This window comes from Pseudomonas sp. FBCC-B35 (assembly GCF_059133755.1).
In genome coordinates, this window is record NZ_CP101439.1 from 2,898,966 (window position 1) to 3,360,338 (window position 461,373).

378 protein-coding genes, 6 tRNA genes, 1 other RNA gene and 2 pseudogenes (1 of these 387 cut by a window edge) are annotated in these 461,373 nt (G+C 62.6%); 164 read left to right on the forward strand and 223 right to left on the reverse strand.

Going from position 1 to position 461,373, the window contains the following annotated elements:
* From NMB38_RS13305 to NMB38_RS13320, 4 genes are all read left to right on the forward strand, one after another.
* Nucleotides 1-908 carry the 3' portion of an acyl-CoA synthetase gene (locus NMB38_RS13305; RefSeq protein ID WP_197873737.1) on the forward strand. Its footprint begins 673 nt before the window's first position, so only the last 908 of its 1,581 coding nucleotides appear in the window; its start codon lies off the left edge, out of view; the stop codon is at nt 906-908.
* Nucleotides 905-1,456, forward strand: coding sequence for a PCC domain-containing protein (locus tag NMB38_RS13310; protein ID WP_104926325.1), 552 nt, complete (start codon nt 905-907; stop codon nt 1,454-1,456). The genes NMB38_RS13305 and NMB38_RS13310 overlap by 4 nt, the downstream gene beginning before the upstream one ends.
* On the forward strand, nt 1,453-1,851 hold the full coding sequence (locus tag NMB38_RS13315; RefSeq protein ID WP_027916178.1) for a PPC domain-containing DNA-binding protein: 399 nt from the start codon (nt 1,453-1,455) through the stop codon (nt 1,849-1,851). Before NMB38_RS13310 ends, NMB38_RS13315 begins: the two co-directional genes overlap by 4 nt.
* A gap of 65 nt (nt 1,852-1,916) precedes the next feature.
* The gene (locus NMB38_RS13320) at nt 1,917-3,242 is read left to right on the forward strand and encodes an OprD family porin (protein ID WP_132578199.1); all 1,326 of its coding nucleotides are present in this window, start codon (nt 1,917-1,919) and stop codon (nt 3,240-3,242) included.
* 186 nt (nt 3,243-3,428) lie between these two features.
* Here the strand turns inward: NMB38_RS13320 and NMB38_RS13325 are convergent, their stop codons facing one another.
* The 7 genes from NMB38_RS13325 to NMB38_RS13355 form a co-directional block, all read right to left on the reverse strand.
* A complete protein-coding gene (locus tag NMB38_RS13325; RefSeq protein WP_059183221.1) occupies nt 3,429-4,376 on the reverse strand; it encodes an IS110 family RNA-guided transposase in 948 nt (315 codons plus the stop codon).
* A gap of 321 nt (nt 4,377-4,697) precedes the next feature.
* Nucleotides 4,698-6,089: a siroheme synthase CysG gene (gene cysG, locus NMB38_RS13330; RefSeq protein WP_028686533.1), complete on the reverse strand. Its 1,392-nt coding sequence runs from the start codon at nt 6,087-6,089 to the stop codon at nt 4,698-4,700.
* Entirely contained in the window at nt 6,090-7,370 is a 1,281-nt protein-coding gene (gene serS / locus NMB38_RS13335) for a serine--tRNA ligase (protein WP_027916181.1), read from the reverse strand.
* A 29-nt stretch (nt 7,371-7,399) separates the two neighbouring features.
* On the reverse strand, nt 7,400-7,774 hold the full coding sequence (crcB, locus tag NMB38_RS13340; RefSeq protein WP_027916182.1) for a fluoride efflux transporter CrcB: 375 nt from the start codon (nt 7,772-7,774) through the stop codon (nt 7,400-7,402).
* The gene (locus tag NMB38_RS13345) at nt 7,771-9,096 is read right to left on the reverse strand and encodes a replication-associated recombination protein A (RefSeq protein WP_027916183.1); all 1,326 of its coding nucleotides are present in this window, start codon (nt 9,094-9,096) and stop codon (nt 7,771-7,773) included. Before NMB38_RS13345 ends, crcB begins: the two co-directional genes overlap by 4 nt.
* Nucleotides 9,097-9,108: 12 nt before the next feature.
* Entirely contained in the window at nt 9,109-9,732 is a 624-nt protein-coding gene (gene lolA, locus NMB38_RS13350) for an outer membrane lipoprotein periplasmic chaperone LolA (RefSeq protein WP_027916184.1), read from the reverse strand.
* A gap of 62 nt (nt 9,733-9,794) precedes the next feature.
* A complete protein-coding gene (locus NMB38_RS13355; RefSeq protein WP_178102866.1) occupies nt 9,795-12,350 on the reverse strand; it encodes a DNA translocase FtsK in 2,556 nt (851 codons plus the stop codon).
* Between the two features lie 443 nt (nt 12,351-12,793).
* Between NMB38_RS13355 and aat the strand changes: the two genes are divergently transcribed.
* From aat to infA, 3 genes are all read left to right on the forward strand, one after another.
* Nucleotides 12,794-13,474, forward strand: a complete 681-nt coding sequence (gene aat / locus NMB38_RS13360) for a leucyl/phenylalanyl-tRNA--protein transferase (RefSeq protein WP_494354804.1) — start codon at nt 12,794-12,796, stop codon at nt 13,472-13,474.
* Nucleotides 13,475-13,530: 56 nt separating this feature from the next.
* Nucleotides 13,531-14,238, forward strand: a complete 708-nt coding sequence (locus tag NMB38_RS13365; protein WP_027916187.1) for an arginyltransferase — start codon at nt 13,531-13,533, stop codon at nt 14,236-14,238.
* Between the two features lie 101 nt (nt 14,239-14,339).
* A complete protein-coding gene (gene infA / locus NMB38_RS13370; protein WP_002553999.1) occupies nt 14,340-14,558 on the forward strand; it encodes a translation initiation factor IF-1 in 219 nt (72 codons plus the stop codon).
* 86 nt (nt 14,559-14,644) lie between these two features.
* Here the strand turns inward: infA and clpA are convergent, their stop codons facing one another.
* Nucleotides 14,645-16,915, reverse strand: coding sequence for an ATP-dependent Clp protease ATP-binding subunit ClpA (gene clpA, locus NMB38_RS13375; protein ID WP_023534842.1), 2,271 nt, complete (start codon nt 16,913-16,915; stop codon nt 14,645-14,647).
* Between the two features lie 30 nt (nt 16,916-16,945).
* On the reverse strand, nt 16,946-17,308 hold the full coding sequence (gene clpS, locus NMB38_RS13380; RefSeq protein WP_023534830.1) for an ATP-dependent Clp protease adapter ClpS: 363 nt from the start codon (nt 17,306-17,308) through the stop codon (nt 16,946-16,948).
* Nucleotides 17,309-17,537: 229 nt separating this feature from the next.
* On the opposite strand from clpS, the gene cspD reads away from it, so the two are divergent.
* From cspD to NMB38_RS13435, 11 genes are all read left to right on the forward strand, one after another.
* A complete protein-coding gene (gene cspD, locus NMB38_RS13385; protein ID WP_242809570.1) occupies nt 17,538-17,795 on the forward strand; it encodes a cold shock domain-containing protein CspD in 258 nt (85 codons plus the stop codon).
* A 462-nt stretch (nt 17,796-18,257) separates the two neighbouring features.
* Nucleotides 18,258-20,483 carry an NADP-dependent isocitrate dehydrogenase gene (locus NMB38_RS13390; protein ID WP_027916189.1) on the forward strand — a complete coding sequence of 742 codons (2,226 nt, stop codon included), beginning with the start codon at nt 18,258-18,260 and terminating at the stop codon, nt 20,481-20,483.
* A 95-nt stretch (nt 20,484-20,578) separates the two neighbouring features.
* Nucleotides 20,579-21,019: an NUDIX hydrolase gene (locus tag NMB38_RS13395; protein WP_206405408.1), complete on the forward strand. Its 441-nt coding sequence runs from the start codon at nt 20,579-20,581 to the stop codon at nt 21,017-21,019.
* Between the two features lie 58 nt (nt 21,020-21,077).
* Nucleotides 21,078-22,202 (forward strand): tRNA 2-thiouridine(34) synthase MnmA, encoded by a 1,125-nt coding sequence (gene mnmA / locus NMB38_RS13400; protein WP_027916191.1) that lies wholly within the window; start codon nt 21,078-21,080, stop codon nt 22,200-22,202.
* On the forward strand, nt 22,199-22,825 hold the full coding sequence (gene hflD / locus NMB38_RS13405; protein WP_027916192.1) for a high frequency lysogenization protein HflD: 627 nt from the start codon (nt 22,199-22,201) through the stop codon (nt 22,823-22,825). Before mnmA ends, hflD begins: the two co-directional genes overlap by 4 nt.
* A 273-nt stretch (nt 22,826-23,098) precedes the next feature.
* Nucleotides 23,099-24,469, forward strand: a complete 1,371-nt coding sequence (gene purB / locus NMB38_RS13410; RefSeq protein WP_181073767.1) for an adenylosuccinate lyase — start codon at nt 23,099-23,101, stop codon at nt 24,467-24,469.
* Nucleotides 24,470-24,550: 81 nt separating this feature from the next.
* Nucleotides 24,551-25,717 (forward strand): ribosomal protein uL16 3-hydroxylase, encoded by a 1,167-nt coding sequence (locus NMB38_RS13415; RefSeq protein WP_049695763.1) that lies wholly within the window; start codon nt 24,551-24,553, stop codon nt 25,715-25,717.
* Nucleotides 25,710-26,144, forward strand: coding sequence for a GNAT family N-acetyltransferase (locus NMB38_RS13420; protein WP_027916195.1), 435 nt, complete (start codon nt 25,710-25,712; stop codon nt 26,142-26,144). The genes NMB38_RS13415 and NMB38_RS13420 overlap by 8 nt, the downstream gene beginning before the upstream one ends.
* A gap of 298 nt (nt 26,145-26,442) precedes the next feature.
* The gene (locus NMB38_RS13425; RefSeq protein ID WP_242809576.1) at nt 26,443-28,413 is read left to right on the forward strand and encodes a DNA topoisomerase III; all 1,971 of its coding nucleotides are present in this window, start codon (nt 26,443-26,445) and stop codon (nt 28,411-28,413) included.
* 81 nt (nt 28,414-28,494) lie between these two features.
* Nucleotides 28,495-29,868: a glutamine synthetase family protein gene (locus NMB38_RS13430; protein WP_033695163.1), complete on the forward strand. Its 1,374-nt coding sequence runs from the start codon at nt 28,495-28,497 to the stop codon at nt 29,866-29,868.
* Nucleotides 29,869-30,001: 133 nt separating this feature from the next.
* Nucleotides 30,002-30,781: a TSUP family transporter gene (locus NMB38_RS13435; protein WP_027916198.1), complete on the forward strand. Its 780-nt coding sequence runs from the start codon at nt 30,002-30,004 to the stop codon at nt 30,779-30,781.
* A 59-nt stretch (nt 30,782-30,840) separates the two neighbouring features.
* On the opposite strand, the gene nudC is transcribed toward NMB38_RS13435, so the two are convergent.
* On the reverse strand, nt 30,841-31,674 hold the full coding sequence (gene nudC / locus NMB38_RS13440) for an NAD(+) diphosphatase (protein ID WP_027916199.1): 834 nt from the start codon (nt 31,672-31,674) through the stop codon (nt 30,841-30,843).
* 35 nt (nt 31,675-31,709) lie between these two features.
* Nucleotides 31,710-32,522 carry a crotonase/enoyl-CoA hydratase family protein gene (locus NMB38_RS13445; protein WP_028686540.1) on the reverse strand — a complete coding sequence of 271 codons (813 nt, stop codon included), beginning with the start codon at nt 32,520-32,522 and terminating at the stop codon, nt 31,710-31,712.
* A gap of 180 nt (nt 32,523-32,702) precedes the next feature.
* Here NMB38_RS13445 and NMB38_RS13450 point away from each other — a divergent pair, with 180 nt between their 5' ends.
* Nucleotides 32,703-33,263 carry a lipocalin family protein gene (locus NMB38_RS13450; RefSeq protein ID WP_494354805.1) on the forward strand — a complete coding sequence of 187 codons (561 nt, stop codon included), beginning with the start codon at nt 32,703-32,705 and terminating at the stop codon, nt 33,261-33,263.
* A 30-nt stretch (nt 33,264-33,293) separates the two neighbouring features.
* Nucleotides 33,294-34,253 carry an MBL fold metallo-hydrolase gene (locus NMB38_RS13455; protein ID WP_088523341.1) on the forward strand — a complete coding sequence of 320 codons (960 nt, stop codon included), beginning with the start codon at nt 33,294-33,296 and terminating at the stop codon, nt 34,251-34,253.
* A 352-nt stretch (nt 34,254-34,605) separates the two neighbouring features.
* Here NMB38_RS13455 and NMB38_RS13460 read toward each other — a convergent pair whose 3' ends face one another.
* On the reverse strand, nt 34,606-35,889 hold the full coding sequence (locus NMB38_RS13460; protein ID WP_111475319.1) for a Zn-dependent hydrolase: 1,284 nt from the start codon (nt 35,887-35,889) through the stop codon (nt 34,606-34,608).
* A 76-nt stretch (nt 35,890-35,965) separates the two neighbouring features.
* Nucleotides 35,966-37,456: an NCS1 family nucleobase:cation symporter-1 gene (locus tag NMB38_RS13465; RefSeq protein WP_088523343.1), complete on the reverse strand. Its 1,491-nt coding sequence runs from the start codon at nt 37,454-37,456 to the stop codon at nt 35,966-35,968.
* Nucleotides 37,457-37,794: 338 nt separating this feature from the next.
* Here NMB38_RS13465 and hydA point away from each other — a divergent pair, with 338 nt between their 5' ends.
* The 3 genes from hydA (at nt 37,795) to preA (ending at nt 42,016) form a co-directional block, all read left to right on the forward strand.
* Complete coding sequence (gene hydA / locus NMB38_RS13470; protein ID WP_027916205.1) at nt 37,795-39,234, forward strand: dihydropyrimidinase; 1,440 nt, start codon at nt 37,795-37,797, stop codon at nt 39,232-39,234.
* Nucleotides 39,235-39,373: 139 nt separating this feature from the next.
* On the forward strand, nt 39,374-40,741 hold the full coding sequence (locus tag NMB38_RS13475) for an NAD(P)-dependent oxidoreductase (RefSeq protein WP_028686543.1): 1,368 nt from the start codon (nt 39,374-39,376) through the stop codon (nt 40,739-40,741).
* Nucleotides 40,742-42,016: an NAD-dependent dihydropyrimidine dehydrogenase subunit PreA gene (gene preA, locus NMB38_RS13480; protein ID WP_088523344.1), complete on the forward strand. Its 1,275-nt coding sequence runs from the start codon at nt 40,742-40,744 to the stop codon at nt 42,014-42,016.
* A gap of 201 nt (nt 42,017-42,217) precedes the next feature.
* Here the strand turns inward: preA and NMB38_RS13485 are convergent, their stop codons facing one another.
* The 5 genes from NMB38_RS13485 to gnd all read right to left on the reverse strand — a co-directional run bounded on the left by NMB38_RS13485 (nt 42,218) and on the right by gnd (nt 47,656).
* Nucleotides 42,218-42,838 (reverse strand): TetR/AcrR family transcriptional regulator, encoded by a 621-nt coding sequence (locus tag NMB38_RS13485; RefSeq protein WP_088523345.1) that lies wholly within the window; start codon nt 42,836-42,838, stop codon nt 42,218-42,220.
* Nucleotides 42,838-43,194 (reverse strand): VOC family protein, encoded by a 357-nt coding sequence (locus tag NMB38_RS13490; RefSeq protein WP_027916209.1) that lies wholly within the window; start codon nt 43,192-43,194, stop codon nt 42,838-42,840. Before NMB38_RS13490 ends, NMB38_RS13485 begins: the two co-directional genes overlap by 1 nt.
* Nucleotides 43,195-43,282: 88 nt before the next feature.
* On the reverse strand, nt 43,283-45,076 hold the full coding sequence (locus NMB38_RS13495) for a glycoside hydrolase family 15 protein (RefSeq protein ID WP_027916210.1): 1,794 nt from the start codon (nt 45,074-45,076) through the stop codon (nt 43,283-43,285).
* Nucleotides 45,077-45,167: 91 nt separating this feature from the next.
* Nucleotides 45,168-46,676, reverse strand: coding sequence for a glucose-6-phosphate dehydrogenase (gene zwf, locus NMB38_RS13500; protein WP_088523346.1), 1,509 nt, complete (start codon nt 46,674-46,676; stop codon nt 45,168-45,170).
* Nucleotides 46,673-47,656 (reverse strand): phosphogluconate dehydrogenase (NAD(+)-dependent, decarboxylating), encoded by a 984-nt coding sequence (gene gnd, locus NMB38_RS13505; RefSeq protein WP_027916212.1) that lies wholly within the window; start codon nt 47,654-47,656, stop codon nt 46,673-46,675. The genes zwf and gnd overlap by 4 nt, the downstream gene beginning before the upstream one ends.
* Nucleotides 47,657-48,319: 663 nt before the next feature.
* Here gnd and glgA point away from each other — a divergent pair.
* From glgA to glgX, 6 genes are all read left to right on the forward strand, one after another.
* Complete coding sequence (glgA, locus tag NMB38_RS13510) at nt 48,320-49,879, forward strand: glycogen synthase GlgA (protein ID WP_088523347.1); 1,560 nt, start codon at nt 48,320-48,322, stop codon at nt 49,877-49,879.
* A 13-nt stretch (nt 49,880-49,892) separates the two neighbouring features.
* Entirely contained in the window at nt 49,893-51,641 is a 1,749-nt protein-coding gene (gene treZ / locus NMB38_RS13515) for a malto-oligosyltrehalose trehalohydrolase (RefSeq protein ID WP_028686549.1), read from the forward strand.
* Complete coding sequence (gene malQ / locus NMB38_RS13520) at nt 51,638-53,707, forward strand: 4-alpha-glucanotransferase (RefSeq protein WP_088523348.1); 2,070 nt, start codon at nt 51,638-51,640, stop codon at nt 53,705-53,707. Before treZ ends, malQ begins: the two co-directional genes overlap by 4 nt.
* Nucleotides 53,704-56,478, forward strand: a complete 2,775-nt coding sequence (locus NMB38_RS13525) for a malto-oligosyltrehalose synthase (RefSeq protein ID WP_088523349.1) — start codon at nt 53,704-53,706, stop codon at nt 56,476-56,478. The genes malQ and NMB38_RS13525 overlap by 4 nt, the downstream gene beginning before the upstream one ends.
* A gap of 16 nt (nt 56,479-56,494) precedes the next feature.
* Entirely contained in the window at nt 56,495-56,788 is a 294-nt protein-coding gene (locus NMB38_RS13530; protein ID WP_027916217.1) for a DUF2934 domain-containing protein, read from the forward strand.
* A gap of 127 nt (nt 56,789-56,915) precedes the next feature.
* Nucleotides 56,916-59,069 carry a glycogen debranching protein GlgX gene (gene glgX / locus NMB38_RS13535; protein WP_049695751.1) on the forward strand — a complete coding sequence of 718 codons (2,154 nt, stop codon included), beginning with the start codon at nt 56,916-56,918 and terminating at the stop codon, nt 59,067-59,069.
* Between the two features lie 308 nt (nt 59,070-59,377).
* Here glgX and glgB read toward each other — a convergent pair whose 3' ends face one another.
* The 3 genes from glgB to NMB38_RS13550 form a co-directional block, all read right to left on the reverse strand.
* Nucleotides 59,378-61,588, reverse strand: a complete 2,211-nt coding sequence (glgB, locus tag NMB38_RS13540) for a 1,4-alpha-glucan branching protein GlgB (RefSeq protein WP_028686553.1) — start codon at nt 61,586-61,588, stop codon at nt 59,378-59,380.
* Entirely contained in the window at nt 61,585-64,905 is a 3,321-nt protein-coding gene (gene treS, locus NMB38_RS13545) for a maltose alpha-D-glucosyltransferase (RefSeq protein ID WP_027916220.1), read from the reverse strand. Before treS ends, glgB begins: the two co-directional genes overlap by 4 nt.
* Before the next feature lie 70 nt (nt 64,906-64,975).
* A complete protein-coding gene (locus NMB38_RS13550; protein WP_027916221.1) occupies nt 64,976-66,994 on the reverse strand; it encodes an alpha-1,4-glucan--maltose-1-phosphate maltosyltransferase in 2,019 nt (672 codons plus the stop codon).
* A 391-nt stretch (nt 66,995-67,385) separates the two neighbouring features.
* Between NMB38_RS13550 and NMB38_RS13555 the strand changes: the two genes are divergently transcribed.
* Nucleotides 67,386-67,631 (forward strand): hypothetical protein, encoded by a 246-nt coding sequence (locus NMB38_RS13555; protein WP_088523351.1) that lies wholly within the window; start codon nt 67,386-67,388, stop codon nt 67,629-67,631.
* Between the two features lie 32 nt (nt 67,632-67,663).
* On the opposite strand, the gene NMB38_RS13560 is transcribed toward NMB38_RS13555, so the two are convergent.
* On the reverse strand, nt 67,664-69,340 hold the full coding sequence (locus tag NMB38_RS13560; RefSeq protein WP_088523352.1) for an AMP-binding protein: 1,677 nt from the start codon (nt 69,338-69,340) through the stop codon (nt 67,664-67,666).
* Nucleotides 69,341-69,572: 232 nt separating this feature from the next.
* Between NMB38_RS13560 and NMB38_RS13565 the strand changes: the two genes are divergently transcribed.
* The 4 genes from NMB38_RS13565 to NMB38_RS13580 all read left to right on the forward strand — a co-directional run bounded on the left by NMB38_RS13565 (nt 69,573) and on the right by NMB38_RS13580 (nt 75,209).
* Entirely contained in the window at nt 69,573-70,736 is a 1,164-nt protein-coding gene (locus NMB38_RS13565; protein ID WP_023534776.1) for an isovaleryl-CoA dehydrogenase, read from the forward strand.
* Nucleotides 70,737-70,832: 96 nt separating this feature from the next.
* Nucleotides 70,833-72,440, forward strand: a complete 1,608-nt coding sequence (locus NMB38_RS13570; RefSeq protein WP_027916225.1) for a carboxyl transferase domain-containing protein — start codon at nt 70,833-70,835, stop codon at nt 72,438-72,440.
* Between the two features lie 4 nt (nt 72,441-72,444).
* Nucleotides 72,445-73,260 (forward strand): gamma-carboxygeranoyl-CoA hydratase, encoded by an 816-nt coding sequence (locus tag NMB38_RS13575; RefSeq protein ID WP_111475313.1) that lies wholly within the window; start codon nt 72,445-72,447, stop codon nt 73,258-73,260.
* Nucleotides 73,257-75,209: an acetyl/propionyl/methylcrotonyl-CoA carboxylase subunit alpha gene (locus NMB38_RS13580; RefSeq protein ID WP_196110037.1), complete on the forward strand. Its 1,953-nt coding sequence runs from the start codon at nt 73,257-73,259 to the stop codon at nt 75,207-75,209. Before NMB38_RS13575 ends, NMB38_RS13580 begins: the two co-directional genes overlap by 4 nt.
* Before the next feature lie 64 nt (nt 75,210-75,273).
* Here the strand turns inward: NMB38_RS13580 and NMB38_RS13585 are convergent, their stop codons facing one another.
* The gene (locus NMB38_RS13585) at nt 75,274-75,927 is read right to left on the reverse strand and encodes a LexA family protein (RefSeq protein ID WP_027916228.1); all 654 of its coding nucleotides are present in this window, start codon (nt 75,925-75,927) and stop codon (nt 75,274-75,276) included.
* A gap of 130 nt (nt 75,928-76,057) precedes the next feature.
* Here NMB38_RS13585 and NMB38_RS13590 point away from each other — a divergent pair, with 130 nt between their 5' ends.
* Complete coding sequence (locus NMB38_RS13590) at nt 76,058-76,369, forward strand: DUF6124 family protein (protein WP_028686560.1); 312 nt, start codon at nt 76,058-76,060, stop codon at nt 76,367-76,369.
* A 438-nt stretch (nt 76,370-76,807) separates the two neighbouring features.
* The gene (locus tag NMB38_RS13595; protein WP_028686561.1) at nt 76,808-77,323 is read left to right on the forward strand and encodes a DUF4880 domain-containing protein; all 516 of its coding nucleotides are present in this window, start codon (nt 76,808-76,810) and stop codon (nt 77,321-77,323) included.
* Between the two features lie 37 nt (nt 77,324-77,360).
* On the opposite strand, the gene NMB38_RS13600 is transcribed toward NMB38_RS13595, so the two are convergent.
* The 4 genes from NMB38_RS13600 to NMB38_RS13615 form a co-directional block, all read right to left on the reverse strand.
* Entirely contained in the window at nt 77,361-78,614 is a 1,254-nt protein-coding gene (locus tag NMB38_RS13600) for an OprD family porin (RefSeq protein ID WP_104926340.1), read from the reverse strand.
* Between the two features lie 63 nt (nt 78,615-78,677).
* Nucleotides 78,678-79,982: a CitMHS family transporter gene (locus NMB38_RS13605; RefSeq protein ID WP_027916232.1), complete on the reverse strand. Its 1,305-nt coding sequence runs from the start codon at nt 79,980-79,982 to the stop codon at nt 78,678-78,680.
* Nucleotides 79,983-80,100: 118 nt separating this feature from the next.
* On the reverse strand, nt 80,101-81,420 hold the full coding sequence (gene dctA / locus NMB38_RS13610; RefSeq protein ID WP_027916233.1) for a C4-dicarboxylate transporter DctA: 1,320 nt from the start codon (nt 81,418-81,420) through the stop codon (nt 80,101-80,103).
* Between the two features lie 72 nt (nt 81,421-81,492).
* Nucleotides 81,493-82,572, reverse strand: coding sequence for a 4-oxalomesaconate tautomerase (locus NMB38_RS13615; RefSeq protein WP_027916234.1), 1,080 nt, complete (start codon nt 82,570-82,572; stop codon nt 81,493-81,495).
* A gap of 147 nt (nt 82,573-82,719) precedes the next feature.
* Between NMB38_RS13615 and NMB38_RS13620 the strand changes: the two genes are divergently transcribed.
* The 3 genes from NMB38_RS13620 to glsB all read left to right on the forward strand — a co-directional run bounded on the left by NMB38_RS13620 (nt 82,720) and on the right by glsB (nt 85,507).
* Nucleotides 82,720-83,613, forward strand: coding sequence for a LysR family transcriptional regulator (locus tag NMB38_RS13620; protein ID WP_027916235.1), 894 nt, complete (start codon nt 82,720-82,722; stop codon nt 83,611-83,613).
* An 80-nt stretch (nt 83,614-83,693) separates the two neighbouring features.
* On the forward strand, nt 83,694-84,488 hold the full coding sequence (locus NMB38_RS13625) for a substrate-binding domain-containing protein (protein ID WP_494354806.1): 795 nt from the start codon (nt 83,694-83,696) through the stop codon (nt 84,486-84,488).
* A gap of 98 nt (nt 84,489-84,586) precedes the next feature.
* On the forward strand, nt 84,587-85,507 hold the full coding sequence (glsB, locus tag NMB38_RS13630) for a glutaminase B (protein ID WP_023534785.1): 921 nt from the start codon (nt 84,587-84,589) through the stop codon (nt 85,505-85,507).
* A gap of 33 nt (nt 85,508-85,540) precedes the next feature.
* Here the strand turns inward: glsB and NMB38_RS13635 are convergent.
* The 9 genes and pseudogenes from NMB38_RS13635 to NMB38_RS13675 form a co-directional block, all read right to left on the reverse strand.
* Nucleotides 85,541-86,450 (reverse strand): annotated as a pseudogene (locus NMB38_RS13635) (tyrosine-type recombinase/integrase); the annotation flags it as partial.
* 239 nt (nt 86,451-86,689) lie between these two features.
* A tRNA-Gly gene (locus tag NMB38_RS13640) sits at nt 86,690-86,765 on the reverse strand.
* 64 nt (nt 86,766-86,829) lie between these two features.
* The gene (gene pgsA, locus NMB38_RS13645) at nt 86,830-87,390 is read right to left on the reverse strand and encodes a CDP-diacylglycerol--glycerol-3-phosphate 3-phosphatidyltransferase (protein WP_023534788.1); all 561 of its coding nucleotides are present in this window, start codon (nt 87,388-87,390) and stop codon (nt 86,830-86,832) included.
* 33 nt (nt 87,391-87,423) lie between these two features.
* Nucleotides 87,424-89,247, reverse strand: coding sequence for an excinuclease ABC subunit UvrC (uvrC, locus tag NMB38_RS13650; protein ID WP_027916238.1), 1,824 nt, complete (start codon nt 89,245-89,247; stop codon nt 87,424-87,426).
* Nucleotides 89,248-89,252: 5 nt separating this feature from the next.
* On the reverse strand, nt 89,253-89,891 hold the full coding sequence (gacA, locus tag NMB38_RS13655; protein WP_494354807.1) for a response regulator transcription factor GacA: 639 nt from the start codon (nt 89,889-89,891) through the stop codon (nt 89,253-89,255).
* A gap of 63 nt (nt 89,892-89,954) precedes the next feature.
* Entirely contained in the window at nt 89,955-90,344 is a 390-nt protein-coding gene (locus NMB38_RS13660) for a helix-turn-helix domain-containing protein (RefSeq protein WP_110606571.1), read from the reverse strand.
* 109 nt (nt 90,345-90,453) lie between these two features.
* Nucleotides 90,454-90,897 carry a GNAT family N-acetyltransferase gene (locus NMB38_RS13665; protein ID WP_059183799.1) on the reverse strand — a complete coding sequence of 148 codons (444 nt, stop codon included), beginning with the start codon at nt 90,895-90,897 and terminating at the stop codon, nt 90,454-90,456.
* A gap of 37 nt (nt 90,898-90,934) precedes the next feature.
* Entirely contained in the window at nt 90,935-91,432 is a 498-nt protein-coding gene (locus tag NMB38_RS13670) for a PaaI family thioesterase (protein ID WP_027916241.1), read from the reverse strand.
* A gap of 57 nt (nt 91,433-91,489) precedes the next feature.
* The gene (locus tag NMB38_RS13675; protein WP_028686566.1) at nt 91,490-92,872 is read right to left on the reverse strand and encodes an amino acid permease; all 1,383 of its coding nucleotides are present in this window, start codon (nt 92,870-92,872) and stop codon (nt 91,490-91,492) included.
* Nucleotides 92,873-93,205: 333 nt separating this feature from the next.
* Here NMB38_RS13675 and NMB38_RS13680 point away from each other — a divergent pair, with 333 nt between their 5' ends.
* Nucleotides 93,206-94,456, forward strand: coding sequence for a 2-aminoadipate transaminase (locus tag NMB38_RS13680; RefSeq protein WP_028686567.1), 1,251 nt, complete (start codon nt 93,206-93,208; stop codon nt 94,454-94,456).
* Nucleotides 94,457-94,469: 13 nt separating this feature from the next.
* On the opposite strand, the gene NMB38_RS13685 is transcribed toward NMB38_RS13680, so the two are convergent.
* Nucleotides 94,470-94,772 (reverse strand): hypothetical protein, encoded by a 303-nt coding sequence (locus tag NMB38_RS13685; RefSeq protein ID WP_027916244.1) that lies wholly within the window; start codon nt 94,770-94,772, stop codon nt 94,470-94,472.
* Nucleotides 94,773-94,949: 177 nt separating this feature from the next.
* Here NMB38_RS13685 and NMB38_RS13690 point away from each other — a divergent pair, with 177 nt between their 5' ends.
* On the forward strand, nt 94,950-95,375 hold the full coding sequence (locus tag NMB38_RS13690; RefSeq protein WP_027916245.1) for a hypothetical protein: 426 nt from the start codon (nt 94,950-94,952) through the stop codon (nt 95,373-95,375).
* Nucleotides 95,376-95,411: 36 nt separating this feature from the next.
* On the opposite strand, the gene NMB38_RS13695 is transcribed toward NMB38_RS13690, so the two are convergent.
* Together NMB38_RS13695 and NMB38_RS13700 are read right to left on the reverse strand one after the other, a co-directional pair.
* Nucleotides 95,412-96,854 (reverse strand): SulP family inorganic anion transporter, encoded by a 1,443-nt coding sequence (locus tag NMB38_RS13695; RefSeq protein ID WP_254286555.1) that lies wholly within the window; start codon nt 96,852-96,854, stop codon nt 95,412-95,414.
* 85 nt (nt 96,855-96,939) lie between these two features.
* A complete protein-coding gene (locus tag NMB38_RS13700; protein WP_027916247.1) occupies nt 96,940-98,646 on the reverse strand; it encodes a S8/S53 family peptidase in 1,707 nt (568 codons plus the stop codon).
* Between the two features lie 208 nt (nt 98,647-98,854).
* Here NMB38_RS13700 and NMB38_RS13705 point away from each other — a divergent pair, with 208 nt between their 5' ends.
* The 3 genes from NMB38_RS13705 (at nt 98,855) to NMB38_RS13715 (ending at nt 102,911) form a co-directional block, all read left to right on the forward strand.
* Nucleotides 98,855-99,589, forward strand: a complete 735-nt coding sequence (locus NMB38_RS13705; protein ID WP_028686571.1) for a secretin N-terminal domain-containing protein — start codon at nt 98,855-98,857, stop codon at nt 99,587-99,589.
* A gap of 484 nt (nt 99,590-100,073) precedes the next feature.
* Complete coding sequence (gene aceA / locus NMB38_RS13710; protein ID WP_023534769.1) at nt 100,074-101,399, forward strand: isocitrate lyase; 1,326 nt, start codon at nt 100,074-100,076, stop codon at nt 101,397-101,399.
* 240 nt (nt 101,400-101,639) lie between these two features.
* Nucleotides 101,640-102,911, forward strand: coding sequence for an NHL repeat-containing protein (locus NMB38_RS13715; RefSeq protein WP_141400896.1), 1,272 nt, complete (start codon nt 101,640-101,642; stop codon nt 102,909-102,911).
* Nucleotides 102,912-103,087: 176 nt separating this feature from the next.
* On the opposite strand, the gene NMB38_RS13720 is transcribed toward NMB38_RS13715, so the two are convergent.
* Together NMB38_RS13720 and NMB38_RS13725 are read right to left on the reverse strand one after the other, a co-directional pair.
* Entirely contained in the window at nt 103,088-103,351 is a 264-nt protein-coding gene (locus NMB38_RS13720) for a DUF3077 domain-containing protein (RefSeq protein ID WP_027916250.1), read from the reverse strand.
* Nucleotides 103,352-103,503: 152 nt separating this feature from the next.
* Nucleotides 103,504-103,746 (reverse strand): hypothetical protein, encoded by a 243-nt coding sequence (locus NMB38_RS13725; RefSeq protein ID WP_027916251.1) that lies wholly within the window; start codon nt 103,744-103,746, stop codon nt 103,504-103,506.
* A gap of 900 nt (nt 103,747-104,646) precedes the next feature.
* Here NMB38_RS13725 and NMB38_RS13730 point away from each other — a divergent pair.
* The 14 genes from NMB38_RS13730 to NMB38_RS13795 all read left to right on the forward strand — a co-directional run bounded on the left by NMB38_RS13730 (nt 104,647) and on the right by NMB38_RS13795 (nt 121,918).
* The gene (locus NMB38_RS13730; RefSeq protein WP_008096178.1) at nt 104,647-105,060 is read left to right on the forward strand and encodes an NADH-quinone oxidoreductase subunit A; all 414 of its coding nucleotides are present in this window, start codon (nt 104,647-104,649) and stop codon (nt 105,058-105,060) included.
* 9 nt (nt 105,061-105,069) lie between these two features.
* A complete protein-coding gene (locus NMB38_RS13735; RefSeq protein ID WP_023534774.1) occupies nt 105,070-105,747 on the forward strand; it encodes a NuoB/complex I 20 kDa subunit family protein in 678 nt (225 codons plus the stop codon).
* A 79-nt stretch (nt 105,748-105,826) separates the two neighbouring features.
* Nucleotides 105,827-107,608, forward strand: a complete 1,782-nt coding sequence (gene nuoC, locus NMB38_RS13740) for an NADH-quinone oxidoreductase subunit C/D (RefSeq protein WP_023534867.1) — start codon at nt 105,827-105,829, stop codon at nt 107,606-107,608.
* 2 nt (nt 107,609-107,610) lie between these two features.
* A complete protein-coding gene (gene nuoE, locus NMB38_RS13745) occupies nt 107,611-108,108 on the forward strand; it encodes an NADH-quinone oxidoreductase subunit NuoE (RefSeq protein ID WP_027916252.1) in 498 nt (165 codons plus the stop codon).
* Entirely contained in the window at nt 108,105-109,484 is a 1,380-nt protein-coding gene (nuoF, locus tag NMB38_RS13750; protein ID WP_023534745.1) for an NADH-quinone oxidoreductase subunit NuoF, read from the forward strand. Before nuoE ends, nuoF begins: the two co-directional genes overlap by 4 nt.
* Before the next feature lie 133 nt (nt 109,485-109,617).
* Nucleotides 109,618-112,332: an NADH-quinone oxidoreductase subunit NuoG gene (gene nuoG / locus NMB38_RS13755; RefSeq protein WP_027916253.1), complete on the forward strand. Its 2,715-nt coding sequence runs from the start codon at nt 109,618-109,620 to the stop codon at nt 112,330-112,332.
* A complete protein-coding gene (gene nuoH / locus NMB38_RS13760) occupies nt 112,329-113,336 on the forward strand; it encodes an NADH-quinone oxidoreductase subunit NuoH (protein ID WP_027916254.1) in 1,008 nt (335 codons plus the stop codon). Before nuoG ends, nuoH begins: the two co-directional genes overlap by 4 nt.
* Nucleotides 113,337-113,347: 11 nt before the next feature.
* The gene (nuoI, locus tag NMB38_RS13765; RefSeq protein WP_023534793.1) at nt 113,348-113,896 is read left to right on the forward strand and encodes an NADH-quinone oxidoreductase subunit NuoI; all 549 of its coding nucleotides are present in this window, start codon (nt 113,348-113,350) and stop codon (nt 113,894-113,896) included.
* A 10-nt stretch (nt 113,897-113,906) separates the two neighbouring features.
* A complete protein-coding gene (nuoJ, locus tag NMB38_RS13770; protein WP_023534783.1) occupies nt 113,907-114,407 on the forward strand; it encodes an NADH-quinone oxidoreductase subunit J in 501 nt (166 codons plus the stop codon).
* Nucleotides 114,408-114,410: 3 nt separating this feature from the next.
* Nucleotides 114,411-114,719: an NADH-quinone oxidoreductase subunit NuoK gene (gene nuoK / locus NMB38_RS13775; RefSeq protein WP_003251446.1), complete on the forward strand. Its 309-nt coding sequence runs from the start codon at nt 114,411-114,413 to the stop codon at nt 114,717-114,719.
* Complete coding sequence (gene nuoL / locus NMB38_RS13780) at nt 114,716-116,569, forward strand: NADH-quinone oxidoreductase subunit L (RefSeq protein WP_027916255.1); 1,854 nt, start codon at nt 114,716-114,718, stop codon at nt 116,567-116,569. Before nuoK ends, nuoL begins: the two co-directional genes overlap by 4 nt.
* A 49-nt stretch (nt 116,570-116,618) precedes the next feature.
* On the forward strand, nt 116,619-118,151 hold the full coding sequence (gene nuoM, locus NMB38_RS13785; RefSeq protein ID WP_023534786.1) for an NADH-quinone oxidoreductase subunit M: 1,533 nt from the start codon (nt 116,619-116,621) through the stop codon (nt 118,149-118,151).
* 7 nt (nt 118,152-118,158) lie between these two features.
* Nucleotides 118,159-119,628, forward strand: a complete 1,470-nt coding sequence (nuoN, locus tag NMB38_RS13790) for an NADH-quinone oxidoreductase subunit NuoN (protein WP_023534778.1) — start codon at nt 118,159-118,161, stop codon at nt 119,626-119,628.
* Between the two features lie 217 nt (nt 119,629-119,845).
* Nucleotides 119,846-121,918, forward strand: coding sequence for a TonB-dependent receptor family protein (locus NMB38_RS13795; protein WP_286751447.1), 2,073 nt, complete (start codon nt 119,846-119,848; stop codon nt 121,916-121,918).
* Nucleotides 121,919-122,000: 82 nt separating this feature from the next.
* On the opposite strand, the gene NMB38_RS13800 is transcribed toward NMB38_RS13795, so the two are convergent.
* The gene (locus NMB38_RS13800) at nt 122,001-122,561 is read right to left on the reverse strand and encodes an NADPH-dependent FMN reductase (RefSeq protein WP_023534853.1); all 561 of its coding nucleotides are present in this window, start codon (nt 122,559-122,561) and stop codon (nt 122,001-122,003) included.
* A gap of 155 nt (nt 122,562-122,716) precedes the next feature.
* Between NMB38_RS13800 and NMB38_RS13805 the strand changes: the two genes are divergently transcribed.
* Nucleotides 122,717-122,935 carry a hypothetical protein gene (locus NMB38_RS13805; RefSeq protein ID WP_027916257.1) on the forward strand — a complete coding sequence of 73 codons (219 nt, stop codon included), beginning with the start codon at nt 122,717-122,719 and terminating at the stop codon, nt 122,933-122,935.
* An 83-nt stretch (nt 122,936-123,018) separates the two neighbouring features.
* Here the strand turns inward: NMB38_RS13805 and dnaQ are convergent, their stop codons facing one another.
* The 3 genes from dnaQ to NMB38_RS13820 form a co-directional block, all read right to left on the reverse strand.
* Entirely contained in the window at nt 123,019-123,723 is a 705-nt protein-coding gene (gene dnaQ, locus NMB38_RS13810) for a DNA polymerase III subunit epsilon (protein WP_241015291.1), read from the reverse strand.
* A 150-nt stretch (nt 123,724-123,873) separates the two neighbouring features.
* On the reverse strand, nt 123,874-124,320 hold the full coding sequence (gene rnhA / locus NMB38_RS13815) for a ribonuclease HI (protein ID WP_023534768.1): 447 nt from the start codon (nt 124,318-124,320) through the stop codon (nt 123,874-123,876).
* A gap of 13 nt (nt 124,321-124,333) precedes the next feature.
* On the reverse strand, nt 124,334-125,107 hold the full coding sequence (locus tag NMB38_RS13820) for a class I SAM-dependent methyltransferase (protein WP_027916259.1): 774 nt from the start codon (nt 125,105-125,107) through the stop codon (nt 124,334-124,336).
* 86 nt (nt 125,108-125,193) lie between these two features.
* Here NMB38_RS13820 and gloB point away from each other — a divergent pair, with 86 nt between their 5' ends.
* The 7 genes from gloB to NMB38_RS13855 all read left to right on the forward strand — a co-directional run bounded on the left by gloB (nt 125,194) and on the right by NMB38_RS13855 (nt 135,000).
* Entirely contained in the window at nt 125,194-125,973 is a 780-nt protein-coding gene (gloB, locus tag NMB38_RS13825) for a hydroxyacylglutathione hydrolase (protein WP_490805920.1), read from the forward strand.
* A gap of 100 nt (nt 125,974-126,073) precedes the next feature.
* Nucleotides 126,074-127,504 (forward strand): lytic transglycosylase domain-containing protein, encoded by a 1,431-nt coding sequence (locus tag NMB38_RS13830; RefSeq protein WP_104926365.1) that lies wholly within the window; start codon nt 126,074-126,076, stop codon nt 127,502-127,504.
* 129 nt (nt 127,505-127,633) lie between these two features.
* On the forward strand, nt 127,634-129,463 hold the full coding sequence (locus NMB38_RS13835) for an extracellular solute-binding protein (RefSeq protein WP_104926366.1): 1,830 nt from the start codon (nt 127,634-127,636) through the stop codon (nt 129,461-129,463).
* The gene (locus NMB38_RS13840) at nt 129,460-131,295 is read left to right on the forward strand and encodes an extracellular solute-binding protein (protein ID WP_027916263.1); all 1,836 of its coding nucleotides are present in this window, start codon (nt 129,460-129,462) and stop codon (nt 131,293-131,295) included. The genes NMB38_RS13835 and NMB38_RS13840 overlap by 4 nt, the downstream gene beginning before the upstream one ends.
* A gap of 1 nt (nt 131,296) precedes the next feature.
* Nucleotides 131,297-132,370: a microcin C ABC transporter permease YejB gene (locus tag NMB38_RS13845; RefSeq protein WP_028686579.1), complete on the forward strand. Its 1,074-nt coding sequence runs from the start codon at nt 131,297-131,299 to the stop codon at nt 132,368-132,370.
* Nucleotide 132,371: 1 nt separating this feature from the next.
* Nucleotides 132,372-133,391, forward strand: coding sequence for an ABC transporter permease (locus NMB38_RS13850; protein ID WP_023534824.1), 1,020 nt, complete (start codon nt 132,372-132,374; stop codon nt 133,389-133,391).
* A 1-nt stretch (nt 133,392) separates the two neighbouring features.
* A complete protein-coding gene (locus tag NMB38_RS13855; protein WP_104926367.1) occupies nt 133,393-135,000 on the forward strand; it encodes an ABC transporter ATP-binding protein in 1,608 nt (535 codons plus the stop codon).
* 70 nt (nt 135,001-135,070) lie between these two features.
* On the opposite strand, the gene NMB38_RS13860 is transcribed toward NMB38_RS13855, so the two are convergent.
* Nucleotides 135,071-135,502, reverse strand: coding sequence for a hypothetical protein (locus NMB38_RS13860; RefSeq protein WP_104926368.1), 432 nt, complete (start codon nt 135,500-135,502; stop codon nt 135,071-135,073).
* Nucleotides 135,503-135,589: 87 nt separating this feature from the next.
* Here NMB38_RS13860 and NMB38_RS13865 point away from each other — a divergent pair, with 87 nt between their 5' ends.
* On the forward strand, nt 135,590-135,970 hold the full coding sequence (locus tag NMB38_RS13865) for a MerR family DNA-binding protein (protein ID WP_027916267.1): 381 nt from the start codon (nt 135,590-135,592) through the stop codon (nt 135,968-135,970).
* On the opposite strand, the gene NMB38_RS13870 is transcribed toward NMB38_RS13865, so the two are convergent.
* Together NMB38_RS13870 and NMB38_RS13875 are read right to left on the reverse strand one after the other, a co-directional pair.
* Nucleotides 135,951-136,400 carry a methyl-accepting chemotaxis protein gene (locus NMB38_RS13870; RefSeq protein ID WP_371259686.1) on the reverse strand — a complete coding sequence of 150 codons (450 nt, stop codon included), beginning with the start codon at nt 136,398-136,400 and terminating at the stop codon, nt 135,951-135,953. The two genes, NMB38_RS13865 and NMB38_RS13870, sit on opposite strands and share 20 nt — an antisense overlap.
* 135 nt (nt 136,401-136,535) lie before the next feature.
* A pseudogene (locus NMB38_RS13875) lies at nt 136,536-137,063 on the reverse strand (PAS domain-containing protein); the annotation flags it as partial.
* A 411-nt stretch (nt 137,064-137,474) separates the two neighbouring features.
* Between NMB38_RS13875 and NMB38_RS13880 the strand changes: the two are divergent.
* A complete protein-coding gene (locus NMB38_RS13880) occupies nt 137,475-140,402 on the forward strand; it encodes an aminotransferase (protein ID WP_059184148.1) in 2,928 nt (975 codons plus the stop codon).
* A 198-nt stretch (nt 140,403-140,600) separates the two neighbouring features.
* On the opposite strand, the gene NMB38_RS13885 is transcribed toward NMB38_RS13880, so the two are convergent.
* The gene (locus NMB38_RS13885) at nt 140,601-140,843 is read right to left on the reverse strand and encodes a hypothetical protein (RefSeq protein ID WP_494354808.1); all 243 of its coding nucleotides are present in this window, start codon (nt 140,841-140,843) and stop codon (nt 140,601-140,603) included.
* An 858-nt stretch (nt 140,844-141,701) separates the two neighbouring features.
* On the opposite strand from NMB38_RS13885, the gene NMB38_RS13890 reads away from it, so the two are divergent.
* On the forward strand, nt 141,702-142,607 hold the full coding sequence (locus NMB38_RS13890; protein WP_027916270.1) for a LysR family transcriptional regulator: 906 nt from the start codon (nt 141,702-141,704) through the stop codon (nt 142,605-142,607).
* A gap of 10 nt (nt 142,608-142,617) precedes the next feature.
* On the opposite strand, the gene NMB38_RS13895 is transcribed toward NMB38_RS13890, so the two are convergent.
* From NMB38_RS13895 to NMB38_RS13960, 14 genes are all read right to left on the reverse strand, one after another.
* Nucleotides 142,618-143,313 carry a response regulator gene (locus NMB38_RS13895; protein WP_027916271.1) on the reverse strand — a complete coding sequence of 232 codons (696 nt, stop codon included), beginning with the start codon at nt 143,311-143,313 and terminating at the stop codon, nt 142,618-142,620.
* Complete coding sequence (locus NMB38_RS13900) at nt 143,310-145,964, reverse strand: DUF4118 domain-containing protein (protein WP_197873668.1); 2,655 nt, start codon at nt 145,962-145,964, stop codon at nt 143,310-143,312. Before NMB38_RS13900 ends, NMB38_RS13895 begins: the two co-directional genes overlap by 4 nt.
* A gap of 22 nt (nt 145,965-145,986) precedes the next feature.
* A complete protein-coding gene (kdpC, locus tag NMB38_RS13905) occupies nt 145,987-146,553 on the reverse strand; it encodes a potassium-transporting ATPase subunit KdpC (RefSeq protein WP_027916273.1) in 567 nt (188 codons plus the stop codon).
* 10 nt (nt 146,554-146,563) lie between these two features.
* Nucleotides 146,564-148,618: a potassium-transporting ATPase subunit KdpB gene (kdpB, locus tag NMB38_RS13910; protein ID WP_059183793.1), complete on the reverse strand. Its 2,055-nt coding sequence runs from the start codon at nt 148,616-148,618 to the stop codon at nt 146,564-146,566.
* A gap of 9 nt (nt 148,619-148,627) precedes the next feature.
* Nucleotides 148,628-150,322, reverse strand: a complete 1,695-nt coding sequence (gene kdpA / locus NMB38_RS13915; RefSeq protein WP_088523620.1) for a potassium-transporting ATPase subunit KdpA — start codon at nt 150,320-150,322, stop codon at nt 148,628-148,630.
* 10 nt (nt 150,323-150,332) lie between these two features.
* On the reverse strand, nt 150,333-150,422 hold the full coding sequence (gene kdpF, locus NMB38_RS13920) for a K(+)-transporting ATPase subunit F (RefSeq protein WP_033695165.1): 90 nt from the start codon (nt 150,420-150,422) through the stop codon (nt 150,333-150,335).
* 134 nt (nt 150,423-150,556) lie between these two features.
* Nucleotides 150,557-151,606 carry an AI-2E family transporter gene (locus NMB38_RS13925; RefSeq protein ID WP_059184147.1) on the reverse strand — a complete coding sequence of 350 codons (1,050 nt, stop codon included), beginning with the start codon at nt 151,604-151,606 and terminating at the stop codon, nt 150,557-150,559.
* An 11-nt stretch (nt 151,607-151,617) separates the two neighbouring features.
* Complete coding sequence (locus NMB38_RS13930; RefSeq protein ID WP_027916277.1) at nt 151,618-152,412, reverse strand: DUF4892 domain-containing protein; 795 nt, start codon at nt 152,410-152,412, stop codon at nt 151,618-151,620.
* A 109-nt stretch (nt 152,413-152,521) separates the two neighbouring features.
* Entirely contained in the window at nt 152,522-153,376 is an 855-nt protein-coding gene (locus NMB38_RS13935; RefSeq protein ID WP_490805916.1) for an alpha/beta hydrolase, read from the reverse strand.
* On the reverse strand, nt 153,373-154,161 hold the full coding sequence (locus NMB38_RS13940) for an alpha/beta fold hydrolase (protein WP_027916279.1): 789 nt from the start codon (nt 154,159-154,161) through the stop codon (nt 153,373-153,375). The genes NMB38_RS13935 and NMB38_RS13940 overlap by 4 nt, the downstream gene beginning before the upstream one ends.
* A 91-nt stretch (nt 154,162-154,252) precedes the next feature.
* Nucleotides 154,253-154,639 carry a hypothetical protein gene (locus tag NMB38_RS13945; RefSeq protein WP_457274114.1) on the reverse strand — a complete coding sequence of 129 codons (387 nt, stop codon included), beginning with the start codon at nt 154,637-154,639 and terminating at the stop codon, nt 154,253-154,255.
* Between the two features lie 120 nt (nt 154,640-154,759).
* On the reverse strand, nt 154,760-155,218 hold the full coding sequence (gene sixA / locus NMB38_RS13950; protein ID WP_027916281.1) for a phosphohistidine phosphatase SixA: 459 nt from the start codon (nt 155,216-155,218) through the stop codon (nt 154,760-154,762).
* Nucleotides 155,215-155,562: a DUF4389 domain-containing protein gene (locus NMB38_RS13955; RefSeq protein ID WP_027916282.1), complete on the reverse strand. Its 348-nt coding sequence runs from the start codon at nt 155,560-155,562 to the stop codon at nt 155,215-155,217. The genes sixA and NMB38_RS13955 overlap by 4 nt, the downstream gene beginning before the upstream one ends.
* A gap of 37 nt (nt 155,563-155,599) precedes the next feature.
* A complete protein-coding gene (locus NMB38_RS13960; protein ID WP_027916283.1) occupies nt 155,600-156,625 on the reverse strand; it encodes an NAD(P)H-dependent glycerol-3-phosphate dehydrogenase in 1,026 nt (341 codons plus the stop codon).
* A gap of 201 nt (nt 156,626-156,826) precedes the next feature.
* Here NMB38_RS13960 and NMB38_RS13965 point away from each other — a divergent pair, with 201 nt between their 5' ends.
* From NMB38_RS13965 to fabB, 5 genes are all read left to right on the forward strand, one after another.
* Nucleotides 156,827-158,941, forward strand: coding sequence for a TonB-dependent receptor plug domain-containing protein (locus tag NMB38_RS13965; protein WP_027916284.1), 2,115 nt, complete (start codon nt 156,827-156,829; stop codon nt 158,939-158,941).
* Nucleotides 158,941-159,831: an ABC transporter substrate-binding protein gene (locus NMB38_RS13970; protein ID WP_028686591.1), complete on the forward strand. Its 891-nt coding sequence runs from the start codon at nt 158,941-158,943 to the stop codon at nt 159,829-159,831. Before NMB38_RS13965 ends, NMB38_RS13970 begins: the two co-directional genes overlap by 1 nt.
* Nucleotides 159,828-161,759 carry an ATP-binding protein gene (locus NMB38_RS13975; protein WP_027916286.1) on the forward strand — a complete coding sequence of 644 codons (1,932 nt, stop codon included), beginning with the start codon at nt 159,828-159,830 and terminating at the stop codon, nt 161,757-161,759. Before NMB38_RS13970 ends, NMB38_RS13975 begins: the two co-directional genes overlap by 4 nt.
* 207 nt (nt 161,760-161,966) lie before the next feature.
* On the forward strand, nt 161,967-162,482 hold the full coding sequence (gene fabA, locus NMB38_RS13980; protein WP_023533607.1) for a 3-hydroxyacyl-[acyl-carrier-protein] dehydratase FabA: 516 nt from the start codon (nt 161,967-161,969) through the stop codon (nt 162,480-162,482).
* Nucleotides 162,483-162,493: 11 nt separating this feature from the next.
* A complete protein-coding gene (gene fabB, locus NMB38_RS13985) occupies nt 162,494-163,714 on the forward strand; it encodes a beta-ketoacyl-ACP synthase I (protein ID WP_027916287.1) in 1,221 nt (406 codons plus the stop codon).
* Nucleotides 163,715-163,810: 96 nt separating this feature from the next.
* On the opposite strand, the gene NMB38_RS13990 is transcribed toward fabB, so the two are convergent.
* From NMB38_RS13990 to htpG, 3 genes are all read right to left on the reverse strand, one after another.
* Nucleotides 163,811-164,815: an amidohydrolase family protein gene (locus NMB38_RS13990; protein WP_049695677.1), complete on the reverse strand. Its 1,005-nt coding sequence runs from the start codon at nt 164,813-164,815 to the stop codon at nt 163,811-163,813.
* A 109-nt stretch (nt 164,816-164,924) separates the two neighbouring features.
* Nucleotides 164,925-165,650 (reverse strand): dienelactone hydrolase family protein, encoded by a 726-nt coding sequence (locus NMB38_RS13995; RefSeq protein WP_027916289.1) that lies wholly within the window; start codon nt 165,648-165,650, stop codon nt 164,925-164,927.
* Nucleotides 165,651-165,714: 64 nt separating this feature from the next.
* Entirely contained in the window at nt 165,715-167,619 is a 1,905-nt protein-coding gene (gene htpG / locus NMB38_RS14000; protein ID WP_059183789.1) for a molecular chaperone HtpG, read from the reverse strand.
* A gap of 432 nt (nt 167,620-168,051) precedes the next feature.
* Here htpG and NMB38_RS14005 point away from each other — a divergent pair, with 432 nt between their 5' ends.
* Complete coding sequence (locus tag NMB38_RS14005) at nt 168,052-168,327, forward strand: hypothetical protein (RefSeq protein ID WP_027916291.1); 276 nt, start codon at nt 168,052-168,054, stop codon at nt 168,325-168,327.
* 66 nt (nt 168,328-168,393) lie between these two features.
* On the opposite strand, the gene NMB38_RS14010 is transcribed toward NMB38_RS14005, so the two are convergent.
* The 11 genes from NMB38_RS14010 to sdhC all read right to left on the reverse strand — a co-directional run bounded on the left by NMB38_RS14010 (nt 168,394) and on the right by sdhC (nt 182,427).
* Complete coding sequence (locus NMB38_RS14010) at nt 168,394-169,143, reverse strand: DUF599 domain-containing protein (RefSeq protein ID WP_028686596.1); 750 nt, start codon at nt 169,141-169,143, stop codon at nt 168,394-168,396.
* A gap of 236 nt (nt 169,144-169,379) precedes the next feature.
* Nucleotides 169,380-170,693, reverse strand: coding sequence for a branched-chain amino acid transport system II carrier protein (brnQ, locus tag NMB38_RS14015; RefSeq protein ID WP_027916293.1), 1,314 nt, complete (start codon nt 170,691-170,693; stop codon nt 169,380-169,382).
* A gap of 406 nt (nt 170,694-171,099) precedes the next feature.
* A complete protein-coding gene (gene sucD / locus NMB38_RS14020; RefSeq protein ID WP_004376004.1) occupies nt 171,100-171,984 on the reverse strand; it encodes a succinate--CoA ligase subunit alpha in 885 nt (294 codons plus the stop codon).
* Entirely contained in the window at nt 171,984-173,150 is a 1,167-nt protein-coding gene (gene sucC / locus NMB38_RS14025) for an ADP-forming succinate--CoA ligase subunit beta (protein ID WP_023533614.1), read from the reverse strand. Before sucC ends, sucD begins: the two co-directional genes overlap by 1 nt.
* Nucleotides 173,151-173,322: 172 nt before the next feature.
* Nucleotides 173,323-174,759 carry a dihydrolipoyl dehydrogenase gene (gene lpdA, locus NMB38_RS14030; protein ID WP_027916294.1) on the reverse strand — a complete coding sequence of 479 codons (1,437 nt, stop codon included), beginning with the start codon at nt 174,757-174,759 and terminating at the stop codon, nt 173,323-173,325.
* 94 nt (nt 174,760-174,853) lie between these two features.
* Complete coding sequence (gene odhB / locus NMB38_RS14035) at nt 174,854-176,074, reverse strand: 2-oxoglutarate dehydrogenase complex dihydrolipoyllysine-residue succinyltransferase (RefSeq protein WP_027916295.1); 1,221 nt, start codon at nt 176,072-176,074, stop codon at nt 174,854-174,856.
* Between the two features lie 42 nt (nt 176,075-176,116).
* Nucleotides 176,117-178,948 carry a 2-oxoglutarate dehydrogenase E1 component gene (locus tag NMB38_RS14040; RefSeq protein ID WP_023533567.1) on the reverse strand — a complete coding sequence of 944 codons (2,832 nt, stop codon included), beginning with the start codon at nt 178,946-178,948 and terminating at the stop codon, nt 176,117-176,119.
* Between the two features lie 238 nt (nt 178,949-179,186).
* Nucleotides 179,187-179,891, reverse strand: coding sequence for a succinate dehydrogenase iron-sulfur subunit (locus NMB38_RS14045; RefSeq protein WP_023533615.1), 705 nt, complete (start codon nt 179,889-179,891; stop codon nt 179,187-179,189).
* A gap of 11 nt (nt 179,892-179,902) precedes the next feature.
* Nucleotides 179,903-181,675, reverse strand: coding sequence for a succinate dehydrogenase flavoprotein subunit (sdhA, locus tag NMB38_RS14050; protein WP_023533625.1), 1,773 nt, complete (start codon nt 181,673-181,675; stop codon nt 179,903-179,905).
* Between the two features lie 3 nt (nt 181,676-181,678).
* Nucleotides 181,679-182,047 (reverse strand): succinate dehydrogenase, hydrophobic membrane anchor protein, encoded by a 369-nt coding sequence (gene sdhD, locus NMB38_RS14055; RefSeq protein WP_023533603.1) that lies wholly within the window; start codon nt 182,045-182,047, stop codon nt 181,679-181,681.
* Nucleotides 182,041-182,427: a succinate dehydrogenase, cytochrome b556 subunit gene (sdhC, locus tag NMB38_RS14060; RefSeq protein ID WP_088523617.1), complete on the reverse strand. Its 387-nt coding sequence runs from the start codon at nt 182,425-182,427 to the stop codon at nt 182,041-182,043. Before sdhC ends, sdhD begins: the two co-directional genes overlap by 7 nt.
* Nucleotides 182,428-182,779: 352 nt before the next feature.
* On the opposite strand from sdhC, the gene gltA reads away from it, so the two are divergent.
* Nucleotides 182,780-184,069, forward strand: coding sequence for a citrate synthase (gene gltA, locus NMB38_RS14065; protein WP_023533602.1), 1,290 nt, complete (start codon nt 182,780-182,782; stop codon nt 184,067-184,069).
* A 108-nt stretch (nt 184,070-184,177) separates the two neighbouring features.
* On the opposite strand, the gene NMB38_RS14070 is transcribed toward gltA, so the two are convergent.
* From NMB38_RS14070 to NMB38_RS14110, 9 genes are all read right to left on the reverse strand, one after another.
* Entirely contained in the window at nt 184,178-184,783 is a 606-nt protein-coding gene (locus NMB38_RS14070) for an START domain-containing protein (protein WP_027916296.1), read from the reverse strand.
* A 33-nt stretch (nt 184,784-184,816) separates the two neighbouring features.
* Entirely contained in the window at nt 184,817-185,071 is a 255-nt protein-coding gene (locus NMB38_RS14075) for a YkgJ family cysteine cluster protein (protein ID WP_027916297.1), read from the reverse strand.
* 126 nt (nt 185,072-185,197) lie between these two features.
* Entirely contained in the window at nt 185,198-185,662 is a 465-nt protein-coding gene (locus NMB38_RS14080) for a hypothetical protein (protein ID WP_023533622.1), read from the reverse strand.
* A gap of 64 nt (nt 185,663-185,726) precedes the next feature.
* Nucleotides 185,727-187,169, reverse strand: coding sequence for an aminotransferase-like domain-containing protein (locus NMB38_RS14085; protein ID WP_027916298.1), 1,443 nt, complete (start codon nt 187,167-187,169; stop codon nt 185,727-185,729).
* A gap of 292 nt (nt 187,170-187,461) precedes the next feature.
* Nucleotides 187,462-188,271, reverse strand: a complete 810-nt coding sequence (locus tag NMB38_RS14090) for an OmpA family protein (RefSeq protein ID WP_371259684.1) — start codon at nt 188,269-188,271, stop codon at nt 187,462-187,464.
* Complete coding sequence (locus NMB38_RS14095) at nt 188,271-188,624, reverse strand: DUF4398 domain-containing protein (RefSeq protein WP_490805914.1); 354 nt, start codon at nt 188,622-188,624, stop codon at nt 188,271-188,273. The genes NMB38_RS14090 and NMB38_RS14095 overlap by 1 nt, the downstream gene beginning before the upstream one ends.
* A gap of 9 nt (nt 188,625-188,633) precedes the next feature.
* Nucleotides 188,634-189,455: a substrate-binding periplasmic protein gene (locus NMB38_RS14100; protein WP_027916301.1), complete on the reverse strand. Its 822-nt coding sequence runs from the start codon at nt 189,453-189,455 to the stop codon at nt 188,634-188,636.
* 74 nt (nt 189,456-189,529) lie between these two features.
* Nucleotides 189,530-190,459 (reverse strand): electron transfer flavoprotein subunit alpha/FixB family protein, encoded by a 930-nt coding sequence (locus tag NMB38_RS14105; protein WP_028686599.1) that lies wholly within the window; start codon nt 190,457-190,459, stop codon nt 189,530-189,532.
* Entirely contained in the window at nt 190,460-191,209 is a 750-nt protein-coding gene (locus tag NMB38_RS14110) for an electron transfer flavoprotein subunit beta/FixA family protein (RefSeq protein WP_027916303.1), read from the reverse strand. It lies immediately after the preceding gene.
* Between the two features lie 575 nt (nt 191,210-191,784).
* Between NMB38_RS14110 and NMB38_RS14115 the strand changes: the two genes are divergently transcribed.
* Nucleotides 191,785-193,449: an electron transfer flavoprotein-ubiquinone oxidoreductase gene (locus NMB38_RS14115; protein WP_027916304.1), complete on the forward strand. Its 1,665-nt coding sequence runs from the start codon at nt 191,785-191,787 to the stop codon at nt 193,447-193,449.
* A gap of 93 nt (nt 193,450-193,542) precedes the next feature.
* Here the strand turns inward: NMB38_RS14115 and NMB38_RS14120 are convergent, their stop codons facing one another.
* The 3 genes from NMB38_RS14120 to NMB38_RS14130 all read right to left on the reverse strand — a co-directional run bounded on the left by NMB38_RS14120 (nt 193,543) and on the right by NMB38_RS14130 (nt 196,039).
* Nucleotides 193,543-194,862, reverse strand: a complete 1,320-nt coding sequence (locus NMB38_RS14120) for an MFS transporter (protein ID WP_027916305.1) — start codon at nt 194,860-194,862, stop codon at nt 193,543-193,545.
* Between the two features lie 74 nt (nt 194,863-194,936).
* On the reverse strand, nt 194,937-195,410 hold the full coding sequence (locus NMB38_RS14125; protein WP_027916306.1) for a response regulator: 474 nt from the start codon (nt 195,408-195,410) through the stop codon (nt 194,937-194,939).
* 152 nt (nt 195,411-195,562) lie between these two features.
* Entirely contained in the window at nt 195,563-196,039 is a 477-nt protein-coding gene (locus NMB38_RS14130) for a sigma-70 family RNA polymerase sigma factor (protein WP_490805913.1), read from the reverse strand.
* Nucleotides 196,040-196,250: 211 nt separating this feature from the next.
* On the opposite strand from NMB38_RS14130, the gene NMB38_RS14135 reads away from it, so the two are divergent.
* Genes NMB38_RS14135 through NMB38_RS14145 form a run of 3 tightly spaced genes read left to right on the forward strand, consistent with a single transcriptional unit; the run spans nt 196,251 to nt 200,801 of the window.
* The gene (locus NMB38_RS14135) at nt 196,251-197,417 is read left to right on the forward strand and encodes an efflux RND transporter periplasmic adaptor subunit (RefSeq protein WP_049695671.1); all 1,167 of its coding nucleotides are present in this window, start codon (nt 196,251-196,253) and stop codon (nt 197,415-197,417) included.
* Nucleotides 197,418-199,382, forward strand: coding sequence for a MacB family efflux pump subunit (locus tag NMB38_RS14140; protein WP_049695670.1), 1,965 nt, complete (start codon nt 197,418-197,420; stop codon nt 199,380-199,382). It abuts the gene before it with no gap.
* Between the two features lie 3 nt (nt 199,383-199,385).
* The gene (locus NMB38_RS14145) at nt 199,386-200,801 is read left to right on the forward strand and encodes an efflux transporter outer membrane subunit (RefSeq protein WP_490805911.1); all 1,416 of its coding nucleotides are present in this window, start codon (nt 199,386-199,388) and stop codon (nt 200,799-200,801) included.
* A 79-nt stretch (nt 200,802-200,880) separates the two neighbouring features.
* Here the strand turns inward: NMB38_RS14145 and pvdP are convergent, their stop codons facing one another.
* On the reverse strand, nt 200,881-202,509 hold the full coding sequence (gene pvdP / locus NMB38_RS14150) for a pyoverdine maturation tyrosinase PvdP (RefSeq protein ID WP_111475283.1): 1,629 nt from the start codon (nt 202,507-202,509) through the stop codon (nt 200,881-200,883).
* A gap of 211 nt (nt 202,510-202,720) precedes the next feature.
* On the opposite strand from pvdP, the gene NMB38_RS14155 reads away from it, so the two are divergent.
* The 5 genes from NMB38_RS14155 (at nt 202,721) to NMB38_RS14175 (ending at nt 210,548) form a co-directional block, all read left to right on the forward strand.
* On the forward strand, nt 202,721-204,067 hold the full coding sequence (locus tag NMB38_RS14155) for a dipeptidase (RefSeq protein WP_027916311.1): 1,347 nt from the start codon (nt 202,721-202,723) through the stop codon (nt 204,065-204,067).
* Between the two features lie 16 nt (nt 204,068-204,083).
* Nucleotides 204,084-205,370, forward strand: a complete 1,287-nt coding sequence (gene pvdN, locus NMB38_RS14160) for a pyoverdine-tailoring periplasmic protein PvdN (protein WP_049695666.1) — start codon at nt 204,084-204,086, stop codon at nt 205,368-205,370.
* Between the two features lie 37 nt (nt 205,371-205,407).
* Nucleotides 205,408-206,310 (forward strand): dihydropyoverdine dehydrogenase, encoded by a 903-nt coding sequence (gene pvdO / locus NMB38_RS14165; RefSeq protein WP_033736625.1) that lies wholly within the window; start codon nt 205,408-205,410, stop codon nt 206,308-206,310.
* A gap of 27 nt (nt 206,311-206,337) precedes the next feature.
* Nucleotides 206,338-207,987, forward strand: a complete 1,650-nt coding sequence (locus tag NMB38_RS14170; protein WP_088523612.1) for a cyclic peptide export ABC transporter — start codon at nt 206,338-206,340, stop codon at nt 207,985-207,987.
* Between the two features lie 110 nt (nt 207,988-208,097).
* Nucleotides 208,098-210,548 (forward strand): TonB-dependent siderophore receptor, encoded by a 2,451-nt coding sequence (locus NMB38_RS14175; protein WP_241194998.1) that lies wholly within the window; start codon nt 208,098-208,100, stop codon nt 210,546-210,548.
* 448 nt (nt 210,549-210,996) lie between these two features.
* On the opposite strand, the gene NMB38_RS14180 is transcribed toward NMB38_RS14175, so the two are convergent.
* From NMB38_RS14180 to NMB38_RS14190, 3 genes are read right to left on the reverse strand one after another with little or no spacing between them, the layout of a single operon-like run.
* Nucleotides 210,997-211,965 carry an alpha/beta hydrolase gene (locus NMB38_RS14180; RefSeq protein ID WP_027916316.1) on the reverse strand — a complete coding sequence of 323 codons (969 nt, stop codon included), beginning with the start codon at nt 211,963-211,965 and terminating at the stop codon, nt 210,997-210,999.
* 36 nt (nt 211,966-212,001) lie between these two features.
* Nucleotides 212,002-229,689 (reverse strand): non-ribosomal peptide synthase/polyketide synthase, encoded by a 17,688-nt coding sequence (locus NMB38_RS14185; protein ID WP_494354809.1) that lies wholly within the window; start codon nt 229,687-229,689, stop codon nt 212,002-212,004.
* Nucleotides 229,689-239,339, reverse strand: coding sequence for a non-ribosomal peptide synthetase (locus NMB38_RS14190; protein ID WP_323157959.1), 9,651 nt, complete (start codon nt 239,337-239,339; stop codon nt 229,689-229,691). The genes NMB38_RS14185 and NMB38_RS14190 overlap by 1 nt, the downstream gene beginning before the upstream one ends.
* Before the next feature lie 186 nt (nt 239,340-239,525).
* Here NMB38_RS14190 and NMB38_RS14195 point away from each other — a divergent pair, with 186 nt between their 5' ends.
* Both NMB38_RS14195 and NMB38_RS14200 read left to right on the forward strand, forming a co-directional pair.
* Nucleotides 239,526-240,647 carry a cupin-like domain-containing protein gene (locus NMB38_RS14195; protein WP_490806198.1) on the forward strand — a complete coding sequence of 374 codons (1,122 nt, stop codon included), beginning with the start codon at nt 239,526-239,528 and terminating at the stop codon, nt 240,645-240,647.
* A gap of 65 nt (nt 240,648-240,712) precedes the next feature.
* Nucleotides 240,713-241,681, forward strand: a complete 969-nt coding sequence (locus NMB38_RS14200) for a siderophore-interacting protein (RefSeq protein ID WP_027916319.1) — start codon at nt 240,713-240,715, stop codon at nt 241,679-241,681.
* 37 nt (nt 241,682-241,718) lie between these two features.
* Here NMB38_RS14200 and NMB38_RS14205 read toward each other — a convergent pair whose 3' ends face one another.
* The 9 genes from NMB38_RS14205 to NMB38_RS14245 all read right to left on the reverse strand — a co-directional run bounded on the left by NMB38_RS14205 (nt 241,719) and on the right by NMB38_RS14245 (nt 252,753).
* Nucleotides 241,719-243,110 (reverse strand): aspartate aminotransferase family protein, encoded by a 1,392-nt coding sequence (locus tag NMB38_RS14205; protein WP_088523609.1) that lies wholly within the window; start codon nt 243,108-243,110, stop codon nt 241,719-241,721.
* Nucleotides 242,992-243,456 carry a hypothetical protein gene (locus tag NMB38_RS14210; protein WP_494354810.1) on the reverse strand — a complete coding sequence of 155 codons (465 nt, stop codon included), beginning with the start codon at nt 243,454-243,456 and terminating at the stop codon, nt 242,992-242,994. Before NMB38_RS14210 ends, NMB38_RS14205 begins: the two co-directional genes overlap by 119 nt.
* Nucleotides 243,457-244,244: 788 nt before the next feature.
* Entirely contained in the window at nt 244,245-245,567 is a 1,323-nt protein-coding gene (locus NMB38_RS14215) for an ATP-binding protein (RefSeq protein WP_027916041.1), read from the reverse strand.
* Nucleotides 245,564-246,247, reverse strand: coding sequence for a response regulator (locus NMB38_RS14220; RefSeq protein WP_494354811.1), 684 nt, complete (start codon nt 246,245-246,247; stop codon nt 245,564-245,566). The genes NMB38_RS14215 and NMB38_RS14220 overlap by 4 nt, the downstream gene beginning before the upstream one ends.
* A gap of 384 nt (nt 246,248-246,631) precedes the next feature.
* Nucleotides 246,632-247,207: a nucleotidyltransferase family protein gene (locus NMB38_RS14225; RefSeq protein WP_027916039.1), complete on the reverse strand. Its 576-nt coding sequence runs from the start codon at nt 247,205-247,207 to the stop codon at nt 246,632-246,634.
* Nucleotides 247,204-248,175, reverse strand: a complete 972-nt coding sequence (locus NMB38_RS14230) for an XdhC family protein (protein WP_027916038.1) — start codon at nt 248,173-248,175, stop codon at nt 247,204-247,206. Before NMB38_RS14230 ends, NMB38_RS14225 begins: the two co-directional genes overlap by 4 nt.
* A gap of 3 nt (nt 248,176-248,178) precedes the next feature.
* Nucleotides 248,179-249,390, reverse strand: a complete 1,212-nt coding sequence (locus NMB38_RS14235) for a cytochrome c (protein WP_049695660.1) — start codon at nt 249,388-249,390, stop codon at nt 248,179-248,181.
* Nucleotides 249,391-249,392: 2 nt separating this feature from the next.
* Entirely contained in the window at nt 249,393-249,929 is a 537-nt protein-coding gene (locus tag NMB38_RS14240) for a (2Fe-2S)-binding protein (protein WP_023535868.1), read from the reverse strand.
* Nucleotides 249,922-252,753: a xanthine dehydrogenase family protein molybdopterin-binding subunit gene (locus NMB38_RS14245; protein WP_027916036.1), complete on the reverse strand. Its 2,832-nt coding sequence runs from the start codon at nt 252,751-252,753 to the stop codon at nt 249,922-249,924. Before NMB38_RS14245 ends, NMB38_RS14240 begins: the two co-directional genes overlap by 8 nt.
* A gap of 282 nt (nt 252,754-253,035) precedes the next feature.
* Here NMB38_RS14245 and dsbD point away from each other — a divergent pair, with 282 nt between their 5' ends.
* Genes dsbD through dsbG form a run of 3 tightly spaced genes read left to right on the forward strand, consistent with a single transcriptional unit; the run spans nt 253,036 to nt 256,354 of the window.
* Nucleotides 253,036-254,757, forward strand: coding sequence for a protein-disulfide reductase DsbD (gene dsbD / locus NMB38_RS14250; RefSeq protein ID WP_286885741.1), 1,722 nt, complete (start codon nt 253,036-253,038; stop codon nt 254,755-254,757).
* On the forward strand, nt 254,757-255,593 hold the full coding sequence (locus tag NMB38_RS14255) for a TlpA disulfide reductase family protein (RefSeq protein WP_027916034.1): 837 nt from the start codon (nt 254,757-254,759) through the stop codon (nt 255,591-255,593). Before dsbD ends, NMB38_RS14255 begins: the two co-directional genes overlap by 1 nt.
* A 2-nt stretch (nt 255,594-255,595) precedes the next feature.
* Complete coding sequence (gene dsbG, locus NMB38_RS14260; RefSeq protein WP_181074243.1) at nt 255,596-256,354, forward strand: thiol:disulfide interchange protein DsbG; 759 nt, start codon at nt 255,596-255,598, stop codon at nt 256,352-256,354.
* A gap of 244 nt (nt 256,355-256,598) precedes the next feature.
* Here the strand turns inward: dsbG and NMB38_RS14265 are convergent, their stop codons facing one another.
* Nucleotides 256,599-269,549 (reverse strand): non-ribosomal peptide synthetase, encoded by a 12,951-nt coding sequence (locus tag NMB38_RS14265; RefSeq protein ID WP_494354812.1) that lies wholly within the window; start codon nt 269,547-269,549, stop codon nt 256,599-256,601.
* Nucleotides 269,550-269,900: 351 nt separating this feature from the next.
* On the opposite strand from NMB38_RS14265, the gene NMB38_RS14270 reads away from it, so the two are divergent.
* Nucleotides 269,901-270,422: an RNA polymerase factor sigma-70 gene (locus tag NMB38_RS14270; protein WP_027916031.1), complete on the forward strand. Its 522-nt coding sequence runs from the start codon at nt 269,901-269,903 to the stop codon at nt 270,420-270,422.
* Nucleotides 270,423-270,576: 154 nt separating this feature from the next.
* On the opposite strand, the gene NMB38_RS14275 is transcribed toward NMB38_RS14270, so the two are convergent.
* Together NMB38_RS14275 and NMB38_RS14280 are read right to left on the reverse strand one after the other, a co-directional pair.
* Nucleotides 270,577-271,590, reverse strand: coding sequence for a GNAT family N-acetyltransferase (locus NMB38_RS14275; protein WP_027916030.1), 1,014 nt, complete (start codon nt 271,588-271,590; stop codon nt 270,577-270,579).
* An 87-nt stretch (nt 271,591-271,677) separates the two neighbouring features.
* Nucleotides 271,678-272,478, reverse strand: coding sequence for a substrate-binding periplasmic protein (locus NMB38_RS14280; protein WP_027916029.1), 801 nt, complete (start codon nt 272,476-272,478; stop codon nt 271,678-271,680).
* Between the two features lie 171 nt (nt 272,479-272,649).
* Between NMB38_RS14280 and NMB38_RS14285 the strand changes: the two genes are divergently transcribed.
* Together NMB38_RS14285 and ppnP are read left to right on the forward strand one after the other, a co-directional pair.
* Nucleotides 272,650-273,195, forward strand: a complete 546-nt coding sequence (locus NMB38_RS14285) for a 3'-5' exonuclease (RefSeq protein ID WP_023535887.1) — start codon at nt 272,650-272,652, stop codon at nt 273,193-273,195.
* 90 nt (nt 273,196-273,285) lie between these two features.
* Nucleotides 273,286-273,570 (forward strand): pyrimidine/purine nucleoside phosphorylase, encoded by a 285-nt coding sequence (gene ppnP, locus NMB38_RS14290; protein WP_027916028.1) that lies wholly within the window; start codon nt 273,286-273,288, stop codon nt 273,568-273,570.
* Between the two features lie 71 nt (nt 273,571-273,641).
* On the opposite strand, the gene NMB38_RS14295 is transcribed toward ppnP, so the two are convergent.
* Entirely contained in the window at nt 273,642-274,337 is a 696-nt protein-coding gene (locus NMB38_RS14295; protein WP_027916027.1) for an alpha/beta family hydrolase, read from the reverse strand.
* Between the two features lie 49 nt (nt 274,338-274,386).
* Between NMB38_RS14295 and ccoN (NMB38_RS14300) the strand changes: the two genes are divergently transcribed.
* The 16 genes from ccoN (NMB38_RS14300) (at nt 274,387) to NMB38_RS14375 (ending at nt 290,062) form a co-directional block, all read left to right on the forward strand.
* The gene (gene ccoN / locus NMB38_RS14300; protein WP_027916026.1) at nt 274,387-275,811 is read left to right on the forward strand and encodes a cytochrome-c oxidase, cbb3-type subunit I; all 1,425 of its coding nucleotides are present in this window, start codon (nt 274,387-274,389) and stop codon (nt 275,809-275,811) included.
* A gap of 13 nt (nt 275,812-275,824) precedes the next feature.
* Nucleotides 275,825-276,433, forward strand: coding sequence for a cytochrome-c oxidase, cbb3-type subunit II (ccoO, locus tag NMB38_RS14305; RefSeq protein WP_023535920.1), 609 nt, complete (start codon nt 275,825-275,827; stop codon nt 276,431-276,433).
* A gap of 5 nt (nt 276,434-276,438) precedes the next feature.
* Nucleotides 276,439-276,642: a cbb3-type cytochrome oxidase subunit 3 gene (locus NMB38_RS14310; RefSeq protein ID WP_027916025.1), complete on the forward strand. Its 204-nt coding sequence runs from the start codon at nt 276,439-276,441 to the stop codon at nt 276,640-276,642.
* Nucleotides 276,639-277,580, forward strand: a complete 942-nt coding sequence (gene ccoP, locus NMB38_RS14315; protein ID WP_027916024.1) for a cytochrome-c oxidase, cbb3-type subunit III — start codon at nt 276,639-276,641, stop codon at nt 277,578-277,580. Before NMB38_RS14310 ends, ccoP (NMB38_RS14315) begins: the two co-directional genes overlap by 4 nt.
* A gap of 366 nt (nt 277,581-277,946) precedes the next feature.
* A complete protein-coding gene (ccoN, locus tag NMB38_RS14320; protein ID WP_027916023.1) occupies nt 277,947-279,389 on the forward strand; it encodes a cytochrome-c oxidase, cbb3-type subunit I in 1,443 nt (480 codons plus the stop codon).
* A complete protein-coding gene (gene ccoO / locus NMB38_RS14325) occupies nt 279,389-279,997 on the forward strand; it encodes a cytochrome-c oxidase, cbb3-type subunit II (RefSeq protein ID WP_023535925.1) in 609 nt (202 codons plus the stop codon). Before ccoN (NMB38_RS14320) ends, ccoO (NMB38_RS14325) begins: the two co-directional genes overlap by 1 nt.
* A gap of 5 nt (nt 279,998-280,002) precedes the next feature.
* Nucleotides 280,003-280,200 (forward strand): CcoQ/FixQ family Cbb3-type cytochrome c oxidase assembly chaperone, encoded by a 198-nt coding sequence (locus tag NMB38_RS14330; protein WP_023535942.1) that lies wholly within the window; start codon nt 280,003-280,005, stop codon nt 280,198-280,200.
* The gene (gene ccoP / locus NMB38_RS14335) at nt 280,197-281,177 is read left to right on the forward strand and encodes a cytochrome-c oxidase, cbb3-type subunit III (protein WP_027916022.1); all 981 of its coding nucleotides are present in this window, start codon (nt 280,197-280,199) and stop codon (nt 281,175-281,177) included. The genes NMB38_RS14330 and ccoP (NMB38_RS14335) overlap by 4 nt, the downstream gene beginning before the upstream one ends.
* A 475-nt stretch (nt 281,178-281,652) precedes the next feature.
* Nucleotides 281,653-283,068: a cytochrome c oxidase accessory protein CcoG gene (ccoG, locus tag NMB38_RS14340; protein ID WP_027916021.1), complete on the forward strand. Its 1,416-nt coding sequence runs from the start codon at nt 281,653-281,655 to the stop codon at nt 283,066-283,068.
* 14 nt (nt 283,069-283,082) lie between these two features.
* Nucleotides 283,083-283,607 (forward strand): FixH family protein, encoded by a 525-nt coding sequence (locus tag NMB38_RS14345; RefSeq protein ID WP_027916020.1) that lies wholly within the window; start codon nt 283,083-283,085, stop codon nt 283,605-283,607.
* A 37-nt stretch (nt 283,608-283,644) separates the two neighbouring features.
* Complete coding sequence (locus tag NMB38_RS14350) at nt 283,645-286,116, forward strand: heavy metal translocating P-type ATPase (protein ID WP_027916019.1); 2,472 nt, start codon at nt 283,645-283,647, stop codon at nt 286,114-286,116.
* On the forward strand, nt 286,098-286,310 hold the full coding sequence (ccoS, locus tag NMB38_RS14355) for a cbb3-type cytochrome oxidase assembly protein CcoS (protein ID WP_027916018.1): 213 nt from the start codon (nt 286,098-286,100) through the stop codon (nt 286,308-286,310). The genes NMB38_RS14350 and ccoS overlap by 19 nt, the downstream gene beginning before the upstream one ends.
* Nucleotides 286,303-286,986: a sulfite exporter TauE/SafE family protein gene (locus tag NMB38_RS14360; RefSeq protein WP_027916017.1), complete on the forward strand. Its 684-nt coding sequence runs from the start codon at nt 286,303-286,305 to the stop codon at nt 286,984-286,986. The genes ccoS and NMB38_RS14360 overlap by 8 nt, the downstream gene beginning before the upstream one ends.
* A gap of 177 nt (nt 286,987-287,163) precedes the next feature.
* On the forward strand, nt 287,164-288,546 hold the full coding sequence (hemN, locus tag NMB38_RS14365; RefSeq protein ID WP_027916016.1) for an oxygen-independent coproporphyrinogen III oxidase: 1,383 nt from the start codon (nt 287,164-287,166) through the stop codon (nt 288,544-288,546).
* A gap of 178 nt (nt 288,547-288,724) precedes the next feature.
* Complete coding sequence (gene fnrA / locus NMB38_RS14370; RefSeq protein ID WP_027916015.1) at nt 288,725-289,459, forward strand: Crp/Fnr family transcriptional regulator FnrA; 735 nt, start codon at nt 288,725-288,727, stop codon at nt 289,457-289,459.
* A 54-nt stretch (nt 289,460-289,513) separates the two neighbouring features.
* Nucleotides 289,514-290,062 (forward strand): adenine phosphoribosyltransferase, encoded by a 549-nt coding sequence (locus NMB38_RS14375; protein ID WP_023535921.1) that lies wholly within the window; start codon nt 289,514-289,516, stop codon nt 290,060-290,062.
* 101 nt (nt 290,063-290,163) lie between these two features.
* Here NMB38_RS14375 and recR read toward each other — a convergent pair whose 3' ends face one another.
* From recR to dnaX, 3 genes are all read right to left on the reverse strand, one after another.
* Nucleotides 290,164-290,766, reverse strand: a complete 603-nt coding sequence (gene recR / locus NMB38_RS14380) for a recombination mediator RecR (protein ID WP_023535938.1) — start codon at nt 290,764-290,766, stop codon at nt 290,164-290,166.
* A 125-nt stretch (nt 290,767-290,891) separates the two neighbouring features.
* Complete coding sequence (locus tag NMB38_RS14385) at nt 290,892-291,227, reverse strand: YbaB/EbfC family nucleoid-associated protein (RefSeq protein WP_023535908.1); 336 nt, start codon at nt 291,225-291,227, stop codon at nt 290,892-290,894.
* Between the two features lie 63 nt (nt 291,228-291,290).
* The gene (gene dnaX, locus NMB38_RS14390) at nt 291,291-293,348 is read right to left on the reverse strand and encodes a DNA polymerase III subunit gamma/tau (RefSeq protein ID WP_027916014.1); all 2,058 of its coding nucleotides are present in this window, start codon (nt 293,346-293,348) and stop codon (nt 291,291-291,293) included.
* 119 nt (nt 293,349-293,467) lie between these two features.
* Here dnaX and NMB38_RS14395 point away from each other — a divergent pair, with 119 nt between their 5' ends.
* Entirely contained in the window at nt 293,468-294,226 is a 759-nt protein-coding gene (locus NMB38_RS14395) for a substrate-binding periplasmic protein (protein ID WP_028687962.1), read from the forward strand.
* A gap of 3 nt (nt 294,227-294,229) precedes the next feature.
* Here NMB38_RS14395 and NMB38_RS14400 read toward each other — a convergent pair whose 3' ends face one another.
* A complete protein-coding gene (locus tag NMB38_RS14400) occupies nt 294,230-294,709 on the reverse strand; it encodes a DUF2938 domain-containing protein (protein ID WP_027916012.1) in 480 nt (159 codons plus the stop codon).
* Between the two features lie 80 nt (nt 294,710-294,789).
* On the opposite strand from NMB38_RS14400, the gene NMB38_RS14405 reads away from it, so the two are divergent.
* The gene (locus tag NMB38_RS14405) at nt 294,790-295,230 is read left to right on the forward strand and encodes a helix-turn-helix domain-containing protein (protein ID WP_049695650.1); all 441 of its coding nucleotides are present in this window, start codon (nt 294,790-294,792) and stop codon (nt 295,228-295,230) included.
* Between the two features lie 168 nt (nt 295,231-295,398).
* Nucleotides 295,399-295,848 (forward strand): DUF2846 domain-containing protein, encoded by a 450-nt coding sequence (locus NMB38_RS14410; protein WP_028687964.1) that lies wholly within the window; start codon nt 295,399-295,401, stop codon nt 295,846-295,848.
* Nucleotides 295,849-295,990: 142 nt separating this feature from the next.
* Here NMB38_RS14410 and ffs read toward each other — a convergent pair.
* From ffs to NMB38_RS14435, 5 genes are all read right to left on the reverse strand, one after another.
* Nucleotides 295,991-296,087, reverse strand: an RNA gene (gene ffs / locus NMB38_RS14415) — signal recognition particle sRNA small type.
* A 218-nt stretch (nt 296,088-296,305) separates the two neighbouring features.
* On the reverse strand, nt 296,306-298,636 hold the full coding sequence (gene ligA / locus NMB38_RS14420; protein WP_028687965.1) for an NAD-dependent DNA ligase LigA: 2,331 nt from the start codon (nt 298,634-298,636) through the stop codon (nt 296,306-296,308).
* Between the two features lie 225 nt (nt 298,637-298,861).
* Nucleotides 298,862-299,752, reverse strand: coding sequence for a cell division protein ZipA (gene zipA, locus NMB38_RS14425; protein WP_027916009.1), 891 nt, complete (start codon nt 299,750-299,752; stop codon nt 298,862-298,864).
* 204 nt (nt 299,753-299,956) lie between these two features.
* On the reverse strand, nt 299,957-303,448 hold the full coding sequence (gene smc, locus NMB38_RS14430) for a chromosome segregation protein SMC (protein ID WP_027916008.1): 3,492 nt from the start codon (nt 303,446-303,448) through the stop codon (nt 299,957-299,959).
* A gap of 3 nt (nt 303,449-303,451) precedes the next feature.
* A complete protein-coding gene (locus tag NMB38_RS14435) occupies nt 303,452-304,111 on the reverse strand; it encodes a GntR family transcriptional regulator (protein WP_023535885.1) in 660 nt (219 codons plus the stop codon).
* A 268-nt stretch (nt 304,112-304,379) separates the two neighbouring features.
* Between NMB38_RS14435 and xdhA the strand changes: the two genes are divergently transcribed.
* The 4 genes from xdhA (at nt 304,380) to guaD (ending at nt 310,470) form a co-directional block, all read left to right on the forward strand.
* Entirely contained in the window at nt 304,380-305,834 is a 1,455-nt protein-coding gene (gene xdhA, locus NMB38_RS14440) for a xanthine dehydrogenase small subunit (RefSeq protein WP_088523291.1), read from the forward strand.
* A complete protein-coding gene (gene xdhB, locus NMB38_RS14445; RefSeq protein ID WP_028687966.1) occupies nt 305,827-308,223 on the forward strand; it encodes a xanthine dehydrogenase molybdopterin binding subunit in 2,397 nt (798 codons plus the stop codon). Before xdhA ends, xdhB begins: the two co-directional genes overlap by 8 nt.
* A gap of 80 nt (nt 308,224-308,303) precedes the next feature.
* The gene (gene xdhC / locus NMB38_RS14450; RefSeq protein ID WP_027916005.1) at nt 308,304-309,149 is read left to right on the forward strand and encodes a xanthine dehydrogenase accessory protein XdhC; all 846 of its coding nucleotides are present in this window, start codon (nt 308,304-308,306) and stop codon (nt 309,147-309,149) included.
* Between the two features lie 10 nt (nt 309,150-309,159).
* Entirely contained in the window at nt 309,160-310,470 is a 1,311-nt protein-coding gene (guaD, locus tag NMB38_RS14455; protein ID WP_059183768.1) for a guanine deaminase, read from the forward strand.
* A 32-nt stretch (nt 310,471-310,502) separates the two neighbouring features.
* On the opposite strand, the gene NMB38_RS14460 is transcribed toward guaD, so the two are convergent.
* Entirely contained in the window at nt 310,503-311,258 is a 756-nt protein-coding gene (locus NMB38_RS14460) for a GntR family transcriptional regulator (RefSeq protein WP_027916003.1), read from the reverse strand.
* Between the two features lie 299 nt (nt 311,259-311,557).
* On the opposite strand from NMB38_RS14460, the gene NMB38_RS14465 reads away from it, so the two are divergent.
* The gene (locus NMB38_RS14465) at nt 311,558-312,907 is read left to right on the forward strand and encodes an NCS2 family permease (protein ID WP_049695645.1); all 1,350 of its coding nucleotides are present in this window, start codon (nt 311,558-311,560) and stop codon (nt 312,905-312,907) included.
* A gap of 399 nt (nt 312,908-313,306) precedes the next feature.
* Here NMB38_RS14465 and uraH read toward each other — a convergent pair whose 3' ends face one another.
* The gene (gene uraH, locus NMB38_RS14470; protein WP_027916001.1) at nt 313,307-313,660 is read right to left on the reverse strand and encodes a hydroxyisourate hydrolase; all 354 of its coding nucleotides are present in this window, start codon (nt 313,658-313,660) and stop codon (nt 313,307-313,309) included.
* Nucleotides 313,661-314,032: 372 nt separating this feature from the next.
* On the opposite strand from uraH, the gene puuE reads away from it, so the two are divergent.
* The 7 genes from puuE (at nt 314,033) to NMB38_RS14505 (ending at nt 320,971) form a co-directional block, all read left to right on the forward strand.
* A complete protein-coding gene (puuE, locus tag NMB38_RS14475; RefSeq protein ID WP_027916000.1) occupies nt 314,033-314,959 on the forward strand; it encodes an allantoinase PuuE in 927 nt (308 codons plus the stop codon).
* On the forward strand, nt 314,959-315,474 hold the full coding sequence (gene uraD, locus NMB38_RS14480; protein WP_027915999.1) for a 2-oxo-4-hydroxy-4-carboxy-5-ureidoimidazoline decarboxylase: 516 nt from the start codon (nt 314,959-314,961) through the stop codon (nt 315,472-315,474). Before puuE ends, uraD begins: the two co-directional genes overlap by 1 nt.
* A gap of 49 nt (nt 315,475-315,523) precedes the next feature.
* Complete coding sequence (locus NMB38_RS14485; protein WP_023535901.1) at nt 315,524-316,027, forward strand: ureidoglycolate lyase; 504 nt, start codon at nt 315,524-315,526, stop codon at nt 316,025-316,027.
* Nucleotides 316,028-316,086: 59 nt separating this feature from the next.
* Nucleotides 316,087-317,400 (forward strand): urate hydroxylase PuuD, encoded by a 1,314-nt coding sequence (locus tag NMB38_RS14490; RefSeq protein ID WP_027915998.1) that lies wholly within the window; start codon nt 316,087-316,089, stop codon nt 317,398-317,400.
* A gap of 159 nt (nt 317,401-317,559) precedes the next feature.
* Entirely contained in the window at nt 317,560-318,915 is a 1,356-nt protein-coding gene (locus NMB38_RS14495; protein ID WP_023535929.1) for a nucleobase:cation symporter-2 family protein, read from the forward strand.
* A gap of 133 nt (nt 318,916-319,048) precedes the next feature.
* The gene (locus NMB38_RS14500) at nt 319,049-319,834 is read left to right on the forward strand and encodes an outer membrane protein OmpK (RefSeq protein ID WP_049695642.1); all 786 of its coding nucleotides are present in this window, start codon (nt 319,049-319,051) and stop codon (nt 319,832-319,834) included.
* 354 nt (nt 319,835-320,188) lie between these two features.
* Nucleotides 320,189-320,971, forward strand: coding sequence for an outer membrane protein OmpK (locus tag NMB38_RS14505; protein ID WP_140174144.1), 783 nt, complete (start codon nt 320,189-320,191; stop codon nt 320,969-320,971).
* 53 nt (nt 320,972-321,024) lie between these two features.
* Here the strand turns inward: NMB38_RS14505 and NMB38_RS14510 are convergent, their stop codons facing one another.
* The gene (locus NMB38_RS14510; RefSeq protein WP_140174143.1) at nt 321,025-321,945 is read right to left on the reverse strand and encodes a DUF808 domain-containing protein; all 921 of its coding nucleotides are present in this window, start codon (nt 321,943-321,945) and stop codon (nt 321,025-321,027) included.
* 303 nt (nt 321,946-322,248) lie between these two features.
* Between NMB38_RS14510 and poxB the strand changes: the two genes are divergently transcribed.
* Nucleotides 322,249-323,973 (forward strand): ubiquinone-dependent pyruvate dehydrogenase, encoded by a 1,725-nt coding sequence (gene poxB, locus NMB38_RS14515; protein WP_033695150.1) that lies wholly within the window; start codon nt 322,249-322,251, stop codon nt 323,971-323,973.
* A 125-nt stretch (nt 323,974-324,098) separates the two neighbouring features.
* Complete coding sequence (locus NMB38_RS14520; RefSeq protein WP_027915993.1) at nt 324,099-324,710, forward strand: TetR/AcrR family transcriptional regulator; 612 nt, start codon at nt 324,099-324,101, stop codon at nt 324,708-324,710.
* A gap of 81 nt (nt 324,711-324,791) precedes the next feature.
* Here NMB38_RS14520 and NMB38_RS14525 read toward each other — a convergent pair whose 3' ends face one another.
* The gene (locus tag NMB38_RS14525) at nt 324,792-325,232 is read right to left on the reverse strand and encodes a GlcG/HbpS family heme-binding protein (protein ID WP_023535891.1); all 441 of its coding nucleotides are present in this window, start codon (nt 325,230-325,232) and stop codon (nt 324,792-324,794) included.
* Nucleotides 325,233-325,478: 246 nt separating this feature from the next.
* Between NMB38_RS14525 and gcl the strand changes: the two genes are divergently transcribed.
* The 8 genes from gcl (at nt 325,479) to NMB38_RS14565 (ending at nt 335,049) form a co-directional block, all read left to right on the forward strand.
* On the forward strand, nt 325,479-327,254 hold the full coding sequence (gene gcl, locus NMB38_RS14530; RefSeq protein WP_027915992.1) for a glyoxylate carboligase: 1,776 nt from the start codon (nt 325,479-325,481) through the stop codon (nt 327,252-327,254).
* 49 nt (nt 327,255-327,303) lie between these two features.
* Nucleotides 327,304-328,086: a hydroxypyruvate isomerase gene (gene hyi / locus NMB38_RS14535; RefSeq protein WP_027915991.1), complete on the forward strand. Its 783-nt coding sequence runs from the start codon at nt 327,304-327,306 to the stop codon at nt 328,084-328,086.
* 43 nt (nt 328,087-328,129) lie between these two features.
* The gene (locus NMB38_RS14540; protein WP_027915990.1) at nt 328,130-329,023 is read left to right on the forward strand and encodes a 2-hydroxy-3-oxopropionate reductase; all 894 of its coding nucleotides are present in this window, start codon (nt 328,130-328,132) and stop codon (nt 329,021-329,023) included.
* Between the two features lie 177 nt (nt 329,024-329,200).
* Complete coding sequence (locus tag NMB38_RS14545) at nt 329,201-330,475, forward strand: glycerate kinase type-2 family protein (RefSeq protein ID WP_023535914.1); 1,275 nt, start codon at nt 329,201-329,203, stop codon at nt 330,473-330,475.
* Nucleotides 330,472-331,887, forward strand: coding sequence for a pyruvate kinase (gene pyk, locus NMB38_RS14550; protein ID WP_088523286.1), 1,416 nt, complete (start codon nt 330,472-330,474; stop codon nt 331,885-331,887). The genes NMB38_RS14545 and pyk overlap by 4 nt, the downstream gene beginning before the upstream one ends.
* A 210-nt stretch (nt 331,888-332,097) precedes the next feature.
* Entirely contained in the window at nt 332,098-332,973 is an 876-nt protein-coding gene (locus tag NMB38_RS14555; protein WP_028687972.1) for an urea transporter, read from the forward strand.
* A gap of 44 nt (nt 332,974-333,017) precedes the next feature.
* Nucleotides 333,018-333,842, forward strand: coding sequence for an ion transporter (locus tag NMB38_RS14560; RefSeq protein WP_028687973.1), 825 nt, complete (start codon nt 333,018-333,020; stop codon nt 333,840-333,842).
* A gap of 208 nt (nt 333,843-334,050) precedes the next feature.
* Complete coding sequence (locus tag NMB38_RS14565; protein WP_049695637.1) at nt 334,051-335,049, forward strand: sulfate ABC transporter substrate-binding protein; 999 nt, start codon at nt 334,051-334,053, stop codon at nt 335,047-335,049.
* A gap of 105 nt (nt 335,050-335,154) precedes the next feature.
* Here NMB38_RS14565 and NMB38_RS14570 read toward each other — a convergent pair whose 3' ends face one another.
* On the reverse strand, nt 335,155-336,081 hold the full coding sequence (locus NMB38_RS14570; RefSeq protein ID WP_027915985.1) for a class I SAM-dependent methyltransferase: 927 nt from the start codon (nt 336,079-336,081) through the stop codon (nt 335,155-335,157).
* Between the two features lie 501 nt (nt 336,082-336,582).
* On the opposite strand from NMB38_RS14570, the gene NMB38_RS14575 reads away from it, so the two are divergent.
* Nucleotides 336,583-338,115, forward strand: a complete 1,533-nt coding sequence (locus NMB38_RS14575) for an NCS1 family nucleobase:cation symporter-1 (RefSeq protein ID WP_132578748.1) — start codon at nt 336,583-336,585, stop codon at nt 338,113-338,115.
* 16 nt (nt 338,116-338,131) lie between these two features.
* Nucleotides 338,132-338,860 (forward strand): aspartate/glutamate racemase family protein, encoded by a 729-nt coding sequence (locus tag NMB38_RS14580; RefSeq protein WP_027915983.1) that lies wholly within the window; start codon nt 338,132-338,134, stop codon nt 338,858-338,860.
* Between the two features lie 54 nt (nt 338,861-338,914).
* Here NMB38_RS14580 and NMB38_RS14585 read toward each other — a convergent pair whose 3' ends face one another.
* The 15 genes from NMB38_RS14585 to ccmA form a co-directional block, all read right to left on the reverse strand.
* Nucleotides 338,915-340,108 (reverse strand): D-amino acid dehydrogenase, encoded by a 1,194-nt coding sequence (locus tag NMB38_RS14585; protein ID WP_132578749.1) that lies wholly within the window; start codon nt 340,106-340,108, stop codon nt 338,915-338,917.
* Nucleotides 340,109-340,151: 43 nt separating this feature from the next.
* Nucleotides 340,152-340,814 carry a hypothetical protein gene (locus NMB38_RS14590; protein WP_027915981.1) on the reverse strand — a complete coding sequence of 221 codons (663 nt, stop codon included), beginning with the start codon at nt 340,812-340,814 and terminating at the stop codon, nt 340,152-340,154.
* A 176-nt stretch (nt 340,815-340,990) separates the two neighbouring features.
* Nucleotides 340,991-341,329, reverse strand: coding sequence for an FKBP-type peptidyl-prolyl cis-trans isomerase (locus tag NMB38_RS14595; protein WP_027915980.1), 339 nt, complete (start codon nt 341,327-341,329; stop codon nt 340,991-340,993).
* 105 nt (nt 341,330-341,434) lie between these two features.
* Nucleotides 341,435-342,223 carry a PhzF family phenazine biosynthesis protein gene (locus NMB38_RS14600; protein WP_049695636.1) on the reverse strand — a complete coding sequence of 263 codons (789 nt, stop codon included), beginning with the start codon at nt 342,221-342,223 and terminating at the stop codon, nt 341,435-341,437.
* Between the two features lie 51 nt (nt 342,224-342,274).
* Complete coding sequence (locus tag NMB38_RS14605; protein ID WP_027915978.1) at nt 342,275-343,213, reverse strand: 2-hydroxyacid dehydrogenase; 939 nt, start codon at nt 343,211-343,213, stop codon at nt 342,275-342,277.
* An 801-nt stretch (nt 343,214-344,014) separates the two neighbouring features.
* Complete coding sequence (locus NMB38_RS14610) at nt 344,015-344,437, reverse strand: hypothetical protein (RefSeq protein ID WP_059183762.1); 423 nt, start codon at nt 344,435-344,437, stop codon at nt 344,015-344,017.
* A gap of 11 nt (nt 344,438-344,448) precedes the next feature.
* Entirely contained in the window at nt 344,449-345,639 is a 1,191-nt protein-coding gene (gene ccmI, locus NMB38_RS14615) for a c-type cytochrome biogenesis protein CcmI (RefSeq protein WP_110607606.1), read from the reverse strand.
* Complete coding sequence (locus NMB38_RS14620) at nt 345,632-346,108, reverse strand: cytochrome c-type biogenesis protein (protein ID WP_027915975.1); 477 nt, start codon at nt 346,106-346,108, stop codon at nt 345,632-345,634. The genes ccmI and NMB38_RS14620 overlap by 8 nt, the downstream gene beginning before the upstream one ends.
* Nucleotides 346,105-346,641 carry a DsbE family thiol:disulfide interchange protein gene (locus NMB38_RS14625; protein WP_023533963.1) on the reverse strand — a complete coding sequence of 179 codons (537 nt, stop codon included), beginning with the start codon at nt 346,639-346,641 and terminating at the stop codon, nt 346,105-346,107. The genes NMB38_RS14620 and NMB38_RS14625 overlap by 4 nt, the downstream gene beginning before the upstream one ends.
* Nucleotides 346,638-348,611 (reverse strand): heme lyase CcmF/NrfE family subunit, encoded by a 1,974-nt coding sequence (locus NMB38_RS14630; RefSeq protein ID WP_177413044.1) that lies wholly within the window; start codon nt 348,609-348,611, stop codon nt 346,638-346,640. The genes NMB38_RS14625 and NMB38_RS14630 overlap by 4 nt, the downstream gene beginning before the upstream one ends.
* An 11-nt stretch (nt 348,612-348,622) precedes the next feature.
* Nucleotides 348,623-349,078, reverse strand: a complete 456-nt coding sequence (gene ccmE, locus NMB38_RS14635) for a cytochrome c maturation protein CcmE (RefSeq protein WP_027915973.1) — start codon at nt 349,076-349,078, stop codon at nt 348,623-348,625.
* A complete protein-coding gene (ccmD, locus tag NMB38_RS14640) occupies nt 349,075-349,251 on the reverse strand; it encodes a heme exporter protein CcmD (RefSeq protein WP_023533952.1) in 177 nt (58 codons plus the stop codon). The genes ccmE and ccmD overlap by 4 nt, the downstream gene beginning before the upstream one ends.
* Nucleotides 349,248-350,015: a heme ABC transporter permease gene (locus NMB38_RS14645; RefSeq protein ID WP_132578752.1), complete on the reverse strand. Its 768-nt coding sequence runs from the start codon at nt 350,013-350,015 to the stop codon at nt 349,248-349,250. Before NMB38_RS14645 ends, ccmD begins: the two co-directional genes overlap by 4 nt.
* 45 nt (nt 350,016-350,060) lie before the next feature.
* Nucleotides 350,061-350,729 (reverse strand): heme exporter protein CcmB, encoded by a 669-nt coding sequence (gene ccmB, locus NMB38_RS14650; RefSeq protein WP_027915971.1) that lies wholly within the window; start codon nt 350,727-350,729, stop codon nt 350,061-350,063.
* Nucleotides 350,726-351,358 (reverse strand): cytochrome c biogenesis heme-transporting ATPase CcmA, encoded by a 633-nt coding sequence (ccmA, locus tag NMB38_RS14655; protein ID WP_027915970.1) that lies wholly within the window; start codon nt 351,356-351,358, stop codon nt 350,726-350,728. Before ccmA ends, ccmB begins: the two co-directional genes overlap by 4 nt.
* Nucleotides 351,359-351,526: 168 nt before the next feature.
* On the opposite strand from ccmA, the gene fliK reads away from it, so the two are divergent.
* The 3 genes from fliK to NMB38_RS14670 all read left to right on the forward strand — a co-directional run bounded on the left by fliK (nt 351,527) and on the right by NMB38_RS14670 (nt 356,188).
* A complete protein-coding gene (gene fliK, locus NMB38_RS14660) occupies nt 351,527-353,077 on the forward strand; it encodes a flagellar hook-length control protein FliK (protein WP_027915969.1) in 1,551 nt (516 codons plus the stop codon).
* Nucleotides 353,074-353,406 (forward strand): EscU/YscU/HrcU family type III secretion system export apparatus switch protein, encoded by a 333-nt coding sequence (locus tag NMB38_RS14665; RefSeq protein WP_027915968.1) that lies wholly within the window; start codon nt 353,074-353,076, stop codon nt 353,404-353,406. The genes fliK and NMB38_RS14665 overlap by 4 nt, the downstream gene beginning before the upstream one ends.
* Nucleotides 353,407-353,479: 73 nt before the next feature.
* Entirely contained in the window at nt 353,480-356,188 is a 2,709-nt protein-coding gene (locus NMB38_RS14670; RefSeq protein ID WP_132578753.1) for a dermonecrotic toxin domain-containing protein, read from the forward strand.
* Nucleotides 356,189-356,220: 32 nt separating this feature from the next.
* Here NMB38_RS14670 and NMB38_RS14675 read toward each other — a convergent pair whose 3' ends face one another.
* The 54 genes from NMB38_RS14675 to NMB38_RS14940 all read right to left on the reverse strand — a co-directional run bounded on the left by NMB38_RS14675 (nt 356,221) and on the right by NMB38_RS14940 (nt 410,311).
* Complete coding sequence (locus NMB38_RS14675) at nt 356,221-356,616, reverse strand: DUF2802 domain-containing protein (protein WP_023533917.1); 396 nt, start codon at nt 356,614-356,616, stop codon at nt 356,221-356,223.
* A gap of 1 nt (nt 356,617) precedes the next feature.
* Nucleotides 356,618-357,097: a chemotaxis protein CheW gene (locus NMB38_RS14680; RefSeq protein ID WP_003254393.1), complete on the reverse strand. Its 480-nt coding sequence runs from the start codon at nt 357,095-357,097 to the stop codon at nt 356,618-356,620.
* 4 nt (nt 357,098-357,101) lie between these two features.
* On the reverse strand, nt 357,102-358,034 hold the full coding sequence (locus NMB38_RS14685) for a CheW domain-containing protein (RefSeq protein ID WP_027915966.1): 933 nt from the start codon (nt 358,032-358,034) through the stop codon (nt 357,102-357,104).
* Nucleotides 358,034-358,822, reverse strand: coding sequence for a ParA family protein (locus tag NMB38_RS14690; protein ID WP_027915965.1), 789 nt, complete (start codon nt 358,820-358,822; stop codon nt 358,034-358,036). Before NMB38_RS14690 ends, NMB38_RS14685 begins: the two co-directional genes overlap by 1 nt.
* Before the next feature lie 136 nt (nt 358,823-358,958).
* Nucleotides 358,959-359,816, reverse strand: coding sequence for a flagellar motor protein MotD (gene motD / locus NMB38_RS14695; RefSeq protein ID WP_028687986.1), 858 nt, complete (start codon nt 359,814-359,816; stop codon nt 358,959-358,961).
* Between the two features lie 3 nt (nt 359,817-359,819).
* Nucleotides 359,820-360,560 carry a flagellar motor protein gene (locus NMB38_RS14700; protein ID WP_027915963.1) on the reverse strand — a complete coding sequence of 247 codons (741 nt, stop codon included), beginning with the start codon at nt 360,558-360,560 and terminating at the stop codon, nt 359,820-359,822.
* The gene (locus NMB38_RS14705) at nt 360,560-361,678 is read right to left on the reverse strand and encodes a protein-glutamate methylesterase/protein-glutamine glutaminase (RefSeq protein WP_132578754.1); all 1,119 of its coding nucleotides are present in this window, start codon (nt 361,676-361,678) and stop codon (nt 360,560-360,562) included. The genes NMB38_RS14700 and NMB38_RS14705 overlap by 1 nt, the downstream gene beginning before the upstream one ends.
* A 47-nt stretch (nt 361,679-361,725) precedes the next feature.
* Entirely contained in the window at nt 361,726-363,957 is a 2,232-nt protein-coding gene (locus NMB38_RS14710; protein WP_027915961.1) for a chemotaxis protein CheA, read from the reverse strand.
* 12 nt (nt 363,958-363,969) lie between these two features.
* On the reverse strand, nt 363,970-364,758 hold the full coding sequence (locus NMB38_RS14715) for a protein phosphatase CheZ (RefSeq protein WP_023533920.1): 789 nt from the start codon (nt 364,756-364,758) through the stop codon (nt 363,970-363,972).
* 20 nt (nt 364,759-364,778) lie between these two features.
* On the reverse strand, nt 364,779-365,153 hold the full coding sequence (locus NMB38_RS14720) for a chemotaxis response regulator CheY (protein WP_161780420.1): 375 nt from the start codon (nt 365,151-365,153) through the stop codon (nt 364,779-364,781).
* A gap of 105 nt (nt 365,154-365,258) precedes the next feature.
* Nucleotides 365,259-365,999, reverse strand: coding sequence for an RNA polymerase sigma factor FliA (fliA, locus tag NMB38_RS14725; protein WP_023533945.1), 741 nt, complete (start codon nt 365,997-365,999; stop codon nt 365,259-365,261).
* Nucleotides 365,996-366,829: a flagellar synthesis regulator FleN gene (fleN, locus tag NMB38_RS14730; RefSeq protein WP_023533996.1), complete on the reverse strand. Its 834-nt coding sequence runs from the start codon at nt 366,827-366,829 to the stop codon at nt 365,996-365,998. Before fleN ends, fliA begins: the two co-directional genes overlap by 4 nt.
* 93 nt (nt 366,830-366,922) lie before the next feature.
* Complete coding sequence (gene flhF / locus NMB38_RS14735; protein ID WP_027915959.1) at nt 366,923-368,233, reverse strand: flagellar biosynthesis GTPase FlhF; 1,311 nt, start codon at nt 368,231-368,233, stop codon at nt 366,923-366,925.
* 11 nt (nt 368,234-368,244) lie between these two features.
* Nucleotides 368,245-370,374, reverse strand: a complete 2,130-nt coding sequence (gene flhA, locus NMB38_RS14740) for a flagellar biosynthesis protein FlhA (RefSeq protein ID WP_027915958.1) — start codon at nt 370,372-370,374, stop codon at nt 368,245-368,247.
* 145 nt (nt 370,375-370,519) lie between these two features.
* Nucleotides 370,520-371,662 carry a flagellar biosynthesis protein FlhB gene (gene flhB, locus NMB38_RS14745; protein ID WP_027915957.1) on the reverse strand — a complete coding sequence of 381 codons (1,143 nt, stop codon included), beginning with the start codon at nt 371,660-371,662 and terminating at the stop codon, nt 370,520-370,522.
* Nucleotides 371,663-372,439, reverse strand: coding sequence for a flagellar biosynthetic protein FliR (fliR, locus tag NMB38_RS14750; RefSeq protein WP_027915956.1), 777 nt, complete (start codon nt 372,437-372,439; stop codon nt 371,663-371,665).
* A gap of 7 nt (nt 372,440-372,446) precedes the next feature.
* Nucleotides 372,447-372,716: a flagellar biosynthesis protein FliQ gene (gene fliQ, locus NMB38_RS14755; protein ID WP_023533926.1), complete on the reverse strand. Its 270-nt coding sequence runs from the start codon at nt 372,714-372,716 to the stop codon at nt 372,447-372,449.
* 21 nt (nt 372,717-372,737) lie between these two features.
* Nucleotides 372,738-373,493: a flagellar type III secretion system pore protein FliP gene (fliP, locus tag NMB38_RS14760; RefSeq protein WP_023533994.1), complete on the reverse strand. Its 756-nt coding sequence runs from the start codon at nt 373,491-373,493 to the stop codon at nt 372,738-372,740.
* Nucleotides 373,490-373,939: a flagellar biosynthetic protein FliO gene (fliO, locus tag NMB38_RS14765; protein WP_027915955.1), complete on the reverse strand. Its 450-nt coding sequence runs from the start codon at nt 373,937-373,939 to the stop codon at nt 373,490-373,492. Before fliO ends, fliP begins: the two co-directional genes overlap by 4 nt.
* The gene (fliN, locus tag NMB38_RS14770; RefSeq protein ID WP_023533974.1) at nt 373,939-374,403 is read right to left on the reverse strand and encodes a flagellar motor switch protein FliN; all 465 of its coding nucleotides are present in this window, start codon (nt 374,401-374,403) and stop codon (nt 373,939-373,941) included. The genes fliO and fliN overlap by 1 nt, the downstream gene beginning before the upstream one ends.
* A 42-nt stretch (nt 374,404-374,445) precedes the next feature.
* Entirely contained in the window at nt 374,446-375,414 is a 969-nt protein-coding gene (fliM, locus tag NMB38_RS14775; protein ID WP_023533965.1) for a flagellar motor switch protein FliM, read from the reverse strand.
* A gap of 9 nt (nt 375,415-375,423) precedes the next feature.
* Complete coding sequence (gene fliL / locus NMB38_RS14780) at nt 375,424-375,921, reverse strand: flagellar basal body-associated protein FliL (RefSeq protein ID WP_023533973.1); 498 nt, start codon at nt 375,919-375,921, stop codon at nt 375,424-375,426.
* 161 nt (nt 375,922-376,082) lie between these two features.
* Complete coding sequence (locus NMB38_RS14785; RefSeq protein WP_027915954.1) at nt 376,083-377,324, reverse strand: flagellar hook-length control protein FliK; 1,242 nt, start codon at nt 377,322-377,324, stop codon at nt 376,083-376,085.
* Between the two features lie 89 nt (nt 377,325-377,413).
* Nucleotides 377,414-377,761: an Hpt domain-containing protein gene (locus NMB38_RS14790; RefSeq protein ID WP_027915953.1), complete on the reverse strand. Its 348-nt coding sequence runs from the start codon at nt 377,759-377,761 to the stop codon at nt 377,414-377,416.
* A 48-nt stretch (nt 377,762-377,809) separates the two neighbouring features.
* Nucleotides 377,810-379,501, reverse strand: a complete 1,692-nt coding sequence (locus NMB38_RS14795; RefSeq protein WP_028687991.1) for a fused response regulator/phosphatase — start codon at nt 379,499-379,501, stop codon at nt 377,810-377,812.
* Between the two features lie 8 nt (nt 379,502-379,509).
* Nucleotides 379,510-379,815: an STAS domain-containing protein gene (locus NMB38_RS14800; RefSeq protein WP_027915951.1), complete on the reverse strand. Its 306-nt coding sequence runs from the start codon at nt 379,813-379,815 to the stop codon at nt 379,510-379,512.
* 132 nt (nt 379,816-379,947) lie between these two features.
* Nucleotides 379,948-380,400, reverse strand: a complete 453-nt coding sequence (fliJ, locus tag NMB38_RS14805; protein ID WP_027915950.1) for a flagellar export protein FliJ — start codon at nt 380,398-380,400, stop codon at nt 379,948-379,950.
* Between the two features lie 6 nt (nt 380,401-380,406).
* The gene (gene fliI, locus NMB38_RS14810; protein WP_023533988.1) at nt 380,407-381,762 is read right to left on the reverse strand and encodes a flagellar protein export ATPase FliI; all 1,356 of its coding nucleotides are present in this window, start codon (nt 381,760-381,762) and stop codon (nt 380,407-380,409) included.
* A complete protein-coding gene (gene fliH, locus NMB38_RS14815; RefSeq protein ID WP_027915949.1) occupies nt 381,752-382,528 on the reverse strand; it encodes a flagellar assembly protein FliH in 777 nt (258 codons plus the stop codon). The genes fliI and fliH overlap by 11 nt, the downstream gene beginning before the upstream one ends.
* A 115-nt stretch (nt 382,529-382,643) precedes the next feature.
* Entirely contained in the window at nt 382,644-383,663 is a 1,020-nt protein-coding gene (gene fliG / locus NMB38_RS14820) for a flagellar motor switch protein FliG (RefSeq protein WP_023533955.1), read from the reverse strand.
* Nucleotides 383,656-385,434: a flagellar basal-body MS-ring/collar protein FliF gene (gene fliF, locus NMB38_RS14825; protein WP_023533998.1), complete on the reverse strand. Its 1,779-nt coding sequence runs from the start codon at nt 385,432-385,434 to the stop codon at nt 383,656-383,658. The genes fliG and fliF overlap by 8 nt, the downstream gene beginning before the upstream one ends.
* A gap of 15 nt (nt 385,435-385,449) precedes the next feature.
* Entirely contained in the window at nt 385,450-385,782 is a 333-nt protein-coding gene (gene fliE, locus NMB38_RS14830; protein ID WP_023533916.1) for a flagellar hook-basal body complex protein FliE, read from the reverse strand.
* A gap of 226 nt (nt 385,783-386,008) precedes the next feature.
* Nucleotides 386,009-387,367, reverse strand: coding sequence for a sigma-54-dependent transcriptional regulator (locus NMB38_RS14835; RefSeq protein ID WP_132578755.1), 1,359 nt, complete (start codon nt 387,365-387,367; stop codon nt 386,009-386,011).
* The gene (locus NMB38_RS14840) at nt 387,367-388,584 is read right to left on the reverse strand and encodes a sensor histidine kinase (RefSeq protein WP_028687993.1); all 1,218 of its coding nucleotides are present in this window, start codon (nt 388,582-388,584) and stop codon (nt 387,367-387,369) included. Before NMB38_RS14840 ends, NMB38_RS14835 begins: the two co-directional genes overlap by 1 nt.
* Nucleotides 388,585-388,724: 140 nt before the next feature.
* Nucleotides 388,725-390,200 carry a transcriptional regulator FleQ gene (fleQ, locus tag NMB38_RS14845; protein ID WP_027915946.1) on the reverse strand — a complete coding sequence of 492 codons (1,476 nt, stop codon included), beginning with the start codon at nt 390,198-390,200 and terminating at the stop codon, nt 388,725-388,727.
* Between the two features lie 179 nt (nt 390,201-390,379).
* On the reverse strand, nt 390,380-390,673 hold the full coding sequence (fliT, locus tag NMB38_RS14850; RefSeq protein ID WP_027915945.1) for a flagellar protein FliT: 294 nt from the start codon (nt 390,671-390,673) through the stop codon (nt 390,380-390,382).
* 24 nt (nt 390,674-390,697) lie between these two features.
* The gene (gene fliS, locus NMB38_RS14855) at nt 390,698-391,090 is read right to left on the reverse strand and encodes a flagellar export chaperone FliS (RefSeq protein WP_027915944.1); all 393 of its coding nucleotides are present in this window, start codon (nt 391,088-391,090) and stop codon (nt 390,698-390,700) included.
* 79 nt (nt 391,091-391,169) lie between these two features.
* On the reverse strand, nt 391,170-392,525 hold the full coding sequence (fliD, locus tag NMB38_RS14860) for a flagellar filament capping protein FliD (protein WP_027915943.1): 1,356 nt from the start codon (nt 392,523-392,525) through the stop codon (nt 391,170-391,172).
* A gap of 78 nt (nt 392,526-392,603) precedes the next feature.
* Nucleotides 392,604-392,954: a flagellar protein FlaG gene (locus NMB38_RS14865; RefSeq protein WP_027915942.1), complete on the reverse strand. Its 351-nt coding sequence runs from the start codon at nt 392,952-392,954 to the stop codon at nt 392,604-392,606.
* 77 nt (nt 392,955-393,031) lie between these two features.
* Nucleotides 393,032-394,741, reverse strand: a complete 1,710-nt coding sequence (locus tag NMB38_RS14870) for a flagellin N-terminal helical domain-containing protein (RefSeq protein ID WP_027915941.1) — start codon at nt 394,739-394,741, stop codon at nt 393,032-393,034.
* Between the two features lie 587 nt (nt 394,742-395,328).
* A complete protein-coding gene (locus NMB38_RS14875) occupies nt 395,329-396,258 on the reverse strand; it encodes a ketoacyl-ACP synthase III (RefSeq protein ID WP_023533948.1) in 930 nt (309 codons plus the stop codon).
* Between the two features lie 425 nt (nt 396,259-396,683).
* The gene (locus tag NMB38_RS14880) at nt 396,684-398,249 is read right to left on the reverse strand and encodes a flagellar hook-associated protein 3 (protein WP_059183749.1); all 1,566 of its coding nucleotides are present in this window, start codon (nt 398,247-398,249) and stop codon (nt 396,684-396,686) included.
* Nucleotides 398,250-398,260: 11 nt separating this feature from the next.
* A complete protein-coding gene (gene flgK / locus NMB38_RS14885; protein ID WP_059183748.1) occupies nt 398,261-400,303 on the reverse strand; it encodes a flagellar hook-associated protein FlgK in 2,043 nt (680 codons plus the stop codon).
* A 12-nt stretch (nt 400,304-400,315) separates the two neighbouring features.
* Entirely contained in the window at nt 400,316-401,476 is a 1,161-nt protein-coding gene (gene flgJ / locus NMB38_RS14890; protein ID WP_027915937.1) for a flagellar assembly peptidoglycan hydrolase FlgJ, read from the reverse strand.
* Between the two features lie 11 nt (nt 401,477-401,487).
* Entirely contained in the window at nt 401,488-402,597 is a 1,110-nt protein-coding gene (locus tag NMB38_RS14895; RefSeq protein WP_023533921.1) for a flagellar basal body P-ring protein FlgI, read from the reverse strand.
* Nucleotides 402,598-402,608: 11 nt separating this feature from the next.
* On the reverse strand, nt 402,609-403,304 hold the full coding sequence (gene flgH, locus NMB38_RS14900; protein ID WP_023533931.1) for a flagellar basal body L-ring protein FlgH: 696 nt from the start codon (nt 403,302-403,304) through the stop codon (nt 402,609-402,611).
* 37 nt (nt 403,305-403,341) lie between these two features.
* Nucleotides 403,342-404,127 (reverse strand): flagellar basal-body rod protein FlgG, encoded by a 786-nt coding sequence (flgG, locus tag NMB38_RS14905; protein WP_023533986.1) that lies wholly within the window; start codon nt 404,125-404,127, stop codon nt 403,342-403,344.
* 47 nt (nt 404,128-404,174) lie between these two features.
* Nucleotides 404,175-404,915, reverse strand: a complete 741-nt coding sequence (locus NMB38_RS14910) for a flagellar basal body rod protein FlgF (protein ID WP_023533964.1) — start codon at nt 404,913-404,915, stop codon at nt 404,175-404,177.
* A gap of 390 nt (nt 404,916-405,305) precedes the next feature.
* Complete coding sequence (gene flgE / locus NMB38_RS14915) at nt 405,306-406,628, reverse strand: flagellar hook protein FlgE (protein WP_059183746.1); 1,323 nt, start codon at nt 406,626-406,628, stop codon at nt 405,306-405,308.
* 30 nt (nt 406,629-406,658) lie between these two features.
* Nucleotides 406,659-407,360, reverse strand: coding sequence for a flagellar hook assembly protein FlgD (gene flgD / locus NMB38_RS14920; protein ID WP_027915934.1), 702 nt, complete (start codon nt 407,358-407,360; stop codon nt 406,659-406,661).
* 12 nt (nt 407,361-407,372) lie between these two features.
* Nucleotides 407,373-407,816, reverse strand: a complete 444-nt coding sequence (gene flgC / locus NMB38_RS14925; protein ID WP_023533977.1) for a flagellar basal body rod protein FlgC — start codon at nt 407,814-407,816, stop codon at nt 407,373-407,375.
* A 2-nt stretch (nt 407,817-407,818) separates the two neighbouring features.
* Nucleotides 407,819-408,229, reverse strand: coding sequence for a flagellar basal body rod protein FlgB (gene flgB / locus NMB38_RS14930; protein ID WP_023533958.1), 411 nt, complete (start codon nt 408,227-408,229; stop codon nt 407,819-407,821).
* A 274-nt stretch (nt 408,230-408,503) separates the two neighbouring features.
* Nucleotides 408,504-409,331, reverse strand: a complete 828-nt coding sequence (cheR, locus tag NMB38_RS14935; RefSeq protein ID WP_023533991.1) for a protein-glutamate O-methyltransferase CheR — start codon at nt 409,329-409,331, stop codon at nt 408,504-408,506.
* Nucleotides 409,332-409,381: 50 nt separating this feature from the next.
* On the reverse strand, nt 409,382-410,311 hold the full coding sequence (locus NMB38_RS14940) for a chemotaxis protein CheV (RefSeq protein ID WP_023533940.1): 930 nt from the start codon (nt 410,309-410,311) through the stop codon (nt 409,382-409,384).
* 76 nt (nt 410,312-410,387) lie between these two features.
* On the opposite strand from NMB38_RS14940, the gene flgA reads away from it, so the two are divergent.
* The 4 genes from flgA (at nt 410,388) to NMB38_RS14960 (ending at nt 412,957) form a co-directional block, all read left to right on the forward strand.
* Nucleotides 410,388-411,137, forward strand: a complete 750-nt coding sequence (gene flgA, locus NMB38_RS14945) for a flagellar basal body P-ring formation chaperone FlgA (RefSeq protein WP_110607044.1) — start codon at nt 410,388-410,390, stop codon at nt 411,135-411,137.
* 165 nt (nt 411,138-411,302) lie between these two features.
* Complete coding sequence (gene flgM / locus NMB38_RS14950) at nt 411,303-411,617, forward strand: flagellar biosynthesis anti-sigma factor FlgM (RefSeq protein ID WP_023533930.1); 315 nt, start codon at nt 411,303-411,305, stop codon at nt 411,615-411,617.
* Nucleotides 411,618-411,666: 49 nt separating this feature from the next.
* A complete protein-coding gene (locus NMB38_RS14955) occupies nt 411,667-412,134 on the forward strand; it encodes a flagella synthesis protein FlgN (protein WP_027915932.1) in 468 nt (155 codons plus the stop codon).
* A gap of 79 nt (nt 412,135-412,213) precedes the next feature.
* Nucleotides 412,214-412,957 (forward strand): flagellar brake protein, encoded by a 744-nt coding sequence (locus tag NMB38_RS14960; RefSeq protein WP_027915931.1) that lies wholly within the window; start codon nt 412,214-412,216, stop codon nt 412,955-412,957.
* 454 nt (nt 412,958-413,411) lie between these two features.
* Here the strand turns inward: NMB38_RS14960 and NMB38_RS14965 are convergent, their stop codons facing one another.
* Both NMB38_RS14965 and bkdR read right to left on the reverse strand, forming a co-directional pair.
* A complete protein-coding gene (locus NMB38_RS14965; protein ID WP_494354813.1) occupies nt 413,412-414,749 on the reverse strand; it encodes an MFS transporter in 1,338 nt (445 codons plus the stop codon).
* 165 nt (nt 414,750-414,914) lie between these two features.
* Nucleotides 414,915-415,400, reverse strand: coding sequence for a Bkd operon transcriptional regulator BkdR (gene bkdR / locus NMB38_RS14970; protein WP_023533792.1), 486 nt, complete (start codon nt 415,398-415,400; stop codon nt 414,915-414,917).
* Nucleotides 415,401-415,598: 198 nt separating this feature from the next.
* Between bkdR and NMB38_RS14975 the strand changes: the two genes are divergently transcribed.
* Genes NMB38_RS14975 through lpdA (NMB38_RS14990) form a run of 4 tightly spaced genes read left to right on the forward strand, consistent with a single transcriptional unit; the run spans nt 415,599 to nt 420,545 of the window.
* Complete coding sequence (locus NMB38_RS14975) at nt 415,599-416,831, forward strand: 3-methyl-2-oxobutanoate dehydrogenase (2-methylpropanoyl-transferring) subunit alpha (protein ID WP_027915929.1); 1,233 nt, start codon at nt 415,599-415,601, stop codon at nt 416,829-416,831.
* Nucleotide 416,832: 1 nt separating this feature from the next.
* Nucleotides 416,833-417,891, forward strand: coding sequence for an alpha-ketoacid dehydrogenase subunit beta (locus NMB38_RS14980; RefSeq protein ID WP_027915928.1), 1,059 nt, complete (start codon nt 416,833-416,835; stop codon nt 417,889-417,891).
* Nucleotides 417,892-419,163 carry a dihydrolipoamide acetyltransferase family protein gene (locus NMB38_RS14985; RefSeq protein ID WP_027915927.1) on the forward strand — a complete coding sequence of 424 codons (1,272 nt, stop codon included), beginning with the start codon at nt 417,892-417,894 and terminating at the stop codon, nt 419,161-419,163.
* Between the two features lie 2 nt (nt 419,164-419,165).
* A complete protein-coding gene (lpdA, locus tag NMB38_RS14990; RefSeq protein ID WP_059183742.1) occupies nt 419,166-420,545 on the forward strand; it encodes a dihydrolipoyl dehydrogenase in 1,380 nt (459 codons plus the stop codon).
* 27 nt (nt 420,546-420,572) lie between these two features.
* Here the strand turns inward: lpdA (NMB38_RS14990) and NMB38_RS14995 are convergent, their stop codons facing one another.
* A complete protein-coding gene (locus tag NMB38_RS14995; RefSeq protein WP_028688021.1) occupies nt 420,573-421,571 on the reverse strand; it encodes a sensor domain-containing diguanylate cyclase in 999 nt (332 codons plus the stop codon).
* Nucleotides 421,572-421,941: 370 nt separating this feature from the next.
* Here NMB38_RS14995 and NMB38_RS15000 point away from each other — a divergent pair, with 370 nt between their 5' ends.
* A complete protein-coding gene (locus tag NMB38_RS15000; protein ID WP_494354814.1) occupies nt 421,942-423,156 on the forward strand; it encodes a site-specific integrase in 1,215 nt (404 codons plus the stop codon).
* On the opposite strand, the gene NMB38_RS15005 is transcribed toward NMB38_RS15000, so the two are convergent.
* Nucleotides 423,153-423,632, reverse strand: coding sequence for a hypothetical protein (locus tag NMB38_RS15005; RefSeq protein ID WP_494354815.1), 480 nt, complete (start codon nt 423,630-423,632; stop codon nt 423,153-423,155). The genes NMB38_RS15000 and NMB38_RS15005 overlap by 4 nt on opposite strands.
* 184 nt (nt 423,633-423,816) lie before the next feature.
* Here NMB38_RS15005 and NMB38_RS15010 point away from each other — a divergent pair, with 184 nt between their 5' ends.
* The 4 genes from NMB38_RS15010 (at nt 423,817) to NMB38_RS15025 (ending at nt 425,202) form a co-directional block, all read left to right on the forward strand.
* Entirely contained in the window at nt 423,817-424,017 is a 201-nt protein-coding gene (locus NMB38_RS15010; RefSeq protein WP_494354816.1) for a helix-turn-helix domain-containing protein, read from the forward strand.
* Nucleotides 424,017-424,388, forward strand: a complete 372-nt coding sequence (locus NMB38_RS15015) for a hypothetical protein (RefSeq protein WP_494354817.1) — start codon at nt 424,017-424,019, stop codon at nt 424,386-424,388. The genes NMB38_RS15010 and NMB38_RS15015 overlap by 1 nt, the downstream gene beginning before the upstream one ends.
* An 83-nt stretch (nt 424,389-424,471) precedes the next feature.
* Nucleotides 424,472-424,741 carry a helix-turn-helix domain-containing protein gene (locus tag NMB38_RS15020; RefSeq protein ID WP_494354818.1) on the forward strand — a complete coding sequence of 90 codons (270 nt, stop codon included), beginning with the start codon at nt 424,472-424,474 and terminating at the stop codon, nt 424,739-424,741.
* Nucleotides 424,742-424,869: 128 nt separating this feature from the next.
* Nucleotides 424,870-425,202 (forward strand): helix-turn-helix domain-containing protein, encoded by a 333-nt coding sequence (locus NMB38_RS15025; protein WP_019750393.1) that lies wholly within the window; start codon nt 424,870-424,872, stop codon nt 425,200-425,202.
* A 343-nt stretch (nt 425,203-425,545) separates the two neighbouring features.
* On the opposite strand, the gene NMB38_RS15030 is transcribed toward NMB38_RS15025, so the two are convergent.
* From NMB38_RS15030 to NMB38_RS15045, 4 genes are all read right to left on the reverse strand, one after another.
* Complete coding sequence (locus tag NMB38_RS15030) at nt 425,546-426,244, reverse strand: hypothetical protein (RefSeq protein ID WP_494354819.1); 699 nt, start codon at nt 426,242-426,244, stop codon at nt 425,546-425,548.
* Entirely contained in the window at nt 426,241-426,540 is a 300-nt protein-coding gene (locus NMB38_RS15035; protein WP_494354820.1) for a hypothetical protein, read from the reverse strand. The genes NMB38_RS15030 and NMB38_RS15035 overlap by 4 nt, the downstream gene beginning before the upstream one ends.
* Entirely contained in the window at nt 426,537-426,791 is a 255-nt protein-coding gene (locus NMB38_RS15040) for a hypothetical protein (protein WP_494354821.1), read from the reverse strand. Before NMB38_RS15040 ends, NMB38_RS15035 begins: the two co-directional genes overlap by 4 nt.
* Before the next feature lie 100 nt (nt 426,792-426,891).
* Complete coding sequence (locus tag NMB38_RS15045) at nt 426,892-427,122, reverse strand: hypothetical protein (RefSeq protein WP_494355082.1); 231 nt, start codon at nt 427,120-427,122, stop codon at nt 426,892-426,894.
* A 170-nt stretch (nt 427,123-427,292) separates the two neighbouring features.
* Between NMB38_RS15045 and NMB38_RS15050 the strand changes: the two genes are divergently transcribed.
* The 8 genes from NMB38_RS15050 to NMB38_RS15085 all read left to right on the forward strand — a co-directional run bounded on the left by NMB38_RS15050 (nt 427,293) and on the right by NMB38_RS15085 (nt 432,116).
* Nucleotides 427,293-427,952: a DUF4145 domain-containing protein gene (locus NMB38_RS15050; RefSeq protein WP_494354822.1), complete on the forward strand. Its 660-nt coding sequence runs from the start codon at nt 427,293-427,295 to the stop codon at nt 427,950-427,952.
* A 1,166-nt stretch (nt 427,953-429,118) separates the two neighbouring features.
* Entirely contained in the window at nt 429,119-429,304 is a 186-nt protein-coding gene (locus NMB38_RS15055; protein ID WP_019750388.1) for a hypothetical protein, read from the forward strand.
* Between the two features lie 31 nt (nt 429,305-429,335).
* Nucleotides 429,336-429,722 (forward strand): hypothetical protein, encoded by a 387-nt coding sequence (locus tag NMB38_RS15060; RefSeq protein WP_326383844.1) that lies wholly within the window; start codon nt 429,336-429,338, stop codon nt 429,720-429,722.
* Nucleotides 429,719-430,141 (forward strand): hypothetical protein, encoded by a 423-nt coding sequence (locus NMB38_RS15065; RefSeq protein WP_494354823.1) that lies wholly within the window; start codon nt 429,719-429,721, stop codon nt 430,139-430,141. Before NMB38_RS15060 ends, NMB38_RS15065 begins: the two co-directional genes overlap by 4 nt.
* A 25-nt stretch (nt 430,142-430,166) precedes the next feature.
* Complete coding sequence (locus NMB38_RS15070; protein ID WP_392485397.1) at nt 430,167-430,319, forward strand: hypothetical protein; 153 nt, start codon at nt 430,167-430,169, stop codon at nt 430,317-430,319.
* Nucleotides 430,316-431,161 carry a hypothetical protein gene (locus NMB38_RS15075; protein WP_494354824.1) on the forward strand — a complete coding sequence of 282 codons (846 nt, stop codon included), beginning with the start codon at nt 430,316-430,318 and terminating at the stop codon, nt 431,159-431,161. The genes NMB38_RS15070 and NMB38_RS15075 overlap by 4 nt, the downstream gene beginning before the upstream one ends.
* Nucleotides 431,158-431,502, forward strand: a complete 345-nt coding sequence (locus NMB38_RS15080; protein ID WP_392485399.1) for a hypothetical protein — start codon at nt 431,158-431,160, stop codon at nt 431,500-431,502. The genes NMB38_RS15075 and NMB38_RS15080 overlap by 4 nt, the downstream gene beginning before the upstream one ends.
* Entirely contained in the window at nt 431,502-432,116 is a 615-nt protein-coding gene (locus NMB38_RS15085; protein ID WP_494355083.1) for a tail assembly protein, read from the forward strand. Before NMB38_RS15080 ends, NMB38_RS15085 begins: the two co-directional genes overlap by 1 nt.
* Before the next feature lie 4 nt (nt 432,117-432,120).
* Here NMB38_RS15085 and NMB38_RS15090 read toward each other — a convergent pair whose 3' ends face one another.
* Nucleotides 432,121-433,110 carry a hypothetical protein gene (locus tag NMB38_RS15090; RefSeq protein WP_494354825.1) on the reverse strand — a complete coding sequence of 330 codons (990 nt, stop codon included), beginning with the start codon at nt 433,108-433,110 and terminating at the stop codon, nt 432,121-432,123.
* Nucleotides 433,111-433,215: 105 nt separating this feature from the next.
* Between NMB38_RS15090 and NMB38_RS15095 the strand changes: the two genes are divergently transcribed.
* A complete protein-coding gene (locus NMB38_RS15095; protein ID WP_494354826.1) occupies nt 433,216-433,845 on the forward strand; it encodes a recombinase family protein in 630 nt (209 codons plus the stop codon).
* A 41-nt stretch (nt 433,846-433,886) separates the two neighbouring features.
* On the opposite strand, the gene NMB38_RS15100 is transcribed toward NMB38_RS15095, so the two are convergent.
* From NMB38_RS15100 to phnN, 3 genes are all read right to left on the reverse strand, one after another.
* A complete protein-coding gene (locus NMB38_RS15100) occupies nt 433,887-434,651 on the reverse strand; it encodes a hypothetical protein (protein ID WP_494354827.1) in 765 nt (254 codons plus the stop codon).
* A gap of 209 nt (nt 434,652-434,860) precedes the next feature.
* Nucleotides 434,861-434,937: transfer RNA gene (locus NMB38_RS15105), tRNA-Arg, on the reverse strand.
* Nucleotides 434,938-435,047: 110 nt separating this feature from the next.
* Nucleotides 435,048-435,641: a phosphonate metabolism protein/1,5-bisphosphokinase (PRPP-forming) PhnN gene (phnN, locus tag NMB38_RS15110; protein ID WP_049695616.1), complete on the reverse strand. Its 594-nt coding sequence runs from the start codon at nt 435,639-435,641 to the stop codon at nt 435,048-435,050.
* A gap of 343 nt (nt 435,642-435,984) precedes the next feature.
* On the opposite strand from phnN, the gene NMB38_RS15115 reads away from it, so the two are divergent.
* The gene (locus tag NMB38_RS15115; protein ID WP_027915923.1) at nt 435,985-436,311 is read left to right on the forward strand and encodes an Arc family DNA-binding protein; all 327 of its coding nucleotides are present in this window, start codon (nt 435,985-435,987) and stop codon (nt 436,309-436,311) included.
* A gap of 130 nt (nt 436,312-436,441) precedes the next feature.
* Here NMB38_RS15115 and mgtE read toward each other — a convergent pair whose 3' ends face one another.
* The 8 genes from mgtE to alaS form a co-directional block, all read right to left on the reverse strand.
* On the reverse strand, nt 436,442-437,884 hold the full coding sequence (gene mgtE / locus NMB38_RS15120; protein ID WP_023533822.1) for a magnesium transporter: 1,443 nt from the start codon (nt 437,882-437,884) through the stop codon (nt 436,442-436,444).
* A 429-nt stretch (nt 437,885-438,313) separates the two neighbouring features.
* Nucleotides 438,314-438,390 (reverse strand) — tRNA-Arg (locus NMB38_RS15125).
* A gap of 69 nt (nt 438,391-438,459) precedes the next feature.
* Nucleotides 438,460-438,536 (reverse strand) — tRNA-Arg (locus NMB38_RS15130).
* Between the two features lie 70 nt (nt 438,537-438,606).
* Nucleotides 438,607-438,683: transfer RNA gene (locus tag NMB38_RS15135), tRNA-Arg, on the reverse strand.
* Nucleotides 438,684-438,789: 106 nt separating this feature from the next.
* Nucleotides 438,790-438,880, reverse strand: a tRNA-Ser gene (locus NMB38_RS15140).
* Nucleotides 438,881-438,952: 72 nt separating this feature from the next.
* Nucleotides 438,953-439,141, reverse strand: a complete 189-nt coding sequence (gene csrA / locus NMB38_RS15145) for a carbon storage regulator CsrA (RefSeq protein ID WP_023533771.1) — start codon at nt 439,139-439,141, stop codon at nt 438,953-438,955.
* A 167-nt stretch (nt 439,142-439,308) separates the two neighbouring features.
* Nucleotides 439,309-440,544, reverse strand: a complete 1,236-nt coding sequence (locus tag NMB38_RS15150; RefSeq protein WP_023533761.1) for an aspartate kinase — start codon at nt 440,542-440,544, stop codon at nt 439,309-439,311.
* 118 nt (nt 440,545-440,662) lie between these two features.
* Nucleotides 440,663-443,287 carry an alanine--tRNA ligase gene (gene alaS / locus NMB38_RS15155; protein WP_028688023.1) on the reverse strand — a complete coding sequence of 875 codons (2,625 nt, stop codon included), beginning with the start codon at nt 443,285-443,287 and terminating at the stop codon, nt 440,663-440,665.
* Nucleotides 443,288-443,682: 395 nt separating this feature from the next.
* On the opposite strand from alaS, the gene NMB38_RS15160 reads away from it, so the two are divergent.
* The gene (locus NMB38_RS15160) at nt 443,683-444,516 is read left to right on the forward strand and encodes a hypothetical protein (RefSeq protein WP_028688024.1); all 834 of its coding nucleotides are present in this window, start codon (nt 443,683-443,685) and stop codon (nt 444,514-444,516) included.
* A 3-nt stretch (nt 444,517-444,519) separates the two neighbouring features.
* Here NMB38_RS15160 and astE read toward each other — a convergent pair whose 3' ends face one another.
* From astE to acs, 13 genes are all read right to left on the reverse strand, one after another.
* Nucleotides 444,520-445,527 carry a succinylglutamate desuccinylase gene (gene astE, locus NMB38_RS15165; RefSeq protein WP_028688025.1) on the reverse strand — a complete coding sequence of 336 codons (1,008 nt, stop codon included), beginning with the start codon at nt 445,525-445,527 and terminating at the stop codon, nt 444,520-444,522.
* Between the two features lie 11 nt (nt 445,528-445,538).
* Entirely contained in the window at nt 445,539-445,829 is a 291-nt protein-coding gene (locus tag NMB38_RS15170) for a type IIA topoisomerase (DNA gyrase/topo II, topoisomerase IV), A subunit (RefSeq protein ID WP_023533754.1), read from the reverse strand.
* Nucleotides 445,830-445,842: 13 nt separating this feature from the next.
* Nucleotides 445,843-447,192, reverse strand: a complete 1,350-nt coding sequence (gene astB, locus NMB38_RS15175; protein WP_027915918.1) for an N-succinylarginine dihydrolase — start codon at nt 447,190-447,192, stop codon at nt 445,843-445,845.
* A 20-nt stretch (nt 447,193-447,212) separates the two neighbouring features.
* Entirely contained in the window at nt 447,213-448,676 is a 1,464-nt protein-coding gene (astD, locus tag NMB38_RS15180; protein ID WP_028688026.1) for a succinylglutamate-semialdehyde dehydrogenase, read from the reverse strand.
* The gene (astA, locus tag NMB38_RS15185; RefSeq protein ID WP_023533743.1) at nt 448,677-449,705 is read right to left on the reverse strand and encodes an arginine N-succinyltransferase; all 1,029 of its coding nucleotides are present in this window, start codon (nt 449,703-449,705) and stop codon (nt 448,677-448,679) included.
* A gap of 69 nt (nt 449,706-449,774) precedes the next feature.
* Nucleotides 449,775-450,794, reverse strand: a complete 1,020-nt coding sequence (aruF, locus tag NMB38_RS15190) for an arginine/ornithine succinyltransferase subunit alpha (protein WP_027915916.1) — start codon at nt 450,792-450,794, stop codon at nt 449,775-449,777.
* 129 nt (nt 450,795-450,923) lie between these two features.
* Entirely contained in the window at nt 450,924-452,144 is a 1,221-nt protein-coding gene (locus NMB38_RS15195; protein WP_028688027.1) for an aspartate aminotransferase family protein, read from the reverse strand.
* Between the two features lie 238 nt (nt 452,145-452,382).
* Nucleotides 452,383-453,363 (reverse strand): transcriptional regulator ArgR, encoded by a 981-nt coding sequence (gene argR / locus NMB38_RS15200; protein ID WP_023533814.1) that lies wholly within the window; start codon nt 453,361-453,363, stop codon nt 452,383-452,385.
* A 98-nt stretch (nt 453,364-453,461) separates the two neighbouring features.
* Nucleotides 453,462-454,226 (reverse strand): ABC transporter ATP-binding protein, encoded by a 765-nt coding sequence (locus NMB38_RS15205; RefSeq protein WP_027915914.1) that lies wholly within the window; start codon nt 454,224-454,226, stop codon nt 453,462-453,464.
* Nucleotides 454,227-454,248: 22 nt separating this feature from the next.
* The gene (locus NMB38_RS15210; RefSeq protein WP_023533799.1) at nt 454,249-454,947 is read right to left on the reverse strand and encodes an ABC transporter permease; all 699 of its coding nucleotides are present in this window, start codon (nt 454,945-454,947) and stop codon (nt 454,249-454,251) included.
* Complete coding sequence (locus tag NMB38_RS15215) at nt 454,944-455,633, reverse strand: ABC transporter permease (RefSeq protein ID WP_023533806.1); 690 nt, start codon at nt 455,631-455,633, stop codon at nt 454,944-454,946. Before NMB38_RS15215 ends, NMB38_RS15210 begins: the two co-directional genes overlap by 4 nt.
* 88 nt (nt 455,634-455,721) lie before the next feature.
* Entirely contained in the window at nt 455,722-456,507 is a 786-nt protein-coding gene (locus tag NMB38_RS15220) for an ABC transporter substrate-binding protein (protein WP_027915913.1), read from the reverse strand.
* 557 nt (nt 456,508-457,064) lie between these two features.
* Complete coding sequence (acs, locus tag NMB38_RS15225; protein WP_023533744.1) at nt 457,065-459,026, reverse strand: acetate--CoA ligase; 1,962 nt, start codon at nt 459,024-459,026, stop codon at nt 457,065-457,067.
* 385 nt (nt 459,027-459,411) lie between these two features.
* Between acs and NMB38_RS15230 the strand changes: the two genes are divergently transcribed.
* On the forward strand, nt 459,412-459,666 hold the full coding sequence (locus tag NMB38_RS15230) for a DUF2790 domain-containing protein (RefSeq protein ID WP_027915912.1): 255 nt from the start codon (nt 459,412-459,414) through the stop codon (nt 459,664-459,666).
* Between the two features lie 105 nt (nt 459,667-459,771).
* Here the strand turns inward: NMB38_RS15230 and NMB38_RS15235 are convergent, their stop codons facing one another.
* A complete protein-coding gene (locus NMB38_RS15235; RefSeq protein ID WP_027915911.1) occupies nt 459,772-461,334 on the reverse strand; it encodes a sigma-54-dependent phenylalanine hydroxylase transcriptional regulator PhhR in 1,563 nt (520 codons plus the stop codon).
* Between the last annotated feature and the right edge of the window lie 39 nt (nt 461,335-461,373).

Below are 461,373 nucleotides of genomic sequence, written 5' to 3' on the forward strand. Positions count from 1 at the left end.
TTCATGCACTGGTCAACGTAGCCCGGGGTGCTGCTTGCGTGCTCCCTGTCGGGGACCGGCTGGACTGCGACGAGGCCTGGCGCCTGGTGCAGCAGCACCGTATCGACAACCTGTTCACGGTACCGACCATCGTCAAGATGCTCACCGAAGACCCGGCCATCAGCCGTTACGATCACAGCAGCCTGCGCTACGTCATCTACGCAGGCGCCCCCATGTACCGCGCGGACCAGTGCCATGCGCTGCGCACATTGGGCAAGGTGCTGGTCCAGTATTACGGCCTTGGCGAGGTCACCGGCAACATCACGGTGCTGCCCGCCGACTGCCATGATGCCGACGATGGCCCCCAGGCCAAGGTCGGTTCCTGCGGCTACCCGCGCACCGGCATGCAGGTGGCCATTCTCGACGACAAAGGCCACGAGCTGCCCACGGGTACGGACGGCGAAATCTGCGTGCGCGGCCCGGCCGTGTTCGCCGGCTATTACGACAACCCTCAGGCCAACGCCGAATGCTTCCGCCATGGCTGGTTCCATACCGGCGATCTGGGGCATGTGGACGCGCACGGTTACCTGTTCATCACCGGGCGCGCCTCGGACATGTACATCTCCGGTGGCTCGAACGTGTATCCACGCGAAGTGGAGGAAGCGTTGCTGACCCATCCTGCCGTCAACGAAGTGGCCGTACTCGGCATGCCAGACGACAAATGGGGCGAATGCGGTTGCGCGGTGATCGTTACCACGGCCGAGGTCAGCGATGAGCAACTGCTCGCGCACCTGGAGCCGCGCCTGGCGCGCTACAAATGGCCCAAGCAGTTCGTGCGCTGGCATGAGATGCCAAAGTCTGGCTACGGCAAGATCGTCAAGAAACACATCCGCACGTTGCTCGAGACTGGCACGGAGCAACCGGCATGAGGCCCCATTTCGAATTGCGCAGCGGGGTGCGCCACTTCAAGCACGCAGGCCCGGCCCGCCTACCCCGGCTGCTCGACTGTGAAGTGGCGTGCAGCCAGGAACTGCGCGTGGAACTTGCGTCCGGCAGCCAGGTGGCCGACAGCCTGCTGGCGGTGCTTGAGCGCTGTCGCTACCAGAGCGCGGTCGGCCGCGTGCTGTGGGGCAGCGCGTGCGCCTTGGCCTACCACCGCATGGTGACCACGAGCGACAGCCAACGCCCTTACGACTATGGCAAGCCCGTGGAGCTCACAGGCCCTGTGACGTTCATCAGCGGTGCCTTGACTGTCGGCAGGGATGCCAGCGGTGCCCCGTTGCTGCATTGCCACGCCGGCATGCTCGACAGCCTTGGGCAACAGCACGGTGGGCACCTGGTATTGCAGCGGGTCGTGGTCGGTAGCGAACCCTTGGTGCTGCGGCTATGCCTGTTCGAGCACGTCGCCTACCAGGTGCAGCCTGACACCGAGACCCACTTCAACCTGCTGCACCCTGTGATCAAGGAGGCCTCATGACACCTGCCCTGTCCACGACTACCTCGCAGGTCCAGCAAGGCCGCCTCGGGCGGCTGGTGGTCGCCCGCCTCAAGCCCAACGAAGATGTGATCGACAGCGCCGAAGCCCTCTGCGCCAGCCACGGCATCGCCTGCGCCGTGGTCCGTGGCGGGCTGGGCAGCCTGATCGACGGCGAACTGCGCTACCACGGTGAGCGCGGACATCAAGCCATTCATGTACCCGGGCCCGGTATCGAGATCCTCAGCCTGAGCGGTGAGGTCATCGCCGGCCGAAGCCACCTTCAGGCAGTGCTCGCCGACGCCGATGGCAAGCTCTTTGCCGGCTGCCTGCAACGGGGCCGCAACCTGTCCTTCATCACCGTGGAGCTCACCCTGCAGGAGTGGCTGCCGGACTGATTGCCCACCCTGCAGCACCCTTTGCGCCCGCTACCTGGGCGCCTATCACCCTCAGGAAGAAAACAATGACAAGAACGCCCTACGTGCCCCTGTACCTACTCACCTTGACCACCTTGGCCGTTCCGGCTGCCAAGGCGGCCTTCATCGAGGACGGCAAAGCCAACCTGCACCTGCGCAACTACTACTTCAACAACGATTACCGCGACCGCCCCGGCCCTGCCGGCCAAAGCAAGACGGCCGAATGGGCGCAGGGTTTCATGCTCGACTACAAGTCGGGTTTCACCGACGGCACCGTGGGGTTTGGCGTTGACGCCCTCGGCTTGCTGGGCCTACGCCTGGATGGCGGTGCAGGCAATCACCGAGGCAGTTCGATGATCCCGGATGCCAGCGATGGCAGCGCGGTGGACGAATGGAGTCGCCTGGGCTTGACCGGCAAGGTCCGTTTTTCGCAGACCGAGGCACGCTACGGTACGCTGCAACCGAAACTACCGATTCTGGTGGCCAACGATGGGCGCTTGCTGCCACAGACCTTCGAAGGCGGGATCGTCACCTCCAAAGAAATCGATGGCCTGACCCTGACCGGGGGTCGCCTGGAGCACACCACCGGCCGTGGCTCGACCAACCGCTCAGGCCTGGCCGTGGCAGGCGGTACACGCGAGAGTAATGCGTTTGTGTTTGCCGGGGCTGATTACCAGCTCACCCCCGCCTTGAAGCTGCAATATTACGGCGCCCAGCTGGAGGATTACTACGTCCAGCATTTTGCGGGGCTCGTGCACACCTGGGCCCTGAGCGACAACCAGTCACTGACCACCGACCTGCGCTACTTCAAGACCGACGCCGATGGACGCAACGACTCGGCCAGCGGGCGCGCGGCGGGGTATCGCGTCACCGGCCTGGGCGACACCGCAGGCAAGATCGACAATGATACCTGGAGTGCCATGTTCACTTACGCCATTGGTGGCCACTCGGTGTTGCTTGGCCATCAGCGGGTCTCGGACAGTGGCAACTTCGTGCAGATCAACCAGGGCAATACGGGCGAAGGCGCAGCGGGCTCGAGCCTGTATCTGTTCACCGACCGGCTGGTGACCAGTTTCACCCGTGCAGGTGAACGCACCACCTTCGGCCAATACAGCTACAACTTTGCGGCATTGGGCATGCCTGGCCTGATTGCCTCGCTCACCTACCTCAAGGGCACGCACATCCGCACCACTGCCGGCGGTGATGAAAAGGAGTGGGAACGTGACATCGCCCTGGACTATGTGGTGCAGGACGGTGCGCTGAAGGGGCTGGGCTTGAGCTGGCGCAACGGCATGCTACGCAGTGGATTGCCCAGCGAGTGGGCACAGGATCAGAACCGGGTGACCGTCAGCTATACCGTGCCATTGTTCTAGGCCACGGTTGTCCGTATTCACGCAGCCTCTGTGGGAGCAACTGTCTTGCCCGATTTATTTAAAATCTAGCCCGCCCCCCCAGGGGGCGCGCTTGTCGCGCGGCCACGGGCGAAGCCCGTGCCATCCAGCGCGGTATTGGATTGATGGGCAAGCCTGCTCCTGTATGAGTTACGTCGGCTTCCTGCTCTAGGTCCGCATAGGCTGTGGCAAGACCAGATCAAGCCAAGGCTTGCCCGTCCTTAGCATGGCATTGAGCCGTACGATCAATACCCGCATACAGGCTACGAGGGCGACCTTGGCAACTTTTCCGCGTCCGCGCAGCGCCTCATAACGAGCCTTGAGTGCTGGGTTGTACTTTATCGCCACAAGGCATGACATATACAACGATCGCCTGGCCTCAAACCGCCCGCCCGAGATAGAGCGTTTGCCCACAGATTTTCCGCTGTCGTGGTTAAAAGGCGCCACCCCGACCAACGAGGCTATTTCTTTGGACTCTACACGCCCCAGTTCTGGCAGAAGTGTTATCAGCTTGCCCGCCGTTACCAGCCCAATGCCTTTGACCTGGACCAGCTGAGTAACCCGTTCATCTTTCAGGGCTTCCGTTTGCTGGCTGATCGCTTGCTCAATCAGCTTGATCTGCGACTTGAAGTGCTGAAGGTTGGCTTTCAGAAAGTCGGACACCGCGCTGAACTGCGCCTGTTTCAGGCGCCTGCGGTCGTCATCACGCTGCTGAACCAGCCGATCACGTTGCTGCAGCAATTCTCGCAACAGCGCACGCTCCGGGCTGATCCGCAGGGTGGGCTGGTCTGGAATGACCTCAGCGTAGTGGGCCAGTACTTCGGCATCGATGGCGTCGGTCTTGGCTTTGACTCCGATGGATTCTGCGAACGCTCGGGCTCGCCTGGGATTGACGCGTATGACCTTGTAGCCCGCGTCCTGCAAGAACCTCAGGATATTACGCTCATAGCCACCTGTGGCCTCCAGCAGAACACGCTTTATGCTGAGACCGCAAAGGCCATCGAGCAACGCTTCGAATCCCGCCGGATCATTGCTTACATGAAGTCTGGTGCCCTGAGGCCGTACCGCAGCATCAAGCGAAAGACTAGAAACATCGATACCCAGGTAGGAAACCATCGCCTAAATCTCCTAAACTCAACACTGTGAGAGGACTTTGGCTTGGCCCACGCTTGTGATTCGAGATCAGAGCCGCGTCCAACTGTTCGGGCTCTCGCCAAAGTGGAACGGTGAATGGCAGCTTGTGCTCCCACTCGTGCTCAAGGCACCTGCGGCCTTCAGCTTGCCATTCACCGCTCTCACTCCAGATTCTAATCTCTAATCAAGACACAAGCGGCCTTGCCGGGGCGCTCCCACAGGTGGGGGGGGGTGGACTCGATCTGCAAGCTTGCGGATGTTAGGGACAACTGCCTCGCTCATCCCCAAAGCGTCCGCAGACTGTCAACCGTGCTGTGCCCCCTCGAACCACGCCAGCTTTTCACGCAGCTGCACCACCTCACCCACGATCACCAAGGTAGGCGCATGCACTTCGTGGCGTGCGACCAGGGCGGGCAAGTCGGCCAGGGTGCCGGTGAACACACGCTGGTTGCGCGTCGTGCCTTGTTGGATCAAGGCGGCCGGGGTGCTCGCTGCCCGCCCATGGCGGATAAGTTCTTCGCAGATAGTCGGCAAGCCGACCAGGCCCATGTAGAACACCAGCGTCTGGGCAGGCGCGACCAGGTCGTCCCAAGGCAAGTTGCTGCTACCGTCCTTCAGGTGCCCAGTGACAAAGCGCACCGACTGGGCATGATCGCGGTGGGTCAGCGGGATGCCGCCGTAAGCGGCACAACCACTGGCAGCGGTGATGCCCGGCACGACTTGAAACGGGATATTGTGCTCGGCCAGCTCCTCGATCTCCTCGCCGCCACGGCCGAAAATGAACGGATCACCACCCTTCAGGCGCAGCACCCGCTTGCCCTGCTGGGCAAGGTCCACCAATAACCGGTTGATCTGGTCCTGGGGAACGGCATGCTCTGCACGACGCTTGCCCACATAAATGCGCTCGGCATCCCGACGGCACATGTCGATGATCGCAGGCGCTACCAGGCGGTCGTACAGCACCACATCGGCCTGCTGCATCAACCGTAGCGCGCGGAAGGTCAGCAAGTCCGGGTCACCCGGGCCGGCACCGACCAGGTAGACTTCGCCGCCCTGCTGCACCGGCGCGCCATCGACCATCGCCTGCAACAACCGCTCGGCCTCTGCGCCCTGCCCGGCCAGTTGCCGTTCGGCAATCGGCCCCTGAAAGACGGTCTCCCAGAAACCCCGGCGCTGGTTCACATCCGGGTACAACGACTTGACGGTGTGTCGGAAACGCGCCGCCAACCCGGCCAATTCACCGTAGGCAGCAGGAATCCAGGCTTCGAGCTTGGCCCGAATCAAGCGTGCCAGGACCGGTGCATCGCCCCCGCTGGACACGGCAATCACCAAAGGCGAGCGGTCGACAATGGCCGGGAAGATGACCGTGCACAGCGCCGGCGCATCGACCACGTTGACCGGCAAACTCAGGGCCTGGGCATCGGCCGAAACCTGGGCATTGAGCCCAGGATCGTCCGTGGCGGCGATCACCAGCCGGCAACCTGTGAGGTCCCCCGGCTGGTAACCGCGCACCAGGACCTGGCCACCGCCTTCGCGCGCCATGCTGGCCAGCTGGCCATCGATTTCCGGGGCCACCACGCGCAGCGCGGCGCCAGCATCGGCCAGCAGACGCGCCTTGCGCAATGCGATCTCGCCACCACCAACCACCAGCACCAAGGCGCCCTGCAGCTTGTGGAACAGCGGCAGGTAGTCCATTTAGCGGATCACCTCAACGCCGCCCATGTAGGGCTTGAGCACTTCGGGTACTCGGATCGAACCGTCGGCTTGCTGGTAGTTTTCCAGCACCGCGACCAGCGTGCGGCCCACGGCCAGACCGGAGCCGTTCAGGGTGTGCACCAGCTCCGGCTTTCCGGTTTCCGGGTTGCGCCAGCGCGCTTGCATGCGGCGGGCCTGGAAGTCGCCGCAGTTGGAGCACGAGCTGATCTCGCGGTATTTGTCCTGGCTGGGCACCCACACTTCCAGGTCAAACGTCTTGACGGCGCTAAAGCCCATGTCACCGGTGCACAGGGCCAACACACGGTACGGCAGCTCGAGCAGTTGCAGCACACGCTCGGCATTGGCCGTCAGGCCTTCGAGCGCTTCCATCGACTTGCCGGGCTCCACCACCTGCACCATCTCGACCTTGTCGAACTGGTGCTGGCGGATCATGCCGCGGGTGTCTCGGCCCGAGGCACCGGCTTCACTGCGGAAGCACGGTGTGTGCGCCACGAACTTGAGCGGCAGTTGCTTGGCGTCGAGAATTTCCCCAGCCACCAGGTTGGTCAGCGACACCTCGGCGGTCGGGATCAGGTAGAAGTCCGCCTCGCCTTCGCGGGTGATCTTGAACAGGTCTTCCTCGAACTTGGGCAGCTGGCCGGTGCCCTGAAGGGCTGGCGCCTGCACCAGATACGGGGTGTAGTGCTCCTCGTAGCCGTGCTCACCGGTGTGCAGGTTGATCATGAACTGCGCCAGTGCGCGGTGCAGGCGTGCAATCGGGCCGCGCAGCACGGCAAAACGCGCGCCAGACAGCTTGGCCGCCGCCTCGAAGTCCAGACCACCGCTGATTTCGCCCAGGGCGACGTGGTCCTTGATTTCAAAATCGAACGCCTTGGGGGTGCCCCAGCGACGCACTTCGACGTTCTCGTCTTCGCTGGCACCGACCGGCACACTGGCATCGGGCAGGTTGGGGATGGTCAGCACGATGCTGTCCAGCTCTGCCTGGATACCGTCGAGCTCGGTTTTGCCGGCGGCCAGCTCATTGGCCATGCGTTCCACATCCGCCATCAGCGGTGCAATGTCTTCGCCCTTGGCTTTGGCCTGGCCGATGGATTTGGAACGGGCATTACGCTCGGCCTGCAGTTGCTCGGTACGGGTCTGTACCGCCTTGCGGCGCTCTTCCAGTGATTCGATGCGCGCGACATCCAGGCTAAAGCCACGGGAGGCCAGGCGATCCGCCACTTCCTGAAGTTGGCCGCGTAACAGTTTGGAATCGAGCATATCGTTCTCTCGTTATGTGTAGGTGTTGGTCAGAATCGAGTGAGGGACAATCCCGCCCAGGTCGCGAGCAGCCCGCCCACGACGCTGATGGCCGAATAACCCAACGCCAGAGGCACCTGCCCGCTTTCCAGCAAGCGTACGGTGTCCAGCGAAAATGAGGAAAACGTGGTCAGGCCGCCCAGAAAACCCACGATCAAACCCGCCCGCAACTCGGCCGGGACCATGGGTTTGTGCAGGAACAGGCCGTACAGCAGGCCGATCAACAAGCAGCCCACCAAGTTGACGGCAAGCGTACCTATATAGAAGTGTCGCGGCCAGTGGGCGACGACCCAATTGCCTGCGGCAAAGCGCAACAGGGTACCGGCGATACCACCGGCACTGACGGCGGCGATCAGCGTAATCATGGTTTTCTCCGCTGTCGCGGACTGCTGCGATCAAGCTCGGCCAGGTGCCGGAGCTTTTCGCCAATCTTGAGCTCGAGCCCGCGCGGCACCGGTTGGTAATACTGGCGCGGCTCCAGCGCCTCCGGAAAGTAGTCTTCACCGGCTGCGTAGGCATCCGGTTCGTCGTGGGCATAGCGGTACTCATCGCCGTAACCCAGCTGCTTCATGAGCTTGGTCGGCGCGTTGCGCAAGTGCAGCGGCACCTCCAGCGAACCGTGCTCCGCCGCTTCGCGCAGGGCGGTCTTGAAGCCCATGTAAACGGCATTGCTCTTCGGAGCGCAAGCGATGTAGGTAATGGCCTGTGCCACTGCCAGTTCACCTTCGGGGCTGCCCAGCCGCTCCTGCACGTCCCATGCTGCCAGGCACAGGCTCAAGGCGCGGGGGTCGGCGTTGCCGATGTCCTCACTGGCCATGCGCACGACCCGGCGCGCAATGTAGAGGGGGTCGCAGCCGCCATCGAGCATGCGTGCAAACCAGTAGAGCGCCGCGTCAGGGTCCGAACCCCGCACGGATTTATGCAGCGCTGATATCTGGTCATAGAACGCCTCCCCGCCCTTGTCGAACCGGCGACGGCTGTCTCCAAGCAGGCTTTGCAGCAGATCAACGTCGATTTCACTGCCGTCTTCGGCCAGGTCAGCGGCATTTTCCAGGAAATTGAGCATGCGTCGCCCGTCACCATCGGCGGCGGCCCTCAGCATGTCGAAGGCCTTGTCGCCAACGCGCAGGTTGCGTTTGCCAAGCCCCCGCTCCTCGGTCAGGGCGCGGTCCACCAGCTTGCGCAGCGCGGGCTCGTCCAGGCTCTTGAGCACGTAGACACGCGCCCGTGACAACAGCGCGTTGTTCAATTCAAAAGACGGGTTTTCGGTGGTAGCACCGATGAACAGCAAGGTGCCGTCTTCCACGAAGGGCAGGAAGGCATCCTGCTGAGACTTGTTGAACCGGTGCACTTCGTCGACGAACAGGATGGTACGGCGCCCGTACTGGCCGGCCTGCTGCTTGGCCACTTCCACCGCCTGGCGGATTTCCTTCACGCCGGCCAGTACCGCCGACACCGTTTCGAAATGCGCGTCGCAAAATTGCGCCAGCAGCCGCGCCAGGGTCGTCTTACCAACCCCCGGCGGGCCCCAGAAGATCATGGAGTGCAGCGCACCCTGCTCCAGTGCTTCACGCAGCGGTTTACCGCGGGCAAGCAGGTGCTCCTGGCCGACATACTCGTCCAGGTTGGACGGGCGCAGACGGGCGGCCAGGGGCTGGGCGACAGGTTCGCTTCTAAACAGGTCCATGACTGGCTCTGGTTACTCCTTGATGACGTCCGCACCTTTGGGGATGTCGAACTTGAAGGTGCTGTCCGCTACCGTCTGGTTGGCCTTGACCCCATTGAACAGGATGTTGGTGCGCTGGCCAACGCTGTCGATCAGCTGCATGTCATTGATCAGGCCCTTGCGGAACGATACACGCAGCGAGTCGAACAGCGTGTCCTTGGTCTTGGGCTTGAGGGTAAAGTCCATCACATCGCCCTGCTCACGGGAGACGATATCGAAGCTTTGGCTGATCTTCGACACATCACCGGAAAGCAGCAGCGCCGGCGTCTGGTTCAGACGCACGTCGAGTTTCTTGACGGTGGCCTGCTCAAGGTCAGGGTCCCACAGGGTGACGTTCTTACCGTCCGATACCACCACCTGCTCCTGGGGCGCATTGGTGTGCCAGTAGAACAGGCCTGGGCGCTTGACCGTCATCTTGCCGGTGGTTTCCTGCAGGCTGGTGCCGCCTGCATCCAGGGTCAGCTGGGAGAAATTGGCTTCGATGGTCTGCGACTTTTCCAGCAACTGGGTCAGGCGCTGGACATCCTGCTCGCCGGCGAACGCCGAGACCGGGCCCAGGGCAAGGGCCGAAACCAACAGCATGCGAATAGCGCGCATGGGAATCCTCATTAAGCGTTGAAGGGGGCCGGACACCACCGTTGGCGCCCGGCAGGGTGATATCAATCGCGCGGGCCGCCCGGGGCGATCACTTCCCGCGAGCCGTTGCTGTTCATCGGAGTCACCACGCCAGCCATTTCCATGGCTTCGATCATGCGGGCCGCCCGGTTGTAGCCGATCTTTAGCTTGCGTTGTACGGCCGAAATGGACGCGCGGCGGCTCTCGAGCACGAACTGTACGGCTTCGTCGTACAGCGCATCGCTTTCGGAATCGTCGCCATCGCCACCGCCACTGCTACCTTCAAAGCCGCTGCCGGCTTCTTCGACACCGTTGAGGATGTCGTCGTTGTAGTCAGGGGCACCGCGCTGTTTCCACGCCTCGACCACCCGGTGCACTTCGTCATCGGACACGAATGCGCCATGGACCCGAATCGGCAGGCTGGTGCCAGGCGGCATGTACAGCATGTCACCGTGGCCCAGCAGTTGCTCGGCACCGCCCTGGTCGATGATGGTACGCGAGTCGATCTTGCTCGACACCTGGAACGCCATGCGCGTCGGGATGTTGGCCTTGATCAGACCGGTGATCACATCCACCGACGGTCGCTGGGTCGCCAGGATCAAGTGAATACCGGCAGCCCGCGCCTTCTGCGCGATGCGCGCGATCAGTTCCTCGACCTTCTTGCCGACGATCATCATCATGTCGGCGAATTCGTCCACCACTACCACGATGGTCGGCAGCGTCTTCAGGGCAGGCGGCTCATCCTCCATGCTTTCGCGGCGATACAGCGGGTCGTGAATGATTTCGCCGGCTTCCTGGGCATCCTTGACCTTGCGGTTGAAGCCCGCCAGGTTGCGCACGCCCATGGCGGCCATCAATTTGTAGCGCCGCTCCATTTCCGCCACGCTCCAGCGCAGGGCATTGGCCGCGTCCTTCATGTCGGTGACCACGGGGCACAACAAGTGTGGGATGCCTTCGTAGATCGACAGCTCGAGCATTTTCGGGTCGATCATGATCAGGCGCGCATCTTCGGGGCTGGATTTGAACAGGATCGACAGAATCATCGCGTTCACGCCCACCGACTTACCCGAGCCGGTCGTACCCGCCACCAGCAAGTGCGGCATCTTTGCAAGGTCGGTGATGACCGGCTTGCCGCCGATATCGTGGCCCAGGGCCAGGGTGACCGGCGACTTCTGTTCGTCGTATTGCGGGGTGGCGAGCACTTCGGAGAAACGCACCATCTGGCGGTTTTCGTTGGGAATCTCGATACCCACAGTGGTCTTGCCCGGAATCACCTCGACCACCCGCACGCTGGTCACGGCCAGCGAACGCGCCAGGTCCTTGGCAAGGTTGGCGATACGGCTCACTTTGACACCGGCAGCCGGCTGGATTTCGTACCGGGTGATCACAGGCCCTGGGTGAATGGAATCCACCGCCACTTCGACACCAAACTCCTTGAGCTTGATTTCCAGCAATTGACCAACGCCCGCCAGGGACTCGGGGGAATACTCGATTTTTTTCTGTTCAGCCGGGTCCAGGATGGAAATCGGCGGCAAGGTGCCTTCCACTGCGCTGTCGATGAATTGCGGCGCCGGGGTTTCTCTGGCAATGCGCTTGACTGGCTCAGGCGCCTTGGCGGCCGACGGTGGCACGATATTGGAGATCAGGGCCGGGGCGGCTACAGGCGCAGGCGCCGAAGGCCGCGCCGCTGCCGGTTCGCGTGTGATCACAGGTTCACGCTGCACCCCTGGGTCACGCGCAACCGGTTCACGCGCGACCGAGTCGCGCATCGTCACAGGCTCACCGCCCAGGGTCGGCTCGCGAGGCTCGGGCTGAGCAGACGCAGGCTCGCGCTTGAACAAGCGCTCGCGCAGAGCAGGCTTGGCCGGCTCACGTGGTTCGGGCGCCACAGGCTTGGCCTTGACGACGGGCTCATCCTCGCGCAGCTGCGCTTCCAGGCGCTTGCGTTCGTTACGCGCCTCCCACCAACGCGAGGCCGCGCCCTGCACCAGTTCCAGCAGATCCAGCGTGATCTTGCCGGTCATGTCCATGACCTTGAACCACGACAGGTCGGTGAACACCGTCAGCCCGAACAGGAACAGGGCGATGAACATCAGGGTGCTGCCCTGCACGTTCAGGAAGTTGCGAGCCAGATCGCCCAGGCTTTCGCCCAGGGCGCCGCCGGCCGAGAACGGGATGCTTGCCGGCGGATGAAAGTGGATATGGGCCAGCGCAGCCCCGGACAGCACCAGGAATATCAGGCCTATCAATCGCCAGGAGAACAACCAGCCGCTCCAGTCCCAGGGCTGGTGGCGCTGACGGAAAATCTGCCAGGTCTTGATCGCCAGCAGCAATGGGAAGATGTAGGCGAAGTAGCCCAGCACCATGAACAGGATATCGGCGAAATAGGCACCGGCTCGCCCGGCGGCATTCTGCACCTGGTCGACGGTGGCGGTGTGGCTGAAGGCCGGGTCCGAGGTGTCGTAGGTCAGCAGCGCCATCCACAGGTACAGGCACAGGGCGCCGACAGCGATCAGCGCACCCTCCTTAAGGCGATAGTGCAGCTGCTGCCGCCACAGGGGCACGGGCAAGGGAGCTGGGGTTGCGGTGGATTTCTTCAAAACGCGTCTATTCCTGCGCATGGTGCGCGTCCAATAGTGATCGGCCAGGGCCGAAGCCAACGGATCACTACTTTTAACATTACTGCCCGCCAGCCGCCATGGCGGCACGCCGTCTGGGGATCTGGCCGGGGGCGACTTTCCAATAGCTGCAATTTGAGCACGCATTGTCTTCTGTGACAAAGGCTTATGCTGTGTTTTTGCACAGGTGTGACAGCAAATGTGGCTGATGGTGCCGGCCGTAGCTGCAATGTATCCGAAATTGCCTGAATGGCTGCGGGACACTGCCTACACCGGCCCTGCCCAGGCCCGCCATTCAGCGGAAGCAACCCGATTGCTTGTGGAGTGGGCGACCACGTATCGCCCACCTGCGGCCGTGAAGCGATTGACCCCATTTCCCCATCGCGCCATGCTGGCCACTCCCCTCCCCTACCGCATGACCGACCATGTTGACCTGGCTGAAACGCGATTCCTTGACCTTCCCTGCGCTGGACCGCGCCCTGCAAGAGCCCAACGGCCTACTCGCCGCAGGCGGCGACCTGACGCCCAAACGGCTTGTTCAGGCTTACCGCCATGGCTGCTTCCCGTGGTACCAGGATGGCCAGCCGATCCTGTGGTGGTCGCCCGACCCGCGCACCGTGCTGGTGCCTGCCCGATTGCACGTGTCGCGCTCCTTGGCCAAGTGGATGCGCCAAGGCCGCTACCAGGTCAGCTTCGACACCGACTTCGCCGCGGTGATCGCAGCCTGCGCGGCGCCGCGCGATTATACAAACGGCACCTGGATCACCGACCCCATGCGCATGGCCTACTGCGAACTGCACGCGCGCGGCATTGCCCATTCGGTCGAAGTTCGTCAGGACGGTGAACTGGTCGGCGGCCTGTATGGCCTGGCCATGGGGCAGCTGTTTTTCGGGGAATCCATGTTCAGTCGCGCGGACAATGCCTCGAAGGTGGGCTTCGTGACGTTGGTCCGACACCTGGAAGCAGCCGGCTTCGTGCTGATCGACTGCCAGATGCCGACCGATCACCTGCAAAGCCTGGGTGCTCACGCCATCAGTCGCCGCGAATTCGCAGGCTACCTGGCCCGCCACCTCGATCAGCCCAACACCGCCACATGGGTTTGCTAGGCGCGTTTTTCACACCTGGCTTACACTTAGGCAAAGTCTCACCGAAGGGGTTGATCATGACAGAGCTGGCGCGGTTGAAGTTTTATGCCACTCAACCCCACTCCTGCAGTTACCTCCCCGACGAGCAGGCCACCACGTTGTTCCTGGACCCCAGCCAGCCCATGGACGTGAACGTGTACGCCGACCTGTCGGAGATGGGGTTTCGCCGCAGTGGCGATCACCTTTATCGCCCTCATTGCCAGAACTGCAATGCATGCGTGCCTGCGCGCATACCGCCGGCACGGTTTGTGCCCAGCCGGCAGCAGCGCCGGATTCTCAAGCGCAACGCCGATGTGACGGTGACGGCTGCACGCCCTGCCTTCAAGGAAGAGTATTTCGACCTGTACCGGCGCTACATCGAGGCACGTCATGCCGATGGAGACATGTATCCACCCAGCCGTGATCAGTTCTCCACGTTTCTGGTGCGCCAATTGCCGTTCTGCTGGTTCTACGAATTTCGCGCCAGCGGGCGACTGCTGGCAGTCGCCGTCTGCGACTTGCTGCCCAATGGCCTGTCTGCCGTGTACACCTTCTACGAGCCTGATGAGGAGCGCCGCAGCCTGGGCAGGTTTGCCATCCTCTGGCAGATCGGCGAGGCGTTGCGGCTCGATCTGGACGGCGTGTATCTTGGCTACTGGATCAAGAACTGCAAGAAAATGAACTACAAGACGCAGTATCGGCCTATCGAGTTGTTGATAAACCAGCGTTGGGTTGCCCTCAACTGAAAGCATTGGCTTGACACACAGTTTTCGGGCATAATCCACGCCACTTTTTTGCCCGGTGCGGTTATGCGTCGGGCCAACACTGGATCCGAGGGCTCTACTGCATGTCGAAAGAAGACAGCTTCGAAATGGAAGGCACTGTCGTCGACACCCTGCCCAACACCATGTTCCGCGTGGAGTTGGAAAACGGGCACGTCGTAACCGCGCACATCTCTGGAAAGATGCGCAAGAACTACATCCGTATTCTCACTGGCGACAAGGTTCGCGTCGAGCTGACGCCGTATGACCTGAGCAAGGGCCGCATCACGTACCGTGCGCGCTAAGCTCCAGCCATGAAAAAGCCCGGCATCTGCCGGGCTTTTTTGTGCCTGCCTGGGTCAGGAAGGGGCCGCATTGCGGCCCCCGAGGCTTACGCCACTTCGGCAGTGGTCTCGTAGTCGAAGACCAGTTCGCCATCGCGCAGGTCCACGTGCACCACCCCGCCGTGCTCGGCCAATTCGCCGAACAAAATCTCCTCGGCCAGAGGCCGCTTGATCTTGTCCTGAATCAGTCGACCCATCGGCCGCGCACCCATCTGCACGTCGTAGCCCGACACCGCCAGCCAGCCACGTGCCGCGTCGCTGACCTCCAGAAGCACACGCTTGTCCTCAAGTTGCGCCTGCAGTTCGATGAGGAACTTGTCGACGATACTCTTGATGGTCTCGGTGCTCAGACGGCCGAACTGGATGATGGTATCCAGGCGGTTGCGGAACTCCGGCGTGAAGCTCTTGCGGATAACTTCCATGGCATCGGACGCATGGTCCTGGTGGGTAAAGCCGATGGACGCTCGCGCAGCGGTTTCAGCGCCCGCGTTGGTGGTCATGATCAGGATCACGTTGCGGAAGTCGGCCTTGCGCCCGTTGTTATCGGTCAAGGTCCCGTGGTCCATGACCTGCAGCAGCAGGTTGAAGACTTCCGGGTGGGCCTTCTCGATCTCATCGAGCAGCAACACGCAGTGCGGCTGCTTGGTGATGGCTTCGGTCAACAGACCGCCCTGGTCGAACCCGACGTAGCCAGGCGGCGCGCCGATCAGGCGCGACACGGTGTGACGCTCCATGTATTCGGACATGTCGAAACGCACCAACTCGACACCCAGCGCCTTGGCCAACTGACGCGCTGCCTCGGTCTTGCCCACGCCGGTCGGGCCGGCGAACAGGAACGAACCGACAGGCTTGTCAGGCGACTTGAGCCCTGCGCGCGACAGCTTGATGGCGGTCGCCAGCGAGTCGATGGCCGCATCCTGACCGAACACGGTCAGCTTCAGATCCCGCTCCAGGTTACGCAACAGCTCCTTGTCGGAACTGCTGACATGCTTGGGTGGAATACGGGCGATCTTGGCGACGATGTCCTCGACCTGAGGCACGTCGATTCGCTTAACGCGATTGGCCTCAGGCTGCAGGCGCTGGTAGGCGCCGGCTTCGTCGATGACGTCGATGGCCTTGTCGGGCATGTGCCGGTCATTGATGTAGCGCGAGGCCAGCTCCGCCGCTGCACGCAATGCCTCGTCGCTGTACTCGATGTTGTGATGGCTTTCGAAGCGCCCTTTGAGGCCGCGCAGGATACCGACGGTGTCCTCCACGGAAGGCTCGCTCACATCGACCTTCTGGAAGCGCCGCGCCAGCGCCCGGTCCTTCTCGAAGATGCCACGAAATTCCTGGAACGTCGTGGAACCGATGCAGCGGATTTCGCCCGACGACAACAATGGCTTGAGCAGGTTGGAGGCGTCCATGACACCGCCAGACGCTGCGCCGGCACCAATGATGGTATGGATTTCGTCGATGAACAGGATGGCCTGTGGCCGCTTGCGCAGTTCACCGAGCAGCGCCTTGAAGCGCTTCTCGAAGTCGCCGCGGTATTTGGTACCGGCCAGCAAAGCACCCAGGTCGAGTGAATAGACCACGCTCTGGGCCAGCAGATCGGGCACCTGACCGTCGACGATGCGCTTGGCCAAACCTTCGGCAATGGCTGTTTTACCCACGCCGGCCTCACCTACCAGCAGGGGATTGTTCTTGCGGCGACGGGCGAGGATCTGTGCCACGCGCTCGACTTCCTGCTCGCGCCCAACCAACGGGTCGATACGCCCGGCGCGGGCCAACTCGTTGAGGTTGCTGGCGTAGGCGTCCAATGGATTGCTCGAAGAGGTGGTTTCACCGCCCTCATCGTCCGGCATTTCCTGGTCACTGTCTGAATGCGGCCCATGGCCGGGCACCTTGGAGATGCCGTGGGCAATGTAATTGACCACATCGATGCGGGCCACGCTCTGCTGCTTGAGCAGGAACACAGCCTGGCTTTCCTGTTCGCTGAAGATCGCCACCAGCACATTGGCACCGGTAACCTCGCGCTTGCCGGAGCTCTGGACATGGAACACGGCACGCTGCAGCACACGCTGGAAGCCCAGGGTCGGCTGAGTCTCGCGGTCTTCGTCGCTGACGGGAATCAAAGGGGTCGTAGAATCGATGAACTCTTGCAGATCATGCTTGAGCTTGTCGAGATTGGCGCCACAGGCGCGCAGAACGGTCGCGGCAGCCTCATTGTCAAGGAGAGCCAGCAGCAGATGCTCGACCGTCATGAACTCATGACGCTTCGAACGGGCCTCCTTGAAGGCAAGATTGAGGGTGACTTCGAGCTCGCGGTTTAACATAGCTTCACCTCATACCCAAGTGGTCGGCGATTAACCGTCCTTCTCGATTTCACAGAGTAGCGGATGCTGGCTTTCCCTGGCGTATTGGTTGACCTGCATGGCCTTCGTTTCGGCGATGTCGCGGGTAAACAATCCGCATACTGCCCGCCCCTCGGTATGGACGGTCAGCATGATCTTGGTCGCCAGCTCGCGGTTCAGATTGAAGAACGTTTCGAGCACTTCGACGACGAAATCCATCGGCGTGTAGTCATCGTTGAACAAAACCACCTTGTACATAGGTGGCGCCTGCAGGATCGGCTTGGCTTCCTGAACCGCCAGACCAGCGCCATCGTCCTCGTTGGATTGAGGGCGATCCTGATTGAATGTTAGTCGAATCTGGCTGTGTGCATGCATGGAAAGAATTTCATCACATCGACAGGATAAGGTTATGGGTTGACCCTGCAGCAAGCGATACGGCCTGGCCGCTGCATGACCTTGACTATCGGCAAAACGGTGTTACAACCAATAGGAACACACCGTGGTCAATAAAGATCCGCGCAACCAGCCCGATTTTTTCGAAGGCTCATTGGCGGATGATGTGGATGATACTCCAGTGATGGAGTCCTTGCAGAGGGACCTAGGGATGGCAAACGGTAAAGTCAAGTGGTTCAACAACGCCAAAGGGTATGGGTTCGTGGTCGAGGATGGCAAGAGCGAAGACCTCTTCGCCCACTTTTCCGCTATCCAGATGGACGGCTACAAGACCCTCAAGGCGGGACAGGCAGTTCATTTCGATATCATTCAAGGCCCCAAAGGCCTGCACGCTGTCAATATCCGCACCCAAGAGGCTGCCCAGGCGCTGCTACCTGACTCGACACTGGCCGCCACTGTGAGTGCGTGACGCCGGTACGTCCATCCTTGAAGGATCGCACGCGTGTCGACCACCAGCGTGCGGCCTATCTGTACGCATGAAGTTACAACTCTGTTATCAAGACTTCCCTCCGCTTCTGCACGACCCGCGAGGCTGCCGCATGCGACAACCGGTCACATTGTCGCTACGTCTTTGGTCTTATAAATGGGCCGATATCACTCAGTCTTGATGATTAGGCTGATTGGTTTGATATACTGCCCCGCGACCGCAGGGTCACCGGGGCGATCCCTAGGAAAATGCGGACCGTCCCAGGCCATCTCAGGCCACTAAGCCCGGGTTGTTACCGCAGCTCGGCACTTGACGCTCGACTGATGCATCCACCATCACAGCTCGCAGCCTCTCGACTTTCCGCCCATGGCGCTGCCAGGGCGGTGTGCCTACCCGGTGCACCACGAGACTCGAGCACGCTCAGCACACAGAGAGTTAGCCCGCATGCCCACCCGTTCCAAGATCATCTATACCTTCACCGACGAAGCTCCGGCCCTCGCCACCTACTCGCTGCTGCCGATCATCGAAGCCTTCACCGCTTGCGCTGACATTGCCGTCGAAACCCGCGACATCTCCCTGGCAGGCCGTATCCTTGCAGCCTTCCCGGAGCAACTCGGCGCAGAAAAACAGGTAGGCGATCACCTGGCGGAACTGGGCCAACTGGCCACCACCCCTGAAGCCAACATCATCAAGCTGCCGAACATCAGCGCCTCGGTACCGCAGCTCAAGGCCGCGATCAAGGAGCTGCAAGGCAAGGGCTTCAACATCCCGGACTACGCCGACGAACCGGCCACCGCCGAGGAAAAGGAATCGCGCGCCCGCTACGACCGCATCAAGGGTTCGGCCGTGAACCCGGTCCTGCGCGAAGGCAACTCCGACCGCCGCGCACCGCTGTCGGTCAAGAACTACGCACGCAAGCACCCTCACAAGATGGGCGCCTGGGCGGCCGACTCCAAGTCGCACGTGGCTCACATGAGCCAGGGCGACTTCTACGGCAGCGAGAAGGCTGCACTGATCGAGGCTGACGACAGCCTGCGCATCGAGCTGGTCGGCGCCGACGGCACCACCACCGTCCTGAAAGAGAAAACCGCCGTCAAGGCAGCTGAAATCATCGACTGCGCCACCATGAGCCGCAAGGCCCTCAAGGCCTTCGTCGCCGAGCAGATTGCCGACGCCAAGGCATCGGGCGTGCTGATGTCGGTGCACCTCAAAGCGACCATGATGAAGGTTTCCGACCCGATCATGTTCGGCGTCATCGTCGAAGAATTCTATAACGATGTACTAGCCAAGCACGCGGCCGCCCTGGCCGAAGTCGGCTTCAATGCCAACAACGGCATCGGCGACCTGTACGCCCGCATCAAGGACCTGCCCGCCGAGAAGCAAGCCGAAATCGAAGCGGACATCCAGGCCTTGTACGCCGAGCGCCCTGCCCTGGCGATGGTCAACTCAGATAAAGGCATCACCAACCTGCACGTGCCGAGCGATGTGATCGTCGATGCCTCGATGCCGGCCATGATTCGTGATTCGGGCAAGATGTGGAACAGCGCCGGCGAGCTGCAGGACGCCAAGGCGATCATCCCGGACCGCTGCTACGCTGGCATCTACCAGGCCACCATCGAAGACTGCAAGGCCAATGGCGCCTTCGACCCGACCACCATGGGCAGCGTGCCGAACGTTGGCCTGATGGCGCAGAAAGCCGAGGAATACGGCTCCCACGACAAGACTTTCCAGATCAAGACCGATGGCGTCGTGCGCGTTGTCGACACCAAGGGCAACCTGGTGCTGGAACAGAAGGTCGAAGCAGGTGACATCTTCCGCATGTGCCAGGTCAAGGATGCACCCATCCAGGACTGGGTCAAGCTGGCCGTCAACCGCGCCCGCCTGAGCGATACCCCGGCCGTGTTCTGGCTGGACCCGGCTCGCGCCCACGACAGCGCCATGATCGAGAAGGTGCAGACCTACCTCAAGGACCACGACACGTCCGGCCTCGATATCCGCATCATGTCCCCGGTCGAGGCCATCAAGTTCTCCCTGGCTCGCATCCGCGAAGGCAAGGACACCATCTCGGTGACCGGCAACGTGCTGCGCGACTACCTCACCGACCTGTTCCCGATCATGGAACTGGGCACCAGCGCCAAGATGCTGTCGATCGTGCCGCTGATGAATGGCGGTGGCCTGTTCGAAACCGGCGCTGGCGGCTCGGCCCCCAAGCACGTGCAGCAGTTGGTAGAAGAGAACTTCCTGCGCTGGGACTCGCTGGGTGAATTCCTGGCCCTGGCCGCTTCCCTGGAGCACTTGGGCAACACCTACGAGAACCCACGCGCCAAGGTGCTGGCCCAGACGCTGGACCAGGCAACCGGCAAGTTCCTGGACACCAACAAGTCGCCTTCGCGCAAGGTCGGCGGCATCGACAACCGCGGCAGCCATTTCTACCTGACCCTGTATTGGGCACAAGCACTGGCCGCCCAGGACGACGATGCAGCCCTGAAAGCTCGCTTTGCCCCTCTGGCCAAGGCTTTGAGCGACAACGAAGAAAAAATCGTTGCCGAACTCAACGCTGTTCAAGGCAAGCCAGTGGACATTGGTGGCTACTATGCCCCTGACGCCGACCTGACGGCCAAGGTCATGCGCCCAAGCCAGACCCTGAACAGCGCCATCGCCGCCCTGTAAGGCTCGCTTGACGTAACCCACGAACCCCGGCCACGCACCGGGGTTCGTGCTTTCTGGGCCGCACAACGGCCAACTCGCTCACCCTGGAGCACTGCATGACCTGGCACCCTCATATCACCGTCGCCACCGTTGTCGAAGACAACGGCAGGTTTCTGTTCGTCGAAGAGTTCAAGGCCGGGCGACACGTCTTCAACCAACCTGCCGGCCACCTCGAACCCAATGAAACCCTGGCCCAGGCGGCGCTGCGTGAAACCCTGGAAGAAACGGCCTGGGAGGTGGAGCTGACCGGGCTGGTGGGTATTTACCTGTATACGGCGCCGAGCAACGGCGTGACCTACCAGCGCATCTGCTTTGCCGCCCGCCCTGTCCGGCATCGCGTCGACAGCCCCCTGGACAGCGATATCGAGCGCGCCATGTGGCTGACCCGTGACGAGCTGCTCGCCGATCCGGCGCGCTGGCGCAGTGAACTGGTGCCTCGCTGCCTTGACGACTACCTGCAGGGCCCGCTGCACAGCCTTGACCTGCTGCGCGACTGACGCGCCGCTGCGGGTTTGGTAGTATCGGCGTTTTTCCTCTTGATCTACATCGGTAACCATGACCAGCCCAGCACTCAAAGACCCCGCCAAGACCCGCGTCATCGTCGGCATGTCCGGCGGCGTGGACTCTTCCGTCTCCGCCCTTCTGCTCATGGAGCAGGGTTACCAGGTGGAAGGGCTGTTCATGAAGAACTGGGAAGAGGACGACGGCACCGAATACTGCACGGCCCGTGAAGACCTGGCAGATGCCCAAGCGGTTTGCGACCGCATCGGCATCACCCTGCACACCGCCAATTTCGCGGCCGAGTACTGGGACAACGTGTTCGAGCACTTCCTTGAGGAATACAAGGCCGGCCGCACCCCGAACCCCGACATCCTCTGCAACCGCGAGATCAAGTTCAAGGCCTTCCTGGACTATGCCCTGTCCCTGGGCGCCGACCTGATCGCCACCGGTCACTATGTTCGCCGCCGCGACACCGGCGAACTGACCCAGCTGCTCAAAGGCCTGGACCCGAACAAGGACCAGAGCTATTTCCTACATGCCGTGGGCGGCAAGGAAATTGCCCGCACCTTGTTCCCGGTGGGCGAGCTGGAAAAACCCGAGGTGCGCGCCATTGCCGAGAAACACGGCCTGGCCACGGCCAAGAAGAAAGACTCCACCGGCATCTGCTTTATCGGTGAGCGACGTTTCAGCGACTTCCTCAAGCAATACCTGCCGGCCCAACCCGGCGACATCGAAACCACCGACGGTGAAGTGATCGGTCGTCATCATGGCCTCATGTACCACACCATCGGCCAGCGCCAGGGCCTGGGTATCGGCGGCCTGAAGGATGCTGGGGACGAGCCTTGGTACGTGCTGCACAAGGACCTGACGCGCAATGTGCTCGTGGTCGGCCAGGGCAATGAACACCCCTGGTTGTTCTCCCGCGCCCTGCTGGCCTCCGAAATCTTCTGGGTGAACCCGGTCGACCTCGATAGCCCGCGCCAGCTCACTGCCAAGGTTCGCTACCGACAACACGACCAGCAGTGCACCCTGCACCGTACGGCCACCGGTTATCGGGCCGTCTTCGACGAGCCGCAGCGCGCAGTTACCCCTGGCCAGTCGGTGGTGTTCTATGACGGCGAGGTGTGCCTGGGCGGTGGCGTGATCGAAGCAGCCGAGCCGTGGAGCCCACGCTCGTGAACCGCGTGCAGGAACAGTTGATCGCGCTGGGCGGCGTATTCCAGGCAGCCGTGCTGGTGGACCGTATCGCCCGTACCGGGCAGGCCAGCGAAGCTGATATCGGCTGCATGCTGGGCAGCCTGCTGGTGCGTGATCCCAAGGATACGCTGGAGGTCTTCGGTGGCGATGACCTGAACTTGCGCGACGGTTACCGCGCGCTGGTCGGGGCATTGGAGCGCGACCCCAGCAGCCTGCAGCGCGAGCCTTTGCGTTATGCCTTGTCGATGCTGGGCCTGGAACGGCAGCTGAACAAGCGCGGCGACCTGCTCGAGACCATCGGTAACCGCCTGCCGCAGATCCAGTCCCAGGCCGATCACTTCGGCCTGGTGCACGAGAACGTCATCGCGTCGAGCGGCGCGCTGTACCAAGACACCTTGAGCACCTTGCGTCAGCGCATCCAGGTGCACGGCGACATGCGCTTCCTGCAGCAGCCCAACAACGCCTCCAAGATCCGCGCCCTGCTGCTGGCCGGTATCCGCGCTGCGCGGCTATGGCGCCAGCTCGGTGGGCACCGCTGGCAGCTGGTGTTCAGCCGACGCAAATTGCTCAACGAGCTGTACGACATGATGCGCACAGCGCCCTGAAACCCAGCCTCATACATTCGGGCGCACAGACGCGAACGCGCCTGGCTGACCACGTTCCTTGCAGGAGGGGCCTTGTGCCCCGACGGGCTGCACGGCAGCCCCGACGCGCGCTGACAGAGATCAGTCAATGGCGTTGCTCCGCCACCGGATCGGTGCAGCGCCCACTCAGCAAACCGAGCAGATTGAAGCAACCTTTGGTCAGCCCCCCGACTCCAGCGCATTTTTAATGTATGATATGCGCCCTCCAAAAGCCTGACTGTCCGAGAACACCCCATGCAGCTTTCTTCGCTCACTGCGGTTTCCCCTGTAGACGGCCGTTACGCCGGCAAAACCCAGGCCTTGCGCCCCATCTTCAGCGAATTCGGCCTGATCCGTTTCCGCGCCCTGGTCGAAGTGCGCTGGTTGCAGCGCCTGGCCGCCCACCCGCAGATCAGCGAAGTGCCGGCGTTCTCCGCCGAAGCCAACGCGCTGCTGGACAACCTGGCCACCGATTTCAAGCTCGAGCACGCCGAGCGCGTCAAAGAAATCGAGCGCACCACCAACCACGACGTCAAGGCGATCGAATACCTCCTCAAGGAGCAGGCCGCCCAGCTGCCTGAGCTGGCCAAGGTCAGCGAATTCATCCACTTCGCCTGCACCAGCGAGGACATCAACAACCTGTCCCACGCCCTGATGCTGCGCGCCGGTCGTGACGAGGTGCTGTTGCCGCTGATGCGTCAGATCGCCGACGCCATTCGCGCCCTGGCCCACGCCCATGCCGATGTGCCGATGCTCTCGCGCACCCATGGTCAGCCTGCCTCCCCGACTACCCTCGGCAAGGAGCTGGCCAACGTCGTGTACCGTCTGGAGCGCCAGGTCGCTCAAGTCGCTGCCGTGCCGCTGCTGGGCAAGATCAACGGCGCCGTGGGCAACTACAACGCCCACCTGTCGGCCTATTCGCAGATCGATTGGGAGCAGAACGCCCGCGCCTTCATCGAAGACGAGCTGGGCTTGCAGTTCAACCCCTACACGACTCAGATCGAGCCGCACGACTACATTGCCGAGCTGTTCGACGCCATCGCGCGCTTCAACACCATCCTCATCGATTTCGATCGGGACGTGTGGGGCTACATTTCGCTGGGCTACTTCAAGCAGAAGACCGTTGCCGGCGAAATCGGCTCCTCGACCATGCCGCACAAGGTCAACCCCATCGACTTCGAAAACTCCGAAGGCAACCTGGGCATCGCCAACGCCCTGTTCCAGCACCTGGCCAGCAAGCTGCCGGTTTCGCGCTGGCAGCGTGACCTGACCGACTCCACCGTGCTGCGCAACCTGGGCGTGGGCGTTGCCCACAGCGTCATCGCGTATGAAGCCAGCCTCAAAGGCATCGGCAAGCTCGAAGTGAATCACGCCCGTATCGCGGCCGATCTGGATGCCTGCTGGGAAGTGCTGGCCGAGCCGATCCAGACCGTGATGCGTCGATTCAACATCGAGAACCCCTACGAGAAGCTCAAGGAGCTGACCCGCGGCAAGGGCATCACCCCGGATGCTCTGCTGAGCTTCATCGATGGGCTGGACATGCCCGCCGAGGCCAAGGCCGAACTCAAGCAACTCACGCCCGCTACCTACATCGGTAACGCGGCTGCGCAGGCCAAACGCGTCTAACGCGCGCTCTGCGCCCAACGCCCGGCCTGGCCGGGCGTTTTTATTCCCGTCTGAAAATTACGTTTTTTCAATAGGTTGAAGATGAATCCTGATACTCCACTGCAGCTGCTGGGCGGCATTACAGCCCGTGAATTCATGCGCGACTACTGGCAGAAAAAGCCGCTGCTGGTGCGCCAGGCATTCCCCGATTTCATCAGCCCCATCGATCCGGACGAGCTGGCTGGTCTGGCGCTGGAAGATGAGGTCGAGTCCCGTATCGTGCTCGAGCACGGCGCACACCCGTGGGAAATGCGCCGCGGTCCGTTCAACGAGGACACGTTTGCCGAGCTGCCGGAAAAAGACTGGACGTTGCTGGTACAAGCCGTCGACCAGTTCGTGCCGGAAGTGGCAGAGTTGCTGGAAAACTTCCGCTTCCTGCCCAGCTGGCGTATTGACGACGTCATGATCAGCTTCGCTACCCCAGGCGGTAGCGTGGGCCCGCACTTCGACAACTACGACGTGTTCCTGCTGCAAGGCCACGGGCAGCGTAACTGGAAGATCGGGCAGATGTGCGACAGCGACAGCGCCCTGCTTGAGCACAGCGACCTGCGCATCCTGGCCGATTTCGAGCAAAGTGACGAGTGGACCCTGGAGCCTGGCGACATGCTTTACCTGCCGCCGCGCCTGGCTCACTATGGCGTTGCCGTGGACGACTGCCTCACCTACTCGGTCGGTTTCCGCGCACCGAGCGCCGCCGAAGTGCTCACTCACTTCACCGACTTCCTCGGCCAGTTCCTGCCGGACGAAGAGCGCTACAGCGACGCCGATGCACAGCCAGTCAGCGACCCTCATCAGATCCAGCATGATGCCCTGGACCGCCTCAAGGCCCTGCTGGACAAACACATGGGTGACAAGGATCTGCTGTTGACCTGGTTCGGCCAGTTCATGACCGAGCCGCGTTACCCCGAGCAGATCGTTGGCGAGGAGTTGTCCGAGCAGGAGTTGCTCAATGCCTTGCAGCAGGGCGCCATCCTGATCCGCAACCCGAGCGCCCGCATGGCCTGGTCCGAGTTCGACAGCGACCTGCTGCTCTTTGCCAGCGGCCGTAGCTGCCCGCTGCCTGGAAAGCTGCGCGACCTGCTCAAGCTGGTGTGCGCTGCCGACGCCCTGCACAGCGAGAACCTCGGCCAGTGGCTGCAGGATGAAGATGCATTGATGCTGATCCAGCAGTTGGTCAAGCAAGGTAGCCTGGGTTTTGCCGATGAATAAGATTCGGGTGCGTCTGGCCGATTGGGTCAAGGACAACGCCGACATTCGCCGCATCCGTGAGGCGGTGTTCGTCGCCGAGCAGCACATACCGGTCGAACTGGAATTCGACTCCGAAGACCAGGATGCCTTGCACTTCCTGGCACTGGAGGGCGACTACCCGATCGGCACCGCACGCTTGCTCGCCGATGGCACCATCGGCCGAATCTCGGTGCTCAAGGACTGGCGCGGCCTGAAAGTGGGCGACGCACTGGTCAATGCCGTCATCGCAGAAGCGCAGGCCCGTGACCTCAAGCCTCAACGCCTCAGCGCGCAGGTGCATGCCACACCGTTCTACGAGCGGCTGGGTTTCAAAGTGGTCAGCGAAGAGTTCCTCGAGGCCGGCATCCCTCACGTAGACATGGTGCGCGAGTCGCACTTGCCTTCTTGAAGCGTGCCAGGCCTGTTCGCATCTGACCCCGGCATGCCGGCGCGACCGCCGCTCTTGTCCCCACAGGAGCGGTTCAAGCTCACGCGCGTACACGTCCCCGTCAGGCGCCGGCTTGCCGGCGACAGGCTGACCGTTAGCCGTATTCAATCGCGCTGCTAACGTACCGATCCTGTGCCGGCTCACATCACCGGCACATCCGGATACGCCTCGCACTGTACATCCATCCACATAAAACTTGCCTACTTCGTTGCGCACCCGCATCCTAGCGCTCATCTCCATCGATGAAGCGTCAATGGTCATGCGGCTGTTTCTGTGTGAAAAACCCTCTCAGGCAAAAGACATCGCCAAAGTGCTCGGCGCCAATCGCAAAGGCGATGGCTGTTGGCAAGGCACCGACGTGTGCGTGACCTGGTGCATTGGCCACCTGCTGGAAACGGCCCCACCCGACAGCTATGACGAGCGCTACAAGCGCTGGAACCTGGCCGACCTGCCGATTATCCCGCAACAATGGAAAATGCTGGTCAAGCCCAAGACCGCCAGCCAGTACAAGGCGGTCAAGCGCCTGCTGGGAGAGGCCCGCGAGCTGATCATCGCGACCGATGCCGACCGCGAAGGCGAAATGATTGCTCGCGAGTTGGTCGAACACTGTCGCTACCGTGGCCCGGTGCAACGCCTGTGGTTGTCCGCGCTCGATGATGCGTCGATTCGCAAGGCCCTGGCCCGCCTGCTGCCGGGGCATGAGACCTTCAACCTTTATCACTCGGCGCTGGGCCGTTCACGAGCCGACTGGCTGATCGGGATGAACATGAGCCGACTGTTCACCCTGCTCGGTCGTCAGTCCGGCTACCAGGGCGTACTACCAGTGGGTCGCGTGCAAACGCCGACCCTGCGCCTGGTGGTAGATCGAGACCGCAGCATCGCACAGTTCGTGCCCGTGCCCTTCTGGGCCATCGACGTGCGTCTAAGTCATGCCAACCAGGCGTTCATGGCCCAGTGGCGGGCGCCGGAGGACGTCTGCGACGACCAGGGTCGGTGCCTTAACCAGGCGTTGGCGCAGCAAGCGGCCGCCGCCATCGAGCAGGCCGGCGTTGCCCAGGCCGTGAAAGTCGCAACGGAACGTGTGCGCGAAGCCGCGCCGCTGCCCTTTGACCTCGGTACTCTGCAAGAGCTGTGCTCGAAGAAGTTCGGCCTCGGCGCCCAGGAAACCCTGGATATCGCCCAGGCGCTTTACGAGACTCACAAGCTGATTACCTACCCGCGCAGCGACTGCGGTTACCTGCCGATGAGCCAGCATGGGGAAGCGCCCGCCATTCTTGCGGCGCTACAGCGGGCTGATGCCAGCCTGGCGCCCTTGCAACCTCATCTGCAACCCCAGCGCCGTTCACGCGCCTGGAACGATGCCAAGGTCAGTGCCCACCATGGCATCATACCGACGGTCGCCGCCAGCGACCCAGGGCGCCTGCCGGCCAAGCACAAGTCTGTGTATACCCTGATCCGCGCGCGCTACCTCGCACAGTTTCTCCCTCACCATGAGTACGACCGCACCCAGGCAGACTTCGACTGCGCAGGCTATGCCTTGCGCGCCGTGGGCAAGCAGATCGTCGAGCCGGGCTGGCGTCGCGCCCTGCCGGAGGCCTTGACGCCGGCCAAGGGCCGCGAAGCCGCCCCGCCCCAGGTACTCCCGGTGTTGCGCGAAGGCCAAGCGTGCTCGGTCCAGGATGTCCAGCTCAAAGACCTGTGGACCCAACCCCCCAAGCCCTTTACCGAAGGCGACCTGATCAAGGCCATGAAGAACGTGGCCAAGCTGGTGGACGACCCTCGGCTCAAACAAAAGCTCAAGGAAACCACTGGGATCGGTACCGAAGCCACTCGTGCCAGCATCATCCAGGGCCTGCTGGACCGGGGCTACCTGGTCAAGAACGGCAAGGCGCTGGCGGCAACGCCTGCTGCCTTCAGCCTGATAGACGCCGTCCCCCGTGCTATCGCCGACCCCGGCACCACTGCCATCTGGGAGCAGGCACTGGACATGGTGCAAAGCGGCGACATGAGTCTGGAAGAATTCGTGGCCCGGCAATCGGCCTGGATGGGCAAGCTGGTAGAACGTTGCAGCGGCCTGCGCATGACCATTACCGGCCCGGCGGCGGGCGCAGCCCCGCCCTGGAAGAAAAAGCGCAGAAGCGGCGGCAAGGCCCGGTCAAGTTCAGGCAAGGCAGCAGGTGCCAAAGGTGGCGCAGGTAAAGCCAGGCAACCGAGGAAGAAGTCCACCTGAGCCTGTGGATGCAGGCTACAGCGGGCGGATTGGGCGGCCTCTGCTACATTTCCCTGGATCTATTCGCCTGTGGAGTTGCCCATGAGCCCGGACTTGGAACGCACGCCTGCCCAAACGAGCTTCCCGGACGTACTCGCTGAGGTTCGCGCCTTTCGTGCCCAGTATCCCGGCGTGCGCCATGTCGACCTTATCAGCCTCGACATCCCAGGCCACTTTTACGGCAAGCGCTACCCGATCGACATGCTTGAGAAGGTCGCCGCCGGCAGCCCGCTCAAACTGCCCCAGAACGCAGTGCTCCTTGGCACCCAGGGTGGCCTGTTCCAGATCGGCGACTACTGCTTCAACGACGGCGACCCTGACGCCCTGCGCCGGCTGGTGCCCGGCACGTTGAAGCCCGTCACATGGGAAGCGCACCCCTTGGGGCAGATGCTGATCAGCAGCGACGCAACGCCGGCGCCCATTGCGTTCGAACCCCGAGAGGTGCTGGCGCGGGTTCTGCAACGCCTGGCACGCCGCGGCATTCATCCAGTCGTGGCGTTCGAGCTGGAGTTCTACCTGTTCGACCGCGCGCTCACAGCGGGCCTGCCACAGTTTCCCCGCGATCCTCTGAGCGCCGATGAAGACGACCAGCCCAACTTGCACATCGAGCGCTTGAGCCGCTTCGCAGAGGTACTGCATGACATGGTTGCCACAGCCAATGTGCAAGGCGTGGATGCTAACGTCATCACCGCCGAGCTGGGGCCAGGCCAGTTCGAGATCAACTTCGGACACTGCAACGATGGGCTGCAAGCGGCAGACTGGGCGGCGTTGTTCAGCCGTAGTACGCGCGGTGTCGCACGCAAGCACGGCCACCGCGCCTCGTTCATGAGCAAACCTTACTTGCATGCGCCCGGCAGCGGCATGCATGTGCATGTCAGCCTGTATGACGAGGGGGGCAACAACCTGCTGGCCGCCGATGGCCAGCGTCCGCTGCGCCAGGCGGTAGCCGGATGCCTGTCTCTGCTGCCTCAGTGCATGCCGATCTTCGCCGCCAACCACAATGCCTTCCGCCGTTATGGCGCCATGGTCAACGCCGCCAGCCGGGCCAGCTGGGGATACGAAGACCGCGATGCCTGTATTCGCATCCCAGAATCCGATGCCCGCAACCTGCGCATCGAACATCGCCTGGCCGGCGCCGATGCCAACCCCTACCTGGTGCTGGCCGCCATCCTGTGCGGTCTGGAACAGGGCCTCGACGCCGCGCAGGACCCTATCGCACCGTTGAACGAAGACCGCTCCAGCGGCATCGACTTTCCCAAGGACATGCTAAGCGCAGTAACGGCCATGCAGCACGCGCCTGCGGTGATCGAAGGCTTGGGGGCCGAATTCGTCAGGGTGTATTGCGAGAACAAGCGCCAGGACCACTTGGCGTTTATGCAGGAGATCAGTGCTCGGGAGTACCGCTGGTTTTTGTGATCACAGCCAGGTGACGCTGGCGCGGGTTCCTCGATTGATACCCGCGTTGGCACTTGCGCGGTCGGGGTATTAACATGTCCGGCTTATCACGCGGCGTTTTGTCGCATACCGTCTCATTGCCTGCCAGATTCCCATGCCCTTCGAACTTACCGTAGAACCCTTGACCCTGCTCATCCTGGCAGGGGTCGCTTTCGTCGCCGGTTTCATCGATGCCATCGCTGGCGGCGGCGGCCTGCTGACCACCCCCGCCCTGCTGACAGCCGGCATGCCGCCTCACCTGGTACTGGGCACCAACAAGCTCAGCTCCACGTTCGGCTCGGCCACGGCCAGCCTCACCTACTACAGGCGCAAGCTCTTTCACCCGGCTCAGTGGCGTCGGGCCCTGTTTGGCACCTTGGCCGGGGCCCTGCTAGGGGCGGTCGTTGCGCACTACATGCCTGCCGAGTGGCTGAACAAGATGCTGCCAGTGATCGTGTTCGCCTGCGGCCTGTACCTGTTGTTCGGCGGCACGCCAAAGGCGCCACTGGACGCCGATGCCCCGATTCGCAAGAAGTGGCAGCTGCCGCAAGGCCTGACCTTGGGGTTCTATGACGGCGTGGCTGGGCCGGGTACAGGTGCTTTCTGGACGGTCAGCACCCTGCTGCTTTACCCCATCGACCTTGTCCGCGCCAGTGGCGTGGCCCGCAGCATGAACTTCGTCAGCAACATCGCAGCCCTGACGGTGTTCGTGATTTCCGGGCAGGTGGATTACATCGTCGGCCTGTGCATGGGCCTGTCGGTCATGGTCGGCGCCTTCTTTGGCGCCCGGACGGCGATCAGCGGCGGTAGCAAGTTCATCCGTCCCGTATTCATCACCGTGGTGCTGGCCCTGACCGTGCGCCTGGCCTGGCAGCACTGGTTTGGCCAGGCGTGATCAGCCAGGAACTGCACGCGTAAGGGACTGGGGTCTCGACCTGGAGCGAGCCTGATCGGTCACTGCCCGGGGAACGCAGGGTCGGCACGGCCCAATCGGCGGGCTACGTACAGGTCGATCAGGTAACGGGCAATCGACCGTCCAGCCGGCAGCGGCGGTAGATCGTGCACATTGAACCAGCGGGCATCCTCGATTTCATCCGGCTGCATGACGATGGCGCCCCCGGCGTATTCGGCATGAAAGCCCAGCATCATCGAGTGCGGGAAGGGCCAGCACTGGCTACCCACGTACTGGATGTTCTTGACCTCCAGCGCCACTTCTTCGCGCACTTCGCGCACCAGGCAGTCTTCGGCCGACTCGCCGGGTTCGGCGAAGCCCGCCAGGGTGCTGTACACGCCTGCCACGAAGCGCGGCGAGCGCGCCAGCAGGATCTCGTCGCCTCGTGTGATCAACACGATCATGCTGGGCGAGATGCGCGGGTAGCTGCGCAGGTCGCAGGCCCTGCAGTGCATGGCCCGCTCCCAGCGAATTTGCGTCATGGGCTGACCGCAACTGCCACAGAACCGGTGCTCGCGCGCCCAGGTGCCGATCTGCGCGGCGTAACCCAGGATCGTGTATGTCTCGGCATCCCCTTCGAGCATGAACGTGCGCAGGCCCCGCCAGCTGCAACCGGGTACCTGGCCGGCACTGGCCAGCTCAAGCAGAAATACCGGCTGGCCATCGAAGTGACCGATGCCGTGCTCGCACAGCACATCCAGCCCCTGGCCCTTGAGCCAGTCGCGCGGGAACAACGCGCCCTCTTCCCCGACCAGAAAGCCCTCCGGGCTGTGGGCCACGGCCAAGCCGGCGGGCGTTTGCGGGTCGAGTACTGCGGTCGTCCAGCGTGCTGACATAAGGGCATTCCTGTAAGGTGCGCCCGTCGACTCTGTCAGTCGGCGAACGACGGTTTGTGTTTGTTCATGTGCGCGGCCATGGCCAGGCGCATGTCTTCGGACTGCAACATCGCCGCATTCCAGGTGGCGATGTACTCGAGGCCGTCGTCGATGCGGTGATCGCGCATGTAGCTCAGCATGTGCTTGGTACCGGCCACGGCGATCGGTGATTTGGCTGCGATGTCCCGGGCAATGGCGAACACACCCTCGAGCAAGGCGGCTTGATCATCGTAGACCCGGTTCACCAGGCCGATGCGCAGCGCCTCCTCGGCCTCGACGGTACGTCCGGTGTAGGCCAGTTCTCGCATGATGCCGTCGTTGATGATGCGTGGCAAACGCTGCAATGTGCCGACGTCCGCGGCCATGCCCATGTCGATTTCCTTGATGGAGAACTGCGCGTCACCGCTGCAATAGCGCATGTCGCAGGCTGACAGCAGGTCGATGGCTCCGCCGATGCAGTAGCCCTGTACTGCCGCCAGCACTGGCTTGCGGCAGCGGTCGACGGCGTTGAACGAGGCTTGCAGGGCCAGGATGGTCTTGCGCAGCGTGCGGGCGTTGCGCGCAGGGTCCTTGCCCATCTGCCCGGCGACCGACGCCAGCATGGCCAGGTCGATGCCGGCCGAAAAGTGCTTGCCAGCACCGCTGATGATTACGGCCCGGACCGCGTCGGTGTCGTCCACCCACTGGAAGATCTCGATGATTTCCTCCCAGAACGCGGCATTCATGGCGTTCAGTTTTTCCGGGCGGTTGATCTGAACGTGGGCAATGTTTTCGTTCAGCTCTACCTTAAACGCGCTGTATTGGGTCACGGGCGACACTCCTGTGGGCTCTGGCAATGACAGCGATGGTAGCGCAGCCCGGTTGCCGTGCGTCTGCCAAAAGCGGGACTGCGGGAATAGGCGGACGGCTCAGGCCAAGCAACGCGCGTACAACTTTTGCCCGAGGCTGGCATCGAACCTGTGTAAGCACTCACTCTCAGGAGAAACACAATGGCGATACGCAAGGCATTGATGCTTTCCTGCATGGCCCTTGCCCTGGTTGGCTGCGCCGGCAACGATCACCCTGCCCCACCACGCACGCAGCAGGTCGACCTGCAACGCTATCAGGGCACCTGGTACGAGCTGGCACGGCTGCCGATGTTCTTCCAGCGCAACTGTGTGCAATCCGAAGCTCACTATGTCCTGCGCACCGATGGCCGCATCGATGTGACCAACCGCTGCATGGAGAAGGACGGGCAGTGGAACGAAGCCAAGGGCATCGCCGAAGCTCAGCAGCCGGGCAGCACCGACAAGCTCTGGGTACGCTTCGACAACTGGTTCAGCCGCCTGGCGCCTGACCTGACCAAGGGCGAGTACTGGGTGCTCTACCATGACAAGGACTACCGCGTAGCGCTGGTCGGCCATCCTAACCGCGAGTACCTGTGGCTGCTGTCCCGCACCCCGGCCATTCCGGACAAGACCCGTGACCAGCTGCTGGACATCGCGCGCGAGCAAGGCTATGACACCAGCAAACTGGTCTGGCGCCAGGCTGACAGCACGGGCGTGGAGTAAGACTTTGATGGCGCATGACAAGGAGTAGACATGGACCTGCTGTTTCTGGGCACCAGCGCCGGTGCCCCGACCAAGGCCCGCAACGTCAGCGCGACGGCGCTGCTGGAGGCCACGGGCAAACGCTGGTACCTGATCGATTGCGGTGAGGGCACCCAGCATCGCCTGTTGCACACACCGCTGTCGACTCAGGACCTGGCCGGCATTTTCATCACTCACGTACACGGCGACCACTGCCTGGGTTTGCCCGGCTTGCTGGCCAGTGCGAGCATGAACGGGCGGCGCCAACCCTTGGATGTGGTGTTGCCCCGGGCCTTGCACGAGTGGTTGCGCATCAGTCTGGCGGTGACCGACAGTCATCTGTCCTTCGATCTGCGGCTGTTGCCCGTCGAAGATTTTAATGGCTGGCACAACGCGGCCGTCACGGTGAGCACCGTTACTTTGTCACACCGCGTGCCCAGCGTGGGCTACCTCTTCGAGGAGCGTTGCCCCGAGCCACGGCTGGACAGCGTGCGCCTTGACGCCGAAGGTGTCCCTCGCGGGCCATTGTGGGGGACGCTAGCAAAAGGCCTGGCGGTGAGTCACCAAGGCCGTGAGCTGCAAGCGGCGGACTACCTGCAGCCTGGTCGAGCTGCCCGCCGCATCATTGTTTGCGGCGATAACGACACGCCCGAGCTGTTGGCCGAGGCTGCGGCAGGTGCCGATGTGCTGGTGCACGAAGCGACCTTTACGCAACCTGCGGTGGAAAGATCTGGCGTGACCTATGGCCACAGTACTGCGGCGGCAGTGGCTCGCTTTGCCCAAGCGGCCGGGGTGCGTAACCTGGTGCTGACGCACTTCAGTGCGCGCTACCAGGCTGACAATCGGCGCAGCCCTTCGATCGATGACGTAAGGCAGGAGGCTGCCCTGCATTATGCTGGCGACCTCACGTTAGCCGTGGATCTTCAGCGGTATCATTTGGGGCGTGAGGGTGTGTTGTTGCCTGTCGATTGAGCGGACAGCGTGTATCTGGGTGGTATTGGTAGGGTATGAACAGCCTTGGATGTCCAGGGTGAGTCATAGATTGTGAGGTCCGCTGCGCGGTCCATCGCGGCATATGCAAGACAGTCGCTCCCACAATGGATCTGCGTAGTCCTCACATTTCAGCAAGTACCGCTAGCCGTGAGCAGCCTTGCTGGGGCGCCGGACCGGCCGCGATAGGCCGCGATAGGCCGCGCAGCGGACCCGGCAATGTAAACTGCGAAGCTGAAACCATCGCACTGCCCACAGTTTCATCCCCGCAGCTCCCATCAACCAGACCACTGTAGCGCCCACAGCGTCCACGACAGCATGAACAGCCCCGAAACTAAGCCGCCAAACGCCCCTTGGCCACCGCCTCGGACGCCGCCAACATGGCGCGCAGCAACACGGCACACCCTGCCGCTAGATCCTCAGGCGTGGCGTTCTCGATTTCGTTGTGGCTGATGCCGTTTTCGCACGGCACGAAAATCATGCCAGCCGGCCCAAGTTCAGCCAGGAAGATCGCGTCGTGCCCTGCCCCGCTGACGATATCCATGTGCGGCAATCCCAGCGCCTGGGCTGACTCACGTACCGCACTCACGCAAGCGTCGTCGAAATACAAGGCCGGGAAATCTGCGGTCGGCACCAGCTCATACGTCAGCCCATGCCGCTCGCAGGTCTGTTCAATCACACTGCGAACCTCGGCAATCATTCCCTCAAGCCGGTCTCCTTCGAGGTGACGCAGATCCAGGGTCATGCGCACTTCACCTGGAATCACGTTGCGCGAGCCAGGATAAGCTTGCAGGCAGCCCACCGTGCCGCAGGCGTGCGGCTGGTGACCTAAGGCGGCGCGGTTGACAGCCTCGACCACGGCAGCGGCGCCGACCAAGGCATCCTTGCGCAGGTGCATGGGCGTTGGGCCAGCATGGGCCTCCACCCCACGCAAGGTCAGGTCGAACCATTTCTGGCCCAGGGCGCCTAGCACCACGCCGATGGTCTTGGCCTGGTCTTCCAGGATCGGGCCTTGTTCGATGTGGGCCTCGAAATACGCGCCCACCGGATGGCCCGTCACCGCGCGGCTGCCGGCGTAGCCGATTTCATTCAGCGCCTCGCCCACGCTAATCCCCTGCGCATCGCGTTTAGCCAGCGTCTGCTCGAGACTGAACTTGCCGGCAAAGACACCCGAGCCCATCATGCACGGTGCAAAGCGTGAGCCTTCCTCGTTGGTCCACACCACCACCTCCAGTGGGGCCTCAGTTTCCACGCCCAGGTCGTTGAGGGTGCGGATGACCTCCAACCCGGCCATGACCCCGTAGCAGCCATCGAACTTGCCACCGGTGGGCTGGGTGTCGATGTGACTGCCCGTCATTACCGGAGGCAGTGCGGCATCGCGCCCTGGCCGGCGGGCGAACAGATTGCCCACCCCGTCGACCGTCACCGTGCACCCTGCCGCTTCGCACCACTGCACGAATAGGTCGCGGGCCTGGCGATCCAGGTCGGTCAGGGCCAGTCGGCATACGCCACCCTTGGGCGTGGCGCCCAGGTGCGCCAGGTCCATGAGCGATTGCCACAGGCGTGCGCTATCGACATGACGGGCAGTCGATTGAAGAACGTCTTGAGCGCGGGTCATAGGTCTCTCCTCAGGCTTTTCTTGTCGGATGTATAAGCCACGGCGCGGGCCTGCCCGCACTGCGACGAGCAGGTATTCAAGGCAAAGGCTTGGCCATGCGCGTCGGGCTAGGGGCGGCCATGGCAGCGAAGACGTAGTACAAGCCAGCCCCGAGCAGCGAGCCGGTGAACCAGCCATAGTCGTAGAACCAACTGAAGTAACTGTTGCCAATGGCCAGCACCGTGAGCGCCACCGGCAGCGCAAAGGCCGCGAAGCCCGGCCAGTGCCACGCAGGATAGACGTCATCACGATACAGCCCGGCCAGATCCAGGTGCTGACGCCGTACCAGGAAGTAATCCACCACCATGATCCCTGCAATGGGACCGAGCAGGCTGGAATACCCCAGCAACCAGTTGGAATAGACGCTTTCAAGGCTGATGTCGGAAACGATCCAGCCCAGCTTCTTGAAAAGCTCGTGGCCCATCAGCGCCAGTCCGATGAAACCGGTCAGCCACACCGCCCGGCTGCGCCCGATCAGGCGCGGTGCAATGTTCTGGAAATCGTTGGTGGGCGAGACGATGTTGGCCGCCGTGTTGGTGGACAAGGTAGCGATCACGATCAGGGCCATGGCCAATGCTACCCAGAAGGGGCTCTGAATCTTGCCTATCAGCGTCACCGGGTCGGAAACGGTCTCGCCCACCAATGAGGCCGAGGCCGCCGTCAACACCACACCCAGCGAGGCAAACAGGAACATGGTCAGGGGCAAGCCGAATATCTGCCCCAGAATCTGGTCCTTCTGGCTGCGGGCATAACGACTGAAGTCCGGGATGTTCAGCGACAGGGTGGCCCAGAAGCCCACCATGGCAGTGAGCCCTGCGCAGAAATAACCCACCACGCTGGCCCCTTGAGGACGCTTCGGTGGCTGGGCCAACAGTTCGGTCATGGACATGTGCGGCAGCGCCCACACCAGCAGCCCGACACCCACCGATACCAGCAAAGGCGCTGACAAGGTTTCAAGCCACTTGATCGATTCTGCACCGCGCAGCACCACCCACAGGTTCAGGCACCAGAAGATCATGAAGCCGATCACCTCGCCGGTGCCGCCCAGGGCCTTCCAGCCCTCGAATACCGAGCCCAGGAACAGATGAATCGCCAGCCCGCCGAACAGCGTCTGGATCCCGAACCAGCCGCAGGCGACCACGGCCCGCACCAGGCACGGTACGTTGGAACCCAGAATGCCGAAGGATGCACGCAGCAGCACCGGGAATGGAATGCCGTACTTGGTGCCGGGAAAGGCATTGAGCGTCAGTGGAATCAGCACGATGAGGTTGGCCAGCAAGATGGCCAGCAACGCTTCACCCACGCTCAGACCGAAATACGCCGTGAGCACGCCGCCCAGGGTGTAGGTAGGCACGCAGATGGACATGCCCACCCACAGGGCGGTGATGTGCCACCTGTTCCAGGTGCGCTGATGCACCTTGGTGGGGGCGATGTCGGGGTTGTAGCGCGGGCTGTCGAGCACGTCGGGGCCTTCGCACAGCTCTACCAGGCCGTTGCGTTCAACCTCGTGCGATCTGCTCTGTTGCATGGGGCCTTCTCCAGAATGTTGTTGTATTTGTTCGCTCATCGGGGCGAGTCGATGGCCGGAGTACACACGCAGAATGTGGGTAGAAATTTCGACCAAATTTCAATCTTGTCAAGTTAGTCAATCTCTTGCGAAACGCCTGTGCTAGAGCCATTCGTAATTTAATTTCTTTATTAATCAGTAAGTTAAAAACCACAAAATTCGTGGGATTTATTTCTTGCCGAATCCAGAATCTGCATCTAGCCTCGAATCTTGTCAGCGCTGACAGGATCTAGCTGCCCGCCTGACCTGCACAATTTCAAGAACCGGCACAGACCGGTCAGCCTGCGAGGAAAAACGGCATGTCTCTGTTGATCCGTGGCGCCACCGTGGTCACCCACGAAGAAAGCTTCAGCGCCGATGTCCTGTGTGCGAACGGCCTGATCCAGGCCATTGGCCAGGACATCGACCCACCCGTCGGTTGCAATGTGCTCGATGGCAGCGGCCAGTACCTGATGCCCGGCGGGATCGACCCGCATACCCACATGCAGTTGCCGTTCATGGGCACGGTAGCCAGCGAGGACTTTTTCAGCGGCACCGCCGCCGGGCTGGCAGGCGGAACCACCTCTATCATCGATTTCGTGATCCCCAATCCCCAGCAGTCGCTGATGGAGGCGTTTCACACTTGGCGCGGTTGGGCAGAAAAGAGCGCCAGCGATTACGGCTTTCACGTGGCCATCACGTGGTGGAGCGACCAAGTGGCCGAGGAGATGGGTGAGCTGGTCGCCCACCATGGGGTGAACAGTTTCAAGCACTTCATGGCCTACAAAAACGCCATCATGGCCGCTGACGACACCCTGGTCGCCAGCTTCGAGCGTTGCCTGCAACTGGGCGCCGTGCCCACGGTGCACGCCGAGAACGGCGAGCTGGTGGATCATCTGCAACGCAAGTTGCTGGCCCAGGGCATGACAGGGCCCGAGGCGCACCCGTTGTCACGTCCACCCCAGGTTGAAGGCGAAGCGGCCAGCCGCGCTATTCGTATTGCCGAAACCCTCGGTACGCCGTTGTACCTGGTGCATGTCTCCAGCCGCGAGGCGCTGGATGAGATCGCCTACGCTCGCGGCAAGGGGCAGCCGGTATACGGCGAGGTCTTGCCTGGCCATCTGCTGCTGGACGACAGCGTCTACCGCGACCCGGACTGGGCCACGGCAGCGGGCTATGTAATGAGCCCGCCGTTCCGACCGCGTGAACACCAGGAGGCGCTGTGGCGCGGCCTGCAGTCGGGCAATCTGCACACCACCGCCACCGACCACTGCTGTTTCTGCGCCGAGCAAAAGGCCATGGGACGCGACAATTTCAGCCGCATTCCCAATGGCACGGCCGGTATCGAGGACCGCATGGCGGTACTGTGGGATGCCGGTGTGAACACAGGTCGCCTCTCCATGCACGAATTCGTCGCCGTTACCTCTACCAACACGGCGAAGATCTTCAACCTCTTTCCACGCAAAGGCGCCATTCGTGTCGGGGCCGACGCCGACCTGGTGCTGTGGGACCCACAGGGCACGCGCACCCTCTCGGCCAAGACCCATCACCAGCAGGTGGACTTCAACATCTTCGAAGGCCGTACCGTGCGCGGCGTGCCCAGCCACACCATCAGCCAGGGCAAGGTGGTGTGGGCCGACGGTGACTTGCGCGCCGAAGTCGGTGCCGGACGGTATGTCGAACGCCCGGCCTACCCTTCGGTGTACGAACTGCTCGAGCGTCGGGCAGAACACCACCGGGCCACCCCCGTGCCCCGCTAGCCGCTGACACTGATCGACCGGCTTTCACTGCAACACCGACCCCTCAGGCCGACACCGTGCGCGGGGGCCGGCGTGCCGGTGATCGGGGCTGCCCGCGCCCCACTTTTCAAGCCCACGACAAGAAAGAGAGGCTACCACCGTGATAGACGCACTGAACCATTTGCCCCGCCCAAGGGCCGGCAGCGACCAGTTGGCCGAGCATTTCAGCGACCTGGTCCCACCCCTGACCGCGCGCCAGGCCGCCGTGGAGAGCGCGCGCTGCCTGTACTGCTACGATGCCCCGTGTATCAATGCCTGCCCCAGCGACATCGACATTCCGTCCTTCATCCGCCGCATCAGTGATGACAACCTGCAAGGCGCTGCTGAACGGATCCTGTCGGCCAACATCCTCGGTGGCAGTTGTGCCCGTGTCTGCCCCACCGAAATCCTCTGCGAACAGGCCTGCGTGCGCAACAACGCGCAGGAATGCGCGCCGGTGCTGATTGGCCAATTGCAACGCTATGCCTTGGACAACGCCCAGTTCAGCGAACACCCCTTCCAGCGCTCCCCGGCTACCGGCAAGCGCATCGCAGTGGTCGGCGCCGGCCCGGCGGGCTTGTCTTGTGCACATCGTCTGGCCATGCACGGGCACGATGTGGTCGTCTTCGAAGCCAGTGAGAAACCGGGTGGCCTGAACGAGTACGGTATCGCCCGCTATAAGTTGGTTGATGATTTCGCCCAACGTGAAGTGGCGTTTTTGCTGGGCATCGGGGGCATCGAGATCCGCTATGGCCAGCGCCTGGGCAGCGACCTGGGGCTCGGTGACCTGCGGGATCAGTACGATGCCGTCTTTCTCGGCCTTGGGCTCAGTGCCGTGCGGCAACTGGGCCTGCCCGATGAACAGGCACCTGGCGTGCTGGCTGCCACCGACTACATCCGCGAACTGCGCCAGGCCGATGACCTGAGTCGGTTGCCCTTGGCCGACCGTTGCCTGGTGATCGGCGCCGGAAACACAGCGATCGACATGGCCGTGCAGATGAGCCGACTGGGGGCGCGCGACGTCAACCTGGTGTATCGCCGTGGGGCGTCCGACATGGGCGCCACGGGCCACGAGCAAGCCATCGCCAAGGCCAACCAGGTGCGTCTGCATACCTGGGCGCGCCCCGACGCCGTACTGCTGAGCGACGATGGCAAGGTACGCGGCATGCGCTTCGCTCGCACCGCAATGGTAGACGGTCGCCTGGGCGACACTGGAGAAACCTTCGAACTGGCTGCCGACGCGATCTTCAAGGCCATCGGGCAGCGCTTCGAAGACCAAAGCGTGGCGGACCCGGTCGCCGCGCAGCTGGCGCGCGACGGCGAGCGCATTCGCGTCGATGCGTGCATGCAGACCAGCCTGCCGGGCGTGTATGCCGGCGGTGACTGCACCGCCCTGGGCCAGGACCTCACCGTGCAGGCCGTACAACATGGCAAGGTAGCTGCCCAGGCCATCCATGCCCAACTCATGCTCAACGTGGAGGCAGCGTAAATGGCTGACTTGTCTATCGTCTTCGCCGGCATTCGCGCCCCCAATCCCTTCTGGCTGGCCTCGGCCCCGCCCACCGACAAGGCCTACAACGTGGTACGCGCCTTCGAAGCGGGTTGGGGTGGCGTGGTCTGGAAAACACTGGGGGAAGACCCAGCAGCGGTGAACGTGTCATCGCGATATTCGGCGCACTTCGGCGCCAATCGCCTGGTTCAGGGCATCAACAACATCGAGTTGATCACCGATCGATCACTGGAAATCAACCTGCGGGAGATCACTAAGGTCAAGAAGGACTGGCCGGACCGTGCACTGATCGTGTCGCTGATGGTGCCGTGCGAGGAGGCATCGTGGAAATTCATCCTGCCACTGGTAGAAGCCACAGGGGCCGATGGAATCGAACTGAACTTCGGCTGCCCCCACGGGATGCCCGAGCGGGGCATGGGGGCGGCGGTGGGCCAGGTGCCTGAGTATGTGGAGATGGTCACCCGCTGGTGCAAGACCCACTGCTCACTGCCGGTGATCGTAAAGCTCACCCCCAACATCACCGACATTCGCCAGTCGGCTCGAGCAGCGCATCGAGGCGGCGCTGATGCGGTATCGCTGATCAACACCATCAACTCCATCACCAGCGTGGACCTGGACCGCATGGTGGCCCACCCAATTGTCGGCGACCAAAGCACGCACGGCGGTTACTGCGGCTCCGCCGTCAAACCCATCGCCCTGAACATGGTTGCGGAGATCGCCCGCGACCCCGCCACCCAGGGCTTGCCGATCTGCGGGATCGGCGGTATCGGCAATTGGCGTGATGCTGCCGAGTTCGTGGCTCTGGGCAGCGGCGCGGTTCAAGTCTGCACCGCCGCCATGCTGCATGGCTTTCGCATCGTCGAGGACATGAAGGACGGCCTTGCACGTTGGATGGACCAGCATGGGCATGCCCGTCTTGAAGACTTCAGAGGCCAGGCGGTCGGTCACACCACTGACTGGAAGTACCTGGACATCAACTACCAGTCCATTGCGCACATCGATCAGCACGCTTGCATTGGTTGCGGCCGGTGTCATATCGCCTGCGAGGATACCTCCCACCAGGCCATCGCCAGTACGGTGAAGGCCGACGGTACCCATGCCTACAGCGTGATCGAAGAGGAATGCGTAGGCTGCAATCTATGCCAGATCACCTGTCCCGTTGAAGACTGCATCGAGATGGTGGCACAAGACACCGGCAAGCCGTACCTGAACTGGACGCAGGACCCGCGCAACCCGTATCGGGAGGTTGGCTGAGGGTAGGGAGTGTGGATGCAGGCGCGGTTTCGCCAGACGCCGGATCCGTCGCGGTGGGGCGCACATGGGCCCTGATGTTTATGATTCACGGCTCAAATCCTGGGGCCGCCCAGCGGCCCCAGGGTCTATACTCCCCGCATCATCGTGCGCCGGGACCGCTGCACGCCCTCTGCCAGTGGCAGTCAACAGCCGTCTGACGCCTCAAGGCTCTAACCCAATACCTCGCAGGATTACACGGGTGACCGTCTGCACAGCGTTTTCGAAGTCTCGGTCGGACAGCGGCTCGCCTTCGTTGAGCAAGGCCACCTGGTAACCGAAGTCGGCATAATGCTGGGTCGATGCCCATATCATGTACAGCAGCGCCGACGGCTGCACCGGCAGAATGCGCCCCTCCTCCACCCAGCGGCGGATCTTCGCCTCCTTTAGCCTGGCCCAGGGCACCAGGCTCTCATCCAGGTCCGCCCTGAGCACCGGCGCACCGTGCAGCATCTCCTCGGCCCAGATTTTCGAGCCCAGCGGCCGTGAACGGGAGTGTGCCATCTTCGCGCGGATATAACTGGTCAGCACGACGCGAGGGTCATCGAAGTGCTCGAAGCTCAACGCGTCTTGCTTCCAGACTTCGAGCAAGTCCTGCAGCACCGCTCGAAACAGGTCGTCCTTGGTCTTGAAGTAGTAGTGAAGATTCGAGCGCGGCAGCTGCGCCTGTTCGCCGATATCGCCCATGGAAGTGGCAGCGAAGCCCTTTTCGGCGAATACGCGCTCGGCAGCCTGCAGAATCTTTTCGACGTTGCGACGACGGATTTCAATCTTGTGGTTGGCCATCAGGCGTCGGCCGTCCACACGGCCAACTCGAACCCATCCGGATCGGTGAAATGAAAACGGCGACCGCCCGGAAACGCGAACACTGCCCTGCTGACGGTGCCGCCCGCTGCTTGCACCCGTCGCTGGGTGACCTGCAAGTCATCTGCATAGAGAATGACCAGAGGCCCTCCTGGCCGCACGGGCTCACCTGTAGTGAAACCACCCGTCAGCCGGCCGTCGCTGAACTCGGTGTAGGCTGGCCCGTAATCGGTGAACTTCCAGCCGAACACCGCTGCGTAGAATGCTTTGCTGCGCGCGATGTCGCTGACGTTGAACTCGATGTTGTCGATCTGACGATCCCTACCGCGAATACCCATGAACGCTCCGTGCTCTCGGAAATGTTCCGTAGTCTACTCCGCTTGCGTAGCGAAACCATGAGCCGGCGCAAGCGCCGGCTACCAGGCTTCAGGCGCTGGCGCGCACGCGCGCAGGGCATTGCGCACGGTGCAGGTTGAGCGCGGTATTGATGATGCCGATATGGCTGAACGCCTGCGGGAAGTTACCCAGCATGCGCTTGCCTACCGGATCGTACTGCTCGGCCAGCAGGCCCACATCGTTGCACAGCTCGGTCAGCCGTTGATACAGCGCGTGCGCTTCGGCCTGGCGTCCCAGCAGCACGTACACGTCGGCCAGCCAGAAGGAGCACACCAGGAATGTCCCCTCGCCTGCCGTCAGGCCATCGGTGCAGCTGTCGGTGTCGTAGCGCAGCAACAGGCCGTTGTGCAACAGGCGCTTTTCGATCTGGGCCAAGGTTCGCAGAAACCGCGGGTCGTGGGCCGGCAAGAAGCCGGTCAACGCGATGTGCAGCAGGCTGGCATCCATCTCGCAAGAGCCGTAGGCCTGCACGAAGTGCTGGCCCTGAGCATCGAGCCCCTGCTCGCACACTTCCCGGTGGATCTGATCAGCGACCTGCCGGTAGTGAAGGCCGCGTTCACGGTCCTCCTCGGTGGTTTCGGCAAGCCCCGCAGCGCGGTCGAACGCCACCCAGGCCATGACCTTGGAGTGTACGAAGTGCTGCCGACCACCGCGTACTTCCCAGATGCCTTCATCAGGCTCACGCCAGATGCTTTCCAGGTACGGCATGATCACCCGGCTGATCGCGGCACTGCGCGGATGCCTGGGCAGGCCACCACGGATTGCCTGGCTCATGGCGTCGGCCAGTTCACCATAGATATCCAGCTGTGTTTGCGCGGCGGCTGCGTTGCCCACCCGCACAGGCTGGGAGTGCTCGTAACCGGCCAGCCAGGGCAACGTGTACTCCTGAAGGTCACGCTCACCGGCCAGGCCGTACATGATCTGCATCTGCTCCGGGTTGCCCGCCACCGAACGCAGCAGCCATTCACGCCAGGCCTGGGCTTCTTCGAAGTACCCCAGGTTCATGAAGGCCAGCAAGGTCATGGTGGCATCGCGCAGCCAGCAGAAGCGGTAGTCCCAGTTACGCTCACCGCCCACGCGCTCGGGTAGCGAGGTCGTCACCGCCGCCACGATCCCGCCCGTGGGCGCATAGGTCATGGCCTTGAGCACCAGCAGCGAGCGGCGGACCAAGGCCGTGTACGGTCCCACGTCCGGGCACTTGGCTGCAAAGGCCTGCCACTGATCCACGGTGGCCTTGAGGCAGGCATCGACGTCCTGTTCGGCGGGAACCGCCAGGTGCGAAGGGTGATGACGCAAGCTGAACACATGCCGCTCGCCCTCGCCTACCCGCATACGCGCCACCGTGTGATGATCGCGAGCATGGGGGGCCACGGTCGAGGACAGGATCAAGCGGTCCGGGCCTGCTACCGCGCTGAGGGTCAGCGGGTCGAGCCGCTCTACCCAAGGGACGCTGCGCCCGTAGTCAAAGCGCATCACCAGGTCCATTTCAAACGTGGTCTGGCCCGAAAGCCCTTCGACAATGCGCACGACCGCGTTCTCGTCACCCAAGGGCATGAAATCCAGCACCCGCGCCTTTCCCGAGGCCGTGACCCAGACGGTTTCAAGCACCAGCGTGTCGTCCAGGTAGCGCCGGGTGCGCTCTGTCACGGGGTCCGAGGGCGCCAGGCGCCAACGCCCATTTTCCTCGTTACCCAGCAAGGCCGCGAATACCGCTGGCGCATCGAAACGCGGCAGGCACAGCCAGTCGAGCGAGCCATCGCTGCTAACCAGGGCTGCACTGCGGCAGTTGCCCAGCAGGGCATAATCTTCAATATGGGCAGGCATCGATACTCCTGGAATTCAGTGCGTCAATGGTGCCGGACCCGCTTTCGCGGACAGGCCCGGCACCACGCGATCGGATCGAAACGGTGCAACGTCAACCCAGCCGGTGCCACTCGCGCTTGTCCCGGGCCAGCAGCTCGTTGCCCGCCTCCGGGCCATCCTGGCCGGCCTCGTAGTCGTGCACTTCCCCGCCCTGGGCCCAGGCATCGAGAAACGGCTGGACGGCGCGCCAGCCGTTCTCGATGTTGTCGGCACGCTGAAACAACGTCTGGTCGCCTGTCAGGCAGTCGTAGATCAAGGTTTCGTAACCGGTGGCCGGGGTCATCTTGAAGAAGTCTTTGTAGGCGAAACCCAGCTCGACATTCTCCATCACCAGTTCCGGCCCTGGCCGCTTGGCCTGAAGGTCGAACCACATGCCTTCGTTGGGCTGGATCTGGATCTTCAGGTAATTGGGCTTGGGCCTTTGCAACGCGGACTCTCGGAACTGGGCATACGGCGCCGGCTTGAAGCAGATGGCGATTTCCGTATCGCGCACGCTCATGCGCTTACCGGTGCGCAGGTAAAAGGGCACACCGGCCCAGCGCCAGTTGTCGATCATGATCTTCATGGCCACGAACGTTTCGGTCTGGCTGTCAGACTCCACCTTGCTTTCCTGGCGGTAACCCGGCACGTGCTTCCCGCCCAGGGTGCCGGCTACATATTGGCCGCGAACCGAGTTCTTCAATGCCATCTTGGTCGACCACGGGCGGATCGCGCCGATCACCTTGGCTTTCTCCCCGCGAACCGCGTCGGCGGCAAACGCTGCAGGCGGCTCCATGGCCACCATTGCCAGCAGCTGGAACAGATGATTGGGCACCATGTCGCGCATTGCACCGGTGCTGTCATAGAACGCACCACGGGTTTCGACCCCTACGGTTTCAGCGGCGGTGATCTGCACATGGTCGATGTAATGATTGTTCCAGAACGACTCGAACAGCCCGTTGGAGAAACGGCTGACCAGGATGTTCTGGACGGTTTCCTTGCCCAGGAAATGGTCGATCCGGTAAATCTGACGCTCGCCCATCACGTTCAGCAGGCAGGCGTTGAGCGCCTCGGCGCTGGCAAGGTCGTGTCCGAACGGTTTCTCGATGACCACCCGGCGAAACCCGCCGCCCGATTCGTCCAGCAACCCGGCTTCCCCGAGGCGCTTGGCCACTTCGGGGAAGAACCGTGGGGAGGTCGCCAGGTAGAAAATGGCGTTGCCATGGCTGGTCTTGTCGATGCGCTGGGCGATCGCCTCATAAGTCGCCGCGTCGAGAAAGTCCCCGGTCTGATAGTCCAGGCGCTTGGCAAGGCTGGCCCAGAGCTTTTCGTCCAGGTTCGCTGGAGCACCCTCGCCACCTTTGTCGCGCTCGGCCATGAACGCATGCAAACGTTCAGCAAATTCCTCGGCGCTGACAGCATTGTGGTCGACACCCACGATGCGCAGGTCCCGATCGAGCAGGCCATCACGGCTGAGGTTGTAGAGCGCAGGCATCAGCAGTCGCTTGACCAAGTCGCCATTGGCGCCGAACAGGAACAAGGTGCAGGGTGGAGCAGCGGGCGTTGCCGGTTTTTTGCTCATTCAGGTTTCTTCTCAACGTGCCCACCGAACCCAAGGCGCATGGCCGAGAGAATCTTGTCGCCATACGTGCCTTGTTGTTGGCGCGAACGGAAACGCGCGAACAGCGCACTGGACAGCACCGGGACTGGCACTGCCTGCTCGACGGCCGCGTCGATGGTCCAGCGCCCTTCCCCGCTGTCCGACACCGAGCCGCTGAACTGGGCCAACTGAGGGTCGGCCACCAGCGCGTCGGCGGTCAGGTCCAGCAGCCAGGACGTGACCACGCTGCCACGGCGCCACACTTCGGCGATCTCGGCCACGTTCAGGTCAAAGCGCTGGTCCTCGGGCAGCTCGTCACCGCCTTTGCTGCGCAGCAGGTCGAAGCCTTCGGCGTAAGCCTGCATCAAGCCGTATTCGATGCCGTTGTGCACCATCTTCACGTAGTGCCCGGCACCCGGCGGGCCGGCATGGATATAGCCATGCTCGGCACGCTGTGGTTCTCCGGTGCGTCCGTGGGTGCGCGGGATGTCCCCGACACCGGGTGCGAGTGCTGCAAACAGGGGCTCCAGACGTTCGAACACGTCCTTTTCCCCGCCGATCATCATGCAGTAACCGCGTTCCAGGCCCCATACCCCGCCTGAGGTACCGACATCCAGGTAGTGAAGCCCACGCTGGGCCAGTTCTGCGGCGCGGCGCATGTCGTCTTTGTAGAAAGTATTACCACCGTCGATGATCGAATCGCCAGGTTCCAGCAAGTCAGCCAGCTGGGCAATGGTCTGCTCGGTAGGCGCCCCGGCGGGAAGCATGACCCAGACGGCACGAGGCGCCTGGAGTTTCTCGACCAGTGCAGCCAGGTCAGCCGCCCCGACGCTGCCTTCGCCCTCCAGAGCAGTAACGGCTTGTGCGTTGCGGTCATGCACCACGGTGTGATGGCCAGCGAGCATAAGCCGCCTTGCGATGTTGCCGCCCATGCGGCCCAGCCCGACGATTCCCAATTGCATGAGCAGGTGCTCCCCTTCTGGAATGAGTGACGACGTTTCGCCTTTCAGGTTAGTCCAGTGGACGGCATGAGGGTTCAGCGACGGGCGGTATGTTCATGTTGGTTTATTGGGGACGAGACGCCGCGCTATCTGCCATTCAGGGTGCGCAAGATCAATTTAACAGCGCTCGATCGATCAAGGCCCCGTCATACAGCACGGGTCGCACCGTTAAGGTGCAAAGCAATACACACAGCGCCGCTCGTCGCCTCTCGCCGGCGTGCAATAAAAACGCCCTGAATGCTCGGCGAGCCGATGCCAACGTTTGCGTCTAGCACGGGGGCCGCCTGGAATGACCGTTCGGTCACATTTGTAATATTTCTCGCCTACACTCAGGTTCCGGCCCGCCATTTGCTCATTGGAAGAGCAACGGAAAAAAAGTCGAACTTTAAGGAAAGCCGACAGGTCAGGAACTAAGCAGGCCAGATGAAATGGGTTATTCCCACGCACGGCCCGCCCACCCCAACCAGTCCACTCGCCTTTTGGCCGGAATGCCAAATGCGCTGTGCCTGTGCGCACGACTCGGGGGCAAGGATTGCAGTACGCAGAATTCGCAAAGAGAGAATCAACACGAAAGACCGCCGCGGTTTATCAGTGCCCGGCCAAGCTTAGGGACGGAGAGAAAGAATGATCAGTGCCGCTGTCGCGACTCAAGTAGCTACCTTTACATCGGAACATCGCGAACCGCTCACCCCGGAGCTCGCCAAGACAGGCAAGGCACCTGGCGCCCAGCGCCAGAACAACCCGAACAAACGCAAGATCCTTTTCGTCACCTCGGAAATCGCTGACCTGGTGAAGACCGGTGGTTTGGGCGACGTCTCCGCGGCGTTGCCTCGCGCCCTTGCCCACCTGCACGACGTGCGTGTGCTGATCCCGGGTTACCCGCAGGTGGTGGAAAGCGACAACCCCATCCACATCGTCGGTGAGCTGGGCGGCCATGCAGCCTTGCCCCCTTGCAAGATCGGCCGGATGGACTTGCCCGACGGGCTGGTGATCTACGTGTTGATCTGCCCAGAGCTCTACCAGCGTCCCGGCACGCCTTACGCAGCAGAAAACGGTCGCGACTGGCCGGACAACCATATCCGTTTCGCCCGCCTGGGCCTGGCGGCTGCAGAAATCGCAGCCGGTGAAGGCATGATCCATTGGAAACCGGAAATGGTGCATGCCCATGACTGGCCAGCGGGCCTGGCCCCTGCGTACATGCACTGGCGCGGCTTGAGCACCCCGACCCTGTTCACCATTCACAACCTGGCCTACCAGGGCGTCTACAGCCGTGGCTGCAGCCCGGAACTGGCCATACCCGACCATGCCATGCAGCAGGAAGGCATGGAGTTCTACGGCAAGCTCTCCTTCCTGAAAGCTGGCCTGGCCTACTCCAGCCATATCACCACGGTCAGTGCCACCTACGCCCAGGAAATCACCACCCCCGAATTCGGCTGCGGCCTGGACGGTTTCCTGGCCAGCAAAGCGCAACAGGGGCTATTGGGCGGCATTCCGAACGGCATCGACGAAAGCTGGGATGCAGCGACCGACAAGCACCTGCAGCACAATTTCAGCATCAACGACTGGGAGGGCAAGGCGCGCAATGCACAGGCAGTGCGCGAGCTGTTCCAGCTGGACCCCTCCGAGGGCCCATTGTTCGCCGTGGTCTCGCGCCTGGTCTACCAGAAAGGGCTGGACCTGACCCTGGGCGTTGCCGAGTACATCGTCGAGCAAGGCGGCCAAATTGCAATCATTGGTCGTGGCGAGCCTGAAGAAGAGCAAGCCATGCGCGAACTGGCCCTGCGTCATCCCGGCCGTGTGGGTGTACGCATCGGCTTCAACGAAACCGACGCACGCCGCATGTTCGCTGGCAGCGACTTCCTGCTGATGCCTTCGCGCTACGAGCCATGTGGCCTCAGCCAGATGTACGCCCAGCGCTTCGGCTCGCTGCCCGTTGCACGCAAGACCGGCGGGCTGGCCGATACCATCGAGAACGGCGTAACAGGTTTCCTGTTCGACGAGTCGACGGTAGAAAGCTACCGCGAGGCGCTCAGCCGGGCGTTCTACATCTACCAGAAGAAAGACCTGCTCAATGCCATGCGTTGCCTGTCCATGACCCAGCCATTCAACTGGTGCCAAGCGGTGGAACCCTACGCACGCTTGTACGAAGACCTGGTCAAGCAAGCCCAATTGGCTCATTACTGAAGAGAGGTCGAAGATGCAAAGGCATGGCGCACATGTTGAGGACGCCACGTCGGCGCGCTTCGCCCTCTGGGCACCCGACGCGCGCAGCGTGAGTTTGGAATTGCAGCACCAGGACGCCGTCGACCTCGTTCCCGATGACGATGACGATGGCTGGTTCATTGGCACCGCCCCTGCCAAGCCAGGGGACCTGTACCGCTACTGCATCAATGGCGAGCTTCGCGTTGCCGACCCCGCATCGCGCTTTCAACCCGAGGGCGTCCACGGCCCCAGCCAAGTCGTGGACCTGGCCGGCTACACCTGGCAGCATCCTTGGCAAGGCCGCCCCTGGCACGAGGCGGTGATCCAGGAGCTGCATGTGGGCGTACTGGGTGGCTATGAAGGTGTGTCGAGCCATTTGCACCGTATTGCCTCGACCGGCATTACCGCCATTGAATTGATGCCGATCAGCCAATTCCCGGGCACCCGCAACTGGGGGTACGACGGCGTGCTGCCTTATGCAGCGCAGCACAACTACGGTACACCCGAGCAACTGTGCAGCTTGGTGGACCAGGCGCATGGCCACGGGCTGATGGTGATGCTCGATGTGGTCTACAACCACTTCGGCCCCGATGGCAACTTCCTGCATGAGTACGCCAGCTCGTTCTTTCGTGAAGACCGTCAGACCCCCTGGGGTGCCGCCATCGACTTCCGCCGGCCCGAGGTGCGTGAATATTTCATCCAGAACGCCCTGATGTGGATCTGCGATTACCGGATCGACGGCTTGCGTCTGGATGCGGTGCATGCCATCGATCAGCCTGACTTCCTCAAGGAACTGGCCAAGCGTGTGCGCGAGACCGTCGAGCCGGGCCGACACGTGTGGCTGGTGCTGGAAAACGAGCACAACCAGGCGTTCTTGCTCGAACAAGGCTTCGATGCACAGTGGAACGACGATGGCCACAATGCGCTTCACGTGTTGCTGACCGATGAAACCGAAGGCTACTACGAAGACTACAAGGATGACCCGATCGGCAAGCTGGCGCGCTGCCTTGGCGAGGGCTTCGTCTTCCAGGGCCAGCTCAACCGCCATGGCGAACCACGCGGTGAACCCAGCGGCCACCTGCCGCCAAGCGCCTTCGTGCTGTTTCTGCAGAACCATGACCAGATCGGCAACCGCGCCATGGGCGAGCGTCTAACCCGGCTGACATCGCCCGCGGCCCTGCGCGCGGCAACCGGGCTACTGTTGCTGAGTCCGATGATTCCTTTGCTGTTCATGGGCGATGACGACGGCAGCCGTGCACCCTTCCTGTTCTTCACCGACTTTCATGATGAGCTCGCCGACGCGGTGCGCGAAGGCCGGCGCGGTGAATTCGAGCATTTTGCCGCCTTCGCCGACCCCGAAAAGCGTGCGCGTATTCCCGACCCGAACGCCGAGCAGACGTTCCACGCCTCCAGGCCTGACCCGCAGGATGTGATTGCCGGCTGGCATGGGCTGTACCAGCAGCTGCTCACTACGCGCCGCCAGCACCTGGTCCCGCGCCTGCCTGGCACCCGTTCCCTGGGCGCCGAGGTATTGGCTGACAAGGCGCTGACTGCACGCTGGCAGCTGGGGGATGGCAGTACCTTGCGCATCGACCTGAACCTGGGCGACCAGGCGCAGCACCTGGCGGCTGCGCCTGCAGGCACCTGCCTTTTCGACAGCGGCGACAAGGCGCACGCCGGCTCGACGCTTTCGCCCTTCAGCTGTGTGGTCACCCTGCTACCCCCAAACCAGGAGATGCCATGAGCGATTCCCTGCTTCACCGGCTCGCTCAACGGGCGGGCCTTGCCCGAAACTGGGTGGATGCCAACAACAAACCGCAGCAAGTGACCGACGAGGTACTGCGCAAACTCCTCGAAGCCCTGGGCCATCCGGCTGGCGACGACGCGCAACTACAAGACAGTCTATCCAGGCTTGAGCACAGCGATGACGCCCAGCACGTCCCGCCCCTGCTCACTGCCGACCAGGGCAAGCCGCTCGACCTCTCGCGGTATTTCCCAGCGCAGGCCCCGGTGTGTGGTCAGCTGGAAGATGGCAGTCACATCGACTTGCAGCTTGATGCCCAGGCTTGCCTGCCAGGTGATTTTCCAGTCGGCTATCACCAACTAGAAGTGGCGCAGCATCGATTTACGCTCGCGGTCGCACCGCCTGGTTGCCCGTCGTTGCATGATCTGGTCGAGGCGGCACCTGCGCGCTGCTGGGGCTTGTCGGCGCAGCTCTACAGCCTGCGCCGCCCCGGCGATGGTGGTTACGGTGACTGCATGGCCCTCGAGCAGCTGGTACGCAGTGCGGCCGAACGGGGCGCCGATGCGGTGGCGATCAGCCCTATCCATGCTTTGTCGGCCTTCGATCAACAACATTACAGCCCCTACTCGCCTTCGAGCAGGCTGCTGCTCAATACGCTTTACGCAAGCCCGGCGGCCATTCTGGGTGAACGCACCGTGCGCCTGGCGGTCGAGGCCTGCCACCTGGAACAGACCCTGACCTCGCTCGAGCAAGCGGCTTTGGTGGACTGGCCGCGCGCAGCCGATGCGCGCTACAAGCTGCTGGACGCGCTCTACCAGCACTTCAGCCAAGGCGATCACCCGCAACGCGCCGATTTCGAGAGCTATCGCCAGGCCGCAGGCGAGGCACTGGAGCACCATTGCCGTTTTGAAGTGCTGCAAGCCGAGGCGGTCGACAAAGGCCATGGGGCTGATTGGCGCAACTGGCCAGAGGCGTGGCGCGACCCCTTCGGAACCGAAGTCCGCGCCTTGGCCGAAAGTTATCCGGCCAGGGTAGAGTTTCACGCCTTCTGCCAATGGCTGACCGAGCGCAGCCTGCAGCGCGCTCAAGAGGCAGCCAAAGGCAGCGGCATGGTAGTCGGCCTGATTGCCGACCTCGCCGTTGGCGCCGATGGCGCCGGCAGCCAAGCCTGGAGCCGTCAGGACGAACTGCTGGCCAACCTCACCGTTGGCGCGCCACCTGACATCCTCAATCGCTCAGGCCAGGACTGGGGCATCTGCGGGTTCTCTCCCGAAGGGCTCAAGCGCAACGGCTATCGCGCGTTCATCGAGATGCTGCGTGCCAACCTGGCCCATGCCGGTGGCCTGCGCATCGATCATGTGATGGGTTTGCAACGGCTTTGGCTGATCCCGCGTGGTGGCAAGCCCAATGAAGGCGCCTACCTGTATTACCCGCTCGAAGACATGCTGCGCTTGCTGGCGCTCGAATCCAGCCGCCACGGTGCAATCATCCTGGGTGAAGACCTGGGCACGGTACCGGACGGGCTACGCGAGGCCTTGGCGCAGAAAAACATCCTGGGCATGCGCGTGCTGCCCTTCGAGCAGGCGCCTCGAGGCCAGTTCACCCCTCAGCTTCAGTGGCCCGACGATGCCTTGGCGACCACCGGCACCCATGACCTGGCGACCGTGGCGGGTTGGTTGCAAAACCGGGACGTGGAGTGGAGCCGGCGACTGGGCCTGATTGATGAGTCCACCGAACAGCAATGGCGCGATGACCGCCGCAAAGAACACGAAGGCTTGCGCCGCACGCTTGAAACCCACTATGGCCCGCTGAAGGACGACACTGCCGTGATCGATGCCGCTATTGGTTATGTAGGCTACACCAAAGCTCCGCTGGTGCTGGTCCCGCTTGAAGACCTGCTGGGTCTGGAAGAACAGCCGAACATGCCCGGCACCACCGAAGGGCATCCCAACTGGCGCCGCCGTTTTGCCGAACCGGCAAGCCACATGCTTGACAACGAGGATGCCGCACGGCGCCTGGAAGTGTTGGCGCAAGCGCGCGAGCAGGCGTGGGAGCGCGACCGATGAAACCGCTCACTGCGACCCTGCGCCTGCAGTTCCACAGCGACTTTACCTTAGACCATGCTCTACCGCTGGTCCCCTACTTTGCTCAACTGGGCATCAGCCACCTGTACGCCTCGCCGATACTCAAGGCCCGAGCAGGTTCACGCCACGGTTACGACGTCGTCGATCCCACGCAGGTCAACCCGGAACTGGGCGGCGAAGCGGCCCTGGAGCGCCTGGTCAAGGCGCTGCGCCAGCACGGCATGGGCCTGATCGTGGACACCGTGTCCAACCACATGGCCGTAGGCGGCGCCGACAATCCCTGGTGGCAGAGTTTATTGGCATGGGGCCGTCGCAGCCCATATGCGGAGTTCTTCGATATCCAGTGGCATTCCACCGACCCGCTACTGGCCGGTCAATTGCTGCTGCCGTTCCTGGGCAGCGATTACGGGGTAGCACTAAAAGAAGGCCAGATTCCCCTGGAATTCGACGCCGACCATGGGGTGCTACAAATCGCTCATTATGAGCACCGCTTCCCGATCTGCCCGGTCGACTACGGCTGGGTGCTGGCGCTAAGCGCTGACCCGACGCTGACCAGCCTGGCCGAACAGTTCACTGCCCTGGCCGAGTCGGCCACCCCGCTTGACGATGCCGCACCGCTGCAGGCCGAACTGGCTCGTCGCGTGCGCGAAGGCGCCGACCTGGCGTCGGCCCTGGTGGCATTTGACAGCCGCAGCGAGGCCGGCTTCAAGCGCCTGCACCTGCTGCTGGAACGCCAGACCTACCGCTTGGCCAGCTGGCGCACCGCTGCCGACGACATCAACTGGCGGCGCTTTTTCGACATCAATGAGCTGGGCGGTTTGCGGGTCGAGCGCCCGGTGGTGTTCGAAGCCACCCACGCCAAGCTGTTCGAGTTGATCGAACGCGGCCTGGTCGATGGCCTGCGCATCGACCACATCGACGGCCTGGCAGACCCACGCGGTTATTGCCGCAAGCTGCGCCGGCGCGTGGACAGCCTGATGGCCAGCCGCCCGCTGGACGCTGACGTGGAGCACTTCCCCATCTACGTCGAGAAGATCCTCGGCGTCGATGAGCATCTGCACCGCGACTGGCTCACCGATGGCACCACCGGCTACGAGTTCATGAACCAGGTGTCGTTGTTGCAGCACGATCCGGCCGGTGAGGCCCCGCTGACCGAACTGTGGTCGACGGTCAGCGAGCGCCCCGCGTTCACTGAAGAAGTACGCCTGGCGCGCCATCTGGTGCTCAACGCCAGCCTGGCAGGTGATTGCGAGTCGGTGGCGCAAGCCCTGCTGCAAGTCGCGCGAAACGACCTGATGACCCGCGATCTGTCCTTGGGCGCCATTCGTCGCGCCTTGCAGGCACTGGTGGCGCACTACCCGGTTTACCGCACTTACTTCAATGCCTGCGGCCGCCCGGCCGAGGACGAGGCATTCTTCCAGCAAGCCCTGGCCGATGCGCGCCAGGACCTGAGCGAGGCCGACTGGCCATTGCTCGAGCAACTGGAAAAATGGCTGGGCGGCGAAGGCTGGCGCCAGCTGCCACCGGGTCGTACCCGCAAGCAACTGCGCCACGCCTGCGTACGCTTCCAGCAATTGACCGCCCCCAGCGCGGCCAAGGCCGTCGAAGATACCGCGTTCTACCGCAGCGCGAGGTTGCTCTCGCGCAACGATGTGGGCTTTGAAGCCGAACGCTTCAGCGCACCGCTTGAGCACTTCCACAACGAGGCCCAGCGACGCCTGCGGGACTTCCCGGACAACCTGCTGGCTACCGCCACCCACGACCACAAGCGCGGTGAAGACACACGCGCTCGCCTGGCTGTGCTGAGCGAACGCGGCCCCTGGCTGGCCAGCCGCATGGCGCACTGGCGCGAGCTGGCAGCGCCGTTGCGCGCACAGCTGGAAGATGGCATGGCGCCGAGCCCTGGGGATGAAATGCTGCTGCTCCAGACCCTGCTGGGCACCTGGCCCTTGGGCTTGGCCGTCGATGACGCCCAAGGCTTGAAGCAGTTCGCCGAACGTGTCGGTCAGTGGCAACAGAAGGCGTTGCGCGAGGCCAAGCTGCGCAGCAGTTGGAACGCACCCAACGAAGCCTACGAAAAGGGCTGTGCTCGCTATCTGGAAGGGTTGCTGCTGGAGGCCGATGCCCTGCCCCTGCGTACCTCCATCGCCGATGCGGCGCAGCTGATCAGTTGCCCGGGAGCGCTCAACAGCCTGGTGCAGGCGTTCATGCGCATGACCGTGCCAGGGGTGCCTGATCTCTATCAGGGCAACGAATACTGGGACTTCAGCCTGGTGGACCCGGACAACCGCCGACCCGTCGACTACCCCGCTCGACGCAGCACCTTGGCAGAGGCCGCGCCGCTCGACGCGTTGCTAAGCCACTGGCACGACGGCCGGGTCAAGCAGGCGCTAGTGGCCCGCGTACTGGACTGCCGCATGGCCAACCCAGAGCTGTTCCGCCGGGGCAGCTACCTGCCATTGACCGTCAAGGGACGCCATGCCGACAAGATCGTCGCCTTCGCCCGCCTGGGCGATACCCAACGCGCCGTCATCGTCGCGCCGCGCCTGGCCAGCGAGCTGCTGGGGGCTGCGCAGAGCCCTCACGTGCCTGCCCAGAACTGGGAAGATACCCGGGTCATATTGCCGTTCGACTTCTCACCTGCCAATTCGACTGGACTTTTCGGCGGGGCCGTTGTCAGCCCTGTAAGAGAGTTGATGGTTTGTGCTGTGCTGTCGGACTTTCCAGTCAATCTGTTGATCGAAGATAACTAGCATTCAGGAGCGTCATATGAGTGTCGATGATAAACGCATACGCGAGTTTGCCTACCAGATCTGGGAGTCGGAAGGTAAGCCACACGGTGAGGAAGAACGTCACTGGGACATGGCCCGCAAACTGGCAGAAGCCGAGGCCAAGGCTCCGGGGGCCAAAGCCAAGTCACCCGCCAAGCCCAAGGCGCCTGCCAAGCCCAAAGCCGCTGCTGCACCCAAGCCGCCAGCCGATCCCAAGGTCGCTGCACTGCCAGGGGTGAAGCCTGCGGCTTCGAAGAAGCCACGCGCACCGAAAAAGCCGACCGCTAGCTGAACCATCCACGGCCCTGCCGTCTTCAGCGCCGCACTGGCACCGAGCCCCTCGGTTGCCAGGCCTGATGACGCCAGGGCCGTTGTAGTACTTAACCTTATTTTCCAGACAAGGCCATTCGAGGATTGCCATGAGCCCGCGCACCGCAAAGAAAACCCGCTCCGTTGCACCGTCGCGCATTCGCGAAGGCTTACCCTACCCCCTCGGCGCCACCTGGGACGGCCTGGGCGTGAACTTCGCCATCTTTTCGGCGAACGCCACCAAGGTCGAGCTGTGCGTCTTCGACGCCACCGGCGAGAAAGAGCTCGAACGGATCGAGCTGCCTGAATACACCGACGAGATCTACCATGGTTACCTGCCTGACGCGCATCCGGGTCTGATCTACGGCTACCGCGTACATGGCCCTTACGAGCCGGAGAACGGCCACCGCTTCAACCCCAACAAGCTGCTGATCGACCCGTATGCCAAGCAGTTGGTCGGCGAGCTGAAATGGTCCGAGGCGCTATTTGGCTACACCATTGGCCACCCAGACGGTGACCTGTCGTTCGACGAGCGCGACAGCGCCCCCTTCGTGCCCAAGTGCAAGGTCATCGACCCCGCATTCACCTGGGGCCGGGACAACCGTGTACAAACCCCGTGGGACCAGACCGTCGTGTACGAGGCCCACACCAAGGGCATCAGCAAGCGCCACCCGGCTGTGCCTGAGAACCTGCAAGGCACCTTCGCAGGCCTGGCCAACGACGAGCTGCTCAAACACATCAAGGACCTGGGCGTTTCCAGCATCGAGCTGCTGCCCATCCATGCCTTCGTCAACGATCAGCACCTGCTCGACAAAGGTCTGAACAACTATTGGGGCTACAACACCATCGCGTTCTTCGCGCCGCACCCAAGCTACCTGGCCAGCGGCAAGATCGCCGAATTCAAGGAGATGGTGGCGCACCTGCACGACGCGGGCCTGGAGCTGATCCTTGATGTGGTCTACAACCACACCGCCGAAGGCAACGAGATGGGCCCGACGCTTTCCATGCGCGGCATCGACAACGCCTCGTATTACCGCCTGATGCCCGACCAGAAGCGTTACTACATCAACGACTCGGGCACCGGCAACACCTTGGACCTGAGCCATCCGTGCGTCCTGCAGCTGGTGACCGATTCGCTGCGTTACTGGGCAGGCGAGATGCATGTCGACGGCTTCCGCTTCGACCTGGCGACCATTCTGGGTCGCTACCACGAAGGCTACAGTGAGCGTCACAGCTTCCTGGTGGCCTGCCGCCAGGACCCGCTGCTGCGTCAGGTCAAGTTGATTGCCGAGCCATGGGACTGTGGCCCGGGTGGTTACCAGGTGGGCAATTTCGCACCCGGCTGGGCTGAGTGGAACGACCGCTTCCGTGACACCGTGCGCGCCTTCTGGAAGGGCGACGAGGGCCAACTGGCCGATTTCGCCGCACGCATGACCGGCTCTGGCGACATGTTCAACAACCGTGGTCGCAGGCCGTATTCGTCGGTCAACTTCATCACTGCCCACGACGGCTTCACCTTGCGCGACCTGGTGTCGTACAACGAGAAGCACAACGAGGACAACGACGAAAACAACCAGGACGGGACCAGCAATAACCTGTCCTGGAACTGCGGGGCCGAAGGCCCCACCGAAGACGCGGAAATCAATGCCCTGCGCATGCGGCAGATGCGTAACTTCTTCGCGACCCTGTTGTTTGCCCAAGGCACGCCAATGATCGTTGCCGGCGATGAATTCAGCCGCACTCAGCATGGCAACAACAATGCCTACTGCCAGGACAGCGAAATCGGTTGGGTGAACTGGGACCTGGATGAAGAAGGCCAGGCGCTGCTGACGTTCGTCAAGCGCCTGACCCGCCTGCGCCAGAAATATCCGGTGCTGCGCCGCTCTAGCTTCCTGGTGGGCGATTACAACGAGGCGATCGGCGTCAAGGACGTCACCTGGCTGGCGCCGGATGGCAACGAGATGAGCGTTGAACAGTGGGAAGACCCCAATGGTCGTTGCCTGGGCATGCTGATCGACGGCCGTGCTCAGGTCAGTGGCATTGCCCGTCCAGGTTCGGAGTCCACCGTGTTGCTGATCGTCAACGCCCACCACGACACCGTGCCGTTCAAGCTGCCAAGCGTTCCAGAGGGCGAACACTGGAGCTGCGTGATGGATACAGACCAGCCACAACTGCGCAAACCCAAGGACCTGCCCTTCGACAGCTCATTTGACCTGACCGGGCGCTCGGTAGCTCTGATGGTGCTGCAACATAGCGAAGAGTGATGGCAAACGCGGTACGTCACGCGCAACGCGTGACGTGATCGTTCCTAGCCCGTCGGGCAATCCCAGCCAGGGATTGACCGGCGGGCTTTTTCTGGTAGGTCAACCATCGCCGCTTGTGCCTGCGCCAACGACGTTCAAAACGATTGCCGGGTTGACCGACCCATGGCTCACGATGGTCAGATGATCAAGTGCGCGTAGGGTACCAAGGCCGCTCATTCAAAGAATGCTTTTCTGCCACATCGCGTCCATGACAGCCTAACAGGGCCCTGAATTCACCCGCGGGCAGGACGCCCGCGGGTGGTTGGCGATCAGACTGGCTTGAGTACCAGTATCGCCAGCGGCGGAAGGTTCAGCGTCAGCGACAAGGGCTGACCATGGCAAGGGGTCTGCTGCGTGGCGACCGCGCCCATGTTGCCCACATTGGAGCCCGCATAGGCTTCAGCATCGCTGTTGAGCAGTTCCTGCCATTGTTCCCCGAACGGCACACCGATGCGGTAAGCCTCGCGCACCACCGGGGTGAAGTTGGCAACCACAAGCACCGGCTCACCCGCGCTGCTCCACCGCAGCCAGGCGAATACGCTGTTCTGCGCGTCATCCCCGATCAACCACTGGAAGCCTTCGGGCTTGCAGTCCTGCTCATGCAGGGCCGGCACGTCACGGTACAGGCGGTTCAGGTCGCCTACCAGGCGCTGTACGCCCTGGTGCTCGGGATACTGCAGCAGGTACCAGTCCAACTGGTGATCATGATTCCATTCGCGCCATTGGCCGAACTCGCAGCCCATGAACAGCAATTTCTTGCCAGGGTGCATCCACATGAAGGCCAGGTAAGCTCGCAGGTTGGCGAACTTCTGCCAGCGATCGCCCGGCATCTTGTCGATCAACGAGCGCTTGCCGTGCACCACCTCGTCATGGGAAATGGGCAGGATGAAGTGCTCAGAGTAGGCGTACACCAGGCTGAAGCTCATCTCGTTGTGGTGATGCGTACGGTGCACCGGGTCGTTCTGGATGTAGCTGAGCGAGTCATGCATCCAGCCCATGTTCCACTTGTAGTGGAAGCCCAGGCCACCCTCTTCGGTTGGCTTGCTCACGCCAGGCCAGGCAGTCGATTCCTCGGCAATGATCAAGGCACCCGGCGCTTCATGCGCCGCCACGCCGTTGAGGTGGCGGATGAAGTCGATGGCTTCCAGGTTCTCACGCCCGCCGTGGCGGTTGGGTACCCACTCTCCGGCCTTGCGTGAGTAGTCGCGGTACAGCATCGATGCCACGGCATCTACCCGCAGCCCGTCGATGTGGAAATGTTTGAGCCAGTGAAGCGCCGAGGCCATCATGAAACCCCGCACCTCGTTACGCCCGAGGTTGTAGATCAGCGTGTTCCAGTCCTGGTGATAGCCTTCGAACGGGTTGTCGTACTCGTAGAGGGCCGTTCCGTCAAAGCGCGCCAGGCCGTGTTCGTCCGTGGGGAAATGCGCCGGCACCCAGTCCAGGATCACGCCGATGCGGGCCTGGTGGCAGGCGTCGATGAAGGCGGCAAAGTCCTCTGCCGTGCCGTAGCGCGACGTGGGGGCGAACATCGAGAGCGGCTGGTAGCCCCACGAGCCGCCGAATGGGTGTTCCATGATCGGCAGCAGCTCGATATGGGTGAAGCCCAGCTCCTGCACGTAAGGCACCAGGCGCTCGGCCAACTCGCGCCAATTGTAGAAACGCCCCACTTCGCCGGCTTCATCCAGCTCGCAGCGCCACGACCCTGGGTGCAGCTCGTAGATGGACAATGGGGCGGTATAGGCGTGGCGCTGGGCGCGCTCGTCCATCCACTGCTGATCGCGCCATTCATGCCCAAGCGCCCCCGCCACCTTGGACGCGGTGCTGGGCGGCAACTCGGTAGCACGGGCCAACGGGTCTGCTTTGAGCGGCAGGATCCCGTCCTTGCCCAGCACCTCGAACTTGTAGGTTTCACCCACACCCAGACGTGGAATGAACAGCTCCCAGACACCGGCACCGTGGCGCAGGCGCATCGGGTGCCGACGGCCGTCCCAGTTGTTGAACTCGCCCACGACCGATACCCGGCGCGCATTGGGTGCCCAGACCGAAAAGCACACCCCATCCACCCCGTCGACCTGTGCCGGTTGGGCACCGAAGCGCCCTGCCAGGTCCCGGTGATTGCCCTCGGCGAACAGGTGCAGGTCGATGTCGCCCAGCTGCGGGCCGAAGCTGTAGGGGTCTTCCGTGACTTGCTCGCCGCCGGCCCAGTTGATGTGCAACTGATAGGGATGCGCTTCGTTCAGGTGCGCGGTGAACAGGCCAGGCAATGCACCTGGCCGCATGTCGGCCAGCACGCGCTGGTCGTCGCGCGCCAGCACGCGGGCGCCCAGGGCATTGGGCAGGTAGGCACGAATGGTCATGCCCCCTGCTGGATCGGTGTGAGGCCCCAGTACCGCAAAAGGATCGGCGTGCTCGGCGCGCGCCAGGGCATCCAGGTCCCGTTGCCCAAGCCCGCCGTTTTCACGCGTTGAAACGTTCATTCTGACTCTCCCCAGGTACTGATCAGTCCATGCAGGCCATGCAAAGGCACGGCCAGCCAGCTTGGACGATTTTCGGCTTCATAAGTTATTTCGTATGCCGCTTTTTCCAGGCAGAACAGCTCAAGTGCCGCACGCTCGCCTTCGGCTTGCTCCCAGGCGTGGGGCATGGCCGCGGTGGCCAGGCCATAAGCCTCGATGAACGCATGCCTGGACTGGTGAAGGTACTGTCGGGCCACCCGCTGCCGAGCTTGTCGCGCCGGCTCGGAAAGGTCCATCGTAGACGCGCTGCGCAGGATCATCGCAGCAGCATAGTCGAAAGAGCGCAACACACCGCTGACATCTTTGTACGGGCTGTGCTTGGCCCGGCGCTCTTCCAGTGGTCGGGACGGTTCCCCCTCGAAGTCGATCAGGTAGGCATCGCCTTGCACCACCAGCACTTGGCCCAGGTGAAGGTCGCCATGCACGCGCATCAACAGCCCACCCTGCGCCTGCCGTGCAAGTTCTGCCACGCGTTGGGCGAGCCCGTCGCGCTGCTGCTGCAAGTCATCGACCAACGCCTGGCTTTCAGGGTCGAGTTTGTCACGGTGCTGCACCAGCAGATCCAGCGCGTGGGTCAGCTCCGTGCTGATCTGCGCACTCCACCGCTCGCTGTCAGCGTCAGTGCTGGGATAAGGCGCGAAGGCCTGGTTCTCGGTAGGTGCGGCGAGCATCAGGTGCATCTCGCCCAGGCGCTGACCCAGCAAAGAAGCGAAGTCGCGCAGTTCGCTGACCGCGTCGGTATGGGGTTCGCCTTCGGCACTGGAGGGCTGCATCTGGTCGCGAATGGCGCGCTCCAAGGTGTTCTGGGACCAGGCCCAGGCATCGCCCTGATTACTCAGATAGCCCTGGGCAATCATCAACAGGTGTGGCGCGCCTTGGGCCTCCTCGCGACTGACCCAGGCCAGCAACGGCGAGATATTGGCGAAGCCCGCAGCGGTGAGATAAGCGCTCATTTCAAGCTCTGGGTGAATGCCTGCGTTGACCCGCCGGATCAACTTGAGCACCACCGAATCGCCCACCACTACCGAACTGTTGGACTGCTCGGCGCTCAGGTAGCGCACCGAGCTGTCATCGCCCAGTGCCAGGCCAGCCAGCTGCTCGGTGTGATTGAAATGCAGTTCGCCCTGGTCGTTCCCGCAGGTCAGGCGCACGCCCTCCTGGCAGGCCTTGAGCACCGCACGAATGAAGGGTTCGAGGACGAAGGCATCGGTGATCAGGCCCACCTCATTGGCCCGTCGCACGCGCGACAAGGCCAACTGCTGCGGCAGAGCCGTGCTGATTTGCTCTTCGGGCAGCAAGCCGAACGGTAGCTGGTAGCGGCTGGTCACCCCGTCGCTGGTCACCTCGATTTCACTGAACAGCACGGGCATACCGGCCGTGGCCATGCGCACGCCATAGCTCAGGTCGACCTGATCGACAGGCCCTTCCTTACCCGCGAACCAGCGTCGCTTGGGCAAATACTGGGGCAGGATGGTGGACTGCAAGGCGTCGCGTGAAGGCGACTCGAGCAGCTCTTCAAGACGTTTGCGTAGCACTAATGTGGTCAATTCCGGTAACCCCTCAGTAGGCTGGTTGTGCCAGCTGGGCATGCGGTCGTGGGCAGCCAGCACGAACCAGTAGAAGCCATAAGGCGGCAAGGTCAGCAGGAACGGCAACTGCCCGATGGGCGGGAAGGCGCTGCCGCCGATCATTTCCACGGGGACCTTGTCGGCGTACTGGGACAAATCCAGTTCCGCAGCCTGGGCCGCCCGGGACACGTTGGCGACACAGAGAATCACCTCGGTGTGGCCATCGGCGTCGGTGAATTCCCGGATGTAGGCAAGGATGCGTCGGTTGCTGGGTGTCAGCGTGCGCAGCGTGCCACGGCCGAAGGCTTTTTGCTGCTTGCGCACGGCGAGCAGGCGACGCGTCCAGTTCAGCAATGAATGAGGATCGTGGCTCTGTGCTTCGACGTTGACCGTCTGGTAGCCATAGAGCGGGTCCATGATCGGTGGCAGCACCAGCCGCTGCGGGTCGGCCCGGGAGAAGCCGCCGTTGCGGTCAGGCGACCACTGCATGGGCGTGCGCACGCCGTCGCGATCGCCCAGGTAGATGTTGTCGCCCATGCCCAGCTCATCGCCGTAATACAGCGTTGGCGTACCTGGCATCGAGAGCAGCAGGCTGGTGAGCAGCTCGATCCTGCGCCGGTCGCGTTGCAGCAGCGGCGCCAAGCGGCGCCGGATGCCTAGGTTGATCCGGGCGCGGCGGTCCTCGGCGTAGTAGTTCCAGAGGTAGTCGCGCTCGCGGTCGGTGACCATCTCCAAGGTGAGCTCATCGTGGTTGCGCAGGAAGATGGCCCACTGGCAGTTGGCCGGAATCTCCGGGGTCTGGCGCAGGATGTCGGTGATGGGAAAGCGATCTTCCATGGCAAGCGCCATGTACATGCGTGGCATCAGCGGAAAATGGAACGCCATGTGACATTCGTCCCCGTCGCCTTCGCCAAAGTAAGGGCGGGTATCCTCCGGCCACTGGTTGGCCTCGGCGAGCAACATGCGATCAGGGTAATTGGCATCGATCTCGGCCCGGATCGCCTTGAGCACATCATGGGTTTCGGGCAGGTTCTCGTTGTTGGTACCGTCGCGCTCGATCAGGTACGGGATGGCGTCAAGCCGCAAGCCATCGACACCCAGGTCCAGCCAGAAGCGCATCACGCCGATCACGGCCTTGAGCACCTGCGGATTGTCGAAATTCAAATCCGGCTGATGGGAGTAGAAGCGGTGCCAGAAGTACTGGCCTGCCACCGGGTCCCAGGTCCAGTTGGATTTCTCGGTATCGAGGAAGATGATGCGGGTGCCGTCGTACTTGTGGTCGTCATCGGACCACACGTAGAAGTCGCGGGCCTTGCTGCCACGCTTGGCATGGCGGGCACGTTGAAACCACGGGTGCTGGTCGCTGGTGTGGTTGATGACCAGTTCGGTAATCACCCGCAGCCCGCGTTTGTGCGCCTCGGCAATGAAGCGGCGGGCGTCGGCGAGGGTGCCGTAGTCTGGATGCACTGCCTTGTACTCGGCGATATCGTAGCCGTCGTCGCGTCGGGGCGAGGGATAGAACGGCAGCAGCCACAAGGTGTTGACGCCCAGGTCGGCGATGTAGTCGAGCTTGCTGATCAACCCGGCGAAGTCACCGATACCGTCATTGTTGGCATCGAAGAACGACTTGATGTGCAACTGGTAAATCACCGCATCCTTGTACCACAGCGGGTCGTCAATGAAGGCTGCCGGGCGGGTACGCTTGGCCATGTACCATTCCTCTGAATGCTTGATCGGTAAAAAACCGTCAGAGAGCAGGCGGGCCCGCTCTCCGCCAGGCTCAGCTGACTTTACTGATTCGCCAGATACCGAAAGGCTGGTGCCAAGGCTCGATGCGCATGAACTGGGTCTTGCCGTACCACGACCAGCGATGACCGTTCATCAGGTCCTCGCCGTGCGTCTCGGCACCGTCATCAAGGCCCAGCTCCCACAATGGCAGTTCGAAATGGGCTTCCTGGGCATTATGCGGGTCGAGGCTGACGGCGATGAGGATGTAATTGTCACGCGCAGGCGTGCGCTTGGCGAAATACAGAATGTTGTCGTTCCAGCAATTGAGCAGCGTCAGGCCCAGGTGGCTCTGCAAGGCCGGGTTCTGCCGGCGGATACGGTTGAGCTGGGCGATCTCGGCAATGATGTTGCCCGGCTGGGTGAAGTCACGCGGGCGGATCTCGTACTTCTCCGAGTCCAGGTACTCTTCCTTGCCCGGCAGCCCTGCCGCTTCGCACAACTCGAACCCCGAATACATGCCCCACAAGCCCGACCCCATGGTGGCCAGCGCGGCCCGGATGAGGAAGCCTGCGCGGCCGTTCTGCTGGAGGAAGAACGGGTTGATGTCTGGGGTGTTGACGAAGAAGTTCGGCCGGTAGCACTGGCTCCATGGGGGCTGGTTGAGCGTTTCGAAATACTCGCTCAGCTCCTGCTTGGTGTTGCGCCAGGTGAAGTAAGTGTAGCTCTGCGCATAGCCGACCTTGCCCAAGCGCGCCATCATGGCGGGCTTGGTGAACGCCTCGGCCAGGAACAACACGTCCGGGTATTGGCTGCGTACATTGGCGATCAGCCACTGCCAGAACGGCAGGGGTTTGGTATGCGGGTTGTCCACCCGGAACGTCTTCACGCCCTCCTCCACCCAACCGATGATCACATCGCGCAGTGCAATCCACAGCCCAGGTACGGCGTCGGGTGCGTAGAAATCGACATTGACGATGTCCTGGTACTTTTTCGGCGGGTTCTCGGCGTAGCGGATGGTCCCGTCCGGGCGCCAGCTGAACCAGCCTGGATGCGCTTGGAGCCAAGGGTGGTCCTGGGAGCATTGGATGGCGAAGTCCAGGGCGATTTCCAGACCATGCTGGGCTGCGGCCGACACCAAGCGGCGGAAATCTTCACGCGTGCCGAGTTCGGGGTGGATCGCATCGTGCCCACCGTCGGCACTGCCAATTGCGTAAGGGCTGCCAGGGTCGCCCGGCTGTGCCTGCAAAGCATTGTTCCGGCCCTTTCTATGCTGCATGCCGATGGGGTGGATGGGCGGGAAATACAACACGTCGAAGCCCATGTCGCGAATCATCGGCAGGCGCTGGTGCACATCATTGAAGGTACCGTGGCGCTGGGGATCATCGGTGATCGAACGGGGGAACAGCTCATACCAGCTGGCGAATTGCGCGGCCGGGCGGTCCACATCCAGCGGGTAGTCGCAACTGCGAGTCAGGTAGCTGCGGTGCTCGGCGGCAGCCATCATCTGCGACGCCTCGGCGCCCAGCAGCAGGGCCACTTGTTCGTCCTCGGGCAGCGTCTGCAAGGTGCTTTGCAGCGCCTGTAATTGCTCGCGCAGAGCGCCGCTGCTCAATTCGATGCCCTTGCCCAGCAGCAAACGCCCTTCCTCAAGCTCAAGCTTTACGCCGACACCGGCATTGAACTTCTTCTCCAGGTCGTAGCAGTACGTGGCATACGGATCGATCCAGGCTTCGATGCTGAACACATGCGGCCCGATTTCAGTCGGGGTGAATTCTGCCAGCCACAGGTCATTGCCAGGCGAGGTCATGGGCACACAATGAATGCGTCGGCTACCGGCCTGACGCCAGTTCAACACCACGGCCATGCGGTCATGGCCGTCAGTGAATACTTTGGTGCTGACCGAAACCGGCTGATTGCTGATGGCCTTGGCGGCAAAGGCGCCGCCATCTAGCACCGGCTGGGTGTCCTCGATGGCGATACGCGGTGCCATCAAGGCCTGGGACAGGCTGATGACCTGCTCCGGATGATCGTTTGCCGTGGGCACGCTTTCGAAGGGCTCGTTCAAAGACATCAGGCCTTGCTCCCTGGGACTGGTGGCGGTAAGGGTTGAGAGCGCGGCGACCGAGTCTGGGTTCAAAAATGAATTGATTCACGGCACCAGCGGTCGAACGCTGCAGGACAGGTTCACTCAACCCCACGAGGCATGGCCATGACGCTCCCAACGCCCCCGGAAACGCCCGATCCGAACATTGACGATCCCAACCTCCCGCCCCCGGAGCCTGAGCGTGATCCGGATGAGCTGCCGATTCAGCCGACGGTCCCGCCAACCGTGGGTGATCCACCCAGCCAGGAACCCCCGATAAAGGCGGGCGACTGAAGTCGAAAACTGTCAGTTTTGCCAGTGGCGCATCGGCCGCGTTGTTCCGATCATGAGTCACCTTTGTGATTCAGGAGTTACGGATATGACGCTTGACGGTATGAGCCACAGCGAGCGAAATGAATACGAAGCCTATGTCATCGAGTGTCTCCAGGAGGCAGGCATCAAGGATCCTAATCCTGCGACAGTTCTGAAGACACTCGATAAGGACGCCTTCAGGCGCGCCATTGGCCAGATGAAGGACGATTTCGATTTCGGTTTCAAGCCTGAGTCGATAACATCTGTCGCTCAACTGGCCGAGGCAATTTGGCGAGCATCGCAGTCGAGGTGAGGGATCACCCCTGGGGCACATCACTGAAGGATCTAGGTGATCTGCCCCAGTTCCGCCATGCTGATTTCTCGCATTTTGAACTTCTGCACCTTGCCCGTCACCGTCATGGGAAATTCATCGACGAAGCGAATATGGCGGGGCACCTTGTAGTGGGCGATACGGGACTTGCACCAGGCCTGCAGTGCCTCTGCAGTAGCCTGGTGACCCGGATGCAGCTTGATCCAGGCGACGATATCCTCGCCATAGCGGCTGCACGGGATACCAATGACCTGGGCATCGGCCACCGCCGGGTGGGTATAGAAGAACTCCTCTATTTCACGTGGGTAGATGTTCTCGCCACCGCGAATGATCATGTCCTTGTTGCGCCCGACGATACGCACATACCCCGCCTCGTCCATCACCGCCAGGTCACCGGTGTGCATCCATCCGGCCGCGTCGATGGCGCTGGCTGTCGCCTGGGGGTTATCCCAGTAACCCAGCATCACGCTGTAGCCGCGCGTGCACAGCTCACCGGTCTGACCGCGTGCAACCGTGCCGCCCTGCGGGTCGATGATCTTGCTTTCCAGCTGCGGCTGGGTACGGCCCACTGTGGTGACGCGCAGTTCCAGCACGTCATCCGGCCCGGTTTGCAATGACACCGGGCTGGTTTCGGTCATGCCATAGGCGATCTGCACCTGGGCCATGTGCATCTGGTCGATGACCCTGCGCATCACCTCGATCGGGCAAGTGGCGCCTGCCATGATGCCGCTGCGCAAGGACGACAGGTCCACGTGCTGGCGAGCCGGATGGTCGAGCATGGCAATGAACATGGTGGGCACGCCGTACAGAATGGTGCCACGCTCCTCGGCCACGGCGCGCAAGGCCAACTCGGCATCGAAGGCGTCGCTTGGGTAGATCATGGTAGTGCCATGGGTGATGCAGCCCAGGTTGCCCATGACCATACCGAAACAGTGGTACAGGGGCACCGGGATCACCATGCGGTCGCGTTCAGTCAAGCCCAGGCTGGCGCCGACCATGAAGCCGTTGTTCAGGATGTTGTAATGGCTGAGGGTAGCGCCCTTGGGCGCGCCAGTGGTGCCGGAGGTGTACTGAATGTTCACCGGTTGGTCGAAATGAAGGCTGTTCTGCCGGGCGGTGCACGCCTCGCGGCTGACGGACGCGCCCCAAGTGGCCAGTGCCTCCCACGGCAGGAAGCCAACAGGCGGGTCGTTGGCCAGGCTTATCACCCCGCGCAAGGCAGGCAGCGAGGCACTGGTGACCTGACCGGGTGCGGCGGTAGCCAATTCGGGCACCAAGGCCTGGATCATGGCGTGGTAATCGGAATGCTTGAACGCATCGGCACAGACCAGCCAACTGCACCCTGACTGGCGCAGCACGTATTCAAGCTCGCCCACACGGTAAGCCGGGTTGACGTTGACCAGGATGGCACCCAACTTGGCGGTTGCCACCTGGAGAATGCACCATTGCGCGCAGTTGGGTGACCAGATGCCCACGCGGTCACCGGTTTCGATCCCAAGGGCCATCAGCGCTCGAGCACACGACTCAACCTGCTCTGCCAGTTGCCGCCAGCTGTAGCGCAGGCGCTGGTGCCGAGCCACCAACGCTTCCTGCTCGTGCAGGCGCGCTACTGTAGCGTCGAAGGCCTGGCCGATGGTTTGGGTAAGCAAAGTGCGGTCCTGGCGACCGCGGGTATAGCTGGGTTGAGTCATGTGCGTCCCTTCTTTTGATTGTTCTGGATAGGGGCCAAGCGCGCGCCAATCACTTTGGCTCAGATTTACGTTTACGTAAAGGTGATGGATAAATTGACAAAAAAGCAGGGGCAGGTTTACGTTTACGTAAAGGTGATAGGCAGCAACGCACGTTGTCGGCGTCAGCCGCCTGCCCAGGTAAGCTTGCCGCTAGCGGCGTGATCCCATTTCAAGAACAACAAGGTGCCCCCGCATGCATTACCCCAGCCTGAACTTCGCCCTGGGCGAGACCATCGACATGCTTCGCGACCAGGTGCGCACCTTCGCCGCCGCCGAGCTCGCCCCTCGCGCCGCGCAGATCGACCACGACAACCTGTTCCCTGCCGACATGTGGCGCAAATTCGGCGACATGGGCCTGCTCGGCATCACCGTGCCGGAAGAATACGGTGGCGCAGGCCTGGGTTATCTCGCCCACGTGGTGGCGATGGAGGAGATCAGCCGCGCCTCGGCCTCGGTCGCGCTGTCCTACGGCGCCCACTCCAATTTGTGCGTCAACCAGATCAACCGCAACGGCACGCCCGCGCAAAAGGCCAAATACCTGCCCAAGCTGGTCAGCGGCGAGCACGTCGGCGCCCTGGCAATGAGCGAACCCAATGCCGGGTCGGACGTGGTGTCGATGAAACTGCGCGCCGACAAGCGCGGCGACCACTATGTGCTCAACGGCAGCAAGACGTGGATCACCAACGGACCCGATGCCAACACCTACGTCATCTACGCCAAGACCGATCTGGAAAAGGGCCCCCATGGCATCACTGCGTTCATCGTCGAGCGCGAGTGGGCAGGCTTTAGCCGCAGCAACAAGTTCGACAAACTGGGCATGCGTGGCTCGAACACCTGCGAGCTGTTCTTCGATGACGTGCACGTGCCCCAGGACAACATCCTCGGTCAACTCAATGGCGGCGTACGGGTGTTGATGAGCGGCCTGGACTACGAACGCGTGGTGCTATCCGGCGGCCCGACCGGCATCATGCAGAGTTGCATGGACCTGGTGGTGCCGTACATTCATGACCGCAAGCAGTTCGGGCAAAGCATCGGCGAGTTCCAGCTGATCCAGGGCAAGGTCGCCGACATGTACACCCAGCTCAATGCCAGCCGCGCCTACCTGTATGCCGTGGCCCAGGCCTGCGACCGCGGCGAGACCACGCGCAAGGATGCGGCCGGGGTGATTCTCTACACCGCCGAGCGCGCCACGCAGATGGCCTTGGAAGCGATCCAGATTCTTGGCGGTAACGGCTACATCAACGAATTCCCCGCAGGTCGCTTGTTGCGCGATGCCAAGCTGTACGAAATCGGCGCCGGCACCAGCGAAATTCGCCGAATGCTGATCGGCCGCGAGTTGTTCAACGAGACCCGCTGAACGCGCTGGCGCCACGGCAGGCTCATCACGCCAGCCGTGGCCACACTGGCCAACCTTGCAGGGCCGCGCCAAGGGCGCGCCACTGCACCAGGAGTCATGATGATTCTGAAATCCCAAGTGAACCCCAGGTCACCCGAATTCGCCCAGTGCCAGGCGGCCATGCAGGCCCAGGTGGACAACCTGCGTGAACTGCTTGCCCAGGTAGCCCAAGGCGGCGGCGCCAAGGCGCAGGAGCGGCACACCTCGCGAGGCAAACTGTTGCCCCGCGAGCGAATCGACCGTCTGCTCGATGCCGGTTCTGCCTTTCTCGAGATCGGTCAGTTGGCTGCACACCAGGTCTATGGCGAAGACGTTCCGGCAGCCGGCCTGATCGCCGGGATCGGGCGCGTGGAAGGCGTGGAATGCATGATCGTGGCCAACGACGCCACGGTCAAAGGTGGCTCCTATTACCCGTTGACGGTGAAAAAGCACCTGCGAGCGCAGACCATCGCCTTGCAGAACCGCCTCCCATGCATCTACCTGGTGGATTCGGGCGGCGCCAACTTGCCGCGTCAGGACGAGGTGTTTCCCGATCGTGAACACTTCGGGCGGATTTTCTTCAACCAGGCCAACATGAGCGCACTGGGCATCGCCCAGATTGCCGTGGTAATGGGGTCATGCACCGCAGGCGGCGCCTATGTGCCGGCGATGGCGGACGAGGCGATCATGGTGCGCCAGCAGGCCACCATCTTCCTTGCCGGTCCACCGCTGGTGAAGGCTGCCACGGGCGAGGTGGTGAGCGCCGAGGCGCTGGGCGGCGCCGATGTACATTGCCGTACCAGCGGTGTAGCCGACCATTACGCCGACAATGACGAGCATGCCCTGGCGCTGGCCAGGCGCTGCGTGGCCAATCTCAACTGGCGCAAGCTCGGCGCCGTGCAATGCATGCCACCGGTTGCGCCCTTGTATCCAGCGCAAGAGCTCTACGGCGTGATTCCGGCTGACGCCAAGCAGCCTTTCGATGTACGCGAAGTCATCGCACGGCTGGTCGATGGCTCGGTCTTCGATGAATTCAAGGCCCTGTTTGGAACGACCCTGGTGTGCGGTTTCGCTCACCTGCACGGCTACCCGATCGCCATCCTGGCCAATAACGGCATCCTGTTTGCCGAGGCTGCGCAAAAAGGCGCGCACTTCATCGAACTGGCTTGCCAGCGCGGTATCCCGTTGCTGTTCCTGCAGAACATCACGGGGTTCATGGTGGGCAAGAAGTACGAAGAAGGCGGCATCGCCAAGCATGGCGCCAAGTTGGTCACGGCCGTGGCCTGCGCGCAGGTGCCCAAGTTCACGGTCATCATTGGCGGCAGTTTCGGCGCCGGTAACTACGGCATGTGCGGGCGCGCCTACGACCCGCGCTTTCTCTGGATGTGGCCCAATGCGCGCATCGGGGTGATGGGCGCCGAACAGGCTGCCGGCGTGCTGGTGCAGGTCAAGCGCGAGCAGAGCGAGCGCAGCGGCGAGCCGTTTGGCGCCGAGGACGAGGCCAGGCTCAGGCAGCCGATCCTCGATCAGTACGAGCATCAGGGCCACCCCTACTATTCCAGCGCCCGCCTGTGGGATGACGGCGTCATCGACCCGGCGCAGACCCGCGATGTTCTGGGCCTGGCCTTGTCCGCTGCGCTGAACGCACCGATCGAACCGAGCCGCTTCGGCATATTCAGGATGTGATCCCATGAGCGATTTCACTACGGTAGAAGTGAGCCACGACCCACGTGGCTTCGCCACCTTGTGGCTCAGCCGCGAGGACAAGCACAACGCTTTCAATGCCTTGATGATCCGCGAGCTGAACATTGCCCTGGGGCAGCTGGCCGATGACGCGGGCGTACGCTTCGTGTTGCTGCGCGGGCGGGGGCGGCATTTCAGTGCCGGGGCCGACCTTGCGTGGATGCAGCAGTCGGCGCAGCTGGACTTCAACACCAACCTGGATGACGCACGCGAGCTGGGCGAGTTGATGTATGCACTGCACCGCATCAAGGTGCCGACCTTGGCGGTGGTTCAGGGCGCCGCATTCGGCGGTGCCCTGGGCCTGATCAGTTGCTGCGACATGGCCATTGGCGCCGAAGACGCCCAGCTGTGCCTGTCGGAGGTACGCATTGGCCTGGCGCCGGCGGTCATCAGCCCCTTCGTGGTCAAGGCCATCGGCGAGCGCGCAGCCCGCCGTTATGCACTTACGGCAGAGCGCTTCAGCGGGGCGCAGGCCCAGGCGCTTGGGTTGTTGGCCGAGGTGTACCCGGCCAGCCAATTGGAGGCCAACGTGGGTCAGTGGGTTGAAACCCTTTTGGCCAACAGCCCCCAGGCGATGCGCGCGACCAAGGAGCTGCTGCGCGAGGTCGATGGCGGTGCCTTGAGCCCCGGCCTGCGTCGTTATTGTGAGAACGCCATCGCGCGCATTCGTGTAAGCGCCGAGGGCCAGGAAGGCCTGCGGGCGTTTCTGGAAAAACGCCAACCTGCCTGGCAAGCCGATGCAAACAAGGAGCCACGCCCATGAACCGCCCGCCATTGACAACGTTGCTGGTGGCCAACCGCGGCGAAATCGCCTGCAGGGTGATGCGCACCGCCAAGGCCATGGGCCTGACCACGGTGGCCGTGCACAGCGCCATCGACCGTAATGCGCGGCACAGCCGCGAAGCCGATGTGTGCGTGGACCTGGGTGGCAACAAGGCGGCAGACAGTTACCTGCAAATCGACAAGCTGGTGGCGGCGGCCAAGGCCAGCGGTGCCCAGGCCATTCACCCGGGCTATGGCTTTCTTTCGGAAAACGCAGACTTTGCCCGCGCAGTCGAAGCCGCTGGCTTGATGTTTCTGGGCCCGCCAGCGTCAGCCATCGACGCCATGGGCAGCAAGTCGGCAGCCAAGGCCTTGATGGAGGCCGCAGGCGTGCCGCTGGTGCCGGGCTATCACGGCCAGGCACAGGACCTGGAGACCTTCAAGCAAGCCGCCCGGCACGTGGGCTACCCGGTCTTGCTCAAGGCCAGCGCCGGTGGTGGTGGCAAGGGCATGAAGGTGGTCGAGGACGAAAGCCAATTGGCCGACGCCCTGGCGTCGGCGCAACGCGAAGCCCTGTCATCATTTGGCGATGCGCGGATGCTGGTGGAAAAGTACGTCTTGAAGCCGCGCCATGTGGAGATCCAGATTTTCGCCGATCGCCACGGTCACTGTCTGTACCTCAACGAGCGCGACTGCTCGATCCAGCGCCGTCATCAGAAGGTGGTCGAGGAAGCCCCTGCCCCAGGCCTTTCGGCAAATCTGCGCCGCGCCATGGGCGAGGCGGCAGTACGGGCGGCCCAAGCGATTGGCTATGTTGGGGCCGGCACCGTGGAGTTCTTGCTCGACGCCCGTGGCGAGTTCTTTTTCATGGAAATGAACACGCGGCTGCAAGTGGAGCATCCCGTCACCGAGGCCATCACCGGCCTGGACCTGGTGGCCTGGCAGATTCGTGTGGCCTGCGGTGAGCCCCTGCCCATCACTCAGGACCAGGTCCCGCTCAACGGTCATGCCATCGAAGTGCGGCTGTACGCCGAAGACCCTGCCAATGACTTCTTGCCGGCCACTGGCACCCTGACGCTGTACCGGGAACCGGCTTGCGGTGCAGGCCGGCGCGTGGACAGCGGTGTGAGCGAAGGCGATACGGTGTCGCCCTTCTACGACCCGATGCTGGGCAAACTGATCGCCTGGGGCGAAGACCGGGAACAGGCTCGCCTGCGTTTGCTAGCCATGCTGGATGAGTTCGCGGTAGGCGGTGTCAAAACCAACATCGCCTTCCTTCGACGCATCCTGGCCCATCCTGCATTCGCAGCAGCCGAGCTGGATACCGGCTTCATCCCGCGTCATCAGGATGTGCTGTTGCCCACCGCGCAGGCCTTGTCGGATGAGGGCTGGGAGGCTGCAGCCCAGGCGTGGTTGCAAAGCGAACCGCCCCGCACACGTTTGGATGACCCCCACTCCCCATGGGCCCAACGAGACGGGCTGCGCCTGGGGGCGGGCACCTCGACGACTGTGCATCTGGCCCGCAACGGCCATGATCAGGTCATTACGCTCAACCAGACGTCCCAAGGCCTGTGGGCCCTGCAAGGCGATTGGCTGATGCGAGAGCAGTCAGGCCTGCGCACTCGCCACCTGGCCATTCGCAGAGGCGCCAGCCTGTATCTGCACTGGGACGGAGAGCTCCACACCTTCGAGGCATTCGACCCGGTTACCGAAGCGGCCATCGACCTTGCCCACCAAGGCGGCCTGACCGCTCCCATGAACGGCAGCATCGTGCGAGTCTTGGTAGAGGTAGGCCAGGCGGTAGAAGCGGGTGCGCCGCTGGTGGTGCTGGAAGCCATGAAAATGGAGCACAGCATTCGGGCCCCCAAGGCCACCACGGTCAAAGCCTTGTTGTGCCAGGAAGGCGACATGGTCAGCGAAGGGGCAGCATTGGTCGAGCTGGAATCTTGAGCGCCTCGGGGTCGCGGTGCCCGACGGCCTGCGGCCCTTGCCTCACCGCTCGGGCCATGTGGCCTCAGAACGCGCCGTGTACCCGCACCACCACCCCCAGGAACTCGCAGCCGGTTTCGCACAGCACCGTGGGGTAACGGGTGTTCAACGGCTTGAGCATCTTGTCACCGCCTTCTTCGACCAACTGGCGTAGCACAGGCGCTTTGCCAGGCTGGCGGGCAATCACCAACCGGCCGGGCTCGGCTGGCAAGCCGGTGTCGACCAGCACACGCATGCCTTCCGGCACGCTCTTGCCGCTGGCGGCGTTCATCGAGTCGTTTTCCACGGCAAGCCAGAATGCATTGCCCGCAGGCATGTAGTCGGTCTGCTCATGTACCTCACTGGTTTCAGGCAAGGGGCCCTGCAAGTCCGCCCACTTGAGCACTGGAAAGCGGAAGCTCGCATAAAGCAGGGCCTGTGCGGAAACAGGCGGCTCAGCGCCGTAATTGCCGGGAGATTCACGCACGAGGTCGCGCTCGACCACCATGACCTGCGCCTCCAGAAAGACCAGCCCGAGCTTTTCCAGTTTTTCGTTGATGGTCTCCAACGTAGGGCGGCGCGTGCCGCGAAGCCAGTGCCCTACCCCACCCTGCGTCATGCCCAGGCGCTCGGCCAGTTTCAACTGGCTGAGGTTGTGTTCGCGCTTGTAGCGCTTGAGAAATGCATTCCAGTTTTCCATGAGCGGCAACAATACGGACTGTATTGGAAGCAGCAATACACAATCTGAATTATTTATCTGGCGCTAGAAAATACAAATTGACCTATGCTCTGAGTTCATTGTGTTTGACGAGAACCTGGAAGGTATCGCAATGAAACATCCGAAAAACGACGAAACAGATCTCGACAGCGAAGCCGCCCGCCGCGCGCTTGATTATTACCTGAACCCCAACCCGCCGCGTCCCACGCCCGAAAACAGGATCTGGACGCTTCACGAGGGCGTCACACGCGATCAAGCCCAGGAGCACGCCATCGCCCTGCTGCGCTGTGCGGCGGCAACCGCCCAGGAAACCGCCACCCACCAGCATGGTAGCCAGCGAGAACTGATGTTTGCGTTGATGCACATGATGGACATGGCTCGCGCGCTGCTGGAACACCAGCGCACGGCAGACCCCGCCGCTTGAGGCAGGTAGTGGAGAATGCGAGGGGTCAAAGTTGGCGCATGGCGTGTGAAGCCAAGGCCCTGGTTTGGGGGACAAGGAAGCGCAGCGGTAGGTATTCTACCGTCATGTATAAAAAATCATTTGACTGGCAAATGATAACGATTATTATTGCACTCAGCTGATCGCGAGATCCGCTGGATAACCCGGAGCTTAGGTCGCTCTCGGATTATCTCCTCATCAGGCTAATCACGGTTTTTGACCCAGCTTTTTGCTGGGTCTTTTTTTTGGCTCTTCAGGCTAATGAAGATCGTGATGGCGGCGATGGTAGCAAAAGTGTTTCCAAGGGTGAACGGCCATTACAAAAGTTTGCCGGTTCAGCACTTGAGAATCAATCTCGTTCAGCTTAAGCTCAGCGTCATGGATGCTCTCCCAGATGCTCGCTTCAGCAAGGAACTGCTCATGACCCGCATGCTCTTGCGCCTCCCCACGCCCTTACCCAAGCACGCTGCCGATAGCGATGCTGCCCTGTTGCTCGCACTCAAGCGCCTGCCACGCGCTGCGCGCCAGGTGTTTCTGCTAAGCCGTCTCGATCAGTTGGCCCAGGCCAGGGTCGCCACACGTCTTGGCTTGCCGCTACGCAGTGTCGAGCGTCTCATGGTGCAGGCGTTGCTCGCCGTCCAGCCCCGCCCCGATGCCCCGACGCGCCAGGCAGCACAGTGGTATGTGCGTTTGCAGAGCCCGGACGTCACCGCATGCGAGCGTATCGACTTTCGTCGCTGGCTGGACGCCTCGCCCAACCACCTGCAGGCGTTCCACGCCACCGAGCTGTGCTGGCGCAGCTTGTACGAGCCTGCACTGGCCCTGGGCCGCGATGGCTGGTATCGCAAGGGTCGCGCTGCCCTGGCGCTGGGTGGTTGCTCCTTTGCTGCCGCGCTGGGCATGGCCGTATTGATCATGCTGGGGCTGTGGGCGTGAAACGGTTGCCAGCGCACGCGTCTTGATGCTCGCGACCTCACCACAGCGCGATATCGTACGTCAGGTACAGCCGATTGCTGTCACGGCCACGCGCAACGTCCGAGCGGTACACGTAGTTGCGCAGCTTAACGCCAAGCCCTTTGGCGGGGCCTGATTGCACGACATACGCAAGCTCTGCATCGCGCTCCCACTCGCTCAGACCCGCCGCGCCAGAACGGCCGTTATCGCCGCTCAGGTAGCGGGTCATGAAGGTCAACCCCGGCACCCCGGCCGCTGCGAAATTGTAGACATAGCTCGCCATCCAGGTCTTTTCATCTTCTTCGATGAACTTGCCAATGCCCACGTTGCTGAATGAATACACCGTCGCCCCGCTGATGTACGGCAGCCCCGCTTCGCCATTGAGCGCTTGATAACCTGCACCGAACGTGTGGCCGGAATGCGTGTAGGCGATTTGCCCGCTGAGCATGTCATTGTCGATCGGGCCACCGTAGGCCGCACCGGTGCTTTTGCTTTTGAAATAGCGCAGGTCCGTGGTCAGGACACCGCCAGCCAGCGCATGGTCGTGAATCACCCCGGCGAAGTCCTGACGATAGAAATGCTCGAGCTGACCGTGATAGTAGCTCAGGCGCAGCTGTTTGCTGACGGTGTAGTCGGCGCCGGCGAAGCTGAAGTCTCCGGCTTCGCCGCCACTGTAGCCGTCCAGGTACAGGCCGGTGCTGTTCGAAGAATCGCGCTGTTTGAAACGGGTCAGGTGCCCTGCCGTGAGGTTCAGGTTATCGATTGCGGCACTGGTGACCTGCGTACCCTGGTAGGTTTGCGGCATCAAGCGAGCATCGTTGTGCACCAGCACTGGGGTCTTGGGCAACAAGGTGCCATGCCTGACGACGTTCTGGCCAACACGCGCCTTGAAGGTACCGCCCGCACTGGCGAACGCGTCGGCGGCCCGGCCGTCGTCATGCACAGGCAACAGGCCCGTGCCACTGCGGCCACGCCCCGAATCCAGGCGCACGCCCAACAAGCCCAGTGCATCGAGCCCCACGCCGAGGGTACCGGGGGTGTAACCCGACTGATAATCGAGCAAGAAGCCCTGCGCCCACTCGGTACGCTCGCTCTTGGCGGTGGCTGCGGCGCGGGGGCTCATGCCCTGTTCGTCGCGAAAGTTTTCGTTGAAATAGACATTGCGCATTTGCAACTTGAGCTTGCTGTCATCGATGAAGCCAGTAGCGCCGGCCACAGGCAGGCAGCCGCAGAGCAGGCCACACGTGGCCCCTCGCACGAGGGTCAAGGACATGATCGGTACTCTATTGTTGTTTTTGGGGTGTCAGCGATGGCGGGCGCCTGGCGCCCGCACCATTCAGACGAAGAACGACAACGCACCGGTCAACACCGCCAAGGCGGTGATGACCAGCGAAGTGAGCACTGCCCACTTCACCGTGGCCTTCTGGAAGTCGCCGATGTCCTTGTCCACCATGCCCACCAGCAGCAGGGTCGAGGCGACCAACGGGCTCATCAAGTGCACCGGCTGACCAAGCACCGAGGCGCGGGCGATTTCAACGGGGTCGATGCCATAGGCGGCGGCAGCATTGGCCAGGATCGGCACCACCCCGAAATAGTACGCATCGTTGGACAGCACGAAGGTAAGCGGCATGCTGGTCAGCGCCACCACCAGCGGGAACCAGTGGCTCCAGGCTTCCGGGATCCAGTCCACGAGGGTTTGCGCCAGGGCATCGACCATCTTGGTGCCCGAGAAGATGCCGGCGAAGATACCAGCGGCGAACACCAGCAGCACCACGGTCATGGCGTTGCCCGAATGGGCCAGGATGCGTTCTTTCTGCAGTTCCAGTTGCGGGTAGTTGATCATCAAGGCGGCAACGAAACCGATCATGAACAGGATCGCCGCGTGCATCAGGCCCAGCACCAGTGCGGTCATGACCACAATGACCAGCACCAGGTTCACGTAGGCCAGACGCGGACGCTTGTGGGGCGTGTCACCCAGGATTTCCTTGATGTAGCAATTGCCGCCGCCGGACTCCAGGGCCACGTTGCCGATGCGGCGTCGCTCGGCACGCCCGAGCAAGTAGGCGGTGAACACCACCCAGGCAGCCCCACCGATCACTGTGGGCAGCATGGGAATGAAGTAGTCGGTGGCATCGAGCCCAAGCGCTGCGATGGCACGGGTGGCAGGCCCGCCCCAGGGGCTCATGCCACTCATGATGCTCAACGACAGCATCGACACCGTTGCCAGGATCATCGGGTTCATGCCGATGCGCTTGTACAAGGGCAGCATGGCGGCGCAGGTGATCATGTAGGTGGTGGTACCGTCACCGTCCAGTGCCACCAGCAGCGACAGCAATGCAGTGCCAATGGCGATCTTGATGGGGTCGCCGTTGACGCGCTTGAGGATCTTACGGATCAGAGGGTCGAACAGGCCGGCATCGATCATCAAGCCGAAAAACAGGATGGCGAACAGCAGCAAGGCGGCCGACGGGGCCACCATTTTCAGCCCGTCGAGCATCATCTTGCCAAGGTCAGGCGCAAAGCCCCCCACCAGCGCGAAGACGATCGGTACGACCGTCAAGGCGACGATCGGGGACAGGCGTTTGCTCATGATCAGGTAGGTGAACGTCACCACCATGATCAAGCCCAGGAGTGCGAGCATGGCTTTTCTCTCTTGTTTTTATCCGGGTTGGGCCGCCGATGGCGCAGACGAGCCCCCTACCCGCGCGCGTTCCTGCACGCGGGTTGCTGCGTTTTGAGTTCAGGGTGTAGCGGACGTCTTAGCCGTGGTGGCCTGGCTTGGCGACCCAGGCGGCGTCAGGGCCTACCGTGGCCGGTGCCTGCTCGACCACAGGCTCGCCATTGAGGCGACTGAGCAGAACCTGCTTGTCACACGCATTCTCGGAAATCGACACCACCACGGTGGCCACGGCATTGCTGGCAAGGCTCGTGAGGGCGCGGGCTTCGGACATGAAGCGGTCGATACCGATCAGCAGGGCCAGGCCTGCCAGCGGAATGTCATGGACAACGGTCAGGGTCGAAGCCAAGGCCACGAAGCCGCTGCCGGTCACGCCCGCTGCGCCTTTTGACGACAGCAGCATGATCGCCAGCATGGTCACCACCTGGCCCAGGCTCAGGTCGATGTTGCAGGCCTGGGCAATGAACACGGCGGCCAAAGACAAGTAGATCGCCGTGCCGTCGAGGTTGAACGAGTAGCCGGTGGGCAGTACCAGGCCAACGACCCCCTTCTTGCAGCCAAGCTTTTCCAGCTTCTCCAGCATGCGCGGCAACACCGGTTCCGTGGAAGAAGTGCCCAGTACCACCAGGAACTCTTCGCGGAAATAGCGCAGCAGCTTCCACAGGCTGAAACCATGGGCGCGGCAGATGCCGCCCAGCACGACCAGCACGAAGAACGCACAGGCGATGTAGAGCGTGCCGATCAGCTTGGCGAGCGACCCCAGCGAGGTCACGCCGTACTGCCCGACCGTGAACGCCAGGGCCCCGAACGCACCGACCGGTGCGAAACGCATGAGGTAGCCGAAGATGCGGAACACCATGGTCGAGACCGCTTCCAGCACATCCAGCACCGGCTTGCCCTTCTCGCCCATGGACGACAGCGCGAACCCGCTGAGCACGGCGATGAACAGCACCGGCAGCACTTCACCCTTGTTGAACGCCCCCATGAAGGTGTCCGGGATGATGTGCATGAAGAAGTCCACCACGCCCAGCTTGGCGGCCGAGGCGGTGAACTGGGTCAACCCTTCGGTGCTCAGGGTGGCCGGGTCGATGTTCATGCCGACCCCTGGCTTGAACAGGTACACCGCGGCCAGGCCGATGATCAGGCTGACGATGGTCAGCCCCAGGAACAGCAGCAGTGTCTTGCTCATCAGGCGCCCGAGCGAGCGCTTGTCGGTCATGCCGGCTATACCGGTGACGATGGTGCAGAACACCACGGGCGCGATCATCATCTTGACCAGCTTGATGAAGGCATCGCCCAGAGGTTTGAGCGCAACGGCCTGTTGCGCCCAGAAGTGACCGACCACTACACCCAGCAGGACGGCGCAGAGGATCTGGAAGTACAGCGATTTGGCAAGTTTCATGAGGCATCACCCATTGTTCATATTGTGCGGATGCGCTTGTTGCAAGGTGCCGCGGTCAATCCATGCAGGTGGCTAGCCAGCCAACCTGCGCAAGGTAGGCGCGTAGACGAATCCTGAAAAGAGCCGCCGGGCAGTACGTACCACCGAGGCTTGCAAGGTCTTGCCATCGGCGCCGCTGCGTGACAACGCGACGTCGATGCCACCGCTTGGATGCTCAAGGCGAACCTGGCTCAATTCCAGGGCGTGTTCACCCAGCAGATCCACAATGACGCTGCCAGGGCTGACACAGGCAGTGGCCAGCCCTACAGCACCCGTGATCGCCAGGGCACGGTGGCAATTGTGCGGCATGAAGTAGCGCACCTGGAGCGTGCCGTCGTAGCGCGGCTTGGACACCAGCACTGGCTTGGGTATCACCATGCCACTGACGTCGCCCAGGCCCATGGCCTTGCCGGCTTTGAGCCGCAGCGCTTCAAGGCGCTTGAGCAGAGGGCCGTTGGCGTCGAGCTCGTCGGGCGTTTCGGCGCCGGTCATGCCCAGGTCACTGGCCTGGATGACCATCATGGGCATGGCCATGTCGATACAGGTCATCGGCACGCCATCGATCACATCCTTGGCTTGCCCGGTAGGAAAGAGCTTGCCGGTCTTGCTGCCAACCGCATCGAGGAAGGTCAGGTGCACCGGCGCGGCGGTGCCCGGCACGCCATCGATGGCGGTACGCCCTTCATAGCGCACGATGCCACCTGGGGTTTCCACCAGCGAGTTGACGAAGGTGCCAGTGTTCAGGTTACGGATGCGCACCAAGGTCTTGCCTTCCTGGCCCTTGACCAGCCCCTGCTCGATGGCGAAGGGGCCGACCGCGCACAGCATGTTGCCGCAGTTGGGCGCAGTGTCCACGCGGCGCTGGGCGACCATCACCTGCACGAACAGGTAATCGACGTCGGCGTCGGCATGCAGCGACGGGCTGATGATCGCGACCTTGCTGGTCTGCGGGCTGCCGCCACCGATACCGTCGATTTCCAGCTCATGACCGGACCCCATCAGGTCGATGAGCAATTCATCGCGCTCGACCACATTGGCAGGCAAGTCCCACGCATGGAAAAACGGCCCCTTGGAGGTGCCGCCGCGCATGAGTACGCAAGGAATTCGTTGCATGATTTCGCACTCTTGTTGATCAATGGACATCATTGATGCCGTGAGCAAAAGAGTGACAGGGATGGATAAATCATTCCAATGCAAATATCGTAGTGATTATTCCGTTTCACAAAACAATAATAGGCATTTTTGGTGAGGAGGTGACTGGTGGAATATGAGCTTCAAGACATACGATCTTTCGTCAAAATCGCCGAACTTGGGAGCTTTCACGAGGCTGCCGAGGTATTACACCTGTCCCAACCGGCTCTGAGTCGACGGATCAAGAAGCTAGAAGAAGGTCTGGGCACGTCGCTGCTGGAGCGCACTACGCGCCGCGTCAGCCTGACCAGCGTGGGCCGTGATTTTCTGCCCAAGGCCAGGCGCTTGCTGGACGACTTCGAGGATTCGATTCTCAGTATCCGGGAGTTGGCCGAGCGTCAGACCGGGCAGGTGACGCTGGCCTGTATCCCGACTGCAGCGTTCTATTTCCTGCCGTCGGTGATCCGCGACTACAACGACCAATACCCCAAGATCCGCATTCGTCTGTTGGACCTGAGCGCCAATGATGGCCTGGAGGCCGTGCTGCGGGGTGAAGCCGATTTTGGCATCAACATGATGAGCGGCCAGCACCCGGACATCGAGTTCGTGTCGTTGGTGCAGGAGCACTTCGTGCTGGCCTGCCGGCGCGATCACCCTCTAGCGAACCGCGATGCGGTGACCTGGACCGAGCTTGCCGACTACCGTTTGATCGGCGTGGGCCGATTGAGCGGCAACCGCATGCTGCTCGACCACGCCCTGGCCGGGCTGAACCTGCGGCCGAAATGGTTCTACGAAGTGCAGCACCTGTCCACGTCGTTGGGCATGGTCGAGGCCGGCCTTGGCGTCTCGGCCATGCCTAGCCTGGCCATGCCCAGTGCAGACCACCCGACCCTGGTAAGCGTGCCGTTGATCGAGCCGGAGGTGACCCGCACCTTGGGTCTGGTCTACCGCCGCGGCGCCTCGCTGTCGCCGGCGGCAGAGAAGTTCGTGTCGATCCTGCTGGAGAAATGGCCGAACCGGTGAGCATGAAACATTCTTAACGCCGCTTAATTTAGCGCCGGGCCAGGCTGCCAATAAGCTGCCCGTTTTATCTGGAGTATCCCATGCTGAAAACGCTGTCCTGCACGGCACTGCTGGTCGCCACCTTTGCCTGCTCTGCCGCAGAACCCACCCATGACCAGGCCACCACGCTGACCGTGCTCAGCTCCGGCGGCATCATGGGTGCCATCCGCGGCGTTGCACCTGCCTATGAACACACCTACGGGGTAAAGCTGAACGTGCTTGCCGCGCCATCGATGGGCCAGACCCCGCAAGCCATCCCGAACCGGCTGAAACGTGGCGAGCCGGCCGATATGGTGCTGATGGTGGGCTCGGCGTTGGACAAGCTGGTTGCCGACGGCAAGGCCGACCAGGCAAGCCGCATCGACCTGGGCAAGTCGTTCATCGCCATGGCCGTGCGCAAAGGCGAGCCCAAGCCGGCTATCGGCACGATGGGCGAGTTGCGTCAGGTGCTGCTGGATAGCCCTTCGGTCGCCTACTCCGACAGCGCCAGCGGGGTCTACCTGTCAAAGACCCTGTTCCCGAGCATGAACCTGGGCGAAGGCTTCGCCCACAAAGCCCATATGATCCCTGCCGAACCCGTCGGCAAGGTGGTCGCACGCGGTGAGGCAGCCATCGGGCTCCAGCAGCTGAGCGAGCTCAAGCCGGTGCCCGGCATCGACATCGTGGGGCTGATCCCGGCCGAGGGGCAAAAGATGACGATGTATTCGGGTGCGGTGGTTGCCAATAGCCAGCACCGGGCGGCGGCCCAGGCGCTGCTTGATTACATGGCCTCTGCCCAGGCGGACGCCGCTATCGAGAAAAGCGGCCTGACCCCACTGCCGCACTCGGCTCACTAAGCTTCGACGCTCGGCCAGGGCATGTGGGTAGAAGGCGTGCCCTGACGGCGTGCCGCAGCGTCTGAGACCCATCCTTCCTCCTTCCCAAGGCCGTCGCGATGCAAGACATGCTGCAAGAGATTCTCGACCAGGTGCGCCCACTGCTAAGCCAGGGTCAGGTCGCGCAATACATCCCCGCCCTGGCCCAGGTCGACCCTAACCAGCTTGGCATCGCAGTGCAGGGCCTTGATGGCCAGTTGCACTGCGCAGGCGATGCCTACACGCCCTTCTCTATTCAGAGCATTTCCAAGGTGTTCAGCCTGGTCCAGGCGATCAACCATAGCGGCGAAGACATCTGGTCGCGCTTGGGCTACGAGCCCTCGGGCCAGGCCTTCAACTCGCTGGTGCAGCTGGAGGTGGAAAAGGGTCGTCCGCGCAACCCGTTCATCAATGCCGGCGCACTGGTCATCTGCGACATCAACCAGTCACGCTTTGCCACCCCTGCCCTGTCGATGCGCGACTTCGTTCGCCGCCTGGCTGGCAACCCGCGCATCGTCAGCGACACGGTGGTGGCCGAGTCCGAATACCAGCACCGCGCGCGCAATGCCGCGATGGCCTGGCTGATGACTGCGTTTGGCAACTTTCATAACGACGTGGACGCGGTGCTGAGCAGCTACTTCCATCACTGCGCGCTGTCGATGAACTGCGTCGATGTGGCCCGGGGCTTTGCGTTTCTGGCCAACAGCGGCTATTGCCCGCACAGCGGTGAACACGTGCTCAGCGCACGTCAGGCCCAGCAGGTGAACGCGATCATGGCCACCAGCGGCCTGTACGACGAAGCCGGCAATTTCGCCTATCGCGTGGGCCTGCCGGGCAAGAGTGGCGTGGGCGGTGGCATCGTGGCAGTGGTCCCCGGGCGGTACAGCATCTGCGTCTGGTCGCCAGCGCTCAACGCTTCTGGCAATTCACTGGCAGGTATCCGTGCGTTGGAATTGCTGAGTGAGCGCATCACGGGGTCGGTTTTTTCGGCGGTGCCTTGAGGGTCGTATTTCTGTGGCGGCCGTAATCTACTGCAGCAACTGCCGAACAACGTCCTTCGCCTGCCTGGACAGTGGCACGGAGTAAGGCGCAGTTTGTTGGTTACGACGGCCTTCCTTGCGCATTTCAAGCTGCAACTGTTTGACCACTTCGGGCGGAATCGTCCATAGGCCCCCGCCGCAGGTCGAACTGATCCGGGGTGGCCAGACGCAGCTCGCTGGTGCGCACGCCCGTCAGTGACAGCAGGCGCAAGCCTAGACGGATCTGCAATGCACCACCGTACCCCCGACAGCCTCAAACAGTCCAGGAAGCTCTGACACCCGCAGCAAGGGGTTGTGGACCACAGGCGGCTTAGGCGCGACCACCACATCGAGATCCGGCGCAGGGTTCTGCTCCAGCCCTCGTGCTTTGACCGAAGCGAAGCGAAACAGCTGCTTGAACCACATCCGGACCTTCTCGGCCACGGTGTAAGCTCGGCGCCGCTCGATCTTGGCCAGCACTTCCAGCAGGTCATGCCGCTTGACCGCAAAGATGGAAAATTTGCCCACTACAGGCAACACGTCGTTATCAAAGATGCGCTGGATCTGCTACACCGTGCTCTGCAGGCCCTTCTTGAGCACACCACTGCGGTGCTTGAATCACAAGCCGTACATCGCCTGGAAGGTGTTTTGCTCTGCGAGGTTGTGGATGCGGCGCTGGTGGGGCCGGTGCATACAGGGATTGGGATCTGGGGCGATCAGCCGCCGCGCTTCGTCGCGCAGTGAGCGTGCCTGCCCAGGCCGACTTCGGGGTAGGTACCGAGGGGCATGCGTTTTTGCTTGCCAGCCCATGAATAGCGAAAGTGCCAAGATTTACCGCCAGCCCGCTCACGCCAAGTGACAGGCCGTCGCTATTTCCGAGGGTGTAGTCCTTGCCGGTGGAATTGGCTTGGCGAAAGGTTGGATCTCAAAGTGCGATGTACGAGCTCCTGAACATGAAATTCAGGGCTAGATGCTCGTGACGCTCGACGCTCCTCTCCAGCACAAACCGCCACAGTGAGAGTCCGAATTTCATGGACTAATTTGTGGACTAAAAAAGTCCGGATGCCCATGGATCGGCGCGGCTTTGACTGAAACGAAAAAAGACGCCTAAGCGTCCTTTTTCAATGACTTACAGACTTCCATGGAACTCTGTAGATCGATATTTGGAGCGGGAAACGAGACTCGAACTCGCGACCCCGACCTTGGCAAGGTCGTGCTCTACCAACTGAGCTATTCCCGCGTCGTGATGGGTGCCATTTTAGCGATATCCAAAACCGCGTCAACCCCTTGATTCAAAAAAACTTTTATTTCTGCTCCGAGCCTTCGCGCAGGTGCGGCCAGGCGGCCACCAGGTAGTGCACCATCGACCAGAGGGTCAAACCCGCTGCCACTAACAATAACCCGTAACCCAGAATGACCCAGAAAGTCACCGCTGGCGGATTGCCCAGCAGGATCACCAACGCCAGCATCTGTGCAGCCGTCTTCCACTTGCCCAGGTTGGACACGGCCACATGGGCCCGCGCGCCCAGCTCGGCCATCCACTCGCGCAGCGCCGACACCACGATCTCGCGACCGATGATGACTGCAGCGGGCAATGTGAGCCAGAAGTTGGCGTGGGTTTGCACCAGCAGTACCAGCGCAACGGCGACCATCAGCTTGTCGGCCACCGGGTCCAGGAACGCACCGAACGGGGTGCTCTGCTGCAACCGACGCGCCAGGTAACCATCCAGCCAGTCGGTGGCGGCGGCGACGGCGAATACGCTGCTGGCGGCCATGTAGCTCCAGTGGAACGGCATGTAGAACAGCAGGATGAAAATCGGGATGAGCAGAACGCGTAGAACGGTGAGCAGGTTTGGAATATTCATCGGTACGACTGGCTGCGGGTTGAACCCGGCATTCTACTCGCTATGCAGGCTGGCATAAATCGACTCGGCAAGCTTTTTACTGATGCCCGGTGCCTTGGCAATCTCGTCGACACTGGCGCGGTTGAGCTCTTGCAGGCCGCCGAAATGTTTCAGCAAGTCGCGCCGGCGCTTGGGCCCGACGCCTGCCACATCCTCCAGGCTCGACACTCGCCGGGCCTTGCCGCGACGAGCACGGTGACCGGTGATCGCGAAGCGGTGAGCCTCGTCGCGGATCTGTTGGATCAAGTGCAGCGCCGGCGAATCGCCCTTGAGGGTGAATTCGTTGTGCACATCGTTCAGGTAAAGGGTTTCGAAGCCGGCCTTGCGCGTAACGCCTTTGGCCACGCCAAGCAGGGTCAGCTCACTGAAACCCAGCTCCTGCATCACATCGCGCGCCATGTTCAACTGGCCCTTGCCCCCGTCCACCAGCAGTACGTCCGGCAGCTTGCCTTCGCCATCACGGATGCGCCCGTAACGACGGGTCAGGGCCTGGTGCATGGCGGCGTAGTCGTCGCCGGCAGTCACGCCTTCGATATTGAAGCGCCGGTAGTCCGACTTGATCGGCCCCTCCGGCCCGAACACCACGCAGCTGGCGACCGTGGCCTCGCCACTGGAATGGCTTATGTCGTAGCACTCCAAGCGCTGCGGCACTTCGTCCAGGTCCAGCACTTGAGCCAGTGCGTCGAAGCGTGCGGCCATGTGTTGGCGGTTGGCCAGGCGTGCGTTGAGCGCCTGCTCGGCATTGGTCACTGCCAACTGCTGCCAGCGCGCGCGGGTGCCACGCACTCGGTGACTGATGGTCAGCTCGCGGCCGCGCAGGGCGTTGAGGGCTTCGGTGATGGCCTCGAAGTCCTCGTGCACCACGTTGACGATCAGCTCCCCCGGCAACTCACGCTCCGGGTTGCCGACGTAGTACTGCGAAACGAAAGCCGCCATCACCTCGGAGACGTCTTCCTCGATACCGACCTGCGGGAAGAAGTTCTTGCTCCCCAGCACACGCCCACCACGGACGCTGATCATGTGGACGCAAGCGCCACCAGGGTTGACGAACGCGGCGATGACGTCGACCTCGCCGCTGCCCCCTTCGATGTATTGCTGGTCCTGTACCCGGCGCAGCAGGCCAATCTGGTCGCGCAGTTCGGCCGCCTTTTCGAAATTGAGGTCCATGGCGGCCTTTTCCATCTCGGCATTGAGCTCGTTGCCCAACTGCTGGCTGCGCCCTTCCAGGAACATCACCGAGTGGCGCACGTCTTCGGCATATTCCTCGGCGCTGACCAGGCCGGTACAGGGCCCCTTGCAGCGCTTGATCTGGTATTGCAGGCACGGGCGGGTGCGGTTGGCGTAGTAGCTGTCCTCACATTGCCGTACCAGAAAGGTCTTCTGCAGCACGCTCAGGCTCTCGCGGATGGCCCCGGCACTTGGGTAAGGGCCGAAATAGCGCCCCTTGGCTTTCTTCGCGCCCCGATGAATGCCAAGCCGTGGAAACTGACCGTCGGAGAGGAATACATAAGGGTAGGACTTGTCGTCACGCAGCAGGATGTTGTACGGCGGGCGCCACTCCTTGATCAGGTTCTGCTCCAGCAACAGCGCCTCGGTTTCGTTGGCGGTGATGGTGGTTTCCACCTGAGCGATGCGGCTGACCAGCGCAGCGGTCTTGGGCGCCAGCCCGGACTTGCGAAAATAGCTGGCAAGGCGCTTCTTGAGGTTCTTGGCCTTGCCCACGTAGAGCAGCCGCGCATCGGCATCGAACATTCGGTACACACCCGGGCGACCACTGCAGGTCGCCAGGAATGCGCTGGCATCAAAGACTTCAGACATGAGGTTTACAGGCTTGCGTCAACCATACCGTGGCGAACGGCCAGCAATGTCAGTTCGACGTCACTGGTGACCGAGAGTTTTTCAAAGATCCGGTACCGGTAGGTATTGACGGTCTTGGGTGAGAGGCACAACTTGTCGGAAATGATCTGCACTTTCTGGCAGCCGACGATCATCAGGGCAATCTGGATTTCACGCTCGGACAACGCATCGAACGGCGAGCCCTGTGGCTGGAACGATTTGAGCGCCAACTGCTGGGCGATCTGCGGGCTAATGTAGCGTTGGCCGGCGAATGCCAGGCGAATGGCCTGAACCATCTCATCGAGCCCTGCCCCCTTGGTCAGGTAGCAGGCCGCGCCTGCTTGTAGCAGGCGCGTGGGGAACGGGTCTTCTTCACACACGGTCACCGCCACCACCTTTATGTCAGGGTGACTGCGCAGCAACTTGCGTGTGGCCTCAAGGCCGCCGATCCCAGGCATCTTGACGTCCATCAGTACAACGTCTGGCTTGAGCTCGCGCGCAAGCTTGAGCGCCGATTCGCCGGAGTCCCCTTCACCTACCACCTGCAAGCCGTCGATGTCGGCCAGCATGCGCGTAATACCGGTTCGTACCAGATCGTGGTCGTCGACCACTAGGACCCTAATCAAGCACACACCTCTTCAGCAGGGCGATTGGATGCCGCCACCTTAACAAAATTTTTCACAACCGGCCTAGCGCATTGCTTTCGTCAGAAACGGCTGACGACCGGCGTCCGAACTTATACGCCCCGGATGCTCATGCCTGTCGTCGGACAGACGTTTCAACAGGTGATAAATCGCCGCCCTGTCGGCTTCAGCGACGCGCCGAAGCGCGTTGAGCACGTCCGACTCCTGCGCACTAAGCCCGTGCAAGGGTACAGGGGTACGCACCCCGTTAAGCACATACAGCGCATCAACCCCCCTGGCCGCTACGGCGGCCAAATAATCGACACGTGGCGTGCGCTCCCCACTCTCGTACTTGCCCTGCGCGTTGGGTTCTACCCCGCCGATATCGCCGAATACACGCTGGGTCATGCCCAGCCGTTCACGTTCTTCCCGCAGCCGGGGGCCGATTCCATTCATCCGGGCGTCTCCTTGTCCCTGGGTATCTCCGAGCAGCGCCACGTCCGCACTTACCTCCGCGTCGCTCACACAGGGCACTATGCCGCTGCCAGCCGGTTGGGACAAGGCATCATTGTCCTGAGCAATCGATCGTGCGCTGCATGCGCACAAAACAGTCATCCTCACCCATTTCGACGAAGCCTCGTCGCTGGTAAAGCCTGCGCGCCGGATTGGTGCGAAACACCATCAGCCTGAGCAACGCCAGGCGCCGTTGGGCTGCCCAATGCGCAAGCGTTTCGAGCACCCAGCTACCAACGCCCTGCCCTTGGTGGGCGGGAAGCAAATGCAACTCCCGGATGAACAGCGCCTGGCTATCCTGGCTGAGGCTGCAGAAACCCAACACGGCGTCGGCATCGGTCACCAGCCACTGCTCGCGCCATTGCCAGGCCTGATCGAACGCCTGCTCCACCCAGAGCAGGTCGTAGCGGTGGTAATACGGCAGCATGAGACGGCGCGTCAGGTCGCGGGCGAACGCAAGGTCACTGTCAGTGGCAGGGGTCAGTTGCAGCATCACGCGTTCTCCCGCTCAGGCAGGCTTGGCCGTAAGGAACTCACGCCCTTGCATGGGCCTGGCGCTGCAACTTATCGGTATCGACACGGACGAACACCGAATCGGCCCTGACAGTGAGCACCCCATCGGCCCACACCTCGCAGATCACCCGGCTTTTGCGTGCTACTTCCCCCTCAACCCGAGCCTTGAGCAGCAGCTCAACCCCCATAGGGGTTGGTTTGAGGTACTCAAGCCCCAGGCGGCCAGTGACGCAGTCGATACGCGGTAAGCTGCCAGGCGCCCGGCCTTCGTTTCGATAGTGGTAGGCCATGGCCGTCCAATTGGAGTGGCAGTCCACCAGCATCGCGAGCAATCCGCCGTAGACCAGCCCCGGCCAGCCGGTAAAGGTAGCGTCGGGGGTGTGCCGGCAGATCAGATGAATGCCGTCTTCGGCCCAATGGCTTTGTACATGCAGCCCGCCCGGATGGGCGCTGCCACAGCCATAGCAAATGCCATCCGGGGCAGCCACTGCCTGCAGGCTCAAGGCTTGATCGTTCATACGCTTCCTGTGCTTGTTGTAATGAGGGCGCGCTACGCCCTCATTAAAGCAGAGAGGTCACGCGGTTTGCAGGCTCGCCTTGCCGGGGCGCCTGGCCAGCGCTACTACAAGGATGAACGTCGTGACCCCGGCTGTCATCAATGTTTCGTATCGGTAGGCATCGCTGACCAACATGTATCCCAGCACCAGGACGATGGTGGCGATCACCAGCCAAGTCAGCCATGGGAACAACCACATCTTGAGCTCCAGCGGGCGCCCTTCCCGCTCTGCGCGGGCGCGCATGCGCAATTGCGACACGGCGATGACCAGATACACCAGCAGCGCAATGGCACCGGTGGTGGACAGCAGAAAGCCGAACACCTTGCCTGGGAACACGTAGTTGACCAGACACCCGGCAAACCCTGCCAACGTCGAGAGGATCACCGCGACCGTGGGCACGCCGGAGCCTGAGATACGCCGGGTCATGGGCAGGGCCTGCCCGCGAGCGCCCAGCGAATACAGCATGCGCGAGGCGGTATACAGCCCCGAGTTCATGCAACTGGTCACGGCTACCAACACCACCAAGTCCACCAGCAGCTTGGCACCAGGCACGTTCAGCACTTCAAGTACGCGTTGGAACGAGCCGACTGCCTTGAGCCCTGGATCATTCCAGGCCACCAGCGAAACCACCAGAAAGATCGAAGCCAGGTAGAAGATCGCGATGCGATACACCACCAGGTTGGTGGCACGCCGGATCTTGTCCTTGGGGTTGGCCGTCTCGTCGGCAGCGATGGTGACGATCTCCGCGCCAAAGAACGAAAAGATGGTGATCAGCACGCCGCCCAGTACGGTGCCAAAGCCATTGGGCATGAAGCCCCCAGCATCCCAGAGTCGGCTGACCCCGGACACCTCGGCCAAGGGCCAGAACCCACTCACCGCCAAGGTACACACGACGATGAAGGCAACGATGGCCACGACCTTGATCAACGCGAACCAGTATTCGAACGCGCCGAAGTTCTTGACACTGATCAGGTTGGTGCCCGATAGCACGAGCATGATCAGGAAGGCGAACAGCCAGGACGGCACCCCGGGAAAGTAGGCATGCAGAATATCAGCGCCGGCAATGGCTTCGACCGGAATGATCAACACCCAGAACCACCAGTACAGCCAGCCGATGGTAAAGCCTGCCCACGGGCCGATGGCTTGCGAGGCGTACGTGGAGAACGAGCCGCTGTTAGGGTTGGCAATGGCCATCTCACCCAGCATGCGCATCACCAGCAACACCAGCAGCCCGGTCATGGCATAGGAAATGAGAATGGCCGGGCCTGCCGTGGCGATGGCGTTGGAGGAGCCAATGAACAGCCCGGCGCCTATGATGCCGGCAATGGAAATCATCGATACCTGGCGCGAAGTCAGGCCATGTTGCAAGGAACGCTGTTTCTTGTTGTTCGTGGAAGCCATGTTGAACCCTCTGACTGGATCGCACGGTCATTTTTTGATCCGAGTCAGTATTGGGGCTTGGCCGGGGCGTCACAAACGACGTTTTATCACTACGTGATTCCCTCAAGGAATGATCACGTGCTCTTACACATAGGAACACGTTCTCTAAACTGGCCTGCAGGCCTATGTCGTGAAGGTCAGTTCATAAGGCTCCGAGTTCATCGCTCGCAGGGCGTTGATGACTGACTCGAATACATCAAGAATCAAAGGAATGAAAGCAATCCAATAATTCGTTTGCACCCCCTGATGACACGCGCTTGGATTGGCAGTACATCGCCCATAGGTCCCTGCCCCATGAACCACGACTGCATCAGCCAATCCATCGCCATCGTTCATCCCATCACCCTTTCACATGGCCGCAACGCCGAGGTGTGGGACGAGCAAGGTAAACGCTACATCGATTTCGTAGGCGGCATCGGCGTGCTGAACCTGGGCCATTGCAATCCCGCGGTCGTTCAGGCCATACAGGCTCAGGCCAGCCGCCTGACTCACTACGCCTTCAATGCAGCGCCGCATGCCCCTTACCTTGAGCTGATGGCGCAACTGAGCCAATTCATCCCGGTCGATTACGCGCTGGCCGGCATGCTGACCAACAGCGGCGCGGAGGCGGCGGAAAACGCCCTGAAAGTCGCCCGCGCGGCGACCGGCAAGCGCGCCATCATCGCCTTCGACGGCGGCTTCCACGGGCGTACACTGGCCACCCTGAACCTCAACGGCAAGGTGGCCCCTTACAAGCAGCGGGTCGGCGAACTGCCGGGGCCGGTGTACCACATGCCCTACCCCAGCGCCGACAACGGGGTTACCTGCGAACAGGCCCTCAAGGCGATGGACCGCCTGTTCAGCGTCGAACTGGCAGTGGAGGACGTGGCGGCGTTCATCTTCGAGCCGGTGCAAGGCGAAGGCGGATTCCTCGCCCTTGACCCAAGCTTCGCCCAGGCCCTGCGCCGCTTCTGTGACGACCATGGCATCCTGATCATCATCGACGAGATCCAGTCTGGATTCGGCCGCACCGGCCAGCGCTTCGCCTTCCCGCGCTTGGGGCTTGAGCCCGACCTGCTGCTGTTGGCCAAAAGCATTGCCGGCGGCATGCCGCTGGGTGCGGTGGTCGGGCGCAAGGAACTGATGGCAGCGCTGCCCAAGGGCGGCCTGGGTGGCACCTATTCAGGCAACCCAATCGCCTGCGCAGCGGCCCTGGCCAGCCTGGCGCAGATGACCGACGAGAACCTCGCTTGCTGGGGCGAACGCCAGGAGCAGGCAATCGTGCGCCGCTTCGCGCACTGGAAGGCGACGGGCCTGAGCCCGTTCCTGGGCCGCCTGACCGGCGTCGGTGCCATGCGCGGGATCGAGTTCGTCAATGCCGACGGCAGCCCGGCACCGGCGCAGCTGGCCAAGGTGATTGAAGCGGCACGCGCCAGGGGGCTGCTGCTGATGCCCAGCGGCAAGGCGCGGCACATCATCCGCCTGTTGGCACCGCTGACCATCGAGGCCCACGTGCTCGAGGAAGGCCTGGATGTGCTCGAGCAGTGCCTGGCAGAGCTCGACTGAGAAGAAACGGGTCTTAAAGACCCAGCTCTTGCGGGGTAAGCATGTCGGACTCGAAGGCAATCCAGCCGCCTTCGAGCTCGGCGTGGCCGTTGACGATCGGGCCATAGTAGGTCAGGCCGTTTTCCAGGGTCACGCAGATGTGCGTGGCGTTCTTTTCCGGCGCGGCCAGCGTACCGACGAAATGCACCTTCTTGAGGGTCTCGGTCACCGCCTCCAGGCCCACGCGCATGCTGGCGTTTTCCGAGGCTTCGATGTCGCCGCCTCGGTCTTCGGCGCTGATGGTGATGGTGGCGATGTACGGGTACTGGTTGCTCAAGCGGGTCTACCTCGAAACGTGGGTTGGCATAGGGGCGCGTAGAGTACGGCAGCCGTCACGCCTTGTCTCTAGCGTTCGCCTGCTGAGCCCGCACGGGACAGGCCAACACAGGTGATCTGCTCGCCATGATCTGTTAGGGTGCCGGCCGATACACGCCCTAGCATACGAGGATCCCGAGTGAGCGCCGAAGAACCCCTGATCGCCGACCTGTTCGACGTCGACAAACGCCTGTCCCTCAAGCCGGTCGTGGATTTCAACAGCTACCTGCGCAATGCGTTTGGCGAGGGACCCTGCCGCTGCCACCGTTGCCTTGAAGGCGCCGACCAGACGGCCTACGCCCTGGCGCACACGTTTTCGTTCGACGGCCGGCAATGGCATCGCCGCTTCGCCAGTACCGCCGCCAGCGACATGGCCCAAGTTCTGAAAAAGGCTTGGCTGTCCTACACCAAGGCTGATCTGACGCTGTCCGGCATGCTCGACCTGAGCACCGTACAGACCTTTACCGATGCAGCGCTGCACCCGCGCCTGCTCGCCCTGCTGCCCGCCAGCGGGCTGGCCCGTGAAGCCGAAGGACAGTGGCACCTGCAGGCCCCGACCGACTGAGACCCTGGCCTGCGGTACCCTCGGCGGGCCGGCGCTTCAGTGCTGTTCGCCGGCCCGCTTGAGCAGCTTCTTGCAACGCTCGGACAAATGCACCACCCGCAGGTGCTTGCCGGCTTTGGCATAGCGCTCGCGCAAAGTTTTCAACGCGGCAATGGCCGAATAGTCCACAAAGCTCAAGTGCTGGCAGTCCAAGGTCACCTCGGCCGGATCATTGGCCGGGTCGAACTGGTTCAGGAACGGCGCGGTCGAGGCAAAGAACAACGTGCCGTGCACCTGATAACGCTTGTGCCCGTGCTCGTCTTCATGACTGTCGGCGTACAGTTCGCGCGCATGTTGCCAGGCAAAGTTCACCGCCGCGATCACGATGCCGAACAGCACGGCCATGGCCAAGTCGGTGAAGACCGTCACCACGGTGACGGCGATGATCGCCAGCATGTCGTTCACCGGCACCTTGTGCAGCACCCGCAGCGACGCCCAGGCGAACGTCTGTTGCGCTACCACGAACATCACGCCTACCAGGGCCGCCAAGGGGATGCGCTCGATCAATGGCGAAAGGAACAGCACGAACAACAGGATCATCACCCCGGCCATCATCCCGGACAGTCGCCCTCGCCCGCCGGAACTGAGGTTGATCACCGTCTGGCCGATCATGGCGCATCCGCCCATGCCGCCACACAATCCCGACACCATGTTGGCCGCCCCGAGCGCCACGCACTCGCGGTCCGGAAAACCGCGGCTTTCGGTGATCTCGTCCGTCAGGTTGAGGGTGAGCAGCGTTTCGAGCAGGCCCACCATGGCCATCAACACGGCGTAAGGGGCGATGATCTGCAGCGTTTCAAGGGTCCAGGGCACCGCCGGCCAAGCCAGCTGCGGAAGGCCACCGGCAATGTGGGCCATGTCACCCAGGGTGCGCGTCGGCAGGTCGAACAGGTACACCAACAGACCTACGCCCAGGATCGCAACCAGCGCCGGTGGCACAGCGCGGGTGAGCCTGGGCAGGATGTAGACCACCGCCATCGTCAACGCCACCAGGCCGACCATCAAGTACAAGGGCGCGCCGTCGAGCCAGCGCTCGCCTTGCTTGAAATGCTCCAGCTGGGCCATGGCAATGACGATCGCCAGGCCGTTGACGAAGCCGAGCATTACCGGGTACGGCACCAGCCTGACCAGCTTGCCCAGGCGCAGCACGCCGAACAGGATCATCACCACGCCCCCGAGCAACACCGTGGCCAGCAGGTATTGCGCGCCGTGCTGCACCACCAGCGCGACGATCACGACGGCCATCGAGCCCGCGGCACCGGAAATCATCCCAGGTCGACCGCCAAACAGCGCGGTCAGCGTGCAAATGACGAATGCGCCATAAAGGCCCATCAATGGATTGAGGTGTGCCACCAGGGCGAAGGCAATGCATTCGGGCACAAGAGCAAACGAGGTGGTCAAGCCGGCCAGCAGGTCGGCGCGTAGGCGAGCGGGTTTCATGGGTTTCCTGGGTGACGGTCCAGAACGGACGGAGCGCGAAAGTAAAGGCGCGATGTTACGGAATTTGTCAGGCAGGAGCCACCGATCAGCGCACCCGATCGCGACTCTGCACCGCCAAATCCAGGGCACGCTGCATGTCCAGCCGTGCAGACCGCCCAAGGTCCGGATCATCCAGGCGCCCGCCTCGCTCCGACGGCAAGATGGGGGCAGTCAGGTCCTCGGCATCCATCGCCTCGAAATCCTGCTGCTCGCCAAGGGTCAGCGCACTACGCCGTAGCAACATGCGCACCTGCGCTGGGGTCAGCGCCGGATTGATCGCCAGCATCGCGGCCACGGTGGCCGCCACTAAAGGCGTGGCATAGGACGTGCCGCAATGGGGCTTTGCGCCGGAGGGCCGCAGGCATGCAGCGGCACTGACATCCACGCGGCTGTCGATGTTGGAGCTGTGGCGCTTGCGCACATGGCGCGGGTCATTGACCGGGACGGCGTGTTCACTGCGCTGATGGCCGCCCACCACGAGCAACTGTTCGGTGACGAATGACGACGGTAGCCGATATTCGTCCGTGCCCGACCACGAAGCCCCATTACCCGCCGAATTCACCACGATGACATCCGGATGCTTGGCCCGCAGCCACAGGAAGAACTCCTCGAGCAGCTCCTCGTAACCGCTCATGGCCAGCCCGGAACGGACCAGCGAATCGACCTCATCCCCTTTGATGTTACGCGCACCTACTCGGTGGATGCCCCAACTCCAATTCAGCACCCGCACACCGTCTTGCACCAGGTTGACCGATGCAGCGATATTGGCCGTGATACCGGCATCGGAATTACGGTCGACGATCACATCGAACCCCGGGCTGGCCTTGCCCAGGCCAGCGAGAAACCCCTCGTCCTGGGCGGCATAAATGCCCGCCACGTGGGTGCCATGGCTAGCAGGCTCGCTGACGTCCCTGGCATACACGCATGTCTGCCCGTGCTGGCAGGCGCCGCGATAACCCTTGAAGCCAGGCGCATCGAAGTCCACACCCCTTTCGATCACCCCCACGCGCACAGGCTGGACGGGAATTCTGGATGCAGGGATGCGGCGCTGATAGTAGTACAGGGCGTCCATGAAGCGGTTGGCGGCCCATTCGTCCGCCTGGGTGATGGCCGGTTCGGCGCGCCCGTCCCCCTCCTCGCCCCGCTCGGGAGCCGACTCTTCAACGATCACCGCATCGACACTGACCTCCGTGCCCATGCGTAGGATCATGGCGTCCCGTTGCACCAGATCGTGCACCGGCAAGCGCAATTGGTAGACGTTCAGTGGCGCTATGGCACCCACCACCTGCGCCCCGTACTTGTCGGCAATGCGCCGCGCCTCCTGCAGACCGTCGTATCTTTCCTCTATCAGCACACTGACCAGATTCAGGTAGGTGGTCAGGCCGTCCATGTTCTTGGCCACTTCATCGGGGCCTGCGGCGACCACATGGCTGCGCTGACGGGTCAACCACACAGGGTTGCTGGCCTGCCCGTCGACCTCCAGCCACAACGGCGCACTTGGCCCAGACGGGTGTTCAAGGGTCAGCGTGAGCGTGTCCCCCTGGCGCTCCAACGCTCCAGCAGGTACCGCCACACCCCCAACCTTGAGTGTTGGCGCCTGTTCACCTAGGCCGGTCACGCGCAGGCACCACTGCTGGCGCTCGGCACTCAGTCGATCACCGCAGCGTTGCAGTTGCTGGATGCGCAGCGTATCAGGCGCCGCCTGCAGACCGGCGCTCCACAAGCACGCCCATACGATGAACCAGCGTTTCATGACAGTCGTCCTCGGATAACCTGTGATTGCGACCCACGGCCCCTGCCAAGGTTCAGCCGTTACCCTGCCCTTCAAGACCCTCCTTGTGGAGGCCGAGCCACAGGTGGGCACTACTGAGGGCCCAGGCATCAATTGCTGCGAAATGGCTCAGGAAGTTCGGGTGCTGCCGATGCAGCGATTACACTCACCTTTTACGGAGACCCTGCCCATGTCCACACGCCCGCTTTTCATCTCGCTGGCACTGCTGGTCAGCCTGACCGCACAAGCCCAAACTGAGGTCGTGCCACTGCAGCACCGCAGCAGCGCCGAGTTGCTGCCGCCCGCGCAAGCCTTCATCGGCCAGGACGGTACTGTCAGCGCCTTCGAGAACAAACTCATCGTCAATGCCAGCCCGCAACGCATTGGCGAACTGCGTGAGCTACTCAAGCAACTGGACACCGCCGCCAAACGCTTGCTGATCAGCGTCGATACCAGCGACAGCCAATTTCAGGATACGCGCGGCAACGCGAAGATCATCCGCCGCGGCACCTCCAACCGCGACGGCGGCGTGCAGCAGATCCAGGCCAGTGAAGGTCAGCCAGCGCTGGTTCAGGTCGGCCAGAGCATCCCCGTAACCAGCTCCAGTACCGATGGATATGGGCGTGTGCAGAGCGATACCCAATACCGCAATGTAACCCAAGGCTTTTACGTAACACCGACGCTCACTGGAGACACCGTTCGCCTGCAGATCAGCACTAATAATGATCGCATCAGCCGCGAACGTGCAGATGTAGTGGATGTTCAAAGCACCGACACAACCCTCACCGGCAAGGTGGGTGAGTGGATCGATATGGCCGGGTATAACCAGCAGAGCCAGGCCGGCTTTAGTACCGGAAGCCATACCTACAGCACTGAACGGGGAAAAAACATGACAGTGCGGGTAAAAGTCGATGTTTTGGACTGATCCGAGACAGTCTGCGGCCTCGACCAAAGGCCTCTGAACTGACTGATGAGTCGTATTAGACCAAAGATGTAGTAGACCTAAAAAAGCACTACAAAACGTTTGACAGGCACTTTTTAGCGAGGGCATGATGGCCTCGCTCCCGCTAATCAGGGGCCCTGGCAAGGGCCTTGGGGCGCCCTCCGTCACCATGGAGGCGCCCCGTGTCCGTACAGCCCATAAGGCCGTTCGACGAGGTTGCGACTGCACCGAGCAAGTGGTTTCGAGGGACTCAAGTGCGTCACCGCCGTCACAGCATTCGTATAGCTCCGCAGCGAGGCATCCACGAGCCGACCTGCAGGGGCACTGATGTACATGACTGCCCGCCTTGCACCCCATCCTTGCCCGCTGCCGCCGTACCCGCTTGAACAGGACTGCCGCCAGCGCCCTGATCTGCCCCGAGCATCCGCACAACTAATCCAAGATCGATGCGACGAGGTTTACTTCCATGGCACTGACACGCGAACAGCAAATTGCAGCCCTTGAGAAAGACTGGGCCGAAAACCCGCGCTGGAAAGGCGTGACCCGTACCTACACCGCCGCCGATGTCGTTCGCCTGCGTGGCTCCCTGCAGCCGGAGCATACCCTGGCCCGCCTGGGTGCTGAAAAGCTGTGGAAACTGGTCACTCAAGGTGCACATCCATCGTTCCGCCCGGAAAAAGACTTCGTCAATTGCATGGGCGCCCTCACCGGTGGCCAGGCCGTGCAACAGGTCAAGGCAGGCATCCAGGCCATCTACCTGTCGGGCTGGCAGGTAGCTGCCGACAACAACTCTGCCGAGTCCATGTACCCCGACCAGTCGCTGTACCCTGTCGACTCGGTGCCGACGGTGGTCAAGCGCATCAACAACTCCTTCCGCCGCGCCGACCAGATCCAGTGGAAGGCAGGCAAGAACCCTGGTGATGAAGGCTACATCGACTACTTCGCGCCTATCGTGGCTGACGCAGAAGCAGGCTTTGGCGGCGTGCTCAATGCCTACGAGCTGATGAAGAACATGATCGAAGCGGGCGCGGCTGGCGTGCACTTCGAAGACCAGCTGGCCTCGGTGAAAAAGTGCGGCCACATGGGCGGCAAAGTTTTGGTACCTACCCAGGAAGCCGTGCAAAAGCTGGTCGCCGCGCGCCTGGCAGCCGATGTTTCGGGCGTGCCGACCATCATTCTGGCCCGTACCGACGCCAACGCCGCCGACCTGCTGACCAGTGACTGCGACCCATACGATCAGCCGTTCGTGATCGGCGAGCGCACCCGTGAAGGCTTCTACAAAGTACGCGCCGGCCTCGACCAGGCCATCGCCCGCGGCCTGGCTTACGCCCCCTACGCCGACCTGATCTGGTGCGAAACCGCCAAGCCGGACCTGGACGAAGCCCGCCGCTTCGCCGAAGCGATCAAGAAGGAGTACCCGGACCAGATCCTCTCGTACAACTGCTCGCCTTCCTTCAACTGGAAGAAGAACCTGGACGATGCCACCATCGCCAAATTCCAGCGCGAGCTGTCGGCCATGGGCTACAAGCACCAGTTCATCACCCTGGCCGGCATCCACAACATGTGGCATGGCATGTTCAACCTGGCGCACGACTACGCCCGCAACGACATGACCGCCTACGTCAAGCTGCAAGAGCAGGAGTTCGCCGACGCCAGCAAGGGCTACACCTTCGTGGCGCATCAGCAGGAAGTGGGTACGGGCTACTTCGATGACATGACCACTGTGATTCAGGGTGGGGCTTCGTCGGTGACCGCACTGACCGGTTCGACTGAAGAAGAGCAGTTCCACTAACCAGTGGGTTGCGGTTGAACGAAGGCCCGGAGCTTGTGAAGGCACCGGGCCTTCGTTTTGCTGAAGTTGGCCAGATCAAGCCACACCAAACCTGCACGCGGTCCGGGGTTTCTTGGCAAAGAACAAGGGGCTTCGCAAAGCGCGATGAGTTTTTCTGCAATCGACGCCTAGCAGTATTACCAGTTTTTTGCAGCAGCCTCTTCTGTAAACCTTGCGACTGGCCCAATCAGGAGTCGCATCATGCCAACGATTTCCAAAGCCGGTGAGCTGGACCCTACGTTTGCTTCAAGAGGCCGCTTTTGGCACAACCACTACAACCACGCTGGCCCAATGGCCTTGCTCGAATCAACCGGACACATCCTCCTGTCCTCGGCTCACAGGGCTGAGCAATACATCAAACTGCTACGGCTAGGAGCTGGCGGAGCGCCTGACCGAGAGTTTGGAACCGACGGGGTCGCCACCGTTGAATACACCGGTGCCTTACGGGTCTATCTGTCCACGATCGTTGCGGACGAAACCGAGGGAATCTATGTGGTAGGTGACTACAACGATGCCCCGAATTCGTTTTGTCCCGTCGTCTTTCACGTGCTCCCAGATGGTAAGCCCGACACGCAATTTGGCGAAAATGGACAGGCCTACCGTGTTTATCGGTCGATCAGCTCCATGCGCCAGGACCGGCCAATCAAGTCAACCCCCGCCTCCAAGCACCGCAGTTCCAATGTCCAGCAAAGCGCCAGCGGCAGAATTCGGGACGGCGTCCTCTACTTTCATTCGCGCGATCATATTGTTGCCATTTCGCTGAAAGGGGATTTGGCTACCGAGTTCAATGGCACCGGCTTCTGGCGCGCTGAACACCAGGGGCAGCCCGTGCTACTGGGCACGATAGCGGTAAATGAACAAGGTATTTATGCCGCGCACGCGCCTATGCCTACCGAGGATTACCACAGCCACGTCATCGTGACCCGCCTTGATAACCGAGCCAACGTTGACGAGACGTTTGCCGCGCGCGGCCATTTGCAGTTGAGCACGCCCGGGCACACGCTGCTTGCAGCGCGTCTTGAACAGTCCACCTCCAACACTGACTTCGTGCTGGCGTGCCGGACCGACATCAATACCTATGATGAAGGTTCCGCGCTCATGTCTTTCAAATGCGACGGTACGCCCAACACCCATTTCAATGCAGGGCAACCTGTCATTATTCAAAAGAACCCATTGGTCATGGCTTCCGCGCTGGACCTGGCCTTCGATGGGCAACCAGGCGATCACGAAAAAATTTACCTGAGCGTGCTGTATGAAGACGAAGCAGCACGCGACCCATTTGCCCTGTTGCGCTTCAACGGTGATGGCACCTTGGACGATGATTTCGGTACTGCTGGCTGGGCATTTGTCGGGGAGAGCGGGACGGCCCTGGAGGTCAGCTGTCAAAGCAATGGCCAGCCGCTTGTCGCCTGTAACCTGAAGCTTGCAACAGATCCTCGTACCGGCATCTATCTGGTACGCCTGACGCGGTAGCCGGTCGAAAGCCATCGGTGATAAGGATGTAGCAGTCAAGGACGGGGCCAACGCTTCATGGCTTGTGGGCCTTCACCTGAGTGCACTGACCTACCACTGGTACGCCTGCCCTGTAGCAGCGGCCTTGCGCGGCGCCAGACCACGCAAGTCGCTAGGCTAGGCCATCTGGCCGAAAATCACTGCGCCATGCCCAGCTCGGCGTCGTCCATCAACGCTTTGGCCATGGCGCTGAGGTAGTGGGCCGCCCAGATCATCATCGGCCTCTCTTCCGTCAGGCCGATGATGGTCAATTCGCGAACGTAACCCATCAACTCCGACGACTGCTCGCGAGCATCCCGACACGGTATGCCGGGCTCGATGCGAAACAACGCGTGGGTGCCGTTTTCGCCTTGGCAAAAGGTGGTTTGACCGACGGTGAACTGTGTGTCTTCTGTGGTCATTTTCGAATCCCCTGGAAATTTCCTACTGCATGGCCGGCCCCTGACGCAGCCAGATCCGCTCCCGCCGTGGATGTGGAACCTTGCGAGCTGCGGTGATCGGGAAGGCGCGGCTTAACCGCCAAAGACCGGCTGTAGCTGCACATCGATCAGCTTCAATGCAAAGGCTTGGCACCCGCCGGGATCTGCACTTGGATCAAGGCCGACTCAAGCAAAGCTCGAAGCGCTTCGAGTTCATGCATCGTGGTCATCATCAGGATCGATGCCGGGGACCTGGGCTGTAGGAGCAAGACCTGATGCACCACGGTAGCTGCGCAGAGTGCGTGGTCGGTGGCCTGGGTCAGGGTGTCTTCGAGGGAATGGGAGTTGCGGGGTGGATCAGGGACTATCTTCAACATAGCTATTTACCTTCTAGGGCTGGCCACCCACCTGCTGTCAAACAGAAGGGCGGCAGCTGTGCGTGGGTTGACAGACCGGCGGAAATAGCTAAGTTCCGGCGCACGCAAGCGTGCCCGCACGCACAGCCACCATATAGGAAAGCCGCGCACTATTTACCGTCACAGCCTGTCAAAGCTGTGTCGTTGATGAGCAACGACAGGCCGAGACTAGAGCGCCGCCCGGGCAGCCGCAACGGAAAACAGGCGGCAAGAGTATGTTTGGGAAATGCCCTACAGGGAAGGGGTTAAATCCGACATTCCAGTGCCCTTGCGCCCAACTGCACCTGGCGCTGAGCCACCTCCTTTGCGTAGACGGTGTCGCAGAAAGCGAGCGCCGCCCACCTAGCGCCTGCCCCAAGGTCAGGGCAATCAGAGCACCCTGGTCTATGCTACAGACCACAGCGGCACATGGCCCAACCAACGCGCTCACGCTTTAGTATTGATCCAGAGCGGTACCCAGCGTGTCGAAAACTGCTAGAACACGGGCTTTTCGCATTTGCAAGCACAGGAAATCTGCAGATGAACTTTACACGGCGCAGAACGGACCAACTAAGAAGCGCAGCGCTAGATGATATTAATTATCATTACTCAATTCGTAATTCGTTACCACTCGCAAGAAACATAATTAACAAAAGCACGCGCAATGCCCGAATCTCAAGGCTTTCAGCCAGTTACAAGCCGAATGTGTTGTTGAACCTGCGAATAAATTTGCTACGGAAATTTTACTTGCACCGGGTTTACCCATAAAATCAGCAGGATTGATTCAGCTGCGACATTTGGTCACTGCAAGTGCGACACCACGTCGCCGCTCTACACTTATTTCAGACTGCAGAGCTGGGTCTCTGTATAAGGATTTGAAGCATGTCCGATTCGGCAGGACTCATCGCCCACAACTGGGGCTTTGCCATTTTCCTTCTGGGTGTCGTCGGCCTGTGTGCCTTCATGCTCGGCCTGTCCAGCCTGCTCGGCAGCAAGGCTTGGGGTCGCGCCAAGAACGAACCCTTCGAATCCGGCATGCTGCCCACCGGCAGCGCTCGCTTGCGCCTGTCGGCAAAATTCTATCTGGTCGCGATGCTCTTCGTGATCTTCGATATCGAAGCCCTCTTTCTCTTTGCATGGTCTGTGTCCGTCCGCGAAAGCGGCTGGACCGGGTTCGTCGAAGCACTCGTTTTCATAGCAATTCTGTTGGCAGGTCTTGTCTACCTATGGCGCGTCGGGGCCCTTGACTGGGCTCCCGAAGGTCGCCGCAAGCGGCAAGCGAAGCTGAAACAATGAGGCTTTGGCATGCAATACAATCTCACCAGAATCGATCCGGACGCACCCAATGAGCAATACCCGGTCGGTGAACGGGAAACCGTCACCGATCAACTGCTCGAAGACCAGGTCCACAAGAACATCTTCATGGGCAAGCTCGAAGATGTGCTGCGTGGCGCCGTCAACTGGGGCCGCAAGAACTCCCTGTGGCCGTACAACTTCGGCCTGTCCTGCTGCTACGTGGAAATGACCACGGCCTTCACGGCACCCCACGACATCGCCCGCTTCGGCGCCGAAGTCATCCGGGCCTCGCCGCGCCAGGCCGACTTCATGGTCATTGCCGGTACCTGCTTCATCAAGATGGCGCCGATCATCCAGCGTCTCTACGAGCAGATGCTCGAGCCCAAATGGGTCATTTCCATGGGTTCGTGCGCCAACTCCGGCGGCATGTACGACATCTACTCGGTCGTTCAGGGGGTCGACAAGTTCCTCCCCGTGGACGTCTACGTGCCCGGCTGTCCGCCACGCCCTGAGGCTTTCCTGCAAGGCTTGATGCTGCTGCAGGAGTCGATCGGCCAAGAGCGACGTCCGCTTTCCTGGGTCGTGGGCGATCAAGGCATTTACCGTGCCGAGATGCCCGCCCAGAAGGAGCTGCGTCGTGAACAGCGCATTGCCGTCACCAACCTGCGCAGCCCCGACGAAGTCTGATCCAGCGACCTGCCGCCGGCGCCCGAGGGTGCCGGCGGCCTGGCTTCATTCTTAACGTTGACCCAAAGCGACCGAGACCATGACAGCGGACAACGCTATTTACATTCCGCCCTACAAGGCAAACGACCAAGATGTGGTCGTCGAATTGCACAACCGTTTTGGCGCCGAAGCATTCGTCGCCCAGGAAACCCGCACCGGCATGCCCGTGCTGTGGGTCAAGCGCGCCCAGCTCAAGGAAGTGCTGAGCTTCCTGCGCGGTGTGGCCAAGCCCTACAGCATGCTGTACGACCTGCACGGCGTCGACGAGCGCCTGCGCACCCAGCGCCGCGGCCTGCCTGCCGCCGACTTCAGCGTGTTCTACCACCTGCTGTCGATCGAGCGTAACAGCGATGTGATGATCAAGGTCTCGCTCAGCGAAGGCGACCTGAACCTGCCGTCGGTGACCAGCATCTGGCCCAACGCCAACTGGTACGAGCGTGAAGTGTGGGACATGTTCGGCATCGATTTCGCTGGCCACCCGCACCTGAGCCGCATCATGATGCCGCCGACCTGGGAAGGTCACCCGCTGCGCAAGGACTATCCGGCCCGCGCCACCGAGTTCGATCCCTACAGCCTGACCCTGGCCAAGCAGCAGCTTGAGGAAGAGTCGGCGCGCTTCAACCCCGAAGCCTGGGGCATGAAGCGCCAGGGCGCCAACGAGGACTACATGTTCCTCAACCTTGGCCCCAACCACCCGTCTGCCCACGGTGCCTTCCGTATCGTCCTGCAACTCGACGGTGAAGAAATCGTCGACTGCGTACCGGACATCGGCTACCACCACCGTGGTGCCGAGAAAATGGCCGAACGTCAGTCCTGGCACAGCTTCATTCCTTACACCGACCGTATCGACTACCTCGGCGGTGTGATGAACAACCTGCCGTACGTTCTGGCGGTGGAAAAGCTGGCCGGCATCCAGGTGCCGCAAAAGGTCGACGTGATTCGCATCATGCTCGCCGAATTCTTCCGTATCACCAGCCACTTGCTGTTCCTGGGCACCTACATCCAGGACGTGGGCGCCATGACCCCGGTGTTCTTCACCTTCACCGACCGCCAGCGCGCGTACACGGTGATCGAGGCGATCACCGGTTTCCGTCTGCACCCGGCCTGGTACCGTATCGGTGGCGTCGCCCACGACCTGCCGCGTGGCTGGGACAAACTGGTCAAGGATTTCGTCGAGTGGCTGCCCAAGCGCCTGGACGAATACACCAAGGCCGCGCTGCAGAACAGCATCCTCAAGGGCCGTACCATTGGCGTGGCCGCCTACAACACGCAAGAGGCACTGGCCTGGGGCACCACCGGTGCCGGCCTGCGCTCCACCGGTTGCGACTTCGACCTGCGCAAGGCCCGCCCCTACTCCGGCTACGAAAACTTCGAATTCGAAGTACCACTGGCCCACAACGGCGATGCCTACGATCGCTGCATGGTCCGCGTCGAGGAGATGCGCCAGAGTATCCGCATCATCGACCAGTGCCTGCGCAACATGCCCGAAGGCCCGTACAAGGCGGACCATCCGCTGACCACGCCGCCACCCAAAGAGCGCACCCTGCAGCACATCGAGACCCTGATCACCCACTTCCTGCAAGTGTCGTGGGGCCCGGTCATGCCGGCCAACGAGTCGTTCCAGATGATCGAGGCGACCAAGGGCATCAACAGTTACTACCTGACGAGCGACGGCGGCACCATGAGCTACCGCACCCGGATCCGCACCCCGAGCTACCCGCACCTGCAGCAGATCCCCTCGGTGATCAAAGGCAGCATGGTCGCCGACCTCATTGCGTACCTGGGCAGTATCGACTTCGTTATGGCTGACGTGGACCGCTAAGCATGAACAGCACGCTTATCCAGACAGACCGTTTCGCCCTGAGCGAAACCGAACGCTCGGCCATCGAGCATGAAATGCACCACTACGAGGACCCGCGTGCGGCGTCCATCGAAGCCCTGAAGATCGTGCAGAAAGCCCGTGGCTGGGTGCCGGACGGCGCCATCCACGCCATCGGCGAGGTGCTGGGCATCCCGGCCAGCGACGTCGAAGGCGTCGCCACCTTCTACAGCCAGATCTTCCGCCAGCCGGTGGGCCGCCACATTATCCGCGTGTGCGACAGCATGGTGTGCTACATCGGCGGCCACGAGTCGGTGGTCAGCCAGATCCAGAGCGAGCTGGGCATCGGCCTGGGTCAAACGACTGCCGATGGCCGCTTCACCCTGCTGCCGGTCTGCTGCCTTGGCAACTGCGACAAGGCCCCGGCGCTGATGATCGACGACGACACCTTTGGCGACGTGCAGCCTGCTGGCGTCTCCAAGCTGCTGGAGGGTTACGCATGACCATCACTTCCTTCGGCCCGGCCAACCGCATCGCGCGCTCGGCTGAAACCCATCCGCTGACCTGGCGCCTGCGTGAAGACGGCGAGCCGGTCTGGCTGGCCGAGTACGAATCGAAGAACGGCTACGCCGCTGCCCGCAAGGCGCTGGCGCAGATGTCGGCTGACGAGATCGTGCAAAGCGTCAAGGACTCCGGCCTCAAGGGCCGTGGTGGCGCGGGCTTCCCCACCGGGGTGAAGTGGGGCCTGATGCCCAAGGATGAGTCCATGAACATCCGTTACCTGTTGTGTAACGCCGATGAAATGGAGCCCAACACCTGGAAGGACCGCATGCTGATGGAGCAACAGCCCCATCTGCTGATCGAAGGCATGCTGATCAGCGCCCGCGCGCTGAAGGCCTACCGCGGCTACATCTTCTTGCGCGGCGAATACACCACGGCGGCAAAAAACCTCAACCGTGCCATCGATGAAGCCAAGGCCGCTGGCCTGCTGGGCAAGAACGTCCTGGGCAGCGGCTTCGATTTCGAGCTGTTCGTGCACACCGGTGCAGGCCGCTATATCTGCGGTGAAGAAACCGCGCTGATCAACTCGCTCGAAGGTCGCCGCGCCAACCCACGCTCCAAGCCGCCCTTCCCTGCCGCCGTGGGCGTGTGGGGCAAGCCGACCTGCGTGAACAACGTCGAGACCCTGTGCAACGTGCCGGCCATCGTCGCCAATGGCAACGACTGGTACAAGTCGCTGGCCCGCGAAGGCAGCGAAGACCATGGCACCAAGCTGATGGGCTTCTCCGGCAAGGTCAAGAACCCAGGCCTGTGGGAGCTGCCGTTTGGCGTCACCGCACGCGAACTGTTCGAGGACTACGCGGGCGGCATGCGCGACGGCTTCCGGCTCAAGTGCTGGCAGCCCGGCGGGGCCGGCACCGGTTTCCTGCTGCCCGAGCACCTGGACGCGCAAATGTACGCGGGCGGTATCGCCAAAGTCGGCACCCGCATGGGGACCGGCCTTGCCATGGCGGTGGACGACAGTGTCAGCATGGTCTCGCTGCTGCGCAACATGGAGGAGTTCTTCGCCCGTGAGTCGTGCGGCTGGTGCACACCGTGCCGTGACGGCCTGCCCTGGAGCGTGAAGATGCTGCGCGCCCTGGAGAACCGCCAGGGCCGCGCCGAAGACATCGAGACCCTGCTGGGGCTGGTCAACTTCCTCGGCCCAGGCCGTACCTTCTGCGCCCACGCACCCGGTGCGGTGGAGCCGCTTGGCAGTGCCATCAAGTACTTCCGCTCGGAGTTCGAGGCCGGTGTCGCACCGGTTGTCGCTGGCGAGGCGTTGCGCCCTGACCTGGCAAGACCGCTTCAGGCCGGGCCGACCGTAGTCGGCGCATAACACGATGTTCCTGCGGGTGGTCCGTGCCACTCGCCAGCTTGCCGACAGGCCCGACCCGATCGCGGCGTGTCGCAGGCTTACCGATTTCCATTAGCCACGCCTGCTCACGCGGGCCAACGAAGAACTTTGAACAATGGCCACTATCCACGTAGACGGCAAAGCGCTCGAAGTCAACGGTGCAGACAACCTGTTACAGGCCTGTCTGTCACTTGGCCTCGACATCCCTTATTTCTGCTGGCACCCGGCGCTTGGCAGCGTCGGTGCCTGCCGCCAATGTGCGGTCAAGCAGTACACCGACGAGAACGACACGCGCGGGCGTATCGTCATGTCCTGCATGACGCCTGCATCCGACGGTACCTGGATCTCCATCGACGATGACGAGTCCAAGGCGTTTCGCGCCAGCGTCGTCGAATGGCTGATGACCAACCACCCGCACGACTGCCCGGTGTGCGAGGAAGGCGGGCACTGCCACCTGCAAGACATGACAGTGATGACCGGCCACAACGAGCGCCGCTATCGCTTCACCAAGCGCACCCACCAGAACCAGGACCTCGGCCCGTTCATCGCCCATGAGATGAACCGCTGCATCGCCTGCTACCGCTGCGTGCGTTACTACAAGGACTACGCCGGTGGCACCGACCTGGGTGTCTATGGCGCCCATGACAACGTGTATTTCGGGCGCGTCGAAGACGGTGTGCTGGAAAGCGAGTTCTCGGGCAACCTGACCGAAGTCTGCCCAACCGGCGTGTTCACCGACAAAACCCACTCCGAGCGCTACAACCGCAAGTGGGACATGCAGTTTGCCCCGAGCATCTGCCACGGTTGCTCCAGTGGCTGCAACATCAGCCCAGGCGAGCGTTACGGTGAACTGCGCCGCATCGAGAACCGTTTCAACGGCTCGGTGAACCAGTACTTCCTGTGCGACCGAGGCCGCTTCGGCTATGGCTACGTCAACCGCACGGATCGTCCACGCCAGGCGCAACTGGCCGACGGCACCAAGTTGGGCCTGGACGCGGCCCTGGACAAAGCCGCCGACCTGCTGCGCGGCCGTACCATCGTCGGTATCGGTTCGCCACGCGCCAGCCTCGAAAGCAACTATGGCCTGCGCGAACTAGTCGGTGCCGAGTATTTCCACTGCGGGATGGAAGCCGGTGAGCTGACGCGCGTGCGTCTGGCGCTAGAGGTGCTGAACAACAGCCCCCTGCCCGTTCCGACCCTGCGCGACATCGAAGACCATGATGCGGTATTCGTGCTCGGTGAAGACCTGACCCAGACCGCTGCCCGCGTCGCCCTGGCCGTGCGCCAGGCCACCAAGGGCAAGGCCGAGGCCATGGCCGAGGCGATGAAGGTTCAGCCGTGGCTCGACGCTGCCGTCAAGAACATCGGTCAGCATGCGCTGTACCCCCTGTTCATCGCCAGCCTGGCCGAGACCAAGCTCGACGACGTGGCCGAAGAATGCGTGCATGCAGCCCCGGCGGACCTGGCCCGTCTCGGTTTTGCCGTGGCCCATGCCATCGACCCAAGTGCGCCAGCCGTCGCCGGCCTGGACGACGAGGCCAAGGCGCTGGCCCAGCGCATCGCCGATGCCCTGATCGCGGCCAAGCGCCCGCTGGTCATTGCCGGCACCTCGCTGGCCGATGCTTCGCTGATCGAAGCAGCCGCCAACATCGCCAAGGCCCTGAAGCTGCGCGACAAACAAGGCTCCTTGAGCCTGGTGGTGCCTGAAGCCAACAGCCTTGGCCTGGCCATGCTGGGTGGCGAGTCGGTCGACGCCGCACTGGATGCGGTCATCGACGGCAAGGCCGACGCCATCGTGGTGCTGGAAAACGACCTCTACGCCCGCGTCCCTGCAGCCAAGGTGGATGCTGCCCTGGCAGCGGCCAAGGTGGTCATCGTTGCCGACCACTCCAGAACCCCGACGGTCGAGCGCGCTCACCTGGTACTGCCGGCCGCCTCCTTCGCCGAAGGCGACGGCACCCTGGTCAGCCAGGAAGGCCGTGCCCAGCGCTTCTTCCAGGTGTTCGACCCGCAGTACCTGGACAGCAGCATCCAGGTCCACGAAGGCTGGCGCTGGATGCACGCCCTGCGTGCCACCCTGCTGGCCAAGCCCGTGGACTGGACCCAACTGGACCACGTTACCCACGCCTGCGCCCAGGCGGCCCCGCAACTGGCTGGCATCGTCGATGCCGCGCCAAGCGCCGCCTTCCGCATCAAGGGCCTGAAGCTTGCCCGTGAGCCGCTGCGCTACTCCGGGCGCACCGCCATGCGCGCCAACATCAGCGTGCACGAGCCGCGTACCCCGCAAGATCGCGATACCGCGTTCGCCTTCTCCATGGAAGGGTATTCGGGCTCGGCCGAGCCACGCCAGCAGGTCCCGTTCGCCTGGTCGCCAGGTTGGAACTCGCCCCAGGCCTGGAACAAGTTTCAGGATGAGGTGGGTGGTCACTTGCGTGCCGGCGACCCAGGCGTGCGGCTGATCGAATCCAAAGGTGATGGCCTGGCCTGGTTCACCACGGTACCTGGCGCCTTCAACCCGGCCCGCGGCACCTGGACAGCGGTACCGTTCTTCCACCTGTTCGGCAGCGAAGAAAGCTCCTCGCGTGCCGCGCCGGTGCAAACGCGCATCCCGGCTGCCTACGTGGCCCTGGCCAAGTCCGAAGCCGATCGCCTGGGCGTCAACGAAGGTGCCCTGCTGGACCTGAACGTCGCGGGTGTGGCGCTGCGCCTGCCGCTGCGTATCAATGAAGCGCTGGGCGCTGGCCTGGTCGCGCTGCCCAAGGGCTTGGCCGGCATCCCGCCTGCCGTGTTCGGGGCATCCGTCGAAGGCCTGCAGGAGGCAGCACAATGAGCTGGTTCACCCCCGAAGTGATCGACGTGATCCTCACCGTGCTAAGGGCAATCGTGGTCCTGCTGGCGGTGGTGGTCTGCGGCGCGCTGCTCAGCTTCATCGAGCGGCGCCTGCTGGGCTGGTGGCAGGACCGTTACGGTCCGAACCGCGTTGGCCCGTTCGGCATGTTCCAGATCGCTGCCGACATGTTGAAGATGTTCTTCAAGGAAGACTGGAACCCGCCCTTCGTCGACCGCGTGATCTTTACCCTGGCACCCGTCGTGGCCATGAGCGCCCTGCTGATTGCCTTCGTGGTCATTCCGATCACCCCGACCTGGGGCGTGGCCGACCTGAACATCGGCCTGCTGTTCTTCTTCGCCATGGCAGGTCTGTCGGTCTATGCCGTCCTGTTCGCCGGCTGGTCCTCGAACAACAAGTACGCCTTGCTGGGCAGCTTGCGGGCCTCGGCCCAGACCGTGTCGTACGAAGTGTTCCTGGGCCTGGCGCTGATGGGCGTGGTGGTACAGGTCGGTTCGTTCAACATGCGCGACATCGTCGAGTACCAGGCGCAGAACCTGTGGTTCATCATTCCGCAGTTCTTCGGCTTCTGCACCTTCTTCATCGCTGGCGTGGCCGTGACTCACCGTCACCCCTTCGACCAGCCGGAAGCGGAACAGGAACTGGCCGACGGCTACCACATCGAGTATGCCGGCATGAAATGGGGCATGTTCTTCGTCGGTGAGTACATCGGCATCATCCTCATCTCGGCGCTGCTGGTCACCCTGTTCTTCGGCGGATGGCACGGCCCGTTCGGCATCCTGCCGCAACTGTCGTTCCTGTGGTTCGCCCTGAAGACCGCGTTCTTCATCATGCTGTTCATCCTGCTGCGCGCCTCCATTCCGCGCCCACGCTATGACCAGGTGATGGACTTCAGCTGGAAGTTCTGCCTGCCGCTGACCCTGATCAATTTGCTGGTGACCGCTGCGATCGTGCTTTACAACACGCCAGCCGTCGCGGCCCAGTGAGGATTTGACCCATGTTCAAGTATATCGGCGACATCGTTAAGGGCACCGGCACCCAGCTGCGCAGCCTGGCCATGGTGTTCTCCCACGGGTTTCGCAAGCGCGACACCCTGCAGTACCCCGAAGAACCCGTGTACCTGCCCCCACGCTACCGTGGCCGCATCGTCCTGACGCGCGACCCTGATGGCGAAGAGCGCTGCGTGGCCTGCAACCTGTGCGCGGTGGCCTGCCCGGTGGGCTGCATCTCGCTGCAGAAGGCAGAAACCGACGACGGCCGTTGGTACCCGGAGTTCTTCCGCATCAACTTCTCGCGCTGCATCTTCTGTGGCCTGTGCGAAGAAGCGTGCCCGACCACCGCAATCCAGCTGACTCCGGATTTCGAAATGGCCGAGTTCAAGCGTCAGGACCTGGTGTACGAGAAAGAAGATCTGCTGATCTCCGGCCCCGGCAAGAACCCTGACTACAACTTCTACCGTGTTGCGGGCATGGCGATCGCTGGCAAGCCGAAAGGCGCTGCGCAGAACGAAGCCGAGCCGATCAACGTGAAGAGCTTGCTCCCATAAGGACAGAAAGATGGAATTCGCTTTCTACTTCGCATCCGGGATCGCCGTGGTGTCCACCCTTCGGGTGGTGACCGGCACAAACCCCGTGCACGCCCTGCTCTACCTGATCATCTCGCTGATTTCCGTGGCGATGATCTTCTTTTCCCTGGGTGCGCCGTTCGCGGGCGCCCTGGAAGTGATCGCCTATGCCGGCGCCATCATGGTGCTGTTCGTCTTCGTGGTGATGATGCTCAACCTGGGGCCGGCTTCGGTTGCCCAGGAGCGCGGCTGGCTCAAGCCCGGCATCTGGGCAGGGCCGGTGATCCTTGGCGCCCTGTTGCTGGTGGAGCTGCTGTACGTGCTGTTCGTCGCACCCAGCGGCGCTGCCATCAGCGGTACCACCGTGGGCCCGAAAGCAGTGGGTGTGAGCCTGTTCGGCCCCTACCTGCTGGTGGTCGAACTGGCGTCGATGCTGCTGCTCGCGGCAGCGGTCACCGCCTTCCACCTGGGCCGCAATGAGGCGAAGGAGTAAATCATGGGTGCTATCCCTCTCGAACATGGCCTGGCCGTCGCCGGCATCCTGTTCTGCTTAGGTCTGGTTGGCCTGATGGTCCGCCGCAACATCCTCTTCGTACTCATGAGCCTGGAAGTCATGATGAACGCCTCTGCCCTGGCGTTCGTCGTCGCCGGTGCCCGTTGGGTCCAACCCGATGGCCAGGTGATGTTCATTCTGGTGATCAGCCTGGCAGCAGCCGAGGCCAGCATTGGCTTGGCCATCCTGCTGCAGCTGTATCGCCGCTTCCACACCCTCGACATCGATGCTGCCAGTGAGATGCGCGGATGAACCTTCTCTTCCTGACTTTCGTCTTCCCCCTTGTGGGCTTTGTGCTGCTGTCGTTCTCGCGCGGGAGGTTCTCGGAGAACCTGTCCGCCTTGATCGGCGTCGGTTCGGTTGGCCTGTCGGCGGCCACGGCCGCCTACGTGATCTGGCAATTCAACGTCGCCCCGCCTGAAGGCGGTGCGTACAGCCAGCTGCTGTGGCAGTGGATGTCGGTGGATGGTTTTGCGCCGAACTTCACCCTGTACCTCGATGGCCTGTCGGTCACCATGCTGGGCGTAGTGACAGGTGTGGGTTTCCTGATCCACTTGTTCGCGTCCTGGTACATGCGTGGCGAGACCGGCTACTCACGGTTCTTCTCGTACACCAACCTGTTCATCGCCAGCATGCTGTTCCTGATCCTGGGCGACAACCTGCTGTTCATCTACTTCGGCTGGGAAGGCGTAGGCCTGTGTTCCTACCTGTTGATCGGTTTCTACTACAGCAACCGCAACAATGGTAACGCAGCGCTCAAGGCCTTCATCGTCACCCGTATCGGCGACGTGTTCATGGCCATCGGCCTGTTCATCCTGTTCGCCCAGCTGGGCACGCTGAACGTCCAGGAACTGCTGGTGCTGGCACCGCAGAAATTCCAGGCCGGCGATACCTGGATGGTGTTGGCAACGCTGATGCTGCTCGGCGGCGCCGTGGGCAAATCCGCGCAGCTACCGCTGCAGACCTGGTTGGCGGACGCCATGGCCGGCCCGACCCCGGTGTCGGCGCTGATCCACGCGGCGACGATGGTAACGGCCGGTGTCTACCTGATTGCCCGTACCAATGGCCTGTTCCTGCTGGCGCCGGACATCCTGCACCTGGTGGGCGTGGTGGGTGGCGTTACCCTGGTGCTGGCGGGCTTCGCTGCACTGGTGCAAACCGACATCAAGCGTATCCTGGCCTACTCGACCATGAGCCAGATCGGCTACATGTTCCTGGCACTGGGCGTCGGCGCCTGGGATGCGGCGATCTTCCACTTGATGACCCACGCCTTCTTCAAGGCGCTGCTGTTCCTGGCTTCGGGCGCCGTCATCGTGGCCTGCCACCACGAGCAGAACATCTTCAAGATGGGCGGGCTGTGGAAGAAACTGCCGCTGGCCTACGCCAGCTTCGTGGTCGGTGGCGCTGCCCTGGCGGCCTTGCCGATCGTGACCGTAGGCTTCTACTCCAAGGACGAGATCCTGTGGGAAGCCTTTGCCAGCGGCAACTCCGGCCTGCTGTACGCCGGCCTGCTCGGCGCCTTCATGACCTCGCTGTACACCTTCCGCCTGATCTTCATCGCCTTCCACGGCGAAGCGAAGACCGAAGCCCACGCCGGCCACGGCATCAGCCATTGGCTGCCACTGGGCGTGCTGATCGTGCTGTCGACCTTCGTCGGCGCATGGATCACACCGCCGTTGGCTGACGTGCTGCCTCAAAGCGCAGGCCATGCCGGCGGTGAGGCCAAGCATGCTCTGGAGATCACCTCGGGCGCCATTGCCATTGCCGGTATCCTGCTCGCCGCCTTGCTGTTCCTGGGCAAGCGCAGCTTCGTCAGCGCGGTGGCCAACAGTGGCATCGGCCGCGTGCTGTCGGCCTGGTGGTTCGCGGCCTGGGGCTTCGACTGGATCTACGACAAGCTGTTCGTCAAGCCCTACCTGCTGATCAGCCACCTGCTGCGCAAAGACCCGGTTGACCGCGGTATCGGCCTGATCCCTCGTCTGGCTCGCGGTGGCCACGTGGCCATGACCAAGACCGAGACGGGCCAGCTGCGCTGGTATACCGCCTCCATCGCCATTGGCGCAGTGCTGGTACTCGGCGCTGTGGTAGTGGCCGCGGTATGACCATGAACCTTGCGAACCTTGCGACCCTGCAAAAGGAAACCAACCCGTCATGATTTTGCCTTGGCTGATCCTGATCCCCTTCATCGGCGGCTTCCTGTGCTGGCTGGGCGAGCGCTTCGGCGCTACCCTGCCGCGCTGGATCGCGCTGCTGACCATGTCCCTGTTGCTCGGCATCGGCCTGTGGCTGTGGGCTAACGGCGACTACACCCTTGCCCCGGCTCCGGGCGCCGAGCCTGCATGGGCCCTGGAATACAAAGTCCAGTGGATCCAGCGCTTCGGCATCAGCATCCACCTGGCCCTCGACGGCCTGTCGCTGCTGATGATCCTGCTCACAGGCCTGCTGGGCGTGTTGTCGGTGCTGTGCTCCTGGAAAGAGATCCAGCGCCACGTCGGCTTCTTCCACCTGAACCTGATGTGGATCCTGGGCGGTGTGGTCGGTGTGTTCCTGGCGCTGGACCTGTTCCTGTTCTTCTTCTTCTGGGAAATGATGCTGGTGCCGATGTATTTCCTCATCGCGCTCTGGGGTCATAGCTCGGCGGACGGCAAGAAGACGCGCATCTACGCGGCGACCAAGTTCTTCATCTTCACCCAGGCCAGCGGCCTGATCATGCTGGTGGCGATCCTGGGCCTGGTACTGGTCAACTACACCAACACCGGTGTGATCACGTTCAACTACAGCGACCTGCTCAAGGCCGACCTGCCGGCCGGTACCGAGTACCTGCTGATGCTGGGCTTCTTCATTGCCTTTGCCGTGAAGCTGCCGGTGGTGCCGTTCCACTCCTGGTTGCCCGACGCCCACGCCCAGGCGCCGACCGCAGGTTCCGTGGACCTGGCGGGTATCCTGCTCAAGACCGCTGCTTATGGCCTGCTGCGCTTCGCCCTGCCGCTGTTCCCCAATGCTTCGGCAGAGTTCGCGCCCATCGCCATGACCCTGGGCCTGATCGGCATCTTCTACGGGGCCTTCCTGGCCTTCGCCCAGACCGACATCAAGCGCCTGATCGCCTTCTCCAGCGTCTCTCACATGGGCTTCGTGCTGATCGGCATCTATTCCGGTAGCCAGCAAGCACTGCAAGGTGCGGTCATCCAGATGCTGGCTCACGGTCTGTCGGCTGCCGCGCTGTTCATCCTGTCCGGTCAGTTGTACGAGCGCCTGCACACCCGCGACATGCGCCAGATGGGCGGGCTGTGGCACCGCATCGCCTACCTGCCTGCCATCAGCCTGTTCTTCGCTGCCGCCTCCCTGGGGCTGCCAGGCACCGGCAACTTCGTGGGTGAGTTCCTGATCCTGATCGGCAGCTTCGTGCACGTGCCTTGGATCACCGTCATCGCCACTACCGGCCTGGTATTCGGCTCGGTCTACTCGCTGATCATGATTCACCGCGCCTACTTCGGCCCGAGCAAATCGGACACCGTACTGGCCGGCATGGACACCCGCGAGCTGGTCATGGTGCTGGGCCTGGCGGTACTGCTGGTGCTGCTGGGCGTGTATCCACAGCCGTTCCTCGACACCTCTGCCGCCACCATGAGTGGTGTGCAGCAGTGGCTCGGTTCCGCTTTCACTCAACTCGCTTCGGCCCGGTAAGAGCGCTATGGAATTCACCACTCAACACTTCATCGCATTGGCGCCGATGCTGATCACCACCATCACCACGGTGGTGGTGATGCTGGCGATCGCCTGGAAGCGCAATCACTCGCAGACGTTCCTGCTGTCCACCGTGGGGCTGAACCTGGCCCTGCTTTCGATCCTGCCAGCATTGAAGGTCGCGCCACTGGCGGTCACGTCGCTGATCACCATCGACAAGTTCGCCTGCCTGTACATGGCAATCATGTTGGTCGCGACCCTGGCATGCGTAACGCTCGCCCATGCCTACCTGGGCGAAGGCGCCAAGGGTTTCCCGGGCAACCGCGAAGAGCTGTACCTGCTGCTGCTGATGTCGGCACTGGGCGGGCTGGTGCTGGTCAGCGCCAACCACCTGGCGGGCCTGTTCATTGGCCTGGAGTTGCTGTCGGTACCGGTCTACGGCCTGGTGGCGTATGCGTTCTTCAACAAGCGCTCGCTTGAAGCCGGCATCAAGTACATGGTGCTGTCGGCAGCAGGTTCTGCCTTCCTGCTGTTCGGCATGGCGCTGCTGTACGCCGACGCCGGCAGCTTGACCTTCGACCAGTTGGGCAAGGCATTGGCTGCCACCAGCATGCCGAGCCTGCTGGCTCAACTGGGTCTGGGCATGATGTTGGTCGGCCTGGCGTTCAAACTGTCGCTGGTACCGTTCCACCTGTGGACGCCCGATGTGTACGAAGGTGCTCCGGCCCCGGTCGCCGCGTTCCTCGCCACGGCCAGCAAGGTTGCGGTGTTCGCGGTGGTCATCCGCCTGTTCATGCTCTCCCCTGCCGCCAGCAGCGGTGTGCTGAGCACGGTGCTTGCCATCATCGCCGTGGCGTCGATCCTGGTCGGTAACCTGCTGGCGCTGACCCAGAGCAACCTCAAGCGCCTGCTGGGTTACTCGTCCATCGCCCACTTCGGCTACCTGCTGATCGCGCTGGTGGCCAGTAAGGGCCTGGCGCTGGAGGCCATGGGCGTCTACCTGGTCACCTACGTGCTCACAAGCCTTGGGGCATTCGGTGTCATCACCTTGATGTCCTCGCCCTACGGTGGCCGCGATGCTGACGCGCTGTACGAGTACCGCGGTCTGTTCTGGCGTCGCCCCTACCTGACCGCCGTGCTGACCGTGATGATGCTGTCGCTGGCCGGTATCCCGCTCACCGCTGGTTTCATCGGCAAGTTCTACATCATTGCCACCGGTGTCGAGTCGCAGCTGTGGTGGTTGGTGGGCGCGCTGGTCATCGGTAGTGCCATCGGTGTGTACTACTACCTGCGTGTGATGGTCACCCTGTACCTGGTCGAGCCTAACCTGCGCCGTCACGACGCACCGTTGAAGTGGGAACAGCGCACCGGTGGCGTCATGCTGCTGGCTGTCGCCCTGCTCGTCTTCGTACTGGGTGTGTACCCGCAGCCGCTGCTGGACCTGGTGCAGCATGCAGGTTTGTACCTGATCGGCTAACCCGCCTGGCAATCCCAGACACCCCGCTTACGCGGGGTGTTTTTGTTTGTGCCTGGCAAATGCTGGACTCGCCCTCAGGCCTATCGGTCGCCCGATCTGGCGTGTGGGTGGAAGCGTTGGGGCAGTGTCAGCATTTTTACCCTGCTGTGGGTGATCTGGGCGCGGGTTCGTACGTCATACCGCTGTTGCCTCACTGCTGGTCGTCTGGAGCCCTACGATGCGTCGCGTTTTGTTGCTGTCCCCCCGCCTTGGCCTGCTTGGCGCCATCATTGCGAGCCCGCCTGCCTGGTCAGCAAGCCCGATCGAACTTGGCCAGGTGCTGATCACCGACCAGGCGCAAGGGGACCTGGAGGCCGCAGCGCAGCGCCTGCGCAGTGCCCCAGGTGGCACCAACCTGGTGGACATGCAAAAGGTGGGTCAAGGCCGTGTGGCCAGCAACCAGGATGTCCTTGCCTACCAGCCGGGGGTGTTCGCCCAGTCGGCGGGCAACGACGGCATCAAGTTGTCGATTCGCGGCTCCGGCCTCAACCGGGCCCCAGGCGCGCACGGCTCAGGGGTCTACACGCAGTTCGACGGCCTGCCGCTGACCGGCCCCGGGGGCACGCCCTACGAGCTGTTCGAGCCGTTGTGGCTCAACCGCGCCGAAGTGCTGCGCGGTGCCAACGGGTTTGATCAGGGATCGCTGGCGTTGGGCGGTGCCATCAATTACGTCACCCACACCGGCTACGATGCAGCGCCCCTGCACGTGCGCTATGAAGTCGGCAGCCGTGGCTATCAGCGCCGCCACATCAGCTCCGGCCAGGTACTCGGTAACCTTGACTACTACGTTGCGCTGACCGATGCGCACTACGACGGCTACCAGCAGCACAGCAGCGGCAGTGCCAAGGGCATCGCGGCCAACGTCGGCTATCGCTTCAACCCCAACCTTGAAACACGGCTGTACCTGCGCTACCGGGAAACGGAGAACGACCTGGCCGGACGTTTGACCAAAGACCAGATCAAGCATCACCCTACCTCGGCGAACCCTGCCTACCTGGCACGTGATGACAGCCGTCCGCAGCCGGGCAGTACCTGGGTTGGCAGCAAGACCACGTTCTACCTTGACGATGATGCCCGCGTCGAAGCCGGCCTGGTCTACCACGATTACCCCATGGACCTGCGCGAGGGCCCGATGCGCCTGAAGGTGGCTTACACCGACGTCAGTGGCACGCTGAACTATCAGCGGCGCGACACGGTGTTTGGCCGTGAGAGCAAGACGACCGTGGGCTGGCGCACCACCAAGCACCTGCCCAACAGCGGCGCCTCACAATTTGCGCGCAACGGCCAGGTGATCGGCATTCGGACACGTGACTTCACCTATCAAGGCTCCGATACCGTGTTGCATCTGGGTAATGACCTGGAGCTCATACCGAACCTGTGGCTGACAACCGGGCTGGCCGCTATCTATACGCGACGCGAGAGCGACGTGACCTACCCCGCCGAAGGCGGCAAGGTGTCGATGCATGATTGGGATTATGCGCCGCGCATCGGACTGCGCTACGACGCACGCCCGGACCTGCAGGTGTACGGCAACCTCAGCCGCTCGGTGGAACCGCCCCACCCATGGTCGCTGATCTGGAGCTCGCCAAGCGTGGGCGGCAAGCAGATTCAACCGATCGAAATGCAGAACCAGACAGCCACCACGCTGGAAGTAGGTGCGCGCGGCGAGTCGGCATTCGGGCGGTGGGACCTTGCCTGGTACTACGCCCAAGTACGCCACGAACTGCTCGCGGTCGAGGTGGTGCCGAACTTCACCTCGGAATTCAATGCCAGCGCCACGGTGCACCAGGGCGTGGAGGCCGGGCTGGACAGCACGCTCTGGGAGCAGTCAGGCCTGGGTCGCCTGAGCCTGCGTCAGGCCTACACCTTCAGTGACTTCCATTACCGCGACGACGAAAGGTTCGGCGACAACCGCCTGCCGGGCATCCCCATGCACTACTATCAGGCCGAGTTGCGCTTCGACTGGCCCAGCGGCTTCTACGCCGGGATCAACACGCAGATGGCGTCCAAGGTGCAAGTGGACTATGCCAACAGCTACCATGCCGACGATTACGCCACCCTCGGCGCCCGTCTCGGTTGGGACTCGCCGCAGCGTGACTGGCAGACCTGGCTGGATCTACGCAACCTGACCAACAAGCGCTACGCAGCGACCGTAACCCCAGGCTTCAATGACGCAGGGCGGGACATTGCCCGCTCCACTCCGGGCGAAGGCGCTGCGGTCTATGCGGGAGTGTCCTACACATTCCGGTGACTGCCACGATCGGGCAGCCCTTGGCTGACAAACATTGCGCGGGCCGACTGGCCCGCACAATGTGGCGCCGCTCAGGCCACGGTCATACAGAGCGATTCAGCTTCACCCAAGACGCGAACTTGTCGATGAAGCCTTGCAAAAACGGCCGGGTCTTGTCGTTGAGTTTGCCTGACTCGTCGAACAGGCTGGCAGCGCCGCCAATGTAGGCCTCCGGCATCTGCATGCATGGCATGTCCAGGAACACCAGGGACTGGCGCACTGAATGGTTGGCACCGAAGCCGCCGATCGCACCTGGCGACACACTCGCCACGGCTGCCGGCTTGCCGCCCCACGCGCTTTGCCCGTAAGGCCTTGAACCCACATCGATGGCATTCTTCAGGCAGCCTGGCATGGTCCGGTTGTACTCCGGCGTGACGAAGAGCACCGCATCGCTGCCCTTGATGTCGTTCCGAAAGCGTGTCCAGGCAGCTGGCGGGGCATCGGTTTCCAAGTCTTCGTTGTACAGGGGTAAGTCGCCGATCTCGACGATCTTCAGTGCCAGGCTCGACGGCGCCAGCTCAGACAGCGCCCGGGCCACCTTGCGGTTATAGGAATCCTTGCGCAGGCTACCGACGACGACGGCAACCGAATAGACCTGGGTCATGGCAATCTCCAACTTCATGTTTTCAGGGACGATGTAGTTATAGATGACCGTTTTGCGCTGCTTTGGTTTTTTTTCCCGGCCGCGAAAACTTCCCCTGCCCTTGGAAGGTCTACTGCTACAGACATTTCCTACGCAATTCAGAGGGTTCCACCCAAATGGCAGCAGTAATGGTCGGCCAATTCCATGCCCGCGACGCCGAAGGCCGTATCTATCCCGTGCACGAGTTTCAGGAATCTACCCTGCAACACGACGGCAGCACGACCGGCGCACCTATCACCACCTACCGCCTTGCCATCGGCGATCGCGTCAACTACCTGGGTGAAAATCGATTCGAGCTTGCCCGCACCGGTGTCGAAATCATCCGTATCCCATGACACGAAGAGGCACTGGCCTGTTACTGCTCGATGAGGGTGAGACCGCTTGCGGTCTTGATTGACCAGCTGCAGGCCGTCGCTTTTTAGTCCGCTGACCGCTCAGCCAGTGCCTGCCAGAGCGATGGGCCGCCAGCGGACTTGGCAATCGCTGCAAGGCGTTCGGCATGAGCTTCGAGCTCATCCGGTGCGGCCAGAATGACCCGGCCGGGCGCGCGACCGCTGATGCGACGAATGTCAGCTCCTCCGCTACCCTGCCCGTTTTCGTCCGAATCGCTGCCATGCCCTGCCAACGAGAGGCTGGTCTGCCCCCCGGTCATTGCCAGGTAGACATCCGCCAGCAGCTCGGCGTCGAGCAACGCGCCGTGCAGTTCGCGCCCCGAGTTGTCGATATCGTAGCGTTTGCACAAGGCATCCAGGCTGTTGCGTTGCCCCGGATGACGCGCCCGCGCCAGCAACAAGGTGTCGAGAATGGTGCAGTGCTGGGACAGGTCAGCACGGTCCTGCTGGCCCAGCAGCGCGAACTCGTTGTTGATGAACCCGACGTCGAATGCCGCGTTGTGGATGACCAGCGTAGCGCCCTGGATGAACGCGAAGAACTCCTCGGCGACGTCGCCGAAGCGCGGCTTGCCAACCAGGAAGGCGTCAGTGATGCCGTGGACGTTGATCGCGCCCTCGTCACTTTCGCGGTCAGGCTGCAGGTAGACGTGGAAATGCCTGCCTGTCAGGCGCCTGCCGACCACCTCGACGCAGCCAATCTCGATGATGCGGTGCCCCTCGCTGACCGGCATACCCGTGGTTTCGGTATCGAGGATAACGAACCGCTTGTCTTGCTGTTGCTCCACTTGGGGGACTCCAACTTGCATCGTTTACAAAGGTGCGCAGTATAACAGCAGGGCGAGCGCTGAGCCCCCTTCGCACCTGGCATCGGGTTCAGCGCGTCACGCCCGGGCGCGCACTTCGTCCACGCCACGGTTGGCCAGCTGGTCCGCACGCTCGTTGCCGGGGTGGCCAATGTGGCCGCGGACCCATTTCCAGGTCACCTTGTGGCGGTTGACCTGTTCGTCAAGCAACTGCCACAGGTCGGCATTCTTCACAGGTTCCTTGGCCGCGGTTTTCCAGCCACGCTTTTTCCAGTTGACCATCCATTCGTTGATGCCTTTCATCACGTACTGCGAGTCAGTCGTCAGCACGACCTCGCATTCACGCTTGAGCGCCATCAGCCCCTGGATGGCGGCCATTAACTCCATGCGGTTGTTGGTGGTCTCGCGCTCGCCCCCCCACAACTCTTTTTCAACGCCTTTGAAAATCATCAGCACACCCCAGCCGCCGGGGCCAGGATTGCCCTTGCAGGCACCATCGGTAAACATTTCGACGCTATCGCTCATGTACCACTCGTATTCACTGCTTATCGGGATCGGGGGTCGCCGAGGTGCGGTTGACCTTGGCCAATGGCAACGGCAGCAACTTGCCCATCGGCTCGCGACGCTGGGGCCGCAGCGGCCGCAGGCCCACGACCATCTTGCGCGCCACCAGCACATAGACACCGCCGCCAGCGCTTTGCCACCCGCCCGCCATGCGCTCCCACCCTTCCAGGCGCTGCTGCCAGGCAGGCGAAGCAAGCGGCGGACGATAGCACCCGAAGCGGCGTTTCTCCAAGGCAAAGCCCAGCAGGTTGAGCCAGTCACCCAGTCGCGAAGGCGAGATGCAGCGGGCCTTGCGCAAAGCGCCACGGCTAAACAGGTGACGCACCCCCCAACTGCTCCACGGATTGATCCCGACGATCAGCAGATGACCGCCTGGGCGCACGGCGCTGGCGGCCTCACGCAGCAGCCCGTGGGGCGACAGGCTGAAATCCAGCCCATGTTGCAACACCACCACATCGGCCGCGTGCTCGCTTAACGGCCAGGCCTGTTCCTCGCAGACGATCTCCACCCCCGGCAGCGGCGCGCCGAGGCGCACGTTGCGCTGGACCTTCGGCGCACTGGGTGGGGCGTCGGCGCAGGGGCCATAGTGCACCAGGTAGCCACCGAAGAAGCGACCCAGCTCTTCCTCCAGCAGCTTCTGTTCTTCTTGCAGCATCAATTGGCCGAGCGGGCCCTGAAACCACTCACGGGCCAGGCTGATCAGCTTGATCCAGTCCGGGTCGGCCTGGGCAAAGGCTTGGTCGGTCATTGTGCAATTCCTCGAAAGGTTCTCCCACCGCGCCATCGCGGCTAAGATGCCTTCATGTGCCAAGCAAGGCGAATCGGATTCCCACCATGATACAGATCGAAGCGTTGCCCGCTTTCTCGGACAATTACATCTGGTTGTTACAGCATACTGCCAAACGCCGCTGCGCGGTGGTCGACCCTGGCGATGCCGGCCCGGTGGAACGGTGGCTTGCCGCGCATCCTGGTTGGCAGCTTACCGACATGCTCATCACTCACCATCACAACGACCATGTAGGCGGTGTGGCGCGGCTCAAGGCGTTGACGGGCGCGCAAGTACACGGCCCAGCCAACGAGGATATCCCTTGCAGGGATGTGGCACTGGACGATGGCGACCAGGTCACAGTGCTGGGTGAGGTCTATGAGGTGCTTGCCGTGCCGGGCCATACACTGGGGCACATCGCGTTCTTCAACGCTGGCGCGGCCACGCCTGTACTGTTCAGTGGCGATACCCTGTTCGCAGCCGGATGCGGACGCATGTTCGAGGGCACTGCCGAGCAGATGCAACCGGCCCTGGCCCGCCTGGCAGCCCTGCCAGCCGAGACCCAGGTCTACTGCGCACATGAATACACCTTGAGCAATTTGCGTTTTGCCAAGGCCGTGGAACCTGACAATGAAGATGTAGTGAAGCGCTTCGAAACGGTCTCCCGGCTGCGTGCGCAAGACTGCATCACACTGCCCTCCACCATTGGTCTGGAACGGCTGACAAACCCCTTCCTGCGCACCGCTGAAACATCTGTTAAACAAAAAGCAGACGAATGGAAGGGACATTCCAACACCTCGCATGTCGCTGTTTTTGCTGCCTTGAGGTCTTGGAAAGACAGCTTCTGATAACCCCAAGATATATCGCAAGTGGCGGTCAAAGGTTGACCCGGTCCGGAGCGGTTCCTAGAATCGCCGAAATTTTTTGCCCGGATACCTGTGCCCGCCGATGTCTTCCCGAAGCCGCAGAACCTCTCATTCCGTCGCGCTGACGCGCCTGGCCCAGGTCAGTGCGCTCGCTCTGGCCGCCACCTTGGTGGGCTGCCAGAGCACCCATCAGCTCGACGAAGCCGATAGCGTCCGTGCGCACAGCCTGCAAGCGCGAATCAAACCAAGGCCGGCGCCATTGCTGGTCAAGCCGGTCGAGCAAGCGCCTCGGGATGTCTGGGAACGCATGCGCCAGGGCTTCGTGCTCCAGGAGTACCGGGACGTCAACCCGCGCATCGATCAACAGCGCCTGTGGTTTGCCAGCAACCCCACGTTCATCGAAAGCGCCGGGGAGCGCGGCAGCCTCTACCTGCACTACATCGTCGAACGCCTCGAGGAGCGCGGCATGCCGCTGGAGCTGGCCCTGCTGCCGGCGATCGAGAGCGCCTACAACCCCATGGCGTACTCCCGCGCCAGTGCAGCCGGCATGTGGCAGTTCATGCCAGCCACCGGTCGACACTTCAACCTGCGCCAGACCAACTTCTATGACGGCCGTCGGGATGTCACCGCCTCGACCAACGCCGCGCTCGACTACCTGACCCGCCTGCACGACATGTTCAACGGCGACTGGCTGCTGGCACTGGCGGCCTACAATGCTGGCGAAGGCACGGTCAGCCGCGCGATGGAGCGCAACGAGAAGCTGGGCTTGCCCACCGACTACTGGAACCTGCCACTGCCTCAGGAAACCCGCGACTACGTGCCCAAGCTGCTGGCCTTGTCACAGGTGGTCTCCACACCTGAAGCCTACGGCGTGAACCTGACGCCGATCGCCAATGAGCCCTACTTCGAGGCCGTCGCGATCAACGACCGGCTCGACCTGACGCGGGTGGCCGCTTTCGCCGACATCGACGAAGACGAACTCATCCAGCTGAACCCAGCCTTCAAGAAGCGCATGACGGTCGATGGCCCGAAGCAGTTGCTGGTGCCCACGGCCAAGGCGCAGTTGCTCTCTGCCAGCCTCTCCAACCTCAACCCCGAGCAGTTGGTCACCCTGCAGCCACCCAAGGCTGCTTTCGCTCGCGCCGTGGCCGAAGCCCAGGCGCCTGTGGCCGCGCGCAGCTACAAGGTCAGGCGTGGTGACAATCTGGGGACCATCGCCAAGGCCAACCGTGTATCCATTGCGGACATCAAGCGCTGGAACCGCCTGTCGGGCAGCAGCCTGCGCGCCGGCCAGGTGCTAGCCTTGCGCGGCGGCAAAGCCTCCAGTGGCGCCGCTAACCGGGTCGCCAGCTCGGCAAAACGCACAACCCAATACAAGGTGCGCAAGGGCGATTCGCTGTATCTGGTGGCCAAACGCTTCAATGTCGAGATGACCCACCTCAAGCGCTGGAATCCGCGCAGTGGCCATGCGCTCAAACCCGGCCAGACCCTGACCGTCTACGTCGGCCACTGACCCCAGGCGGCAAGCGGACACCTGTGCGTGCGCGTACCTGTGTTTTCTTGCCGTTTGGCGCTTGCTGCGCCAGTGCAAACTGTTACTGTAGCCCGATCAAAGCCCAATGCCTTTGGATCGGATGCCGACTTGATACGTCCCCTCCTTCTTACACTCAGCCTGGCCTTGAGCTTTCCCGCAGTCGCAACCGTGAGCGAAAGCCACGGTTACGCGCAGTTCGGCACGCTCAAGTACCCGGCCTCGTTCACCCATTTCGACTGGGTCAACCCGCAAGCCCCCAAAGGTGGCACGTTGCGGGCGATGGCCTTCGGTACGTTCGACACGCTCAACCCCTATACCTTCAAGGGTACGAGCCCGGTGAGCACGCCCAACTTTCAACAGTATGGGGTCAATGAACTCAACGAGACCCTCATGGTGGGTACCGGCCAGTACGACCCCTCGGGCGATGAGCCGACCTCCAGTTACGGGTTGATTGCCCGCTCGGTCGAATACAGCCAGGACCGCAGCTGGGTAGTGTTCAACCTGCGCCCGCAAGCCCGCTGGCACGATGGCAAGCCCATCACGTCGGCAGACGTGGCCTTCTCCTTCCGCACACTGCTCAAGGAAGGTCATCCGCTTTACCGGACCAACCTGCAGGAAGTGCAGCGGGTGGACATTCTCGGGCCGCTGCGTATTCGCTTCGTGTTCAAGCGAGCCGGCAACCCGTTGTTGATCCTGCGCCTTGGGGAAATGCCCGTCCTGCCCCAGCATTACTGGCGTACGCGCGACTTCAAGGCCACTACCTTCGAACCCCCGCTGGGCAGTGGGCCTTACCGGGTGACCCAGGTACAGCCAGGCCGGCGCCTGGTGTTCGAGCGCGTCAAAAACTACTGGGGCAAAGACCTGGCGGTGAATCGAGGCAAGTACAACTTCGACCGTGTCGAGTACGAGTTCTACCGCGACTCCACCGTTGCCTTCGAAGCCTTCAAGGCAGGTGAGTTCGACATCTACATCGAGCATCAGGCCAAGAACTGGGCCAACGGCTACACGTTCCCCGCCGTGGGACGCGGCGAGGTGATCAAGGCGCAGATCCCCCACCGCATCCCTACCCAGACCCAGGGCCTGTTCATGAACAGCCGTCGCGCCACCTTCAGCGATCCACGGGTGCGCCAGGCACTGGGCTTGATGTTCGATTTCGAGTGGACCAACCGTGCCCTGTTCAGCAGCGCCTACCGGCGCTCGACCAGTTATTACCCCAATAGCGAGTTCGCGGCCGCTGGCCTGCCCCAAGGCAAGGAATGGTTGTTGCTGGCCCCGTTTCGCGACCAGCTCGCGGCCAAGCTGTTCACTGAACCCTACCAGGTCAGCCGTACGGACGGGCGCGGGATTGACCGGCAGACGTTGCGCAAGGCCCTGGCTTTGCTGGCTGAGGCCGGGTGGACACTCAAGGGCCAGCGTCTGGTCGACAGCAAGGGCCAACCGCTGCGCATGGAAGTGCTACTGGTAAACCCCAACCTGGAACGCATCCTGCAGCCGTATGTCGAAAACCTCTCCAGCATCGGTGTAGACGCGCGCTTGCGAACCGTGGACCGCGCTCAGTACAAACAGCGACTGGACCAGTTTGACTTCGACATGATTCTGATGACCCTGAACCAGACCCTGAGCCCGGGCCTTGAGCAATGGCTGTACTTCCATTCAAGCCAGGCGGCCATCAAGGGCAGCAAGAACTACGCCGGGGTCGACGACCCCGTGGTCGATCACCTGCTAGACACCTTGCTGGCGGCGCGCACTCGCGATGATCAGGTCGCAGCGGCGCGAGCGCTGGACCGCGTGCTCTCATGGCAGCACTACATGATTCCCAACTGGTACCTCGACAATCACCGCCTGGCCTACCGCAATCGGTTCGGCTTCGTCACCACGCCGCCCTATACCCTCGGGCTGAACAGCTGGTGGATCAAGACTTCGGAGAAAGCCCAATGACGCCCACGCATTCCTTGCGCCGGCTGGCTGGCAGCCTGTTGCTGGCCTGCCTGAGCCTTCCCGCGCTGGCAGCGCCGCAGCACGCACTCACGCTGTACGACGAGCCGCCCAAGTACCCGGCGGATTTCAAGCACTTCGACTACGTGAACCCGGACGCCCCCAAGGGCGGCACCTTCCGCCAGTCCAGCTTTGGCGGGTTCGACAGCCTCAACCCCTTCATCAACAAAGGGGTATCTGCCGAAAACATCAGCATCATCTACGACACCTTGATGCGCCAGAGCCTGGACGAGCCTTTCACCGAGTACGGCCTGGTCGCTCGACAGATCGAGAAGGCGCCTGACAACAGCTGGGTGCGCTTCTACCTGCGCCCCGAGGCGCGGTTCCACGATGGCCATCCCATGCGTGCCGAAGACGTGGTGTTCACCTTCAATGCGCTGATGAAGGACGGTGCTCCCCTGTACCGCCAATACTATGCGGACGTGGCCGAGGTGGTCGCCGAAGACCCGCTCAAGGTCGTGTTCAAGTTCAAGCACAAGGGCAACCGTGAACTGCCGCTGATCCTCGGCCAGTTGCCCGTGCTGCCCAAGCACTGGTACGCCCAGCGCGACTTCAACCGCGGCAATCTGGAAATCCCACTGGGCAGCGGCCCGTACAAGGTGGCCGAGGTCAAGGCCGGGCGTTCGGTCCGTTATGAGCGGGTCAAGGACTACTGGGCCAAGGACTTGCCCATCAACCGTGGCTTCTACAATTTCGACGCCATGACCTTCGACGCCTACCGCGACACCACGGTCGCGTTGGAGGCACTGAAGGCGGGCGCCTTCGATTATGCGCTGGAAGTCAGCGCCAAGAACTGGGCCACGGCTTACAACGTGCCTGCTGTGCGCGACGGCCGCCTGATCAAGGAGGAGCTGCCCAATGGCAACCCCACAGGCATGCAGGGCTTCATCTTCAACATTCGCCGGCCGGTATTCCAGGATATCCGCGTGCGCAAGGCGCTGAGCCTGCTGCTGGACTATGAATGGACCAACAAGCAGCTGTTCAACGGCGCCTACACACGCACCGGCAGTTACTTCGAGAACTCCGAGATGGCGGCCCGCGGCCTACCCGGCCCTGGCGAACTTCAAATCCTCGAACCGGTGCGCAGCCAGGTGCCAGAACAGGTCTTCACCCAGGCCTTCCATAACCCGGTCAGCGACGGCAGCGGCATGATCCGGGAGCAGCAGCGCCAAGCCTACAAGTTGCTGCAGGAGGCGGGCTGGAAAATCGTCGACGACAAGATGGTCGACACCAACGGCCAGCCGGTCAGCATCGAGTTCCTGCTCGCCCAGACCGAGTTCGAACGCATTTTGCTGCCGTTCAAGCGCAACCTCGCGGACCTGGGTATCGAACTCAACATCCGCCGGGTCGATGTGTCCCAGTACATCACCCGCCTGCGCTCGCGCGATTACGACATGATCGTGGGCGGCTACCCCCAGTCCAACTCTCCTGGCAACGAACAGAGGGAATTCTGGTCCAGCGCGGCCGCCGACAACCCTGGGAGCCGCAATTTCATCGGCCTGCGTGACCCCGCCATCGACCAACTGGTCGATGGCCTGATCAACGCCGAGTCGCGTCAGAGCCTGATCGACCACTGCCGTGCCCTGGACCGGGTATTGCTGTGGGGCTACTACGTGATCCCGAACTGGCACATCAAGACCTGGCGCGTGGCCTATTGGAACCACATCGGTCACCCCAAGGTTTCGCCCAAGTACGACATCGGCATCGACACCTGGTGGATCAAGCCCGGCTCAACGCCCAAGGCAACCCAGGCCACTGCTGGCGAGGCCAACTGACATGCTGGCCTATATCCTGCGGCGACTGCTGCTGATCATCCCTACACTGTTCGGCATCCTGATCATCAACTTCATCATCGTCCAGGCCGCACCTGGCGGGCCGGTGGAACAGATGATCGCCAAGCTCGAAGGCTTCGAAGGCGCCACCAGCCGGATCGCAGGTGGCGGTGCCGAGGTGTCGGTGGCCGGCTCCAACTACCGGGGTGCACAGGGCCTGGACCCTGCGCTGGTGGCGGAGATCGAGCGCATGTACGGCTTCGACAAATCGCCGCCCGAACGCCTGTGGATCATGATCAAGAACTACGCCCAGCTGGATTTTGGCGACAGTTTCTTCCGTGACGCCAAGGTCATCGACCTGATTCTGGAGAAGATGCCCGTATCGATCTCACTGGGGCTGTGGAGCACGCTGATCATGTACCTGATCTCGATCCCCCTGGGGATCGCCAAGGCGGTTCGCCACGGCAGTCACTTCGATGTGTGGACCAGCTCGGCGATCATCGTGGGCTATGCCATCCCGGCGTTCCTGTTCGCCATCTTGCTGATCGTCCTGTTCGCCGGCGGCAGCTACTTCGACTGGTTCCCACTGCGCGGCCTGACCTCCAACAACTTCGATGAGCTGAGCACCACAGGCAAGGTCCTCGATTATTTCTGGCACCTGGTGTTGCCGATCACGGCCTTGGTGATCGGCAACTTCGCCACCATGACGCTGCTGACCAAGAACAGCTTCCTCGACGAGATCAACAAGCAGTACGTGGTCACCGCCAAGGCCAAGGGCCTGAGCCGGTCGCGGGTGCTGTATGGCCACGTGTTCCGTAATGCCATGCTGCTGGTGATCGCCGGCTTTCCTTCGGCCTTCATCGGCATCTTCTTCACAGGCTCGCTGCTGATCGAGGTGATCTTCAGCCTCGACGGGCTGGGCCTGATGAGTTTCGAAGCGGCCATCAACCGCGATTACCCGGTGGTCTTCGGCACCCTGTTCATCTTCACCCTCCTGGGGCTGGTGGTGAAACTGATCGGCGACCTGACCTACACCCTGGTCGATCCACGTATCGACTTTGCCAGCCGGGAGCACTGACATGGCCTTGTCCCCCCTGAACCGTCGTCGCTTCGAGCGTTTCAAGGCCAACCGCCGTGGCTGGTGGTCGCTGTGGCTGTTCCTGATCCTGTTCGGGTTGAGCCTGGGCGCCGAGCTCATCGCCAATGACAAGCCCATTGCCGTGCATTACGACGGCCAGTGGTACTTCCCTGCCTTCAAGCGCTACCCGGAAACCACCTTTGGCGGTGAGTTCCCGCTGGAAGCCAACTACAAAAGCCCCTACGTGCGTGACCTGCTGGCCAAGAAAGACAGCTTCGTGCTGTGGGCGCCCATACCCTTCAGCTACCAGAGCATCAACTACGACCTGCGCGTACCCGCCCCCGCCCCGCCCTCATCCGACAACTGGCTGGGCACCGATGATCAAGGGCGCGACGTGCTGGCACGGGTGATCTACGGGTTTCGCATTTCGGTACTGTTCGCCCTGACCCTGACCGTGCTCAGCTCGATCATCGGCGTGATCGCCGGTGCCTTGCAGGGTTTCTATGGTGGCTGGGTAGACCTGGCCGGGCAACGCTTCCTGGAAATCTGGTCCGGCCTGCCGGTGCTTTACCTGCTGATCATCCTGGCCAGCTTCGTGCAGCCCAATTTCTGGTGGTTGCTGGGCATCATGCTGTTGTTTTCCTGGATGAGCCTGGTGGACGTGGTCCGCGCCGAATTCCTGCGCGGACGCAACCTTGAGTACGTGCGCGCCGCGCGCGCTCTGGGCATGCGCAACGGCGCGATCATGTACCGGCATATCCTGCCCAATGCCATGATCTCGACCATGACGTTCATGCCGTTCATTCTCACCGGCGCGATCGGCACGCTGACCGCGTTGGACTTCCTCGGCTTCGGCCTGCCTCCGGGGGCCCCGTCGCTCGGTGAGTTGGTTGCGCAGGGCAAATCCAACCTGCAGGCGCCGTGGCTTGGCATCAGCGCATTTGCCGTGCTGGCCGTGATGCTGAGCCTGCTGGTATTCATCGGCGAGTCCGCCCGCGACGCCTTTGACCCGAGGAAGTGACATGAGCGAAGAAAACCTGATCGAAGTGCGCGACCTGGCCGTCGAATTCGTGAGTGGCGAGCACACCAATCGGGTGGTCGACGGCATCAGCTTCGACATCCGCAAGGGTGAAACGCTGGCGCTCGTCGGAGAAAGCGGTTCGGGCAAGTCGGTGACTGCCCACTCGATCCTGCGCTTGCTGCCCTATCCCCTGGCGCGTCATCCCAGTGGCACCATCCGCTACCAAGGCAAGGACTTGCTGCAGCAGAACGAAAAGAGCATGCAGCGCATTCGCGGCGACCGCATCGCAATGATTTTCCAGGAGCCGATGACCTCGCTCAATCCGCTGCACTGCATCGAAAAGCAGATCAACGAGATCCTGCTCATCCACAAGGGGCTGACCGGCAAGCAGGCCACCGCTCGCACCCTTGAGTTGCTGGAGATGGTGGGTATCCCAGAGCCGCGCAAGCGCCTCAAGGCGCTACCCCACGAGCTCTCGGGCGGCCAACGCCAACGTGTGATGATCGCCATGGCGTTGGCCAACGAGCCAGAACTGCTGATTGCAGATGAACCGACCACCGCGCTGGACGTGACCGTACAGCTCAAGGTGCTCGACCTGCTCAAGGCGCTGCAGGCGCGCCTGGGCATGGCCCTGTTGTTGATCAGCCACGACCTGAATTTGGTACGGCGAATCGCGCACCGGGTGTGCGTGATGCAGCAGGGGCATATCGTCGAACAAGCCGACTGCGCCACGCTGTTCGATGCCCCACAGCACCCGTATACGCAGATGCTGATCAACGCCGAGCCCAGCGGTTTGCCGGCTCACAACACACCCGGCTCGCCACTGCTGGCGGTGGACGACCTGAAAGTGTGGTTCCCGATCAAGAAAGGCTTGCTGCGCCGCACCGTCGACCACGTGAAAGCCGTGGACGGTATCAATTTCAGCCTGCCTCAGGGGCAGACCTTGGGCATTGTGGGCGAGTCGGGCTCAGGCAAGTCGACTCTGGGCCTGGCGATTCTGCGCTTGATTGGGAGCCAAGGCGGCATCCGCTTCCACGGCAAGGACCTGCAAGGGCTGAACCAGCAAGCCGTGCGTCCGCTGCGCCGGGAAATGCAGGTGGTATTCCAGGACCCGTTCGGCAGCCTCAGCCCCCGCATGAGCGTGGCCGAGATCGTGGGCGAAGGCCTGCGCATCCACCGTATCGGGACTGCCCAGGAACAGGAAGCAGCCATCATCGCAGCACTGCAGGAGGTCGGGCTGGACCCACAGACGCGCCATCGCTACCCCCATGAGTTCTCAGGCGGGCAGCGCCAGCGCATCGCGATCGCCAGGGCCCTGGTGCTCAAGCCGGCGCTGATCCTGCTGGACGAACCCACCTCCGCGCTGGACCGGACGGTGCAGCGCCAGGTGGTTGAGCTGCTGCGCAACCTGCAGCAAAAATACAACCTCACCTACTTGTTCATCAGTCACGACCTGGCGGTGGTCAAGGCCCTGAGCCATCAGCTGATGGTGATCAAGCAAGGTCATGTGGTCGAGCAAGGGGATGCTCAGGCCATCTTTCAGGACCCGCAGCACCCCTACACCCAGCAACTGCTGGAGGCGGCGTTCTTGCAGCCTGAGGGCCGCTGACACCCACGGCGCGTTAGTCATGTCCCGGCCCGACGCGCTCATCCACAGGGCGCATCGGGTTGACACGCTGTCAGGCGGCGGCGGGCGTTCTACACAGCCTCTGGCGGCGCCCGGTGACGGGCATCAGTTGCAGGATCGCCCACACTACCTCCATCACCAAGATGCCCCAGATCAGCGCCGAGCCGCCGTGCATCAGCGCATACAGCTGCCAGCTACTGAACAGCACGCGACCGGCCGCATCATAACGACCGAACCGCACATGAGGATGACGTATGCGCAGCCACGCCCACACGCAGACGATCGAGCCCATGAGGTTGGCCATCAACATGTGCATCGGCTCGAACACCGGCAGTTCACCGTGAAGCCCCAGGGAGGCGTGCATATCACCCAGCCAGCCGTGCAACCAGACAAATGTCCATGGGGTCGCGAAACCAATGGTCATCAGCAAATCGTAATAACCACTGATACGCACCAGCTTGCGGTAATGGGGCTTGCTCCACATCGTCGAACACCTTGCTCAAGTAAAGAAGGCCCCAGGCTAAAGCCTGGAGTATGCTCCAGGGTCAAGCACCCTTAGAAGGAGATTGCCGTGCGAATTGGTCGACTTGCCGCCTGCTGCGAGGTCAGCCGCGATACCCTGCGGTTCTATGAAGCCAAGGGTTTGATCAAGGCCCAGCGCTCGGCCAACGGTTACCGGGACTATGCCGATGACACCGTACAGCTGGTCGCCTTCATCCGTACGGCGCAGCACCTTGGGTTCAGCCTCAGCGAAATTGGCAGTAACGTGCAGCAGTTGTGGAGCGCAACCGAGCCGGCACAAGCCGTTGAAGCACTGTTGCGCGATAAACTGGCGCTCATCGAGCAGCGCATGGCCGACCTGCAGGCACTGCGTGCATCCTTGCTGCACCGCCTGGACCTGGCCTGCCCCCTGCGCCCGAACCTACAGGATGCTAACGCAGGTCCTTGCTGACCCGCTCGACAGCGCCGACCACACGCTTGGCACCTTCCTGGATACTGCTGATCACATGCCCCGCATGGTCAGCCAGCTGCAGGCCGTTGGCAGCCTCAGCACGGCTGCTTTGCACTTCGCCCACGGCCTGGGTCACCAACGCCTGATTTCGTGCCACCACCGCGTCGATTTCCGCCGTGGCTGCGCTGGTGCGACCGGCCAGTTTGCGTACTTCGTCAGCGACCACAGCAAAGCCACGCCCCTGATCACCTGCTCGCGCCGCCTCGATGGCCGCATTGAGCGCCAGCAGATTGGTTTGCGATGCAATGGCGCCAATGGTCTGGACGATGGCGCTGATCACCGTCGATTGCTGGCCGAGCGCGCTGATGGTATCGCCAGCCGACTGCAGTTGACGCGCGACCCCCTGCATGGACTGCCCCACTTCCTGCATGACCACGACCCCTTCACTGGCGCTGCCATCGGTTTGCAGCGACACTTCAAGCGCCACCTGCGCTGCTTGCTTGACTGCCTCTTCACGCTGCACCTGGTCGGTCACCAAGGAAGCGAACTTGACCACCCTCACCAGCTTGCCGCTGGCATCGCTGACCGGGTTATAGCTGGCCTCGAGCCAGACCTCATGCCCGTGGCGGTCCAGGCGCTTGAAACGCCCGGTCACGTAGCGACCTGCGTTGAGCGTGCGCCAAAAATTGCTATAGGCCTCGCCTTTGACCTCATCAGGGCTGCAGAACATGCGGTGATGGTGTCCCACCACTTCGTCCAGGCGGTAACCCAACGCCGTCAGGAAATTGGAGTTGGCGGACACCACCTTGCCCTCAAGGTCGAACTGGATGATGGCGCTGGAGCGCAACAGGGCCTCCAGCAGCGCCTGGCTTTCCTGCGCCGGAGCGGCCAGCCAGTTTCCGAGTGGCTGCCCTACCACCTCTTCGGGCGAAACGCCCAAGGCAGTGGCGAACGCCGAGCTGCATTCGAGGGCGCGACGTTGTGCATCAAGGCGCAGGAATGCGCCGCTTTCCAAGACGTCGAGGCGCTGGCGAAGCGCGGCCAGTTCGGTTTCGCGGGCGGCCAAGGTAGCTTTGAGTTGCCGATTGAACATAGGGGTCACCTGAGGGTGGGGTGCGTCAGCACCAGCGTCTTGTCACCACTTATGTGTGACAAATCAGTCAATACTTGTACATCCCCAAGGCACAGTCCAACGGAGTGCCTGGAGTCTGTTCGTCACGTCCCTGATGCCGTTTCGACTAGAAGATACGGTGGTCGTTCCTATAGAAGGGGTTAATAAGTGTGATTGAGCGAGGCCAGGACTCACCCTAGGATGCCATCATTAAGGCATCGTATTTCTTGTACAGGAAATTATCGGTGTACAGGGTCGATGCGCGGGCCGTTGCTCCACGGCGTAGCCGCACTGCTTGTGGGGTTGTCAGAAAAACTGAAGACAATCGTCTTTCTTCATCGCTCAGAACGGGCATTAATGGCGTCAGTCCCCTTCATGACCCGGTACGACCCCATGCCTACACACCTTCATGATGCTACCACCGCCCTTCGCCACATCGCAGAACGTGTGAGCCTGCCTGCGCCCTGTCTGGCACCCTCCCAGGCGCTTGCAATGCTTTGGGAGCATTACGGCCTGCGGGGTGACATACAGCCGCTTGGCAGTCAGCAGGATCTGAATGTGCTCATGGATACTGGCCAGGCCCAGTTCGTGCTCAAGGCGTGTCACGCCAGCTATGCCGAGCCCGAGTTGCATGCCCAGCATGCTGCGCTGGGCGTGCTGCGGGACCGGGGCTTGCCGGTGCCTTCGGTGCTTGCCGCAAAGGATGGCGATACCCTGCTGACACTGCCTATCGATGGGCAGGTGCTGAGGGTCCGGGTTTTGGAGTACTTGCAAGGACAACCCCTGACCCGATGCGGATGGCTTCCCGCCCCCGTGATGAGGGCGATGGGCACGCTCTGCGCGCAGGTCGACAGGGCCCTGGCCGATTTTGACCACGAGGGTCTAGAGCGAACGCTGCAGTGGGACCCCAGGCATGCCCCGGCATTGATTGACCGCCTGCTATCACAGGTAGACGACCCCAGGCAACGCGAACGGCTGAGCGAGGCAGCACGCGCCGCGGCCTTGCGCCTGTCCCCCTTGATGGAGCAATTGCCCATCCAGGCCGTGCACCTGGACATCACCGATGACAATACCGTCTGGGCTCGCGATGCGCAGCGCGAGTGGCAACTGCAGGGGCTCATCGATTTCGGCGACTTGGTTCGCACCTGGCGCGTTGCCGACCTGTCGGTGACCTGCGCAGCCCTGCTGCATCATGCCGAAGGCGACCCCTTCAGGGTGCTCGCCGCAGTCAGTGCCTATCAGGCGGTCAATCCGCTGACCGAGGCAGAACTACGCGCGTTGTGGCCCTTGGTGCTCAACCGTGCAATTGTGCTGGTGCTCAGTAGTGCTCAACAGCAGGCCATCGACCCTGGTAACCAGTACATCCGCGATAACGCCGCCCACGAATGGCAGATTTTCGAGACTGCGCAGGCGACACCGCTGGCACTGATGGAAGTCGCCATTTTGCAGGCAGCTGGCTTGGCGTCTTGTGTACCCAGCTTCGATGATTGCGCACCGCTGCTCCCTACCGTGGCTGGCCGCCCTGTCGCCCGCCTGGACTTGGGTGTACTGAGCGTGCACTGCGACGCCGGCAACTGGGAAGTGCCAGGGTTTGACCAGCGTCTGCTGGCAGCCCAGTCAGCGCCAGCGTGCACGTTGCATGGGCAGTATCGCCTGTCTCAGACGCACATCGATCGTAGCGAAGAACCGGCAACCTGTGCGTTGGGCGTGGAGTTGAAACTGGAACCGGGCACGGTCGTGCAGGCGCCGCAGGACGGCACATGGCGGTCGGTGGGTGAACAGAGCGGATATCTGCGCACCCCCTCATGGAACCTGTGGATCGATGGCTTGGCCCACGCCCCCGTCGACGGCCAACGGTTGCAAAAAGGTGATGCATTGGGCAAAAGCGGCGAGAGGCTCAGCGTTCAGCTGTGCCTGGACAGCAGCCTGGAACCGCCATTCTTCGCGGTGCCCTCCCAGGCGCCAGCATGGCTGGCCCTGTGCCCTTCCCCTGCGGGCTTACTGGGTGTGGACTGCAACGCCGACGCCCTGCCAGATCCCCACACGTTGCTGGCTCGGCGCGAGGCCAGTTTTGCCCGGTCGCAAAAGCACTATTATGCCGACCCACCACAGATCGAGCGTGGCTGGCGCAACTACCTGATCGATCTGCACGGTCGCTCGTACCTGGACATGCTCAACAACGTGGCCGTCCTGGGGCACGGTCATCCGCGCATGGCGGCCGAGTCGGCCCGGCAGTGGTCGCTGCTCAACACCAATTCGCGTTTTCACTACGCCGCCGTCACCGAATTTTCCGAACGCCTGCTGGCCCTGGCGCCCGACGGTTTCGACCGCGTGTTCATGGTCAACAGCGGTACCGAAGCCAATGACCTGGCTATCCGCCTGGCATGGGCCTACAGCGGTGGCCGCGACATGCTCAGCGTGCTGGAGGCCTACCATGGCTGGTCAGTGGCGACGGATGCAATCTCCACGTCCATCGCCGACAACCCGCAGGCCCTGGAAACTCGCCCCGCCTGGGTGCACCCGGTAGAAGCCCCCAACACGTTCCGCGGCCGTTTCCGAGGCGCGGACAGCGCCGCTGACTACCTGCGCGACGTCGATGCTCGCCTGGCCGAACTCGATACGAACGGGCGCCAGCTGGCCGGGATCATCTGCGAGCCTGTGTATGGCAATGCCGGCGGCATCGCTTTACCGCCGGGCTACCTGCAAGCGGCCTATGCCAAGGTGCGTGCACGCGGCGGGGTGTGCATCGCCGACGAAGTGCAGGTGGGCTATGGCCGTCTAGGAGAGCATTTCTGGGGTTTCGAAGAGCAAGGCGTGGTGCCGGATATCATCACCATGGCCAAGGGTATGGGCAATGGCCAGCCGCTGGGGGTAGTGATCACTCGTCGCGACATCGCCGAGGCGCTGGAGGCTGAGGGGTACTTCTTCTCCTCTGCCGGCGGTAGCCCGGTCAGTTGCCGCATTGGCATGGCGGTGCTGGATGTGTTGCAGCAGGAGGGCCTGTGGGACAATGCCCGCGAAACCGGGCGCTATTTCAAGGCCCAGCTTCAAGCGCTGGTCGACAAGCACCCATTGGCAGGCGCGGCGCATGGTTCGGGCTTTTATCTGGGGCTGGAACTGGTGCGCGACCGGGATACGCTGGAACCTGCGACCGAGGAAACCCGGGTGCTGTGTGATCGCTTGCGCGAGCTGGGGATTTTCATGCAGCCGACGGGCGATTACCTGAACATCCTGAAGATCAAACCGCCGATGTGCACCACGCGGGCGAGTGTGGATTATTTTGTCGACTGCATTGATCGGGTGCTGTCGCAGGGGGTGTGAGGTTTCAGTGTTCGAGCAGCATTATGAGACGACTGGTGTCGCTGCGCGACCCATAGCGGCCGGTCCGGCGCCCCGGGGAGGCCGCCCCCACACGGGCTGTATATAGGGGCGAGAGTGATGCACGACGAAAAGTTCTTAGGCTATGGTAACGAAACCAGTCATAGCAGACGCAGATACTTAAAAATCAAATAATAGCAATCAACAGCACTGAGATTCATACATCAGCCAAACTATCATCTTGCTGTTGCTGTTGCTGTTGCTGTTGCTGTTGCTGTTGCTGTTGCTGTTGCTGTTGCTGTTGCTGTTGCTGTTGCTGTTGCTGTTGATCTTGATCTTGATCTTGATCTTGATCTTGATCTTGATCTTGATCTTGATCTTGATCTTGATCTTCGCGACTTCAGAAGGCCGAACGCAGGTCTTGCGGAGGGAGGTGACAGGCATGGATGCCTGTCAAGCGCTGGGCCCCAGGATGGGGCCTACAGCGCGGTCCTCCCGGGAGCAAGACCGGAGTGAGGGAACCCCGAAGCGCAGCGTAGGGGCCGTATGAATGGAGCGCAGCGTTTTTTGGTTACTTTTTGTCGCGTTTGACAAAAAGTGACTCGCCGTAAGGGCGAAAAGGTGATTAAGCGTCGCCATCGCAAATGGACTATGCTCTCTATCAACACCCACACCAACCCAACCAAACTTCAAACTTCAAACTTCAAACTTCAAACTTCAAACTTCAAACTTCAAACTTCAAAGCGTGGGCGCATACAGCAAGTTGGTATTCATTGGCGCGGGTGGCGCACAGTCACCTTTCCGCCCTTACGGCGGCTCACTTTTTGTCTTGTCAAAAAGTAAGCAAAAACCGCCTGCTCCTATCATCCGGCCCCTACGCTACGCTCCGGGGTTCCCTCGCTCCGGGCTTGCTCCCGGGAGGACCGCGCTGCAGGCCCCATCCTGGGGCCCAGCGCTTGACAGGCATCCATGCCCGTCACCTCCCTCCGCAAGCCCTGCGCTCGGCCTCCTGAAGTCGCGATCTGTGTTGCCTGGACTACCGCGCGCTTAGAAGCAAAAGCCAAAGCCAAAGCCAAAGCAACGGCAACGGCAACGGCAACGGCAACGGCAACGGCAACGGCAACGGCAACGGCAACGGCAACGGCAACGGCAACGGCAACGGCAACGGCATCTTGGGCTAAAGCTCCAGCCCCATTTCAGGACGAATCTTATAGATGAACCCCGAAGACCCGTAAGGCGGTAGCAATCTCCCCGCCCCAGCATTACCCTCGACCCCCACCCCGCTCAGCATCAGGCACCCGCATGGCCTTCACCAGTGACTCCCTTACGATCTTCCTGGCCGTGCTGGAGGCCGGGTCCTTTTCCGCTGCAGCGCGCAAGCTAGGCCGGGTGCCATCCGCAATAAGCATGGCCATCGCGCAACTGGAGGCAGAACTGGACCTGCCGCTGTTCGACCGCACCACCCGCAAAGCCTTGCCCACCAGCGCAGCACTGGCGCTGGAGCCGCAAGCCAGGCAAGTGATCTGCCAGCTGAACCTGCTCGATGCCCAGGCCCTGCAACTGCACCAAGGCTTGGAAAAGCGCCTGACCCTCGCCATGGCACCCGAACTGCAAACCGGGCCCTGGAGCCAACCCCTACACGCCTTGGCGCAGGCCTTTCCCGGCCTGGAAGTGGAGGTGCGCTCGGCCAGCCAGCGCGAGGCCATCCGCTTGCTGCACGACGGCACCGTGCAACTGGCACTGGTCTTCGAACGCCCGGGTATCGATGAGCGCGAGTCGTTTCTCGAAGCCGGCAGTCAGCTACTGGTGGCCGTCGCCTCCCCGCGTCACCCTGCCGGCGTGCAGGGTGCCATGCCCCTGCCCGAAGAAGCCTTCGCCGAACAGCGGCAGATCATCGTCGCCTCCGGCAACCCCACCGGCTCTGACCCGCGCATGGTGCTGTCCCGACGCATCTGGCTGACCGACAGCTACCTGGCCACACTGGACCTGGTGCAATCAGGCCTTGGCTGGGCTTATTTGCCACAGCCCCTGGTAGAGCCGCTCATCGCGTCAGGCGCACTGGCAGAGGTGCGCATGGACAATATGGCCAGCCGCCTGCGCCTGTGGGTGGACATCATCTGGATCAAATCCAGACCCTTGGGCCTGGGCGCACGGCACTACCTGGACAGCGTCCGCACGCTGTTCGAGAAGGACCCGCCCAGAGCCTGAGCCAGGCCAGTCACTGCACCGGGGCGAGCAACCGGTACCCTACCCCTGCCTCGGTGGCAATGAAGCGCGGCGCCATTGGGTCGTCGCCAAGCTTTTGCCGCAGGTGCCCGACCACGATGCGCAAATAATGCGTGTCACCCACATGGGTTGGCCCCCAGATGTCCTTGAGCAGTTGCTGCTGAGTGATGACGCGCCCCGGATGGCTTGCAAGCTGCGCCAACAGTGCATATTCCTTGCGGGTCAAGGTCACTTCGGCGTCATCCAGGGTCACGCGTCGCAAGGCAAGATCGACGGTCAGCGGCCCAATGCTGAGGCAGGCTGGGGCACCGCCCGTCTGCGGTATCTGCCTGAGCAGCGCACGAATACGTGCGAGAAACTCCTGAATGCCAAACGGCTTGGTCACATAGTCGTTGGCGCCGCTGTCCAAGGCGTCGACCTTCTGCGCTTCGCTGGCGCGTACCGACAAGACCACCACCGGCACCGTGCTCCACTGGCGCAGTTCGCGCAGCACCTGCTGCCCGTCCATGTCCGGCAGGCCCAGGTCCAGGACCACCAGGTCAGGCTTACCCAAGGCCGCCTGCGCCAGCCCCTGGGTGCCGTTCTCCGCTTCTAGGACTTTATAACCCTGGGAAGCCAGGCTGATGCGCAGGAATTTGCGGATCTGGGGCTCATCATCGATGACCAGCAAAGTGGCGGTCTGGCTCATGGCAGGTCGCTTCCGGTATCCGGTTGGGTAGGCAGCGGCAAGCATAAAGTCATGCAGGTGCCAACGCCATCGATGCCCTCGCCAACCCTGACCTGACCGCCATGTGCCCCGATCATCCCCTGGCAGATCGCCAAGCCCAGGCCGGTGCCCTGACCACCGCGATCACCGCGGGCAGCGGTGTAGAACATGTCGAAGACCTTGTCCCGATCTGCCAGGGCAATGCCAGGGCCTTCATCGCTGACGGCGATGTGCAGTTGCTGGTCGCGCGCCGTCACCTCGACGCGCAGCCGCCCCTGAGCAGGCGAAAACCGCGCGGCATTCTCGAGCACGTTGACCAGGGCCTGCTCGATCAACGCGGCATGCACGAACAGCAGCGGCAAGTTGGCCGGCACCTGAGTTTCCAGGTTCAGGGGTGCCAGCACGGCGCGCAGTCGATGCAACGCGCTGCCCACGATGTCGGCAGGCGCTACCCAGTCCCGTGCCAGCTTGAGACTGCCGTGCCCCAGGCGGGTCATGTCCAGCAGGTTCTGAATATAGCGGTCCAGCCGCTCGGCTTCGTCGCGGGTGCCTTCGAGCAGCTCACGCCGGTCCGACTCGGCAAGGGCCTCGCCCAACGCCAGCAAACTGTCGATGCTGCCGCGCATGGACGTCAGCGGCGTGCGCAAGTCGTGGGATACGGAGGCCAGCAACGCACTGCGCAGTTGTTCGGTCTCACCGTGCAGACGCGCCGCCTCCAACTGCTCGGACAACTGCGCCCGCGCCAGGGCCTGGGCCACAGGCTGCGCCAAGCCACGAAGCAATCGCCGGTCGGGGCCACTGAGTGCCTGGCCTGGGCGCTCAGACACACCCATCAAGGCCAGAGGCTGGCTGTCCACGGTCAAGGGCCACCACCACCAACGCCCTTCGGGCAGGGTGTCGCTGCTGCGCCCGGCCGCCTGGTCGTGCTGCCAGGCCCACTGGGCCGCGGCGCGCTCGTTATCGGTGAAAGCAATGGGACCGCCGCTGGCTATGTGCAGTTGGCCATGCTCGTCGCGCTGCAGGATGCAGACCTGCCAACCAAGCCGACCATCGAGGTGCTGGTGCGCAACCTCCAGCACCGCCTGACGGTCCGTGGCCCCGGTCAGGCGTCGAGACAGGTCCAACAACTGGATGGTTTGCGCCTGGGTTTCACGCAGGGCCTGCAACTGGCTGCGCTGGCGCGCGGCCAGGTTACCCGTGAGCGCGGCCATCAGCAGGAAGAACACCAGGGTCAGCACGTCCTCTTCGCGCTGGATACTCAGGGAAAAGTTGGGCGGAATGAACAGAAAATCGTACGCCAGGAATGAAAGCAGCGCACAGGCCAGGGCGGGGCCAAGGCTGGTGCGCACCGCCACCAGCAGGACCGCTGCCAGAAACACCAGGGAAATGTTGGGCAATGCCAGCACGCTGGCCACTGCCCAGGCCAGGCCCGCCGCCAGAGCGGTCGCTGCCAGCGCCAGCAGGTAATGTCGCCACACCCACGCATACCGGGCCGTTGGCTTGGGTGCCGAGCGCAGGACGTCGCGATCGAGCACATTGACCTCCAGACCCTGACTGGCCCGCAACAGCCGTGCAGCGACACCAGCGCCGAACAGGCGGCGGCGCCACCGGTCTCGGGACTGTCCGACCAGTACCACGCTGGCACGCCGCTCTCGGGCATGCTCGATCAGTGTACGGGCCACCTCCGCGGCGCGCAGCACGACCACGTCCCCACCCAGGCGCTCGGCCAGTTGCTGGGCGGCCTGTAACCGCTGGCGCCCGCTCTCGTCGCGCAGGCGACCGTTGTCCACGTGGACCAGGCTCCAGGGTAGGTGCCGGCGCTGCGCCACGCGGCTGGCATGACGCACCAAGCGCTCGGCCTGGTCATCGCCATCCACACCGACCAGCAAGCGCCCACGCAGCGCTGGCGCTGCAGCGCCGCCTTGGCGATAGCCCTGGGCCGCATCGGCATCGACCTGGGCGGCAGCGGCCTGCATGGCCAGTTCGCGCAGCGCGCTGAGGTTGCGCTGGGAAAAGAATGCGTCGATGGCCGCGCGCGCTTGCTCAGGCACATACACCTTGCCTTCGCGCAAGCGTTCGAGCAGGTCGCGCGGCGGCAAGTCCACCAGCAACAGGTCGAACGCTTCGTGCACCACCCAGTCCGGCACCGTTTCACGCACCAGGACACCGGTGATATCGCGCACCTTGTCGTTGAGGCTCTCCAGGTGCTGGACATTGACCGTGGTGTAGACGTCGATGCCGGCGGCCAGCAGTTCCTGCACATCCTGCCAGCGCTTGGCGTGGCGGCTGCCCGGTGCGTTGCTGTGGGCCAACTCGTCCACCAGCACCAGGCTGCCCGGGGTACCGAGCACCCCATCCAGGTCCATTTCGTGCAAGGTCACGCCCCGGTAACGGGTGCGTAGCATCGGTTGCTGGCGCAAGCCCGCCAACAGGGCCTCGGTTTCGGCACGGCCATGGGTTTCGACCACGCCTACCAGTACCGGGCGGCCCATGCGCTGCTGGGCATGGGCGTGGGTGAGCATGGCAAAGGTCTTGCCGACACCGGGCGCGGCGCCAAGAAACACCTTCAGCCGGCCTCGCCCTGGCTGGGGGAAATTCGCCAGCAGCGCATCGGCGCGGTCGGAGTCACTCATGGGATTTCCTTCACAGCAAGGGTCACAGGCCCTGGCCCGAACGGCTCGTCTTTTCCAGCGCCTGGTTAAGGGCCAGGACGTTGACCACCGCAGGGCCCACCAATGGGCGCAGCGTGGCGGCTTCGAGCAGACTCTGCAAGCGTTCGACGGGTAGATGCCGGGCGGCAGCTACCCGTGGCAATTGATACGCCACGGCCTGCGGCGGCAGGTGGGGGTCCAGCCCACTGCCCGAGGTCGTGACCAAGGCCAAGGGGACCGGCCCCTGCCCTGGCCGGTACAACGCACCCGCCTGTGCCTGGACACGCTGCATCAACGCGGGATTGCCAGGGGCAAGGTTGCTCGCGCTGCTGGCCACGGTCGCGAAATCACCTGCCGAAGGACGGGAATGAAACCAACCGTCACCCTCGAAGCGCTGGGCGATCAAGGCAGAGCCGCGCACACGCCCCTGCTCGTCTTGCACCAGGCTGCCATTGGCCTGGTAGGGGAACGCCACCTGGGCAATACCCGTGACTGCCAAGGGGTACAGCGCACCTGTCAGAAAGGTCATCGACAGGAGCAGACTCAGGGCCGGGCGTAGGTATGCAGTCATGATGGCCTCCTCAGACCAGGTGCAAGGCGTTGAGCAACAGGTCGATGACCTTGATGCCGGCAAACGGTACGATGATGCCGCCCAGTCCGTAGATCAGCAGGTTGCGCCTGAGCAGCTGCGCAGCGCTGGCAGCCTTGATCTGCACCCCACGCAGGGCCAACGGAATGAGCACGACGATGATCAGTGCGTTGAACACGATGGCAGACAGGATGGCGCTCTGCGGGCTTGCCAGCTGCATGATGTTGAGCACGCCCAGCTGCGGGTAAATCACCGCAAACAAGGCTGGCAATATGGCGAAATACTTGGCCACGTCGTTGGCGATGGAAAAGGTGGTCAGCGCCCCACGGGTGACGAGCAGCGCCTTGCCAACGTGCACCACGTCCAGCAGCTTGGTCGGATCACTGTCCAGATCGACCATGTTGGCCGCCTCACGGGCAGCCTGGGTACCATCGTTCATGGCCATGCCCACATCCGCCTGGGCCAGGGCTGGCGCGTCGTTGGCACCATCGCCGCACATGGCCACCAGGCGCCCGTCTTGCTGCTCCTGGCGAATGCGCGCCAGTTTTTTCTCCGGTGTAGCCTCGGCCAGCACATCGTCCACGCCTGCTTCGGCCGCGATCGCGGCTGCCGTGAGCGGGTTGTCGCCAGTGACCATCACGGTCCTGATGCCCAGTTTGCGCAGTTCGGCAAAGCGTTCGCGAATGCCAGGCTTGACCACATCCTTGAGGTGAATCACGCCCAACAGGCGCTTGTCGACGCAGACCAGCAGCGGCGTACCGCCTGACTGGGCGATGCGCTCTACCTCACGGGCAAGGGCTGGCGGCATATCCGCGCGCGGCATATCGACGAAGGCAAGGAGCGCATCGACGGCGCCTTTTCGATAACGATGTGCCCCCAGGTCGATACCAGACAGGCGTGTCTGGGCAGTGAAGGCCACCGGTTGGTAGTGCCCGGCCGGCGGTTCGACGAAATCATGAAGCTGATGCAGGTACTCGACGATCGACTTGCCCTCTGCCGTGTCGTCGGCCAGCGAAGCCAGCAAAGCCCCCTCCCCCAGCTCACGGGCCGTCACCCCGGGCGCAGCGTACAGTGCGCTGCAGCGGCGGTTACCGAAAGTGATGGTACCGGTCTTGTCCAGCATCAAGGTGTGCACATCGCCTGCGGCTTCCACGGCGCGCCCTGAACGGGCGATGACATTGAGGCGCACAAGGCGGTCCATGCCGGCGATGCCGATGGCCGAGAGCAGGCCGCCGATGGTGGTGGGAATGAGTGTGACGAGCAACGCGGCCAGGAAGATCAGCGGCAAGCTGCCCCCAGCGAAGTGAGCAAAGGGTTGCAGGGTCACCACCACGATCAGAAACACCAGGGTCAGGCCGATCAACAGCATGTCCAGGGCGATCTCGTTGGGCGTTTTTTGCCGGCGCGCGCCCTCGACCAGGGCGATCATGCGGTCCAGGGTGGAATCACCGGGGTTGCTGGCGATGCGGATCAGCAGCCAGTCCGACACCAGACGGGTATTGCCGGTCACCGCCGAACGATCGCCGCCTGACTCGCGAATGACGGGCGCGGATTCCCCGGTGATGGCTGCCTCGTTGACGGCAGCGATGCCTTCTATCACCTCGGCGTCGGCGGGGATCATCTCCCCAGCCTCGACCCGGACGACATCACCCTTGCGCAGGGACGCGGCCGGGACGTTGTCGAAGCTGCCATCCGGGTTGCGCCGCCTGGCCGAGAGCCCCTGGCTGCCGGCTTTGAGGCTGTCGGCACGGGCTTTACCCCGGCCTTCGGCAAGGGCCTCGGCGAAGTTGGCAAACAGCACGGTGAACCATAGCCAGGCGGCGATCTGCACCGCAACGCCTGGGGTGACGCCATTGGCTGGGGTCAGGCACAGCACGGTGGTCAGTACGGCCGTGATGGCCACCACCAGCATGACAGGTGAGCGCTTGAGCTGACGCGGATCGAGCTTGAGGAACGCCTGCAGCAATGCCGGCCGCCACAGCGCGGCCAGCCGCGTCTGGGCTGCTGCGTCTGGTTGGGCCTTGATCTCTGGAATGGGCATGTTCATGGTCATCTCTCAATAGGCCTGGCTCAAATGGTCGGCAATCGGTCCCAAGGCCAAGGTCGGGAGGAAGGTCAGCCCGCCTACCAGCAGGAGGGTCAGCAGCAGCAGGAAGGTGAACAGTGGCCCATGGGTGGGGAAGCTGTTGGGGCCTTGAGGTGCCTGTGGCTTGGCTGCCAGGCTCCCTGCCAGCGCCAGGATTGGCAGGATGTAACCAAAACGCCCGATCAGCATCGCCAGACCGATCATGAGGTTGTGAAACACCGTGTTGGCGCCAAAGCCTGCGAAGGCTGACCCATTGTTGGCGGCCCCGGAGGTATAGGCATACAGCAACTGGCTGAAACCATGGGCGCCGGGGTTGCTGACCGCTGTGGCCGGCCCTGGAAGGCTGGCAGCGACGGCGGCCAGTACCAGCACGCCGACCGGCATCACCAACAAGGTCGCCACCAACAGTTGCACCTCACGGGCTTGAAGCTTCTTGCCCAGGTATTCCGGCGTGCGGCCGATCATCAGCCCGCAGAGAAACACCGCGATCAGCACGAACAGCAACATGCCGTACAGGCCCGCCCCGACGCCGCCGAAGATGACTTCGCCGACCATCATGTTGACCATGGCCACCATGCCGGTCAGTGGGTTGAGGCTGTCGTGCATGGCATTGACCGAACCGTTGGAAGCGGCCGTGGTGGTGACCGTCCACAACACCGATCCGGTGGTGCCAAAGCGACTTTCCTTGCCTTCCAGAGGGGCTGCCTGCTCTACCTCGCTGGCGTGCAGCGCTGGGTTGGGCTGATGTTCGGACCACAAGGCCGAGGCGCCGCCGACCAGAAACAGTGCAAGCATGCAGGCCACAATGGCGCGGCTCTGGCGCAGGTCTTTCACGTAATGGCCGAACATGAACACCAGAGCCACGGGAATCAGGATGATCGCCGATACCTCGAACAGGTTGCTCCACGCTGTCGGGTTTTCAAACGGATGCGCCGAATTGACGCCGAAGAAGCCGCCGCCGTTGGTACCCAGCTGCTTGATCGCAATCTGGCTGGCTGCCGGGCCGAGCGGGATCAACTGCTCGGCCCCTTGCAACGTCAGGGCATGGGCATAGTCGCTGAAGGTCTGTGGCACGCCCTGCCAGACCAACAGCAGCGCCAGCAGCAAGGACATGGGCAAAAGCCCATAAAGCGTGGCCCGGGTCATGTCCACCCAGAAATTGCCCAGGGCCGCACTGCTGCGACGGGCGATACCACGGCACAGGGCTACCAGCACGGCCAGGCCCGTGGCAGCACTGACAAAGTTCTGCACGGTCAGGCCGAGCATCTGGTTCAGGTAGCTGATGGAGGCCTCGCCACTGTAGGCCTGCCAGTTGGTGTTGGTCACGAAACTGACCGCGGTGTTGAAGGCCAGCGACCACTCAAGACCGGGTAAGCGCTGCGGATTCAACGGCAGAAGGCCTTGGCCCAACAGCGCGCCGAACAGCAGGAGGAACCCAACCAAATTGAAGATCAGCAGCGCCAGGGCATAGTGGCGCCAGCCCTGTTGCTGCGATGGGCAAATCCCAGCCAGCCGGTAGCAGGCATTTTCGATCGGTCCCAGTAATGGCGTAAGCCACGTGCGCCGGCCCTCCATGACATTGAAGTAGAACCTTCCCAGCCAAGGGGCCGGTAGCAGGACTATGGCGAAGAAGGCCAGCAGCAAGGCGATATCGTAGGCATGCATGGGCGACCCCTTAACTGCGATCGGCGCGCAATAGCGCCGTCAGCAGGTACACCGCCATGGCCACCGCGATCAGCAGTGACATCCCTTCGAGCACGTTCATGAATGATTCCCCGTTGATGCGGCAGTGGCCGCTTTACGGGGATTTTCGGTCAGGCCAGCGTAAAGGCTCGAGATCGAAGCGGCAGGCCTGGCATAAAGAACACGTAAAGAAAGGTGTTCGGCCAGGCAGCAGGGCTAGGCAGTCGGGGTGGGCTGCACGTTGCGACTCCAGTCCAGCAGCAGGCTGTAGCCTATGGCCAATAACGTCGGGCCAATGAACAGGCCGATGAAGCCGAAGGCAATCAGGCCGCCGAACACGCCGAGCAACACGATCACCAGCGGTAGGTCTCCGCCACGGCTGATCAGGTAGGGCTTGAGCACGTTGTCCACGCCACTGATGACGAAGGTGCCCCAGATGCCCATGAAGATCGCCATGCCGTACTCACCCTTCCATACCAGCCAGCCGGTCACCGGCAGCCAGGCCAGCGGCGGGCCCATGGGGATCAGGCTGAGCATGAAGGTGACCAACCCAAGCACGATGGCACCCGGCACGCCTGCGATGAGAAAGCCGATCAAGGCGAGCAGGGCTTGCGCCGCCGCCGTACCGATCACACCGTTGACCACCCGTTGCACCGTGCCGGCTACCAGGTTCAGGTAATACTCGGCACGCTCGCCAGTCAGCCGGTGCAGCAGCCGCAGCACGAACGCCGAGAGCCGCGGCCCGTCGCGATAGAAGAAGAACACGAAGACCAGGCTCAGGGTGAGCTCCAGCACGCCACTGCCGATCTGCGCGCTGCGGGCCAGCAACCAGTTACCCACTTGCCCCAGGTAGGGTTTGACCGACGCCAACAGCGCAGCGCCCTGCTGGTCTAGCGACGACCACCAGCTGGCCATGCGTTCGCCTACCAACGGGATGTCGATCAGCCACACGGGCGCATCCGGCAGGCCATCAACCTGCACATCACGCACGAACAAGGTCGCATCACGAATGTGGTCAGCCAGGTTGAAGCCCAGCCAGACCAAAGGCAGCGCCACGATGAGGATCCAGGCGCTGGTCAACAGACCGGCGGCGAGGGTTTCGCGTCCACCCAGCACGCGGGTGAGAAAACGCATCAGGGGCCAGCTGGCGAATGCGAGGATGGCCCCCCACAGCAGCGCCGAAATGAAGGGGGCCATGACCCACAGGCCGGCGCCCAGCAATGCCAGCAACAGGATCTGGATCAGCAGGCGGTCATTTTCAACCATGGTCTTGCCCGTCAACGAATCAGTTCGAGGTGCAGGCCATCGGTGGGCGAGTCGCCGACTTCCAGGCGAGCGCTGCGTACACCGGCCTTTATCAGCGCTTCACGCCAGGCCTCGGCCTGGGCGCCGCTGAGGGTGGCGCGCAAGGTGCTGTCCAGGTTGAGGCTGCGTGCAAGCAGGGTTGCCCAGGCCGGCTGCGGGTCGCTCAAATCAGGATAATCAAGCTTGCCGGTGTCACGCATCTCACGCAGCACGGTTGCAGCCGTGGGCAGCAGCTCACCCAACGGGTGGGCTGCGACGAACTCCTCCACATGCAGGTAGGCCCGCCGGTTGCCACGGGTCACGCTGTAGAGTGCGACCAACGTATCAGCCTGGTCGGCAGAGCGGCGTAGCAGGATGAACGCCTGGCGCTCATCGCCACCATTGAGCCGAGCATTGGCAAAGACTTCGTTGGCCCACAGGCTGGCCTCGCCACAATCGCGGCCTTGGCACCAGAACAACGGGTACCCGCCTTCTTGCTGCAAGCTCTCGCGCGCGCGCGTGAACGCCTCCCGCGCAGAGCGCTCAACCGGCAGTTCATAGGTCGTGGAGCTGACCTGGCCACGGCTCTCGACTTTATCCTCCACCCGCAGGCGGCCGCTGATCTTGCGCAGTGGCCCCAATGGGTAGACGCGCTCCTGCTCCACGGCCGGGCGCTGGTCGACAATCTTGGCGTCCACTGGCACGGGCAGGCCGCCGGCCCAGAGCGTAGAGCTGGCGAGCAGCGTACCGGCGGCCAGCAGGCAACGCCAGGCGACAGGCGCAGTCATAGGCAAACCACGCGGCGCCCGGCGTCAAGGTGAAGCATGTACATGTCTGGCAATTGCATGGTTGTCTCCCTGATCAACCCGCCAAGCCTCGACACTTGTCCGGTGCAAGTCAAGCAAAGCCAAAGAAGCGATTGAAACAGTCTGCTACAAGCGTTGCGCCCTGCTCATCGTTCAGGTGCAGGTGATGGCCACCGGGCAAGGTCACCTGTTCAAAGGGTAGCTGCTCAAGCAGCCCTTCGCGACGTGCCAGCATGCCCTGCGCTGCCACCACCAGGCAGCCGGGGCACTTGACTTGTCGCACGTAGGCCATTGCCTGGCCTTGCGTCAGGCGCACTGGCGAGGGCAAAGTCAAGCGGCTGTCGCTGCGCCAGCTGTACCCCCCGGCCACGGGCATCAGCCCACGCTGGGCCAGCAGCTCGGCCGCTTCGCGGCTCACCGCCACCATGCCCTTCATGCGTGCCTCCACGCCTTGGTCCTGCGTGCTGTACACCGACTTGCGCTTGGTATCGAGGCGCATCTGTGCACGCAGCGCCATCCCCAGGCGCTCGGGGGCGTCCTGCTCTTCGCCGGTGGGCGGGATGAGGCCATCGATAAGTGCCAGGTGGCTGACGCGCTCGGGCAGTGCGGCGGCCAGTTGCACGCTGATGATGGCGCCAAGCGAATGGCCCAGCAGCGCGAACTGCTCCCAGCCCAGTTGCTCGGCTGCGCGCACGATGTCGTAGGCGTAGTCGGCCAGCGCGTAGCCGGCACCCGGCGGGCGATGCTGCGAATGGCCATGACCGGCCATGTCCAAGGCCACTATGCGCAGGCCCTGAAGGCGAGGCGCGAGACGCGCGAAGCTGTTGGCGTTGTCCAGCCAGCCGTGCAACGCAATGACCGGCAGGCCGTCCTCGGGGCCGAACACGTGGCCGGCCAGTTCGATATGGCCAAGATTCAAGCGTATGTCTTCGACCTGCACGTTCATGCCTGCCCCCACCTATCGAACAGGCCCTTGATCAGGCTGGCGGTATCTTCCGGGTGCTCCAGCGGGAACATGTGGCCACCCGGAACGCTGTGGTATTCCCCCTTCGGTATGCCCCGCACCGCCAAGGCATGATGGCGGCGCACTACGGTACTGGCCTGGCCACGGACCATGGCCAGCGGCAGGCGCAACTGCCGGACAGGCGCAGGGTTCAGGTGGGGTACGTTGCGATAGATGCTGATTTCGGTAGCAGGATCGAAGCGCAGGGACAGCGTGTGCTGCTGCTCGTGCAAGCCATGTTCGACGTAGGCATCCAGGCAGTCGGGGTCGAAGTGGCGGAACAGTGATCGGCTGGCGAAATACGCGCGGGCACTGAGCCGATCTTCGAATTCGGCGCGCCGCCCTAGCGTCCGACCGGCTGGGGTAATGCGGTCGATCAAGCCCAGGTGCTTGGCGGCGCGCAGCAGCAACTGGTCTGCGCGGGTCAGCACGGGCGAGTCGAGCATGACCACGCCCCGGTAAAGTTCTGGTCGGCGCAGGGCGGCATGCAAATGCAGAACACCCCCCAGCGAATGCCCCACGCCCCAAACGGGGTCGGGCTGCTGCTCAAGATGGTACAACAGCTCGTCCACCAGGCTCTGCCAGTTGGCGTCCACCGGAAACCGCGGGTCATGGCCGTGCTGGGGCAGGCTCTGCACGTGGTAGTCCGGCGCCAGGGCGGCGAACAGCTTGCCGTAGGTGGCCGACGGAAACCCATTGGCATGGGCAAAGAATATCGGTTGCGGCATGGCGGGCTTCCGGGCGCAGAGAATGGCCCATTGTGGGTGTCCACCAGGGCTCAGGCAACGTTCGGAAAGGTCATCGGCAAGGGCGATCAGGTCATGCCGATCGATCAAAGCTGCCCAGCGAGCGTCGCAGGCACGCCTTGATGAAGACTTGATGGCTTTCCAGCGCCTCACGGGCCAGACGCTGGTCATCAGCGTCCAGCTCCAGCCTGCGCAATGCCAGGCAGCTGGTTTGCATCAGATGGGCCACGCGGGTGCAGGCTTGCTGCAAGGCGAGCAGCTCCTGCTCGGCCTGCTGACGTCGATTTTTCTCAAGCGCCGTGTCCGTCTGGATCTTGCGCATCAGATGGTAGAACTTGGCGTCGGCGACCTCCCGCAGCAAGCTGTGCTGGGCGTGATCCAGGGCGATGCCTTGCTCGACCTTCTCAGTGGTGGTTTGCAGGTCCAGCGAGCACAACAATTTCCACATTTCGCCCGTCATCGACCCAACCTTGTACATGTCCTTTGTGGCAAAGCTAGCAAACCGCAATCGATTGAAACAACTGACAAAAATGCCAGTTGCCTCCCTTGCAAACCCGCTTGGCAAAGCCACGGCAGGCAATCAGCGGGACGTGTGCAAGGCCCGTAGCGTCATCAGGCCTGCCAGGGGCCAATCACCCTCAAGTTCCGCCAGGCTGGCAGTGCCCATGGCGGCTGGCCGCTGCAGGTGACCGTGTTCGAGCAGCCCGACCAGGTGCCCGACCAGTGGCTGGTGGCTGACCAACAGCACGTGATCAAGGCCAAGGCGCTCGATCTGGCCGATCGCATATTGCACATCGCTCTCGGGGGTCAGCCACGGCACCGTGCTTACCGGCTCGCTCAACCCCAATGCCTCATGAACCAAGGCAGCGGTCTGCTGCGCCCGGACATAAGGGCTGGCAATGATCGCCTGCAAGGGCTTGCCTGCCAGGTGTGCGGCGCTGTGCAGCACCTGCTCGCGACCATGCGCGGTCAAGCGCCGCTCGGCATCGCGGGTGGCTCGCGGCTCGGCTTCGCCGTGGCGCAACACCCACAGGTTCACAGCTTGGGCTCTTGGTCAGGTTGGGCAGGCTCAGGCGCGCGCGCCACGTGGGGCGCCTCGCCGTCGGCCGGGCGTGGTGCTGGCCAATCGGCAAACGGCCAGGGTTTCTGATCCGTGTGGAAGGTGCCGAAACGTCCGATCTGTGCCAAGTACTGGCTCAGGCTATCGCCAAGGTCCATCACGCTGGCGCTGGGGGCGCCGTAGATCAGCCGATAGATCAACTGGATCACCACCAGGCCTGCGAGCACCAACTCGGCCAATTGCCAGACCACCAGGAAAACCAGCATCCAGACCACACGCAGGATGAGGGACTCGCGCTGGGCGTGTTCAGGGGTATCGTTCATGTGTCGCTCCTTGCCGTTTTGCCAGGGTTATCCGGGCTCAGTTGAAGCCGCTGGTGGAAATGAAATCGACATCGGTCTTCGGCTCGGCGCTCATCAGGTGCTCGATCACCTGGTTCAACGTGCGGCCCTCGAACAGGATGGCATGCAGGCCAGCGACCAGGGGCATGTACACCTGCGCCTGCTGGGCCTTGGCCTTGAGCACCTTGAGGGTATTGACGCCCTCTGCCACTTCCCCCAGCCGACTCACGGCCTCATCCAGGCTCAGCCCCTGGCCGAGCGCGTAGCCCACCTGGTAGTTGCGGCTCTTGGGCGAGGAACAGGTGACGATCAGGTCGCCCACGCCGGCCAGGCCCAGGAAAGTCATGGGGTTGGCACCCTGGCTGACCGCAAAGCGGGTCATCTCGGCCAGTGCCCGGGTGATCAGCATGCTCTTGGTGTTCTCGCCCATGCCCAGCGCCACGGCCATGCCAGCGATGATGGCGTAGACGTTCTTCAAGGCGCCGCCGAGTTCCACGCCAAAACGGTCACTGCTGGCATACACGCGGAAAGTCTTGCCATGCAGCACAGCCTGCACCTGCTGGCACAAAAGCTCGTCTTCACTGGCCACCACGGTGGCAGTCAGGGCGTGCTCGGCAATTTCCCGGGCAAGGTTGGGCCCGGAAAGCACACCTATGCGCGCCTGCGGGGCGATCTCCTCGACGATCTGGCTCATCAGTTTGAACGTCTGGGCCTCGATCCCTTTGGTGAGGCTGACCAGCCCCTTGCCACGCAACAGGTCGGCATGTGGCGCCAATACGCTGCGCAAGGCGCTGGAGGGCAAGGCCACGAAAATCAGGTCGCAGGCCTTAAGCGTGGCCAGCAGGTCACTGACCGGCTCCACCCCTTCGTGCAGCCCGATGCCCTTGAGGTAACGCGGGTTCTCGCGATGCTCGCGCATCGCCTGGGCCTGTGCCGGGTCGCGCATCCATTGGCGCACTGGCACACCGTTCTGTGCCAGCAGGTTGGCCACGGCCGTGCCAAAGCTGCCGCCGCCCAGAACTGCAACAGGTTGCTGATCAGTCATATCCAATCCGTTAACACCTAAAATAAATGGCGACCGGCGCATTATACGGGTCGCCTGCCCCGCGCCAAGGCCGGTCGGGCATCGCTCATCCAGGCCAGGTATGTACCCACCAGTCGGCGAGCATCAATACCGCCGCAGATCACTGGCAAAACGGCAAAGTTCATTTACCATGCCGGTTTACCCACGATACAAGGCCGCTCCGTGCTCCCTGGCTCGCCTCCCTACCCGCGGCTGTTGCTGTTGACCGCCCTGCTCGGTGCACCTGCCCTGGCAGATGACTTGTTCATCGACAACAGTGACCTGCCACAGGTTTTGACTGCAACACGCCTCAAACAATCCCCGGCTGCGGTGCCAGGGAGCATGACCGTGCTCGACAGCGCGTTGATCCGGGCCAGCGGCGCGCGTGACATTCCCGAACTGCTGAGGCTCGTGCCGGGCATGATGGTGGGCTACGGGGCGGGCAATCAACCGACCGTCAATTACCACGGCAGCAACGTCAACGAAGCACGTCGCATGCAGGTGCTGATCGACGGCCGCTCGGTGTACCGGGCAGGGCTGGCGACGGTGGACTGGAGCGATATCCCGCTGGCGCTGGAGGACATCGACCGGATCGAGGTGTTCAGGGGGCCGAACACGGTCAGCTATGGCGCCAATGCCCTGATGGCCGTGGTGAACATTCTCACTCGCAATCCTGCCGACAGCCACGGCACGCGTCTGAAAGTCACACGCGGGCAGAACGGCATCGACGACTTCTATGCCAGCCAGGGCTTTGGCTGGGACAACGGCGATATGCGTCTATCGCTGTCGGGCCAGCAGGATGACGGGTTCGACCATGACCAGTTCGGCCAGGACTACCGTGACAGCCGCCGCGCCACACGTTTGAACCTGAGCGCCAGCCATACCCTGACGGTGGACCAGACACTGGAATGGCAACTGGCCGCCAAGGAAGGCACCAACCAGCGGCCTTATACCTACCAGCCGGTATTCCCGTTCGTGACCCAGCGCGGCAAGGATGCCGACGTCAAGGCCATGGACTATGCAGGCTCGGTGCGTTGGAACATCGACTTTGCCGCTGAACACAGCCTGTATGTCCAGGGCTCGGCGCAGCATTTCGACCGCCAGCAGGTGTGGCGAGCCTGCGACGCGGCGCTGTCCTTCAGCCCCGAACTCACCCGCCTCTGGCAGATGAACCCCAATTACGCCGAGCGGGTAGCCCGTGGCGCGAACAACCCGCCACCTAGCAGCAACCCCCAGGAGCAGGCCCTGGTCGATGCGATCAAGGCACAGTGGAACAGTCAGGGCGGCAGTGACGTGGTGTGCGGCGATGTCGACCAGAGCACGCGCGAAACCCGCTATGACCTGGAAATACAGGACACCTACAGCCTGACCGACAGCCTGCGCCTGCTCAGCGGCATGAACTATCGCTATGATCGTGCCGACTCGCAGACCTACTTCAATGGCAGCGTCGACGACCAGACCTGGCGGCTTTTCGGGCAACTGGAATGGCGAGCCGACGAGCACTGGATCGTGCAGGGCGGCGCCATGTTCGAGGATTCGCGGCTCTCTGGCAGCTCGCTTACCCCACGGTTGGCGGTCAATTACCTGATCACCCCGCGCCATGGCCTGCGCGCCGTCTATTCCGAGGCGGTACGTTCGCCTGACATGTTCGAAAACAACGTCAACTGGAGCTACACCGTCAAGAACCTGATGCCCTACGCCTTTGGCCAGCAGCATGGCGAATACTTCGTCAAGACCCGCGGCCCTGGTGACCTGGAGCAGGAGCACATGCGCTCGCGTGAGCTGGGCTACAACGGTTATTTCAGCGACCTGGACCTGAGCATGGACCTGAAGGTGTTCTACGACGAAATCACTGGCATGATCAGCGAGCCGCTCAAGAACAACCAGTACATTGCCAGCAATGCGAACCGGGCGCGCTTCAGCGGCAGCGAGGCCCAGTTCGATTGGCGCCCTACCCTGCGCGACCGGCTGCGCTTGACCTTCGCCCATGTCGACGCCTGGGCCAGCAATCCTGCCGACCGCAACCTCAGCGCCAGCAACAGCGGCTCTGCCGGCTGGATGAGGGACTGGGGCCACGGCTGGTCCAGTGGCGCTTTCTACTACGGTGACGATGCCCTCAATCAGTACCGCTACGAGCGCCTGGACCTGCGCGTGGCCAAGCGCTGGCGCGTGTACGGGAGCAATCTGGAACTGGCAGCCCTGTGGCAGCAACGCCTGGATGATGAGCCCACCACCGCCGTGCAGAACCGCTATGACAGCCGGCAGCGGCTGAGCCTGAGCGCGGAGCTGGAGTTCTGATGGTTCGCTTGCTGCGCCTGTTGGTGCTATGGCTGTGGCCATTGGGGCAGTTGTCCGCCAGCGAGATCTTGCTGGTCGGCGCCCAGGACCAGCCAGGCATCCGCAGCTTCATCGCTGCCCTGGAAAGTCGACGCCCCAACGACCACGTGCATTTTCAGGCTGCCAGCGAGCTGCCTGCGCCGAGCCGGCTCGACCTGGACCTGCGCCTGGTGTTGCTGGACGACGAGGCATTACAGTGGCGCCTGTCGCAAACCGCCGGCCCACCGGCACTGGCCATGAGGGTCAGCCGGGTGCAGGTGGAACAGCGCCTGGGAAAGTCACGCCCCGGGTTTCTCACCTTGTTGTGGAGCGACCCGCCACTGGATCGGCAATTGCGCCTGACCCGCTACCTGTTGCCGCAAGCCAGGCGCATCGGGGTGCTCTACGGTGAACACAGTGGGTTTTTGCTTGATGAGCTGCGCCGTGCCGCGCAACCGCTTGGCCTCGAGATCGTGGCACAGGCTTGGCCCGACCCACGTGACAGCCGCCCCCTGCAACACCTGCTGGGCAGCAGTGACGTGCTGCTCGGGCTTGATGATCCGGACCTGTACAATTCCAAGACAGCGAAAAACCTGTTGCTCAGCAGTTACGGCCGTCAAATGGCCCTGATTGGCCCCAATGCCGGATTCGTCCGTGCCGGCGCGCTGGCCAGCACCTACAGCGATCAGCAAGATTGGTTAAGCGTGCTCGACAGCCTGCTCGGGCAATCACCTGCGCGCTGGCCCCGCAGCCTCTACCCAGCCCATTTCGGGGTCAGCGGCAATCAGCAGGTGGCACGGGCGCTGGGCCTGGAGCCCATTGATCCCGACACCGCCGCCCAAGCCTTGGCTGATGGAGAGCGCACCCCATGACCAAGGGCCTGAACTGGGACATTCATACGCGCACGCAGATCATCAGCCTAGGCCCGGCGCTGCTGCTGACGCTGCTATTGATCAGCTTCTTCACGTTCGTGCGCATCCAGGATTTGCGTCAGGAGCTCAACCACACCGGCCAATTGATCGCCAACCAGCTCGCGCCCGCGTCCGAATACGGGGTCATCTCAGGCAACAACGAAGTGCTCGAAGGCCTGATGCGCGCCACGCTGAGCATTCCCCACGTGCGGTTCCTGGAGGTACAGGACAGTCGCAATCACATTCTGGTGTACGTCGAGCAGTCTGACGAAAGCACCAACCGTGCCCAGCAGGTGGAAGTGTTTCAAGCGCCGATTCGTCTGCAGCAGATACGACTCGAAAGCGACTTTTTGCAGGAAGGCCTGGCGGCTGCCCCGGCCATCGGCGATGACTACCTGGGCCGGGTCATCGTCGGCATGTCGGACGATGCATTCAGCCAGCGTCAGCAGGAGATCGTGATCAAGGCCGCAGTGCTGGCGTTGTTCGCACTGCTGTTCACATTTTTGCTGGCTCGCCGTCTGGCCATGAGCCTGGCCAAGCCCATCAGCGACATGGGCCATGCCGTCAAGGCCATCCAGCAGGGTCACTACGACACGCCGGTTCCGGTGGTGGACGACAGCGAGCTAGGGCATCTGGCCCGGCACATCAATAACCTGGCGCATGCGCTCGAGCAGGCCAGCACCGAGCAGAAAAAAGCCATCGCCGAGCTGATCCAGGCACGTGAGGAAGCCGAGCAGGCCAACCGCGCCAAGTCTGATTTCCTGGCCATGATGAGCCACGAGCTGCGCACACCGCTAAACGGCGTATTGGGCATGCTGCAATTGCTCGAAACCACCTCGATGAGCAGCGAGCAGGCCGACTACACCGCGGTGGCGAGCGAGTCGACGGGGCATCTGCTGCGGGTCATCAATGACATCCTCGATTTTTCGCGGATCGAACGGGCGGCCTTGCAGCTCGAACACATCGATTTCAACCTCGGCGAGCTCATCACCCACTGCGTCCAGTCGTTCCAGCATGCTGCACAGCAACAAGGTCTGGCGCTCGACTTGAGCCTGGCCGAGGACACCGCCCAGTTGCAGGTGAACGGCGATCCTACCCGGATCCGGCAGATTCTCCTGAACCTGATCGGTAATGCCCTGAAGTTCACCGAGCAGGGGCAGGTGCGGGTCGAAGCCCGTTGGCAGTTGATGGATGAGCAGCGCATCTGGCTGACATGCAGCGTGCAGGACACGGGCATCGGCATTGACAATGATCGTCTGGAGATGATGTTCGTCGCTTTCCAGCAGGCCGACAGCTCGATTTCTCGCCGCTACGGCGGCACCGGCCTGGGCCTGTCCATCGCGCGCACCCTGGCCGAGCGCATGGGCGGGCACCTGCACGGTCAGAGCCTTGAAGGCCATGGCTCGACCTTCACGCTGGAGATGCCACTGGCACTGCCAGCATCGGCGCGCCAGATCCGCCGCGCTGCGCCGCCCGGCCAGCTTGCCTGGACCGAACCCACCAGGGTACTGCTGGTCGAAGACAATGCTGTCAACCAGAGCGTCACCGAGGCCATGTTGTGCAGCCTGGGCGTTGAGGTGAGCACGGCCGACGACGGCCAGCAGGCCGTGGAGCTGGTCAGGCTGCAACGTTTCGCCGCCGTTTTCATGGACTGTGGCCTGCCCTACATGGATGGTTACGAGGCCACGCGCCAGATGCGCCTGCTGACCCACGGTGCACACGTACCGATCATCGCCCTGACTGCCAATGCATTGCAGGGTGATCGCGAACGATGCCTTGCCGCAGGAATGGATGACTATCTGAGCAAACCCCTGCGCCGCAGTGAATTGCAGCAGGTGCTGGTGCGCTGGCTGCCAGGACAGGCAACCGCGACTGGCGATAAATGCTAAAGTGCGGCAGTCTTAAACACTGGACAGGACTCCTTTCGGACCTGAAAATAGACGTTTCAGTGCACACCTGTACTTCTTTCGACAGGTGCGCTGTGACTTTCACTACAACGCAATAGTCTACCTGTAGGCTGCCGCCCCGTTCGCGATGCGTGACGGGCTGGCCGGGAAGATTCATCCCCTGCCGCAGGGGGTTATTGAGGAGCTCGCATGACCAAACAACACGCCTTTACTCGGGAAGACCTGCTGCGCTGCAGTCGCGGTGAGCTGTTCGGCCCAGGTAATGCGCAACTGCCCGCGCCGAACATGCTGATGGTCGATCGCATCACCCACATCAGTGAAGAAGGCGGCAAGTACGGCAAAGGTGAATTGGTCGCCGAGCTGGACATCAATCCTGATCTTTGGTTTTTTGCCTGCCATTTCGAAGGCGACCCAGTGATGCCAGGCTGCCTGGGCCTCGATGCCATGTGGCAGCTGGTCGGCTTTTTCCTGGGCTGGCAAGGCCTGCCGGGCCGCGGTCGTGCACTGGGCTCCGGTGAAGTGAAGTTCTTCGGCCAGGTGCTGCCTACCGCCAAGAACGTCACCTACAACATTCACATCAAGCGCGTGCTCAAAGGCAAGCTGAACATGGCCATCGCCGATGGTTCGGTCAGCGTCGACGGCCGCGAGATCTACACCGCCGAAGGCCTGCGGGTCGGCGTGTTCACCTCCACTGACAACTTCTAAGGGTTATTCGCATGCGCCGCGTCGTTATCACTGGTCTGGGCATCGTGTCGTGCCTGGGCAATGACAAAGCTACCGTCACCGAAAACCTGCGCAACAGCCGTCCGGGTATCCGTTACAACCCGGAATACAAGGAAATGGGGCTGCGTAGCCAGGTTTCCGGCTCCATCGACCTCAACCTCGAAGAGCTGATCGACCGCAAGGTCTTCCGTTTCGTCGGGCATGCGGCTGCCTACGCCTACCTGGCGATGCAGGACGCCATCAAGGACTCGGGCCTGACCGATGAGCAGGTCTCCAGCCCACGTACCGGCCTGGTGGCCGGCTCCGGCGGTGCATCGACCCTGAATCAGATGGAAGCGCTGGATACTCTGCGCGAAAAAGGCGTCAAGCGTGTAGGCCCTTACCGGGTCACTCGCACCATGGGCAGCACCGTTTCGGCGTGCCTGGCGACGCCGTTCAAGATCAAGGGCATCAACTACTCGATCTCTTCCGCCTGCGCTACATCGGCTCACTGCATCGGCACCGCACTGGAGCAGATCCAGTGGGGCAAGCAGGACATCGTGTTCGCCGGCGGCGGTGAAGAAGAGCACTGGAGCCAGTCGTTCCTGTTCGATGCCATGGGCGCCCTGTCGACCAAGCGCAACGAAACCCCGGAACTGGCCTCGCGTGCCTATGACGCGGACCGTGATGGCTTCGTCATCGCCGGCGGCGGTGGCATGGTGGTGGTCGAAGAGCTGGAACACGCTCTGGCCCGTGGCGCCAAGATCTACGCCGAGATCATCGGCTATGGCGCCACCTCCGACGGCTACGACATGGTCGCCCCAAGCGGCGAAGGCGCCATCCGCTGCATGCAGCAGGCGCTGTCGACCGTCGACACGCCGATCGACTACCTGAACACCCACGGCACCTCTACCCCAGTGGGCGACGTTGCCGAAATGAAGGGTGTGCGCGAAGTGTTCGGCGAAAATGCACCGAAGATCAGCTCAACCAAGAGCCTGTCCGGCCACTCGCTGGGGGCTGCCGGTGTACACGAGGCGATCTACTGCTTGCTGATGATGGAAAACAACTTCATCGCTGGCTCGGCCAACATCGACGAACTGGACCCGGCGGTCGCTGACCTGCCGATCCTGCGCAAGACCGAAGAAAATGCCAAGATCGATACGGTCATGAGCAACAGCTTCGGTTTCGGCGGCACCAATGCCACCCTGGTGCTCAAGCGCTGGGAAGGCAAGTGATTCGCTGACGCGCCAATAGAGAACGCCCCGACTGGTTCGGGGCGTTTTCATTTACGCTGGAAAACAGATCCATTGGGCCCGACGCGACCTACGCTGTCATTTACCCTTGGGCAGCACAGCCAGAAAGTTGTCCTTGGCCACGCGTCTGGCTACATCCTCGGGCAAGGCATCCAGAAATGGCCTGAAACTGTCCATCTCCTCTCCCAGGCTATCGAAGCGGCCGACCACATCCGAGCCCAGCATGAACCGCGTTGGGTAGCGTTCAACGAGCGCCAGCCAGGCTTTGCGTGGGACGTCCTGTTCATCGAGCAGGTAGGGCTTGAGCACACTCCACGACAGGTCCACGTACAGGTTCGGGTAGTCCTCGATTAATCGCGTCAGCACCGGCAGTAGAAAATCCATCTGTGTCTGATGCCGGTGAATTTCCATGCTGCTGCCGGCGTGTGCCCAGATGAAACGCGTATGCGGATGATTGCGCAGGGGCTCTTCGATCTCGGCCAGGTACAACGGGTTACGCTCGCGCTTGGAAGTGATGTTGGAATGCAACAGCACCGGCAGGTCGCGCTCGGCGGCCAGGTGATAGACCCGTGTCATGGCTTCGTTGTTGGCACGCGGGGTTTCGCCGCTGGTCAACGCCGTCAGGTCATCGTGACGGGTGAATACCTCGCCAATACCCTGCCAGAGGCCTGGGTAAAGGTCGAGCATGCGTTCGATATGGCTCACGGCATTCTTGTCGACTGGATTGAAGCCGGTCAGGAAGGGATGGAATCGCTTGCGTTGTTCGTCCGACAATGGCTGCAGCGCCGCTGCTACATAGGTATCGGTGGCGCTGTACCAATAGGCGTCCGCATCGTCGCCGGCGTAATAGCGGGGACGCTTGGGCTCGTCTTCATGCCATTTCTTGGCAACGGGAATGCCCGAAATCATCGACTGATCGATGCCTGCAGCGTCCATGGCCTTGAGCAGCGCCGGCATACCTTCGGATTCCTGGAAGAAATCCACGTAATGCAGGTGAGCATCGCTGTAACGGTATTCACGGGCCTCGGCCCCTGGACCCAGCCAGGCGGTCAACGCTACGCAGGCCAGTGCTCTGGCGATCATGGTGGGCTTCCTTGTAAGGGGGCAAACCTACTAGACCTGCACGCGCAGCGTGCGGTTCGCCAGCCTTGCCATCAAAGCAGGGCTGGCAATCGCTGCGGCCACCTGCGCGCTAGCGCTGGAATACCTCGGCCAGCAGGTTGTGCATCGCGCGGAAGGCGCGCTCGGACGTGCGCCGGTCATACTGCGTCTTGCCGGGCACGTTGGCATCCGGGTCGGTGAACGAATGCACCGCCCCGCCATAGCTGACCAGTTGCCAATCGACCTTGGCGGCGTTCATTTCGTCTTCGAATGCCGGTAGCTGCTCTTTGGGCACCAAGGGATCGGATGCGCCATGCAGCACCAGGACCGAGCCCTTGATGCGTTTGGCATCCTCGGGGTCAGGCGTGTCCAGCGTGCCATGGAAGGAGATCGCTGCACGAAGATCAGCCCCCGCACGCGCCAATTCGAGCGCGCAGCAGCCCCCAAAGCAGAACCCGAAGGTAGCCACCTTGCCTGGGCTCAGTGGCGCCTTGGACTGACCGAGCAACTGGGCAAGGGCACCTTCCATGCGCCTGCGCAACTCGCCGCGGTCGTTTTTGAGCGGCATCATTGCTGCGCCCGCTTCATCGGCATTCGCCGGGCGAACGGTCTGCCCATAGAGATCGACGAGCAGCACCACATAACCTTGCGCTGCCACCTCCTTGGCGATGCGCTCGGCCCCTTCGGTCACGCCCATCCAGTTGGGCGCCATCACCAGGCCAGGTCGACCCAGGGCGCCGGGCTCATAGGCCAAACGGCTTTCGAAGGTCTTGCCGGACAGGTGGTGGATCAAAGATTCGACGACTACCTTACTCATGCTGTACTCCTCAGGCTGCACCATGAAAAAAGCCCGCCGAAGCGGGCTTTAGCCATACGTCAATTCAAGCAGACAACTCGACCAACAGCTTGTTCAGGCGCCGCACATAGGCTGCGGGATCCTTCAGGCTATCACCGGCTGCCAGCGCGGCCTGGTCGAACAGGATGTGCGACAGCTCGGCGAAGCGGTCCTCACTCTGTTCGTGATCGAGCTTCTCGATCAGCGGGTGGGTTGGGTTGAACTCGAAGATAGGCTTGGAATCGGGCACTTTCTGGCCGCTGGCTTCCAGAATCTGGCGCATTTGCAACCCCAGGTCCTGCTCGCCGATGGCCAGGATGGCTGGCGAATCAGTCAGGCGATGGGAGACACGCACTTCGGCAACGTTTTCGCCCAGTGCGGTTTTCAGGCGCTCGACCAAGCCTTCCTTATCCTTGGCGACTTCTTCCTGGGCCTTCTTGTCTTCTTCGCTATCAAGTTTGCCCAGATCCAGGTCGCCACGGGCAACATCCACGAACGCCTTGCCGTCAAATTCGTTCAGGTAGCTCATCAGCCACTCGTCGATGCGGTCGGTCAGCAGCAACACTTCGATGCCTTTCTTGCGGAAGACTTCGAGGTGCGGGCTGTTCTTGACCTGCGCGTAGGACTCGCCGGTGAGGTAGTAGATCTTGTCCTGCCCTTCCTTGGCGCGGGCCAGGTAGTCAGCCAGCGACACACTCTGCTCGCCGCTTTCGTCCTGGGTGGACGCGAAGCGCAACAGGCCAGCGATCTTTTCCTTGTTGGCAAAGTCTTCGGCCGGGCCCTCTTTCAATACCTGACCGAAGTTTTTCCAGAAACTCTTGTACTGCTCGGGCTCGTTCTTGGACAGTTTTTCGAGCATGTCCAGCACGCGCTTGGTCAACGCGGTCTTCATCGAATCGATGATCGGGTCTTTCTGCAGGATTTCCCGCGACACGTTCAGCGACAGGTCGTTGGAGTCCACGACACCCTTGATGAAGCGCAGGTAAAGCGGCAGGAACGACTCGGCCTGATCCATGATGAACACGCGCTGCACGTACAGCTTCAAGCCGCGCGGGGCTTCGCGCTGGTACAGGTCGAACGGTGCACGGGCAGGCACGTACAGCAGCGAGTTGTATTCGAGCTTGCCTTCGACCTTGTTATGGCTCCAGGCCAACGGGTTTTCGAAGTCATGGCCGATGTGCTTGTAGAACTCCTGGTATTCCTCGTCCTTGATCTCGGTACGCGGACGGGTCCACAGGGCGCTTGCACGGTTGACGGTTTCCCACTCTTCGGCTGGCTGCTCTTCGCCTTCGGCGGCTGCCTGCTCCTTGGGCAACTGGATTGGCAGGGCAATGTGATCGGAATACTTTTTGACCACGTTGCGCAGGCGCCAGCCATCGGCGAATTCCAGCTCGTCTTTTTTCAGGTGCAGGACAATGCGGGTACCGCGCTCAGGCTTGTCGACGGTCGCAACTTCGAACTCGCCCTCGCCCTTGGACGACCAGTGCACGCCTTCGCTGGCAGGCTGGCCTGCACGACGGCTGTAGACATCGACCTGATCGGCCACGATGAATGCCGAGTAGAAGCCCACGCCGAACTGACCGATCAGGTGCGAGTCTTTCTTCTGATCGCCGGTGAGGTTCTTCATGAAGTCGGCAGTGCCGGATTTGGCAATGGTGCCCAAGTGAGCGATGACGTCATCGCGGGTCATACCGATGCCGTTATCCTCGAGGGTGACCGTACCGGCCTCCTTGTCGAAGCTCAGGCGAATCTTCAGGTCGGCATCGCCTTCGAGCAGTTCAGGCTTAGCCAGCGCCTCGAAGCGCAGCTTATCGGAGGCGTCGGAGGCGTTGGAGATCAGTTCGCGCAGGAAGATCTCCTTGTTCGAGTACAAGGAATGGATCATGAGGTGCAGCAGTTGCTTTACCTCGGTCTGGAAGCCCAGCGTTTCTTTTTGAGTCTCCACGCTCATGTTCTTCAAACTCCGATCAGATGACAGTGGTCGCCAAGCGGCACAATGGCTGCGTTGGCGGCGGATGTCATGCAGATGGGGGCTGCCAAATCGATTTCAAGGGCCTGCATGGTTCGATCTTCAAATCCGAGCGGGTCATGGCGAGCCGCTGTGCCGCCCTGCTTGCCGCGGGCGGTGTAACGTTTCCGGGTTAGGACGGGCGTCGATACAGACACAGCAAAGAGCCATGCATGTTCGTACCTCGCGTACATTGTGATACCGGCTAAGTGGCAGTTGCCCGCAACGGACAACCCGCCTTAGTGCGAAACACTCGCCAGGGCCGGAAGTTCAGTTTCAAGATATTTAATATCTGTGTACTGACGGTGGAACTAATCCAGCAGGCCCCGACTCGAAGCATCAAGTCAACTTATTCCACCAAGGAGAGACACCCTCATGCGTAAACCATTTGCTTTTGCTCTGATGCTGGCTGCTGCCATGGGCCTGGCTGCTTGCGATAAAGCGAGCGAAGACAAAGCCCAAGACGCACAAGAACACCGTGAAGAAGCCCAGGAGAAGATGGGTGACGCACAGGACAAGATGAACGACGCTGCCAAGGAAAACGCCGAAGCTGCCCAAGACCAGGCCGAAGCCAATCGTAAGGCTGCCGAAGAGGCTTCCCCAGCCACTCCAGCAACCACCACGACTCCGGCCGATCCTGCCAAGCAGTAATCGAACCGATCAAAAAACCCGACAATGTCGGGTTTTTTTATGCCTGTCATTCATGGACTAATCGTTTCAGTTAGGCACAGTGGACTGGGAGGCATGCACCTCACCTGTCGAACTTTCGGTGGGGGTGAATACCATGACGTCAAGCACGTCCGAGTGGAACTCGCGGCGATAAAGAATCAGCACGACCCCTACACTTACCGCCATGAACAACCAGGGGTTGATAAACCAGCTCAACATGGCCATGCCGAAGTAATAGGCGCGCAGCCCGAAGTTGAATTGGTTGGCAGCCAACGACAACACCCTGGCCGCCCTCAAGGCAAAGGCCTTGCGTTCTAGTTCGCTGACCTGGCGCTCGCCGATCATGGGCGCCGAGCCCACCAAGACAGCAGCGAAGTTGTATTGACGCATACACCAGCTGAACGTGAAGAAGGCATACACGAACACCGTGGCCAGGCACAGCAACTTGATCTCCGACATCCCTTGGGAGGCCTGCTGTACCAACGGCAGGTCGGCCAGCAACGACAACGCGCGGTCGGAAGCTCCCAGCACCGTCAGGATACCGGCGAGAATGATCAGGGTGCTGGAGGCAAAAAACGAGGCGTTGCGTTCCAGGTTGCCGATCACGCTGGCATCGGCAATGCGGTTGTCACGCAGCAGCATCCTGCGCATCCAGTCCTCGCGATACAAATGCAGCACGCTGGCCAGGCATGCAGTGTCCCGCCCCTTCCAGATGGCATAGCGCGTATAACCGCCCCAGCACAGCACGAACCAGCATGCCGCTATGAGGTTATTGAGATTACTCAGGATGAAGTTCATGCAGAGATCCGTAGGTGCCATGTGCCGAAAGCATAAAGACCGTCTTTCGTCGCTGGCAAGCCGCAAAAGGCACGCAAACTCCGAAGAATAATTTCCAGGGCGGTTCGCTTGCGGCGTTTGGCAGGGTGCATGCGAACAAAAGCCCCGCATCCTTGCGAATGCGGGGCTTGCGCTGCCAAGCGGTGGGTCCAGCATCCCATGGCTTGTGGCCAATGCCGGACCTTGTGCTTAGCGACTCATGCCATGGCCTGACGGGGCTTGCCGAGCATGCGATCGCATACCACTGCACCCACCAAGGTCACCACCGACGGCACCAGCCAGGCAAGGCCCTGATCGCTCAACGGCAAGTGCGCCATGAAGTCCGGGAGCACGTGGGCAATGCTGCTGCCTTTAACGGCATCGACCATGCCGAACAGCAACGAAACCAGCATTACCGGGCCAAGGATGCGCGTTGGCGAGTTCCACAGGTCGTTCACGAAGCTCAACCCCACCACGACGATGCACGGCGGGTAGATGGCGGTAAGCACAGGGATCGAGAACATGATCAGCTTGGTAAGCCCCAGGTTGGACACCAGAAGCGAGAAGCCCGCCAGGATCACGACCAGTGCGCGGTAGGACAACGGCAGGATCTGGCTGAAGTACTCGGCACACGCGCAGGTCAGGCCCACGGCAGTCACCAGGCAGGCCAGCGCGATCAACACGGCCAGGAAGCCGCTGCCCAGCGAGCCGAAGGTATGTTGCACATAGGCGTGCAGCACGGCCGCACCGTTGCTGGCCCCTGCCGCGATTTCGTGACTACCGGCGCCCAGGCGGAACAGGCTGATGTACACCAGCGCCAGACCAACACCGGCAATCAGCCCGGCAATGATGGCATAGCGGGTGATCAACTTGGGCGACTCAACGCCGCGCGAGCGGATGGCGTTGACGATGACGATGCCAAATACCAGCGCCCCGAGCGTATCCATGGTCAGGTAGCCGTCGGAGAAGCCCTTGGAGAACGCAGCAGCAGCATAGGCAGGCTGCGCCTCGCCAATGGTGCCCGCTGGCAATGCGAATGCCGCGATGCCAAGCACGGCCAGCGCGATGATTTTGAGCGGTGCCAGGAACCGACCCACGGTGTCCAGCAGCTTGCCAGGGTACATCGACACCGCCAGCACCACGATGAAGTAGACCAGGCTGTAGATGAACAACGCCAGCGGGCTTTCACCCGTCAACGGCGCCACACCCACTTCAAACGATACCGTCGCGGTACGCGGTGTTGCGAACAAGGGGCCGACCGACAGGTAGCAAACGGCTGCCAGCAGGCCACCGAAGAACTTGCCAATCGGGCTGCTCAGCGCATCCATGCCGCCGCCTACCTTGGCCAGGGCGACCACGGTGATCACAGGCAGCCCTACCGCCGTGACCAAAAAGCCCAGCGCAGCCATCCATACATGCGGGCCGGATTGCAGGCCGACGATGGGCGGGAAGATGATGTTGCCAGCGCCTACGAAAAGCGCGAACGTCATAAAGCCAAGCGCCAGGATATCCTGGCCTTTAAGAACTTTCATTTGAGGTAGTACCACACTGCTGAAATCGGGATTCGTGAGGGGATTTCCCCATGGGTGAGGGAAATGCTGCCCGGCTTGGTAGGCCAGACCCGTTTAGCGTGTCGTTCCCTTTTGGGGCACGGGCACAAAATAGTCGCGTAGATTAACCGGTTTACCCTTCAAACGCACTGGCACAGTGCGTGTTGTCCGATGTGCGTACGCCATTGTCGTCTGCGTGAACGGAACGATCGGTATTATCCGCTGGCTGAACACGGCGTATGTACGAAAATTCCTATCACAGCCATCGAAAAAACCTAATCGCTTTACCCCTACCCTGCCGCGCAAATCTTCGTCAGATGAAGCAGCCCCCTGATACGACAAAGGCCACCCGAAGGTGGCCTTTGTGCGCGTGGGGGGTGCAGCGGTATTACTTCTTCACTTCCCAACCGGTCAGCTCGGCCAAGGCCTTGCCGATGTCGGCCAGCGAACGCACGGTTTTGACACCTGCGTCCTGCAGGGCTGCGAACTTCTCGTCTGCAGTGCCCTTGCCGCCGGAAATGATGGCGCCAGCGTGGCCCATGCGCTTGCCCGCAGGTGCGGTAACACCGGCGATGTAGGAAACGACAGGCTTGGTGACGTTGGCCTTGATGTAGGCTGCGGCCTCTTCTTCAGCCGAACCGCCGATCTCACCGATCATGACGATCGCTTCGGTCTTCGGGTCTTCCTGGAACAGCTTCAGGATGTCGATGAAGTTGGAGCCCGGGATCGGGTCACCGCCGATGCCGACACAGGTCGACTGACCGAAGCCGGCGTCGGTGGTCTGCTTGACAGCTTCGTAGGTCAGGGTGCCGGAGCGCGACACGATACCGACCTTGCCTGGCAAGTGAATGTGGCCAGGCATGATGCCGATCTTGCATTCGCCTGGCGTGATGACGCCTGGGCAGTTAGGGCCGATCAGGGTCACGCCCAGCTCGTCGCACTTGACCTTGGCGTCCAGCATGTCCAGGGTCGGGATGCCTTCGGTGATGCACACGATCAGCTTGATGCCGCCGAACGCCGCTTCAAGGATGGAGTCCTTGCAGAATGGCGCTGGTACGTAGATGACCGAAGCATCGGCGCCGGTCGCCTCGACGGCTTCCTTGACGGTGTTGAACACCGGCAGGCCCAGGTGGGTGGTGCCACCCTTGCCTGGGGTGACGCCACCGACCATCTTGGTGCCGTAGGCGATGGCTTGTTCGGAGTGGAAAGTACCTTGCGAGCCGGTGAAGCCCTGGCAGATGACTTTGGTGTCTTTATTGATCAGGACGCTCATTACTTGCCCTCCGCAGCTTTGACAACTTGTTGAGCAGCGTCGGTCAGGCTGGTTGCAGCAATGATGTTCAAACCGCTTTCTGCCAGTACTTTAGCGCCCAGTTCGGCATTGTTGCCTTCAAGGCGAACGACGACCGGAACCTTGACGCCGACTTCCTTCACCGCACCGATGATGCCTTCGGCAATCATGTCGCAGCGAACGATGCCGCCGAAGATGTTGACCAGAACGGCCGCGACATTGCTGTCGGACAGAATGATCTTGAACGCTTCGGTAACGCGCTCCTTGGTAGCACCGCCGCCCACGTCGAGGAAGTTGGCTGGCTTGCCGCCATGCAGGTTGACGATGTCCATGGTACCCATGGCCAGGCCAGCACCGTTGACCATGCAGCCGATGTTGCCTTCCAGGGCAACGTAGTTCAGTTCGAACTTGGCAGCGTGGGCTTCACGGGCATCGTCCTGGGACGGGTCGTGGAAGGTTTTCAGCTTCGGCTGACGGTACATGGCGTTGGCATCGATGTTGATCTTGGCATCGAGGCAGTGCAGGTCGCCGTCGGCCTTGATCACCAGCGGGTTCACTTCCAGCAGGGCCAGGTCGTGATCCTTGAACAGCTTGGCCAAGCCCACGAAGATCTTGGCGAACTGTTGAACTTGCTTGCCTTCCAGACCCAGCTGGAACGCCAGCTCACGACCTTGGAACGGCTGAGCGCCGACCAGTGGATCGATAGTGGCCTTGAGGATTTTTTCAGGCGTGTCGTGCGCGACTTTCTCGATGTCCACACCACCTTCGGTGGAGGCCATGAACACGATGCGGCGGCTCGAACGATCGACCACAGCGCCCAGGTACAGCTCTTTGGCGATGTCGGTGCAGGATTCGACCAGAATCTTGGAGACGGGCTGACCGTTGGCATCGGTCTGGTAGGTGACCAGATTCTTGCCCAACCACTGTGCAGCGAACGCCTTGGCGTCTTCCTTGCTGCGAACCAGCTTGACGCCGCCCGCTTTACCGCGACCGCCAGCGTGAACCTGGGCTTTGACGACCCACTCGTTCCCGCCGATCTTGTCGCAGGCTTCTGCCGCTTCTTCAGGGGTGTCGACCGCGAAACCCTTGGAAACTGGCAGGCCGTACTCAGCGAACAGCTGCTTACCCTGATACTCGTGAAGATTCATGCTTTTTACCGTCTTCGTTAGGTACTGCGCTTCGGCGCTGCGCCATCACTGGCGCCGCACCACCTGTGACCGTTGACCCCGGGTTATCCCATGTGATCCGGTCCGGCGGACTTTCCGCGGTGAGTCATGCACGCAAGACTCACGACGGGCAGCCCGCCGTGGTTTCTTATGATTAACGCTTCTTACGGTTGGCGACGTGAATGGCACCGCCATTCACCGCCAGCGCTGCTTCATGCAACGCTTCGGACAGGGTTGGATGGCTGAAGACCATCATGCCCAGGTCCTCGGCACTGGTGCCGAATTCCATTGCGATTGCGCCTTGCTGTACCAGTTCGGCAGCCGATGGGCCAATCACGTGCACACCCAGTACGCGGTCGGTCTTGGCATCGGCGATGACCTTGACGAAACCACCGGTGTCGTTGGCTGCCATCGCACGGCCGCTGGCCGCGAACGGGAAGGTGCCCACGTTAACCTCAACACCCTCGGCCTTCAAGGACTGTTCGGTCTTGCCAACCCACGCGATTTCCGGGTGGGTGTAGATGACCGATGGGATCAGATCGTAGTTCATCTGGGCCTTGTGACCCTTGATGCGCTCGACGACCATGATGCCCTCTTCCGAGGCCTTGTGCGCCAGCATCAGGCCACGCACCACGTCACCGATGGCGTAGACGCCCGGCACGCTGGTTGCGCACTGGTCATCGACGTAGATGTAGCCACGCTCGTCAATGTTCACACCGCTGTCGGCAGCCAGCAGGTCGGTGGTCACTGGACGACGGCCCACGGCAACGATCAGCTTGTCGAAGGTGATCTTCTGCTCGCCTTCGGCGTTGGTGTAGGTCACCTCGACTTCGTCGCCGTTCACCTTGGAACCGGTGACGCGCGCACCCAGCTTGATGTCCAGGCCCTGCTTGGTCAGGACCTTCTGGGCTTCCTTGGAGACGGCGCTGTCGGCAGCCATCAGGAAGGTGTCCAGGGCTTCGAGCACGGTCACTTCCGCGCCCAGACGCGCCCATACCGAACCCAGTTCCAGGCCGATCACGCCAGCGCCGATCACGCCAAGGCGCTTGGGCACGGCTTGGAATTCCAGGGCGCCGGTGGAGTCTACGATCACGTTCTGGTCGACCGGAGCCGGCGGAATGTCGATCGGGCGCGAGCCGGAAGCCAGGATGACGTTATCCGCTTCGATGACTTCGCTGGTGCCGTCGGCCTTGGTCACTTCGACCTTCTTGCCCGCCAGCAGCTTGCCGTGGCCCTGGATGGAGGTCACGCCGTTGGCCTTGAACAGGGTAGCGACACCGCCGGTCAGGTTCTTGACGATGCCTGCCTTGCGGCCAACCATCGCCGGTACGTCCATCTTCACTTCGCCAGTGGAGATACCGTGGACATTGAAGCTCTCTTTGGCTTCCTTGTATTTCCAGGAGCTGTCCAGCAGCGCCTTGGAAGGAATGCAGCCTACGTTGAGGCAAGTGCCGCCCAGGGCCAGCTTGCCCTCGGCGTCGGTGTACTTCTCGATACAGGCAGTCTTCAGACCGAGTTGGGCGGCCTTGATAGCAGCTACATAGCCGCCAGGACCGGCACCAATCACTACCACGTCGAATTTCTGGGTCATAAAAGATTCCTTGTTAGCTCAAGCGGCCGCTGCAAGCCGCAAGACAGACAGGCTTCGATCTGAAGCCTGTCGCTCGCAGCTTACAGCCGCGCGATTAGATGTCCAGCAGCAGGCGGGACGGATCTTCCAGCAGGTTCTTGATGGTCACCAGGAAGGTTACCGCTTCCTTGCCGTCGATCAGGCGGTGATCGTAGGACAGTGCCAGGTACATCATCGGGCGAATCACCACTTGGCCATTGATGGCCATTGGGCGCTGGATGATGTTGTGCATGCCCAGGATCGCGGCTTGCGGTGGGTTGACGATCGGCGTCGACATCATCGAACCGAAGGTACCACCGTTGGTGATGGTGAAGGTGCCGCCGGTCATTTCTTCGATGGCCAGCTTGCCGTCACGGGCTTTCTTGCCGAAGGTGGCGATGCCGTTCTCGATTTCGGCCAGGCTCATGGACTCGGCGTTGCGCAGTACCGGAACCACCAGACCACGGTCGCTGGAGACAGCCACACCGACGTCCGCGTAACCATGGTAGACGATGTCGTTGCCGTCGATCGAGGCATTGACTGCAGGGAAGCGCTTGAGCGCTTCGGTCGCAGCCTTGACGAAGAACGACATGAAGCCCAGGCGCACGCCGTTGTGGGTCTTCTCGAACAGGTCCTTGTACTTCGAACGCAGGGCCATGACTTCGGTCATGTCGACTTCGTTGAAGGTGGTCAGCATGGCCATGTTGGACTGGGCTTCGACCAGGCGCTCGGCGATCTTGGCGCGCAGACGGGTCATCGGCACACGTTTCTCGGTACGATCGCCAGCGGCGGTCACGACCGGTGCCGCTGCAGCTGCGGCAGGCTTGGCCGCCGGGGCAGGCGCCGACTTCTTGTTGGCAACGGCAGCGACCACATCTTCCTTGGTCACGCGACCGCCTTTACCGGTACCCGAGACGCTGGCCAGGTCAATGCCATTTTCTTCTGCCAGCTTGCGGGCAGCAGGGGCAGCGACCGGGTCGTCTTCACCGGCGTCGGCAGCAGCGGCAGCCGGTGCGGCGGCCTGGGCAGGCGCAGCAGCCGGTGCAGCGGCAGCAGCGCCGCCTTCCACGATCGAACCCAGCACTTCGTCGGACAGGACGGTGTCGCCCTCGCCCTTGACGATGTCACCCAACACGCCGTCGGCAGTGGCCAGCACTTCCAGGACGACCTTGTCGGTCTCGATGTCGACGATCAGCTCGTCCCGCTTGACGGCGTCGCCTGGCTGCTTGTGCCAGGTGGCAACGGTGCCGTCGGCAACCGATTCCGGGAAGGTTGGGGCTTTGATCTCGATAGCCATTATCAGTGTTTCCTTAAATTCGGTTTCAGATGCGCGAAGGCGTTAAACGGTGAACGCGTCTTGCAGCAGTCGTTCCTGCTGCTCGGCGTGCTTGGAAGCGTAACCACAGGCTGGCGCGGCAGAAGCCTCGCGACCGGCGTATTCCAGGTTCAGCGCCTTGTTGTGGCGGCCCAGGATACGGCGCATGTGGTGCTGGCTGCTGTACCAGGCACCCTGGTTCATTGGCTCTTCCTGACACCAGACCGCATGCTTGAGGTTGGTGTACGGTGCCAGGATTTCGACCAGGTCGTCTTCCGGGAACGGATACAACTGCTCGATACGCACGATCGCAATGTCTTCGCGGCCTTCGGCACGACGTTTTTCCAGCAGGTCGTAGTAGACCTTGCCACCGCACAGCACCAGGCGCTCGACCTTGGCTGGATCGAGGGTGTCGATCTCCGGAATGACGGTCTGGAACGAACCTTCCGCCAGATCTTCCAGCGTCGAGACGGCCAGCTTGTGACGCAGCAGCGACTTGGGCGTGAGCACGATCAGCGGCTTGCGCAGCGGGCGAATGACCTGACGACGCAGCAGGTGGTAGATCTGCGCCGGCGTGGTCGGCACGCACACCTGAATGTTCTGCTCTGCACACAGCTGCAGGTAACGCTCCAGGCGTGCCGAGGAGTGCTCGGGGCCCTGCCCTTCATAACCGTGAGGCAACAGCATGGTCAGGCCGCACAAACGGCCCCACTTGTGCTCGCCACTGGTGATGAACTGGTCGATGACCACTTGCGCACCGTTGGCGAAGTCGCCGAACTGGGCTTCCCAGATCACCAACGCGTTGGGCGTGGTGGTGGAGTAGCCGTACTCGAATGCCAGTACCGCTTCTTCGGACAGGAAGGAGTCGTACAGTTCGAAGCGTGGCTGGCCCGGGTACAGGTTCATCAGCGGTACGTAGGTGCTGGCGTCCTTCTGGTTGTGCAGCACCGCGTGACGGTGGGAGAAGGTACCGCGGCCGATGTCCTGGCCGGTCATGCGGATCGGGTGCCCTTCGAACTGCAGCGTGGCGTAAGCCATGGTCTCGGCGTAGCCCCAGTTGATCGGCAGGCCACCGGCTTGCATCTTCTGGCGATCTTCGTAGATCTTGGCGACCTGACGCTGGACCACGAAACCTTCGGGCAGCTCCAGCAGTTTGGCCGACAGCTCCTGCAGGGTCTTGAGGTCGAAGCGGGTGTCGTGGCGAGCCGTCCAGGCGTGACCCAGGTAGGGGCGCCAGTCCACGAACAGCTCGCGGTTCGGCTCCTTGACCAGGCTCTTGACCACATGCAGACCGTTGTCCAGCGCGCTGCGATAGTCGTCGATCTTGGACTGGGCGCGCTCGGCATCGATGCGGCCTGCCTGGATCAAGGCTTCTGCGTACAGCTCGCGGGTGGTGCGCTGCTTGGTGATCTGCTGGTACATCAGCGGCTGGGTGCCGTTGGGCTCGTCGGCCTCGTTGTGACCGCGGCGACGGTAGCAGACCAGGTCGATGACCACGTCACGCTTGAACTGCATGCGGTAGTCGACGGCCAGCTGGGTGACGAACAACACGGCTTCCGGGTCGTCGCCATTGACGTGCAGGATCGGCGCCTGAATCATCTTGGCCACGTCGGTGGCGTACTCGGTCGAGCGCGCATCGAGCGGGTTACTGATGGTGAAGCCGACCTGGTTGTTGATCACGATGTGCACGGTACCGCCGGTCTTGAAACCGCGGGTCTGCGACATCTGGAAGGTTTCCATCACCACGCCCTGGCCTGCGAAGGCCGCATCGCCGTGGATGGAGATAGGCAGCACCTTGTCGCCGACGCTGTCGTTGCGGCGGTCCTGACGGGCGCGCACCGAGCCTTCGACCACAGGCGACACGATTTCAAGGTGGGACGGGTTGAACGCCATGGCCAGGTGGACTTCGCCACCCGGGGTCATCACGTTCGAAGAGAAGCCCTGGTGATACTTCACGTCACCGGAGCCCAGCTCGTTCATCTTCTTGCCTTCGAACTCGTCGAACAGCTCGCGCGGGTTCTTGCCGAAGGTATTGACCAGCACGTTCAGGCGACCACGGTGGGCCATCCCGATGACGACTTCCTTGGTGCCGTAGGAGCCGGAGCGCTGAATCATCTCGTCCAGCATCGGGATCAGGCTTTCGCCACCTTCCAGGCCGAAACGCTTGGTGCCTGGGTACTTGGTGCCCAGGTATTTCTCCAGACCTTCGCCTGCGGTGACGCGCTCGAGCAGGTGGGACTGCACGTCGGCGGAGAATTCAGGACGGCCACGCACGCTTTCCAGGCGCTGCTGGAACCAGCTGCGCTGCTCGGAATCGACGATGTGGGTGAACTCGGCGCCAATGGTGCGACAATATGTCTTCTGGAGCGCATCGAGGATGTCGCGTAGGCTCGCCTCCTCTTTGCCGATGAACAGGTCGCCGGCACGGAAGGTCGTATCAAGATCGGCATTGGTCAAGCCGTAGTGGTTGATCGACAGGTCTACGGGCGCAGGGCGCTGCCACAACCCCAAGGGGTCAAGCTTGGCAGCCTGATGGCCGCGCATACGATAGGCCTGGATCAGTCGCAGCACTTCAACCTGCTTCTTCTCGTGTTCACTGCTCACGCTCCCGGCAGATACCGGCTGGGCGCGGCGCTGGTTCTTTGCCAGCAGTACGAAATGATCGCGGATCGTGGAGTGCGATACGTCGGTAGCGGTGCTGCCGTCGGCGGGCAACTTCTGGAAGTAGGTGCGCCACTCTTCTGGCACAGCGTTAGGGTCGTGCAGGTAGAGTTCGTAGAGCTCTTCCACATATGCAGCGTTACCACCTGAAAGGTGGGCGCTTTCCCACATGCGCTGCATCACGCTTTCTTGCATGCTTGGTCACCCTCGATTAGGGGACTGATCGGCGAGAGCCATGAAACCTGGAACGGTCCGAAAACAGCGACTGAACCACGCCACCTGGATCCTGCTGATTTTCCGGGTACCAGCCCGGAAAGCCCCTGCTGGTCTCATCTTCATAGGTAATGAACAGGGGCTTTGTGAGCCCCGTTCGGGTTTTACCTCGGCGCGGGCGTTACACCCGCGCGTCGGCGTACTGCAGGTACAACGTCTATCAGGTGCCGCTTTGCAGCAGCATGTTACGTACGTGGCCGATTGCCTTGGTCGGATTGAGACCTTTAGGGCAAACGTTGACGCAGTTCATGATCCCGCGGCAGCGGAATACGCTGAACGGGTCATCCAGGGACGCCAGGCGCTCCTGGGTCTTGGTGTCACGGCTGTCGGCCAGGAAGCGGTAGGCTTGCAACAGCGCGGCGGGGCCCAGGAACTTGTCCGGGTTCCACCAGAACGACGGGCAGGACGTGGAGCAGCACGCGCACAGGATGCACTCGTACAGGCCGTCCAGCTTGTCACGGTCTTCCGGCGACTGCAGACGTTCGATGGCCGGAGGCGGCGTATCGTTCTGCAGGAACGGCTTCACCTTCTCGTACTGCTTGTAGAAGATGCTCATGTCCACGACCAGGTCACGAATGACCGGCAGACCAGGCAACGGACGCAGTACCAGCTTGTTGCCCTTGACCACGCCCGACAACGGAGTGATGCAGGCCAGGCCGTTCTTGCCGTTCATGTTCATGCCATCGGAGCCGCACACGCCTTCACGGCAGGAGCGACGGTACGAGAAGCCCTCGTCCTTTTCCTTGATCAGCGCCAATACATCCAGAACCATCAGGTCCTTGCCGCCGGTATCGACGTCGAACGACTCCATCTTGGGGGCCGCGTCGGTGTCGGGGTTGTAGCGATAAACTTCGACTTTCAACATAGCAGCCACCCTTAGTAGGTCCGGATTTTTGGTTCGAAGGCCGGCACGGTCTTCGGCGCAAAGTTGACGCCACGCTTGGCAACGCGCTTGACACCCGGGTAGTACAGGGTGTGGCACAGCCAGTTCTCGTCGTCACGGTCTTCGAAGTCTTCACGGGCGTGAGCGCCGCGCGACTCTTTACGGGCTTCGGCCGCGATGGCGGTAGCTTCGGCAACTTCCAGCAGGTTCTGCAGCTCCAGCGCTTCGATACGCGCGGTGTTGAAGGCCTGGGACTTGTCGTTGATCTTGACGTTGGCGATACGCTCACGCAGGCCAGCCAGCTGCTCGATACCCTTGAGCATGTACTCGCCGGTACGGAATACGCCGAAGTAGTTCTGCATGCAGCTCTGCAATTCGCGCTTGAGGCTGGCAACGTCTTCGCCGGTGGAGCGCTCGTTGAGCTTGTTCAGGCGATTGAGGGCAACGTCGATGTCGGTGTCGCTGGCGTCGAGGTGCTCGATGCCGTCGCTCAGTGCCTTCTCCAGGTGCAGGCCGGCAGCACGGCCGAACACCACCAGGTCGAGCAGGGAGTTGCCACCCAGGCGGTTGGCACCGTGAACCGATACGCACGCCACTTCACCTACGGCGAACAGGCCAGGGATGATGTGATCCTTGCCTTCTTCGTCCATGGTGATGGCTTGGCCATGAATGTTGGTGGCAACGCCGCCCATCATGTAGTGGCAGGTTGGAACGACCGGCACTGGCGCGACGACCGGATCGACATGGGCGAAGGTCTTGGACAGTTCGCAGATGCCTGGCAGGCGACTGTGCAGCACCTCCTCGCCCAGGTGGTCCAGCTTCAGCAGCACGTGGTCCTTGTTCGGGCCCACGCCGTTGCCGGCGATGATTTCCTTGACCATGGAACGGGCAACCACGTCGCGGCCGGCCAAGTCTTTGGCGTTCGGCGCGTAGCGCTCCATGAAGCGCTCGCCATGGGCGTTGATCAGGTAACCACCCTCACCGCGGCAACCCTCGGTAACCAGTACGCCGGCACCGGCGATACCGGTCGGGTGGAACTGCCACATCTCGATGTCCTGTACCGGAACACCAGCGCGCAGCGCCATGCCGATGCCGTCACCGGTATTGATCAGGGCGTTGGTGGTGGAGGCGTAGATTCGGCCAGCACCGCCAGTGGCCAGAACGGTGGCCTTGGACTTGATGTACATGGTTTCGCCGGTTTCGATGCAGATCGCGATCACGCCGACGAAGGCGCCTTCCTGGTTCTTCACCAGGTCAACGGCATAGTACTCGTTGAGGAAGGTGGTACCGGCTTTCAGGTTGCCCTGGTACAGAGTGTGCAGCAGCGCGTGACCGGTACGGTCGGAAGCGGCACAGGTACGGGCAGCCTGGCCACCCTTGCCGAAGTCCTTGGACTGGCCACCGAACGGACGCTGGTAGATACGGCCGGTTTCGGTGCGTGAGAACGGCAGGCCCATGTGGTCCAGCTCGAAGACCGCAGCCGGGCCTTCCTGGCACATGTATTCGATAGCGTCCTGGTCACCGATGTAGTCCGAGCCCTTGACGGTATCGTACATGTGCCAGCGCCAGTCGTCGTTCGGGTCGGCCGAAGCGATGGCGCAGGTGATGCCGCCCTGGGCGGACACGGTGTGCGAACGGGTCGGGAAGACCTTGGTGACCACGGCAGTCTTGTGACCGCCCTGGGCCAGTTGCAGCGCTGCGCGCATGCCGGCGCCGCCGCCACCGATGATGATGGCGTCGAAGGAAATGGTTGGAATGCTAGCCATGGATCAGATACCCCAGAGAATCTGCACACCCCAGACGAAGTAAGCGAACATCGCAACGCCGCATACCGCCTGGAACAGGAAACGAATCGCAGTTGCCGACTTGCCGAACGACATAGGCGTCAGGTAGTCGGTAGCAATGGTCCACATGCCGACCCAGGCGTGAGCGCCGAGGGCAACGAGGGCCAGCAGACTGAAGATCCGCATCGCGTTGTTGGAGAACAGGGCATGCCACTGGGCATAGTCGATGCCTGGGTGGGCGACCACGTAGCCGATCAGGAAGATGAAGTAAGCCGCGAGAACGACCGCCGAGACGCGCTGCGCCATCCAGTCATAGAGGCCCGAACGCGACAGGTTCGTGACGTTGGTTACCATACCCAAACTCCCACCAGAACGATCAGCACCACGGAGATGACGATCACGATTTTCGAGCCCAGCTTGCCGCCTTCCAGCGTCTCGCCGACACCCATGTCCATGATCAGGTGACGAACACCTGCCACGAGGTGATAAAGCAGGGCGGACAACAGGCCCCAGGTCACGAACTTGGCCAGCGGGCTGGTCAGACACGCCTTCACTTCACCGAAACCTTCCTCGGAACCCAGCGACTTGCCCAGTGCATACAGCATGATGGCAAGGCCGATGAACAGGATGACGCCGGAGATACGGTGCAGGATGGACGTGTACGCAGTGACAGGAAGCTTGATGGTCCTTAGGTCTAGGTTTACAGGTCGTTGGCTTTTCACGGCTTTTTTCACACTGAAGAGCCCCTAGCGAATCAGGGCAAAGTTGTTGGTAAGTGTACTGGTCAGGTACCCACCACCCAGGGAACGGCGACCCCCAGCAGGTCGGGCTTGCAAGCCCCTGGCGGTCGGGTGCCGAGTATAGACAGTTAGGCTGCTCATGACAACGTGAGGGGGTAGCCCGAATAGCGCATTGCCTTTAACGAGCAAAAGGCGTAAACGGGCGAGAATTTCGGGAAAAATCAGGCTTGAACAGCTGATTCAACAAGCCTTTAGGCAAATTGACATCTGAATTTATCCCTCTATAGTGGTGCGGGCCCTGCGTGGGGGGTCTGTCTGATGATTTCAAGCATTAATAGGAGGCCACATGGCTGACAAAAAAGCGCAGTTGGTCATCGAGGGCACTGCCCCCGTCGAGCTGCCCATTTTAACCGGCACGGTTGGTCCTGATGTAATCGACGTCCGCGGGTTGGGGGCCACTGGTCACTTCACCTTCGACCCTGGTTTCATGGCAACGGCCTCGTGCGAGTCGAAGATCACCTACATCGACGGCGACAAGGGTATCTTGCTGCACCGCGGCTACCCCATCGAGCAACTGGCCGAGCAGTCCGACTACCTCGAGACCTGCTACCTGCTGCTCAACGGCGAACTGCCCAATGCCGAGCAGAAAGCCCAGTTCGTCAGCACCGTCAAGAACCACACGATGGTTCACGAACAGCTCAAGACGTTCTTCAACGGCTTCCGCCGCGACGCTCACCCGATGGCGGTGATGTGCGGTGTGGTCGGCGCCCTGTCGGCCTTCTACCACGACTCCCTGGACATCAATAACCCGCAACACCGCGAAATCTCCGCGGTGCGCCTGGTCGCCAAGATGCCGACCCTGGCCGCGATGGTGTACAAGTACTCTATGGGCCAGCCCATGATGTACCCGCGCAACGACCTGTCATATGCGGAAAACTTCCTGCACATGATGTTCAACACCCCGTGCGAGATCAAACCGATCAGCCCGGTGCTGGCAAAGGCGATGGACCGGATCTTCATCCTCCACGCCGACCACGAGCAGAACGCCTCCACCTCCACCGTGCGCCTGGCAGGCTCGTCGGGTGCCAACCCGTTCGCCTGCATCGCTGCCGGCATCGCGGCACTCTGGGGCCCGGCCCACGGCGGCGCCAACGAAGCGGTACTGACCATGCTCGATGAGATTGGCGATGTGTCCAACATCGACACCTTCATCGCCAAGGCCAAGGACAAGAACGATCCGTTCAAGCTCATGGGCTTCGGTCATCGCGTCTACAAGAACCGCGACCCGCGCGCCACTGTGATGAAGCAGACCTGCGACGAAGTTCTGCGCGAACTGGGCATCAAGAACGATCCACAGCTCGAGCTGGCCATGCGCCTGGAAGAGATCGCCCTCACCGATCCTTACTTCATCGAGCGCTCGCTGTACCCGAACGTCGACTTCTACTCGGGCATCATCCTGAAGGCCATCGGCATTCCAACCAGCATGTTCACCGTGATCTTTGCCCTGGCGCGCACCGTCGGCTGGATCTCGCACTGGAAGGAAATGCTCTCCAGCCCGTACAAGATCGGCCGCCCGCGCCAGCTGTACACCGGCGAGGCGAAGCGCGATATCGTGGCACTGACCGACCGCAAGTAAGCGTTCACCGTCAAATGCCAAAAGGCTGCCCTAGGGCAGCCTTTTTCGTAGGTCCTGTGCTGACCGCCTCTCAAGTCAGGCGGCCTTCACCAATGCAGCAGAAAAACCTCAGTTTTTCTCGGCGCGCGCGCGAAGCGCCTTGAGCGTATTGAACGGGGCTTCCACGACGAACTTGTTGGCAATCATCGCCGGCACACTCCCGCCTGGCTCGGTATGCACTTGGTACGTCACCTCCGTGCTGTCACCCTTGGGCACCAGCTTCCAGAAACCGTCTACCATAGCCACTCGAACAAAGCCCTTCTCTTCGGGCACGTAGGCAGGCTCTTCGACGAGGTTACGTGTAAGGCTGCCATCGGCACCCTTGACCGTGGTGACACGCAGCACGGAGTCGCGCGGCGTTACAGGCCAGGGCGTATTGAACTGGGTATAGGTCCAGCTCTGATCACCCTCATGCTTGAGCAGTTTCTGCAACTTGCACTCGTGAATCCAGGCACAAGCCCCGGCCACATCCTCCTGCAACGCCTGGACTTTGGCCAACGGCGCCTTGATGACGGTCACGCCTCGGTACGCCTTGTATTTGGAGCCCGGCACTTCACTGAGGGACACCTTGATGCCCTCCTCGTCCTTGGCCACCTGCCAGTTTTCAGCCAAGGCAACAGGTGCAAACAGAACACTGACGCTACACAGCAGCGCTATACGCTTGAACGATCTCATCATGTTTATCCTTGTTGTCGAAGATCCAGCCTGTCACGCCGCCGTTACCCGCTCCCACCAGCCAAGAATCCTGATCGCCTCTTCATTGTCAGCACCGCACACCTCGGGATCGGCCTTGAACCCACCACAGACCGCCGGCCGCTCGGGTTTGCCGAACAGGTCGCACAGATTCGCAGGCGTCAGGTGCAGGCACCTCACACCTGCCGGCTTGCCCTCGGGCATCAGCGGCATGGCTGAAGTAATGGATGGCGCGATGCAACAGGCGCCGCAGCCTTCGCGGCATTTCATGGCATTCAAGTGAATCAGGACTCCAGAGTACGGGATAGGGCGGCACACACGGATAGTAACCGCTCAAACAGACGTTTGAAATTGCCGCCCTGATGAAAATCCACTGACCGGCCGGTCAGCTCCCATCTACTGACGGTACTCGAAATCGATGGCGGCGCCTTCGACATCCCGGCGGCTGTCATTGCGAAGCTGCAGTTGCATTTCGTTGCTGATCAAGCGGCCATTGAGTTGAAACGGGCTGTCGGCTTCGGACTTTTCGACGAACAGCGGCGGTAGCAACGGTTTGCGCTTCCTGATGGGCGAGGGTTCACCAACGTTCGGCTGCAGGTTATCGACCAGCTCGGTGGGCAAGCTCAGGTCGAGGTTGGTTTTCGGCAACGGCTTGGCCACTTGCTTGCTGACCTTTTTGTGCGTCGACTTGGCACGCTTGCTGGCTGCTTTGCGAGCACTTTGCTGTGCCTTCGGCTTGACTTGCGCTTTACCTGAAGCGGACTGTGCCTGGCTTGCTGGCTGGGCAGCCTGAGCTGGGCTGCCCGGCAAAGCCACAGGCAGCAGACACAAGACCAACAGATACCGGCGCAGTGCGTTCATGGCAAATGGACAGAACCCCATGGAAAATGCGTATGCTCCCTGTTCCGCAGCCGCCTGGCAAGCCTCACAAAAGTGGGATGGCAGGCTCCCTGCACAATTGTTGTGCCAGTAGTCCCAAGGTGATGACTGCGCGCTCGGCCTCCTTGTTCCATGGAATCCCGCAGTTCAGGCGGATACAGTGGTTGAACTGTTCGGTATTGCTGAAAATCAGCCCCGGCGCGATGCTGATCCCCTGTTCGAGCGCTCGCACGTGCAGCTCCTGGGTATTGACCCGGCCAGGCAAGCTCACCCAGAGAATGAAGCCGCCCGTTGGGCGAGTCATCTGAGTGCCCTCTGGAAAGTGCTGCTGCACGGCCAACTGATAAGCGCTGAGGTTCTTGCGGTATTCCTGGCGAATGAAGCGAAGGTGGCGATCATAACCCCCGTTTTCCAGGTATGCCGCCACCGCCATCTGGGTCACGCTGCACGCCGAGTGGGTGGTGAAGGTCTGCAAGCGCTGGATCTCGTCCTGGTAACGGCCAGCAATCATCCAACCCACACGCACGCCTGGCGACAGCGTCTTGGAGAAGCTTGAGCAGTAGATGACCCTGTCCAGCCGGTCGAAGGCCTTCAAGGCCTTGGTCTTGCCCTGCTCGAACATCAACTCGCCATAGATGTCATCTTCGACGATCTGGATGTCGTAGTCCGATGCCAGGCGCAGCAACTGCTTTTGCCGCTCCTCGGGAATGGTACCCCCTAGCGGGTTGCTCAACCGTGCGGTCAACACCAATGCCTTGATGGACCATTGATTGGCGGCCAGTTGCAAGGCCTCGAGGCTGATGCCGGTCGAGGGGTCGCTGGGGATCTCGATCACTTTCAATCCGAGCAAGTCCGCCAGCTGCAACAGACCGTAGTAGGTCGGCGACTCGGCCGCAATCAGGTCGCCGGGCTTGGTGAGCACGCGCAGCGACATTTGCAAGGCATCGACACAGCCATGGGTGACGATTACCTCCTGCGGGTCGACCAGCACACCAGCGTCGCGCATGCGAATGGCGATCTGCCGACGCAGAGGTTCGAAGCCTGGGCTGAACATGTAGCTGAAAGCACGCGGGCTGTGAAAGCGCGTCACTTTGGCCAGTTGCTGGTGCAGGGCACGCACCGGCAGATAGTCGACGTGCGGTACGGCCGCGCCGAAGGCGAATACGCCATCGCGGCGCGCTTCGGTCAGTACCTGCTGGATGATGCTGGCCCGGGTCACCAGACCGGGACGCTCCACGCGCGCGATGTCCGGCGTGGGCGCCGTGAGCGCCGGAGTCTGGTGCACATAGTAGCCAGACTGGGGACGCGCTCGAATCAACCCCTGGTCTTCCAGGTTGGCATACGCTTGCAGGACGGTGGCATGGCTGACATTGAGCTGGGCACTCATCTTGCGCACCGAAGGCACCCGTTCCCCGGGCTGGTAGACACCGCGCCGGATGTCTTCGGCCAGTTGCTGGGCGATACGCTGGTACAACAGCAGATTGGTCATGGCTGGATCTCGACGCGCGGACAGGCTCATTATTCTTGTGTCGCTCACTGCGGCTCAGGATACCGGAACAGTTGCAAAGTGTACTGGGACAGATGACAGGATAGTCAACGGTACACTTGCTTGGAAGCGATTTGCAGCGCCCGCGTGCGTGCGGTGCACAGGTAGGCTGATCTTGAACCTACCCAACAGGTGGCGAGTGCCCATGAGTCACTCAGGCGCAGAGGCAGCAGCTGCCATGCACCGCCCGTTTCGACGGCCAGCATGGGCCACTGCCCGAGCCTGCTATCAGCCGTCAGCGTGCCGGCGCAAGCTTGCCCTTGTCGTCGGAAAACACGATCTCGACCCGTCGATTTTGCGCCCTGCCCCGCTCCGAGGCGTTGACTTCAACCGGGTACTGGTCACCGTAGCCCTCCACCTGCATTCGCTTTTCATCGATGCCCAAGTCGGCCAGCATATCGGCCACGGCCTGCGCCCGGTCGCGGGACAGCTTGAGATTCTCTTCGGGCGTCCCCGTGCTGTCGGTATAGCCTTCGATGCGCACTATCCGGCGGGGGTTGAGCTGAAGGAACTGCACGAGCTTGAGCACCGTCCGGCTGGCCGAGTTCTTGAGATCGGCGCTGCCGGTATCGAACAATACATCACCCAGCGTCATGACCAGACCACGGTCGGGCTGCTCAGACGCCAGGGCGACGATCTGCGACTCGACCCATTTGCCCTGCTGCTGCACGCTGGCCAGCTTGGCCTCGCGCAGCGCCAGTTGCAGCCGTTGGCGTTCCAGGTCGAGCTTGGCCTGGCGCTCCTGATTCAGCGCAAGCTTGGCGTGCTCACTGGCGATTTCGCTGTAGCGTTGACTGAGGTAGGCGTAATGGCGTACATCGGCACCGGTACCCATGTAGCTGGACAAACGCTCTGCACGGGACAGCGACTCGCCGGCGCGAATCACATCACGCGGCGCGCTGCGCAGCACATCCGAGTCATCCTTGACCTTCTGGAAGCTGGCAGCGGCTTGATCCAGCGCGGCCGTGCTGCGCTGGCTGGCGCAACCGGTCAGGCCTGCTGCAAGGGCCAGCACTGTCAGTGCCGTGATAGAACCACGCGCCATCATGGCTGCACCTCCAGCTGCTTGCGCAAGCGCTTGATCCTCGATTGCAGCAATTGCAACTGCTCATCACTCTTTTGGTTCAACACCTGGGCCTCGGCCAGCCGAGCATCGAGCTCAGCCTGTTCGGCGCGCATGCGAGCGTCGCGAAAGTCTTGTGTGAGCATGTTTGCACGAGCACGTCCCAGTTTGTCTTCGGCCAGCTTGAACGCTTCGACCTGGTCGGTAGCACCAACCGCTTTCGCTTGTTCCAGGGCCTGCTCGGAAAGGCGCATCTGCTCATCCGGGGCAGGGTCATTGGCGCAGCCAGCCAGGGCAAACATGGCCATGGCAAGGATCAAAGGTTGGGTTTTCACGCGATCTTCCTAGTGTTTGGGGGCGTCGCCCTGCACCTGCAATTGAGCCTTCCAGCGCTCGAGATTGGCCTGCAGCACAGCATCGGACGTACCGGAGATGGGCAATTCTGTCAGCTTTTTCGCCAAATGCCCACGCAGCCAACTGTCATTGCACGCCGAGTCATGGGACAGCGCCAAGTACAGCCCAGGTCGGTCCACGGGTAGGCCGCGGGCAATCAGGGCATCGTTCATGCCCAGGCTCTGGACCATGGCCATGCCCGAATAGCGACCGGCCAGCACATAGTCCACCTGGCCGAGTACCAACTTTTGAAAGGCCTGGGTCAGGTTCTGCGCCATCACCGGTTTCAACTGGTCTTTGGCGAACGCGGTAAAGGCAGGGGTCAAGCGCGCCCGTTCCGACAGACTGCCCCGATAACGCGCAAGGTCAGCTGGGCCATCGAAGGTCAACTCGGCATCGTGCCGCGTCCATACCAGGTACTCGTTGAGCTGCAGCGGCGGGTGGATGTAGTCCAGTGACGTCAATTGCTCCACTTGCAGCGGCGCATCGAGCAGCAGGTCCATGCGACCGCTGCGCACTTCCTCAAGGGCCTGGTCGCGCCTACCCGCGTTGAGCACTTCCACCTTGATTCCCAGCTCGCTCGCCACGTGGCGCAGCAGGTCGACGTTGGCGCCAATCAAGTGCTTGGGGTCTTTGGGGTCCTGCCACGAGTAAGGCGGCGCGTCGGGGCTGCCGGTGGCCACCAGGCGTTCGCACTTGCCTGCCGCCATCGCCAGCGGCGATACCAGAACTGTCATGCAGGCCAGCACCCTGCCCATTGCACGCAACCTCATCCCACACTCCTCGACCATAAAAAAACCCGGCCCTCAACGAGAGGGCCGGGTTCTTTATAAGTGAAGCCAGCGGATCAGACCAGCTTTTCCAGCTCCGGCACGGCTTCGAACAGGTCGGCAACCAGGCCGTAGTCGGCCACCTGGAAAATCGGTGCCTCTTCGTCCTTGTTGATCGCCACGATCACCTTGGAATCCTTCATCCCGGCCAGGTGCTGGATGGCGCCCGAGATACCCACGGCGATGTACAACTGCGGGGCGACGATCTTGCCGGTCTGGCCGACCTGCATGTCGTTGGGCACAAAGCCCGCATCGACGGCCGCACGGGATGCGCCAACAGCGGCGCCAAGCTTGTCGGCCAAGCTATACAGGTGGCTGAAGTTATCGCCGTTACCCATGCCGCGACCGCCGGAAACGACGATTTTGGCAGCGGTCAGCTCAGGACGATCGGACTTGGCCAGCTCTTCGGAAACGAACGCCGAAATGCCAGCATCGTGGGCAGCACCCACCGCCTCGACAGCGGCAGTGCCACCTTCGGCGGCCACGGCATCGAAACCGGTGGTGCGCACGGTGATGACCTTCACGCTGGCGCTCGATTGCACGGTAGCGATGGCGTTACCCGCGTAGATCGGGCGCTTGAAGGTGTCGGCAGATTCGACCGAGATGATTTCGGAGATCTGATCGACGTCCAGCAGCGCTGCAACGCGCGGCAGGGTGTTCTTGCCATTGGTAGTGGCCGGGGCCAGCACGTGGCTGTAGCCCTGGGCAAGCTCGACGATCAACGGCGCAACGTTTTCGGGCAGCGCATGGGCGTAGGCGGCATTATCGGCGACCAGCACCTTGGCCACGCCAGCGATCTTGGCGGCGGATTCGCCAATGGCACCTACGTTCTGACCGGCGACCAGTACGTGCACGTCACCACCGATCTTGGCGGCGGCAGCAACGGTATTGAGGGTGGACGGTGCTACGGCACCGTTCTCGTATTCAGCGACAACCAGGATAGTCATTTAGATTACCTTCGCTTCGTTCTTCAGCTTCTCGACCAGTTCGGCCACCGATTTGACCTTGATGCCAGCGCCACGGGCAGCGGGTGCTTCGACTTTCAGGGTCTTGTTGGTAGAGACCAGGGAAACGCCCAGCGCATCTGGCGTCAGGGTCTCGAGCGGCTTCTTCTTGGCCTTCATGATGTTGGGCAACGACGCGTAGCGCGGCTCGTTCAGGCGCAGGTCGGTGGTGACGATGGCCGGCAGGTTGAGCGCGACGGTTTGCAGGCCGCCGTCGATTTCACGGGTGACGTTGAGCTTGTCGCCAGCGACTTCGACCTTGGACGCGAAGGTGCCCTGGGCGTAACCGGTCAGTGCGGCGAGCATCTGGCCGGTCTGGTTGTTGTCACTGTCGATGGCCTGCTTGCCGAGAATGACCAGCTGCGGCTGCTCCTTGTCGACCACGGCCTTGAGCGCCTTGGCCACTGCCAGGGAGTTCAGCTCGTCGGCTGCTTCGACCAGGATGGCGCGGTCGGCACCCAGCGCCAGGGCGGTACGCAACTGCTCCTGGGCGGTAGTCGGGCCGACGGATACGACCACGATCTCGGTCGCAACGCCTTTTTCCTTCAGGCGAACGGCCTCTTCCACGGCAATTTCGCAGAAGGGGTTCATGGACATCTTGACGTTAGCAAGGTCGACGCCGGAGTTGTCCGCCTTGACGCGAACCTTGACGTTGTAGTCGACCACTCGTTTGACAGCTACAAGAACCTTCATGGATTCCTCGTTACTCTCCGGTGAATAGATAGTCGCCTGGGACTAGGCCCTGCGATACGCGTGGGTACAAGGGCACCTCTGGAAACGAGCCGCAGACGAAGTTTTCATGGTGACCGCAACCAAGCGCGCCCCGACCCATCAGTCCTGTGCACATGCCTGGGGCAAAAATGCACGCGGGCCATTTGCTGTCGTGGCGTGTAGACTTCACTACAAACCGCTTGAACGCTTGAAAACCCTGCTCCACACCTGGTCTTTAGAGGTGTACCTGCGCCCGGCTGCATGCCTACGGCGAACGTAAAACCGCTCGTATCTTGACCGTATCACCCCATCCGGTCAATACGGCAAATCGGTCACCTTCCAGCCGCGTACCTTTGATTTTACTGGGCTGCGGCAAATTCAAACAAACGTTTGTATTGGACCGGTCAAGTGGTGTAGATATAATGCGCGTCCAAGACAAAACGGTGTAGTTCGTCATTTGCCCAGCTACAACCTGGTGGCCTCGCCACCGCTGCGAATGCCCGCGCACCCATAAGACAAAGCAACAGCTATGAGCCTTGATGAGTAGGAGAGAACCTGTGGAACGCGAATACATGGAATTCGACGTGGTCATCGTCGGCGCCGGCCCGGCGGGTCTGTCCGCCGCCTGCCGCCTGAAGCAGAAGGCCGCCGAAGCCGGTAGCGAAATCAGCGTCTGCGTGGTGGAAAAAGGCTCCGAAGTCGGTGCCCATATTCTCTCCGGCGCCGTGTTCGAGCCACGCGCCCTGAACGAGCTGTTCCCGGACTGGAAGGCGCTGGGCGCGCCGCTGAACACCGAGGTCAAGCGTGACGACATCTACGTGCTCAAGGATGCCGGCAGCGCCACCAAGGTGCCTGACCTGTTCGTGCCCAAGACCATGCACAACCAGGGCAACTACATCATCTCGCTGGGCAACCTGTGCCGCTGGCTGGCCCAGCAGGCCGAGAACCTGGGTGTCGAGATCTACCCAGGCTTCGCAGCCCAGGAAGCGCTGTTTGACGAGGACGGCGTCGTACGCGGCATCGTCACAGGCGACTTGGGTGTCGATCGCGAAGGCCAGCCCAAAGACGGTTTGTACACGCCGGGCATGGAACTGCGCGCCAAATACACCTTGTTCGCCGAAGGCTGCCGTGGCCATATCGGCAAGCAACTGATCAAGCGCTTCAAGCTTGATAGCGATTCGGACGTACAGCACTACGGCATCGGGCTCAAAGAGCTGTGGGAAATCGACCCAGCCAAGCACCAGCAAGGCTTGGTGGTGCACACCGCCGGCTGGCCGCTGGACGTCATGGCCAAAGACAACACCGGTGGCTCGTTCCTTTACCACCTGGAGAACAACCAGGTGGTGGTCGGGCTGATCGTCGACCTGTCCTACGCCAACCCCTACCTGTCGCCCTTCGACGAGTTCCAGCGCCTGAAACACCACCCGGTGATCAGCCAGTACCTCGAAGGCGGCAAACGCATCAGCTACGGTGCCCGCGCCCTGGCCAAGGGCGGCATCAACTCGCTGCCCAAGATGGTGTTCAAGGGTGGCGCCCTGATCGGTTGCGACCTGGGTACCATGAACGTGGCCAAGATCAAGGGCAGCCATACGGCCATGAAGTCGGGCATGCTCGCCGCAGAGGCCGTCGCTGACGCCCTGATCGCCGGCAGTGAGGGCGGTGACCAGCTCGACAGCTATGTCAGTGCCTTCAAGGCCAGCTGGCTGCATGAGGAGCTGTTCGCCAGCCGCAACTTCGGCCCGGCCATGCACAAGTTCGGCCCGTTGCTCGGTGCTGCGTTCAACTACATCGACCAGAACTGGTTCGCCGGCAAGCTGCCCTTCACGCTGCGCGACACCAAGCCCGACTATGCCTGCCTGAAGCTGGCCGCGGACTCGCAAAAGATCGAGTACCCCAAGCCCGACGGCAAGCTCAGCTTCGACAAGCTCAGCTCGGTCTTCCTGTCCAGCACCAACCATGAAGAAGAGCAACCCTGCCACCTGAAGCTGGCCGACCCGAGCATTCCGATCGCCAGCAACCTGCCGCTTTATGACGAACCTGCCCAGCGCTATTGCCCGGCAGGCGTCTACGAAGTGGTCACCCAGGAAGATGGCAGCAAGCGCTTCCAGATCAACGCGCAGAACTGCGTGCACTGCAAGACGTGCGACATCAAGGACCCGGCCCAGAACATCACTTGGGTCACGCCTGAAGGCGCTGGCGGGCCCAACTACCCGAACATGTAGTCACCTCGCTCTGCACGATACAAAAAGCCCCCGGTTCGAAAGAACCGGGGGCTTTTTTGCAGGGTGTGCTCCGAAACGGTGTGATTGTGAGTGTCAGGCCGTGCGCGGGAGCTCAAGCCCCGCTTCACCCGCCGCCATGGGCTCTCGTCGCCCGAAGTACACCGAGGTCATTACCCCTACCCCGCCCATCACCAGACAGAACCCGACACACACCCAAGGGCTCCATGGCATCAGTGCGATAAGCGCCAAGGGCGTGATACTGGCCCACAGCGCATAGGCCACGTTGTAGGTGAACGAAATGCCCGATACGCGAATCTGCGCAGGGAACAGCCCGACCATGACCGATGGCACCACGCCCACCACACCGCACGACAAGCCCGCCAGGGCATAGGCCACCCAGGTCATGCCCCAGTGCCCGATCAGGCTGGCATAGAGCACGCCGACCCCGAGGGGTAGCAGCACGCTGTACAACAGCAGCGCCCGCCACGCGCCCACGCGGTCGACCAGCAACCCGGCAAGCACACAGCCCAGGTTCAGAAACACGATGCCCACGCTGCTCAGGGCAAAGGTATCTCCCGCGCTCATGCCAAAGCGCTGCTGCATGACCGTCGGGGTGATCACCACCAGCACCACCACCGCCGAGGTCAGCACGCAGGTCAGCAGCGCCGCGGGTGCCAAAGCGCGTTTATGTTCGCCAAGCACCTGTCGCAAAGGAAACTTCACCGGCGCCTGTTGACTACGCAACGCCAGGAAAACCGGTGTTTCACTCAGCCAGCGGCGCAACCACACGCCGATGACCCCGAACACGCCCCCCAGCAGGAACGGATAACGCCAGGCGTAGCTGAGTATTTCCTCGGGCGAGAACACATGGGCCAGCAAGGTTGCCGTCAGTGCGCCCAGCAGATAGCCGAACGTGAGCCCGGCCTGCAGAAAGCCCAAGGCATAGCCGCGTCGCCCGGGCGGCGCATGTTCGGCAACGAAGGTCCAGGCACTGGGCACTTCACCACCGACCGCGGCCCCTTGCAGGATGCGCAGCGCCAGCAACAACAACGGCGCCGCGTACCCAATGTCGGCATACGTCGGCATGACGCCGATGAGCAGGCACGGCAGCGCCATCATCAAAATGCTCAGGCTGAATACGCGCTTGCGGCCCAGGTGATCAGCGAAATGCGCCATCAGGATGCCACCCAGTGGTCGGGCCAGGTAACCGGTGACGAAGATGCCGAAGCTTTGCAGCAGCCGTAGCCATTGAGGCATCTCAGGCGGGAAGAACAGCTGGCTGAGGGTCAGGGCGAAGAAGACGAAGATGATGAAATCGTAGATTTCCAGCGCGCCGCCCAGCGCAGCCAGGCCCAGCGTCCGGTGGTCACGGCGGGTGAACCGGGGTGGACGAGCGGTATCGGTGGCAGTCATGGCAGGTTTCGCAGCAATGGTCAAAGGCCGGAGGATAGCAAATAGCGACCTGATTGCCCTCTACCCTGCCTGGATCAGCGATGAAAGACCGTCTGGGCCAAGTTGCCGGGTGCTCTGGGGCCTACCCTGCGCAACCCGTCCGGCATCCGTAGGGTGCCCACCACCAGGGGTGCGTCGACGATCGACATGAAGGACGCCAGGGCGGCATCGTCAGGCACGTGCGGCAGGCTCAGGCTGACCGCCTGGCGCTCGGCCTGGGGTACCGCAGGCACCTTCAGTTGGGCGCAATGGTAAAGCAGGGCATGCTGGATCTGCGTGCTGACCCGGCAAAACCGGGCCAGGTCCACGCCTGCGTGGCTGGCCAACTCGATATTGCCCAACAGCAGGTGGAAGGGCTGGAGGGCACCCAGCACCAGCCGCTGTAGCTCCTCGAAACTGTCGACGGGGGCAATACGGTAATACCCCAGGCCATTGAGCATACGCTCCAGTTGCAGGCGTTGGTGCGGGTGAGCATCGGCAATCAGGATACGCAAGGACTTGTTGGCCATGGTCGAACCTGGACAGTGGAGGGGCCGCCAAGACTTGGTCGAGCCCGTCAAGCCCTGGCCAAGTCCAGCATTGATACCCCTAGATACAAGCCGGGAAACCCTCGAAAAGCAAGCGGTGGCCCGACAGAATGTGCAGTTTGCGCGGCGTGCCGTCAGGACTCCCACTGGCGCATGCGTTGCCGGCAGTGCTTCATGGCATTGACGATGTGCTTTTCCACCAGGCTGCGCGACAAGCCCAGCCGTTCGGCAATCTGCGGATGGGACAAGCCTTCGAGCTTGCGCAGCAGAAAGCTGTCACTGCATGGCTTGGGCAGTTCGTCCAAGGCACGCTTGAGCAGGTCCAGGCGCTGGGCGTGGTGCATGTCCTGGGACCAGAGCGTGTGCTGCCACTGAACGCCCTCATCGAGCACTTCCAGCGGTTCGGTCTGGCGAATCAAGTGACGCCGGTGTCGATCCACCACCAGGTTGAGCGCAGTGCGATAAAGAAACGCGCGGGGGTGCTCGATCACTTGCGCATCGACACGCTCCAGCACCCGAACGTAGGCGTCATGGGCCACATCTTCAGCAGCCTGGCGGCTACCGAGGCGTGCGCTCAGGAAATTGACCAACTCGCGATAATAGTGTTCCACGGCGGCACCCTGAATCGCCCGATGACGGCCCCGCGCAGCCCAGACGGGCGCAGGTGATATCAAATTGGAATCTTACAAATTATCATTACCCGCAGCAACCAACGTCGGTCGCCTGGCAAACCTAAATTAGCCGCCATGACCTTCGTTTAACGGGGACCTGCCTGCGCACAGGCACCGCCTGCGTTCAGGCCCAATTCGGCTGGAAGTCCCCATGAGACGTGCACCCGCTATTCGCCACCGCCTGCTTCTGGGCGGCTTAGCCCTGCTGAGCCTGGGCAGTCTTCTGGCCTGGCGTACCCTACCCTTGGGCGCGGTACCGACCAACACCGTCAGCGTGACGCGTGCAGACATCGAAAGCAGCGTCACCGCGCTGGGCACGCTGCAACCCAGGCGCTATGTGGATGTTGGCGCACAAGCGTCCGGGCAGATTCGCACGCTCCATGTCGAAGCCGGCGATACCGTGCGCAAGGGACAACTGCTGGTGGAGATTGACCCGTCCACACAGCAGGCGCGCGTGGATGCCGGGCGCTTCTCCATCGACAACCTCAAGGCGCAGCTCGCCGAGCAGCGCGCCCAGTTCAAACTGGCCAGGCAGCAGCTCGCCCGCCAGCGCAGCCTAGCCGATGCCGGCGCCACCCGCGAAGAGGATGTGCAGGCGGCCGATGCGCAGCTCAGCGTCACCCAGGCGCGTATCGACATGTACCAAGCGCAAATCCGCCAGGCCCAGGCGAGCCTGCGCAGTGACGAGGCCGAATTGGGCTATACCCGTATCTACGCCCCGATGGATGGCACCGTGGTGGCGGTGGATGCCCGTGAAGGCCAGACCCTCAATGCCCAGCAACAAACCCCATTGATTCTGCGCATCGCCAAGCTCTCGCCGATGACGGTGTGGGCGCAGGTGTCGGAGGCCGATATCGGCAAGGTCAAGCCCGGCATGACGGCCTATTTCACGACACTGGCCGGCGGCAAGCGCCGCTGGAGCAGCCGCGTCAGGCAGATCCTGCCGATTCCACCCAAACCGCTGGAGCAAACCAGCAGCGGTGGCGGCAGCCCGGCGAGCGCGACCAATGGCGCCACCGGTACTCAGGTGGTGCAGTACACCGTCTTGCTGGATGTGGAGAACCCTGACGGTGCGCTGATGGCCGAAATGACCACGCAAGTGTTCTTCGTCGCCGGGCAGGCCAGCGGTGTACTGACCGTACCCCTGGCTGCGCTGGACGAACAGGATGGCGTGCACATTGCACAGGTGCTCGCCCCCGATGGCCAGGTGCGACCGCGTCAGGTACGAACAGGGCTGAGCGATCGCCTGCGTGTGCAGGTGCTCGATGGCCTGGGCGAAGGTGAGCGGTTGCTGATCGGCCAAGGCAGTGGAGGCTGAATGACCACGCCCCTGATCGAACTGCGCGACATCTGCAAGGCTTACGGCGGCTTCGGCACCCCCAAGGTGGACGTGCTGCGAGGTATCAGCCTGCGCATTCATCCCGGTGAGTTCGTTGCGATCGTTGGCGCTTCGGGCTCCGGAAAATCCACCCTGATGAACATCCTCGGTTGCCTGGACCGCCCCACCAGCGGCAGCTATCACTTCGCGGGGATGGACGTGGCCGAGCTGGGCAACGATGAGCTGGCTTGGCTGCGCCGTGAGGCGTTCGGATTCGTCTTTCAAGGTTATCACCTGATCCCCTCCGGCTCTGCGCTGGAAAACGTAGAGATGCCGGCCATCTATGCCGGCATCCCGGCCCAGGAGCGCCACGCCCGCGCCGCGGCCCTGCTGGAGCGGCTAGGCTTGGCAAGCCGCACCGCCAACCGCCCGCATCAACTGTCGGGCGGTCAGCAGCAGCGGGTGTCGATTGCCCGCGCCTTGATGAACGGTGGCCACATCATCCTCGCCGACGAGCCTACCGGCGCCCTGGACAGCCACAGCGGCAAGGAAGTCATGGCGTTGCTGGACGAATTGGCCAGCCAAGGTCATGTGATCATCCTGATCACCCACGACCGAGATGTCGCGGCCCGCGCGCACCGGGTCATCGAGATCCGCGACGGCCTCATGATCAGCGACTCGGCCGATGAGCGCGACGGCACAGCCCGCCACCCAGGCCTGCAGGCCGATGCTCTGCGTCAGCGCCTGGACCAGGGGGCGCAGTTGCGCGGCGCCTGGAAAGGCGAGCTGGTCGAAGCACTCCAGGCAGCCTGGCGCATCATGTGGATCAATCGCTTTCGCACGGCGCTCACCTTGCTGGGTATCGTCATCGGGGTAGCCTCGGTTGTGGTCATGCTGGCCGTGGGCGAAGGCAGCAAGCGCCAGGTGATGGCGCAGATGGCCGCGTTCGGCTCGAACATCCTTTATCTCAACGGCAAGCCGGCGACACTCGGCGAGCCGGCAGGCACCGTCACCCTGGACGATGTCGCGGCCATCGGCGAATTGCCGCAGGTCAAGCACGTCATGCCCGTGATCGGGGAAAAGCTCATGGTGCGCCAGAACAACACCAGCCAGGTGTTTTACGTGGGCGGCAACAACACTTGGTTCGAGGACATTTTCAACTGGCCCGTGGTGGAAGGCTCATTCTTCAGCCAGGCCGACGAAGCCGCCGCGGCGGCGGTCGCCGTGATTGGCCAGAAAGTGCGGGAAAAGATGCTGGGCGACCATGCCAACCCGATCGGTCAATACCTGCTGATCGGCAACGTGCCATTCCAGGTGATCGGCATACTGGCGGGAAAAGGCGCCAGCTCCGGCGACCAGGACAGCGACGGGCGTATCGTGGTGCCGTACTCGGCCGCCGCCATCCGCCTGTTCGGTCATCGCGACCCCGACTACATCACCATTGCGGCGCGCGATTCGACCCAGGTCAACGCGACCGAGGCGGCCATCGATCACCTGTTGCGCCAACGCCACCAGGGCCGCCACGATTTCGAACTGACCAACGATGCGGCGTTGATCCAGGCCGAGGCACGCACCCAGAGCAGCCTATCGCTGATGCTAGGCGCCATCGCGGCCATCTCGCTACTGGTGGGCGGCATTGGGGTGATGAACATCATGCTGATGACCGTGCGCGAGCGTACCCGCGAAATTGGTATCCGCATGGCCACCGGAGCCCGCCAGCGCGACATCATGCGCCAGTTCCTCAGTGAGGCGGTCATGCTCTCGATGGTGGGCGGGCTCAGTGGCATCGTCCTGGCCTTGGTCGTCGGCGCCGGCTTGATGCTGGCCGATATCGCGGTGGCCTTCGCGCTGCCAGCCATGCTTGGCGCTTTTACCTGCGCTGTGATCACCGGCATCGTGTTCGGCTTCATGCCCGCACGCAAAGCCGCCCGACTCGACCCGGTCAAAGCCCTTACCAGCGAATAAGCCATGCCCTTGCCAAGCCGCATCAGCCTGTTGACCCTTTGCCTGGCGTTCGCCGGGTGCAGCCCACCCACCCTGCCCCAGGCAGCGGTCGATATGCCGCGTACCTGGCAGGGCCCGACACACGCTTTCGGTGAGGCCAACCGACCGGCGCGTCAGTGGTGGCAGTCCTTCAACAGCCCCGAGCTGGACAGCCTGGTGCAACGCACCCTGCTTAACAGCCACGATCTGGCGGCCGCCACCGCACGCATCCGGCAGGCCAGAGCGCGAGCCGCCATCGCCAACGCACCCCTGCTGCCAGCGGTCGAGCTGGGCGTGGATGCCAGCCGCCAGCGGCTGCTCAAGGGTGAGGGTTATAACGACCTCGATGCCACCCGTAGCGAGCGCACCAGTACCGCGTTCGATACCCAGCTCAGTGCCAGCTATGAAATCGATTTCTGGGGCGGCCTGCGGGCTAGCCGCGACAACGCCCTGCGCACATTGCAAGCCAGCCGCTTCGACCGGCAGACGGTGCAGTTGACCCTGCTCAGCGACATCGCCGACACGTATCTGCAGGGCCTGGCCTTAGCCGAACAACTGCGCATCGCCCAACTGAACCTGGACAATGCACGGGGCATTTTGCGCCTGGTCCAGGCACGCCAGCGCGCAGGCTCGGCAACACGCCTGGAGCTTGCCCAGCAGCGCAGCCTGGTCGCGGCCCAGGAGCGTCAGGTCCCCCTGATGGCGCAACGCGTGCAAGATACCCGCATCACCCTTGCAACATTGCTCGGCGACCCAGTACAGCAACTGCCGACCAGCCGCCAGCCGTTCGCCAGCGTGGCCTGGCCGACGGTTGACAGCGGCCTGCCCAGCGACCTGCTGACCCGTCGCCCCGATATCGCCGCCGCCGAGGCCCGCCTGGCAGCGGCCAACGCCAACGTGCAGGTGGCCCGGGCGGCCATGCTGCCCAAGGTAACCCTTGGCGCCACCCTGGGCAGCGGCGCGCGCACCTTCGCCCAGACGCTGGAAAGCCCCTATTACACCCTGACCTCTGGTCTGCTTGCGCCGATTTTCGACAACGGCAGGCTCAGGGCTTCCCGCGATCTGGCCGAGGCCGAGCAGGCCGAACTGCTGGAGCAGTATCGCAGCAGCATTCTCGCTGGCCTGAGCGATGTGGAGAAGGCGCTCAATGCCCTGGACGGTGTCGACCGCCAACGCCACTGGCAGGACGAAGAAGTGCGACAAGCTCAACTGGCCTTTGACCTGGCCGAACAGCGCTATGGGGCAGGCGCCGAGACCGTACTGACCGTGCTGGAAACCCAGCGCACGCTGTATGTAGCCCAGGATCAGCAGGCAACGCTTCGCCTGGCCCGCTTGCAAGCGAGCGTGGCGCTTTACAAGGCGCTCGGTGGTGGGTGGCAGGTGGGCGGTGATGCCCCTTAGGCGCAACGCTGGGCTGGAAAAACGCCAGGGTCGCCGAGGCCGCTGCGCGGCCTATCGCGGCATGAATCTCCATGAACCCTCACCGCAATGGCCGCGTCACCTTGATATGCCGGGCATACCATGGCCGCTGCGGCACCTTGGGCCGTAACGCGGCCAAACGATCATCCTCGGCATAGATGATGCGCAGGGCCAGCTTCATGGTCTCCGGGTCCATCTCCACACTCCGCCCTGGGCGCAGCCCAGGCACTGTGGAGCATCCATGGGTATCAGGCCCCAGCCAGGGGTCGGCAACTTCCACCCATCGCCCCGGCGCGAACCAGGGCACGCCGTTGACGTCCAGGCGCCGCACTTCACCAGGATGAAGCCGTTCATGGGCCTGGAACCAGTCCTCGATGCGGTCGTCGATCCAGCCATGAAAGCGCCAGAACACCGGGTTCACATGGGATGAAAAAGGGTCGCCGAGAAAATCGTTCTCGGCGCCATACCAGCGTTGGGCATAGTCGTCGGGCGTGCGCGCCATCGGCACCGGCATGCCGTTGGCCGGATCGCGCGGCACCGAGGCCCAGCGCATGTGCAGCCAGTCATGCAAGCCCAGCTCCAGCTCTGAGCCAAACTGCCCCAAGGTCAAGGTACTGAGGTAATGCGGATCGCTGTAGCGCGACTCCCAGACCTGGAAGTTGCCGTAGAACGTGTCCGGGCTCTTGATGTCACGCACCCACTGGGTGTACTCCTCGTCATCATCGGCCAGCCATGTCGGCGGCAAGGCGTTGCCGTCATGGTTGTCGAAGTAGGCTGCGAACCCTACGCGGTCGCGCTCGAGCGCTGGCTGGGGCAAAGGAAAACGCGGCCACGACGGTAACGGCTCAATGGCCCTGGCGTTGCCCAGCATGTGCCGATGCATGAACAGAAAGTCCTCGCCGGAGCCGTTGCGGTCCTTGTGCCGGCCCCGTGCATCACGCTCGCGCGCCCTCGGCCCTGGCTGCCAGCCAAGCCCGCGCAACGCACCGCGCTTTTCGTCATCGAGCTTGTGCCACTTGTCCCGCGACGCATGCCAGAGCTGGTGAAACAGCCGGTGTTCCGGCGCGATCAGCTTCGCCAGCAACGGCGCCGACAATGGCGTGCGCTCCCGCGCTTCGGGGAACGTTCTTTTCAGCGCCAGGAAACGGTTGTCCTGCACGGGCAGCGCCAGTGGCCGCTCAAGCGCCGCCACGTGCCCGCTCAAGGTCGCAGGCCCTGCGTTGCCGTACGCCCCCCAGACCTCGTCAAGCACAACCTGGCACTCGTAGCGTGCCCCCAGGGGGTTGGCGTCCGTGGCCAACAGCCGCCAGCGCAGTGTCCCTGGTCGGTCGAGCAACAAGTCAGCCACCACCCGATAGCGTGGCTCCAGGGTGCTGCGCAAACGTTCAGGGGTGTCGAGGTAGCCGCGCAACCCCCGCCCGCTCGAGGCCACATCCAGGAAAAGCTCAAGCTCCCCTGACGGCATACCGGCGAGCCCGGCCTCGCGGCCTTGAGGTGTCCAGCGCCAGATACCGCGCAAGGTGTCGCCCAGCTGCCTGACAGGCGTATCGGCAAGTTCCACCACCGCCTCGCCGGGGGTCTCAGGGTATTGCTCTTCACTGGCTCGCCGCCGCTGCAGGTACCGCGTGCCTGGCACTGCCATACCCGTCAATGCCACACCGGCGATGAACCCGCGTCGAGAAATCGTCATTGCCCTACCTGTGCTTTCACTTCGGCCATGGAGCACGGCCCATCCAAGGCTAGGACGTGGCTCGGCGGGCGAAATTTAGCGCTGCAGTGCGCCCTGGCACCTGTCTTCAGTCAACGGGCGGGCGCTTAAATTTCCGCTATCGCAGCTCGTTCCCTCCAGGTAGCGGCGGCATCCAAGCCCATCCCTCGACGGTGAACCTACTGAGACCAAGATGACGACACCACGCTGGAAAAAAGCCTTGTATATCAGCCTGGCCGCGGCCGTGACCGCCGGTGCCGGGTGGGCGGCCTGGGACTATCTCGACACGCCGTCAGGCTACCCCAGGGACGTCATGCGCCAGGCCAATGACCTGCAGGAACGCCTGCTTTCGTTCGACAGCCACATCACACTGCCGCTGACCTTCGGCACCGAAGGCAGCGAAGCCGACCAAGACGGTGCTGGTCGCTTCGACCTGAACAAAGCGGCGCGCGGGCGCCTGTCTGCCGCTGCCCTGACCATTTTCGCCTGGCCCGAATCCTGGACCGGCGACGATGGCCCACACCGCCCTACCCCCGGCTTCGTCGAGGCCGCCCGCCACACGCAAGAGGTGCGCTACAACGCCATCATGGGCATGGTCCGCGACTTCCCCGAACGGGTGGGCGTTGCCTATACCCCGCAGGACATGCGCAGGTTGCACGGCGAAGGCAAGTTTGCGGTGTTGCTCAGCATGCTCAATGCCTACGCACTGGGCGACGACCTGGACCAGCTGGACCGTTGGGCTGCGCGCGGCGTGCGCCTGTTCGGCTTCAGCTACGTGGGCAACAACAGCTGGGCCGACTCCTCGCGCCCGCTGCCCTTTTTCAATGACACCGTCGATGCACTCGAAGGCCTGTCATCCATCGGCAAGCAGGCAGTACAGCGCCTGAACGATCTGGGGGTGATCATCGACGTGTCGCAGATGTCCAGCCAGGCCCTGGCCCAGGTCGTGGCGCTCAGCCGGGCACCGGTGGTGGCGTCGCATTCGGCGCCCCGGGCGATGGTCGACATCCGCCGCAACCTGTCGGACAAGGAAATGCAACTGATCAAGGACAGCGGCGGTGTCATCCAGATCGTCGCCTTCTCCACCTACCTCAAGCCCTTGAGCAACAAAACCCAGGAGCGCCTCAACGCGCTGCGCAGCGACTATGCCCTGCCGCCCCTGGCTGACCTGAACTACGCCCTCATGCCGGGCGACCCCGTAATCGCGGGCTGGCCGGAACAGAAAGTGGGCCAGTACGCCAATGCGTTGTACGCCATTCTCGACGAAGAACCGCCAGCCACGCTCAAGGACTACGGCGACGCCATCGACTACGCGGTGCGCAAGGTCGGCATCGACCATGTAGGCCTGAGTTCGGACTTCAACGAAGGCGGTGGCATTGACGGCTGGCAGGACGCCAGCGAGGCCCGCAACGTCACGGCCGAACTGATTACACGAGGTTACTCCGAAGCTGACATCAGCAAGCTGTGGGGCGGCAATTTCCTGCGTGTCTGGCAGCAGGTGCAGGCGGCAGCGGCCCCTGGCGCCACCCCCTCACGATGATGATGCGAGCCCTCAGATGAACGACCGTCGCGCCTTTCTCAAGCAGGCCAGCCTGCTCGCTGCCAGCCTGCCACTGGCAAGCCATTTGATACCCGCCGCCCAGGCAGCGCCCACACGGGCCGCAGGCTCTGACGCCTGGGCGGGCTTTCGCAGCTTGTTCGACCTCGACCCAGCCTACGCCCACTTCGCCAACTTTCTGATCACCTCGCACCCAAAACCGGTACGCGACGCCATCGAGGCTCTGCGCGCGCAATTCGATCGGCACCCGGCCCGGCTGGTGGACTGGGATAGCCAGTCGGAATGGAAGCACGAAGCGCAGGTCCGCGAAGCGGCGGCCCGTTACCTGCAAGTCGCACCACGGCAAATTGCCCTGACCGGCAGCACGACAGAGGGCTTGGGCCTAATCTACGGCGGGCTCAAGATAGCACCCGGGCAAGAGATCCTGACGACGGTGCACGAGCACTCGGCAGCGCGCCACACGTTGGACTTTCGCACCGCCCGCGATGGCACCCCGGTACGCCGGCTGCGCCTGTTCGACGAGCCGTGGAACCTGTCCACCGACCAAGTGCTGAGCACCATCAAGGCGGCCATCAACCCCAAGACCCGCGTGCTGGGCATGACCTGGGTGCACTCGGGCAGTGGCGTGAAGCTGCCGGTGGGCGCCATCGGCGAACTGGTGCGCGAGGCCAACCGGGACCGCGCCGAGCATGAGCGCATCCTGTACGTCGTCGACGGCGTGCATGGCTTTGGTGTAGAGGACATGCACTTTGCCGAGCTCAACTGCGACTACTTCATTGCCGGCACGCACAAGTGGATGTTCGGCCCGCGCGGCACAGGGATCATCTGCGCGGCCAGCACCGCACTCGACAACCTGAACCCCCTCATCGCGACTTTTTCCGAAGATGAGGATTTCGCCACCACCTTCACCCCAGGCGGCTATCACGCCTTCGAGCACCGATGGGCGCTGGGCGCAGCCTTCGACTTGCACCTGCGGCACGGCAAGGCCGCCATACAGGCACGCATTCACGGCCTCAACGACTACCTCAAACAGCGGCTCGAAACGATGCCGGGCGTGCAACTGGTCACGCCGCGCAGCACTCGCCAATCGGCAGGTTTCACCTTCTTTCGGGTAGCCGACCAGGATGCCGACGAGGTCGCCGCCTACCTCAACAGCCAGCGCATCGTCGTCGATGCGGTGTCGCGCGACGTGGGTCCGGTGGTACGCACTGCACCGGGCCTGCTCAACACCGAAGCCGAAATCGACCGGCTGATCGCTGTGCTCACTCCACGCTTGCGCCGCTGAACCCCTCATGCAGACCATCGATCACGGACTTTTCACCATGCCCAACCTGCCTTGCGTTTCATTCAAGCCATTGTCCAGCACCCTGTACAGGCTCGGCACTGCCGTGCTGCTCGGCCTGCTGGCCAGCCCTGCCGTACACGCGGGCGAAGCGATCAAACCCGGTAGCGTTTTCAAGGACTGCCCACATTGCCCGGAAATGGTAGTGCTGCCCGCCGGCAGTTACCTGATGGGTACCCCGGAGGATGAAGTGGGTCGCGAATACGATGAGGGCCCGCAGCATACCGTGACCTTCGCCAAACCGTTCGCGGTGGGCCGCTTCCCGGTCACCGCAGGCGAGCTGGATGCGTACATCCGTGAAACCGGGGTCAAGATCGCCGATGGCGACACCCGTCCTGGCCGCTTCTGCAAGGCCAGCAAACCCACCTACAAGCAGGGCCCTCGCCAGCCGGCGGTGTGCATCAGCTGGTTCGACGCCGATGCGTATGCTCAATGGCTGACGAAAAAAACCGGGCACACTTACCGCCTGATCAGCGAGGCGCAGCGCGAATACGCCGCCCGGGCCGGCTCCACTGGCTCTTTCCCGTTCCCCTTCGACAACAACGACGAGAAGGCCTACAGCATCAGCCAGCACGCCAATACCTATGGCCCTGCCGATGGCTACTCCTACACCGCGCCCGTGGGCAGCTACCCGGCCAACGCCTTTGGCGTGTACGACATGCACGGCAATGTCTACGAGTGGACGGCCGACTGCCTGAACCCAGACTACGAAGGTGCGCCTGCCGATGGCAGCGCCTGGAAAACCGGCAACTGCGAGAAACGCGTCATGCGCGGCAACGACTGGGGCGAGGCCCCGGTGTTCTCGCGCTCGGGCAACCGCAACAACCGCTCGCCCGAGGTTCGCGGCGATTTCCTTGGTTTCCGAGTCGTCCGCGAACTCTGACAGCCCCACGCGATTGAGGAGAAACACATGACCCATCAACCTCGTGGCGCCGTCAGGGAACTGTTCGGCCTGCTCAAGCCGTTCTGGCCTCTGGTCACGGTTTGCATCGTCCTGGGCATGATCGGTGGCCTGAGCGTCACCGCTTTGCTGGCCACCATCAACAGCAGCTTGCACAGCGACGCCGGCCTGACACAGGGCGTGGTACTGGGCTTCGCTGGCCTGTGCCTGCTGGCCCTGCTCAGCTCGATTCTGTCCGACATGGGCACCAACTACGTAGGCCAACACGTCATCGCCACCTTGCGTCGTCAGCTGGGTGAGAAGGTGCTGGCCGCGCCCATCGACCAGATCGAGCGCTACCGCAGCCATCGGCTGATCCCGGTACTGACCCATGACGTGGACACCATCAGCGACTTCGCCTACGTCTTCGCCCCGCTGGCCATCTCGCTCACCGTGACGCTGGGGTGCCTGGGCTACCTGGCGCACCTGTCCTGGCAGATGTTCCTGGTGATCCTGGTGGCCATCGGTGTGGGCACCGTGCTGCAGTTCATCGCCCAGGCCAAAGGCATGCGGGGCTTCGAAGCCGCGCGGGAAGCCGAGGACGACTTGCAAAAACACTACAGTGCCATCGCCGAAGGGGCCAAGGAACTGCGCATTCACCGGCCGCGCCGCCAACGGATGTTCAGCCACGGCATCCGCGACACGGCCAATCGGATCTGCGCCACCCAGGTCCGCTCGATCAACACCTTCGTGATCGCCAAGACCCTGGGCTCGATGTTGTTCTTCGTGGTGATTGCGGTGGCGCTGGCCCTGCAATCGTACTGGCCCTCGGCGGACAAGAGCGTTACCAGCGGTTTCGTGCTGGTGCTGCTGTACATGAAAGGCCCGCTGGAGCACCTGATCAGCACCCTGCCAATCATCGGCAAGGCCCAGATCGCCTTTCGCCGTATTGCTGCGCTGTCGACGCAGTTCTCCTCGCCCGAACCACACCTGCTGCTGGACGACGCACGCAAACCAGCCATGGCCATGAACTTGCTAGAACTCAAGGACGTTCGCTACACCTTCCCTGCCGTGGAGGGCGCCGAGCCCTTCCAGTTCGGGCCGGTGAGCCTGCAGGTCCAGCAAGGCGACATCGTGTTCATCGTCGGTGAAAACGGCTGCGGCAAGACCACCCTGATCAAGCTGCTGCTGGGCCTGTATGCCCCGCAAGCCGGGAGCATCGTGCTCAACGGCCAGCCCGTGACGGCCCAGACCCGTGATGACTACCGCCAGCTGTTTACCACCATCTTCGCTGACTACTACCTGTTCGACGACGTGATCCAAGGCGATCAACCGCTACCCGATGACGCCGGGCGCTACCTCAGGCGCCTGGAGATCGACCACAAGGTGAGCATCCGCGACGGGGTGTTCAGCACCACCGACCTGTCCACCGGCCAGCGCAAGCGCCTGGCGCTGGTCAGCGCCTGGCTGGAGGAGCGTCCCGTATTGGTGTTCGATGAATGGGCCGCCGACCAGGATCCGACCTTCAGGCGGATCTTCTACACCGAGCTGCTGCCGGACCTGAAGCGGCTGGGCAAGACCATCATCGTGATCTCCCACGACGATCGCTACTTCGATATGGCCGACCACTTGGTGCGCCTGCACCGCGGCAAGATCGCGCCAGCACTCCATCCCGCCTGAAGCGTTGTAACCGGACTGAAATTTTTCTTTCCGGTTTTCCTGTGCTGGTGCGTCTCACTGAGCAACTAATACAAATCATTATCATTTAAATCTCCACCAGAGAGGATGTAATGCCAGCCCTTAGCACGCTCAACCCGATCACCCAAGCCTTCAGGCTTCACCGTGTCTTCCAGACGACGCTGCTCGGCTCGAGCCTGGGCATGGCGCTGTGCCTGCCGCTGTCGGCCCAGGTGATGGCCCAGGAAGTGGACGTGGACATTGCCGCCATGCCGCTCTCCGCTTCGCTGCAGGCGTTCGGTCGCCAGGCCGACCAGCAGGTGCTGTTCAGCCCCGATGATGTGCAAGGGCTCAACGGTCGAGCCGTCAAGGGCCACCTCACCGCGCAGCAGGCCCTGGCAACCTTGCTGGCAGGCACGGGGCTTGCGTACGACATCCAGGGCAACAGCGTGACCATTCACCGTCGTGGCAACGACACCAGCTCGCTGCAGCTGGACGCCACCACCGTGCAAAGCAACCTGGACGGTTCGAGCGAAGCCAGCCGTTCGTACACCGTCAACAGCAGCAGTGCGTCCACCAAGCTGCCCATGTCCCTGCGCGAAACCCCCCAGTCGGTCAGCGTCATGACCCGTCAACGCCTGCAAGACCAACAGCTGACCACCCTGAGTGACGTGCTCAAGCAGGCGCCGGGCCTGTCGGTGCAGAACATCGACAGTGAGCGGGTGAACATCTATTCGCGCGGCTATTCGATCGACAGCTACCAGTTCGACGGTATCCCCACGACCCTGATCGTGCAGACCAGTGCCAGCCCACAAAGCCTGATCGACACCTCGATTTATGATCGCGTCGAAATCGTGCGCGGCGCTACCGGCCTGATGACAGGCGCCGGTGACCCCTCGGGCAGCATCAACCTGGTCCGCAAGCGCCCGACCTCCACCTTCCAGGGCTCGATCACCGCCGGGGCGGGTTCCTGGGACACCTACCGCACCGAGGTGGACGTGTCCGGCCCCCTGACCGACGATGCCCGCCTGCGCGGTCGCACGGTCGTGGCGTACAAGCAGGGCAACAGCTACATCGACCACTACCAGCAGGAAAAACAGACCTACTACGGCATCCTCGAAGCCGACCTCACCGACAGCACCCTGTTGAGCGTGGGCGTGGACTACCAGAAGAACAACCCGCGTGGCGTATCGTTCGCCAGCTTCCCGCTGTTCTACAGCAATGGCGAACAGACCGACTTTTCCCGTTCGATCAACGCAGGTTCGCGCTGGAGCTACCGTAAGCAGAACACCCTTACCACCTTCGCCAACCTTGAGCAGAGCCTGGTCAACGACTGGAAGCTCAAGGTGGCGGTCAACAACATGTACAGTTCGCGCGACTATTCCCTGGCCTCGCTCAGCGGCGACTTCCCCGACAAGCAAACCGGCGAAGGGGCCTACCTGTACGGCGGCGACGGCTCAGGCTCGCAGCGCCAACTGGGCATCGACGCCTTGGTCCAGGGCCCCTTCCAGCTGTTGGGCCGCGAGCATGAGCTGGTGATCGGCTTGAGCGGTTCGGAATTCCACGACTACAGCGACCCGGCCGACGACGACCTGGAAGGCCGTCCGGCCAACATCTACACCTGGGACAACGACACCGAGCGCCCCCTTTCCGTGGGCAAGCTGATGAACGACGACACCACCGTGCGTCAGAACGCCGCGTACATGGTGGCGCGTTTCAAACCCACCGATGACCTGTCGCTGATCCTGGGCGCACGGGTGGGCGACTACAGCTACAAGAAAAAAACCGTGGCCAACCCGTCCTATCCGGGCCTGAACAGCCGCGCCTCCACCCGCGAGAGCGGTTTCGTCACCCCTTATGCAGGGGTGGTGTACGACCTTACCGACATCCACTCGCTTTACGCGAGCTACACCAAGATCTACAAGCCGCAGTCGATCCGCGATCAGGCAGGCAAGACCCTGGAATCGCGCGAAGGTGACAACTACGAAATTGGCCTGAAAAGCGAATTTCTGGATGGGCGGGTCAACACCGCCGTCGCCCTTTACGAAATCAAGCAGGACAACCTGGGCGTGGCCACCGGCGAAACCGTCGAAGGGACCATTCGTGAGTCGGCGTACCGCGCGGTGTCCGGCGCCAAGACCCGCGGCATCGACATGGAAATCTACGGCGAAGTCATGCCCGACTGGAACGTCAGCGCCAGCTACAGCCACAGCCTGACCAAGGACTCGGACCGCGAGCGCATCATGACCGAAGCGCCTGCCAACCTGGTCAAGCTCTGGACCACATACCGCCTGCCCGGCGATCTCAACCAGCTGACCGTGGGCGGCGGCATGAACTGGCAGAGCGGCCTGAGCCTGACCACCAGCCAGGGCAAGGCGACCCAGCAGCAATACGCTGTGTTCGACCTGATGGCACGCTACGACATCACCAAGGAACTGAGCGCCACCGTCAACGTGAACAACGTGTTCGACAAGAAGTACTTCAGCGCATTGGACCCCACGTTCTTCACCGGTTACTACGGTGAGCCCCGCAACGTGATGTTCACCACCCGGTACAGCTTCTAAAGCCCCTGTCTGTGACGACAAGCCGGCTCGGCGACTGAGCCGGCTTGCCTGCGAAGTGCAGGGAGGCAGCGCGACTCGAACGCTATCAAGCATCCCGTCACCTCCCCACGTATAAGATCGGTGATGCCGAAAAACTGCATTCACTGGTCATCGAGCGTGGGTTCAAGGTCTGGTGGCTACTGATCTACTTCATCGCCTCATTGCTCGCAGCTTCACCCTTGATTTCGACCGGCCCTAGGGCTTTCCTGCTCGGTTTATGTGGTTGGCTGCAGTCACCACTCCCTGTGGCGGCTTGTATGCCTACCTGGCATTGCGGGATTTCATCAAGATCACCCGCGCGCAAGCCTTAGTTAAGAATCAGAAAAAGCACACACCTACTCTCCAAGTTGGTCGCACTACATAGGCCTGGATGTGTGTGCTCTGTTACGGTAACGGCACGCGAGGACTATTACGCTCGTCCCCCAACCGCGCTCAACCACGCCCCCACATCCCGATAAATCCCCCCGACCTGCCCCACCAACCCCGACATCCGCAAAAAGTCATGGCTAAGCCCCTGCGCCCGCACAAAGGTCACCGGCGTCCCGCTTGCCTGCAACCTGTCGCGATACGCTAGGCCTTCATCGTGCAATGGGTCGTACTCCGCTACCCACAGGTAGGCCGGCGCCAGCGGCGTGTCCACTTGGGCCAGCAGCGGTGAAGCGCGCCAGTCCAGGCGTTGTTCGGGCAGCGGTGCGTAATGCTGGTAGAACCACGCCAGCGTCTCGGTCTCCAGCAAATAGCCTTCGGCATGCTGGCGGTGGGAGTCGCGCAGGCACGACAGGTCGGTGACCGGGTAGAACAGTAACTGCGCCAACGGCTTGATCGCCAGCGTTTCAGGGGCCTTGACCGCAGTGATGGCCAGGACGGTCGCAAGGCTTGCGCCGACGCTGTCGCCGGCAAACACCACCCGGCGGTTGTCCAGCCCAAGGGCCAGGGCGTGCTCGGCCAGCCAGTTGGCGGCATCGAGCGCGTCGTTCACAGGGACCGGAAAACGGTGCTCCGGCGCCAGTCGGTAATCCGGGGCGAGCACTGCGAAGTCGCCCATGCTCGCCAGGCGCCGGCACACCGAGTCGTGCGAGTCGAGGCTGCCGACCACATAGCCGCCGCCGTGCAGGTAGAGGATCACCGGTTGCGGTGCAGCTGCAGGCTGCCCGTTGCGGTAGAGCCGAGCGGGCAGCTGGGCGCCGTCGCGGGTCGGGATGCTCAGTTCGCTGACACTCAGGTCACCGGGCGGGCTGGGGTCGAGCACTTGCGAGCTGGCGGCGAATTCGGCGCGGGCCTGGGCCACGTCCATCGCGTGCATGGGCTGGCTCTTGCCGGTCAGCCTGCCGAATTCGACCAGTTCCAGAAACGCTGCCAGGTCAGGGTGCAATGCCATGTTCGATCCTTACTTGAAAATCAGTGACAGGGCGCGTCACGCGCGCCCTTGGGTTTCGGTGGTCGTGTCCAGGCACTCGCACACCTCGCGCAGCAGCTGGGGCTGCTTGAGGATCTCGAAGTGCGACGCGTGGATGAGCGTTGCATCGTCCTGGCTGAACCGCCGTTGATAAGCTTGAGCCGGTGCGCGGTACCCGTCCTCTGCCCACCAGAAGCTGGCCGGGCACTCGATGGCGGGCAGCGGCGCAAGGCGTCGCGACAGCGCCTTCAGGCGCAGCGCCACCGTAAAGGCATGCACCAGTTCCTCGGCAGCGAAGCGCGGTGAATCACCGCTGCCCAGCACGTGGGCCTGCACTTGCGCTACCAGCGCTTCAAGGGCCGGGTGGGAGCCGTCGTCAGACAGGTCGAACGCCGGCAGGCTTTCGGGCGGCTGGTCGAGGATGATGGACAAGAAGTTGCGCAGCTCTTCAGTCAGGTCGTCTTCCGGCCCGTGGTCACCGGGCACGAAGCTGTCCACCAGCCCAACGAAGTGCACGCACTGGCCCTGCCCTTCCAGCACACGGGCCACCAGCAGCGCCAACGGCCCGCCCAGCGACCAGCCCAGCAAGTGGTACGGCCCTTGTGGTTGCTGTTCGCGGATGAACCCTGCGTAGTCCTGGGCCATGGCTTCCAGCGAGCTGTCCTGCCAGTGCTTGTCCAGCAGCATCCTGCACTGCACGCCGATGACCTGGCGCACCCCGTCCAGCCGTCGCGCCAGAGGCTCATAGTCGAACACGGTGCCGAACCCTGCGTGAAGACAGAACAGGGGCTCGCACTGCGCGACCGGACCATTGAGCGGCAGCAGCGGTGAAAGCACTGCCACGGCGTCGTCCACGTAACCGGACAACTCGGCGATGGTGGGTTTGCTCATCATGTCGCGCAGCTTCAGCTCAACGCCCAACGCCGGTTGATTGCGCACCTTGGACAGCACCTTCAGGGTGCGCAAGGAATCGCCGCCCAGCTCGAAGAAGTTGTCCGTCACCCCAACCTGCTCCAGCTCCAGCACCTCTTGCCAGATCGCGGCAAGGCCGGCTTCGAGGGCGTTGCGCGGCGCCACGTACTCGCGACCCTTGAAGGACGGGTCTGGCAGCGCCTTGCGGTCAACCTTGCCGTTGGGGCTCAGCGGCAGGTGCTCCAGCACCAGGATCTGGCTGGGCACCATGTAGTCAGGCAAGCCCTGTTGCAATGCCATGCGCAGCGCCTCGCCTTGTAGTGCCGGGCTGCTGGTGGCCACATAACCGATCAGTTGCTTGCCGCCTTCGGTGTCACGGGCCACGACGACCGCATCGCGCACCTGGGGTTGGCTGCGCAAGCGGGCCTCGATTTCGCCCAGCTCGATACGAAAGCCCCGGATCTTGACCTGATGATCCAGGCGGCCAAGGAAGTCGATCACCCCGTCTGCCCGGCGGCGCACCAGGTCGCCGGTGCGGTACAGGCGCGCACCCTTGCCACTGGGGTCGGCCACGAATCGCTCGGCCGTCAGGCCTGGTCGAGCATGGTAGCCCCGCGCAAGCCCTTGCCCGCCGATGTACAACTCACCTGGCACGCCGTCCGGCAATGGGTTCAGGCAGGCATCGAGAATGTGCAGGGTACGCTCACCCACCCGTGTGCCAATCGGCGCATAGGCCGCCTCGCAGCGCTGGTCGGTATCGACCACCCACAGCAACGGTGTGACCACCGTCTCGGTGGGGCCGTAGCCATTGGTCAGCAGCCTTGGACGCAGGGTGCGCTTGACCAATTCGAAGTTGGCATCGGCCACGGCGTCGCCGCCAAAGCAGTAGATCTGCACCGGTGGCGGGTTATCGAAGGCCTGGCCGTATTCGGCCAACTGTTGCAGGTACGCAGGCGGGAAACAGGCGATGGTGATGGCCTGCTCATGCAGCACCTGCCAGGTTTCCTCGGGCGTCCACAGACGGTTGTCGCGCACCACCAGCTGACCACCGGCCGCCAGGGTGGACAGCCACCGCTCCTGGGCGCCATCGAAGGCGAACGACATGAACAGCAACTCGCGGGTCGCCTCGCTCATCCCATAGCGCTCGATGATGGCCTGGCAGTGCATGGCCAGCGGCCCGCGGGCGACCGCAACGCCCTTGGGCTTGCCCAACGAACCGGAGGTGTAGATCAGGTACGCCAGGTTGTCTTCGTCGATCACCACCGCCGGCAGGGCGACCTGCGCCTGCACCGGCGCGAGCGATTCGAGCAGCAGCGTGTCGACACCTTCGGCGCTTGGCAAACGTTCGCTGACGCTGGCCTGGCTGATGAGCAGCCGCATGGCTGAGTCCTCGATGATCCACTGCACCCGCTCGCGCGGGTAATCGATGTCGACAGGCACATACGCAGCGCCGGTCTTGAGCACCGCATAGAAGGCCACGATCATGTCTACCGAGCGCTCCAGCGCCACCCCGACACGTACCTCCGGGGCAGCACCGGCGTCGATCAGGGCCACGGCCAGGCGGTTGGCGCGCGCTTCAAGCTCGGCATACGTCAGGGACTGCCCGGCGCAGCTGACCGCTACCTGCTGACCACGGGCCTGTACATGCCCGGCGATGCGCTGCAGCAGCGGCGTGCGGGTCGGGTTGGCGACCAGCCGGTTGGCCTCGGCCTGCTGCCGCTCAGCGTCGGCATCGAGCATGGGCAGGCTGCCGATGGCGGCCAGTGGGTCGCCCAGCAGCGCTTGGAGCAAGCGCTCGAAGCTGCGCCTAATGCCCTGGCAGGCAGCGTGGCTGAAGCGGCTGCGCCAGTACAGGAACTCGATGCTCAAGGTGTCATCCAGGTGCACGGCAAGGTCCATGGCATAGTTGGTCACGTCGCGGCCTTCGCTGGCGCCGAAGCGCAAGCCGTCTTCGCCGGCGTCTTGCAGGCGCTCGTCCAGGGGATAGTTCTCGAACACCACGATGCTGTCGAATAACGCCTGTCCGCTTTGCCCGGACCAACGCTGTACATCGGCCAAAGACACGTGCTCGTAGTCGCGCACCTGCACGTTGTAGTCCTGCAGGGTCTGCAACCACTGCCCCACCGGCTGTTCGGGCAGAGGCGCCTGGATGATCGGCAGCGTGTTGATGAACAAGCCCAGCATGTCTTCAGCACCCGGCAGGTTTGCCGGACGACCGGCGACGGTTGCGCCGAAGCACACGCGCGCTTGCCCGGTGTAGCGTTGCAGCAGCAGCAGCCAGGCTGCCTGGATCAGCGTGTTGGGTGTGACCCGCAGGCGCTGGGCCTGATCACGCAGTTGCCGGGTTTGCGCGGCGTCCCAGTTCAAGTACAGCGCGTCGTAGCCGTCGGCCTCGGCGACGGGCGCTGGATGCAACCCGGTGGCCAGCAGGGTGGGCCCTTCGAGCCCGGCCAGCTTGTCTTTCCAGAAGTGTTCCATCTGCGCCTGGGGCTGGGCGGCCAGCCAGGCGATGTAGTCGCGGTAGCTGCCGCGTTTGCCGGGCAGTGCTTGTCCACCGTACACGGCGAACACCTCACCCAGCAGGCGTGAGTGGCTCCAGCCGTCCATGAGGATGTGGTGGCTGCTCCAGATCAGTTGCTGGCGCCCCTCATCCAGGCGCACCAGGGTCAGGCCCATCAAGGGCGGCTGCAGCAGATCGAAGCCGCGGGCGTAGTCCTGCTCGGCGAGGCCTTGCAGGTCGGCGGCGCTGACCGGGCGGCCCCGCCAGTCGAGCTCGCGCACACGCAGGTCGGCACGCTTGGCCACCCATTGCAATGGCTCGTTGAGGTGGCTTTCGGTCCAGAACCCGGTGCGCAGAATTTCATGGCGATCGACCATGTGCTGCCAGGCCGCGAGGAAGCGGGCGTTATCCAACCCTTGTACCTGCACGCTGGTTTGGCTGACGTACAGCCCCTGCTGGGCGGCTTCGAGGGTGTGGAACAGGATGCCCTGCTGCATCGGCGACAGCGGGTACAGGTCTTCGACAGCCTCGGCCGGTACCGGCAAACGGTCCAGCTGTGCTTGGCTCAGCCCCGCGAGCGGGAAGTCGGACGGGGTCAGGCAGAGGTGTTCCAAGGCCAGGCAGTGCTCAACGACCGTACGCAGCTCGCTCACGTAGGCATGCGCCAGGTGCTCGATGATGCCCGCGGCGAACCGCTGGCGGCTGAAGGTGAAGTCTAGCTTCAGGGCGCCGTCGAACACCTGCCCGTTGATGGTCAGGGCATTGCCCAGCGGCGCCTGATCACTGACCTGGCGCCCGCCGCTTTCCGCGGCCGGGGCGAACAGCGCATCGTCCTCACCGGCGGCGCTGGCGCTGAACTGGCCCAGGTAGTTGAAGGTGATGCGTGGCTGCGACAGACCGGTCAATGCCTGGCGGGTAGCCGCATCGCCCAGATAACGCAGCACACCAAAGCCAATGCCTTTGTCCGGGATGGCGCGCAGGTGTTCCTTGACCTGCTTGATGGTGTCCCCCACTGGCCCCGCCACCGGCAGTCTCACCGGGAACAGGCTGGTGAACCAGCCTACGGTACGGGTGAGGTCGACGTCGTCGAACAGCGCCTCGCGGCCGTGGCCTTCCAGCTCGATCAATGCCGCGTGCTCGCCCGTCCAGTGGCAGATCACCCGCGCCAGGGCGGTCAGCAGCAGGTCGTTGACCTGGGTGCGGTAAGCGGCCGGGGCCTGCTGAAGCAGTTGCCGAGTCAACGCTGCATCCAGTTCAACCTGCACGGTCTGGGCGTCGCCCACCTGCTGGCTGCCTTGGGCATCTTCGCCAGGCAGCGTCTGGGCAAAGCCCTGCAGTTGGGCCTGCCAATAGCCCAGTTGCTGGCGCAGGGTTTCGCTTTGGGCGTGGGCTTGCAGGCGTTCGGCCCAGGCCTTGTAGGCGCTGGTCTTGGCCGGCAGGCTGAGCGGCTGCCCGGTCAGGCACTGCTGGTAAGCCTGCTGCAGGTCCTCGAACAGAATGCGCCACGACACGCCATCGACCACCAGGTGATGGATCACCAGCAGCAAGCGCTGGCTGCCGTCGGCCAAGGTGGCCAGCACCGCGCGCAGCAGCGGGCCCTCGGCCAGGTCCAGGCTGCGCTGGGCATCGTCGCACAGGGCAGTGAGTGCCTGGACATCGGTCACCTCGCGTTGCCACAGCAGCGGCTGGGCGTTGTCGCCGTGGCAGGCCTGCCAACCCTGATCGCCTTCACTGAAGCGCAGGCGCAGGGCATCGTGATGGTGCACCAACGCCTGCAACGCTTGCTCGAGCGCAGCCCCGTGAAGCGGCGCGCTCGGCACCAGCAGCACCGACTGGTTCCAGTGGTGACGCTGGGCGATGGCTTCGCTGAAGAAGCTGTGCTGCACCGGCAACAACGGCGTGGTGCCGGTGACCGCACCCTGATCGATCTGCAAGGCTGTGCCTGCCGTGCCAACGACCTGGGCCAAGGCCCGGAGGGTCTGGTGCTGGAACAACGCTTTCGGGGTCAGGTGCAGCCCCAGCTGCCGCGCTCGGCTGACCACCTGGATAGAGATGATCGAGTCACCGCCCAGCTCGAAGAAGTTGTCGTCCACCCCGACCCGCTCAAGCTTCAGCACATCTTGCCAGACTGTGGCCAACTGCTGTTCGAGCGCTGTCTGCGGGGCGACGAAAGCATGGCTGCTGGCAGCCTCGGGCTGGGGCAGCGCCTTGCGGTCGATCTTGCCGCTCGGGCTCAATGGCAGGCCGTCGAGCACCATCAGGTGAGCCGGCACCATATAGTCCGGCAGGCTCGCCTTGAGCGCTTCGCGCAGCGTGGCCACGTCCACCTGCGTGACCACATAGCCCACCAGTTGCGGCCCACTGGGGCCAGGCTGCGCCATGACCAGCGCCTCGCTGACACCGGCCTGGGCCAGCAGGCAAGTCTCGATCTCGCCCAGCTCGATGCGGAAGCCACGGATCTTCACCTGATGGTCCACCCGGCCAACGTAGTCGATCACGCCATCGGCGCGGTAGCGCGCCAGGTCGCCCGTGCGGTACAAGCGCCCGCCGTTGCCGGCGAACGGGTCGGGCAGGAAGCGCTCGGCGGTCAGCGCGCTGCGGCCGAAGTAGCCACGGGCCAGCAACTCGCCCCCGATCACCAGCTCACCCACGACACCGGTCGGTACCGGTTGCCCGGCATCGTCCAGCAGGTAGATCTCCCGACCAGGCAAGGCCGTGCCGATCGGCAAGGTGTGAGGTACGGGTTGTTCGCCCAGCACGTACGGGGTGCAGTCGAGCGTGGTGGAGGTGACCGTGGTTTCCGTCGGGCCGTAGGTGTTGAGCAGGCGCACATGGCCCAGGCCGGCCTTGAGCCAGGCGGCCATGCCTTCAGGGGGCATGGCTTCGCCGCCCGCATGAATCTGACGCAGTTGCCCGTAGTCGCGTGGCCCTACGCTGGCAAACTGGGTTGCCAGCAGGTTCCAGTACGCGGTCGGCAGGTCGGCCACGCTGATGCCGTGGGCCAGCACCCGCTGGTAGAACGTCTCGCTGTCCCAGATTTCATTGCCGCGCAGCATCACGGTGGCACCGCAGACCAGCGGGGCGTACAGCTGCTCGACGAAGGCATCGAAGTTGAACGTGGCAAATTGCAGCACGCAATCGGACGCGTGGATATCGGAATACCACTGGGCCACGAAGGCGTGGCGGGTCAAGGCACCATGGCTGATGGCCACGCCCTTCGGCCGGCCCGTCGAGCCGGAGGTGAAGATCACGTAGGCCAGGTTGTCGGCGTGCACGCGGTTGAGCGGGTCGCTGCCGGAGCCGTTGCCGTCGTCAGGCGTATCTAGCAGCAGGCACTGCACCTGCGCGTCCAGTGCCAGCGTTTCGCGCAAGTGCGACTGGGTCAACAGCAACGCGACGCGGCTGTCCTCGACCATCTGCTGCAGGCGCTCTTGGGGGAATTTCGGGTCGAGCGGTACATAGCCGCCGCCTGCCTTGAGCACGGCCAGCAGGGCAACGACCATCGGCGCATCGCGCTCGACGGCGATGCCGACCAGCACGTCGGGGCCCACGCCTTGGGCGATCAAGCGGTGCGCCAGGCGGTTGGCCGCTGCGTTGAGCTGGGCGTAGGTCAGCTCGGTGGTTTCAGTGATCAGCGCAGTGTGGTTCGGAACGCGCCGGGCCTGCTGCTCGAACAGCACATGGGCAGGCGCCAGGCTTGGGTATTCACCGGCGGCCATGCCCCAGTCCTGCACCGGGGCGCGCTGACGCCCGTCGTCCAGCAGGGTCAGATCGCCCAGGCAAAGCCCGTCGGCCCCCTCGACCATTTGCAGGAGCAAGTGGGCCAGGTTGTCACCGATGCTCGCGATACCCGGGGCATCGAACGCCTCGCCCGCATAGGTGAAGTGCAGCAGCACGGTGGACCCGGCGTTTACGCTGACGGTCAGCGGGTAGTTGCTCTGCTCATGGTTATCGATGCTGCCAAAGCGCAGGTCCACGGGCGCTGCTTGCAGCGCCTCGGAAACCGGATAGTTCTCGAACACCAGGATGTTGTCGAACAGTGCTTCACCGCCCTGCCCGGCCCAGCGCTGGATATCGAAGAGCGGGGTGTGCTCCTGCTCGCGCAGCGCCAGGTTGAGTTGCACAAGCGCGTGCAGCCACGCTTGCAGCGGCTGATCTGCCTGGGGGCTGGCCACCACCGGCAAGGTGTTGATGAACAGGCCGATCTGTTGCTCCACGCCGCTGATCGCCGCCGGGCGTCCGGCGACGGTGGCCCCGAACACGACGCCGTTGTGCCCGGTGTAGCGTTGGAGCAACAACAGCCAGGCCGCCTGGATGACGGTGTTGAGGGTGACTTTATGACGGCGCGCAAAGGCATTCAGGCGCTGGGTGTGATGTTCGTCCAGCCGGTGGTAATGATCATGTTGACCTGTGCTGCGCGTTGCCGGCTTCAAGGCTTGTGCAAGCAGGGTCGGCGCCGGCAGGCAGGCCAGTTGATCGCGCCAGAACACTTCGCTGGCCTGACGGTCCTGGCGCAGCAACCAACCGATGTAGTCGCGGTACTGCGTAGGCCCATGGGTCACCGGCTGGCCAGCATAGCGCTGGAGCACTTCGCCCAGAAGCTGCGAGGTGCTCCAGCCGTCCATCAGGATATGGTGGCTGGTGTAGATCAGGTGATAGTCCTGCGCGTTGGTCTGTGCAAGTACCAGCCTGAGCAGCGGCGCGGTGTGAAGCTCGAAGCCTTGTTGCAGTTCGCTTTGCGCCACGGCGTCGAGGGTGGCTTTTGCAGCGGGGTCGTCGCGCAGGTCCAGCAGGCGGAACGGCAGCTCGACCCGGCTCAGGACCATCTGCACGGCCTGCTCGAACTGCCAGTTGAACCCGGTGCGCAGGATGGCGTGGGCGTCGAGGGTGGCCTGCCAGGCGCTGCGAAAACGCTGCGGGTCGAGCCCGCCGATGTCCAGGCGCATCTGATTCAGGTAATCGCCGCTGCCCTGCTCGTACAGGCTATGGAACAACATGCCTTGCTGCATCGGGGACAGTGGATAGATGTCCTCGAGGTTGGCCGCCGACACCGCAAGCTGGTCCAGCTGCGCCTGGTCCAGACCGGCCAGGGGGAAGTCGGAGGGCGTCACGCCACCTGCATCAGGGGCCAGGCAGTGTTCGATCAGCGCCTGCAGTTGTGCGCCGTAGGCATCGGCCAAAGCCTCGATGGCCTGCACATCGAACTGCTCGCGGCTGAACGTCCAGTCCAGGCTCAGGCAACCGTCGTATACGCGCCCGTTGAGCACCAGCCAGTTGTCCAGGGGTGCGTCCGGGCTTTGCTCACGGCCGCGCTTTTCTGTGGCGGGGGTGAACAAGGCGTCATCGTCGCCAGCAAAACTGCCGTCGAACTGGCCCAGGTAGTTGAAGGTGATACGCGGTGTCGCCAGCGCCGCCAAGGCCTCGCGTGTGGCAGCGTCCCCCAGGTAACGCAGGACACCGTAGCCGACACCCTTGTCGGGAATGCCGCGCAGGTGCTCCTTGACCTGGCGAAGCGTGTCGCCAAGGTCGCTGGACACGGGCAACTTCACCGGGAACACGCTGGTGAACCAACCCACGGTACGGGTGAGGTCGACGTCGTCGAACAGCTCCTCGCGGCCATGGCCTTCCAACTGGATCAGCGCGGCCTGTTCGCCTGTCCACTGGCAGATCACACGCGCCAGGGCGGTCAGCAGCAAGTCGTTGACCTGGGTGCGGTAGGCTGCAGGCGCCTGCTGCAACAGGCGACGGGTTTGCTGGGCGTCCAGGCGGGTCTGCACAGTCTGGGCGTGGTGCCCCTGCATGCCTGCATCGACCTTGACGCCCGGCAGGTCTGCGCGCTGCCCGCGCAGTTGTGCCATCCAGTAGTCCTTCTGCCCCTGCAGCGCCGGGCTGTGGGCATGCGCCTCCAGTTTCTGCGCCCAGGCCTTGTAAGCCGTGGTCTTGCTCGGCAGTTTCACGGGCTGCCCGGCCAGGCATTGCGCGTAGGCCTGTTGCAGGTCCTCGAAGAGGATGCGCCACGACACGCCATCGACCACCAGGTGATGGATCACCAGCAGCAAGCGCTGGCTGCCGTCGGCCAGCGTGGCCAGCACGGCGCGCAGCAGCGGGCCGTCGGCCAGGTCCAGGCTGCGCTGGGCATCGTCGCACAGGGCGGTCAGCGCCTGGGCATCGGCCACCTGGCGTTGCCACAGCAGCGCCATCACCGGCTCGCCATGTTCGGCCAGCCAGCCTTGCTCACCTTCGCTGAAGGTAAGGCGCAGCGCATCGTGATGTTGCACAAGCGCCTGCAACGCCTGCTCCAGTGCAACGCCCTGAAGTGCTGTGCGTGGTACCAGCAGCACCGACTGGTTCCAGTGGTGACGCTGGGCAATGACCTCGCTGAAGAAGCTGTGCTGCACCGGCAGCAGCGGCATGCCGCCGAGGACGGTGCCTTGGTCGATCTGCACCGCGCTGTCGGCATTGCGCACGACCTTGGCCAGGGCGCGCAGGGTCTGGTGCTGGAACAGCTCCTTGGGCGTGAAGTGCAGCCCCTGCTGACGGGCCCGGCTGACCACCTGAATGGAGATGATCGAGTCACCGCCCAGCTCGAAGAAGTTGTCGTCCACCCCGACCCGCTCAAGCTTCAGCACGTCTTGCCAGATACGCGCCAGTTGCTGTTCGAGCGGGGTCTGGGGGGCGATGAACGCCTGGTTGCTGGAGGCCTCGGGCAGCGGCAGCGCTTTGCGGTCGATCTTGCCGCTCGGGCTCAGCGGCATGTGATCGAGCAGCATGACATGGGCAGGAACCATGTAGTCCGGCAGGCTCGCCTTGAGCGCTTCGCGCAACGCCTGCACGTCTGCATCTGCAACCAGGTAAGCAACCAGTTGCGGCCCGTTCGGACCAGGCTGTGCCACGACCAATGCCTCGCTGACACCGACCTGGGCCAGCAGGCAAGTCTCGATCTCGCCCAGCTCGATGCGGAAGCCACGGATCTTCACCTGATGGTCCACCCGGCCGACGTAGTCGATCACGCCATCGGCGCGGTAACGCGCCAGGTCGCCCGTGCGGTACAAGCGCCCGCCGTTGCCGGCGAACGGGTCGGGCAGGAAGCGCTCGGCGGTCAGCGCGCTGCGGCCGAAGTAGCCACGGGCCAGCAACTCGCCGCCGATCACCAGCTCACCCACGACACCGGTCGGTACCGGCTGCCCGGCATCGTCCAGCAGGTAGATCTCCCGACCAGGCAAGGCCGTGCCGATCGGCAAGGTGTGAGGTACGGGTTGTTCACCCAGCACGTATGGAGTGCAGTCGAGCGTGGTGGAGGTGACCGTGGTTTCCGTCGGGCCGTAGGTGTTGAGCAGCCGCACATGGCCCAGGCCGGCCTTGTGCCAGGCGGCCATGCCTTCAGGGGGCATGGCTTCGCCGCCCGCATGAATCTGGCGCAGTTGCCCGTAGTCGCGTGGCCCTACGCTGGCAAACTGGGTTGCCAGCAGGTTCCAGTACGCGGTCGGCAAGTCGGCCACGCTGATGCCGTGGGCCAGCACCCGTTGGTAGAACGTCTCGCTGTCCCAGATTTCATTGCCGCGCAGCATCACGGTGGCACCGCAGACCAGCGGGGCGTACAGCTGCTCGACGAAGGCATCGAAGTTGAACGTGGCAAATTGCAGCACGCAATCGGACGCGTGGATATCGGAATACCACTGGGCCACGAAGGCGTGGCGGGTCAAGGCACCATGGCTGATGGCCACGCCCTTCGGCCGGCCCGTCGAGCCGGAGGTGAAGATCACGTAGGCCAGGTTGTCGGCGTGCACGCGGTTGAGCGGATCGCTGTCGGAGCCGTTGCCGTCGTCAGGCGTATCCAGCAGCAGGCACTGCACCTGCGCGTCCAGTGCCAGCGTTTCGCGCAAGTGCGACTGGGTCAACAGCAACGCGACGCGGCTGTCCTCGACCATCTGCTGCAGGCGCTCTTGGGGGAATTTCGGGTCGAGCGGTACATAGCCGCCGCCTGCCTTGAGCACGGCCAGCAGGGCAACGACCATCGGCGCATCGCGCTCGACGGCGATGCCGACCAGCACGTCGGGGCCCACGCCTTGGGCGATCAAGCGGTGCGCCAGGCGGTTGGCCGCTGCGTTGAGCTGGGCGTAGGTCAGCTCGGTGGTTTCAGTGATCAGCGCAGTGTGGTTTGGAACGCGCCGGGCCTGCTGCTCGAACAGCACATGGGCAGGCGCCAGGCTTGGGTACTCACCGGCGGCCATGCCCCAGTCCTGCACCGGGGCGCGCTGACGCCCCTCTTCGAACAGCTTCAGCTCGCCCAGGCAACGCTGGGGCGAGCCGTCGGCCATCTGCGCCAGGAGATGGGCCAGTTGGCTTGCAACCTGGGCAATGCACTCGGCACTGAACCGCGCAGCGTCATAGCTGTAATGCAACAACAGGTCGGCCCCGGTGCTGACGCTCAGCGTCAGCGGGTAGTTGTTCTGCTCATGGCTGTGCACGTCGCCAAAGTGCAGGTCACTGACGCCGCCCTGCTGCAGCGCCTCGGACACGGGGTAGTTTTCGAAGACCAGCAAGGTATCGAACAATCCATCGCCGCCCTGCCCGGCCCAGCGCTGCACATCACTCAGCGCGCTGTGTTCGTGGTCCCGGAGTGCCAGGTTGATGCCCTGTACGGTCTGTAACCAACCCGCCAGCGCTTGTTGCGGTTCAGGCCGCGCGACCACGGGCAAGGTATTGATGAACAAGCCGATCTGCTGCTCGATGCCCTGCAATTGCGTAGGCCGGCCCGCCACCGTAGCCCCGAATGTCACGCTGTCGTGACCGGTGTAGCGCTGCAACAGCAACAGCCAGGCGGCCTGCACGAGCGTGTTGAGGGTGACTTTCTGCTGACGGGCAAAGCCGTGCAACTGTTCGGTCATCGCAGCGTCCAGGCGCCATTTGAATTCGCCTTGCCCACTCTGGCCGGTGGCGGCGCACTTGAGCGCACGGCTGAGCCAGGTCGGCTCGTCAAGGGTGGCGAACTGCGTGCGCCAGAAGGCCTCGCTGACCCGTTTGTCCTGGCGTTGCAGCCAGCCGATATAGTCGCTGTAGCGCCCATTGAGGCTGTGTACCGCCTGGCCTGCGTAGTGCTGCAACACCTCGCCGAGCAACTGCGAATTACTCCAGCCGTCGAGCAGGATGTGATGGCTGGTATAGATCAGTTGATAACGATCATCCCCCGTGCGGGCCAGCGTCAGACGCAGCAGTGGCGCCTGGGCCAGGTCGAAGCCTTGCTCGCGTTCGGCATCGGCCAGGCGCGTCAGTGCAGCGTCGAGATCTGCATGGCCACGTAGGTCAATTTCACGGCATGGCAACTGCACCTGCTTGCGCACCCACTGAAGCGGCTGGACCAGCCCGCCTTGCCAGAGGAACCCGCTGCGCAATATGTCATGTCGCTGCACCACCGCCTGCCAGGCCTCCCGGAAACGCTCAGGCGCCAGCCCCTGGACGCTGACCGACAGCTGGTTGATATAGTCGCCCCCTTGCTGCTCCAGCAAGCTGTGGAACAGCATGCCCTGCTGCATGGGCGAGAGCGGGTACAGGTCCTGAACGTCCGCCCAGGGCAGGCCAAGGGCGTCCAGTTGTGACGGGTCGAGCATGGCCAGCGGGAAGTCCGAAGGCGTCACCCCGGCACTGTCCGGTAGCAGACAGTGGGCGACCAGCTGGTTCAGCTCGCGTGCGTAATCCTGCGCCAGGCGTTCGATGTCGGTGCGCTCGAACATCGCTTCGCTGAAGGTCCAGCCCAAGCGCAATTGGCCTGCGTACACCTGGCCGTTGATGCTCAGCCAGTTGCCCAGCGGCGCCTCGGCGCCCTGTTCGGCGCCGGCGTCCTCGCTGGCTGGCACGAACAGGGCGCCTTGATCGCTGGCAAAGCTGCCGTCGAACTGGCCCAGGTAGTTGAAGGTGATGCGCGGCTCGGCCAGGCCGTTCAAGGCTGCCTGCGACTGGGCGCTGCCCATGTAGCGCAAGGCGCCGTAGCCGATGCCCTTGTCGGGAATCGCGCGCAGTTGCTGCTTGACGGTCTTGATCGTGTCGGTCACGTCACCTGCACTGTCCAGGCGCACCGGGAAGGCGCTGGTGAACCAGCCCACCGTGCGGGTCAGGTCGACATCGTCGAACAGGTCTTCACGGCCGTGCCCTTCAAGCTGGATCAGCGCCGAAGCCTGCCCGGTCCAGCGGCAGATCACGCGGGTCAGCGCGGTCAGCAGCAGGTCGTTGACTTGGGTGCGGTAGGCCGCCGGGGCTTGTTGCAGCAGTTGCCGGGTCAGCGTGTCGTCCAGGCGCGTGTGTACCGTACAGGCATGGCGCTTTTCAAGGCTGGCGTGAGGACGCGCGCCTGGCAGGTCGTCGACGGCGCCTGCGACCTGCGCCTGCCAGTACGGCAGCTGCTCGGCCAGGGCCGGGGTTTGGGTCAGTGCCTGCAGGCGTTCTGCCCAATGCTTGTAGGCCGTGGTCTTGGCCGGCAGCGACAGCGCCTGGCCTGCCAGGCACTGCGAGTAAGCCTGCTGCAGATCGTCGAACAGAATGCGCCAGGACACACCGTCCACGACCAGGTGATGAACCACCAGCAACAGCCGCTGACTGCCATCGTCCAGCTCCGCCAGCACAGCCCGCAGCAGCGGCCCTTGGTGCAGGTCGAGGCTGCGCTGGGCCTGCTCGCACAACGCGGTCAGGGCCTGGCCGCGCACGACCGTGGCATGCCACAGCAGCGGCGCCTGCTCCTCGGCGCCCTGTTGCTGGGCCGCAGCCCGGTGCCAGGCGAGCCCGGCTTGGGCATCGAAGCGCAGGCGCAAGGCATCATGGTGCAGCACCAGCGCCTGCAACGCCGCCTCCAGCACCCGTGGCTGTAACGCCTGTGTCGGCGCCAGCAGCACGGACTGGTTCCAGTGATGCGCATCGGCAATGCCTTGGGCGAAGAACCAGCGCTGGATGGCCAGCAGCGGCAGGCTGCCAGCGACCGGGCCCTGATCGATGCGGGCGACCTCGCCAAAACGGGCCACACCGGCCAGGGCCTGCACGGTCTGGTGCAGGAACAGGTCTTTGGGGCTGAGCACGATGCCGGCCTGACGGGCCCGGCTGACCACCTGGATCGAGATGATCGAATCGCCGCCCAATTCGAAGAAATTGTCGGTCACCCCAACCTGAGGGACCTTCAGCACCGCCTGCCAAATCTGCACCAACGCCTGCTCGAGCGGGCTGCTGGCGGCCACATGCTGGCCTTGCAGCTGGGTCAGGTCGACTGCCGGCAGGGCCTGGCGGTCGATCTTGCCGTTGGGGGTCAGGGGCATGCGTTCGAGCAACTGCACGTGCGTGGGCACCATGTAGTCAGGCAGGTCCACCTTCAAACGGCGCTTGATCGATTCGCGGCGCTCAGCCTGGGCCTGATGATCGGACGCCAGTTGCGGCGCGTCGTCGCTCACCACGTAGCCGACCAGTTGCTGGCCGCTCGGGCCGGCCTGGGCCACCACCACCGCTTCGCGCACACCCGGCACCGCCAGCAGGCGAGCTTCCACCTCGCCCAACTCGATACGAAAACCTCGCACCTTGACCTGGCGGTCGATGCGCCCGAGGTAATCGATGATGCCGCTGCTGCGCAGGCTTACCCGATCACCGCTGCGGTACAGCCGGGCACCGTTGCCGAACGGGTCCGGTACGAACCTTTCGGCAGTGAGCGCCGGGCGCTTGAGGTAGCCACGGGCCAAACCCTGCCCGCCCAGGTACAACTCTCCCGGGATGGCCAGGGGCAACAGGTTCAGGTCGGCATCGAGCACATACGCGCGCCGTTCACCGACGCGATCACCAATGGGCGCATAGGCTGCGCCGCAGCGGTCCTGTTCGCCGGCTTTCCAGATCAGGGGGGTGACCACGGTTTCGGTAGGGCCGTAGCCATTGATGATGTAGGTCGGGCGCAGTGCGCGCCGGGCCATGGCGTAGCTGGCCTCGGACACCGCATCGCCGCCGAAGCAGTACACCCGCATCGGCGGTGGGTTGCCGTCGCGCTCGGCGTGCTCGGCCAGTTGCTGAAGGTAGACCGGTGGAAACGCCGCGACCGTCACCCCATGCTCATGCATGGCGGCATAGGTTTGCTCCGGCGTCCACAGCTGCGGGTCGCGGATCAGCAGCGAAGCGCCGTGGGTCAGGGGCGTGAGCCAGCGCTCGTGGGCACCGTCGAAGGCGAACGACATGAAGTGCAGTTCGCAGTCGGCTGGCGTCATTTCGTAGCGCTCGCCAATCGCCCGGCAGTGCATGGCGATGGGGCCATGGGCTACCGCCACCCCTTTGGGCAGGCCGGTGGAACCCGAGGTGTAGATGACGTAGGCCAGGTTATCGGCCTGGGCGGCGTTCGCCGGCGCGTGGCAGGGTTGCGAGGCCAGGTCCATGTGGTCCAGGGCCAGGGTTGCCAACCCCTCAGGGACCGGCAGGCGCTGCATGAGCGCGCTGTCGCTGAGCAGCAGGGCCATGCCACTGTCCTGCATCAGGTAGGCCAGGCGTTCGCGGGGGTATTGCGGATCGAGCGGCGTATAGGCACCGCCGGCCTTGAGCACCGCCAACAGGCTCACGACCATCTCAAGGCCACGCTCCAGGGCGATACCGACCAGCACTTCCGGCCCGACCCCGGCTGTGACCAGGGCATGGGCCAGGCGGTTGGCCTGCTGGTCAAGCTGGGCAAAGCTCATGCGCTGCTCGCCAAACAACAAGGCGATGGCCTGCGGGGTTTGCGCAGCCCACTGGGCAATGCGCTCGTGCACCAGCGGGCCGTCGGCGTGACGCAGGTCCGGGGCGTTGCGCACAGCGTGCAGGTGCTCATGCTCATCGACGGCCAGCATCGGCAGCGCAGCAATGCAGCGCGACGGGTCGGCGACGAGGCTGCGCAGCAGGGTCAGCCAATGCCGCCCCAGGCGCTCGATGGTGGCGGCATCGAACAGGTCGCACGCATAGGTCAGCGACGCCCACAGGCCGTCTTCGCCCTCCACGGTGTCCAGCGTCAGGTCGAACGAGGCGCTGTGGCTTTCCCAGAACAGCCCTTCGATATCGAGCCCAGGCACCTGCCGGGTGCGTTGGTCGCGGCCTTGGCGCTGGTGGTTGTACATCACCTGGAACAACGGGTTGTGGCTCAGGCTGCGGTCTGGCTGCAAAGCTTCGACCAGTTGTTCGAACGGCAGGTCCTGATGCGCCTGGGCACCGAGCACCGTCTGCTTGACCTGTTGCAGCAACGCCGGGAAGGCCAAGGCCCCCTGCACATCGGCGCGCAGCACCTGCGTGTTGACGAAGAAGCCCAGCAGGCGATCGGTCTCGACCCGGTTGCGGTTGGCGTTGGGCACCCCGACGCGAATATCGGTCTGGCCGGTGTAGCGGTGCAGCAGCACCTGGAACGACGCCAGCAACAGCATGAACAGCGTGACCTGTTGCTGCTGCGCCAGGCCTTGCAAGGCTTCGCTCAGGGCGCTGTCGATGGGCAGGTCGACACGCGCGCCGCGCAGGCTTGGCTGGGCCGCACGCGGACGGTCGGTGGGCAACTCCAGCACAGGTTGATGCGCGCCCAGTTGCTCACGCCAGTAGGCCAGTTGCTGCTCGCTGCCGCCGGCTTCCATCCAGCGACGCTGCCAGATGGCGTAGTCGGCGTATTGAATGGGCAGCGCGGGCAGCTCGACCGCCCGCCCGTGGACGAAGCCCAAGTACAGCTGCATCAGCTCATCGACCATGACCTGCATCGACCAGCCATCGGAGACGATGTGGTGCTGCACCATCACCAGCACATGTTCATCGTCAGCCACCGTCAGCAGCCCCAGCCGTACCAGCGGACCGTGTTCGAGGTCGAAGGGCCTGGCGATCTGCTGCTCGATCAACGCCTGTACCTGGGCGTCTTGGTGCTCGGGTGCCAGGGTGGCCGGCAGGTGCAACGGCTCGATCGCGATCGGCAGGGCGCCATGCACGCGCTGGCAGGGCCGCTCCTCCTCCACCACGAAGGTGGTGCGCAGGGTCTCGTGGCGTGCCACCAGGGCATCGAACGCCTGCTGCAAGGCCTGGGTGTCGAGTTGGCCGCGCAGGCGCAGGGCGGTAGGGATGTGAGAGGCGCTGCTGCCTGGCTCCAGCTGCCAGAGGAACCACTGGCGCTCCTGGGCGAAGGACAGCGGCAAGCTGTCCAACTGCTCGCGGATGACCGGAATCGGCAGGTTGCTGGGCGAGACCTTTTGTTCGGCCATCTTGGCCAGGTACTGACGGCGCTTGTCCACGGGCAAGGCGATGAAGCGTTGGGCAATGCGCAGGGCGCTGGCGTGATCCATTACACCGCCTCCATTTCGTCGAGCAAGCTTTCGAGCTGGTCAAGGGTGGAGGCATCCACCGCCCCGCCTTCGCGCTCCAGTTGGCGGGCCAGCTCGCCCAGGGTGGGGTATTGGAAAATCAATTGCGCAGTTGCCTTCATACCAAGCTCGAGTTGAATGCGTGAGACCAGGCTCACGACGAGAAGAGAGTGACCGCCCAGGTCGAAGAAATGGTCGTTCAAGCCGACCTTGTCGAGCTGGAGCAGGTCCTGCCAGATCGCTGCCAGTTGGCACTCGACCGGGCGTTGCGGGGCTTCGTAGCCCTGTTGTTGTGGCGCGGCCTGGGGCAGCGGCAAGGCCCTGCGGTCCAGCTTGCCATTGGGGCTGAGCGGCCACTGTTCCAGCAGCAGCCATTGGCCGGGCACCATGTAGCCGGGCAAGTTGGCCTTGAGGTGAGCCTTGAGGCGCTCGCGCAGCAGCGCCTGGCGCGTGGCCTCCAGGTCAGCGCCGGCGACCAGCACGTAGCCGACCAGTTGCGCACCGGCGGCGCCAGGCTGAGCCAGCACGACCGCTTCACGGACTTCGGCCACCTCCAGCAGGCGCGCCTCGATCTCACCCAGCTCGATGCGCTGGCCACGGATCTTCACCTGGTGGTCCAGGCGACCGAGGTATTCCAGCACGCCGTCGGCGCGGTAACGCACCAGGTCGCCCGTGCGGTACAAACGCTCGCCATTACCCACAGGACTTGCCACGAAGCGCTCGGCGGTCAGCGCCGGGCGGCGGTGATACCCACGGGCCAGGCCCACGCCGCCCAGGTACAACTCACCGGCCACCCCCGGCACGACCGGCTGCAGGGCCGCGTCCAGTACGTAAGTGTGCAGGTTGGCAATGGGGCGCCCGATGGGCACGCTGTCGCTGCCCTCCTCCACGCAAGTCCAGTGGGTGACGTCGATGGCGGCTTCGGTCGGGCCGTACAGGTTGTACAGGCCGGCCTTGGGCAGGCGTGCGAACACCTGGCTCTGGGCATCGAGCGCCAGTGCCTCGCCGCTGCAGAGAATGCGCCGCAGGCTGTGGCACCCGTCCAGGTCCGGCGATTGCAGGAACACCTGCAGCATCGACGGCACGAAGTGCAACGTGCTGATGCCATGCTGCTCGATCAGGGCCACCAGTTGCGCCGGGTCGCGGTGCGCGCCGGGTTCGGCCACCACCAGTTGGGCGCCGGTCATCAACGGCCAGAAGAACTCCCACACCGACACGTCGAAGCTGAACGGCGTCTTCTGCAGCACCCGGTCGGCGGCGGTCAGTTCATAGGCCTGTTGCATCCAGTACAGGCGGTTGGCCAGGGCGACGTGGCGGTTGCCGGCACCCTTGGGCTTGCCAGTGGAGCCGGAGGTGTAGATCACGTAGGCCAGGTGCTCCGGCGCCAGGTCGACCTGCGGGTTCGGTACGTCAACCGGGTCCGCCTGCGGGGCCAGCAGTTCGAGCGTCGCCAGCCCTTCGGGCACCGGCAGGCGCAAGCCTGGTGCATGCAGCAGCAAGGCCATGCGGCTGTCCTCGATCATGTAGGCCAGGCGTTCCTCGGGGTAGTCCGGGTCCAGCGGCAGGTAGGCGCCACCGGCCTTGAGGATGGCCAGCAGGCCGATGACCAGCTCCAGCGAACGCTCGGCGGCGATGCCTACCAGCACGTCCGGGCCAACGCCGCGATCGATCAACTGCCAGGCCAGGCCATTGGCGGCGTTGTTGAGTTGGCGATAGGTGAGTTGACGCGCGCCGAACACCACGGCGGCCGCCTCGGGGCTGCGCTGGGCTTGCTGCTCGATCAGGCGGTGGACGCAGTGCTCATCGGGGTAACGCTGAGCGGTCTGGTTCCAGGTGCGCGCAGTGTCCAGCTGCCGTGCGTCCATCAGGGGCAGCTCGGCCACTCGTGCCCCAGGGCTGGCAAGCATGCCGCGCAGCAGGGTTTGCCAATGGCTGGCCATGCGCTCAAGCGTGCTGGTTTCGAACAGGTCGGTGGCAAAGGTCCAGGTCGCCCCCAGGCCGTCGGGTGTCTCGAAGGTGTCCAGGGCCAGGTCGAACTGGGCACTGTGGTGTTCGCCGCTCAGGGTCTGGACATCGAGCTGCGGCACCTTGAAGCCGTCACCCAGCTGCTGGTCGAGCAGGTTGCGGTGGGTGAACATCACCTGGAACAGCGGATTGTGGCTCAGGCTGCGTGCCGGCTGCAGGGCTTCGACCAGCTGCTCGAACGGCAGGTCCTGATGCTGCTGGGCGCCCAGCGCGGCCTGGCGCACTTGTTCCAACAGCGCCTCTACGGTCAGCTGCCCATCGAAGCGCCCACGCAAGACCTGGGTATTGACGAAGAAGCCGATCAGACGCTCGGTCTCCAGGCGATGGCGGTTAGCGACGGGCACGCCGACACGGATGTCGTCCTGGCCGCTGTAGCGCTGCAACAGTGCTTGGAACGAGGCCAGCAGCAGCATGAACAGCGTGACGTTGTGCTGCTGCGCCAGCTGTTGCAGGCCCGTGGTCAGCTGCGTGTCCAAGGTCAGCCCCAGGCGGGCACCGCGGTAGCTCTGCACGGCAGGACGCGGGTGATCGGTGGGCAACTCCAGCACCACCGGCTCATCGCCCAGTTGCTCACGCCAGTACATCAGCTGACGCTCGCGTTCACCGGCTGCCAGCCAGTCGCGCTGCCAGTGGGCGTAGTCCAGGTACTGGACGGGCAGCGGCGCAAGGTTCGGCTGCGCGCCGCTTGTCAGGCTGGCATAGCTCTGCATCCATTCATCGACCATCACCTGCATCGACCAGCCATCGGAAACGATGTGGTGCTGAACCAAGGTCAGCACGTGGTCCTGTGCCCCCAGTTTCAGCACACCGATGCGCAGCAACGGCCCATTGACCAAGTCGAAAGGCTGGGCGGTCTGGGCCTGGATAAAGGCCTGGATCAGTGTGCCCTCCTCGTCTTCGCCCGCAACGGATTGCACCGGCACAGGCAAACGCCAGTGGGCGTGGATGACCGGACGAACCTGGGCCTGCTCCTGGATGAAGGTGGTGCGCAGGCTTTCGTGGCGCTGCACCAGCAGGTTGAAGCTGTCTTCCAGCGCTTGCAGGTCCAGCTCGCCACGCAGGCGCAGGGCCATGGGGATGTGATAGGCGCTGCTGTGCGGCTCCAGCTGCCACAGGAACCACTGCCGCTCCTGGGCGAACGACAGCTGCAGCGGCTGGTTGCGGTCCACGGGGGCGATCGGTGCGGCGCGGTGGCCTTGCAGAGCGCTCACGGCCTGGGTAAAGGCGTGCAGGGTGCTGTGTTCGAACAGCAGCGCCAGCGGCACCTCCAGGTCCAGTTCCTGGGCAACGCGCGAAATCACCTGGGTGGCGAGCAGCGAGTGCCCGCCCAAGTCGAAGAAGTGATCGGCCATGCCTACCTGGTCCAGGTGCAACACCTGGCTCCAGATGGCTGCAACGGTGCACTCGAGCTCAGTGCTCGGTGCCTGGAAGGCCTGCCGGGCTTGTTCCAGATCAGGCGCAGGCAAGGCCTTGCGGTCCAGCTTGCCGTTGGGGCTCAAGGGCATCGCCGCCAGCCAGACCAGGTGCGAAGGCACCATGTAGGCCGGCAAGGCCTCGGCCAATCGGGCCTTGAGCTGGGCTTGCCAGGCTGCTAGATCAGCAGGCGGGTATGGGTCGGCCACGTAGCCGACCAGGTGCTGACCTTGGGCATCCTCTCGGGCCACGACCACGGTTTCACCCGCACCGGCCACTTCCAGCAGGCGCGCCTCGATCTCACCCAGCTCGATGCGCTGGCCACGGATCTTCACCTGGTGGTCCAGGCGACCGAGGTATTCCAGCACGCCGTCGGCGCGGTAACGCACCAGGTCGCCCGTGCGGTACAAGCGCTCGCCATTACCCACAGGACTTGCCACGAAGCGCTCGGCGGTCAGCGCCGGGCGGCGGTGATACCCACGGGCCAGGCCCACGCCGCCCAGGTACAGCTCACCAGCCACCCCCGGCACGACCGGCTGCAGGGCCGCGTCCAGTACATAAGTGTGCAGGTTGGCAATGGGGCGCCCGATGGGCACGCTGTCGCTGCCCTCCTCCACGCAAGTCCAGTGGGTGACGTCGATGGCGGCTTCGGTCGGGCCGTACAAGTTGTACAGGCCGGCCTTGGGCAGGCGTGCGAACACCTGGGCCTGGGCATCGAGCGCCAGTGCTTCGCCGCTGCAGAGAATGCGCCGCAGGCTGTGGCACCCGTCCAGGTCCGGCGATTGCAGGAACACCTGTAGCATCGACGGCACGAAGTGCAACGTGCTGATGCCATGCTGCTCGATCAGGGCCACCAGTTGCGCCGGGTCGCGGTGCGCGCCGGGTTCGGCCACCACCAGTTGGGCGCCGGTCATCAACGGCCAGAAGAACTCCCACACCGACACGTCGAAGCTGAACGGCGTCTTCTGCAGCACCCGGTCGGCGGCGGTCAGTTCATAGGCCTGTTGCATCCAGTACAGGCGGTTGGCCAGGGCGACGTGGCGGTTGCCGGCACCCTTGGGCTTGCCAGTGGAGCCGGAGGTGTAGATCACGTAGGCCAGGTGCTCCGGCGCCAGGTCGACCTGCGGGTTCGGTACGTCAACCGGGTCCGCCTGCGGGGCCAGCAGCTCGAGCGTCGCCAGCCCTTCGGGCACCGGCAGGCGCAAGCCTGGTGCATGCAGCAGCAAGGCCATGCGGCTGTCCTCGATCATGTAGGCCAGGCGTTCCTCGGGGTAGTCCGGGTCCAGCGGCAGGTAGGCGCCACCGGCCTTGAGGATGGCCAGCAGGCCGATGACCAGCTCCAGCGAACGCTCGGCGGCGATGCCTACCAGCACGTCCGGGCCAACGCCGCGATCGATCAGTTGCCGGGCCAGGCCATTGGCGGCGTTGTTGAGTTGGCGATAGGTGAGTTGACGTGCGCCGAACACCACGGCGGTCGCCTCGGGGCTGCGCTGGGCCTGCTGCTCGATCAGGCGGTGGACGCAGTATTGCTCGGGGTAACGCTGAGCGGTCTGGTTCCAAGTGCGCAGGCCGTGCTGTTCACTGGCAGCGAGCATCGGCAGCTCGCCAATGGCCTGTGCAGGGCAGGCAACCATGCCGCGCAGCAGGGTCTGCCAGTGACCGGCCATACGCTCGAGGGTGGCGGCTTCGAACAGGTCGGCGGCGTACACCAGGGCCACGGAAATGCCCTGCGGCGTTTCCAAGGTTTCAAGGGACAACTCGAACTGCGCGGCGCCGCCATCGAGCAGCAGTTCGCGAGCCTGCAAACCTGGCAGGCTGGTGCCGGTCGCGGTGGCGCCGACAGTGCTGAGGTGGTTGTACATCACCTGGAACAGCGGGTTGTGATTCAGCGCACGCTGGGGGTTGAGCACTTCCACCAGGCGGTCGAAGGGCAGGTCCTGGTTGGCCTGGGCCGACAACGTCACCTCCTTGACCGTCTGCAGCCAATGGCCCGCCGATTGCTCAGGCTGCGGGCACAAGCGCATGACCAGGGTGTTGACGAAAAAGCCCACCACCGCCTCCAGCTCCTGGCTGTTGCGGTTGTTCACTGGCACCCCGATGCGCACGTCCGGCTGGCCGCTGTAGCGTTGCAACAGCAAGGCGAAGGTACCCAGGAACAGTTGGAACAAGGTGACGCCCTGGGCCTGGGCCAACTCGCGTACTTGACGCTCCAGGTCCTGCGGCAGGCGCAGGTCAAGGCGCCCGCCACGGTCGCTGAGCTGCGCCGTGCGCGGGTGATCGGTCGGCAGCGACAGCACCACCGGTTCACCACCCAGGCGTTCGACCCAATAGGCCTGCTGGCGCTGCATCTCGCCTTGGTCCAGCCACTGGCGCTGCCAGTGGGCGTAGTCGGCGTACTGCACCACCAGCGGTTGCAGAGCGGACGTATGGCCGGCACTGAAGGCGCTGTAGAGGTCGACGAATTCGTGCACCAACAGGCTCATGGACCAGCCGTCGGAGGTGATGTGGTGCAGCGTGAGCACCAGCACCCATTCATCAATCGCGCGCTCGATCACCTTCACCCGCATCAGGGGGCCTTGGTGCAGGTCGAACAGGCGCGTGATTTCGGCGCGCACCGCAAGCTCCAGCTGGGGTTGGCTGGCATCGGGCAAGGCCATCCATTGCAGGTCCACCGCCCCGGCCGGCTGCACCTGCTGGTAAAGCTGGCCATCCTCCTGGACGAACGTGGTGCGCAAGGCTTCGTGCCGTGCCAGCAAGGTGTCCATCGCCCGCTGCAAGGCCTGGCGATCAAGCTGACCCTGCAGCCGCACGGCCAGCGGGGTGTGATAGGCGGTGCTCTGGGGCTGCAAGGTCCAGTACAGCCATTGGCGCTGCTGGGCGAACGACGCCGGCAGGCGCTCGCTGCGCGGCAGTGCCGCAATGGCCGCCTGTTCGCGGTAGCGCTCGCAGTGCTCCAGCGCCTGGGCCAGTTCACCCAGGTTGGCCGTGTCGAACATGGCCCGCAGCGGCAGGTCGAGCCCCAGTTGGCGGCGCACACGCGAGACGATCTGCACGGCCAGTAACGAGTGGCCGCCCAGGCTGAAGAAATTGTCGCCAAGGCCGACTGCCGGCACTTTGAGCACCTGTTCCCAGATGCCCGCCAGGGCACGTTGGCGCTCAGTTACCGGCGGCACATGGGCATCGGCGGCACGCGCCTGGGTCGGCTGAGGCAGCGCGCGGGCGTCGAGCTTGCCGTTGGCGGTCAGGGGCATGACGGCCAGGGCCTGATAGGTGCTGGGCAGCATGTAGTCAGGCAGACGCGCTTGCAGCCACGCCTCCAGCTGCGCTTGCGCGTCAGTGTCCGCGTAGACCACATAGGCCACCAGTTGCGCATGGGCGGCTTCGCCCACCAGCAGCACGGCCGCGTCGCGCACCTGGGGCGCTGCACGCAGGGCCAGCAGCACTTCATCCAGGTCGATGCGGTAGCCGCGCAGCTTGACTTGGCGATCGACACGGCCAAGGAACGCCAGCTCGCCCGAGGGCAGGCGACGCACCCGGTCACCTGTGCGATACAGGCGCGCACCCGGTGCACCGAAGGGGTCAGGCACGAAGCGCTCGGCGGTCATGCCTGGACGGTTCTGGTACCCACGGGCAAGGCCAGCGCCACCGATGTACAACTCACCGTGGCTGCCCGGCGCCTGCAGTTGCAGGCCGGCATCGAGCAGCTGGGTGCGGGTGTTGGGCAATGGCCGGCCCAGCACGATGGGGCTGTCTGCCGCGCTGAGGTTCTGGGTCAGTACGCCGACGGTGGTTTCGGTCGGGCCGTAGTGGTTGATGATGTCGCAGCGGCCCAAGGCGCGCAGGCGTTCGATCAGTGCAGGCGAACAGGCCTCGCCACCGAGCACCAGGCAGCGAGCAGGCAGCACCTGTTGCGGTTGATCGGCGCCCAGCAGCGCCTCCAGGTGCGACGGCACGATTTTCAGCACGTCGATGCCATGGCCTTGCATGTAGGCGCCGAAGCGCTGCGGGTCGAGGGCCACGTCCTGCTCGATGATGTGCAGCGACCGCCCGGAGCACAATGCGCCGAACAGCACGGTATGCCCCAGGTCCGCAGCCAGGGTGGAGACCACCGCCATGTTGCTTGCGCCCTGCAGCGGCAAGGTCTGGAAAATGCCTTGCAGGTAGTTGCCCAGGGCGCCGTGGCTGACGGCCACACCCTTGGCGGTGCCGGTGGAACCGGAGGTGTAGATGACGTAGGCCAGCTCGCCAGCGTGGACGGGGCGCTGCGGGCCCTGCGCACTCATTTCAGGGCGGGCGGGGTCGAGCAGCAGGGTCGTCACCCCGGCGATGTGCGGCAGGCTGGCTTGCAACGCCTGCTGGGTCAGCAGCACACCGACCCGGCTGTCTTCGATCATGTAGGCCAGCCGCTGGGCAGGGAATGCCGGGTCCAGCGGTACATAAGCTGCCCCGGCCTTCCACACGGCCAGCAGGCCGATCACCATTTCCAACGAGCGCCCGGCGGCCAGGCCAACGCACACCTGAGCACCGACGCCCAGCTCGACCAGTTGCAGGGCCAGCGCGTTGGCGCGGGCGTCCAGCTCGGCGTAACTCAGGCATTGGCCGGCGAATGTCAGCGCCAAGGCATCGGGAACGCGCTGCACCTGGGCCTCGAACATCTCCAGTGCCGACGGCGCTGCTGGTGCCTGTGGGCCCGTGGCCTGCTGTTGCAAAAATGCCGTCTGGTGCGCATCGAGCAAAGGCAGTTGGTCCAGTTGCTGGTCGGCATCCTCGCTCATCGCTTGCAGCAGTTGCAGCCAGTGCCCGGCCATGCGGGCGATGGTGGCCGGTTCGAACAGCTCGCTGGCATAGGTCAGCGAGGCATGCAGACGACCGCCGCGCTCGAAGGTGGTCAGGGTCAGGTCGAAGGGCGTGGGGCGGCTGCTCGCCTCCAGTGGGCGCAGCTCCAACCCCTCGCGCACCGTCATTACCTCGATATCGGCAACGTTGGGCAAGTGGTTGTACATCACCTGGAACAGCGGGTTATGGCTGAGGCTGCGGTCAAGGTCCAGGGCCTCGACCAGCTGTTCGAAGGGCAGGTCCTGGTGCGCCTGGGCACCGGCGGTGGTCTGTTTTACGGCGGCCAGCAGGCTGGCGACCGACTGATGCCCGTGCAGGCAGGTGCGCAGCACTTGGGTGTTGACGAACAAACCGATCAAGCCTTCGACCTCGGCCCGGTTGCGGTTGGCCACGGGCACGCCGATGCGCAGATCGGTCTGGCCGGTGTGGCGGTACAGCAGCACATTGAATGCCGCCAGCAGAACCATGAACAAGGTCACGTTGTGCTGGCGCGCCAAGGCCCGCAGTTGATCAGCCAGGGCCGGGTCGATGACCAGCTCGTGACGTTGGCCGCGCTGGCTGGCCACCGCCGGGCGTGGAAAATCGGTGGCCAGCTCCAGCAACGGCTGCTCATCGCCCAACTGCTCGCGCCAGTAGCCCAACTGCCGCGCCTGCTCACCGGCTTCCAGCCACTTGCGTTGCCACAGCGCATAGTCCATGTACTGGACAGGCAAGGCCGGTAGCGCTGGTTCAAGGCCTGCGGCAAAGGCCTGGTAAGCCTGGACGAACTCGTCGATGAGCACGTTCATCGACCAGCCGTCGGACACGATGTGGTGCAGGGTCAGCAGCAGCACGTGCTCCTGCGCCCCAAGCCGCAGCAAGGTGACGCGCATCAAGGGGCCGACGGCCAGATCGAAGGGTTGCTGCGCCTCGTGTTCGGCCAGCTCGCGCACACCGCGCGCTTGGGCATCGGCGTCCAGGTCAACCAGGCTGTGCTTGGCCACGTGCATCGGGTACTTGGCCGCTACCTGCCGAGCCTGGCCGTCTTCGCCTTCGGCGAATACCGTGCGCAGGGTCTGGTGGCGTGCTACCAGGCAAGCAAAGGCCTGCTCCAGCGCCGCCTCGTCCAGAGGCCCGCTCAAGCGCACGGCGCTGGGCAGGTTATAGGCACCGCTGCGCGGGTCCAGCTGCCAGAGAAACCACATGCGCTGCTGGGCATAGGACAGTGCATCACGGTCCGGGACCTGCACGTCGGCGGCGATGGGGAATTGGGAAAAGTCGATGCCTTCGGCGCGCAGGCCATCCAGAAACAGATGACGCTTGTCCACTGGCAGCTCTATGAAACGGCGGGCAAGCTTGAGGGACTTATCGGCATTCATCTGCGACCTTCCATACAGTTGGGTATCGAGCGTTGGCTCGGCTATCCCTACGGGACGTAGGACGACGCAAGAAAATTAGCCGCGCAGCTTAGGCGCTGGCGCCACGCATGCCGGTAAGGCGCCGGTTAAATCGGTGCGCGTATCGCTCGTTAACCCTGCACAACGAAAGATCGACAGGGGTTGACCGTGGACCTTCAGAGCATTCTCAGCAGGCTGTTCGCCAATGCCCATGGCGTGGGCATCGAGGGCGTCTACCAGTTCGTCTTCGCCCATGACCGGGCATTCTGGTCAGAGGTGCGCGAGCAGAGCCGCACCGGTGCGGGTCGCCACGCAGCGCCGGACGTCACCATCGAAGTGGCCGAGCGCGACTTTCTCGGGATCATGGGCGGCACGGCCAATGTCGAGGAACTGTTCGCCAGTGCGCGGCTGAAGATCACCGGCAACATGGGCCTGGCCACGCTGCTGCCGCAGATCATCAACAGCGCGCGGCAAGGCACGTCGGCCAGCAAGGTGGCCATGAACCAACGCTACCCCACGCCCGCGCGCATCAGCGAACGGATATCGGCAGCGCAGCCTGTGCTGCGTGAGGTGCCCCGCCTGCCACGGGCGCACCTGTCAGCCGAGCGTTTTGCCCGGGAGTTCCTGCCCCAGGGCATGCCGGTGGTGATGAGCGATGCCCTGCACGACTGGCCGCTGTTCAGCATGGGGCGTGAGGCATCCCTCGCGCACTTTGCCGAGCTGCAAGGCATCACCCGCCACGGCGATTACGTGAAAAAAACCTTCTCCACCGACCGCGACTTTCGCGCTACCTCCATGGCCGACTTCATTGCCTCGCTCGATACCCCGGCCAAACCGGGTGAAACCCCGCCCTACATGGGCAACAACATCGTCCCGGAAAAGCTCCTGGCGCTGATCCGCTTCCCCGACTATTTCGAACGCTCGCGCTACATCGCGCCACGCATCTGGATCGGGCCCAAAGGGACGCTCACACCCTTGCACCGGGACGACACCGACAACCTGTTCGCTCAAGTCTGGGGGCAGAAGTCGTTCATTCTTGCTGCCCCGCATCACCGCCCGGCGCTGGGCACCTGGTCGACCAGCCCCAAGGGTGGCCTGGACGGCTGCGACTTCAACCCCGATGCCGCCGACTACCAGCGTTTCCCGGCCGCCCGCGATGTGCCGTTCCTGCGCGTGGTGCTGCAAGCCGGCGACCTGCTGTTTTTGCCCGAGGGTTGGTTCCACCAGGTGGAGTCGGTGTCCACGTCGCTGTCGGTCAACTTCTGGGTGAACGCCGGTCGCGGTTGGTGATGTGCGTTTAATTTGCCTGGGCGTCAGCTCGTTTCTCAGCAAAGACGTCTGCACGAGAACGCCCCATGCCCAGCCCCGCCCGCATGACCCAAACCCTCCAGCAAGGCCTGCGCCGTCTGATTGGCGGCGCCACACGCCAGGCCCAGCCCTACCGCCTGTTCGACCTGGTGCTCAGCCGTCGCCTGACCCTTACCCCTTCGCTCACCCGGCTGGTGTTCACCGGCCCGGACGTGGCGCAGATGACGACCCTGGCCCCAGACCAGCGGGTGAAGCTGTTCTTCCCCGCGCCCGATGGCTCCGTTGCGCAACTGCCTGCCGACCAGCACTGGAAGGCCGCCCACAGCGCGCTCGCTGCCGAGCAGCGCCCACCCATGCGTACCTACACCCTGCGCGCACTGCGCCCAGAGGCCTTGGAGGTGGACGTGGATTTCGTCCTGCACGGCGTCAACGGCCCTGCCTCAGCCTGGGCTACCCAGGCGCAGCCGGGTGATCGCCTGCAGATGCTGGCACCTAATCTGGCCTATACGGGAGACCCTGGTGGGTACGAGTGGAAGCCGCCGCAAGGGGTACGTAACGTGCTGCTGGTCGGAGATGAAACGGCGCTGCCAGCGATTGCCGGCATCCTCGAAGCCTTGGCCGTGACGCAACCGGACCTAGCGGTGCAGGCGTTCATCGAGGTGCCATTGCAGGCCGATTGCCTGGATGTGCGGCATGGCAGCGGCGTCGAGTTGCACTGGCTGCCACGCGATCTGCTGAACTGCGAGCACGGCCAGGCCATGCTGCATGCCGTGCATGAACTGGCCCGCCTGCCCCAGGGGCATGCCGTGCCCAGGGCCAGGCTGGAGGATATCGATATCGACAAGCGCATCCTATGGGAGCAGGCCAGTACCGCCTGCAGCGCGTTCCACGCCTGGGTGGCGGGCGAGTCGGCCACGGTCATGGCCATCCGTCGTCATTTGATCAAGGAGCGCGGGTTACCGCGCCAATGGCTGACCCTGATGGGCTACTGGCGTGCAGGCAGAACTTTGGACTGAAGGGGTATAGCCGGGGGCAAGCGGCCCCCGGCTGGGCTCAGACCGCCGCGGCCACGGCAGCAGCGAAACGCTGCGCGACCTCGTCGACCTGTTCGTCGCTGATGATCAAAGGCGGCAGGAAACGCACCACGGCCCCGTGGCGGCCACCGAGTTCCAGGATCAGGCCTCGCTTGAGGCACTCGCGCTGTACGCGCGGGGCCAGTTCGCGGTTGGCCGGCGGGTGCCCCTGGGCGTCCGCCGTGCCGTGCGGATCGACCAGTTCCACGCCCAGCATCAACCCCCGGCCACGGATATCCCCCAACTGCGGATAGTCCGCCTGCAGGCGTTGCAAGTGCCCGCGCAGGCGCTGCCCCATGGCCTCGGCATGGTCCGCCAGGTGGTGCTCGACCAGGTATTCGAGCACGGCAGACCCTGCGGCCATGGCCATCTGGTTGCCGCGGAAGGTGCCGGCATGGGCGCCCGGCTTCCAGGTGTCGAGCCAGTCGCGGTACACCACCACGGCCAGGGGCAGGCTGCCACCGATGGCTTTGGACAAGGTGACTACGTCTGGGACGATACCGGCGTGTTCGAAGGCGAACATGCGCCCGGTACGGGCGAAGCCGCTCTGGATTTCATCGACGATCAGCGCGACGCCCGCCTGCTCGGTGATGCGCCTTACGCCCTTGAGCCACTCGATGTCGGCGGGTATCACGCCGCCTTCGCCCTGCACCACTTCCAGAATCACCGCTGCTGGCAGCGGCACCCCGCTTTCGGGGTCGAGCAGCAGGTTTTCCAGGTAGTGCAGGTTGGCCTTAACGCCCGCCTCGCCGCCCAGGCCGAATGGGCAGCGATAGTCGTAGGGGTACGGCATGAACTGCACGCCGCTGCCCAGCAATGCGCCCAGGGGTTGCTTGGGACCCAGGCTCCCCATCAGGCTGAGTGCCCCTTGGCTCATGCCGTGGTAGGCGCCCTGGAAGGTCAGGACCGTGCTGCGTCCGGTGGCGCTGCGCACCAGCTTGAGCGCCGCTTCCACCGCATCGGTACCGGTCGGGCCACAGAACTGCACCTTGGCTTCACGGCGCAGTGCTTCGGGCAGTACGGCGAACAGGTCCTGGACGAAGCGGTCCTTGACCGGGGTGGTCAGGTCCAGGGTGTGCAGGGGGAGTTCATCGGCCAGCACGCGCTGGATGGCTTCGACCACCACGGGATGGTTATGGCCCAGCGCCAGCGTACCGGCCCCGGCCAGGCAGTCGATGAACTGGCGGCCTTCGACGTCCTCGACATAGATGCCACGGGCTCGTTTGAGGGCCAGCGGGATACGGCGGGGGTAGCTACGGGCATTGGACTCCTGTTGCTGCTGGCGGTGCAGCAGCGGGGAGTCGGTGAATTCGTACAGGGGATGCGGGGTGGTGGCCGGTGGGATCTGAGCAAGGCTGGTAGCGGTGGACATGGTGAATCCTCGCAAGCAAGCGAATGGGCGGTAGTCGCTTGAGAGACGCTTGGCCGGGGGGAGGATTTAGGGGGGGCTTGCTCTTGCTCTTGCTCTTGCTCTTGCTCTTGCTCTTGCTCTTGCTCTTGCTCTTGCTCTTGCTCTTGCTCTTGCTCTTGCTCTTGCTCTTGCTCTTGCTCTTGCTCTTGCTCTGGCTCTGGCTCTGGCTCTGGCTCTTGATCTTGATCTTGATCTTGATCTTGATCTTGATCTTGATCTTGATCTTGATCTTGATCTTGATCTTGATCTTGATCTTCGCGACTTCAGAAGGCCGAACGCAGGTCTTGCGGAGGGAGGTGACAGGCATGGATGCCTGTCAAGCGCTGGGCCCCAGGATGGGGCCTACAGCGCGGTCCTCCCGGGAGCAAGACCGGAGTGAGGGAACCCCGAAGCGCAGCGTAGGGGCCGTATGAATGGAGCGCAGCCTTTTTTGGTTACTTTTTGTGGCGTTTGACAAAAAGTAACTCGCCGTAAGGGCGAAAAGGTGATTAAGCGTCGCCATCGCAAATGGACTATGCTCTCTTTCAATACCCACACCAACCCAATCAAACTTCAAACTTCAAACTTCAAAGCGTTGGCACATATATCGAGTTGGTATTCATTGGCGCGGGTGGCGCACAGTCACCCTTCCGCCCTTACGGCGGCTCACTTTTTGTCTTGTCAAAAAGTAAGCAAAAACCGCCTGCTCCTATCATCCGGCCCCTACGCTACGCTCCGGGGTTCCCTCGCTCCGGGCTTGCTCCCGGGAGGACCGCGCTGCAGGCCCCATCCTGGGGCCCAGCGCTTGACGGGCATCCATGCCCGTCACCTCCCTCCGCAAGCCCTGCGCTCGGCCTCCTGAAGTCGCGATCTGCGGCGCCTGAACTACCGCGCGCTTAGAAGCAAGAGCAAGAGCAAGAGCAACTGCAACTGCAACTGCAACTGCAACTGCAACTGCAACTGCAACTGCAACTGCAACTGCAATGATTATAGATCGAGAAGTCTACCAGAATAGGTAGCAGTAGACATCTTCACCGACTATAAAAGAACTAGCTTGCTCAACCACCTCTTACACGGCGTGCTTTGGGCCCCAGAATGTTCAGACAACGCCCAGGATCACCCCGCAGGCCGCGCCGGCACCTGCAATACCACCCTCAACCCATCACTTCGGCTATCGAATTTCAGGCTACCCGCACAGCGCTGCACAATTGCCTGAACGATGGCCAAGCCAAGTCCGCATCCGCTGCTCTGGCCATGACGCCAGAAACGCTCGGTCAGGTGCCCGAGGTCTGCCTCGGCAATGCCTGGCCCGTGATCGCGCACCATGAACCCCACCTGCCCCTCCACGGCCTGTACCTCCAGCTCCACCGCATCGTCACCGCCATGGCGCAAGGCGTTGTCCAGCAGGTTGCGCAGCGCCGCCACCGCGAGCGGTGCGGGCATGCTCAGGTAGACCTGGGCCGCCTCGGGCGGCAAGTTCAGGACGATCCTGCGGTTGTCACCACCCCCGGCGTCCTGCACCGCCTGACGCGCGACTTGCTCGGCACTGCACTGCACACCGTCGTCGAACGACAAGCTACCCTCCACCCGTGCCAGCATGAGCAATTGCTCCAGGGTCCGGTGCATGCGATCGGCGCCCTGTTCGGCATGCTCGAGCGCTTGTTCGCGCACCGTGCCCTCGGTCATGCGAGCAACCTGCAGGTGGGTCTTGATGGCTGTCAGCGGGCTGCGCAGCTCATGGGCGGCATCGTCGGTCAGGCGCCGCTCGCGCTCGATGGTCTGGGCGATGCGCACGAACAGCTGGTTCTGGGTCTCCAGCAACGGCTGGAGCTCACTGGGCATGCCGGCCACCTGCAACGGCTCGACACTGTCTGGGCGCCTGCGCCGCAGGGCATCGCGCATGCGATTGAGCGGCTCCAGGCCTTTGCCCAGCCCGACCCAGAGCAAGCCCAGGCTGCCCAGCAAGGCCATCAGCACCGGCGCCGAGGCAGCGAGCAGGATGGACTGGTTCAGGGCTTCGCGCTCCATGTGCCGGTCGGCTGTGGTGATGCGTACATCGCCATGGTTGTAGGTGAAGGTGCGCCATGAGGCATCGTCGATGGTCTGGTCGCGAAAACCACTGCGCCCGTCATCCATGACGCCATCGTGCTTGTGGTTGCTGGCCAGGATTTCCCCACGCAGCGAGCTGACCTGGCAGGCCATGCCGTCCGGTACGCTCAACTGGTCAGCCGCATAGTGAGTACCTTCGCCCTTGACGCTGAGCGGCTGGGGCAGCTGGTCGATCAGGCCGGCAACCATGCGTGCAGATGCCACCAGGCGCTGGTCGAGGGAGAACATCATCTGCTGGCGCAGGTCGCGCAACATCCAGGCGGCGGCCAGCGCCCAGATGATCACGAAGGCACTGCCCAGGATAAGGCTCAGGCGCACACGCAGGCTCATGATGGCGTCTCGGTGGGTGCATTGGCTGGGCCCAGGCGATAGCCTAGCCCGCGCACGGTCTCGACGATGCCATTGCCCAGCTTGCGGCGCAGGTGATGGATATGCACGTTCAGCGCATTGCTTTCCACTTCGTCGTTGAACCCGTACACGCAGTCCTTTAATTGCTCGCTGGACAGCACGCGCCCGGCGTTCTGCAACAGGGCCTGGAGCAAGGCTTGCTCACGACGAGACAGGTCCACGGGTTTGCCGGCAAGCGTAGCCTCGCAGCTGCTGGGGTCGTAACGCAGCGGGCCATGCTCGATCACGTTCACCGCACGGCCGGCGACTCGGCGCAGCAGGGTGTGCAGGCGCGCGGCCAGCTCGCGCAGGTCGAACGGCTTGAGCAGATAGTCGTCGGCCCCGGCCTGCAGGCCGTGGACCCGATCAGTGACCGCATCACGGGCGGTGAGCACCAGCACTGGCAACGTCTCACCTTGCTGACGCAGGCGGCGCAGCAGCTTCAGGCCGTCCTCGTCGGGCAGGCCAAGGTCGAGGATCATCACGTCGAACTGCGCAGCCTGGAGCATGGCCCGGGCGGCGGCGGCATTGCCCACCCGGTCGACGGTCAAGCCCTGTGCGGCAAGGCCTGCACAGATGCCAGCAGCGATGAGGTCGTCGTCCTCGCAAAGCAGAACGTGCATGGGTGGGGCTCCCGCAATGGTGTGGCCGACATTGCAGCGTGAATGGATTAAGGGGGAATTATGGACGCAGGCACAGGGTTTGGGGAGAAGGATTGGGCGGCGAAACGTGCGGATTGTCTGACAGTCAACGAGCGGTCTTGCCGGAGCGCCGGACCATGCGGTGCTTAACTTTGGGGGTCAACTGTCATGCACCACATCTGGAGTCTATCGGTTTCCCGTGTGGGAGCGGCCCTTGTGCCGCGATGGGCCGCGCAGCGGCCCCGGCACTATCAGCTGCGAAGCTGAAACCTCAAAACAGCGCACCCCCCTGACTGATCCAGCCAGGCCCTTTTATAGAGATCGCTATCTTCCAGATACAGCGCAGCACCACGTGCCCCGCCCTGCTCAACGCCCTAAAACGCCCAGCGCCTCGGGGGTATCCACATCCATCAACACCCCCGCATCCGACACTTCGATCACCGTGCACGAGGCGCGGTTGGCATGCACCACCGCTCTGGCGCCTTCGTCACCGGTCAGCCCCAACAGCGCCGGCCAGAACGCGCGCCCGAAGATCACCGGATGCCCCTGCTGCCCAGCATGACGCGGCAGCACAATGGTCGAAGCCTGGGCGATCTCGGCCAGGTGCCTGAGGGTCGCGGCCTCTATCCACGGCATGTCCCCCAGCAAGATAGCCACCGCCTGCGCATCGCTGTCAGCCAGGGCGGCAACGCCTGCTGCCAGGCTGTGCCCCATGCCCGAAGCTGCCTGGGCACTGACGACCCAGCCACAGGCGGTGCCCAGGTCGAAGTCCTCGCGGCCCTCGTCCTCGCGTAACACGACGCGCACATCCTCGAACACCGCCTCGGCCCGTTGTACACATTGGGCCAACAGGCTGCGCCCGTCGGGCAGCAGGGCCCGGCGCTTGTCGGCACCGAAGCGCCTGCTGCGCCCAGCGGCCAGGACCAGCGCCGCCACCTTCACAAGGCGGCCCGGTCAAGCCCGTTGCGCACCCGCAGTACATCTGCCAACACCGCCAATGCGATCTCGGCCGGCGTCTTGCTGCCCAGGTTGAGGCCGATGGGCGCATGGATGCGATCCAGCGCATCGGTATCCAGGCCGCCGATGCGGTGCAGCCGCTCGCGGCGTTTATCGGAGGTGGCGCGCGAACCCATCACGCCGATATAGAACGCCTCGGTACGCACGGCCTCGAGCATGGCCAGATCGTCGATCTTGGGATCGTGGGTGAGCGCCACCACGGCGGTGTCGGCATGACAACCGCCATTGAAGATGAATTCCGAGGGCAGCTCGCGGCGTACCTCGATACCGTCGATCTGCACCCCTTCGAGCACCTCCTCACGTGGCTCGCACAGGACCACTTCGAACCCCATGGCCTTGGCGAATTCGGCGCAGTACTGGGCAACACTGGAATACCCCGCCAGCAGCAGCCGCTGGGCGGCACCCACGCGCAGATGCACGCAGTCACCGTCGCGGTGCACGCGCGGCCCTTGACCGGCTGCGTCTGTCAGACCCTGGATGCCGCTGGGCACCTTGACCTGGCGCAGTACCCGCCGCTGACCCTGCAACGCGCTTTCCAGCTGGCGCAGGTGGTCTTGCACCTCGCACGTGGACGGCAGGCGTTCCACCAGCACGTCCAGCACGCCGCCACAGGGCAAGCTGACCCGCGAGCGCGGGTCGCTGCCATCGCCGTAGCGCACGATGGCCGCCGGTTGCACGAACTCGCCCAGGGCCACGCGTTCAAGAAAATCGTCTTCGACGCAACCGCCGGACAACGACCCCAGCCACTGGCCCTTGTCGTTGACTGCCAGCAACGAGCCCGGCGCGCGGGGCGCCGAGCCGTAAGTGGCGAGCACGGTGCACAACCACACCGCTTGACCTGTGCTAGACCACTGCAACGCCTGGCGAATCACCTGTAGATCGAGATGCTGCACGCTTTACTCCGCTTTCAGCTCGGCCAGCTGTTGTTCACTGAAATCACCGGGCAGCCCGCCCCATGCCTGACGCAGGTAGTTGACCATGTCGGTCACCTGGCGTTCATCGAGCTTATCAGCGAACCCTGGCATCGGCTGCATGCGCTCAAAGCCGGTGAACTGCTGCTCGCGGATCCCGTCGAGTATCACCTTGGCCAGGTTGCGCGAATCGGCCTGGCGCAGCACCGTATTGCCTTGCATCGCCACGGCGATGTGCGGCTTGCCCTGCCCCTCCACGCCGTGGCAACCGGCGCATACGTTCAGGTATTGCTGGCGACCGCGCTGGGCACTTTCGCTCATCTGCGCCAGCGGCACGGGCGCGATCGCCTTGGCCACCGGCGGGTTGTCGCCGAGCAGGTAAGTGGCCATGGCGGCAAGGTCGGCGTCTTCCAGGTGCTGAGTGCTCAGGTGCACCACCGGAAACATTTCGTTGAACATACTGCCCTGGGCGCTGATCCCGTGCTTGAGGAACGCGGTCAGATCCGGTTGCGACCAGCCGCGCTCGGCCAGGTCGGTGGCCAGCAGGCTCGGGGCCAGGTATCCGTTGAGCAGCCCACCGCTCAGACGCAGGTCCTGCTGCAAGGCGCCGACCGCGTTGCGCGGGGTGTGGCACTCGCCGCAGTGCCCCATGACCTCGACCAGGTACTGGCCACGCTGCCAGGCAGGGCTGCTGCCTTCGACAGGCTGGGCCTGCACGCTCTTGCCGTACAGCATGTTCCAGCCGCTCAGGCCAAGGCGCACGTTGAACGGAAAACGCAGGGCCGTCTGGGGTGCCGGGCGATGGACCGGGGCGATGGTCTTGAGGTAGGCGAAGATCGCATCCGAGTCTTCACGCCGCATCAGGTGATACGAGGTATAGGGCATGGCCGGATACAGGTTGGCGCCGTCCTTGCGCTTGCCTTGGGTGACGGCCGCGAAGAACTCGTCGGCGTTGTAGTTGCCGATGCCGTACTGCTTGTCGGGCGTGATGTTGGTGCCGTAGATGGTGCCAAACGGCGAATGGATCGGCAGGCCACCGGCGAACGGCGCTCCGCCCTCGGCCGTGTGGCACGCCATGCAGTCGGCAGCACGGGCCAGGTACTGGCCGCGCTTGATCTGGCCGTCATCACTGGCCAGCGCCGAGCACGTTGCGGCAAGGCCAAACGCCAGCGCCAGGGCGCTACGGAAAAAGCCCATGCTCAACCCTCCTTTACCAGGCCGAGGTCATCGAGCACCGTGCGCGTGGCCTGGTAGTAGCGCACATAGCCGGTGCAACGGCAGATGTGGTGACCAAGGCTGGCTTCGATACGTGCTTGCACCTCGCTCTTTTTCAGCGGCTGGCGCTGTGCGGTTTCCACCAGGACTGTGGCGGCGTTGACGAAGCCTGGTGCGCAGTAGCTGCACTGGAACGCGAACAGGTCGACGAACTTCTGTTGGATCGGGTTCAACGTAAGGTTGCCAGCCTCGTCCTGCTGGGCGTGGCCTTCGATGGTACGGACCTTCTTGCCTTCGAAGTAATGGGCGCCGGTGATGCAGGTGCGCACTTCTTCGCTGGTGCCGTCGGGGTTGTCGACGATCACCACGCAGGCGTGGCAGATGCCCTGCCCGCAGCCAAGGCGCGAGCCGGTGAGGTTCTGGTGCTCGTGCAGGTAGTCGATCATCGCCAGGTCGTCAGGGACCTGGACCGGGCCGACCGGTTGACCGTTGAGGGTCAGTTGCAGTGGACGGTTAGCCATTGAGGGCCTCCTGGATACGGGCTGGGGTAATGGGAAGATCGCGTACGCGCTTGCCGATGGCATGGGCCACGGCATTGCCGATGGCACCGACGATCGGGATCATCACCACCTCGGCGATGCCTTTGGACGGGTCGGTGGGTGAAAGCGGCGGAAGAATCTCGCTGCTTTGCGTCCATACCGCCACATCACGCGCGTGCGGCAGGCGGTACCGGTTGAAGTTCCAGTCGCCCTCCCCCGGCCCGCCTTCGTACAACGGCATTTCCTCGGTCAGTGCATGGCCAATGCCCATGGCGATGCCGCCTTCGAGCTGGCCCTTGACCAGTTCAGGCACCAGCACGCGGCCGCATTCGACCCAGCTGTGGTGATCGAGGACCTGCACCTGGTGCGTGCCTTTGTTCACCTTCACCTCCACCAGGGTGGCGACCGGGCTGTAATAGGTGACCATGGCGTTGTTCAACTGTGTATCGGGGTAGGCAGGGTTCTGACGGTCGAGCAGGTGGTAGCCGCTGCTGGTCATCTGCGCCTTCTTGGCATTGGCGGCGCCGTCGCCGTACTTCACGGCCAACGCGTCGAGCGGGAAACGCTCGCGCACGCCGTCGATGACGAAGTCGGACTCAGCCCAGCTCCAGCGGTTGAAACCGTGGACGCTCACGCCTGTTACCAGGCCCATGGCATGGGCCTTCTCGGCCAGTTGCGCAAAAGGAATAGGCGCCAGGCCGTTGCCGGTCAGCTCACCGTTGACCCACACTGCGTTTTCCCGACGCACCACCAGCGGGTTGGCCTGGCCGCCGTGCGGGCCCTGGGTCCAGATGGCCATGGCAGCAGGCCATAGGCCGTGATTGAACAACGCGCGAGCCGCCTCGCGTGTGGCATGGCTGAAATAGAACGCCGAGTTGGTCGCCGACGAGGGTGAGGCCAGCTTGCCGACCCAGCGCGGGTTGCGCAGGGCGGCGTCCTGTTCGGCCTGGCTGATCAGGTACGGGTTGCCGCTGGTGGACAGTTGAAGCTCGGGCCACTCGGTGACGGCAGTGAGCACTTCGTCGGCCGAACGGCCCAGGAAATCGCTGACCACCAGTGCCTGGGAGGTGGACATGCCGGTGCCAAGCTCGGTGCCGATGTGGCGCAGGCTGATGCGCCCGTCGCGGCTGAACTCGATGCTGGCCATGGGTGCTTCGGCGCCGGTGCCGAAGTCTTTCTGGCAGATGGCAAAGCCAGTGCCGTACCAATGATCCGGGTCGCTGGCCTCGCGCCGTTGCTTGCGTGCATCACGGTTACGCCAGCCTTCGTGCTGAGCCGCCTTGTCGAGGATCTCGTGCAGGCGCAATGCACCGGCTGGCACCGCGCCCTGGGTATTCTTCATGCCCGACTTCAGGGCATTGTTGCGCCGCAGGTCAATGGCATCGACGCCCAGGCGGCCGGCCACTTCGTCCACCATCATCTCGGTGGCGGCCATGCTTTGCAGGGTGCCGTAACCGCGCATGGAGCCGGCTTCCACTGCCCGCGAATGATAGGCAGTGACTGCCAGATCGTTCTGCGGCATGTAGTAGATCGACTGGGCAGCGGTAGCGCCTACGGCTGCAACGGAGGGGCTGTAGTTAATGCGACCACCGCCGTCACAGCTCATGTCGGCACGGAAGATCTTGAAGCTGTTGTCCTTCTTGTCCACCGCCAGCTGGTAACGGATGTCGAAGGCGTGGCGCTTGATGCCGCTCTGGAATTGCTCGTAGCGGTCGTTGGCCAGGCGCACCGGCACGCCCTCGCCATACAGCGCTGCCACGGCAGCGTAGAAGACGAAGATGTTGTTATCCTTGGAGCCGTAGCCAACGGTGTAGCCTGGGTGCATGTTCAAGTGCTTGAGGCCAAAGCGTGACGGCTTGATCATGTGCACGCATTCCTGCGCGGCCTCGAACGGGCACTGGGTCGCCACGACGAAATGCAGGGTGCCGCTGGCCACGTCGAACCAACCGTTGCCGTTGTCCGGCTCCAAGGCCGCCGGCTCGATGGAGGGGGTCTTGAAGCGCTCGTCGAAGACCAGCCAGTGCTCGGGCGGGTTGGCCAGCTGTTCGGCCATGCGGTTGGCGTAGAACAGGCCCTGCTCGGTCAGGTCGCCATGTTGGTTGGGCGACTTGGACCACACCGGCTTGCGGTTGAGGATGGTGGGAAACAGCGGCGAATCCTTCAGGCTGGAGAATTCGTCTTCGTCGAACGGGGTGGCGCCACCCACCCGCACGAAGCGGAAACTGCCGTAGGGGTCACGCTGGTACAACGGCGCCTGGGCGCCGTAGCGAATCACCTGGTCGTTGAATTGCAGCAGGCGCTTGGCCTGACGAAAGCGCTCGAAGTCGTGCCAGATCAGCAGCGCCACCGGGTGGCCGATGAACATCGGGACCTTGCCAGGGGGCAAGAGCGGGTCTGGCGAGTGCGCCTCGGGCCAGGCGATGCCGTCGCGCTCCAGGTCGGCAGCGGTGACGATGCGGTCCGGTTGCAACTCGGCACCCAGCACACTGAGGTCGTGGCCTTCATAGAGGCGGTCGGCCTTGGTGGCCTTGAGCAACAGAGCGTGGCCTTGCTGCGCAGGCCAGCCGGGCATGTCCTTGGCACGAATGTCACGGGCGAAGACCTTGTTGCCACAGACTTTCGACAACGCGTCGTTACGAAAGCGCGCCTTGCCGTCATGGTTCATCCATTTGAGCGGCGAGGCGGTAACCCGGTCCTCCATCAGCGCGGCGAACGCCTGGCTGCCAAGCGGCGCCAGGGTCACGCCGACGCCAGCGATCAGGCCGCCTTGCAGAAAGGCGCGCCGGGAAATATCACGGTTGGACATGCTTGATCCTCTGGGCAGCAGGGGGTGCTGCCCATGTGTTCTTAATTCTTGTGCAGGGGTCGAGGGGGTCGAAACCCTGTCGTGCAGGTCAGGAAAAACTGACTTGATTGTCAACTTTACCGCATTGACGCCATCACAAGCAAAGTCAAGCTGACATTGTGTCGCGGTATTTCGTCGAACCCGGAGGTCAGCCGACTTGCTTCAACCCTATTCCCGCGTTAACAGTGGGTTAATCGATCCTCGCCAGCATGGCCCCATTCAACGATCTGCCAAGGCAAACTCATGCGCGTTTTTCTGCTGTTATTGATGGTGCTGCTGGCTGGCCCAGCGCAGGCCAACCCATTCGCCACCAAGCCTGACTTTCTACCCGTCGAACAGGCTTTCGTGCTAACCCACGACCGTCAGGCCGACGGCTCTACCCGCCTGTATTTTCAGATTCAGCCGGGCTATTACCTGTACCAGAAACGCCTGAAGTTCGACGGGCTGCCCACGGCCCAGCATCCGCCCTTGCCTGCGGGCATCAATCACCACGATGAGTTTTTCGGCGACAGCACCGTCTACCGCGAACAGCTTGAGTTGACGGTGCCCCCCGGCGCCCAGGGGCAGTTGCGTCTTGGCTGGCAAGGCTGCGCCGATGCGGGCCTGTGCTACCCCCCGCAGACGACGCTGGTCGACCTGGGAGGCGAAGCCTCGGTCGCCACCCTGGAAGCTGAGCAGGCCAGCGATCAGGCGTTGGCCAGCGGCCTGCAGCAGGGCAACCTGGCCTGGGGCCTGCTGGCCTTCTTCGGCCTGGGCCTGCTGCTGGCCTTTACGCCCTGTTCGTTGCCGATGCTGCCGATTCTCGCCGGGCTGGTGCTGGGCAATGGTGCCAGTGCACGGCGTGGCTGGATGCTGGCTGGCACCTACGTGCTGAGCATGGCCCTGGTGTATGCCGCCTTGGGTGTGGTGGCTGCGCTACTGGGCGCCAGCTTGCAGGCCTGGCTGCAACAACCCTGGTTACTGGGCAGCCTGGCCGCTTTGTTCGTGTTGTTGGCCCTGCCCATGTTCGGCGCCTTCGAACTGCAATTGCCCGCTGCCCTGCGCGACCGCCTGGACCGCGCCGGACAGGGCACGCGCGGTGGCAACCTGTATGGTGCTGCGCTGCTGGGCGTGTTGTCCGGGCTGCTGCTGGGGCCCTGCATGACCGCGCCGCTGGCCGGGGCGCTGTTGTACATCGCCCAGAGCGGCGACGTGCTTCAAGGGGCGCTGGTGCTGTTCAGCCTGGGCCTGGGCATGGGGGTACCGCTGCTGCTGATCGTGACCCTGGGCAACCGCTTCCTGCCACGCCCTGGCGCCTGGATGAACCTGGTCAAAGGCATCTTCGGCTTCGTGTTCCTGGCCATGGCGCTGTACACGGTGCGCAGCCTGCTCCCGGCCAGCTTGCTGTTGGCCTTGAGCGGGGCCTGGCTGATCGCACTGGGCTGGACCGCCTGGCCTGCGCTACAGCGCCTTCCGGCGCTGCGCATTGCACCGTTGCTGGCAGCCATGTGGGGCGGCTTGCTGCTGGTCGGCGCCGCTGCCGGCGGCGATGACCTGTGGCAACCGCTGCGCCCATTCACGGGTGGGACGGTGGCCGCCACCGACTCGCCTGCCCACGACGCCTTCGTCACCGTGAGTACGCCCGAGGCACTGCAACAGGAGCTGGACGCGGCCAAAGGCCGCAACCAGTGGGTACTGCTCGATTACTACGCCGACTGGTGCGTGGCCTGCAAGGTTATGGAAAAGCAGGTGTTCAGCCGCAGCGACGTCCAGGCCGAACTGGCCGGCGTGCACCTGCTGCGCCTGGACGTCACCACCGATACGCCCGCCAGCAAGGCGCTGTTGCAGCGTTACCAGGTGCCTGGCCCACCTACCCTGATCTGGCTCGGCCCAGAAGGCCAGGAGCGCCGGGCAAGGCGCATCACCGGAGAAGTGGATGCCGCCACCTTCGTGCAACAGTGGGCCCTCACCCGGAGCCAGGGCTGATGCTGACCGTGACCCTGGGGCCACTGACCATGGCCCTGAACCATCTGGTGCTGCTTTGTGCCCTGGGCATTGCCAGCGTGGTCGGCTGGTGGGTGGCACGGCGTGGCGGCGAGAGCCCCGAGTCCGCGCTGTTCAATCTGTTCCTGATCGGCCTGTTGTGCGCGCGGATCGGATTTGTCGCGGCCTACTGGTCGATGTACCGGGGCGATCTGCTCCAGATCATCGACATCCGCGACGGCGGTTTCCTGCTATGGCCAGGGCTTGTGGGCATCAGCCTGGCTGCTGTGTGGCAAGGCTGGCGTCGCCCTGGCCTGCGCCGGCCATTGAGCTGGGCGCTGTTCAGCGGCGCCTTGTTCTGGGGGTTGGCCAGCTTGGGTAGCCACCTGTACAGCAAGGGGACCGAATTGCCTGCCATCACCCTGCGCGATGCCGCAGGCGAGTCGGTGGCGTTGCAGCGCTACCGGGGTAAGCCGCTGGTGATCAACATCTGGGCGACCTGGTGCCCGCCCTGCCGTCGGGAAATGCCTGTACTGCAACAAGCGCAAGGCGAGTACCCCCATGTGACGTTCCTGTTCGTCAACCAAGGCGAGACACCTGAAAACGTCAGCACTTTCCTGGCCACCACCGGCTTGAGCCTGACCCACGTGCTGTTCGACGGCACTGGCCTGCTGGCCCAGCGCGTCGGCTCCATGGCCCTGCCTACCACCCTGTTCTACGACGAGGGCGGCCGCCTGCTTGGCAGCCATCTGGGCGAGCTGTCGCGCGCCAGCCTGCGTCACGCCCTGGAATCCTACCAACGGGCCGCCACGCCCGAACCTGCCGCACAAGGACATTGACCATGCGATTGCCTGCACTCTTCCCGCTCACCGCTTGCTTGCTTGCCAGCCCCGCCCTGTATGCCGAAGACCTGCCCAAGGCGGTCCAGCAGTTGCAAAGCAAGGGCGCCGTGATCAAGGGCAGCTTCGATGCGCCCGACGGCCTGCGCGGCTATGCCGCCGAGTACCAGAACAACCCCCTGGCCCTGTACCTGACCCCTGACGGCAAGCACGTGCTGGTGGGCAACCTGTTCGACGAGCAGGGAAAGGACCTAAGCGCCGCCCCGCTTGAGAAGCTGGTCTACGGCCCCATGACCCAGGCGTTCTGGCAAAAGATGGAGAAGTCCGCCTGGATCGCCGACGGCAAGGCCGATGCACCGCGCAAGATCTACCTGTTCAGCGACCCCAACTGCCCGTATTGCAACATGTTCTGGGAACAGGCCCGCCCCTGGGTGGAATCGGGCAAGGTGCAGCTGCGCCACATCATGGTGGGTATCATCCGTGAAGACAGCCCAGGCAAGTCGGCAGCACTGCTCGCCGCCAAGGACCCTGCCAAGGCGCTGCAGCAGCACGAGAAAGCCGGCAAGGCCAGCACCCTCAAGGCCCTGGACAAGGTGCCGGCCGAGGTGCAGCAAAAGCTCGCCTCCAACATGGCCCTGATGCAGGAGATGGGCCTGCAGGCCACTCCTGCGATCTTCTACCAGGACAGTGAAGGCAAGGTGCACAGCCAGCAAGGGGCACCGCGGCCTGAGATGTTGGGGACGATTTTGGGTAAGCGGTGAATAACGGGAATACGCGCTGAAGTCCCTGGGAATTAGAGTCTCAAGGTGCAGTGCAAACAGCCCGGGTATTTGCCCGTGATGCTTCGCACTGAATCCAAAAGCCACTCATTCCTGGGAGCGGCCTCACCGGGGCGCTGGACCGGCCGCGAGAGGCCGCACCGCAGCATCAGGATTTCAGCCCCGCAGCCCCTGCGACTTCGTTAGCCCTTGAACGGACGAACGATTGCTCGTCGCCCGCCGCCCCTCACAACCCCTCCAACTCCGCCATCAAGTCACTCAATCGATCCACCTTGTCTTCATTGAGCGCACTGCCCTGCAGCCCTTCCACGAACACGGCCAGTTCCGCCACCGTGCTGCACTCGAACATCGCCCGCAGTGGCACGTTCAGTTGCAGTTGCTTCTGCACCCGCGAGGCAATCTGGGTGGCCAGTAGCGAGTGGCCGCCCAGTTCGAAGAAGTTGTCGTGCACACCGACCCGGTCGGCCTTGAGCACCTCGGCCCAGATACCGGCCAGCAGGCCCTCGAGCTCGCTGCGCGGTGCCTGATAGGCCTGGCTGTGCTGGCTGCCGATGTCGATGGCGGGCAGGGCCTTGCGGTCGAGCTTGCCGTTGGCATTGTGAGGCAAGGCCTCAAGCCAGGCCCAATGCAGGGGCACCATGTACTCGGGCAGCTCGGCGCGCAGGCGTGCCTTGAGCTGAGCGAGCACCGTGTCGTCGCCCGTGACCCCGTGGTGAGGCACCAGGTAACCCACCAAGTGCTTGCCGTTGACACCTTCCTGCACAGCGACCGCTGCATCGCGGACCTGCGGCTGCTCATGCAGCCGGGCCTCGATTTCTCCCAGTTCGATACGGTAACCGCGAATCTTCACCTGGTGATCAATCCGGCCTACGTACTCGAGCACACCGTCAGGCCGCTGGCGGGCCAGGTCGCCGGTGCGGTACAGACGCTCGCCTGCTGCACCGTAAGGGTGGGGAATGAACGCCAGCGCCGTGCGTGCCGGGTCGCCCACGTAGCCACGGCCCACACCCGTACCCGCCACGCACAACTCGCCCACGGCCCCCAAGGGCACCAGTTGCTGTTCATCGCCCAGCAGGTACAGCCGGTTATTGTCGGTCGGGGTGCCGATGGGCAGGTAGCTGCCTTGGGTAGAGTCGGCATCGACACGGAAGAACGCCACGTCATCCGAACATTCCGCTGGCCCGTAGGCGTTGACCAGGCCGATCCGTGGGTAACGTTGCAGCCATTGCGCCGCCAACTCCGGTGGCATGGCTTCGCCGGTAGGCAGCATCCAGCGCAGGCCGTCCAGCGCCTGGTGTTCGCTGGCAAGCATGCCCTGGATCAGCGATGGCACGCTCTCAAGAACGGTGATGCCGGTGGCCTGGACATGGGTGAGCAGGCCCTGGGGATCGTGGGCAATGGCGTTGGGCACGATTTCAACCTGGGCGCCGAACAGCGGCGCGGCCAGGAACTGCCACACCGAAATGTCGAAGCTCTGCGACGCCGTCTGCGCAATGACATCGTGCTCGGTCAGCGCCAGGTAGGGCACCTTGCTCAGCTGGTTGTTGAGCATGCCGCGCTGCTCCACCATCACGCCCTTGGGCAAGCCGGTGGAGCCTGAGGTGTAGATCACGTAAGCGAGGTTGTCCGGGCCGCTGTGGACCCCAGGGTTGTGGCTGTCCATGGTGCAGGTCTGGACGGTTTCCCACACTAACAACTGGGGCCGTACGCCAGGGTTCAGGGCTTGCAGCAAGGCCTGCCCCTGCTCGGCACAGGCCGCGCTGCACACCAGCACCGGCGCCCGGCTGAGCTCAAGGATGCTTTGCAGGCGCGCAGGTGGCAGGCCTGGGTCCAGCGGCAGGTAACCAGCACCGGCCTTGAAGCTGCCAACGATCATGCCCAGCAGCGGCAGGCCGCGATCGGCCAGCAGGGCCACCGGCTGATCCAGCCGTACACCAGCCCCGATCAATGCATGGCCCAGGCGGTTGGCCGCCAGGTTCAGCCTGGCATAGTCGTACTCGGCGTCCAGGCACCGGGCCACGGTACGCTGGGGATGGGCGGCCACGCGCGCCTCGAACTGCGCGACATAACTCTGCTCCAGGGGGTAAGCCCGCTGAGTGTCGTTGCATGCCTGGAGCAAGAAACGCTGTTCCTCGGCGCCCACCAGCGGCAAGGCTTGCACCTGTTCGTCGAACCCCTGGACCAGCGCCAGGAGCAGGCGCTTGAATTCGGCCAGCAAGCGCTCGACGGTCGGGTAGTCGAAGTAGCGCTGGTCGAACGAGAGGTGCAGGCCCAGGTCATCACCTGGGTAACAGACCGCGGTGAGCGGGAAATTGGTGTGGGTGCGACCTGAGTCGGAGGTAGCATCCAGGTGCTTGGCGTGGTCGAGCACGGCGGTTTCCACCGGGGCGTTCTCGAACACGAACAGGCTGTCGAACAACGGCTGGCCCTTGGGCAGTTCGCTGCACGCCTGGATGTCCACCAGCGGCAGGTATTCGTACTCGCGCAATTCCATGTTGCGCTCCAGCAAACCCTGTAACCACTGGCGCACAGTGCACCCTTGGCCAGCCGCTGGCAGCTGCACACGCAGCACCACGCTGTTGATGAACAGGCCGACGGTGCGTTGCATCTGCGGCATGCTCACCGGCCGACCCGCCACGGTCACGCCGAAGGCCACGTCGCGCTCGCCGCTGTAGCGCGCCAGCACCAGGGCCCAGGCCGCCTGGGCGAAGGTGTTGACGGTCAACTGGTGAGCCTGGGCCAGCTCGCGCAGGCGAGTGCCCTCACTGACCGCCAGGCGCGTGTAGCAATCACCGACGACCATGCCGCTGCCCGCATGCTCATGGCGCAACGGACGATCGCTTGGCAGCGCCGTGGCGCGCTCGAAGCCGGCCAGGTTGGCCTGCCACCAGGCACGCGCGTCGTCCAACCCCTGGCGCTGCAGCCAGCCAATGTAGTCACGGTAGCGCGGCGGCACCGGCAGTTGCGCCTGTCGGTCCTCGCCCAGCGCCTGATAGATTTCGAAGAAGTCGTTCATCAGCAGCGAGCGGCACCAGGCATCGATGAGGATGTGGTGGTTGCTCATCATGAACCAGTAGCGCGCATCGGCCACTCGCACCAAGCGCAGGTGGAACGGCGGCGTGTGCAACACGTCGAAGCCGGCTTCGCGCTCCTGCTTGTGCAGGGCTTGCAGGCGAGCCTCCTGGTCGGCGTCGTCCAGGTCGCGCCAGTCCTGGTAATCCATGGCCAATTGCCCGGGCTTGTGGATGATCTGCAGCATGGCCTCGCCACTGTTCCAGCTGAACGAGGCGCGCAAGGCCTCATGCCGCGCCACCACCTGTTGCCAGGCCTGGGCGAAGCGCTGCGGGTCGACTGCGCTGCTGATGCGGTAGCGGTCCTGCATGTAGTACAGGCCCGTGCCGGGTTCGAGCAGGGTGTGCAGCAGCATGCCTTCCTGCATTGGGGTCAGGGGGTAGACGTCCTCGATCAGGTTGGCCGGCACGGGCAACGCGTCGATCTGCGCCTGGGTAAGGTGCGCCAGGGGGAAGTCCGAGGGGGTGTAGCTGCCCTGCCCGTCTGCCAGGCAATGGTCGATCAGCGCCACCAGTTCCTGGCGATAGGCATTCGCCAGCGTGGCGATGGTGTGCGGCTCATAGCGTTCGCGGCTGAATGTCCAGCGCAGTTGCAACGCACCGCCGTAGACCTGGCCATCGACACTCAGCCAGTTGGGCAGCGCCGCATCCGGGTCATGGGCCAGGCCCACCGGCGCGTCCACCGGCGTGAACAGCGCGCCGTCGTCGAACTGCTGGTCGAACTGCCCCAGGTAGTTGAAGGTGATGCGCGCTTGGGCCAGGGCCGCCATTTGCTCGCGCGCTGCCGGGTCCGCCAGGTAGCGCAGCACACCGTAGCCAAGGCCCTTGTGCGGCACCTGGCGCAACTGCTCCTTGATGCGCTTGATGGACGCCGCCCGTGCCTGGTCATCATCCCCTGCCAGGGGGGACAGGCTCAACGGATAAGCGTTGGTGAACCAGCCGACGCTGCGGGTCAGGTCCATGTCCTCGAACAACCCGTCCCGGCCATGGCCCTCCAACTGCACCAGCGCCTGCGGCTGGCCCGTCCACTGGCACAGGGTGCGGGCCAGTGCCGTCAGCAGCAGGTCATTGACCTGGGTGTGGTAGGCCGCAGGCGCCTGCTGCAGCAACTGGCGGGTCTGCTGGGCATCCAGGCCGATGGTCACGGTCCGGGCATGACGCTGCACGTTGCCGCCCTGGGGATGATCGCAGGGTAGCTCATGGCGTACCTCACCCACCTGGGCCTGCCACTGGCCCAGCTCGTCACGCAGCGAATCGCTGCTGGCATAGGCTGCCAGCCGCGCCGCCCAGTCACCTGGGGCATGGGTCTTGGCCGGCAGGGCCTGGCCTCGGTACAGCGCCTGCAAGTCTTCGAGCAGGATGCGCCAGGAAACGCCGTCGACCACCAAGTGATGGATGGTCAATGCCAGGCGTTGTTCGCCCTCCCCGTCACTCACCAGCAAGGCACGGAGCAAGGGACCGCGCTGCAGGTCGAGGCTGCGTTGCAGGTCGGTGTACAGCGCCTGGCAATCGTCCAGGTCGGCGACCGTGGCCGACCACAGCAGCTGTTGATCATCAGGCTGGGCGTACTCGGCCTGCCAATGGCCAGCAGCATCGCTGAAACGCAGGCGCAAGCTGTCGTGGTGCTCCACCAGGGCGGCCAGCGCGGTGTGCAGCCGGGTCTGATCCAGCGGCACGCGGCATTGCAACAGCACGGCCTGGTTCCAGTGCTGCGGCTGCGCCAACGCGCTGTCGAAGAACCAGTGCTGGATCGGGGTCAACTGTGCGCTGCCCTGGCGTAGGCCTTGCTCGATGCTGTCGGTGACCTGCACCGGCTGCACGATGGCCGCCAGGGCCTGGATGGTCTGGTGCTGGAACAGGTCACGCGGGGAGAATTGCAGGCCTACCTGCCGCGCGCGGCTGACCACTTGGATCGACAGGATCGAGTCACCGCCCAGTTCGAAGAAATTGTCCTGAACACCGACCTGATCGACGTTGAGCACCTCACCCCAGACCTGCGCCAATTGCGCTTGCACATCATTGGTCGGTGCTTGGTAATGCTGGCGAGCCTGGTCGAGGTCGGGCAGCGGCAAGGCCCGGCGGTCCAGCTTGCCATTGCCCATCAGCGGCAGGGAATCGAGCAGCACCAGGTGCGCCGGCACCATGTAGTCCGGCAGATGCTGATGGGCATGGGCTTTGACGGCTTCGCGCAGCTGTTGCTGGGCATGCGGGTCGCCAGCGGCGTGCTGGCTTACGAGGTAGCCGACCAGTTGCCGCACGCCCTGCATGTCAACGGCGATGACCACCGCTTCATCCACATCGGCATGGGCCTGCAAGCGGCTTTCGATTTCACCCAGCTCGATGCGGAAGCCGCGAATCTTCACCTGCTGATCGGCGCGCCCGATGTACTCCACCAGGCCATCCTGACCCAGGCGCACCAGGTCGCCGGTGCGGTACAGGCGCCCGCCGGTGTGGCTGAAGGGGTCGGCGACGAAGCGTTCGGCGGTCAGCCCAGGACGGTCGTGGTAGCCCTGGGCCAGGCCGGCGCCGCCCACATACAGCTCACCGATGCCCCCCTGGGGCAACAGGGCCAGGTCATCATCGAGGATGTAGGCCGTGCGTTGGCCGATCACCCGCCCGATGGGCACGCTGCCCAGGTCGGCCGCCAGCGATTGCGGGGCCAGGGCGGCCAGCGGCATGACCACGGTTTCGGTGGGGCCGTAGGCGTTGAACAGCTGATCAGGGGTGAAGGCCTGGCGGATGCGCTGCAGGTGCTCGCCGGTCAACGCCTCGCCCCCGGTGATCACCAGGCGCATCGGCAGGCACTCGCCCTGCACGGCCAGATGCTGAGCCAACTGGCTGCCGTAGCTGGGCGTGAAGCCCAGCACGCTGACGTGTTGCTCTCGCACCAGCTGGCAGATCTCGTCGGCGCCCCACTGCCCTTGGGCGCGGATGACCACACGTGCGCCACACAGCAGCGGCACCCACAGCCGTTCGCTGGCCGCGTCGAAGTTGATGGAATAGAAATGCAGCTCGCAATCGTCACTGCGCATGCCAAACGCCTGGATCACTGCCTGGCAGTGCATGGCGAACTCGCCATGGCTGACCACCACACCTTTGGGTTTGCCGGTGGACCCGGAGGTGTAGATCAGATAAGCCGGGTGCTGCGCCAGGCTGACATCGTCCAGCGGCGCCTCGCTATAGGCGCCCAGCGTAGGCTGGTCGTCTTCCAGGCTCCAGCAGGCCAGGTGCTCCGGCAGCGGCCCGAGGTCTTGCAGCAAGCGGCGTTGGCTGAGCAGTACGGCGACCTGGCTGTCCTCGATCATGTAGCGCAAGCGGTCCAGCGGGTACTCCGGGTCAAGCGGTACATAGGCGCCACCGGCCTTCAGTACTGCCAGCAGGCCGACGACCATTTCCAGCGAGCGTTCGAGCGCCACGCCCACCCGCACCTGCGGGCCGACACCGCGCTCGCGCAAGGCGCGGGCCAGGCGGTTGGCCTGCTGATCGAGCTCGGCGTAGCTCAGGTGCTGGCCGGCGAACGTCAGGGCCCGTGCTTGCGGGTCTTCGGCCGCCTGGGCCGCGAACAGCCCATGCAGTGTATGCCGCGCCGTGCTGACCGGCTCGCCGCGCAGTTGCGCGACCAGCCCCTGCTGTTCGGCGCTGCTGAGCATCGGCAGTTCGCACAGGCGTTGCTGCGGCTGGTCCAGCAGCCCGATCAGCAACTGCTGCCAATGCGCGGCCATGCGGGCAATGCGTGGCGCGTCGAACAGGTCCTGGCTGTAGGTCAGGCAGCAGCCCAGACGGCCATCAAGGTCCGTGACCTCCAGGTAGAGGTCGAACTTGGTGGCGGCTGCGTCGTTGACCAGGTAGTCCACCTGCATGCCGGCCAGCGTACGGCTTTGCTGGAAGGCCCAGCGCTGCACGTTGCACATCACCTGGAACAGCGGGTTGTAGGCGCTGCTGCGCGGCGGGTGCAAGGCCTCGACCAGTTGTTCGAACGGCAAGTCCTGGTGGGACTGCCCCTCGATGGCGGCCTGGCGCACCTGCTCGAGCACCTCGGCAGCGGTCATCTGGCCGTCCAGCTCGCAGCGCAGCACCTGGGTGTTGAGGAAGGCACCGATCAGCCCTTCGCTCTCGGGGCGGATGCGGTTAGCCACCGGGGCGCCGATACGCAGGTCGCGCTGACCACTGTAGCGGTGCAACAGCACCGCCAGGGTGGCGGTCATGGTCATGAACAAGGTCAGGCCACGCTGGCTGTTGAAGGTGTGCACGCGCTGCACCAGCGCAGGGTCCAGCTCGAACCTGTAGAGCTCGCCCTTGTGGCTTTGCACGGCAGGTCGAGGGCGGTCGGTGGGCAGCGCCAGTACCGGGTGCTCTTGTCCCAGCCGCTGTTTCCAGTAAGCCAGCTGGCGAGCGCCCTCTCCGCTGTCCAGCCATTGCCGTTGCCATACGCTGTAGTCCAGGTACTGGACGGGCAAGGGCGTCAGCGGCGACTCACGGTCGTCAACAAAGGCTTCGTACAGCTCGCCCAGTTCGCGGGCAAAGATATCCATGGCCCAGCCTTCGGTGACGATGTGGTGCAAGGTGAGCACGAAGACGTGTTCGCGCTCCTGCAGCTTGACCAGGCAGGCACGCAGCAAGGGGCCACTCTCCAGGTCGAACGCCTGGTGTGCCTGCTGGTCGGCCAGCTGTTGCAGGCGCTGCTGGCGGGCAGCGTCGGGCAGTGCACTGAAATCTTGCCAGGCCAGCTGCAGGTTGCTGTCGTCGGCCACGCATTGATAAGGCACGCCCTCGATGCTGGGGAAGGTGGTGCGCAGGGTTTCGTGACGCACGACCAGCGCGTGCAACGCCCGCTCGAAGGCATCTACATGCAGGGTGCCGCGCAGGCGCGCCATGCCGCCGACGTTGTAGGCCGGGCTGTTGGGCTCCATTTGCCAAAGGAACCACATGCGCTGTTGCGAATAGGAAAGCGGTACCGCCTGACGGCGATCCACGCGCGGGATGTCGCCTTGCGCATTGCGTTCACCGCTGGCCTGGATGCGTGCGACTTCAGCGCAGAAGGCGCCCAGCTCGCTGGCGTCGAACAGGGCTTTCAACGGTAGCTCGACGTCGCAGGCCTGTCGCGTGCGCGAGACGATTTGCGTCGCCAGCAAGGAGTGCCCGCCTAGGGCGAAGAAATCGTCCTGCAAGCCGACCTGGGGCAGGCCCAACACCTCGCACCAGATGGCCGCGACCTGCCGTTGCAAGGGGCTGTGTGGCTCGATGTGCTCACGCTGCTGCCACACAGGCGCCGGTAATGCCTTGCGATCGACCTTGCCGCTCGGGCCGAGCGGCATCTGCGCCAGCCACATCAGCTGTGCGGGCACCATGTAGGCCGGAAGTTGCTCGGCAAGCGCCGCGAGCAAGGGGCCCGATTCGGCAGTGCCGCTGTAGTAACCCACCAGTTGTGCGCCGACGGTGTCCTGATGAACCCGCACCACCGCCTGCTCGACGCCGGCCTGGGCCAGCAGGCAGGCCTGCACTTCTTCGGGCTCCACGCGGAAGCCACGTACTTTCACCTGGTGGTCGAGGCGGCCCAGGTACTCAAGCGCCGGGTACTGCACCAACCAGCGCACTCGGTCGCCGCTTCGGTACAGGCGCTGGCCATTGCCGCCAGGCTGGGGCACGAAGCGCTCGGCCGTCAGGCCAGGGCGGCCCAGGTAGCCACGGGCCAAGCCCGTGCCACCCAGGTACAGCTCGCCCGGCACCCCAGGTGCACTCAGGTGCAGCTCATCGTCCAGCACCTGACACAGCACATTGCCCAACGGGCGGCCCATGGGCGAATGCCCACCGTCGCTGGCGGTGCAATGCCAGTGGGTGACGTTGATGGCGGTTTCGGTCGGGCCGTAACGGTTGTGCAGCTGCACCTGTGGCAGCACCTGCAAGACCCGGTCGCGCAAGGCAGCCGACAACGCCTCGCCGCCGGAGAACAGGCGGCGCAGGCTGCTGCAGCCCGCAGCCTGGGGCTCCTGGACGAATACCTGCAACAAAGATGGCACGAAATGCAGGGTGGTCACGCCATGGGCCTGCACCAGCGCTGCGATGCGCTGCGGATCGCGGTGCTCACCGGCACCGGCAAGTACCAGCTTGCAGCCGGTGATCAGCGGCCAGAAGCATTCCCACACCGAAACATCGAAACTGATCGGTGCCTTCTGCATCAACACGTCGTCCGCGCCAAGTGCGTAGGTCGCCTGCATCCACTGCAGCCGCTCGGCGAGCGCCCCGTGGGTGTTGCCTACGCCCTTGGGCTGGCCAGTGGAGCCGGAGGTATAGATCACGTAGGCCAGGTTGTCGGCGTCCAGGTGGAGCCGGGGCGGTTGGCTCGGCCAGTTGTCCAGGTGCAGTTGGTCCAGCGCGATCACGCCAACACCCTGCACGTGCGGCAGCGTGGCCAATTGGCTGCTGTGGCTGAGCAGCAGGCCGGCATTGCAGTCGGCCAGCATGAAGGCCAGACGCTCGGCCGGGTAATCCACGTCCAGCGGCACATAGGCGCCGCCGGCCTTGAGGATGGCCAGCAGGCCTACCAGCAGCTGGGGCGAGCGCTCAATGGCGATGGCCACGCAGGTATCGGGGCCCACGCCCTTGTCGCGCAGGTAATGGGCCAGGCGATTGGCCTGCTGATGCAGTTCGGCGTAACCGAGGCTGCCGCCCTCCCAGGCCAGTGCCGTGCGCTGCGGGTGCAGGCGAGCCTGCTCATTGAGCTGCTCGACCAGCAGCTGTGGCGGCTGCGCAGCCGGCGCTTGCCCCCAGTCCAGCAAGCGTGCACGGCTCGCCTCATCCAGCAGGGGGACTTCGCCGATGGGCAGCTGCGGCGTTTCGCAGACGTGCTCGAACAGGCTCAACAGGTGCTGAGCAAGCCGCGCCACCGTGTCCTGCTCGAACAGTTCGCTGGCGTAGTCGAACGCCAGGCGCACACGGCCCTGGTGATCTTGCTCGCTGTGCAGTTGCAGGTCGAACTTGGCTTCCCGGCTGTGCCAGGGCAGCTCTTCGGCCAGCAGACCCGGCAGGCGCCGCAGCGCCGACAGATCGCGTTGCTGGTGGTTGAACATGACCTGGAACAGGCCTTGTTCACGGGCCTGGGGCAGCGCCTCGACCAACTGCTCGAACGGCAGGTCCTGGTTGGCCTGTGCGTCAAGGGTGGCCTGGCGCACCTGGCCGAGCAATTCGGCGAACGGCAGTCGGCCGTGTACCTGAGCGCGCAGCACCTGGGTGTTGATGAAGAAACCGACCAGCCCTTGGCTTTGAAGGCGCGAGCGGTTGGCATTGGGCACACCGACCCGGATGTCGGCCTGGCCGGTATAACGGTGCAGCAGCGCCTGCCAACCCGCCAGCAGCACCATGAACAAGCTGCATTGGTGTTGATGTGCCAAGGCGTTGAGGGCCTGGGACAAGTGCGCAGGCACCTTCACGTTCAGGCGTGCGGCGTGGTTGCCACGCTGGCTGGCGCGGGGGTGGTCGGTGCACAGGTCCAGAACCGGCGCCGCATCGCCCAGCTGATCGCGCCAGTAGGCGAGCTGACGCTCGGCTGCACCCTCTGCCAACCAGGTGCGCTGCCAGTTACCGTAGTCGGCGTAGCCCAGCCCGAGCGGTGCCAGCTTGGGTTCCAGGCCCTGGCAATAAGCCGCATAAAGACGCGCCAGCTCGTCCATGAGCAAGGTGAGCGACCAGCCATCGGCAACAATGTGGTGCAGGGTTACCCAAAGCTGGTGATGCTCCTCGTCCAGATGGACCAGCGTCAGGCGCAGCAGCGGCCCTCTCTGCAGATCGAAAGGCAGGCAGGCCTCGGCCTCTCGCTGGCTGTCGACCTGCTCGGGCGCTTGCCCCTGCAAGTCAAGCCGCTGAAGGTTCACCGGCAGGTGAGCCAGGACGCGTTGCCATGGCTGGCCGTCGGCTTCGCTGAACACCGTACGCAAGGCTTCGTGGCGCTCTACCAGCGCCTGCAGGGCGGCTTCCAGAGCAGGTTCATCCAGGGCCCCGCGCAGTTGCAGGCCAGCAGGAATGTTGTAGGCAGCCGATTGCGGCTGCAGTTGCCAAAGCAGCCACAGGCGGTTCTGCGCCAGCGACTGGGGCAGTGGCCTGTCGCGGGGCAACAGGTCGATGGCCCCCGCTTGCTGGCCTTGGGCAAGGCTTGCAGCAACCGCCTGGGTGTAGTCGGCCAGCACTGGGGCCTCGAAGAGGGTGCGCAGGCTCAACTCGATGCCCAAGGCGTCGGCCAGCGCTGCCGTGACCTGGGTGGCGGCAATGGAGTTGCCGCCCAGCAGCATGAAATGATCGTCCGCCGCCACCGCCTCGACCTTGAGAATGTCGCACCAAAGACGCGCGATTTGCGCCTGCAACCCTTCACCGGTCACGGTCTCGGTGGCCGGCAAAGCGGGTTGTGGAAAGCGCGCGTAGCAATCGAGGGTGCCATCGTCCATGCGCAGACGACAGGCCGAGCGCTGGAGTTTGCCGCTGGAGGTCTTGGGCAAGGCACCTGGGTTGAGTAACAGGACCACGGCCGGGGCCTGGCGGCACGCATCGGCGACAACATGACGAAGCGTTTTGATCAGTGCATCGGGGGCGGTCGTCTTCTGCACGTTGCGGCTGATTTCCACGGCCACGCCAATGGCTTGCTCACCCTCGTGCTCGACGGCAAACACGGCCACCCTCCCCTTGCGCAGCGTAGGGACCTCACGCTCAAGGGTCTTTTCCAGGTCCTGCGGGTAGAGGTTCTGCCCGCGCACGATGAGCATGTCTTTCAGGCGACCGGTGACGAACACCTCGCCGCCGCGCATGAAACCCAGGTCGCCTGTGCGCAGCCAGCGCTGGCCATCCATCTCGACGAACGTCTGAGCGCTGGCCTGGACATTGCGCCAGTACCCGTGGGCGATGCTTGGCCCGGCAGCCCAGATTTCCCCTACCTCATTGTCCGCCAGCACCTGGCGCTGCCGGGGTTCGACGATGCGTACCGCATGGCCGGGCTGTGGCCAGCCGCAACTCATCACCACACTGCCCTCACCGGGCTCGGCACGGTTTTCGGCGAAGGCCTGGGCATCGAGCGCCAAGGCGCCGATGCCCTCACCGCGGCGGCTGCCGCTGACGAACAGCGTGGCCTCTGCCAACCCGTAGCTGGCGAAGAAGCTTTGTGGGTTGAAGCCGCAGACCTGGAAGGTGTCGGCGAAGGTGGCCAGGCTGTCCTGGCGAATCGGCTCGGAACCCGAGTACGCCACTCGCCAGCGGCTCAGGTCGAGCCCTGCCAAGGAAGCCTTGCTGATCCGCTCGCTACACAGCCGGTACGCAAAGTCGGGGCCGCCGCTGATGGTGCCGCCGTACTCACTGATGGCCTGCAACCAACGCAGCGGCCGTGCCAGGAAATAGCCAGGCGACATCAGTACGCAGGGTACGCCGCTGAAGATCGGCTGCAGCAGCCCGCCGATCAGCCCCATGTCGTGGTAGAGCGGGAGCCAGCTGACGATCACGTCGTCTGGGTTCAGATCGATACCGAAGCCGTGGCGGATCAGCTGTTCGTTCGCCACCAGGTTGCCGTGGGTGACCTGCACGCCCTTTGGCAAGGCCGTGGAACCGGATGTGTATTGCAGGAACGCGATGTCATGGGGCTGCAATGCAGGCTCGCGCCAAGCCGCCGCCTGTGTCGGATCGAGCTGGTCAACGGCCAGCAGCTCCGGGGCCTGCGCGGCTTGCAGCGCCTCCAGGCCCTGGAGACTTTTTTGCAATGCCGCGACGGTCAGCAGCAGGCGCGGCTCGGCGTCGTCGATGATCGAAAGCAGGCGCTCCTGGTGGTGCTGGCGTGCGGACTCCGGTGGGTAGGCCGGCACCGCGATGACGCCGGCGTACAGGCAGCCGAAGAAGGCCGCCACGTAGTCCGGCCCGCTAGGGAACAACAGTACGGCACGGTCCCCGAATGCGGCCCGTGCCTGGAGCGCAGCCGCGATGGCGCGCGCGCGCTGGTCGAGCGCCTGGTAGGTGAGCACGGCCTGTTCGCCGGGCGCATCGGCCAGAAAGCGCAAGGCGATCTTGTCCGGGCTCTGTGCGGCGCGTTGCATCAGGGCCTGGACCAGCGAAGTCGGGAGTTCGAAGGCATGCGTCATGGGTGTTCCTGCCGGTGTCGAGGTGGGCGGGCCGGTGTGGCCACCTGCAGGGGCGGACAGCATCAGCGGCCGGGGATGTACAGAGGGGAACGGATGGCGGGGGGCAGAAATTAACGAAGCGCGGGCCTGTGGGAGAAAAGACGGGCGTACGCGTTAACCAGGCGCCGCGTGATGCGTGGCGCCATGCGGCGGGTACGCACGCGAGTCGGGCGCGACTTAGAACTGAAAGATACAGATACTAATTTAGTTTCGTATTTGACAATCATTATCATTCTGAATAGCTTGTCGCTCGTCCCAGGACGCGTCCTACAAATCAACGCGCTCTTTACCCTATGCTTCCAGGTGATTTCCATGGCGGAACAACTGTCCACAAGTAAGTGCGATTCACCACTGCTCCAAGCGTTCGTAGAAAACCGCAGCATCTTGCTCAAGATTGCCGCCCGCATCACCGGCTGCCGCTCGCGGGCCGAAGATGTGGTGCAGGACGCCTTCTTCAGGCTCGGCAGCGCCCCGCAGATCACCTCTTCGTTCAAGGCGCAGCTGAGCTACCTGTTCCAGATCGTGCGCAACCTGGCCATCGACCACTACCGCAAGCAGGCGATGGAGTTGAAATACTCCGGCAGCGAGGAAGAAGGGCTGAACGTCGTCCTGCAGAACGCCTCGCCCGAAGCTACCCACATCAACCTTGCGGCCCTCGACGACATCGCCCGCGCACTGAACGACCTGCCGCCACGCACGCGGTATGCGTTCGAAATGTACCGCCTGCATGGTGTGCCGCAGAAAGACATCGCCAAGGAACTGGGCGTCTCCCCTACCCTGGTCAACTTCATGATTCGCGATGCGATGGTGCATTGCCGGAAGATGACGCGCTAGGCACGGCGCGAAGGGGGACGGATGACCCGTGTAGAGCGGCCTGGCCGGGGCGCCGGACCGGCAAGGCCGCGCCTACCCAGCCGGTGCGCATCCGCAAAATCACTGGTTTGAAGTGCGATACCGGGTAGTTGTCGAACCTCCGTCAATACCCTCCTTAAACCAGCGTGCACCGATCGAAAAAACGCTCCCGCCCCAGAATCATCAGCGCAGCCCGCTTGTGCGGGAAGTCGAACACTTTGTCGCAGTGAAAGCACTGATCCTGCATGTAGCCGATCATCCGCGCATTGTCGGCACGTGGCTCGGCGACAACGCGCTGGGTGCGCGGGTCATCCAGGAACAGGTAGTGCACCAGCGCGCAGAGCCAGCTGGCGACCTTGTGGGGGCCGCGGTGTTGCTGTTCGCCTACCAGCATGTGGATGCCACGGTCATAATCGTCGGCCTGATAGAACGGGGCGATGCGGTCTTCCTTGGCCCAATAGGCTTCGAAGTAGGCAAACGGCTGATCATCGAAGCAACCGATCAGCGTGAGGGTATGAGGGGCCGCTTCTAGCTTGGCCAGGTACTCGCGGTGCTGCGCCAGGCTACCCCCTTCCTGCCAGAACGCCTCTACCCGCGGCTCGTTCTGCCAGCGGTTGAAGCGCTCAAGATCGTGCTCGATTTCCAGGGTGCGCAGCGATACCCAGCTGCCCAGCCGCGCATCGAAGCGCCGGTACACTTCGCCTCGCGGCTTGGGCGCTCGCAACGGGTGGCGTTTGCCCGCGCTGATGCGCATCTGTTGCGGATACACCGCGGCCTGCACTTCACCCAGCCACGGCTGAGGCAACTGCCAGAACAATGCCCGCTGGCACAGGTACTGCCCCGGTTGCTCGCTGCTCACCAGCAAGCCAGAGGCCAGCGCTTGGGCGGGCACTTCATGCAGCTGCCAAGTCAACGTCTGGCAGGTGAGGTCCTGGGACAACAGCCAATAGCACGCCGCCCACAGCGCCTGGTAGGGTCGCTGCGAGCAGACCCATTCCACCTGCACGACTGGAGTGCCTTGGGTGTGCACCCGCAGGGCGATCAAGGGTCGAGCTTCGAGCGACAGGCACAGAAAACCGTCGCGCTGCTCGGCGCTCAGGCTGCGCCAGCGTGGTGTGTAGGGTGTCGGCAAAGCGGCATCTGAGGGCATGGGCGATACTCGGTGACGTGAAAGAAAGGCTCACTCTGCAAGACGATGCCACCTCCCCCGGATTTAGCTGCTGCCCTTGAGGGGGGATTACGGGCGCCCGGCAGTGACCGTGATCCCGTAGGGTTCGAAGATGCGCGCCAGCTCGCCCTTCTCGCGCAGCGCCTGCAGCAACCCGGCAAACGCGGTGGCTGACAACGGCCCACCTGCGCGCAGCACGGCATAGTGATGGTAGACCTGATCGATACGCCCCGATGCCGCCAGCCGGCCCTGGCTGGAGGGGTTACGGGCCAGAAAATCGGTGAGGTACGAGCGGGTCACCAGTGCGATGTCGGCGCGACCGGCCTGCACCATGAGCAGGTTGCTGTCGTGGGAATAGGTCAAGGTGGCGTTGAAGGCCTTGCGCAGGTAGGTGGGGTCGGGGTTGAACCCTGCGAAGGCATAGTGGTAGCCGTTGAACATGGCCAGGCGCTTGCCCTGCAGGTCATCGACATAGTGCGGGTCGGCCAGGCTGCTGGTACGCCCTACGAACACTTCGGCGTCTTCAAGGCCCATGTCCACCGCCTCGTGCGGCACGTGCGCCCAACCCCATTGCGGGTTCTCGAACACTGCCATGTCGGTACGGCCTTGCAGCAGATCGCCAAAGCGTCGTTGCACCGAGGTGGGCACCAGCACGAAGCGATAACGGGGTTGCGACAGGTTCAACGCGTCGATCAACTGCGTCAGCAGACCGGTGCCCGCACCTTGCTCGGGACGCACGGTGTACGGCGGGAAGTGAGCAGCCCCGACCCTGACTTCCACCCGCTCGACCGCCCGTGCCGACGGCGCCAACCAACAGGCGGCAGAAATAAACAGTGCGGACAGGACCTTGAGGCCGGGCGCTAGGGTCAAAACGAACACTCATCACATGCAAGAACGGGATCCGCTTACGCTAGGCGCTTTCCGGACCCGGCACAACCACCGGGTCGCGCCCTTTATGCCAAAGCAGGCGGCAAAATGCCAGGGGGTGTCGGGAGGCGGGACTTTGGCTACGCTCTAGCATGACCTGGAAGGGAGCCTGATATGGGCCATTGGTTGGTGATCGACCTGGAAGCGACGACAGACGACGGCGGATGGCCGGTCGCAGACATGGAAGTGATTGAAATCGGCGCGAGCCTGGTAACTGGCCAAGGCCGCGAGGTCGATCATTTCCAGCGCTTCGTGCGGCCACGCAGGCGGCCTCAGTTGACGCCATTCTGCCGCGAGCTGACCCACATCAGCCAGGCGAACGTGGACTCGGCGGCCCCCTTCACCGAGGTGTGGCCCAGTTTCGAACGGTGGCTGGCGCACCATCAGGCGCAGTTGCAGGCCTGGGTGAGTTGGGGCGACTACGACCGTGTGCAATTGCTCCAGGAATGGCGGCAACATGGCCTGGACAGCGCGCTGCGGGCACTGCCGCACATCAACCTCAAGCAGCGTTTTGCCAAGGCCCGCCACCTGCAGCGTCCGACGGGGCTCAACAGTGCCCTGCACATGGCCGGCATGCACTTTTGCGGCCAACAGCACAGGGCCTTGGAAGACGCGCGCAACACCGCGCGCCTGCTGCCGTTGAGCCTGCCAAGCGGTTGATGGGCGGCGCCTGTCAAAGCGGATGACGGCGCCAGTGGCCTTGGGCATACTGGCCAGCCTTTTTGCCCTCTTCTGTTACTGGAGTCGCCCATGTTCAAGGTCAACGAGTACTTCAACGGCACCGTCAAGTCGATCGCTTTCACTGGCGAAGAAGGCCCGGCCACCGTCGGTGTGATGGCCCCTGGTGAATACGAGTTCGGCACGGCCAAGCGTGAAATCATGCACGTGGTCTCGGGCGAGCTGGCCGTGAAGCTGCCGGGCAGCGATGCTTGGGAAACCTTCGCGACTGGCACCCAGTTCAACGTGCCGGCCGACAGCAAGTTCCAGTTGCAAGTCAAGGTCGATACGGCTTACCTGTGCGAGTACCGCGACTAAGCCTGCCCCAGGCCGAGTGCCTCACTCGGCCGCATGCCCTTGATGAACCCGGGGTTTGCCACCGCGCATCGTCATTGCCCATCCAGAAAGCGCGCCACCTTGTCGGCCGCTGCCTGCAAGTGCTGTTCATGACTGAACCCGGAAGCCCTCAGGGGCTTTAGGTCATGATCGCCCGTCGCCAGCCACTGCACCTCGATTGCAGGTGACAAGGCGTACCGCTCAACCGCCTCCCGATTGCCCAAGGCATCGCGCTCACCCTGAACGATCAGGGTCGGGGTCTGCAACCCGGCCAGGTGTTCGACCCGTGGCTTTTCCGGCTTGCCTGCTGCATAGAACGGATAGCCCAGGCACACTAGCGCATCGGCCCCCAACTCGTCCGCTACCAGGCTGGCCATGCGCCCGCCCATCGACTTGCCCCCAATCGCCAATTTACCCGCGACCAAAGGTCGCACGTGTTGGTACACCTCGCGCCAGCATTGCAGCAAGGCCGGCTGCGGATTGGGTGGCCTTCTGCTGCCGCCTTGCCGACGCTGGGCCATGTACGGGAACTCAAAGCGCACCACGGCTACCCCACGTGCTGCAAGCCTTTGCGCCATCTGCTCCATGAACTCGCTGTCCATCGGCGCCCCGGCGCCATGGGCAAGGATCAGGCAGGTCCGATACGGCTCACCGTACACCCAGTGTTCAGGTGTGCAGCGCAAGCCTGGGACATTTCCGACCTTGGCCCATTGATCCCCGTCAATGCAGGCATTTTGCCCATTACTCATGCTTGCCTCGCTCTATAGCCTGCCAATAACCGTGGATGGGAACCCATACATGAACACAACCAGCAGTACCGCCTATAACTACAAGGTGGTCCGCCAATTCGCCATCATGACGGTGGTGTGGGGAATCGTCGGGATGGGGCTCGGCGTCTTCATCGCCGCCCAGCTTGCCTGGCCTTTCCTGAACCTCGATCTCCCCTGGACCAGCTTCGGCCGCCTGCGCCCACTGCATACCAATGCGGTGATTTTCGCATTTGGCGGCTGTGCGCTGTTCGCCACCTCCTATTATTCGGTGCAACGCACCTGCCAGACCACCCTGTTCGCGCCACGCCTGGCCGCGTTCACCTTCTGGGGCTGGCAACTGGTGATTCTGCTGGCTGCCATCAGCCTGCCGCTGGGTTACACCAGCTCCAAGGAATACGCCGAACTGGAATGGCCGATCGACATCCTGATCACCATCGTGTGGGTGGCGTATGCCGTGGTGTTCTTCGGCACTCTGATCAAACGCAATACCAAGCACATCTATGTGGGCAACTGGTTCTTCGGCGGTTTCATCCTGACCGTGGCGATGCTGCACATCGTCAACAACCTGGAACTGCCTGTCAGCCTGACCAAGTCCTACTCGGTCTACGCCGGGGCCACCGATGCCATGGTGCAGTGGTGGTATGGCCATAACGCCGTGGGCTTCTTCCTGACCGCAGGCTTCCTGGGCATGATGTACTACTACGTGCCCAAACAAGCCGAACGCCCGGTGTATTCCTATCGCTTGTCGATCGTGCACTTCTGGGCACTGATCACTTTGTACATCTGGGCAGGCCCTCACCACCTGCACTACACCGCCCTGCCCGACTGGGCCCAATCGCTGGGCATGGTGATGTCGCTGGTGCTGCTGGCACCGAGCTGGGGCGGCATGATCAACGGCATGATGACCCTGTCCGGCGCCTGGCACAAACTGCGCAGCGATCCCATCCTGCGCTTCTTGGTGGTCTCCCTGGCGTTCTACGGGATGTCCACCTTCGAAGGCCCGATGATGGCCATCAAGACCGTCAACGCCTTGTCCCACTATACCGACTGGACCATTGGCCACGTGCATGCCGGCGCCCTGGGCTGGGTAGCGATGATCTCCATCGGCGCCCTGTACCACACCATCCCCAAGGTCTTCGGCAAGGAGCGCATGTACAGCATCGGGCTGATCAACGCGCATTTCTGGCTGGCCACCATCGGCACCGTGCTCTACATCGCCTCAATGTGGGTCAACGGTATCGCCCAGGGCCTGATGTGGCGCGCAGTCAACAGCGACGGCACGCTCACCTACTCGTTCGTCGAAACCCTGGTGGCCAGCCACCCAGGCTTCGTCGTGCGCTTCGTCGGTGGCGCGATCTTCCTCAGCGGCATGTTCCTGATGGCTTGGAACACCTGGCGCACCGTACGTTCGCCAGCGCTGGATACCGTCCCTGCGAACGCCCAGCTGGCTTGAGGAGACCTGCCTGATGAAACATGAAGTCATCGAGAAAAACGTCGGCCTGCTGGCCTTGCTGATGGTCTTCGCCGTCAGCATCGGCGGCCTTACCCAGATCGTCCCGTTGTTCTTCCAGGACGTGACCAATACGCCGGTCGAGGGCATGAAGCCCTACACCGCGCTGCAACTCGAAGGCCGTGACATCTACATCCGCGAAGGCTGCGTAGGCTGCCACTCGCAGATGATCCGCCCGTTCCGCGCCGAAACCGAGCGCTACGGTCATTATTCGGTTGCCGGCGAAAGCGTGTGGGACCACCCGTTCCTGTGGGGCTCCAAGCGCACCGGGCCAGACCTGGCCCGAGTCGGCGGGCGCTACTCGGACGACTGGCACCGCGCGCACCTGTATAACCCGCGCAACGTGGTGCCGGAGTCGAAGATGCCGTCGTATCCGTGGCTGGTGGCCGACCAGGTCGACAACAGCCACACCGACACCAAGATGCGCGTGCTGCGCACCCTGGGCGTGCCTTACACCGACGAAGACATTGCCGGCGCGCGCGAGGCGGTGAAGAACAAAACCGAAATGGACGCCCTGGTCGCCTACCTGCAGGTGCTGGGCACCTCGATCAAGAACAAGAGGTGAATGCGATGGAAATGGACATCGGCATGATCCGCGGCCTGGGCACCCTGGTGGTGTTGATCGCCTTCATCGGCCTGAGCCTGTGGGTATTCAACCGGCGCCGCGACCAGGACTTCGCCGAAGCGCGCCTGCTGCCCTTCGTCGACGACCGCCTGCCTCCTGTCGAGCAGGCACCTGAAACCCGTGCAGCTGCGAGGAGCAAAGCACAATGACCGCCTTCTGGAGTACCTACATCAGCGTACTGACCATCGGCAGCCTGATCGGCCTGACCTGGCTGTTGCTCGGCACCCGCAAAGGGCAGAGCAACAGCACGACCGACCAGACCATGGGGCACAGCTTCGATGGCATCGAGGAATACGACAACCCGCTGCCCAAGTGGTGGTTCTGGTTGTTCGTCGGCACCTTGGTCTTCAGCGCTGGCTACCTTGTGCTGTATCCGGGCCTCGGTAACTGGAAAGGCATCCTGCCCGGTTATGAAGATGGCTGGACCGGTGTCAATGAATGGCAGAAGGAGATGGACAAGGCCGATGCCAAGTTCGGCCCGATCTTCGCCAAGTACGCCGCCATGCCGGTGGAAGAAGTAGCCAAGGATCCGCAAGCACTGAAGATGGGCAGCCGCCTGTTTGCCTCCAACTGCTCGGTTTGCCATGGTTCCGATGCCAAGGGCGCCTATGGCTTTCCCAACCTGACCGACCACGACTGGCGCTGGGGCGGTGAGCCTGAAACGATCAAGGCGTCGATCATGAACGGCCGTCACGGCGTGATGCCGGCCTGGGCCGAGGTGATCGGTGAACAGGGCGTATCGGATGTGGCGGCGTTCGTGCTGACCAACCTCGATGGGCGCAAGCTGCCCGAAGGCGTCAAGGCCGACCCGGTCAAGGGCAAAGCGCTGTTCGCGAGCAACTGCGTGGCCTGCCACGGGCCTGAGGGCAAGGGCACCCCTGCCATGGGTGCGCCGGACCTGACCCATCCGCAGGCGTTCATCTATGGATCGAGCTTCGCCCAGTTGCAACAGACCATTCGTTATGGTCGCCAGGGCCAGATGCCCGCGCAGGCTGAGATCCAGGGCAATGACAAAGTGCACTTGCTGGCGGCCTACGTCTACAGCCTCTCCCAGGGCGACGCAGCCCAAGGCGTGACGGTCAAGTAACCCGCTCTTCGTCTTCTTCCCCGCCCCACAGCGCCGCTCTAGCGGCGCTTTTCATTTGTGAGCGTCCAGCACCCCAGCCGCTTGCGCATCCCACGCCCCCTCAATGCACGTTCTCGCGATGCCTTGAGGCCCACTTTCTGACCGTCCGAAAAAGCCTGACCGTTCGATCAGAAAAAACCGAGAAACGGTACACATTACAAATATTTATTTGTGTACAATCCATGACATCCCCCGTTCACTGCGTGCCACTGTCGAACAGGGCTGGACACGGGTCGGCGTACCAAAGTTGCGTTGCGGTAACCCAGGGGGTTTCCGATACTGATGCCGATTTCGACCAACAAGAACATAAAACCGTGGAACCTGAGAATGAGCACTGCAATCAGTTCGACTGCTTATAACTACAAGGTCGTCCGCCAGTTCGCCATCATGACGGTGGTCTGGGGGATCATCGGCATGGGCCTGGGCGTCTTCATCGCCTCGCAGCTCGTGTGGCCTGAGCTCAACCTGGACCTGCCCTGGACCAGCTTCGGCCGCCTGCGCCCACTGCACACCAACCTGGTGATCTTCGCCTTTGGCGGCTGTGCACTGTTCGGCACCAGCTACTACGTGGTGCAGCGCACCTGCCAGGCCAGGCTGATCTCCGATCGCCTGGCGGCCTTCACCTTCTGGGGTTGGCAGGCCGTGATCGTCGGCGCCCTGGTCACGTTGCCCATGGGCTACACCACCACCAAGGAATACGCCGAACTGGAATGGCCGTTGGCAATTCTGCTGACCATTGTCTGGGTCGCCTACGGCGCGGTGTTCTTCGGCACCATCGTCAAGCGCAAGACCAAGCACATCTATGTCGGCAACTGGTTCTATGGGGCTTTCATCGTGGTCACTGCGATGCTGCACATCGTCAACCACATTTCGTTGCCGGTCAGCCTGTTCAAGTCGTACTCGGCCTATTCGGGCGCGACCGATGCCATGATCCAGTGGTGGTACGGCCACAACGCCGTCGGTTTCTTCCTGACCACGGGCTTCCTGGGCATGATGTACTACTTCGTGCCCAAGCAGGCCGAGCGGCCGATCTATTCGTACCGCCTGTCCATCGTGCATTTCTGGGCGCTGATCACCCTGTACATCTGGGCCGGCCCGCACCACCTGCACTACACCGCCCTCCCCGACTGGGCGCAGTCGCTGGGCATGGTGATGTCGATCATCCTGCTGGCCCCAAGCTGGGGTGGCATGATCAACGGCATGATGACCCTCTCCGGTGCCTGGCACAAACTGCGCACCGACCCGATCTTGCGCTTTCTGGTGGTGTCGCTGGCCTTCTACGGCATGTCCACCTTCGAAGGGCCGATGATGGCCATCAAGACGGTGAACTCGCTGTCGCACTACACCGACTGGACCATCGGCCATGTGCATGCCGGGGCCCTGGGCTGGGTCGCGATGATCTCCATCGGCGCCGTGTACCACATGATCCCGCGCCTGTACGGGCGTGAGCAGATGCACAGCATCGGCCTGATCAATGCCCACTTCTGGCTGGCGACCATCGGCACCGTGTTGTACATCGCCTCGATGTGGGTCAACGGCATCACCCAAGGCCTGATGTGGCGCGCCGTCAACGACGACGGCACCCTTACCTACTCGTTCGTCGAAGCCCTGCAGGCCAGCCATCCGGGCTACATCGTTCGCGCGCTGGGCGGCGCGTTCTTCGCCAGCGGCATGTTGCTGATGGCCTATAACGTGTTGCGCACCGTGCGCGCGGCCAACCCGGTGGAGGCTGAAGAAGCCGCCAAGATCGCTGTCGTGGGAGCGCACTGATGAAGCACGAAGCCGTAGAGAAGAACATCGGCCTGCTGGCCTTCTTCATGGTGATCGCCGTCAGCATCGGCGGGCTCACCCAGATCGTCCCGTTGTTCTTCCAGGACGTGACCAATCAGCCGGTCGAAGGCATGAAACCGCGCACCGCACTGGAGTTGGAAGGCCGGGACATCTACATCCGCGAAGGGTGCGTGGGTTGTCATTCGCAGATGATCCGCCCATTCCGGGCAGAGACCGAGCGCTACGGCCATTACTCGGTCGCCGGCGAAAGCGTCTGGGACCACCCGTTCCTGTGGGGTTCGAAGCGCACCGGCCCGGACCTGGCCCGGGTCGGTGGGCGCTATTCCGATGACTGGCACCGCGCCCACCTGTACAACCCGCGCAACGTGGTGCCGGAATCGAAGATGCCGGCCTACCCATGGCTGGTGGAAAACACCCTCGATGGCAAGGACACCGCCCGCAAGCTCCAGGTGCTGCGCACCCTCGGGGTGCCCTACACCGATGCCGACATCGCCGGCGCTCGGGATGCGGTCAAGGGCAAGACCGAAATGGACGCCCTGGTGGCGTACCTGCAAGGCCTTGGCACCCTCATCAAGAGCAAACGGTGACGGCGATGGATATCGGAATGATTCGCGGCCTGGGCACCGTGGTGGTGCTGGTGGCCTTCATCGGCCTGGCGCTGTGGGTGTTCAGCCCGCGGCGCAAGAAAGACTTCGACGAAGCGACCCAACTCCCCTTTGCCGATGACCCCCAGGCCCGCCAACACGTCGAGCACGCACAAGAAAAGGCATCCGGGAGCAAAAAACAATGACAACGTTCTGGAGTGTGTACGTCACCGTTCTGACCCTGGGCACCATCCTCGCCCTGACCTGGCTGCTGCTGTCTACCCGCAAGGGTCAACGCGAGGAGACCACCAGCGAAACCGTCGGCCATGCGTTCGACGGTATCGAGGAGTACGACAACCCGCTGCCCAAGTGGTGGTTCTGGCTGTTCGTCGGCACCATTGTCTTCGCCCTGGGCTACCTGGCCCTGTACCCGGGCCTGGGCAACTGGAAAGGCATCCTGCCCGGCTACGCTTACCTGGATAACGACAAGCAGGCCGAGTTCTCGGACGGCCAGGCCGGCTGGAGCGGTGTACACGAATGGGAGAAGGAAATGGCCAAGGCCGACGCCCGGTTCGGGCCGATCTTCGCCAAGTTCGCGGCCATGCCCATCGAAGAGGTGGCCAAGGACCCACAAGCGCTGAAGATGGGCGGTCGCCTGTTCGCCTCCAACTGCTCGGTATGTCACGGTTCCGATGCCAAGGGTGCCTACGGTTTCCCCAACCTGACCGACAACGACTGGCGCTGGGGCGGCGAGCCGGAAACCATAAAAGCCTCGATCATGAACGGGCGCCACGGGGTCATGCCGGCGTGGGCAGAGGTGCTGGGCGAACAGGGCGTGGCCGATGTGGCCGCCTTCGTGCTCACCAACCTGGACGGTCGCCGTCTGCCGGAGGGCATCAATGCCGATCCGGCCAAGGGCAAGGTGATCTTCGCCAGCAGCTGCGTGGCCTGCCACGGGCCGGAGGGTAAGGGCACCCCGGCCATGGGCGCTCCGAATCTCACGCACCCCCAGGCGTTCATCTATGGGTCGAGCTTTGCACAGTTGCAGCAGACCATCCGCTACGGCCGCCAGGGGCAGATGCCGGCCCAGGCACAGTTGCAGGGCAACGACCGGGTGCATTTGCTGGCTGCTTATGTGTACAGCCTTTCGCACTCGCCGGAGGCAGGCGAGAAAGCCGAGTGAGGAAGTTTGGGGGTGGGCTGCTGGCAGCCAGGCCAGACGTAAGCCCAGCAACCGGGTGCGTAACCCGGTTGCGCTGACCCGCTGCGCAACCGGGTTGTTCCAACAGGCGGGCAACAAATGCGTCACCGGCTGACCTGGATCAATTGACACTTCCCATATCACGTTTCACAAGATCAACCCAATGCGGCCAAAGGTCGCACCTCGGTCTGAACGTCTGCCAGGGGCGTATCATGGCCGCGCAGCGCTAGGCTCTGTGTGAAGAGTCTTGAGACGAAGGTCAGGCAAGGCGAAAACAGCCGAGGAAGCGGAGTTTACATGTTGTAAATGAGCATTCCGACCGGGCTGGCGATCCAGGCTGTTTTCAACGCAGCATCACCGAGTATCAAGGCTTTTCACACAGGGCCTAGCAGATTGCGCGAGACTGCGGCCGGCATGCACTGGCCGCGGCATTTCTCCACTGCCGTGGGACATGATGATGAGCAAGCATATACCGGTACATGATGTAACCCCGCCTGCCAAGACAGGAAAGGATTCCGTCGACCTCTACGCCTCGCGCGAAAAAATCTACACACGTGCCTTCACCGGCCTGTTCAGGCGCTTGCGCATGGTAGGTGGTGCGGTCTTGTTCTTGCTGTACTTCGGTACCGTCTGGCTGAACTGGGGCGGGCACCAGGCCGTGTGGTGGAACCTGCCAGAGCGCAAGTTCTACATCTTCGGCGCGACCATCTGGCCCCAGGACTTCATCCTGCTGTCGGGCATTCTGATCGTGGCGGCCTTCGGCCTGTTCTTCATCACCGTGTTCGCAGGCCGGGTCTGGTGCGGCTATACCTGCCCGCAAAGCGTGTGGACGTGGATCTACATGTGGTGCGAGAAGGTCACCGAAGGTGATCGCAATCAGCGAATGAAGTTGGACAAGGCGCCCATGAGCGCCAACAAGTTCGCCCGCAAGTTCGCCAAGCACAGCCTGTGGCTGCTGATCGGCTTCGTCACCGGCATGACCTTCGTCGGCTATTTCGCCCCCATCCGCGAGCTGGTGGTCGAGTTCTTCACGGGCCAGGCAGACGGCTGGGCCTACTTCTGGGTCGGTTTCTTCACCCTGGCCACCTATGGCAACGCCGGCTGGTTGCGCGAGCAGGTGTGCGTGTACATGTGCCCCTACGCGCGCTTCCAGAGCGTGATGTTCGACAAGGACACACTGATCGTGTCCTACGACCCGCGCCGTGGCGAGACCCGTGGGCCGCGTAAAAAAGACGTGGACTACAAGGCCAAGGGCCTGGGCGATTGCGTCGACTGCACCCTGTGCGTGCAGGTGTGCCCCACGGGCATCGACATCCGCGATGGTCTGCAGATCGAGTGCATCGGCTGCGCCGCGTGCATCGACGCCTGCGACAGCATCATGGACAAGATGCACTACCCCAGAGGGCTGATCAGCTATACCACCGAGCACAACCTGTCCGGGCAGAAGACCCACCTGCTGCGCCCTCGCCTGATCGGCTACGCCGTGGTGCTGCTGGTCATGATCATCGCCCTGGCCAGCGCCTTTGCCACCCGCTCGCTGGTAGGCCTGGACGTGAGCAAGGACCGCGTCCTGTACCGGGAGAATGCGCAGGGGCGCATCGAAAACGTGTATAGCCTCAAGGTCATGAACAAGGACCAGCGCGACCACGTCTACGTGCTCGATGCCACCGGCCTGCCCGACCTGATGCTCGATGGCCAACGGGAAATCCGCGTGGCCGCCGGCGACATCGTCAGCCTGCCCGTGCAACTGTCGGTGGCCCCGGAAAAACTGCCCTCGACCACCAACGAAATCACCTTCATCCTCAAGAGCGCCGATGACAGCGACGCCCAGGTTGAAGCCAAGAGCCGTTTCATCGGCCCGCAGATTCGCTAAGAAGGATGAACACCATGCCTGCCACCGCCGCCAGCCCCTGGTACAAGCACCTCTGGCCCTGGATCATCATCGGCATCCTGACCACCTCGGTGTGCCTGAGCCTGACCATGGTCAGCATCGCCGTGCGCAACCCGGACAATCTGGTGAACGACAACTACTACGAGGCCGGCAAGGGCATCAACCGCTCCCTGGACAGGGAGCTGCTGGCTCAGCAACTGGCGCTCAAGGCCAGCGTCCACCTGGACGACCTGACCGGTGAGGTAGATGTGCGCCTGACCGGTAGCAGTGACCCGCAGACGCTGGAGCTGAACCTTATCTCCCCTACCCAGCCGGCCATGGACCGCCGGGTGCTGCTGAGCCGTGTCGAGCAGGGGCGCTATGTCGGCCAGCTGGAAGACAAGGTCAATGGCCGGCGCTTCGTCGAGCTGCTGGGCAGCGAAGGCGATCAGGTGTGGCGCCTGTTCGAAGAAGAGAAGGTCGAGCATGGCGTGACCCTGGAGTTGGGTGACGAGGCGCTACAAGGCGCTCAACACCTTTGATCGCGCTCGCGATCGACTTGTGCAAGGCAATGATGCGATGACCCAACCCATCCTCTGCTACCACTGCGCACTGCCCGTTCCCGCCAGTCGCGGGTTCACCGCCGTGGTCCTGGGGCAGCCCCGAGCCTTCTGCTGCCCAGGCTGCCAGGCTGTGGCCGAGTCGATCGTGGCCGGGGGCCTCGAGCACTACTACCAGCACCGCAGCGACAACAGCGCCAACCCGCAAGCCCTGCCCCGGCAGTTGCAAGACGAGTTGGCGCTGTACGACCGCAGCGATGTGCAGCAGCGATTCGTGCGGCACGAGGGCGAACTGGCCGAAACCACGCTGCTGGTCGAGGGCGTCAGTTGCGCCGCCTGCGGCTGGCTGATCGACAAGCACCTGCGCAACCTGCCGGGGGTGGCCGAGGCGCGCTTGAACCTGTCCAATCATCGGCTGCTGCTGAGCTGGGATGATCGGCAATTGCCGCTGTCGCAGGTGCTGGCGGCGCTGCGCCGGATTGGCTACGCCGCCCACCCCTATCAGCCGGACCAGGCGGCCGAGCAGTTGAACCGGGAAAACCGCAGTGCGTTGCGCAGGCTGGGGGTCGCAGGATTGCTGTGGTTCCAGGCGATGATGGCAACCATGGCCACCTGGCCGGAATTCAACATGGACCTGTCCGCCGAGCTGCACACTATCCTGCGCTGGGTGGCCCTGTTCCTCACCATTCCCATCGTCTTCTACAGCTGCGCGCCCTTTTTCAAGGGCGCAGCGCGTGACCTGCGCACCCGCCACCTGACCATGGACCTGTCCGTCTCGCTGGCCATCGCCCTGGCGTTCGGTGCCGGGATCTGGACGGCTGTCACCGGTAGCGGCGAGCTGTATTTCGACACTGTCGGCATGTTCGCCCTGTTCCTCCTGACCGGGCGCTACCTGGAACGGCGCGCCCGCGAACGCACGGCCGCCGCGACTGCGCAACTGGTCAACCTGTTGCCGGCATCCTGTCTGCGTGTCGATGCCCAGGGCCGCAGCGAGCGCATCCTGCTCAGTGAACTGCGTTGCGGGGACAGCGTGCAGGTGCTGCCGGGGTCGGTGATCCCGGCTGACGGTCGCATCGTGCAAGGGCGCTCGAGTGTCGATGAGTCGCTGCTGACCGGCGAATACCTGCCCCAACCTCGCCAGGAGGGTGATCGGGTCACAGGTGGCACGCTGAACGTGGAAAGCGCCCTGCAGGTGCAGGTGCAAGCCCTGGGCCAGGATTCGCGGTTGTCTGCCATCGTCCGCTTGCTCGAACGTGCCCAGACCGAAAAGCCACGCCTGGCCCAGATTGCCGACCGCGCCTCCCAGGTGTTCCTGTTGTGCTCACTGCTCGCGGCCGCCGCGATTGGCGTGTGGTGGTGGCAGATGGAGCCGCAACGGGCGTTCTGGATTGTGCTCGCCATGCTGGTTGCGACTTGCCCCTGCGCGCTGTCGCTGGCCACCCCGACCGCGTTGACGGCGGCGACAGGCACGTTGCACAAGCTGGGCCTGCTGGTTACACGCGGTCATGTGCTGGAGGGCCTGAATCAGATCGACACGGTGATTTTCGACAAGACCGGCACGCTGACCGAAGGGCGCCTGACCTTGCGCAGCATCAGGCCGCTGGGCCATGCGACGGCCGACACTTGCCTGGCCTGGGCCGCGGCCCTGGAAAACCGCTCCGAGCATCCCATCGCACGGGCCTTCGGCCAAGTGGCCACGCCGGCCGATGGTGTGCTGGCCGTGCCCGGGCTGGGCCTTGAGGGTGAGGTTGAAGGCCAACGCCTGCGCATCGGCCAGGCAAGCTTCGTCTGCGCCTTGAGCGGCACCCCGCCGCCGGCGATACCCGAGCCACGGGGACAGTGGCTGCTGCTGGGCGACCGCCGCGGGCCGCTGGCCTGGTTCGGGCTGGACGATCGCCTGCGTGAAGACGCCCCTGCCCTGCTCGCGGCCTGCAAGGCGTTTGGCTGGCGTACGCTGCTGTTGTCCGGAGACAGCTCGCCGATGGTCGGCGAGGTGGCCGCGCAACTGGGCATCGACGAGGCCGCCGGCGGCCTTAGGCCCGATGACAAGCTAGCGCGGCTCAAGGCCCTGCAAGAGGCCGGGCACAAGGTGCTGATGCTGGGGGACGGGGTCAATGACGTGCCGGTGCTGGCGGCGGCAGACATCAGCATCGCCATGGGCAGTGCCACTGACCTGGCCAAGACCTGCGCCGACGCGGTGCTGCTTTCCAACCGGCTTCAGGCGCTGGTGCAGACGGCCTCGCTGGCGCGGCGCACGCGGCGCATCATCATCGAGAACCTGCTGTGGGCCAGCCTGTACAATGGCCTCATGTTACCGTTCGCGGCCCTTGGCTGGATCACCCCGGTGTGGGCAGCGGTCGGCATGTCGGTCAGTTCACTGGTGGTAGTGCTCAACGCCCTGCGCCTGACCCGAATGCCTGCTGCGGCGCCTGCCCTGGCCGCGTCAGCACCTACCCCTGCGAGGAACCTGCCATGCCCGCCCTCTATGTGATGATTCCCGCAGCGCTGCTGCTGGTCGGCGTGGCCGTCTACATCTTCTTCTGGGCGGTGGACAGCGGCCAGTACGACGACCTGGAAAGCCCCGCTCACAGCATTCTCTTCGACGATCAGGATCCCCGTCACCAAGCCGCCGTCACGCCCGAACAAACGCCTGATAACCCTTCCGAGCCCCCGGATCGTGGCTGACTTGCTACCCCTACTGGGCTCCGCGCTGGTGCTCGGCCTGCTCGGAGGCGGTCACTGCATGGGCATGTGCGGCGGCCTGATGGGCGCCCTGACTCTGGCCATACCCCCGGCGCAGCGCGGCCGTCGATTGCGGCTGCTGGTGGCTTACAACGTCGGGCGTGTGCTCAGCTACACGGCCGCGGGCCTGATGCTCGGCATGGCGGGCTGGGCGGTGGCCAACAGCCCTGCCGTGCTTGTTTTGCGCATCATGGCCGCCTTGCTGCTGATCGCCATGGGCCTGTACCTGGCCGGTTGGTGGAGCGGACTGACCCGCATCGAAGCCATGGGTCGCGGGCTGTGGCGGCACATCCAGCCGGTGGCGTCACGCCTGCTTCCGGTCTCGAGCCTGCCTCGGGCACTGCTGCTGGGCGCCTTGTGGGGCTGGCTGCCGTGCGGATTGGTGTACAGCACCTTGCTGTGGGCCGCCAGCCAAGGCAATGCATTGCACAGTGCAGCCCTGATGGCGGCATTCGGGCTCGGGACCTGGCCCGTGCTGCTGGCCACCGGGTTGGCGGCCGAGCGGGTAAACAGGTTGTTGAGACAACGCAGCGTGCGGGTGGCCGGCGGCATGCTCGTGGTGCTGTTCGGCGTATGGACACTGCCCGGCCCTCATCAACACTGGCTGATGGGCCACTGAGGCGAGCCAGGCGGCGCAGCGTATGGCTTATGGCCAGTAACCGGCCGTACCCACCGCGCATCGCTTGAGCTAGACCTAGCGCCCTCAGGCCGTTTAGCGCTTGATACAAATCAACACAGATTCCTACAGACATCCCTAGACTCCGGAACATTGCTGCTCTTTCCGGGGACCACCCTCATGCTCGACGACCTACGTTGGGACACCGACCTGATCCGCCGCTACGATCTGGCCGGGCCACGCTACACCTCCTACCCAACCGCCGTGCAACTGCACAGCGAAGTGGGCTCGTTCGACCTGCTGCACGCCCTGCGCGAAAGCCGGCGGGCCGTGCGCCCGCTGTCGCTGTACGTGCATGTGCCGTTCTGCGCCAACATCTGCTACTACTGCGCATGCAACAAGGTCATCACCAAGGACCGGGCACGCGCTGCCCCCTACCTGCAACGCCTGGAACAGGAAATCCAGCTGGTGGCCTGCCACATGGACAGCAGGCAACGTGTGGAGCAGCTGCACTTCGGCGGCGGCACCCCGACCTTCCTGAGCCATGTAGAGCTGCGTCAGCTGATGGCCACGCTGCGCCAGCACTTCAGCCTGCTCGATGACGATTCGGGCGATTACGGCATCGAAATCGACCCGCGCGAGGCGGACTGGTCGACCATGGGCCTGCTGCGTGAGCTGGGCTTCAACCGCGTCAGCCTCGGCGTGCAGGACCTGGACCCGGCCGTGCAGCGTGCCGTCAACCGTCTGCAGAGCCTGGAGCAGACGCGCACCTTGATCGAGGCGGCTCGCACCCTGCAGTTTCGCTCGGTGAACCTGGACCTGATCTACGGGCTGCCGCGCCAGACGCCCGAAGGGTTCGCACGCACCGTTGAAGAAGTGATCCGCCTGCAGCCCGATCGCCTGTCAGTCTTCAACTACGCCCACCTGCCCGAACGGTTCATGCCGCAACGGCGCATCGAAGCCGGGGAGCTGCCCAGTGCAGCGGCCAAACTGGACATGTTGCACGCCACCATCGAGCAATTGACCGCTGCCGGCTACCGCTACATCGGCATGGACCACTTTGCCTTGCCCGATGACGAACTGGCCATTGCCCAGGAGGAAGGCACGCTCCAGCGTAACTTCCAGGGCTACACCACTCATGGGCACTGCGACCTGATCGGCCTGGGCGTGTCGGCGATCAGCCAAATCGGCGATTTGTACTGCCAGAACAGCAGCGACCTCACCACCTACCAGGACAGCCTGTCCAACGCCCAGCTCGCCACCCAGCGCGGCCTGCTGTGCACCCCCGACGACCGTCTGCGCCGGGCGGTCATCCAACAGCTGATCTGCCATTTCGAGCTGGACTTCGAGTCGATCGAACAGGCATTCGCCATCGATTTTCGTGGCTATTTCAATGACCTGTGGCCGGAGCTCTTGACCTTGCAGCGCGATGGCCTGATTCGCCTGGACGACAAGGGCATTCGGATTCTACCGGCCGGGCGACTGCTGGCCCGTTCGGTGTGCATGGTCTTCGATGCCTACCTGGCCCTGCACAATCGCCAACGGTTCTCCCGTGTGATCTGAGCGAGGCATTTGGCCGCACTCCATGCGTCCTGGCCATGCGGCTGCTGGCACACAGGCCATCGGGTGATGCGCAGCCGGGCGTGGCAAGCCAGCCTACTGGTCGCGGCCACTGGCCTACACCCTATGTCGTGGGTTACCCTTACGACTTATGTGTGCTTTCCCACAAGGATCGAGTCAAATGTCCGAGCCAGTCAAACTGCGCCCACACAGCCAGGCCCATTGCAAGGATTGCAGCCTGGCCCCCCTGTGCCTGCCCCTTTCACTCAACCTGGAAGACATGGACGCACTGGACGAAATCGTCAAGCGAGGTCGCCCTCTCAAGAAAGGCGAGTTCCTGTTCCGCCAGGGGGATAATTTTGGCTCGGTCTATGCCGTACGCTCCGGCGCTCTGAAGACGTTCAGCCTGAGCGACAGCGGTGAAGAGCAGATCACCGGTTTCCACCTGCCCAGCGAACTGGTGGGCCTCTCCGGCATGGACACCGAGGCCTACCCGGTGTCGGCCCAGGCCCAGGAAACCACGTCGGTCTGCGAAATTCCGTTCGAGCGCCTGGATGAACTGTCGGTGCAATTGCCGCAGCTGCGTCGCCAGTTGATGCGCGTGATGAGCCGCGAAATTCGCGACGATCAGCAGATGATGCTGCTGCTCTCGAAGAAAACCGCCGATGAGCGCATCGCGACGTTCCTGGTCAACCTGTCGGCGCGCTTCCGCGCCCGTGGCTATTCGGCCAACCAGTTCCGCCTGAGCATGTCGCGCAACGAGATGGGCAACTACCTGGGGCTGGCGGTGGAAACCGTGTCGCGCGTGTTCACCCGCTTCCAGCAGAATGGCCTGCTGCGCGCCGAAGGCAAGGAGGTGCATATCCTCGACCCGATCCAGCTTTGCGCGCTGGCCGGTGGCGCAATGGAGGCCTGAGGGCGGCTTTAGCAGGTATACTGGGCCGTTCGTTTTCCCAGGATACCTGCAACAATGCACAGCGACGCCTTCGACCTCAAAGCCCTGATCCGCCCGGTAGTGGACTTTCCCAAGCCGGGTGTGATCTTCCGCGACATCACCCCACTGTTCCAGTCGCCGCGCGGGCTGCGCTATGTGGCCGATCAGTTCATCGAGCGTTATGTGGAGGCCGAATTCAGCCACATCGGCGCCATGGACGCGCGTGGTTTTCTGATCGGTTCGATCATCGCCCATCAGCTGAACAAGCCCCTGATCCTGTTCCGCAAGCAAGGCAAGCTGCCCGCTGACGTGCTCAGCGAGGGGTACCAGACCGAGTACGGTGAAGCCTTCCTTGAAGTGCACGCCGACAGCCTGTGCGAGGGCGACTCGGTACTGATCTTCGACGACCTGATCGCCACCGGCGGTACGCTTCTGGCCGCCGCCAACCTGGTGCGCCGTACGGGTGCGCAGGTGTTCGAGGCGGCAGCCATCATCGACCTGCCCGAGCTGGACGGCTCGCGCCGTTTGCAAGCGGCGGGCGTACCGACCTTCTGCCTGACCGAGTTTTCCCTCAGCGAGCGTTGAGGGGTGACGCCTGGGCGGCGATGGGGTGCGGCGACACCAGGATCAGCTTCGCGGCGGAAATCCCGAGGTCACTGCACCGCAGGTCGTACCCTATCACTGCCTCAGAGCGAGATAGGGCGACGCCCTGCAAAGGCATGGGCCAGCGTGCCGCCATCTACCAACTCCAGCTCGCCGCCCAGGGGCACGCCATGGGCGATACGCGAGGCGACTAGACCCTTCTCAGCCAGCAACTGCGCAATGTAGTGCGCCGTGGCTTCACCTTCCACCGTGGGGTTGGTGGCAAGAATGACTTCGGTGAAGGTGCCCTGCTCCTGGATGCGTGCCATCAACTGTGGAATGCCGATCGCCTCCGGGCCCAGTCCGTCGAGCGGCGACAGATGCCCCTTGAGCACGAAGTAGCGGCCGCGATACCCGGCCTGCTCGACGGCATAGACATCCGTCGGGCCCTCGACCACGCACAGTTGCGTGTCGTCACGCCGTGGGTCGGCGCACTGCGGGCACAGGTCCTGTTCGGTCAGGGTGCGGCATTGGCGGCAATGTCCTACCCCTTCCATGGCCTGAGTCAGCGCCTGGGCGAGCCGCAGCCCCCCGCTGCGGTCACGCTCCAGCAATTGCAGGGCCATGCGCTGTGCCGTTTTCTGGCCAACGCCGGGCAAGATGCGCAAGCCGTCGATCAGCTGGCGGATGAGAGGACTGAAGCTCATGGGAAACGCCTGACAAGTCATTAAGAGGCGGTTTATACCCACCATGGGGTGTGGCGTCAAATCGGCACGGCGGCCATAAAAAAACCGCCGCTGTTACCAGCGACGGTTCGTGGGCGCGCAGGGGCTCAGAACGGCATCTTGAAGCCTGGCGGCAATTGCATGCCAGCCGTCATGCCGCCCATCTTTTCCTGGCTGCTCTGTTCGATCTTGCGCACGGCATCGTTCAGGGCTGCAGCGATCAGGTCTTCGAGCACTTCCTTGTCGTCTTCTTCGGTCGACATCAGGCTCTGGTCGATGCTCACGCGCTTGACGTCGTGGCGACCGGTCATCACCACGCTGACCAGACCACCGCCGGACTGGCCGGTGACTTCTGCGTTGGCCAGCTCTTCCTGCATTTTCTGCATCTTTTCCTGCATCTGCTGGGCCTGCTTCATCAGGCCGGCCATGCCACCTTTCATCATGGGGAATACCTCGATTGGGTCATGTGATGCGGCCGGGCACGGGGCTGGCCGCATGGTTATTCGTTATTGGCCCTGACTGGCCAGGGCCTCTACAGGCTCAATAGTATCGTGCCGCACCTTGGCGCCAAACAGCTTGATCATCTGCTGGATCAGCGGGTCGTGCTCGATCGACGCCTCGGCTTCATGCTGGCGCTCCAGGCGCTTGCGGGCTGCCGCCTGAGCTGGCGTTTCCTGTTCGGGCCGGATCAGCTCGATGCGCAGGTTCAAGGTACGCCCCAGGTGCTGGTTGAGCGCCTCGTTCAGGCGTCTTTGCTGGGTGGCGTTGAACAACGCGCCTTGCCCCGGGTCCAGGTGCAGGAGCCAGTCATCACCGTCGGCGGCGATCAACGTGCAGTTGGCCGCGATGTTGCCCGTCATACCAGAGACAGGCAACTGCGGGAACAATTCCAGCCATTGCAAGGCCAGCCCGGTCGCCGGCTTGGCAGCGGGCAGCGGCTCGGCGGCGGCCTGGGGCTGCTCCTGGACGTGTTCGGCCAGCTCGTCGAGGTAGCTGAAGCCCACCGGATCGCTTTCGCCAGCGTAGTAGTCTTCGTCGAGCGGCGGCTCGTCGTCGCGGTCCATGCCCACCGATGCATACGCACCCGGATCGAACGGAGGTACATCATCGTGGGTTGCAGCGGCCTGTTGGGCAGGAGCAGGGTTTGCAGCAACGGGGGCTGGAGCCGGCTGGGGCTCCTGCATGGCCGGTGCAGCAGGCGCTTCCCACGGCAGATCGATTACCGGCGCGACTGGCTCAGGCACCGAGATGGCCGTAATCTCCGCCTCGAGTTCGCGGTCACGCTCAGCTTCGGGTTCATGGTCTGCCGTTGCCGGCGCAGGCACCTCGATCACAGGCGCAGGCGTTGACGGCGCCGACGCAGCCGGCTCGCTTACCGGTTGGGCAACCGCTGCCGGGGGCGCCACCGGTTCGACGGAATCAGCTGTGGCCTGGCTGATCCCCACTGGCTTTAGCACCGGCCTCGGGGCTCCATCGGCATCGGCCGGGCGGAACGCCAGCATGCGCAGCAGTACCATCTCGAAACCACCACGCGGGTCGGGCGCCAAAGGCAAGTCACGCCGCCCTATCAGGCCCATCTGGTAATAGAACTGCACGTCCTCGGCCGGCAATGCAGCGGCCAGGGCGAGCACGCGCTCCCGGTCACCCTGGCCGTTGTCCACGGCCTCGGGCAAGGCCTGGGCAATGGCCACACGGTGCAGCACGTTGAGCATTTCGGCCAGCACCCCGGCCCAGTCCGGGCCCTGCTCGGCCAGGTTGCGCACGGCTTCGAGCAGGGCGCGTGCATCCCCTTCGAGCAATGCCTGCAGCACCCCGTACACCTGGCCATGGTCCAGGCTGCCGAGCATGGCGCGCACATCGGCGGCCAGCACCTTGCCTTCACCGAAGGCGATGGCCTGGTCGGTCAAGCTCATGGCATCGCGCATCGAGCCGTCGGCCGCGCGGCCGAGCAACCACAGCGCATCGGCCTCGAACGGCACGTTTTCGGCCTCGAGCACGTGGCTCAGGTGCTCGACCACCCGCTCCGGGCTCATGTTCTTCAACGAGAACTGAAGGCAGCGCGAAAGGATGGTCGCCGGCAGTTTCTGCGGGTCGGTGGTGGCCAGGATGAACTTGACGTAGGGCGGTGGCTCTTCCAGCGTCTTGAGCAACGCGTTGAAGGAGTGGGTCGAGAGCATGTGCACTTCGTCGATCAGGTAGACCTTGAAGCGCCCACGGCTCGGCGCGTACTGGACATTGTCCAGCAGCTCGCGGGTATCCTCGACCTTGGTGCGGCTGGCGGCGTCGATCTCGATCAGGTCGACGAAACGCCCTTCATCGATTTCGCGGCAGACCGAGCAGGTCCCGCAGGGCGTGGAGGTGATACCGGTTTCGCAGTTCAGGCATTTGGCGATGATGCGCGCGATGGTAGTCTTGCCTACACCGCGCGTGCCGGTGAACAGGTAGGCATGGTGCAGGCGCTGGTTGTCCAGCGCGTTGATCAAGGCCTTGAGCACATGGGCCTGGCCGACCATTTCGCGAAACGAGCGCGGACGCCATTTACGTGCAAGAACCTGATAACTCATCGAAAAACCATCGTAGCCTGATCGAGCGGAAGATCGCTAATGCTAGCGGAGCGGGGGCAAAATTGCACTGCCTGACTGGCCGTGCGCGACGATGGACAGCGGATCATGGAGAACCTGCGGTGCGGACCCTGCTGGCTTTGTTTCTTTTCTGGTCGGCTCACAGCCTGGCTGAACAGCCGGTACTGCGCTTTTCGGTGGCCGAGAGCTGGAGCATGCCGCTGATTCGCATCGAGAACGGCCAGCCGGTCGAAGGCCTGCTGTTCGATGTCATGGAGGCAGCTGCCAAACAAGCCGGTGCCCGACCCGAATATCATGTGATGGCTCGAATGCGCCTCGAGGAGGCGATGAACCAGGGTGATATCGATGTACGTTGCTACGTCAGCGACCAGTGGTTGATGGCGCGGCCGAAGGACTTCATCTGGAGCGTGCCGCTGATTCACCAGCGCGATGTGCTGGTAGGCCGCCTGGGCGAAGGCGGCCCGATTTCGCCACAACGGCTGTCACCCCAGCCCATCGGCACCGTTCTGGGCTACACCTACACCACGCTTGAACCCTTGCTGGCGGCACACCGGCTTTACCGGGAAGACAGCCGCAGCCAGGAGCTGGCCTTGCAGAAGTTGCAAGCGGGACGGTACCGGTATGCCGTCAGCAACCAACTGTCACTGCGGTGGTTCAACCACCAGCGCCATGCGCAATTGCAGCCACTGGCGGTGCTGGACGAGCAGGACCTGGGCTGCCTGGTCCGCAACGACCCTGACATCCCCGCCCAAGCGCTGCTGCGCGCATTGGTGCGCATCAAGCAGAGTGGGGAGATGGAGCGCTTGCTGCAACGCTACGGCAGCACCGAAGAGCCCCCACCCACCGGGACGGGCACCTGACCCCTATAGCGCCAAGGCCGTCACGTACAACCCGATACCGAATACCATGTGGTTCACCAAGCTCTTGAAGCGCGCACGCCAGGGGCTGGGCGTGCGTGAAGCAAAAAAACCCATGCCCATGGCAGGCTGCATCAGGCACATGGGCGCCAATACCGTACCTGCGCCCACGGCCAATGCCGGCCACAGGGTCGGCGCGCTCAGCCACGCGACGCCCGCCGTAGTGACCAGCAGCATCGCGAACGCCACGCCAATGGCGTAGTGCAGCGCCCAGCCCCACACCCGCTCGTGCTTGATGGGCGGGGCCTGCCGGATCGCCTGATGGCGCCAGTGCCCTTGCAGTGCATGCCCGGCCCAGCGACCTACCAAGGCGTAATCGAGCGTGGTGGCGCCCAGGCGCCTGGAGACCGCAGACCAGCCGTCCATGACCAGTGTGGCGCCGACGCCGATGCCCATTGCTGCAATCCACTGTTCGCTGTTGACCATGACGCTTCCTCTCATTTGACGTTGTTGAATACGCCGGGCAGCATGTAAGTTGAAGTCAACTTCAAGTCAAGGGCTTGTACATGGACATTGCCGATGTGGCGAGACGCACGGGCGTGCCGTCTTCCACGCTGCGTTACTACCAGAAGAAAGGCCTGCTCACGGCGCGTGGCGAGCCAGGCCAACGCCGGCAGTTCTCGGCCGACGTGGCTGAAAGGCTCGCATTGATAGCGCTGGGCCAGGCCGCCGGTTTTTCGCTGGACGAGATCAGCACCCTGCTGGTGGACCTGAAGGTCGACCGGGCGCAGCTGCTGGCCAAGGCTGATGAGCTCGACAGCCAGATCAAGACATTGCAGGCCATGAGCAAGGGCTTACGCCATGCGGCTGAGTGCCCTGCGGCCGATCACCTGGCCTGCCCGCGGTTTCGCCGGTTGATGGCAGTGGCCTCAGCACGATCAGCACATCCGAATGTAGTGCGCCGTTTGAAAAGGGCGACCCCTTCGGCAGGTAAACCTAGGCACTGAATAGGGCTAACGACATCCAGAATCGGATTCACCTGCATGCCCATGAGTGCAACGCTCAAGGCGTTTGTACTCACGTCTCGATGCACCGCGAGGCAGCATGGCATAATGATATTAATGATAGAGCGAAGCGCTGATCATTCAACATTCATTATCGACAAGGAAATCTCGATGCTGTCTCGCATCAAGCTGTTCGCTACTGTCATCAGTCTGGCTATCTTAACGGGCTGCGCCTCCGTACCCATGGAGAGCCCAGAAGCAGACGCCGCGCTAAAGACTTTTGCAGCACCGCCCGCCGACCAGGCCGGCCTCTATATCTACCGTGACAACTTCGTCGGTAAAGCCCTGAAGAAAATCGTCACTGTCGATGGCAAGATCGTGGGACAAACTGCAAACCGGGTCTACTTCTACCGCCTGGTTACCCCTGGCCCGCACAAGATCGGCACTGAGTCCGAATTCAGTGACAATGTCATCGATTTGATGGCGGTGGGCGGGAAGAATTACTACATCCGCCAATCGATCAAAGTTGGCGTTTTCGTAGGCGGTGCGAAGTTGGAGGTTGTGCCTGAAAGCGTGGGCCAGGCCCATCTGCAGAAGTGCACGTTGGCAAAATCACAGTAACCCCAGCGCCTGATGCTGCGTATGCGGTAGTGTGCGCAGCGTTATAGCCAGTGTTCGCAGTGCGGGCACTTACGAAAAAACGGCACAGTTTAGGTGACTGAGCGCTTGGCCTTGTAGAATTCAGGGCCTGAAATGGAGGCGGCCCCGCCAGCCACACCCCGGCACTCGATGTTCCCGCTATGGCTGCTCCCTTCCGGGCCTGACCAGGTTAACGGGTAATCAATGCGGGAGGACCGACAGGGCCACCACTACATGTCTCGCTGAACAGCGAGTGGCGCCATTGTACCGGTCCTGAGCCCAGATACAACCTCTGCGGCAGAAAAAGTCATCATTTCTCAATGACTTGTCTGGCTAGCGCGCGCCACACGGTCAAACACCCTAACCCGCCAGCGACCCCGGCCGCCTAGATGGACAAGTGCCGGCACTCACGCAACGGGTCAACATGGCCCCAGGGTGATCAGACCTCGATGCCCTGCTGGGCAAGAAACGCCACGAACGCCTCTTCGTCGAGCACCTTAACGCCCAGCTCGCTGGCCTTGGCCAGCTTCGACCCGGCACCCGGCCCTGCCACCACGCAGTGGGTCTTGCCAGAAACCGACCCCGCCACTTTCGCACCCAGGCCTTCGAGCTTTTCCTTGGCGATGTCGCGGCTCATGCGTTCCAGGGAGCCGGTGAGCACCCAGGTCTGGCCCGCCAGAGGCAGCCCCTCGGCCACCTTCTTCTCGCTACGCCAGTGCATGCCGAAGGCCAGCAACTGCGCTTCGATGGCGTGGGCCAGTTGCTGGTTGGCTTCATCCCTGAAGAACGCGCGTACAGCCTCTGCCTGGCGCGTATTGAGCGCCTGGCGCAGGTCGATGCCATCCGCGGCGATGATCTTGTCCAGGCTGTCCAGGCGCGCCACCAGCTTCTGCGCGCCAGTCGGCCCTACCGAGGGGATGTCGAGCTTGGCGAGCAGGTCGGCCAGGGTGGTACTGGCGGCGAATTCGGCTGCCAGCTCGCCTTCGTCCTGCAACTGCATGCCGCTGTCCAGCAACTGGCGGATGACCTTCTGGTTGTGTTCGTCTTCAAAGAAGTTGTGAATCTCATGGGCCACTTCCAGGCCGATGTCCGGCAGGTAGGTGAGCACCTGCGGCAATGCCTGTTGCACGCGTGACAGGCTGCCCAGTGAGCGGGCCAGCACCTTGGCGGTTTCTTCACCGACATCGGGAATGCCCAGGGCATAGATGAAGCGGGCAAGGGTCGGCTGCTTGCTGGCGGCGATGGCTTCGAGCAGCTTGCGGCTCGACACTTCGGCAAAACCCTCGAGGCCTACGATTTGGTCGAACGCGAGCGTGTAAAGGTCGGCTGGTGAGGCAATCAGGCCCTCGTCCACCAACTGCTCCACGCTTTTCTCACCCAGCCCGTCGATGTCCATCGCCCGGCGCGACACATAGTGAATGATCGCCTGCTTGAGCTGCGCCCCACAGGCCAGGCGGCCGACGCAGCGGTACACGGCCCCTTCGCTGGTCACTTCCCTGCCCTTGCTGCGCTTGACCAGCTGGGTGCGCTCCACGTGGGAGCCGCACACAGGGCATTGGCTGGGCACCTGCACTTCACGCGCCCCTTCCGGGCGACGCTCCAGCACCACCTGCATCACCTGCGGAATCACATCACCTGCGCGGCGGATGATGACCGTATCGCCGATGCGCAGGCCCAGGCGTGCGATTTCGTCCATGTTGTGCAACGTGGCATTGGACACCGTGACACCGGCGACCTTTACCGGCTTCAGACGGGCGACCGGGGTAACCGCGCCCGTGCGCCCCACCTGGAACTCCACGTCCAGCACCTCGGTGAGCTCCTCCATCGCCGGGAACTTATGGGCGATGGCCCAGCGCGGCTCCCGGGCACGGAAACCCAGCTCACGTTGTGCGGCCAGGCTGTTGACCTTGAACACCACGCCGTCGATCTCGTAAGGCAGGCTGTTACGCCGTTCACCGATGTCGCGGTAATAGTCCAGGCATTGCTCGATGCCGGCCGCGTGCTTGAGCTCACGACTGATCGGCAATCCCCATGCCTTGAGTTGCTCCAGCGTGGCGATATGGCTGTCGGCCACAGGCGCGGACACCTGACCGACACCGTAGCAGCAGAATTCCAGCGGGCGACTGGCAGTGATCTTGGAGTCCAGCTGACGCAGGCTGCCTGCCGCAGCATTGCGCGGGTTGGCGAACGTCTTGCCGCCAATGTCGGCCTGGGACGCATTGAGCCGGTCGAAGCCGGCCTTGCTCATGAACACCTCGCCCCGCACTTCCAGCACCGCAGGCCAGCCTTGGCCGTGCAGCTTCAAGGGAATGTTGCGCACGGTGCGCACGTTGGCGCTGATGTCCTCGCCGGTGGTGCCGTCGCCTCGCGTGGCACCCTGCACCAGATGACCGTCACGGTAGAGCAGGCTGACCGCCAGGCCATCGAGCTTGGGCTCGCAGCTGAAATCCACCGCGTCTGGCTGGTCCAGCCCCTCCGTCACGCGGCGACCGAACTCGCGCAGGTCGGCTTCTTCGAAGGCATTGCCCAGGCTGAGCATGGGAACCTCATGACGAACCTGGCTGAATGCAGCAAGGGCCGCACCACCTACCCGCTGGGTGGGCGAATCGGGCGTGACCAAGTGGGGGTGCTCGGCCTCCAGCGCCTTGAGTTCGTTGAACAGCCGGTCGTACTCGGCGTCGGGCACGCTGGGTTCGTCCAGCACATAGTAGCGGTAGTTGTGCTGGTCGAGTTCGGCACGCAGTTCGTGGATGCGGGTTTCAGCGGTCATTTTTCAGCTTCTCTTGCAAAACGAAAGAGCAGCCTGGCAGCGTCTGGAGGGCCAAGCCTGGTCATCGCCTTCTGCCTTAGGCAGCGAGCCCGCTTCACAGGTTCGACACAGACTCGAAAGACTGTGGTGAACCTGTGAAGCGGGCTCGCTTGCCGAAAGCCGATTCGATGAGCAAAAGGCCTGAGCCGACCAGCACGCCCCGAGGCTGCTCTTCGTCTGGATTTATCAGCGCTTCTGGGTCAGGGCGCGGCGCTCGAATTCCACGATGCGCTGGCGGTAGTGCTCGATGGTCTGCGCCGTCAACACGCTGCGCTGATCATCCTTGAGTTCACCGTTGAGCTCATGGGCCAGCTTGCGAGCGGCCGCCACCATCACGTCGAAGGCCTGCTTCGGATGGCGTGGGCCTGGCAGGCCGAGGAAGAAGCTCACCGCACGCGTGCTGAAATGGTCGATGTCATCCAGGTCGAAGATGCCCGGCTTGACGGCATTGGCCATGGAGAACAGCACTTCGCCGTGACCGGCCATGCTCTCGTGACGGTGGAAGATGTCCATCTCGCCGAACCGCAGGCCGCTCTCCAGAATGTTCTGCAGCAACGCCGGGCCTTTGAACCCGCCCTCGTCCCGGGAAATGACGCTGATCACCAGCACTTCCTCGGCCGGTGGCAGCTCCTTGACGCTGTTGTTGGCCGTTGCTGGGGATGGGCTACGGCCATTGTCCGCGGCGAAGTCGTCTTCCTCGTCGATCACGATATCCGCTTCGCGGGAAGGCGCGCTGAAGCCTGCGTCAACGCGTGGCGCTTCTGCAGCCGTCGGGCGTTTTGGCCACTTGCTGACCTTGGCGGGCTTGGGCTCACGCTCACGGTCGCGATCCGAGGCACTGAGCGACGGCAGATCACTTTCGTCCAGCTCAGGCTCCCTGTGGGTGTCGAGCACGCGGGGTGGGCCAAGTACTTCGGCGCCACCGCCTTCATCGTCCGCCGCATTGGCATAACTGCGGTCCAGACGGAATTTCAACTTGCCCTTGCCGCCGCGCATACGGCGCCAGCCGTCGAAAAGAATGCCGGCAATGACAATGATGCCGATAAGGATCAGCCACTCGCGCAGACCGATTTCCATGTAATCCCGTGCCTCTAATAAATATGCTGAAAACAAAGGCTTCAAAGGCCTTTAACACGTGGCGCCAAGCCTATGTTCTGACAGGCGTTTTACCCACGCAGAAAACGAGTGACATAAAGCTAGCACGACCAAAGACAACTTTACACCGTCTGTCTCACATGACAGGGGCATTTCAATGAAGATTGTGCCGTTTGACTACAGGTTTCACGCATCGACCATCGCCATTGCCGCCTCCACGTCCACGGCCACCAGGCGCGAACAGCCTGGCTCGTGCATCGTGACACCCATCAACTGGTCGGCCATTTCCATGGCGATCTTGTTGTGCGTGATGTAGATGAACTGCACGCTCTCACTCATTTCCTTCACCAGCCGGGCATACCGCCCGACGTTGGCATCGTCCAGCGGTGCGTCGACTTCATCGAGCATGCAGAACGGTGCGGGGTTCAACTTGAAGATGGCAAACACCAGCGCCAAGGCGGTCAGTGCTTTTTCGCCACCGGACAGCAGATGAATGGTGCTGTTCTTCTTGCCCGGTGGTCGCGCCATGATCGTCACCCCTGTATCGAGTAGATCTTCGCCCGTCAGTTCCAGATAAGCGCTGCCACCGCCGAAAACTTTTGGGAAAAGTGCCTGCAATCCGGCATTTATCTGATCAAAGGTATCTTTGAAGCGGTGGCGGGTTTCCTTGTCGATCTTGCGAATGACATTTTCGAGTGTGTCCAACGCTTCGACCAGGTCAGCATCCTGGGCATCGAGGTAGCGCTTGCGCTCGGACTGCTGTTCGTATTCCTCGATGGCGGCCAGGTTGATCGCGCCCAGCCGCTGGATACGGGCCTCCAGTTGCTCCAACGCCTGCTCGGTGCCGGCCTCGGTAACGTCGGGCTCGACCGTGGCGAGAACACCCTGCAAGTCGTAACCGTCGGCAAGCAACTGCTCCTGCAACGTGGTACGCCGCACTTCCAGGCCCTGACATTCCAGACGCAGTTGTTCAAGTTGACCGCGCAGCAACTGGGCCTGCTGCTCGGCCTGGGTGCGGCGCTTTTCGGCATCGCGCAGTTCGCGGTCGGCCTCGTCCATCTGCAAGCGTGCCTGGCGCATTTCTTCGTCGACACCCATGCGCCGTTCCAGCAGCTCTTCGAGCTTGAGCCGCAGTTCCTCCAACGGCGCCTCCCCCTCCTCCAGGTTCAGGCTCAACTGCTCCTGTCGCTCGCTCAGACGGGCCGCCTGCAGTTCCAGGCGTTCCAGAGCCTGACGCGTGGAGTCATGCTGGGCGCGCAACGACCCCAGGCGCACCGCCAGTTGGTGCGCATGATCCTTGTGCTGCCTGGCTTCCTGGCGAATACGGTCCAGGCCCTCACGCAGCCGGTCGCGCTGGGCCAGCAGCACTTCGCGCTGGTCGGTGTCCTGGGCCATCAGTTCGAGGGCATCCTGCAACAGCAAGCGGGCTTCGCCCAGCTGCTCATGCTCAAGGGCGCGCTGCTCGTCGAGCTCCGCCAGCTCCTCTTCCAGACGGCGGCGGCGCAGCGCGACCTGTTCGGCGCGGGCACGGTTGGCTGACAAGCTGGCCTTGAGCTCGGCCTGCAAGCGGTTTTCTTCCTGGGCGCGACGGCGTACCTGCTCGCGCTGCGCTTCCAGGTGCTGCTGCTGTTCACGCAAAGTCTGCAACTGCTGTTCAAGCTGCTGCAAGGCGATGTGCTGCTCGCGCTGACTGTGCTCGAGCCGTTCGATTTCCTGACCGCGCGCCAGCACGCCGCTCTCACCGCTACCCCCGCGGCGCACACGCAGGCTGTTTCGAGAGACCCAGTAGCCATCGCGGCTGACCAGGCTCTGCCCTTCGCCCAACCCGGCACGCAAGGCCAGGGCCTCGGCCAGGTCTTCCACGGGCCTGACCTGGCCCAGCCATGGCGCCAGGTCAACAGGACCCTGCACCCTGTCTAGCAGGCTGCCGGAAGTCGCTGCCTGGCTGGCGCAAGCCGCGAGCAGCAGGCTTACATCGCCCTGCTGCAAGCCTGCCAGGTCCAACGGTGCAAAGTCGTCCACCAGCACCGCTTGCAAATCGGCGCCCAGCACGGTTTCCACCGCAAGCTCCCACCCGGGCTCCACGCGCAGCGCTTGTGCCAGGCGGGGGCAGTCTGCCAACCCCTGCCCCTGCAACCACTCGCCCACACCAGCGCCTGGGTCCAGGGCTGCCTGTTGCAGGGCTTCCAGCGATGCCAGGCGCCCGCCCAGGCGTTGCATATCGCCCTGGGCCTGCTGCTGAGCCAGCCCAGCCTCCTGCAGCGCCTGGCGCACCGTTTCCAGGCGCTCGATAACCTGCTCTTCCTCCTGTTGCAGTGCTTCGAGCGACAACTCGCTGCTGGCCAACTGTTCAACCTGCTCCAGCATGGCTGCGTCTTGCGGGTCTTCGCCCAACTGCGCCTGCTCGTCGGTGAGTTTGCGCTGACGCTCGGCCAGTCGCTCCAGGCCGCTTTCCAACTGCTGCAAGCGCGCCTGCTGCACCTCGGCCTGGCGACGCGGTTCAGCCGAGCGACTGTTGAAGGTGTCCCATTGCTCCTGCCACCCGTGCATGCCTGACTCGGCCTCTTCCAGCACGGCAGCGCTTTCTTCGGCAGCCTCCAGGGTCAGCGCCTGCTCGGGCTCAAGCATGGCCAGTTCTTCGCCCAGGGTTGCCAGCAGCGTACGGTCATGCCCCAGGTGCGATTCGGTTTCCTGGCGCGTGCGCTCGGCTTCCTTGAAATCGTCCTGCAACTGGCGCAGGCGTTGTTGGCCGTGCTGAATGCTCTGCTCGACCCGGGCGATGTCGCCGGCCACCGAGTAGAACCGGGCCTGCACCTGGTTGAAGCGCTCGGACAGCTCATGATGACCGTCACGCAGCCGCTCGATACTGGCATCGGCATTGCGCTGCTCGGCCACCAGTGCCTCGAAGGACACATCCTGGTTACCGATCACCGACTGGCGCTGACGAACCCGTTCATCCAGCTCGCGCCAGCGCAGCGCCGCCAGGCGTGCCTTGAGCTGGCGTTCCTGCGCCTTGTATTCACGGTACTTCTCGGCCGCCTGGGCCTGGCGGTGCAGGCGTTCGAGCTGGCGTTCCAGCTCCTCGCGAAGGTCGGTCAGGCGCGCCAGGTTCTCCTGGGTCCGGCGGATGCGGTTTTCGGTTTCGCGGCGACGCTCCTTGTATTTGGAGATACCGGCCGCTTCCTCGATGAAATTACGCAGTTCCTCGGGCTTGGCTTCGATCAGCTTGGAGATCATGCCCTGTTCGATGATCGAGTAGCTGCGTGGCCCAAGGCCGGTGCCCAGGAAAATATCGGTGATGTCCCGGCGCCTGCACTTGGTGCCGTTGAGGTAGTAGCTGTTCTGGCTATCGCGGGTCACCTTGCGCCGAATCGAGATCTCGGCGTAGGCGGCATACTCGCCCACGAGCGTGGTTTCGCTGTTGTCGAACACCAGTTCGATGCTGGCCTGGCTGACTGGCTTGCGGCCGCTGGAGCCGTTGAAGATGACGTCGGTCATCGACTCGCCGCGCAGGTTCTTTGCCGAACTTTCGCCCATCACCCAGCGCACGGCGTCGATGATGTTGGACTTGCCACAGCCATTGGGGCCCACGACCGCCGCCATATTGCTCGGGAAGTTGACGGTGGTGGGGTCGACGAATGACTTGAACCCCGCCAGGCGGATGCATTTGAGGCGCATCGATCAGGGCCGGGCCAGCGCCGCCAGTACCAGTTCGCAACTGCGCTGGCCATAGGCGGTGAGTACTTCACGAATGCGCGGCAAGTCACGCAGCACCACCGCCTCGAGCAAGTGACTGAACAGGCCCAGGTAATCGACCATGTTCGCTTGACGCTGGTCCAGGGACAGGTAGTAGGCGCGGCTCATGGCGGGTTGCAGGTTCTCGACGGTTTCCTGGAGGAACGGATTGTCGGCGAAGGGATAGGCGGCACGCATTACCTCGAAGCTCTCGGCCACGAACGCCTCGATGTCACGCGCGGCGTGAGCCACCTGAAGACGCTGCTGAATGTCCAGAAACGGGCGCAGTTCGTCTTCGTTGCGCCAGCGTTGTGCAACCGCGTTGCCCAGCAGGATGTAGAACTCGCTCATGAGCGTGCACAGGCTGCGCACACTGCGCTCGTCCAGCTCGGTGACGTGGGCGCCACGGCGCGGCAATATCGCCACCAGGTGGCGGCGCTCGAGGATCAGCAGCGCTTCACGCACCGAACCCCGACTGACGTTGAGCGCCTGGGTCACCTTCTGTTCCTGGATACGCTCTGCAGGCGCCAGTTCGCCGCGGATGATGCGCTCGGCCAGGTAATCGGCGATCTGCTCGGCGAGGCTGTCCGGGGCCTTGAACGTCATGGTTTTCCTTCAAATCACTGAACGGGGCACAAGGGGGCGGATTGTAGCCTACTTGCCCCTGGGAAGCGCAGCGGTGTATCGCGGTTTATTTGACCGCCCGGACAGCTGCCGGGTCGGCGCGATCTATGCTTGGTGTAAGCACCATCAACCAGGGTGGGCCGGCCGCCGAGCAATTTCCTGACCTTTGAGTCAGAAAAACATTGACCCGCGTGACAGGTGTTGCTTAGAGTCGGCCCAACAACAATAAAACCATTGCGAGGCCATCCCCGTGATCCAGTTTCTCGTCAACCAGGAGCTGCGCAGCGAGCACGCCCTGGACCCGAACATGACCGTGCTGCAGTACCTGCGCGAACAGTTGGGCAAACCCGGCACCAAAGAGGGCTGCGCCAGCGGTGACTGTGGCGCCTGCACCGTGGTGATCGGTGAACTGACTCAGGACGACGCCGGCAACGATGCCTTGCGCTATCGCAGCCTCAATTCCTGCCTGACGTTCGTGTCCAGCCTGCACGGCAAGCAACTGATCAGCGTCGAAGGCCTCAAGCACCAAGGCCAGCTGCACAGCGTGCAACAAGCCATGGCGGACTGCCATGGATCGCAATGCGGTTTCTGCACGCCAGGTTTCGTCATGTCGTTGTTCGCCCTGCAAAAGAACAGTCAGGGTGCCGACGAGCATCAGGCCCAGGAAGCACTGGCGGGCAACCTGTGCCGCTGCACGGGCTACCGGCCCATCCTGGACGCGGCCCGGCAGAGCTGCCGGCAGCCCTGCCACGATCAGTTCGATGCCCAGCAAGCGCAGACCATCGCCCGCCTCAAGGCCATTGCACCGTCGCAGACCGGCGAGCTGAACAGTGGCGACAAACGTTGCCTGGTCCCGCTGACCGTCGCCGACCTGGCCGAGCTGTACAGCTCGCACCCCGAAGCCAGGCTGCTGGCTGGTGGTACCGACCTGGCGCTGGAAGTCACGCAAATGCACAAGACCCTGCCGGTGATGATCTACGTGGGGCATGTGGCCGAGCTCAAGCGGATCGAGCAGACCGCCACCCACCTAGAAATCGGTGCTGCCACCCCACTGACCGACTGCTACCAGGCGTTGAATGCGCAGTACCCGGACTTCGGCGCGCTGCTGCATCGCTTCGCTTCGTTGCAAATCCGCAACCAGGGCACCCTGGGCGGCAACATCGGCAACGCTTCGCCCATCGGCGACTCACCGCCCTTGTTGATCGCACTGGATGCCCAAGTGGTCCTGCGCCAGGGCGAGCGCCAGCGCACGATGCCGCTGGAAGCCTATTTCATCGACTACCGCATCACCGCCCGGCAAGACAGCGAGTTCATCGAGAAGATCCTGATACCCCTCGCCCGGCACGACTGGACGTTCCGCGCCTACAAGGTTTCCAAGCGCCTGGACGATGATATTTCGGCGGTGTGCGCAGCCTTCAATCTGAGCATCGAGCACGGTGTGGTCAACGGGGCACGCATCGCCTTTGGCGGCATGGCCGCCATCCCCAAGCGCGCCCGTGCATGCGAGGCGGCGTTACTGGGCCAGCCCTGGAACAAGGCCAGCGTGGAGCGCGCCTGCCAGGCATTGGCCGAAGACTTCACCCCGCTCAGCGACTTCCGCGCCAGCCAGCAGTACCGCCTGCTGACCGCGCAGAACCTGCTGCGCAAGTACTTCATCGAACAGCAAACGCCGCACATCGAAACCCGGGTGACCGCTTATGTCTAATCATCATGTGGCAAAAAGCCAGGCCGAAATGGCCGACCTGTTCCGCCAGGACCTGACCACCGGGGTCGGGCGCAGCGTCAAGCACGACAGCGCCGACAAGCACGTGTCCGGCGAAGCGCTGTACATCGATGACCGACTGGAATTCCCCAACCAGTTGCACGTCTACGCACGCACCGCAGACCGTGCCCACGCGCGCATCCTGCGCATCGACACCACGCCCTGCTATGCCTTCGAAGGGGTACGCATCGCGATTACCCATGAGGACATCCCCGGGCTCAAGGACATTGGACCGGTGGTGGCAGGCGACCCCTTGCTGGCCATCGACAAGGTCGAGTTCTTTGGCCAGCCGGTCCTGGCCGTGGCCGCACGTGACCTGGACACCGCACGCCGCGCCGCCATGGCAGCCATCATCGAATACGAGGACCTCGAACCGGTGCTCGATGTGGTCGAGGCGCTGCGCAAGCGGCACTTCGTGCTCGACAGCCACACCCACCAGCGCGGTGACAGCGCCGCGGCCCTGGCCAGCGCGCCGCATCGCCTGCAAGGTACCCTGCACATCGGTGGCCAGGAACACTTCTACCTGGAGACACAGATTTCCTCGGTGATGCCCACCGAGGACGGCGGCATGATCGTCTACTGCTCCACCCAGAACCCCACCGAGGTGCAGAAACTGGTGGCCGAAGTGCTTGATGTGCCCATGAACAAAGTGGTGCTGGACATGCGCCGCATGGGCGGCGGCTTTGGCGGCAAGGAAACCCAGGCCGCGAGCCCGGCCTGCCTGTGCGCCGTCATCGCCCGCCTGACCGGGCAACCGACGAAGATGCGCTTGCCGCGGGTCGAAGACATGACCATGACCGGCAAGCGACACCCCTTCTACGTCGAGTACGACGTGGGCTTCGACGACCAGGGTCGCCTGCACGGCATCAACCTGGACCTGGCCGGCAACTGTGGCTATTCCCCAGACCTGTCCGGCTCGATCGTCGACCGCGCCATGTTCCATTCCGACAACGCCTACTACCTGGGCGATGCCACCGTCCACGGGCATCGCTGCAAGACCAACACCGCGTCGAACACGGCCTACCGAGGCTTTGGCGGGCCGCAGGGCATGGTCGCCATCGAGCAGGTGATGGACCATATCGCCCGATACCTTGGCCGCGACCCGCTGGCTGTGCGCAAGGCCAACTATTACGGCAAGGACGAGCGCAACGTTACCCATTATTACCAGACCGTCGAGCACAACATGCTCGAGGAAATGACCGCCGAGCTTGAAGCCAGCAGTGATTACGCCGAACGGCGAGCGGCCATCGGTCGCTTCAATGCCGGCAGCCCGATCCTGAAAAAAGGCCTGGCGCTGACCCCGGTCAAGTTCGGCATCTCCTTCACCGCCACCTTCCTCAACCAGGCAGGGGCGCTGATCCACATCTACACCGATGGCAGTATTCACCTGAACCACGGTGGCACTGAGATGGGCCAGGGCCTGAACACCAAGGTGGCGCAGGTGGTAGCCCAGGTCTTCCAGGTGGATATCGACCGGATCCAGATCACCGCCACCAACACCGACAAGGTACCCAACACCTCCCCCACCGCTGCTTCCAGTGGGGCCGACTTGAACGGCAAGGCCGCCCAGCATGCCGCCGAGATTCTCAAGAAGCGTTTGACCGAGTTTGCCGCCAGGCATTACCAGGTCACCGAGGAAGACGTCGAGTTCCGTAATGGCCACGTGCGTGTGCGCGACCAGATCGTCAGTTTCGAGCAGTTGGTGCAGCAGGCTTATTTCGGTCAGGTGTCGCTGTCGAGCACCGGGTTCTACCGCACACCAAAGATCTTCTATGACCGCAGCCAGGCACGGGGCCGCCCCTTCTACTACTACGCCTTCGGCGCGGCCTGCGTGGAAGTGATCGTCGACACCCTGACCGGCGAGTACAAGATGTTGCGTGCCGACATCCTGCACGATGTGGGCGACTCGCTGAACCCGGCCATCGACATCGGGCAAGTCGAGGGCGGATTCATCCAGGGCATGGGCTGGCTCACCACCGAGGAGCTGGTGTGGAACGCCAAGGGCAAACTCGTGACCAATGGGCCGGCCAGCTACAAGATCCCAGCGGTGGCCGACATGCCGCTGGACATGCGGGTCAAGCTGGTGGAGAACCGCAAGAACCCAGAGGACACGGTGTTCCATTCCAAGGCGGTGGGCGAGCCGCCGTTCATGCTCGGAATTGCCGCCTGGTGCGCGATCAAGGATGCGGTGGCCAGCCTGGCCGACTACCGCGTGCAGCCGAACATAGACGCCCCTGCCACGCCAGAACGGGTGTTGTGGGGCTGCGAGCAAATGCGCAAGGCGGCTGCCGTGCAACCTGCGGTGCAGGAACTGGACGCAGTGAACAATTGAAGGTGCGTTGCCTGTTCGGGCCCCATTGCCGGCAAGTCGGCAGGAAGGCCTGAACTGGCATCCACAGGAGGATCTTGCATATGCACCAATGGATCAACGCCCTGGCCGAACATCAAGCCCGCGGTGAGGCCTGCGTACTGGTGACCATCATCGAGGAGCGCGGCTCCACCCCGCGCAATGCCGGTTCGAAGATGGTGGTCAGCGCGTGCGGTTCATACGACACCATCGGCGGCGGCCATCTGGAATACAAGGCGCTGCATATCGCCCGGCAGATGCTCCTTGAGCAGCGCGGCACCCCCCATCTGGAACGCTTCAGCCTGGGCGCCAGCCTCGGCCAGTGCTGCGGGGGCGTGACGGTGCTGTTGTTCGAACCCATGGCCGCCGTGCAAGCGCAGATCGCGGTATTCGGCGCGGGCCATGTAGGCCGGGCTCTGGTACCCTTGCTCGCCGCGCTGCCCTGCCGGGTGCGCTGGATCGATTCGCGCGAGCAGGAATTTCCTGCCCAGATCCCTGCTGGCGTGACGCGCGTGGTGAGCGAGGAGCCGGTCGACGAAGTGGCAGACCTGCCGCCGGGCTGCTACTGCATCGTCATGACCCATAACCATCAGCTCGACCTGGAGCTGACCGCTGCCATCCTCAAGCGCAACGATTTCACCTGGTTCGGCCTGATCGGCTCGAAGACCAAGCGGGTCAAGTTCGAGCATCGCCTGCGCGAGCGCGGGTTCGATGCCGCCGTGGTGGCCCGCATGCGGTGCCCGATGGGCCTGACCGAGGTCAAGGGCAAGCTGCCCATCGAAATCGCCGTGTCCATCGCCGGCGAAATCATCGCCACCTACAACGCCCGCTTCGGCCAGCACGATGCTGCCGCCAACGCCGGCCCCATTGCCCAGTTGCTGCCGCCTTCACGGCGCAGCCAAGCCATTTGACGAGTGAGATATGACCGTTACCCGCAAAGCCTACCGAGCCGCCATCCTGCACAGCATCGCCGACCCGGCCGAGGTCGGCCTGGACGCTTCCCATGAGTATTTCGAAGACGGCCTGCTGGTGATCGACGGCGGACGCATCCAGGCCGTGGGCCATGCCAGTGACCTGTTGCCGACCCTGGACGCCGACATACCGGTAGAGCACTACCAGGACGCATTGATCACCCCAGGTTTCATCGACACCCACATCCACTTCCCGCAGACCGGCATGATCGGCTCCTACGGTGAGCAGTTGCTGGACTGGTTGAACACCTACACCTTCCCTTGCGAGAAGCAATTCGCCGATAAGGACCACGCTGACCAGGTGGCGCAGATCTTTCTCAAGGAGCTGCTGCGTAACGGCACCACTACCGCACTGGTGTTCGGCAGTGTGCACCCCGAATCGGTCAATGCCTTGTTCGAGGAAGCCGAGCGCCTGGACCTGCGCCTGATCGCCGGCAAGGTGATGATGGACCGCAATGCCCCCGATTACCTGACCGACACCGCCGAGTCCGGTTACGCTCAGAGCAAGGCGCTGATCGAGCGCTGGCATGGCAAGGGTCGTCTGCATTATGCCGTCACCCCGCGTTTCGCACCGACTAGCACGCCTGAGCAGTTGGCACGGGCCGGCCAACTGCTCAAGGAACACCCAGGCGTCTACCTGCACACGCACCTGTCGGAGAACCTTCAGGAAATCGACTGGGTCAAGTCGCTGTTCCCCGAACAGAAAGGCTACCTGGATGTGTACGACCACTTCGAACTGCTGGGCGAGCGCTCGGTATTCGCCCATGGCGTGCACCTGTGCGACGAAGAATGCCAGCGCTTGGCAGAAACGGGCTCGGCGATCGCGTTCTGCCCCACCTCCAACCTGTTCCTGGGCAGCGGGCTGTTCAACCTGCCCCAGGCGGAGCGTTTCAAGGTCAATGTCGGCCTGGGCACCGACGTAGGCGCCGGCACCAGCTTCTCGCTGCTCAACACGCTCAATGAGGCGTACAAGGTGATGCAACTGCAAGGTGCACGCCTGCACCCCTACAAGTCGCTCTACCTGGCGACCCTGGGCGGTGCGCGTGCGCTGCGCCTGGATGACCGGATTGGCAGCCTGCGCCCGGGCAATGACGCGGACTTCGTGGTGCTGGACTACAAGGCAACGCCTTTGCTGGACTATCGCCTGCAGCAGTCCAGAAGCATCGAGGAGACGTTGTTCGTGTTGACCACCCTGGGCGACGACCGCACGGTTCGTGAAACCTATGCGGCCGGCCGTTGCGTGCATCAGCGCGAAGGATAAGGTTCGCGCTTGATGCGAGCCCAGGCGAGCGGTCAGTTCTTGACCGCGACCTTGGGCTTTTTCAACAGATGGGAGAACACCGCGTGCAGATCGTCCGAGGCACTCTCCTCATCCAGGTTCAGCTTGCTGTCGATGTGGTCCATGTGATGCATCATCAGGCTGACGGCCTGGGCGGCGTCACGCGCTTCGATAGCATCGATCAGTTGCAGGTGTTCGTCGTACGAGCAATGGGAACGGTTGCCGCTTTCGTACTGGGCGATGATCAGCGACGTCTGCGATACCAGGCTGCGCTGGAAGCTGACCAACGGCGCATTACCGGCCGCTTCGGCGAGCTTGAGGTGAAACTCGCCGGACAACCGGATACCGGCACCGCGATCCCCTCGAGAAAAGCTGTCGCGCTCTTCGCGGACCATCTGCCTAAGCTCGGCCAACTGCTCGGCCGTGGCGTGCTCCACGGCAAGCTCGGTGATGGCGCGCTCGACCATGCGCCGCGAGAAGAACACCTGGCGCGCCTCCTCCACGGTTGGGCTGGCGACCACGGCACCTCGGTTGGGCCGCAGCAGCACCACGCTCTCATGAGCCAGCCGTGACAGGGCCCGACGAATGATGGTGCGGCTGACGCCGAAAATCTCGCCCAGCGCCTCTTCGCTGAGCTTGGTGCCCGGCGCCAGACGTTGCTCCAGGATGGCCTCGAAGATGTGCGCATAGACAATGTCGTCCTGGGTACCACTGCGGCCGGCCTTGCCGGTACGCGCGGGTTTTTTCAGGGGTTGCAGCTGTTCGTTCATGGGCTCTCGAGGCACGAAGGAAAGTATGGCGTCATTGTACACAGGCTGAGCCGTTTCTGCAGGCGCGCTTTAACGCATATAGCGATTGTTCACCACACCCGGCATACAAAACATAAAACAGTATTTGCTTTCTTTGTACACAAAAGCATAATCGCTCAGGCAACTTCCTGACCTTACGGTCAACAATATCCAGCGACATTGCAAGCCGCTGGACAGTTGCCGCCCTCGCGGAGCCGCCAAGTGCATTGCTCAGGACCACGGGCTCCATAACAACAAGAAAGACTTGAGGAGTACTCGCTGTGGAAAGCCGCAAAACCGAAGTCCCTACGCTGGACATCGCCTCACCGCCCGCCACGGGTTGGCTGGAGCGCATTTTCAAACTCAGGCAACACGGCAGTACCGTCAAGACCGAGCTGATCGCCGGGGTGACCACCTTCATCACCATGGCCTACATCATTTTCGTCAACCCCAACATCATGGCCGATGCCGGCATCGATCATGGCGCCGCCTTCGTGGCGACCTGCATCGCCGCCGCCCTCGGCTGTCTGCTCATGGGGTTGTATGCCAACTGGCCGGTGGGCCTGGCCCCCGGCATGGGCCTCAATGCGTTCTTCACCTACACCGTGGTCGGCACCATGGGCTACAACTGGGAAACGGCGCTGGGCGCGGTCTTCATCTCCGGCGTGCTGTTCATGTTCCTGACGCTGTCCAAGGTGCGCGAGTGGCTGCTCAACAGCATCCCCGTCAGCCTGCGCCATGCCATGGGCGCCGGTGTGGGCCTGTTCCTCGGCCTGATCGGCCTGAAGACAGCAGGCATCATCGTCGACAGCCCCGCCACCCTGATCAAGCTCGGTTCGCTGCATGAACCAGGCCCGCTGTTGGCGGCGGTGTGCTTCCTGCTGATCGCCATCCTCAGCTACAAGCGGGTATTCGGGGCGATCCTGATCAGCATCATCGGCGTGACGCTGGCGGGCTGGGGCCTGGGGCTGGTGAAGTTCGGTGGCGTGGTGTCGATGCCGCCCAGCCTGGCACCGACCTGGATGGCCATGGACGTGGCGGGCGTGTTCAACGTGAGCATGATCAGCGTGGTCCTGGCGTTTCTGTTCGTGCACATGTTCGACACCGCCGGCACGCTGATGGGCGTGGCACAGCGGGCGAACCTGGTGGCCCCCGACGGCCGTATCGAGAACCTGTCCAGGGCCCTCAAGGCCGACAGTGCGTCGAGCGTGTTTGGCGCCGTGGTCGGCGTGCCGCCGGTCACCAGCTATGTGGAAAGCGCAGCGGGGGTGGCCGCCGGGGGTCGCACCGGCCTGACGGCGGTGGTAGTGGGCGTGCTGTTCATCGCCGCCATGTTCTTCGCACCGCTGGCCGGCATGATCCCGGCCTATGCCACCGCAGGTGCCTTGATCTATGTCGCGATGCTGATGATGGGCAGCATGGCGCACATCAATTGGGACGAGGCGACCGACAGCATTCCGGCGATCGTCACCGTGATCATGATGCCACTGACGTTCTCGGTGGCCGATGGCATTGCGCTGGGCTTCATCAGCTACGTGGCATTGAAGGCCGGTACGGGTAAGTACAAGGAGATCTCCGCCAGCTTGTGGGTACTGTGCGCGATCTTCATTGCCAAGTTCATATTTCTTTGACCCGATCCTCTGCGGACAAAGGCGCCTAAGCGCCTAAGTCCGCAGAGGCGGAATGTAACTCATGACCCTGGTACGAGAAATACCGCTTTGTACAACCTTCGCACACTGCCGTTTATCCAGGCGCATAAGCAATGCGAACGCTCAGCACTGGGGCGCATGCCTTATCGGTGTAAACCGCCGGCCAGTACCTCAAGGCCACCTCTCTGCGGGGTGAGCGCAACAACCGTGCACCGTATTTGGAGCTCATCGCAGTGCAAGGCCGCACCTGCTTGAGATGCGCTTGCCTACTGGCGCGGTGCAGGTCTGGATAGATTGAGAATCTGACGCGTACCCAACGCAAAAAAAAGCCCGCCAGTGTGAGAGCGGGCAAGGACCTACGAAGATTCTTCTAGCGACCAACTAGCTTCCACGATAGGTCGAATAACTGTAAGGCGAGATCAGCAGCGGCACATGGTAGTGCTCCTGCTGCGCATCGATGCCAAAGCGCAATACCACCACATCCAGGAACGGCTGTTCAGGCAGCGCCACGCCACGCCCGCGGTAGTAGTCACCGGCACTGAACTGCAGCTGGTAAACACCGGAACGGTAGTCATCGCCTTGCAACAATGGCGAATCGACGCGGCCATCGCTGTTAGTGAGCGCCGTGGTGACCAGCGTCAGCTGGCTGCCTTCGACACGGTACAACTCCACGTTGATTGCGCTGCCTGGGCAGCCATGGGCTGCGTCCAGTACGTGAGTGGTCAAACGTCCCATCTGCTTGTCGCCTCGTGTTTGCCAGGGGCAAGTACGCACGGCAGTGACCCGAATCGGGGCAGCGTGCGCCTTGGATGAACGCAATTAAGACATTCGCAACGTAAATTGTACACAATTTTTTTGCTTTCCAAGCCGATGCCCTTGTGGGCCATGGCACCAGCGTGAATTAAGCGGGACACTGCGTCTTCGCCTTGCTTAGCTGACCAAGTGGGCAGGTTTCTTGCAAGGTATCCAGACGCGACACCTGGTCATAAATACGGAAATTCGGACTTACAAAAGAATTCATAAGTTGTATACAATCATTGCATCCGGTGGTGCGACACAGCGACGCGGCCCGCCACCCTGCCCACACGTACAAGAAGGAAGACTGCAGTGAGCGCTGACTACCCTCGCGACATGATCGGTTACGGCAATAACCCTCCTCACCCGCACTGGCCAGGCAACGCCCGCATTGCGCTGTCGTTCGTGCTCAACTACGAAGAAGGCGGCGAGCGCAACATCCTGCATGGTGACAAGGAATCCGAAGCCTTCCTCTCCGAGATGGTCGCGGCCCAGCCGTTGCAGGGCGTGCGCAACCAGAGCATGGAGTCGCTCTATGAATACGGTAGCCGCGCAGGCGTATGGCGCCTGCTCAAGCTGTTCAAGGACAGCGGGATCCCCTTGACCATCTTCGCCGTGGCCATGGCCGCCCAGCGCCACCCCGACGTCATCCGCGCCATGGTCCAGGCTGGTCATGAAATCTGCAGCCACGGCTACCGCTGGATCGACTACCAGTACATGGACGAGGCCCAGGAGCGCGAGCACATGCTCGAAGCCATCCGCATCCTGACCGAAATCACTGGCGAACGCCCGCTGGGCTGGTACACCGGCCGCACCGGCCCCAACACCCGTCGGCTAGTCATGGAAGAAGGCGGCTTTCTCTACGACAGCGACACCTATGACGACGACTTGCCCTACTGGGAGCCGAACAATCCCACCGGCAAGCCGCACCTGGTCATCCCTTACACCCTGGACACCAATGACATGCGCTTCACCCAGGTCCAGGGCTTCAACTGTGGCGAGCAGTTCTACCAGTACCTCAAGGACGCCTTCGACGTACTGTACGCCGAAGGCGCCGAGGCGCCGAAGATGCTCTCCATCGGCCTGCACTGCCGCCTGGTCGGCCGGCCGGCACGCCTGGCAGCGCTCAAGCGTTTCGTCGACTACGCCAAAAGCCACGAGCAGGTATGGTTCGCCCGCCGTGTCGACATTGCCCGCCACTGGCAAGCCACCCACCCGTACCAGAAAGAGACCGTCTGATGACCACCTTCAAGACCCTCAAGCCGTCCACCCTTGACCGTGACGCGTTCGTTCACGCCTTCGCCGACATCTACGAGCACTCGCCCTGGGTTGCCGAGAAGGCCTACGACCTCGGCCAATTGGACGAACTGGACAACGTGCACGCGCTGCACCAGCGCATGAGCGACATCCTGCTGAGCGCACCTCACGCCGACCAACTGGCCTTGATCAACGCCCACCCGGACCTGGCCGGCAAGGCTGCCGTCCAGGGTGAACTGACCGCCTCGAGCACCAACGAACAGGCCGGGGCCGGTATTCACCAATGCACCGCCGAGGAATTCGCGCGCTTCACCTCGCTCAACGAGGCGTACAAGGCCAAGTTCCAGTTCCCGTTCATCATGGCCGTCAAGGGCAGCGACCGGCACCAGATCCTGGCCTCGTTCGAACAGCGCATCCACAACGATGCGAAGGCCGAGTTCGCCGAGGCGCTCAAGCAGATCAACCAGATCGCCCTGTTCCGCCTGCAACAGCTGTAAGCGACCGACGATTCTTTACAGAACAACGCACAATAGAAGAGATAACCGCATGCGCACCCTGATGATCGAGCCCCTGACCAAAGAAGCCTTCGCCCCTTTCGGTGACGTGATCGAAACCGATGGCAGCGACCACTTCATGATCAACAACGGCTCGACCATGCGCTTTCACAAGCTCGCCACGGTCGAGACCGCCGAGCCTGAAGACAAGGCGATCATCAGTATTTTCCGCGCCGACGCGCTGGAAATGCCGCTGACCGTGCGCATGCTCGAACGCCATCCGCTGGGCAGCCAGGCTTTCATTCCGCTGCTCGGCAACCCCTTTCTGATCGTGGTCGCGCCACTTGGCGATGCACCTGTATCAGGCTTGGTCCGCGCCTTCCGCAGCAACGGCAGGCAGGGCGTCAATTACCATCGCGGCGTCTGGCACCACCCGGTGCTGACGATCGAAAAGCGGGATGACTTCCTGGTGGTTGATCGCAGTGGTTCTGGCAACAACTGCGATGAGCATTACTTCAGCGAGGAACAGATGCTGATCCTCAACCCCCACCAATAAGAAAAGGTCGGTCATGCCAGGGCACTGCCCGCGCCTGTGACCGGCAAGAGGTACATACTGTGGAAGCACACCTTCACGAGTGGCTGAACCTGAGCATTCGCTGGGTTCACATGATCACCGGCGTGGCCTGGATCGGTGCATCGTTCTACTTTGTCTGGCTGGAGAACCACCTGAATCGAAGCAACCCGCGCGATGGGTTGTCAGGTGACCTCTGGGCCATCCATGGCGGTGGTATCTACCACCTGGAAAAATACAAGCTCGCCCCGCCGAAAATGCCCGAGAACCTGCACTGGTTCAAATGGGAAGCCTACTTCACCTGGATGTCCGGTATTGCCCTGCTGTGCGTGGTGTTCTACTGGAACCCCACCTTGTACCTGCTGGCACCGGGTAGCACCCTCAGTGGCGCCGAGGGCGTGGCGATCGGTATTGGGTCGCTGGTCGTGGGCTGGTTCGTCTACGACTTCCTGTGTGACTCGCCCCTGGGCAAGCGCCCTGCCCTGCTCGGTGCGGTGCTGTTCGTGCTGATCATTGCCGCCTGCTGGGGCTTCAGCCTGGTGTTCAGTGGCCGCGGCGCCTACCTGCACACGGGCGCGATCATCGGCACCATCATGGTCGGCAACGTGTTCCGTATCATCATGCCGGCCCAGCGCCAGCTGGTGGCTGCCATCGAGAACAACCAGACCCCGGACCCGGTCTTGCCGGCCAAGGGCCTGCTGCGGTCACGCCACAACAACTACTTCACGCTGCCGGTGCTGTTCATCATGATCAGCAACCACTTCCCCAGCACCTACGGCAGCCAGTACAACTGGCTGATCCTGGCGGGGATCGCAGTGGCGGCGGTGTTGATCCGTCACTACTTCAACACCCGTCACGACAGCAACAAGTATGCCTGGACGCTGCCGGTCGGTGCCCTGGCCATGATCTGCCTGGCCTATGTCACCGGTCCCAAGCCAATGCCGGTCAGCCCGGAACAGGCCGCTGCCAAGATCGAATACCAGCCGTTGCCAGCCACAGCCGTGGGCGGCAAAACGGCCGCCGAGCGCCGCGCCGAAGACGCGGCCAAGCCCGCCGAACCGGCGGTGCCGGCCGAGGCGACGGCGCAGGCCGGCGGTGACAGCTTCGAGAAGATCCATCACGTGATCCAGGAACGCTGCACCGTGTGCCACTCCTCGAAACCGACCAGCCCACTGTTCAGCGCCGCTCCAGGTGGCGTGATGTTCGACACACCGCAACAGATCCAGGCCCAGGCCGCGCGCATCCAGGCGCAAGCGGTTGCCAGCCAGATCATGCCGCTGGGCAACATCACGCAGATGACCACCGAGGAGCGCAAGCTGGTAGGCGACTGGATCGCCAAGGGCGCGCCGGTCAACTGAGCGTAATTGGCTACACCGCATAACGTCGTACGCAAGCATCGAGCGCAGGCGCTGGCACAGGCTTCAAACAAGGCGATCTTCAGGTTGAAGACCGCCATTTGAAGCCTGGGCTCGCCCGCCGCTTGGATCCGAGAATAAAAACAAAACTCGAGGTGCTGCATGTCCGAGTCATCCAAGGCGTCTATTCCGGTAGCGCCGCCGCGACAGCCCCTGCCCCTGTTCCAGCTCTTTCTGGTTGGCCTGCAACATGTGCTTCTGATGTATGGCGGCGCCATCGCGGTACCGCTGATCATCGGTCAGGCTGCAGGCCTGTCCCGTGAAGAAGTTGCCTTTCTGATCAACGCCGACCTGCTGGTCGCCGGCGTCGCCACCCTGGTGCAGTCGCTGGGCATCGGCCCTGTGGGTATTCGCATGCCCGTGATGATGGGGGCCAGCTTTGCCGCCGTCGGTAGCATGGTGGCCATGGCCGGCATGCCCGGCGTGGGCCTGCAGGGCATCTTCGGGGCCACCATTGCCGCAGGCTTCTTCGGCATGCTGGTCGCGCCCTTCATGTCCAAGGTGGTGAGGTTCTTCCCGCCGCTGGTGACCGGCACGGTGATCACGTCCATTGGCCTGTCGCTGTTCCCCGTAGCGGTGAACTGGGCCGGAGGCGGCCAGCAAGCGACCACCTTCGGCTCACCGATCTATCTGCTGGTCGCCGGCCTGGTGCTGGCAGTGATTCTGCTGATCAATCGTTTCATGCGGGGCTTCTGGGTCAACGTGTCGGTGCTGGTGGGGATGGGCCTGGGTTACCTGCTGGCGGGGTCGATCGGCATGGTCGACCTCTCGGGCCTGGGGGCCACCCCCTGGCTGCAGGTGGTCACGCCGCTGCACTTTGGCATGCCCACCTTCAGCCTGGCCCCGATCCTGTCGATGTGCCTGGTGGTGGTGATCATCTTCGTCGAGTCCACCGGCATGTTCCTGGCCCTGGGCAAGGTCACCGACCGTGAAGTCACCCCAGGCATGCTGCGCCGGGGGCTGCTGTGCGACGCAGGCGCCTCTTTCATCGCAGGCTTTTTCAACACCTTCACCCATTCCTCGTTCGCCCAGAACATCGGCCTGGTGCAGATGACCGGCGTACGCTGCCGTTTCGTCACGGTGGTGGCCGGCGGCTTGCTGGTGGTGCTCAGCTTGCTGCCCAAGGCGGCCTACCTGATCGCCTCGATCCCGCCAGCGGTGCTGGGCGGCGCGTCCATTGCCATGTTCGGCATGGTCACTGCCACGGGCATCAAGATCCTCCAGGAAGCGGACATCGGCGATCGGCGTAATCAGTTGCTGGTTGCGGTCAGCGTCGGTTTCGGTCTGATCCCGGTGGTACGGCCGGAGTTCTTCGCCCAGATGCCCCAGTGGATGGAGCCCATCACCCACAGCGGCATCGCCATGGCCACGGTCAGTGCGCTGGTGCTCAACGTGCTGTTCAACATCCTCGGCGGCGCGGACCGCGCAGCGCACAACGCGCCCTGCCACCCCCACTGAGCCAACGGGCGGCGCCCTGGCCGCCCATGCTTCACGCCTGAATCACTGCTGTGCCGTCGGCCCACTGCGCGTGGGCCGCCCGGGGCGCGCACGCGCCTGACAACCCACAAGAACAACATCCGGGAGCTGTCACATGAACCACATCCCCACCGCCTTGTTGCTGGGCACCAGCCTGCTTGCCAGCGTACCGAGCCAGGCCGGCCAATGGCTGCAATGGCACGGCGAGAGCCTGACCTACCTGTACGGCAAGGATTTCAAGATCAACCCTGGCATCCAGCAGACGCTTACCTTCGAGCACGCCAACAAGTGGAAATACGGCGACACGTTCCTGTTCGTCGACAAGATTTTCTACAACGGCAAGGCCGACCCCGGCAAAGGGGTGACCACCTACTACGGCGAGTTCAGCCCTCGCTTCTCGCTGGGCAAGATCCTCGACCGCAAGCTCGCCTTCGGTCCGGTCAAGGACGTGCTGCTGGCCATGACCTACGAGCGTGGCGAAGGTGACAATGAAGCCTACCTGATCGGCCCAGGCTTCGACCTGGACGTGCCAGGTTTCAATTACTTCGTGCTCAATTTCTACGTGCGCAATACCGAGGGCAGCCGCCCCGGCGACAACGTATGGCAAATCACGCCCGCCTGGTCCTACACCGTGCCACTGGGCAAATCCGACATTCTGATAGACGGCTACATGGACTGGGTGACCGACAACGACCAGAACCGACGGGGCACCTATCACGCCAACCTGCACTTCAACCCGCAGGTGAAATACGACCTGGGCAAGGCGCTGAGCCTGGGCGACAAGCAGCTGTACGTGGGCTTGGAGTACAGCTACTGGAAAGACAAATACGGCATCGACAGCCGGGGCGCCCTGGACAGCAATCAGAGCGTGGCCAGTGCCTTGATCAAGGTACACTTCTGACAACCTGACCACATGCACAGGTTTGCTCCACCGTGCTCCATGACGGAGCACTTGAGGCCAGGCGCGCAAGCCAGTAATCTGCGCGCCCCCTCGATCAGGGCAGGACGGATTCTGCCTGCGTTTACTGACCGCTCAGTCAATGAATTCGGGCGGTTGGCCAACGTGTTGCCAGCCTGAAAGACCCTTTTCATCCGTTCAGAACGACGTCGAGCAGGACGGTTTCGCCAACCGGGAAGAAGTTGGCTCAACCCTTGCCAGACAGCTGTGGCCCATCGAAAAAAGCTGACTACAAAGACAGAAAAAGCGCCAACACCGAGCGCTGACAACAGATCAACCAAGGGAGCGACATCCGCAATGCGTACCATCAACAGCCTGATCCTCGCCGGCGGCCTGCTGGCCTGTGGCACCACCTTAGCCGGCGACCTGCTGCAGTGGCAGAGCAACAGCTTGACCTACCTGTGGGGCAAGAACTTCAAGGTCAATCCGTCGACCCAACAGACCCTGACCTTCGAGCACGCCGACGGCTGGAAGTACGGCGATAACTTCCTGTTCGTCGACAAGATCTTCTACCAAGGCCAGAAGGACGCGGGCAACGGCCCCAACACCTACTACGGCGAGATCAGCCCGCGGCTGTCGTTCAACAAGATCTTCGATCAGAAGCTGTCCTTCGGTCCGGTCAAGGACGTGCTGCTGGCCATGACCTACGAGTTTGGCGAGGGCGACACGGAAGCCTACCTGATCGGCCCCGGCTTCGACCTGGACATCCCAGGCTTCGACTACTTCCAGCTGAACTTCTACCAGCGCACCACCGACGGCAGCCGCCCTGGCGACAATGTCTGGCAGATCACCCCGGTGTGGGCCTACACCATTCCGGTCGGCGCCTCCGACGTGTTGATCGATGGCTTCATGGACTGGGTGGTGGACAACGATGAAAACCGCCGTGGCACCTACCACGCCAACCTGCACTTCAACCCGCAGATCAAGTATGACCTGGGCAAAGCCATGCACCTGGGCGAGAAGCAGCTGTACGTGGGTGTGGAATACGACTACTGGAAGAACAAGTACGGCATCAAGGATTCCGGCGCCTTCACCACTGACCAGAACACCATGAGCTTCCTGGTCAAGGTGCTGTTCTGATCACGGCATAATGACGGGGCCGCTTGGCGGCCCCTTTGCCCAAGCGTTGTCACTTAGCCGGTAGCGCGTGCGCGAACCCAAGAGAATCCGCCGACCACCAGCGCCGTCAGGCCGCCAGCGACAGCCCCGACAACTCCGAACACGACGAGCTTGGCCACTGCTTCCCAGCCTCCGCTGTGCGCGACCCAGCCTTCGATGACGTGCTCAAGTGGCGCAATGCCTTCAGCAATGAATGTACCGCCGACCAGAAACATCGCGACCGTGCCGATCCAGGACAGCGCCTTCATCAGGAAAGGCGCGGCCGACACCAGCACTTCACCCAGCTTTCTGACCGCGCGACCCCACATACCCTGGGCTTTGGATTTCGCCAGGGCGAACCCTGCGTCGTCCAGCCGCACAATGCCAGCGACCAGCCCGTACACGCCAATCGTCATCACCAAGGCGATCAAGACCAAGGTCAGAATCTGCTGGTACAGCGGGGCCTCAGCCACCACGTTGAGGGTAATGACGATGATTTCCGCGCTCAGGATGAAGTCGGTCTTGATCGCCCCTTTGACCTTGCGTTTTTCATACGCGGCCAGTTCCTCGGGGGTCTTGGGAAGCGCCTTTTTCCCTTGCCCCTTCGCGCCATGCTCGCTGCGGGAAAACTTGTCCTTGATCGCCTCGAAGCCCTCGTAGCACAGGTACAGGCCGCCGGCCATGAGCAGCCATTTGACCGCCGCCGGCAGCACCGCACTGAGGATCAGGGCGCACGGCACCAGGATGGCCTTGTTCTTCAGAGAGCCTTTGAATACGGCCCATACCACCGGCAGTTCGCGATCGGCCTTCATGCCTGTTACTTGCTCGGCGTTAACGGCCAAGTCATCGCTCAGTACGCTGGCCGACTTCTTGGCCGCGACCTTGGTCATCAACGAGATGTCATCCAACAGGGCCGCGATGTCATCCAACAACGCAAAAAAACTGCTGCCAGCCATTCCATTCATCCTTAGTAGACGCGTGCGATTTCATCATCCTGAAGCGCCTGAATAGCCAGGCGTGCTCCCAGGGCAATCACGATGGCATACAGACCGGCCGGTGGCGGAACAGTTCTGCCGGGCGCGCGCGTGCCGTGGCCTGCCGGCAGCAGATGACCCAGGACGCACACATGGGTTTCAGGGCAGCGTCAGGCACGGGGCAGCGCGCATGACGATTCGTTCATGGACGCAAACGAACAGCCGTGACCAAGCGCCTGTCTCTATCCCATCGATCACATTCTTCCATTCGCACCAGGAGTACCCATGGCAAAGCTCAACATGGCCCAGCAGTTGGCCTCGACACTCGAACAAGCCGGTATCAAGCGGATCTGGGGCCTGACCGGCGACAGCCTCAATGGCCTGACCGACGCCCTGCGTAGCATGGACAGCATCGAGTGGATGCACGTGCGCCATGAGGAAGTTGCGGCCTTTGCCGCCGGTGCCGAGGCGGCGGTAACCGGTGAGCTGACGGTGTGCGCTGGTAGTTGCGGGCCGGGCAACCTGCATTTGATCAATGGCCTGTTCGACTGCCACCGCAACCGGGTGCCCGTGCTGGCCATCGCCGCGCAGATCCCCTCCTCGGAGATTGGCCTGAACTACTTCCAGGAAACCCACCCGCAGGAACTGTTCAAGGAATGCAGCCATTTCATCGAACTGGTCAGCAACCCTGCGCAAATGCCGCAGGTGCTGCACCGGGCCATGCGTTCGGCCATCCTCAATCGCGGTGTGGCGGTGGTGGTGATCCCCGGTGACGTCTCGCTGCTGGAGGTCGAGCAGAAACCGGCGGCCTGGCCTACCCTGCAGCAGCCACGCATTTTGCCCACGGACGTCGATCTGCAGCGCCTGACCGAATTGTTGCAAGACAGCCACAAGGTGACCCTGCTGTGCGGCAGCGGCTGCGCAGGTGCGCACGACCAGGTCGTGGCCCTGGCCGATGCACTCGGCGCACCAGTGGTCCATGCGCTGCGCGGCAAGGAGCATGTGGAATGGGACAACCCCTTCGACGTCGGCATGACGGGCTTGATCGGCTTCAGTTCCGGTTACCACGCCATGCTCGGCTGCGACACGCTGGTGATGCTGGGCACCGACTTTCCCTACCGGCAGTTTTTCCCGAGCGACGCCAAGATCGTGCAGGTCGACCGTGACCCGCAAGCGCTGGGGCGACGCGCCACGTTATCGCTGGGTATCGCTGCCGATGTCGGCGAAACCCTCACCGCCCTGCTGCCACGCCTGACGCGCAAGACTGATCGGCGCTTCCTGGATGATGCACTCAAAGCCTATGACAAGGCGCGCCAGGGGCTGGACGATCTGGCGGTACCCTCCAAGGGTGACCGGCCGATCCATCCGCAATATGTCACACGCCTGCTCAGCGAACTGGCCACCGAAGACGCGATCTTCACCGCCGACGTCGGTTCGCCCACGGTCTGGGCGGCGCGTTACCTGAAGATGAATGGCCAGCGTCGCCTGGTCGGCTCGTTCAACCACGGCTCGATGGCCAACGCCATGCCCCAGGCCATGGGCGCACAGGCGGCCTTCCCGGGGCGCCAGGTGATCTCGATGAGTGGCGATGGTGGGTTCAGCATGCTGATGGGGGACTTCATCTCGCTCGCGCAGCTCAAACTGCCCGTGAAGGTGGTGGTGTTCAATAACGCGTCACTGGGCTTCGTCGCCATGGAAATGAAGGCTGCCGGCTACCTCGATACCGGCACCGACCTGCACAACCCCGATTTTGCCGCCATGTCCAATGCCATGGGCATCCTGGGGATTCGCGTCGAGCGCTCCGAAGACCTGGAGCAGGCCCTGCGCCGTGCGCTGGCCCACGACGGCCCCGTACTGGTCGACGTGGTCACCGCCACCCAAGAACTGGTCATGCCGCCAGCGATCAAGCTGGAGCAGGCCAAGGGCTTTAGCCTGTACATGCTCAAGGCCGTGATGAGCGGGCGGGGCGACGAGGTGCTGGACCTGGCGAAGACCAACCTGCTGCGCTAGCGCCTATGCGCGCGACTGGATGCAAAGGCCCTGCCCAAAGCCGCTGCCTTGAGCCGCCATTGGGCACGGTGCTACCATGCCGGCTGCCTCCTAGAGGTGGCCTGACACGAGGAAGATCCCTGACCATGAGCACCATTCGCGAGCGCAACAAGGAATTGATCCTGCGCGCGGCCAGCGAGGAATTCGCCGACAAGGGCTTCGCAGCCACCAAAACCAGCGATATCGCCGCCAAGGCCGGCCTGCCCAAGCCCAACGTCTACTACTACTTCAAATCCAAGGACAACCTGTACCGCGAGGTGCTGGAAAGCATCATCGCGCCGATCATGCAGGCCTCCACCCCATTCAACGCCGATGGCGATCCTCGCGAAGTACTGAGCGCGTACATTCGCTCCAAGATCCGGATCTCCCGCGATCTGCCCCATGCTTCGAAAGTATTTGCCAGCGAAATCATGCACGGCGCACCGCACTTGTCGCCCAGCCAGGTTGAACAACTCAACGAACAGGCGCGGCACAACATCGAGTGCATCCAGCAGTGGATAGACCGCGGCCAGATTGCCCACGTCGATGCGCATCACCTGATGTTCAGCATCTGGGCGGCGACCCAGACATACGCCGATTTCGACTGGCAGATCTCGGCGGTGACCGGCAAGGCCAAGCTGGCCGACAGCGACTACGACGCTGCGGCCGAAACCATCATCCGCATGGTGCTCAAAGGCTGCGAACCCGAGCCGGCCTGAGCAGCACCACCTTGCCGTTCGCCCTGAATGTGCCCACCTGCGCCGCAGGTTGGGGCATTGAGCAAAGACAGTTGATGCGGGTCAGGCCACCGCGCCCGCATCGGCGCGCAGCCCCAGCGCCTCGATGGCACTGATCGCGCACTGCTCGTCGATATCCGATGTATCCCCGCTGATCCCCACCGCACCTAGCACCCGCCCATCCTGATCACGCACCAGCACGCCGCCTGGCGCCGGCACGACCGGACGTTCGCCCAATCCGTTGAGCGCGGCGAAGAAAGCCGGCCGTTGCTGCGCATCCAGCGCCAGCAGACGCGAGCCCTTGCCCAGCGCTATCGCCCCCCAGGCCTTGCCCGTTGCGACCTCGGGTCGGATAAGGCTCGCGCCGTCTTCACGCTGCAAGGCAAGCAAGTGCCCACCGGCATCGAGCACCGCCACCGTCAGCGGCGCCGCCTGGATGGTCCGCCCAGCAGCCAATGCGGCGTTTACCAGGCTCAGCGCCAGGTTCAGGTTCAAAGCATTCATGGGAAGGTCCTCTTTTTATTGTGAGAAGCCCTGAGGGCAGTTGAAAACCGATACAGCAATAGAACACAACCGAAAATATTTTTGTATACAATATTTAGATCCAATCGTATTCGATAGCGCAATCACCCCATTTCACGGCCGCATCGACTTACCCGATCAAAACCCATTGACCTGATCACCTGACCGTGAATACACTGAATCGCAACACAGGTTGTATACAATTACAAAATCGATGAGGCACAAATCATGAGCAAAATGAGAGCAATCGATGCAGCCGTACTGGTCATGCGCCGTGAAGGCGTCGTGACTGCGTTCGGCATCCCAGGGGCTGCCATCAACCCGTTGTACTCGGCCCTGAAGAAAGTGGGTGGCATCGATCACGTCCTCGCTCGCCACGTCGAAGGCGCCTCGCACATGGCAGAGGGCTATACCCGTGCCAACCCGGGCAACATCGGCGTTTGCATTGGCACCTCCGGCCCAGCTGGCACGGACATGGTCACCGGCCTTTACAGCGCCAGCGCCGACTCCATCCCGATCCTGTGCATCACTGGCCAGGCGCCGCGCGCCCGCCTGCACAAGGAAGACTTCCAGGCCGTGGACATCACCAGCATCGTCAAGCCCGTCACCAAGTGGGCAACCACCGTGCTGGAGCCTGGCCAGGTGCCGTACGCGTTCCAGAAAGCGTTCTTCGAGATGCGCAGCGGCCGCCCCGGCCCGGTACTGATCGACCTGCCATTCGACGTGCAGATGGCTGAAATCGAATTCGACATTGATGCCTACGAGCCATTGCCCGTGCACAAGCCGTCGGCCACGCGCGTCCAGGCCGAAAAAGCCCTGGCCATGCTCAACGAAGCCGAGCGGCCCTTGCTCGTTGCAGGCGGCGGCATCATCAACGCCGACGCCAGCGACAAACTGGTCGAATTCGCCGAACTGACCGGTGTGCCGGTGATCCCGACCCTAATGGGTTGGGGCACCATCCCCGATGACCACCCGCTGATGGTCGGGATGGTCGGCCTGCAAACCTCTCATCGCTATGGCAACGCCACCCTGCTCAAGTCCGACCTGGTGCTGGGCATCGGCAACCGCTGGGCCAACCGCCACACAGGTTCCGTAGACGTGTACACCGAAGGCCGCAAATTCGTGCATGTGGACATCGAGCCGACCCAGATTGGCCGCGTGTTCACCCCGGACCTGGGCATCGTGTCCGATGCCGGCAAAGCCCTGGATGTGTTCCTGGAAGTCGCCAGGGAATGGCAAGCCGCCGGGAAACTCAAGTGCCGGCAGGCCTGGCTTGAAGACTGCCAGCAGCGCAAGGCCAGCCTGCAGCGCAAGACCCATTTCGACAACGTACCGGTCAAGCCTCAGCGTGTGTACCAGGAGATGAACCAGGTGTTCGGCAAGGACACCTGCTATGTCAGCACCATCGGGCTGTCGCAGATCGCCGGTGCGCAGTTCCTGCACGTGTACAAGCCACGGCACTGGATCAACTGCGGCCAGGCCGGCCCGCTCGGCTGGACCATTCCTGCAGCACTGGGCGTGGTCAAGGCCGACCCCAAGCGCCAGGTCGTGGCCTTGTCTGGCGACTACGACTTCCAGTTCATGATCGAGGAGCTGGCCGTCGGGGCGCAGTTCAACCTGCCCTACGTCCACGTGCTGGTGAACAACGCCTATCTGGGGCTGATTCGCCAGGCTCAGCGTGGTTTCGACATGGACTACTGTGTACAACTGGCATTCGAGAACATCAACGCCACCGACGCTGCCAGCTATGGCGTCGATCACGTAGCCGTGGTCGAAGGCTTGGGCTGCAAGGCCCTGCGGGTATTCGAGCCGGCCGACATCGCCCCTGCCCTGCTCAAGGCACGGCAAATGGCCGAGCAGTTCCGCGTGCCGGTCGTGGTCGAGATCATTCTTGAACGCGTCACCAACATTTCCATGGGCACCGAGATCAACGCGGTCAACGAATTCGAAGACCTCGCCCTGGTCGGCAACGACGCGCCGACCGCCATCTCGCTGCTGGACTGATCGCCTGACGCCCCGGCTGGTCCGGGGCTCTCAACGCAAGGAGACAACCATGCCTCGCTTCGCTGCCAACCTGTCCATGCTGTTCACCGAGCAGGACTTCCTGGCCCGCTTCAAGGCCGCCGCCGACGCCGGTTTCAGTGGTGTCGAATACCTGTTCCCCTACGATTTCAGCGCTGACGAAATCCAGGCGCAGCTCAAGGCCCATGGCCTGACCCAGGTGCTGTTCAATCTTCCCGCAGGTGACTGGTCCAAGGGTGAGCGTGGCATCACCTGCCACCCCGACCGCGTCGAAGAATTCCGTGCAGGTGTCGACAAGGCCATCGAGTACGCCAAGGTACTGGGCAACACCCAGGTCAACGCCCTGGCTGGGATTCGTCCAGACGGCCCGGACTGCGCCACCGTGCGCAAGACCTTCGTGGAAAACCTGCGCTATGCCGCCGACAAGCTGCAGGCCGCCGGTATTCGTCTGGTCATAGAAATGATCAATACCCGCGACATCCCAGGCTTCTACCTCACCACCACCGAGCAGGCGCTGGCCATCCAGGCCGAGGTGGGCAGCGACAACCTGTTCCTGCAGTACGACATCTACCACATGCAGATCATGGAAGGTGACCTGGCGCGCACGCTGGAAGCCAACCTCACGCTGATCAACCACGTGCAGCTGGCCGACAACCCTGGCCGCCATGAACCGGGCACGGGCGAGATCAACTACCGCTTCCTGTTCGAGCACCTGGACCGCATCGGCTACCAGGGCTGGGTGGGGGCTGAGTACAAGCCACTGACCACCACCGAAGCAGGCCTCGGCTGGCTGAAATCACACAACGCGATCTGAGCCCCACCGGGAACGCGAACAACGATAAAAGAGGTAATTTCTCATGGCTAAAATCGGTTTCATCGGCACCGGCATCATGGGCAAGCCCATGGCCCAGAACCTGCAAAAAGCAGGGCACAGCCTGTTCGTCTCCACCCACCACGATGCGGCTCCAGCCGACCTGATCGCCGACGGCGCCGTGGCCCTGGCCAACCCCAAGGAAGTAGCCCAGGAAGCCGAGTTCATCATCGTCATGGTCCCGGACACCCCACAAGTCGACAGTGTGCTGTTCGGGGAAAACGGTGTCGCCCAGGGCGTGGGACCGAACAAGGTGGTGATCGACATGAGTTCGATTTCCCCGACCGCCACCAAAGCCTTTGCGCAGAAGATCAACGCCACCGGCGCTACCTACCTGGACGCTCCGGTATCCGGAGGTGAAGTGGGTGCCAAGGCCGCGACCCTGAGCATCATGGTCGGCGGCTGCCCGAACGCCTTCGAGCGCGCCCTGCCACTGTTCCAGAGCATGGGCAAGAACATCACCCTGGTAGGCGGTAATGGTGACGGTCAGACGGCGAAAGTGGCCAACCAGATCATCGTCGCCCTGAACATCCAGGCCGTCAGCGAGGCGCTGCTGTTTGCCGCCAAGAACGGCGCAGACCCGGCCAAGGTGCGCGAAGCACTGATGGGCGGTTTCGCCTCGTCGAAAATTCTGGAAGTGCACGCCGAGCGCATGATCAAAGGCACCTTCGACCCAGGTTTTCGCATCAGCCTGCACCAGAAGGACCTCAACCTGGCCCTGCAGGGTGCCCGTGAGCTGGGCATCAACTTGCCCAACACGTCCAACGCGCAGCAGGTGTTCAACACCTGCGCGGCCCTGGGCGGCAGCAACTGGGACCACTCGGCGCTGATCAAGGGCCTGGAGCACATGGCCAACTTCTCGATCCGCGACGACCGCTGATCCGAGCGCCGGTCCTGCCTTGCAGCCCTGCTGCCGGTAAACCGGCACGCCTGTTACGCCTCTTGACTGAACACAGCCAGGGGTGACCCCGAGCAACACCGCCCCTGGTTCGGCCTGCACGGAGGCTGTTCCAGGGGCGTTCTCGATTGTGCAGAACAACAATAAAGGGAGCCTGCCATGTCGGTCGATCCACAGAAACTGCTGCGTGAGCTATTCGACACAGCCATTGCCGCTGCCCACCCCAGCCACGTGCTCGAACCCTACCTGCCCGCTGACCGCAGTGGCCGGGTGATCGTCATCGGCGCAGGCAAGGCCGCCGCCGCCATGGCTGAGGTGGTCGAAAAGCACTGGCAAGGCGAGGTCAGCGGCCTGGTCGTGACCCGCTACGGCCACGGTGCCAACTGCCAACACATCGAAGTGGTCGAAGCCGCCCACCCGGTGCCGGATGCAGCCGGCCTGGCGGTTGCCAGGCGCGTGCTGGAGCTGGTCGGCAACCTCAGCGAGCAGGATCGGGTGATATTCCTGCTGTCCGGCGGTGGCTCTGCCTTGCTGGCGCTGCCCGCCGCCGACCTGACCCTGGCGGACAAGCAGCACATCAACAAGGCCCTGCTCAAATCCGGCGCCACCATCGGCGAGATGAACTGCGTGCGCAAGCACCTCTCGGCGATCAAGGGTGGGCGCCTGGCCAAGGCCTGCTGGCCGGCCACGGTCTACACCTATGCGATCTCGGACGTGCCGGGCGACCTGGCCACGGTCATCGCATCTGGCCCCACCGTGGCCGATCCGAGCACCTCGGCCCAGGCACTGGCGATCCTCAAACGCTACGCCATCGATGCCCCACAGGCCGTCATCGACTGGCTCAACGACCCGGCCTCCGAAACCCTCAAGGCGGGCGACCCAGCCCTGGCCCGCAGCCATTTCCAGCTGATCGCCAAGCCTCAGCAATCGCTGGAAGCTGCGGCAGTCAAGGCGCGCCAGGCAGGCTTCAGTCCGTTGATATTGGGCGACCTGGAGGGTGAGTCACGGGAAGTGGCCAAGGTGCACGCAGGCATTGCCCGGCAAATCGTCCAGCATGGCCAGCCGCTCAAGGCCCCCTGCGTGATTCTGTCCGGCGGTGAGACCACGGTCACCGTGCGCGGTAATGGGCGCGGCGGGCGCAACGCGGAATTTCTGCTTAGCCTCACCGAAAGCCTCAAGGGCCTGCCGGGCGTCTACGCACTGGCAGGCGATACCGACGGCATCGACGGCTCGGAAGAAAACGCCGGCGCTGTGATGACCCCCAGCAGCTACGCACGCGCCCAAGCCCTGGGCCTTTCTGCCAGCGACGAGCTGGACGACAACAACGGCTACGGCTACTTCGCCGCGCTCGATGCGCTGATCGTCACTGAACCCACGCGCACCAACGTCAACGACTTTCGCGCCATCCTGATTCTCGAGACCGACCCCTCATGACGCCTGACAAGAAAGTGAAAATCCTCGCCACCCTGGGCCCGGCTACCGGTGGCATCGACGCTGTACGGCAACTGGTGGAAGCAGGCGTGAATATCTTTCGCCTGAACTTCAGCCATGGCGAGCACGCCGACCATGCGCTGCGCTATCAATGGATCCGCGAGGTGGAGCAGCAGCTCAACTACCCATTGGGCATCCTCATGGACCTTCAAGGGCCAAAACTGCGGGTGGGTCGTTTTGCCGAAGGCAAGGTGCACCTGCAACGTGGTCAAGCCTTGCGCCTGGACCTGGACAAGACGCCAGGCGACAGCAGCAGGGTCAACCTGCCTCACCCGGAGATCATCGCTGCGCTGGAACCTGGCATGGACCTGCTGCTGGACGACGGCAAGTTGCGGCTGCGCGTGACGGCCAAACACCGTGACGCCATCGTCACCGAGGTGCTGGCAGGTGGGGAGCTGTCCGACCGCAAGGGGGTGAATGTGCCTCAGGCGGTTCTGGACTTGTCGCCCCTGACCGAGAAGGACCGCCGCGACCTGGCGTTCGGCCTGGAGCTTGGCGTGGACTGGGTGGCGCTGTCGTTCGTGCAACGCCCCGAGGACATTGCCGAGGCACGCCAGCTGATCGGCGACCGCGCCTACTTGATGGCCAAGATCGAGAAACCGTCGGCGGTGGAGCAGCTGCAAGCGATCGCCGAGCAGGCCGACGCGATCATGGTGGCCCGGGGCGACCTGGGTGTGGAAGTGCCTGCCGAGAGCGTGCCGCAGATCCAGAAGCGCATCATCGGCACCTGCCGGCAGCTGGGCAAGCCCGTGGTAGTGGCCACGCAGATGCTCGAATCCATGCGCTTCTCCCCTGCTCCGACTCGTGCCGAAGTCACCGACGTGGCCAATGCCGTGGCGGAAGGCGCGGACGCTGTGATGTTGTCGGCGGAGACGGCCTCGGGCGATTACCCGCTCGAAGCCGTGCAGATGATGAGCAAGATCATCCGCCAGGTGGAGAACGGCCCGGACTACCAGGCCCAGCTCGACGTCGGCCGGCCGAAGGCAGAGGCCACCGTATCGGACGCCATCAGCTGCGCCATCCGCCGCATCAGCGGCATCCTGCCGGTGGCGGTGCTGGTCAACTACAGCGAGTCAGGCGCCTCGACCTTGCGTGCTTCGCGCGAGCGGCCACGGGCACCGATCCTCAACCTGACGCCGAACCCGAACACCGCTCGCCGCCTGAGCGTGGCCTGGGGCGTGCATTCGGTAGTGAATGACCGCCTACGCCAGGTAGACGAAGTGGTTTCCACTGCGCTGGAAATTGCCCAGGCCCAAGGCATGGCCAGCCGTGGCGACACGCTTCTGATCACTGCCGGTGTGCCTTTCGGCAAGCCAGGGTCGACCAACACGCTGCGGATCGAGACGTTGAACTGAGATTCCCGGGGGCGCTATGCGCCCCCGTCGCGGGTCAAGCCCGCTCCCACAGGAGGCGCGCCGCTCCATGGCACAGCGCAGAGCTTGTAGGAGCGGGCTTGACCCGCGAATGGAGGGCGCAGCCCTCCCCGAACACCGATGTACCGGACCTGCGGTAAATCGAGGCCCAAAGAGGCCCACCGCCCTCCCATCCACCTCACTGACTGCCCCATGTACACCAAAAATTTCGTAAACCCTTGCCCCGACTGGGCGACGGCGATACTCAACGGTTTCAGCCAGGTGCTACTGCTGCGCAACCCCCTGTGCGGCCTGTGCTGCCTGCTGGCCATCCTGCTGACCGCGCCCAACCTGGTCGGTGGCGCCCTGCTCGGCGCCTTGGCCGGCCTGCTCACCGCGCAGCGTCGCGGCTACGACCGTGCTGACCGCCAGGCCGGGCTGTACTGCTACAACAGCGTACTCATAGGCCTGCTGATCAGCGCCGTGCTGCCCTGGTCCGCCATTCTGCCGCCGCTGATCCTCGCTGCCGGCGGGCTGTCCAGCATCATCACCCACCAGTGGCGCAAACGCGGCGGCAAGCTGCTGACTGCCTACACGGCGCCGTTCGTGCTCCTGGGCTGGGGCACGTTGCTGTTCGTACAGACGGTCACCGTACCCGCGGTGGTCGAGGCCGACCTGGCGAGTGCCCTGGCAAGAGGGGTCGGGCAGATCTTCCTGCTCGATCAACCCCTGGCTGGGCTGCTGATCATCGTCGGCCTATTGATCGCCAACCCGTATGCCTGCTTCTGGGCGGTCATAGGCTCTGCCGCAGGTGCAGGCCTGGCACTGCTCGTGGGTGATACGCCGTCGGCATGGATGGGGCTTTATGGTTTCAACGCGGCCCTGGCAGCCCTAGCCTTCAGCCGTCAGGGGGAAAAACCCTGGGTCACGTTGTTGGCCATCGGCCTGGCACTGGCGTTACACCCGCTGTTGAGCAGGCTGCCGTTCCCGGCGCTCACGGCGCCTTTCGTCGCCGCCTGCTGGCTCATCCACTTGGGCAGTCACCTGAAGCTTGGCAAACGCCAGACACCGGGGCGCTTGCATAGCTGAAAGGCACCCCATAGGCTCAGCCGACTTCACGATGGACAGAGCCAATGAACAAACCTGCAAGCCTGCGCGAGCGGCTTTACGTGATCGTCTTCCAGAGCGACACCGTGGCCGGAAGACGCTTCGACAAAACCCTGTTGCTGATCATCCTGGCGAGCCTGGTCACGGTCATCCTGGACAGCATCGATGAGGTGCATCGCGGCTACGGAGGCCTGCTGGCCGCGATCGAGTGGGGCTTCACCGCCATCTTCCTGTGCGAATACATCACGCGGCTGTACTGCTCGCCCCGGCCCCTGCGCTACGCCTTCAGCTTCTACGGCCTGGTCGACTTGCTGGCGATCGTGCCGGGCATCATCGCGCTGTACTACAGTGACGCGCAGTACCTGCTGATCGTGAGGGTCATCCGCATGTTGCGGATCTTCCGTGTACTCAAGCTCAGCCCGTACCTCAAGCAGGCCAATTACCTGCTCGATGCCCTGCGCGGCAGCAAGCAGAAGATCATCGTGTTCCTGGTCAGCGTATCGACGCTGGTCACCGTATTCGGCACCCTCATGTACGTGATCGAGGGCCCGGAGCATGGCTTCACGAGCATTCCCAAGGGGATCTACTGGGCCATCGTCACGCTGACCACGGTCGGGTTCGGCGACATCGTGCCCCGAACACCTTTGGGCCAGGTGCTGTCTTCGCTGGTGATGATCATCGGCTACTCGATCATCGCGGTGCCAACCGGGATCTTTACCGCCGAGCTCGCTAATGCCATGCGTGGCGAGCAACTGCAACACCCCTGCCCGACCTGCAGCAAGAAATCCCATGAAAGTGGAGCGGCGTTTTGTGCCCGGTGTGGAAATGCGTTGTTCCCCAAATCCGGTTGAGCGAGGCGCTCATGACGAGATCCGGAGGGCTCCCGCACCTTGGAGGGTGAGGGAGTCATTGAGTGGGCAAAGCCCGTGGACAACTGCCAACACCGCCCATCGGCCAGCACGTATAAGCAAAGACGCATTGATTCTTTAATACCTGAAGAACAAGACGCTATAGTCGCTGGCACATTGCCCCAACATTCATACCTATAAGGAATGCGTCGTGAAAAAGTTTTTCACCGTCTCGCTGGCCGCTGCCAGCCTGGCCTTCGGCACCCTGGCCCACGCTGCCCCGACCCTGCTGAACGTTTCCTACGACGTGATGCGTGATTTCTACAAGGACTACAACCCGGCCTTCCAGAAGCACTGGGAGGCCGAGCATAACGAGAAGGTCACTGTGCAGATGTCCTTCGGTGGCTCCAGCAAACAGGCGCGCGCGGTGATCGATGGCCTGCCGGCCGACGTGATCACCATGAACATGGCCACCGACATCAATGCCTTGGTCGACAACGGCAAATTGATCCCTGACAACTGGGTCACGCGCCTGCCGAACAACAGTGCGCCGTTCACCTCTGCCACGGTGTTCATCGTGCGCAAGGGCAACCCCAAGGCATTGAAGGACTGGCCGGATCTGCTCAAGGACGGCGTACAGGTCATCGTACCCAACCCCAAGACCTCGGGTAACGGCCGCTACACCTACCTGTCGGCGTGGGGCTATGTGCTCAAGCAAGGCGGTGACGAGACCAAGGCGCGTGCGTTCGTCGGCAAGCTGTTCAAGCAGGCGCCAGTGCTGGACACCGGTGGTCGCGCCGCCACTACCACGTTCATGACCAACCAGATTGGCGATGTGCTGGTGACGTTCGAGAACGAAGCGGAAATGATTGCGCGCGAATTCGGTCGCGATCAGTTCGAGGTGGTCTATCCAAGCGTTTCAGCCGAAGCCGAGCCGCCGGTGAGCGTGGTCGATAAAGTGGTGGCCCGTAAAGGCACCCAAGCCGTGGCCGAGGAATACTTGAAGTACCTGTGGTCACCGGCCGCCCAGGAACTCGCCGCCCAGAACTACTTGCGTCCACGCGATGCGACCGTGTTGGCCAAGTACACCGACCGTTTCCCCAAGGTCGAATTCCTCTCGGTCGAGAAGACCTTTGGTGACTGGCGTACCGTGCAGAAAACGCATTTCAACGATGGGGGCGTGTTCGACCAGATCTATACCGGTCAGTGAAGCTGATGGGGCTAGGCCGGCAGTACAGCGGTCCGGGGCTTGAGCTTCGCAACACCCATGAAAGCCGGACGCGGCTGTGGTCCCCTGAATGACGGCCTGCCCCGATCAACCTAACCGAAACACCAACGCCTTCAACCCCCCAGCCGGATCCACATCCGGGAACTCCGGCGGGTTCTGCAGCCGTTCCACGAAGGCGAGGCCGGGCGCGTGCTCGGCCATGCCCTCGATCAAGAACTCAGGCCCTATGCCGGGGTCATTCACGCAGGCCAGAACCGTCCCACCTTCATTCAACAGCTCAGGCAAGCGGCGCAGGATCTTCGCGTAGTCCTGGGTCAACACGAAGCTACCGCGCTGGAAGGTGGGCGGATCGATGATGATCAGATCGTAAGGCCCGTATTTGCGCACCTTGCCCCATGACTTGAACAGCTCATGACCCAGGTAGGCCACACGGGACGGGTCATGCTGGTTGAGGCGATGGTTGTCGCGCCCTCGGGACAGTGCCGATTTCGCCATGTCCAGGTTCACCACCTGCTCGGCCCCACCTGCAATCGCCGCCACCGAAAAACCGCAGGTGTAGGCAAACAGGTTCAGCACGCGCTGCCCCTTGGCCTGGGCGCGCACCCACTGGCGACCATGACGCATGTCCAGGAACAGGCCATTGTTCTGACGTACTCCCAGGTCCAGCAGGTAGGTCAGCCCGTCCTCGATCACCTCACGTTGCTGACACGGCTCGCCCACCAGCCACTGACCGGGGCTGTCGGGCAGGTAACGGTGTTGCAGCAGGATCGCCTGGCCCGTCCACTGCTCAAGGTGCGACAGCCGCAACAGCATCGCCTCAAGCTCTGCCAATTGCCCCTCGGGGGGCTCACGGAACAAGGCGACCGACAACACGCCCTGAAGCCAGTCCACCGTGATCTGCTCAAGGCCGGGCCAGCAACGTCCTCGGCCGTGGAAAAGGCGACGGGTTTCTGCAGGGGCGGGGTTCAGGGCGGCAAGCAGATGCTGCTCGAGGGCGGCAATCGGAGAGGTCATGTCAGGTCACATCGGTAAGCGGAGGCGTATTTTACATGGCAAGGCCGCCCAGGTGCGCCACCTTGAATTGTCTATTTTTTGTACACACTAATGTCACCTTAAGTGCCATTTTTGTGTGCACTTGCACCGCCCATGCCCCGATGTGTTACATGAAGCGCTCACTTAATGCTGACCATCTGATCAACTAAGCCCATGAATTCAAACAATTATTGACTCAATGGTCAGCTTAAAACGCTGATTTTTCAGCTTGTTACTGAAATCTGCACGCTTCCTGAGTGGTCACTGTGGCGATCGCCTGCTGAAGCTGGCATGGAACTGGCTTCCCTGTGCTTGTGTTTTGTATACAAGTTTCACCGAACATAAATACACAAGAACCCGCGACGCCGATTGACCGTCGGCCGCCGCGCCCAGAACCCCGAGATGCCAACGCTGCACCGACGAGATGGCGAGCCCGTGCGCTGCCCGCTCATCGCAGTCAACGTGCATCAGGAGCCCGCCGGAATGAGTAGCAGCCTCAACCTTGCCCCTGAACTATCCGTTGCCAGCACCCAGACCCAACCAACCCCGGCCGACACGGTGCCGGACATGGCACTGAGCCCCCGCCTGCACAACCGGGACCTGGCCCCCACCCGCATCGCCGGGCGCCGCTGGGGCCGTTACAGCATCTTCGCCCTGTGGACCAACGATGTGCACAACATCGCCAACTATTCATTCGCCATGGGCCTGTTCGCCCTGGGCCTGGGCGGCTGGCAGATATTGCTGTCGCTGGCCATTGGTGCCGCCCTGGTGTACTTCTTCATGAACCTGTCGGGCTACATGGGGCAGAAGACCGGCGTCCCCTTCCCGGTCATCAGCCGCATCGCCTTCGGCATCCACGGCGCGCAGATCCCGGCGCTGATCCGCGCAGTCATCGCCATCGCCTGGTTCGGTATCCAGACCTACCTGGCCTCGGTGGTCCTGCGCGTGCTGCTCAGCGCCGTCTGGCCGCAGATGGCAGCCTACGACCACGACAGCATCCTTGGCCTGTCCAGCCTGGGCTGGGCCTGTTTCGTGGCCATCTGGCTGGTGCAGTTGGTGATTCTCGCCTACGGCATGGAGATGGTCCGTCGCTACGAAGCTTTCGCAGGCCCTGTCATTCTGGTAACGGTTGCAGCGCTGGCGGTGTTCATGTACTTCAAGGCCGACACACGCATCGCCTGGTCGGTGGCAGAACCCCTGAGCGGTTACGAGATGTGGCGCAACATCTTTGCCGGCGGTGCCTTGTGGCTGGCCATCTATGGCACGCTGGTGCTCAATTTCTGTGATTTCGCCCGTTCCTCGCCGTGCCGCAAGACCATTCGCGTTGGCAATTTCTGGGGCCTGCCGGTGAACATCCTGGTGTTTGCCGTGATCACCGTCGTGCTGTGCGGCGCTCAGTTCAAGATCAACGGCCAGATGATCGACAGCCCAACGCAGATCGTCGCAGCCATTCCAAACACCACCTTCCTGGTGCTGGGCTGCCTGTCGTTCCTCATCGTCACGGTGGCGGTCAATATCATGGCCAACTTCGTGGCACCGGCCTTCGTGCTCAGCAACCTGGCACCGCGTCACCTCAATTTCCGTCGCGCGGGGCTGATCAGCGCCACGCTGGCGGTGCTCATCCTGCCGTGGAACCTGTACAACAGCCCCTTGGTGATCGTCTACTTCCTGTCCGGCCTGGGTGCATTGCTGGGCCCGCTGTACGGGGTGATCATGTCCGACTACTGGCTGCTGCGCAAAGGCTGCATCAACGTCCCGCAGCTCTACAGCGAAGACCCCGCCGGCGCGTATCACTACACCAAGGGCATCAACCTGCGCGCGGTCGCGGCGTTCGTGCCGGCGGCCCTGTTGGCCATCGTGCTGGCCCTGGTACCCAACTTCCACAGCGTCGCGCCCTTCTCGTGGCTGATCGGGGCTGGCATCGCCGCCGCCCTGTACCTGTTGATCGCGCCGCGCAACCGTCATTACCACGACGTCAGCGGCGAATGCATCGCCGTCGACCACAGCAGCCACTGAACAAGGAGGACTGCCCATGCGAATCCTGATTGCCAACGTCAACACCACCGAAGCCATCACCGAGGCCATCGCCGAGCAGGCCCGCGCCGTGGCGGCGCCGGGCACAGAAGTCATCGGCCTTACGCCGTGGTTCGGCGCAGAATCGGTGGAGGGCAATTTCGAGAGTTACCTGGCCGCCATTGCCGTGATGGATCGGGTACTGGCCTATGAGGGCCCCTATGATGCAGTGATCCAGGCCGGTTATGGCGAGCACGGCCGTGAAGGCCTGCAGGAGCTGCTGAACGTGCCGGTGGTGGACATCACCGATGCCGCCGCCAGCACCGCCATGTACCTGGGCCACGCTTACTCGGTGGTCACCACGCTGGACCGTACCGTCCCCTTGATCGAGGACCGCCTCAGGCTTTCCGGGCTGTACGACCGCTGCGCATCGGTACGCGCCAGCGGCCTGGCGGTGCTGGAACTCGAAGCCGATCCGCAGCGCGCTGTCGAGGCCATCGTCGAACAAGCCGAACGGGCCGTACGTGATGACAAGGCCGAGGTCATCTGCCTGGGATGCGGAGGCATGGCCGGGCTGGACGAGCAGATCCGCCAACGCACCGGGGTACCGGTGGTCGATGGGGTCAGCGCGGCGGTGACCATCGCCGAGTCGTTGGTGCGCCTGGGCCTGAGTACGTCCAAGGTGCGCACCTATGCCACCCCTCGGGCGAAGAAGGTCATAGGCTGGCCAATGCGCGTCGGCCGCTAGGGCACCAGGGCGCAACCTGCGCGGGATCGGCAATCGATCCTGCGTAGGCACTGCTCAACCGATCATTCTGGCCAGCCGCTGGCCACTGCCGCAGGCCAGCGTGAAGCCCAGCGCGCCATGGCCAAGGTTGAGCCAAAGGTTACGGTAAGGCGTTGCGCCTATTATGGGTACACCGGTGGGCGTCGCCGGTCGCATACCGGCCCATTCCACTGCGTGGGCATAATCGGCGGCGTGGGGCAGCGTCTCCAGTGCCAGGCGGCGCATGCTCTGCAAGCGGCGTTTGTCCAGCGCCTCGTCCTGCCCCACGATGTCCACCATGGCCGCGACGCGCAACTGTCGATCCAGCCGGGCATAGACGATCTTGCGCTCGTAGTCCGTCAGGCTGATCTCAAGCGCCCCCTGCCCCGACACCAGGGGCGCAGTCAGGCTGTACCCTTTGAGTGGATAGATCGGAATGTTCACCCCTGGCACCTTCAGCGCCGCGCTGCGGTAACCTGCGCACAGCACCAATTGGTCGATTGGCAGTTCTTCATGGCCAAGGCGCAGCGCCACCACCTGATGCTCACGGTGAAGCAGTTGCGTCACCGGCTGACCGAGCCGGAACTGGCATTGGCCGCAGGCTTGCAGGGCGGCGGCCAAGCGCAGGCAGAAGGCGTGGCAGTCGCCCACTTCTTCGTCCGGGGTGAAGACGCCGCCCACGAATGGCGACGCCTGCAGCGCCGGTTCCAGCGCCCGCAGCTCAGCGGCGCCGAGTACCTGCTGGCGATCAGGGTCCGTCAGTTGCAGACGGCTGCGCCTGAACTGGGCTTCGCTGCGAAACGCTACGAGCTTGCCGTTGCGGCGCCAGGCAAAATCACCGATTGCCTGGGCTTGGCGCCACTGGGCCAACACGGCCTGGCTTTGCAGAGCAAGGTCAAGCAATACGGCGGCGTTGCGCTGATTGACGCTGCGTCGGCACGCCAGTGTGAAGGCCAGTAACCAGCGCCACTGCGCCGGGTCTAGACGCAAGCGCAGGCGCAGCGGGGAGTCGCCCTGCAACAACCACCCCAGCGCCTGCCACGGCACGCCCGCATCCGCCAGTGGCGCGACGTAGCGGTAGGACAATTGACCACCGTTGGCAAAGCTGGTGGCCGCCCCCAAGGTGTCGTGGGCCTCGATCAATTCAACGCAATGGCCTTCCTGCACCAGCGCATAGGCCGTCGCCAGCCCGATCACGCCGCCCCCGATCACCGTCACCTGCCGCTTCATCGTTCATCCCTGTTCAGCATCCTGGCTCAACAGTACCAGCGGATCAGGTCGGGCAGCTATGCTCACCGTCATCGAGCCCCTGACGCACGTTGCGGCTGCGCAGGCTGGCCTTGCCATCGTGCCAGTCCAGGGTCAGGACATAGAGGGTGTCGAAGTCCCCATCCTGCCAATCTTCGGTGATGACATGCTCCTTGCCGACAGCCTTCTGGGCGACGGTATTGATCAGGTCCGGCAGGTAGCCGTGAGACCATGCCGTATAGATGGTCGCGTTACGGTACTTGTCGCTGAGCAGTTCGTCGGCCAGGTCATCGGTGTCGTTGGCGCTGTAGTCGATGTTGACCGGCAGGCCGAGGCGAATGGCACTGGGGCTTATGGTCATGAGCGGACGCAGGTAGCTGTAGCTTTGGTCATCAGCGCCCTCCTCCACGTGCCGGGACGGGTTGGCAGCAAACACGTAATCGGCCTTGCCGAAACGTTCGGGTAAAACCGTGGCCAGGTCCAGCGCGCGGTTCAGGCCCTGGCAGTTCAGCTGGCCCAGGCCTTCACCGGGTTTTTCGGCATGGCGCAGAAACACCAGGGTCTGGGTGCCATCCACCGGTTGCGCGCGGCTCTCGACGGCGTCCAGCGCCAGCGGTACGCCTACGGCGGTCAGGGCCAGGCCCAGCAACCAATGACGGCGACGATGCAGGTGTGGAATCAACTTCATCAATGCAGGCTCGTGTGACAAACGGGTCACCCGCGCATCGCCTGGACGGGCACAGGGCGCCTTTTGCAGTGAGTGCCTTCCTTGACGACGGGTTCGGTTCAGAGTGCCAATAGCCCGTTTTGTTCCCCGCTGCCAGGGTGCCAGGCGTCTGGCACAGGCATTACGGGGCTATCGTGTCAGTCATCGCGCGTCAGCACTTCGAGCAGCTCGATTTCGAACGCTAGGTCCGAATCAGGTGGGATAGAACCAACGCTACGCGCGCCATAACCCAGGTGCGCCGGCACCAACAGCTTGCGCTTGCCGCCAACGCGCATGCCCATGATGCCCTGGTCCCACCCCTTGATTACTCGCCCGGTACCGATCACGCATTGAAACGGCTTGCCGCGTGACCAGGAGGAGTCGAACTCGGTGCCATCGGCCAGCCACCCGGTGTATTGGGTTGTGATCAGCGCACCTTTGACGGCCGCCTTGCCGTCACCCTCGACCAGGTCGATGATTTGCAGTTCTTGGTTCATGCGCAGGCTCCAGCCGCTACGAAAATGCCGTTCTTTTCGCAGCATTGCCCGGATTTGGCAAGCCTTGGTGTCGGCCTGCGCATCGTCGGTGACGACAGGGTCGTCTTACAGGTAGACGGTACCGCGCATGAACAACGCCGCCCGCCCACTGATGATCACCCGGCCATTGCCCGGGAGCACGCAGCGCAGCTGGCCCTTGCGCGCACCGCCTTGCTCGCATTCAAGCGACTGCTTGCCTAGCCGTTGTGCCCAGATCGGTGCGAGCGAGGTATGGGCCGAACCGGTCACCGGGTCTTCATTGACCCCCACGCGTGGCCCGAACCAGCGCGTCACGAAGTCGAACCCACGCCCCGGCGCCGTTACGGCGATGCCGCGCACGTCAAAGCCAGCCAGCTCGACGAAATCTGGCGTGAGGGTATCGAGCAACTCAGGGTCATCGACCACCACCACGTAGTCATCGCTGCGATACACCGCCTGCGCCTGGCGCAGGCCCAATGCTTGCAGCAGACCGGCTGGCACTGGCTGGGCCTCAGGTTGGCGGGCAGGGAAATCCATGGCCAACAGGCCGTCCGCTTGCCGTGTTACCCGCAGTTCACCGCTGCGGGTATTGAAGCGCAGCACCTGCGCCGGTTCTTTGAGGTGTTCGAACAGCACGTAGGCCGAGGCCAGGGTGGCGTGACCGCACAAGTCCACTTCCACGGTGGGCGTGAACCAGCGCAGGTCGAACACATCGCCGTTGCGCACGAAATACGCCGTTTCCGAAAGGTTGTTTTCCTCGGCGATGCGCTGCAGCACGGCATCGGGCAGCCACTGATCGAGCGGGATGACCGCGGCCGGATTACCGCCGAAGGGTTCGGCACTGAAGGCGTCGACCTGGAAGATTTCGAGTTGCATCAATACGCTCCTTGTTGCCTGCCCTTGTGCAGGCTATTGGCGGTGTGGGGCCTAATGAAGCACCGGTGTCAGCACGGGCTTGCCGGCGAAAAAGGCATCGAGGTTACGCAGGACCAACGTCACCGTGGCTTCTGCCGCCTCTGGCGATTGCCCGGCGACATGGGGCGTCAATACCGTGTTCGGAAGCGACTTGAGGGTGTCGGGAACATCAGGTTCCTCGTCGAACACGTCCAGGGCCGCACCGGCCAATTGACCGCTCTGCAGTGCCTGGGTCAGGGCCTGGGTATCGACGACGCTGGCCCGAGCGATGTTGACCAGGTAGCCCTGGGGGCCGAGCGCCTTCAGCACCTGTGCATTCACCAGGTGGCGAGTGTCGGCGCCGCCGGGTGTGGCGACCACGAGAATATCGACTGCCTCGGCCAGGGCCGGGACGCTGTCATGGCCGGTGTAGGGCAACGCCGGTCGTGGTGTTCGGTTGTAGTAGCTCACGGGCATGTCGAACCCCTGGTGTGCGCGCTTGGCAATGGCCTGGCCAACGGCGCCCATGCCCAGAATGCCCAGGCGTTTACCTGTGACCGATGGGCTGATCACGCGCTGCCATTGGCCAGCGCGGGTACTGGCGTCGGCTTGCGGGATGTTGCGCAGCAGTGCCAGGAGCATGGCCATGGCGTGATCGGCCACGGCGTCGGCGTTGGCGCCGGCGCCGTTGGTGACGGTGATGTGGCGGGCACGGGCGGCTTGCAGGTCGACCTGCTCATAGCCGGCGCCGATGACGCAGATGATCTGCAGGTTGGGCAGTGCGTCGATTTCCTTGGCTGTCAGGCCGAGGGGGCCGCGGGTGAGGACGGCGTCGATGCGGGGGCCGTTTTGCTCGATGGCCTGGGTGCGCAGGTCGGGGGTCTGGGCGAGGATGAGGTGGTAGCCGGCGTTTGTCAGCAGGGGGAGGTAGGTGTCTACGGTTTCGACCAGGACCAGGATTGTCTTGTGCATGATGCCTCCGGGTGGGTTGGGGATTATGCGGAGGGGGTGGGTGGTGGAGTCAATGGGTATTATGGGTGGGGGCTGTATGGGAGGCGGGAGTGGGATTTGGGGGCGGGCGCTTTGTAATTAGCTTGATCTTGAATTGGACTCTGCGGCTTTTGGACTTTGAACTTTGGACTTTGGACTTGGGACTTTGAACCTGGGACTTGGGGCTCAGGTCTTTGAGGCTGGAGTTGGATTGTTAGCATGGGCATTTATATTGAGTAGGTATTCATTGGCTAGGGTGGCGCACAGTCACCCTTCCGCCCTTACGGCGGCTCACTTTTTGTCTTGTCAAAAAGTAAGCAAAAACCGCCTGCTCCTATCATCCGGCCCCTACGCTGCGCTCCGGGGTTCCCTCGCTCCGGGCTTGCTCCCGGGAGGAGCGCGCTGCAGGCCCCATCCTGGGGCCCAGCGCTTGACAGGCATCCATGCCTGTCACCTCCCTCCGCAAGCCCTGCGCTCGGCCTCCTGAAGTCGCGATCTGCGGGGTCTGAACTACCGCGCGCTTAGAAGCAAGATCAAGATCAAGATCAAGAGCGGCTATTTAAATGGACTGGCGCTCTTTGGGATGAAGTGTCTTGGGTCAAGCATTCATTTTGCTCATTGCGGTGCAACTGCTTTGCACAATATTACAAGGCAATCCCATTTAATGTAGGAGCGGTCTTGTGCCGCGATGGGCCGCGCAGCGGCCCCAGGTTGTCGGTTAGAACGCCTATATAACTAAGGCTGCTGTGCGTCGCGTTGCGGCCGGCCGGGTGTCGAAAAAAACTACTGCCCAAAAGCCCGCCCCAGCCCCCCAGGCACACCACTGCTGTCGGTCTGCTGCCACGGTCCATCCGGGCTCACCGACCAGCTCCAGCCATTGTCGAACCGGTAATACGTTCGCTGGCGATAGAAGGTATTGGGCTTCTTGTCCAACACATACACGCCCAACTTGGGGTCCCAATGGCTCGCCCCGCCCGGCGGCGGCGCAAAGCTTGCCGAGGTGCGCGGCACTGGCTTGGCTGGCGGTGCAGGCTTGCTCCCAGGCCCTGCAGGCTGCCCACCCGGCAGCGGCGTGACCACCGGGCCCTTGGGCGGCAGCCGTTCGATCGGTGGTTCAGGCTCAGGCTGCGAAGAAGGCCCATGCACCGTACAGGCCGACAAACCCAGCGCCAGGGTGATCAGGGTGAGGCGTACCGTCGCGTGCATAGGAAACTCTCTTACGAATCAGGGCTGTCGATGATCAGGCGCTGCTGGGCCTGGGTCGTATTGGGCAAAGGCGCGCTCTGGCCAACCCACTCACCACGGGTCGGCTGCCCATCCTTGGAAACACGCGCAACCAGTTGGACTTCGGCGAAATCGGACAGTTTCATCTGCGCCATCATCGCATCCGCATCTGAAAGCTCGACCTCGATCGGCAATTGCGCCACCGTCACCCGCTTGGCGGCAAGCGGCATGGGCGGGCCACTGCTGGCGCGGGCGAAAATGAAGACGGTGTCCTGTGCCTTTACCTTGTCCCGCAAAGCCGGCGCCAATTCCACCCGCACCTTCAAACGCACCGCAGCAGGTGCCGGCACCTGAGCGGTCTGAGTGCCCAACCGCTCGGCCGCACGGTCAATGCCACCCTGCAATGCAGCGCGCGAAGCATCTCCTTGCGGCAACTGCGCCAACAACCGCTTCCAGTACGCGATAGCCTCCTGATAGCGCTCACCTTCAAATGCCGCAATTCCACGCAGGCCCAGGCTGGTGACCTCGTTGGGGTCGGCTTTGAGCGCTTCGTCAGTCAATGCCTGCAGTTGCGCACTCCAGCGCTTGTCGGCCGCGAAATACAGGGCCTGGGCCCACTGGCCCAGTAACTCGGGCTGGCGACCGGCCATGGCCACTGCGCGCTCGAACGTGCGGGCCGCCTCGGCAGGGCGTTGTTCGGCCATGTAGGCACGGCCCAGGAAGTACACGGCCTCGGCTGAATCAGGTTGTGCCTGGACCACTCGCTCCAGACGTGCCGTCATCTCTTCCATCGACTTCGGTGCCTGGGCAAATTCCTGGGTCAGGGCCACTTTGTCCGCCGCACCGAAGTGCAGGTACAGCCCCAACGCCAGCAGCGGCACCAGGACGGCTGCCAGCAACGGCAAGGCCTTGCCCAATTGACGCTGCCTGGCGGGTTCGGCGCCCTCGGTGTCGGCCAGCAACTCCCGGGCGGCTTCATCGCGGCCCTGACTCAATTGCAGGTCATCGAGCACACCCGATGCTTGCTGCGCGGCCAGCGCGTCGATGCGTTCCTGATAGAGCGCCACGTTGAGCGCTGTTCGGTCTTGCTCCTGCTGGCGGCGATGGCCACGCAGGATCGGGATCAGCAGAAAGCTGAGGGCCGCGAGCAGCAACAAGCCCGCGCTAAGCCAGAATTCAGTCATGGGTACGTTCTTTTTCCAGCAGGTTGGCCAGCCGTGCGCGCTCCTCGGCTGACAATTCATCAGTGCCTTGCACGGACGCCAGGCGACGACGCCGTACAATCACCGCCAATACGGCAAACCCGCCGGCCAGCAGAATGCCCGGGCCGAACCAGAGCAACCAGGTCCGGCCGCTCAGCGCCGGCTTGTAGCGCACGAAGTCGCCATAACGGTCCACCATGAAGTCGACGATTTGCTGGTTGCTCTTGCCCTCCCCCAGCATGCGGAATATTTCCCGGCGCAGGTCAGCCGCAATGGGTGCGTTGGAGTCGGCGATATCCTGGTTCTGACACTTGGGGCAGCGCAATTCCTTGGTCAGTTGCTGGTAGCGCTCACGCTCGGCCTGGTCACGAAACTGGTAGGTATCGATGGCGGCCTTGGCTACCCCACCCACGCACAGGCTCAAGGCCAGGGCTGCGAACCAGCGCTTCATGGTGTCGCCTCGTCGAGCAGCGCCTGGTAGCGTGGCGCCAACTGTTCTCGCCAAACGCTGGCATCGACCACGCCCACATGCTTGTACCGAATCACGCCATCGCCATCGATCAGGAACGTCTCCGGCGCACCGTACACACCCAGGTCCAGACCTAGGCTGCCCTGCTCGTCGCTGATGTCGAGCAGGTAGGGGTTGTGGAACTCGGTCAGCCACTTCTGCGCTGCGGCGTTGTCGTCCTTGTAGTTGACCCCGTAGATGACCACACCCTGGGAAGCCAGCTGGTTGAGATAAGGATGCTCGACTTTGCACGACGCACACCAGGTGGCCCAGACGTTGACCAGCGCAGGCCGGCCCTGCAGGTCTGCCTGGGTAAGCGTACGGTCGCCCTGGGTGGAAGCCAGCGAAAAGACCGGGAACGGTTTGCCGATCATTGCCGAGGGCAATTCATCGGGCTTGAGAAACAAACCCTTGTACAGGAACACCGCCACCAGCAGGAACACCGCCAGGGGCACCACCATCAACCAACGTTTCATGCAACTGCTCCAGACACGCCCAGGGCCTCACGCACCCGGGACTTGACCTTGACGCGGTAGCGCCGGTCGAGGGCCGCCAGCAATCCGCCCAGGCCCGTCAACAGACCGCCCAGCCAGATCCAGCGAACAAAGGGCTTGATATGCACACGCACCGCCCAGGCACCGTTTTCCAAAGGCTCCCCGAGGGCCACGTACAGGTCGCGGGTAAAGCCTGCGTCGATCCCGGCCTCGGTCATCATCGACTGCTGCACGGTATACAAGCGTTTCTCCGGGTGCAGGGTGGCCACAGGACGACCCTCGCGGCTGACCACCACTGTGCCCTTGTCGGAAATGAAGTTGGGCCCTTCGAAGTGCCTGGCGCCCTGGAACAGGAATTGATAACCGCCCAGCTCCACGCTTTCGCCCGGGGCCATTCGCAGATCACGCTCGGCGCTATTGTTGCTCGACAGCACCACCCCGAGGGCACACACCGCAAGCCCCAGGTGAGCGACCTGCATCCCCCAGTAACTGCGCCCCAGCCCAGGCAGCCCCTTGAGCAGCCCTTTGTGGCGCGTCTTGTCGAACACATCGCGCAGCCCTCCGAGCACCACCCAGGCAGCCAGAGCGAACGTGGTCAGTACCTGCCAGTCGAAATCGTCGACGATCAGACCCGCCACCGGGGCCAGCACGGCGCTGCCGACGAGGACCGGCGTCATCATGCCCAGCAGCCACTTGCCAGGCGTATCCTTCCACCGCACCACTACCCCTACCCCCAGCACCAGCATCAACAGTGCCATCAGCGGCAGGAACAGGGCATCGAAATAAGGCGGGCCTACCGAAAGCTTGGCGCCGGTCAGGGCGTCGAGCACCAGCGGGTACAAGGTGCCTAGCAGGATCATCGACGCTGCAACCACCAGAACCAGATTGTTCGCCAGCAGCAGGGTTTCGCGCGACCACAGGGCGAACCCCACCTGGCTCTTGACCACCGGCGCACGCAGGGCGAACAGGGTCAGCGAGCCGCCGACCACGAACAGCAGGAAGAACAGAATGAAAATGCCGCGCGAGGGGTCGGCGGCAAAGGCATGCACAGAGGTGAGCACCCCGGAACGCACCAGGAACGTCCCTAGCAGGCTCAGTGAGAACGCAGCGATGGCCAACAGAACGGTCCAGCTTTTGAACACCCCGCGCTTCTCTGTCACCGCCAGGGAGTGGATCAGCGCCGTCCCTACCAGCCAGGGCATGAACGATGCGTTTTCCACCGGGTCCCAGAACCACCAGCCACCCCAGCCCAGTTCGTAGTACGCCCACCAGGAACCCAGGGTGATACCCACGCCCAGGAAGGCCCAGGCTACCAGGGTCCAGGGCCGCGACCACCGGGCCCAGGCGGCATCCAGACGCCCGCCGAGCAAGGCGGCGATGGCAAAGGCGAAGGCGACCGAAAAGCCGACATAGCCCATGTACAGCATTGGCGGATGCACGATCAGGCCAATGTCCTGCAGCAGCGGGTTGAGGTCACGGCCATCGACAGGCACCTGAGGCAGCAGGCGCTGGAACGGGTTGGAGGTGATGATCAAAAAGCTCAGAAAGCCCACGCTGATCATGCCCATGACCGCCAGCACCCGGGCGAGCATCACCTGGGGCAATTGCCGCGAGAACACCGACACGGCAAAGGTCCAGCCCCCCAGAATCAGCGCCCAGAGCAGCAGGGAGCCTTCATGCGCCCCCCAGACCGCGCTGAACTTGTAGTACCAGGGTAATGCGCTGTTCGAGTTGCTGGCCACGTAGGCAACCGAAAAGTTGTCGGTCATGAAGGCGTGGGTCAGGCACGCGAACGCGAACGTCAGGAAGGCGAACTGCCCCCAGGCTGCGGGCCGCGCCAGGCTCATCCACAAGCTGTCACCACGCCACGCCCCGAGCAGCGGCAGGCTGGCCTGCACGGCAGCGAAACAGATGGCCAGAATCATCGACAGTTGACCGAGTTCAGGTATCACCAACGCTGCGTTCATGGCCGCTCCCCCGTCTGGGCTGCCGCCTGGCCGCTTTCCTTCAGCGCCTTGCTGACTTCAGGAGGCATGTACTTTTCGTCATGCTTGGCCAGCACTTCGTCGGCCACCACCACGCCGTCGCCGTTGAGCTTGCCCAAGGCCACGATGCCCTGCCCTTCACGGAACAGGTCCGGAAGGATGCCGCGGTACGTGATGGGCACGGACTTGTTGAAATCGGTGACCACGAAACGCACGTCCAGCGAGTCGGAGGAACGTTGCACCGAGCCCTGTTCGACCATGCCGCCAGCGCGGATACGCGTGTCCAGCGGAGCCTCGCCATTGGCGATCTGGGTGGGGGTGTAGAACAGGTTGATGTTCTGTTGCAAGGCAGTGAGGGCAAAGCCCACGGCAACCCCCACGCCGACCAGCAGACCGATGATGAGCAACAGGCGGTTCTTGCGCTGCGGATTCACTGCGTTTTCTCCCGGCGCAAGCGGCGCGCCTCTTCTTGCAGGTAACGGCGCCGGGCCAGCACCGGTACGGCGACGTTGAGCGCCAGCACAGCGGCGCAGATGCCGTAGGCCGACCACACATAAAGGCCGTGATGACCCATGGCGATAAAGTCGCCGAAACTGGCGAAACTCATGGCACGGCCCTCCCATCCAGGCTGTTCGATACCTCTTCCTTCACCCAACTGGCACGCGCCTCGCGCTTGAGCACCTCAAGGCGCATGCGCATCAGAAGCACCGCGCCGAAAAAGCAGTAGAAGCCCAGCGCCGTACACAACAGCGGCAACCACATGTCGGCGGGCATCGCGGGCTTTTCGGTCAGGGTGAAAGTGGCGCCCTGATGCAGCGTGTTCCACCACTGGACCGAATACTTGATGATGGGGATGTTCACCACCCCAACGATGGCCAGCACGGCGCAGGCTTTCGCCGAGCTGTCACGATTACTGATTGCCTGGCCCAGCGCAATGATGCCGAAGTACAGGAACAAGAGGATGAGCATCGAGGTAAGGCGCGCATCCCACACCCACCAGCTGCCCCAGGTTGGCTTGCCCCAGATGGCCCCGGTCACCAGCGCCACGGCGGTCATCCAGGCGCCGATGGGGGCGGCGCATTGCAGGGCGACATCGGCCAGCTTCATCTTCCACACCAGCCCCACCACACCGGCCACCGCCAGCAGGACATAACAGGACTGCGCCAGCATCGCTGCCGGGACATGGATATAGATGATGCGAAAGCTGTTGCCCTGCTGGTAGTCCTGGGGCGCAAAGACCAGCCCCCAGACCGTGCCAACCACTAGCAATACAACGGCAGCGATGGACAGCCAGGGCAACATGCGCCCGCTAATGGCGTAGAACCATTTCGGAGAGCCCAGCTTGTGAAACCACGTCCAGCTCATTTTCATCAGGGTGCATCCAGGGTATTGGCCAGGCTTCAAAGCCCAGGCTCGTTATTCGCCGACGCTGATTTTCAGGCCGGCGGCGATCGCAAAGGGTGCCAGGGTCACGGCCAGGGCCGTCAGGCTGGCGAGCCAGAGCAGGTGGCCAGCGGCGGGCATATTCTGCAACGCCGCCTGCAAGGCACCACTGCCCAGGATCAATACAGGGATATACAACGGCAGGATCAGCAACGCCAGCAACAAACCGCCGCGCTTGAGGCCGACCGTCAGCGCGGCGCCCACTGCGCCCAACAGGCTCAATACCGGCGTACCCAGCAGCAGCGAGCCCAGCAGTACCGGCAGGCAGTGCCCTGGCAAGCCGAGCATCAGCGCCAGCAAAGGTGCCAGCAACACCAGCGCAAGCCCGGAGAACAACCAGTGCGCCAGCACCTTGGCCAACACCATCAGTGCCAGCGGATGCGGCGAGAGTACCCACTGCTCCAGTGAACCGTCCTCGAAATCGCTGCGAAACAGGCCATCGAGCGATAACAACACCGCCAGCAATGCGGCCACCCACACCAGCCCCGGGGACAGGTTCTGCAACATCTGGGTCTGCGCGCCAACCGCCAAGGGGAACAAGGCCACCACGATGGCGAAGAACACCAGCGGGTTGGCAAGCTCCGCAGGACGGCGGAACAGCAACCGCGCCTCGCGCCGCAACAACAGGGTGAAGACGCTCATGCTGCCCATTGCCCCAGGTTGAGTTCTCGGTAGCCCGCAGGCGTGTGGGACAAGGTGTGGTGGGTGGTCAGCACCACGGTGCCACCGTGTTCGCAATGGCCGGCCAAGTGGGCCTCCAGGTCCGCGACGCCCTGTTTGTCCAGGGCAGTGAACGGTTCGTCCAGGATCCACAACGGCGCAGCTGCCAAGTGCAGGCGCGCCAGGGCCACGCGGCGTTGCTGCCCTGCCGACAAAGTATGGCAGGGCACGTCCTCGAAACCACGCAGCCCAACGGCAGCCAGGGCCTGCCAGATCTGTTCGCGGCTGGCTGGACGGTGCAGCGCGCACAGCCAGGTCAGGTTCTCTTCGGCCGTGAGCAGTTCCTTGATGCCCGCAGCATGGCCAATCCACACAAGGATGCTGGCCAACGCATGCCGCTGTTCATCCAGCGGACGGCCACCGAGCAGGATCTGACCGGCGGTCGGCTGCATCAGGCCAGCCAGCAGGCGCAGCAGGCTGGTCTTGCCGCTGCCGTTGGGGCCGCTGATCTGTAGCATGTCGCCGGGCCGCAGCTCGAAGGCAAGGTGCTCGAACAGCAGACGCCAGTCGCGCTCGCAGGCCAGGCCCACGGCTTGAAGATGAAGGGTCACGGTTTCGCCTTATCGTTCTAGGGTTCGGGTGACGGTGCCCGGAGCCCGGAGCCCTGCCACTCAAGTCGCCCGATGCGCTGCCGTTACAGTGGCAACTACGGGCGGGCGGCATTATTACATGCACAGCCCTGCTGCCAAGAGGCTGAGCGCCTAAGGTTGTATACAATCATGACTGAAATCAATAGTCTCGGCCCGCAAACCGTCAATGGAGCCCAAGCGATCAAGGCTGCCATGACCGGCGAATTGCTGCGCCTCACCCAGGCTCAACCGGGTTTGCTGAGCCCTGGGGAGACGGCGCAGGCCGAGGTGGTTGCCATGCGCCAGACTGGCCAGGAGTTCCAGTTGGTGTTGCGCTTGCTGCAAGCCAACGGTCTGCAGACTCAACTGCAAGCCAGCGCCAGCCAGCCTTTGCCCCAGGGCAGCCAAGTGACCGTCAGCCAACCCGAAGCCGGGCGTCTGGCCATTTTGCTGCAGCAGGCCAGCGCTAGCCAAATCGCAACCCTCACCCGCCTGGATACTACGCAGGTACCGGTCGGTACCCTGGTGCAGGGTAAGGTCATGACCAACCAACTACTCCCTGAAGTACCGGGTCAGCCTGCAAGCTACCGGGCGCTGGTGAGCCTTCTCAATACCGCCCAAGCCGGTGCCGTGCTGGCCGTGGACAGCCCCCGACCATTGGCAATCGGCAGCCTGCTCAGCGCACGGGTACAGGGCGACCAGTCGCTGCAGTTCGTCCCCCTGGCCGGCAGGCAGGATCAATTGGGCATCGCCCAGCACCTTGGCAGCCAGCAGAACCGTCAGGCGTCGCTGCCGGGCCTGCTGGCCGGTTTGCAACAGTTGGCACGCGACGCCGGGACTGACAGCGCGCTGCGCACGACCGTCGAACGATTGCTTGGCGCGCTGCCGACAGTCCAGCAACTGGGGGATGCCAAAGCCGTTGCTCAGGCGTTGCTCAACAGCGGCGCCTTTCTCGAGGCCAAGTTGATGACAGGGGCGACAGCCACGCTGGCCACTGACCTCAAGGCAAACATGCTGCAATTGATCAACCAGATCAGTGCCAGTAGCGCCCTCGGCACACCAGCGGCGAGCGTGGCCGCGGCCATGCCCGCCCTGGTCCGAAACGCCCTGGGCATGCTGGAGCGGGTAAGCCCCAAACCCCAGCCCGGCGCGTTCCCCCTCCCCTCCAGGTTATTGCAGGCGATGGAAGAAGAAGGGGACCTGGAACAGCTGCTGCGCCTGGCAGCAGCCGCCGTCTCTCGCCTGCAAAGCCACGCCATGAGCAGCCTGCAGCAAAGCGGCACGCTGGAAAACGGCAACCTGCAGACCACTTGGCAGACCGAAGTGCCCATTCGCCATGGACAGGATTTCGTGCCCTTGCAAATCAAGCTTCAGCGCGAAGAGACACCTCAGCAGCAAGCCGACCGCGAGCGTGAGGCGCCTGAAACGCTGCAACCGTTGTGGCGTATCGAGCTGGCTTTCGATCTGCCGCCGCTCGGGCCGCTTCAAGTCCAGGCCCAGCTGACACAGGGCCGTCTGAACGGCCAGCTGTGGGCCGAGCGCGAACAGACCGCCCGCCTGATCGAAGGGCAGCTTGGCGCGCTGCGTGAGCGCCTGCTGGCCCGCGGTCTGCTGGTCGATGATCTGCACTGCTACCCCGGCAGGCCTGCACAAGGCTCACGTACCAGGGTCGAACAACGTTGGGTGGATGAAAACGCATGAGTAACCCTAACCCGCGTCAGGCCGTGGCGCTGAGCTACGACGGGCAGCAGGCGCCGACACTGAGCGCCAAAGGTGACGATGAGTTGGCAGACGCCATCCTGGCCCTGGCCCGCGAACATGAAGTGCCCATTTATGAAAACCCTGAGCTGGTTCGTTTACTGGCGCGTCTTGAACTGGGCGAACAGATCCCTGAGGCGCTGTATCTGACCATCGCCGAAGTCATCGCTTTCGCCTGGCAGCTGCGCGGCAAAGTACCACCGGGCTTCGAGGACACCCCGGCTGAGCCGAGGGACATTACCCCGGCGCACTTGCGTTTGCCTGAAGGGTAGTAGTTGGCTACGACCCAAAACTGCAGGCGCATCGACACTGTATCGGCTCTATCCACTACATGAGTCGATAACCATGGCTACTACCTTCGTCAACTCAGTCGGCCAACGGTACGTGCGTAATCACCTGCGCAACATACCGCGCCCAGATCGCCAGGCCGCCGCTGCTATACGCGAGTGGGCTCAGCGGCAAGGCCATGACCTGGATCCGGATCAGACGGATGTCGTCACCTTGCACTACCGGGGCGATGAGGCCGTCGTGATGCAACGGCTTTCGCTGACCCAGGCAGTGCTGTCGAACTGGCAGGGGGAAACCTGCAAGAATCTGTTGGGGCAGCTGCTTCCTGGCGAGTGGGCAGGTCACATGCCATCGCGCCCGTTCAAAATCGTCAACCGCCTGCCCGAGAATAGCGTGCTGGACAACAGACCTGCCTATTCGGTCTTCAATGGGCTGTTCCGCAGAACCCAACCCGCACGCTACGACAGCTCGACCCACCTGCCCATCGACGTCGAAGCCATGCAGCACGCCATCTGGGAGCTGGATTTTCACACCCGTTTCGTCGCCATGCTCGACGATTACTGGCACAACGCCCGTGACAGCCACCAGCAATGCCTGCAAATCGGCTTCGTAGCGGCTTGCAACAAGCAAGTGCAAGAGGGCTCGCTCAGCGACACGGCGCGCCAGATGCTCTGGGAAGCAGCAGGCCTGGCGCCTCGCGCTACCAGTCTCAGAATCCGGGCGCTCAATGTCTATGGCTACACAGCCACCGACCTGATCGCAATCGCTGACCAGCACAGGCGCGGGGTGGTGCTGTACCTTCCAGGTAATGCCTCGCCTTTCCATGAGTTCGCAAGCCTGGACAGCATGAAAGACTGGTTTGGTGACCAGTGCCGCGTTGCAGAGAAGCGTGAGGCACTGCGCCGATATTTCCGGCTAGCCGATACGCCAGACGGGCTGGACTTCAGCGGCTTGGATACGGCGCTCGAGGGGTTAGGCGCCTATCCTGCCGTTTATCATCGATCGCCCAATCGTTCCGGTTTCACAACCGATGGTCAGTGGCCGCCGCGGCAATACGTCTACTACAAGACCAAACAGTACAGCCCGTCGATCAAGGATGACTTGTTTGCCGTGCTTACTGAGCGTCAGCGCGTGCGCAGTTACGCCGATGCGGACTTCATCATCACCAGTGACCAAGCCGTGACCAAGGCAAAATGGCGAGGCTATGTGCTCACCTCGATCAATTTACTGGCACCACTGGCGATCGTGATTCCTGCCCTGGCACCTATGCTTGCGTTGGCAGGCGCCGCTCAGTTTGGCTTGGGCCTGGATCAGGCCATCAATGGCAAGACACTGGAGGACAAAGCGCAGGGCGTCAGCAACACGGTTTACGGACTGTTCAACGCCCTCCCCCTGGTTGGCGAGGCCACGACGCGCGCAACAGAAGTGTTCTGCGCACAACGCTCGCGCTTCTTCACGCCCATCCGTTTGAACGACCAATTGGGCTACCCGCTGAGCCCGATAAACCCACCGCATTTTTCCGAGCCGGAGATCGGTGATTTCTTCGGCGATGCGCTGCAGCCCGTGCCGGCTGACGATAGCCCGGTCGCGCGCTCCATCATCCGAATACCTGTCAGTGAGCAGGGACCCGCGCAGCTGCAAGGGGAAATCGGCGGTTACAACGCAAACGTGCTGTACGACAGTGAACACGATGCTTTCATCGTCGATGATGCAGTCAACGATGTGGACCCAACCTATTACCAGGTGACCCCGGGCCGTCGTGGCCTTACCCCAGTGGATATCACGACGCGCCCGGTTACCGACGAAATGCGCTCGGCAACGCTCAGGGGCCTTGGTATTGATCTGCCATTACCGCTCGATATCCCTGCCGTCGACCACTCGGCGGCTCAGCCTATTCCCAAAACCATTTCCAGCCTATGGGTAGGCAACAAGATCATCGCGCCTGAGCTTGTAGACAACTTGGCCGCCAACGCAGAGCGCCTGAGCAACAGCAATTACACTTACCGCCTGTACTTGTCCAAGGCAGAACCCCAGGCCTTTGAAGCCAATCGGCAACTGCTCAATGAACGCGCGCCCAGGCTTGAAGTGCTGCCTTTGGAGGAGCAGCCGTTCTATGCGCACTTCACTGAAAGCGTGAACTTCGAGCAATACCAGCATGCCACCAGCGATCCTGGGGCCAATTACGCTTCGGCATCGGACATCTTGCGCTATTCAATGCTCGACAGTTTGGGGGGCATCTACATGGATGTCGACGATTCGCTGCTACCCCATCCCGAGGCACCGCAGGACCCTACTCGCGCTGCTATTGAAACCGTCGAACTGGCCACGACACAGGACGGTTTCATCCTGGGTGACCCTACAAACAACGATACGCTCGGCATGCACTGCCACTACAACACCAACATGATTGGCACTCATCCTTCAAACCCCAACCTGCAGGCGATCAGCGATCTCATGCGCGAACGCTACCAGGCCATGCCAGACTTTTATCAGCACAGGCCCATCACCGGCACTGCCGGTTTCAAGGCGTATGCCAGACGCCTGAATCACTTGACGGGCCCCGCAGTGCTCAATGATGTGATCGATCAGCACTTACCCCGGCTCTACCGCTTGCGCCAACTCACCAACCTGCACACATTGCCACAGACCAAACCGCTGTTTCTGACCATTGGCAAGACGCAGGCGGTAAAGGCGGCGATTACCCACGACTTGGCACTGGGCAATGTTGCACAAGTGGGCAACTACCATTCGTGGGGCAAACCTTGAAACGCACAGGGCGACTTGCGCCGCCCTGATGTTCAGTCGTTGCGATGCAGCTTGCTCATCAGCTCGGCCTCGGCCTGGGTCAGGCCGCAGGTTTCGGTGAGTTCCGACACGCTAGCGCCCATGCCGACCAGCCGTGCAGCCTGGGTGAAGGTGACGCTGCTCGGGTCACGCTGCTCCAGCCGTTCCAGCCGGTCGGGCAGCGTGGCCACCGCACCGCGCAGCTCATGGATGGCGTCGCCCATGCGCACGGTGACGTTCTGGTAGTCATCGAGCCGCTTGCCGAGGTCCTTGATACGCTGGTCGCGCAAGGCATCGCCAATGGCCTGCTGCGCAGCCAGCTCGCGCTGACGCTTGGTGTAGTTCAGGAAGAACCACAGGCTCAAGGCCCACAGCAGGGCCAGTAAGATGACGCCGACCTCGAAAATCAAGTCAGATGTTCTCCAGTTCCGACCACTCTTCCTCGGTCATCATCTTGTCCAGCTCGACCAGAATCAGCAATTCGCCATTCTTGTTGCACACGCCCTGGATGAACTTGGCCGATTCTTCGTTGCCGACGTTGGGCGCGGTTTCGATCTCGGACTGGCGCAGGTACACCACCTCGGCGACGCTATCGACCAGAATGCCGACCACTTGCTTGTCAGCTTCGATGATGACGATGCGAGTGTTGTCGGTGACCTCGGTTGGCATCAGCCCGAAGCGCTGGCGCGTGTCGATCACGGTCACCACGTTGCCGCGCAGGTTGATGATACCCAGCACATAGCTGGGCGCACCCGGCACCGGGGCGATTTCCGTGTAGCGCAGCACTTCTTGTACCTGCATCACGTTGATGCCGTAGGACTCGTTGTCCAGACGGAAGGTAACCCACTGCAGGATCGGATCTTCAGAACCTTGTGCGGACGACTTTTTCATTCCCCTACCCCTTGAAATCCGCCTTTGGCGGTGTGTTCGGTGTGATGTGCTGTTTGGCGTGCAACTGCTTGACGGCGCCGCTGGCGATCAACTCGGCCAGCTCCGCCACGTCCAGCAGTGCACACATGTGTTCAATGACCGTGCCGGCCAGCCACGGCCGCTGGCCCCGCTGGCTACGCCACTTGATCTCGGACGGGTCCAGGCGCAGCGAGCGGCTGACCTGATGCACAGCCAGCCCCCACTCGTAGCCCTGGACAGAAATGACGTATTGCAGGCCTTGGCGGAAATCATCGCGGTAGCGGTCAGGCATGACCCAGCGCGCGGTGTCGAGCACCTTGAGGTTGCCAGCCTGGCAGGTGAGGATGCCCAGGAACCACTCGGGCTGCCCGAACAGCGGCGTCAGCTCGCGGTCGGCCAAGGTGTAGATCGAACCCAGGCACACCAGCGGCACGGCCAGGGTCAGGCCGGCCACATCGAACAGCAGGCACTCGAACGGCTCGGCAGCCCAGGCCGGGCGCCCATCGACGGTGGCCGGCGGTACGGGCACGTCCGGTGCAGGCAGGTGGACGTCCACCAGGGGCATTGCCGGCTCCACAGCCGGGGTATCAGTCAAGACCGGGATGCTGGCCTCGGCCACCACTGCCTGTTCCACCACCGCCACCACGGGCGGCTGCACAGGTATGACGCTAGGCAACACCGCAAGCCTGGGCTCGGCGAACGGCCGCTCAGGTGCGGGCGGCGCCGGTTGTGCCTGCGTGGCCTGGCCAGGCTGACGCGCATCGCGGGCCTGCTCCTGGCGCACCGCCAGGGCGAAGTCATCTGCCGCGCCTGGCGGTGGCGGCGTCTCCAAGGGCTCGGTGGCTTCCTGGAGCAGACCGTCAAGATAGGACTGCAGGGCCAACTGGGGCTTGCTGCTCACTTGCCGTGTTTGTGTCATCAGGCCACCTGCGCCGCGGGCTTGTAGGTCAACAAGTGCTTGAGCAGCGCCCGATAGGCCACCAGCCCTCGGCTCTTGTTGTCGAATTGCGACGGCGTGACGCCCTTGCGGCTAGCATCGCGCAGCCGCGTGTCCACGGGAATGTAGCCCTGCCATACCTGTTCGCCGTAGGCATCGCGCAGCAACTTGAGCGTTCCCAGGGACGCCTGGGTACGTCGGTCGAACAACGTCGGCACGATCTGGTAAGGCAGCGCCTGGCGCCGGGAGCGGTTGATCATGGCAAGGGTGCCAACCATGCGCTCAAGTCCCTTGACGGCCAGGAACTCGGTCTGCACCGGGATGACCAGTTGCTGGCTGGCCGCCAGCGCATTGACCATCAACACCCCTAGCAAAGGGGGGCTGTCGATCAATGCGAAGTCGAAGTCTTGCCACAACTGCGCCAGACTCTTGGCGATGACCAGCCCCAAACCGTTCTGACCGGGCGATTGACGCTCCAGCACAGCAAGGGCAGTGCTAGAGGGAAGCAATGAAATGCGCTCGTCACTGGTTGGCAACAGCAACTGCCCCGGCAGCCCGTCCGGAACGCTGCCCTTGTGCAGGAACAGGTCGTAGCTGCTGTGCTCCAGCGCATCGGGATTATGCCCGAAATAGCTGGTCATCGACCCATGCGGATCAAGATCGACGACGATTACACGCTTGCCGGCGTCGGCCAGAAGGCCAGCCAGGGCGATGGTGGTGGTGGTCTTGCCGACGCCACCTTTTTGATTGGCTACTGCCCAGACTCTCATCAGGCAAACTCTGTCCGTGGGTGAGGCAGGGCGCGTGGTGTGCCCGCTGCCTTGCTGGAAAATGAAAGGCGTGGATGGCTGTCGGTCAGGCGCCGTGCATGGACATCCGCCAATGGGGCGACAGAGAATTGACGAGTCACTGGCCTGCCACCGCTGCTGAGCTTGCCGGTGCACTTTGTGTGCCAGCCCGGCGCAGTGCAGCATCAGGCGTGGCATTGGCAGCACCGGTACTGGTCAGGCTGCGGCGCACCTCAAGGTTGCGGGATATCACCAGTACCACGCGCCGGTTACGGGCCCGGCCCTCGGGGGTATCATTGCCCGTCACGGGCTGATACTCGCCGTAGCCCACCGAGGCCATACGCCCAGGGTTCACGCCGCCCATGGCCAACAGCCTGACGATACTGGCGGCACGGGCCGAGGAAAGCTCCCAATTGGTCGGGTATTGCGCCGTACGGATAGGCTGGTTATCGGTGAAGCCTTCGACGTGAACCGGGTTGGCGAAAGGCTTGAGAATGGCCGCCACCTTGTCGATGATGGCGAATGCATTGTCACTGGGCATGGCATCGCCACTGCCGAACAGCAACGAGGAATTGAGCTCGATCTCGATCCACAGCTCGTTACCCCGGATCGTCATCTGATCACCCTTGATGAGGTCACCAAAGGCGTCGCGCACTTCATCGGCGATGGTCTTGAGCGGGTCGTTGCTGGCGGCCGTCAGGCCAGCGTCAGACTGCTCGCTGTCCTTGACCAAGGGCTGGGCAGGTCGCACGGTCAGCGGGCGCTCATCCCCGATGGGAATGGGCCTCATGCTGCGCTCAGGGTCGTTGAACACGCCCAACAAGGCTTGGGACACCACCTTGTACTTGCCCTCGTTGACCGAGGAAATCGAATACATCACCACGAAAAAGGCGAACAGCAAGGTGATGAAGTCGGCGTAGGATACCAGCCAGCGTTCGTGGTTTTCCGGCTCCTCGGCATGACGGCGACGACGCATGGGCTACTCCATGAAGCCTTGCAGCTTCAGCTCGATCGAGCGCGGGTTCTCGCCTTCGGCAATGGACAGCAGGCCTTCGAGGAGCATTTCCCGGTAACGCGACTGGCGCAGCACCAGCGCCTTGAGCTTGTTGGCGATGGGTAACAGGATCAGGTTGGCGCTGGCGACCCCGTAGATGGTCGCCACGAAGGCAACGGCGATGCCGTTGCCCAGTTGCGCCGGGTCGGCCAGGTTGCCCATGACGTGAATCAGCCCCATCACCGCGCCGATGATTCCGATGGTCGGAGCGTACCCGCCCATGCTCTCGAAGACTTTGGCAGCCTGCAGGTCACGGCCCTCCTGGGTCAGGAAATCCACTTCGAGGATACTGCGAATGGCTTCGGGCTCGGCGCCGTCGACCAGCAACTGCAAGCCCTTGCGCGCGTAAGGGTCAGGCTCGCCATCGGCTACCCCTTCCAGCCCGAGCAGGCCTTCCTTGCGCGCCGTGAGGCTCCAGTTCACCACGCGATCGACCCCACCCGGCAGATCGACGCGCGGTGGAAACAGGATCCAGCGCAGGATCTGCAAGGCCCGCTTGAACGAGGAGAGCGGCGATTGCAGCAAGGCTGCCGCCAGGGTACCGCCCAATACGATCAGCGCTGCCGGCCCATTGATCAGGGCGCCCACATGGCCGCCTTCGAGGAAGTTACCGCCCACGATGGCGACAAAAGCCAGGATCAGGCCAATCAGGCTGAGCACGTCCATCAGACGCACGCCTCCACCAGGTGCCGGCCAATATCGTCGAGGCTGTACACCGCATCGGCCAGGTTGGCCTTGACGATCGCCATGGGCATGCCATAAATCACGCAGCTGGCTTCATCCTGTGCCCACACCGTGCTGCCACCCTGCTTGAGCAGGCGCGCCCCTTCCCGGCCGTCCGCGCCCATGCCCGTCAGTACCACGGACAACACCTTGTCGCCATAGGACTTGGCTGCCGAGCCAAAGGTAATGTCCACGCAGGGCTTGTAGTTGAGCCGCTCGTCACCGGGCAGAATCTTCACGGTTCCACGGCCATCGATCATCATCTGTTTGCCACCGGGGGCCAACAGCGCCAGCCCGGGGCGCAGGATGTCGCCATCTTCGGCTTCCTTGACGCTGATCCGGCACAGCTTGTCCAGGCGCTCTGCAAAGGCCTTGGTGAAGGCTGCCGGCATGTGCTGGATGAGCACGATCGGCGCCGGGAAATTGCCTGGCAATTGCGTGAGCACGCGCTGCAAGGCCACCGGTCCCCCGGTCGAGGTGCCGATAGCAACGAGCTTGTAAGGCTTGCGCTTGGGCGCAGGCGAATGGGCAGCCGCCGGCCTGACGGGGGCAGCGGTGCTGCGCACCGGTGCCGGCGCTGCAGCGCTGGTTGCTGTTGTGGGCGTCGGCGCGGGGGCGGCAGCGGGCGCGACCGCCGGGCGGACGTAACTGGCCATGCGGCGATTGCTTCGCGACAGGGTATGCACCTTCTCGCACAGCATCTGCTTGACCTTCTCGGGGTTGCGCGAGATGTCTTCGAAATTCTTCGGCAGGTAGTCCACCGCCCCGGCATCGAGCGCATCGAGCGTGACCCGAGCGCCTTCATGAGTGAGCGATGAGAACATCAGCACAGGTGTCGGGCACCTTTGCATGATGTGCCGCACCGCCGTGATGCCATCCATCATGGGCATCTCGTAGTCCATGGTGATCACATCGGGCTTGAGCGCAAGCGCCTGGTCGATCGCTTCCTTGCCGTTGGTTGCAGTGCCCACTACCTGGATCGTCGAGTCCCCCGAGAGGATTTCCGAGACACGGCGGCGGAAGAAACCGGAATCATCCACCACCAGGACCTTGACTGCCATAAACACTCCGTTAGGCGGCGCCCCCGGCCAAGGGGGCGCCACCGAGATCAAATACGCCGCGCGGCGTAACGCTTGAGCATGCTCGGGACGTCGAGAATCAGCGCAATGCGACCGTCGCCGGTGATGGTGGCCCCGGACATCCCCGGAGTGCCTTGCAACATCTTGCCCAGAGGCTTGATTACCACTTCTTCCTGGCCCACCAGTTGATCGACGACAAAGCCGATGCGCTGGGTGCCGACCGACAGGATCACCACGTGACCTTCGTGTTGTTCTTCATGCACCTGGCCCTGGACCAGCCAGCGCTTGAGGTAGAACAGCGGTAACGCCTTGTCCCGCACGATCACCACTTCCTGGCCATCGACCACGTTGGTGCGCGACAGGTCCAGGTGGAAGATCTCGTTGACGTTGACCAGCGGGAAGGCGAACGCCTGGTTGCCCAGCATCACCATCAGGGTGGGCATGATCGCCAGGGTCAACGGGACCTTGATGACGATCTTCGAGCCCTGCCCCTTGGCCGAGTAGATGTTGATCGAGCCGTTGAGCTGGGAGATCTTGGTCTTGACCACGTCCATGCCCACGCCCCGCCCGGAGACGTCGGAAATCTCGGTCTTGGTGGAAAAGCCCGGGGCGAAGATCAGGTTGTAGCAGTCCGACTCACTCAGGCGGTCGGCGGCGTCCTTGTCCATCAGGCCCTTTTCCACGGCCTTGGCACGCAGTACGTTCGGGTCCATGCCTTTGCCGTCGTCGGAAATCGACAGCAGGATATGGTCGCCTTCCTGCTCGGCAGACAATACGACGCGCCCCGTGCGCGCCTTGCCCGCGGCCTCGCGCTCATCGGGCATTTCCACCCCATGGTCCACGGCGTTGCGCACCAAGTGCACCAGCGGGTCGGCCAGCGCCTCGACCAAGTTCTTGTCCAGGTCGGTTTCTTCGCCCACCAGTTCAAGGTTGATCTCTTTCTTCAACTGCCGCGCCAGGTCACGCACCAGGCGCGGGAAGCGGCCGAACACTTTCTTGATCGGCTGCATGCGCGTCTTCATCACCGCCGTCTGCAAGTCGGCGGTGACCACGTCGAGGTTCGACACGGCCTTGGACATGGCTTCATCGCCGCTGTTCAGGCCCAGGCGTACCAGACGGTTACGCACCAGCACCAGTTCGCCGACCATGTTCATGATCTCGTCCAGGCGCGCGGTATCGACCCTGACGGTCGTTTCCGCTTCGCTGACCGCGTGCTTGTCGGCACTCGCCGCTGGCGCCCGCGGGGCTGCGGCAGGCTTGGGCGCTGCAACCGGTGCCGCCGCGCCAGCAGGACGGGCGATCGCCGGCGCCTCGGCCCTGGCTGGGGCTGCGGCCTGAACACTGGCAGGTGCATCGACGGCAGCCACGTCGCCATTGAACTTGCCCTTGCCATGCAGCTGGTCCAGCAACGCCTCGAACTCGTGCTCACTGATGTCGTCGCCAGGGATGGCAGATGTTTGCTCGACAGGCGCCGCCGCCTTGGCTGCGGGCAAGGCATCGGCCTGGAACGTGCCTTTACCATGCAACTGATCCAGCAGCGACTCGAACTCGGCGTCGGTAATTTCATCGCTGGCCGGCTCGGCAGCGGCAGCCACCGGCTGGGCCGTCACTTCGGCACTGAACTGGCCCTTGCCATGCAACTGGTCGAGCAGCGACTCGAATTCGGCATCGGTGATGTCGTCACCCTGGCCGCTGACCGGCTCGGCAGGCATCTGCTCGGCCGCCGCCTGGGCTTTGACTGCGTCGAGCGAATCGAGCAGTTGCTCGAACTCGCTGTCGGTGATGTCAGCTTCGGTAGCTTGCGCAGCCTGCTGCACGGGCGCAGGTTCAACCGGCACGGGCACAGCCGGTGCCGGGGCCGCTTCGGCGCTGCCGGGCTCTGCCAGACGCGCCAGGGCTGCCAGCAGTTCGGGCGTGGCCGGTGTGACCTCGCTGCGCTCACGCACCTGGGCGAACATGCCGTTGACGGCATCCAGTGCTTCGAGCACCACATCCATCAGTTCTGCATCGACCCGGCGCTCACCTTTGCGCAGCACGTCGAACACGTTCTCGGCGATATGGCAGCACTCCACCAGCTCATTGAGCTGGAGGAAGCCGGCGCCCCCTTTTACAGTGTGGAAACCGCGAAAAATTGCATTGAGCAAGTCGGCATCGTCAGGGCGGCTTTCAAGCTCGACCAGCTGCTCGGACAATTGCTCAAGTATTTCACCGGCTTCTACCAGGAAATCCTGAAGGATTTCTTCATCGGCGCCGAAGCTCATCAAAGGTGCTCCTTAAAAACCCAGGCTGGATAGCAGATCATCGACATCGTCCTGACCGGACACGACGTCTTCACGCTTATCGGCATGAATCTGCGGACCTTCACCCCGAGTCGGATGTTTTTCTCGATCTTTTTCTGCGCGCAACTGATCCTGGTCATGCTGGATGCCTGCAAAGCGGTCGACCTGGCTGGCCATCATCACCAGTTTCAGCAGGTTGCTTTCCACTTCGGTCACCAACGCCGTGACGCGCTTGATCACCTGCCCGGTCAGGTCCTGGTAATCCTGGGCCAGCAGGATGTCGTTGAGATGGCCAGCCACCTTGCGGTTACCTTCGGCGCTGTGCGCCAAGAAACCGTCGACGCGCTTGGCCAGGTCGCGAAACTCCGTGGCGTTCACTTCCCGGCGCATGAAGCGCTGCCAATCGGCACTCAGCGCTTTGGCTTCGCTGGCCAGGTCGTTGAGCACAGGCGTGCTTTCCTCGACCAGGTCCATGGTGCGGTTTGCCGCCCCTTCGGTGAGCTTGACCACATAGGACAGGCGTTCGGTGGCGTCGGTAATCTGCGACACCTCTTCGGCCTGGGGTATGGTCGGGTCGATCTGGAAACTGACGATGGCGCTGTGCAGTTCGCGGGTCAGCTTGCCCACTTCCTGGTACAGCCCCCGATCGCGGGTCTGGTTCAACTCGTGAATGAGTTGCACCGCCTCGCCGAACCGTCCGCGCTCCAGGCTTTCGACCAACTCCTGGGCATGCTTTTTGAGGGTCGATTCGAACTCGCCCAATGACGTGTGTGATGAACTCATGGCGCGCCCCCTGACGTGACTCAGCCGTTGACGCGTTCGAAGATCTTCTCGATCTTTTCTTTGAGCACCTGGGCGGTGAACGGCTTGACCACATAGCCATTCACGCCTGCCTGGGCGGCCTCGATGATCTGGTCGCGCTTGGCTTCCGCGGTCACCATCAACACCGGCAAGCTCTTGAGCTTGTCGCTGGCGCGCACTTTGCGCAGCAGGTCGATACCGGACATGCCCGGCATGTTCCAGTCAGTTACCAGAAAATCGTAATGGCCATTTTCGAGCATGGGCAGCGCCGTCATGCCGTCATCGGCTTCGCTGGTGTTGGTGAAGCCCAGGTCACGCAGCAGGTTCTTGATGATGCGCCGCATCGTCGAAAAGTCGTCGACGATGAGGATTTTCATGTTTTTGTCCAATTAGACCTCCAAGCAGTCTCAAACGCGCTCGGCCCCGAGCGCGCACTCAATCGATTCGGTACAACGTGGAAAACGGCAACGACGGCGGCGGGCTCAACGGGCCCGCCATTCCCCCAGGCGGCTGCGCAGGCGCGCGGCGCATTGGCTGTGCAACTGGCTGACCCGCGACTCGCTGACCCCCAAGACCTCACCGATCTCCTTCAGGTTCAGTTCCTCGTCGTAGTACAGCGCCAGCACCAGGCGCTCACGCTCCGGCAGGTTGGCGATGGCCTCGGTCAACGCGACCTGGAACCGCTCTTCCTCCAACCCACGGGCAGGCTCGGCCTGGCCGCTAACGCCGTCCTCATGCAAGCCTTCGTGCTCGCCGTCCTGCAACAGGTCGTCGAAGCTGAACAGGCGGCTGCCCAGTGTGTCGTTGAGAATCCCGTAATAATCATCGAGGCTCAACTTGAGTTCGGCAGCAACTTCATGATCTTTAGCGTCGCGGCCGGTTTTGGCTTCTACCGCGCGCATGGCGTCGCTGACCATGCGGGTGTTGCGGTGCACCGAACGCGGCGCCCAGTCGCCTTTGCGCACCTCGTCGAGCATGGCGCCGCGAATGCGGATGCCGGCATAGGTCTCGAAGCTGGCGCCCTTGCTGGCGTCATACTTGTTGGCGACCTCGAGCAGACCGATCATGCCCGCCTGGATCAGGTCCTCGACCTGCACGTTGGCAGGCAGTCGCGCAAGCAGGTGATAGGCGATGCGCTTGACCAGCGGGGCATAGCGCTCGATCAGCTCATATTGCGCGTCCTTCGAGGCGCGGCTGTACATCTTGAAGCCGCTGGCGCTCATGACATCGAACCTGCACTGGTCGGCTGCACCAGGCGTTCGACGAAGAACTCCAGGTGGCCACGGGGGTTGGCAGGCAGCGGCCAGCTGTCGACCTTCTGCGCAATGGCCTTGAAGGCCAAGGCGCATTTGGAGCGCGGGAACGCCTCGTACACGGCACGCTGTTTCTGCACCGCCTTGCGCACGCATTCGTCGTAAGGCACGGCGCCCACGTACTGAAGCGCCACATCCAGGAAGCGGTCGGTGACCTTGGTCAGCTTGGCAAACAGGTTGCGCCCTTCCTGGGGGCTCTGGGCCATATTGGCCAGCACCCGGAAGCGATTCATGCCGTAATCGCGGTTGAGCAGCTTGATCAGCGCGTAGGCATCGGTGATCGAGGTCGGCTCATCGCACACCACCAGCAGCACTTCCTGAGCCGCGCGCACGAAGCTGACCACCGAATCGCCGATGCCGGCCGCAGTATCAATCACCAGCACATCGAGGTTGTCGCCGACTTCGCTGAACGCCTGGATCAGACCCGCATGCTGGGCAGGCGCAAGGTGCACCATGCTCTGGGTGCCCGAAGCGGCCGGGACGATGCGCACACCGCCCGGGCCCTGCAGCATCACATCGCGCAGTTCGCAACGCCCCTCGATGACATCGGCCAGCGTGCGCTTGGGCGCAAGGCCCAGCAACACATCGACATTGGCCAGGCCCAGGTCGGCGTCGAGCAGCATGACCCTGCGGCCCAGCTCGGCCAACGCCAGAGACAGATTCACTGAAACATTTGTCTTGCCGACGCCACCTTTGCCACCGGTCACGGCGATCACCTGTACGGGATGCATGCTACCCATGTCTGTTCTTTACCTTGTCTCGCTGGGACTCATGCCACACGAAGGGCAATGCTGCGTACCCCTTGGCATAGCTACCTTGCACACATTTCATTTTCAACCCGCTCGCCGTGGGTTGTGGTAGAGATCAGCGAACATGTCGGCCATGGCCTCCTCGCTGGGCTCGTCCTGCTGCTGCACATTGACCGCGCGGGTGACCAGCTGGTGCCCACGGGGCAAGTGCAGATCGTCCGGGATACGCGGCCCATCGGTAAGGTAGGCCACGGGCAGTCGGAAACTGATGGCAAGGCTCAGGACATCGCCCAGGCTTGCCGACTCGTCGAGTTTGGTCAGGATGCAGCCGGCCAGCCCGCAGCGCTTGTAGCTGTGGTAGGCCGCGGTCAGCACCTGCTTCTGGCTGGTGGTGGCCAGGACCAGGTAATTCTTCGCAGCGATACCGCGACCGGCCAGGGTATCGAGCTGCATGCGCAAGGCCGGGTCGCTGGCTTGCAGGCCGGCCGTATCGATCAGCACCACGCGTTTGCGCAGCAGCGGCTCGAGCGCCGCCGCCAACGACTGACCGGGGTCGACATAGGTGACCGGCACATTCAGGATCCGGCCCAGGGTCTTGAGCTGTTCCTGGGCGCCGATGCGAAAACTGTCCATGCTCACCAGCGCCAGGTTGTGGGCGCCGTACTTGAGCACATAACGCGCCGCGAGCTTGGCCAGGGTGGTGGTCTTGCCCATGCCGGCTGGGCCGACGACGGCAATCACGCCGCCGTCCTCGATCGGTTCGACGTCAGGCGTACGGATCATGCGCGCCAGGTGCGCCAGCAGCATACGCCAGGCGTGGCGAGGCTCCTCGATGTCCTTGGTCAGCTCGAGCAATTCGCGGGCAATGGGGCCAGACAGGCCGATGCGCTGCAGCCGGCGCCACAACGTGGCCTGCTGCGGCTTGCTACCTTGCAGCTGGGTCCAGGCCAGCGACCCCAGCTGCACTTCCAGCAGTTCGCGCAAGCCGGACAGCTCCGAGCGCATGGCATCGAACAGGCGCGGGTCCACCGAGGCCTGGCTGCTTGCGGTGGCGGCCGGCTGCGGGGTATCGACATGCGGCTCGACCAAGGGCTCGGCCGCCGTGAGCGATTGACCGGCGAACAGTTGGCGATTGCTGTCGCTGCTGTCCGGGCGCTGATCGAGCTCGGCCTTGGCCGTGGCGATGCGCGTGTGCGTCTTGCGAAGCTCTTCTTCGAGTTCGACGTTCGGTACCCGAGGTGCCAGGGCGGACAGCTTGTAGTCCAGCGCGGCGGTCAGTTCGACCCCGCCTGCGATACGGCGATTGCCGATGATGGCCGCATCAGCGCCCAGCTCATCGCGCACCAGCTTCATGGCCTGACGCATATCAGCGGCGAAGAATCGCTTAACTTGCATTATCCACTACCTCAGCCATTAGGGCCCACGGTGGCAACGATGGTGACTTGCTTGTTGTCCGGTATTTCCTGATACGCCAGCACATGCAAATTCGGTACGGCCAGCCGACCGAAACGCGACAGCATGGCGCGGATCGGGCCAGCAACCAGGAGGATGGCCGGCTGGCCTTGCATCTCCTGACGCTGTGCGGCTTCGATCAGCGAACGCTGCAGCTTTTCGGCCATGCTCGGCTCAAGAAGCACTCCGTCTTCCTGACCTTGCCCGGCCCTCTGCAGACTATTGAGCAAGATCTGTTCCAACCTGGGCTCCAAAGTGATCACAGGCAGCTCGGACTCAACGCCAACAATGCTTTGCACGATGGCGCGACACAATCCGACGCGCACGGCCGCGACCAAAGCGGCGGTATCTTGACTCTTTGCCGCGTTGTTGGCGATGGATTCGGCAATGCTACGAATATCGCGCACTGGCACCTGTTCTGACAACAAAGCCTGTAGGACTTTGAGAAGACCAGACAGCGAAATGACACCCGGCACCAACTCTTCCGCCAGCTTGGGCGACGCCTTGGACAAGACTTGCAACAGTTGCTGCACTTCTTCGTGACCGATCAGCTCGTGGCAATGCTTCTGCAATATCTGGTTGAGGTGAGTGGCCACCACCGTGCTGGCGTCTACGACGGTGTAGCCAAGCGACTGAGCCTGGGAGCGCTGACCGACGTCGATCCACACCGCCTCCAGGCCAAAAGCAGGATCGCGAGCCGCAATGCCGTTGAGGCTGCCGAACACCTGCCCTGGGTTGATGGCAAGCTCGCGGTCCGGGTAGATCTCTGCTTCGGCCAGGATTACCCCCATCAACGTCAGGCGATAGGCACTGGGTTGCAGGTCCAGGTTGTCGCGGATGTGCACGGTAGGCATGAGAAAGCCCAAGTCCTGAGACAGCTTCTTGCGCACCCCCTTGATCCGCGCCAGCAGCTGCCCGCCCTGGTTGCGGTCGACCAACGGAATCAAGCGATAACCCACCTCGAGGCCGATCATGTCGATCGGGGTGACGTCGTCCCAGCCCAGCTCCTTGGTTTCGGCCGCCCTCTGCGGGGACGGCAGCAGCTCTTGCTGGCGCTGCGCTTCCTGCTGGGCCAGCACCTTGGTCTTATGCTGTTTTTTCCACACCAGGTAGGCACCGCCGCCCGCCATCAGGCCCAGGCTCAGGAACGCCAGGTGCGGCATGCCCGGCACAAGGCCCATGACGATCATGATGGCGCCGGACACAGCCAGGGCCCGGGGCGAGTCGAACATCTGGCGGTTGATCAGCTTGCCCATGTCCTCCGAGCCCGAGGCACGGGTGACCATGATGGCTGCGGCGGTGGAGAGCAGCAGCGAAGGCAGCTGCGCCACCAGGCCGTCACCGATGGTCAGCAGGGCATACACCTTGCCGGCATCACCGAAGCTCATGCCATGCTGCAACATGCCGATCAGCATGCCACCGATCAGGTTGATGAACAGGATCAGCAGGCCAGCGATGGCGTCACCGCGCACGAACTTGCTGGCACCGTCCATCGAACCGTAGAACTCAGCCTCCTGGGCGACTTCGCTGCGGCGCGCCTTGGCCTGCGCCTGGTCGATCAGGCCGGCGTTCAGGTCGGCGTCGATGGCCATCTGCTTGCCCGGCATCGCATCGAGGGTGAAGCGTGCGCTGACCTCCGAGATACGCCCCGCACCCTTGGTCACTACCACGAAGTTGATGATCATGAGGATGGCGAAGACCACCGCACCGACCACGTAGTTGCCGCCGATGACCACATCGCCGAAGGCCTGGATCACCATGCCCGCGGCGCCGTGCCCTTCCTGGCCGTGCAGCATGACCACGCGGGTGGAAGCCACGTTCAGGGCCAGTCGCAGCAGGGTCGCCACCAGCAGGATGGTGGGGAAAGCGGCGAAGTCCAGCGGGCGCAGCGCGTACACGCTGACCAGCAGCACCACGATGGACAAGGCGATGTTGAAGGTGAAGAACACGTCGAGCAAAAACGGTGGTATTGGCAACATCATCATTGCCAGCATCACCAACAGCAACAGCGGCACGCCGAGGTTGCCCCGCCCGAGACCGGCCAGGTTATGGCGAGCGTTGCTGATTAACTGAGTGCGATCCACCGCGAGTCCTCTTCTTGCAAAACTTTGACGCCTGTCAGGCGACTGGCGCTGCCATTGCAAGAAGCTTTCCAACTTTGTCGGGTGGAGAATTTATATTGCCTGTGCTGGCCCTATGGCGGCCATTTCAGCCATCCCCGGCGCAAGGTCAACTGTCGCGTCGCAGATCGGGCGGAATGGGCAAGTCGGTCTTCAGCGGATCTGGCCGCTTACCCTTGCCTGCGTGGTACTGACGGATCTGGAAGACATACGCCAACACCTGAGCCACCGCCAAGTACAGGCCGGCAGGAATTTCATGCTCCACCTCGGTGGAGTAGTAGATCGCCCGAGCCAAGGCGGCGGATTCGAGAATCTGGATCTTGTGCTCAGCGCCGATCTCGCGAATCTTCAAGGCCATGAAGTCGCTGCCCTTGGCCAGCAGCAAGGGGGCCGAATTCCCGTTTTCCGGATCGTACTGCAGCGCGACGGCGTAATGGGTCGGGTTGGTGATGATCACATCGGCCTGGGGCACCGCCGCCATCATTCGCCGTTGCGACACCTCGCGTTGCAACTGGCGGATACGCTGCTTGACCTCCGGCTTGCCCTCGCTGTCCTTGTACTCGTCGCGCACTTCCTGCTTGGTCATCTTCATTTTCTTGTGCGTCTGCCACAGCTGGAACGGGGCGTCGGCGGCCGCGATCAGCAATAGCCCGGCCGACATCCACAGTGCACTCCACCCCACCACCTGCAAGCTGTGAATGATTGCCTGCTCCAGCGGCTCGTTGGCGATCGACAGCAGAGCTTGACGGTCGCTGGCCAGCACCGCCACCGCCACTACCAGGATCACGAAGAACTTGGCCAGCGCCTTGAGCAATTCGGTCAAGGCATTCATGGAGAACATGCGCTTGATGCCCGAAAGTGGGTTCATGCGGCTGAATTTGGGTTGCAGCAAGCTGCCGGAGAATACGAACCCACCCAGTACGATCGGCGCAACGAAGGAAATCACGAATAGCAGGATCAGAATCGGCTGCACGGCCCAGATGGCCATTTTGCCGGACGTGAGCAAGAACGCCCCCATGGATCGCTCATCGACGATGATCTCTCGGGTCAGGCTGAAGTTCATGCGCATCATTTCCAGCAGAGTCTCGGCCAGATACCCGCCAAAAGCCAATATGCCCCCGGCACCTGCCAGGGTGACCGCCACCGTGTTGAGCTCCTTGGAACGCGCGATTTCGCCTTTTTCCCGTGCGTCGCGCTTGCGCTTTTCGGTGGGTTCCTCTGTCTTGTCCTGACCGCTCTCGCTTTCTGCCATTCAACCGGCCCTCGCCAAATCCCGCAGCCACAGCAACGTTTCGCTGGCCAACGCCTGGTAATGAGACAGTATATCGGCAAGGCCGATCCAGAAAATGAGCATGCCCATGACCAAGGTCAGTGGGAAACCAATGGAAAAAATATTCAGTTGCGGGGCCGCACGGGTCATCACGCCAAAGGCGACGTTGACGACCAGCAGCGCTGCGATCACCGGCAGGATCAATATCAGCCCAGCGCCGAACACCCACGCCATGCGCCCGACCAACTCCCAAAAATGCGTGACCACCAGGGCATTGCCAACCGGTAGCGTGGTGAAGCTCTCGGTCAACACCTCGAATACCACCAAGTGACCGTTCATCAGCAGAAACAGCACGCTCACCAGCATGGTCATGAATTGACTGATCACAGTGACGTTGACCCCGTTGCCAGGATCGACCATAGATGCAAAGGCCATCCCCATCTGTACTGCCACGATCTGCCCGGCGATCACGAAGGCCTGGAAAAGCAACTGCAACCCCAAGCCGAACATGGTACCGACGATGATCTGCTCGGCGCACAGCAGCGCCCCTTTGAGGCTCAACGGATCGAACGGCGGCAGGGGCGGGAGCGCCGGCACGATGACCACGGTAATCGCCACGGCAACGTACAAGCGCACCCGCGCCGGCAACATGCGCGTGCCGAAGATGGGCATGGTCATCAGCACCGCCGTCACCCTGAACAGCGGCAGGATGAAGGTGGCCACCCAGGTGCCGATTTGCGTGTCGGTCAGCTCAAGCATTCGCGCATCAACCGATGAGCTGGGGGATGTTGGTGTACAGGGTCGTGATGTACTCCATGAACTTCTGCACCAACCACGGACCGGCCACGATCAGTGTGATCAACATCACCAGCAGGCGCGGCAGAAAGCTCAAGGTCTGCTCGTTGATCTGGGTGGCGGCCTGAAACATGGCCACGATCAAACCCACCAGCAGGCTGGGAACCACCAGCACGGCAACCATCAACGTGGTCAGCCACAAGGCGTCGCGGAACAGGTCGACGGCTACTTCAGGCGTCATGCACGGCCCTCCCAGGCAAAGTCACACACCACCGAAACTGCTGGCCAGCGTGCCCATGATCAGGGCCCAGCCATCGACCAGCACGAACAGCATGATCTTGAATGGCAAGGAGATGATCAGCGGCGACAGCATCATCATGCCCATGGCCATGAGCACGCTGGCCACCACCATGTCGATGATCAGAAACGGAATGAAGATCATGAAGCCGATCTGGAAGGCCGTCTTGAGTTCCGAGGTGACGAAGGACGGCACCAGGATACTCAACGGCACCTGATCGGGGCTGGCGATGTCGGTGCGCTTGGACAGGCGCATGAACAAGTCCAGATCGCTCTGCCGGGTCTGGGCCAGCATGAAGTCCTTGAGCGGGCCCTGCGCTCGGTCGATGGCCTGTTGGGCGGTCAACTGCTCGTTCAGGTAAGGCTGCAGGGCCGTCTGGTTGATGCGGTCGAACACCGGCGCCATGATGAACAGGGTCAGGAACAGCGCCATGCCGGTCAGTATCTGGTTCGAAGGCGTCTGTTGCAGCCCCAGCGCCTGGCGCAGGATGGAAAAGACGATGATGATCCGGGTGAAGCTGGTCATCAGGATGACGAACGCTGGAATGAAGCTCAGCGCCGTCATGATCAACAGGATCTGCAGGCTGACCGAGTACTCCTGCTGCCCATCGGTACCGTTGGACAGGGTGATGGCCGGGATTGACAGCGGGTCGGCCGCCAGTGCCAACGGCGCCGCCAACAGCAGCGCCAAGGTGAACAACAGTCGCAGCGCTGCGCTCATCGGGTCTTGTCCTTAGGGTCCTTGCCCATCAGTTCCATCAGCCGCTGGGCGAACTCAGGCGTCACCTGGCGGGCACCCTGGGGTACATCCACTGGCTCGGCCAGCACGTGCAACGCTTCGATGTTGCCAGGTGTATGACCGATGAGGATCTGCTCCTTGCCCACCTGCACCAGCAGCAGCCGATCACGCGGGCCGATGGCGCGGCTGCCGATGATGTCGATCACGTGCCCGCCCTTGACCGCCGAACCTTGCATCCGGCGCAGCAGCCAAGCGAGCAGAAAGATCAGCCCGACCACCAGCAACAGGCCAAAGACCATTTGTGCCAGCTGCCCGCCCAGGCTTCCTGGAGGGTTGACCGGCGTCGCCGCAGGCGTAGCGGCGGCCAGACACACCTGGCTGGCCAGTGCCGCAGCAACCGCCGCGATGACGCGCACCCTGGCCTTCATCAACGCAGCTTCTTGATGCGTTCACTGGGGCTGATCACGTCCGTCAGGCGGATGCCGAACTTCTCGTTGACCACTACCACTTCGCCATGGGCGATCAGCGTGCCATTGACCAGCACATCCAAGGGCTCGCCTGCCAGGCGGTCGAGCTCAATCACCGAACCCTGGTTGAGTTGGAGCAGATTGCGGATGTTGATTTCGGTACTACCTACTTCCATCGAGATGCTCACCGGGATGTCGAGAATCACATCCAGGTTCGGGCCTTCGAGGCTGACGTTGGCATTGGGCTTGGGCGAGCTGGCGAACTCCTCCATCGGCAGGCGGCCGGGCCCCTGATTCTGGCTGGTATCACCCAGCAGTGCATCGATGTCGGCCTGGCCGGCCGCACCGGTTTCTTCCAGCGCAGCAGCCCACTCATCGGCGAGCGCCTGGTCTTCCGGGGAGGTGATCTCGTTTTCGTTAGCCATGATTTCCTCGACAGGCATTCAGTTCGTTGGGAGCGGCCGCCGTCAGCGGCGTTCGATCGGGTCGATGATCTGCAGCGCCAGGTTGCCCTTGTGCGAGCCCAGGCGCGCCTTGAAGGCCGGCACGCCGTTGGCGCGCAGCACAAGGTGCTCGGGCAGCTCGACCGGGATGACATCCCCGGGCTGCATGTGCAGGATGTCCCGCAATTTGAGCTGACGCCTGGCTACCGTGGCCGTTACCGGAACGGCGACATCAAGCACGTCCTCACGCAGCGCTTTGACCCAGCGTTCGTCCTGGTCGTCCAGATCGGACTGGAACCCGGCATCGAGCATTTCACGCACCGGCTCGATCATCGAGTACGGCATGGTCACGTGCAGGTCGCCCCCGCCGCCGTCGAGCTCGATATGGAACGTGGACACCACGACCGCCTCGCTGGGGCCGACAATGTTGGCCATGGCCGGGTTGACCTCGGAGTTCATGTACTCGAAGTTCACCTCCATGATCGCCTGCCAGGCTTCCTTGAGGTCGATGAAGCACTGGTCCAGCACCATGCGTACCACGCGCAACTCGGTCGGGGTGAACTCGCGGCCTTCGATCTTGGCGTGCCGGCCGTCCCCGCCGAAGAAGTTGTCCACCAGCTTGAACACCAGCTTGGCGTCGAGGATGAACAGCGAGGTGCCGCGCAGCGGCTTGATCTTGACCAGGTTGAGGCTGGTGGGCACGTACAGCGAATGCACGTATTCCCCGAACTTCATCACCTGCACGCCGCCCACGGCCACATCGGCCGAGCGGCGCAGCAGGTTGAACATGCTGATGCGGGTATAACGGGCAAATCGCTCGTTGATCATCTCCAAGGTCGGCATGCGGCCCCGGACGATACGGTCCTGACTGGTCAGGTCATAGCTTTTGATACTGCCAGGCTCGGATGCACTTTCAGTCTGCACCAGGCCATCGTCGACGCCGTGCAGCAGGGCATCGATCTCATCCTGGGACAGCAGGTCCTGTACGGCCATTGCGTGCTCCTACTGCAATACGAAATTGGTGAACAGCAACTGGTCGATCACGGGCTTGCCGACTTCTTTCTGGGCCACTTCCTGCACCACGACGGTCGCTTTCTGGCGCAGCATTTCCTGGCCGACCGAACTGCTGGCCAGGGTATCGAAGCCGACCCCGGAGAACATCATCACCAGGTTGTTACGGATGACCGGCATGTGCACTTTAAGGGCATCGAGGTCAGCCTGATTGCGCCCCTGCAAGGTGATGCTGACCTGCATGTAGCGCTGGCGACCATTCTGGTTGAAGTTCACCACGAACGCGGGTGTGAGCGCTTCGTAGATGGCCGCTGGCTTCGTGGTGCTGGCGCCTTCCTGCTCAGCAGGCGCAGGCTCGCTCTTGTGCATGATGAACCATGTGGCGCCCACGGAAATGCCCACGGCCACCAGCAGGCCACCCACGGCCAGGAGGATCAGTTTGAGTTTGCCTTTTGGGGCAGGGTCTTTGACTGCTTCGGTATTCGCCATGCCAATATTCCGTCGTCCATCGGGAGTAACTGGGAAGATGGCTTGGGGTGAGCAAGTGTTATGCCAAATAGGCGAGCGTCCAGGCTGGGGCCATTACACGGCCCCAGCGGTCTTACATGAACAGCATTGGCAGCCGGGCGGTCACCCTATCTTCAGCCGCCTCAGGCGTAATAATCCACAGCGCTGTCCCCAATCACGACCTGCTGCTCCACAGGCCGTTCGCGCTCGGCTGCGTCGACCGAGCCCTCCCCTGCACGCGCAGCCACCCCGGACAGACCATTCCCCCCCTGCCCCTGCGCCGCCTGCCCTTGTTGCTGCTGACCTCGCGACTGATCGGCCACGTTGACATCCGGCTGGGCCAGCCCCTGCTGGGCAAAGAGTTCGCGCAGCCGGTGCACCTGGCTGTCCAGCGTATCGCGTACACCGACGTGGCCGCTGATGAAGGTCACCTGGGTAGCCTGGTCGGCGGCGACATTGACGCGGATGTTCAAGCGCCCCAGCTCGGCAGGCTCAAGCTGGATATCAGCCGACTTGAGGTTCTGGCTGGACAAGTACATGACTCGGTTCACCAGCCCCTCGGTCCAGGCGTTCTGGTTCATCGACAGCGGCTGCTGCAACGGGTTGGGGTTCACCGGCACGGCGTTGGCCGTCTTGGCCGTTGCCGCCTGGGTGAGGTTGGCCAGGCGGCTGGCGAAGTCATCGATTCGGGTATCGCTGTTGGCGCCCTTGGTGTCTTTCAACCCTTCTTCGAGCAATGCGCCAAATGCCTTGTCACCGGTGTCGGTGGAAGCTTCTTCGGCCCCTTGCCCCGCCTGCGCCAAGGTATTGACGGACGCAGCCTGCGCCTGTTGCTGACCAGGGTCTGCGGCATGGGCCGAGGTGGCCCCCTTGGCTTGGGCACTGTGCTCCAGGGCCAGGCGCAGGGTAGGCAAGTTCGCCAGGGCATCGGCAGCAGGGTCGAAATCTGGCGCCTCTTCGGACGGCGGCTGATCATTGGCAGCCTGCAAAACAGGGGCTACCGCCTCGGCCTGGGCCTGGATCAACTGGGCGCCAGGCTGCGCGTCAGTGACTTGACCGGCAACCAGGCTGGCATCGCGCATGCCAGTGTCGGCCTGGGTGGCGTGCTCGGTGGGCGAGGCATTGCCGTCATCGGCAACGCTGCGCTTGTCGGCAGGCTTGCCTTTGCCGCTTGAGGCCGCTTCAGCCTTTTCAGCGGCCTTGCTCGAAGCGTTCTTGTCTGCAGCGCCGGCAACCTTGTCACGCCCCTGCCTGGCCATCATCTGACCGAAGCCATCACCCTGCTCGCCCAGCGTCTGCTGGGGTTTGGCGGCGGTGGCGCTAGCAGAACGGGCTGCGTCAGCCTTGATGTTGGCTTGCAGCAAAGGGTTGGATGCAACAGGCATTGAGCAGTCTCCGCGCCATAAACAAAATGATCACGGGCATTACCCAGCAAAACTCGCGCCAACTCATACGGGGGCGGCAAGCGCGTGGGCTAACCCGCCGATATCCGATGATGTTCGGCACGGTAGAAGCGCTGCACCTCGGCAAACTCCAGATCAATCCGGTTGATAAGGTCTTCGATGCCCAGCAGCGGGGGATGGCGGGCCTTGTCCTCGAGTTCCTGGCACAGAGTTGCCAGCGCAACGGCGCCCATGTTGCTGCTGCTGCCCTTGAAACTGTGGGCGGCGGCGCCGAGTTCCACTGCGCTGCGGGCAGCGTGAAGTTGGCCAAGACGCCGTTCGGAATCGTCCAGAAAGGTCTGCACCAGCTGCAGATAGCCGTCTTCCATGATTTCACGCAGGTCACTGAGTACCTTGTGGTCGATATGCATGTCAGCCACTTGTTCGCTCCTTGATCAAGTCAGATTATGGCAGAGCCCGACGCGGACTCACCAGATGAACTCGACGTGCGCACAGCGCCCGCCCTCTGTCCAGCGCGCCACAGTGGACAGGCGCCTGACCAGTGCCATTCCCCGGCCACTGAGGCCTTGCTCTGGCAATGGCTGCGCAAGCACCTGCTGCACGTCGAACCCTTCGCCGCTGTCCCTGACCTCCACTTTCAGACGCCCACCAGCGGCGAGCGGTTCAACTGCAAGATTGATGCGCACGTAGCCTTCTTCGATCACCTGCAAGCGCCTGGCACGCTCCTGATAATAATCGGCAAAGCCTGGCGCATCGCATTTGAGCCGAGAATCCAGCCCCAGCACGCCATGTTCAAGCGCATTAGAGTACAGTTCGCTCAGCACACTGTAGAGGGTGCCGGCCGATGAACGCAGGCCATGTATTTCCTGCAACAATTGCACCAGGTAGGGTACCGGGTTGAAACGGCGCAGGCTTTCTCCTCTCACATCGAAACTCAGCGACCAGTCCATGGCGCTACAGCGGCCCAGGTCCTGAGGCAACATCGCCATGGGCTGCGGCAATTGCGCACCCAGCATGCGTATGTCACACAAGCTGACATCGTCGCGCGCCCGCCCACCGAAGCGTTGCAGCGCGTCGAGCAGCTCATCGAACAACAGCGCGGGATTGCGGTTGTCGGCCAATACCGCCCGCAGGCGTTGCTCACCGAACAGACGTTCCTGATCGTCGGCGGTTTCGAGCACCCCATCGGACATCAGCAGCAGCCGCTCGCCCGGCGCCAGCGGCCAAACCTCGGTCTGGTCGTCAAACTGCTCTGCACTCAGAACACCCAGCGGCAAGTGCCTGGAAACCAACGCAGACAACACCCGGCCTTCCGAAGACAGCAGGAAGCCGTCAGGCATGCCGCCATTCCATACCTCCACTGCGCCGCGCTGCATGCTCAGGTTGACCAGTAGTGCGCAGCAGAACATGTCGCCAGGCAGGATGCGCTTGAGCTTGGCATTCATCTCTCGCAATACCTGCGCCATGCCGTAGCCCTTGGCCGTCATACCGTAGAACACTTCGGCCAGCGGCATGGCCCCCACGGCAGCCGGCAGCCCGTGCCCGGTGAAGTCCCCCAGCAGCACGCGCATGTCCCCGGACGGCGTGAGCGCGGCCAGCATCAGGTCGCCGTTGAACAGCGCGTACGGCGATTGCAAAAAGCGGATGTTCGGTGCGTCCAGACAGCCAGAATGGGCCACCTTGTCGAATACGGCTTTGGCCACCCGCTGTTCGTTGAGTAAATGGTGGTGGTGCCGCGCAATCTGATCGCGCTGATCCAGCACCGTGGCCTGAAGCCGTCGCAGCCGGTCCATGGCCCGAATCTTGGCTGCCAGAATGACTGCGCTGTAGGGCTTGGCCAGAAAATCATCCCCACCGGCTTCCAGGCAACGCACCAGGGCCTGTTCTTCGTTGAGTGCCGTGAGAAAGATGATGGGCACCAGGGTTTCGCCAGCCAGGGCCTTGATCTGCCGCGCCGCCTCGAAACCGTCCATGACCGGCATCAACGCATCGAGTAGCACCAGCTGCGGGCGTCGAGCCTTGAACACGTCCACGGCTTGCTGGCCATTTTCGGCAGTGAACACGTCGTGTCCTTGGCGCCTGACGATCTGCGCCAATAGCAGACGATCGGCCGCGCCATCTTCAGCCACCAGCACGGTCAACCCAAGTTCATCAGCCATCGGCGCATTCAACTGATGTCGAAAAGCTTGTCGAAATTGGAGATGGCGAGAATCTTGCGTACGTCGCAATTGGCATGGACGACCCGCACATCCGCCTCGTCCCCGCCGGCGTGATCGCGCAGCAGCAGAAGCATGCCCAATGCAGAGCTGTCCAGGTAGGTCACTTCCTGCAAGTCGACGATGACCGCGTCAGGGCGGCGTGGCTGGCGTTCGTAGGCCTCACGAAAGGCCTGGTGCTTGCCGAAATCGAAACGTCCCTTGATTTTGATCGTCAGCTTTTTACCGTCCTGCGAGACATCGGTTTCCACTGCCATGCTAGCGATTCCTTCGATGATGGCGGATGCGGCTCCATGAAGGTGTAGCAGTGATGGGGCGAGGGGGCAAGCGGGGATGGGAGCTGTATTGGCCGGTGGGCAGAGACCTGGGGCTAGATCAAGCTCCCCCAGCTACAGCGGCCCCTGCCGCGGCAGCCGCTGGGACAACTCGTCGAGCAAGCGCTGCTCGCGCTTGTCCTCGGCGCGCCGCGCCTCGTCCATATAGCGTTGCACCAGCTTGCGCAAGCCCTCTACCCGCGCATACGCCTGCTGCCAGGTGCCGCGGGCATTGGCGAGGTTGTTCTGGTGCCAGGTGAGGCTCTGGCGCTGTTGGGTCATGGCCGTTTCCAGCTGGCCGAGAAAGCGCTGGTAGTTGACCAGCCAGTTTCCGTCTACACCCTGGCCGCCCCGGTTGAGCCACTGCTGTTGATAATCCTCGCCAAAGCGCTCCAGCTCCGTTAGCTTGGCCTGGGCCGTGGCCACCTGCTGCTGGAAATGGCCCAGGCGCTGGGCCGCCTTGCGCTCGGCTTCCTCGGCCATGTCCACCACGGGGGCCAGGCGCGCCGCACGTCCGGGCAATGCCATGGCCTATCAGCCCGCCGGGGGCGTGAAGATCGCCCCCAGTTGATCGCGGCTTTGCGCCATGCCCACGTTCTCACGCAGCCCTTGCCGCAGAAATTCCACCAGCCTGGCCTGCAGCGCGATGGCAAGGTCAGTCTCGGGGTCCCCGCCCGCCACGTAGGCACCCACGCTGATCAGGTCGCGGCTCTGCGACAACCGAGACCAGAGCTGCTTGAATTTCTGCGCCTGGCGAAGGTGGTCGGCATCGACCACCTGGGGCATCACCCGGCTGATGGACGCTTCGATGTCGATTGCAGGGTAGTGACCCTCCTCGGCCAGCCGTCGCGACAGTACGAAGTGGCCGTCCAGCACCCCCCGGGCCGAATCTGCGATCGGATCTTGCTGATCGTCGCCCTCGGACAGCACCGTGTAGAACGCCGTGATCGAGCCGCCACCCGGCTCACCATTGCCCGCTCGCTCGACCAGCTTGGGCAGTTTGGCGAACACCGAAGGCGGATAGCCACGCGTGGCGGGCGGCTCCCCGATGGCCAGTGCGATTTCCCGCTGCGCCTGGGCAAAGCGGGTCAGCGAATCCATCAACAGCAGCACGTTCTTGCCCTTGTCGCGAAAATACTCGGCGATACGGGTGCAGTACATGGCCGCCCGCAAGCGCATCAGGGGCGCATCGTCAGCGGGCGAAGCCACCACCACGGAGCGTTTGAGCCCCTCCTCGCCAAGAATGTGTTCGATGAATTCCTTCACTTCGCGGCCCCGCTCGCCAATCAGGCCGACCACGATGATTTCGGCTTCGGTGAAGCGGGTCATCATGCCCAGCAAGACCGACTTGCCCACACCGGTACCGGCGAACAAGCCCAGGCGCTGGCCGCGCCCGACGGTGAGCAGGCCGTTGATACTGCGGATGCCCACGTCCAGCGGCTTGCTGATGGGGTCGCGGTTGAGCGGGTTGATCACCGGCCCGTCCATCGGCACCCAGTCCTCGGCCTTCATGCCGCCTTTACCGTCCAGCGCGCGGCCCGCGCCGTCCAGTACCCGGCCCAGCATGCTCATGCCCATGGGCAGCCGGCCACCGTCGTCGAGCGGCACCACGCGGGCACCCGGGGCGATGCCGACAATGCTGCCAACCGGCATGAGGAACACCTTCGACCCAGAGAACCCCATGACTTCCGCTTCGACCTGCACCGGGTGGTAGCTGTCGTCGTTGACCACCAGGCAGCGGCTACCCACGGCTGCCCTGAGCCCTTCGGCTTCCAGGGTCAGGCCTACCATGCGCAGCAGTCGCCCCTCGACCACCGGTTGCGCCGGCACCTCGATGGCCTCGGCATAACTGCCCAGGCGCTTGGCGAAGCTAGTACGGTCAAGGCGCATCGGCGTCCTCCACCGGCGCGTCCAGGTCAACGCTCACATCAGGCGCTGCCGGGTGCAGCGCATGGTCATGCATCTGATCGAACAACTGCGCGACGGTCTTCTCGATGCGGGTTTCCATGGTCGCATCGATACGGCTGTGGGCAGTCTCGATACGGCAGCCACCGGGAAGCAGGGTGCTGTCTTCGAGCAGGCGCCACTGCTCTTCGTGGCGCTCGCGCAAGGCCTTGGCCAGTTCGAAATCCTGCGGGTTCAGGTGAATACGGATATTGTCGGCACCCATGGGCAGGCGCTTGAGGGCTTCGCGCAGCACCTGGGTAATCTGGCTGGAATCGCTCGTGAGTTCACGGCCGATCACCTGGCGCGCCATGTGCGACACCAGGTGCACCAGGGTCCTTTCGATCTGGGTGTCCTGCTCGGCGATGGGCTCCATCAAATGGGTCATTAGCTTTTCCAGGCTGGCCAGCTTCGCCTTCAGGGCCTCGTCGGCCTCTTGGCGCACCTTGAGCTGGGTGCTGTGAAACCCATCACGCTCACCGGTTGCGAAGCCTTCGTTGTAGGCTTCCTGGCGAATAGCTTCGAGCTCTTCGAGGGTTAGCGGCTGAACGTCCTCCAGCGGCACTTCCTCGACTTCTTCCTCCACCTCGACCGGTTCGGGCTCAGGCTCGTGCGCGGGCTGGGGGTCGAAGCTGGGCAACGTCCAGACGTCTACGCCCTCGAGGTCGCGGGCCCGGATCAGGTCACTGGGGTGATGTTCTTTGGTCGACATTCAAAAACCTGTCTATCAGGGTGCCAGGCGCCATACCGCCTGCCGAAGACTGCACGCTAAGGCAGATTGCGTGCGTGACGCAATCGCCTTGCGCTGACCCATGGCGGCTCGCCGCTTAGATCATTTCCTCGGCACCTTTGCCACCGAGCACGATTTCGCCGGCTTCGGCCATGCGACGGGCGATGGTGAGGATTTCCTTCTGGGCCGTTTCAACATCGCTGACACGAACCGGACCCTTGGCCTCGAGGTCATCACGCAGCAGTTCCGAAGCACGCTTGGACATGTTCTTGAACACCTTGTCCTTGACCCGCTCGTCCGCGCCCTTGAGCGACACCACCAGCACGTCGGAAGACACCTCGCGCAGCAGCGCCTGGATACCGCGGTCATCCACATCGGCCAGGTTGTTGAAGACGAACATCAGGTCTTCGATCTGCTCGGACAGGTCGCTGTCGATTTCGCGGATCGAATCCATCAGGGCGCCTTCCACGGAGCTGTCGAGGAAGTTCATGATGTCGGCGGCACGCTTGATGCCACCCAGGGTGGTGCGCGCGGCGTTGGAATTGCCGGAGAACTGTTTCTCCAGAATCTGGTTCAGCTCCTTCAGGGCAGCAGGTTGCACGGTATTGAGCGACGAGACGCGCAATACGATGTCCAGCCGGACCTTGTGGTCAAAGTTGCTCAGCACCTCACCGGCCTGGTCAGGGTCCAGGTAAGCCACGACAATGGCCTGGATCTGCGGGTGCTCGTAGCGGATCACGTCGGCCACGGCGCGTGGTTCCATCCACTTGAGGCTGTCCAGGCCGCTGGTGTTGCCACCGAGCAGGATGCGGTCGACCAGGCCGTTGGCCTTGTCCTCGCCCAGTGCCTGGTTGAGCATCTTGCGAATGTACGCATCGGAGCCCACGCCCAGGCTGGTCTGATCGCCGACCACTTCGACGAACTCGCTCATCACCTGTTCGACCTGGTCACGGTGCACGTTGCCCATCTGCGCCATGGCCACGCCCACGCGCTGCACTTCCTTGGGCCCCATGTGGCGCAGTACCTGCGCGGCGTCGGTTTCACCCAGCGAGAGCAGCAGGATGGCTGCCTTGTCGACGCGGCTCAGCTTGGCGGTAACGGCTCGGTTATCACTCATCGGCGTTGATCCAGTCTTTGACGACCTGGGCTACGCGGCCCGGGTCTTCGGCCACAAGGCCTTTGATTGCGTTGAGCTGTGCCTCGTAACCCTCGGTGGGGCTAGGCAGCAGAATGCTTGTCGGGCCACCCAGGCTGACGCGGTCGTTGGCCAGTTCGCCATCTAGACCGATCATGCCGCCCAGCTCCATGTCATTTTCAAGGGCAGGCTGCTTGCCACCCCCTGTCAGGTTGTTGAGCACAGGCCGCAATACGCCGAACACCAGCACCAGGATGAACAGCACGCCCAGCACTTGCTTGACGATATCCCAGAACCAGGGCTGCTGGTAGAACGCGATATCGGCAATCTCTTCGCCACGGTCTGGCGCGAACGGCACGTTGATCACGGTCACGCTGTCGCCCCGGCTGGCGTCGAAGCCAACGGCATCCTGGACCAGCCGGGTGAAGCGCGTCAGGTCCTCGGCAGCCCACGGCACATGGGTGGTCTCCCCGGTGGCGGCGTCCACCTTGACCTGATCGTCCACCACAACCGCCACGGACAGGCGCGTCATGCGCCCCTGTTGCTGGCGGGTATGGCTGATGGAGCGGTCGAGCTCGAAGTTCTTGGTGCTCTGTTGGCGCTTGTCGGACGGATAAGGCGCGAGCATCGGCTGGCCGGTGGCCGGGTCCATGATCTGCTGGCCATTGGCATCGACCAACGGCTGGCCAGGCTGGATGGCGCCCGCTGCACCTGCGGTACCGCCAGTGGTCTGTGGCGCCGAAGCGGCACCCGGTGGCTGGTTGCTCAACGCGCCCGGCACACCTTGTGGGCCCTGGCTGCTAGCGCGCTGCTCGTCGACCGACTGCTCACTGCGCAGCGCCGGTTGGTCCGGATTGAACTGCTCGGAGGTGGACTCGACCGCACTGAAGTCCAGGTCGGCAGACACTTCGGCCTTGTAGCGGTCGTTGCCCAGCACCGGTTGCAGGATGTTGTGCACACGCTGGGTCAGCATGCCTTCCATTCGGCGGCTGTAGTCGAACTGCTTACCGGCCTGGGTCAGGGCAGAATCCTGGATCTGTTCGGACAGCAGGTTGCCTTTCTGGTCGACCACGGTGACCTGGGACTTGTCCAGCTCAGGCACGCTGGTGGCCACCAGGTTGACGATGGCCATTACCTGGCCGGGCTCAAGTGCACGACCTGGATAGAGCTCGACCAGTACCGATGCACTGGGCCGACGCTCATCGCGCACGAACACCGAGCTCTTGGGAATGGCCAGGTGCACGCGGGCACCCTTGACGTTGTTCAGGCTCGACACGGTGCGCGCCAATTCGCCTTCCAGGCTGCGGCGGTAACGCGTGGCCTCCATGAACTGGCTGGTGCCAAGGCCCTGCTCCTTGTCGAGCAGCTCGAAGCCGACGTTGCCGTCGGTAGGCGCCACGCCCGCAGCTGCCAGCTTCAGGCGCGCACGGGAGATGTCGTCGGCCTTGACCAGCAGGGCCCCGGAATTGGGTTCCACGTTGTAGGCAATGTCGGCCGCCGCCAGGGTGTCCATGACCTGCTTGGTGTCCATGCCCGACAGGCTGGGGTACAGCGGACGGTAGTCCGGCTGCTGCGACCACAGCACCACGGCAAAGCCGATCGCCACGCTGGCAGCCAGGCCGACCATCAGGCCGATCTGACGCAGCATGGGCATCTGCGCAATGTTTTCCAGGAACGCCAGGCGCACCAGGGGTGCCTTGGGCGCTGGCGCGCCGCCCTTGGCGGGCGCGTTGTCGACGACTGCTTCAGCCATGGTCTACGTCTGCCCTCAAACCGGCATTTGCATGATGTCCTGGTACGCCTGGACGAGCTTGTTGCGTACCTGGGTCAAGGCCTGCATCGAAACGCTGGCTTTCTGCGAGGCAATCATCACGTCGGTGAGGTCGACCCCGGTCTTGCCGATTTCGAACGCGTTCGCCAGCTGCGAAGAGGCCTGCTGGGTGTCATTCACCTTGCCGATGGCCTGGCCCAGCATGTCGGCAAAGGTACTTTGCCCTGGGGCCAGCTCAGGGGCGGCTGATACTTTCGGCAGCGACATGGCATCGGCCTGCATGGCCCGCATGTCCAGCATCAGACGATTGAATTCAACACCTTGGGTCATGAGCTTCTCTCTCCGGCGGCCGCATATTTTTGACAGTCATGCGGCGGATAGCCTTCGTAAAGCAACAAAGGTGCCAGCCTTATGAAAGGGTGAATACGTCTAGGAAAAAACGGGCGTATCAGGCTACGAAGCACCGTGAAGATCACGCACGCTTGGCGGGCGATGCCTAAAAGAGCGCTGGATTACCCGCGCTAGAGATGACGTCTGCAGGGTAAACGCGACTGTCTTACTCGCCAAACAGACTGGCCTCGACGTCGAAACCGGCGTCGCGCATCTGCGCAAGCTTATAGCGCAGCGTGCGCGGGCTGATCCCCAGGCGCTCGGCCGCTTCCTTGCGCCGACCTCGCTCGGCCCGCAGGGTATCGATGATCTGCTGGTACTCGTGACGCCGCTTGTCGTCGCCCTGCTCGGCTGCAAGTCCACCTTGCCCAGATAGTGGCACAGTGCCACCTGACAAGGGAATGGCGCCATCAAGACAAAAATCCGCCGCCTCGATCACCCCGCCTTGCTGCAGGATCAAGGCGCGCTGCAATGCATTATCCAGCTCACGCACGTTGCCAGGCCAGGTCCAGGCTTGCAGGCAGGCCTGCGCGTCGGCGGACAGGCGCACGGGGGCATGCTGCATTTTTGCAATGTGACGAGCCAGCAAGCGCTCGGCCAGTTGAACGATGTCGCCGGGCCGCTCGCGCAGGGGGCGCCAGGCCAGCGGGAACACGGACAACCGGTAGAACAGGTCCTCGCGAAAACGACCGGCAGCCACCTCGCCCGCCAGGTCCCGGTTGGTGGTGGCCACCACGCGGATATCCAGCGCGATGGGCTTGCGCCCCCCTACCCGCTCGACCTCACGTTCCTGCAGCACCCGCAGCAACTTGGCCTGCAAGGCCAGGGGCATTTCCGAGATCTCGTCCAGCAGCAAGGTACCCCCTTTGGCCTGCTCGAACTTCCCGGGCTGGGCAGCGATCGCCCCGGTAAAGGCACCCTTCTCATGGCCGAACAGCGTGGCCTCAAGCATGTTGTCCGGAATGGCGGCACAGTTGATCGCAACGAACGGCTGGCTGGCACGGGGGGACTGCTGGTGGATGTAGCGCGCCAGCACTTCCTTGCCCGTGCCCGACTCACCGGAAATCAACACGGTCGAGCCACTGCGCGCCACGCGTGCGGCCAGCTCCAGCAACTGCCGGCTGGAGGGCTCGCGTGCAACAGGGCCCTCCTCGTCCGTCATACGCCCGGCGGCATGCCGCTGCACAAGGTTGAGCAGCGCCTTGGGTTCAAAGGGTTTGACCAGGTAATCCACCGCACCTTGGCGAATGGCTTCCACCGCCCGTTCCACGGCCGCGTGAGCGGTCATCAGCAATACCGGCAATTGCGGCTGCTGGCGGCGCAGCTGGGCCAGCAACTGGTGGCCGTCCATGCCCGGCATGTTCACGTCGCTGATGACCAGGTTGAAGGGTTCTTCGTGCACCACTTTCAGGGCCTGCTCTGCGCTGTCCACTGCTTTGTAGGCGAAACCACCCAGGTCGAGGGTATCGGCCAGTGCCTCGCGCAGCACACGGTCATCCTCGACCAGCAACACATTCACCGTCATCACCGGCTCTCCGCCAACGACCCATCGATCAAGGGCAACTCCACCCGCACGCAGGTGCCGCGCCCCACCTTCGAACGCACCTGCACGCTGCCGTGGTGGGCCTTGGCCACCGCCTTGACCACCGCTAGCCCGAGCCCCGTACCGGTCGACTTGGTGGTCAGGAAGGGCTCGCCAAGACGGGCGAGCAGATCAGGTGCAATGCCAGTGCCAGCGTCACTGATGCACAGGTGCAGGGTCTGCTGGCGACGCCATAGGTGCACCTTGAGCCGCGCAGCGCCCTGGCTGGCCTGGGTGGCGTTTTCGATCACGTTCAGCAGTGCACCCACCAGCGTGTCGCGGTTGCACAGCAGCTCACCCAGGCGGCTGTCACACTGCCAGCGCACCGCGTGCCCGTGAACATGCGTCTGCGCAGCCTGCTGCAACGCCTGGAACAAGGCTTTCGGAGAAATTCGATCCGTGAGTGGCAACTCGCCACGGGCGAACACCAGCATGTCGCGGACCTGTTGTTCCAGCTCATGCAGACGCTCCTTGAGACTGCCAGCGAAGCGCTGCCGGGTCTGAGTGGTCAACGCCTGTTCAGGGTCGGCCAGGTGGCTGGCGTAGAGCATGGCAGCAGAGAGCGGCGTGCGAATCTGATGCGCCAGCGAGGCGACCATGCGCCCGAGCGAGGACAATCGCTCGTGGCGTGCCAACTGGTCTTGCAGGCGACGGGTTTCCGTCAGGTCGTTGAGCAGCACCAGCTGCCCCGGCTCGGCATCCAGCGAGCGCGTGGCAATGGACAGGCGACGGCCGTCGCGCAGGGACACTTCATGGCCGTCGTCCAGGCGCGGGGCAAAACTGCGGGCAATGACTTCACGCCACAGCTGGCCGATCAATGGCTTGCCCAACAACTCGCAGGCGGCCGGATTGGCTTCGCGAACGCTACCCTGCCCGTCGATGACGATCACCCCGCCCGGCAGCAGGTCCAGCAAATGCTGCAAGCGGTTGGCCAGGCGTTCTTTCTCGTTCAACTCCTCGATGCGCTGGGCGCTGACCACCGCCAGCTCGCCCTTGAGCTCACTGACCCGGGCTTCGAGCAGGCTGTAGGACTGGCTGAGCTGGCTGGAGACCTGGTCGAACAAAGCGAACGCCTGCTCGACACCCTGGCGGCTTTCCTGCTCGACCAGTGACTGCGCCTGGGGGGAAAGGGCTCGGGATACATGGGCGGCCTGGGGCATCGTGCTCTCTCGCGTGGCTGACCGTCATAAAAACGGTGTGGTGGCCAGTGCGTAGCAATACCCGTGCCGCAGATAAGGGCTTACGACATTTGCCGGAGACTTTGCACTCCGGCAGAGAATCTACCGCCTATCGACCACGATCACTCCTCTGCCTGGTCTTCACCACCCTGCCGGCTCATCCCATACTTACGCATTTTCTCGACCAGCGTGGTGCGGCGAATGCGCAAGCGCTCGGCAGCGCGCGCGACGATGCCGTTGGCGTCGTCCAGTGCTTGCTGGATCAGCCCCTGCTCCAGGCTGCCCAGGTAGTCCTTCAGGTCCAGGCCTTCAGGCGGCAACATGGCAGGGTTGCTAAAGCTGGGCGCGTGCCCGTTGATGGCAATGCGCTCTTCCAGGTCGCTGCGCAGGTTATCGACCATCTGCTCGTCTTCGTCATCGATGTAGCGGAATTTCTTCGGCAGTTCCGACACACCGATCACCCCGTACGGATGCATGATGGCCATGCGCTCGACCAGGTTGGCCAGCTCGCGGACATTGCCCGGCCATCCGTGGCGGCACAGGGACATGATCGACGCCGAGTTGAAGCGGATGGAGCCACGTTTTTCGTGCTCCATCCGCGAGATCAGCTCGTTCATCAGCAGCGGGATGTCTTCGACGCGCTCGCGCAGGGGCGCCATTTCGATAGGGAAGACGTTAAGCCGGTAATACAGGTCTTCGCGGAAGGTGCCGGCCTCGATCATGTTCTCGAGATTTTTATGGGTCGCGGCAATGATGCGCACATCGATGCTCTGTGTCTTGTTGCTGCCCACCCGCTCGAACGTACGCTCCTGCAGCACGCGCAACAACTTGACCTGCATGGGCAGCGGCATGTCGCCAATCTCATCCAGGAACAACGTGCCGCCGTTGGCCAGTTCGAAGCGACCAGCACGGCTGGTGATGGCGCCGGTAAACGCACCTTTTTCATGGCCAAACAGTTCGCTTTCCAGCAACTCAGCCGGGATCGCGCCACAGTTGACAGGCACGAACGGCGCTTCGCGGCGTTTGGAGTGGTAGTGCAGATTGCGCGCCACCACCTCCTTGCCCGTGCCCGACTCGCCCAGGATCAGCACACTGGCGTCGGTATCGGCCACCTGCTGCATCATCTGGCGTACGTGTTGAATGGCGCGGCTGGTGCCCACCAGGCTGCGGAACAGGTTCGGCTCGCGCTGACGACCGCGCTCACGTGCCTGATCGTACATCTCGCGGTAAACCTGCGCTCGGTGCAGCGAATCGAGCAATTGGCTGTAGCTGGGCGGCATTTCCAGGTTCGACAGCACGCGGCGGCGCAGCTCTTCAGGCAACTCGCTCGAAGAAATATCACCTAAAAATAGAACAGGAAGGAACTCATCCCATGAAAGCACTGTCTTAAGGAGCCCGAGCAGTGTGCCGGGCGTGTTGACGGTTCCGACCAGCACGCACAACACCTCGCGGCTCGAAGACAAGGGCTCGACCACCTGCTGCCACTCATGGCTGGCGCAGGACAGGTTTTCTTCGCCCAGGAAGTTGAGCACCACCGCCAGATCGCGGCGGCGGGTGCTGTCGTCATCGATCAGGAGAATCTTGGTTTCACGCCACATGCAATAGCAACTTCCCTAGTCATATCGGCGCCCGAGGGCGTGCTCGACATCATTCCGACTGAATGGTCAGTGTTTCGACGTCTGGAATACGAGAACAGGCACTAGTAAAGTCAAAAACGTCCGAGCAGTCAAATATATGGCGCCGTAGAAGTGCGGGCTGCATCCGGCCTCACGCAATCTCAGCTGAACAGATGGTATACCTTTGTGGCCTGTTTGGCTTGATTGATATTCGACATTTCTGCGACCAGAGATTGACGCTCATCACTTGCAACGTCGATTAGCTGACGATACACGGCCATGAGTGCCTCCAGGTTCGCCTTGAGCGCGGTCGCATCTTCCTGGTCGGCTACCAGCGCCTCATCGACGAGCGCACGGCAGCCCAAGTCCAATTGACCAATGGTCACCCAATCGCGAGCTTCCAGCGCTTCGTTCAATGCGTGACAGGTGTGGGCAATCTGATGCAATGCGCTCATAGGTGACTCCTTGCAGAGAGGTTGTTACTCGGCAGTCGCGATAGCATCCCAGCCGCTCTTGACGGTGATCATGAGTCGTGCGACCTCATCGATCATTTCGGGATCACTGTGTAGGTTGGCCTGGGTCAGCCGGCGTGCCATGTACTCGTACAGACTGTCCAGGCGATCAAGTTCATCCGGGTCGGCAGCCTTGTCCTTGTCCAGCCCTTCGCGCAAGCCGCCGATGATGTCGACGGCCTTGCCCAACATGACACCTTTTTGTGCCACGTCACCGCGAGAGATGGCGCCTTTGGCTTGAGCCATGCGATCCAACGCGCCTTCCATGAGCAACTGCACCAGACGATGGGGCGTGGCCTCGGAGATCTGGGCGTGGGAATTGACCTTCTGGTATTGGCGAAGGGCTCTCATCGGGTGCATGGTGAATCCTCAGTGAACAAGGCTGGACGGGGGCCGTATAACCTGTTTATCGGCGCCCCGCGCGTTTTCTTTAGCGCTGTCAGCTGTCGCTCTTGGCTTTATTCAACGCGTTGAGCGTGGTCATGACGCTGTCGCTGGTCGCCTTGAGCTGCGCAACCATGGTGTCCATCGCGTTGTACTTCTTGGTCAAGGTGTCCGTCAGTGAATCGATGCGCCGATCCAATGCCTGCTGCGACTCCTCGAGCTCCTTGAGCTGATTGGTAAGGCTGGTCTGGCGCGAGGCTAGGATGCCACCGGCTTTGGTGTACTCCTCGGTGACGTTGGTCATGCGCGTCAACAGCCCATCCTTGCCTGTAAACAGGTTGTTGATGTCGGCACCATAGGTTTTGACCGCCGCATCCCACTTGGTGTCGTTGAACTCCAGCAGGCCGGTTTTCTGTACTGTGTTGATTCCGAGCTGCGACAAGGTGCGCAGACCCGTTGCACCGACGCTATGACTGATCTCGTTGCGCACGGAATTGACCAGCGAGCGCATGGTGGCATCGCCGGTCAACGCGGCCGAACCTGTGGCTGCGCCATCGGCCCCGGTAGTGACCTTGGTCTGGGTGTTGATGGTGGTCATCAGCGCGTTGTAGGCAGTGACGAAAGACTTGACCGACGTCTTGAGCGTGTCGCTGTTGCTGGTGACGGCCAGGTTGGACTTGCCTTCCTTGACCAGGGTTATGTCCACACCGCTGATCGCGCCAGTCACAGTGTTGGAAGCAGACTCCAGCGCCAGCCCATCGAGGGTGTATTTGGCGTTCTGCGGCGTGGCAACGGTAGACACACCCTGCGCCATGCTGGCATCGCCACCCAGCGTCAACTCGGTACCTTCGCCCATCTTGGTCGATGAGAAAATGAGCCGCGACCCACTGGCATCGGTCACGATGTTGGCCGTGATGCCCTTGGACTGCAGCTGGTCATTGATCGTGTCACGCGCCTGCTGAAGAGTGGCGCCCGCGGCAATGTTTACGCTGTGGGTCGCATTGCCCTGGTTGATGGTCAGGGTCTGGGATTCACCCGAGTCGTTGACGATCGTCGAGGTCTTTTCATAAATCTGGGTGGAGATTTTCGAGGCGGTCGCCAGCTGGGTGACTTCAAGCGCGTAGTTGCCCGAAGAAGCGCCGTCGCCCAGCTTGATCTTGGCGATGGCCTCGTCCGAGGACGAAGAAGCCAGGCCAGAGAAGCTTGAAGCGGTGTTGAGCTTGGCGACTGCGGCACGGAACGTTTCGAGCGCGCTCTTGACGGAGCCGATGGCCGAAAGCGAGGTGGTGGCGGTGGTGGTCTGGTTGTTGATCTGGGTTTGCTTAGGCGCCTTTTCGGCACTAGCCAGGGCCTTCACAATGCCGCTGATGTCCAGGCCAGAGCCAAGCCCATTGATGGTCGAGCTTGCCATATCACATCTCCTTTATCGTAACCGCCGGTATCCCGACGAAAAAGCATCCGTGCGCTGGTAAACAAAAGCCGTGCCAACTTAAACCTGGGTGCTGAACAACAGGCTGTTGGCATCTTTGAGGTTTTCCGCCAGCTTGAGCGCAGCTTCAGAAGGCAGCTGGCGAATGACTTCACCGCTTTGGCGAGCGATGACCTTGACCACCACCTGGCCGGTGGAGTCGTCGATGGAAAAATCCAGTTGTCGCTCCGAAGCCTTGACGAAATCCTGGATGGCACTGACGGCGCTTTCCAGGTCAGGCCGGGCTACGGGCTTGGAAACCTTGTCGGCGGGCTCGGCCTTGACCGGCTCGCTGGGTGGCCGTGCGCTGGATGGCGCTTCCGGCGTGATGGCAGCGGGATGGGACAGGCCCAGCTTCATGCTTATATCCACGACTTACACCCTCAAGTGACGAAAAGACGAAAGGGTACGTGAACGTACCCTTCGTCAAACTTAGCCTGCTTTGGCAATTAGCCCAGCAGTTTCAGTACCGAAGACGGCAGCTGGTTGGCCTGGGACAGGATCGCGGTGGATGCCTGCTGCAGGGTTTGCTGCTTGGTCAGCTCGGCGGTTTCCGAAGCGAAGTCGGCGTCCTGTACACGGCTGCGGGCAGCGGTGGAGTTTTCCGAGATGCTGTTCAGGTTGGCAACGGTGCTGTCGAAGCGGTTTTGCACGGCACCGAGCTGAGCGCGCTGGCTGTCGATCTGAGCGATGGCAGCGTCCAGGGCCTGGATCGATTTTTGCGAATCGGCAGCGGTGGTGATGCTCAGGCTCGAAACGGTGGCTTCCTGGGTGATGGCAGTGGTGCTACCTGCGGTCAGGCCCAGCGCAGCCAAGCCCGTCCCTTGGCTGCCGTCGGCGATGGTGATGTTCTTGGCCGAGAACAGGTTCAGGGTGTTGTCAGCGTTTTTGCTGGCAGTCACGCCGGTGCTGGCGGTGTTGATGGACGTGATGATCGAGTCCAGGGTGTCGCCTTTCTTGAACTTGACTTCGGTGCCGTTCAGCGAGATCGAGGTATCAGCGACCAGTTTGGCTTCGGTAGTGCCTGCGGACAGACCAACTTTGGCCAGAGCACCTTGACCGGCAGCACCTGTGCCGTTGGTGAGGTTGATGGCTTTGCCGTCGGTGGAAGTCAGAGTCAGACGACCATCCTTGAGGGTGGCTGCAACGCCGGTGTTGGTGGTTTCGGCGTTGATGGCGGCGAGGACATCATCCATATCTTGGCCAGCAGTAGCGCCGACGGTGGTGCCGTTGATGTTGAAGGAGATATCGCTGGTGAAGCCAGTGGTCGGCGTCACGGTCGCAGTGGCTGCGAAGCCAGACAGGTTTGCAGGGGTAGTGGCGTTCGATGCAGTGGCGGTGAAGGTTGCCGAGGACGACATTACGATGGCGCCAGCGGCATCTTTCGTAGCGCTAACACCAGTAGCGTTCGCGCCGGTATTGGCTGCGTTGATTTTCGCTACTACCGAATCGGTGTCATCAGTTTCGGTGATTGAGATCGGCGTAGCTGCGCCGTTCAAAGTGAGGTCAACAGTTTCACCAGCAGCTGGCGGTGTGAAGGTAACAGCCGCTGCGGAGTAAGTAGTTGCACCTGCTGGCGCCACCGCACCGGTAACGACCGCCGACAAATCGGTAGCCGCGCCATCAGTCTTAGCTTCGCTGAACGAACCTTTCAGGCCAGTCGCGCTGATATCGGTCATGCCGAACGAAATGGTTTCGTTGGCGCTGGAGCCGATCTGGAAGCCGACGTTCTGGAACGAGCCGTCCAGAATGTTACGACCACCGAAGGTAGTAGTGTTGGCGATACGGGTCAGTTCGCCGGTCAGTGCGGTGAATTCTTGCTGCAGGGAAGTACGGTCGTCATCGCTGTTCGAGCCGTTGGCAGACTGCAGGGACAGTTCGCGCATACGCTGCAGGATGCTGGTCGATTCCTGCATGGCGCCTTCAGCGGTCTGGGCGATCGAGATACCGTCGTTGGCGTTCTTCATTGCCACGCTCAGACCTTTGATCTGGCTGGTCAGACGGTTGGCGATCTGCAGGCCAGCGGCGTCGTCTTTGGCGCTGTTGATTTTCAGGCCAGAGGACAGGCGGGACATCGAAGTACCCAGCGCTTCGGAAGCGCGGTTCAGGTTCTTCTGAACGCCCAAGGAGGTGATGTTGGTGTTGACGGTCAAAGCCATGACGAATTCCTCGTGGTATGGATACTGCGGCTTCCGGCCCTGGCGACAGCCGGGTATGGCCTAGAGAACCTTCGTAATGGTTATCGTCGGATGGCCCGGTTGCTTGAGGGGTTTTTGCAAAAAAAAATGCTGGCATGCGGCCAGCCCTGGAAAATCAAGGGGTTAAGCGCGGAATTTTGGCGTCAAAAAGCGGGGTGGGTAGGTATGAGGGGGATGACGGCGTCTGGAGCGAGTCGAGGGATGGCCTGGCGAACTGGGGGCTGAAGAGGAGGTGGCGAAGGTTCAAGGTATGCAGCTTGGCGTCAGGAAATGTCGGGGCCGCTGCGCGGCCCATCGCGGCGCGAGGCCGCTCCCACAAAGTGCGAACCCGCGAATTCAGGCGTCACGCGGTTGGGGTGGGAGCGGCCTCGCCGGGGCGCCGGACCGGCCGCGATGGGCTGCGCAGCGGCCCCAGGTTTGCGCTTAGCAGCTGATCTTGGCACCGTCCGCGATGGGCCTTTAAGCAGCCCTGGAAGTTGGGCTCAACCGATTAAGCACAGGGACCAGCCCGAACAAAGGCAGAACGCCCCTACCCCACCGCGAACACATCAATCGCGATAAAGAATCGCCGAAGCCCAGGACAGCCCTACCCCGAACCCACTCACCGCCACCCGCTTCCAGCTACCGTCGAGCATGTGCTTCTGCAGCAGCAACGGTACGCTGGACGACACGGTATTGCCCGTCTCCAGCATGTCTTTCACGAATTTCTCCGGATGATGTTCTTCGAACCGGCGAGCTACCGCATCGACAATCGCCGCACTGCCCTGGTGGATGCAGAACGCGTCGATGTCCGACGACTGCAACCCACTGGCATCGAGCAGCTCGTGCAAGTGAGCCGGTACCTTGACCAAGGCGAAGTTGAAGACCTGCCGGCCATTCATGAAGAACGTGCCATCGGACACCTTCAGGTGCTCGGCGCCCGAACCGTCGGTGCCAAAACGCGCCTCGCCCAGCTTCCAGATGGCGCCATCGGCCATCCAGGTGGCGGTGGCCGCGTCGCCGAAAAGCATGGTGGTGTTGCGATCTTCCGGGTCAACGATCTTCGAGTACGGGTCGGCGGTGATCAGCAGCCCGTTCTTCAGGCCCGCCGCCTCCATGAAGCCCTTGATCGCGTACAGCCCATACACATACCCCGAGCAGCCCAAGGAGATATCGAACGCTGCCACGCGGGTAGACAACCCGAGCTTGCTCTGGACGATAGCGGCGGTGTGCGGCAGGCCCTCTTCATCGCCGTTCTGGGTCACCACGATCAACGCGTCGATCGACTGCGGATCGAGGTCGGGGTTGTTGGCGAACAGTGCCCGGGCGGCCTCCACGCACAGGTCGGAGGTTTCCTGCTCCGGGGCCTTGCGTGGCAGGAAGGACGCACCGATCTTGCCGAACATGAATTCTTCGTCCTTGCCGAACTTCGCACCCTGGACGTAGTTGTCCAGGCCAGCGGTGGGCACGTAACTCGCGATACTCTTGATGCCAATCATTCTGGCTTCCCAATGAAAACAGCCAAAGACCACCACTCGATCAATTGAGGGCGCCAAAAACCGGAGCGTCACCGCCTGGGGAGGGGATAAAGCAGCGCCTGCCTGCGCACCGGTAACAAAATGCTGCAACAGCTGCTGCATAGAATACAGGGAAGATGACCGTTTTGACTCATTGGTCACATTGAAATGCAATGAAAGGCAGGTATCAGGGGTCATGCCACGTGGAATTGTGCACGTGTCGTGCGTCGGGATGTCCCGTCATTGAGTGTCAAGACCGCGAGTTTCAATCGAGCTCGCCGTTGACGCACCCTTCGCTGCGGGCGCCATCAGATGAGCGCGCTAACGCAGCGAAGTCGCAAAATCACAGCCCTGATCGGTTGCGGCGAAGCAGAGCGCAAAGCCTGGCTTCGCGCCCCCTGATCCACTTAGAGCTTATCGAACAAGCTCAACTGCGATATGCGTGCAAATGCCAGCTGCGAGGCTTCGAGCATCGCCTGTTGCAGGGTCAGCTGGATCGTGGCGGTCGCCATGTCGGTGTCGCCAATAGCGCTTTGCGTGCTCTTGTTGGCCAGACCAAGGCTTTCGTTTTCCTGAGCCTGGATCTCAAGGGAATTGGCCCGGGCACCGATCGAGCCTCGGGTAATGTCGATGCGATCACGCGCACTGGCCAGGTTGGAAATCGCCGAGTCCGTTGCAGCTTTCAGAGCAGCCTGCGCTTCAGGGGTATCAAGGGGTTTTTCCAACACGCTTCGCAACTGCCCCAGGGTGTCCAGAGGGTTCTGCGTGCGGTGGGTATTGGCATTGATGGAGAACTGATCGCCTTGAGCCGGCGCCCCGTCGAACTGATAGGTCACACCCGCTACCGTCACGGCATTACCCGCCCCCACGGTGCCCGACGCTATCGGTTTGCTCTGGGCATCGTAGGGCTGTGCAAACAGCTGATACTCGGTGTCGCTGGTGAACCTGAGCACTGCACCGTTGCTGGGGAAGGTACTGCGGTAGGCATCGGGGTCCGTAACACTTGAGCCCACGACCTGAGAGGTCGATGGGTTGCCTGCACTGCGGGTAGCGGTCAGGGTGTCTGGTTTGGCTTCAAGGGTGAAGACATGCCCTGCCACCACGGCATCAGGATCGTCACCCTCGGCAAGGTTCAGGTTGACCTCGAAATCCACACCCCGCAACGAGATCATCTTGCCGCCTTCGGTATTGACATCGAACTTGCCCTTGCCAGCGGTTTCGTTGGTGATGTCGTTACCGGCGGCGTCCTTGATGCTGTATTCAGTGGCGCTGGTAAAGGTAACCGTATAAGGCTGGCCCGCGGCGAACTTGTCGCTGTAGGTATTGGCCGATGTCAACAACCCACCCGAAAGCAGCACCTTGCCATCGTTGGGCGTCGGCGCCTGCAAGGTCGATTGCGTGCGACTGTTGTTGGTGGCTTGGTCAAAGACGCTGAAGCCACTGTCGTTGATGGCCAGGTGCAAGGTGTCGGACACCTGCAGACTCATCTGGGTCTGGTCGCCCTGATAGCTGTAGGAGCCGTCGGCATTGCGAACATAGGGCGGGGTCGCATTCTTGGACCCTCCAAACATGTAGTCCCCGTTGGCGTCACGGGAATTGAGCAGGCCGAACACGTTGGCCTCGATTTCCTTGATTTCGCTGGCGATGGAGGTGCGATCGGCGTCGCTCAGACCACCGTTACCCGCCTGAATCGACAGCTCGCTTGCCCGCTGCAGCGCATCGTTGATGGTAGACAACACGCTTTCTTGCTGCAGCAGGGTGTTCTTGACGGTGGTCATGTTGCCACTGTACTGATCGAGCAACGCGCTCTGCTGTTGCAACAACAGCAAGCGCGCAGCGCCCACCGGATCATCGCCTGCGGTCTGAATGCGCGATTTGGAGGTCACCTGGGCCGTGATCTTGGCCAAATCCGAGTAATTCTTGGAATAGGTGTTGGAGCTGGTTTCGTAAAACTGGGCAGTTGAAATTCGCACGATCAGCCTCCTTATAGCGCGTTGATCAACGTCGAGAACGTTTCTTGCGCCGCCTTGATGATCTGGGACGACGCAGTGTAGTAATGCTGGAACTTGACCAGGTTGGCGGCTTCGTCGTCGAGGTTCACCCCAGAGACGGCGCTGCGGCTTTCACTTGCCGACTTGAGTACCGCGGCCGTTGCAGTAGTATCGATGGACGCTTGACTGGCCTTGGCACCCACCCGCTCTACCAAGGCGGCATAGGCGGAAGTGAAACTGGTGCCGCCACCGGAATTGGTCCCCACGGTCGATTTGGTCTGCAGGCTCAACAGGGCATTGGCATTGCGGTTATCCGCCTTGCCATCGACATTGAACGACAAGGTAAAGCTGTCATTGGCTGCCGGGCTGCCACCCACAGTGGTCTCCAGCGCAAAGGTGCGCGGATTGCCGCTGGGGTCGAGAATCGGGTTGCCCGATGCATCACGCATCGGTATGGACAGCGAGAGCTTGTTGTCCTGGCCCGGCACCACGGTCCCGGTGCCGATCTGTGCGCCCTTGGCATCGAACAGCTTGTAGCCCTGGGACCCACCGCTGGCTGCGTCGAACACCACGCGCACCGGCATGGCGTCCTTGATCGCCTGCTGCGTCAGCGCTGTGTCGGCACCGCCGTAGATATCCAGCGCTTGCCCAAGGTTGGGTTGGGTGATGGTGCCGGTGCCGCTGTTGCCGCTGCCAACAGCAGCGCTAACAGGGCCGGCGAACGCCAGCTTGTTGGCATCGGTGAGCACCGTGGCAATACCGGTGGCGGCTGAACGGGTAGGAATTACTTTGAAGCTGTCGCCGGCGGCCAGCGCACCGCCCTTGAGGGACAGGCTGAAGCCATCGATGACGGGCGCAGGGTCGGCATTGAGGTCGAACGAGCCCATGTCGGTGCCGTCGGAACGGCGCACGCTGTACTGATTGCCGCTGGTGAACTTCACTTCGTAGTCGTAGGTGCTCAGGGCGCCGCTGTTGGCAATGGTGACATCGAGGTTGCCCGAACCTGCGCTGTTGTTCGACGAGGCCAGGCTGCGCTGGGCGATGGCACTGGCGCTGTTGATGCTGGAGAACAGCGAGCTGCCGAACTGGCCATTGGCGTCCAGGCCCTGGCCCAGCTGGCTGTTGATGCTGTCGGCGACGACCAGCGCCACGCGGCCCAGCTCGTTCATCGACGGCGTCAACACGTCCTGACGGTAGCGCAACAGGCCACCGATGGTGCCGCCGGTGGCCACCGAGGTTACGTCCGAGCTGAACGACTCGTAGTTGATGCGCAAGGTCGCCTGGCTCTTGTCAGCCACCCCCGGCTGAACCGACAGCGGGTTGGCCCTGCTCCCGGTCACCAGCGACTGGCCGCTACCCAGGATCACATCGTAGTTGCCTTCACGCTCCTGAACGGTCACGCCCACCAGTTCGTTCAACTGGCGAACGGCCTCGCTGCGGGCGTCGAGCAGGTTGTTGGGCGTGCTGCCTGTGCCGCTGGCGGCCACGATCTGCTTGTTGTATTCGGCGATGCTGCTAGTGAGCTTGTTGACCTGCCCCGCCAAGGTATCGAGCTGGGAGTTGATCACATCGTTCTGCTGGTTCAGTTGGGTGCTGACGGCGTTGAAACGGTTGCTCAAGGTCTGCGCCTGGGTCAGCAACAGTTGCCGCGAGGCCACATCCCCGGGCTTGGCCGCTGCGGTTTGCATGGCCGAGAAAAACGCAGTCAGTACCGAGCTGATGCCGGTATCGCGATCCGCCAGCAGTTTGTCGACACCGGTCACCTGGTCCCGGAATGCCGTGGAATCGGCTTGGAGGGATGTCGCCGTCTGCAACTGATTGTCGAGGTAGGCACTGTAGATACGGCGCACGTCTGCCAGCGTGGTCCCACTGCCCAGAAAACCTGCGCCCATGTACTGCGAAGCACCGGCCACTTGCATGGCCTGCTGGCGCGAATAGCCGCTGGTGGCGGCGTTGGCGATGTTGTTACTGGTGACCGACAGGTGCGCCTGGCTGGCACTCAAGCCACTCAGGCCGATCGAAATCAGGCTCGACATGATGTAGTCCTTTTAAAGGTTCGTGGTGCTGCCAGCCATGGCGTATTGCGGTGTCTTCTGCATTTGCTGGGCGATGCTGATGATTTTCTTCGCATAGCCCGGGTCGGTCGCGTAACCGGCCTTTTGCAACTCGCGTGCAAACTGCTCAGGGTTATCGGCCGACTTGACCGCTTCTTGATAGCGCGAATTGTTCTGCAACAGGCTCACCAGGTCGTGGAAGCTGTCCTGGTAGGAGTCGTAGCTGCGGAACTGGGCGGTTTCCTTGACGAACTGGCCGTCGCGGAATTCGCTGGTGATGGCCCTGGCCTGTTCGCCCTGCCAGTTGCCGGTGGCCTTGATGCCGAACAGGTTGTGGCTGCTGCTGCCGTCGCTGTTGCGCATGACCGACTTGCCCCAACCGGTTTCCAGCGCAGCCTGGGCGACCAGGTAGCGCGGGTCGATGCCGATGCGCTTGGCAGCCTGTTCGGCCATCGGCAGCATGGTGGCAATGAACGAATCGCTATCGGTGAACGCCTTTTTCGGCGCCAGCGGCGGCTGGGCGATGGCGCGGCCGGTGATGCGCAGCCCGTTCTCGGGCACGGCAAAAACCTTGGCCGGTTGCTGGCCGTCGCGCACGGGGGCAGCGGGGGCCGCGCCGACAGGGGCGGTGGCCGCAGTAGGCACGATGCCCGCCAGCAGGCGGTCGGTAAGACGGCTGGGCAGCGCCAGGCGCCGCGCATTGAGCGCGGCGACGTCGTTGCGGGTGCTGGCCGCTTGCGTGGCGTGAACCGGGTCTGCGACCTTGCTGCCCCACAGCACCGGGCCGGCCTGCCCTCGCGGGAACGGGCTGGTATTGGCGGCGGCACTGCGGCTTTTGGTCAGCTGACGTACCAGCACATCCTGCAGGCCGATACCGCCACCCTCGCGGGACATGCTCACCGACAACTGTTGGTCGTACATGTCCCGGTACTGCTTGACCGTCTCGGTGTTCATCGGGTTGTCGTCGGCCAGGACATCGCTGGCCTTGCGCGAGGCCTTGAGCATCTCGCTGATGAACATCGACTCGAACTCCTGGGCCACCTTGCGCACGTTGGCTTCGCTGTCGCGGTCACCGTGCTTGAGGGCATTGAGGCGGTTGAGGTCGGTGAAGGCACCGCTGTCGACACTGCCGGAAACCAGGCTCTTGCTGTTCATCGACGCCGTCCTCAGATCACGATCAGGTCGGCCTGCAAGGCGCCGGCCTGTTTCAGGGCTTCGAGAATGGCCATCAGGTCACCGGGCGCGGCGCCCACCTGGTTCACCGCCCGGACGATTTCATCCAGCGTGGTACCCGGGCCGAACTTGAACATCGGCTTGGCTTCCTGCTCGGCATTGACCCGCGAGCGCGGGACCACGGCGGTCTGGCCGTTGGAGAGCGGGCCCGGCTGGCTGACGATGGGGTCTTCGGTGATGGTCACGGTCAAGCTGCCGTGGGTCACCGCCGCTGGCGACACCTTGACGTTCTGGCCGATGACGATGGTGCCGGTACGCGAGTTGATGATCACCTTGGCCACTGCCTGGCCTGGGTCGATTTCCAGGTTTTCCAGGATCGACAGGTAGTCCACCCGCTGGCTGGGGTCCATCGGCGCGCTCACGCGCACCGAACCACCGTCCACGGCCTGGGCCACGCCAGGGCCGAGCAGGTCATTGACCTTGTCGACGATGTGCTTGGCGGTGGTGAAGTCGGGGCGGTTGAGGTTCAGGGTCAGGGTGTTGCCCTGGTTGAAACCGCTTGGCACTGCCCGCTCAACGCTGGCGCCGCCCGGGATACGGCCGGCAGACGGTACGTTGACGGTGATCCGCGAGCCGTCGCGGCCTTCGGCATCGAAGCCGCCTACCACCAGGTTGCCTTGGGCGATGGCGTAGACGTTGCCGTCGATGCCCTTGAGCGGGGTCATCAACAGGCTGCCCCCGCGCAGGCTCTTGGAGTTACCGATCGACGATACGGTGATGTCCACCACCTGCCCTGGCTTGGCGAAAGCCGGCAAGTCGGCATGCACCGACACCGCGGCGACGTTCTTCAACTGCACGTTGCCCGATCCAGGCGGCACCTTGATGCCGAACTGCGAGAGCATGTTGTTGAACGTCTGCAGGGTGAAAGGCGTTTGCGTGGTCTGGTCGCCGGTACCGTTGAGGCCGACGACCAGGCCGTAGCCGATCAACTGGTTGGAGCGTACGCCCGAGATGCTGGCGATGTCCTTCAGGCGCTCGGCTTGCGCCGCGCAGGCGCAGGTCAGCAGCAAGGTGGCGGTGAGCAGTTGCCTCAGGTTGAGCATGGTCAGGGTACTCAGAAGGGCCAAAGCGGGCTCATGAAGAAGCGGTCCAGCCACCCGGGCTGGCTGGCATCGGCAAACGAGCCGGTACCGGAATAGGTAATGCGCGCATCGGCCACCCGCGTGGACGGCACGGTGTTGTCGGTGGCGATGTCGTCGGCGCGAATGAGCCCGGCGATGCGCACCAGTTCTTCACCGGTATTCAGGGTCAGCCACTTCTCGCCGCGCACGGCGATGATGCCATTGGGCAGCACTTCGGCCACGGTGACGGTCACCGAGCCGGTCAGGGTGTTGCCCTGGGTGGCCTTGCTGTCGCCCTTGGTGGTGCGATCACCGCTGTAGCCGGCATCGAGCGACAGGTCGCCGCCGCCGAACGGGTTGTTGGTGTTCGGCTTGGCCCCGAACAGCGACGACAGGCCAAGGCTGGCCTTGCTGTTCTTCTGAATCTGGGAGCCTGCGTTCTTGCTGGCCGACGTGCGCTCGTTCAGCGTGATGGTGATGATGTCACCCACACGGAACGCCTTGCGGTCGCCGTACAGGTTCTGCTCGAACCCGGCCTGGTAGATCGAACCGTTATTGGCCGCTGCCGGCAAAGGGGTGCGCGGGAGCACCGGCGCATAGTACGGGTCGTTGGGCTTGGCCGCCGGGGCGACGCAGCCTGCAAGCAACACCGCACCGCCCAGGGCGAAAACGGACAACAGACGATTCATGATGCATACCTCGCGGGTGCTACGGAAGTTGCTGGGATCACAGCTGCTGGGTAACGGTCTGCAGCATCGAGTTGGCGGCAGAAATGACCTTGGAGTTCATCTCGTAGGCGCGCTGGGTGGTGATCATGTTCACCAGCTCTTCCACGGTGCTGACGTTGGAGTTCTCCAGGGTTTGCTGCAAGGTGGTACCGAAGCCGTTCAGGCCTGGGGTGCCGACCTGGGGGGCGCCGCTGGCGGCCGTTTCCAGGAACAGGTTGCCACCAATGGCCTGCAAGCCCGCCGGGTTGATGAAATCGGCGGTCTGGATGTTGCCGATCACCTGGGCGGCCGGGTTACCGGCGGTGGTGATGGACACGGTACCGTCCTGGCCAACGGTGAAGGTCTGCGCGTCGTTGGGCACGACGATGGCAGGCTCCAGAGCGTAGCCGTTGGCGGTGACGATCTGGCCATCGGAGTTGAGGTGGAAGGTGCCGTCACGGGTGTACGAAACCGTGCCATCTGGCTGCAGTATCTGGAAGAAACCGCGACCATTGACCGCCATGTCCAGCGGGTTCTCGGTGGTCTGCAGGCTGCCAGCCACGAAGCTTTTCTGGGTGCCGACGATGCGCACGCCAGTACCCACCTGCAAGCCCGAGGGCAGCTGGCTGTCCTGGGTGGACTGGGCGCCTGGCTGGCGACGGATCTGGTACAGCAAGTCCTGGAACTCGGCGCGATCACGTTTGAAGCCGGTGGTCGACACGTTGGCCAGGTTGTTGGAAATCACCGTCAGGTTGGTGTCCTGGGCGGACAGGCCGGTTTTGGCGACCCATAGAGCTGGAAGCATGTAAGTTCTCCTCGCGCGCCTGTTTTACGGCACCCGTTCAAATGTCATTAGCCGATTTGCAAAACCCGCGCCATGGCTTCATCGCCTTCCTTGGCCGCGCTCATCATCTTCACGTGCAGCTCGAACTGGCGGGACAACGCCAGCACCGAAGTCATCTCCTCGACTGCGTTGACGTTGCTGCCTTCAAGAAAGCCCGACACCACGCGAACATTGACGTCGGCATCGGCCGGCTGGCCGCTGGCCGTGTGGATCAGGCCGTCTGCGCCCTTGTTCAGGCCCTTGGTGTCCGGGTTGACCAGCTTGATGCGGTCGACCTCGGCCATCACCCGTGGGTCTTCGCCCATGGAACGAATGCTGATGGTGCCGTCGGCACCCACTTCCACCTTCTGTTCAGGTGGAATGGCAATCGGGCCGCCGTTGCCGATCACCGGCATGCCGTTACCGGCACGCAACACGCCCAGGGCGTCGATGTTCAGGCTGCCGGTGCGCACGTAGGCTTCGCTGCCGTCAGGCGCCTGCACGGCGATAAAGCCATGCCCGCTCACCGCCACGTCCAAGTCGCGACCGGTTTCGATCATCGGCCCTTCGCTGAAGTCGGTGGCCGGGCGCTCGGTCAGGGCAAAGGCCCGCGCCGGGAAGCTGTCGCCAAAGACCGGCATCGAGCGGGCCTGCTCCAGGTCACGCTGGAAGCCGTTGGTGGAAACGTTCGCCAGATTGTTGGCGTGGGCCTTCTGGGCCAGCGCGTTCTGGCTGGCGCCGGTCATGGCCACGTAAAGCAATTTGTCCACAGCATCTCCTCCGCGCGCCAGTACCGCGCTGTCATCAGGCAGGGTCAAGCAATAATCGAACCAGCTTTGCACCCCGGTGAATCAGGCACTTCAGCGCGACGGCTTTAGCGTCGGTGTCAGTTTGTTGGCATCGGATCAGCACGCCTGGATCAGTGATCGCGGCAGGCGCCGTTTTTATAGGGGCCGGCAAACCGGGTCCAGCCTGAACCCGGGTTGCCTTGGACGCAGATGTATCGCCCGGTGACCAGGCTTTGCCACAGGAAGAAAGGCCTCGGGGCGGCCTCTGCCCATTGGGCACTGCCGCCCCCTATCACCAGGAGCAAGGACAACAAACCGGCATGCTTCACCGACCTTGCCCTTGAACCCCACGTATCACGCCTGAGCACGTCCTCAGCTCATCTGAATGATGGTCTGCATGATGGTGCTTTCGGTGGAAATGGTCTTGGCGTTGGCCTGGTAGTTACTCTGCGCCTTGATCAGATTCACCAGCTCGCCGGTCAGGTCGACGTTGGAATCTTCCAGCGAGGAACCTGCAATCTGGCCCAGGGTGCCGGTGTCCGGCGCGCCGATCACCGGGACACCCGACGAAAACGACTCCTGCCAGTTGGTCCCGCCAATCGGCGTCAGGCCTTGCATGTTGGAGAAGCTGGCGATGGCGACCTGGCCGATGACCTTGTTCTGGCCATTGGTGAAGTTGGCGAACAGGAAGCCGCCCTTGTCGACCGAAAGACCGGTCAGTTCACCGGTAGCGAACCCGTCCTGATCCTTGGCGGTCACGGCAGAAGCAGCGTTGTACTGGGTCATGCCCAGCATGTCGAGGCTGACGCCGCCGGGGTTGGCGTTGGCGCCGTTGGCCGACCACTGGCCGGCAGCGTTCTTCTGCGCGGGGATCCAGTTGTCCAGGTTGAAGGTCTTGTTGGCATTGATGGACAGGCCACCGGCTACCGGCCCGGCCGTGAGGGCATCGGCGTTGAGCGTGCCGTCGGACTTGAACGGCAGGTCATTGATCAGCGGCTGCGTGGAGGTCGGGTCCTGTGGGTTGCGACCGTCGATGGTGCTGTACATCTTCCAGGAATTGGACGTGTCATCCTTGATGAAGTACTGGTTCAACTGGTGCGCATTGCCCTGGCTGTCGTACACGTCGCTTGAGAACGTGAAGTTGTAGCTCTTGACGTCGGCTGGGTCGAACGGGGTGACCGTAGGCGCGCCATCGCTGGACTTGAGGTTGACCGTCTGGTCGATCTTGGACGTGGCCTTGGGGGTGAGATTGGCCGTGTCGATCTGAAGGTTGGTCAATACCCCCTGGACCACCTGGCCATTCTCATCGACGCCATAACCTTGCAGGTTGGCGCCGCCGGCATTGACGACGAAGCCCTGCTTGTCACTGTAGAAGGCCCCGGCCCGAGTATAGATCTTCGAGCCGTTGTCGTTGAGCGCGAAGAAGCCGTTGCCGTCGATGGCCATGTCCAGTGCCTGGCCGGTGCCGTTGATGTTACCGGAGCTGAACTGCTGGGAAATGGCGGCGGTTCTTACACCGGTACCAATGGTGGTGCGGCCGGCGCTGGTGCCGCGAATGGAGCTTGAGTACTGGTCGGCGAATTCGGCGCGCGAGGCCTTGAAGCCGGTGGTGGCGACGTTGGCAATGTTGTTGCCGGTTACGTTCAGGGCCTTGTTGGCTGCATTGAGGCCACTTAAGCCAATGTTGTAAGACATACGCTAACTCCTGAAGATGTGCCCTAGGCCCTAGATGCCGATGCTTTGAATGGTGGAAAGTGGAACGCTGCCCAGCCCTGCCAGGTTCAGCGACATTTCGCCGCCGTTGGTGCCCATGGTCACGCTGGTGACGGTGGCCGGCAGGTTGGTGGTCATGGCCGTGGCCGTGCCGTTGATCGAGGCGGTGGCCTTGAAGCTGTAGGTGCCGGCCGGCAGGGCCTCACCGGCGTCATCCTTGCCATCCCAGGTGAAGTCCACCTTGCCGCCAGCCTGGGAACCCAGATCGAGGGTGCGCACCAGCTTGCCGTCCTTGTCGTACACCCCCACCGAGGTGGCGGTACTCGAGCCGGTCAGGTTCACCGAGCCCTTCATGTCCTTGCTGGTGTCGACCATGGCCTTGTCGGTCTGCACGATCACGTTGCGCCCGACCAGCGACGATGCCTGCAAGGCCTGGGAAGACTGAAACGCACCGGCGATGTAATTGACCGAGCTGTTCAGGGTCTGGATACCTTCCAAGCTGCTGAACTGCGCCAACTGCGCCACGAACTCGCCGTTCTGCTGCGGGTCGAGGGGGTTCTGGTTCTTCATCTGGGTGACCAGCAGCTGCAGGAAGGCATCTTTGCCCAGCGCACTGCCGGCGGCGCCGGTCTTATCGTCGTTCTTGCTTTCTTTGCGTTGCAGCGAGTTCAGGTAGCTACTACCGACGTCGCCTGTGGCATTGGTGGTGGTCATGTCGGCGTCCTATCACTGACCCAGGGTCAGTACCTTCTGCATCATGCTCTTGGCCGTGTTCATCAACTCGGCATTGGTCTGGAACGCGCGGCTGGCCGAGATCATGTCAGCCATTTCCTCGACCACGTTGACGTTGGGGTAATACACGTAGCCGTCCTTGTTAGCCGCCGGGTGGCTGGGCTCGTAGCGGGCCTCCAGGTTGCTCTGGTCCTCGACGATGCCGGTTACCTGCACGCCCTGCCCTGCCTCGCCCTGGTCCTCGAACAGCGACTGGCTGGTGCCGGCCTGGGTGTTCTGGAACGTGGTGGCGAACACAGGGTGGCGAGCGCGGTAGGTCTGGTCGATGCTCGACGAGACCGTCTCGGCGTTGGCGATGTTGGAGGCGACGGTGTTCAGGCGCGTGTTCTGCGCGCTCATGCCGGAACCGGCAATGTTGAAGACACTGGAAAGGGACATGGTCATTCTCCCCGCAGGGCTGACACCAGCCCTTTGAATTTACTGTTGAGCAACGTGAAGCTGGCCTGGAAGCCGATGGCATTTTCGGTGTAGTTGGACTGCTCGATCTGCGCGTCCACGGTGTTCTGGTCGATCGAGGGCTGCATCGGCGTGCGGTACTTGAGGGCTTCGTCGCTCAGCGCCACGCCGTCGGCCTCGATGTGCCGGCTGTTGGTGCGCTCCAGACCGAAGCGGCCGCCGTTCTGCTGCTTGTCGCTTTCGGCGGCCAGCACAGAGGCGAAGTCCAGGTCACGGGCCTTGTAGTTGGGGGTGTCGGCGTTGGCGATGTTGTTGGCCAGCACTTCGGCGCGTTGCGCACGAAAGCCCAGGGCCTTTTCATGGATACCAAGCGCCTTGTCGAAGCTGATGCTCATGTCGGGGAAACCTTCAGCGGTTGACCAGAGTGTCGTTGCCGAAGGTTTTAGCAAGGCTTGTGCCAACATCTGCAAAGCCCGGATTCAAGGCCTTGCAGCCCTGCTCGCAGGGGCGCGATGCCAGAAAAGCGGCAAACCGCACGTGGCCGAATGGCCACAAGCGGCAAAAAGAAGCGCACTTGAGCGGCAAAACAAAAATTTGACGTCAGCGGCAGGGCCGACTCAGTGAAGGCCGCTGACAAGACGTCTTGTCAGCGCCATATACGACTCAGGCCTACTTGGCCTGGTAGATGATCCCCGGGCTGCATTGCACCATCTGGTAATGATCCGGCAGGCCGTTGAGGGCTTCGGATGCGCCCAGGAACAGATACCCGCCCGGCTTGAGCGTGCTGTGGATGCGCAGCAGGATGTCTTTCTTGACCTGGGCCGAGAAGTAGATCAACACGTTGCGGCAGAACACGATGTCGAATTTGCCCAGGCTCGCATAGCTGTCGAGCAGGTTGAACGAGCGGAACTCCACCCGGTTGCGAATCGCCGGCTTGATGGCCCAGCGCCCCGGCCCCTTGGGGTCGAAGTAGCGCTGCAGGCGCTCGGCCGACAAGCCGCGGGCTATCGCCAGGCTGTCGTATTCGCCAGTCTTGCAGTTGTTGAGCATGGTGCCCGACAGGTCGGTCGCAACGATCTGCGCGCCCATTTTCAGCTGGCCCAGGTTGCTGCGTTCGAACTCGTCGATGGCCATGGAGATGGAGTACGGCTCCTGGCCCGACGAGCACGCCGCCGACCACATGCGCAGGCGCTGGCCGGGGTTGTTGCGGATGAACTCGGGGATGACCTTGTTCTTGAGCACCTCGAACGGGTAGGTATCGCGAAACCACAGGGTTTCGTTGGTGGTCATGGCGTCGACCACCTGCTCGCGCAGGCCGCCACGCGGCTGCGCCTGAATGCGCTGCACCAGCTCGCCCAGGCTCTTGATGCCCTGCTGCTCCATCAACTTGTTGAGGCGGCTGGACACCAGGTACTGCTTATTCTCGCCCAGCAAGATGCCACAGGCTTTTTCCAGAAATACCCGGAACTGTTCGAAATCCAAATTACCCGTAGACACTGCTGCCGCCTCTTTTCAATCACTGTGGCCGGGGCGAACCCCGGCGCCTTTCAATGCGCTGCCTTGATCCGGTCAACCACGCGCTGGGCCAGATCATCCGGCCGGAACTTGGCCAGGAAGTCATCGGCGCCCACTTTCTTGACCATCGCCTGGTTGAACACCCCGGACAGGGAAGTATGCAGGCAGATGTGCAGCTTTTGCATGCGCGGGTCGCTGCGAATTTCCGCTGTCAGGGTATAGCCGTCCATTTCCGGCATCTCAATGTCGGAAATCATCATCAGAAACTCTTCTTCGGGCTTCTTGCCTTCGTCCACCAACTGGCGCAGGTAGTTCAAGGCCTGGCGACCGTCATTGAGCGCCACCACCTCGACGCCGACGGTCTGCAGGCAGCGGCTGACCTGCTTGCGTGCCACCGACGAATCGTCGACGGTCAACACCCGCAGCATCACGGCCTTGTCCTGCACCTCGGCGTCCACCACACCCGCCGACACCGACTCCGAAGACGGCGCGACCTCGGCCAGCACCTTCTCCACGTCGATGATCTCGACCATGCGGTTGTCCACCCGAGTGACTGCCGTCAGGTAGTGATCGCGGCCGGTCCCCTTGGGTGGCGGATGGATTTCTTCCCAGTTCATGTTGACGATGCGCTCGACCGAGTGCACCAGGAAGCCCTGGGTCTTGGTGTTGTACTCGGTAATGATCACGAAACTGCTGCGCGTGTCCTCCTGCAACGGGCGCAGGCCGGTGGCCATCGACAGGTCAAGGATCGGGATCGTCGCGCCGCGAATGTTGGCGACGCCGCGCACTACCGGGTGCGCCTTGGGCAGAATGGTCAGCGCAGGGCATTGCAGCACTTCCCTGACCTTGAAAACGTTGATGCCATAAAGCTGTTCGCCGTTGAGGCGGAACAGCAGCAGTTCCAGGCGATTCTGCCCTACCAGCTGTGTGCGCTGGTTGACCGAATCCATAACCCCCGCCATGCCGAACTCCTTACCTGTCAGCCATTCGTTGCCACTCACTCAAGAAGTCGGCACGGGCTTTGCTTTTTTGAGCGCCATGTACATGAAAACGACAGTTTCCCGACGATTGACGCGCCTGCTGGCTGGCTTGCTGGCCGCACTGTGCCTGCTGGTACCGGTTCGCACCTGGGCGGACGCGTTCACCATGCCTGAACAGCTTATCGGTGTCACCCAGGGGTTTCTTGAGTTCACCGTCGAAGATTATCTCGCCACGACCCAAACGGCCGGCCGCTACGAGATCCAGGTCAACCCGTTGGACCCACGGTTGCGCATGCCCCTGTGCAGCCAGGCGCTCGACGCCTCGTTGGAAAGCCCGAGCGTGCCGCTGGGGCGGGTGACGGTGCGTGTGCGCTGCGACGGCGCGGCGCCTTGGACCGTGTTCGTGCCCGCCACTGTTCGCTTGTTCCGCGAGGTGGTCGTGGTCACCCGCCCGCTGCGACGGGACAACGTGGTGAGCGAAGGTGATGTGGCCCTGCGCGAACGGGACGTCGGCACGCTGGGCCAAGGGTTTCTGACCGATATGGGCCAGGCGGTCGGCATGAAGATGCTGCGCCCGACGGTGATGGATCAGGTGCTGACGCCTCAGCACCTGGAGCAGGCGGAGGTGGTGCGCAAAGGCGATCATGTGGTGATCGTTGCCCGCAGCGGCACGTTGAGCGTACGCATGCCTGGCGAGGCGCTGAGCAAAGGCGGCATCAGCGAGCAGATTCGGGTGCGCAACCTCAATTCCAAACGCGTGGTCAAGGCCATGGTGACAGGCCCGGGCCAGGTCGAGGTGAGCATGTAAGCCAGTGGGCGAAAGCCGCTGGCGCACGGGAACGGCTTTTTTTAGACTGTGTCAGAAAACGGGTAACAGGCTGTCGCTCAAGACAGCCACGCATTTGTGCCTAAAGTTTATCGTGAGTTGGCCGAAAACAAGGCAAGCGTCCATAAACCCAGAGGTTTTCTGATCATGGTCATCGACTTCAGTCGTTTGAATAATTCCCCGGCCGTCACCGGCGGCGTACGCGGCAGCAATGCCCCTGGCAGCACTGAAAAGCCGGCCGCCAGCCAGGAAACAGTAAAGGGCGCGGGTGCAAGCGGAGAAGCCGTACACCTGAGCCCAGAGGCCCAGCAGTTGCAAAAGATCAGCGACAAGCTGCGCGATGAACCCGTCGTCAACAGCGCCAAGGTAGCCCAGCTCAAACAGGCCATTGCCGACGGCAGCTACCAGGTTGATGCCGGCCGGGTCGCCAGCAAGCTGCTTGATTTCGAAGCACAGCGTTGACCGTCGGGTGCGCTGACTTCAATGGACGCTTGAAAACCGGGAGTTAGCCATGCATGACACCACGCTGCTGCAACTGATCGAACAAGACATCGCCCCCATGCAGGAGCTGCTCGAGCTGCTGCAGAACGAGGCCGTCGCGCTGCACGGTCGCGACATGCAGTTGCTCGAGCAGATCCTGGCGCGCAAACAGTCACTGATCATCCTGCTCGAACAACACGGCCAGCGCCGTGGCCAGTTGCTGACCGACCTGGGCCTGAGCGCAGACCGCGCCGGCGTACAGGCGGTGGCGGCGCAATCGCCGCACGGTGACGTGATGCTGGAGCGACTCGATACGCTGGCGCAGTTGATGGATGAATGTCAGCAGGTCAACTTGACCAACGGCCGTATCATTCAGGTTCAGCAACAGGTCACCAACAACCAGGTACGCATTCTCATGGGCGGTGACTCACCCTCGCTCTACAACAGCCGCGGCAGCACCTCGCCCCTGACCAAGCCGCGCGCCCTCAGCCAAGTGTGATTTCCCTATCAAGGCACGGCACATACTGGCAAAATGCTGTTAATTGCCTGTGTCGCTTTTGCCTGGAGAACGTCAAGCCGTGTTCAATGAATCCGATGCCCCGCAACCGCCCAAGGTGCTGAGCACACCCTTGGAAATTGCGGCCAATTTACGGCAGCTCCAGGAAAGTCACGACCCCCTGATCATCACCTTCCATGACCGAGGCCATCGCTTCCAGAGTTACGTGGTGGACGTCGATCGGGAAAACAATGTGCTGGCGCTTGACGAGCTGATCCCCCGCGACGGTGAGAAATTCATCGAAAACGGCGAGCATTTCCGGGTGGAAGGCTTTCATGATGGTGTGCGCATCGCCTGGGAATGCACCCACGGCTTGCGCATCAGCGAAGTGGACGGCCATCGCTGCTATCGCGGCGGCCTGCCACTGGAGATGACCTACCACCAGCGCCGCAACGCATTTCGTGCCGCGCTGAAGCTGTCGCAGCTGGTGGACATCATGCTTGATGGCACGCACCTCAAGGGCAATGGTGCCTTGCGTGGCAAGTTGCTGGATGTGTCAGCTACCGGGTGCAAGCTGCGCTTTGACGGTAATGTCGAGGATCGCCTGCAGCTGGGTCAGGTCTATGAACGCTTCAAGGCCGGCGCACCGCTTGGGTTGGTGGATACCATGGTCGAGCTGCGCCATCTGCATTATGAAGAGCGCATCAATACCACGTTTGCTGGGGTTCGTTTTCATAACCTCAGTGGGCCTGCCCAGCGCAAGGTGGAGAGTTTTGTCTATCAGCTGCAGCGTGAGGCGCGGCGGTTTGATAAGGACGATTATTGATTTGCAGCTGGCGGTTTGGCCCCCGCGGCCTTTCAGCAGTTTGGGTGCTATCACTGAGTTTTAAAGCGTGGGTATGGGCGCTTAAAACAGTGTAGGTATTCATTGGCGAGGGTGGCGCGCAGTCACCCTTCCGCCCTTACGGCGGCTCACTTTTTGTCTTGTCAAAAAGTAAGCAAAAACCGCCTGCTCCTATCATACGGCCCCTGCGCTGCGCTCCGGGGTTCCCTCGCTCCGGGCTTGCTCCGGGAGGACCGCGCTGCAGGCCCCATCCTGGGGCCCAGCGCTTGACAGGCATCCATGCCTGTCACCTCCCTGCGCAAGCCCTGCGCTCGGCCTCCTGAAGTCGCGATCTGCGGCGCCTGGGCTACCGCGCGCTTAGAAGCAGCAACAGCAACAGCAACAGCGCATGTCTCTGATTTCATGCTCAAGCAGCTGTCCCAAACTTCCCCCACATTCAAACCGGCTTGTCCCCCTGAAGCTCCTCCTGCGGCGACTCGCTGTCTTTCTCGGTCTCCTCCGTATCCTCGGCCGCTACCGGTGTCTGCATCACATCCTGCACGGTCTGCTCATCCACACGTGGGTCCAGCGCTGCCGACAGAGGCGAGCCGGCGGCGGGCATGGCGACGTGGCCCAGAGGGGCATCCTGGACCTGGTGCAGGCCAGTAACGGCTTTTGGACGGATGCGCCAGACCAGCACCAGGGCAAAGAATACGAAGAAGGCGTACAACATCTGCACCCCCAGCACTTTCATCAGCACGCCAGCAGCCAGTGGGCCGATGCACGCCCCCACGCCGTAAGTCACCAACAACATGGCAGTCAGCGAAACGCGGCGCTCGCTCTCCACGTGGTCGTTGGAAAAAGCCACGGCCAGCGGGTACAGGCTGAACTGCAACAGCGACACCACAAAGCCCATGGCGAACAGCAACTCCAGCGGCACGGCGGGCAGGATCGCCAGCGGCGCGGCGGTCACAGCCAGCCCCACTGCGACACTGCGAATCAGTACCGCACGGTCGTAACGGTCCGACAACCAGCCCAGCGGCCACTGAACCACCAGCCCTGCGAAGATGCAGCAGCCCATGAACAGACCGATCTGCTCGGTGCTCAGGCCCTGGCTGGCGGCATACAGCGGAGCAAGGCCGTAGAACGACCCGACGATCAAACCCGAACCCAGTACGGTACTGAGCGACTGCGGTACGCGCTTGATGAAGAACTTCGGCTCCATGGGGGCCGGACGCAGCGGCGCAGGGTGGATGCGGCGGGTCATGGCCACTGGCACCAGGCACAAGGCGAAGCACATCGCGACCAGCATCAGCAGCTCAAGCCCCAGCTCAGGGTGCACCACCAGTATCAGCTGACCCAACACCAGGCCCAGGTAGGACGCGATCATGTACCCACTGAATACCGCGCCCCGGTACTTCACGTCCGCCTGCTCGTTGAGCCAGCTTTCGATGACCATGTACTGACACATCATGCCCAGGCCCACGATCATCCGCAGCCCGACCCAGGCCGGCAGCCAGTTGGTCAGGCCATGCCCAAGCACGGCGGCGCCGACGATCCCGGCGCAGGTGGCATAGGCGCGTATATGCCCTACTCGGCCGATGAGCCGGTGGCCGACCTTGCCGCCCACGGCAAGGCCGAAGTAGTTGGCCGCCATCAAGGCACCGACCCACAGGCTATCGACGTTGTCGGCAGCCAGGCGCAGCGCCAGGTAGGTACTGAGCAGGCCCGAGCCGATCAACATCATCAATGCAGCGAAATACAACGACTGAAACGGCTTCCAGATAGTGCGCATAAATCCCTTCGGCTCCCGGGTTGAGCTGGCAGTGGTACGTGCAGAATAAAGGCTTACGACAGGCGTTGCAGGCCCCGTGCTGCAAAATCGAATAGTCCCTCGTCCGTGGCCAGGTGATAGACGGGTCAGGCCACGCCACAGGGCACCGACGAACTTGGACAGCAGTCATTCGCGCAAGGTCATACCGTTTGCCGGTAACGGCAGGGCTGTCTTGTAGCGCACCTGCTTGAGCGCGAAGCTGGAACGAATGTTGGCAACGCCCGGCAGGCGGGTCAGGTAATCCAGAAACCGCTCCAGTGCCTGAATGCTGGGCAGTAGCACACGCAGCAGGTAGTCCGGGTCGCCAGTCATCAGGTAGCACTCCATGACCTCGGGCCGTTCGGCGATCTCTTCCTCGAAGCGGTGCAATGCCTGCTCTATCTGTTTTTCCAGGCTCACATGAATGAATACATTCACATCCAGCCCCAGCACCTCGGGCGACAACAGCGTGACCTGCTGGCGAATGACGCCAAGCTCCTCCATGGCCCGCACCCGATTGAAACAGGGCGTAGGCGACAGGTTGACCGAACGTGCCAGCTCGGCGTTGGTAATGCGGGCGTTTTCCTGAAGGCTGTTGAGAATGCCGATATCGGTACGATCGAGTTTGCGCATGAGACAAAATCACCGGTTTTTTGTGTTTATGCGAAATGTTTATCTGGCCTGCTCGCCAAAGGCAATCAACTAGAGAGAAATATTCTGCGCCGAGGCAACTAACATGTAGTTAACGCTGACCTGCTGGTCACGAGCCGGCACTCAGCAGCGACCGCTTCAAAGCTCACAAAAACAAATACCCGAGCGAGCGTAAACAGCATGAACGAGTACGCCCCCCTGCGCCTGCATGTGCCCGAGCCTACCGGCCGGCCAGGCTGCCAGACCGATTTTTCCTACCTGCGCCTGAATGACGCCGGCCAGGTCCGTAAACCGCCCATCGACGTAGAAGCCGCCGATACCGCCGACTTGTCCGGCAGCCTGGTGCGCGTGCTGGATGAACAGGGCAATGCCCAAGGCCCCTGGGCCGAGGACATTGACCCCCAGGTACTGCGTCAGGGCATGCGCGCCATGCTCAAGACCCGGATCTTCGACAGCCGCATGGTCGTCGCCCAGCGCCAGAAGAAGATGTCCTTCTACATGCAGAGCCTGGGCGAAGAAGCCATCGGCAGTGCCCAGGCACTGGCGCTGAACCGCACCGACATGTGCTTTCCGACCTATCGCCAGCAAAGCATCCTGATCGCCCGTGACGTTTCGCTGGTGGACATGATCTGCCAACTGCTCTCCAACGAGCGTGATCCGCTCAAGGGCCGCCAGTTGCCAATCATGTATTCGGTACGCGAGGCTGGCTTTTTCACCATCAGCGGCAACCTGGCGACCCAATTCGTGCAAGCGGTGGGCTGGGCCATGGCCTCGGCCATCAAGGGCGATACCAAGATCGCCTCGGCCTGGATCGGCGATGGTGCCACCGCCGAATCGGACTTCCACACCGCCCTTACCTTCGCCCACGTCTACCGCGCCCCAGTCATCCTCAACGTGGTCAACAACCAGTGGGCGATTTCCACGTTCCAGGCCATCGCTGGCGGCGAGTCCACCACCTTCGCCGGCCGCGGCGTGGGCTGTGGCATCGCCTCGTTGCGCGTGGACGGCAACGACTTCGTGGCCGTCTACGCGGCCTCGCGCTGGGCAGCCGAACGCGCACGCCGCGGCCTCGGCCCCAGCCTGATCGAGTGGGTCACCTACCGTGCTGGCCCGCATTCCACGTCCGATGATCCGTCCAAGTACCGCCCTGCGGACGATTGGAGCCACTTCCCGCTGGGCGATCCGATCGCTCGCCTGAAGCAGCACCTGGTCAAGATCGGCCACTGGTCCGAAGAAGAACATCAGGCGACCACGGCCGAATTCGAGGCTGCCGTGATCGCCGCGCAGAAGGAAGCCGAGCAGTACGGCACCCTTGCCAACGGACACATCCCCAGTGCCGCTTCGATGTTCGAGGACGTGTACAAGGAAATGCCGGACCACCTGCGTCGCCAACGTCAGGAACTGGGGGTCTGAAATGAACGATCATAACAACAGCATCAACCCGGAAACCGCCATGGCCACCACCACCATGACCATGATCCAGGCCCTGCGCTCGGCCATGGACATCATGCTCGAGCGCGACGATAACGTGGTCGTGTATGGCCAGGACGTCGGTTACTTCGGCGGCGTCTTCCGATGCACCGAGGGCCTGCAGAACAAGTACGGCAAATCGCGGGTGTTCGATGCCCCGATTTCCGAAAGCGGCATCGTCGGCACGGCGGTGGGCATGGGTGCCTACGGCTTGCGGCCGGTGGTGGAGATTCAGTTCGCCGATTATTTCTATCCAGCCTCGGACCAGATCGTGTCGGAAATGGCGCGGCTGCGTTACCGCTCTGCTGGCGAGTTCATCTCGCCGCTGACCCTGCGCATGCCATGTGGCGGGGGCATTTATGGTGGCCAGACCCACAGCCAGAGCCCGGAAGCGATGTTCACCCAGGTGTGCGGGCTGCGCACCGTCATGCCGTCCAACCCCTATGACGCCAAGGGGCTGCTCATTGCCTCGATCGAGTGCGATGACCCGGTCATCTTCCTTGAGCCCAAGCGCCTGTACAACGGCCCCTTCGATGGCCACCACGACCGTCCTGTGACGCCATGGTCCAAGCATCCCCAAAGCGCCGTGCCCGACGGTTACTACACCGTGCCCCTGGACAAGGCAGTGGTAACCCGGCCCGGCAACGACGTCACGGTCCTCACCTATGGCACGACGGTCTATGTCGCCCAGGTCGCGGCCGAAGAGACAGGCGTCGATGCCGAGGTGATCGACCTGCGCAGCCTGTGGCCGCTGGACCTGGAAACCATCGTCGCCTCGGTGCAGAAGACCGGCCGCTGCGTGGTGGTACATGAGGCCACGCGAACCTGCGGGTTCGGCGCCGAACTGGTCGCGCTGGTGCAAGAGCACTGCTTCCATCACCTGGAGGCGCCCATCGAGCGCGTAACCGGTTGGGACACGCCCTACCCCCATGCACAGGAGTGGGCGTATTTCCCAGGGCCATCGCGGGTGGGTGCGGCATTGAAAAAGGTCATGGAGGTCTGAATGGGCACGCATGTCATCAAGATGCCGGACATTGGCGAAGGCATCGCGCAGGTTGAGTTGGTCGAGTGGTTCGTCAAGGTGGGCGACCTGATCGCCGAGGATCAGGTCGTGGCCGATGTCATGACCGACAAGGCCACGGTGGAGATCCCCTCCCCGGTCAGTGGCAAGGTTATGGCCCTGGGCGGCCAGCCTGGTGAAGTGATGTCGGTTGGCAGCGAGCTGATCCGCATCGAGGTCGAGGGCAACGGCAACCATGTGGACGCCCCGCAGGCCAAGGCCGCCGAAACACCACCTGCCAGCGAAGCCCCCAAGCAGGCTGCACAGGAACAACCCGCGCAGGCCACGCTGACGCCCCCGGCCAACCGCCCGGCCGCACCGCTGGCGCCCCGCCAGGCCAGCGACAAACCCCTCGCCTCGCCCGCGGTGCGCAAACGCGCGCTGGATGCCGGCATCGAGCTGCGTTATGTGCATGGGAGCGGCCCTGCCGGGCGCATCCTGCATGAAGACCTCGATGCCTTCCTCAGCCAGCCCCAACGCACCGGTGAGCAAGCGCCAAGCGGCTACGGCAAGCGCACCGACAGCGAGCAAGTCCCGGTAATCGGCTTGCGGCGCAAGATCGCCCAGCGCATGCAGGACGCCAAACGGCGCGTGGCCCACTTCAGCTACGTCGAAGAAATCGACGTCACTGCTCTCGAAGCGCTGCGCCAGCAGCTCAACGGCAAGCACGGCCAAGACCGCGGCAAGCTCACCCTGCTGCCGTTCCTGGTCCGTGCGCTGGTCGTGGCACTGCGTGATTTTCCACAGATCAACGCTACGTACGATGACGAAGCACAGGTCATCACCCGCCATGGCGCGGTGCACGTCGGCATCGCGACCCAAGGGGACAACGGCCTGATGGTGCCGGTGCTGCGCCATGCCGAGGCAGGCAACCTGTGGGCCAATGCAGCGGAAATCGCCCGTGTGGCCAATGCCGCTCGCACCAACAAGGCCAGCCGCGAAGAACTGTCGGGTTCGACCATCACCCTGACCAGCCTCGGCGCACTGGGCGGCATCGTCAGCACGCCAGTGGTCAACACCCCGGAAGTGGCCATCGTGGGCGTCAACCGCATGGTCGAGCGGCCCGTGGTCATCGACGGCCAGATCGTGGTGCGCAAGATGATGAACCTGTCCAGCTCGTTCGACCACCGTGTGGTCGATGGCATGGACGCCGCGCTGTTCATCCAGGCCGTGCGAAGCCTGCTGGAACAACCCGCCTGCCTGTTTGTGGAGTGAGCATGCAACCGATCATCGAAACCACGCTGCTGATCATCGGCGGCGGCCCCGGCGGCTATGTGGCCGCCATCCGCGCCAGCCAGCTGGGCATACCTACGGTCCTGGTCGAAGGGCAAGCGCTGGGCGGAACGTGCCTGAACATCGGCTGCATTCCGTCAAAAGCCTTGATTCATGTAGCCGAGCAGTTCCATCAAGTCACCCGGTTTGCCGAGGGCTCCCAACTTGGCATCCGCGTAGCCTCCCCCGAGCTGGACATTCATCAGAGCGTTGCATGGAAAGACGGTATCGTCGACCGGCTGACCACCGGTGTAGCCGCCCTGCTGAAAAAGCACGGGGTCAAGGTCATCCAGGGCTGGGCGAAGTTGCTCGACGGCAAGCACGTGGAGGTCGACGACCAGCGCATCCGCTGCGAGCACCTGTTGCTGGCCACGGGCTCGAGCAGCATTGAGCTGCCCATGCTGCCGCTGGGGGACGCCGTCATTTCATCGACCGAGGCACTGACGCCCACTACGGTGCCGCGCCATTTGGTGGTGGTCGGTGGCGGATACATCGGTTTGGAACTGGGCACTGCGTACCGCAAGCTGGGTGCGCAGGTGAGTGTGGTGGAGGCCCGCGAACGGGTGTTGCCCACCTACGACGCCGAGCTCACCGCCCCCGTGGCCGAGTCGCTGAAAAAGCTCGGCATCGCCGTTTACCTCGACCACAAGGTGGAAGGCTATGAGCAAGGCACGCTGGTGGCCCGCAATAGCGAAGGCTCGCCCCTGCGCCTTGATGCCGACAGGGTACTGGTAGCGGCCGGCAGGCGCCCGCGCACCCAAGGTTTTAACCTCGAATGCCTGGACCTGCGCATGAATGGCGCGGCGATTGCCATCGACGCGCAGTGCCAGACCAGCATGCGCAACGTGTGGGCCATTGGTGACGTGGCGGGCGAGCCGATGCTGGCGCACCGGGCGATGGCCCAAGGCGAAATGGTCGCCGAACGCATCGCTGGCAAGCCACGTCGCTTCGAGCCGGCTGCGATCGCTGCGGTGTGCTTCACCGACCCGGAAGTGGTCGTCGCTGGCCTGACCCCTGATCAGGCGGTGGCGCAAGGGCTGGACTGCATCGTGGCGCAATTCCCCTTTGCCGCCAACGGGCGGGCCATGAGCCTGGAGTCCAAGACGGGGTTTGTGCGGGTGGTGGCACGCCGCGACAACCACCTCGTGCTGGGTTGGCAAGCGGTAGGCGTGGCTGTCTCCGAACTGTCCACTGCCTTTGCCCAGTCATTGGAAATGGGCGCGCGGCTGGAAGATGTGGCAGGCACGATTCATGCCCACCCAACCCTGGGCGAGGCGGTCCAGGAGGCCGCCCTGCGCGCGCTGGGCCACGCACTGCACATCTGACCCTTGCCGCAGCCTGGGTCAGCCAGGTCATTGGGCGACGGCGTTCTTGCCTGCGCCCTTTGCCCGGTAAAGCGCCTGATCGGCGCGCGCCAGCAGACTGTGCGGGTCGTCGTCTTCGCGCCACTGCACCACGCCGTAGCTCAAGGTCAATCGACACTCGCCAATGGGCTCCAACTGCGCTACCACCTCGCGCAGTTGTTCGGCGCAGGCGCAGGCTTGCTCCAGGCTCGTCTGGGCCAGGACCAGGACAAATTCATCACCCCCCCAACGCGCCAGCAAGTCGGTAGTGCGCTGGCGTGAGCGCAATGCCTCGGCTACGCGAACCAAGGCGGCGTCCCCCTGCGCATGGCCGTATTGGTCGTTGATAGGCTTGAAGTCATCCATGTCCATGGCGATGATCGACAGCGGCTGGCGAAAGCGCTGAGCCCGCTCGCACTCCTGCTTGAGCACATTCTCCAACCGATAGCGGTTGGCGATGCGCGTCAGGGAATCACGCTCGGCAAGCTCGCGGTTTTCGTCCAGTTGGCGCTGGAGCTGCTCGTTCACCCAGGACAATTCGCGCGTGCGCTCGGCGACCAGGCATTCCAGCGATTGGTTGCGCCGCTCAAGCTGCGCCAGTTGCCGCTTGCCGCTGTCGATGTTGCGATGGGCACCCAGCATGCGTGCCACCGAGCCGTCCGGATTGCGTGCAATGACGTACCCACTGTCCTCGACCCACAGGTAGCTGCCGTCGGCGCAGCGGCACCGGTACTCGACCAGGTAACGCTCGTTGCGCTGATGGATGTAGGCATCGAAGTGGGCCATGACACGCTGGAAATCGTCGGGGTGGATCAACCGCTCCCAGGTCAATACCGAGTTTTCCTGCGAGTGAGGCCCATAGCCAAGCATGAGGTACCAGCCAGGATTGCGATAGACATAACCCGTGTTGGCATCCCAGTCCCAAATACCGTCGCTGATCAGGTCATAGAGCGTGTGCAGCTGCTCCTGGGTAAAGCCCGTGGGCACGGGGGTGACGTGCTGGTTCATGCAAACTCCTGGATAACCAGCAACTGCGCCCCAGTCCAAGGGCTGCTGAAGGTGGACAGAGACGGCGCGCGCCCAGTGAGGGTGGCCTTTGACGGGGCAAGCATAGGGGTACGGGCGTAGGGCTGAAATACGTCTTAAGGCGTAGATTTGTAACGGGCGATTGGCGCAGGAGAACGGAGTGCTGGAGGCACTGGGGAGAAATGGCGTCCCAGGCAGGATTTGAACCTGCAACCTTCCCCTTAGGAGGGCCATTGCGACCACCACAGCAACTGGACTAAGCCCTTATTTGCTTGGCTTTTCGTCCAGTTGCGTCCGACCAGACGCCACCGTATATTCATTTCTGCACCCACAATGCACCCATGGGGACGAAGTGAAAGAAAAGCTCACCGCCAAGCTGCTGGCCGGCCTGCAGGTCACAGGTCGCGAGTACGAAGTGCACGACACTATCATCACCGGGCTTTTCGTGCGCGTGACCGCCGCGGGGGCGAGGTCCTATGTAGTGACTTGGGCCAGGGGCCGCAAGAAAACCCTGGGCCGGGTGGGTATCCTCACCATCGAGCAGGCCCGTCAGGAAGCGACTCAGTACCTTGCTGAGGCCCGTAAGCACGGCGAGCCCACCGCCGTCTCGCAGGGGCGTCGAGGAGCCGCCCTGCCCTCTCTGCGCGACTTCATCACCGACACCTATCTGCCTTGGTTCAAGGCGCATCACCGGGGCTACGAGAAGACCGCCCACACGCTGGCCAACAACTTCGAAACAATCATGCCCCAGCGCATCGACGCCATCACCGGCCGCGATCTCGAGCAGATCCGCACGGCTTGGCTGCAGTCCGGCAACAAGCCGGCGACAGTAAATCGGAAGATGGGCAGCATCAGCGGTGTATTCAGTCGAGCGGTGGAATGGGAAATCATCATCACCCACCCCATGGCCAAACTCAAGCAGCTGAAGGTCGACAGCAAGGGGGTGGTGCGCTACCTGAGCGCTGATGAGAACCAACAACTGCGCAAGGCCCTGGACGATCGTCAAGATGAAGCCCGGGCAGATCGCGAGAGCGCCAATACGTGGCGAAATGCTAGGGGCCGGAAGCTGCTCCCCTCATTTGCAGGCCGGGTATTCACTGACCATCTAAAGCCAATGGTACTTGTATCACTTAACACCGGTATCCGCCGCGGCGAGCTATTCAACCTCGAATGGCCAAGAGTGAACTTTGCGACCAAGACACTTACTATTATCGGCGATACAACCAAGACCAATGAGACTCGCCACATTCCCTTGAACAAGGAGGCTCTCGAAACTCTTCAGGTTTGGCAGGGGGAATGCCGAAAGAAGTCGGGATTCGTATTCCCGTCATCTGATGGAGGACGGCTCGAGGACGTCAAAAGCGCGTGGCTCGGACTGCTGGAACGTGCAGGGATAACCGGCTTCCGCTGGCACGATATGCGGCACGACTTCGCATCGCGCCTAGTGATGGCCGGTGTGCCGCTCAACACGGTGCGCGACCTGTTGGGACACTCGGACATCAAGATGACGTTGCGCTATGCCCACCTTGCGCCAGACAGCAAAGCGGCGGCAGTGGAGCTAATTTAGAAATCCATATCGACGTCAAATGGGTCATAAGGCACGATGGTTGCCGAATTTTTATGCTTATCTACATGCTTTCTGAGGTCTTCCCAGTTTCTCATGAAAGCGTCGAAAACAAAGTAATTCTTTAAAATTGGGCAATTTTCTTTTATCCAGAAAAAACCGGTAAATTTTATCGTATCCCAAATCCGCATTTCGTCATAAGTCAAAACCTCTGGCGCTGAGAAGCAAAGATTTATAAACCTCAGAGACTCATCAGTTGACCAAACATCTTCTACTATATCTGCCACGCTTGGCCCATTAGGCTTTATGGATTGCTGCGCTATTGCATTCGATATGGCCCACTCTATGACCGCTGTAAGAGAGCGCTTCTGGATTCGACCCATTACATCGAGAGAAAACTTGATTTTCGGGTCAATTCGAACCCCAACGCTAACTGTCGTACTGGTTTCACCTGTCCGCTTGCTTGTCTTGGTTGCCATCCGTCACCTGAACCTTGCCGATTTAGATCAGATCATCTGACCAGATGGCTACAGCTTGCGCGACGCGAAATTCCATGTCAATCCAAGCAAATCTTCAATTGTTTAGCATTTGCTTGCACGTTAGAAATGAGCGAGGTAGCCTAGCAATGCCTGGCAGCTGCCAGTTGGCACCTTGGAGACAGATATGGAACAAGCACAACAGGTTGTCCCGCTCTCGGTGGGCGTTGAGGAAGCTGGTCGGATCTTGGGCATTTCCCGGTCAGCCACGTATGAGTTCATCGCTTCCGGCGAGTTGAAAACATTCAAGATCGGGCGCCGCCGCCTGGCACTGATGACGGAGCTAAAAGCGTTCATTGAGCGCGCGGCAAAGGCTGGTGGGCGCTGATGGCTCGCGACAAGCGAACGCCAGAGCTGACGTTGGTGAAGGGTGGTGCCGAGCCAGTGTTAGAGGCACTGGCCCAGCGTGCCGCAAAACAATCTGGAGATAGCCCGCAGCGCCTCGATTCTATCCATTCGCCCGCATCGGGCGCTACCCCTTACCGGCCCACCTATGACGACTTGCGAGAAGCCTTGGACGAAGCCCACGCAATGCTCAGCCTCTTGGCTTCGGGTATGCGGATGATCGCCGGCGGCTATGGCAGCGCGCAGGAAGTCAGGAAGTTAGCCAGCTCAACGGCAAAGGCTGCCGCCACAAGTCAGCACTACCTTGGGCGTCTGCTTGAGGGGGTTGCAGCGACTGATGGCCGCAAGGCATAGCGAAGGAATGGAGACGAGGAGAGAAATTGCCCAGGCAGTGCACCACCACCACCTGGGCCCGACCCCAACCGAAAGGAGCCTGTATGACGGCCGAAACTATCGCAGATGCTGATCTGCCTGACAACCACTCCACGAATGCTCAAGCCTTGCGGATGATCGCCGCACTGCGCAAGGGCCCTGTGTCGTCCATCCAGGCGGCGCAGGCGCTGGATATCGTCCACCCACCCTCCACGATCCGGCACCTTAGGCGCCAGGGCTGGGGCATCTTGACCCGGTGGTGCTACCAGGCGGCAGCGCCGGGCCGGCGCCCTCACAGGGTAGGGCTGTACATCCTGAACAAGGAAATCGACTGAGGCAGCGGCTGGAGGCGCGAACTCCATCGTGCCTCCGGCTTCTTGGTGTGAGCCGCCGAATGGCAAGAAAGAAACAGTACAAGGTCGACTTTGGGGGGCGGGTGTTCGCCCTGCCCCATCGACTGCTCATGCACCCAGCATTCGACAACCTAAGCCCCAAGGCGGTTACCGTCCTGATCAAGCTTGGGCGGCACTACAACGGGCGCAACAATGGCGATCTGGCGTGCACTGTCGAGATGATGGCCGAGGGGCGTAAGATGGATGCCAAAACGCTAGCATCAGCACTGCAGGAGCTGATCGACGCAGGTCTGATTATCCGAACTCGCACCTACAGGAAGGGTGGTAGGGAGCCTGGTATGGCTCAGTGCGCGCTGTATGCGCTCGCCTGGGCATACATTGACGAATGCCCCGGTAAAAACCTCGAAGTATCCCCAGGCCCGGCGCCATTCAAGTTCACCTGATTTCGATTTTTTCGGTGGGATTTTTTCCGCCATCGACTGGGATTTTTTCCCATACCACTTTCCGGTTGCGTCCGGTTTTGTTGCGCGCCTTGCAAGCGACTGGGATTTTTTCCTAGTCGTCTGCCGCGTTTACTGAGTTTGCTGGGAGTCTGTGAACGGAAAAACTCCCAGTCTTTATAATTTACCACCCCCAGGGGTATCAAATACGCGCACCGCAGGGTTAGAGCGGCGACGCGATGGACCAGCTCTGGACCATCTGGCACTCAACAAAAAGGGCACCACCCCGGATCAGGGTAGTGCCCACAGCGACGCTTAGTACTGAGCTGAGTTTCAGCTCTCCGGTCTATCTTGCGCGACCGCGACTGTCTCGCCGGCGAATGCGTTGCCGCTCGATAAGTGCCGGTGACACGCCCGGGCCGACGAATGCTGCCAAGTCGGCGCTAGACAGCATGGATGCAGGGATCGACGTGTACTGCCCACCTGGCAGAACCCGAGGTTTGCGACGGATACGCGGCATATGTTTACTGAGAAGCGCCAGGTCAGCGTGCATTACCTCCTCCATACGCTTCCCTGCCTCTCCTAGTGGCACTGACTCTCCTGGCCTGATCTGAGCCCACGCGTAGCGGTCGGCCAGCATCTCATTCACGCGGCTGAGCACGCGATGACACTGGTCGCGCACTTCCAGATCGGAAATCTCGAAGAGGTCCCACCCTCGAAAATTATCCACATGGTGTCCGATCTCATGTTGAAGGATGAACGAATAGATCTCGTCGTCTTCAAGTGCCGCCCAGTCCAGCTCCGGCCGTGTGGCTGAGCGCAGTGAGGCAGCATTTATGCTGGTTGCCAGCTTGATGACGATACGCTCGTCGTAGCATTGCTGATCAGTTGCGGCATCGCGGACGATCGACTGCGCAAAACTGTTGTACAGCCCCCAGCTCTGCCCCATGTTAGTGAAAGTGTCCAAGGACAATCCGACGCCATTCTGCTTGGCCAGCTCAGCGAGCTGGCGATACTGCTTCCGAGTAATTCGCAGGATGCTCATACCACACCCCCGTCCGCAGCAGATTCACCAACTACGCCGTGCGATGCACCCAGGTGGCGATGCGTCCAGCAGTAATTGCCGCTAAAGGTCTGGATCTGCTCGAGGTGCCGCGCTATGTCGCTGGCCATCTCATTTTCGTATCCACCCATAGCAGGGATCACGAACTTGAGGAGAATCTTGGCCAGCTTGGCGTGCTCCTGCCTGGCAAAGTTCATGTAGGCCATATCACGCGCATCCAGGACCGCTTGGCCCAAGACTTCGCCCTCAATCACTGCCGGCTGGAGTAGGCGGTTCATTTCGCACCCCCTTTCAACCAGAACTTGCGATAGACCTCATAGCTCGCGTCGTTCAGGCCGGGATTGAACCGACTGGCAAGCATCGCGGCCACCTGGTGCTCCACTGCACTGATGATCTGGCACATCTCGGCGTCATCGGCATAGCGCAGGGCCGTCTTGACCAGGTGGGTTGCATAGGCCTTCCGGCGCTCAATCGAACCCGCCGATGATGCGGACGCTTGGTGTTGTTGCGTTGTGCTGGTATCTTGCATAGGTTGCATGACGTGTCCCTCAACGGTCGTCGTGTGATAGGCCCTCCCGGTGTTAGCGCACCGGGTTGGCCACCTTCAAAATGTCGGGAAATCCGACCCTTTACTGCTTACCCTTCTCGTTCAACCACCCGATCGCCCAGCTTATGGGGTCTTTGCTCCTTTGGGGTTTCAGTGGCTTGCCGTCCAGCGCCGCCTGGCGCCCTTCCTGCTCCGTTTCAGTGTGAATCCATATGCTGGTGTGCTTGAAGCCGTCTGCGAGCTTGCGGGCCTTGTACTCCTTCTGGCGCTCTGTGCTCGTCTTCGGTGCTGCTGGCTGATTTTCCCTAGTCATCTTCACCTCCGTTTGTACTAACGATAAGCCATAATGGATCACCGTTAGTACAAACGCAAGTGGCAGGGTGAAAAAAAATTGCGGCCCCGCAAGATTGATTAATTGCTTGGTGCCTTGCCGCACCGGTTAATCCGAGCGAACATCCAGCCTCACTCAAGGAAGGGCGCCCCATGACAGCACTGTTCAAAAAAAGGTTTCTAGAACTGACCGATCAATTGGAGCAGTTACAAACGTCCATTGTGATTCGAGATAACCCTTATGGAGGCGGCAAAGTAGAGGTCCTCGATCCTGATGCGCTCCTTAGCTGGGGCGTGAAAGTCAAATCGCTTTTTGAGCGGCTTGGGACACAAGCATCTAGCCATCTGCAGATGTTCATCGATGCGGAAAAGCCGATAATGATGGAATCTGCCGGCAGTCGCCTGAGACGCATGACAGCTGTTTTTCTTGCGACAAAAGAAGACTTCGAAGGCGGCTACCTAGCTTCCTTCCGAAATATTGTTCAGGCGGAGGTGTTCTCCAACGAGCTCGAGCAGGCTGAGGAGCTACTAAATAACGGCTATCGCACCGCGGCGGCGGTGATTGCAGGCGTGGTTCTCGAGACAGCACTGCGAGACCTATGCACCACGCACGAAATTGGACTCGGCAGTCTCAACAAAATGAACGACGACCTCGCCAAAGCCGGCGTTTACAACGCCAACCAGAAAAAGCAAATCACCTCCCTCGCTGCGATTCGCAACAGCGCCGCTCACGGCAAGCCTGACGAGTTCACGGCTGACCAGGTGAGAGGCATGATCGACGACGTGCAGCGCTTCCTGCTCGCCCACCAGTAGGCTCCCGGGTAGCGGAGGACGAGCCTGGGCGAGATGCCCGTGGCTGAAAACGTCAGCCAGGCCTATTTCCTCAGGCCTGGCACCCTCACACTTCCTCAGATTGAGGATGTATACAAGCGTGGATGGACCGGGCAATGCGTCCAAAACTGGACGAATCTCTGGGAGCGGTCCGGCAAGATGTGAGCAAAGCTGCTCAGATCTCCTCAGGATTGAGGGCATCGCCAGGACTGCGGTGCTCAGATTTGAGTGCATCGAGATGCCCCAATTCCTCGGGAGATCAACCGCGCCGAAACTACCAAAATCAGTCGACTCGACATGATCCAGCGCGTGGGAATCGACACACTGGAGATCGGCTGAGACTCCAGCCGATGCCCTTTCGCGACGAGCTCGTAAAAGGCCTGGGTGGGATTGCCTGTGTTGGGCTGAGCCGAGATTCCGGCCCAGATCGCCAGCCGAGACAGACCATATCATCCGATTCGGCTCTGTTCGCGCGTCTCGACTCGCTTGGACCTGACAGCAGGCCGGAGCAGGTCATAGTGATCGTGGCTCACTTTGAGCCTTAAGAGGGCAAGCAAAGTGCGACCCCCTGCCTTTTCTTCGATGTGAGGAAATCCCATTTCGCTGCAGCCAGGCCGGATGGGGCACTAGATACCGGATTTTCTTCCGGCATCAAGCCCAGCCCCCAGTGGGGTGTGGGTCAGAGTTCAAATCGAACTCCACGAGCCGCCTGGGTGCTCCCCCGCCGGGGGAACATCCCCCAATGGGGAAAGTTGGGAGGGGTGAACGATTCGTTCACGTGGTGGCCAAGGGTGTCCTCAAAGCTGAGCAGACGGCAAATACCCTAGAATCGGGGGATTTAGCTACCGAGAATCCGGGCTGTTACGAGCGCGCCACAAAACTGAACTTCGAAATTTCGTGGCGCGAGGTTTCCACCAACGGTGCGAATCCGGGTATAGCTCGAAAACTGCGTAACTGGGCGAATCGTATCACTTAGGGTGTCACTAACATAGTGTAACGAAAACGCCGCTTTCACAGTACCGGAAATCAGGCTCATTCGTCCCGTTGTGTCCCGTTATGTGTAGCACCTGAGGTGCACCCATAAAACACTGGATATGTATTCACATCAGCCCTAATGTGACCTCTGAGACGCATACAGAGGACCAGTTATGGCCACGCCCAACAAACCCCGAGGACACCAGGTCAAGCCCACCAAAGCGGAGATCTCCGCGGCGTGGGGGCGGCTGCGCGCTGCTGCTGAGCAGGGGCATATCGAAGCCAATGCCCTGCTGATTGCCCTGGCTGAGAACAAGCCTGCCATCGCTTTGGAGTCTGGCTTTGCAAGAGCCGTATGAGCAGCCAGCACGCAGCGCGCGCGGAACATTCATGAAAGGACACTCGGGGAACCCTGGCGGCCGCTCAGGGCAGACGCAGGCCATCCGAGCGAAGCTGGCCGAGGGCGCCGAAGCGGTCACCAAGAAAGTGCTGGCTGCCGCTCGTAAGGGTGATATGCAGGCCTGCCGGCTGATCCTAGAGCGCTTGGTGCCGCCAGTGAAGGCTACCGCTGAACCGGTTCAATTCGAGCTGGACGATACCGATCTGCCCAGCGCTGCCCGTTCCATCCTCAAAGCAATCGCCTCAGGGGATCTACCGCCCGATCAAGGACGCCACTTGATCATTGCCCTGGGCGCCGTCTCCAAAGTCATTGAGGTGGAAGAGCTGGAGAAAGCTGTAGAAGAGTTACGCCAGCGCATTGAGGAGATGCAATCGTGAGCGCCAAGGCACTGCGCGCCGAGATCAAGCGGCTGACCATCCGTGTCGGGGGTGAGGAACCGCCGGCCACTCTGATCGTGCTGAGCACTGTGCACGCCGACGGCGAAATGGACCTGCCCGATACCACAGGTCACGTCTTCAGCTACCGACTGGAGAACATGCCTGAATCCTTCTTCTTCCCTTTTTCTGAAATGACCAGCGACCAGGCGGTGGAAATCGCCGAGGCCATCATCCGGCACACCTGCCAGGCCGAGCGTGTGAGGCGCGTGCGCCAGGCTGGCATCCTCGACATGACTTTCCCCCACCCCTGCTCTATCCGCGTCTGCCTGCCGCCTCCTGGCGCGTCGATCGAGGCTCACGCCGCATCCCTGTATGAGCGCGCTTTGGAGGCCCGGAATGAGCGCACGCAATCGCATTGAAGGCCTGCGTAGGCAGGTAGACGACATGACCGAGGATCAAACCGTCATGGCCATCAGCAAGATCATGGACGAGTTGAGTGCCGCCTCCTCCGGCGGTGAACACGCAAGCCAGCAAACCCTATCCCAGCTGTTCGCGGAAGCGCCGGCTGACTGTCACCACACAGGAGCAAATCAATGAGATTCAATTTCGCAGTCGGTACCTCGCAGTCCGTTGGCTACGCTAGCGCGATCGTCAACGACTTCGCCCAGTACCGTGACAAAAACATGCCCGGCACAAACTGGGGCCTTTGGCAAAACGTAGTCGCCCTCCAGCGCTCTCAAACGACTCTTCTTGACCTTCACGCGGAGGCCTTGAAAGCCGCCGAGAAAGTCCGGGAGAACATCGACCTGACTCGAGAGGCCAAAGCTCGTCGCTCGCGCGAGATCTTCAACAACTTCGCGGAGGGCGCTCGATCAGCATTGCCGGAACTAAGCAAGACTGCTGAAAACTTTTACACATTTGCCTCAGAGAAGCTGACAGCGGTTCAAGCGCTGCCGGTTGGTGATACGGTTCAGGCAGGTCTAGACGCAGAGTGCCGCGCGTATGTCCGCAGCCTGAATGTGACGGAGCAATCCGAACTGATTGGCGAGATTCGCCTGGGTAATGAGCCGCGTATCGCCGCTGCGATTCTGCGCGGGCCCGCGAGAATCAGTGGACTGAAAAATGGGCAGCTGCAGAGTCTCGCGGCCGCCGGCATCGCAGTGGCACATGAGGAGGCGGTGTTAACGCTGGCCAGGCTGGCAATCGGTATCAGAGAGGTGCAACTGCTCGCTATGCGACTGGGTAAAGACGTTATCCGGGCGGCAGTAGGCATTGAATCCTTGGACAGCGAAACAGAGTCTTGGAACAAGCCACTGGCCACTTTGGAATCCCTGTTTGCCTGGCTCAAGCCCATCCCTTTGGAGATTTCTGGAGCCCAGCGCGTGACGCCCGAAATGGAAGCACGTGCGAAGCAGCAGCAGGCGGGGGCTGACGCATGAACGGCTATCAGGAGCGATTCACCGAAGCCTGCAAAGTCGGCGACTTCGCCGTCAATCCGATAGCCGTGAGCGGCTATGACGTGTGGCGTGTGCAGTGTGTGCAGCGAGGCCGGCACGTCGAGATAGACGGCCCATTCTTCACTGAGGAAGAGGCCCGCATATCGGCCGACCTGCTGCGTGGATCTTATCGTGGCGTAAAGGCAGCATCGGCCTGCCACTGCGCGGCCTGGAACCCCGACCCCGACCGTGAGAGGTCTATTCGCATCCAAGGTCTGCAGAGTCGCGAAATGCTGGCGCGCCGGCTTGGCGTCCACCTTCCAATCCCAAAGGAGAATCCATGATGGCTGCTCATGTTCGAAACAACGAAGCTTGGACCACCGTTTACCTCTCCGGCCCGCTGATCCGTAAGTTCTTCCGCAAGAAGGATTATCTACTGGACAGCCAAAACACCTGGGAGGTTTTCAGAGCCCTCAAAGCAACGCTGGAAGGCTTTGAGCAGGAGATCAAGCGCCTGGAAGCCCTGGGTATGCGGTTTGCGATCTTCCGAAACAGAAAGAACGTTGGCGAAGATGATTTCGAGCGTGGCGGAGCCAGAGAGATTCGGATCGTGCCCGTCGTTGGCGGTAACAAACGCGGTGGCACTTTGCAGACCGTGCTCGGAGCAGTCCTGATAGCCATAGCGTACTTCAATCCCCTTGGGTACTTCTCAGGGCCGGCTGTTAGCGCTATGTACGCTGCCGGCGCGGCTAACGTTGCTGGTGGCGTGATGCAGATGCTAAGCCCCCAGGCACACGGGCTGTCACAAAGCGGCGCCCCTGAAAACTTGCCGTCGTACGCGTTCGGCAGTGCCAAGAACACAACGGCCAGCGGCAACCCCGTTCCCATCTGCATTGGCGAGCGACGCTGGGGCGGGGCGATCATCTCTGCCTCGATTGAGGCGCAAGACAAGGCGTAGAGCGTCAAGTGTGGCTATGGGATTTCACCAAGTTGGCTGTAGTATCCATGGCCTTTTCGACCAGCCTAGTGGCAGTGCCAGCAACGGCAGGATCAAAATTCCCAGAATTGGCTCCAGAGAAGGGGCTCTGCCCGCCAATGTTCCAGTGAGCAAACGCTTCCTTGACCTCGTTCCATTGAGCGTTTGCCCCGTATGTATCGAGGTAGAATTCCCCGAAACGAATAGCGTGTGCCCTCTCTCCAATCTTCAAAGATTCATCCATGTAGGACTTGCTGAAAACGAAGGAATATCTGGATAGGACACCGCAAAGACCTACGACTACCAAACCGCGGAATAAGTGGAAAAAATAATATCCCAGCCCAGCGCCGGCTGCCTGATGGTAACCATCGGAGCTAATGATCATCGTCACTATGGCAATGACAACGCCCCCCAGAAGAGATGCGGCTCCTAGGACGGCCCAGATGCCAGAAATGAGATGAAATCGACTCTCTTTTTTGCTGAGTAGTGAAAGCGCCGAACCTACAAATCGCTTCGAGTTATCCTGCAGGGCTTCCTGACTTGCATCGGTAAGCCTCTGCTTCTCAACTGATAATTCCCGGCGCATTTCTTCGATTTCATACCGTTGAGCAGCGCTTATCTTACGTTCTTCGGCAAGGTTAGCACGCTGCTCGGCAATCTCGCGCTCAGCTAATTCTTGGCGGTGAACGATGGATTGCTCATGATGAGAGAGCACTTGATTTCGTTTTTCAAGGGATGTAAAGAGCTCCTTTTCTCGACTTTCCAAGAGCTTCTTTTCGTTCTGGAGGTGTTTCTCAATGTAAGCCTCGCGCTCCGAGAGTTGCTTACGAAGGCTATCAATTTCCTTTTCCCTGTTCGCGAGACTAATTCGCTCTTGGCGCTGCTGCTCACGCGCCTCTCCTTCATCCCTAATAGCCATAGCCTTCTCTTCATCATGTCGATAGGTGAAACAGAGAATGTTACGCGATGTATGCATAGGCTGATACGGGCAAATCGAGCCGTTATCAGTCTTTTCGCTTGATAAGTACCACCCAAAATGCAACAGTGTTAGGACAACACCCTAACTGATACAGGTTGCACTATGTTCATCCGCGCCTACCTCCGAGCATCCACCGACGAGCAAGACGCTGGTCGCGCCTGGGCGTCCCTGGAAAAGTTCGCCAGCGACCACAACAAGGTCGTCGCCTGCAAGTACCTGGAGAACGCCAGCGGCGCCGCTGCCGATCGGCCAGAGCTGCTGCGCCTGCTGAAGGATGCCCGCAAGGGTGACGTGCTCTTGGTCGAATCAATCGACCGCCTCTCCCGCCTTCCCGCCGACGACTGGGCCAAGCTCAAGGGTGCAATCGACGCCAAGGGCCTGCGCATCGTCGCGCTCGATCTGCCCACCAGCCATCAGGGTATGCTTGACACGCAAGGCGACGAGTTCACCGGCCGGATGCTGGCCGCGATCAACTCGATGCTGGTGGAGATGATGGCGGCGATCGCCAGGAAGGATTACGAGCAGCGTCGTGAGCGCCAGGCTCAGGGCATCCAGAAGGCGAAAGCGGCAGGCAAGTACCAGGGCCGGCCGGTTGACGAGGAGCTACACAAGAGGGTCAAAGAGCTACTAGGTGCCGGATTAGGCATTAGAGCAACGGCGCGATACGCTAACTGCTCTACCACCACCGTTTTACGCATTAGGGATGTAAAAACCGTGATGAACGCAGAATGAAAAAAGCCCGGCGCAGGCCGGGCTTTTTTCACAAGTAGACGCTAGGCAGTGCGACCTTCCTCGATAGCTACTTGCTGAAGAGCCCGCATCAGTTCGCTCTGTTCTTGCTCGGTCCAGCAGCGAGTAGGTAGACCGGTTGGGGCGGAAACGGACGCAACGGCGTTCGCAATGGCCTGGCGTACTCCGCCGGCATTTGGCTGCCATTCGTTGATCGGTGTGACCTTCTTAGTCCCTATTTCCATGATGTACCCCCGCTGCTCAAGAGCGTTTTTCATATCGAAGAGTGTAGTCTGCATGACACTGAGATTGTTTCTTCCAGTGTCCAGTTCCACAAATTTTGTTTCTCCACCCGTCGCAGGATCGGAGCCTCCGGCTGTTACCACAGCTTTTTTGGCACAAGAATTGACGGCGTAGCAGTCTCTTGCAAACTGCGCGCCACTTCCGGCAAACCGAGCATTTTCACGGTGAGCCATGAAGTTCCCCGACGAAAACACCACCTCAGCCGTCGAATTCTTGACCAGACTGATGACAATAGAATGGAGCCTGTTGGTATCTGGGATAAGGCGATGTACCGGTGGAGCATTGAAGAAATTCAATGTAGGCGCCAAGAACCAAGATTTCCAGCGAGCGATCAACTCGCCGTCACCAGCGAAGACCAGCGCATAAAGCTTGGAGACGGCGAGCTTGTCGAAGCCCGTGTCATCGATGAACGCTATGCAGTCCGGATAGTCGGCCAAAGGATCTGTCGACCAACGAGAGTCGCTGGCGAGAATTTTTTGGGTCCGGCAAATAACGTTCGTGGTCATCCATGGCAACCTGATGGCGTAAGGCCTGCAATTATGAAGCACTCGGTCAATACGTCAACAAGCTTTGACCGCCTTTTTCCGTAATTTACACAGGCTTTCCGACGAGAAAATCAGCGCTGTGAATGGTAGCTGCACGGACAGCTGCACCCATAATGCACCCATACAGTAATAATGATGCTCAGAAAAATGGCTTAACGCCTTGATTTTGGTGGCGTCCCAGGCAGGAATTGAACCTGCAACCTTCCCCTTAGGAGGGGGATGCTCTATCCAATTGAGCTACTGAGACACAACAACTGGCAGCAGGCGCTGCTCAGCGGGACGGCGTGCATGTTAACCAGCGTGTCGCCGTTTGTCATGTGTTGGAGTGCCATTTGAGCGTAATCCTTTTCCGCAGCCCTAGTTAGCCTGGATAACGCCCTCTTCTCGCAACACGCCCAGCAAGGCCTCCACTGCCGTGGACAGCGTAGTCGAGTTGTCCACCGTTCGTACGCCATCGTCGGCCGCATCACTCAAGCTGACATGCCGAGCCAGGCGCTGGTCGATCTCGGCTTGAGTCTCCCGGCCGCGGGCCTGCAGGCGTTGACGCAGGATATCGAGACTGACGTCCACACGGATGGCCAGCAAGTCAGGGTAGCGGATACGCGCCTGAGCCAGGTGACCGCGCGAGCCGTTTACCAGCACCGACCTGCCCTGCGCTAGCCACTCGTCTATCTGCCGGGGGATACCGTACTGCAACCCATTGGCCTGCCAATGCATGGCGAATGCGCCTTGCAGCTTCATCCGTTCGAACTGCTCGGCATCGACGCCTACTGCGGCCTCCCCTTTGGCCTCAGGCGAGCGTGTGATGACTCGACGGGCGATTTCGACACGCGCTGCCGCCAGCTGCGGTCGGGCAGCGTCGATCAATGAGTCTTTGCCCGCGCCAGACGGTCCGATCAACAGAATCAGCTTGCCTCTAGGCGGCGAAACGCAGCTTGCATCATGGTGCATTGCCACTATGCTCTCTGGTTAAGAACCTGTGCGTTTGACGCTACTTTCGGCGCAGGTTTCAGGTTTTTTGCAGGATTCGCGGGGATACGTCTGACGTGAGGCCGCTATTGGACATGGGAAAATTTTAACCAGTGCTCATTTCTGATAATTGGTACTGGCATAAAGCCTTTATGAAGATCACTATTTGTCACAGAATTGACGCCAAGGAAACGGCAGCATTGAGGCAAGATGAGCGTCCATCTGCACAACCGGTTGAACATTTTGGCGATAAGGCGGTCGTATTTCCACCCCGCGCGGCCAATTTGAGAACCGCTTCCCCTGAACCAAAATCTGGTCAATTTATATGCGCCCAATGAAACAGGCTATTTATTCGAGCCGCACTGCTGACAAGTTCGTCGTTCGCCTGCCAGACGGGATGCGTGAGCGCATCGCCGAGGTAGCACGCAACCACCACCGCAGCATGAACTCGGAGATCATTGCACGCCTGGAGCAGAGCCTTATCCAGGAAGGTGCCCTGGGTGAGGAATTGAGCATGCGCCTGGACAGCCCTGAACTGTCGTTGCACGAACGCGAACTGCTGCAACGCTTCCGCCAGCTCTCCCATCGCCAGCAGAATGCGCTGGTTGCCCTGATTGCCCATGACGTGGAAATGGCCGCCGACGCTTCCTGACGCAAACCTTTGCTGTCACCCACAAAAAAGCCAGCTGATGCTGGCTTTTTTGTTTTAAGGGGTAGCCGCTTACCTGCCATCTATCACCCAGGCAGGCCAGGCGTTACGCAAGGCGTAACGCCCCGAGCCGTTAGAGCAGGAACACCGTGGCGAGCCCCAGGAAGATAAAGAAGCCGCCGCTGTCGGTGACTGCGGTGATCATCACGCTCGACCCCATTGCCGGGTCGCGCCCCAGCCGCGTCAAGGTCATCGGTATCAACACGCCCATCAGGGCCGCGAGCAGCAGGTTCAAGGTCATCGCGGCTGTCATTACCAGGCCCAGCGACCAGCTGCCATAGAGCCAGAAGGCCACGGCACCGATGACGCCACCCCATATCAATCCGTTGATCAAGGACACCGCCAGCTCTTTGCGCATCAGGCGCGAGGTATTACCGGGAGATACCTGGTCAAGGGCCATGGCGCGCACAATCATGGTGATGGTCTGGTTGCCGGAGTTGCCACCGATGCCCGCCACGATCGGCATCAGCGCAGCCAGGGCAACCAGCTTCTCGATGGACCCTTCGAACAAGCCGATCACCCGGGATGCGACGAAAGCGGTGATCAGGTTCACGGCCAGCCACGCCCAACGGTTGCGCAGCGAACGCCAAACCGACGCGAAGATGTCCTCTTCTTCGCGCAGACCGGCCATGTTTAGCACTTCGCTCTCACTCTCTTCGCGAATCAGGTCGACCATTTCGTCGATGGTCAGACGACCGATGAGCCGATCGCTCTTGTCCACGACCGGTGCCGATACGAGGTCATAGCGCTCGAAGGCCTGGGCTGCGTCGTAGGCGTCTTCATCGGGGTGGAAGGACACAGGATCGGTGGCCATCACGTCGGCCACTTGCTTGTCTGGGTCGTTGACCAGCAGGCGCTTGATCGGCAACACACCCTTGAGAATGCCATCGTGATCGACCACGAACAGCTTGTCGGTGTGGTTGGGCAATTCCTTGAGACGGCGCAGGTAACGCAATACCACTTCCAAGCTGACGTCTTCACGGATGGTCACCATCTCGAAGTCCATCAGCGCGCCGACTTGTTCCTCGTCATAGCTCAGCGCAGAGCGTACGCGCTCGCGTTGCTGGGCATCGAGGGTTTCCATCAGCTCGTGGACCACATCCCGTGGCAACTCAGGTGCCAGGTCGGCCAGCTCGTCGGCGTCCATTTCCTTGGCGGCAGCCAGCAGCTCGTGATCGTCCATGTCGGCGATCAACGACTGGCGCACGGCGTCTGACACTTCAAGCAGAATGTCGCCGTCACGATCCGAGCGCACCAGCTGCCAGACCGTCAGGCGGTCTTCGAGGGGCAAGGCTTCGAGGATGTAGGCGATATCGGCGGGGTGCAGGTCATCGAGCTTGCGCTGCAACTCGACGAGATTCTGCCGGTGGACGAGGTTTTCTACCAGGTCGTTGTGCGCACCCTCCTGGCGGTGGGTGACATCTTCGACCAGGCGCTGGCGCTGAAGCAGGTCAACGACCTGGGACAGGCGGTCCTGAAGGCTTTCTTGCGCTTTCTTTACTTCTACTTCAGTCATAGGCGAACTCCACTCCCAGCCGCGGAGCACGCCGGGGGAATCAATCGATTAGATCTATCTGTACGAAACGGTTTGGGGAGTAACTACTGGGTAAGTCCATGGTGGTAATCCACAAGCCCCGGCGGGGCTGACGGGCGCAATCATACACTGCTCAAGCTGACAGATCGCTTAAATTTTTGGCTATAACAATCGTTTGCGCGTCATTGCTCTGACAACGCATGAAACCATCGGTGCAATGGCATTGCGCGAGCTGGGTGTGCGCCCTGCCAAGGGCTTGGCATGCAGGCACAGAGCGCCTTAGCCGTATGTAAAACGTAGGGCGTAGGGCGTAGGGCGTAGGGCGTAGGGCGTAGGGCGTATAAGCGATTGGGAGTACAAACCCTGGAAAAACAAAAAGCCCGCTCAATGAGCGGGCTTCCTGTTTGGGTATGGCGGACTCAGCAGGATTCGAACCTGCGACCGCTCGGTTCGTAGCCGAGTACTCTATCCAGCTGAGCTATGAGTCCGTTTGGTAGTTTTAGACCAGATTACCACTGGTTTTTGAAGCAGCCTTGATAACAAAACCACTTCGAAAGTGGCGGACTCAGCAGGATTCGAACCTGCGACCGCTCGGTTCGTAGCCGAGTACTCTATCCAGCTGAGCTATGAGTCCGTTTGGTAGTTTTAGACCAGGTTACCACTGGTTTCTTGAAACAGCCTTGATAACAAAGCCACTTCAAAAGTGGCGGACTCAGCAGGATTCGAACCTGCGACCGCTCGGTTCGTAGCCGAGTACTCTATCCAGCTGAGCTATGAGTCCGTGTCTTGCCGCGCATTATAGGTTGCTGAAACATTTTTGCAAGAACTTTTTCGTTTAAAATCAACTACTTAGCGTTCTTACAACTTACAGCAACCTAAGCGAATAATGGCGGTGAAGGGGGGATTCGAACCCCCGATACCCTTATGAGGTATACTCCCTTAGCAGGGGAGCGCCTTCGGCCACTCGGCCACCTCACCGCAACACGAGGCGAATATTAAACAGGTTCTTCCTCGTCTGCAACCCTTTTTTTGAAAAAAACTTCAAAAGAATTAAAGGCTTGGCTCCTCGTCCTTCTCGTTCTTGATCCGCAGGTAGATTTCCTCGCGGTGAACAGCCACTTCTTTTGGCGCGCTGACGCCGATACGTACCTGGTTGCCTTTGACGCCGAGCACCGTCACGGTGATCTCGCCATCGCCAATGATCAGGCTCTCCGCACAGCGACGAGTCAGAATCAACATAGCTTTCTCCTTACGCAAAACATTCAGGGGTAACAGTCTTTTGGGTTTTCAGCCCAGTCGTGGACGCCGACATGGGCTGTAATGCTTAATACACAGGCCTGGACGGAGCCTGCGCAACGAGCAGAAACGCGAAGGGCGCGGCAAGCCGCGCCCTCCCAGGCAGGGCCTTACTCGCTCTGTCGAGCCGGGGCGTCGAGCTCGAAGGCGGTGTGCAGGGCGCGCACCGCCAGTTCCAGGTACTTCTCCTCGATCACGACCGATACCTTGATCTCAGAGGTGGAGATCATCTGGATGTTGATGCTCTCTTTGGCCAGCGCTTCGAACATGCGGCTTGCAACGCCGGCGTGCGAACGCATGCCCACACCGACGATGGAAACCTTGGCGATCTTGGTATCACCGATCACTTCGCGGGCACCGATCTCGCGCGCGGTGTTCTGCAGCACGCTCTGGGCCTTCTCGTATTCGTTGTGCTGTACGGTGAAGGTGAAATCGGTGGTGTTATCGTGCGCCACGTTCTGCACGATCATGTCCACTTCGATGTTCGATGCACTGATCGGGCCGAGAATCTTGAACGCCACGCCCGGATTGTCCGGTACGCCGCGGATGGTCAGCTTGGCTTCATCACGGTTGAAGGCGATACCGGAAATGATCGGCTGTTCCATGGATTCCTCTTCATCGATGGTAATGAGGGTACCCGGACCCTCCTTGAAGCTGTGCAGCACGCGCAGCGGGACGTTGTACTTGCCGGCGAATTCCACCGAGCGGATCTGCAGCACCTTGGAACCGAGGCTGGCCATTTCCAGCATCTCTTCGAAGGTGATCTTCTCCAGGCGTCGTGCCAGCGGCACGACGCGAGGGTCAGTGGTATAGACGCCATCGACATCGGTGTAGATCTGGCATTCCTGCGCCTTGAGCGCAGCGGCCAGGGCAACACCCGTAGTGTCGGAGCCACCTCGGCCAAGGGTGGTGATATTGCCGTGCTCATCCACACCCTGAAAGCCCGCCACCACTACCACGCGCCCGGCCTTGAGGTCAGCGCGGATTTTCTGGTCATCAATTTGCAGGATGCGCGCCTTGTTGTGCGCACTGTCGGTCAGGATGCGCACCTGGTTGCCGGTGTACGACACGGCAGGTACACCGCGCTTGGTCAATGCCATGGCCAACAGCGCGATGGTGACCTGCTCGCCCGTGGACACGATCACATCCAGTTCGCGCGGAACCGGATGCTCGCTGATCTGCTTGGCCAGGTCGATCAGTCTATTGGTTTCGCCGCTCATGGCAGACAGCACGACCACCAGGTCGTCGCCTGCCTCACGGTGCTTCTTGACCTTGTCGGCTACCTGCTCGATCCGCTCGATGGAACCGACAGAGGTGCCGCCAAATTTCTGTACGATCAACGCCATTTCAATGGTGCCTCAGCCCATACAGGGCCCCAAAAAACAATCCAACCTGAAGGGCAGGAAAACTCACCCCAGCAGGGCCATGAACGCCAATCGCGCTCAAGCCACCCTGCCCTTCATCTCAAAGTCCCTGCTCTGCGAACGGCACGGCAAGCGCCAGGGCCTGATCCAGGGCCGCGACGTCGACGCCGCCCCCCTGCGCCATGTCCGGACGCCCGCCGCCCTTGCCACCCACTGCCGCAGCGGCTTGCTTCATCAGATCGCCAGCCTTGAGTTGGCTGGAGAGGTCTTTGGTCACGCCGGCCACCAGCACGACCTTGCCCTCATGCTCGCTGCCCAGCAGGATCACTGCATGGCCGAGCTTGTTCTTAAGCTGATCGACCAGGGCGAGCAAGGCCTTGCCATCCTGCCCGTCTACACGGGCGGCAAGCACCTTGGCACCCTTGACCGCCACAGCCGCGTTGGAGAGATCATCCCCGGCGGCACTGGCGGCCTTGGCCTGCAGCTGCTCGAGCTGCTTCTCCAGCTGGCGGTTGCGCTCGAGCACAGCCGACAGCTTGTCGATCAGGTTGTCGCGGTTACCTTTGACCAGCTGCGCAGCTTCCTTGACCTGCTCCTCGGCAGCGTTCAAATATGCCAGCGCAGCGGCACCGGTCACGGCCTCGATACGACGCACGCCCGACGCCACGCCGCCTTCGCTGATGATCTTGAAGACACTGATGTCGCCTGTGCGCTTGGCATGAATGCCCCCGCACAGCTCCACCGAAAAGTCGCCACCCATGGTCAGCACGCGCACCGTATCGCCGTATTTCTCGCCGAACAGGGCCATGGCACCCTTGGCTTTGGCCGTCTCGATGTCGGTCAACTCGGTTTGCACAGGCGTGTTGCGGCGCACTTCGCGGTTGACGATGTCTTCCAGCGCCTTCAGTTGCTCAGGCTTCACCGCTTCGAAGTGGCTGAAGTCGAAGCGCAGGCGTTGGCTGTCCACCAGCGAGCCTTTCTGCTGCACATGCTCGCCCAGCACCTGGCGCAAGGCTTCATGCAGCAGGTGGGTCGCCGAGTGATTCAGGGCGGTGGCGTGCTGCACGTCGGCATCGACCTTGGTCTGTACCGGAGAGCCTACGACCAGCGCACCGGTGGCGACCACACCGTGATGCAGAAAGGCGCCACCGGTCTTGGTGGTGTCCCGCACGTCGAAGCGCGCCGAACCTGCCTGGATGTAACCGGAGTCGCCCACCTGGCCACCGGACTCGGCGTAGAACGGGGTGCGATCGAGCACGATCACACCTTCCTGGCCTTCGCCCAGTTGGTCCACAGGCTGGCCATCGTGGTACAGCGCGATGATCCTGGCCGAGGCTTCGGTGGCCTCATAACCCAGGAACTCGGTCGCACTGTCGACCTTGACCAGGCTGTTGTAGTCCATGCCGAACGCGCTGGCAGAGCGTGCACGTTCGCGCTGGGCTTCCATTTCACGCTCGAAACCGGCCTCGTCGATGGTGAGCTCGCGCTCACGGGCGATGTCGGCCGTCAGGTCCATGGGGAAGCCGTAGGTGTCATAGAGCTTGAACACCACATCGCCCGGCACCACGCTGCCCTGCAACTGGGCCAGGTCCTGCTCGAGGATCCGCAGACCCTGCTCAAGTGTCTTGGCGAACTGTTCTTCTTCGGCCTTGAGCACACGTTCGATGTGCGCCTGCTGGCTACCCAACTCCGGGAACGCTTCACCCATCTCGGCGACCAGCGCGGCGACGATCTGGTAGAAGAAGCTGCCCTTGGCGCCCAGCTTGTTGCCGTGACGGCAAGCACGACGAATGATGCGGCGCAGCACATAGCCACGGCCTTCGTTCGAAGGCAACACGCCGTCGGCAATCAGGAAGCCGCAGGAGCGGATGTGGTCGGCCACCACTTTCAGCGAGGCCTGCCCCTCGTTGGTGCAACCGATGGCCGTGGCCGCCGCTGACAGCAGGTTCTGGAACAGGTCGATCTCGTAGTTCGAATGCACGTGCTGCAGCACGGCGCTGATGCGCTCCAGGCCCATGCCGGTATCGACCGACGGCGCCGGCAGCGGGTGCAGCACGCCGTCGGCGGTACGGTTGAACTGCATGAACACGTTGTTCCAGATCTCGATGTAACGGTCGCCGTCTTCTTCGGGCGACCCGGGCGGGCCACCCCAGATGTCTGCGCCGTGGTCATAGAAGATCTCGGTGCACGGCCCGCATGGGCCTGTGTCGCCCATGGTCCAGAAGTTGTCCGACGCGTAGGGTGCGCCCTTGTTGTCGCCGATGCGGACCATGCGCTCGGCCGGCACGCCCACTTCCTTGGTCCAGATATCGTAGGCTTCGTCGTCGGTGGCATAGACCGTGACCCAGAGCTTGTCCTTGGGCAGGTTCAGCCACTTCTCCGACGTCAGAAAGGTCCAGGCGAAGGTGATGGCGTCGCGCTTGAAATAATCACCGAAGCTGAAGTTGCCCAGCATTTCGAAGAAGGTATGGTGACGTGCGGTGTAACCGACGTTTTCCAGGTCATTGTGCTTGCCACCGGCGCGCACGCACTTCTGGCTGCTGACAGCACGGGTATAGGCGCGCTTCTCCGCTCCGAGGAAACAGTCCTTGAACTGGTTCATGCCGGCATTGGTGAACAACAGGGTCGGGTCGTTGTTCGGAATCAGCGAACTGGACGCGACTCGGGTATGCCCCTGTTCTTCGAAGAAGCGAAGGAAGGCTTCACGGATTTCTGCGCTTTTCATAGGATCTTCCACGGAAACGGCGGCCCATCAGGGCAAAGCGTCGACGAAACGACGGCAAAGGGCCGCATTATATCGGGCCTGCAGGCTTGGTGCAGTGAGTTTGTGCTATTGAAATGGCCGAATCGGCTATTGGCAGCGTCAAACGCATCAATCATTCATCACGCCTGATGCTAAATCCCCGGCTTCCCAACTGGCAACTCCTGAAACCGTTGCCTGCAACCGGTATCCCCGACAGGCGGCCTGAGCCCCGGGAATCAGCGTCCTGGCAGAATTAGCCACGCACCCCTGCGCATCACCGGCTCATTGAATACAGCGTCGGCCAAGCCTAAATAACTACCGCACCCAGCAAGCCCGGCAGCCTTAGCGTGAATGCTCTTGAACAGGAGATCATGCCCATGACTGCAGTAACCCAAACCGTCAATATCGACGGCGGCGACAATAGTGAGCGCTTGAGCTTCGGGGAACTGGACGAAGCGTTAGCCTACGACACTACAGACGGCGAAGAACGTCTGGGGTCTCGCGTCTATTTTGATTACGAGCTGTACAAACTCTATTCGGCTGGCCAGCTCAACATCCAACGAAGGGTGATCGAGGCATTCGACGACAACGTGAAGGTAGGCACCGTCGATGAAATCCAGGTCTGGCTCGATACGGTGAATGTTAGCCTGAACCAGGAATGCGGCCTGGATCTGGAAATAGACGGCGTGCCGCTGAGACTGAACAGGTCCACACCCGATCAGCGTGTGCATCTGCTGTTCAGTGGCCAGGAGATTCCAGTGGGGCTGGCCGATAATGCCGACGGCACACTGCGCGTGGATGCCAATGCCAGCGCTGATGCGCGGTTCGAAACCACTGCCATCGACCACCTGTTCATCTACGGCACACCGCAGTTCCAGAACCGGGTGTATGAGCAGCTCGCACTGCTGTCGGGTTACCCAGAGTTGAAGAGGGCATTGGATGCTGCCCGCCAGGGCTATGCCGATGTGCCCGACATCGTGCTCATGCAATGCCATGCAGGCCCGGCGCAGCAGGGACCAGGCTTCGACCTGAGCCGCGTCATCCCAGCCAGATACGCCCATTTGCTACCCGGTGCTTACACCGCTGTACTGTACGACCCTTACCAAGCCAAGGGCCTGGACGGCCTGACTGCACTTGCCAGGCTGCTGCAGGACGCATACGAAGCCTTGACCCCAAGCGTACTGGTACCGGCTCTGGATATCGACATCTAGGGCTCAGGCCAGGCTTTCACCGTCATCAGGTACTACGATGATGCCCGCCCTGAGGCCATTGCGAACCTTGGGGTTGGGGAAGATGATCCGTGCGCCCTCCTCTTCGATCACCCAGCGCACGCCGGCAAGGTCATCGGCCAGCAGGTAGCCCTTGTTCAGCGGGGAGAAATTCTGGATGTCTGCTGGCAGGTGCAAGCGGAAACCATCGCTGTGCTTGATGACCTCACGCGCCACGCTGAACAACTGCAACCCCTCAAGCGACACGTCGTCATCGGGCTCGGTGGCTTGAAGGATGCGCACTAGCCGGGCTTCGAGCTTGTCGAGATTCACCGCGTCGTTCTGGCCAAAGGGGCGGGCCTTGCCCAGCTCAAGGGTAAAGGCCTCGGCGTCGAGCTGCTCGTAGGTAAACGCACTGAACGTGATTGAAGGCTTGCACTGCAGCAGTACCGCCTCCATGCCCGCTGCTGCCAGGCGGGCCAGTTCGCGCCGGGAATGCGCACGTCCTTGCTTGAAGGGATACAGCGCGAACTGCTCGATCCTGGAGCCTCGAATGGCCGTGTGCAGGTCGTAGTGCAGGCGACTACGCCCAGGCTTGCTGAAGAAGACCCGTGCGAACTGTTCGAGCTCCGCAGCGCGCAACGCCTCCGGCCCGCTGGACTGCTCGTGGCGGCCATTGAACAGGCGGTTGATGTCCTGTTCGATGAACCGCTCACCCTTGATGATGGCCGCCGGGTTGCCGAACAGGAACAGCACGCGCGCCCTGGGCACGATATCCCCGCGCGCAACGCCATGCAGCAAACGTTCGAGCAACTCGATCGGGGCCGTCTCGTTGCCGTGGATACCTGCAGACAGCAACAGGTCCAGGCCGCAGTCGTCAGCGGCGCTGGGGCTCACTTCCAGGGCACCCTGCCCCAGCCAGCGAAGGCGCACGCCCCTGGACGTCACTTGGGTCTTCTCGGCCGGTTCATGGCCGGTGAGGGTCAGCTCAAGCAGTTTGCCAAGGGCGAGCATGGCGGGCGTCCTCAGTGATGGTGGCCGCAGTCCGGGCCGTGAACGTGGTCGTCGTCTTCGCCCACGTCGGCCGGCTCCATTTCCAGTTGCAGGCTGACCAGGTTGGTCGCCAGGGGGCGCAGCAGCAGGTTGGCATACTCGGCATCGCCCTCCTCCACATCCACCCCGATCAGCAGTTGGCCACGGCCGTCCTGCTGGATCCATACTTCCTTGCCTTGCCACATCACGGCAAAGCGCGTGCACGAAGTTTCCAGCTGAGTGCCGTCTTCATCTTCCAGGATCAGGCGCAGGGCGTCGGTCATTGCAATTCTCTCTTCAAGGTTGGCGTTGGAACGGGTATACCGAGCCCAACTTGAGTATCTGGGTCAATTCGTCCAGTGCCGTACGGCACTCCTGCAACAACAGAGGATCGGCCAGGTCAGCGTCGACCAGACGGTCGCGGTAGTGCCGATCGACCCACTGCAGCAGTGTCTCGTACAACGGGGCGCTCATGATAACGCCTTGGTTCACCGCCGCCAGTTCCGTTTCGTTCAAGGCCACGCGAAGGCGCAGGCAAGCCGGCCCGCCGCCGTTTTGCATGCTCTGCTTGAGGTCGAACACCTGCACCTCCCGCACCGCCGTGCCCAGGCGGGTAAGCTGCTGCAGATACGCCCAGACCCGCTCATTGTTGCGGCACTCTTCCGGCACCACCAGCAGCATCGACCCATCGTCGCGGCTGAGCAACTGGCTATTGAACAGGTAGGAGCGCACGGCATCTTCTACCGATACGGTGGCACGCGGCACGCAAATGGCCTGCAACTCACCGCCCTTGGCGGCCAGCTTGATGCGAAGCTCGGTGAGCACGGCCTCGGTGTCGAGAAACGCATCCTCATGGTAGAACAGCACCTCCCCATTACCGACCGCGATCACATCGTTGTGAAACACACCTTGATCGATCACAGCGGGGTTCTGCTGAGCATAGACCACCGCGTCGGCGCTGAGCCCGTGCAGGCGGGCCACGGCCTGGGACGCCTCGAGGGTCTGGCGGGCTGGGTACTTCTGCGGAGCGGGGTAACGGTTGTCGAAGGCACTGCGGCCATAGACGAAAAATTCGACCCCAGCCTGCCCATAATCGTGGCAGAACCGCGTGTGGTTCGCGGCGCCCTCATCGCCGAATTGGGCGACGCCCGGCAAGGCGGGATGGTGGCTGAAATGCGCCTCGTCCCTGAACATCGCTGCCAGCACGCGGCTGGTGGTGGGGTGCTCGATACTGCGATGGTATTTGCAGTTGAGGTTGGCGGCAGTGAAGTGCACCCGACCATCGGCCGTGTCGGCGCTGGGGCTGACTGTCGCGGCGTTGGCCACCCACATGCTCGACGCTGAGCAACTGGCCACCAGCAACGGCATGGCCTCCCGTGCGGCGCGCTGGATCACCTGGGCATCGGTGCCGGCGAAGCCAAGCTGGCGCAGTGCGGCCACATCGGGGCGCTCCTGAGGCGCCAGCACCCCTTGCTGGAAGCCAAGGTCGGCCAGCGCCTTCATCTTCGCCAGCCCCTGGCGCGCCGCTTCGCGCGGGTTGGACCCCTGGTGGCTGTTACTTTGAGAGGCCACGTTGCCGTAGGACAGGCCACCGTAGTTGTGGGTGGGCCCCACCAGGCCGTCAAAATTCACTTCGTATGCTTTCATCGGCAAGGCTCCGACCATCGTTATAGTGTGACGCCCGGCGCCAGGGTTGCCGGCAAGGTCAGGCCGGTGGCCTCCAGCGACGCGACGGGGTAGGCGCAGTAGTCGGCTGCGTAGTAGGCGCTTGCCCGGTGATTGCCACTGGCGCCCACCCCACCGAACGGCGCGCTGCTGGCAGCGCCGGTAAGCTGGCGGTTCCAGTTGACGATGCCTGCGCGGCTATGGAGCCAGAAATGCTCGTAGCGAGCCTGGGAGTCGCTGAGCAACCCGGCAGCCAGGCCATAGCGGGTGTTGTTGGCTTCGGCAATGGCCGCCTCGAAATCGGGGTAGCGCAGCACCTGCAACAGCGGCCCGAAAAACTCCTCGTCCTTGCGCGGTGCCACGTCCGTGACATCGACGATACCCGGGGTCAGCAAGGCGGCGTCATGCTGCGGCTGCGTCATCTCCAGCAAGCTGACGCCGCCCCCGGTGATCAGCTCGGCCTGGGCGGCCAGCAGCGCGTGCGCCGCCTGCAGGGAAATCACTGAGCCCATGAATGGGGCTGGTTGCTGATCGAAAGCGCCCACGGCCAGGGTGCGGCTCACCTGAACCAGCCGCGCCAGCAACTGATCGCCCCATGGGCCCTGCGGCACCAGCAGTCGGCGCGCGCAGGTGCAGCGCTGGCCGGCCGAAATGAACGCCGACTGAACGATGGTGTAGACCGCAGCGTCGAGGTCCTGGACCTCGTCCACCACCAGCGCATTGTTCCCGCCCATCTCCAGGGCCAGAATCTTGTCGGGGCGGCCGGCGAACTGCTGGTGCAGCAGATGGCCAGTACCACTGGAGCCCGTGAAGAACAAGCCATCGATGCCAGGGTCGGCGGCCAAGGCCACACCCGTGTCACGCCCCCCTTGCACCAGGTTCAACACCCCGGTAGGCAGGCCGGCGGCAATCCAGCAATTGACGGTCAGCTCGGCCACCTTGGGCGTCAGCTCACTGGGCTTGAACACTACGCAGTTGCCAGCCAGCAGCGCCGGGACGATATGCCCGTTCGGCAAATGACCGGGGAAGTTGTAAGGCCCGAATACCGCCACCACGCCATGTGGCTTGTGCCGCAGCACTGCAGTGGCGTCAGCCAGTGGGCCGCTCTTCTCGCCGGTGCGTTCACGGTAGCTCTGCACCGAGATCGCCACCTTGTTGATCATGCTGGTGACTTCGGTAGCCGATTCCCACAAGGGCTTGCCGGTTTCCTCACCAATGCAATAGGCCAGCGCGTCGGCATGCTGTTTTAGCTGCGCGGCAAACTGTTCCAGCACCTCGATGCGCCCCTGCAGGCTCATGTGCGCCCAGGCGGGGAACGCCTGGCGCGCGGCCTGTACGGCAGTCCGCACCTGGCCTGCATCAGCCCCTTGACCTTGCCAGACGGTCGCCTGGCTCACCGGGTTGAGCGATGCCAGGTGCTCGCCGCGCCCTGCTACCCAGTTACCGCCGATGTAATGCGTGGTCATTTACTGGCCCTCCCGGGCGGCCGACAGGGGCACGGCCCGCACGTTGTCGCCTGCACCCATGCGCAGGCGCTTGGCCGTCAGCGGGTCGACCACCAAGGTGCCCGCCGCCAGCCGAGCCGGGGCGGCCGTGATGCGGCAGTCGTCGCGCTTACGGTTGTGGATGATGAAGGGCGTGGCATCCTCACCAGGCGTACCGATGGCCAGTACCAGTGTCTGGCTGTCGCGTACCGCGCGGATGCGGGCCGTGTCGCATTCGATGGCAGGCCCTGCGTCGAAAATGTCCACGTACCCCTGATAGGTGAAGCCTTCCTGCTTGAGCATGGCCAATGCTGGCTCGGTGTCGGCATGCACCCGGCCGATCACGCTGCGCGCCGCTTCGGACAGGAAGCAGGTGTAAAGCGGGAACCTGGGCATCAGCTCGGCGATGAAAGACTTGTTGCCCACACCCGTCAGGTAGTCGGCCTGGCTGAACTCCATCTTGAAGAAGTGGCGCCCCAGGCTTTCCCAGAACGGCGAGCGCCCCTGGGCATCGGACATGCCACGCATCTCCGCCATGATCTTCTGACCGAACAGCTCGGGAAACTCGGCGATGAACAGCATGCGCGCCCGGGACAACAGCCGACCATTGAGCCCTGAGCGGTAGTCATGGCGCAGGAACAGCGAGCACAGCTCGGAATTGCCGGTCAGGTCGTTGGCCAGGAACAGCGTGGGTATCTCGCGGTAGATCTTCAATTCCTGGGACGCACTGACGGTGAGCCCGACGCGGTAGTTGTACCAAGGCTCGCGCAAGCCTACGGCGCCAGCGATTGCACTGATGCCCACGACCAGCCCTTCGTCGTTTTCCAGCACGAAGAGGTAGTCGGTATCACCGCGCTCGGCTTCACCGCGAAAGCTCTTTTCCGCCCACCCTACGCGATGCTCCAGGCGTTCCTCGTTGGCAGGCAGCGTGGTCAGCCCCGTGGTGCCGGTGCTGCGTGCCAATTCGATCAACGCAGGCAGGTCGCTGCTGCGTACAGGACGAACGATCATGCTATCTCCTTGTGCGGCGGCATCAACCGGCGCGAAACTCTGCTAATCCTGCAAGATGACGGTCGGCGCTCAGGCCGCGACCAGCCGCACACTGGCACCCTCGCCCACGCCCAGGGCGTCGGCCACCTCCTGGCTCAGGCTGACGGGCTTGCCAGGTACCCAGTCCAACTCCACCAGCACTGCACGGTAATCTTGCAGCTGGCCATTGCAGACCAGGTACGGCCGCGTGCCGCGGGCCGCCACCGGCTCGACTTTCACGGGCGCCACGCGGCTTTGTGCAATCGAACGAATACCGGAGGTACGGGCATGCAGGGTCGGGCCGCCATCGAAGATGTCGATGTAGTGCTCGGTTTCGAAGCCTTCGCGCATGAGGATGTCGAAGGTGATCTGCGCCCGCGGGTGCACCTGGCCCATGGCTTCCTGCGCAGCGTCAGGCAGCAACGGCACGTAGATAGGGTAATGGGGCATCAGTTCAGCCAGGAACGTGCGGCTTTTGAGGCCGCACAGGCGCTCGGCATCGGCGTAGCTCAAGTCGAAGAAGTTGCGCCCGATGGCGTCCCAGAAAGGCGACTCGCCCTGCTCGTCGCTGAAGCCTACGATTTCCGTCACAACCGACTCGGCGAACCGCTCGGGGTGCGATGCCATGAACAACAGGCGACCCCGGGAATTGAGTTCGGCCCACCCACTGCCCACAAGCTCGGGCAGCACGTAGAAGCTGGTCAGCAAACTATTGCCGGTCAAATCGTGACACAGCGACAGGACGTGAATCTTGTTGTGGATCTTCAGTTCCCGCGAGGCGTGAACGAAGGTTTCGTTACGAAAACTGTAGAAAGGCTCGGAATAGCCTGCCGAGGCAACGATGGCCGAGCAGCCAGCCAGCTTGCCGGTCTCACTGTCTTCGAGTACGAAGAAGTAGCGTTCCTCGCCGTTGAAGCTCACCTCGGCGGCGAAGGAAGTTTCGGAGGCGGCGATCTTGTCGCCCAGCCGAGCGCTGTCGTCCGGCAACGAGGTGACACCAATGGGGCTGTCCGCAGCCATTCGCTGCACTTCGTTCAGATCAGCCATTTGCGCCGGGCGCATCACCAGCATGGTGTCACTCCTTGGAAAACGCGCTGCCAATGGCGGCGCGTGAAAAAGGCAGGCGCCAGGCGCCTGCGTTGGAATCCGGGCTCACCGGCCGGTGTTGCAACCGGCGCGGCGCCAACCCTGCGAGCCGGCTCAGCCTTGGGTCAAGGTGACCACGGCACGTTCGAAGCGCTGCAGGCCTTCGTCGATGTCGGCATCTTCGACAACCAGGCTAGGGGCAAAGCGCACCACGTCAGGCCCTGCCTGCAACACCATGACGCCTTCTTTCTCGGCGGCATTGAGCACGTCCTTGGCCTTGCCCTGCCAGGCCTCGGAAAGCACACAACCGATCAGCAGGCCCACGCCGCGGACATGACTGAACAGCCCATTGTCACGACCGATCTGCTCCAGACGGGCCTTGAATCGCTCGTGCTTGGCCTTGATGCCCGCCAGGGTCTGCGGGGTGTTGATCACATCCAGCACGGCGCAGGCCACCGCGCAGCCCAGCGGGTTGCCCCCGTAAGTCGTACCGTGGGTGCCGACAGCCAGGTGCTTGGCCAGGTCATTGGTAGTGAGCATGGCGCCAATCGGGAAGCCGCCGCCCAGGCTCTTGGCGCTGGTCAGGATGTCGGGCGTCACGCCGTAGTGCTGGTAGGCGTACAGCGACCCGGTACGACCGACACCGGTCTGTACTTCATCGAATATCAGCAAGGCATTGTGCTGGTCGCACAAGGCGCGCGCGCCTTCCAGATAGGCCTTGTCAGCCGGGACCACACCGCTTTCACCCTGGATCGGCTCGATCACGACAGCGCAGGTCTTGTCGGAAATCTGCGCTTTCAACGCTTCCAGGTCGTTGTAGGGCACGTGGCTGATCCCGGTGATTTTGGGCCCGAAACCATCGGAATACTTTGGCTGACCACCCACGCTCACGGTAAACAACGTGCGGCCGTGGAAGCTGTTGAGCGTTGCGATGATCTCGTGCTTTTCAGGGCCGAAGCGATCATGGGCTACCCGACGGGCCAACTTGAACGCCGCCTCGTTGGATTCGGCGCCGGAATTGCAGAAGAACGCGCGATCGGCAAACGTGGCCTCTACCAGTTTGTGAGCCAGGCGCAGGGCCGGCTCGTTGGTGAAGACGTTGGATACATGCCACAGGGTATTGGCCTGATCGGTCAGTGCCTTGACCAAGGCCGGATGGCAATGACCCAGTGCATTGACGGCGATGCCACCGGCAAAGTCGATCAATTCGCGGCCAGTCTGGTCCCAGACACGGGAGCCCTCGCCTCGCACAGGAATGAAGGCCGCCGGGGAATAGTTGGGGACCATGACCTGATCGAAATCGGCACGTAGCACCGGGGCTTGCTCAACGGACATCTGAGTCTCCTGAAGAGGATCGCTGACCTGAAAGTGGCGAGCGATGGGGGGATTGTAAGGAACGAAGACCGCGTGGCCTTGCGGCCAAGCGACAACTTGTTACAGCGCAAAACCGGCATTCGGGCGGGCTTTCGGCAATGCGACAAACACTGTCGCAATCGCGCAGTGTACGGCAGAGAAGAAGCTGGGTGAACGGGTGTTCACCTAGTTGTGCAGCCCGGCCGCGCTGACACGTCGACTAGCCTTTTTCAGCCGGCGCGGAACTCAGTTCGAACGGGCTGCTGTTGCGTCGCTGATTGCGGTCTTCACGGGGCGTGGCGCCAAAGAAGTTGCGGTAGGCGCTAGAGAAATGCGGGCCGGAGGAGAAGCCGCACGACAGGCCTATCTGGATGATGGACTTGCTGGTCTGCATCAGCATCTGCCGTGCCTTGTTCAGGCGCAGCTCCAGGTAATACTGGCTCGGAACCCGGCTCAGGTACTGTTTGAAGATGCGCTCGAGCTGTCGCCGTGACACGCAGACATGCTGGGCAATTTCATCGGTGGTCAGCGGCTCCTCGATGTTGGCTTCCATCAACAGCACCGCCTGAGTGAGCTTGGGGTGGCTCGAGCCCAGCCGGTTCTGCAGCGGAATGCGCTGGCGCTCACCGCCCTCGCGAATACGCTCGACCACCAGTTCCTCGGACACCGCGCCTGCCAGCTCAGCGCCATGGTCCCGGGCCAGCACTGCCAGCAACAGGTCGGTTACCGCCATGCCGCCGCAGGCCGTCAGGCGATCGCGGTCCCAATCGAACAGGTGGCTGGTGGCGATGACCTTGGGGAACCGTTCGGCAAAATCGTCCTGCCAGCGCCAATGCACGGCCGCGCGATAGCCATCGAGCAGGCCGAGCATGGCCAGTGGATAGACCCCGGCAGACAACCCGCCAATCATGCAGCCGCTTCGGGCCAATTGCTTGAGCGCTGTCGACAGGCCAGCCCCGATGTTGCCCGGCGCTTCATCGGCCATCAGAAACAGCTTGTGGCACCCTTCCAGGCGCCCGTTCCAGGGCTCGCCCGGCATGCGCCAGCTGCCTTCGACCGGGGCTTCGGCCTGCAGGAACAGTGTTTCGTACACCACATCGGGATGGACCCGCTGCGCCACCTGCAGGACTTCTTCGGCCAGCGCCAGGGTCAGTGGCCGGGTGCTGGGCCAGATGAGAAAACCGATTCGCTGGGTGGTCATAGGGTAAGGTCCGAAACCTGAGATCGTTCGATTCGATGCGCCGGGTCAGGCTGCGCGTGACACGCAGCATGCCCTATCGTGGTGCAGAAAAGCAGCTTTTACTTCAGGCTGCCGGACAGGAACTGCTTCAGGCGTTCCGAACGCGGGTTGGCCAGCACCTCGCGTGGGCAGCCGGTCTCCTCGACCAGGCCCTTGTGCAGGAACACCAACTGGTTCGACACCTCGCGGGCAAAGCCCATTTCGTGGGTTACCACCACCATGGTCCGGCCTTCCTGGGCCAATGCCTGCATCACCTTGAGCACATCGCCGACCAGCTCAGGGTCCAGGGCCGAGGTCGGTTCGTCGAACAGCATGACCTCAGGTTCAACGGCCAGCGCCCGTGCAATGGCCACCCGCTGCTGTTCGCCACCGGACATGTGGCCTGGGAAGGCATCCTTGCGGTGGGCGACCCCGACCTTCTCAAGGTAGTGCTCGGCCTTCTCAAGCGCCTCCTTGCGGCTGACCCCCAGCACATGCACCGGCGCTTCGATGATGTTCTCCAGCGCCGTCATGTGCGACCACAGGTTGAAATGCTGGAACACCATCGCCAGGCGCGAGCGCATGCGTTGCAGTTGGCGCGCATCGGCTGCCTTGAGTGCGCCATCCTTGCCGGGGGTCAGTTTCAGCTCTTCGTTGTTGAGCAGTATCTTGCCCGCATGGGGCTGCTCCAGCAGATTGATGCAGCGCAGGAAGGTGGACTTGCCCGAGCCACTGGAGCCGATGATGCTGATGACATCGCCTGCCTTGGCCGCCAGAGAAACACCCTTGAGGACCTCGTGGCTGCCGTAGCGCTTGTGCAGGTCTTGGACTTGGAGTTTGTACATGCTGTCGATTCTCACAGAGCGGTCAGTGCTTGCGCGGCGCCAGGTAGCCGAGCCAGCGGCGTTCGGCCATCTTGAACAGGCGCACCAGGATGAAGGTCAGGCACAGGTAGAACACGCCCGCCGTGATGTAGGCCTCGAAAGGCAGGTAGTACTGAGCATTGACCGTGCGTGCGGCACCTGTGATGTCGATCAGGGTCACGATCGATGCCAGGCTGGTGGTTTGCAGCATCATGATCACTTCATTGCTGTATTGCGGCAGCGCACGGCGCAGCGCAGACGGCAGCAGGATGCGTCGGTACATCTTCATGCGCGACATGCCCATGGCCTTGGCCGCCTCGATCTCGCCGTGGGGCGTGGCCTTGAGGCTGCCGGCAACGATCTCGGCGGTGTAGGCACTGGTGTTGATGGCGAAGGCCAGGCACGCGCAGAAGGTCGCGCTGGACAGCAAGGGCCAGAACACGCTGGCCCGCACGGCTTCGAACTGGGCCAGGCCGTAGTAGATCAGGAACAGCTGCACCAGCATGGGCGTGCCACGAATGACGTAGGTGTACAGCCAGGCCGGCAGGTTGACCCACGGGCGCTTTGACACGCGCATCAAGCCCAGCGGAATGGCCGCCAGCAAGCCGAAGAACAACGAGACCGCCAGCAGCTTGAGGGTGGTGAGCAGGCCGTCGAAATACATCGGCAACGCTTCCCAGACCACGTTGTAGTCGAAGATCATAGTTCGGTCACCTTGACACCCACCGAGTAGCGGCGCTCCAGATACTTCAGCGCCAGCAGCGAGACACTGGTCAGCACCAGGTACAAGGCGGCCACTGCCAGGAAGAAGGTGAAGGGTTCACGGGTGGCATCGGCCGCCTGCTTGGCCTTGAACATCATGTCCTGCAGGCCGACCACCGAAATCAACGCCGTGGCCTTGGTCAGCACCAGCCAGTTGTTGGTAAAACCTGGAATCGCCAGGCGAATCATTTGCGGCACCTGGATGCGGAAGAACACCTGCCGGGCATTCATGCCGTAGGCGACACCCGCCTCGGCCTGGCCTTTTGGAATGCCCAGGAATGCACCCCGGAACGTTTCCGAGAGGTAGGCGCCGAAAATGAAGCCCAGCGTCCCGATACCTGCCAGCAGCGGGTTCAGGTCGATGTAGTCGTCGTAGCCCACCAGCGGCGCCACGCGATTGATGATGTCCTGCCCCCCATAGAAGATCAGCAGGATCAGTACCAGATCCGGTATGCCGCGAATGACCGTGGAATACAGGTCGCCCAGCCAGGCCAGCCAGCGCACCGGCGACAAGCGCAGTGCCACGCCGATCAGGCCGAGCACGATGGCTAGGGCCATCGACGAAAGGGCGAGCTGTAGCGTCAGCCACGCCCCATCGAGGATGACTGCCCCGTAGCCTTTCAACATGTTGAGGTCCTCGACCTAGAGAATGAAAAATGGTGCAAACCTCAGCGCTCCTGCTGTTTGCACCATTGCACAGCGGTTGACGGCTGACTCAGTTCGCGTCTGGGCCGTAGATGTCGAAGTTGAAGTATTTCTTCTCGATCTCTTTGTACTTGCCGTTGGCACGGATGGCATCGATGGCCGCATTGATACGATCGACGTTGGCCTTGTCACCCTTGCGCACGGCAATGCCGACGCCGTCACCGAAGTACTTCACGTCGGTGAAGGCCGGACCGACGAACGCGAAGCCCTTGCCGGCATCGGTCTTGAGGAAGCCATCTTCCAACAGGGTGGCATCGGCCACGGTGCCGTCCAGGCGGCCAGCCGCCACGTCGAGGTAGATTTCGTTCTGGGTGCCGTAAGGCACCACGGTGGCCCCTTTGGGCGCGAGCACTTCCTTGGCGAAGCGATCGTGGATCGAGCCACGCTGCACGCCAATCTTCTTGCCCTTGAGCTCATCGAGGCTGTCGGTAACCGCGGTACCCTCCTTCATGACCAGACGCGCCGGGGTGAGGTAGTAACGCTTGGTGAAGTCCACCGACTTCTTGCGGTCCTCGGTGATGGACATCGAAGACAGGATGGCGTCGATCTTGCGCACCTTGAGCGCAGGAATCAGGCCGTCGAACTCCTGCTCGACCCAGGTGCACTTGGCTTTCATCTCTTCGCACAGGGCATTGCCGATGTCGTAGTCGAAGCCGGCGATGCTGCCATCGGGCTGCTTGAAAGCGAAGGGAGGGTAAGCCGCTTCGATACCGATTTTCAGCGGTTTTTCATCGGCCTGCGATACCAGGGAAAACACGGACAGCGCCAGGGCGCCAAGCAGTGCGAGCTTCTTCATCAGGTAACTCCATCGGTACGGGGCAATACAAGGCAGGTAACAGCTGCCCGATATGCGAATGGTTACAACGCGAGCCGCGCAGGGTTCGACCAAGGTCGCAGACCACGAGCGAGTGAATGGCATTTTAACGACAGCCCGGTAGTCGAAATTTCTTCAAAGCGACAACTACTTACAGAAGCGCTTGAAACCGCTACGGGCGATGTTGACAGCCAATGCAGAATATGCAAAAGCGCAAGAAATTGAACCCATGAATCTAGCAAATCCTGGGCCTATTATTGGCAAACCCTTGTGGGACGGCAAGTGTAGCGTGATAGACCGACACACATGACAGCCCAAATGCCCTCAAACAGCGCGAAGTGTTTCCAGGCGCCCCGCTATAGCGCATTGCCGGTGACAGAAAAGTAACCGATCACTGTCGGGTAGCAGATTCAGCCGTCTCTTAAAGCAAAAACCCCGCCGGTTCACCCGGCGGGGCCGATATTGGACGCTGGCGTACTGCCGGCGCGACCCAAATTACCTTGCCATCAAGCTTGGATCTCGGGCCGCGCGCGGTGCCGTCAAGCCGTGGCCAAGCTCATGGCCTTGTGCGTGTCGATCAGGTGCTGCACGACACCTGGGTCTGCCAAGGTCGAGATATCCCCCAGTGCGTCATACTCGGCGGTTGCGATCTTGCGCAGGATGCGGCGCATGATCTTGCCCGAACGGGTCTTTGGCAACCCTGGCGCCCACTGGATCACATCCGGCGAAGCGATCGGGCCGATTTCCTTGCGCACCCAGTTCTTCAGTTCAAGGCGCAGTTGCTCGCTTGGCTCGACGCCGGCATTGAGGGTGACGTAGACGTAGATACCCTGGCCCTTGATGTCGTGCGGCACGCCCACCACCGCGGCCTCGGCCACCTTCGCATGCGCCACCATGGCACTTTCGATCTCGGCGGTGCCCATGCGGTGGCCCGAGACGTTCAGCACGTCATCCACGCGACCGGTGATCCAGTAGTAGCCGTCCTCGTCGCGGCGCGCGCCGTCACCGGTGAAGTACATGCCCCGGAAGGTCTTGAAGTAGGTATCGACGAACCGGTCGTGGTCACCGTACAGCGAGCGCGACTGGCCTGGCCATGAATCGAGGATCACCAGGTTGCCCTCGGTCGCGCCTTCGATCAGGTTGCCCAGGTTGTCCACCAGGGCCGGCACCACGCCAAAGAACGGGCGCGTGGCCGAGCCTGGCTTGAGCGCCGTCGCCCCTGGCAACGGGCTGATGAGGATGCCGCCGGTTTCGGTCTGCCACCAGGTGTCGACGACCGGGCAACGCTCCTTGCCCACGGTCTTGTAGTACCAGTTCCAGGCTTCGGGGTTGATCGGCTCGCCCACAGAGCCCAGCAGGCGCAGGCTGGAACCGTCGGCACCGTCCACCGCCGCCTGCCCTTCGGCCATCATGGCGCGGATGGCGGTGGGTGCGGTGTAGAGGATGTTGACTTTGTGCTTGTCGACGATCTTGGACACGCGGGTGATGTCCGGGTAGTTCGGCACACCTTCGAACAACACGGTGGTGGCACCGTTGGCGAGCGGGCCGTAGACGATGTAGCTGTGGCCCGTGACCCAACCGACGTCGGCGGTGCACCAGTACACCTCGCCCGGGCGGTAGTCGAACACGCGCTCATGGGTCAGCGCCGCGTATACCAGGTAGCCACCGGTGGTGTGCAGCACGCCCTTGGGCTTGCCGGTCGAGCCGGAGGTATAGAGGATGAACAGGGCTTCCTCAGCCCCCATTTCCTTCGGCGCGCAGTGGCTGGAGGCCACTTTCATCAGGTCTTCGTACCAGATGTCGCGGTGCTGGTGCCAGGCGATGTCGCCGCCGGTGCGCTTGCAGACGATGATCTTCTGCACGCTGCTGGTTTCAGGGTTGGTCAGCGCCAGGTCGACGTTGGCCTTGAGCGGTGTACGGCGACCGCCGCGCACGCCTTCGTCCGCCGTGATCACCACCTTGGACTTGCAATCGATGATGCGCCCTGCCAGGGCCTCGGGCGAGAACCCACCGAATACGACTGAATGGATTGCACCGATACGGGCGCAGGCCAGCATGGCGACCACAGCCTCTGGGATCATCGGCATGTAGATGGTGACCACATCGCCGCGGTGCACGTCCTGCCCACGCAAGGCGTTGGCGAACTTGCACACCTGCTCATGCAGTTCGCGGTAGGTGATGTTGCGGTGTTCGGAGGGGTCGTCGCCTTCCCAAATGATGGCCAGTTGATCGCCACGCTCTTCCAGATGGCGGTCCAGGCAGTTGGAGGAAACGTTCAGAGTGCCGTCGGCAAACCATTTAATGTCCACATGGTGGTCATCGAATGAGGTCTGCTTGACCTTGGTGAAGGGCTTGATCCAGTCAATGCGCTGGGCCTGCTCACGCCAGAAGCCGTCCGGGTTGATCACCGACTGCTGGTACATGGCCTTGTAGGTGGCCTCGTCTGTCAGGGTAGTGGCCGCGATCTCGGGACGAACGGGATACAGTGGAGCCGCACTCATCGTGTTTACCTCGGTGTAATAGTTGTTTTTGTATGGGACCGATGTAACTGTACCAGAGCGATAACCGCCATTCGACGTTGGTAGTAATTTGCCAGTCGATCAGGTCGCAACCGCTCAGGCGCGGGCATTTTGCTGCCTGCCAGGTTAAAGGCCTCGCAGATTGTTACCAATTTCACCAACAGACTTTATCAAAAGCCCCACTGTTTCAGCCTGGGCCACAGTTCTAGAATTGATCTCGCCAGCAACGGCAAGAAGATTGACAACCTGTAACCGCCCCCACGAAGGCAACTGTCAATTTTCTGCAAACGTAATCAATACCTTAACGGTTGTCGTAGTGCCTGACGCACTGCGCGCACCCTGACGACTTTAAACAGGCAGATTAAACATGAAAGCTTTAATGGTAGTACTGCTGGGCAGTCTGTGCGGGACGGCCATGGCCGACGAAGCCCAGGCCGCCGAACAGGCACCGGTTGAACAGTACAGTTACTCGCAACACCTGGACATCGACCACGTCATTTCCATGAGTGAAATCCCCAATGTCTGCGGCGTAGTGCCTGCTCGCATGACCTACGCCGACTCGCAAGGCCATACCCACGTGCTGGAATACCGCGTGATGGGCAATGGCTGCTCAAACGGCTGACAGCGCGGCGACCAAGGGGGCCGAATGACCCCCTTCGCGGCCGTCTGCACACAAGTAACACTCAAAAGTTAGAAGCAACAGGCCCCTACACTTATCACCGCCCACTCAGTGCCCTGCCGATTTGCCCAGTGAATAATCTTTCAACTTATTGGCAATGGTCGTGTGCGATACACCCAGGCGCTTGCCCAATGCTCGGCTGCTTGGAAACTCCTTGAGCAAACTTTCCAATACGGCTTTTTCAAAACGCCCGACAATATCGGACAATGCACCGTCCAGTGAAAAATCACCCAAAGGCTGTCGCACGCCATAATCGGGCAATCGCACATGTTCAGTCTTGACCACACCGTTTTCACATAACGACACAGCCTGGAACACCACGTTTTCCAACTGTCGAACGTTACCCGGCCACTCATAGCTGGCCAACTTTTGCATCGCCCCCGGCGCCAGGCGAGGCATGGCGCATCCGATCTGCCGACTGGCCTGATCGAGAAAATACTGCACCAGCCCATCAAGCCCATCCATGCACTCGCGCAAGGGCGGAATGTGCAATGACAGCACATTGAGCCGGTGGTACAGGTCCTGCCGGAACTCGCCCCGGGCACAGAGCTCGGACAGGTCCACCTGCGTGGCGCAGATCACCCGCACATCCAGATAGACCTCCTCGTCGCTGCCCACACGCCGAAAACATCCGTCTTGCAAGAACCGCAGCAACTTCACCTGAAGCCGCGGGCTCATTTCAGCCACGCCATCGAGAAACAGCGTGCCGCCGGCCGTCAGCTCCAGCAGCCCCAGCTTGCCTTCGGCGCGGGCGCCCTCGAAGGCGCCCGGCCCGTAGCCAAACAGCTCTGTCTCGGCCATCGACTCAGGCAAGCCGGCGCAGTTGAGCGCCATCAGCGGTGATTGTCCACGCGGGCTGGCCAGATGGCACGCCCTGGCCAGAAGCTCCTTGCCGGTGCCGGTCTCCCCCTCGATCAACAGCGGTGCATCCAGCGGCGCCATTCGCCTGGCTTCACGGACAACGGCAGCCATCAGACGTGAACTCTGGAAAATGCTGTCGAACCCCCGCAACTCCTGCTTGCGCACATTGTAGATACGCTCACCGATGCGATCGGCACGGTGCAAGGTGAGCACGGCCCCAGCCAACGCTTCGCTGTCGTCATGCTCCGATTGCAGCGGCGCGATGTCGGCCAGGAACACATGGCCCCTGACCTGTACCCGCAGGCCGTTGATACGCGACTTGTTGCTACGCACCAGTTCCGGCAGGTCGAAGTCGTCCACGTAGCGAGCCAGAGGCAGGCCGGGCACTTCGTCGACTCGCACCCCCAGCAATTGGGCCGCCGATCGGTTCGCCGCCACGATGCTGCCGCCCATGTCGATCGAGAGCACGGGAAACTCCAGCGCCCCTAACAGGGCATTGAGCTCCATGTGCCGGCGCTCGCTGGGCATCAGCCCCACGCGTTTGACGCCGAACACGCCCGTAATGGCCTCGAACTTGGGGCGCAGGGCCTGGAACTGAAGGTTGATGAGGTTCGGGCAGTGCAGGTAGATGGCGTTGCCATGGTCCCCACCCACTTCGCCCCGCAATACGTTGATGCCGTATTCGACCAGCAGGTTGAGGATGTCGCGCAGAATACCGATACGGTTCTGGCAGTGCACTTTGATACGCATAGAGTACGCCTGGCAAAAACTTCCCGTCTGAGCGGAAAA

What these genes read in the sequence shown, in the direction of transcription:
- nuoF (WP_023534745.1), top strand. Translation starts at nt 108,105, where the DNA reads ATGACCATCACTTCCTTCGGCCCGGCCAACCGCATCGCGCGCTCGGCT.
- zipA (WP_027916009.1), bottom strand. Translation starts at nt 299,752, where the DNA reads ATGGAAATCGGTCTGCGCGAGTGGCTGATCCTTATCGGCATCATTGTC.
- NMB38_RS13575 (WP_111475313.1), top strand. Translation starts at nt 72,445, where the DNA reads ATGAGCGATTTCACTACGGTAGAAGTGAGCCACGACCCACGTGGCTTC.
- NMB38_RS13490 (WP_027916209.1), bottom strand. Translation starts at nt 43,194, where the DNA reads ATGGGTATTCGCGGTAGGGATCGTCAGATCGACAACATCGAGTTCAAC.
- NMB38_RS14510 (WP_140174143.1), bottom strand. Translation starts at nt 321,945, where the DNA reads ATGGCTGGCAGCAGTTTTTTTGCGTTGTTGGATGACATCGCGGCCCTG.
- guaD (WP_059183768.1), top strand. Translation starts at nt 309,160, where the DNA reads ATGACCGTTACCCGCAAAGCCTACCGAGCCGCCATCCTGCACAGCATC.
- fliM (WP_023533965.1), bottom strand. Translation starts at nt 375,414, where the DNA reads ATGGCCGTACAGGACCTGCTGTCCCAGGATGAGATCGATGCCCTGCTG.
- nuoN (WP_023534778.1), top strand. Translation starts at nt 118,159, where the DNA reads ATGGAATTCACCACTCAACACTTCATCGCATTGGCGCCGATGCTGATC.
- infA (WP_002553999.1), top strand. Translation starts at nt 14,340, where the DNA reads ATGTCGAAAGAAGACAGCTTCGAAATGGAAGGCACTGTCGTCGACACC.
- NMB38_RS15085 (WP_494355083.1), top strand. Translation starts at nt 431,502, where the DNA reads ATGGCTGCTCATGTTCGAAACAACGAAGCTTGGACCACCGTTTACCTC.
- NMB38_RS14400 (WP_027916012.1), bottom strand. Translation starts at nt 294,709, where the DNA reads ATGGTCAACAGCGAACAGTGGATTGCAGCAATGGGCATCGGCGTCGGC.
- NMB38_RS13570 (WP_027916225.1), top strand. Translation starts at nt 70,833, where the DNA reads ATGATGATTCTGAAATCCCAAGTGAACCCCAGGTCACCCGAATTCGCC.
- glgA (WP_088523347.1), top strand. Translation starts at nt 48,320, where the DNA reads ATGATCAGTGCCGCTGTCGCGACTCAAGTAGCTACCTTTACATCGGAA.
- clpS (WP_023534830.1), bottom strand. Translation starts at nt 17,308, where the DNA reads ATGCATGCACACAGCCAGATTCGACTAACATTCAATCAGGATCGCCCT.
- NMB38_RS13845 (WP_028686579.1), top strand. Translation starts at nt 131,297, where the DNA reads ATGCTGGCCTATATCCTGCGGCGACTGCTGCTGATCATCCCTACACTG.
- NMB38_RS14040 (WP_023533567.1), bottom strand. Translation starts at nt 178,948, where the DNA reads ATGCAAGAAAGCGTGATGCAGCGCATGTGGGAAAGCGCCCACCTTTCA.
- odhB (WP_027916295.1), bottom strand. Translation starts at nt 176,074, where the DNA reads ATGGCTATCGAGATCAAAGCCCCAACCTTCCCGGAATCGGTTGCCGAC.
- ccoG (WP_027916021.1), top strand. Translation starts at nt 281,653, where the DNA reads ATGAGCAAGCATATACCGGTACATGATGTAACCCCGCCTGCCAAGACA.
- NMB38_RS14200 (WP_027916319.1), top strand. Translation starts at nt 240,713, where the DNA reads ATGCCCAGCCCCGCCCGCATGACCCAAACCCTCCAGCAAGGCCTGCGC.
- NMB38_RS14595 (WP_027915980.1), bottom strand. Translation starts at nt 341,329, where the DNA reads ATGAACCAAGAACTGCAAATCATCGACCTGGTCGAGGGTGACGGCAAG.
- NMB38_RS13800 (WP_023534853.1), bottom strand. Translation starts at nt 122,561, where the DNA reads ATGACCCAGGTCTATTCGGTTGCCGTCGTCGTCGGTAGCCTGCGCAAG.
- ccoS (WP_027916018.1), top strand. Translation starts at nt 286,098, where the DNA reads ATGCCCGCCCTCTATGTGATGATTCCCGCAGCGCTGCTGCTGGTCGGC.
- NMB38_RS14110 (WP_027916303.1), bottom strand. Translation starts at nt 191,209, where the DNA reads ATGAAGGTTCTTGTAGCTGTCAAACGAGTGGTCGACTACAACGTCAAG.
- NMB38_RS14170 (WP_088523612.1), top strand. Translation starts at nt 206,338, where the DNA reads ATGACCCATCAACCTCGTGGCGCCGTCAGGGAACTGTTCGGCCTGCTC.
- NMB38_RS14090 (WP_371259684.1), bottom strand. Translation starts at nt 188,271, where the DNA reads ATGGCGCGTGGTTCTATCACGGCACTGACAGTGCTGGCCCTTGCAGCA.
- NMB38_RS14345 (WP_027916020.1), top strand. Translation starts at nt 283,083, where the DNA reads ATGCCTGCCACCGCCGCCAGCCCCTGGTACAAGCACCTCTGGCCCTGG.
- NMB38_RS15035 (WP_494354820.1), bottom strand. Translation starts at nt 426,540, where the DNA reads ATGAACCGCCTACTCCAGCCGGCAGTGATTGAGGGCGAAGTCTTGGGC.
- NMB38_RS13320 (WP_132578199.1), top strand. Translation starts at nt 1,917, where the DNA reads ATGACAAGAACGCCCTACGTGCCCCTGTACCTACTCACCTTGACCACC.
- NMB38_RS15170 (WP_023533754.1), bottom strand. Translation starts at nt 445,829, where the DNA reads ATGACCGACGCCCTGCGCCTGATCCTGGAAGATGAAGACGGCACTCAG.
- NMB38_RS14210 (WP_494354810.1), bottom strand. Translation starts at nt 243,456, where the DNA reads ATGCCTGTCACCTCCCTCCGCAAGACCTGCGTTCGGCCTTCTGAAGTC.
- NMB38_RS15115 (WP_027915923.1), top strand. Translation starts at nt 435,985, where the DNA reads ATGCGCCCAATGAAACAGGCTATTTATTCGAGCCGCACTGCTGACAAG.
- fliJ (WP_027915950.1), bottom strand. Translation starts at nt 380,400, where the DNA reads ATGGCATTGCCCGGACGTGCGGCGCGCCTGGCCCCCGTGGTGGACATG.
- xdhC (WP_027916005.1), top strand. Translation starts at nt 308,304, where the DNA reads ATGCACCAATGGATCAACGCCCTGGCCGAACATCAAGCCCGCGGTGAG.
- fliK (WP_027915969.1), top strand. Translation starts at nt 351,527, where the DNA reads ATGACTGAAATCAATAGTCTCGGCCCGCAAACCGTCAATGGAGCCCAA.
- NMB38_RS15005 (WP_494354815.1), bottom strand. Translation starts at nt 423,632, where the DNA reads ATGGCAACCAAGACAAGCAAGCGGACAGGTGAAACCAGTACGACAGTT.
- NMB38_RS14975 (WP_027915929.1), top strand. Translation starts at nt 415,599, where the DNA reads ATGAACGAGTACGCCCCCCTGCGCCTGCATGTGCCCGAGCCTACCGGC.
- kdpB (WP_059183793.1), bottom strand. Translation starts at nt 148,618, where the DNA reads ATGAACATGCCCATTCCAGAGATCAAGGCCCAACCAGACGCAGCAGCC.
- ccoP (WP_027916024.1), top strand. Translation starts at nt 276,639, where the DNA reads ATGACCGCCTTCTGGAGTACCTACATCAGCGTACTGACCATCGGCAGC.
- NMB38_RS13990 (WP_049695677.1), bottom strand. Translation starts at nt 164,815, where the DNA reads ATGATCGCCAGAGCACTGGCCTGCGTAGCGTTGACCGCCTGGCTGGGT.
- treS (WP_027916220.1), bottom strand. Translation starts at nt 64,905, where the DNA reads ATGGCCAAGCGTACCCGCCCGGCAGCCTTCATTGACGACCCGCTGTGG.
- acs (WP_023533744.1), bottom strand. Translation starts at nt 459,026, where the DNA reads ATGAGTGCGGCTCCACTGTATCCCGTTCGTCCCGAGATCGCGGCCACT.
- zwf (WP_088523346.1), bottom strand. Translation starts at nt 46,676, where the DNA reads ATGAGCAAAAAACCGGCAACGCCCGCTGCTCCACCCTGCACCTTGTTC.
- NMB38_RS14235 (WP_049695660.1), bottom strand. Translation starts at nt 249,390, where the DNA reads ATGGGCTTTTTCCGTAGCGCCCTGGCGCTGGCGTTTGGCCTTGCCGCA.
- NMB38_RS15020 (WP_494354818.1), top strand. Translation starts at nt 424,472, where the DNA reads ATGACGGCCGAAACTATCGCAGATGCTGATCTGCCTGACAACCACTCC.
- nuoL (WP_027916255.1), top strand. Translation starts at nt 114,716, where the DNA reads ATGAACCTTCTCTTCCTGACTTTCGTCTTCCCCCTTGTGGGCTTTGTG.
- fliI (WP_023533988.1), bottom strand. Translation starts at nt 381,762, where the DNA reads ATGCGCCTTGACCGTACTAGCTTCGCCAAGCGCCTGGGCAGTTATGCC.
- NMB38_RS14190 (WP_323157959.1), bottom strand. Translation starts at nt 239,339, where the DNA reads ATGAATGCCGATAAGTCCCTCAAGCTTGCCCGCCGTTTCATAGAGCTG.
- astD (WP_028688026.1), bottom strand. Translation starts at nt 448,676, where the DNA reads ATGACCACGCATTACATCGGCGGTAACTGGGTAGCAGGGCGCGGCGAG.
- NMB38_RS13345 (WP_027916183.1), bottom strand. Translation starts at nt 9,096, where the DNA reads ATGGACCTGTTTAGAAGCGAACCTGTCGCCCAGCCCCTGGCCGCCCGT.
- gltA (WP_023533602.1), top strand. Translation starts at nt 182,780, where the DNA reads ATGGCTGACAAAAAAGCGCAGTTGGTCATCGAGGGCACTGCCCCCGTC.
- NMB38_RS13495 (WP_027916210.1), bottom strand. Translation starts at nt 45,076, where the DNA reads ATGCCTGCCCATATTGAAGATTATGCCCTGCTGGGCAACTGCCGCAGT.
- NMB38_RS13855 (WP_104926367.1), top strand. Translation starts at nt 133,393, where the DNA reads ATGAGCGAAGAAAACCTGATCGAAGTGCGCGACCTGGCCGTCGAATTC.
- NMB38_RS15210 (WP_023533799.1), bottom strand. Translation starts at nt 454,947, where the DNA reads ATGATCTTCGACTACAACGTGGTCTGGGAAGCGTTGCCGATGTATTTC.
- fliF (WP_023533998.1), bottom strand. Translation starts at nt 385,434, where the DNA reads ATGGCTGAAGCAGTCGTCGACAACGCGCCCGCCAAGGGCGGCGCGCCA.
- fliR (WP_027915956.1), bottom strand. Translation starts at nt 372,439, where the DNA reads ATGCTTGAGCTGACCGACACGCAAATCGGCACCTGGGTGGCCACCTTC.
- cysG (WP_028686533.1), bottom strand. Translation starts at nt 6,089, where the DNA reads ATGGACTACCTGCCGCTGTTCCACAAGCTGCAGGGCGCCTTGGTGCTG.
- fliT (WP_027915945.1), bottom strand. Translation starts at nt 390,673, where the DNA reads ATGAGCGCATTGCATCAGATTGCCCACACCTGTCACGCATTGAACGAA.
- NMB38_RS14185 (WP_494354809.1), bottom strand. Translation starts at nt 229,689, where the DNA reads ATGGATCACGCCAGCGCCCTGCGCATTGCCCAACGCTTCATCGCCTTG.
- NMB38_RS14245 (WP_027916036.1), bottom strand. Translation starts at nt 252,753, where the DNA reads ATGTCCAACCGTGATATTTCCCGGCGCGCCTTTCTGCAAGGCGGCCTG.
- uvrC (WP_027916238.1), bottom strand. Translation starts at nt 89,247, where the DNA reads ATGTCTGAAGTCTTTGATGCCAGCGCATTCCTGGCGACCTGCAGTGGT.
- NMB38_RS14120 (WP_027916305.1), bottom strand. Translation starts at nt 194,862, where the DNA reads ATGACTGCCACCGATACCGCTCGTCCACCCCGGTTCACCCGCCGTGAC.
- NMB38_RS13925 (WP_059184147.1), bottom strand. Translation starts at nt 151,606, where the DNA reads ATGGTTGAAAATGACCGCCTGCTGATCCAGATCCTGTTGCTGGCATTG.
- fleQ (WP_027915946.1), bottom strand. Translation starts at nt 390,200, where the DNA reads ATGTGGCGTGAAACCAAGATTCTCCTGATCGATGACGACAGCACCCGC.
- NMB38_RS13895 (WP_027916271.1), bottom strand. Translation starts at nt 143,313, where the DNA reads ATGAGCCAGACCGCCACTTTGCTGGTCATCGATGATGAGCCCCAGATC.
- flgA (WP_110607044.1), top strand. Translation starts at nt 410,388, where the DNA reads ATGTACATGAAAACGACAGTTTCCCGACGATTGACGCGCCTGCTGGCT.
- fliG (WP_023533955.1), bottom strand. Translation starts at nt 383,663, where the DNA reads ATGAGTGATAACCGAGCCGTTACCGCCAAGCTGAGCCGCGTCGACAAG.
- NMB38_RS13605 (WP_027916232.1), bottom strand. Translation starts at nt 79,982, where the DNA reads ATGCTCGCACTCCTGGGCTTGATCATGGTGGTGACGTTCACCTACCTG.
- hydA (WP_027916205.1), top strand. Translation starts at nt 37,795, where the DNA reads ATGTCTCTGTTGATCCGTGGCGCCACCGTGGTCACCCACGAAGAAAGC.
- nudC (WP_027916199.1), bottom strand. Translation starts at nt 31,674, where the DNA reads ATGTCAGCACGCTGGACGACCGCAGTACTCGACCCGCAAACGCCCGCC.
- NMB38_RS14955 (WP_027915932.1), top strand. Translation starts at nt 411,667, where the DNA reads ATGCATGACACCACGCTGCTGCAACTGATCGAACAAGACATCGCCCCC.
- nuoM (WP_023534786.1), top strand. Translation starts at nt 116,619, where the DNA reads ATGATTTTGCCTTGGCTGATCCTGATCCCCTTCATCGGCGGCTTCCTG.
- NMB38_RS14645 (WP_132578752.1), bottom strand. Translation starts at nt 350,015, where the DNA reads ATGAAAATGAGCTGGACGTGGTTTCACAAGCTGGGCTCTCCGAAATGG.
- dnaX (WP_027916014.1), bottom strand. Translation starts at nt 293,348, where the DNA reads ATGAGTTATCAGGTTCTTGCACGTAAATGGCGTCCGCGCTCGTTTCGC.
- gcl (WP_027915992.1), top strand. Translation starts at nt 325,479, where the DNA reads ATGAGCAAAATGAGAGCAATCGATGCAGCCGTACTGGTCATGCGCCGT.
- NMB38_RS14570 (WP_027915985.1), bottom strand. Translation starts at nt 336,081, where the DNA reads ATGACCTCTCCGATTGCCGCCCTCGAGCAGCATCTGCTTGCCGCCCTG.
- ccmI (WP_110607606.1), bottom strand. Translation starts at nt 345,639, where the DNA reads ATGACTGAATTCTGGCTTAGCGCGGGCTTGTTGCTGCTCGCGGCCCTC.
- NMB38_RS14460 (WP_027916003.1), bottom strand. Translation starts at nt 311,258, where the DNA reads ATGAACGAACAGCTGCAACCCCTGAAAAAACCCGCGCGTACCGGCAAG.
- NMB38_RS14875 (WP_023533948.1), bottom strand. Translation starts at nt 396,258, where the DNA reads ATGATTGGCATCAAGAGTATCGCGAGTTACGTGCCCACCGCTGGCCTG.
- NMB38_RS13425 (WP_242809576.1), top strand. Translation starts at nt 26,443, where the DNA reads ATGCGGCTGTTTCTGTGTGAAAAACCCTCTCAGGCAAAAGACATCGCC.
- glgX (WP_049695751.1), top strand. Translation starts at nt 56,916, where the DNA reads ATGAGCCCGCGCACCGCAAAGAAAACCCGCTCCGTTGCACCGTCGCGC.
- NMB38_RS13485 (WP_088523345.1), bottom strand. Translation starts at nt 42,838, where the DNA reads ATGGCCAACCACAAGATTGAAATCCGTCGTCGCAACGTCGAAAAGATT.
- flgH (WP_023533931.1), bottom strand. Translation starts at nt 403,304, where the DNA reads ATGAATCGTCTGTTGTCCGTTTTCGCCCTGGGCGGTGCGGTGTTGCTT.
- NMB38_RS14010 (WP_028686596.1), bottom strand. Translation starts at nt 169,143, where the DNA reads ATGAACTTCATCCTGAGTAATCTCAATAACCTCATAGCGGCATGCTGG.
- NMB38_RS13585 (WP_027916228.1), bottom strand. Translation starts at nt 75,927, where the DNA reads ATGGAAAACTGGAATGCATTTCTCAAGCGCTACAAGCGCGAACACAAC.
- malQ (WP_088523348.1), top strand. Translation starts at nt 51,638, where the DNA reads ATGAGCGATTCCCTGCTTCACCGGCTCGCTCAACGGGCGGGCCTTGCC.
- NMB38_RS13390 (WP_027916189.1), top strand. Translation starts at nt 18,258, where the DNA reads ATGCCCACCCGTTCCAAGATCATCTATACCTTCACCGACGAAGCTCCG.
- NMB38_RS14720 (WP_161780420.1), bottom strand. Translation starts at nt 365,153, where the DNA reads ATGAAAATCCTCATCGTCGACGACTTTTCGACGATGCGGCGCATCATC.
- NMB38_RS15040 (WP_494354821.1), bottom strand. Translation starts at nt 426,791, where the DNA reads ATGCAAGATACCAGCACAACGCAACAACACCAAGCGTCCGCATCATCG.
- dctA (WP_027916233.1), bottom strand. Translation starts at nt 81,420, where the DNA reads ATGAAACTTGCCAAATCGCTGTACTTCCAGATCCTCTGCGCCGTCCTG.
- NMB38_RS14690 (WP_027915965.1), bottom strand. Translation starts at nt 358,822, where the DNA reads ATGAGAGTCTGGGCAGTAGCCAATCAAAAAGGTGGCGTCGGCAAGACC.
- ccoN (WP_027916023.1), top strand. Translation starts at nt 277,947, where the DNA reads ATGAGCACTGCAATCAGTTCGACTGCTTATAACTACAAGGTCGTCCGC.
- kdpF (WP_033695165.1), bottom strand. Translation starts at nt 150,422, where the DNA reads ATGAACGTGCTCGAAGGGATGTCACTGCTGATCGCGGTGGCCATGGCG.
- NMB38_RS13945 (WP_457274114.1), bottom strand. Translation starts at nt 154,639, where the DNA reads ATGACGGGCGAAATGTGGAAATTGTTGTGCTCGCTGGACCTGCAAACC.
- bkdR (WP_023533792.1), bottom strand. Translation starts at nt 415,400, where the DNA reads ATGCGCAAACTCGATCGTACCGATATCGGCATTCTCAACAGCCTTCAG.
- NMB38_RS14525 (WP_023535891.1), bottom strand. Translation starts at nt 325,232, where the DNA reads ATGAATGCTTTGAACCTGAACCTGGCGCTGAGCCTGGTAAACGCCGCA.
- NMB38_RS14125 (WP_027916306.1), bottom strand. Translation starts at nt 195,410, where the DNA reads ATGGCCAACAAGTCCTTGCGTATCCTGATTGCCGATGCTCACCCGCAC.
- NMB38_RS13675 (WP_028686566.1), bottom strand. Translation starts at nt 92,872, where the DNA reads ATGGCTTCCACGAACAACAAGAAACAGCGTTCCTTGCAACATGGCCTG.
- NMB38_RS14540 (WP_027915990.1), top strand. Translation starts at nt 328,130, where the DNA reads ATGGCTAAAATCGGTTTCATCGGCACCGGCATCATGGGCAAGCCCATG.
- NMB38_RS14840 (WP_028687993.1), bottom strand. Translation starts at nt 388,584, where the DNA reads ATGCCCCAGGCCGCCCATGTATCCCGAGCCCTTTCCCCCCAGGCGCAG.
- NMB38_RS13695 (WP_254286555.1), bottom strand. Translation starts at nt 96,854, where the DNA reads ATGAAACCCGCTCGCCTACGCGCCGACCTGCTGGCCGGCTTGACCACC.
- sdhA (WP_023533625.1), bottom strand. Translation starts at nt 181,675, where the DNA reads ATGGCTAGCATTCCAACCATTTCCTTCGACGCCATCATCATCGGTGGC.
- glgB (WP_028686553.1), bottom strand. Translation starts at nt 61,588, where the DNA reads ATGAACGTTTCAACGCGTGAAAACGGCGGGCTTGGGCAACGGGACCTG.
- glsB (WP_023534785.1), top strand. Translation starts at nt 84,587, where the DNA reads ATGCAAGACATGCTGCAAGAGATTCTCGACCAGGTGCGCCCACTGCTA.
- NMB38_RS14605 (WP_027915978.1), bottom strand. Translation starts at nt 343,213, where the DNA reads ATGCACAAGACAATCCTGGTCCTGGTCGAAACCGTAGACACCTACCTC.
- NMB38_RS13325 (WP_059183221.1), bottom strand. Translation starts at nt 4,376, where the DNA reads ATGGTTTCCTACCTGGGTATCGATGTTTCTAGTCTTTCGCTTGATGCT.
- fnrA (WP_027916015.1), top strand. Translation starts at nt 288,725, where the DNA reads ATGTCCGAGCCAGTCAAACTGCGCCCACACAGCCAGGCCCATTGCAAG.
- lpdA (WP_027916294.1), bottom strand. Translation starts at nt 174,759, where the DNA reads ATGACCCAGAAATTCGACGTGGTAGTGATTGGTGCCGGTCCTGGCGGC.
- NMB38_RS14070 (WP_027916296.1), bottom strand. Translation starts at nt 184,783, where the DNA reads ATGAGATCGTTCAAGCGTATAGCGCTGCTGTGTAGCGTCAGTGTTCTG.
- NMB38_RS14895 (WP_023533921.1), bottom strand. Translation starts at nt 402,597, where the DNA reads ATGCTCAACCTGAGGCAACTGCTCACCGCCACCTTGCTGCTGACCTGC.
- NMB38_RS14500 (WP_049695642.1), top strand. Translation starts at nt 319,049, where the DNA reads ATGAACCACATCCCCACCGCCTTGTTGCTGGGCACCAGCCTGCTTGCC.
- NMB38_RS13615 (WP_027916234.1), bottom strand. Translation starts at nt 82,572, where the DNA reads ATGCAACGAATTCCTTGCGTACTCATGCGCGGCGGCACCTCCAAGGGG.
- NMB38_RS15150 (WP_023533761.1), bottom strand. Translation starts at nt 440,544, where the DNA reads ATGGCGTTGATCGTACAGAAATTTGGCGGCACCTCTGTCGGTTCCATC.
- NMB38_RS14685 (WP_027915966.1), bottom strand. Translation starts at nt 358,034, where the DNA reads ATGACACAAACACGGCAAGTGAGCAGCAAGCCCCAGTTGGCCCTGCAG.
- NMB38_RS14145 (WP_490805911.1), top strand. Translation starts at nt 199,386, where the DNA reads ATGCCCTTGCCAAGCCGCATCAGCCTGTTGACCCTTTGCCTGGCGTTC.
- NMB38_RS14870 (WP_027915941.1), bottom strand. Translation starts at nt 394,741, where the DNA reads ATGGCTTTGACCGTCAACACCAACATCACCTCCTTGGGCGTTCAGAAG.
- NMB38_RS14255 (WP_027916034.1), top strand. Translation starts at nt 254,757, where the DNA reads ATGCTGACCGTGACCCTGGGGCCACTGACCATGGCCCTGAACCATCTG.
- NMB38_RS15080 (WP_392485399.1), top strand. Translation starts at nt 431,158, where the DNA reads ATGAACGGCTATCAGGAGCGATTCACCGAAGCCTGCAAAGTCGGCGAC.
- uraD (WP_027915999.1), top strand. Translation starts at nt 314,959, where the DNA reads ATGACCACCTTCAAGACCCTCAAGCCGTCCACCCTTGACCGTGACGCG.
- recR (WP_023535938.1), bottom strand. Translation starts at nt 290,766, where the DNA reads ATGAGCTTCAGTCCTCTCATCCGCCAGCTGATCGACGGCTTGCGCATC.
- NMB38_RS13625 (WP_494354806.1), top strand. Translation starts at nt 83,694, where the DNA reads ATGCTGAAAACGCTGTCCTGCACGGCACTGCTGGTCGCCACCTTTGCC.
- motD (WP_028687986.1), bottom strand. Translation starts at nt 359,816, where the DNA reads ATGCGTCGTCGCCGTCATGCCGAGGAGCCGGAAAACCACGAACGCTGG.
- flgJ (WP_027915937.1), bottom strand. Translation starts at nt 401,476, where the DNA reads ATGAACAGCAAGAGCCTGGTTTCCGGCAGTGTCGACAGCGGTGCCTTC.
- kdpC (WP_027916273.1), bottom strand. Translation starts at nt 146,553, where the DNA reads ATGACTGCATACCTACGCCCGGCCCTGAGTCTGCTCCTGTCGATGACC.
- NMB38_RS13715 (WP_141400896.1), top strand. Translation starts at nt 101,640, where the DNA reads ATGCCAACGATTTCCAAAGCCGGTGAGCTGGACCCTACGTTTGCTTCA.
- NMB38_RS13460 (WP_111475319.1), bottom strand. Translation starts at nt 35,889, where the DNA reads ATGACCCGCGCTCAAGACGTTCTTCAATCGACTGCCCGTCATGTCGAT.
- NMB38_RS14135 (WP_049695671.1), top strand. Translation starts at nt 196,251, where the DNA reads ATGAGACGTGCACCCGCTATTCGCCACCGCCTGCTTCTGGGCGGCTTA.
- flgD (WP_027915934.1), bottom strand. Translation starts at nt 407,360, where the DNA reads ATGACCACCACCAATGCCACAGGCGACGTCGGTAGTAGCTACCTGAAC.
- NMB38_RS14940 (WP_023533940.1), bottom strand. Translation starts at nt 410,311, where the DNA reads ATGGCGGGGGTTATGGATTCGGTCAACCAGCGCACACAGCTGGTAGGG.
- NMB38_RS14545 (WP_023535914.1), top strand. Translation starts at nt 329,201, where the DNA reads ATGTCGGTCGATCCACAGAAACTGCTGCGTGAGCTATTCGACACAGCC.
- NMB38_RS13660 (WP_110606571.1), bottom strand. Translation starts at nt 90,344, where the DNA reads ATGAATGGAATCGGCCCCCGGCTGCGGGAAGAACGTGAACGGCTGGGC.
- NMB38_RS14795 (WP_028687991.1), bottom strand. Translation starts at nt 379,501, where the DNA reads ATGGCTGATGAACTTGGGTTGACCGTGCTGGTGGCTGAAGATGGCGCG.
- NMB38_RS14800 (WP_027915951.1), bottom strand. Translation starts at nt 379,815, where the DNA reads ATGGCAGTGGAAACCGATGTCTCGCAGGACGGTAAAAAGCTGACGATC.
- dsbD (WP_286885741.1), top strand. Translation starts at nt 253,036, where the DNA reads ATGCGCGTTTTTCTGCTGTTATTGATGGTGCTGCTGGCTGGCCCAGCG.
- ppnP (WP_027916028.1), top strand. Translation starts at nt 273,286, where the DNA reads ATGTTCAAGGTCAACGAGTACTTCAACGGCACCGTCAAGTCGATCGCT.
- NMB38_RS13860 (WP_104926368.1), bottom strand. Translation starts at nt 135,502, where the DNA reads ATGTGGAGCAAGCCCCATTACCGCAAGCTGGTGCGTATCAGTGGTTAT.
- dnaQ (WP_241015291.1), bottom strand. Translation starts at nt 123,723, where the DNA reads ATGCCGGTCAGCGAGGGGCACCGCATCATCGAGATTGGCTGCGTCGAG.
- NMB38_RS13900 (WP_197873668.1), bottom strand. Translation starts at nt 145,964, where the DNA reads ATGAGTGACTCCGACCGCGCCGATGCGCTGCTGGCGAATTTCCCCCAG.
- dsbG (WP_181074243.1), top strand. Translation starts at nt 255,596, where the DNA reads ATGCGATTGCCTGCACTCTTCCCGCTCACCGCTTGCTTGCTTGCCAGC.
- NMB38_RS15015 (WP_494354817.1), top strand. Translation starts at nt 424,017, where the DNA reads ATGGCTCGCGACAAGCGAACGCCAGAGCTGACGTTGGTGAAGGGTGGT.
- NMB38_RS14625 (WP_023533963.1), bottom strand. Translation starts at nt 346,641, where the DNA reads ATGAAACGTTGGTTGATGGTGGTGCCCCTGGCGGTGTTCCTGCTGGTG.
- NMB38_RS14330 (WP_023535942.1), top strand. Translation starts at nt 280,003, where the DNA reads ATGGATATCGGAATGATTCGCGGCCTGGGCACCGTGGTGGTGCTGGTG.
- astA (WP_023533743.1), bottom strand. Translation starts at nt 449,705, where the DNA reads ATGATCGTTCGTCCTGTACGCAGCAGCGACCTGCCTGCGTTGATCGAA.
- NMB38_RS13595 (WP_028686561.1), top strand. Translation starts at nt 76,808, where the DNA reads ATGACCCGCATGCTCTTGCGCCTCCCCACGCCCTTACCCAAGCACGCT.
- NMB38_RS14965 (WP_494354813.1), bottom strand. Translation starts at nt 414,749, where the DNA reads ATGCGCACTATCTGGAAGCCGTTTCAGTCGTTGTATTTCGCTGCATTG.
- NMB38_RS15220 (WP_027915913.1), bottom strand. Translation starts at nt 456,507, where the DNA reads ATGAAGAAGCTCGCACTGCTTGGCGCCCTGGCGCTGTCCGTGTTTTCC.
- NMB38_RS14270 (WP_027916031.1), top strand. Translation starts at nt 269,901, where the DNA reads ATGGCGGAACAACTGTCCACAAGTAAGTGCGATTCACCACTGCTCCAA.
- NMB38_RS15025 (WP_019750393.1), top strand. Translation starts at nt 424,870, where the DNA reads ATGCACCCAGCATTCGACAACCTAAGCCCCAAGGCGGTTACCGTCCTG.
- NMB38_RS13415 (WP_049695763.1), top strand. Translation starts at nt 24,551, where the DNA reads ATGAATCCTGATACTCCACTGCAGCTGCTGGGCGGCATTACAGCCCGT.
- smc (WP_027916008.1), bottom strand. Translation starts at nt 303,448, where the DNA reads ATGCGCCTCAAATGCATCCGCCTGGCGGGGTTCAAGTCATTCGTCGAC.
- NMB38_RS14285 (WP_023535887.1), top strand. Translation starts at nt 272,650, where the DNA reads ATGGGCCATTGGTTGGTGATCGACCTGGAAGCGACGACAGACGACGGC.
- nuoG (WP_027916253.1), top strand. Translation starts at nt 109,618, where the DNA reads ATGGCCACTATCCACGTAGACGGCAAAGCGCTCGAAGTCAACGGTGCA.
- mnmA (WP_027916191.1), top strand. Translation starts at nt 21,078, where the DNA reads ATGACCAGCCCAGCACTCAAAGACCCCGCCAAGACCCGCGTCATCGTC.
- NMB38_RS14295 (WP_027916027.1), bottom strand. Translation starts at nt 274,337, where the DNA reads ATGAGTAATGGGCAAAATGCCTGCATTGACGGGGATCAATGGGCCAAG.
- NMB38_RS15195 (WP_028688027.1), bottom strand. Translation starts at nt 452,144, where the DNA reads ATGTCCGTTGAGCAAGCCCCGGTGCTACGTGCCGATTTCGATCAGGTC.
- NMB38_RS13885 (WP_494354808.1), bottom strand. Translation starts at nt 140,843, where the DNA reads ATGCCTGTCACCTCCCTCCGCAAGACCTGCGTTCGGCCTTCTGAAGTC.
- NMB38_RS14435 (WP_023535885.1), bottom strand. Translation starts at nt 304,111, where the DNA reads ATGACGTTCAAGGCCCCGGACAGCCTCGCCGAGCAGATCGCCGATTAC.
- NMB38_RS13435 (WP_027916198.1), top strand. Translation starts at nt 30,002, where the DNA reads ATGCCCTTCGAACTTACCGTAGAACCCTTGACCCTGCTCATCCTGGCA.
- NMB38_RS13465 (WP_088523343.1), bottom strand. Translation starts at nt 37,456, where the DNA reads ATGCAACAGAGCAGATCGCACGAGGTTGAACGCAACGGCCTGGTAGAG.
- NMB38_RS14785 (WP_027915954.1), bottom strand. Translation starts at nt 377,324, where the DNA reads ATGCCTGTTGCATCCAACCCTTTGCTGCAAGCCAACATCAAGGCTGAC.
- alaS (WP_028688023.1), bottom strand. Translation starts at nt 443,287, where the DNA reads ATGAAAAGCGCAGAAATCCGTGAAGCCTTCCTTCGCTTCTTCGAAGAA.
- NMB38_RS14610 (WP_059183762.1), bottom strand. Translation starts at nt 344,437, where the DNA reads ATGCACGCGACGGTACGCCTCACCCTGATCACCCTGGCGCTGGGTTTG.
- NMB38_RS13525 (WP_088523349.1), top strand. Translation starts at nt 53,704, where the DNA reads ATGAAACCGCTCACTGCGACCCTGCGCCTGCAGTTCCACAGCGACTTT.
- flgM (WP_023533930.1), top strand. Translation starts at nt 411,303, where the DNA reads ATGGTCATCGACTTCAGTCGTTTGAATAATTCCCCGGCCGTCACCGGC.
- NMB38_RS14085 (WP_027916298.1), bottom strand. Translation starts at nt 187,169, where the DNA reads ATGACCAATCTGCTGTTGTACCAGCGTATCGCCCAGCAACTGGCCGAA.
- NMB38_RS14080 (WP_023533622.1), bottom strand. Translation starts at nt 185,662, where the DNA reads ATGAACGCACTGCGCCGGTATCTGTTGGTCTTGTGTCTGCTGCCTGTG.
- astE (WP_028688025.1), bottom strand. Translation starts at nt 445,527, where the DNA reads ATGCTCGCCCTTGGCAAACTGCTTGAGCTGACCCTCACCGGCCATGAA.
- NMB38_RS14410 (WP_028687964.1), top strand. Translation starts at nt 295,399, where the DNA reads ATGCTGTCTCGCATCAAGCTGTTCGCTACTGTCATCAGTCTGGCTATC.
- flgC (WP_023533977.1), bottom strand. Translation starts at nt 407,816, where the DNA reads ATGTCCCTTTCCAGTGTCTTCAACATTGCCGGTTCCGGCATGAGCGCG.
- NMB38_RS13420 (WP_027916195.1), top strand. Translation starts at nt 25,710, where the DNA reads ATGAATAAGATTCGGGTGCGTCTGGCCGATTGGGTCAAGGACAACGCC.
- NMB38_RS14485 (WP_023535901.1), top strand. Translation starts at nt 315,524, where the DNA reads ATGCGCACCCTGATGATCGAGCCCCTGACCAAAGAAGCCTTCGCCCCT.
- brnQ (WP_027916293.1), bottom strand. Translation starts at nt 170,693, where the DNA reads ATGAAAGTTCTTAAAGGCCAGGATATCCTGGCGCTTGGCTTTATGACG.
- NMB38_RS15205 (WP_027915914.1), bottom strand. Translation starts at nt 454,226, where the DNA reads ATGTACAAACTCCAAGTCCAAGACCTGCACAAGCGCTACGGCAGCCAC.
- NMB38_RS15070 (WP_392485397.1), top strand. Translation starts at nt 430,167, where the DNA reads ATGACCGAGGATCAAACCGTCATGGCCATCAGCAAGATCATGGACGAG.
- ccoN (WP_027916026.1), top strand. Translation starts at nt 274,387, where the DNA reads ATGAACACAACCAGCAGTACCGCCTATAACTACAAGGTGGTCCGCCAA.
- NMB38_RS13580 (WP_196110037.1), top strand. Translation starts at nt 73,257, where the DNA reads ATGAACCGCCCGCCATTGACAACGTTGCTGGTGGCCAACCGCGGCGAA.
- NMB38_RS13315 (WP_027916178.1), top strand. Translation starts at nt 1,453, where the DNA reads ATGACACCTGCCCTGTCCACGACTACCTCGCAGGTCCAGCAAGGCCGC.
- flgB (WP_023533958.1), bottom strand. Translation starts at nt 408,229, where the DNA reads ATGAGCATCAGCTTCGACAAGGCGCTTGGTATCCATGAAAAGGCCCTG.
- NMB38_RS14520 (WP_027915993.1), top strand. Translation starts at nt 324,099, where the DNA reads ATGAGCACCATTCGCGAGCGCAACAAGGAATTGATCCTGCGCGCGGCC.
- NMB38_RS13560 (WP_088523352.1), bottom strand. Translation starts at nt 69,340, where the DNA reads ATGACTCAACCCAGCTATACCCGCGGTCGCCAGGACCGCACTTTGCTT.
- NMB38_RS14995 (WP_028688021.1), bottom strand. Translation starts at nt 421,571, where the DNA reads ATGAACCAGCACGTCACCCCCGTGCCCACGGGCTTTACCCAGGAGCAG.
- rnhA (WP_023534768.1), bottom strand. Translation starts at nt 124,320, where the DNA reads ATGAGCGATAGCGTCGAAATGTTTACCGATGGTGCCTGCAAGGGCAAT.
- NMB38_RS13670 (WP_027916241.1), bottom strand. Translation starts at nt 91,432, where the DNA reads ATGAACGATCAAGCCTTGAGCCTGCAGGCAGTGGCTGCCCCGGATGGC.
- NMB38_RS13310 (WP_104926325.1), top strand. Translation starts at nt 905, where the DNA reads ATGAGGCCCCATTTCGAATTGCGCAGCGGGGTGCGCCACTTCAAGCAC.
- NMB38_RS13955 (WP_027916282.1), bottom strand. Translation starts at nt 155,562, where the DNA reads ATGAACGATACCCCTGAACACGCCCAGCGCGAGTCCCTCATCCTGCGT.
- NMB38_RS13430 (WP_033695163.1), top strand. Translation starts at nt 28,495, where the DNA reads ATGAGCCCGGACTTGGAACGCACGCCTGCCCAAACGAGCTTCCCGGAC.
- flgG (WP_023533986.1), bottom strand. Translation starts at nt 404,127, where the DNA reads ATGCTTCCAGCTCTATGGGTCGCCAAAACCGGCCTGTCCGCCCAGGAC.
- NMB38_RS14555 (WP_028687972.1), top strand. Translation starts at nt 332,098, where the DNA reads ATGTACACCAAAAATTTCGTAAACCCTTGCCCCGACTGGGCGACGGCG.
- sucC (WP_023533614.1), bottom strand. Translation starts at nt 173,150, where the DNA reads ATGAATCTTCACGAGTATCAGGGTAAGCAGCTGTTCGCTGAGTACGGC.
- NMB38_RS15160 (WP_028688024.1), top strand. Translation starts at nt 443,683, where the DNA reads ATGACTGCAGTAACCCAAACCGTCAATATCGACGGCGGCGACAATAGT.
- NMB38_RS14560 (WP_028687973.1), top strand. Translation starts at nt 333,018, where the DNA reads ATGAACAAACCTGCAAGCCTGCGCGAGCGGCTTTACGTGATCGTCTTC.
- serS (WP_027916181.1), bottom strand. Translation starts at nt 7,370, where the DNA reads ATGCTCGATTCCAAACTGTTACGCGGCCAACTTCAGGAAGTGGCGGAT.
- NMB38_RS14665 (WP_027915968.1), top strand. Translation starts at nt 353,074, where the DNA reads ATGAGTAACCCTAACCCGCGTCAGGCCGTGGCGCTGAGCTACGACGGG.
- NMB38_RS13725 (WP_027916251.1), bottom strand. Translation starts at nt 103,746, where the DNA reads ATGTTGAAGATAGTCCCTGATCCACCCCGCAACTCCCATTCCCTCGAA.
- NMB38_RS13550 (WP_027916221.1), bottom strand. Translation starts at nt 66,994, where the DNA reads ATGTCTTTGAACGAGCCCTTCGAAAGCGTGCCCACGGCAAACGATCAT.
- NMB38_RS13805 (WP_027916257.1), top strand. Translation starts at nt 122,717, where the DNA reads ATGGCAGCAGTAATGGTCGGCCAATTCCATGCCCGCGACGCCGAAGGC.
- phnN (WP_049695616.1), bottom strand. Translation starts at nt 435,641, where the DNA reads ATGCACCATGATGCAAGCTGCGTTTCGCCGCCTAGAGGCAAGCTGATT.
- NMB38_RS13565 (WP_023534776.1), top strand. Translation starts at nt 69,573, where the DNA reads ATGCATTACCCCAGCCTGAACTTCGCCCTGGGCGAGACCATCGACATG.
- NMB38_RS14045 (WP_023533615.1), bottom strand. Translation starts at nt 179,891, where the DNA reads ATGTTGAAAGTCGAAGTTTATCGCTACAACCCCGACACCGACGCGGCC.
- NMB38_RS13830 (WP_104926365.1), top strand. Translation starts at nt 126,074, where the DNA reads ATGTCTTCCCGAAGCCGCAGAACCTCTCATTCCGTCGCGCTGACGCGC.
- NMB38_RS15045 (WP_494355082.1), bottom strand. Translation starts at nt 427,122, where the DNA reads ATGACTAGGGAAAATCAGCCAGCAGCACCGAAGACGAGCACAGAGCGC.
- nuoC (WP_023534867.1), top strand. Translation starts at nt 105,827, where the DNA reads ATGACAGCGGACAACGCTATTTACATTCCGCCCTACAAGGCAAACGAC.
- NMB38_RS15050 (WP_494354822.1), top strand. Translation starts at nt 427,293, where the DNA reads ATGACAGCACTGTTCAAAAAAAGGTTTCTAGAACTGACCGATCAATTG.
- aceA (WP_023534769.1), top strand. Translation starts at nt 100,074, where the DNA reads ATGGCACTGACACGCGAACAGCAAATTGCAGCCCTTGAGAAAGACTGG.
- ccoP (WP_027916022.1), top strand. Translation starts at nt 280,197, where the DNA reads ATGACAACGTTCTGGAGTGTGTACGTCACCGTTCTGACCCTGGGCACC.
- NMB38_RS14670 (WP_132578753.1), top strand. Translation starts at nt 353,480, where the DNA reads ATGGCTACTACCTTCGTCAACTCAGTCGGCCAACGGTACGTGCGTAAT.
- NMB38_RS14835 (WP_132578755.1), bottom strand. Translation starts at nt 387,367, where the DNA reads ATGACGGTGAATGTGTTGCTGGTCGAGGATGACCGTGTGCTGCGCGAG.
- NMB38_RS15030 (WP_494354819.1), bottom strand. Translation starts at nt 426,244, where the DNA reads ATGAGCATCCTGCGAATTACTCGGAAGCAGTATCGCCAGCTCGCTGAG.
- nuoH (WP_027916254.1), top strand. Translation starts at nt 112,329, where the DNA reads ATGAGCTGGTTCACCCCCGAAGTGATCGACGTGATCCTCACCGTGCTA.
- NMB38_RS13935 (WP_490805916.1), bottom strand. Translation starts at nt 153,376, where the DNA reads ATGAACGTGCAGGTCGAAGACATACGCTTGAATCTTGGCCATATCGAA.
- preA (WP_088523344.1), top strand. Translation starts at nt 40,742, where the DNA reads ATGGCTGACTTGTCTATCGTCTTCGCCGGCATTCGCGCCCCCAATCCC.
- aat (WP_494354804.1), top strand. Translation starts at nt 12,794, where the DNA reads ATGTTGACCTGGCTGAAACGCGATTCCTTGACCTTCCCTGCGCTGGAC.
- NMB38_RS13960 (WP_027916283.1), bottom strand. Translation starts at nt 156,625, where the DNA reads ATGACTGATCAGCAACCTGTTGCAGTTCTGGGCGGCGGCAGCTTTGGC.
- uraH (WP_027916001.1), bottom strand. Translation starts at nt 313,660, where the DNA reads ATGGGACGTTTGACCACTCACGTACTGGACGCAGCCCATGGCTGCCCA.
- treZ (WP_028686549.1), top strand. Translation starts at nt 49,893, where the DNA reads ATGCAAAGGCATGGCGCACATGTTGAGGACGCCACGTCGGCGCGCTTC.
- NMB38_RS15095 (WP_494354826.1), top strand. Translation starts at nt 433,216, where the DNA reads ATGTTCATCCGCGCCTACCTCCGAGCATCCACCGACGAGCAAGACGCT.
- pvdO (WP_033736625.1), top strand. Translation starts at nt 205,408, where the DNA reads ATGCCCAACCTGCCTTGCGTTTCATTCAAGCCATTGTCCAGCACCCTG.
- kdpA (WP_088523620.1), bottom strand. Translation starts at nt 150,322, where the DNA reads ATGCATGCCTACGATATCGCCTTGCTGCTGGCCTTCTTCGCCATAGTC.
- NMB38_RS13795 (WP_286751447.1), top strand. Translation starts at nt 119,846, where the DNA reads ATGCGTCGCGTTTTGTTGCTGTCCCCCCGCCTTGGCCTGCTTGGCGCC.
- fliO (WP_027915955.1), bottom strand. Translation starts at nt 373,939, where the DNA reads ATGAAGGCCAGGGTGCGCGTCATCGCGGCGGTTGCTGCGGCACTGGCC.
- NMB38_RS14175 (WP_241194998.1), top strand. Translation starts at nt 208,098, where the DNA reads ATGCCAGCCCTTAGCACGCTCAACCCGATCACCCAAGCCTTCAGGCTT.
- gloB (WP_490805920.1), top strand. Translation starts at nt 125,194, where the DNA reads ATGATACAGATCGAAGCGTTGCCCGCTTTCTCGGACAATTACATCTGG.
- pvdN (WP_049695666.1), top strand. Translation starts at nt 204,084, where the DNA reads ATGAACGACCGTCGCGCCTTTCTCAAGCAGGCCAGCCTGCTCGCTGCC.
- htpG (WP_059183789.1), bottom strand. Translation starts at nt 167,619, where the DNA reads ATGAGCGTGGAGACTCAAAAAGAAACGCTGGGCTTCCAGACCGAGGTA.
- nuoE (WP_027916252.1), top strand. Translation starts at nt 107,611, where the DNA reads ATGAACAGCACGCTTATCCAGACAGACCGTTTCGCCCTGAGCGAAACC.
- flhB (WP_027915957.1), bottom strand. Translation starts at nt 371,662, where the DNA reads ATGGCAGAAAGCGAGAGCGGTCAGGACAAGACAGAGGAACCCACCGAA.
- NMB38_RS14590 (WP_027915981.1), bottom strand. Translation starts at nt 340,814, where the DNA reads ATGAAGTTGATTCCACACCTGCATCGTCGCCGTCATTGGTTGCTGGGC.
- NMB38_RS15100 (WP_494354827.1), bottom strand. Translation starts at nt 434,651, where the DNA reads ATGACCACGAACGTTATTTGCCGGACCCAAAAAATTCTCGCCAGCGAC.
- NMB38_RS14495 (WP_023535929.1), top strand. Translation starts at nt 317,560, where the DNA reads ATGTCCGAGTCATCCAAGGCGTCTATTCCGGTAGCGCCGCCGCGACAG.
- NMB38_RS15075 (WP_494354824.1), top strand. Translation starts at nt 430,316, where the DNA reads ATGAGATTCAATTTCGCAGTCGGTACCTCGCAGTCCGTTGGCTACGCT.
- sdhD (WP_023533603.1), bottom strand. Translation starts at nt 182,047, where the DNA reads ATGGTAACCAACGTCACGAACCTGTCGCGTTCGGGCCTCTATGACTGG.
- NMB38_RS14140 (WP_049695670.1), top strand. Translation starts at nt 197,418, where the DNA reads ATGACCACGCCCCTGATCGAACTGCGCGACATCTGCAAGGCTTACGGC.
- fleN (WP_023533996.1), bottom strand. Translation starts at nt 366,829, where the DNA reads ATGGGTAGCATGCATCCCGTACAGGTGATCGCCGTGACCGGTGGCAAA.
- NMB38_RS13680 (WP_028686567.1), top strand. Translation starts at nt 93,206, where the DNA reads ATGAACCACGACTGCATCAGCCAATCCATCGCCATCGTTCATCCCATC.
- NMB38_RS14275 (WP_027916030.1), bottom strand. Translation starts at nt 271,590, where the DNA reads ATGCCCTCAGATGCCGCTTTGCCGACACCCTACACACCACGCTGGCGC.
- fliL (WP_023533973.1), bottom strand. Translation starts at nt 375,921, where the DNA reads ATGGCGAATACCGAAGCAGTCAAAGACCCTGCCCCAAAAGGCAAACTC.
- ccmD (WP_023533952.1), bottom strand. Translation starts at nt 349,251, where the DNA reads ATGAGTTTCGCCAGTTTCGGCGACTTTATCGCCATGGGTCATCACGGC.
- NMB38_RS14715 (WP_023533920.1), bottom strand. Translation starts at nt 364,758, where the DNA reads ATGAGTTCATCACACACGTCATTGGGCGAGTTCGAATCGACCCTCAAA.
- NMB38_RS13735 (WP_023534774.1), top strand. Translation starts at nt 105,070, where the DNA reads ATGCAATACAATCTCACCAGAATCGATCCGGACGCACCCAATGAGCAA.
- NMB38_RS13590 (WP_028686560.1), top strand. Translation starts at nt 76,058, where the DNA reads ATGAAACATCCGAAAAACGACGAAACAGATCTCGACAGCGAAGCCGCC.
- NMB38_RS14075 (WP_027916297.1), bottom strand. Translation starts at nt 185,071, where the DNA reads ATGAAATGCCGCGAAGGCTGCGGCGCCTGTTGCATCGCGCCATCCATT.
- xdhB (WP_028687966.1), top strand. Translation starts at nt 305,827, where the DNA reads ATGTCTAATCATCATGTGGCAAAAAGCCAGGCCGAAATGGCCGACCTG.
- NMB38_RS15060 (WP_326383844.1), top strand. Translation starts at nt 429,336, where the DNA reads ATGAAAGGACACTCGGGGAACCCTGGCGGCCGCTCAGGGCAGACGCAG.
- gnd (WP_027916212.1), bottom strand. Translation starts at nt 47,656, where the DNA reads ATGCAATTGGGAATCGTCGGGCTGGGCCGCATGGGCGGCAACATCGCA.
- nuoJ (WP_023534783.1), top strand. Translation starts at nt 113,907, where the DNA reads ATGGAATTCGCTTTCTACTTCGCATCCGGGATCGCCGTGGTGTCCACC.
- NMB38_RS14705 (WP_132578754.1), bottom strand. Translation starts at nt 361,678, where the DNA reads ATGGCAGTCAAGGTCCTGGTGGTGGATGATTCCGGTTTCTTCCGCCGC.
- hemN (WP_027916016.1), top strand. Translation starts at nt 287,164, where the DNA reads ATGCTCGACGACCTACGTTGGGACACCGACCTGATCCGCCGCTACGAT.
- fabA (WP_023533607.1), top strand. Translation starts at nt 161,967, where the DNA reads ATGACCAAACAACACGCCTTTACTCGGGAAGACCTGCTGCGCTGCAGT.
- pgsA (WP_023534788.1), bottom strand. Translation starts at nt 87,390, where the DNA reads ATGAATATTCCAAACCTGCTCACCGTTCTACGCGTTCTGCTCATCCCG.
- NMB38_RS14265 (WP_494354812.1), bottom strand. Translation starts at nt 269,549, where the DNA reads ATGACGCATGCCTTCGAACTCCCGACTTCGCTGGTCCAGGCCCTGATG.
- NMB38_RS13730 (WP_008096178.1), top strand. Translation starts at nt 104,647, where the DNA reads ATGTCCGATTCGGCAGGACTCATCGCCCACAACTGGGGCTTTGCCATT.
- fliE (WP_023533916.1), bottom strand. Translation starts at nt 385,782, where the DNA reads ATGACCCAAGGTGTTGAATTCAATCGTCTGATGCTGGACATGCGGGCC.
- NMB38_RS13600 (WP_104926340.1), bottom strand. Translation starts at nt 78,614, where the DNA reads ATGTCCTTGACCCTCGTGCGAGGGGCCACGTGTGGCCTGCTCTGCGGC.
- poxB (WP_033695150.1), top strand. Translation starts at nt 322,249, where the DNA reads ATGGCAAAGCTCAACATGGCCCAGCAGTTGGCCTCGACACTCGAACAA.
- lpdA (WP_059183742.1), top strand. Translation starts at nt 419,166, where the DNA reads ATGCAACCGATCATCGAAACCACGCTGCTGATCATCGGCGGCGGCCCC.
- csrA (WP_023533771.1), bottom strand. Translation starts at nt 439,141, where the DNA reads ATGTTGATTCTGACTCGTCGCTGTGCGGAGAGCCTGATCATTGGCGAT.
- NMB38_RS13995 (WP_027916289.1), bottom strand. Translation starts at nt 165,650, where the DNA reads ATGAGTAAGGTAGTCGTCGAATCTTTGATCCACCACCTGTCCGGCAAG.
- fliP (WP_023533994.1), bottom strand. Translation starts at nt 373,493, where the DNA reads ATGAGCGCAGCGCTGCGACTGTTGTTCACCTTGGCGCTGCTGTTGGCG.
- NMB38_RS14575 (WP_132578748.1), top strand. Translation starts at nt 336,583, where the DNA reads ATGAGTAGCAGCCTCAACCTTGCCCCTGAACTATCCGTTGCCAGCACC.
- lolA (WP_027916184.1), bottom strand. Translation starts at nt 9,732, where the DNA reads ATGCGCGCTATTCGCATGCTGTTGGTTTCGGCCCTTGCCCTGGGCCCG.
- NMB38_RS13870 (WP_371259686.1), bottom strand. Translation starts at nt 136,400, where the DNA reads ATGCAGGAAGTGGGGCAGTCCATGCAGGGGGTCGCGCGTCAACTGCAG.
- NMB38_RS13700 (WP_027916247.1), bottom strand. Translation starts at nt 98,646, where the DNA reads ATGAAACGCTGGTTCATCGTATGGGCGTGCTTGTGGAGCGCCGGTCTG.
- NMB38_RS13850 (WP_023534824.1), top strand. Translation starts at nt 132,372, where the DNA reads ATGGCCTTGTCCCCCCTGAACCGTCGTCGCTTCGAGCGTTTCAAGGCC.
- nuoK (WP_003251446.1), top strand. Translation starts at nt 114,411, where the DNA reads ATGGGTGCTATCCCTCTCGAACATGGCCTGGCCGTCGCCGGCATCCTG.
- NMB38_RS13530 (WP_027916217.1), top strand. Translation starts at nt 56,495, where the DNA reads ATGAGTGTCGATGATAAACGCATACGCGAGTTTGCCTACCAGATCTGG.
- NMB38_RS15230 (WP_027915912.1), top strand. Translation starts at nt 459,412, where the DNA reads ATGAAAGCTTTAATGGTAGTACTGCTGGGCAGTCTGTGCGGGACGGCC.
- NMB38_RS14985 (WP_027915927.1), top strand. Translation starts at nt 417,892, where the DNA reads ATGGGCACGCATGTCATCAAGATGCCGGACATTGGCGAAGGCATCGCG.
- NMB38_RS13820 (WP_027916259.1), bottom strand. Translation starts at nt 125,107, where the DNA reads ATGACCGACCAAGCCTTTGCCCAGGCCGACCCGGACTGGATCAAGCTG.
- NMB38_RS14215 (WP_027916041.1), bottom strand. Translation starts at nt 245,567, where the DNA reads ATGAGCCTGCGTGTGCGCCTGAGCCTTATCCTGGGCAGTGCCTTCGTG.
- NMB38_RS14350 (WP_027916019.1), top strand. Translation starts at nt 283,645, where the DNA reads ATGACCCAACCCATCCTCTGCTACCACTGCGCACTGCCCGTTCCCGCC.
- ligA (WP_028687965.1), bottom strand. Translation starts at nt 298,636, where the DNA reads ATGACCGCTGAAACCCGCATCCACGAACTGCGTGCCGAACTCGACCAG.
- crcB (WP_027916182.1), bottom strand. Translation starts at nt 7,774, where the DNA reads ATGATTACGCTGATCGCCGCCGTCAGTGCCGGTGGTATCGCCGGTACC.
- NMB38_RS14240 (WP_023535868.1), bottom strand. Translation starts at nt 249,929, where the DNA reads ATGGCTAACCGTCCACTGCAACTGACCCTCAACGGTCAACCGGTCGGC.
- fliS (WP_027915944.1), bottom strand. Translation starts at nt 391,090, where the DNA reads ATGCACCCGATGAGAGCCCTTCGCCAATACCAGAAGGTCAATTCCCAC.
- purB (WP_181073767.1), top strand. Translation starts at nt 23,099, where the DNA reads ATGCAGCTTTCTTCGCTCACTGCGGTTTCCCCTGTAGACGGCCGTTAC.
- fabB (WP_027916287.1), top strand. Translation starts at nt 162,494, where the DNA reads ATGCGCCGCGTCGTTATCACTGGTCTGGGCATCGTGTCGTGCCTGGGC.
- flgE (WP_059183746.1), bottom strand. Translation starts at nt 406,628, where the DNA reads ATGTCTTACAACATTGGCTTAAGTGGCCTCAATGCAGCCAACAAGGCC.
- NMB38_RS14580 (WP_027915983.1), top strand. Translation starts at nt 338,132, where the DNA reads ATGCGAATCCTGATTGCCAACGTCAACACCACCGAAGCCATCACCGAG.
- mgtE (WP_023533822.1), bottom strand. Translation starts at nt 437,884, where the DNA reads ATGACTGAAGTAGAAGTAAAGAAAGCGCAAGAAAGCCTTCAGGACCGC.
- NMB38_RS14205 (WP_088523609.1), bottom strand. Translation starts at nt 243,110, where the DNA reads ATGTCCACCGCTACCAGCCTTGCTCAGATCCCACCGGCCACCACCCCG.
- NMB38_RS14585 (WP_132578749.1), bottom strand. Translation starts at nt 340,108, where the DNA reads ATGAAGCGGCAGGTGACGGTGATCGGGGGCGGCGTGATCGGGCTGGCG.
- fliN (WP_023533974.1), bottom strand. Translation starts at nt 374,403, where the DNA reads ATGGCTAACGAAAACGAGATCACCTCCCCGGAAGACCAGGCGCTCGCC.
- NMB38_RS13455 (WP_088523341.1), top strand. Translation starts at nt 33,294, where the DNA reads ATGGACCTGCTGTTTCTGGGCACCAGCGCCGGTGCCCCGACCAAGGCC.
- fliQ (WP_023533926.1), bottom strand. Translation starts at nt 372,716, where the DNA reads ATGACGCCTGAAGTAGCCGTCGACCTGTTCCGCGACGCCTTGTGGCTG.
- NMB38_RS13555 (WP_088523351.1), top strand. Translation starts at nt 67,386, where the DNA reads ATGACGCTTGACGGTATGAGCCACAGCGAGCGAAATGAATACGAAGCC.
- NMB38_RS14505 (WP_140174144.1), top strand. Translation starts at nt 320,189, where the DNA reads ATGCGTACCATCAACAGCCTGATCCTCGCCGGCGGCCTGCTGGCCTGT.
- cspD (WP_242809570.1), top strand. Translation starts at nt 17,538, where the DNA reads ATGGCAAACGGTAAAGTCAAGTGGTTCAACAACGCCAAAGGGTATGGG.
- NMB38_RS14980 (WP_027915928.1), top strand. Translation starts at nt 416,833, where the DNA reads ATGAACGATCATAACAACAGCATCAACCCGGAAACCGCCATGGCCACC.
- NMB38_RS13975 (WP_027916286.1), top strand. Translation starts at nt 159,828, where the DNA reads ATGACCAAGGGCCTGAACTGGGACATTCATACGCGCACGCAGATCATC.
- NMB38_RS13395 (WP_206405408.1), top strand. Translation starts at nt 20,579, where the DNA reads ATGACCTGGCACCCTCATATCACCGTCGCCACCGTTGTCGAAGACAAC.
- NMB38_RS13930 (WP_027916277.1), bottom strand. Translation starts at nt 152,412, where the DNA reads ATGACTGCGCCTGTCGCCTGGCGTTGCCTGCTGGCCGCCGGTACGCTG.
- astB (WP_027915918.1), bottom strand. Translation starts at nt 447,192, where the DNA reads ATGAAAGCATACGAAGTGAATTTTGACGGCCTGGTGGGGCCCACCCAC.
- NMB38_RS14375 (WP_023535921.1), top strand. Translation starts at nt 289,514, where the DNA reads ATGCACAGCGACGCCTTCGACCTCAAAGCCCTGATCCGCCCGGTAGTG.
- NMB38_RS14385 (WP_023535908.1), bottom strand. Translation starts at nt 291,227, where the DNA reads ATGATGAAAGGTGGCATGGCCGGCCTGATGAAGCAGGCCCAGCAGATG.
- pyk (WP_088523286.1), top strand. Translation starts at nt 330,472, where the DNA reads ATGACGCCTGACAAGAAAGTGAAAATCCTCGCCACCCTGGGCCCGGCT.
- NMB38_RS13705 (WP_028686571.1), top strand. Translation starts at nt 98,855, where the DNA reads ATGTCCACACGCCCGCTTTTCATCTCGCTGGCACTGCTGGTCAGCCTG.
- flgK (WP_059183748.1), bottom strand. Translation starts at nt 400,303, where the DNA reads ATGTCGAGCCTGATTTCGATCGGCCTGAGTGGCTTGAGTGCCAGCCAG.
- NMB38_RS14600 (WP_049695636.1), bottom strand. Translation starts at nt 342,223, where the DNA reads ATGCAACTCGAAATCTTCCAGGTCGACGCCTTCAGTGCCGAACCCTTC.
- NMB38_RS15055 (WP_019750388.1), top strand. Translation starts at nt 429,119, where the DNA reads ATGGCCACGCCCAACAAACCCCGAGGACACCAGGTCAAGCCCACCAAA.
- ccoO (WP_023535925.1), top strand. Translation starts at nt 279,389, where the DNA reads ATGAAGCACGAAGCCGTAGAGAAGAACATCGGCCTGCTGGCCTTCTTC.
- NMB38_RS14310 (WP_027916025.1), top strand. Translation starts at nt 276,439, where the DNA reads ATGGAAATGGACATCGGCATGATCCGCGGCCTGGGCACCCTGGTGGTG.
- aruF (WP_027915916.1), bottom strand. Translation starts at nt 450,794, where the DNA reads ATGCTGGTGATGCGCCCGGCGCAAATGGCTGATCTGAACGAAGTGCAG.
- NMB38_RS15090 (WP_494354825.1), bottom strand. Translation starts at nt 433,110, where the DNA reads ATGCATACATCGCGTAACATTCTCTGTTTCACCTATCGACATGATGAA.
- NMB38_RS13365 (WP_027916187.1), top strand. Translation starts at nt 13,531, where the DNA reads ATGACAGAGCTGGCGCGGTTGAAGTTTTATGCCACTCAACCCCACTCC.
- NMB38_RS14005 (WP_027916291.1), top strand. Translation starts at nt 168,052, where the DNA reads ATGCGTAAACCATTTGCTTTTGCTCTGATGCTGGCTGCTGCCATGGGC.
- NMB38_RS14180 (WP_027916316.1), bottom strand. Translation starts at nt 211,965, where the DNA reads ATGGCATTGCACCCTGACCTGGCAGCGTTTCTGGAACTGGTCGAATTC.
- NMB38_RS14100 (WP_027916301.1), bottom strand. Translation starts at nt 189,455, where the DNA reads ATGAGGTTGCGTGCAATGGGCAGGGTGCTGGCCTGCATGACAGTTCTG.
- NMB38_RS14680 (WP_003254393.1), bottom strand. Translation starts at nt 357,097, where the DNA reads ATGAAAAAGTCGTCCGCACAAGGTTCTGAAGATCCGATCCTGCAGTGG.
- argR (WP_023533814.1), bottom strand. Translation starts at nt 453,363, where the DNA reads ATGACCACCCAGCGAATCGGTTTTCTCATCTGGCCCAGCACCCGGCCA.
- NMB38_RS13450 (WP_494354805.1), top strand. Translation starts at nt 32,703, where the DNA reads ATGGCGATACGCAAGGCATTGATGCTTTCCTGCATGGCCCTTGCCCTG.
- fliA (WP_023533945.1), bottom strand. Translation starts at nt 365,999, where the DNA reads ATGAGCGCCAGCGGCTTCAAGATGTACAGCCGCGCCTCGAAGGACGCG.
- NMB38_RS14155 (WP_027916311.1), top strand. Translation starts at nt 202,721, where the DNA reads ATGACGACACCACGCTGGAAAAAAGCCTTGTATATCAGCCTGGCCGCG.
- hyi (WP_027915991.1), top strand. Translation starts at nt 327,304, where the DNA reads ATGCCTCGCTTCGCTGCCAACCTGTCCATGCTGTTCACCGAGCAGGAC.
- NMB38_RS14620 (WP_027915975.1), bottom strand. Translation starts at nt 346,108, where the DNA reads ATGAAGCGCTGGTTCGCAGCCCTGGCCTTGAGCCTGTGCGTGGGTGGG.
- fliH (WP_027915949.1), bottom strand. Translation starts at nt 382,528, where the DNA reads ATGTCGACCAAAGAACATCACCCCAGTGACCTGATCCGGGCCCGCGAC.
- fliD (WP_027915943.1), bottom strand. Translation starts at nt 392,525, where the DNA reads ATGGCAAGCTCGACCATCAATGGGCTTGGCTCTGGCCTGGACATCAGC.
- pvdP (WP_111475283.1), bottom strand. Translation starts at nt 202,509, where the DNA reads ATGACGATTTCTCGACGCGGGTTCATCGCCGGTGTGGCATTGACGGGT.
- clpA (WP_023534842.1), bottom strand. Translation starts at nt 16,915, where the DNA reads ATGTTAAACCGCGAGCTCGAAGTCACCCTCAATCTTGCCTTCAAGGAG.
- NMB38_RS13840 (WP_027916263.1), top strand. Translation starts at nt 129,460, where the DNA reads ATGACGCCCACGCATTCCTTGCGCCGGCTGGCTGGCAGCCTGTTGCTG.
- NMB38_RS14700 (WP_027915963.1), bottom strand. Translation starts at nt 360,560, where the DNA reads ATGGACGTGCTCAGCCTGATTGGCCTGATCCTGGCTTTTGTCGCCATC.
- NMB38_RS13720 (WP_027916250.1), bottom strand. Translation starts at nt 103,351, where the DNA reads ATGACCACAGAAGACACACAGTTCACCGTCGGTCAAACCACCTTTTGC.
- sucD (WP_004376004.1), bottom strand. Translation starts at nt 171,984, where the DNA reads ATGAGCGTCCTGATCAATAAAGACACCAAAGTCATCTGCCAGGGCTTC.
- flhF (WP_027915959.1), bottom strand. Translation starts at nt 368,233, where the DNA reads ATGCAAGTTAAGCGATTCTTCGCCGCTGATATGCGTCAGGCCATGAAG.
- ccmB (WP_027915971.1), bottom strand. Translation starts at nt 350,729, where the DNA reads ATGAGCGTCTTCACCCTGTTGTTGCGGCGCGAGGCGCGGTTGCTGTTC.
- ccoO (WP_023535920.1), top strand. Translation starts at nt 275,825, where the DNA reads ATGAAACATGAAGTCATCGAGAAAAACGTCGGCCTGCTGGCCTTGCTG.
- NMB38_RS14405 (WP_049695650.1), top strand. Translation starts at nt 294,790, where the DNA reads ATGGACATTGCCGATGTGGCGAGACGCACGGGCGTGCCGTCTTCCACG.
- NMB38_RS15215 (WP_023533806.1), bottom strand. Translation starts at nt 455,633, where the DNA reads ATGTTGAAAGGCTACGGGGCAGTCATCCTCGATGGGGCGTGGCTGACG.
- NMB38_RS15010 (WP_494354816.1), top strand. Translation starts at nt 423,817, where the DNA reads ATGGAACAAGCACAACAGGTTGTCCCGCTCTCGGTGGGCGTTGAGGAA.
- NMB38_RS14220 (WP_494354811.1), bottom strand. Translation starts at nt 246,247, where the DNA reads ATGCACGTTCTGCTTTGCGAGGACGACGACCTCATCGCTGCTGGCATC.
- NMB38_RS13880 (WP_059184148.1), top strand. Translation starts at nt 137,475, where the DNA reads ATGCCTACACACCTTCATGATGCTACCACCGCCCTTCGCCACATCGCA.
- NMB38_RS15235 (WP_027915911.1), bottom strand. Translation starts at nt 461,334, where the DNA reads ATGCGTATCAAAGTGCACTGCCAGAACCGTATCGGTATTCTGCGCGAC.
- nuoI (WP_023534793.1), top strand. Translation starts at nt 113,348, where the DNA reads ATGTTCAAGTATATCGGCGACATCGTTAAGGGCACCGGCACCCAGCTG.
- NMB38_RS13890 (WP_027916270.1), top strand. Translation starts at nt 141,702, where the DNA reads ATGGCCTTCACCAGTGACTCCCTTACGATCTTCCTGGCCGTGCTGGAG.
- NMB38_RS14105 (WP_028686599.1), bottom strand. Translation starts at nt 190,459, where the DNA reads ATGACTATCCTGGTTGTCGCTGAATACGAGAACGGTGCCGTAGCACCG.
- NMB38_RS13970 (WP_028686591.1), top strand. Translation starts at nt 158,941, where the DNA reads ATGGTTCGCTTGCTGCGCCTGTTGGTGCTATGGCTGTGGCCATTGGGG.
- NMB38_RS14710 (WP_027915961.1), bottom strand. Translation starts at nt 363,957, where the DNA reads ATGAGCTTCGGCGCCGATGAAGAAATCCTTCAGGATTTCCTGGTAGAA.
- NMB38_RS13940 (WP_027916279.1), bottom strand. Translation starts at nt 154,161, where the DNA reads ATGCCGCAACCGATATTCTTTGCCCATGCCAATGGGTTTCCGTCGGCC.